The organism is Halococcus qingdaonensis (assembly GCF_024508235.1).
Lineage (GTDB): Archaea > Halobacteriota > Halobacteria > Halobacteriales > Halococcaceae > Halococcus > Halococcus qingdaonensis.
Genome location: NZ_CP101943.1, coordinates 831,123 through 1,281,842, shown reverse-complemented (window position 1 = coordinate 1,281,842; position 450,720 = coordinate 831,123). Strand labels below are relative to the sequence as shown.

Sequence of the window (450,720 nt, the reverse complement as noted above, 5' to 3'; positions counted from 1 at the left end):
GCTTTCCGTCCGATCAGCGCTCGTGTCGTCGATCGGGGCCGACGGGAACAGCCGCGCGCCGAGGGCGAAGACGCCGGCGACCACCAGCAGCGAGCCGGCCCCGAGCGCCATCCCGAGCAGCCAGACGGGCAGCGATACCACGTCGAGCACGCCCGTCGATAGCCGACGACGAGTAATAAATCGTCCGTCGAGGGCGAGTGGGATGGGCGGAATCACAACGGCTTTGTGCGGTCTCCGTCGATTCCCGCCGATGCTCGCGGTCTCGCTGCCGACGGCGTACACGCTCTCGGTCGCGCTCGGCTCGCTGCTCGCGATGGGCGTCGCCGCGATCGTCTTCCTCCCGCGGCTCGACCCCGTGGGTTTCGTCAAGGAGTTCCTCCGGACCGACTGGAAATATCTCGGCGTCGCCTGGATCGTCACCAACCTCGTGAACACGATCGCCCACCGTTTTCACGCCGACCGGACGTTCACGTGGCTCATCTATGAGTTCGAGGGGCCTGTCGTCGCGGCCTTCCAGTCGGTGACGAGCGAACCGCTCACGCTGCTGTTCACCGCCGCCTATCTCGTCGGCTTTCCGACGATCGTCCTGTTCACCTATTTCAAGCTCAAGGCCCACGACGAGCGCGAGGCGCGGCGCTACGCGCTCGCGTACGTCGTCCTCGTTCTGCTCGCGGTCCCCTTCTTCGTCTTCGTCCCGGTCGGGATCCCGGCGCTCTACCCGGCGGTGGCGGTCCGGCCGCTCATCTTCGACGTGAGCCCGATCATCAGGGCGGGCATGCTCGCCACCGACACGATGGTCAAGGCGTTCCCGAGCCTCCACACCGGACTGTCGGTGCTCGCCGCGCTCTACGCCAGAAAGGCCGGACCGCGATACGCCGCCGCCGCGTTCGCCCTCGCCGGCCTCATCGTGCTCTCGACCTTCTATTTGGGGATCCACTGGCTCACCGACGCCGCCTTCGCGGTCGTCCTGGTGGGTGTCGCCTACTGGGTCTCCCGGCGCGTCGATCCCGAGCGCGTGCTTCCGGTGCCCGCACTCGGCGGCCTGCGCCCGGCCTTTCTCAGTCCCGATCGCGACACGGAGTGAGGGCCCTCAGGTCCGCTTCTGGATCTCCTCGCGCAGCAGTTCGCTCACCTCGTCACCCTCCGCACGGCCGCCGAGCGCGCCCATGCACTCGCCCATCAGTCCGGAGAACGCGCCCATCCCCTGCTGTTCGACCTGTTCTTCGTTTCGCTCGACGACCTCGACGACGGCCTCGCGCACCTCGTCGTCGCCCGCGCTCCCGAGCCCCTCGCGCTCGGCGGCCTCGGCCGGGGAGAGTTCGGGGTTCTCGGCGATCGCCGCGAGCAGGTCGGGGATCCCCTCGCTCGTCACCTCGCCGTCCTGATAGAGCTCGAACACGGCGAGGAACCGCTCGTCGTCCACGTTCTCGATCGGAACGCCGTCGCGCCGGAGTTCGGTCGCGGTGCTTTCGACCGTGCCGGCCGCGAGCGTTGGATCGACACCGCGCTCGACGGCCGCCTCGAACAGGCTCATCCGCCGACCGTAAGCGACCTGCTCGGCGAGCCCGGCGTCGAGCCCGAGTTCCGACCGGTAGCGCTCGACCCGTTCGGTGAGGAGTTCGGGCGTCTCGATCCCCTCGAAGTCGAGTTCCACGGGAGGGACGTCCGTCTCGGGGTACATCCGCGCCGCGCCCGGGAGCGGTCTGAGATAGCGTGTCGTGCCGTCGTCGTTCGCTCCACGGGTCTCCTCGGGTACGCCGTCGATGGCCGCCTGCGCGCGGTCGGCGACCGCTTCGATGGCCGCTTGCGCGCTATCGGGCTCGGCCGCGACCATCGCCACCGCATCCTCTTCGTCCGTCTCGACCGCCTCGCGCAGCGCCGTGACTTCGTCCGCGGTGACGCCGTAGGCCGGCAGCTCGTCGGTGTGGAAGATCCCACCGACGCCGTGGCGCTTGGCGTGATCGGCGAACTCGGTGCCCAGGCGGCGGTCGGGCTGGAGTTCGCGACCGACGAGCCCGTCGAACCCCTCCAGACGGACGGCCATCGCCACCCCATCCCCGGAGAGCGCGCCGCCGATGAGCCCGCTGTCGGTTCCGTCGAACACCGACGAAACGTCCGCGGGCTGGCTGACATTTGCATCACGATCTTCGAGTTCCTCGCGGATGTCGAGGAGCGCGACCTGCCGGCCGGCCTCGTTGCGCACGATGTCGTCGATGTCGTCGAGGCTCTGGACGCCCTTGAGCTCGACGCGCGCGCCCTCGGCGATCGAGACGTTGACGTCCTGACGGATCGTGCCGAGTCCGCGCTTGACTTTTCCTGTGGAGCGCAGCAGCATGCCGATGCGCTCGGCGGCCTCCTTGGCCTGAGCCGGCGAGCCGATGTCGGGTTTCGTGCCGATCTCGACGAGCGGGATTCCGAGTCTATCGAGCGCGTAGCGCACCCCGGCGTCGGTCTCGGCGACGCGACCGGCGCTCTCCTCTTCGAGCTCCATGTCCTCGATGCCAACCGTGCCCTCGGAGGTGCTGATTTCACCGTCACCGGCGACGCGTGCCGAGCGCTGGAACCCCGACGTGTTCGAGCCGTCGACGACGATCTTGCGCATCACGTGGGCCTCGTCGACGGGCGTCATATCGAGCAGGCCGGCGATCTCCAGGACGGTCTCGATCGCTTCGTCGTCGATCCGATGGGGTGGTTCCTCGTCGGCCTCCACGAGACAGGTCGAGTCGAAGGCCAGATACTCGAATTCGCGCTCGACGCTCGCCTCTTCGAGCGCCGCGACATCGATCTCGCCGAGTTCACTCTTCGTCGGATGGAGATACCGCTGGAAGCGATGAGTCGACTCTTCGGGCTCACGCCGGTCCGTCGGACAGCCACAGAACAGTTTCGATGCCGTATCGAGCTGTTGGTGGATCTCCAGCCCGGCGACGAGACCCAGCTCCTCGTAATCGTACTCGTGGTCGGCGTGCTCCGCGCTCATTACCACGTCGTGTGGCGTCCAGCGACAAAAACCCGTCCAGTCGCCGGCGTCCCGTCGCTGTACCGGACCGGCTCTACCGTCGAACGGCCCTCGGAGGAGTTGGCGAACTGAGACGATGATCGATACTATTGAACGATTCGAATAGAGTAGGGACAAAACGATATAACTATTGTTTGAACACTATTCGATAGAAATCACAACGTTGTTCATCCCCACCGATGCATGTCGAACCCATGTCGACGGAGTCATCGCCGCTTGCAGGACCTTCGATGATCGCCGTTCTTCGCGGAGCGGTCGACGCCATCCGGCAATCGCCAGCCATCATCGGTCTGTTTATCGTTTCAGGTCTATTCGGGATCGTACTCCCGCCGTTCACCGGCGTTGCGGCACGGCTGTTGCTGATCCTCGTCGGGGTCGTTATCGCCTACCGAGCGCTCGGTGGACGGACGCGCACGGATTCGCCGTTTCTGCTCCGGCTGTTCATGGCGTTTCTCGCGACGGTCGCGTCGTATCTGTCGGTGCTCGTCGGTGGGATGGCGCTCGCCGTTCCGGGCAGTATCGGTTGGATCGGGTTCTTCGTGTTCGCCCTCCCCGGACTGTATCTCTATCTGCGACTGTTTCTCTCCACGCCGGCGGTGATGATCGACGGGTACGGGCCGGCCGAGGCGCTCACCACGAGCTGGCGACTGATGAACGGCTCCGTCCTCGCCACCGCGTTCGCGGTCACGCTCGTGTTCGTCTGTGGGCTCGTCGTTCTCGTTTCGTTGTTCGGGATCGTGCAGTCGGCGTTCGTCGCGGAGATCGGTGGCGTCCTCATCATGGACTCGTTTCTGGCCGGGATGCAGGCGTTTCTCTACCTGCAGCTCACCGAAAGATCCTGACTGCTCGTCGACGACGATCCGGTAATCTCGTCATCAGTTCCTATCGCCTGTGCTGAGAGCGTCGATAGCCACGTTTGCCGAGGGATCCACTCGGCTGCCGGTCTATACGTATAGTTGATTTCGAGCTACACGAAGCGGCGGACGAGATCGTAGAGCGAGTTGCGCACGCCGGCAGGGAGGAAGCGAGCGTACTCGGCGACCCCCGCGAGCGTTCCGACGGGATAGCGCGCCGGCGGATCGGGTGCGACCGCTGCATCGAGGATCGCATCGGCGACGTCAGCGGGGCTGACGGTGCCGACACCGCCCTCGACCACGGTCCGGTAATCCTCGAAGTAGTCGTAGAACACCTCGTAGGCACCCGATCGTTCGAGCCCGTCGAGTTCGTCACCGGCGCGCTCGTCGAATGCGGTGGCGACCGGGCCAGGTGCGACGACCGAGACGTCGATGCCGTAGTCGGCGACCTCCGTGCGCAACGACTCAGACATCGCTTCGAGCGCGGATTTCGAGCCGGCGTAGACGCCACGACCCGGGGTGGCGAAGCGGCCGGCAGTGCTCGAAACGTTGATGATGCGGCCGCGTCCGCGGTCACGCATATGTGGGAGGACGGCCCGAATCAGTCGGTGCGGGCCGAGGGTGTTGGTCTCGAATTGCTCACGGGCCCGTTCGGTGGGGACGTCCTCGATCGGTCCGAACTGGCCGTAGCCCGCGTTGTTCACCAGACAGTCGATCCTGTCGGTCTCCTCGACGATCCGCTCGACGACGCTCTCGACCTGATCGTCGTCGGTCACGTCGAGCGCGGCGGTCTCGCAGCCCGCCAGTTCGAGATTCGAGACGTCGGCGTCGTCACGGGCGGTCGCGTAGACGGTCCATTCGGCGTCGAGGAAGGCCTCGGCCGTCGCGCGGCCGATGCCCGACGAACAGCCCGTGATGAGTACGGTTTTCGCCATTCTATCCCATTCCTCTCGGGCCGGGTAGTTAACTTCCGTCGTTCCGCGCCCGCTCGCCGAACTCGCCTTTCGCTGTCGCGGCGTGGCTGTCGGCGAGTCGCGTCGGTTCAGGGAGCTTGTAGCCGTCGCAGAGCTGCTCGACGAGATCCGCGGCCGTCTCGGGACCGACGCGATGGCCCGGGCTCACGTAGACCGGGTTGATGTGGCGATTCCCGGAGTCGTACTGGCGCGTCTGAAGCGCGTAGCCGATGATCTCGTCTGTCCCCTCGACGTCCTCGTCGGCGTCGATGGCGACGCGCGCACCCTCTGAACGTCCGTCGAGCGAGCCCTGCGGGCTGCCACAGAGCAGGTTCTTGGCGACGCCGATGCTCGGGAGATCGAAGACGACGCCGAGGTGGGTGGCGAGACCCGCCTCACGGTAGTGGATGCGCCCGCTGCCGTCGAACACCGCGAGGTCGGGCTGGGTATCGAGATTCCCGACCGCAGCAACGATCGCCCCGGCCTCGCGAAAGGAGAGCAGGCCGGGGATATACGGAAACTCGCAGTCGACGGCGGCGCTCGCGCGTTCGATCACCTCGCCGTCGCGCAAGGCGACGACCGCACCGACCGCCCGCTCGTCGAGAAAGGCCTGGTCGATACCGACAACGATGGGCGAGTCACCGGTCGTGGGTGTGAGCGTGTTCGCCATCGAAACGGTTGCGGGATCGAACGGGAACTCATCAGCGAAGATCGCTTCGTCGGCGACCGTGCGCTGGAGGGCCTCCATCTCCTCGCGCGAGCTATCGGGATCGGGGACGAACTCCGGACGGACGGGTTCCATCAGAACGGTCCCCGTCCGCGTCCGGGACCGCCCATGCCGCCACCGCCGCGCCCGCCGCCGAACTGAAGCTGATTGGGCATGCGCTTTCGACCCTTGACGCGCTGGCCATAGGCGAGCCCGACGAGTAAACCGACGAGGTGGGCGGCGTTGGCGACGCCGCCGATGGCCGGCCCACCGATCACGCCCGAAACGGAGATGACGACGTAACCGATGGTGAGCAGCCAGATCGGGACGGGAATGAAGAAGTAGAGATATACCCGCAGGCTCGGATTGAGCACCGTCAGGACGCCCAAGATAGCGAGCGCGGCACCGCTCGCACCGAGCGCACCCGTCGAACCGCCTTGGAGCATCTGGATACCGATCTGTCCGAGTCCGGCGAGCGCACCGCTCCCGAGAAAGAGCAGCGTGAAATTGCGCGAGCCGATGTAGCTCTCGACGATGCGGCCGAAGAAGTAGATGACGATAGCATTGAACAGGATATGTGTGATGCTGGTGGGGCTGTGGGCGAATATCGACGTGAACCACGTCCAGACGTACAGTGGATGTTCGGGCGAGATGACGAAGAGAGCGTTGTGATACGAGGGCGCAGTCAGTAGGACGACCCACTGGAGAGCGTACGTGATGAACATCAGGCCGAGGAAGACGAACGTCATGTTGCCGCGGAAGTAGCCGAGCGGGCCGCCGGTGCCGGTATCGAGCAGCCCCGAGAGCCAGCCCGACGACCCGCCGCCCCGGTTGTTCACGCTGTCGTCGAACCCGCTGTCGAAGACGCCCTCGGGATCGTTCCAGTTGTCGAGGCCCGGACAGTCGTGGCTCTCGGGCAGACGGTGCTCGCCACAGAAGGTCCCGCCGCAGTGTCGGCAGTGGTACGGCATGTTTTCCGATCTGCCGCAGACGTCACACGTCGCCATTGTCCGCCACTAGTACCGACGAGTCAAGTCCGTTGGGGTACGGCACTCGCGGCAGCCATGCTGCGGCTGTGGCGTGGCCGCCATGGCGGTCGCAGCTCCTGGTGGATGAAGGGCGAGGGGCGCGAGCGAGGCGGAGCCGAGCGAGTAGCGAACGGAGTGAGCGCGCCCCGAGGGCTTCGGCGGTGCTGTCAGAGCGGTTGCGGTAGCATCCGCGCGAACGTAGTGAGCGCGGTTCACCGCGAGCGCCGCAGGCGCGAGCGGGAGTTTTTAGCGTAGCTTTTTGCAAGGAGCGGTACGCGAGCGAAGCGAGCGTACCCGACGCAGTAAAAAGGTACGTGTTAGAAGTCGCGGCGCATGGCGATCTCGAACCAGGGACAGAGATCGAGCTGGCGGTACCAGCGCGGATGCTCGTGGAGGCGTTCGTAGGGCACCCAGAGCACGCCGCCGACCTCGCTGTCGTCGGGATCGATCGTGGTGTCGGTGAGTGTCGCCTTCAGGACGGTGCAGACCTCCCATTCGAGCCCCTCGTCGTAGTAGTAGCGTTTGTACTCGAAGCGGTCGGTCGCCCGGAGATCGTCGTACTGGTCGGGCGTGACGCCGAGTTCCTCTTCGAGTCGTTTGCGCGTGGCGTCGAGCTGCTCCTCGCCCTCGCGGGGGTGGGAGGCCACGGTGCCATCCCAGCCGGCGTCCCAGAGCCGTTTCTCGGGGCTGCGCTGGGCGAGCAGGAGGTTGCCCATCTCGTCGAACAGCATTGCCGTAAAGGCGCGGTGACGAACGCCGTCGCCGGTGTGGGCGTCGAGGCGCTCGACGATTCCCTCTGGCTCGTCGTTTTCGTCGACCGCGACGAGCTGCTGCTCGGCATTCGGGGTTTCGCTGCTTTCATCGGTGGCGTCTCGTGTGCTCATGGTGGTTGCTCGCGGACTGCGTTCATATCGCCTTCGACTGCGGCCTACTGCTCGTCGATCGCCGGCGGGTCGGGCTCGTAGCCGTCGCCGACGCGGATCGAGAGTGCGCTCGCGTCGACGTCGATGTCGAGTTCGCGCGCCGAGAGCATCTCGCCGTCGAGGCTGAAGGTGCCCGGATCGTCCTCACGAACCGAGATCGACAGGGACGAACTTTCGAGCCGGGTGATGTTCGCGGTGTCGCTGCCGAGCAGTCGCCGGAGCGTCGCTTCGCCGACGAGTTGTCCCGTCGGCCGGTCCTCGATGACGGTGATTTCGAACCGACCGTCCTCCATGTCGGCCTGGGTGCGCCCCTCGACGGGGAAGCGTCGGCCGTTGCCCACGAGGACGAACGCCGCGTCGCCGCTCCAGGCGTCGTCGCCGGCGGCGGTCTCGATTTCGAGCGGGAGCCCGTCGAAATCGGTCGCCGTCTGGACGGTGTTGACGACGTAGGCGAGCACGCCGAGCGAGTCCTTCATCTCGGAGGTGGTCTCGGAGCTCGCGTCCGCGGTCAGGCCCGCGATGGCGGAGTTGACGAACGGCCGCCCGTTGGCGATGCCGAGGTCGATCTCCCGTGTCTCGCCGCCGTCGAGCACCTCGAAACCGTCCGCGATGCTCTCGACGCCGATGTTGCCCGCGAAGTTGTTGCCGGTGCCCGTCGGGACGACGCCGACGACGGTCGAATCGAAGGCGTCGGCCTCGTGGAGTCCGCGCACGACCTCGTGAACGGTGCCGTCGCCGCCGGCGGCCCCGAGATAGTCGGCGTCACTCTCGCGGGCGAGATCGATGGCGTCACCGCTCTCGCTCGTCTCCCGGACCGAAACGCCGTATTCGTCGGCATAGTCGTAGATCTCGTCCGTGTGATCGGCGCTCCCGCTGAGCGGATTGTAGATGAGTTCGCGCGCGTCCGTCCCGCCGTCGGAGCGGAGCGACGATCCCGCCGTGGTCATGTAACGACCTCACGTCGCAACAGCAAAGGCCTACCGACACCGCGTTCGGCCGTGTACCGCATCGATCTCCACGCGCACACGCGCTTTTTTCACGGTCATCGACGGCTTGGCGACGTCTACGACCCGCTCGGCGGCCGACTGCTCGCGGGGGTCGCGCGGGCGCGCGGTCTCGACGGGGTCGCCACCACCAACCACGACTACTACCGCGCGTTCGACGACGGGATCGCTGGCGTGGCCGTGCTCCCTGGCATCGAGGTCTCGACCACACGAGGGCACGTGCTCGTGGTCGGGCCCGATCCCCCGAACGAGACCGATCCCGGCGAGCTAACACCCGGTGAAGTCGTCGACATCGCCCACGAACGCGACTGTGCGGCCATCATCGCCCATCCGTACCGTAACTCCACAGTGAGGGAGGTCGATGCGGCTTTCGACGCCATCGAGGTCAACGGCAAACATCCCCGGACCCGCGAGTGGGTCGAGCGTCTGGCCGAGCAGTACGAGCTGCCGATGACCGGGGGGAGCGACGCTCATTACCCGGTCGAGGTCGGGCGCGCCTACACCGCGGTCGATGTCGACGAGCCGACGCCCGAAAACGTCGTCGCGGCCATTCGCGACGGGCGTGTCGAGCCCCGCGTCGCCGACTGGCTCCCCTACCGGCTCATCGGTCGACTCTATCGGTATGTCCATGCCGAGAAGGATCAGCTCGACACGCCCGACTGGGCGACGCCCGGCGTCGGAACGCCGCCGGAGGACGATTGACGGTACCCTGAGTATATCGGTCGGGCCATTCACGAAGACGTATGACGACATCGAAGACGAAACGCTCGGACCGGGACGCGTTCCCGATGGCGACAGGATCCGACGATGGCGACGTGGAGTGGCGGCGTGTGGGGCTGTTCGTACTGTTTGCTTTCGGGATCTCGTGGACGATCGGTGTGATCGTCTCCATGACCGGCGGTATCGGCTCCGAGAGCCCGATGGTGTTCGCCGGTGTTCGGCTCTGGCTCGTGCTCGTCGTCACCGGCTACATGTTTTCACCGGCGATAGCAAACGTTCTCACACGACTCGTTACCGGTGAGGGCTGGGATGGACTGGCTCTGCGCCCGCGACGACGTCACTGGCGGTGGTGGGCCGTCGCGTGGGTCGTGCCGCCGGTCCTGCTCTATCTCGGGGCGACGGTTTTCTTTGTGCTGTTTCCGGAATTTTTCGACCCAACGCTGAGTGCCGTGGGTGAGACACTTGGAGTGACACAGGGGACGGAACTCCCGATCGAACCACGGGAACTCGCACTCATCGCGGCAGTGGCTGCCCCCACGATCAACACGGCAGTCAACTGCGTGGCCACGTTCGGTGAGGAGTTCGGTTGGCGGGCGTATCTGCTACCGAAACTCCTCCCTCTCGGCGGTCGTCGGGCCATCTTGCTGTCGGGAGTGATCTGGGGCGTCTGGCACTGGCCGCTGATCGTGCTGGGATACAACTATCCCGAAACGCCGCTGCTCGGTAGCCTTGCGATGGTGTATTTTACTGTCGTCGCCGGCGTGTTCCTTGGATGGGTGACGCTGCGGGGCAACAGTGTCTGGCCCGCCGTCATCGGTCACGCTGCGATCAACGCGAACGCCGGCATCATGCTGCTGTTCACGCAGAACGATCCGAGTCGACTTCTCGGTCCCGCAGTGACCGGCGTGATCGGCTCGCTACCGCTGGCAGTGTTTGCGGTCTGGCTCCTCGTTTGCTCTAACGTGTTTTCTCCACCTAGTTCATCGAATTTCTGATACGACCCGACTCATTCGCGCCGTTCGTCCAGGATGAGTCTTGTCTTCGTCGAGATGACGTCGTCGAGTTCGCGCGCCTCCGTGATGAGATCGTTGACGGCGCTCGTGTCGGCCGCGTCGACGATCAGTACGACGTCCTCCTCGCCCGAGACCTGCCAGACGAAATCGACCTCGGGCCACTCGGCCATCCGCTCGGAGACCGCCGAGGTGTCGACGTCGACGGCGACGCTCACCTCGATCATCGCCTTGATATTTCCCGTGCGGGTGGTCACGGTGAACCGCTCGATCGTGTCGTCCTCGATGAGTCGCTCGACGCGATTCCTGACCGTTCCCTCGGAGGTGCCGACCTGTGCGGCGATCTCGGTATAGGGCGTTCGGGAGTCCCGTCGGAGCACGTCCAGAATCCGGCGGTCGAGGTCGTCCATCCCTCCCCTATCGCCGGCCGACACTTCATGATTACGAATATCGTAACTTTGTTTCGAACACAACGGTTATTAGGGGTGCGTCTGTACGCATATCGTAATGGAAGAGGCCTACGTCGCCATCGAGGGTGGCATCGTGCTGACCGGACGCTCGCGCGCGCCGGGCACCGCCCGCGGCGAACTGGTGTTCACGACGGCGTACACGGGCTACGAGGAGAGTCTCACCGATCCCTCGTACGCCCAGCAGATACTCACGTTCTCGTACCCGCTCATCGGGAACTACGGGGTGCGTGACGAGCGCTTCGAATCCGAGAACGTCCAGCCCACTGCAGTAGTCGCCCGCGAACTCACCGACGACGTGGCGGAGTGGCTCACCGAAACGGGCGTGCCCGCGCTCGACCGCCTCGACACACGGGACGTCGTGACCGAACTCCGCGAGGAGGGCGCGATGGAGTGTGGCATCGCCGCCGGGCCCGACGCCAGCCCCGAGGCCGCACGCGAACAGCTCGAACAGTGCAAGGGGATGAGCGAGCACGTCGACATCGGTGCGGACGTCAGCGTCAGCGAGCCGGTCCGTCACGAGGGTGGCGAGTACGAGATCGCGCTGATCGACTGCGGCGCGAAGGGCTCGATCGTCTCCTCGCTGCTCGATCGCGGCGCGAGCGTCACCGTCCTGCCCTACGACGCGACGCCCGAGGACGTGCGCGAGATCGATCCCGACCTGCTCTTCCTCTCGAACGGCCCGGGCGATCCCGCCAACTTCGATGCCGCACAGGAACTCGTCGACACGTTCGTCGGCGATCTCCCGATCGCCGGCATCTGTCTCGGCCAGCAGGTCGTCGCGCGGGCACTCGGTGGCAGCACCGCGAAGATGGCCTTCGGCCACCGCGGCGTGAACCAGCCCGTCCGCGATCTCGACAGCGACAGGGTCGTGATGACCACCCAGAACCACGGCTACGCCGTCACCGAGCCGGGCGAGCTCGACGTCACACAGATCAACGTCAACGACGACACGCCCGAGGGGCTCGAAAGCGGCGAGCTCGGCGTCCTCACCCGCCAGTACCACCCCGAGGCGAACCCCGGCCCGCACGACTCGCTCGATTTCTTCGACGAAGTCCTCGAACTCGCGGGGACCACGCGCGTCGCGGCGACCGCCGACTAACGTCTCACTCTGATCTCCGTTCCGGCGACGAGATCGCCGAGGCGCTGATCGCGATCGGTCACCAGCACGAGAACGAACCCGAGCAGGTAGAACACGATGAAATCGACCGGTCGCAGCAGGTTCCGGAGGAGACACGCCCGGAGCGAGGCCGGCGGTCCGTCGGCATCGGCGACGATCAGCCCTTCGAGCTGTTTGCCGAGCGTCCGCCCGTAGCGCGCTTCGAGCAGCACGTAGTACGCCAGCGGCGTGAGAACGATCCCAGCGATGACCCCCACGAGAAAGTCGTCGAACAGCGTCCGCGTCACAGCGCCGAGCGCGAACGCGGGAATCCACCCCAGCACGCCGAGCGCGACGAAATCGACGACGCTCGCAGCCGCCCGCGCGCCCGCGGAGCCGAGCTCCGTGGAGACGGTATCGGTCGTCGCCACACTCTCACCAGCTTCGGCCGGTGAGATCTCCTCGATCCGTCCCGGCGCGCGGAGCCACCGGGGCAGATACGCCCGCTCGACGGTCAGTTCTGCAGCGCTCGCGTGGTCGACCATCCCGGAGAGGTGGGCCATGCCGGTCACGAGAACGGCCGCGTCGTAACCCTCCTCGTCGGTGATCGTCGCGATCCGCTTGGCCATGTGTTCGTTGCGCGTATCGAGCGTCCGAGTGACGAACATCGAGAAGGCGAGGAACGCCGTCAGCACGAACCACCCGACGAGCGACTCGGCGGCGAGGGCCATCGCGACCACGACGACAAGCACCGGGATGCGGGTCGCCACGGTGACGGTCGTGTTCGTGCTCACGGCAAGTGCGGCCGCGGTGGCGACGGGCAGCGCAGTGAGTGCGAGTGCGAACCCACCGAGGAATGGATCCACGACGACACTTCCGCCGATCAGGACAACGAGCGCGACCGCACCGGCGAGCACGCCACCCGTCCTGTCCCATCGGGTGATAACCCGGATCGCGACGCCGGCGACGAGAAGAGCGGCGATCGTGATCCCTGTGGCGAGCGGTGCGATCGCGAGAAATGCGAGCAGCGCCACCCAGTTGAGGACGATCGCGAGCGGCCCCGCCGTGGCCATGAGCGTCCAGGGATGTCGGTCGACCGTGTGAACCGGACAGTCGAGCTGTGCGGCGACGATATGCTCGGTCGAATCGAGACGGCGGTTGAACAGCAGATAGTACGGCGCACGGACGAGATCGAGGGCGATCCCGCCGAGGACGAGCAGCGGGACGGCGAGCAGCGCGCGCAGCGCCGTCAGCCGCGAGAGCGGGTGTTCGGGCCACTCGACGAACACCGCCTCTGCATCCTCGCTCGCGACGAACGCCGACAGCTCGTCGGCGACCTTCGAGCGGCGATCGAAATGGATCGCACCGAACAGGGCGAGACGGCTCATTCGCCGGTTGTTTCTCGGCAGCCGACAAATAGTTGTGCCGCGAACGTTACGCACTCACGCGTCGATTACCTCAGTTGCCCCACTCGCGCGCGGTCGTCGGCCGCTCGCTCACCGCCGCGACCGCCGAGTCCTCCGCGCGGGCCGCGAGCGCGTCGAGCGCCGCCTCGGCGCTGGCTGTCGTCGAGAAGTAGGTGACGTCCTCCTCGACGCAGACTTCGAGCGCCGCGCGCTCGCGCGAGATCACGAGATCGACGTCGCCGTCGCGGATAGCCTGCGGGAGATCGTCGAACTCGCCGAGCTCGAAGCGCTCGGCGAACCCATCACGGAGTGCGTGCCCCGCGTCGCTGTCGGGATCGGGGAACTCCGCGTCGGCGAGATCGACGACCGCCGTTCCCGTGTCGGGGATCGGCTTGCTCGTTGCGGTCTGGGTCTTGTCGTAGGCCTTCCCGAAGCTTCCTGCCGTTCCCATCACCTCACCCGTACTCTTCATCTCCGGACCCAAGCGGGGATCGCTGCCCGGCAGACGATCGAACGGCAGGACGACTTCCTTGACGCTCGTCTGCTCGGGTACCTGCTCGGCCGTATCGAGATCGGCGAGCGGTGTCCCGGCCATCACCTGGGCGGCGAGCTTCGCGATGGGGACACCGGTCGCCTTCGAGACGAAGGGCACGGTTCTGGAAGAGCGCGGATTCGCCTCCAGGACGAACACCTCGTCGTCCTTGACCGCGAGCTGGACGTTGAGCAACCCGACGGTTTCGAGCGCCTGCGCGATGTCCTCGACGACCTCGCGCACACGTCCCAGCACCTCGCTGTCGAGCGATTCGGGCGGGATCATACAGGCCGAATCGCCCGAGTGGACGCCGGCCGATTCGACGTGTTCCATGATCCCGCCGATGAGCACATCAGTACCGTCGGCGACGGCATCGACGTCGAGCTCGACCGCGCCTTCCAGGAACTCGTCGATGAGGATGGGCTGGTCGGGGCTGACATGAATGGCCTCCTCGACGTACTGGCGGAGACCGTCGTCGTCGTGGACGACGTCCATCGCGCGCCCGCCGAGGACGTAGCTCGGGCGGACTAACACTGGGTACCCGATCTCGTGGGCGAGATCGAGCGCTTCGGCCTCGCTTTCGGCCGCGCCACCGGCCGGCTGGGCGATACCCAGCTCGTCCATGAGATGGTTGAATCTATCTCTGTTTTCGGCGAGGTCCATCGCCTCGACGGTCGTGCCGAGGACGTCGCAGTCGAGACCGCGCCGGTCGAGTTCGGCCTGGAGCCCGCGCCCGATGTCCACGGACGTTTGGCCGCCGAACTGGACCATCACGCCGTCGGCATCGGTCGATTCGATGACGTCGGCGACCTCTTCGGGGGTGATCGGCTCGAAGAAGAGCCCATCCGAGGTGTCGTAGTCGGTCGAGACGGTTTCGGGGTTGTTGTTGACGACGTGGGCGTCGATACCCTGCTCGCGGAGCGCGCGCACGGCGTGCACGGTACAGTAGTCGAACTCGACGCCCTGGCCGATGCGGATTGGGCCGCCGCCGACGATCACGACGCTCTCGACGTCGCGGTCGACGCGCACTTCGTCGGTCGCGAGTGCCGAGTCGCCGCCGAATTCCGGTTCGCGCGCGGAGTAGTAGTACGGCGTCGAGGCGGCGAACTCGCCCGCGCAGGTGTCGACCTGTTTGAAGTCACGATCCGGGGCGTTCGCACCCACTTCATCGACAGTGGCGTCGTCGACCTCGACCGCGCCGCTGCCGTCGGCACGCGTCATCGCATCGTCGCCGGCAGCCATCGCCGCGACCTCCTGATCGGTGAAGCCGACCGCGGCGGCCGCCTCGAACTCGCCGTCGGCCGCTTTCCCTGCTGCCTCGGCGATGTTCGCATACCGCTCGACGTACCACGATTTGATCCCGGTGAGTTCGGCGACCTTCTCGACCGAGTAGCCACGGTCGAACGCCTCGAACATCGCGTATGGGCGATCGGGCGTCGGCCGTTCCAAGAACTTCGTTTCGAGCGTCGCGTCGTCCATTCCTGCCCAGTCGACGTCGGGTTCGTACTCGGTCGAGCGCAGCGCCTTCAAGAGTGATTCCTCGAAGGTGCGCCCGATCGCCATCGCCTCGCCCGTGCTCTTCATCGCCGTGCCGAGCTCGAACTCGACGTCGCGGAACTTCTCGTTTGGCCATCTCGGGACTTTGGTCACGACGTAGTCGATCGCCGGCTCGAAGGCGGCGGTCGTCTCGCCGGTGATCTCGTTGTCGATCTCGTGGAGACGCTTGCCGAGCGCGACTTTCGCCGTGATGCGCGCGATGGGATAGCCCGTCGCCTTAGAGGCGAGCGCCGACGAGCGCGAGACGCGAGGGTTCACTTCGACGACACGGTACTCGCCGCCGGGTGTCCCGTCGTCGCGCCAGGCGAACTGGATGTTACAGCCGCCCTGAATGCCGAGATCACGGATCACGTCGAGCGCCGCGGTGCGCATCTCCTGATGGCCGTCGTCCGGGATGACCTGCGAGGGCGTGACGACCGTGGACTCGCCCGTGTGAATCCCCATCGGGTCGAGGTTCTCCATGTTGCAGATGACGATACAGGAGTCGTCGGCGTCGCGCATCACCTCGTATTCGAGCTCGACCCAACCCGCGATCGACTCGGTGATCAGGACTTCGCTGTTCCGAGAGAGCCGAAGTCCCTTCCGCACGCGCTCGTACAACTCCTCGCGCTCCTCGACGACGCCCGACCCGCTCCCGCCGAGCGTGTAGGTGGTCCGGGAGATGACCGGCAGCCCGCCCACCGATGCGACGGCCTCGTCGACGCGCTCAGTGAGGTCTACCTCCGTGAGTCCCTGTACCGACTCGCCCTCGTCGAGGGTGATGGTCGTCGAGGCGGGCACCGGCTGGCCGATCTCCTTCATCCGCTCCTTGAACAGGTCGCGGTCCTCGGTCGCGTAGATCGTGTCCAGCGGCGTCCCCATGATCTCGACGTCGTACTCCTCCAGAACGCCCTCTTCGGCGAGTTCGGCGGTCACGTTGAGTCCCGTCTGACCGCCCAGTCCCGCGATGACGCCGTCCGGGCGCTCTTTCTCGATGATCTCGCTGATGGCCTCGGTCGTGATGGGTTCGATATAGACCGCGTCGGCCATCTCCGGATCGGTCATGATCGTCGCCGGGTTCGAGTTGACGAGGACGACTCGGGCCCCCTCCTCGGCGAGCGCGCGACAGGCCTGCGCGCCCGAGTAATCGAACTCCGCCGCCTGTCCGATCTGGATTGGACCGCTACCGATCAACAGTATCGTTCTGTCCTCGTCGCTCATTACCCACGCCAGTTCGCACATCGTAATAAGCCCGACGATACACTGCGAGATGCGTAGCTGAGTTTCGATTTTCGAAGCAAATTCTGCCACGCCACGGTACACTGATTGCTAATCCCATCGGCGCGCACTCGCGCTCGTGTGCGAGCCGGGCGGGACCGAAGGTCCCGCTGGCCGTGCGAACGGGCGGCGAAGCCGCCCGTGAGCAGACAATAGCGAGCGCACGAGCGCGAACATTGCGCGAGGTCTGCACGAGCACGCGAGTGCAGGCTCGTCAGAGTGGTTCGGAAGACGCTTCGCGTCTTCCGTCATCACGGGAGAGCTTCGCTCTCCCGAACGACTTCGCTCTGACGGTGGATGAGCGAGGAGCGTAGCGACGAGCGAATCGGCTGGGGAGGTATGTGGGCTGTGGCGGTGCGGTAGCGGGACGCTACTGATCGAACTGTGAGTGAGCAGAAAAAACGGCCACCGGGATACTACGGCGAATCGACGAGTCGATAGCGGTAGGGCTGGCTCTCGATGACTTCGATATCGCCGGCGTCGGCCCGCCGTCCCAGCACGGTGGCTACGCGGTGAGGGCTGTCGAGCGCCACGTCGCGTGCAGCGAGGCGGTCGTGAATCTCGCGTGCCGTCAGCGGCTCGTCGTCGTCGTTCGCCTCCGCGAGCACCGTCCGAATCCGCTCGAACTCGCCACGGCGGAACTGCATACGCGATCTATGTCGGCGGGACGGATAACATATCGTCAGACGACTGTCAGACGCGAACGTCGGCGTTTTCGGACGAGTACAAGAATTTCAGGCCGGGGTGTCGGTCTCGTGCTCGAAGTCGCGCTCGCGGCGATAGCGATCGACGAACTCCTCGACGTCGAAGGCGTGCATCTGCTCTTCGAACTCGCTCTCGGTCGCCGCGTCGTCGGCGTGGCTCACCGCGTGTTCCATCAACTCGACGACGAGTTCGACGACGATCTCGTGGAGGCGGCGCGCGTCGAAGTCGGCGATCCACAGCAGCGCGTAGCCGACACTGCTGTCCTCGGAGACGTCCTCGGAGACGATCTTCTCGGGGAATTCCTCCAAGACGACGCCCATCAGATGCATCGTGTCGAACTCCTCGCCGTCGGTGGAGTCGATCGTCTCGCGGAGGATCGCGACGAGCGATTCGGGGACGAACCGGCTCGGCGGGTGGACGTCCATCACGACGGCGTGGCGCGCGCCGCAGTCACAGTCGAACTCGCGCACGCCCATATCGAGCTCCGCAACGGCGACCGACTCGCCACACGGCAGCGACACCTCGCCCCCGCGAGCGCCGGGGACGCGTGGCTCGGACATACGAACGGTTGGCGCGGCGTGCGGTTAAACTCCGTGGGTGGCCACCGTCGGGCTACGGCGTCGCGCGCTCGTCGGGAGCGTCGCGCTCGGCGCGCAGCTGATCGTACGCACGGGCCGCGACGGCGATGCCGAAGACGGTCGTGACCGAACCCAGCGCGACGCTCACGATCGTGACTGCGATCGTCGCCAGCCCCGGCGACCCAGCGCCGGCGAGGAAGCCGATCGCGGTGCCGGGGATCGAGACGACGAGACCGATGAGCCAGATGACCACGGCGAGCGCGAACAGGCCGATGCGGTGGCCGCTCGTCAGCCGCCAGCTATCGGTCAGCGCGTCGATAAAATTCTTGTTCTCGACGGCAATCTCCTGGCGGACGAAGAAAAACGAGGTGGCGAAAAACGCCGCGACGAGCGGGCCGCCGATGAGCAGCCCGATCAGTCCGACGATCCCGCCGATAATGATGATAAATCCGACGACGATCCCACCAAAGAAACCGTTCAGCGTCGCCCAGACGATGTTTTCGCGTGCGAACGCGCGCGGAATCGAGTCGGTGTGCTCGCTCACGAGCGTCCGGACGGCGATGATGCGCAATGCCTCGCCGATGAAGGGCGTGAGCGCCGCGAGTGGTGCGGCGACGATCAGCGGGATCGGCAGCGCGAGCGGCTGAGCCCCGGCGGGATCATCCGCTGTGTGCGGGGGCGTGCCCGCTCCGCCACCCGTGCCAGGGCCCGGTGTGGGTGTCTGTGCCGCGAGATCGTTGAGTCGCTCGACCAGTTGGAGGCTCGCCGTCTGGACGAGCACCGCACTCACGAGCCCGAAGACGAGAAAGGCCCCGATCAGCAGCAGCCCGTTGCGGGTGAACGTCCGCGAGAAGCCGCGTCTGATCGCGACGTCGATATCGAGCGTCATGTTCCGAACCCGTCCGATCGGATATTAAATGGTTCCCTTCGGCCGACTACGGCCAGTCGTCGCGCGATTCGGTGTCGATCGTGGGGTCCTCGTCGTCACCGTCGTCGAGCGTCCAGCCGGCCGCGTCGGCCGCGTCCTCGACGGGGAGATACTCCCAGTCGAGTTCGTCGGCGAGTTCCCGGTCATCGTCGTCCATGCCGACGAAGACGTGGCGCTCGGTGTCGAACTGCTGTTTGACGTTTTCGAGGCTTTCGCGCCGCCCGCGCGGGCCGGAGAAGAAGTCCTGTCGGATGCGGTTCTTCCGCGTGAAGTTCGTCACGACGTACGTGGGTTGCTCGGAGATCACGCCGACGTACTCCGTCCAGCGGCGCGCGCCCGAGAACACGTCGGTCGGCTCCGAGAGTGCCTCCAGCGCACTGAGTTCGAACGCTAATGTCATATCGCCGCTCCCGCCTTCCATACCGCTGCTGGGACAGCAGCGAGGAAAACGCCTTCGATGCGACTACTGTTCGGCGGCGGGTGCGAGCTCGTCGAGGTCGACCTCCTCCTGCATCAGCACGTCCTTCTGGTCGGCGACGACGCGCTCCTCGCGGATGAGCTTCTTGTACTTGCTCTGGGGTGCGAGATCGCCGATGAGCACGCCGCCGACGATCTTGCCGTCCTTGAACGCGACCCGTCGCCACTCCGTGTCCGAGAACTTCGCCTCGGCGTGATCGTCGCCGAGCGTCGGATGGCCAAAGGAGAGGAACGGGAAGTCGAAGTGTGTGATCGAGTAGGACGATACCCAGCGGAACGTGGCTTCTTCACTATCGGCGACCATGTTCTCGCCGGCGATCGATCCCTGCTCCTTGGCGCTGCCCCAGGAACCGTTCTGGGCGTACTCGTCCAGAATCGTGTCGTAGTAGCGCGTGAGGTCGCCGGCGGCGTAGACGTCATCGACGGAGGTCTGCATGTGTTCGTCGACGACGACGCCGTCGTCGAGTTCGATGTCTGTGTTCTGGAGCAGTTCGAGGTTGAAGTCGAGCCCGATGGCGACGCCGGCGAACTCGCAGCCGTAGCGGTCGCCGTCGGGCGTGACGGCGGCGCTGACGTGGCCTGCGTCGTCTGTCTCGAAGCGATCGACGCCGCTGTCGAAGACGGGTGTGACGTTGTTGTCCTCGAGCGCGCCGTGAATGATCTCGGCACCGTCGTCCGAGAGCGCGTACCGCCACCAGTTCTCGCCGCGCATCAGATAGTGGGCCTCGACGTCCTGTGCACCGCAGATGGCCGCGAAGTCGATGCCGAGCAGGCCCGCACCGACGACGACGCCGTTGTCGGCCGCCTCGGCGCGCTCGGCGATGGCGCGCGCATCCTCGAACGTCCAGAAGTGATGGATACCCTCGGCGTCGGAGTTCGGAACGGGCAGTTGGACGGGCGTGCCGCCGGTCGCGAGCAGCAGTTTGTCGTAGTCGAACTGTTCGCCTTCGTGGGTGTCGACGGTATGAGCGTCGGTGTCGATGTCGGTGACGAACGTGTTCAGCCGGAGGTCGATGTCGCGCTCGTCGTACCAGTCGGGCTGGTGGATCGACATCGGTGCCTCGGGCAGTTTCCCCTTGGCGAACTCCTTGATGAGAATGCGGTTGTAGAGCGCTTCGCCCTCGTCGGTTATTACTGTGACGTCGGCGTCGGGCGCGTCCTCGCGAACGGTTTCGGCCGCCGAACTGCCGGCGATACCGTCGCCGATGATGACGTACGAGGCGGTCATGGAACGAGTTCGGCACCCCGGGGTAATGTGAATTGCTATCCACGAAGCCGTCCGGCGGGAACGACGCTCAGCTGCACGCGACGGCGTTGCTGCCCGTCTACCCCTGCGTTTCGCCGCCGTCGACGGGGAGCGCGTGGGCGGTCACGAACGAGGCGTCGTCCGAGCAGAGCCAGACGATCGCGCTCGCGATCTCCTCGGGCTGTGCCGGCCGATCCATCGGCACGTCGGCGGTGACCTGGTCGCGCTCCTCGGGCGAGAGCGATTCGATCGCTGCCGTCTCAACGACGGCCGGACAGACGGCGTTGACCCGAACCCCCTCGGTCGCATACTCGACGCCGGCCGAGCGGGTCAGTCCGACGACGCCGTGTTTGCTCGCGGCGTAGGGCGTCCGCCCGGGGCTGGCCTCGATGCCGGCGATCGAGGCGACGTTGACGACCGCTCCGTCGTCATCGCCGTCCAGGATGGCGGGGATCTCGTGTTTCATCCCGAGCCACGTCCCCTTCTGGGCGATCGCCACGACGCGATCCCAGTCGTCCTCGTCGATGTCGGCGGTGCGCGCCGCCGGGGCACCGGCCGCGACGTTGTTCACCGCGTAGTCGAGCCCGCCGAACTCGTCGACGGTCGCCTCGACCATCGCCGCGACGGCGTCCGAATCGCTGACGTCCGCCTCGACGAACGCCGCGGTGCCGCCCTCGTCCTCGATCCGTTCGACCGTCTCCTCGCCCGCGTCGACGTCGATATCCGAGACGACGACCGACGCGCCCTCGCGGGCGAACCGCTCGGCCGTTTCCCTGCCGATTCCTGCTCCCGCACCGGTCACCAGCGCCACGCTGTTGTCGATTCCGTTCATCTTCACTGATATATACTGACCGTTCATTCAAATTAGTTTCGGTTCGTGCACGGCATCGTGGATACGATGCAACCGAAAAACGGGCCGTTCCGTCCGCAGGCGGTGCGTTGATGTGGCTCGCGCCCCGACTTGTATCCATGAAACTGCAGCAGTCGGTCCGTCACTTCGCGGCCAAACAGGCGCTCACGATGCCCGTCGTCGGCGAGTTCGCGACCGGGAAGCTCGTCGATCTCCACACGCGCGTGTTCACCGGCAAGGCCGATCCCGCCCGTGCCGACGAGCGCCGCGAGCATCTCGACGCCTTCTTCGAGGCGGCGATGGATAGCTATGTCGCCGCTCTCGAAGCCGACTACACCGAGGCCGCCGCGCGCGAGATCACGCACGTCCAGGCGAACTTCGACTTCTACAACCACGGCTGGACCGAGATGATGGAGATCCCGCCCGACGAGCTCGACGCCCACTACGACCGCTATCGGGAGTTCTTCGAGACGTTTGCCATCACTATCGACGACCCGCTCGGCACGTTCGCCCCCGCAGGCGGGGTCCCCGAGGCACCGTCGACGCCCGAGAAACTCGACGACGACTCCCATCGCTACACCAAGGGTGGGTTCGCCGACGACGTCTACGTCGAGGGGCCGGACGGCGAACTGCTCGTCGGCGGGCAGGACGAACCCGACGAGGTCGATGTGACCGACGCACCGGGCATCAGCGACGACGACGTTTAGACGGCCGCGATCCACGCCCGATAGTCAGCGGGTCGCTCGTAGACCCCGGTGAACAGTCGATCGGCGAACTCGGCGACGCGTTCGGGATCGGCCCGCGCCGCGATACGGACGTTCGTCCCGTCGACATCCTCGGGACTTTCGAGCTCGTCGATGCGGAAGGCGGGATAGTCGTTCAGCAGCTCTTTCACTCGATCGAGCTCGTCGTCCGTACAGTCGACGTTCAGGATCCCGTCCGCGAACTGGAGCCACGGCGATCGCTCCTCCTCGTCCTGTGTCTCCGTCTCGACGGTGAGGAACGCGCTCTCGCGTTCCTCGTGAGCACGGATCGCGTCGGCGAACAGCTCCCTTCGTGGTTCTTCGGTTGCGGCATCGAAGCGGGTCATGGATCGGGTTCGCCGCTCGCGGTGAAAAGCGGGCCGCTGTGTGCGCCGCGCAAACGGAGACGGTATCTACAAACCTTTTACCCTCCCTTCCGAACCGGGAGTATGAGCGATGACCAACCCAACGTCCTGCTGCTCGGGCCGCCGGGCGCAGGGAAGGGGACACAGAGCGCGAACGTCGCCGACGAGTACGACGTTCCACATGTGACGACGGGCGACGCGCTCCGGGCGAACAAGGACATGGAGACCGACTACGGCACACCTCGTGAGTTCATGGACGCCGGCGAGCTCGTCCCCGACCCGGTGGTCAACGAGATCGTCGCCGAGGCGCTCTCGGACGGTGCGGGCTACGTGCTCGACGGCTACCCACGCAACACCGAACAGGCCGACTATCTCGCTGATATCACCACTCTCGACGTGGTCTGTCTGCTCTCGGTGAGCGACTCCGAACTCGTCGAGCGCCTGACTGGAAGACGAGTCTGTGACGACTGCGGCGCGAACTACCACGTCGAGTTCAACCCGCCCGAAGAGGAGGGCGTCTGTGACGAGTGCGGTGGCGCGCTGATCCAGCGCGAAGACGACACCGAGGAGACGGTCAAAGAGCGGATCGACGTCTATCACGAGAGCACCGAGCCGGTCGTGGACTACTACCGCGAGGCGGGCGTGCTCGAGGAGATCGACGGCGAGGCCACACCTGAGGAAGTCTGGGAAGAGCTGCGCGAGACGATCGACGCGGCGGTCTGAGCGGTTATCGGAATCGGTTCGAAACGGCTAGCGAAGTAAAAGGTTGATTAGCGCGCACGCTATAGAGGACGGAAATGGGACGAACAGGCGAGAAAGCGCGCTCGCTGGTCGCCGAGGACCCCGCCTTCGCCGAGGCGCTCACGGTGGTGCTCGACCGATCCGGCCACGCCGCCGACGAACCGACACCCGACGGCGGCACCCACACCATCAGATGGGCCGACGTCAGCGACGACCTCACGAGCGGACAGTGGGGCCGACTCATCGAGACCGGCATCCTCCACGACGCCGACGGCGACGGCTTCGCGGTCTCGAACCCCGACGAGATCCGTGCGGCGCTCGGCGACGACTCCGTCGAGACCGACGCCGAGGACGAGGATTCCGGCTGGTCGACCTACGATAAACTCGCCGGGCTCGCGGCGCTCTCGCTGTTTCCTGCCTACGCGGTCATGCCGATCCGCAACGCGGTCGGACAGGCAGCGGACGTCATCTTCGGCCCGTTCGACGCCGTGTTGCCGTTCTATGCCGTCGTCATCATCCTCTCGGTGCTCACCGGGCTCTACTCGGTGCTGCTCCAGTCGAACCTGATGAACACCGAGAAGATGGGCGCGATCCAAGAACAGATGAACGACATCCAAGAGCGCCGCAAGGAGGCCAAAGAGCGCGGTGACGACGCCGCGCTCGACCGGATTCAGGAGGAGCAGATGGACGCGATGAGCGATCAGCTCGGCATGTTCAAGGAGCAGTTCCGGCCGATGGTCTGGATCCTGCTGCTCACCATCCCGGTGTTCGTCTGGATGTACTGGAAGACGGGCGTCCGCGGCGGCGGTGCCGAGCACATCGTCGCGGCCGAGCGGTCGATCGTCCTGCCGATGCTCGGGCGCATGGAGCTGACCGAGCAGATCGGTGGCTTCGTCTGGGTCTGGCTCGTCTGGTACTTCCTCATCTCCATCTCCTTCCGCCAGATCATCCAGAAATCGCTCAACCTCACGACGACGCCGTCGACCTGAGCGGGAGCCACAACCCCTTTGTACCGCCCCGGACCGAGACACGGCATGTTTGTCACCGTGTCCGGGCCGGCCGGCGTCGGCAAATCCACGACGGCGGCGGCGCTCGCCGACCGACTCTCCTACGAACACATCAGCGGCGGCGATATCTTTCGGACGGTCGCCGACGAACGCGGGCTGACGGCGCTCGAACTCAACCGCCGCGCCGAGGAGGACGACGCCATCGACCGGGCACTCGATCGTCGCCAGCTGACGATCGCGGAGGAGCGCGACGACGTCGTGCTCGAATCCCGGCTGGCGGGCTGGATGGCCGGCGAGTACGCCGATCTCAGGATCTGGCTCGACGCACCGCTGTCCGTTCGTGTCGCGCGCATCGCCGATCGCGAGGAGAAATCGATCGACGTCGCCCGTGAGGAAACCGAAGCCCGCGCCGCGAGCGAGGCCCAGCGCTATCAGGAGTATTACGACATCGACATCGACGACCGCTCGATCTACGATCTCTCGTTGAGTACCGCGCGCTGGGGACCGGACGCCATCGTCGACGTGCTCGCGAAGGCGTGTACGGCCTACGATCCGGCGGCCGACGAGGGGCAAGTGAACGTCGCCGTCGATTTCGAGCGCTGATGCGCGGCGCGCCGGCCGACCGAACCGCCGAGGAGCGTCTCTCCTTCGGCGTCGTCAACCTCGACAAACCGCCGGGGCCCTCAGCTCATCAGGTCACTGGCTGGGTGCGCGATCTCGTCGGGACCGATCGCGCGGCACACGCGGGCACGCTCGATCCGAAGGTCACGGGCTGTCTGCCGATCCTGCTCGGCGACGCGACGCGCCTCGCACAGGTCTTCCTGGAGGGCGAAAAGGAGTACGTGGCCGTGCTCGAACTGCACGGACGGGCACCCGAGAGTCTTGACGACGTACTCGCCGAGTTCGAGGGCGAGATCTACCAGAAACCGCCGAAAAAGAGCGCCGTCGCCCGACGGCTGCGCACTCGCCGGCTGTCGGAGCTGACGGCGATCGAAGTCGAGGAACGACGTGTGCTCCTCCGCATCCGCTGCGAGAGCGGCACCTACGTCAGAAAGCTCTGTCACGATCTCGGGCGCGCGCTCGGCACCGGCGCGCACATGGGCGATCTCCGGAGGGTCGGGACGACGCCGTTCGACGATACGGATCTCGTGAGCATGCACGACCTCACGGACGCGCTCGCGTTCGCCGACGACGGGGATCCAGGAACGCTTCTCGACACCGTCCAGCCGGCCGAACGCGCGCTCACTCATCTCCCGCGTGTAGAGATCGCCCCCAGCGCCGCCCACGAGGTCGCCGAGGGCGCACCGGTCTACGCGCCCGGCGTGCTCGGGATCGACGACCGTCCGGACGACGCCGACGAGCCGCTGGTCGCGTGTTACACGCCCGACGGCGCGGTGGTCTGTCTCGGGCGACTCGTCGGCGATCCCGGGATGGAATCGGGAACCGTGGTCGATCTCGAACGGGTGTTGGTGTAGCTCGCCTCTCGTCCCGACTGCCGTCGAGCCATGCAGGGACCATCCTTTTGTGAACGGTTTGCGTATCCCCGCTGATGACGGATATCGATCTTCCCGATCCGGAGCTCGGGCGCGCGACGATCGTCTACGAAGGGCTCGACGGCGAGCAAGTGAGTATCGACGTCGACAACGAACACATCGTCTACTTCGACGATCACTGGCAGGTGAAAACCGGCGAGGATGACGACGGCAACGACGTCATTCGGCGAATCCCGCGCGATCGCGTCCGCTACGTCGAACGATCCGTCGAGGAGTTCCAGGATCGCGTCGACGCGGCGATCGACGAGGCGAAAGACCGCCTCGATCTCGGGTCGTAGCGAATCAGTCGTCGGCGCGGGCCTGGTCGACCTCGGCGATGTTCTCGACGTCGATACCGCCCGTGAGTTCGGTGTAGGGGTACGGCATGTCGATCCCCTCGGCGTCGAAGCGTTCCTTGACCGCCTGTACCCACGCCGAGAGGGTGTGGACGTACTTCCCGCGCGAGGGCTCCGTGATGTACGCGCGTGCGGTCAGCCCCACGTAGTGAGTCGTCAACTATAAACTGAAAATGCTATCTTACTGCGCATCAATACGGTATGGCAATGAGCCAGTCAACGTACCCGATCGAGCTGACCGAAGAAGAACGCGACACTCTCAACGCGATCACATCCCACGGCGTTCACCGAGCACAGAAGATTACTCGTGCGCGCATCCTACTCCAAGCAGACGACGGCAAGAGTGACTCGGATATCGCCGAGTCACTCGGCTGTAGCCCAGCTACAGCGTGGCGAACCCGGAAAAAGTTCCACGAACGCGACCGGCTTGATGCCATCGAACGCAAAAATCCTGACCGCACCTACGAACGCAAACTCGACGGTGAGGACGAAGCTCATCTCATTGCCCTTGCTACCAGCGAGCCGCCCGACGGGCGCGCTCGCTGGACGCTCCGTCTTCTCTCCGACAAACTTGTTGTCCTCGACGAGATCGATCACGAATCAGTCTCTCACGAAACCGTGCGTCAAGTCCTCAAAAAAACGAGCTACAGCCTCACCGATCCAAGCAATGGGTGATCCCGCCAGAGCAAGACACCGAGTTCATCTACCACATGGAGGACGTCCTCTCACTCTACCGCGAACCATACGACCCAGACCGGCCTCTCGTTTGTTTCGACGAGCATCCCAAACAGCTACTCAAGCAGGTCGAGCAACCGCGCCCGGCTCAGCCGGGCACGGTTGCCCGCGAAGACTACCAGTACGAGCGTAACGGCACCAAGAACCTGTTTCTGGCCTCCGAACCGCTTGCCGGCTGGCGAGCGGTGAGGGTCAAAGATCGCCGAACCACTGAAGACTGGGTTCACTTCATGCAGCACCTCGTTGATCAGCACTACCCGGATGCGGACTGCATCCGGGTGGTGCTGGACAACCTCAACACGCACAAGCCGGCAGCCTTCTACGAGTATTTCGATCCAGCTGAAGCACGGCGGATACTCGACAAGCTCGAATTTCACTTCACGCCAGTACACGGTAGCTGGCTCAATATGGCGGAAATCGAGTTCAATACGCTCCAGCAGCAGTGTCTCGACAGACGCATCCCCGACGCGGCGACGCTCCGTCAGGAGGTCGCCGCGTGGAAGAAGGAACGAAACAGCGATGATACCGACATTGACTGGCGGTTCACGACCGACGATGCCCGAATCAAACTGAAGCGGCTATATCCTTCAATTGACGACTGACAGCACAGTAGAGCATGCTCGCGGTCGCGGCGCTCGGGTACTCCTGGAACACCAGTCCGACGACGTAGGCGAACACCGCGACGACGAGGATGATCGTGAGGAAGGCAAACCAGAGCAGGAGGTCCTTGCTCTCCTCGCCGACGTACTCGCCGATGATCGAGCCGATCGATCGGCCCTCGTGGCGGAGACTGCCTGAGAGCGAGACGAAATCGTGGACCGCGCCCATCAGCGGGTTGCCGATGGCGATCCAGAGAACGGCCGGCAGCCAGCCCCAGAGGAGGCCCGCGGTGATCGGGCCGACGATCGGTGCGCCGCCCGCGATACTCGAAAAGTGATGACCAAGAAGGACGGGTTTCTTCGCCGGAACGTACTCCTGTCCGTCCTCGTATTTGTGTGCCGGCGTCTCGGCGTCCTCGTCGAGCCCAATGAATTGGGCGAGATAGCGTGAATAGCCGATATAGCCCACACTGAACAGGACGAGTACGCCGACGACCAACCCGATAAGTGCAACCATATGTGCACGATACACTACTCAACTTTCATGATAAGGGTTTCCATACACTGTTCGATAGTATAGTGTGTGACAGTGTGAAACGCTCTATCCGGAGATCGGGCTCGCACGTCGTCTCGCGAACGTCGTTCGACCAGCCCGTCTGTCTGTACTGATGCCGTAAACGACCGACTGCTGCTCGATCGTGTCCTGCTGGTGGGTGACACACTCGGACAGCGCGACGTTTTTGTACCCGGCGGTCGCAATTCTTGCCGAGATGAGTCAACAGCTCAGCGAGCCGTCCCAACACTACGTCGACGGCGAATGGATCGATGGCGACGGCACAGAGAGCTTCGAGAGCACTAATCCCGCGACGGGCGAGAGCCTCGGCGAGTTCCAGCGCGGCACGGACGCGGACGTCGACCGTGCGCTCGCGGCCGCCGACGACGCCTTCGAGGAGTGGTCAGCGCTCTCGTACGTCGACCGCGCGGAGTATCTCTGGGAGATCTACCACGAGCTCAAGGAGCGCCACGAGGAGCTCGGCGAGATCGTCTCCAAGGAGTGTGGCAAGGAGATCTCGGAGGGGAAAGCCGACGTCAACGAGGCCTGGGATATGGTCGAGTGGGCCGCCGGCGACGCCCGCCACCCCCACGGCGACGTCGTCCCCTCGGAGATCGCCGGCAAAGACGCCTACATGCGCCGCAAACCCCGCGGCGTGATCGGCTGTATCACACCGTGGAACTTCCCGGTCGCCATTCCCTTCTGGCACATGGCCGTCTCGCTGGTCGAGGGCAACACCGTGGTGTGGAAACCCGCCGAACAGACGCCCTGGTGTGGCCAGGTCATCGCCGAGATGTTCGCCGACACCGGGATCCCCGACGGCGTGTTCAACATGGTGCAGGGCTACGGCGACGCCGGCGAGGCGATCGTCGACGACGACCGCGTCGAGACCGTGCTGTTCACCGGCTCGGCCGAGGTCGGCCACGAGATCATGGGTAAGACCGGCAGCGAGGCCGGCAAGCTCGCGGCCTGCGAGATGGGCGGCAAGAACGGCATCGTGATCACCGACGAGGCCGACATGGAGACGGCCGTTCACTCGGCGGTGATGAGCTCGTTCAAGACGACGGGCCAGCGCTGTGTCTCCTCGGAGCGCATCATCGTCCACGAGGATATCTACGACGAGTTCAAGGAGCAGTTCGTCGACATCGCCGAGGACGTCGCCGTCGGCGACCCCTTGGACGAAAACACGTTCATGGGGCCGCTGATCGAGGACGAACACAAGGAGAAAGTCACCGACTACAACGAACTCGCTCACGACGAGGACGTCGAGGTGCTCGTCGACCGCACGGAACTCGACGATGAGGAGATCCCCGAGGGCCACGAGGACGGCGTCTGGATCGGACCGTTCGTCTACGAGGCCGATCCCGAGGCCGATCTCCGCGTCACTCACGAAGAAGTGTTCGGCCCGCACGTCGCGCTCATGCCCTACTCGGGCGACATCGAGAAAGCCGTCGAGATCCACAACGACACCGAGTACGGGCTCGCGGGGGCGATCATCTCGGAGAACTACCACGAGATCAACTACTTCCGCGACAACGCCGAGATCGGGCTCGCCTATGGCAACCTGCCGTGCATCGGCGCGGAGATCCAACTCCCGTTCGGCGGCGTGAAGAAGTCGGGCAACGGCTACCCGAGCGCGCGCGAGATCATCGAAGCCGTCACCGAGCGCACCGCGTGGACGCTCAACAATGCCGAGGGCATCCAGATGGCGCAGGGTCTCTCGGCCGACATCACGACGAAGGACGACTGAGACGACGGTTCGATTTTTTCGTCAGTCGGTAGCGTCTGCGGCTGCATCGAGTGCGGCGATATCGTCTCCCTCCTCGACGAGTCGGTCGTAACACTCCGCCGGCGGACCGATCCATGCATCCAGCTCCAGCGCGCGCTCGATGAGCCGCCGGTAGAGCGTCCGGTAGCCCGGGAAATCGTCGCTCAAGTAGCGTGGATGCCAGAGCACCGTCATCACCGCGTCGTTCGCGGCGGCCTCCATGAGCAGTTGCTCGCAGGCCTTCCAGGCCCCGTCGGCGCTGTCGTGCCGTTCGAACAGCGCGACCTCCATCAGTGTCAGCGGAAAGACGGTAAAATCGTCGCCGAACGGGTGGATGGGGTCGTAGCCGTGGGTGAACCCGTATTCGGTGCTCGATCCGAGCGAACTGTCGTAGGAGAGTCCGATCGTCCGGTGGTGATCCCACGTGGCGGGCACACGGTTGAGGAAGTGCTGACGGCCCCCTTTCACCGGGTGGCCAAGCACACGCTCGACCATTTCCTTCTCCGTCGCGAGGCGCTCGCGGTCGTCGTAGGAGTCGTAGGAGCCGTGGAGACCGACTTCCCAGCCGTCCGCATCGAGCTCCCGAATGACCCTCGCCATCCGCGGGGCCGACACGTCGTAGCGCCCGAGATGTTCGATCCAGTAGCGCGGCCGCAGCCATTTCCCGAGGGAGCGGTTTCGCAGCCCGCGCTCCGAGAGGAAGTAGAACGCCGAGCGCACGCCGAGGTTGTCCTCGAGTTCCATCAGCGAGTCGAACTGCCAGTACGGGTTGACCTCGGTCGAGAGCCCCGCGAGTCGCGACGGATCGCGTTCGATCAACGCATCGGAAATCGCCTGATAGCTCTTGTACGGTCGGTCGACGTCGTGAGTGAGACAGAGCGCGAACTCAGCCATCGGCCTCTTCGAGCAGCGCGACCATCCGTTCGGCGGCGTTGCCGTCGCCGTAGAGTTCGGGCTTTTCGGGCAGCGTGATCTCCCGCTGGAGTTCGCGCTCGATCGCTTCCTCGTCGGCCCCCACCAGCGTGTTCCAGCCGGCGTCGACGGTCTCGACCCATTCGGTCTCCTCGCGGAGGGTCACACAGGGCGCATCGAGGAAGAACGCCTCCTTCTGCACGCCGCCGGAGTCGGTGGCGACGCGCTCGGCCCCATCGAGCAGGCGGACGAAATCGAGGTAGCCCTGTGGTTCGATCACCGTCAGCTGCTGCTCGACCGTCTCGCGGAGCCCGTAGGTGTCGAGGCGGTCGGCCGTCCGCGGGTGGATCGGGAAGACCACCTCGCGGTCGGCCGCGCCGAGCGCACGCATGATCGCCGCGAGGCGCTCGCGGTCGTCGGTGTTGCCGGCGCGGTGGACGGTCGCGAGAACGTATTCGCCGGCGGTGAGATCGTGTTCATCGAGCACCGTCGAGTGGTCGGCCGCGCGGGTACGTGCCCAGAGGATAGCGTCGTACATCACGTCGCCGGTCAGATGGACGTTCTCGATCCCCTCCGTTTCGAGGTTCGTGACGCCGCGCTCGGTCGGCGCAAACAGGAGGTCGGAGACGTGATCGGTGAGAATGCGGTTGGTCTCCTCGGGCATCGCGTCGTTGTGACTCCGCAGGCCGGCCTCGACGTGGGCGAGCGGAGCGTCGGTCTTGGCGGTCACGACCGCACCCGCGAGCGTGGAGTTGGTGTCGCCGTAGACGACGACCGCGTCGGGCTCTTCGCGTTCGATGAGCTCGCCGAAGCGCGTCACCATCTCGCCGGTCTGCTGGCCGTGCGTGCCGGAGCCGACGCCGAGGTTGTACTCGGGCGTCGGAATGGCGAGCTCCTCGAAGAACACCTCCGACATCGCCTCGCTGTAATGTTGACCAGTGTGGACGAGCACCTCCTCGTGGCGATCGGCGAGCGCGCGCGAGATGGGGAAGGCCTTGATGAACTGCGGGCGCGCGCCAACGAGCGAAACGACCTTCATCGGCCCTCCCGGTCGGCATGAGCCGTCTCCTCGTACTGTGGCACGCGCAGCCCCTCGTTCGTCTCCAAGTCGTAGGCCATTCCGATCGCGATCGCGATCACGCCGACGATGAGCAACAACAGGGACAGCGCGCCCTGAACGAACCCCACTCCACTGTCGATCAGCGTCCCGAGCGTGAACAGCCCGCCGAGCGCGCCGCCGATCGTACTGGCGATACCGGCCGAATAGAGTAGGATGAGTGGGTGGAAATCGTGGATCACGTAGCGAGCCACAAGCCGGCGGACGAAGTTGCGCGCGAGCAGCACCGAGAGCCGCGGCACGAACGTCGAGTACCGGATCCCGCTCTGCTCCTCGCCGTAGACCGCCGGATGGGAGACGTCGGCGACGCGAAATTGATGGATGTTGAGCGTCGTGAGCATGTCGTTCAGAAAGCCGTAATCGTCGTACAGTCCGTCGATGTCGATGCGCGCGAGCGCGTCGCCCGAGATCGCCGTAAAGCCGTTCTGTGGATCGCTCATCCCCCAGTAGCCGCTCGAAATCTTGGTGAGGTAGGTGAGCAGCGAGTTACCGAAAAACCGCCAGTTCGACATCTGCTTGCGGTCGCGGTGGAGCAGGCGCGTCCCCTTCGCGTAGTCGGCCCAGCCCTCCGCGACCGGTTCGACGATGCGCGCGAGCATGTCAGGGTTCATCTGCCCGTCGGCGTCCATCACCGCCACGACGTCGATATCGTCGTCGAGGGCGTGGCGATAGCCGGTCTTGGTCGCGCCGCCGCGACCGTGGTTGGTCTCGTGGCGGATCGGCTCGACGACACCCTCGAAGGTCGCGCCGCCGTCGGCAAGCGTCGTCTCTTCCCGACGGCTGCGGTTAGCGCGTTCGGCGTGGCGCTGGATCTCCGCCCAAGTGTCGTCGGTCGAGCAGTCGTCGACGGCGTAGACGCGATCGACGTACGCCGGCAGGGTCTCGATGACCCGCCCGACGAACGCCTCCTCGTTGTGGGCCGGAATGACGACGCCCACGCGCTTGTCGTTATACATCGCGACCGCTCCCTATCGTGTACACCCTGTGTGGGGTGTCTGATAAATCAAGCGCTCCGCGCCCGTCGACGACGACCAACGGCGAGGCGAAGGCCTGCCAGTCGATCCGCTCGAACGCCTCGTGTGGCGTCACCATGACGACGCCGTCGATCGCGCGATCAGTGATCGCGTCAGTCGCAACGGGCGTCGCGTCGAACTCGCCGAAATCGTCGATCAGCGGGTCCGCACAGAGCACGTCGGCCCCGGCAGCGTCGAGCCCGTCGATGATGGGACCGGCGGGCGTTGCGGCGGTCTCGGCGACGCCGGGTCGGTAGGCGACACCCAGCACGAGCACCGTCGTCTCGGCCAGAGAGCGCCCTTCGGCCTCGAACTCCTCGTGAAGCTTCCGCACCGTAAATTCCGGCATGCTGTCGTTGACCGCGCGTGCCGTCCGGAGCAGCGGCGCGTCCTCGGCGCGGTCGTTCGCGAGGAAGTAGGGGTAGTAGGGGATGCAGTGACCGCCGACGCCCGCGCCGGGGTCGTGGATCTCACAGAACGGCTGGGTGTTGGCGGTCGCGATCGCCTCGCGCACGTCGATCCCGAGCTCGTCGGTGAACCGCGCCAGCTCGTTGGCGAGGGCGATGTTCACGTCGCGATAGACTCCTTCGAACAGTTTGACTGCTTCGGCCGTCGTCGCGTCCGCGACGGTGATGACGCCCTTCGCGTTGAGCTGCTCGTAGATGGTGCGCGCCGCTTGCGTACTTTCGTCGTCGACCCCGCCGACGACCTTCGGGTAGGCACCCCTGATGTCCTCGAGCGCGCGCCCGCTCGACGTGCGCTCGGGACAGAAGGCGACGCCGAACTCGCCGGCCGAGAGATCGCTCTCGGCTTCGAGCAGAGGTGTGACGACCTCTCGACAGGTCTTCGGCGGCACCGTACACTCGACGACGACGAGATCGCCCGCCGATAGCCCCGAGGCGACGTCCCGGACGACGGATTCCAGAATCGAGACGTCGGGATTGTTCCCCTCGGTGAGTCGCGTCGGGACGATGACGACGTGGACTGACGCTTCCGCGGCCGCCGTACGGTTGTCGGTCGCTCGGAGCGCGTCGTCCGCGACGAGCCGTTCGACGAGCGCGTCGAGACCCGGTTCGCCCTCGACGTGGCACTCGCCGCGATCGATTCCGTCGACGACCGCCTCGTCGATGTCCGCACCGACGACGTTGCCACAGACCTCGGCGTACGCCGCCGCCAGCGGCAGCCCCATCTTCCCGAGCCCGTACACTCCGACAGGGATCTCCCCGTCACGAAACGCCTCGCGGGTGCGCTCACGTGCGCCGCCGTAGGGCGCGACGGACTCGGCACGACTCATCGGACCTCCGCCTCCATGCGATCGTCGGCCAGTCGGTCGATCCGGCGGGCGACCGACAGCGCGCGCAGGCCGTCCTCGGCGGTCACGAGCGGTGACGTCCGCTCGCGGACGCAGTCGACGAACGAGGCCAGCTCCTCCTTCAGCGGCTCGCCGCTGTCGACCATCGGTCGCTCGACGACGCCCTCGTGGCGGTAGTGCATGCCGCTCTTTCGCTCGACGTATTCGGGCAGCGAGTGGCGGTGGATGGCGACCGAGCGGTCGATGTAGTCGACGGCGATCCAACACTCGCGGGTCGTGATCGAGAGCTGTCTGATCTTCTTCTGGGTGACGCGGCTCGCGGTGAGGCTGGCGACGACGCCGCCGTCGAAGCGCAGCTGAGCGTCGATATAGCGGTTCTCCTCGGCACCGAGGGCATTGACGGTCGTGACGTCCTCGTCGATGAGCGAGAGCACCACGTCGATGTCGTGGATCATCAGGTCCATCACGGCGTTGTCCGCGATGGTGCGCTCGCGCGGCGAACCGAGTCGCTGGGCGTCGATCGCGATGATCTCCTGTTCGTCGAGGATCTCGGCGACGGCGCGCACGGCCGGGTTGAACCGCTCGATGTGGCCGACCTGGATGACGGCACCGCGATCGTGGGCGAGATCGGCGAGCTCTCGACCGGTCTCCGGATCGGCGACGAACGGCTTCTCGACGAGCACGTCGACGCCCGCCTCGATACACTCGCGGGCGAGATCGGCGTGGTGGGCCGTCGGCACCGCGATCGAGACCGCGTCGGCGCGATCGAGCAGCTCCGCCCGCGAACGCGCCTGCGTGCCGTGGCTTGCGGCGATCTCACGCGCCCGGTCGGCATCGGTATCGGCGACGCCCACGAGCTCGACGTCCGGGAGTTCGGCGTAGACGCGCGCATGGTTCTGGCCCATGCTGCCGACGCCGATGACGCCGACCCGCATCGGCGCTGTACTCACTCGACCACCTCCGTGGCGATAGCGTTCACGATGTCCGTCAGGTCCGATGGGGAGAGGTTTGGATGTACCGGTAGCGAGAGCACTTCTCGGCTCGCGCGCTCGGCGACCGGCAGCGAACGCTCGACGTCGCTGTAGGCCGGCTGTTCGTGGATCGGGATCGGATAGTAGATCCCGCTGCCGATGTCGGCCGCGTCGAGCGCCGCTTCGAGCGCGTCGCGGTGTTCGCTCCGGACGGTGTACTGGTGGTAGACGTGGCGTCGCCCGTCGGGTTCGACGGGCGTGTCGAGGGCGTCGGGCAGTTCGTCGGTGAGCCGTTCGGCGTTCGCGCGCCGTGTCTCGTTGTACTCCGGCAACCGATCGAGCTGGACACGGCCGATGGCCGCGAGCACGCTCGTCATGCGGTAGTTCTGGCCGACGGTGTTGTGTTCGTAGCTGTCGCCATCGGGATCGCGGCCGTGGTTGACGAAACTCGCCGCGCGTTCGGCGACGTCAGCGTCGTCGGTGAGCACCATCCCGCCCTCGCCGGTGGTCATGTTCTTCGTCGGATAGAACGAGAAACAGGCCGCGTCGCCGAACGAGCCGACGCGCTCGCCGTCGAATTCGGCACCGTGGGCCTGTGCGGCGTCCTCGATCACGAGGAGGTCGTGTTCGTCGGCAATCTCCTCTAAACGACCCATCGCGGCCGGCAACCCGTAGAGATGGACGGGCATGATCGCGTCGACGTCGCGCTCGCGGACGATTTCCTCGACGGCGTGGGGGTCGATCGTGTAGGTTTTCGGGTCGATATCGGCGAAAACCGGTTCGGCCCCTGCCAGCCGGATGGCGTTTGCGCTGGCGATCATCGAGAACGGCGTCGTCACCACGGTGTCGCCCGGTCCGAGACCGAGCGCCTCGACGGCCGTGTGGAGCGCGGTCGTCCCGTTGGTCGTCGCCACGCCGTAGGCAGCACCGCAGAAATCGGCGAACTCCTCCTCGAAGGCGCGCACTTCGGGGCCGTCGGCGAACTGGCCGCTGTCGAGAACGTCCACGACGCGCTCCTTCTCGCGCTCGCCGAGTTCTGGATCGGCTATTGGGATCATAGCTGGTTGGCTCCTGTGAGGTCTTCCGGTAGTGGTTCGTGGCGCGCGGGGACGCCGACTGCCAGCGTCTCCGCAGGGACGTCCTCGGTGACGACCGCGCCGGCAGCGACGAACGCACCCTTACCGACGGTCACGTCCGGCAGCAGCGTCGCGTTCGCGCCGATCGAGACGTCGTCTTCGAGCGTCGGGCCGACGAGGTCCGCCTCGCGGCGCAGAGGGTGTGGATCGTTCGTGAGCACTGCGCGCGGCCCGACAAACACCCGATCGCCGATCGTCGTCTCGGTCGGGACGTACACCCCGGTCTGGAGGCTGACGTGCGAGCCGATCGTCGACGAACCGTCGATGGTGGTGTCGGTGCCGACGAGCACGTCGTCGCCGACGGTCGTATTCTCGCGGACCACGGCGTTGTGGCCGGTCGTGAACTCGTCGCCGATCGAGGTGTCGGCGTAGACGATGGTGCCGTCCCGCACTGTCGCGTCGTCGCCGATCACGGCGGGCGAGGCGTCGGCGTCGTGGACGTAGCCGACGGTCGCGCCGTCGTCGATACGGCTGTTCGCACCGAGGCGTGCGCGCGTCTCGTCGCTCATCGGGGATCTCCGGGCGTCGGTCGGCCGGCCGTCGTGCCATCGGACGGACGGGTGGCGGGGTCCGTCCCGGCGGCGAGGCCGTCTTCAGTGGTCGTGTCGTCTGTGGTATGGTCTGTCATTCGATGGAGGTGGATGAAACGAAGCGATTGAATGACTGATCGTGTTCGATCTCATTGAGGTACACTTCGTTCTCACATATGTGTTTTCCCATCCGACGAACATCGCAGTTCGCCCGTCAGACGTCCGTCATCCGTGATCGGCCGCCGATCACTCGCGGCGCGAGGGGATGTAGCGCCGGATCACGGGCACGCGGATGCCGAGGCGATCCTCGATCTGTTCGATCGGGATCTCGTCTTCGGCCTGGAGGCAGCCGGTGACGGCGACCAGCGCCACCGCGACGAGGCCGGCACCGATGGCGAACAGCGGTAGCGTGACGATCGACAGCTCGACGACGTTCGATAGCGCGAACGCGAGCGGGAACAGCACGAGCGGCAGGAGGACGAAGGTCTTGACGGTCGATCGCGAGAACGGGGAGATGCCCGACAGCCGCCAAAGCACCAGCATGGCAATGGCGTTGAGCGAGAAAAACGACAATGCCGAGGCCAGCGCCGCGCCGACGACGCCGTACGTCGGCACGAGCACGATGTTGAGAACGATGTTGAGGACGGCCGCAGCGGTGTTCACCACGAGGATATACGTCGTGTAGCCGAACGCCGAGAGCGTGTCCTGACAGCGACCGTTGGCCGCACTGGAGAAGAAACCGATCGAGAGGATCGCCAGTGCCGTCGACGAGCGCGGATCGGTCACGTCGAAGACGATCTCGACGACGTCGCCGGAAAAGGCGACGAAGGTCAGAAAGAGCGGGAAGGCGACGATGTAGATCCACTTGGTCGTGATCTTGTAGATGCGGTCGACCTCCCCACGATTGCTATCGTCGTCGAGGCGCGAGGCCAGCGGAAGATAGAGGAAGCCGAACACCGAGAGGATCACCGGTAGCCCGGCCGCGAGCGGATAGCCGTAGTTGTAGATGCCGGCGGCGTTCGGGGCCGACGCGAGCGCGCCGAGCATGAGCGTGTCCACCTGCGAGAGGATCGACGAGACCGCCGAGGCGACCACGAGCGGAAGGGAGAACCGAACCATCGCGCCTGCGTGCGTCCGGAAGGGGCCCCGGAGCGAGAGCAATCGGTTGAGGAGGACGTGTGCGACGACGACGGCGACCACTGCCGCGACGACGTAGGCGTAGCCCGCCGCGAGAACGCCCATTCCCACCCCGAACAGCAGGACGAGCAGGATGCCGACGCGCAGGCCGTTGTAGAGCAGGTCGTAGGCGTAGGTCCGATAGATGGTGTTCTCGTGGCCACGGATCGCACCGACGGCGACGCGCAACCCGACGACGAGCGGGATCGCCAGTGCGAACAGCGTGACCAGCAGCGGCGGTGAATCGGCACCGAAGAACACGCGCCGCACCCAGTCGCCGCCGGCGATTAGCCCGCCGGCGATGACGATCCCGGCGAGTCCGGCGATGACGATACCCGTTACCCAGATGCCGCGAACGTCACGCTCGTCGTCGAACCGGGACATGAACCGCGGGATCCCCTCGTTGAAGCCGACGAGCGCGATCGTCGAGCTGAGCATCAGTATCGAGAACCCCTTGCTGAACGCGTCGAACGCGGGCTGGGAGAGCACGCGACCGAGCAGCACCTGTTCGAATAGTTTCGAGAATGCGCCCAGTAAACTACCGATCAGCATGAGACTCGCACTCGATACCAGCGACGAGAGGTTCGACTCGTCTGTTCCCGACGACTGCTCGCTCGCCATTCAGCGCCCGCCGGGAATCGACGATATCGGTCGCGCCGGACGGGAGCGACGCGTGAACTGTGCGGGTGAACTCATTACGTCAGTTCGACTCCAGCACCGGCAAACAGCTTTTCGTTCTCGTACTGTCTGATAGCGACACGGGACGGTTGGCGTTCGGAAATCCACTATTGTATGGCTGTTCGTGTCACGGAATCTTGTCCGACGGTATTCGGCAGTATCAGAAACGGTTACCCGGAGAGTTTTGCGAGGTTCTGAATTCGAATTACCTACAAAATTGTGGTTGCATTGTGCCCATCTCGGATCGATTCAATGGAGTAGTCAGGTATATCAGTTTCACCCACATAAGCCTCAAAGTGTCCAAATAGGACGATCTGTTCTCTCTCCGACAGAGAATGTATCCACGGTTTGCAGGTTGAGTAGAGTCGCGGATAAACGATAAAATCCCAATACAACACAACACAATATGACGTCGACAGAGCAATCGTGTACACAGTCAGCGGCGATCAACTGGCGTCCGGTCATCGCACAGGGCATAGCCGTGTGGGTGGCAATCGCTGTAGCGCTCGGTTTTCTGCCCTCCAGCCACCCCGCTACTATCGGTATCGCACTAAGCATGGTTCTCGGAGCACCGTTACTCCCCATCTCGCTGTGGGCGGATTTACGTCAGACACGGAATGCAAGCGAGTGTCCGCCGACTACCGGGGAGTATCTCGAGAACGTTTGCTGTGACATGATAGATAGCGTTTCGAATCGAACAGCACTCGGTGCGCAGCGGGCGATGCTGTACGACTGTTCTCCCCGAACGCGATCCTCCGTTCGATGAGAACGTCGATCGTCGCACGAACGTCAATCCGGGCGAGATCTTCGATCCGACCATCGAGCCGTTCTTCGAGTCCGATACTGTCGGACGGAAATACGCAAAGTCGATTCAGTTCGACGGTATCATCCCAAACCGCCGCGCCATGCATCGGTAGATTCACGGCCGCCGCACCGACTACCACCACCGAATGGACGACGAACGTCGCCCCGGATCGGGGCTGGAGACGCTGCTCGTCGGGCTGGATGCGGCCTGCGGGCCGGTGTTCGACCGCCTCGACAAGCGCGGGGCCGAGCTGCCGGCGCTGGAGGGAATCCTGGCGGACGGCGCGAGCGGGCCGCTCGAATCGCAGCTGCCGCCGTGGACCGCGAGCGCGTGGCCCTCGCTCTATACGGGGACGAACCCCGGAAAACATGGCGTCTTCGGCTTTCTCGACTATTCGGGCTACGATTGGGACGTGGTGAACGCGACCGACGTGCGCGAGCACGCGCTCTGGGAACTGCTCGACGACGAGAGGAAATCGTCCGTCGTCGTCAACGTGCCCGTCACCCATCCACCCAACGAATTCGATGGCGCGCTGCTCCCGGGCTACGTCGCGCCCGATTCGCCGACCTGTCATCCCGACGGACTGCTCGACGACGTCCGCGAGGAACTCGGCGCGTATCGGGTCTATCCGCGCCATACCGGCGGCGAGGAGGCGACTACTGAAGAAAAGACCGACGAGTATCGGACGGTGACGCGGATGCGCGGCGAGGCCTTCCGCTATCTCGCCGACCGTTTCTCACCGGAGTTCGGTTTTGTTCAGTTCCAGACGACGGACACCGTCTTCCACGAGTGTCCCGGCGATTTCGCCGCCCTCCAGGCGGTCTACGAGGCCGTCGACGAACAGATCGGCGCGATCCTCGATGCCTGCGATCCCGATACCGTTATCGTCACCAGCGACCACGGCATCGGCAAATACAGCGGCTACGACGTGCGCGTGAACTCGCTCCTGCGCGACGAGGGCTACGTCGAGACGGCCCGCGGCGGCGGGATGCCCTCGTGGGACGTGCTCCGCGACGAGCAGTTCTTCGACGACGAGGGGAGCGAGAGTGGCACCGACGCGCTGCTCGAAAAGGCGATGAGCGGGCTGACGCGCGTGGGTATCACGAGTCAGCGGCTCAAAGCCGTGCTCGATCGCCTCGGTCTCGCCGAGTTCGTCGTCGCTCACGCCCCCAAGGCGATGGTCCGTGCGGGCACCGAGAGAGTCGATTTCCCCGCTTCGACGGCGTACGCGCGCTCACATATCGAGTGTGGCGTTCGGCTCAACGTCGCCGAACGCGAACCCGACGGCGTCGTTCCGGCCGACGAGTACGAGGAGGTTCGAGAGACGCTTATCGATCTCTTTGCCGCTCTCGAAACGCCCGACGGAAAGCCGGCGTTCGACGACGTGGCCCCGCGCGAGGACTACTTCCATGGCTCGGAGGCGGATCGCGCGGTCGATATCGTGCTCGTCCCCCGTGATTTCGACCAGTTCCTATCGACGCAGCTGCGCGGGGAGACGTTCGGCCCGCCGACCGAGCCCTATAACCACAAACGCGACGGCATGGTCGCCGCGACGGGTGCGGGCATCGATAGCGACGGATCGCTCGCGGACGCACATCTGTTCGACGTCGCGCCGACCGTGCTCGCGTCGCTCGGGCTCCCGCGCGGCGACCACATGGACGGCGAAGTACTGGATATCGTCGAATCGACCGGCGAGCGGACCTATCCGGAGTACGACGGACAGGCACGCGAGACGACTAACGAGCAGGCAGTCGAGGACCGACTCTCGGATCTGGGGTATATGGAATGAGCATCGAGATACGCAGCGCGACCGACGACGACCTGGACAAGTGGAACAGCTACGTAGAGCGCTCGCCGCAGTCGAACCCGTTCCATCTTCGGGGGAGCCTCGCGACGCTCGCGGCACACGCCGACGCCGATCTGCACCCCCTGATCGGATTCAAGGGGCAGGAGCCGGTGGGGATCTTCCCGATCTTCGCCGTCGAGCGACTGGGAGTGCCGATGGCCTTTTCGCCACCGCCCGATCTCCTGGTTCCGTATCTCGGGCCGGCGCTCCTGAACATGGGAAAGCTGAAACAGCGAAAGCGCGAGCGCCGTCATCAGCGATTCGTCGACGGCTGCATCGAGTGGGTCGACGAGCATGTCGGACCGCGCTACACCCACGTCCGCAGCGATTATCGGTACACGGATCTCCGCCCGCTCGAATGGAACGAACTGGCGGCGTCGCTCGGCCATACCTATACTGTGGATCTCTCGATCGGTGCGGACGAACTGTTGAAACGGTTCAGCAGCGACGCACGGAGCAACGTTCGCGACGGGCTGCCCGCGAACTGCACCATCGAGGAGGGCGGCGAGCGGGCGATCCGGCGCATCGTCACCCAGATCTATCGCCGCTACGAGGCACAGGACAAGTCCTACGGCGTCACGCCGGGGTTCGTCCTGGATCTCCGCGAGCGCCTGCCGGAGGGCTGCCTGCGTGCGTACGTCTGTCGGATCGACGGCCGGTTCGCCGGCGGGATGATCACGCTCGAAGACGAGGGCACCATCCACCGCTGGCAGGGCGGCGCGAAACACGACGCCGCAATCTCCGTCAACGACCACGTCGACTGGTGGATCATGCGCGACGCGATGGAGCGCGACATCGACTCGTACGACCTCGTCGGTGCGGACTCACGCCGGCTCAACAAGTACAAGGCGAAGTTCGACCCGGACCTCAGAACGTATCACGAGGCCGAGCGCGCCGGTCCGGCCATGCGACTCGCGCGAGCGGCCTATACGAACCTTCGCTGATTGCGTCGTCGCTGAGAATGTTCTGCCGTTGCTTATCTCCGTCGCTGACTATTCTGTCGGACGGAAGTACGTGACGTCAGATTGCGAAGATCCACTGCAACGAGCGACAGGTCGCCTCACGATTTTCCGATCAGTTCTGTCCGACAGTAATCCTTAGTGCGAGCTCCGACCCGTCACCCGGCCGAGGGCACGCCCGATGATCCCGATGCCGGGACGCCCGTCGTAAAGCCAGAGGGCGACGACGCCGACCATGAACAGGACGTACGCCACGCCGATGGGACTGAACAGCATCGGCAGGAAGTCGCTCATGTAGTAGGCGGCGTTTTCGAGCAGTCCCGCACCGGCCCCGGGGCCGACGATCGGGTCCGAGACGTCGACGCCCGGGCGGGCCATCGCGGGCCAGAATAGCGGCCAGTAGGATGGGTCGCCGGTCGCGAGCGAGGGCAGCACGTCGGCCGGGAGATGCGAGAGATAGCCCACGACGAACGCACTCGCGAGTTGTGTGTACGAAAGGCGACGGGCGACGACGAGGACGAGCGCCGAGAACGGGAGTGCGAAAAAGAGCGAGTGCGCGAGCACGCCCGCCGGCAGGAGGTCGAACGACCAGGAGAGCGGCTTGTCGACGAGGTCGGCGAACTGCGTGCCGACGACCAGCGCGATCGTCGCCGCGCTGGTCGGTGTGCGTCCGCGGAGATGGCTGAGTAGCGAGTAGCAGAGATAGCCGACCGCGACGTGGCCCCACGGGAACACGTCAGGCGCTCCCGTTGCCGCCACCAGCACCGGTTCCGCCACTACCGGCTCCACCGCCACCCGAAACGTTCACCGAGAGATGAACCGACCGATAGGCGTTCTCTTCGGTGGGGTTCTGCGGGGGATCACCCTGGTAGAGCAGGTAGACGAGCTGCAGGTCGTTCTCGGCGATGGTCGGCGTGACGGTGTGCTGGCGCTGCCACGTCCGGTTCTCCGGGACGGTCTGGGTCGAGAACCGCTCGAGTGTGTTCCGCGTGAGCACTTCCTCACCGTCGTAGCGCTGGAGCTGGGCCACCACCGAGTAGTTCGCCGGTCCGCCCTCGTGGTTCTGGAGCTGGACGGTGAGCTGTTGGGGCTGATCGACGGTCATGTTCCGCGGGTACTCGCCGACCGTGAACTCCCCGGAGCCGTCCTGCGTGCCGACGGCGAAGTTCGTCGTCGACGAGCCGTCCTGTGGCACCGCGAGCGCGTAGGTCATGCTCGCAGCGCCGACGAGTACGCTGAGCACCAGCACGACGTTGAGAAGTGCGTCGACCGACGAGCCGGTGAGGCCGCCGACGAAGTCGTCGATCCAGTAGCCGACCGGCACGCCGAACCGCTCGTCGCGCGGCAGCCCGAGTCGGCGGACGAACCCGATGGCGGCACAGATCACTGCAAAGCCGACGAGCACCGCGACGATCGGTCCCGTATGGTAGGGCGAGTCAGTGCCGAACAGGAGCGTGGAGAAATCGAGCACGAGCGCGAGCAGCGGCACGAGGAACAGGCTGAGCCCGAACGAGAGCGCCACCCGTTCGCCCCAGCGGACGCCGCGCTGTTGGATCGACCGCAGACTGGAAAACGTCCGCGTCATACCCGATAGCGAGCTCACCTGGCCCGCGTTCCGCGAGGGACGACCCGGGAACAGCGCCGACAGTACCGTGTAGCCAGGGACGAACAGCAGGAGTGGGATCCCGACGATGAACTGCAGCGTCGAGGGGAGACCGACGACGAGGAGACCGCCACCGACGAGCGCGTAGGCGACGACGAGGAGGAGGTCGCCCGGCAGCCCGCCGAGGGCCGAGGCGCTCTCGGCGTAGCGGTCGGCCGTCGTGTTCTCCGAGAGTGAATCACGGGACACCGTATCCGCCCTCTCGGGTGGGTGGGTTCTTGAGTGTGTTCGTTCGCCATCGCCCGGCGGTCGCGCGACCTCCATCGGCGAGTCGTGTTTCGCTGATCAAAACGTATGTAAATGTAGGTAACTGATACACACTTGTTATAGTTCTCCAGTGTATAGGGGAACGAACAGGGGAGTCGTATGACAGAGGATTGGGATACAATCAGTTTCGTGATTCGCTCGCAGTACCGCGTGGACGTACTCTCGCGGCTGGTCGAGGGGCCGGCGACGCCGTCACGCATCGCCACCGACGAGGGTATCGCCATCGCGCACGTCTCGCGGGCACTGTCGGGACTGCGCGACGACGAGCGCGGGATGGTCGAGCTGCTCGTCTCCGAGGATCAGAAGAAAGGCCGCGTCTACGGCATCACCGAAAAGGGCGAAGCCGTCTGGGAGCGCCTCGAAGCCGAGAACATGCTCTGAGCCCGCCGATCGTCCGTCTCGTCGGCAGCGAAGCCGATCGAACGGTGTTCGCCCCCACCGACAGAGCCCCGTTCGGGACGGACAAGCGCCATTTATATAGATGGACGGAGCACCCTGTTCTATGAGCGAACGTTCGGGAGCGCGGGCGGGCGAGCACGGGCGATCGTGGCTCGTTGCCGTCGCGCTCGCGGTGATGGTCGTCGGATCGCTCGCCGTCGTGCCGGGATCGGCGGCGGCCCAGGAGAACACGACGTTCATCGTCCAGCAGGGCGATACGTGTACGGAGGTCACGCCGCTCGGCGACGGTAGTCGGACGGTCGAGCAGTTCTACGACTACACGGTGCTCGACGATCGGGCGAACTACAGCTCGCTCGGCACCACCGACATTCAGGAGAACCAGGTGAGTCAGCTGTTCGTCTATCGCGGCAGCGACGGGCTGAGCCTCGTCTTCCTCCACGACAAGATCAACGAGCCGTACGGGTTCGTCGCCACGGGTGACATCTCGGGACTGCCCGCCGACGGCGAGTGGGCCGTCGAGGACGACAACTACACCAACCGCGACGACACCTTCGAGTACACCGACACGGGCGCACGGATCCAGTGGAACTCGAACGGCGAGCGCACCGACGGTGCGGCCTTCCGCGGACTGGGGAGTTCGGACTACAGCACGATCACCGCGGACATCGCGTTCAACGACGAGGTCGATCGCTACCCCTTCGAGGAGTGGAGCGGCTCACCGAGCGACAACGAGATCGACAACTGGATCGTCCGCTCGGGCGACGGCTCGACGACCGAACTCGACATGAGCAGTCCCGTCGAGATCAGTCCCGGCAGCTGTAGTGGCGGCGTGAGCACGTTCACGGCGACGCCGAACGGATCGGGCGCGAACGCGACGACGGGGACCACCGACGGCTCGACCGCAGCCGATACACAAACCGCGACCGACAGCCCGACGGCGACCGATACGGCAACCGCAACCGACACGCAGACCCCGACCGACACGCCGACGGCGACGGCCGCCGAGGACGACGGTGACGCGACCGCCGGCAACGGGAGCGATGACGGAGCCACCGCAACCGACGGCGGCGGACTGGTCGGCACGAGTTCGCCAACTCAGACCGACAGCAGCGACGCGTTCGGGCCCGGATTCGGCATGGGAGCCGCGCTGCTCGCCGTCCTCGCGCTCGCGGGCGTCGCGCTCGCTCGCCGACGTTGATTTCGGCAAGCCTAAAAATTCAAGTAGGGGTGGGGCGAAGCCGCGTCGATGAGTGTATCCGAGAGCTATGATTTCGACGACGTGAGCGTCGTGATGGGCACGTACAACGAAGAAGCCGCCATCGAGAGCGTGCTCGATTCGATCGACGAGGCGACCGATGGCGCGGCCGAGACGGTCTGTGTCGACGGTTCGAGCGACCGCACTGCCGAGATCGCCCGCGAGCACGGCGCGCGCGTCATCGAACAGGAACCACAGGGCTACGGCGTCGCCGTTGCCCGCGCGCTCCGGGCGGCCGACCGTCCGGTGATCGTCACGACCGACTGCGACGGCACCTACCCGATGGACGCCCTCCCTGAGTTTCTCGACGCGATCAACGGCGGCGCGGACGTCGTCAGCGGCGACCGCCTCTACCATGGGGCCGCGACGATGCCGCCGTTCAACCGCCTCGGCAACCACGCCTTCGCCGTACTGGCGAGCCTCCTGCTCGGCGAGCGCGTCCACGACACGACGACCGGGATGCGTGCCTACCGCCAAGAGGTCATCGAGGATATCGAGTGGACCGAGAACACCGGTCTCTCCGCCGAACTACTCGTCCGCCCGCTCGCGCGCGGTTACGACGTCCACGAGACACCGATCGAATACGGCGAGCGCCTCGGCGAGACGACGCTCGACCCGCTCTCTGGTGGGAAGGACATCGCGCGCTCGATACTCACCGTCGGTCTCGAAGAGCGCCGTCGGTAATCAGGCAGTCGTGAGGTTCGCGTCGATCGACACGCCGTCGCTGGTGCCGTTGACCACCCCGCGCCCGCCGCCACAGCGATAGGCCGGACAGACCTCTTTCGTGGGCGTGAGCGCGCGGATCGTGTCGCCCGACCGGTCGAACGGAAGCTCGACGCGGTAGCCGAACCCGCCGGTCGGCCCCCGATCGACGAACACCGACAGCGTGAGCGTGTCTCCGGTGAGCGGTATCGAACTCCCGTTGACCGGTGTGACTTCCCCGCGAACCCGAGCGCGCTCGTCGGTGACGAGCCGGAGGTCGAGCGTTCCGTTGTCGCGCGTCGTCGTGTAGTAGCTCTGATTGTCGCCGTTCGCGAGGCGTACCGTGACGCTCTCGGGCGAGTTCGGGATCCCGAACTGCCCGTCGACCGCGAGTCGATCGCCCGAGCGGACCGTGATCGATCGGAGGGCACCCTCGGAGGCGTCGCCGGTCGTCGGGCTCCACGAACCGCCGTAGACGTAGCGGTAGTACGTCCGGTTCGGGTAGGCGTCGACGACCGCGAACTGGCGTTCGGCGAGCGCGTAGACCGCGTCGCCGCCGAAGCCGGGATCATTGCGCAGCGCCTGGAACGGATGGCTGAGCCAGCGACCGTACGTCGTCGGGAGGAAGACGAGCGCGTTCGCCAGACTTCGATTCTCGAAGGGCTGGTAGGCCTGTTCGTACTCGGCGGTGACGTTTCCATTGCGTTCGAGCGGCTCGCTCGCTGCGCTTGCCGTCACACCCGCCAGCGCCGCGCCCGCGACGAGCAGACAGACCGCGAGTGCGACGCGTGCCTGTCGGGCATCGAACCGGGGCTGTAGCAGCCGGTGGAGTCGAAGCGCGCCCCGGAGGCCGGCGTACGCCGCGAACGCCGCCGTCGGGACGAGCAGATCGAAGTGGTAGTACGGCCCCAGGAAGGCGATCAGACCCGCCCCCGACTCTTCGAGATCGCCGAGGATGTTGAAGTTGCCCCAGAAGAGAATGTTGCCGACGGGGATCGACACGAACAGCCCGGCGAGCACCGCGGTCCGGGCGCGCAGCCGGTTTCGCGGGACGACGATCGCGAGCACCGTCCCGCAGGCCGCGAGCGCCGTCCCGAGCACGCCGGCGATCCCCCACCGGCCGAAGAACGTCGCGAGCACCTTCGCGTTCGCCGTCAGCGCGAGCGTCGGCGTGTACTGTTTGGCGTGACCGAGGATCGCCCGCTTCCCGAAGCCGATGCCATCGAGCGGTGCGAACGCCGCGTACGGGAAGGTGAACGGGTCGCCGGTGAGAAAGGCGTTGTAGCCGAGTGCGACGGCCACGCCGAGCAGTCCGCCGGCGGCGGTCAGACCGTTGCGGATCAGGGCGGCACGGCCATCCCGCAGCGTCCAGAGCGCGTGGACGACGAACGGTGTGGCGAACAACACGGCGGTGTAGGGTCGCGAGAAGAAGGCGACGCCGATGGCGAGTCCGGCGACCGCCGCCAGCAACCGGCTCCCGGTGTGGTCGGCGCGGAGATACGCCGCGGCGAACAGCAGGTTCCACAGCGTCGTCGGCGCGTACGAGAGGAACGTCGACGAGTTGATGAGAAAGAGCGGCGAGAAGAGGAGCAGTCCGCCGGCGAGCAGTCCGGTCGCGCGCGCGAACCGGCGACCCTCGTGACGGAAGGTTTCGGCGACGACGATCGCCAGAAGAGCGACGTTCGCCGCCGCGATGGCGACGAGCGTGAGCGTGTAGTCGCCCGCGAGCCGGCCGAGCGCGAACATCGCGGCGGCGATGGGCGCGTATTTGGGATAGAACCCCCGTTCGCTTCCGACGAAGAACCACGGCCGGAACGATTCGGGGACCGGCGGCCGGAGGAACAGTTTTCCGTCGAGCAGCATGCCGGCCTGCTGGAGATACACTCCCTCGTCGTGATTCAGCGAGAGATACGGAAAGAGATTCGTCGAGACTATCCAGACGGCCAGTCCGCCGATCAGGGCGAGGGCGAGCACCGCGAGTCGGAACCGTCGTCCGTCGAGTCGCTCGCCGAGCCGTCCCATCACTCGGCGGGATACCACGCGAGCCGGTGATCGGCGACGAACGAGACGGCGACCCGCTGGTCGAGGTGGATGTCGGTCGTGTGGTTGTGCTCGCAGTGGATCACGTCGCCCGTATCGAGTTCGACGCGGTAGACGAACGACGAGCCGGTGTACTGGCGGTGGACGACCCGTCCGTTGCCCGCATCCTCGTCCGCCACGGGGTTCGCCCGGAGATCGTCCGGCCGCACGAGCACGTCGATGTCGGTGCCGGCGTAGTCGTCGGTCAGTCCCTGCATGCGCGCCGTCTCGAAGCTCCCGATGCCGGTGTGGACGCCCGCCTCGTCGACGCTGCCCGACAGGAAGCCCGCGCGGCCGAGAAAGGCGGCGACGAAGCGCGATTCAGGTTGCTCGAAGACGATCTCCGGTCGGCCGACCTGTTCGAGGCGACCGTCGTTGAGCACGGCGACGCGATCGGAGATCGACAGCGCCTCCTCCTGGTCGTGGGTGACGGAGACGGCGGTGACGCCCGCCGCCTCCAGAATGCGACGGACCTCCTCGCGCATCCGCACGCGCAGGCGCACGTCGAGATTGGAGAACGGCTCGTCGAGCAGCAGGAGGTCGGGTTCGGGCGCGAGCGCGCGGGCGAGCGCGACGCGCTGTTGCTGGCCGCCCGAGAGCTGATCGGGCGTGCGCTCGCCGAACGATTCGAGACCGACGAGTTCGAGCAGATCGGCCACGCGCTCGTCCGTTCGATCGCCGTCGGCGTCGGTGAGGCCGAACGCGATGTTCTCCTCGACGGTCATGTGCGGGAACAGCGCGAAGTCCTGGAAGACGATGCCGACGTCGCGGTCCTCGGGGTCCACAGAACGAGTGTCGTCGGCGACGCGCTCGTCGTCGAGAGTGATCGTTCCCGCCGTCGGGGTTTCGAGCCCCGCGATCAGCCGCAGCGTCGTCGTCTTCCCACAGCCCGAGGGGCCGAGCAGCGTCAGCAGCTCACCCTCGCGGACCGACAGCGAGAGTTCGTTCACTGCCGTTTCGGCCCCGAACTCCTTGCTCGCGTCGGTGAGTTCGAGCACCACGTCGGCGGTGTCGGCGCTTCCCGGCGCGCTGTCGGGCGCGTCAGCCCCACGCGAGCGGTCGGTGGCGGCCTCGGGATACGGTTCCTGGGTGGATTTACCGGACATCGTCGCCCTCCTGTGTGAGGATGACGAGCATCGAGAGTCCGGAGACGGCGACGAGCACGAGCGCCGGTACGGCGGCCGCCCCGTAATATCCTGCGTCTTGGACCTGCCAGATGTAGGTGACGAGCGTCTTGAACCCGGAGGGATGCAGGAGGAGCGTCGCCGGCAGTTCCTTCATCGTCGTCAGGAAGACCAGCGCCGCGCCCGCGACGACGCCCGGCGCGATCAGCGGGAGCGTCACGCGCCGGAAGCTCGCGAGCGGCGAGTGGCCGAGCGTGCGCGCGGCTTCGAGCAGCGACCGATCGACCTGGAGCACCGACGACTGGGTGGTGCCGACCGCCTGCGGGATGAAGCGGACGACGTAGCCGAAGATCAACAGGGGAAGCGTCTGATAGAGCCCCGGCAGATAGCGCACGCCGAAGTAGACGAGCGCGAAACCGACGACGACGCCGGGTGCGGCGTAGCCGAGATAGGTCATCCGGTCGAACAGATCCGTGAGCGGGCCGTCCGTCCGCGCCGAGAGATAGCCGACCGGTAGCGCCGCGACCGTCGCGACGAGCGCCGCGAGCGCTGCGACGACGACGGAGTTCAGACCGTAGGACCACTCGAAGGCGAACCCGCCGGCCGAGTAGCCCGGCCCGCCGCGGAACAGCCACATCGCCAGCACGCCGAGTGGGACGACCAGACAGAGCGCGACGACCAGCGTACAGAAGGCGAGCGCCGGCCACTTCCAGGCCCCGAGCGAGATGGTGTAGCCACGCCGTCCGCCGGCGTAGGCGTTGCCGTCGTCGGCCGAGAGGCGCGACTCGATGCCGAGGATGGCGACGGTGAGCCCCAGCAAGAGCACTGAGAGCAGCGCTGCGCGGCCGCGGCCGAAGGCGTTGTACTCGACGAAGATCATGCGCGTGAACACGTCGTAATGCATGATCGACGGCGTCCCGAAATCAGAGAGCGTGTAGAGCCCCACCAGCAGCGCGCCGGCGGCGATCCCCGGCGCGATCTGTGGCAGGACGACGCGGCGAAAGGCACCGAGATAGGAGTGGTTCAGGGTGCGCGCGGCCTCGATCTGACTGGCGTCGAAGGAAAGCAGCGCCGCGCGCGTGGTGAGGAAGACGTATGGGTAGACGAACAGCGTGAGGACCAGCACCGTTCCCTGCAGCCCGTAAATCGTTGGAATGGATTCGACACCCAACGGGGCGAGCAGGTCGGCGAGCGTTCCCCGCGGGCCGAACGCCGAGACGAACGCGAACGCGCCGATGTAGCTCGGCACCACGAGCGGGAGCGCCAGCACGACGGTCCAGAAGCGCCGAAACGGAAGGTCCGTGCGCGCGGTCAACACCGCGAGCGGCACGCCGAGCAGCACCGAGCCGGCAGTGACCGCAGTCACGAGCAGCGCGCTGTTGACCGTGATCTGGACCGTCGAGGGCGACGACAGCAGCGCGAGCGCGCTCTCGATGCCCATGTCGAACGCGCGGACGACGAGCCACGCGATCGGGGCGACGACCGCGAGCGCGATCGCGCCGGCGAGCGCGAGCAATCCCCCTCTGAGGACGGTCCCGCGGTCGATGTCGATACGACCGTCGCCGAGGGTACTCATCTCAGAGCACTCCGGTCTCGCGCATGAGTTTCAGGGTGGGTTCGAGGTTCGAGAGTTTCGCGAGATCCAGCTCCGGCGGGTTGAGCTCGTCGATCGTCGGCAGTCCGCCGACGGGCGGGACACCCGGGATCATCGGGTAGGCGAACGTCCGCGTGGCGAAGAACTCCTGGGCCTCGGCGGTCAGGAGGTGTTTGATGAAGTCCATGGCGAGCTGGCGGCGCTTGGTCCCTTTGATCACCTCGACACCGGCGGCGTTGATGAGTGCGCCCGCGTCGCCCTTCGTGAACGCGAGCTCGATCGGCGCGTTCGGGCGGGCGGCCCGCACGCGCAGCGAGTAGTAGTGGTTGGCGAAGCCGGCCGCGAGCTCGCCGTCGGCGACGGCGTTCGAGACGAGGAACTCGTCGGGATATTCGGAGACGTTCTGTCCCTGCATCCCCTTCAGCCACTGCTTGGTCTGCTCCTTGCCGCGGAGCAGCCGCATCGCCGTGATGAACGACTGGAAGGCCCCGTAGGTCGGTGCCCAGCCCATCGATCCCTGTAGCTGCTTCGTATCGGTGAACTTCTGGACCTTGTTCGGGATCTGGTTCGCCGAGAGCTCGTTCGTGTTGTAGGGAACGCTCCGCGCGCGTCCGGCGACGCCGACCCACTTGTTGTTCGGATGGAACGACTTGGGGACGGGCTTGACGACCTTCTTCGGGAGTTTCACCGTCGCGTCGTTGTTGGCGACGACGCCGAGTGCGCCGAGGTCGACCGCCCAGAACACGTCGGCCTTCGGCGAGCCGCTCTCCACCTCGGTGATGAGCGTGTTCGCGAGCTGTGAGGAGGAGGCCGTCCGGAGCTTCACGTCGAACTTCGGATACATCTTCTGCAGCAGATCGAGGAACTGGGTGTAGAGTCCGCCCTCGCCGCCGCCGAGATAGACACTGAGCGTGCCCGAGAGATCGGGGAGATCGTCGATGCGGGGTCCCTTCAGCGGTGGGCGGCTCTCGACGAGCGGGCCCGACCCTCGGAACGATTTGATGCCGACCGAGCCGTTCGCGCTCGCGTTGCCGGAGGTGTTGCTGACGGTACCGTTCGCCCCGCTGCTGGCGTTGCTCGACGCGTTGGAGCCGTTCGCACCGCTCGCGTTGGCACCACTGTCGCCCGACGAACAGCCGGCGACCAGCGCGCCGCCGGCCACGACGGCCGACGTGCGGAGGAATCGTCGCCGTCCCAACCCGGAATCACCGTGATCGTCGGAGCCGTTCGCCGTTGGATCGTCACCAGCGCGTCGCGTCATTGCCACATATGATTTAGGACAGCCTAAAAACCCTGTCGTTCCGCGGTCGATCCATCCCATCTAGTGACGCCGCTCGGCAGTATGTCGTTTGTGGTGTCGGTTACGAAACCGCGATGCCCATGCCGTGGCTCGTCGTCGTTAGTTCGTGACCTCGATCGTCTCGTGCATGCCGAGTTTGTAGTGATCCTCGGTCTCGCCGTTCTCTTCCTCGACGATGAGGCAGGCGAGCTCGTACGTGCCGGGCTCGAGCTTCATCTGCAGCTTCTTGCTCGTGCCCTTGCCGATGTCGTCGACCTCGTCGAGCTCCTCGTAGGCACCGTCGTCGCTGCGCTCTCTGACGACCAGTTCGTGGACCTCGTGGCCCTTGTTGACGGCGTTGAACGTCACCTGGCCCGATGGCACCGACTTCGCGTCGGGTTTCACCTGCCACTCGTTGAGCACGACGCGCACCTTCCGGTCGTCGGAGGCTCCCGGGGTCCCGCTGGCGTTGCTACCGTTACCACCGCTGCCGTTGCCGCTCCCATTCGCGCCGCCGCTGCCGTTGGCGCTGTCGTTCCCTGATTGTGCACCACCGGTACAGCCGGCGAGTCCGGCCGCTGCGGCGAGGCTTGCCATACCACCTTTCAGTATTGTCCGCCTGTCGAAATCGTGTCCTTTCATTGTCTGCCACTGGCCGATTTTGGCCAGCCTAAAAATTGGTGGTGGGTGGTAACCGTTATACCTGCCGGTTCAGTCGTCGGCGCTGGCGGCGGCCGGCACGGCGATCGAGCCCGGATCGAGCGCGTCGAGACAGGCCAACCAGTCGTGCATGTACTCGCCGACGTACGGGAGGAACTCGCCGTTCTCGCAGTCGCTCCAGTCGCGTTCGACGAGCGCGTCGGCCATCGCGGCGAAGGCGTCGGCGTACGAATCGGCGTCCGCGGCCGCGTCGTCGACGGCCCGCCAGAGGCGTTCGTTGGCGTCGAGCGCGGGCAGCTCCGAGCGGAGATCGTCGAACGTCGAGCGCTCGGCCTTGTTGTGCTTACAGAGCGGCCCGCCGGTGAGGATCTCCGTACCGAGCACGTCGCAGGCGCGCTTGAGGAAGACGCCGCTCCAGATGTCGTCGAACCGGCCGACGTCCCAGGGGTTGTCGTCCATCGGGAGCTGGTAGAACGCGGGGATCACCTCGCGCCGGAAGGCGAGATTCATCGAGCAGACCGTGAGATACTGGCCCTCCGCGGCGACGAACGGCTCGCCGAAGTCGTCGGCCGAGAGCCGCGTCTTGGCCTGTCCCTGCAGATCGCCATCGGCGAGGATGCGGGCGGCGTCGAGGTCGGGCACGTTCGTCCAGAGCCCCTGCGAGGCGACGACGTTCGTCACGCGCGTACGATCGGTCTCGATCTCCTCGTCCATCGCTGAGTAGGGGTAGCCACGCGGGTAGAGACCGTGCTCGTCGGCGTTCTCGTAGAGGACGTTCACCCACTGCTCGTCCGAGCGGACGCGCTCGACCTCGTGTTCGCCGTTCAAGTTCGCGAGATGCGTCCCGAAGAAGTCCTCGTCCATGTGCGGGCGGGTGTCGTCGTCGATGAAGACGCCGTAGTCAAACCCGTTCGCCCAGCAGTAGAGCAGCCCGAAGCTCGTCTGGGCGTGGCTCGCAGCGGGGACGAGATGGGCAAACTCCGTGACGGACTGTTCGTCGTACCACTCCTCGCGGGCAGCGCCGTCGAAGACCTCGCCGGCGAGATCGAGTTCGTCGAGCATCGTCGCCATCGCCTCGGTGTCACAGAAATCCTCGGTCACGAGCACGACGTGGAGGCGGTCGGTATCGAAGCCGTGCTTGCGGGCGTTTTCGGCGTAGGCTCGTACGCACTCGAACTCGCGTATCGTCGGAACGATCACACAGATGTCGGCCGTCATTGCGATGTCGCGTGTTTTTAGGACGGCCTAAAGAATCTGTCGTTGTCACTCCGATAACGCCAGTACCATTCAATGGTAACGAATGGTGAAGGTACGTTCACAGTCGCAACGGTGATCTATCGTGGCACAGATTTAGGTAGCTACACGTAGAGCAACGACACAGAGACATGACGCTCGACACGCAGACCTGCGTGGTCACCGGCGCGTTCCGCGGGAGCGGCCGCACCGTCGCCGGGCCCGTACCGGGCTCTTCGACCGATCACATTCTCGCCGGCAACGGCGGTATGGGGTGGTAGCGTGGCGGCCGAAGACGACGCCAACGCCGGCGAGAGCGACGCACTGGACGAATCGGCGATCGAGGAACTGCGGCGACGCCGCACCGAGGCGGCGCTGGGCGGGGGACAGGCCCGCATCGACGCCCAACACGACCGCGGGAAACTGACCGCCCGCGAACGCATCGACTACCTCCTCGACGAGGACAGTTTCGAGGAGTTCGACCGGTTCGTCGAACACCAGTCGACGAACTTCGGCATGGCCGAGAAGAAGTACGCCGGCGACGGCGTCGTCACGGGCTACGGCGAGGTCGACAGCCGGACGGTGTTCGTCTTCGCCCACGACTTCACCGTTCTCGGGGGATCGGTCGGCGAAGCGGTCGCCGACAAGATCTGTAAGGTGATGGACAAGGCGATCGAGAATGGCGTGCCCATCATCGGGCTGAACGATTCCGGTGGCGCACGCATCCAGGAGGGAATCGCCTCGCTCACGGGGTTCGCGAAGATCTTCCAACGAAACACGAAGGCAAGCGGGCTCGTCCCGCAGATCTCGGCGATCATGGGGCCGTGTGCCGGCGGGGCGACCTACTCGCCGGCGCTGACGGATTTCACGTTCATGGTCGAAGACACCGCTCAGATGATGATCACGGGGCCGGACGTGATCGAGACGGTCACCGGCGAGCAGATCACGATGGAGGAACTCGGAGGGGCGAGCGCCCACGCCAACGAGAGCGGCGTCGCCCACCGGACCGCTCCGAGCGAGGAGGAGGTGCTCGACGACATCAGGCGGCTACTCTCGTATCTCCCGCAGAACAACGTCGAGGATCCGCCGCGTGTCGACTCGTGGGACGATCCCGACCGGCGCTGCGAGGTCGGTGATATCGTGCCCGACGCGCCGCGCAAACCCTACGACGTGACGAACGTGATCGGGAACATCGTCGACGACGGCTCCTTCTTCGAGACGCACGGCGGGTTCGCACGCACGCTCGTGACCGGGCTCGCGCGCATGGACGGCCGACCAGTTGGAATCGTCGCCAACCAGCCCTCGGTCAACGCCGGCACGCTCAACATCGAATCGAGCCAGAAGGGCGCGCGGTTCGTCCGCTTCTGTGATTCGTTCAATATACCAGTGTTGACCTTCGTCGACGTGCCCGGGTTCATGCCCGGCACCGATCAGGAGCACAACGGGATCATCCGTCACGGCGCGAAACTCATCTACGCCTACGCCGAGGCGACGGTCCCGCTCTCGACGGTGATTCTCCGGAAAGCGTATGGAGGGGCCTACATCGTGATGGGCTCGAAACTCCTGGGCGCGGACACGAACTACGCGTGGCCCGGCGCTGAAACCGCCGTGATGGGCCCGCGCGGGGCGGTGGACGTCCTTTATCGGGACGAACTCGCCGACGCGGACGATCCCGAGGCGACCCGCCAGGCGCTGATGGACGAGTACCGCGAGGAGTTCGCCAACCCCTACTCGGCGGCCGAGCGCGGCTACGTCGACGACGTCATCGAGCCGAACGAGACCCGCCGACGGCTCATCCGCGATCTCGACGTTCTCGATCGCAAGCGAACTGACGGGCCGCCGAAGGACCACGGCAACGTCCAACTCTGATGACACCGACATCACTGCTGGCCGAAACCGACGACCCGGACGACGCGCGAGCGGCCGCGACCGAGGACGTTCTCGACGAACTCGATCTGTCGGTCCCCACGAGCGCCGACCGCGGCGAGGCGGCCGCCATCGCCGCCGCCATCGGTGCGCATCTCCGCGACCGCGCCGCGGCCGCCGCGAACGCCGACGAGGAAGAATCGGAGCACTGCGATCGCTGGTCGCTCTGTGGCCGTCTCGACGGGCGGACGCCACCCCAGAGAGTCGCTCGCGGCGAGGAGTGGAAGACGGCGGGGCGGCTCCGTCGGTAGCGTCGAAACATCCATAACGGGGGCGGGAGACGACCCGGACGAAATGAGCACGAACGTGGCCGTCATCGGCGCATCGATGACCCAGTTCGGACAGCGCGAAGCGTGGATTCAAGGGTTGCTCGCCGAAGCGGGCGCGGTCTGTCTCGACGACGCCGGCGTCGCGCCCGACGCCGTCGAGCATCTCTACGTCTCGAACATGGCCAGCGGCGAGTTCGAGGGCCAGACCGGTGTCCCGAACGCGCTCGCCCACGATCTCGACTGCCTGCCGGCCTACACACAGCGCGTCGATCAGACTTCTTCGAGCGGGGGCGCAGGTATGTACGCCGCTTGGCAGTCGGTCGCCTCGGGCGCGAGCGAGATGACCCTCTTGGTGGGTGGTGAGAAGATGACGCATCGCTCGACGGGCGAGGCCACCGACGTGATCGCCTCGCTGACCCATCCCGTCGAGTACAAACACGGCGTGACGCTGCCGAGTTTCGCGGGGCTGACGGCGCGGCGCTATCTCGATCGCTACGACGCGCCGCGCGAGAGTCTCGGGAAGGTCGCCGTCAAAAACCACAGGAACGGCGTCGACAACCCGCACGCCCAGTTTCAGAAGGAAGTCGATCTCGAAACAGTGTTAGAGAGCCCGATCGTTGCCGACCCGCTCAGACTGTACGATTTCTGTCCGATCACCGACGGGAGCGCGGCGCTGATGTTCTGTCCGGAGTCGGTCGCGAAAGAATACACCGACGAGTACGCCCTCGTGAGCGGCGTTGGCGGCGCGACCGACACTCACGTGGTCCACGAGCGCGCGGAACCGACGGTGATGGGCGGCGTGGTCGAGTCGGGGAAAGAGGCCTACGAGATGAGTGGCTACGGCCCCGAGGACATCGACGTGGCCGAACTCCACGACATGTTCACGATCCTCGAATTCCTCCAGATGGAGGGGCTGGAGTTCGCCGAGCAGGGCGCTGCTTGGGAGACGGTCGAGGACGGCAAAACCGAGCGTGACGGTGAACTACCGATCAACACCTCTGGTGGGCTGAAATCGAAGGGGCATCCCCTCGGCGCGAGCGGCGTCGCGCAGGGCTACGAGATCTACAAGCAGGTGCTCGGTGAGGCGGGTCCGCGACAGGTCGACGCCGACGTCGGGCTTGCGTGTAACGTGGGTGGCTTTGGCAACTGTGTCATCACCACCATCCTGGAGGCGGGCGCATGAGCCCTGAGAGCGATTTCGCCGCTGGCGAGCCATCGATGGAGGCGGCCCGCTACGCGGACGGCTCGATCACCTACCCGCCACACCCGCTCGGTCCCGGTGGCGCGGAACGAACCGGCACGGTGGATCTGAGCGATCACACTGCGACGGTCGTCACGTGGACGACGAGCACCGCCACGCCGCCCGGAGTGCGGGAGCCGAACCACCTCGCGATCGTCGAATTCGAGATCGAGGACGGGTCCGTCCGCGCGCTCGGCCAGCTCACGACGGACGATATCGAAATCGGTGACGACGTGAAACCAGTCTATATCGAGGAACTGCGAGATCCCGAGGCCGGTATCCGCGAACCCGCGAGTCAACAGTGGGATGGCTATCGGTTCGAACCCGCCGATTAGGGCGCGCCGACCGGTAGTTCCTCGCGCGTCGATTCTTCGGACTCTTCGGATTCTTCCGATTCCTCCGGTTCCGCCGTCGTTTCGTCACCTTCGAGCGCATCGAGCGCCTCACTGACGGTGTACGAGCGGTCCTCGTCGGCGTGCGGGAAGACGGCGCTGAGTCGGTCACCTTCGTAGACGGCGAGGCTCATCACCGGCAGGACGAGCGCGGTGTGTGACTCGCCGGTGATCGACGAGTGACACTCGCGCGTGTCGAAAAACGGGGCGAGGCTGACGCCGTGTCTGCGTGCCCAGTCGTCGAACGACGCGTGCGTGTGGTGTGTCTCGCGTTCGGAGCAGCCGGTGTCGATCGGCACCCGCTTCTCCCACGTTCGGACCGTCGCGCCAGCGACCTCCCCGTCGGCGTCGAGCCGTCGGAGCCGCTCGCGGACCCCCGACTGCGAATCGCGCGCGACCGCCGGCACCGACGATCGCACGAACAGTTCGAGCTGTACGTTCCCCTCCGGCAGCGATCGTGCCCCCTCCATCACATGCGGAGAGATGTAATCGAGACTATAAACTCTTGTGGCCGCAGTGACCGTTTACTCCGCGTCCCCCTCGTCGTTCTCGACCGCATCGCGGATCGAGTCGAGCTCGGCGTCGACGTCGATGGCGACGTCGTCATCCGATTCGTCGCGTTCGTCGCGGGCGGAGATCGACCGTCGGTCGCGGGTCGAGCGGTTCACACGACGATCACCCTCGGCGAGGCGATCGTCGATCTCGTCGCGGAGCGCGCGGGCCTCATCGGCGAGCGTGCGCGCGGTCGGGTTCTGTGGTCGCCCGTCGAGTGCGCCCTGGAGATCGTCGAGCACGTCGTCGAGACGGTCGAGCGCGTCGCGACCGAGACGCTCGCCCTGCCGTCGCGTCTCGCGCCCGCGCTCGCTGACCTCCTCGCCGGCGCGTGCCAGTCGGAGGGCGGCCTGGAACGCTTCGAGCGCCCGGACGTTCGCTTCGAGGAACGCGATGAGTGCGGGGATCGCGAACTCGTCGGCGAGATCGAGCAGTTCGCCCGGCGTCGGTGGGCGAGGCAGTCCCAGTGGTCCGCGGGGCGGTTCTCGTGGCGGCCCGCGCGTTTCGAGTTCGTCACGGAGCTCGGCGAGCGTCGACGAGAGGTCCTCGGCGAGGCGTTCGAGTTCAGGGTCGCGTGGCGCGTCGCTCATATTCGCAGTTCGGGGTCCAGCGTGAAAAGGTCGGGTTCCCGTATCGTTCCCGACCTCCGGCAGAATTTCGAATATGGTGACAACGTTTATCACGATGTGGCCCCTCGGTGCAACTAGCGGCACCGAAAACCGACACTACCCAAAACCAATGAGCACGTCCCCACAGGAGTCGCCCTCCGACACCTCGGCGAGCGTACCGGCACGCGAAGAACGCCTCGTCGCCTTCGAGCGCGAGGACGGCGCAGTCGTCATCTACGACGAGCGCGAGCACACGGCGTGGCTCCAGTCGAGCGGTGCGGTTCCGATCGCCGACGCACGGTAGCCATCACCGTTTTTAGCGCGCTCGTTCTCACGCACGACATGCACCGACGGGCAGCAGCCTTCGCCGAGCGAGCCGAGCAGGAGTACGGCGTCGCGGTCGACGTCCACGAGTTTCCCGACGGGACCAGGACGGCGAGCGCCGCGGCCGCGGCCATCGACTGTGATGTCGCCCAGATCGCGAGCTCGCTCGTGTTCGTGACTCCCGAGCCGGTCGTCGTGGTCACGAGCGGTGCCAACCGTGTGAGCGAGGACAAACTCGCCACCGTTCGCGACGTCGACGAACACACGGTCGCGATGGCCGACGCCGACACGGTGCGCGAGACCGTCGGCTGGTCGATCGGCGGCGTCCCGCCGTTCTGTCACGACACGTCCCTGCCGGTCTATCTCGACGAAACGCTCCAGGCGTTCGACACCGTCTGGGCCGCCGCGGGCACGCCCGAGGCCGTCTTCCCGATCGCGCCCGAGCGCCTCCGCGAACTCGCCGACGCACGCCCCATCGACGTGGCCGAGTAGCTCCGACGACTCAGTCGAGTGGATCCTCGATGTCGCCGGCGATGGCCTCGAAGGCGTCGGTCGCGGTCACGAGACCGACCACCCGTTCGTCGTCCGTGTCGGTGACGAGTGCGAGCTCCTGGTTCTCCTCTTGAAAGCGATCGATGAGATCGCTGACGGGGATGCCGGACGGAACGGTCAGCGGACTGGTGGCGAGCGATTCGAGATCTCGTTCGCCGTTTCGGAGGGCGTCGACGTTCGAGAGCACCGCTGGCGTGTAGACGACGCCGACGAACGCCTCCAGATCGGTGTCCACGAGCGGGAATCGGGTGTGCTGGCGCTTGGCCATGAGCTCCAGGTTCGTGTCGACCGGTTCGGCCGTCGAGAGCGCGACGATGCCGCTGCGCTCGACCATTACCTCCGCGACGGACGTCTCGCCGATCGCGAGCGCGTTGATCACCTCCCGTTCGCGCTCCGCGGTGAGCGATCCCTGATGCAACACCGACCCCATCCGATTCCGGAGTTCGCTCCGCGAGGCCGGCGGCGACTCGTCCTCTTCGATCTCTTCGTCGGCCCACGACCGGGTGATCGTCACGCCGACCAGCGAGAGGAGCCCCTTCGCAACCCAGTCGGCGAACCGGATGATCGGCCCGAGCGTCGTCGTCCACCAGTAGAGCACCGGCGCGCCGTAGCGCGCGGCGAGTTTCGTCCGCTCGATCCCGAAGTAAGTGGGTGCCTGCTCGCCGATGATGACGTGAAGGAGGTTGACGAGAACGAGTGCGAGCAGCACCGACAGGGCGGCGTGACCGTCCGAGCCGCCGCCGAGCAGCCCCGCGAGCCCGGTCGCCCGTATCGCCGGATCGAGCAGCGAGGCGAGCGCCGGCTCGGCGACGACGCCCAGCCCGACGCTCGAAATCGTGATCCCGAGCTGACAGCCCGACAGGTAGATCTCGAGCTGTTCGGTCATCTCCCAGGCGCGTTCGAGGCCGCGCTGCCCCCGAAACTCCGCCTCGGGGAACTGGCGGACGCGGGTCATGGCGAACTCGGTGACGACGAAGAAGGCGTTCGAGAACAACAGCGCGAGACCGACGGTGAGTTGGAGAACCGTCGCGAGATCGACCATCGTCACGCGTTTTCGTGTGCGTTTCAAAACTTTTCTCATCGATCGTGGTGGCCGTCGCTCGATCGCCGCGGGCCGACGGTTTTTACCCGCCGCCGACCTCCGCAGACGTATGCGATCGACACTCGCCGCCATCTGTCTCGTTCTGTTCTGTATCCTGGGAACGGCCGTCGCCCCGGCAGCGGCCCAATCCCAGCCGGTCCAGCCACAGCAGGGTGACGGCGTCCGGACACCGAACGCGACGATGGTCTTCACCGACCAGACCACGAACGGGACGACCGTTCAACTCAACTCCGTCAACCTCTCGCAGGGCGGATTCGTGGCGATCCACGACGCGAACCTCACGGACGCGAACGACACCGTCGGCAGCGTCATCGGTGTCTCCGAGAAACTCGGTGCCGGCCCCCACCAAGACGTACGGGTGCGGCTCTACGGGGTCGACGGGCGCGAGTTCAACCAGTCGCGACTGCGGACGAACGGTTCGCTGACCGCGATGGCACACTTCGACTCGAACGGGAACGACCGTTTCGACTTCGTCCGATCGAACGGGAGCGTCGACGGGCCGTACGTCGCGGGGACGGGGACGATCACCGAGAGCGCCGTCGTCTCGGTCGAACGCGAGGAGACGACCCCCGACAGCGCGCTCGATATCGGTCTCGTTCCGATCGTCGCCGCCGGGCTCGTGGTGGTCCTGCTGATCGTGCTCGCGGCGGTCGTGGTCCGGCGTCGGCGGTAACCCTCAGCCCTCCGACCCGCTCCGTCGCGAACGATACCAGCCGCGAAGTGCGCCGAGACCCGGCCGACCGTCACGCAGCCAGGCCAGTACCGCGAGCGCCACGAGGAGGAACTCGAACGCCACGAGCGGCGTGAGTTCGAAGTCGAGCAAGTGGATGGCGAACCCCATGCTGGTGTCGTAGGCGGGCTGGTCGAGCACCGGCCAGCCGAGATAGCGGACGTAGGCGTATTCGCCGGCGAGCAGCGGCGACAGCGCGTCGGCGAACGGGTGGGTGACGTAGCCGACGGCGAAGGCGAGCGCCGGCCGCGTCAGCCCATGACGGCGGGCGTACGCGTAGACCAGCGTACAGACGATGGCCGCCGTGAGCAGCGAGTGGGCGAACGAACGCCCGCTCGGCAGCACGTGAAACGTCCACGCGAGCGGTTTGTCGACGAGATCGGGAAACTGCGTGCCGACGGCGACCGCGACCGCCGCCCCAGCGCTCGGCGCTCTCCCGAAGCGCCAGCGCGAGAGCGCGGTGTAGACGAGATAGCCGACGGCGAGATGTCCCCACGGCCACATACATCCCGTTACCGCCGTCGCCGCCTTACCCGCTTCGAAGCCGTCCGACGCATCGTAGATGGTCGGCATTTAACTCCTTGCTCGCCCTCCCGGGAGACATGACCGTCGCACTGCTCGCTCACGAGAAGTTCCCCGAGGACGCGAAGACCGCCGTCAGCATGCTCCGATACGCCGACGAGGAGATCGTCGCGGTGCTCGATCGCGACCGCGCCGGCACGCGCGTCAGCGATCACCTCTCGGGTGTCCAGGACGCACCGATCGTCGCCGGCATGGACGATGTCGACGACTGCGACGAACTGCTCATCGGTATCGCGCCGATCGGCGGCGGCTTCGACGATTCGTGGCGACCCGATGTCCGGGCCGCGCTGGAACGTGGCTGTGACGTCACCGCCGGACTGCACTACTTCCTGAACGACGACGAGGAGTTCGCCGATCTCGCCGCGGCGAACGACTGCGAACTCCACGACGTTCGCGAGCCGTCGCCCGATCTGACGGTGAGCGAGGGGGTCGCCGACGAAGTCGACGCCGAGGTGATTCTCACTGTCGGAACGGACTGTTCGGTCGGGAAGATGACCGCGACGCTCGAACTCTACGAGGCCGCCCGCGAACGGGGCGCGGACGCCGCGTTCGTCCCGACGGGCCAGACGGGTATCATGATCGCGGGCTGGGGCAACCCGATCGATCGCGTCGTGAGCGACTTCACCGCGGGCGCGGTCGAGGAGATGATCCTGGAGAAGGGCAACGACCACGACTACCTCTTCGTCGAGGGGCAGGGCTCGATCATCCATCCGGCCTACTCGGCGGTGACCTGTGGCATCCTCCACGGCGCGATGCCCGACGAGCTCGTGCTCTGTCACGAGGCGGGCCGCGAGGCGATCCACGGCTACGAGGATACCCCACTCCCGGCGCTGCCTGAGTACGTCGATCTCTACGAGAACCTCGCCGGTCCGGTCCACGACGCCGACGTCGTCGCGGGTGCGCTCAACACCCGATCGCTCGACACCGACGAGGGCGCGCGCTCGGCCGTCGACGCCTACTCACAAACGCTTTCGGTGCCGGCGAGCGATCCGATCCGCTTCGGGAGCGACGAGCTGCTGGAGGCGCTGTTGTGAGTCTCGAGACGAGCTTCGAGCGGCTGACGCTCGACCTCGCCGACCCGTTCACGATCTCCCGTGGCACGCAGGAGACCGCCGAAAACGTGCTCGTGCGGATCTCGGACGGCGAGCACGAGGGTATCGGCGCGGCTGCCCCCTCCGAACACTATGGCGAGACCGCCACGACCGTCGAGGCCGTCCTTCCCGATCTGCTTGCCGTCGTTGAGGAGGTCGGCGATCCGCACGCGCTGGACCGCATCGAACGAGAGATGAAAGCGCGCGTCCGTGATAACCCTGCCGCGCGCGTGGCGGTCTCGATAGCGCTACACGACCTCGCGGCGAAACGCCTCGACGTCCCGCTCCATCGCTACTGGGGGCTCGATCCCGAAGCCACGCCGGCGACCTCCTTCACGATCGGGCTCGACAGCACCGAACGGATGCGCGAGAAGACCGAGAGCGCGGTCGAAGCGGGTCACTCGGTGCTGAAAGTGAAACTCGGCACCGACCGCGACCGCGAGATCGTCGACACGATCCGTGACGTCGCCCCCGACGTCCACCTGCGCGTCGACGCCAACGAGGCCTGGACGCCCCACGAAGCGCTCGACAACATCGATGCGCTCGCCGATTTCGATGTCGAGTTCGTCGAACAGCCCGTCCCGGCAGAGAACGGATCGGGGCTCGAATACGTCCACGAGCGCTCACCGCTTCCCATCGCCGCCGACGAGTCCTGCGTGACGCTCGCGGATATCCCTCACGTCGCTGAGCGTGCCGACATCGCCAACATCAAACTGATGAAATGTGGCGGGCTGCGCGAGGCCAAACGGATGATCCACGCGGCGCGCGCCCACGGGTTGGCGGTGATGTGTGGCTGCATGATCGAGTCGAACGCCGCCATCGCCGCCGCCTGCCAGCTCGCGCCGCTGCTCGACTACGCCGATCTCGACGGCTCGCTGCTGCTCGCCGACGATCCCTATGAGGGGGTGCCGATCAAGGGCGGCGAGATCGATCTCCGTGGTGTCGAACGATCCGGGACGGCTGCCCGGGCGCTCGACTGAGCGGTTAGACGGGTCGGGATCGCTGGCCAGTGGGGAGTCGCTCTGGCGTCGTACCTCGACGCGACGATCGGCGGGCCCGGCAGTCCGTACGGCTTCTTCGTCATCGCCGCTGCTGGCCTGTACGCCCTCGTCACGGTCGCTGCGGCGCTCAACTATCTGCGTCGATGCTGGCCGACGTTCGGTGGCGTTGCGAACCAGCGCTCCCAGGAGGAGTGAGGGCCAGCCGCCGCTCGCGCCCATAGAACTATGTAAGAGCTCGTGAATGTGTGGGTATGGCACTCGAAACCGTTCTCCTGGCACTCGGACCGGGTGACGCCGAGCGCGTCGATAGATTGGCCGAGGAGACGATCGACATCGCTGGTCCGTCCGGGGCGACGGTCGTTCTGGGTCACGTCTTCACCGAGTCCGAGTACGAGCGCGCCATCGACCGGTTGGGGTTTGATCCCACGGCCACCGAGGTGTCGCCACAGGAGGTGGCGGGTCGCCACGCGACGGTTCGCGACCTCGCCGAGCGGCTCGAAGCGGCGGGCGTCGCCGTCGCCGTCGGCGGCGCGATCGGCGAACACGGCGAGAGCATCGTCGGGTTAGCCGAGGAGTCGGGAGCCGACATGGTCATCGTCGGCGGGCGGCAGCGCTCGCCGGCCGGGAAGGCGGTGTTCGGCTCGACGGCACAGACGGTGATGCTCTCGGCACCCTGCCCGGTGACGTTCGTCCGGGCGGATACGTCGTGATGGGGCCGATCCGCCCGTCGGATGGCGATTGCTTGCCTGTGCCTCCAGTAGATATAAGTATATGTGCAATTTCATTTCAGGACGATGCGTGAGTCCATCACACATGGGGGTGGTGATCGCTCCCGTCGCACCTTCCTGCGGACCGCGGGCGCGTCGGGAGCTGCGGTCGCGCTCGCCGGCTGCATCGCCGGCGGCAGCCAAACCGATGCGAACACCGTCCGGTGGGTGACCGATTCGACCGGGGCGGACAACGCGGGCGCGATACGGAAAGCGCTCTGGAACGCGGGGCTGTCGAAGGACATCTATCTCGACGTCATCGCCGGGCCCCAGAACACGGGTACGCGCCAGTCGCAGTACACCCGGTGGCTCTCGGCCGGACTCGAGGATCCCGACCTCCTGATGATGGACAACGGCTGGGCGCTCAACTTCATCAACCGCGACCAGCTGCTCAACCTCAGCGACAACCTGCCCGAGCGCGTCCTGAAGAAGGTCAACAACGACTACTTCCAGGCCAGCGTCGAGACTGCCAGAGGCGACGATGGCGATCTCTATGCGGTACCGCTGTTCCCTGACTTCCCGACGATGCTCTACCGGAAGGATCTGGTGAAACAGGCGGGCTACAACCCCGAACAGGAGAACTGGGCGACGGAGTCGATGCGCTGGAAGAAGTTCTCGAAGGTCGTCGCCGACACGAAGCAGCAGGCGGGCCTCCAGTACGGCTTCTCCTTCCAGGGCAACCTCTACGAAGGGCTCGCCTGCTGTGACTTCAACGAGTTCATGACGAGCTGGGGCGGGGCGTACTTCGGCGGTCGGGATACCCTGTTCGGCCCGATCGGCAAACGCCCGGTGACGGTGGGCGAGAAGCCGGTCGTCGATGCGGTGAAGATGGTGCGGACGTTCATCTTCGGGTCGAACGCGCCCAACACGCTGGACGGCTACGAGCAGATCTCGCCCAACGCGGTGCTCGGCTGGATCGAGGACTCCTCGTTGGGCCCGTTCACCGGCGGGAACGCGGTCGCGCTGCGCAACTGGCCGTACGCGATCGCGACCGCCGGTGCCGACGACGCGCTCGGCACACAGAAACTCGGCGTGATGCCGATCCCCTACGCCGTTTCCGAGAACAAATCGAAGTACAAGAACATCGGCGGGCCGGTGGCCGCTCTCGGCGGCTGGCATATGACCGTCAACCCGAACTCGTCTCAGCGTGGGAAGGCGCTCCAGGTCATCGAGGCGATGACCCAGCCGTCCTTCCAGCTCAAACTGTTCGAACTCACCGGCTGGCTCCCGCCGAACCAGAAAGTGCTCGACTCGCGGCAGGCGAAGCAGGTGCCGATCGTCGGCAACTACATCGAACAGCTGCGCGTCGCCGGCGAGAACGCGATCCCGCGCCCGGTAAGCGTCGTCTGGCCACAACAGTCCGGCCAGATCGCCCAGCAGGTCCACGCGGGTCTCTCCGGCGACAAGCCACCGAAACGGGCGATGAACGAACTGAAAGACCAGCTCGCGGCGATCGAGAACTACAACCGATAATGGCAACTGAACCATCGACCGAGGCCGGACGACGCTCCGGCGTATATGCACGCGCGGTCCGCTGGCTCGAAAACCTGAGCGAGACGGCGTTCGCCTACTTGCTTCTGGCACCGGCCTTCCTCCTGCTCGTGGTGATCGCCTTCTGGCCGCTGTTGAGCACCTTCCGGATGTCGCTGTTCGCCGACAGCATCAGCGGCGCGGCCCAGCTCGGCGAGTTCGTCGGGCTGGAGAACTACATCAACCTGCTCACGGGACAGCTCGACACTGTGGCGCTGCCACAGCCGTTTTTCGACCCGAGCGCGCCGTTCCAGAGCGCGCTCATCGTGACGTTCATTTTCACCATCGTCAGCGTCTTCTTCGAAACGATCATCGGGCTCGGCCAGGCGCTGGTGCTCGATCAGAAGTTCCGGGGCCGGCGCTGGGTTCGCGTCGCCATCATCATCCCGTGGGCGGTGCCGATCGTCATTCAGGGGATGATGTTCTACCTGCTGTTCCGATCGGGGATCGGCCCCGGCGTCGCCGTCGTCGAGGCGCTCGGCGGATCGACGTCGCCGCTGGTCAACAGCGCCGAGGCGCTACCGATCATCATCCTCGCCGATATCTGGAAGACCACCGCGTTCATGGCGCTGTTGATCCTCGCGGGGCTCCAGAGCGTCGATCGCAGCCTCTACGACGTGGCGAAGGTCGCCGGCGCAACGAAGTGGCAGCAGTTCAAGACGATCACGTTCCCGCTGGTGTTGCCGACGGTGCTGGTCGCGATGTTGTTCCGGACCATCGCCGCGATGCGGATCTACGGGCTGATCGAGACGACGGCGAGCTGTACGACGGTCCCCTCGTTGTCCTGTCTCGTCGTCACGACCTTCAGCACCCGACGGTACGGGACCGCCTCGGCGGTGGCGTTCGTGACGGCGGCGATCATCGGCATCGTCGTCTCGGTCTACATCGTCAGATACTGGCAGGGTTCGGAGGGGGGCGTCTGAGATGGCGGGCGCACAGGCGAGCGAGACGAGCGACGAGGACGACGCCGGTCCGTTCACGCGTTGGGTCAAGAAGTCGATTCGCAACCCCGATCGGACCTACCGGGCGATGTTCTACGTCGTCACGATCTTCTTCCTGATCACGACGCTGTTCCCGTTCTACTGGCTGCTGGTGCTCGCGCTCACCCCGACGGATCTCGTCGATCAGGCAGGACTGCTTCCGGCGGGGTTCAACCCCGAGGCGTTCATCACCATCTTCGAGCAGCTGCCGTTCCACGTCTATCTGTTCAACAGTTTCGTCATTGCCCTCGGGACCACGGTCGTCGTCCTCGTGTTGGCGAGCCTCGTCGGCTACGTCTTCGGCCGGCTGGATTTCCCCGGCCGGGGTATCCTGATGATCCTCGTGCTCGCCATCTCCTATTTCCCGCCGGCGGCGTTCCTCCTGCCGCTGTTCAGGCTCTTCACGGGCAACATCGAGATCTTGGGGTTGAGCAGTCCGTTCGTGTTCAACTCGCCGATCGGCATCGGCCTGCCGCTCAGCGCGCTGTTCATGCCGTTGTCGATCTTCATCCTCACCACCTTCTACGGGCAGATCCCCGACGGGTTGGAGGACGCCGCGCGCGTGGAGGGCACGACCCGGCTGGGGGCGCTGTTCCGGGTGATCATTCCGCTGTCGGCACCCGGCGTGGCGACCGCGGGCGTGCTCACCTTCATCAACGTCTACAGCGAGTTCTTCTTCTCGTATCTGATGACCGACGGCCAGGCACAGAACTGGGGCCCGCTCGTCTGGGGCATTCTCGGCTATCAGACCCAGTACGCGGCATCGTACAACCTGATGGCGGCCGCGAGCATCATCGGCGTGTTGCCGGTGGCGATCCTCGTGGTGATCGCCCAGGAACGAATCGTCAGCGGCCTCACCAGCGGCGCACTCAAGGAGTGATCAACCATGGCAAACGTCACGCTCGAAGGAGTCACGAAACGGTACGACGACGTCGTCGCGGTCGACGACATGAACCTCGAGATCCCCGACGGCGAGTTCGTCACGCTCGTCGGCCCCTCCGGCTGTGGGAAATCGACGACGATGGAGACCGTCGCCGGTCTCACGAAACCCACCGAGGGGACGATATACATCGGTGATCGGGAGGTGACGGATCTGCCGCCGAAGGACCGCGGGATCGCGATGGTGTTCCAGAACATCGCGCTGTTCCCGCATATGGACGTCTACGACAACATCTCGTTCGGGCTGCGGCTCCGAAACTTCGACCAGGACGAGACCGATCGCCGCGTCGAGAACGCCGCCGAGACCGTCCAGATGCAGGGGATGCTCGATCGGATGCCAAGCGAAATGAGTGGGGGACAGCGCCAACGCGTCGCCATCGCCCGCGCGCTGGTGCGCGAGCCCGACGTCTTCCTCATGGACGAACCGCTGGCGAATCTGGATGCGAAGCTCAGAGTGCACATGCGCACGGAGCTCCAGCGCATCCACCGCGAACTCGATACGACCGTCATCTACGTCACCCACGACCAGGCCGAAGCGATGACGATGTCCGATCGGATCGCGGTCATCGATGGCGGCCGACTCCAGCAGATCGATCCGCCGCTGGTCTGTTACAACGAACCGGACAACCTCTTCGTCGCGGGGTTCATCGGCTCGCCGAGCATGAACTTCGTCGAGGGGACGGTGGATTCGGACGGCTTCGATTCCGAGTACGTCGACGTCGCGTTCGACGTCGGCCCGATGGCGCTCGGCGAAGGTGATGCGGTCACGCTCGGCATCAGGCCGGAGGACATCTATCCCGCCGGGGAGGCCGGCTCGGTCTCCGACTCCACCGCCGAGATCGAGACGACCGTCGACGTGCTCGAACCGATGGGCGACGAGATCTTCGTCTATCTCCTGCTCAGCGAGGACGCTGAAAGCGATCTCGAAGACCCGGAAGCCGGCGATCAGCTCCAGATGAGCGTCGATCCGGCTTCGGATATCGAAGCCGGCGACAGCGTCTCCGTCGTATTCGACCGCGGGAAAGTCCACCTGTTCGATACGGACACCGGCCAGGCGCTCGAACACGGGCTGGTCCAGCCGACGCAGGCCGAGGGAACGACCGGAACGGGGGCCGAGACGGACGATTGAGATGGTCACCGATATCGGACTGCTCTACGTCGGCGGGATGTCGCTCCTGTTCGTCTTCTGGGCCTACGGGCTGGTGTCGTTCGTCCTCGACGTGAAGAACAAGTTCATCCCGTTGACCCGGCAGTATCTCCGCGGGCGACGGCGGGAGAAAGAGGAGGCGGAACGTGAGGCCGAACGCGAGGAGCGTGAGGAGCAGTTGTACTGAGAGCATCCCCCGAACCGAGGCGAGAGCGGTATTCTTACAACGAGCGCCCCCATAGCTAGTGGATATGCCCTCCTCTTCTCCGACCATCGGAATCATCGGACTCGGGAACATCGGGCGATTCCACGCCGACCGACTCGTCGACAACGACGCCGATATCGTCGGTAGCGACATCGACCCCGACGCACGCAGCCGCTTCGCCGACTCGTACGCGACCACCGCCTACGCGGACGTGACCGACCTGTTCGACGACGCCGACGGCGTGATCGTCGCGACGCCGAATCGCTTCCACGAGGAGTACGCCATCGCGGCGCTCGACGCGGGGCTGGACGTCCTGCTCGAAAAGCCGGTCGCCCACTCGCTCGAAAGCGCCGAGGCGATCGCCGCCGCCGCCGAGGAGCACGAGGGCTTCGTCATGACGGGATTCAAAAACCGCTTCTCGAACCCCGTCGAGGTGCTCAAGAGCTTTCAGGAGGAGGGTCGTTTCGGCACCCCTCGCCACGTCGAGGCGAACTACATCCGCCGGCGCGGCATCCCGGGGCGTGGCTCGTGGTTCACCAGCCAGTCGGCCTCGGGCGGCGGGTCGCTGATCGACATCGGCGTCCACGCGATCGATCTCGCGCTCTTCTTCCTCGATTTCCCGGAGGTCGTCGAGGTGTCGGCGACGACGCGCTCGGCGTTCGGCTCGCGCGAGGACTATGCCTATCTCGAAATGCTCGGCGAGGATCTCGGCCCCTCGGAGTTCAACGTCGACGACTCGGTGAGTGCGTTCATCCGCTGTGCCGACGGAGCGACGGTGAGTCTCGAAGCTGCGTGGGCGACCAACCGCCCGACCAACCACGAGTTCCTCCTCCGGGGGACCGAGGCGGGCGCGCTGTTCGACCGCAATGAGAACAGTCTGACGATCTACGAGAGCAGCAACGCCGGTGTCGACCATCTCACCGATACGACGGTGACGACGCGTCCGAACGACGACATGCTGGCCGAACAGGCCGCGTTCATCGAGGGCATCGAGAGCGGCACGCCGCCCGAACGGAACACGATCGCCGAGGGGCTGACCGTCCAGCGCGTCATCGACGCCATCTACCGATCGGCCGACGCCGGGCGTGCCGTGCGCCTCGATCGGACGCAGGACGCAACGGTCGAACTCGACTGACCCGGTCGCGACGCGTCGGTCTCCGTTCTCCTCGCCAGCATCCGAATGGGTCGGCTCTCTGCCTCTCGCCGTGTGCCATGCGTGGGACACAAACTATAACCGCTCGACTGGTTAACTAGATAGTTAGTGAGCGAGACGAACGCGGACGACATCGATGCGGCGGACGACACTGCGGAGCAGGCGGATTCGGGGACGGCGAACGAGGCGATCATGGAGGCGACCTATCGGGCGCTCCGTACGCATGGGGCAGCCGATCTCTCTGTACAGGCGATCGCCGACGAGTTCGACAAGAGCAAATCGCTGATCTTCTATCACTACGACTCGCGCGAGGATCTCCTCTCGTCGTTTCTCGCCTATCTCCTGGAGAACTTCAAGAACCGGGTCGCGGCCAGCGAGATCACGGATCCGGTGACGCAGCTCGACGGGCTGATCGACAGCCTGCTGTACGGGCCCGACGACAACGAGTCCTTCCAGATCGCGATGCTCGAACTCCGCTCGCAGGCCCCGTTCAACGAGGCCTACCGCGATCAGTTCCGCCGGAATCGTGCGTACGTCCACCGGCTGACCGCGCGCGTGATCGACTGTGGGATCGACGACAGCGTCTTCGCTCCCGTCGATCCCGACTACATCGCGACGCTACTGCTGACGATGATCGACGGCGCACGCCTGCAGCTGGTGGTGCTCGGCGACGAGACGATCCTCGATACCACGCGTGCAGCGATCGATGACCGACTCGACGAGACGCTGTTCGCCGATCAAAGACCGTCCGATTGAGAAGTGTGCGCCCGTATGACGGTGTCAGTACCGTTCACGACACGATTTTCCACACAGCAGCGAGACGCGTGTGATTTAATCACCGCAGGCGAACTGCTCGCCGAGAACGTTCGATGTACGACACCATCTTGGTCCCGACCGACGGCAGTGAGGGAGCAGAAGCGGCTGCACGACACGCACTGACGCTCGCGAACGCGTTCGACAGCGACCTGCGCTTCCTGAGCGTCGTCGACGATCGCTCGCCGGGCAGCGGTTTCGCTGGGCTCGATTCGCTCGCCGACGAGCAACGCGACGCGCTCGACGAGGGTGCAGCCGAGAACCTCCGATCGCTCGAAGCGCTCGCGACCGACGCCGCCATCCCGTTCGAGTCGTCCGTCGAACACGGGATTCCCCACCGGACGATCCTCGATCATGCCGACGAGCACGACGCCGATCTCGTCGCGATGAGCACACACGGGCGCACGGGCCTCCAGCGCGTGTTCGTGGGCAGCGTGACCGCTCGCACGGTCAGGACGAGCGACGTTCCGGTGCTCACGACCCGATAGCTCCCGGCACCGATTCGACCACGACGAGATCGCCCGGAGACAGCAACTCCTTCGTACTGTTTTAGTACGCCTCCTCTTATCTACGAATACTCCATTCAACGATAGGAATTCATATACTAATTGAAATTAGCCACTTCCAATTATGATGAGAATACTGTTATCACTGAGGTCACAGTTGTGCAATGAGCGCTCAACGATTATTCTCTTTGCGCCGGTAGTAGCATCACGGACGCTTCGACTGATGGTCGTCGATCGTCCCGTCTCTATGCCATCGGACATACCACGATATACGCTTCTCTACAATCCAACAGTTTGGCAAATAATTTCGGAAAGGCTATCTATACGCCTCTTACTACATTCATATGCGATTGATCTAACCGTTATTCGGACGTATTCCAGAATAGAATGCTATCCACCATCGGATCGTACACCGTGACAACGACTTGTTCTCCGGGGATGGTTATCGGGAATTTTCCGCGCTCAAATCAACGAAACAACTCCTCATCACGTGCTGCTTAAAACTGTATATGTCACACGAAAAACATTCTGTATAACCGATCAAAAGCAGGAAAAGACATTTTGCTATCATAGTACTATTCTGAACAGATAGGAGGAAGTAAGCCAAAATCACCATCCGGATAATCCTGAAAAACGACTTCGTATAATCGGTAATCGATTCTCGCTGATACCGATACCAGCGCTGCCCCTCCCGTCGTTTCAGAGTGCGGGCGGTTCGCCACCGAAGGCTTCGATGAGGGCGGGAACGACGTCGAAGAGGTCGTCGACGACGCCGTAGTCGGCGAGATCGTAGATGGGGGCGCTCGCGTCGGTGTTGATGGCGACGATGGTGTCGGCACCCTTCATGCCGGCGACGTGCTGGACGGCCCCCGAGATGCCGATGGCGATATACACATCAGGAGTGACGACCTTCCCGGATTGGCCGACCTGCCGGTTTTTGGGCAGCCAGCCGTTGTCGACGATCGGCCTCGATGAAGAGAGCGTCGCACCGAGCGTGTCGGCCAGCGCTTCGACGAGCGCGATGTTCTCTTCTTCCTCGATACCGCGCCCGACGCTCACCAGAACGTCGGCGTCGGTGATGTCGACGTCGCCACCACCGACTTCTTGGAACCCAGTCACGGTCGAGCGGACGGCCGATTCGTCGATCGAGACGTCGAATTGGCTGATTTCGGCATCGCCAGTGGCCTCGGCGGGTGGCCACTCGCCGGGGCGGATCGTCAGTGCTACCCGATCGGCGTCGACCTCGACCACTGTCTCGACTTTCGAGCCGTACATCTCGCGAGTGACGGCCAGTTCGTCACCGTACTCGACGTCGATGGCGTCGGTGACGAGTGGCAGCGACAGACTGTTAGCAACAGCTGGTGCGTAGTCGAGCCCGTTGACCGTGTTGGGTAGCAGGAGCAGTTCCGGAGCCAGTTCGTCGAAGAGCGCTTCGACGATTTGAGTGTAGACGTCGTGATTGAACTCCTCGCCCTCACTAATCGTGTGAATCGTATCGACGCCCTCGCGGTTCAGTTCCTCGGCGAACCCGTCGACGTCGCCGCCGATGACGGCCACGTGGAGGTCGCCACCGGCGGCGTCGGCGAGGTCGCGCCCGGCAGTGACGAGTTCGAAGCTCACATCACGGAGGTCGCCGCGGCGGTGTTCGGCGACGGCCAGAATATCGCTCATGCTTCGACCCCCTCGTCGCGGAGGAGCTCGGCGAGTTGGTCGGCCTCCTCGTCGGGGCTGCCCTCGAAGAGGGTGGCGTCGCTTTCGGTCTCCGGTTCGTAGAGCTCGGTGAGTGACACCGCACTGTCGGTGACGTCAGATTCAAGACCCAGTTCGTCGAGGGTTTTGGGCGCGATCTCCTTGGACTGGGCCTGCCGAATCCCGCGCAGGCTGGCGTACCGTGGTTCGTTGATCCCCGTCTGGATGGTCAACACAGCGGGTAGTTCGACGTCAGTGAACTCCTCGACACCACCTTCGAGTTCGCGGTGGACCGATGCGATGTCGCTTCCTGGTTCGTACTCCAGATCGTTGACGACGGCGGCCCACTCGAAGCCGACTTCCTCGGCGAGGGAGACTCCGGTCGCGCCGAAGGCGGTGTCGTCGGATTGGACGCCAGCGAGAACGAGATCGGGCTGTTCGTCCTCGACGACGGCCGCCAGAACGTCGGCTTTGGTCTCGCTGTCGAGGTATTCCGTCGCCTCCAGATTCTCGTCCCAGACACGGACGGCACGATCGACACCCTTGGCGAGCGCCATGCGGATGGTTTCGTCGGCGCGTTCAGGTCCGATCGTCACCGAGACGACCTCGACATCGTCGCCCGCTTCTTGGAGCTGGACGCCCGCCTCGACGGCGTAGTCGTCCCACTCGTTGAGATCGTAGTTCAGGTACTGCTCGTCGATGGCCAGCCCGTCGATTTCGAACTCGTCCTCGACGTCGGCCACCTCCGCCACTGCCACCAGAACCTTCATACAGTCGTTCGTTTCCTCTTGCTATTAACGATACCGGTGTGTGCGACCTTTGCAGTCCGCGCGCTCGCGATCGATATCTCGGAAGCAATCATTCGCCGATCTAACCGTTGTGGTGGCTGTACCAGAACTGCCGATCCTCGGCCATCGCTGCCCTGCTGCGCTGCTTTCGATATACACGAAACCTTGATGTTGAATCGCCGGCCCATTTCTGTATGGATGCATCCGACACCGTGCCGATACAGTCGCTCAGGACCGCCAAGGACATCATCGATTTCCTGGTCGAGAACGACGGCGCAGGCGTTACCGAGACCGCCGAACGGATCGACAGACCGCTGAGCACGACTCACGAATATCTCAGTACGTTGACCGAAATCGGCTACGTCATCCGTGGCGACGACGGCTACTACGTCAGCTCGCTCCATCTCTCGATCGGCACGGAGGTACGGAGCCAGGACCCGTTGTACGCGGCGGCGAAGCCGGAGATCGACAAGTTCGCCGCCGAGACCGACAACAACATCGCCCTGTTGAAGGAGGAGAGTGGCTATGGCGTCACGCTCTACAGCGTCGAGAACGACGATTCGATACGGATTCAGCCACGGGCGGGCAATCGCAACTATCTCCACATCAACGCGGGCGGCAAGGCCATTCTGGCAAGTCTCCCGCACGAACGAGTCGTGGAGATCGTCGAGCGCGTCGGGCTCGACGCCGTCACCGAGAACACGATCACCGATCGGGAGACGCTGTTCGAGGAACTCGAAACGATCCGGGAGGTCGGCTACGCCGTCTCGCGCGAGGAGGACATCGTCGGCATCCACGAAATCGCGATCCCGATCCTCGTCGAGGACGCCCGCAACATCGGCTCGATCCTCGTCTACGGCCCCGCGAGCGAGTTCACCGACGAGCGCCTCACCGAGGAACTACCCGAGGCGCTCCGCAGACTCAAGAACGTCTTGGAGTTCAACCTCACGTACGCACAGTACAGTACGACTCAGTGAGAGCAGAGATTCCCTGATCAGCGGCGACGGCTGCGCATCGGAATCCGTCTGTCTCACTGCCACGATCGACCCCGTAACGTTATTCCATTGCACTCCGAACTCGTATCGTGACCAGCATCGATCGAATACGGCTGCCGACGCCCTTCAACGTCGGGGATGTCAACTGTTACCTGCTACCGACGGCTGAACTCACCGTGATCGATCCCGGGCCGGAGACAGCCGACGCTCGGACGGCACTCCGCTCGGGTCTGAACGAGCGTGATTACTCCGTCGAAGACATCGCGAACGTTCTCATCACGCACCCACACATGGACCACTTTGGCGGCGCACGGCGGCTCGCCAACGAGGCGGATGCGCGCGTCATCGCCCACGAGGACGCGGTCGAGCGCCTCGCGGCCCCGACCGGCCAGTTCGAGGACGAACAGGCGTTCTTCCACGCATTCTTGCGTTCGATGGGGATGCCCGACGACACCGTCCGGACTGTCCTCACGCTCCCCGAATCGTACACGGATTTCCAGCGTCCGGTCTCACCCGATCGGACGGTCGCCGACGGCGAGCGACTCGATGTCGGCGTCACTCTCGACTGCGTTCACACGCCGGGCCACGCCGTCGGCTCGGTCTGTTATCGGCTCCGAAGCGAGAACACCGTCTTCACCGGCGATCACGTGCTCCCGGACATCACCCCGAACCCGACGCTCACGACACTCCCCGGGAAAAGCGACGAGCGAACACGGAGCCTCCCGACGTATCTCGCGTCGCTCGAAAAACTTCGTGCGGTCGACGAGGCGGTCGGCTACGGTGGCCACGGCGAGCGAATGACGGCTCTCCAGGAACGCATCGACGAGACGATCGCCCACCATCACGAGCGAAAGGAACACATCGCGGGGATGGTTCCCGACTCCGAACCGGGAACCACGGCCTATCGACTGATGAACGAGCTGTTTCCGGAACTGCCCGCGACCGAGGGATTCGTGGGAATCTCCGAGGTCGTCGGCCATCTCGACCTGCTCGACGACGAGGGTCGAATCGACTGGCACGAAACCGACGGGGTCAGAAAATGCGTGCTCGCCGACTGAGGAGCTGTTTCAGGAGGGACGGAACAGCGGGACCGTCGTATCTTCGTTGACGTCCTCCCAAACCACTTCGACCGGCATGCCGATCTCGACCGCTTCGGGATCGACATCGACGACCTGCGTGATGAGGCGGATATCCTCGGTTCCGTCGAGCAGGACGGTCGAGACGTTGTAGGGGGTGTGGTCCTCGTGGGCGGGGCTGGCGGCGTAGTGGGTCGTCGTGTACGTGTAGACCTCGCCCGTACCGGGGACATCAGCCCAGTCGACCTCGAACGAGCGACATTCGGGACAGACCGGCGTGGGCGGGTGCCGGCGCTCGCCACAGTCCGCGCACTCCTGGACGACGAGCTCGTGTCGGTTGCACGCCTCCCAGAACGGGGCGGTGTCGATTCCCTTCTCCGGGAGCGGGAAGATCTCCTCTCTGGTAGTACCTCTCATTGTCCTCGTCCTCCCTTTCCGGTCGCCGTGGAATAAACGTTCCGTCCATTCGCCCGCCCGTGGTTCGACGGCATCGCCATCCGACTATCGCATCCCCTCATCGACTATTTCACCCCGTCCCTGACGAGCGCGACCGACGACGGACAGACGTCCCGGCCGTCGTTGTCCATCGTCACGGCGAGCTCGATCCGGCCCTCGGTTTCGTCGACGTCCGTGACCTCGGCTCCGACCGAGAGTTCGTCGCCGGCATAGGCCGTCCCCTGGATGGCGATCTCGCGCTCGGCGATCCGCCACTCCGGGCCGGCCCACTGCACCGCCACCCGGTCGGCCAATCCTTGAAGCGCCATCGTGTTGAGGAAGATCGTCTCGTTACCCCGTGAGCGGGTGTACTCCGGATCGTGGTGATGGCCCGAGAAGTCCCGCGTCGCGGCCGCGTTGTGGACGACCTTCGTGTACGTGACCGGAAATTCGTATCCCTCGACCGTGTCGCCTGGCGAGACCTCGCCGACGTCGATCGATGCGTACGGGTCGTCGGGTCCCTGCCCCTCCGGCACGTCGACCGCACGACGACCCTCGGCGAAGGGCGTATCGAACGATTCCGTGTTCTCCTCCTCGTCGGCGGCACTGTAACGGAGCATCACGTTCGACTCCTCGGCGACGAGTTCGCCGCCGCCGTCGCGGTAGGTCGTCTTCTCGGTGACGAAGTTGCCCGTCCCGACCCGTGTCTCCTTCTCCTCGCTCACGGACTCGATCGAGGTCTGCCAGTTCAGCTGCGTGCCGACCAGCAGCGGTCGATAGATCGTGGTCTTCGACTGCGTGTTGATGATGGTGTCCTTCCCGCCCGGCAACGGCACGTCCGTCACCGAGACGTCCTCACCCTCGTCCCCCTCGGTCTCCGGGCCGGGTGTCCACTCCGGATCCATCTTCCAGGTCCAGAACAGACCCGGCGGGCTCCGAACCCCGCCCCAGTGGTTCGCCGCGAAGCGCTCGTCCCAGAAGGAGGGGTTCGCGTCCTCGATCAGCGCGGCGTAGAACTGGATCATCGAGCGGTTGACCGGTTCTGCGGCAAAGAACGTGTCTCCGGACCGGCCGACCCACTCCTGTGCTTCCTCGAACGATCCCGTCGCTACGTCGATCGCCGTGACGTCGTCGTTTTCTGAACTCATTTTTCTGTGATGTGTAACTACGCGGGCGAGAGGATCAGCCCGCTGTGGGGGGTCACGCCCGGCCCGCTGGCGACGAGGCTGTACTCGACGTCGTCGACCTGCGTCGGTGAGGTACCTCTGACTTGCCGGGCGGCTTCGACGACGAGGTTGAACCCGTGGATGTACGCCTCCGAGAGATTCCCACCGGAAGTGTTGATCGGGAGATCGGCGTCGGGCCCGATGGCGTTGCCGTCGACGAACAGCTCGCCGGCCTCGCCGCGAGGTGCGAACCCGTAGTCCTCGGCGGTCATCAACACCATCCCGGTGAAGTTCTCGTAGAGCTGTGCGACGTCGATGTCGTCGGGCGTGAGCCCGGCGCTCTCGAACAGCCGGTCGGCGACCCGCGCGGCGTTCGAGGTCGGGTAGTCCTCAAGCGGCATGTTGTGCGAGGAGAGGATCCCGCTGCCCCAGCCCGGGCCACCGCCCTGTGCGGCCGACGTGATCTCGACGGCCGGCTGTGGCAGGTCGGCAGCGTTCTCGGCGGAGGTAACGAGCACGGCACAGGCCCCGTCGCTTTCGAGACAGCAGTCGTAGAGCTTGTACGGGTCGGTGATCGGCGGCGAATCCATGTACTCCTCCATCGTCATCTCGCGGTCGTGCATTACGGCCCGCGGGTTGCGGTTCGCGTGGGCGCGCGAGGTGAGCGCGACGTGGCCCAAATGTTCCTGTGGGATGTCGTATTCGTGCATGTAGCGCTGTGCGGGCAGCGCGTACATCTGCGGCGGCGTTTCGAGACCAAGGGAGTGGGCAAACGCGTCGGTACCCTCCGCGTAATCGATACCCTGTGTCTGGCCACGACGGCCGAACTGGCCCTGACAGAGCGCGCGGTAGGCGACGACGTACTCCGCCGCGCCCGACTCGATGGCCATCGCGGCGTTCATCACCGCGGCGGAGCCGCCACAGCCACCGCCGCCCCAGACCTTGTTCGAGAACTTCACTTCAGGGATGCCGAGCGCATCGGCGACGAGCGAGCCCTTGTTCCGATCGTTCGCGTACGACGAGAAGCCGTCGACGTCCTCGATGTCGACGCCGGCGTCCCCGGCGGCGTTCTCGATCGCCTCACAGGCGAGCTCGAACTCGCTGCGGTCGGTCATCTCGCCCTGTTTGACATATTCCGTCTCGCCGAGTCCGACGATACATGCGTCTGAATTCCACGGCATACGAACTCATCCATGGTCCGACTAATAAATCCCTCGGACGTGCCGGGAGCAGTAGGTTTAATACTCCGACCTCGGAATCGCTGTTCGCAATGGATCTCGGAATCAGCGACAAGACCGCCGTCGTCACCGGCGGCGGTGGCCGGATCGGCAGCGCCGACTGTGAGATACTCGCCGACGAAGGCGCGGACGTCTACTGTCTCGATGTCGATCTGGAGGGTGCCGAATCGGTCGCGGCCGACCTCGACGACGTCGCCGGCAGCGTCGAGGCGGTCGAGTGTGATCTCACCGATCGCGATGGCGTCGCCTCGACGATCGAGACGATCCGCGAGGAGAGCGGCGGCGTCGATATCCTCGTCAACAACGCGGCGGCGGTCGACGCGCGCTCGAAGCTCGAGAACTACGACGACGATCTCTGGGACCGCGACGTGGCGGTCAACCTCACCGGGACGTACAACATCACCCGCGAGGTGTTCCCCGCGATGTGCGAGCGCGGCTGGGGCCGGGTCATGAACATGACGTCGATCGCGGGCTGGCTCGGTGGATTCGGCCAAGCCTCCTACTCGGCGACGAAATCCGCGCTCATCGGCTTCGGCAAGACGCTCGCGCTAGAGGGCGCACAGTCGGGTGTCACGGCGAACATCGTCGCGCCGAGTCTCGCGGCGAGCGAGCTCGCCGACCTGGAGTTGGAGGAGATCGAGGCGATGGACGAGCACATGCACCGGATCGTGGAGATGATCCCGATGCGCCGAGCCGGCCGCGAGGAGGACATCGCGAACCTCATCGCCTACCTGTCGAGCGAGCAGGCGAACTACATCACCGGCCAGCTCGTCGGCGTCACCGGCGGTGCGGACCTGTTCGCGTTCTGAAAAACGACTACGTATCCCGGACGGGTCGATCGCGACGAACGGCGCGGTCCCGTTCTGCACGCTTCTTCATGATTTTCCGAACAGCATCGCACGAGACGATATCGCACGGAACCAGCGCGATGCTGACGAAACGCCATACATTGTTCCGGTATTATCGAAAATATAGTTCAGTGACTTGCCGACCCGTTTTGCGGACAAAGTAATCCGAATCTACACCGGGCCTCGATCGTTTCGTCCACGACTGCGATGACACGAACGGGATTGTTCCGGCTTGCAGTCCGCTTTCGATACGTCTGTTCTATATTCGACAATATCGAATTTCAATATTCAGCGCACTCACGAGGCGTTTGGGACCGCCACTAGCAATGAAGCATCGTTTTTGATCCACTCGATCGCGAGCTCGCTACCGACCCGGGTCGTCATCACAAATAGAATAACAGCGGTAACTTTGTTATTCTTGGGACGATTGATTGTTCCTAATTCCTCATCCCATCGTGTGGCCTCCGGCTATTCGACTCGGGAAAAGAACGAACGGGGAGTGACGGTGTGCGATCGAGCATGGTCGATAATTGCTGACGAATACGACGATATCGGAACACTACTCGTCGCCAGTGCCGAAAAATCGCCCTCAGTGACGTGCCCTCTGACAATTTTCGATACTGTCGGATCTCAGGTGTGGAAAACGAGAGTAATCCGTTGATCGGCAACGGCATCGATCGTGATCGTTTCACCCGCGTCGCCAAAACATTCAAGCGTTCTCGAAGCATTCGATGGAATAGAATTCCCAATGAACGATCCTGTTATCGTCGACTGCGTCAGAACGCCGTTCGGGGCGGACGGGGGCGTGTTCCGCGACACGCACCCCCAGGACCTCGCGGCCGCACCGCTACGCGCGCTCGAAGAACGGGTCGGGTTCGATCCCGCGACCACCGTCGACGACGCCGCGATCGGCTGTGTCACCGCCGTCGACAAGCAGGGGAGCAACATCGGTCGGCACGCGACGATGGTCGCCGGCTGGGGCGACGCCGTCCCGGGCTTCCAGCTCAATCGGATGTGTGGCTCGGGCCAGACGACCCTCAACCTCGCCGCTGCGAGCGTGAAGTCGGGCTATCGAGATGTAATGGTCGCCGGCGGCGTCGAGCATATGACCGACCACGCTATCGGAGACGATGCGGGCGAGCGCAGCGAGACCTACCACGAACTGTTCCCCGTCGGCAGCGAGACCAACCAGTTCCAGGGGGCCGAGCTCATCGCCGATCGCTGGGACATCACCCGCGAAGACGTCGACTCGATCGCCCTCGATTCCCAACGCCGCTGGAAGGAAGCCTGGGACGCCGGCCACTACGACAGCCAGGTGACGCCCGTCGAGACCGAACTCGACGGCGAGGACATTACTGTGGAGGTCGACGAACACCCCCGGCCGGAGACCGACATGGAGACGCTCTCGAATCTTCCTGTACTTGCCAGGGAGGAGGGCGACGGCGTCATCCACGCCGGGAACTCCTCGGGCGTCGTCGATGGCTCGGCAGCGCTGCTGGTCGCGGACCCTGACGTCGCCGACGATCGCGGCTGGGACCCGATGGTCCGTATCGTCGATACCCACATCGTCGGGGTCTCGCCAGAGACGATCCTCACTGGGCCGCTACCGGCGACCAACGAGATCCTCGCGGCGAACGACATGACCGGGGCGGACATCGACCTGTTCGAGTGCAACGAGGCGTTCGCGTCGGTCGTCGCGGCGTGGCTCCAGGACACCGACGCCGAGTGGGACCGGACCAACGTCTGGGGCGGGGCGATCGCCCACGGCCACCCGCTCGGTGCGACCGGGAGCATGCTCGTGACGAAACTCGCCCACCAGCTCCAAGAGACTGGCCAGCGCTACGGGCTCTCGACGATGTGTATCGGTCTCGGCATGGGCGTCGCCACCATCATCGAACGAGTGTAGCGCGATACCGCCTGAACTGTCGTTTTTCTGCGAATCGATGTCCGAGAGAGAGAACTGCAAAACCAGTTCTCGATTTCGATCGAAAAGAGATGGGTCGCGGTCGGTTCTACAGCCGGATGTCGGCGATCCGTCGGCGATGTTCCGTCGGCGAGCCGAGGAGGTTCGCCCACGTTTTGGCCTGTTTGAGGAAGATATGGCCGTCGTGGTCCCACGTGTAGCCCGTCGCCCCGTGGTTGAAGATGTCGTCCTCGAAGAGCTCGCCACAGTGCTCGGTGCAGTACGCCGTCGCCGCCGAGACGGCCCGGCGTGCGTCCTCCTCGTCGTTCGCGATCGCCCACGCCGCGTAGTAGGTGAGCGATCGCGCGGCCTCCGTGTCGAGCCACATATCGGCGATGCGGTGTTTGACGGCCTGGAACTGTCCGATCGGCTTGTCGAACTGCTCGCGCTGCTTGCCGTACTCGACCGACCGGTCGACCGCCTCGTCGGCCCCGCCGACGAGCATCGCACACATCGAGACGTTGAGACGATCGATGGCGCGTTCGAGCGCGTCCCCGCCGCCATCGACCGGGCCGAGCCGCGCGCCGGAAACCTCGACCCCGTCGAAGGTGAGTTCGTACAGCGGTCGGGTCTTGTCGAGCGTGTCGAGCTGCTCCGCCTCCGCCGCCGCAGGATCGACGAAGAACAGCGTGATGCCGCCGTAGCCGGTGTCCTGGCGGGTTCGAGCGGGCACGACCACTCGATCGACGCTTTCGGCGTAGGGCACGAGCGTCTTCGTCCCATCGAGACGATAGCCGTCGTCCGTGGGTTCGGCCTCCATCCGGATGGCTTCGGGGAGCGATTCGGTGGCGTCGTCGTAGAGTGCGACGCTCGCACGGAGATCGCCGTCGGCGATCGCCGGCAGGAACTGCCCTTTCTGCTCGTCGGTGCCGAGTTCCGCGAGTAACGGGACGGTGAACCCGAGCGTCTCGGGCAGCGGTCCCGGGAGTGCGACCCGGCCGGCCTCCTCGAACAGTAGCGAGAGGTAGAGCAGATCGTCACCCAAGCCACCGTATTCGAGCGGGACGCTCAATGCGGGGTAATCCATCTCCGCGAGACCGTCCCAGACCTCGCCGACGACGTCCTCGCCGTCCATCTGTCGGCGGGCGAGTTCGATGCCGCCCTCCGATTCGAGGTAGTCACGCACCGATTCCTGCATCTGTGTCTGTTCGTCCGAGAGCGTGAAATCCATGGGTTACTCCTGGTCTCCCTTCGGCAGTCCGAGCACGCGTTCGCCGATGATGTTGCGCTGGATGTCCGATGTCCCGCCGCCGATCCGGATCGAGATGTTCGCGAGCGAGTCCTTCGCCGCCCCGTTCGGCGAGTCGTCGCCCCAGAGCGCTGCCTTCGGCCCACCGAGTTTCACTCTAAACCGATGGAGGTCGGCAGCGATCTCGCTGTCGTACAGTTTGCCGAAGGAAGCTTCGGCACCGAGATCGCCGTTCATCTGCTTGCTCACGTTGCGGAAGTAGGTCAGCTTCGCCGCCTGAATCCGGGTGTCGAACTCGGCGAGTTTCTCGCGGACGTGTGGATCCTCCACCAGCGGCGTGCCGCCGCGCGTCTCGTTCTTACAGAACTCGACGAGTTCGTCGAAGCGCCGTTCGAGATCGAGCGACTGCGAGAGCGAGATCCGCTCGAAGGAGAGCTGTCGCATGGCGACCTCCCAGCCCTCATCGACTTCGTTGAGGACGTTCTCCTTCGGCGTCGTCGCGTCGTCGAAATAGACCTGATTGAACTCGCGCTCGTCGGTGATCTGGCGGATACGGTCGGTCGTCACACCCTCCTGGTCCATGTCGACGATGAGGGCCGTGATGCCGTGGTGTTTCGGTCCCGAATTATCGGTGCGAGTGAACATGTAACACCAGTCGGCTTTGTGGGCGTGCGTCGTCCAAATCTTCTGCCCGTTGATGCGGAAGTGGTCGCCCTCGTCGACGGCTTTGCACTGGAGGCTCGCGAGGTCGGAGCCGACGTCCGGTTCGGAGTAGCCGATACACCAGAGTTCCTCGCCGCTCAGGATCTTCGGCAGATAGCGCTCCTTCTGTTCCTCGGTGCCGAACCCTTCGATCGCCGGGCCGACGAGGTCGACCCCGATCTCGCTGCGCTCGGGCGGCGGGTTCACGCGGGCCTTCTCCTGTTGGTAGATCAACTGCTGCATCAGGCTCGCGTCGCGACCGCCGTACTCCTCGGGCCAGTGGATCGCCGCCCAGCCACCCTCGTGGAGTTTCCGCTGCCACTCCCGGAGGAACTGTTCGCGCTCGTCCTCGTCGTCCGGCAGGTCGCGCTCGCCATCGATCCAGCCGTCGGGGAGGTTCTCCTCGTACCACTCCCGGATCTCGCGACGGAACGCCTCCTGCTCGTCAGTGTAGTCGAAGTTCATGCGTGGTTTTGCAACCGTCGATACGTCCGCAGTTATCTTTGATAAATGTTTTCCCTCGATCACCATCGCGTTCCGATTTCGGGTGGAGCCACTCTCCCCAATGCCGCCGACCGCGGAAAACGATAACAATCTATGGGAAAGAACTAAGACATATGGTTTCAAACGTGACGGATCGAGGGATGAAGTTTCACCAACGGACACCGCTCCGACATCTCGGGGATCTCCCGTCGATGGGAGCCGAGCGATACGGGGAGAAGACGGCGATGCACCACCAGGAAGACGAACTGAGCTACGCGGAGCTCGAAGCCACCGCCAACAGGATCGCGAACGGGCTCGTCGACGCGGGCGTCGAACCGGGCGATCGGGTCGCCATTGCGATGGAGAACAACCTCACGTACATGCCGGTCGCGTTCGGTATCTGTAAGGTAGGGGCGGTGGCCGTACCGCTCAATGTCCAACTGGCACACGACCGGCTCGTCTACGTCCTGGAAGACGCGGGCGTCGACGTCCTGTTCGGCTCCGAACGGCTGGCAGAGCTGGTCGTCGGGCTCCACGAGACGCTCGATCTCGAACACGCGTTCGTTCCGGGCGGCGAAGCGGGGGGCGTCACGGATTACGACGAATTGATCGCGGACCGCGCCACGGAGTTCGAGACCGTCGATCGCGATTACGAGACCGACGCCTGTTTCCAGGGCTATACGAGCGGGACCACAGGCAACCCGAAGGGAGTCCCGATGACCCACCGCAACATCCTCACGACGTTGCAGGCGTTCGCCGAAACGCAGGCGATCGACCCGGAAGGGGACTCGATACTCCTGATCACGCCGATGTACCACATCATCGGACTGATCGGCAGTACGCTGTTGACGCTGTACAGCGGGCGGTCGGTCGTGCTCCAGAATCAGCTCAGGCCGGACGTGCTGCTCGAAACGATCGACCGACGCGGGATCACCGATCACACCGGCGTCCCGGCGCTGTACATCAGCATGCTCCAGGAGGTCGAAGCCAACCCCGAGCAGTACGATGTCTCCTCGATCAAGACACTAGGGATCGGTGCGGCACCGCTGGCTGCCGACACCCGCAACCGCATCGAGGATGCCTTCGGCGTCGCACTCGTCGAGGGCTGGGGGATGACCGAAACCACGGCGGGCACGGCCGCATCCGCGAGGGGCGTCCAGAAGGGCGCGGGCTGTATCGGCCAGCCGATGCCGGGTATCGAGATGAAGCTGGTCGACCCGACGACTCGCGAGACGCGCGTGCCGCCCGAACATCTCGATCCGACCGCGCCGGCCGGTCTCACTGGCTACGAACCCGACTTTGACGACGAGGCGAGCTACACGGGCGAGATCGCGATCCGCGGCCCACCAGTGTTCGAGGGCTACTACAACCTGCCCGAGAAGAACGAGGAGGTGTTCGACGACGAGGGCTGGTTCTACACCAAGGACATCGCGCGCGTCGACGAGGATCGATTCCTCTGGATGGTCGATCGGAGCGACGACATGCTGGTCGTCGGCGGCGAGAACGTCTATCCCGCCGAGATCGAGGACGAACTGTTCTTCCATCCCGACGTCGAGGAAGCAGCGGTCGTCGCCGCCGATCACGAGGTGAAGGGCGAGGCACCCGTCGCCTACGTCGTCAGCGAGGAGGGTGCAACCGTCACCGAGAACGAAATCCGCCGGTTCGCGCTGGAGAACGTCGCGGCGTACGCCCATCCACGGCGAGTGTTCTTCGTCGATGAACTCCCCAAAAGCGCGACTCAGAAGGTCCAACGGTACAAGCTCGAAGAGCGTGTCGAATCGGAGATCGGAACGCTCGAACCGAGCGAGAAGCTCTGAGCTGAACGCGTCGTCTCCGTTTCTCTTTCCCACGCTGACGTGCACTGCGAGGCGACCACCCACGCTGCTGAGGATCTCGTCAACTATCGAGAAGACGTCGATTGGTCGTATCCGCCCGGAACGTTCGACCGTTCCGCAGCATCGTATCGTCGCGGCCGAATCGATTTACTTCCCTTCGAACTCCGGTTCGCGTTGCTCGGAGAAGGCGGCCATCCCCTCGGCGAGATCGTCGGTGTCGAGGAGATGGCCAAGGCTGCTCGCCTCGACCTCCAGGCCGGCGTCGATGCTCTCGGCAGCGGCGTGGATCGCGCGTTTCGTGTACCGCTGGGCGATCGGCGGCCCTTCGGCGATCGACTGGGCGAAGTCGATCGCCCGCTCGTCGAACTCGTCGTCGGGATAGACTTCGTGGACGTACTGCCATTCTTGCATCTGCTCGGCGGAAAAGCGGTCGGCGGTGAAGATGATGTATTTCGCCGTGCTCTCGCCGACGAGCTGCTGGAGGCGGGCGGAGCCACCCCAACCGGGGAGGAGTCCGAGGTTGTGCTCGGGCAGGCCGAACTCCGCGCTCTCGGACGCGACGCGGAGATCGGCACACATGGTGAGCTCCATGCCGGCCCCGAGGGCGAAGCCGTCCACGGCGGCGATGACGGGCAGCGGTGACTCGCGGAACTGGCCGAACACCGACTGACCGTGGCGCGACGATTCGACGCCGGATCGCGTCGGATCGTCACTGTCGTCGTCCATCCCGTCGCCGACGTCCGCGCCGGCCGAGAACGCCCGCCCCTCGCCCGTGATGACGACAGCGCGTGTGCTGTCGTCGTCTTCGAGCTCCGAGAGCGCGTCGGTGAGCTCTTCGGCCATCGCGGGCGAGAAGGTGTTCATCTCCTCGGGCCGATCCAGCACGATGTGGCCGAGCGTGTCGGATTCCCGTTCGACTCGGATCGAAGTGTAGGTATGCTCGCTCATGGGATGTGCCAGCGTCGACTCCGGCGCTGGTTCGCCGGGGGTTCGCCCCCGTCCCTAATCCGTGTTTCCCTTCCACACGCCGACGGCGGCCGCGAGTCCCACCGCTTTTCCGCCCACTGCACAAGGTATATGTGGAATTGCCCCGTCCGGTAGCCCGTCGAGACAGACAATGGATTTCGAGTACACCGAGGATCAAGAACGGTTCCGGCAGGAGCTTCGCGAGTGGCTTCGCGAGAACCTGCCGGATGGGTGGCAAGCGGGCGAACGTCCGGGGACGGACGATCCCGAAGAAAGCGTCGAGTTCCTGCTCGACTGGCAGCGAACGCTCCACGAGGGTGGTTGGGCGGGGCTCCACTGGCCTGAAGAGTACGGGGGTGCGGACGCCTCGCTGCTCGAACAGGTCATCTACAGCCAGGAGACGGCGCGCGTCGACGCGCCGGCGCGCATCAACGCCGTCGGCATCGATTTCGTCGGGCCGACGCTGATGGAGCTCGGCACCGACGAGCAGAAAGAACGGTTCCTGCCGAAGATCCTGAGTGGCGAGGAGCTCTGGTGTCAGGGCTACTCCGAACCGGATGCCGGTTCTGACCTCGCGAGTCTCTCGCTATCGGCCGATCGAAACGGTGACGAGTTCCTGCTCAACGGGCAGAAGGTCTGGACGAGCTACGCGCACGTCGCCGACTGGTGTTTCCTGTTGACGAGAACGGACGAATCGGGGCCGAAACACCACGGCATCACCGTCTTCCTGGTTGATATGGATCAAGAAGAGATACAGACCGAACCGATCCATCAGATCACCGACGAGACGGATTTCAACGAGGTGTTCTTCGACGACGCCGTGGCGCGCGAAGAGCACATCGTCGGCGAGATCGACGAGGGATGGGAGGTCGCGATGACGCTCTCGGCGTTCGAGCACAGCATGTCGGACGTGTTCTCGATCGACCAGCGTTGGCGCTCGCTCGTCGAGTTCTGTGAGGAACACGAACGCGACGGCAAGCCGCTCGCCGAGCACACCCACGTGCGCCGCGAACTCGCCCGGCTCCACACCCGCATCCAGGCGGGTAAACTCACTCACTACCGGAACGTGAGCAAGCAGATGGAAACGGGAGTTCCCGGCCCGGAGGGGTCGATGGACAAGGTGTTCAACAACCAGACCGAGAAGAAGCTGGAGAACTTCGCGCGGCGATTACTCGGGGCGAACAACGCCCTCTGGACGGATGGCCCGGACGATGGCCAGTGGGTGACGGACCTGCTGATGCCCTACGGGAAGATGATCGCCGGCGGGACGAAGGACGTCCAGCGAAACATCATCGCCGAGCGCGTGCTCGGGCTGCCGAAGGACGACTGATATGGACTTCAGAATCAACGACGAACAACGACAGATGCGCGAGACGGCGCGGGAGTTCTTCGAGGATCGGGAGGTCCTCGAACGCGCCCGGGAACGGATCGACGGCGAAGCGGTGGTCGACGACCTCTGGGCCGATCTATCCGAGATGGACTACCCGGCGCTGACGATCCCGCTCGAATACAACGGGCTGGGCGACGACGTGCTCTACCTCTCGCTGTTGCTCGAAGAGGCCGGCCGGGTCGCGCTGCCGGCCCCGCTGCCCGAAACGCTCGCGTTCGGTGCGTTCGTGCTCGACGAACTCGGCACCGACGACCAGAAGGAGGAATTCCTGCCGGCGATCGCCGACGGCGAGCAGCGGCTGAGCTTCGCACTCTACGAATCGGGCCAGGAATCGCTGCCCAGGGATATCCAACTCGCCGCCGCACCGACCGACGAGGGGTACCGCCTCGACGGGACGAAGACCCTCGTGCCGTTCGGCAAGCAGGTCGATACGATCGTCGTCGCCGCACGAACGGGCTCCGGCACCGGGATGGACGGCATCAGTCTCTTCCTGGTGGATGCCGAGCGCGTCGATAGCGAACCGCAGGACACCCTCGATCGGACGCGCCCGACAACGAAACTCCATTTCGACGACTTCACCGTCGACGAGAGCGCGCTGCTCGGGACGGAGGGCGAGGCCGGATCGGTGCTCCAGGAAGCGATGGATCGGTACACCGTCGCCACCTGTGCGATGACCGTCGGGGCCGCGAGCCGCGCGGTGGAGATGTCGTCCGAGTACGGCAGCCAGCGTGAGCAGTTCGACAAACCGATCGGGCAGTTCCAGGCCGTCAAACACCGCATCGCCGATATGTGGATGGCCACACAGGCCGCGCGATCGCTCACCTACTACGCGGCCTGGGCGCTCGAAAACGACGAGGAGGACGCTGCGCGTGCGGTCTCGGAGGCCAAACTGTTCTGTTCGGAGCAGCTCACACAGGTCTTCGCCGACGACATCCACAACCACGGCGGGATGGGCTTCACTTCGGAGCACGACGGCCACATCTACTTCAAGCAGGCGAAGGCGTGGGAGACGTTCCTCGGCACGCCGACTGAGCATCTCGATCGCATCGCCGACAGCCACGATCTGTAGCCGTCCCACATCGGGGGACCAATCTCGTTTTCGGGAGGGAGAACTGTCGTTAGTTCACGCGAACCGAGACGTTTCCTACTCGGTCGCCGCGGGGAACGGGTCGCCACCCATTACCGTCCCCCAAACCGGGACATCCTTGAGCGCCGCCGGATCGACGACGGTCGGATCTTCTTCGAGCACGGCGAAGTCGGCCCGCTTGCCGGCCTCGATGGAACCGACCTCGTCGTCCATCCCGAGCAGGTAGGCGGCGTCGATGGTGATGGTTCTGAGCGCTTCGTCGACGGAGATGCGTTCGTCGTCACCGAGCACGCGATCGCTGGCGGTGACGCGGTTGACGGCGCTCCACGCCGTGTGTAGCGGCGCGAGCGGCGTGACTGGCGCGTCCGAGTGAACGCTGAAGGGGACGCCGGCGCGCTTGGCGGTCGCACAGGCGTTCATCCGTTCGGCACGCTCCGGGCCGACCGTCACCTCGTAGTGTTGATCGCCGTAGTAGTAGAGGTGGTTGCTGAAGAGGTTGACACAGAGGCCGAGCGCCGCCATCCGGCGGTACTGGTCGGCCGTGGCCAGCTGACAGTGCTGGACGGTGTGGCGGTGGTCGAACCGTGGCGACTCGCGCTGGAGTAACTCGACGGCATCGACGAACCGCTCGCTGGCCTCGTCGCCGTTGCAGTGACAGTCGATCGATAGCCCCGCCTCGTGATACGGGAGCATCGTCTCCATGATCTCCCGGGGGTCGGACGACAGCGACCAGAACCCGTTCGACTGTCCGCCGTAGTAGTGTGGCCAACGCAGCCGGGCGGAGAAGCCCTGGATCGAGCCGTCCATGAACAGTTTCACGCCGCCGAGACGGAGCTTCTCCGTGCTCTCTTCGGAGAGTTCGTCGAGATACTCCGCGAGATCGGCGTGATCCCTGTCGCTCTGGCGGACGCTGTAGGACATCGAGACCCGCACCGGAAATTCGTCGTCGTTGACGACGCGCTGCCAGCGATCCACGATGTCGGGATCGGTGAGCTGTGGGCCGCCGAGTTCGGCAATGGTGGTGCAGCCGGCGTTGCGCGCCACCTTCCCGTAGTTCCGTATCGCCGGTTCGGCGCTGAGATCGGCGAGCAGGCGCATGTGCTCCTCGCTGACGAGCATCAGTGCCGTCGGCTCCCGGAGTACACCGGTGGGATCGCCAGCGGCGTCCGTGGCGACACCGTCGACATCGGCGTGTTCGTCGATCCCGTCCTGCTCGACGAGCGCCGAGTTGACCGATGCCGTGTGCGCGTTGAGATGGAGGACGAAGATCGGGCGCTCCTCCGAGACTTCGTCGAGCTCGGCGGCGGTCAACGATTCACCGTCGTCGAAGTAGATCGGTTCGACACCCCACGCGAGCAGCGGTTCGTCGGGAGCGAGCTCGTCGTCGATCTCGTTCAGTCGGTCGAGCACGTCGGCGACGCTCCGACAGCCCGGCCAGTACGTCCCGTCCGGGCTGTCGCGGCCGTAGTAGCCGAGGTAGGGGTACGACCAGAGCGCGCCGGCCATCGAGTGTGCGTGTGCCTCGACGAAGCCGGGTAACAACACGTTGTCCGCGAAGCGCTCGTCGACCGTCTCGTTTCCCCAGTCCTCGAGCTCTGCGACACTGCCGACACCGAGCACGCGACCGTCCCGGACGGCGACGGCGCTCGCTTCCGGCCGACTTGGATTCATCGTGACGATTCGATCGGCGACGTAGATGGTTGTTTGTTCAGTCATGAATCAGTCTGTCAGTCGGAGCGATTTAGCTGTTCGCCTCCGTCGCTTTGCACGGTACGAAAGCCGACGCCGGAGCTCATGAGCCGGCTGCTGTCGCCGACCTGCCACCACCGGAGTCCGAAGACGAGAACGCTGACCGCCACGAGACCGAGATACGCGACGAATGCCTGTGGCTGCGTGACGACGAGGAAAACCGTCATGATGGCCAGGATCACGAACAGCCCCAGCGCCGACCAGCGGACGACGCGTGGGCGGAGCCAGCGCGTGCTCGCTACGCTCTCGGCGTCAAAGATGTCGGGGAACGTCGACGGGAGTCGAACGCCGACGATCGAGTGGATCATGAGCGGGACGACGAACAGGAAGGAAAAACTGGCCGCCAGCGTGCCGAAGGAGACGTCGACGAACGTGAGTGCTACCGACAGCACGTAGAGAACGAGGAGGAAGTAGACGGGTTCGCCGTGTTCGTTCTCGCGGCCGACCCACTCGGGGAAGACGTTGTCGTCGACGAGCACCGAGAAGATACGGGTGAAGACGGCGACCGAGGCGATGTTCGTCGTGAACCCCGCGACGAGCGCGCCGATGCCGGTCACAACGACGAGATTGCCCGAGAGATACTGGCCGACGACGAACCCGAGCGTCTGGCCTTCGAGCTGTGCGTACGAGACGACGCCGACGGCGACGAACAACACGACCACCGAGACGAGGATATCCACGATGGCGCTCGTGACGATGATGCCGCCGATCGTGTTCTCGACGTCCTCGATCTCCTCGCCGAAGTTGATGATCTTGATCGCACCACCACCCAGGGTGAGGAGGACCGCGTACGCCGGGAGCGCGCCGATGAACCCTTCCGGCATGACCGGCGTCAGATTCGCCATCTCGACGTTGAGCAGCCCGCCGCCGACGATCACGCCGATCGAGAGCAGCAAGACCGCATCGAGCACGATCTCGGCCACGCCGGTCGCGCGGATGCCGAACCAGACAACCGCGAACGAGATCGTCAACAGGAGCACGGTGAACAGTTCGGTCGAGATCGTGGGCACGATCGCGTTGAGGAAGGACGCACCGCCGAGCAACATGTATCGGAGATAGATCAGTCCGCCGAGCATGAGTCCGGAAAAGGAGATCGTGAAGCCGACGAGCTTGCTCAGATTCTTGCGCTCCGGAAGCAACATTCTCGTCGTGTAGTAGTAGCTGCCGGCCGTCTTCGGCCACGCTTTCGTCAGCGTGAGATACGTCGGAAGCGCGAGGAAGGTCGGCACGGCCACCAGCAGCATGATGAGCACGGTGATCGGGCCGCCCATCGCCCCCGCGATCACCGGCGTGGCCCACAGTCCGCCACCGACACTACTTCCGATGGCGATGGCGACCCCGCCGACGAAGCCGATCTTCGCGTTCTCCGAGACCATCGCTCGTCACCTGGGCCCCGGGATGGAGACATCTGTCGCGTCACCATCCCGCTCGACGCGGTGTTTCCGATTCTCGTTCAACCACACCGCCCGTTGATCGGTAACTACTGCCACAAAAGACCGTGGAATTGAATATACATAGTTGTTTCGCACATATTCCAACACGAATATGACGAAAGATAGAATTAACTCGGGTGTAGTTCGATATATTCGGATCTATCGAGACACTGGATCTGGTTCTCTCCTCGCGTGTCCGGAACTACCACGGTCGATACTGTAGCTTTAACGGCGGCGTTCCAACTCAACCGTCTACTGTTCCCGTCGTATCTGAGAGCGATCGTTGATAACGAGCCTGTCGGTCGAGGCTCCAAACTATCGATCTTCGAGAGTGGCGAATATGGCCGTCGGGAAACCACGATCGTCGGTTCTCGTTTCGCCCTCCGGACGACGAGCACACAAGAGCTATTGGAGCCGCCGGCGGAGGAACGGCATGGCCGACGCAGACGAGAGCACGGGGTCGACGGGGCGGCGGAACAAGGTCGCTCGGCTGATCGACGAGTACGACCTCGACGGGATCGGTGCGGAGATGGAACGCCGCTGGACCGCACCCGACGACGAACGGACGAGTCTGCGCGATCTCGCGACCCACTTCAACCAGCGACTGCTGGCGGCAGCGATGGCTACGGCGGGCATGCAGCCACTCGCTGGCGAGATCGAGAACACGTACCAACTGCTCACCGACGAAGAGACCAGCAGCGCCGATCGGACCCAGACCCGCCGACAGCTCGAACGTGACGGCGTCCCGGTCGAGGAACTCCAGTCGGATTTCGTCACCTACCAGGCGATCCGGAGCTACCTCACCGAACACCGGGGAGCCGAATACAGTGCCGACGATCGGGATCGAACCGTCGTTGAGGCCGAGAACGTCCAGCGACTCCGGGGGCGTGTCGAGACCGTCACCGAGGAGAAACTCGACCGGCTCCGCCGGAATACGGAGTTCGATCTCGGCGAGTTCATGCTGTTCGTCGACGTGAGCGTACTCTGCGAGGACTGCGGGCAGCGCTACGGCATCGACGAACTGCTCGAACGCGGTGGCTGTGATTGTACGACATCGTCGGACTGATCCGTCCCGACCCCCCTTTCCTTCGTTGGCGACCGACCGAACGACCGCCATAGTAAGATAACTTCTGAAAACTCAATCGATCAATCATCCCCATCGACGATCCACCATCGTCCCGTCTCTCGCTCGTGGGGACCATGCGACGTTTCTGTCTCGTCGGATACTTCCTCATCGTCTCCGTCACCCGCTGTCGCTCGCTGTCCCGGCCGATCTGCGGGCTTCGCTGACGACTCCGTAACGGAGAGTCCGAGATTTCGAAGGAACGTCGAGAGATAGTTCGGATGGTACTCGACGTCGAACTCGTTGGCGAGAAGACGCCGGATCTCCTGGATTCGCCAGGGCTGGCTCTTGCGAAGTAGATCGAGCAGCTCTTCTTTTTCTCCGTCGTCGAGTTTCGCGGGCCGTCCGCCCCCGAAATCCGGCATGAGCTCCTCGAATCCGCCCTCGTTCCAGGCGCTTGCCCACCGGGTTCCGGTCGCCGGCGACCGTCCCTCGCGATCGGCCGCCTCGGGGATGGTATCGCCTCGATAGAGATTTTTTACGAAGCCGATCCGCCGGAGACGATGATCGTCCTCGGTCGCCCGCAGCAGCTCGTCGATTTCCTCTTCGGGCAGATGCCGTTCGATCTCCGTTCGACGTGTTCCCATTGACCGTCTTTCATGGTTCACTTTCAAAAGTTTTCGTACTCTACGTTAGTCGGCCCGCGAGAGACCGTTCCCAGTTCGTCTCGTTGAACCAGGACCGCGCTGGACGATCGACTGTCGGACTCTCCATCCCCGTCGATGAGATTCCACAAATATCGGAAATTTGGTTATTCCGAGGAATCGTTGGCCAGCCGTTGCTGCCACTCCTCGACGCTACCCATGAGTTCGACCGGCGACGTCTCCGCGACGTTCGTCTCGCGGACCGCCTCCAGCACGGCCTCGGCTTCGGGGTCGATCGACGAGTCGGGATCGTCGTCCGGCGTGGTTTCGGAATCGCTGTCTCGGGGCTGCTGTCCACCGTCGGCGCTGGCGGAGCCACGGAACGACTCGCTGTCGAGATCGAAGACGGCCTGGACCGATTCGCCAGATGAGCCGCGCGCCTCGATGGCCTTCTCGGCGCGGAGCTTCGCGAGAACGTCCCGCGATCGGTCGACGACGGGCTCGGGAACGCCGGCGAGATCGGCAACGTGGACCCCGTAGGAGCGATCGGTTGCACCCTCTCGTACCGTGCGGAGGAAGGTCACGTCGTCCCCCTGTTCCTCGACCGCGACGTGGACGTTCGCCACCCGGTCGAGATGCTCGGCGAGACCCGTGAGTTCGTGGTAGTGGGTCGCGAACAGCGTCTTCGCGCGCACCTCGTTGTGGAGATATTCGGTTGCAGCCCACGCGATCGAGATCCCGTCGTACGTCGCCGTTCCGCGCCCCACCTCGTCGAGGATCACCAACGAGTCCTCGGTCGCCGAGTGGAGGATGTTGGCGAGCTCGCTCATCTCGACCATGAACGTCGAGCGCCCCTGCGCGAGTTCGTCGAGCGCGCCCACGCGCGTGTAGATCCCATCGACGGGATCGATCTGCGCGCTCCTGGCGGGCACGAAACTCCCGATCTGGGCGAGCAGTGTGATCAACGCGCTCTGGCGCATGTAGGTGGATTTCCCGCTCATGTTTGGCCCGGTGACGACGAGGAAGCCGCGCTCGTCGGAGAGGGCGAGATCGTTCGGGACGAACTCGACCTCGCGTTCGACGACCGGATGCCGACCCGCCTCGATGTCGATGCCCGACTCCACCAGTTCGGGGCGCACCCAGTCGTTTTCGACCGCGTGGACCGCGAGACTCGACAGACAGTCACAGTCGGCGAGCGCGCGACCCACGTCCTGGAGGAGCTCGGCGCGCTCGGCGACGCGCTCCCTGAGAGCGACGAACAGCTCGTGTTCGAGTTCGCCACGGCGCTCCTCGAACCGGAATATCTCGCGTTCGCGCTCGTTCAGTTCCTCGGTGGTGTAGCGCTTCGCGTTCTTCAGCGACTTGATCTCGTCGTACTCCTCGGGGACTTCGCCGGTCTCTGAGTTACCGACCTGGATGTAGTAGCCGTCGGTCTTGTTGCGACCGGTGCTCAGATGCGTGATACCGAGTCGGGATTGTTCACGCTCCGCGAGCCCGTCCATCCAGTCGAGCGCTTCCTCGTGACTCTCGATCAGCTCGTCCAGCTCCTCGTGGTAGCCCTGCCGGATGAGGCCGCCCTCGCGGGTGCTCGCCGGCGGCTCCTCGGCGAGCGCGTCGGCGAGTTCGTCCACGAGTTCCGACGCAGCCGCTCGATCCGGACGCGAGACGGCCTCGGCGAGTGGGGAGTCGGCGAGCGCGGAACCCTCGATCACGCCGGCGACCTCGTCGAGCACCGAAAGTGTGTCGCGCACCCGAAGCAGGTCGCGCGCGTCGGCACTGCCCGAGACCGCCTTGCTCGCCAGCCGTGCGACGTCGTAGCCGTCGCCGAGCGTCTCGCGGAGTCGTTCGCGCGCGAGCGCCTCGCGCGCGAGTGCGTCCACGCAGTCCGCCCGCCGCGTGAGTTCGCCTTCGTCCTGGATCGGCCGACAGAGCCGTTCGCGAAGGGTGCGTCCCCCGGCGCTCGTCACGGTGTGGTCGACGACGTCGACCAGCGAGCGCCCGCCATCGCCCATCGTCTCGACGAGTTCGAGGTTGCGCTGGGTGGTCGCGTCGAGCGCGACGCTCTCGCCCGTGTCGTACGGCTGCAGGCGTGTCATCGACGCCAGCACGCCCAGCCCCGTCTCGTCGACGTACGACAGCAGCCCGCCGGCCGCCCGGATCGCTCCAGGCGCATCGTCGAGCCCCACGCTCGACACCGTCGTCGCGCCGAACTGCTCGTCGACTGTGTGTCGCGCCCGTCCCGGTGCGAACGCGTCGGTCGCGTGCAGCGAGAGCGTCGCGTCGGTCGTGCGGAACTCCGCGAGCAGGTCGTCGTCCGCGCGCACGTCGGGCCCTGGCAGGATCTCGGCGGGACCGAATCGATACAGCTCGGTGAGTAGCTCGTCGCCGTCGAGCTCGGTCGCGTGAAAACGACCCGTGGTGACGTCGGCGACGGCGAACCCGTACCCCTCGCTCTCCGCGACGATCGCCGCGAGATAGCGCGCCTCGCTGTCGGTGCTTTCGAGGAGCGTGCCCGGCGTGACGACGCGCTCGATGGCCCGCTTGTGCCCGCCGTCGACCTCGTACTGATCGGCGACGGCAACGCGATAGCCGCGTTCGACGAGCACCTTCAGATAGGCCGTCAGTTCGCTGAGAGGCACGCCGGCCATCGGATAGGACGAGCCGTGTGAGGACTTCTGCGATACCTTGAGATCGAGCTCCTCGCCAACGAACTCGGCGTCGTCGGCGAAGAACTCGTAGAAATCGCCACACTGCATCGCCAGCAAGTCGGCGTCGGTCTCGTCTTTGAGGGCGAGGAACTCCCCGACGATTCCCTCGGTCATGGCTCCGTTCGGGGCACACCGCGCTAAAACCTGTGGGTTCCGAAAGGCAACGCCGAAGTCCCCACGGCGGAACGATCCGAACGATGTTCGCCGGTATCGAGGGGACGGCGACGGCGCTGCTCACACAGTACGACTTTCTCGCGCTGTTCGTCTTCGCCTTCCTCGAAACCTCGTTGCTCTTCCCGTTCGTCCCGAGCGAGCTCGTCGTCCCCGTGGCGGCCGCGCTGCTCGTCACCGGCCCGGCGAGCTTTCTCGCGTTCGTACTCGCCCTGACGGCCGGCGCGACGGTCGGCAGTCTGTTCCTCTATTTCGCCTTCGACGCGGCCCACCAACCTGTCATCGACCGCTATGGAGGCTCCGTCAGCGTCTCGACGGACGACGTCGAGCGTGCGAGCGGCTGGTTCCGCCGCTGGGGCGAGTCCTCCGTCTTCTGGGGCCGGCTGCTGCCGGTGCTCCGCTCGATCATCTCGATTCCCGCCGGCATCGCCGGTATGGGTGCCGGGAAGTTCGCCGTCTACTCCGCGGGCGGCAGCGGGCTGTTCGCGGCCGGTGTCGCGGGGCTCGTCCTCACCGGCCGCGAGCTGCTCCCCTCGCAGGTGCTGTTCGCGTGGCTCACGACCGGATTTCGGCGTGCGACGGCGATGACGCTCTCGAATCCCGTTCTCGCGATCGCAGCCCTCGGCCTCGTGCTGTTCGTCGCCCTGCTCGTCCGCAACGCCGTGGCCGAGCATATCGGCTTGCCGACCGGTGGCTAGAAGGCCTATAAGAACCCTCGATCGCTTTTCGAGTGATGGTCGAGACGCGATGTGGCTACGTCGAGGACGTGGCGCTCCTCGCGGGCCGCGGGACGGCGTGCTGCTGGCGACCGGTCGAGAACGACGAGCACTGCTTCTGGCACCGCTCCGGACCGAAATCCAGGAAAGAACTCGACGCACACCGACCCAACCCCGACGAGCGCCTCGACGGTGCCGACCTCCGTGGAGCGGATCTCGCGGGCGTCTCGTGGCTGTGCGATCGGAGCCTCGTCGGGGCGGACTTCACAGGCGCGACGCTCCGCGGTGCGGATCTCACCGGTGCGGACTGTCGGCGAGCGACGTTCGACCGGGTCGATGCCCGCGGCGCACGGTTCGACGATGCCGACGTCGAGGGTGCGCTGTTCGACAACGCCGATCTCCGTGGGGGAAGCCTCGACGGGACGAAGCTCTACCGTGTCGATTTCACCGACGTGCGCCTCGATCGCGGCACTGACTTCGGCGATCGAGTGGTCTACGAGAAGCGGACGAGGGGCGAAGGACGAAAGACGCGTATCGCGCGACTCGAAGCCGCGAGCTGGACCTACCGCGAACTGCGCCGACTGTTCGAGCGGGATGCCCTCCCGCGCCGCGCACGGCAGTGTTATCTCGGCGAGAAGAGCACGCGACGGCGGGCCGCGTGGTCGCGTGGCGAGTTCCTCCACGCGCTCAAGCTCGAAGGCTCGCGGTGGCTGATGCGCTACGGAACCAGCCCGACTCGCGTGGTGACGAGTTCGGCGATGGTGATGGTCGCGTGGGCGATCCTCTACCCGTTGACCGGCGGGCTGCAGACGATCTCCGGCACGTACGAGTTCGAGCACCCGATCCACGACGTCGCCACGGCCACGCCGCTCCAGTTGGCCCGCGTGTTCTACAACGGGCTCTACTTCAGCGTCGTCACGTTCGCCACGCTCGGCTACGGTGACATCCAGCCGATCGGGCCGCTCGCCCGCGCGCTCGCCGGGATCGAATCGCTGCTCGGCTCGCTCCTGATGGCCCTGCTGGTGTTCGTGCTCACCCGACGAGTTCGATGACTCAGCCCTCGACGAGCCGTTCGAGCTGTGCCGGTGGCACTGCACCGCGGGCGGCGTAGCCCTCGTAGGCGAACGTCGGGACGCCCGTGACGCCCGTCTGCTTGGCCTCGGCAAACCGCTCTTCGAGGGCTTCCTCGCGCTCGTCGTCGGCGATCGCTGCTCGGAGATCGTCGGCGTCGATCCCCAAATCCGTCGCGATATCCACGAGCACGTCGGGATCGCCGATGTCGCGTTCGTCCTGCCAGAGCGCGTCGAACACCGCTTCGTGGAACGTTTCGAATGTCTCGGGATAGGCCTCGCGGACGTAGAGCGCGGCCTGTTGGGCGTTTTTCGAGTCCACGTCGGTCGCGATCGACAGCGACATCTCGACGTCGTACTCCTCCTGGAGGCGCTCGACGTTCTCCTTGGCCTGCGCGTAGTAGTCCTCGTCCTTGCCGTCGTCCGCGGTCGAGTCGAGCTCGCCGTCGGGCCCGCGCTGGCCGCCGCGAAGGTCGAAGGGATGCCACTCGACGGCAAGCGGTTCGTCCCGGCCTTCCTGGTACTGCTCCAACGAGGCTTCGCCGAGATAACAGAACGGACAGACGTAGTCGGCGTACATCGTGAGCGTCTCCGATCCCGCTTCCGTTTGAGCATCGTGGCTCATTGGAGAACCGAAGCGCTCGTGACGCAAGAAAGGTCGGGCTTACTTCCCGCGGCCGCGATCGCTGTGGACGCTCGGGCGGGTGTGCTCGGCACCCTTGCCCTTCTCGTCGAGCCCGCGCCCGCTCGTGCCGGCGCTGGTGAGCCCGCGGAACGCCCGGCCGCGGTGGGTGTCGTCACAGATCCAGTTCAGATCGTCGTCGTTCTCGATGGCCGGATGCTCGGGATCGATGAGGATGACTTCGAACCACTTCTGCGAGCCGTCCTCGCCGACGGGGTAGGAGTTGAGCACGCGGAGGTTCTTGAACTTCCGGCTGGAGCGCTCCTCGGCGATGCGCTGGACGGATTTCCGCCGGGTGACGCGGTTGACGCCCTGGCGTTTCGTCCGTCGTCCGGCCTTGTGGCGCACCTTGCGCGCGGTACCTTTCCGGACCGCGACGCGGGCGAGGACGACGCCCTGTTTGGCCTTGTAGCCGAGCGAGCGCGCCCGGTCGAGGCGGGTCGGGCGCTCGATGCGCTCGATCGCGCCCTGTTCGCGCCACTCCTGGAGTCGTCGCCACTGGAGGTCGGCGTGTTTCTCGTTTTCCGCATCGTGCCACGCGTCACCGATGTGTGCGTAGAAGCTTCGTGCCATGGTTGTCTGCGGGCGTTGCGGGTTCAGCCTGTGAGGGCCACATACCGACCCGCTGCGTGGGTTCACGCGAGCAGGTGCCCGCCGGTGCCCGATACCAGCGAGTTACCGATCCTTCCGGGCAATCGCTGTTAAGGCCTTCGAAACCCGCCGCCAGGACCGCCTGCTTGCCAACGCTCTCCCCGCCCACGATTTATACTGTCGGACAGAAGTACGTGAAGATTCGATTCCGCGAACCCACTACAACGAACTGAGTTTCGCGTCACAGGTTCTCGATCAGATCTGTCCGACAGTATTAACGACCCGTCTTCTGCAAGCCACACCGTGAGGGACGGATCCGACTATCACTGGACGTGATGTTCGAAACAGCCTCCAATCGTCATCGCCACCGACTGACCGCGGCCGTCGGAGCGTTCCGATGAACCCGCTCGCCCTCACCGGAGCGGCGCTGCAGTTCTCCGGCGACTTCCTCTACCTGGCAGTCGTCTTCATCGTCCTCGCGATCGTCGCCTACCTCGCCGGTGCACAGGGCATCGCAGGGCTGTCGGCCGGAATCGCCCGCATTCTCATCATCATCTTCGTCATTCTCGCCATCATCTCGCTCATCCTCTGATCGGGGCGAGCGAACCTGTTTCCGGCGATCGTCAGCGTTGTAGTCTGACGGTCGTCTCGCCGTCGGTATCGACAGCGACCAGTCCGTCGTCTTCGAGATCGGCGAGTAGTTCCTGCAGCCATTCGCGGCCGTGCTCGCCGTCAGTCGTGTAGTCGACACGGACTCTCGGGCCGAGCTCCGAGAGCGCCAGCTCGTCGTACTCGCCGAGAATCCGGACGGTGCGCCCGCGGAACTGCCGACGACTCCCCTCGAACGGCGACTGCGTGGGTACGTCGGGTGCGCTGAAATCGCCGGTTGCGTAGGCGTCACACCACGCGCGCCAGGGGCAGGATGCGTCGTCGCAGGCGGGCGTTTTCGTACACGCCACACCACCCAGTTCCATGATCGCGTTGTTCCAGGTTCGCGACTCGCCAGCGGGCATCAGTTCCCCGGCAGCATCCGCGAAGGCGTCATCGTCGTCGGGGATGTCGAACGCCCGGTGGAGCACACGCTTGACGTTCGTGTCGACGACCGCGTTCCCGTTGTTGAAGGCGAAGCTCGCCACCGCGTTCGCGGTGTAGGGACCGACGCCCTGGAGCTCCTGGAGTTCGCCGGGCGTCTCGGGGAACTCGCCGTCGAACTCGGTCATCACCTGTCCGGCGGCCTCGTGGAGATAGCGCGCCCGATTGTTGTAGCCGAGGCTGTGATCGCTCCAGAAACCGACCACGGCCGAGCGATCGGCGGCCGCGAGGCGCTCGGCGTCGGGCCAGCGCTCGACGAACCCGTCGAACGCCTCGACGACCCGTTCGAGCTGAGTCTGCTGGCTCATCACCTCCGAGACGAGGATCTCGTACGGATCGGTCGTCTCGCGCCACGGGAACCCGCGATGGTCCGCCTCGTACCACTCGACGAGCGCACGGCGGACGGTATCGGGGTCGTCCGGCAACGAGAACGCGGACTCGCTCATTCGTCGTTCGTTCGGCCGTGGACGTCATACGCGTGGCGGTTCGACAGGGAATCGACCCGAAAGCGGTTTGCGGGCGGCAGACCCAGACCGGCCATGAGTCTCGACGATCTCTCCGCCGACGTCGAATCGCGCTACACCGATCTCGGCGACGAGGTAGCTATGGATCTCGACCGCGAGACGCGCAACGAACTCGCGCTGCTCACCTGCGCGCTCGGCCCCGAGGAGACCGACGAACTGCTCCGACGGGCGGTCCACATGCTCTTCCAGACCAGCGTCGAGACCGGCCGGCTCGACTTCCACCTCCGTGGCGGCTACGACGTGACCTACGACGAGTATCTCTCGGGGATGACGTTCGACGAGATGACTGGCGGGATGGAGATGCAGGGTCAATCCCAGAACCAGGACGACGTCCGCCGCTATCAGTACTGACTCCCACTATCGACCGGGAACGAACACCATTAAACACCGTCAGCCGCCAATACTATTGCTCTCGCGCCCGTAGCCGAAACCGATGAGAACAGCACGACAATCCACAACCAGCGGCGCACCGCGAAAGGGCACGCTCTTCTGTCCCACGTGCGGTCACGCAAGTCCGATCGACGGCGACTGGCGGGTCGAACCCGCCGAGGACGACCCAGATCGGGTCGTCTACCGCTGTCCCGACTGTGGCGCGACGATCGCGAACCGCCCCCGAGAAGTCGTCTACGCGTAGTCAGCGCATGCCTTCGTCGGTGATGACCGAATCGACGAGCGAGAGCGGCGTCGCGTCGTAGGCCGGGTTCTCGATCCAGAACCCCTCGGCGGGCTCGCGCATCACTTCGCTACTCGATCGGAACTCGTTCTCGAAGACGAACCCGTCGTCGATGATCTTCGCGCCGGAGCCGACGACCGTCACCGGCGTGTCGGTCTCGGCGGCGGTCGCGGCGATCGGGAGGCTGCCGATGCGGTTGTAGAGGGTCTCGCCGACGATACAGTCCATCCCCATGAGCACACGATCGCACTCGGGAAGGAAGTGGCCGCAGGCGCTGTCGACGACGAGGTGTGTCTCGACGCGGTCGATCGCCGCGAGCGTGCGCGCGCTCTTGCGCCCGAGATAGCGCGGTCGCGCCTCGGTCACGTAGACGGTGAGATCGGCCCCCTCGCGCCCGGCGAGTTCGATCGCTTCGAGCACCGTCGAGGAGTAGTCGTGCGTGAGCACCGTCATCCCGTCGTCGAGCGCCATCGCGCCGTACTCGGCCGCGCGGCGTTTGGCCATCTCGACGCGCTCGATCACGTTCCGGGCCGCCTCCCGCGTGCGGGCCTTGGCCGCCTCGATGTCCGGGAACTCATCGTCGAGCGCGGCGACGATCTCGCGCTGGGTGTTCTGGAGGGAGGCGTGGGAGGGGTTGGCCTGTCGGAGCGTCGTCGAGTTGCGCTCGACGTCACGGAGATAGTCGTCGAGGCTCCGGAACTCGCGCTCGGTGAGCGATTCGAGCGCGCGGGCGGCTTTGACGGCGACCACCGAGGAGCTGTGGGTCTGCATCTCGCGGATCTCCTCGACCGTCTCGTCTATCATACGGCCTCCCTCTCGCGCCCGCGGCAAAACCGTTCCGGCCCGCCGTCTCGACCACGTACGTTCGCGCCGGCATGCACGCCCGTCGGGCGATCGCCAGTTCCACTTTCGCTCCGCTTTGCTCAGATTTATGCGTCGTCGCGTGGCGAGTTCCTGTATCGTGTCGCTTCGCCCGCCCTTCACGTCGCATCGTTCGATCGATCGCACAGTCCCGCGTGCGTCGGGGTGGTGAGCGTGCGGCTCGCACACGTCGCCGACGTCCATCTCGGCCACAGACAGTACGGTCGCGAGCAGCGCGAGGCGGACGTCAAACTCGCCTTCGAGCATTTTCTCGGAAAGGTTCGCGAGCACGACGTGACCGCCATCCTGCTCCCGGGCGATCTCTTCGACTCCAGGGACGTGAGTCCGAAGACACTCAGCGAGGCCGAGTCCGTCCTCGCCGACGTCGACGTACCGGTGATTGTCTCGCCCGGCAACCACGATCAGAGCATGGGTGCTCGCCGGGAGCTGACGTGGCTGCAGTATCTCAACGACACCGGTCTCATCACGCTGCTGTCGGGCGATCCCGGGGACGACCCGGTGTTCGTCAGAACCGACCTCGACGATCCACGACGGGGCGGCGGTGGGTTCGTCGATATCGAGGACGAAGGGGAGACGGTGCGCTGTTTCGGCGTGCCGTACCGGGGCGCGTACATCGAGAGCGACCTCCCGAGGATCGCCGAGGGAATCCGGGCGGTCGAGGAGCGCGACGGGCCGGCCGATACGACCGTGCTGCTCGCTCACTTCGGCGTCGACGACGCGGTGCCGGATCTCGGCGCGACCGTCAAGCGCGCGTGGCTGACGCCGATCGAGGAGCACGTCGACTACCTCGCGCTCGGTCACATCCACAAACAGTACGAGACCGGCGACGTCGGCCGGAATCCGGGTAGTCTCGAAGCGCTCGATATCCAGGAAGGCCGGTGGGACGAGAGCCACGGCTACTACCTCCTCGATACGAGGGAGGGAACCGCCGAACATCACCTCTCGAAGCGCCGGCCGTACCACACCATGAACTTCGACGTATCGGGCTATCGCACCTTCGAGGATCTCCGTGGTGAGTTCGCGGACGCGCTCGACGACGAGCGCGCGGCAGTCGAGCGGACCTGCGAGCGCGATATCCACCGCGACGGCAACGGCGACCGTCGTGCGCCGGTCGTGAACATCAGATTCGTCGGCACGCTGCTCCTCGATCACGGGAGTTTCGACGTCGAGGCGCTGCGCGCGTTCGCCGTCGACCGGCTCGACGCGTTGCACGTCCAGCCGACGAACAACACCGAGCGCAAGGCGATCGCGGAACTGCTCGGCGACATCGAGCGCGACGAGGCCTTCGACGCCGACGGCACCGTCAACACCGATGTGCTCCAAGAACGGGTGTTCGACACTATCGCTGGCGAATCGCGTTACAGCGCCGAAACCGAGGCCGTGGCCCGGACGCTCGACGAGCTCGAAGGGCTCGTCACCGAGGACGAGCAGGGCGTGAGCGAGGTCGCCGATTATCTCGGCGAACGCCGACGCGAACTGTTCCCCGACGGCGCAGGGGAGGCGGACGACGAGGCCACTTCGATGAGCGACGAACAGACTAACCGACGAACGAGTCAGCAGACGCTCGACGCGCGGGGCGACGAATGAGCATCGTCATCGAGTCGGTGACGCTCGACGATATCAAGAGCTACGGCGAGAAGACGACCGTCGATCTCGGCGAGGGCGTAACGGCGATCCTCGGCGACAACGGGGCCGGCAAGAGCACGATCCAGGAGGCCGTCGGCTACGCGCTGTTCGACAGCCATCCGTTCAGCAAGCAGGATCGGCTCGTGCGCGAGGGCGAATCCTCGGGCGTGATCGGCGTGACGTTCACGAACCGGACGAGCGACGCGCAATACACGGTCCGTCGGTGGGCCGGCCGGTCGAAGTACGAGGTGCTCGACGGGAACGGCGACAACCTCTCGCTCGACGGAACGAGCGAGATCAAGGGCTGGCTCTGCGGGCAGCTCGGCGTCGACGATCCCGGCGATCTCTCGGAGGTGTGGGAGCGAAGCGTCGGCGTCGCCCAGACGGACTTCCTCGCGGATTTCACGAAGACCGAGACCGAGCGCATCGACACGTTCGACCCGCTGTTCGACATCGAGCGCTATCGCGAAGCCTACAAATCCCTCGGCGGGCTCGACGAGGAGTTCGACGCGGACATCCAGGACCACCGCGACGAGATCATCGCTCTCGACGCCAGACTGGAGGAGCTTCCAGACGTCGAAGAGCGCGTCGAGGAGCACGAGGCGACCATCGCGAAGCTCGACGACGAGATCGAGGCGCTGACCGGGACGATCGAGGAGCTCGATAGCGAGCGCGAGCGGCTCGAAGGGATCGAGGACGAGCTCGACGATGCCGAGCAGGATCTGACGACGCTCGAAAAGACGAAGATCCCGGCCCAGGAAGAGAGCCTCCAAACGGCCAAAGAGCACCGTGACGAGGCCCGAACGGCCGGCGAGACGCTCGCGGCGGTCCGCGAGGAGTACGAACGCCACGAGAGCGCTCAGGAACGCCTCGACGAACTGGAAGAACGACGGAACGAACGCGACGGGATCGACGACGAGCGCACCGATCTCGGCAGTGAGATCGACCTGCTCAAACATCGGGTCGCCAGCTCGAAGGACGACCTCCATGCGGCTGAGACAGCGCGCGAACGGGTGCGCGAGCTCGAACCCGAAAAGGAGCGCTACGAGGCGCTTCAGGAGGAGGTCTCGCAGCTGGAGGACGATGCCGAGCGCCGCGACGAACTCGTGGACGAACTCGCGGATGTCGACGACGAGATCGAGGAACTGCGCGCCGAAGCCACGGAGCTCGAAGCGGAGATCGAGGAGGCCGAAGCGCAGCGCGACGAGGCCGAAACGCTCGCCACACGCCAGGACGACCGACAGGACTTGCTCGCCGAGCGAAAAGCCCTGCAAGCCGAGCACGAGGAACTCCGCGAACAGAACGAGGAGCTGCAAGCCATCGAGATCGGTGGCGAGTCGGCGGTCTCGTGTCCGACCTGCGATCAGCCCGTGACCGCAGACCACCGCGAGAGCGTCTTGGAGCGCAACCGCGAGCGTATCGAAGAACTCACAGAAGAGCGACTACCCGCGATCGAAGAAGAGATTGAGGTCGTCGAGGAGCGCATCGAGACCGCTCGGGAGGCGAAGGAAGCGACCGACCGGATCCCGCAGCTCGAACGTGAGCATGACTCGATCGAAGGAGGGATCGCCGACCTGGAGGCCGAAAAGAGCGAGTACGAGACCGAACGCGACGAGTTCGAAGAACGGCTCGAGGAACTGTCGGACAAACGCGAGGCAGTGGCCGAGCTCGACGGTGTAGCCGAGCAATATCACACCGCGAAGGCGACGGTCGAGAGCGCCGACGGGGTAGAAGCGACCCTCCGCGAAGCGCGCAGTGAGCTCGGTGAGCGACTCGTCGCCTACCGGGAGCTCGACGACGAGCTGGACGAGTTCGACGGGCTCGACCGTGAGATCGAGACGACGAAGGAGACGATCGCCGCAACCGAGGAAGCTCACCGGACCTACATTCAGCACGAACCCGTCGCCGAGAGCCTCGACGAGCGCCAGGCCGTGGTCGACGAGGAGGGCGAGGCGCTGGCGCGGCTGCGCGCCGAGCGGAAGGCGGTCGAAGAACGGGTTGCGGAGCTCGACGAGGCGTTCGACGCGGCGCGACTCGACGAGATCGAGGAGGAGCTGAGCGAACGGAGGACGACCCGTGCCAAGCGCGAACAGCAGCGCGAGGACAGGGAAGCGGATATCGCGGACGCGCGCGAGCGCCTCGACGAGCTCGAAGCGAAACGCGAGCGGAAGGCGGCGCTGGAGGCGGAGATGACCGAACTCGAACGCGATCGGGAGTTCGCGCGATGGGCGCGCGACAGCCTCCAGCAGGGTGCCGAAGACCTCCGTGATCTCACGACGAGCGAGATCGGCGATCGGGCGAACGATATCTATCAGGCGCTGCGCGCCGCCCCGACCGAGACGCTGGTCTGGGATCGGACGTACAACCTCCGGGTCCGCGTGCGCGGGCAGAACAAGCCGTTCGACACGCTCTCGGGCGGTGAGAAGATGGCCGCCGCGCTTTCGGTACGTCTCGCGATCCTCGAACGGCTCGCTGCGGTCGGGATGGCGTTTCTCGACGAGCCGACCGCGAACCTCGACGAGCACAAGAAACGAAACCTCGTCGACCAGCTGGAGGAGTTTGACCGACTGAACCAGCTGCTCGTCGTCAGCCACGACCGGACCTTCGAATCGATGACCGAGCGCGCGATCGAGCTCGAAAAGGACGAGGATCGGGAGATGACACGGGTGGTGAGCGACTGATGCCGTTCTACCCCGGCGAAGTGGCGAACAAGCTCCAGAACTTCACCGAGGAAATCCGGGAGTACGCCAGTGACGACGAACACGTCGTGGCGAGCTATCGCGACGCGCTCCGTGACGCGCTCGCCGACTACGACGCCGACCGACTCGCCGCGGAGATCGGACCCCATCCCCAGCCCGGTGCGGCACCGACCGACGAGTGGGACGAGTCCGAAGAACCAGTAGTGGAGTTCGAGCAGTCGGCGTCGTGGGAGAGCCACGAGGCCGTCAACCGGTTCGCGAAGGAAGCGTTGGAGGGGACGACGACGATCGCCGCCGACGGCTCCGAGATCGGTCCGACGGAGGAGTTCACCGTTCCATTCGGTCTCGTTCAGGTCGCGTGGACCGCCAACCATCACGATCCCGACGGCGACTACGACGGCGACGTGTCGAGCCACGTGCTCGGCCCACGGACGGTCACCGAACAGGCCGAGGAAGGCGGCATGCGCTACGTCGACGGTCGCGTGCCGGGTCACGAGCGGTACCGTGCGGAAGGCCGTGCGGTCGTCGAGTGTATCCGGCGGTTCGCCGACCGCGATCCGACGCCGGTCGTCGTCTACGACGGACCGCTCGTCCCGTTGTTCGCCAACACGTACGCGCCGGCGGTGCGCGACGAGTACTACCGCGAGACGATGGCGCGGGTGTTGGCGGCGAGCGAGCATCACGAGGTACCGGTCGTCGGCTACACCGCCGGCACCAAACGGACGAACCTGGCGAAGATGCTTCAGCAGGCCTACAGCGAACGTCTCGGCGACGAGCCGCTGATCGCCGACGCGCGGGTTCTCGACGGGTTCACCGAGAATTGGGGCGATCGGTCACTGGCGTTCGTCAACCGCTGGGGCGAGACCGTCGACGAACTGGCGACGACCTACGAAGGAACGGAGTACGGTTTCGCCGAGGAAGTGTTGTTCACGTATCTCGACGTCCCGGGCGGCGACGCGATGGATTACCTCGAATTTCCGGAGTGGATCCAGCGTGCGGGTCTCGTCGACGACGTTCTCGACGTCGTTCGCGCCGAAACCGGCGTCGGACGCGGCTATCCCGAGATCCTCCAGCAGGCCGACGCCAACGCCGTCCTAGACACCGGTGCGAAGGAGCGATTTCTCGCGCTCGTCCAGGAGTTCGCCGACGAGGAGGACCTGCCGATCGACTGGGACGCGAAGACGCTCAGCAAGGAGCGACGCCGCCGATGAGCAGTGAGACCGATGGAGATCAGACAGCTATGACAGCCCACGAACCGGTCATCGGCGACGATGACCTCACGATCGCGAGCATCGTCGAATCGAACGGTCAGATGGACTACGTCGCCGAGGTGTACCGCGATCACGACAAGGCGACCGTACCCGAAAAGCAGGACTACGAGTTCGGCCAGCCGGTGTACGTCAAAACGACGGTGCGCGGCGAGAAGCGCGCGCTCGTCGGCGTCGTCTACGAGTCACGGCTCGTCAACCCCGATCAGGGGCGCGACGGGCCGCGGCTCTCGACGCCGGATCAGGAATTGTTCGTGCCGGGCTACGTCGACGAGAAGCAGACGCTGCTCGGCATCGCGCTGCTCGGGTTCGCCGAGCTCGCGCCGGCCGACAGCGGGCAGGGGTTCACGTCGGTGTCCCAGGAGCTGCCACGGTGGACGCTCGACATCGACGATCCGGTGTCGAAGCTCTCGGGCGCTGGCTTCCGGCGATTCCACCGACCGGACGGCCAGCTCGCGCTGCGCTACTACGATCGGCTCATCACTGCCGCCGAGCGGTTCGGGGCGGAGGTGACGCTCTCGTTGATCGAGCGACTGCGCGCGGAGACCGATCGGGAAGCGATGCTCGACGTGATCGAACGGAAGGTCCGCTGGGAGGCCAGCACGGATCGCGGGGTGGTGCGATGAACGACGTGCCCGAGCCGCCTACTGGCCGCGAGATGGACGCCGCCTCCGAGACGGTGGTCGGCACGGTGGCCGAACCCGGCGAGCGCGCCGACGAGTTCGTGTTCGTCGCGCCGGATGCCGTCGACGTCCGGACGGGGGAGTTCGTCGTCTACGAGACGACTGTCGAGGGCGACTCCTGTGACGTGCTCGCCCGAGTGACGAACGCCGAACAGGAGCGTGGACTTCCCGGCGAGTTCCTCGCCGATCCGGGTGTGGAGTCGGAGGCCGTCGCCGACGCGCTCGGCGTGCCGAGCGGCGACATCGAGATCGATCGTGTGAGCGCGCGCGTGGTCGGCTACTTCGACACGGAGATGGAGACCTTTGCCAACCCGCGCTCGTTGCCCGATCCCGGCTCCAGAGTCTCGCTTGCGAGCGACGAGTTCCTCGAAGCGGTGCTCCCGAGCGCGGACTGGGAGAGCGAGAGCGCCACCGCCCACGTCGGCTGGCTGCTCAACCGCGAGACGAAGGCCGCGAACGTCTTCATGCCGATCGACGCGTTCGCCGCGACTCACCTCGCGGTGCTCGCCTCGACGGGGAGTGGCAAATCCTATACCGCGAGTGTCGTCATCGAGGAGATGTTGCGCCCACAGTCGCGGGCCGCAATGTGCGTCTTCGATCCGCACGGCGAGTACGACACCCTCGACGGGATGCGAAAGGACGAGCACGCCTCGGTGTTTCAGGACGGGGCGTACACACCCGAAGTCAACGTCGTCACGCCCGACGAGATCACCGTCGCGATCCCCGACCTGAACTACGGCGATCTACTCGCGTTGCTCGACGAGCCGAGCGAGCGGATGAAGGAACTGCTCGACAGGGCGTGGCGCGACCTCCAGAAAGAATCGAACGAGATCGGCGTTCGCGACATCATCAGCAAGTGTGAGGCGCTCGACGAGGGCGATCACGGGACCGCCAGCGCGCTCGCCTGGCGGCTCAATCGTGCGCTCAACCGGGATCTGTTCGCCAGCGCGGCGCGCAACGATCTCACCGATCTCGTCGCGCCGGGCCAGGTGACGGTCCTCCAGCTGAACCGGCTCTCGGAGGACGACCAGCAGATGCTCGCCGCTGCGCTGCTGCGCAAGCTCTACGAGGCGCGCAAGGACGCGATGCGCGGCGACGGTGACGACCTCGATTTCCCGCTGTTCACGCTGCTGGAGGAGGGCCATCGCTTCGCGCCGGACGGCAGCGCGCGCTCGCTGCCGATCCTTCGGACGATCCTCTCGGAGGGTCGGAAGTTCGGCTTCGGCGTGGGTATCATCTCCCAGCGGCCCTCGAAGCTCGACGCCGACGTACTCTCGCAGTGTGGCACGCAGATCATCATGCAGATTCAGAACCCGAACGACCAGCAGGCGATCCGCCAATCGGTCGAGAGCGCCGGCGAGGACGTGCTTGACGAGCTCCCGGGGCTGACGCCCGGCCAGGCCGTCATCGCCGGCGACGCGATGAACACGCCCGTACTGACCCGGATTCGGGAGCGCCACACGAACCACGGGGCCGAGAGTCTCGATGCGACCAGCGAGTGGCGCGACAGCTGGGAGTCGTGGCACGAAGAGCAGAATCGTGGCGTGGTCGATCCGTACGAATCCGACAAGGAAGTGGACGAGACGCCGCTGTGAGAGATTTAAATCTATTTGCCGCTGGAAAAATGACGTTTATAAACCATAGTCGCGTAACAAATCGTAATGGGGCTTCAAGAAGAAATGGAGGAGTATCTCTGTGAGGTAGAGAAAACGCTTGCTGGAATTGAAGATGATGTCGAAGCATTCTTTTCGGATCTTGAGACACAGGAGAATCCGTTTTCAAAGGAAGCGGACAGTGATGCATTATCTACATACGAATGGGCACCACGAACAGAGATCAACCCTGCACAGAGGAGGGCACGTGAGAAATACGAACAATGGTACAACTCCGTAGAACCATTAGTGTACGAATATCTTCCTCGAAGATACGAGGAATTCGAGGATACACACTCAAAAATAATAAAATATCTCAACCTCAACTCAGGAATTACGAAATCTGCTCCAGCAGACCCAATGGAGAGAGCGGTTGAAATCATCAGCATACTGGATGGACAGAGAAGTATCGCAAAGGCAGCGCCAAACCGAGTCGCTGCTGAACAGTTCAACGCCCGAAAAGAGATATCTGCTGATGTAGAAGCAGACGAACTACTACGTGCAAAGCAATTATTTGAAAACGGTTTAGTTAGGGAAAGCGGTGTGATTGCTGGTGTGGCACTTGAACGACATCTTCTCACGATGTGTGAAACATCCGACAAAGAAATCGAGTATGACGCTACTCACAGTATTGATAGGCTAGCTCAATCCCTATATGAGGCTGATGAGATCCGAAACTCGCCGATGAAGCGTCTGAAACATCTGGGTGGTGTACGCGGTGACTGTGCCCATCCTGGCGATGAACCGAATTCGGAGAGTGTAGAACGGCTACTCAACGATACAGAAGAATTCGTTCGGAACGGATTTGAGAGTGAATAGCAAAGACGGGATCGGCTGCAAATGACCATCTTGGTTTTGCTAACTAGATCGCTTCGTGGCCGAGCACAGCAAAAAGTGTGTGGAGCAGGGTAGATTTGAACCACGAGGACTTCGCTACGCTCGTTCTCTGGACTCAAATCCTTCGTAACAACTTTTGCGACGCTGGCCGTTCACTTCGCTCACGGCGTTGCGGCGCAAAAGTGGGTCGGGGCGGATTTGAACCGCCGACTTCCTCCGTGTGAAGGAGGTATCATAACCGGCCTAGATCACCGACCCCGTGCCCACGATTTCCGACCGCGAAAGATAAACGTTGCCTTCAGTAGTCGGGCGCTTCCTCGCTCACCCCATCGCGCTGGTTCACCACGCGCGCGAGGGTGAACAGCGCATCGGAGAGCCGATTCAGGTAGGTCACGGTCTGCTCGTTGATTGCCTCCTCACTCGCGAGCGCGACCGCGCGACGTTCGGCCCGCCGACAGACAGCTCTGGCGTGATGGAGGCGCGCACCGCTGTCGCCACCCCCCGGAAGGATGAACGACTGGAGGGGGTCGAGCTCCTCGTCGTGGGCGTCCATCCACTCCTCCAGCTGCTCGACGCGCTCGTGGGTCATCCGCGGGTCGTCCGCGTCGGGCTCGGGGTTGGCGAGGTCGGCCTGCACGACGTGGAGGTGGTTCTGGATCGCGCGGAGCTGCTCGTCGACGTCCTCGTGACCCGTCGGGCGGACCCGCCCCACCGTGGCGTTCACTTCATCCACAGTACCGTAGGCTTCGATCCGGGAGTTCGCCTTCGAGACCCGATCCATCGTCCGGAGATCGGTCTGACCTTCGTCGCCACGACCCGTGTAGATCGTCATACCGACCGTGCGCCCGGCAGCGACTTATACCCCGTCGAACTGCTCGATCCCACCGCAAACGGACAGCCCACACACCGCGAGAATGGAGCGAAAAGAGAGGTCAGTCGTCGGCGGGTTCGCCCTCGCCGTGGACCGCCCCGTCGATCTCGGGGAGTTCGGGGATGGCGCTCGTGTCGTGGGTACCAACTGGAGGAAGATTGACCGCCGCTGCGGGCGAGGCATCGAGATCGACGCCCGTATCGAGCGCGTCCATCTCGCCGTCGGCGTCGCGGGCGTCCTGATCGATCCGCATCGAGCAGAATTCGACGCCGCACATCGAGCAGAAGCGCGCTTCCTTGTAGTTGTCACCCGGCAGGGTCTGGTCGTGCGAGTCCCGGGCGCGGTCGGGATCGAGCGCGAGGTCGAACTGCTCGCGCCAGTCGAAATCGTATCTGGCCTGCGAGAGCGCGTCGTCCCAGTCGCGCGCGCCGGGCAGCCCGTTCGCCACGTCGCCGGCGTGGGCCGCGATCCGGTAGGCCGCGAGCCCCTCACGGACGTCCTCTGCATCGGGCAGCCCGAGATGCTCCTTCGGTGTGACGTAGCAGAGCATCGCCGCGCCCGCGCGGGCGGCCTCGGTCGCGCCGATCGCACTCGTGATGTGGTCGTAGCCCGGCGCGATGTCGGTCACGAGCGGCCCGAGCACGTAGAACGGCGCGCCGTCACAGACCTCTTGCTGGCGCTCGACGTTGCCCTTGATCTGGTCCATCGGCACGTGGCCTGGTCCCTCGACCATCACCTGGACGCCGTGATCCCACGCGGTTCGGGTGAGCTCGCCGAGCGTGTCCAACTCGGCAAACTGGGCCTCGTCGCTCGCGTCCGCGAGGCTTCCGGGTCGGAGCCCGTCGCCCAGGCTGACGGTGACGTCGTGCTCGGCGAAAATCTCGCAGATCGCCTCGAATTCGGTGTAGAGGGGATTCTGCATCGCGTTCTCCTCCATCCACTGGGCGAGGATCGAGCCGCCACGCGAGACGATCCCCGTCACCCGGCCGTCGGTCAGCGGGAGGTGTTCCATCAGGACGCCAGCGTGGATTGTCATGTAGTCGACGCCCTGTTCGGCCTGCTTTTCGATCACGTCGAGCAGGAGCTCGTGAGTGATCTCCTCGGGGCTCTCGGCGCGCTTGACCGCCTCGTAGATCGGGACCGTCCCGATCGGCACGGGCGAGTGCTCGACGTTCGCCTCGCGGATCGTGTCGAGTTCGTCGCCGGTGCTCAGATCCATCACGGTGTCCGCGCCGTAGTGGACCGCCGCGTGGAGCTTGCGGAGCTCCTCGGTCCGGTCGCTCGTCGTCTCGCTGTTGCCGATGTTGGCGTTGACCTTCGTCGCGAACTCGCGACCGATGATCATCGGGTCGAGCCCTTCGTGGGCGTGGTTCGTGGGGATCACCGCCTCGCCCGCGGCGACCTGCTCGCGGACGAACTCGGGGTCGCGGTTCTCGCGCTCGGCGACGCGCTCGATCGCCGGCGTGACGATACCCTCGCGGGCGGACTGGAGCTGTGTCTGCGCCATCGATAATCTAGTTATACTACCAGATTATAAAGTTGGCGACCGACGGCAACGGTCGGTGATAGTCGGGCGGATCGCCCGAGCGAGGACGACGGACGTTTATACGTGAGCGGGAGAACCCCGAAGCGTGAGCCCCGTCGTCCAGTTGGCCGTCCCGCTCGACGGCCCCGTCATCAGGATCGCGCTCGCGGGCGCGCTCGGGCTGTTCTTGGGGCTCGAACGCGAGTGGTCTGACAAGCCCGCGGGCATCCGGACGTTCTCACTCATTAGCCTGCTTGGGGCCGTCTTCACCACGCTGGGGCGCGACGGACTGCTGGCGGTCGGCGGCGTGCTCGTCATCGTTCAAGGAACCGTTCTGGCGATCCAGGGGCTGCGCGACGAGGATCTCGGCCTCTCGCTCACCACTTCGGTGTCGATGCTGGTCGCCTACGGCGTCGGCGCGCTGACCGCCGCCGGCTTCGTCATCGAGAGCATCACCGTCGCCGTGCTCTCCTCGCTGTTGCTCGTGCTCAAACGCGAACTCCACACGTTCGCCGGCGCGCTCTCGCGCGAGGAGCTCCGCTCGACGACCGAGTTCGCCATCCTCGCGTTCGTCATCTACCCGCTGCTCCCGACCGGCGACGTCACGCTCGGCTCCGGCCCGCTGGCGGTCGAACTCGAACCACGCGTCGTCTGGCTGATGGTGGTCGCGGTCGCCGCCATCGGCATCGTCAACTACGCCATCGTGCGGACGTATGGCGGTCGGGGCATCGCCGTCACGGGCTTTTTCGGCGGGCTGGCCTCCTCGACGGCGGTGGTGGGGACGATGCTCGATTCGGTGCGCCAGCGACCCGCGGCGACCTCCTACGCGGTAGCGGCCGTCCTGCTCGCCGACGCCGCGATGGCGCTGCGCAACCTCGCCATCGTGCTCGCGTTCACGTTCCCGGACGTGCTCGTGGGCGCGCTCGTCCCGCTCGTCGTGGTCGTCGTCGGGAGCGTCGCCATCGCCGCCATCACTGCCGACTGGAATACACCGGTGGAGATGGAACTTGACAGCCCGTTCTCGCTACGCAACGTGCTCGCCTTCGGCGCGATGTTCGCCGTCATCATTCTGGCCGGCGGCATCGCCCAGTCGGAGTTCGGCGAGGTGGGCTTCTACGTGACCGCCGTGCTATCGGGGCTCGTCTCCAGTGCGGGCGCGACCGCATCGACCGTCTCGCTCTATCGCACCGGGAGCCTGGCCGGCGAGACGGCCGTCATCGCCGTCCTGCTCGCCACCGCGTCGAGCATCGTCGTCAAGGCCGCGCTGACCGCCGCCGGGCCGAGTCGGTCGTTCGCCTCCCGAGTCGCGTTCTGGAGCGCCGTTCTCTTGGCCGGTTCGCTCGCGGTGGCGGTTCTCGTGACGCTGTGAACAATGGCGACCCGAACGATCTGTCATCAACGACCGAAACCGCTATGCGCGCGTCGCTGCCATCCGGTGACATGCAGGCAGTCCAGTTCACCGAGCACGGCGACCGCGACGTCATCGAGTACGGCGACTTCCCCGATCCCGAACCCGGGAAGGACGAAGCGCTCGTCGACGTGAAAGCCGGCGCGTTGAACCACCTCGACGTCTTCACGCGCCGCGGACTGCCGGGCGTCGACCTGGAGATGCCACATATCCCTGGCAGCGACGCCGCCGGTGTCGTCACCGACGTCGGCGAGGACGTCACGCGCGTCGAGGTCGGCGATCGCGTCGCCGTCACCGCCGGCGTCTCCTGTGGCGAGTGCGAGTTCTGCCGCCACGGCGAACACTCGCTCTGTGAGAGCTACCACCTCATCGGCGAGCACGTTCGTGGGGTCCACGCCGAGCAGGCGGCCGTTCCCGCCGCGAACCTCGTCCACGTTCCCGACGACATCGATTGGGTGACGGCGGCGGCCGCGCCGCTGACCTTCCAGACCGCGTGGCGCATGCTGATGACCCGCGCCGACATCAAGGCCGGCGAATCAATCCTGGTGCTCGGCGCTTCCGGGGGAGTGGGCCAGGCGGCGGTTCAGATCGCCGACTACGCCGGTGCGGAGGTCTACGCGACCGCGAGCACCGACGAGAAACTGGAATACGCCGAGGAGTGCGGGGCCGATCACACGATCAACTACGCCGAGAACGACTTCGCGAGCGAGATGCGCGAGCTCACCGACGGGCGTGGTGTCGACGTCGTCGTCGACTACGTCGGCCCGGAGACGTGGGACGACTCGACGAAGTGTCTCGCCAAGGGTGGTCGGCTCGTCACCTGCGGGGCGACCACCGGCCCGAAGGCCGAGACGAACATCAACCGCGTCTTCTGGAAACAGATCGACATCCTGGGATCGACGATGGCCACCCTCGGCGAGGTCGACGACGTGCTCTCGCTGGTCTGGGACGGCACCTTTGAACCCCGAATCCGCGAGACGCTGCCGATGAGCGAGGCCACCCGTGCCCACGGAATGCTCGAAGATCGCGAGGGGTTCGGCAAGGTCGTCGTGATCCCCGACAGCGAACGCTGAGTCGAACGCGGCTCGCATAAATCGGTGCCATCCGAGCGGCCCCTATTGGAATGTCTACATGGTAATCCCCTACAACACCATGTTGAATTTTGACACATGTAACAAGTTTTATGATGCCGGTGGATGGGGATTTGTCCGATGTCGGAGAGACCATCGACGGAACGGGCGAGTAGCACCGACGACGATGCCGATGACGGCCCGAACACGACGCGCCGAACGTTCCTCAAGGGATCGAGTGCGGCGGCCGGCATGGCGGCGCTCGGATTCCAGGGGACCGAGCAAGCGAACGCGAACGATACTGATGGTACCGACGAGGACGACGATAGCGGGGGAGACGACGGGCCGACGAACGTCATTCTGTTCGTTGGCGACGGTCAGGGTCGCGCACAGCTCGATCTGGGTCGATATCTGAAGGCCTATCGGAAGAACTCCGAGAAGTTCCCACTCAACACTGCCGACGTGACCTACAACGTCGATCGCCACGACGCGCACGGCTCGGCGATGACGTATCCGGACGATCCCGAGGAATTCGTCGCCGATTCGGCGGCGACGGCGACCGCGATATCGACCGGCCACAAGACCTACAATGGTGCGATCGCTGGCGTCGAGAACGACGCGGGCGAATTCGTCCCCAAGCAGACGGTACTGGAGCAGGCCCGCGACATGGGCTACGCCGTCGGGCTGGTAACGACGGCGCGGATGACGCACGCGACACCAGCATCGTTCGCCAGCCACGTCCCGTCCCGCGACGAGGAGGAGAAGATCGCCAAACAGTACGTCCGCGATAGCGGCGTCGACGTGCTCTTCGGCGGCGCGCGCTCGTACTTCCTGCCCGATGGCCGCGAGAACGACAGCGCGAACCTGGTCGCCGAGGCCAAACGCAACGGCTACAACTACGTCACGACCGCGAGCGAACTCGATTCGCTCGACAGCGCGCCAGCACTCGGCCTGTTCAGCGAGTCCGACCACCTGAGCTACACGCTCGATCGGCAGGACAACGACGACTCGACCCAGCCGGGACTCGGCGCGATGGCCGAGACGGCGATCGAACTGCTCGAAGCCCGCGGCGGGCGAAAGGGGTTCTTCCTGCTGGTCGAATCCGGCCGCATCGACCACGCGGGCCACTCGAACTACCCGGTCGTCGCTCACGAACAGCTCGAAGCCGACGACGTGATCGGTCGGCTGCTCGATTACGCCGACGACTCCCACGGCGAGACGTCGGTCATCACGACCGCCGACCACGAGACGGGCGGTCTCTCGCTCGGTACTGGGGGGCCGTACGACGTGAACTTCGACGTGCTCGACGGGATGAACGCGAGCACGGCCACGGTCGTCCCACAGATCGAGGAGGCGGAATCGCGCGACGAGGTCGCCTCGATCATGACCGAGCAGATGGGTGTCGAACTGCTCGACACCGAACTCGACGAACTGCGCGCGTACAACACACCGGTCGCCGAGATCCTCAACCACCGGATACGGCTCGGCTGGACGTCGACCGGTCACACCGCCGAGAACGTCCCGACCTTCGCCACCGGCCCGAACGCCGAGTTCTTCGACGGCACCGTCGACAACACGGATATTGCCGATGCGATCCGCAAACGGCTGAACGGCGACTGAGCCACTCTCCCTTTCCGTGGCTCTGTTGAAACAATCGGAATTGGACGTGACCGGTGTGATGAGTGGGAACTATCCCAGCAAGGAAGTGACGACCGATTTTTGCGGATAGCAGATCTGCGATGTAAAACACTGCTTGCTTGGCTACTGAGGTATATCACATCTGAACAATCATCGCTGATCTAAATTGACGTGAGTAGTGAATCAGGAGCGCAATTGGATGGGACGAACGTACAAGTACGTCGAATGCCACTAACTGAGCGCAAAATGGATCGGGATGTGAGGATAAGTCTCGTTTGTGGTGGCATTGTCGCTCTCTCCGGGTTTCTCGGATATATCGTTCTCCCGTTAGCCACGGGTGAATTTACGGACCTCACTCGCATTGTTACGAGTGCGATGAGTAAGTCGCTCGGATACCACATGCTGATTCTGACAATGCCGTCGTGGTTGGTCACGTTCGGCGGAATCGTTTGGGCTCGACAGTGGGGACTGGATTCTACATGGGACGACGTTGTGATCGTCGGCGGGATCAATGGTGTCCCACTGTTGATGGCGTTTGCCACTTACGTGATTGCTGCCGTCGGGATGGCACTCGTAATCACATTCAGCGGCCCAATCGAGACTCCTCTGGTCGTGATAGCGGCAATGGGCCTTGTCTTGTTGGCCTTGCTTGTCGGATTCGCGTTTGCAGCGATAGTGTTCGTTATCGTGTTTCTGGCGGTGGGAGTCGGCAGTATTGCTGGCTACACATCCGCTCGGGCTGTCCTCTATCTATGGGGATCGGTTCGCCAGTAATCATGCTATCTCGATGGCCGGCGAGTCGTCACGATTTTGACCCGAGCACCACTCGCTTCGAGCGAACGCTCACGTGAACCCGATACAGCACACACAGGACGACGGAAGTCGGGCGGTCGCCAGCCGACGACGCTTTCTCTCGCTGACGGCGGCCGGCGCGCTCGCGGGCGTCGCCACCGCCGGACACGGGCGTGCACAGAGCACCCGAACGATCGAACTCGGCGGGAAGATCGCCGGCTGGCAGGGTCATGCACCCGACTCGATCGCCGACGAAGAAAATCCCACGCTCGCCCTCGAAGCCGGCGTCGACTACCGCATCACCTGGACGAACCTCGACGGAATGGGCCACAACATCGCGCTGGTCGACGAGAACGACGCAGTCCTCGAACGGACCGAGGTGATGAGCGAGCAGGGCGCGACCCAGACGATCGAGTTCACCGCCCGCGAGGAGATGGCCGAATACATCTGCGAGCCACACCGGTCGTCGATGCGCGGGAGCGTACGCTTCGGCTCCGGAGCGTCGGCCACGACGGACGCCGCGACCACCGAGCAGGCCATCCCGACCGGGCCGACGATCGGCCTCGAACGGCTCGTCGGCGGCTTCCAGGTACCGACCGACATGGCGCTACTGCCGGGCGACGACCAGCGAGTCGTCGTCGATCTCTACGGGGTCGCCCAGCTCAACGAGGGCGATCAGTTGCGCGACGAGCCGTTTCTCGATCTGCGCGATCGCCTCGCCGAGATCACCGGCGAGCGCGGCTTTCTCGGCCTCGCACCACATCCCGACTACGAGGAGAACCGGCGCTTCTACGTGCGCTACAGCGCCCCGCCGGCCGACGACGCACCCGACGAGTTCTCGCACACGGAGATCCTCTCGGAGTTCGAGGCGAACGAGGATGGAACGAGCGCGCGTCCCGACTCCGAACGAGTGTTGCTCGAAGTCGACGAACCACGCAAAGTCCACAACGGCGGCGCGGTCGCGTTCGGGCCCGACGGCTATCTCTATACTTCCTACGGCGACGGTGGCGGCCCACGGGACACGGGTCCCGGTCACGCGAGCGATTGGTACGATCGCAATCGCGGCGGCAACGGCCAGGACGTCACCGAGAACCTCCGCGGATCGATCCTGCGCATCGACGTCGACAACCAAGATGGGGAGAAACCCTACGCGATCCCCGACGACAACCCGCTCGTCGGCAAGGACGGATTGGACGAACACTTCGCGTGGGGCTTTCGCAACCCCTGGCGAATGAGTTTCAACGACGGCGAGCTCTACGTCGCCGACGTCGGCCAGAACCGCTACGAGGAGATCGATCGCGTCGTGAAGGGCGGCAACTACGGCTGGAACGTCCGCGAGGGCACCCACTGCTACGGCACCGAGAGCCTGAGCGACATGCCGAAGAACTGCCCGAGTCGAACCCCGCCGGACGTCCGGGGTGGCGAGCCGCTCCACGATCCCGTCATCGAGTATCCCCACGCCCGCAACGGCGAGACCATCGGCATCTCGGTCATCGGTGGCTATCTCTACGACGGCTCGATCGACGCTCTCGATGGGAAATACGTCTTCGGCGACTACAGCAAGGAGGGCGATCCGCGCGGATCGCTGTTCGCGGCCACCCCTACCGACGACGGGCTCTGGGATCTCGAACGGCTTCAGGTCGCGGGCGCAGAGGGCGGCGCGGTCGAGGGCTATCTCATCGCCATCGCCCGCGACGCCGACGGCGAGCTGTTCGCGCTGACCTCCGCCGGCGAGCTCGGCGGCGCGGTGAACCGGATCACGGCGACCGAGGCGACGGGCACCGTGACGACCCCGGACGGGACGAACGCGACCGCGAACGCAACGGGTTCCGCCACGAGCGCACTGGGAACCGATACGGCCGATACCGATGCGACCGATACCGACGCGAACGCGACGGCGGGCGTTCGATCGGCGGCTGGAAACGGCACGGCGAGCGGATCGGGTGGAACGAACGGATCGGACGGGACGAACGGATCGGGCAACGCAAGCGGAACCGAAACGAGCGGTGACGGGGCGGGCTTCGGTGTGCTCGCCGCGCTCGCCGGCATCGGTGGTCTCGCCGCGCGCCGCCTCCGGCACTGAGAGCGGTTATTCCGCTTCGTTGCGGAGATCGGCGAGGATCTCGTCTTCGAGCGCCTCGCGCACGTCGAGCGCGATCGCCTCGCGATCGAGGGTGATCTGGTGGACGCGCCCGCCGAGCATCGTCGCCATGATCAGCGCCGACAGCCGCTCGGCATCGACGTCGTGAAAGACGCCCTGTTCGATGCCGTCGTCGATGATGGTCGTGAGCATGTCGTGCAGGAGATCGTAGTTCGCCGCGAGCTGTTCGCGGAAGGCGGCGTTGTGCGGTGCCTGCGCGCGCAGTTCGAGCAATGCGGTATGGAACTCGTGATCCTCGCCGCGTTCGTCGCCGAGCCCGAGCAGCAGTTCGTCGACGAGGGCGTCGAGGCGTGCGTTCGGGTCGTCGCTGTCGACATCGAGACGACTCGTGAATCGGTCGAGGAGATGCTCCAGAAAGGCGGCGAGCAGTTCGTCTTTCGTGTCGTAGTGGTAGTGCAGAACGGCCTTGGTCTTCTCGAACTCGTCGGCGATCGCCTGCATCGTGAGGTTGGCGTAGCCGTGCTCGCAGAGCGCACGGTAGGTCGCCTCCATGATCTCCTCGCGGGTGTCGGTCGGCTCCGATCCACCCTCTGACGAACTCATTTGACTGACTATTCGGCGGCGGACGGTTATATCCTGTCGCTTGCGTGCGTCAGTCCTCGCGCCGTGCCTCCACCGCACCGACCAACAGCGCGTCCTCGATGAGCGCGCCCGTCGCGCGGCGGAGCCGCTCCGAGAGCGCCTGATGGGAGATATTCAACTGGTCGGCGAGTTCGCTCTGGTCGGTCTCGCGCGGGACCTGATAGTAACCCGCTTCGACCGCGGTTTCGAGCGCCTCGAACTGTGCCTCGGTGAGTCCGAAGCGGCCGGCGGGCTCGCCTTCGAGCTGCCGGATGGCCCTGACGTCGAAGGTGAGTCCGTTGTCGTCGGCGAACTGCACGGTCTTCGAGAGCGATTCGCGGTTGGGGTAGAGCACGCGGAGATACCATCGCCCATCGGTGCCGTAGGCGTCGGTGATGGTCGCCCGCGAGTTCGTCAGCATCTGGAGCACCACCTCGACCTCGGAGATCCACTGCATGCGGTAGAGCTGTTCCTCGTCGAACGCCGACAGCAGTTCGAGTTCATCGACGCTCGGGTCGTCCGCGAAGGCCTCTTCGACGGCCTCGACCGTGGCGTTGCGGATCCACATCAGCGGCATGGCCGCCTTGTCGCCGCTCTGGACGATGCGCTCGACCTCGAACTCGACGTCTGGCAGCGAGTCGAGCGCCTCGTACAGCGCGAACTCCTGGGCCGGGATCTCCCCCCGAACGATACAGGCGTTGGACATGGTCGACGTTCGCATCCGTCCGGCAAAAACTCCCTGACACTGTTTCGGAGCGCCGCGGATCGGGGGAAGGAATATGCCGCGTTCGTCCCACGATGGCCCATGGCCAGAACGGATCTCGCCCGCACGGACGCGGTCGAGCGACTGCTCGATCACCGCCACAGGGCGCTCGACAGCCTTCCCGGCGAACCCGTCTCCCTCGACGCGCTCGCCGGTCGCACGCTCGCCGAGGACGTGTACGCCCCGACCGCCGTGCCGCCGCACGACTACGCGACGATGGATGGGTTCGCGATCGCCACCGACGACGAGTCGCCGGCGATCGCCGCTGAAGTGTTCCCCGAGGACGAGCCACCGGCACTCGACGAGGGGGAAGCTGCCCGCATCGCCACCGGCGCGCCGCTGCCCGCCCGGACCGATGCCGTGCTGAAAGTCGAGGACACGACCGTCGAGAACGAACAGGTTTCGGGCCCACAGCTCGCCCCGGGCACGAACGTCTCGCCACGCGGTGGGACGGCGCAGGCGGGCGAGACGCTGTTCGACGCCGGGACGCGACTCGCCGCCCGGCACGCGGCGCTCCTGCGCGATGTCGGCATCGAGTCCGTAACCGTCCACGAGCGGTTCTCGGTTGGGATCGTGGCGACCGGCACCGAGATCCACGAGGGTCGCCAGCCCGACCGCGATTCGGCATTCCTCGCCGGGCTCGTCCGGGAGTGGGGCCACGAGCCAACGATCCGCGAGAGCGTTCCCGACGACTCCGCAGCCGTGCGCAGCGCCATCGAGAGCGCCGCCGCGACCCACGACGTGGTGCTCACGACGGGTGGGACGAGCGTCGGGAGCGCCGACCACGTCGCCACGGTGCTCGAAGCCCACGATCCGCTGTTCGAGAGCGTCCGCCTCCGGCCCGGACGGCCGGTGATGGCGGCGATCATCGACGGCGCGCTCGTCGTCGCGCTACCGGGCAAGCCGCTCGCTGCCCACACCGCCGCCGTGCTCGTCGCCCGGCCATTTTTCACCGGCCAGTGGCGACTGCCCTCGATCACCGCCGGGCTGACCAGTGCCGTCGAGATCCCCGACGACGACCGCGAGTACGCGGTACCGGTCGTCCTCGACGGCAACGAGGCCATCCCACTCGGCCACGCCGATTCGTCGCTGCCGATCTACGACGAGCAGTTCGCACCGGGGCTCGTTTCCGCCAACACGAGGACGACGACTGCGAACGGGATCGTCCTCGCCGAGCGCTCGCTCGATGCCGGCCAGCCGGTCGCGGTCGTTCCCTATCGGGTGCTCGCATGAGCGAGGAGCTCCGTCACGTCGACCCGAACACGATCCACGAATCGATTTCGGAACGAGCGGGCCACGAGCCGACGGTCGTCGGCGTGCTGCTCGCCGCGGGCGGAAGCAGCCGTTTCGGCGAGCGGAACAAGCTCCTCGCCGAGATCGACGGAGAACCGCTCGTCCGCCGCGCCGCCCGCACGCTGCTCGACTCGCGGGTATCGCGCGTCGTCGCCGTGCTCGGCCACCAGTCGAGCACCGTCAGCGACGCGCTCGCTGACTTCGACGTCGCGTTCGTCGCGAACGACGCCTATGAGCGCGGACTCTCGACCTCCGTCGAGCGTGGCGCGCGTGTGGCTGCCGACGGCGACGCGGACGCTGCGATCTTCCTCCCCGGGGACATGCCGTTCGTCGAGAGCGCGACCGTCGATCTGCTCGTCGACTGCTTCGCCGGCGGCGTCGCCGATGCCGTGGCCGCCACCTACGAGGGCCAGCGCGGCAATCCGGTGTTGTTCGGTGCCGATCACTTCGACGCGCTGTGCGTGGTCGAGGGTGACGTCGGTGGCAGAGACATCCTGCTCGATGACGGCGTGCTGCTCGACACCGACGACGCGGGCGTCGTCACGGATATCGACACGCAGGACGATCTCGAACGCGTCCGGTGAACCGAGCTGTTCGGGAAATTCAGCGCCCGCTATCGGACAACAGATGGATGTCGCTCGCAGCGACGGTCAGCGTCACGGTCCCTTCGGGCGGCTCCCGGCTATCGGTCTTGACGAGCAGCGACCGCCCGTTCCACGAGCAGTGGACACGGTAGGCGTCGCCGAGGAACTCGCGGTGCTCGACGGTCGCTGTCAGCGTCGTCGCGTTCGAGGCCGTTTCGTGCTCGCCGAGTGAGAGGACCTCGGGCCGCACACAGAGCGTCACAGAATTGCCGACATCGACCGCGGCGCTCTCGGGCAGTCCGATCGCGGTGCCGTCGACGATCGCGCGCGGCGGGGCCGATTCCGTCACCTCGCCATCGAGGAGGTTGTTCTCGCCGACGAACTCCGCGACGAACCGGGAGCGGGGCTCTCGATAGACGGTTTCGGGTGGGGCGACTTGTTCGATGCGCCCCCCGCTGACGACGGCGACGCGATCGCTGATGGCGAGCGCCTCGCTCTGGTCGTGCGTCACGTAGATCGTGGTGATCCCCAACTCCTGCTGGATCTCGCGGATCGTCACCCGGAGGCGCTCGCGGAGGCGGGCGTCGAGCGCCGACAGCGGTTCGTCGAGCAGGAGTACGTCGGGGCCGGGTGCGAGCGCCCGTGCGAGCGCGATGCGTTGCTGTTGCCCGCCCGAGAGCTGTTCGGGTTCACGCTCGCCCATCCCCGCCATATCGACCAGTGAGAGCAGTTCGTCGACACGCTCGTCGTCGGTGACGTCGCCAGGCGGATCGCGAAAGCGGAGCCCGTAGGCGACGTTCTCGCGGACCGTCATGTGGGGAAAGAGCGCGTAGTGCTGGAAGACGACGCCGACGTCGCGCCGTTCGGGAGCGAGGTCGGTGACGCGCCGGCCGTCGATATGGACCTCGCCCGCGCTCGGCTCCTCGAAGCCCGCGATGGCTCGAAGGGTGGTGGTCTTCCCACAGCCCGACGGGCCGACGAGCGTGAAGAACTCGCCCTCGTCGACCGACAGCGAGACGTCTTCGAGCGCGGTGACGCCACCGAAATCGACGGTGATGTCGTCGAGCGCCACGCCAGCGTCCGCTGTGGTGCGGTCGCGCTCGGGAATCGTGTCGCTCATGGCTCCCACCGCCCGCCGAGGCGCTCGATGACGAGGAAGCTCGCGGCCGTCACCAGCAGGAGGACGGTGCCCATCGCGGTCGCTGGTCCGAGGCTCGGCCCGAGCGAGCGATTGCCGATGTACCGTTCGAGCGCGACCGGCATCGTGTAGCTCTCGACGCCCTCGGCGAGTAAAACCGTCGTATCGAACTCGCCGATCGAGATGGCGAAGGCGAACGCCCCGCCGGCGAGCACCGCCGTCCACACGAGCGGGAGCTCGACGTCGAGCAGGGTGCGAAACCGACTCGCGCCGAGCGAGCGTGCCGAATCGACGAGCTGCGAGTCGATGCCGGCGAGCGCCGGGGTGACGTTGCGCGTCACGAACGGGTAGGCCGCGACTGCGTGCGCGACGACGATGGCGAGCGCGCCGCCGGCGGTGAACCGATAGCCGGCGATCGTCGTCCCGAAGACGAGCGTCTGGAGCAGTCCGAGGCCGACGACGACGCCGCTGACCGCCAGCGGCGCGCTCATCAGCGTCTCGGCCAGCCGCGAGCCGGTCCCGCCGCGGGTCGCCATCAGCGAGACGACGATCCCCATCGGCACCGCGAGCGCGAGCGTGCCGACGCCGAAGGCCAGCGAGTTCGCGATCGCCGGCAGCGGTTTCGTCGTGCCGGCCGCCGTCGTCGCCTGCTGGTCGAGCAGGAACTCGTAGTACGCACTCGTCAGCCCGTTCGGCCCGGTGACGCTCTCGACGATCATGCTCACGAGCGGGCCGACGAACAGGACGAGGATCGCGACGCCGTAGATCGCGAGCCCGATCCGAACCGGGTCACGCAGCGTTCGCCAGCCGACCGCGAGCGCGCGCCGCGGGAGCGTCGTTCCGCCGCTCGCGGTCGTCTGTCGGGCCTCGTATCGGAGATAGAGATAGGTGAGCGCGAGCGAGAGAACCGTCTCGATGGTCCCGAGCGTCGCGGCCTCGGCGAGTTCGAGGTCCTGGACGCGCGCGTAGAGCCAGACCTCGACGGTGGCGAGGCGCAACCCCCCGAGCGCGAGCACGATCGGGAAGGAGAGAAAGGTGAAGACGAACGTGAGCAACGCGGCGGTCAGCAGTGCGGGAAGGAGCTGTGGCACCACGATGTCGCGAAAGGCACGAAACGGGCCGGCACCGAGTGCGCGAGCCGTCTCGACGCGCCGAGCATCGACGCCCTCCCAGGCGGTCGTCACGAGCCGCGTCACGAGCGGCGCGTTGTAGAACGCGTGCGCGAGCACGATGATTTCGAGCGTGAACAGCAGATTCACCTGCCCGAGACCGAGCGCACCCAACACGTCGTTGAGCAGACCGTTCTGGCCGAACATGGCGAGGAAACCGACCGCGACCATGATCGACGGCAGCACGAAGGGGAGAATGGTGAGCGAGCGGAGCGTCCGCCGGCCACGGAACTCGAAGCGAGCGAGCAGATACGCTCCCGGCAGCCCGATGACGACGCTCGCCAGCGTCGAGAGGAACGCCTGATAGGCGGTGAAGCCGAACAGACCGAACTCGACCGGTGGGAACCCGGATTGCACCCATTCGAGCACGCCGGCTGGAATCGAGAGTGGTGCAGTGAACAGATGGTGGGCGACGCCGGTGTAGAAGGGGTCGCCGAGCACGTCGACCAGCGGGGCGGCCGTCAGCGAGCCGGCTCGGACGACCGCCTCGCGGAGCACACTCAGAACGGGGTAGTAGAAGACGACTGCCAGAATCGCGACGGTGAGGACGAACGCGGTCGGGACGGCGAGTCGCTCGCCCCAGTGCTGCGCGTTCACCCGCTCGCGACCAGCCGCGACCACTCCTCGACCCACGACTCGACCGAGCCGGCGAGCTCGTCGTAGGAGTGTGTGACCGTCTCGGGCGGCTCCTTGGCGTACTTGTCGAACTCCTTGCTCGGCGTGACGCCCTTTACCGCCGGGAACTGGACGTTCTTGACCGCGATCTTCGACTGTGCGTTCTTCGTGAGCACGAACTCCATGAACGTCCGGGCGAGCTGCGGGTCGTTCGCGCTCTCGAACAGCGCCATCGTCTCGGGGTTCGCGTAGCCCTGATCGTTGAGGAAACCGATCTGGTGTTTCGAGATATCGACGTCGGGACCGTGGTAGTAGACCTGGTCGGTCGAGTACGAGACCACCATCGGCGCTTCGCCGTCCGAGTAGGCCTGATAGGCCGGCTCCCAGTCCGAGAGCACCTTCACGCCGTTGCCGACGAGCTGCTTCCAGTAGTCGAGGTAGTTCTGCTCACCCTTGGCGATGATCGACCAGAGTAGGAACGCCCGCCCGGGATCGGACTGCTGGGCGTTCTCGGTGATGAGATCGCCCTCGTAACGCGATTCGAGCAGCGAGTCGAACGTCTTCGGCTCCTCGACCTCGTTCTCGTTGTAGACGAGCGAGATGTAGCCTGTATCGTACGGCACGGCGCGCTTCTTGGGATCGATCCGCAACGGCTTCTTCAGCCCGTCGGCACCGTCGAGATCCTCACCGACCGACTGGAACAGCGGCTTGTCGAGCTTCTTCCGCGCACGGACGAGTTCGGCCGTGTTCAGTCCGAGGTAGATATCGGCGTCGATCGGCGCACCCTGTTTGGCCCGCTGGACGTACTGATTGACGCCGTTCTCCGGCGTGAGGAACTCGACGGTCGTTCCCGAATTCTCTTTCTCGAAGGCGGATTTGAGCCAGTTGCCCGCCGTGTCCTCGCCGGTGAACGACGAGTAGGTCGCGACCCGCAGCGTCCCGCCGGACGACGCGCTGCCGGTCGTCGCCGTGCTGTCACTCCCTGCGCTGGTGGTCCTCGTTCCATTGCTCGACCCGTTTGCTTCGGAACCGCTTCCGCTATCGCCTGCCCCCGTACAGCCCGCCAGCATCGCCAGCCCGGCGACGCCTGCGCTCGACCGTCGAAGGAACTGCCGTCTATCCATTACCGGGTGGTTTCATGGAGTGGCAATTAAAACTGTCGTCACGGCTCGCCGGCGCGTGACGGAGTGATGACGGGAAACGCGGCTCCAGAAAACCGGTGATCAGTCGGCGGCAAGTTCGTCCGTCGAGCGCTCGTCGTCGGCCCGTACCCGCACCTCGGCGGCGATCTCGGCCGGCAGCGAGACGGTCTCGTCCTCGCCCTCCGGCGCGACGGTAAGCATGCCGAACGGTGCGACCTCGCGGACGGTGAGGCGGGTGTCGGGCGTGATGCCGGCGTCGGCGAGATAGGAGAGCACCTCGGGATCGCTGTCGGCGACCTGGGCGACGACGAGCGTCTCGCCCGCCGCGTACTCGGTGAGCGGTTCGTCGTCGGCCTCGGTGGGTTCGAGGTCCTCGGTCGGGATCGGCGCGCCGTGGGGGTCGGCGCTGGGGTCGCCGAGGCTCGCGGCGAGTTCGGTTTCGAGGCGCTCGCTGATGTGGTGTTCGAGCCGATCGGCCTCTTCGTGAACCTCCGCCCAGTCGTAGTTCAGGTGTTCGGCGAGGAACAGTTCGAGCAGGCGGTGGTGGCGGATCGTTTCGAGCGCGACCAGTTCGCCGTCTTCGGTGAGACGGACACCCTTGTACTCCTCGCGATCGACGAGTCCGTGGCCTTCGAGGCGCTTCATCGTCGCGGTCACTGTCGGGGCCGTCACGTCGAGCGCCTCGGCGATGGTCGAGGTGGCGACCGGCTCCTCGCCCTCGCGGAGCTGGTAGATCGCTTTGAGATAGTCCTCGGCCTTCGAACTCGGCATACGAAAACGTTGCTCCCGGGCTACTAAACGGTTGCTGTCGTCGCGTTCCGACTAGAGGGCCGCCGCGGACTGGCCGCTCCCGTCCTCGGCGACCTCCATCAGCTCGTGATAGCGGTTTCTGATGGTTACGTTGCTGACCTCGGCGACCTCGCTGACCTCGTCCTGGGTGAGCTTGCGGTTGGTGAGGATGCCGGCGGCGTAGAGCGCCGCGCCGGCCAGCCCGACGGGGCTCTTGCCGCTGTGGACGGCCTGTCGCTCGGCCGTTTCGAGCAGGTCGCGTGCACGGCGTTCGGTCTCCTCGCTCACGTCGAGATCGGAGGCGAACCGTGAGACGTACTGTTTCGGGTTCGGCGGGCCGATCTCCAGATCGAGCTCCTGATTGATGTAGCGGTAGGCGCGCTTGAACTCCATCTCGTCGACCCGCGAGACCGCTCCGACTTCCTCGACGCTGCGGGGCAGCCCCATCTGGCGGATGCCCGCGTACAGCGCGGCGGTCGAGACGCCCTCGATCGATCGTCCGGGCAGGAGATCCTCGGAGAGCGCGCGACGGTAGATGACCGATGCGGTCTCGCGGACGTCCTTCGGGACGCCGAGCGCGCTCGCCATGCGCTCGATCTCGCCGAGCGCCTGCTTCAGGTTCCGTTCCTTCGAGTCACGCGTGCGGAACCGTTCGTCCCAGGTTCGCAGGCGCTGCATCCGCTGGCGCTTGCGCGAACTCAGCGTGTTGCCGTAGGCGTCCTTGTTCTGCCAGCCGATCTGGCTCGACAGCCCCTTGTCGTGCATCATCTTGGTGGTGGGCGCGCCGGTGCGCTTCTTCCGGTCGCGTTCGGCGCTGTCGAACGCCCGCCACTCGGGGCCGTGGTCGATCTCGTCGGTCGAGACCACGAGCCCGCACTCCGTGCAGGTGGTCTCGCCGTGACTCTCGTCCTCGACCAGTCGGCCGCCGCACTCGGGACAGACTCGCTCGGATTCGTCCGTCTGGGCGTCCTCGGTGGCTCGTTCGTCCTGTTCGCTCGGTTCTCGCTGTCGGATGTGGGTAGTGCCTTCCAATATCGGGTGGGTGAGCGCGTGCTCGGATGGGTAGTTGACCGTCGGTACAACGGGTCGGTGTTCACCCATAGGTAAGGGATGGAGGCACTTAAACCCAGCGGATAAGCACGTCGGAGAACCACGGCGGAGCGTCGCTCAGCGACCCGATTCGCCCGGGTTCGCCGACGGGAAAGATTGATAGTCAGTAGGCGACTACTAACAGCTATGAGTTCCGCCGACCCGCAGGGACTGCAGGCGTTCCCCGAAGCGCTCTCCGAACCCGACGCGTGGCTCGAACCGTTCGACTGGTATCGCGAGATGCGCGACGACTCGCCCGTCCGGTACGACGCTTCGCGCGGCTCCTGGGACGTCTTCCGCCACGCCGACGTCAAACGGGTCATCAGCGACGACGAGGCGTTCTCGGTGAACCCGCGGACGGCGAGTGATTTCGAGGGACTGAGCGGCGAGGGCGAGGGGCTGATTCTCGATACGATGCTGTTCCAGGACCCGCCGCGTCACGACGAGCTCCGCGCGGTCGTCGACGACGCCTTCAGCCCGCGGACGGTCGCCGAAATGGAGCCACGCCTGCGCGACTTGATGAGTGAGCTTCTGGACGACGCGCTCGCGGCCAACGACGGCGAGATGGACCTCGTCGAGGAGATCTCCTACCCGTTCCCGGTCATCGTCATCGCCGAGTTGCTTGGGGTTCCCGCCGAGGACCGCGCGCAGTTCAAGGAGTGGTCGGATTCGCTCGTCGCAGCCGCGAGCGACGAGGAGATCGCCGAGCGCCAGCAGCAGAGCCAGCAGGAGATGGCGATGTACTTCCTCGATCAGCTCCAGCAGCGCCGCGAGGAGCCCCGCGACGATCTCCTCTCGACGATCGCGACCGCCGAGCTCGACGACGGGAGCAAGCTTCCTCAGGAGGAGGCGCTCGGGATGTGTATGCTGTTGCTCATCGCCGGCAACATCACCACGACGAATCTCATCACGAACGCCGTGCGCTGTTTCGGCAATCAGGGCGTCCTTTCCGAACTCGCCGGCGACGACAACGCCGTCGGGCCGGCGATCGAGGAGGCGCTGCGCTACCGCGCGCCCGTCCAGGCGATGACGCGTATCGCGCGCAGCGACGTGAATCTCGGCGACGCGACGATCGAGGAGGGCGATCGGGTCGTGGCGTGGCTCGGCTCGGCGAACCGTGACGAGCGTGCCTTCGACAACGCCGATGAGTTCGTCGTCGATCGTGCGCCGACGGGCCATCTCGGCTTCGGCCACGGCACCCACTACTGTCTCGGCGCGCCGCTGGCCCGTCTCGAAGCCCGTGTCGCCCTCTCGGAGCTGCTCTCGCTCGACGGGCTGGCGCTCGCCGACGCCGACCTCTCGCCGACGCGGAGCTCGTTCATCTACGGTGTCGAGTCGCTGCCGATCCGCTACGACGGGCGCTGAGTCGGGCTGTCACGGCCATCACGCCGGCAGTCGATCGTCCGTGACGACCCGAACGCTCTTATGAAAGTGTGCCCTACCGAGGCCAATGACCGATACGGTCGACGACGTGGACCAACCGTACGATACCGACGCCTCACAACAGGAGAAGATCGAATCGCTCGAAGAGCGCATCGACATCCTCGACGGCCAGAACGAGGAGATGCGCGACAAGCTGCTCGACGCGAACGCCGAGAACAACAAGTACAAACAGAAACTCGAGCGGCTCACCCACGAGAACAAGAAGCTGAAACAGTCGCCGCTGTTCGTCGCCACCGTCCAGGAGATCACCGACGACGGCGTCATCATCAAACAGCACGGCAACAACCAGGAGGCGGTCACCGAGGTCACGCCGGAGACCCGCGAGGAGATCGAGCCCGGCTCCCGTGTGGCGGTGAACAACTCGCTGTCGGTCGTCACCGATCTCTCGGACGAGACCGATGTCCGGGCTCGTGTGATGGAGGTCGAGGAGAGCCCCGGTGTGAACTACGAGGACATCGGCGGGCTCGAAGAGCAGATGAACGAGGTGCGCGAGACCGTCGAACTCCCGCTCGAATCACCGGAGATGTTCTCCGACGTCGGCATCGAGCCGCCCTCGGGCGTCCTGCTGCACGGCCCGCCCGGCACGGGCAAGACGATGCTCGCCAAAGCCGTCGCCAACCAGACCGATGCGACCTTCATCAAGATGGCCGGCTCCGAGCTCGTCCACAAGTTCATCGGCGAGGGCGCGAAGCTCGTCCGCGATCTCTTCGAGGTCGCCCGCGAGCACGAGCCCGCCGTCATCTTCATCGACGAGATCGACGCCATCGCCTCCAAACGAACGGACTCCAAGACCTCCGGCGACGCCGAGGTCCAGCGGACGATGATGCAGTTGCTCTCGGAGATGGACGGCTTCGAGGAACGCGGCGAGGTCAGAATCATCGCCGCCACGAATCGCTTCGACATGCTCGATCGGGCGATCCTCCGTCCCGGCCGGTTCGATCGCCTCATCGAGGTGCCGAAACCGAACGCCGAGGGCCGTGAGAAGATCTTCGAGATCCACACGCGCGGGATGAACCTCGCCGACGACGTCACGTTCGAGGAGCTCGCCACCGATATCGCCGAGGCCAGCGGGGCCGACATCAAGGCGATCTGTACCGAAGCCGGCATGTTCGCCATCCGCGACGACCGGACCGAGGTGCGGATGGAGGACTTCCACGAGGCGTGGACGAAGATCGACACCGACGAGGCCGACGCGGACGTCTCGAAGACGTTCGCTTGAGGCCCGCGTCGCTACGATCGATCCAACTGATCCGCCGTATCGGCTCCCTCTCGTGTTTTGACGGCGACACCCGTCTCGAAATCCGCCATCGCGTCGGCCGACAGCATCGCGCGTCCCACGCCGAAGAGACCGTCGTCCGGGCCGACGATACAGACCGCGTCGCCCGGCCTGACCGTCGGATCGACATCGTGAACGAACTTCGCGAAGGCGTTCTTTCCCTCCCTGACGAACGGGCCGCTCTCCGTGCCGACGACGACGCGCGCCAGTGGGGCGGCGAGCGCCGTTCGGAGCCGTTCGCCGCCGGCCAGTCCGAGTGTGAAGCGGCCGTCGGTGCCGTAGGAGACGAGGCGTTCGCCGTCGGCGAAGATCTGCTGTGGTCGGCCGGTGCGCGATCGTCGTACCGAAAACGAGCCGTCGGATGGAAAGAGTGCCACGCCAGCGCCCGCGCCGAACTGGTAGTCGGCGACCGTGCGCAGCCGTGTGAAATCGTCCATACGCCCGTTCGTGCGTCGGTCGGCAAAAACGCGCCCATCCCGTGCCGATCGGCGCGAGGCTTTCGAAGCCATTTATACCCCGTAGGTCACAGTGGGAGTTATGAACGAACGGACGCAGATCAGTGCGGGGGGCGTACTCCTGGTGGTCGGGGCGATAATCGTCATGCTGTTCGCGTTTCCCGCCTCGACGCTCGGCTTTGCGGTGCCGATCCCGCTGGCGGTCGTCGCGGCGCTCGCGATGGCCGTCGGCTCGCTGCTCATCGGCACCTCCGAAGGAACGGTTTAGAGCAGGAACCGCTCCGAGCGCGCCGAGAGGTCGGTGAAGGCGTCAGCGGCGTCGACGAGTTCTTCGGAGGTCGATTCGCCGAACGCCATCGCCTCGATGCGGACGCCCTCGTGGCGCAGATGTGAGCAGAGTCTGGAGAAATCACCGTCGCCCGTACAGATGACGACGCTGTCGAGGTTCGGCGCGAGCGTCACTGCGTCGAGGATCATGCCGACGTCCCAGTCGGCCGATTTGGAGCCGTCGGCGTGGGTCTTGATCTCTTTGATCTTGGTCTCGAAGCCGATCTCCTGAAGCGCCTCGAAGAAGTTCTCCTCGTTCGGCGAGTTCGCTCGGATGACGTAGGCGATAGCACGGGTCAGCTCGCGCCCGGCCACGGCTTCGTCGAGCAGTTCCTCGTAGTCGATGTTGCGCGAATAGACGCTCTGGGTGGTGTGATAGAGGTTCTGTGAATCGACGAGAACCGCGACACGCTGACCCGGTTGAACGACGTTCGACATGCGGGCATTCCTCGGAGTGTCCGCTAAAGCGTTTCGTCACCGAAAGAAGAGGAGGAATCGCCCGGCAGGTATCGCGTACGACGCAATTCCTAAGTGTGCCGGGTGCGGTTGATCGGATATGCGACGCGTCACACCCGAGCGGGCGAGCGGTTCGAGCAACGGGTGTGACGGTCCCGTTCGTGCGACCAAACGGGCGGCGGGTAGCTCGCGGCGGGCGTAGCGTCCCCGTCGCGCGCTGTTTTCGACCGGCACCGTTCACCGAGTAGCGACACCACCCACATGACACACGATATCGACCTCGACGGCGTGTTCCCCGCGATGGTCACGCCGCTGGAAGCGGACGACAGTATCGACTTCGACGGAGTACGAGCGGAAGCCCAGCGACTCGAACGGGCGGGCGTCGACGGGCTCGTTCCCGTCGGCACCACCGGCGAGAGCGCCACCCTCTCACACGACGAACACGTCTCGGTCGTCGAGACGGTGGTCGAGACGGCCTCGATCCCCGTGATCGCGGGGGCCGGCTCGAACGCCACTCACGAGGCGCTCGCCCTCGCCGAACGCACGCGCGACGCCGGCGCGGACGCCCTCCTTCTGATCTCACCGTACTACAACAAGCCCGAACCCGCCGGGATGGAGGAACACTACCGGACGATCGCCGACGCCGTCGATCTCCCGCAGATCGTCTACAACGTTCCTGGACGCACGGGGCGCACGATCGAGATCGACACGGCGGCGGCGCTCGCCGATCACGGGAACGTCGTCGGCTACAAGTCGGCGAGCGGCGATCTCGGCCGGTTGAGCGAGCTCGTCGAACGGACGCGCGAGGCGGAGTTCGCCGTTCTGTCGGGCGAGGACGGGCTCACGCTACCGGCGCTCGCGGCGGGCGCGCGCGGCACGATCAGCGTCGCGGCGAACGTCGAACCCGAACGCGTCGGTGAGATGGTTCACGCGGCTCTCGACGACGAGTTTGAGCGAGCACGCGAGCACCATCTCGCACTCGGGCCGCTCTTTCGGGCGCTGTTCTGGGAGACCAACCCGATCCCGCTGAAGGAGGCGCTCTCGATCCGCGGGCACGTCTCGCCACGGATGCGCTCGCCGCTGTCACGGCTCTCGTCGGACCATCGCGGGGAGCTCGAATCCGTGCTCGCCGATCTCGACGATGCCGACCGACTCTTGGAGGCTGAACGATGACGGCGATCGGTGTCACGGGTGCGACGGGAACGATGGGGACCGCGGTCCTGGAGACGGCCGCCGACCGTGAGAACGTCGACGTGAGCGTCGCGGTCGATCGCGGGGCCGACGGCGAGCGCGTCGCCGGCCGAGAGATCCACGACGCGGCCGACCTGCCGACGCTGCTGGCCGATCGACCCACCGACGTGGTGGTCGATTTCACCGGTCCCGAGTCGGCGATCGAGTACGCCGCGGCCTGTGCGGAGGCGGGCGTCGGCTTCGTCACGGGGACGACGGGTTTCGACGCGGACGGTCGCGAGGCACTGGAAACGAGCGCCGAGCGGGTGCCCCTGCTGTGGGCGACGAACTTCTCGCAGGGGATCCACGCGCTGGGCGAGGCACTCGGCGAGATCACGGAGACGCTTTCGGAGTACGACATCGAGATGACTGAGACACATCACAATCGCAAGCGGGACGCACCGAGCGGGACGGCCACGACGCTGCTCGACGGGATCGACGACGCGAGCGGCGGCGAGCACGACCGAACCTACGGTCGCGAGGGCGACCAGCCACGCGCGGACGGCGAGATCGGCGTTCACGTCCGCCGTGCGGGCGGTATCCGTGGCGAGCACGAGGTGCTGTTCGCGGGCAACGACGAGGTGCTCACGTTCACCCATCGCGCCGAAAGCCGGGCGGTGTTTGCCTCGGGCGCGCTCGATGCGGCGGTCTGGCTCGCCGGGCGCGATCCGGGATTCTACGAGTTCGGGGAGGTGCTCGCATGAGTCTCCAGTCGGACGTCGAAACCCTCTGGCAGCGCTCGGAGGGCGGTCTGACGGCGAGTGATGCGGGGTCGGACGAGCGGGCGACGCTCGACGCGTTCCTCGACGCGCTCGAAGCCGGCGAGGTGCGCGCCGCCGAGCGGAGTGGCGACGAATGGGTGGCCAACGAGTGGGTGAAGCAGGGGATCTTGCTCAATTTCAGCCTGCGCGAGACCGAGCGCCGGGAGTACGGCGACGTCGGCTACCACGATGTGCTTCCGCTCCGCTCCACGAGTGATCTCGGCGAGCGCGGCACCCGGAACACGCCCGACGGGACGGTTATCAGACGTGGGGCACATCTCGGCGACGATGCGATCATGATGAGCCCGAGTTTCGTCAACGCGGGCGCGTACGTCGGCGACGGCACGCTCGTCGACTCCTGTGATACGGTCGGGTCCTGTGCGCAGATCGGCGCGGACGTGAAGCTCGGAGCGAACACGCTCATCGGTGGCGTGCTCGAACCGGTCGAGGACACGCCCGTGATCGTCGAGGAGGGCGTCTCGTTGGGCGCTGGCTGTCGCGTCACCTCCGGGTTCGTCGTCGGCCACGATTCGGTGGTCGGCGAGAACACGCTGCTCACGCCGCGGATTCCGGTCTACGATCTCGTCGAGGAGGAAGTCGTCTACGGCGAGCTCCCGCCCGAACGCCGTGCGTTCACCCGCTTCGTCGAATCGTCGGTCGGCGAGCATGACCTCTTCGATGGCGGGGCGTACAAGCCGGCGGTGGTGGCGACGGCCGTCGAGGACCGAACTCTCGAAGCGACCGAGCGTGAGGACGTGCTTCGATGACGGGCGCTGCCGTAACGACGGCGAACCCGCCCGTCCGACGGCTCGCCGACTGGTCGGCGGACCGTCTGCGCGATCTCGCCAACGAGCACGGGACGCCGCTGTACGTCGTCGACGTCGAGCGGGTGCGCGAGAACGCCGCGCGTCTCCAGGAATCGTTCCCGGAGGCGGCCATCGACTACGCGGTGAAGGCAAACGCTCGAAGACCGGTGCTCGGTGCGATCGCCGCGGCGGGCTTCGGTGCCGAGTGCGCGTCGGCCGGCGAGGTCGTCCGCGCGTGCGAAGCGGGGTTTTCCGACGTGCGCTATACGGCCGTCAATCCGCCCGCCCGCGATCTCGACAGAGTCGTCGAGGTCGCCGACGAACACGAGATCACGATCACGGTCGGCGCGCTCGACGTCTTGGATGCGCTCGCGGAGCGCGACTGGTCCGGGGCGATCTACGTGCGCGTGAACCCCGGCGTCGGTGCTGGCCACCACGAGAAAGTCCGGACGGGCGCGGATCCGAAGTTCGGGATCCCGATCGATCGCGCCGCGGCGGCCGTAGCGGAGGCCCAACGGCGCGGGTTCGCGGTCGAGGGTCTCCACGCCCACGCCGGCAGCGGTATCCTGGAAACCGACGATCTCACGGCTCACCGAACACTTGTCGAACGAATGAGCACCCTCGCCGACGAAATCGCCGACGCGGGGATCGCCCTCGATACAGTGAGCGTCGGCGGCGGGTTCGGTGTTCCCTATCACGATACCGAGGCTCCGCTCGACGTGGACGCTCTCGCCAGCGCGACCCGCGAAGCGTTTTCGGCCGATGCCCGACTGGGGATCGAGCCGGGGCGCTATCTCGTCGCCGATGCGGGCGTACTCGTCTCGGAAGTGACCACCGTGAAGCCGACGCCCGAGACGACCGTGGTCGGCGTCGATGCCGGGATGACGACCCTTGCCCGCCCGGCGCTCTACGACGCCTTCCACGAGATTCGCTCGCTCGCGGCGGCTGCCGAGGGTCGCGAGACGGTCGCGGCGACGGTCGCCGGGCCGGTCTGTGAATCCGGCGACGTGCTCGGGCGCGATCGCGAGCTGCCAGCGCCCGAGCGGGACGATCTCCTCGCCGTCGGCAATGCCGGAGCCTACGGCTACGAGATGGCGAGCACCTACAACTCGCGACCGCGGCCGGCGGTCGTCGCGCTCGATGGCGACGGGAGCGAGCTGTGCATGCGCCGCGAGACGATCGCGGATCTCGGGGGGCTCGAACGATGAACGTCGAGAAGTACCACGGTACGGGCAACGATTTCTTCGTGATCGACGCGAGCGAACCCGTCGCCGACCGACGGGCGCTCACGATCGAGCTCTGTGACGGCGACGACGGGCTCGCGGTCGGCGAGCGGACGGGTGCCGACGGCGTGCTCTTCCTCGCGCTCGAAGACGGCTACGCGTCGCCGCGCGTTGTGATGACGCTCGTCCAGCCCGACGGCTCGACCGCGCCGATGTGTGGCAACGGCGCGCGCTGTGCGGCGGCGTGGGCGGCCGAGCGAACGGCCGCGGAGACGGTAATGGTCGACACGCAGGCCGGCACCCGGCGCGCGACCGTCGACGACGCAGGCGTGACCGTCGAGATGGGTGAAGCGAGCTTCGCACCCGACGCCGTCCCGCTCGCCGGCGACGAACCGTTGCTCGACGAATCAATGGAGGATCTGACCGTAACGGCGGTCGACACCGGCGTTCCCCACGCTGTAGCATTCGTCGACGACGTTGCGACCGTTGATCTCGACGTGCTCGCGCCGCCGGTGCGCCACGCCGACCGATTCCCGCGCGGGGCGAACGTCACGTTCGCCAGCCCGCGCGACGAGGGGTTCGATCAGCGCACCTACGAGCGCGGTGTCGAGGGTGAGACACGCTCGTGCGGGACCGGTGCCGTGGCGATCGCGGCGGTCGCCCGCGAACTCGGCCTGACCGAGCGTGATTCGATCCCCGTCCATCCGCCGGGCGGCCGGCTCGACGTCCGCTTCACCGAGCGCGGCGCGGCGCTCGCCGGTCCGACCGAACGTGAGTTCGCCGGGACCGTCTCGATGGCTGCCTCGCCGGCCGTCGAGGCGGCCGGCGACTGATGGAGTTCGACCCGCTCGAATTTCTCGAAACGGCCGTCGAAACCCCCTCGCACGAGACCGTCGAGCCGATGCGCGCGCTGCTGTGTGACCACCTCGCCGCCCACGGCGTCGAACCGACGGTCCACGACGGCGGGAGCGTGCTGGCGAGCAAGGGTAATTCGTCCGGGCCGCACATCGTCTTGAACACCCATCTCGATACGGTCGCACCGCACGTACCCGCCGAACGGGAGGGCGACGTACTTCATGGCCGGGGTTCCTGCGACGCGAAAGGACCGCTCGCGGCGATGCTGGCGGCGTTTCTCGACTGTAAACCTGGTCGAGGACGACTCACGCTCGCGGTGACACCCGACGAGGAGCTGCGATCGCACGGGGCGGCGGCGCTCGTTCCTACCCTCGATCTCGATGGTGAGCGCGGTGACGCGGTCATCGTCGGTGAACCGACCGGTCTGGACGTCTGTACCGCCGGCAAGGGGCGTTTCGAGGGAACGGTAAGGGTCGAGGGCGAGAGTGCCCACGCCGCCGAACCACACACCGGAACGAACGCGATCACGGGGGCTGCGGCCGCCATCGAGGCCATCGACGAGTTCGGCGAGCGCTCCGACGCGCTCTCGGTCCATCCCGATCTCGGTGCGCCGACGCTCACGCCGACGATCGTCGAGGGTGGGGCCGCGACGAATCAGGTGCCCGCCGGCTGCGAGATCGTCGTCGATCGCCGGAGCGTGCCGCCGGAGACGGCGACGGGTTTCGAGCGCGATCTCGACGACTACCTCCACGAGCGGCTCGGCTCGACCATGTCGTTCGCCCTCACCGAACGCGAAACGCCGTTCCTGGAAGCGTTCGAGATGCCGGCCGATTCGAGAGTGGTCGACGCGTTTCGAGAAACGGGCTGTGACGCTCGCCCGTTCACGGCCGCGACCGAGGCGTCGTATTTCGCCCGCGAGGCTCCGACCGTGGTGTTCGGACCGGGCGACCTCGCGGACGGGGACGGCCCGGTAGCCCACGCCGAACGCGAGTACGTCCGTCTTCCCGAAGTCGAACGTGCGGCGGCGCTGCTCGGTCAGGTTCTCATATCGCTCTTCCGGAAGACCCACACTTAAGCACGCGCCGTCCGAATTCGGGAGTATGAGCACGGAGGGTGACGAGCAGGTGCTCGACCTGCTGCACGAGGCACGCAACGACGAGTTCGAGACCGTGATCAACTACCAGACCGACGCCATCGCGCTCGCAGGCGTCGCCGCCGAGGAGGTCGCCGACAGCCTGAGCGCCGACGTCGAGGAGGAGCTCGGCCACGCCGAAGAGCTCGGCGAACGCATCGTCCAGCTGGGCGATCAGCCGAAGGGCTCCTACGAGCTCGAAATGGGTCAGGAGAGCCTCCAGCCACCCGAGGACCCGACCGACACACTCGCGGTGATCGACGGCGTCATCGAGGCCGAAAAGGGCGCGGTCGAGACCTACCGCGAACTCGTCACCGTCGCCGACGAAGCCGACGACCCCGTGACCGAGGACCTCGCGACGGAGCTGCTCGCCGACGAGGAGGAGCATCTCACCGAGTTCGAAGGCTATCGCAAAGAATACGACAACTGACGCAGCACGACGGCTGTTCTTCCACCGATGGCGCGCGCTCACGCTCGTGTGCGAGCGTCGCGAGGCGCGGAGCGCCTCGCCGGCGAGCACCGAGCGTGGATCAGCGTGCGAGGGATGAGCACCACAGCGAGTGAAACGAGCGAGGAGCGCAGTCGGTTGGGGAGGCTCGTGGGCTGTGCGGTTCGTGCGGTTCCCGAGTGGCCGGTCTGGCTGCTCCTCGATCGATTTATTCGGCCGAATCAGCCAACTCGCTTGCCAACCCGGTGTAGTCGGCAGGTGCGAGCGCGCGCAGTTCCGCACGGGTTGCCTCGCTCACGTCGAGCTCGGCGAACAGCTCGCGGAAATCGTCGAGACTGGTGCGTCGCCCACGGGTAAGTTCCTTCACCCGCTCGTAGGCGTCGGTGTGGCCCTCACGGCGGAGGATCGTCTGCACGGCCTCGCCGATGACCTCGGGGTTTTCCTCCAACTCCTCGCGCATCACCCGCTCGTTCGGGACGACCTTCGAGAGACCAGTTTGGGTCTTCCGATAGCCGATGAGGCTGTGGGCGAGCGCCGTGCCCACGTTCCGCTTGACCGTCGAGTCCGAGAGATCACGCTGGAGCCGTGAGGTCGTGAGGGTCTCGGCGAGGAAGGAGAGGTCGCTGTCGGCCTTCGAGAGGTTGCCTTCGCTGTTCTCGAAGTCGATCGGGTTGACCTTGTGCGGCATCGTCGACGAGCCCGTCTCGCCCGCGTCGCTCTCCTGGCCGAGATAGCCATCCGAGACGTAGCGCCACATGTCCCGGTCGGCGTCGAGCAGGATCGCGTTCGCACCGCGGAGCGCGTCGAACAGCGCCGCGAGATCGTCACACGGGTTGATCTGTGTGACGGGTTCGACGTGCGCGAGCCCGAGCGAGCGGACGAATTCCTCGGCAAATGATCGCCAGTCGACGTCGGGATAGGCGGCGTGGTGGGCGGCGTAGGTCCCGCTCGCGCCGGCGAGTTTGCCCGCGAGATCGCCGGCGGCACGTTCGACGCGCTCGATAGCTCTCTCCAGTCGACCGGCGTAGACGGCCATCTCCTTGCCGAGCGTCGTCGGCGTCGCAGGCTGGCCGTGCGTGCGCGCGAGCATCGGGTTGTCACTGTATTCGTTCGCCATCCCCGCGAACGACTCCCGGATCGCGTCGAGTTCGGGCACCAGCACTTCCTCGACGGCGGGCTTGAGCAGCAGTCGGCGCGCGAGGTTGTTGACGTCCTCGCTCGTCAGTCCGAAGTGGACCCACGGGGCGATATCCGGGTCGGGGAGCCCGTCACGAACGAAATACTCGACGGCCTTCACGTCGTGGTTGGTCGCCGAGTGCTCCGCCGTGCCCTCGGTTTCGATGCGCTTGATCAGGGCCGCGTCCTCCTCGGTGAACTCCTCGTACAGCTCTCGGAGGTGTCTTTGATCGTCGGCGTCAAGTTCGATCGGGGTGGCGTCGAGTTCCGCGAGCGCGACGAGATACTCGACCTCGACGCGGACGCGAGCGCGCAGCAGGGCCGCCTCGCTCGCGTACTCGACGAGCGGTTCGGTGTAGCGTGCGTACCGGCCATCGAGTGGCGACACAGCCGAAAGCGGACCGCGGTCTGTCATGGGTACGACTGAACCGAGTCCGGTGAAATGGGTGTCGAATCGCCCATCGCTCTCGCGAGTCCGATTCGATTTCGGATGTCATAGCGTTTACTCAGGTCATTAGATCAGTCTCGGTCAGCAGAGCAGTTACGACCGCAACACCTGACGACAATGAATCCCGCACAGCCCACATACCTCCCCAACCGATTCGCTCGCTCCCTTTGGTCGCTCACTCATCCCTCGCACGCCGATCCGCGTCCGGCGCTCGCTATCGTCTGCTCACGGGCGGCTTCGCCGCCCGTTCGCACGGTCAGCGGGACCTTCGTCCCGCTCGGCTCTCGCCGGACGCGAGCGCGCGCCATGTGGACAATCGAATTTCTCACGAATTTCATCGAAAGATGGCCCGTAGCCACCGTTCTCGAATCCGAACGCACTTTGCGCACGGCGCATCCTCTTCAGCCATGACACCGATCGCAGGACTGGCGGGTAATCGCGGCCGCAACCTCGTTCGGATCGCCGACCGCGCGCCCGGCGGCGCGGAACTGAGCGTCGTTCTGACGAACGACGCCGATGCGCCGGTGCTCGATGCAGCCACCGAGCGCGGGATTCCCACCGAGGTCGTCGAACCCGAGGATGGAGAATCCCGGGGGAATCACGAACGGCGACTGCTCGACAGACTCGACGAGTACGACGCCGAACTGGTCTGTCTCGACGGCTACATGCGCGTGCTCACCGAGGAGTTCGTCGATGCTGCGCCGCCAACGTTCAACATCCATCCGTCCCTCCTGCCCGCCTTCCCGGGGATCGATGCCCACGAACAGGTCCTGGACGCCGACGTCGACGTCACCGGCTGTACCGTCCATCTCGTCACCGAGGAGGTCGACGCCGGCCCGATCGTCACCCAGGAGCCGGTCGCCGTCTATACGGACGACGACTCGGCATCGCTGAAGGAGCGCGTGCTCCACGAGGCCGAGTTCGCGGCCTATCCACGCGCCGTCAGGCTGTTTGCCGAGGGAAAGCTGACCATCGAGGGCGAGGGCGACGAGCGCGAGGTACGGGTCGCGGGCGATCGAAACGGTGTGTTCCCGACCCGGCGCGTCCGAGGCACCGAGCGCACGGCGGAACTCCGGTACGGCGAGAACCCACACCAGTCGGCCGCGCTCTACGCCGACGCGGACACGAGGGCGAGCGTCGTCGATGCGCCACAGCTGAACCCCGGCGCGAAAAACCTCTCGTACAACAACTACAACGATGCCGACGGCGCGCTCGGATTGGTTCGCGAGTTCGACGAACCGGCGGCCGCGGTGATAAAGCACACCAATCCCGCTGGCTGTGCGACCGCCGACACGCTCGCGGCGGCCTACGAGGACGCGCTCGCCACCGATCCGATGAGCGCGTTCGGGGGGATCGTCGCGCTGAACCGCGAGTGCGACGAGGCGACCGCCGAGCGGATCGTCGAGTCGTTCAAGGAGGTCGTCCTCGCGCCGGGCTACACCGAGGACGCACTCGTGGTGCTACGCGGGGAGGACAACCTCCGCGTGCTCGACATCGAGGAGTTCGACAGCGATCCATCCCCGCTGGTGGAAAAACCGCTCGCCGGTGGGCGACTGATCCAGGAGCGTGACGAGCAGGCGATCGCCCCCGAAGACTTGGAGATCGTCACCGAACGCGAGCCGACCGACGCGCAGCTGGAGACGATCTGCTTCGCGTGGTGGGTCATCAAACACGTCAAATCGAACGCCATCGTCTTCGCCGACGGTACTGAAACTGTGGGCATCGGCATGGGACAGGTCTCGCGGGTCGATGCGGTACGACTCGCCGCGATGAAGGCCGACGAACACGCCGAGGGGAAATCCGCAGCGGGTGCGGTGATGGCGTCGGACGCCTTCTTCCCGTTCCCCGACGGCATCGAGGCCGCCGTCGACGCGGGCATCGAGGCGGTCGTCCAACCCGGCGGGTCGGTCAACGACGACGACGTGATCGCCGCCGCCGACGAGGCGGGCATCGCGATGGTCCACACCGGTCAGCGCGCGTTCCGCCACGATTGAACGGGCGAGGGTAGGCGGACGGAAGGACGTTCGACGATCGAGGCGTTCAGTTCTTAACGGGGTGATTTCCGTCGGCTGGTGGGCGTATCACAACCCCTAAGTGAGCACCGACCCCCCGTTCAGACAGTCACCGGCACCGCCGCATCGCGACGCGCGGTCCGGGAGAGAATATGACGAAGGGAACCAACGGAGAGACCTCCATTCCGTCCGGTCGGCCCTCCCGCCGGCGCTTTCTCGCTGCCACCGCTGCCGGCGTGACCGGTCTCGCCGGCGTCGGAAGTATTACGGGTGCACGTGCCCAGTCCCAGCCGACGCCGATCCGCCTCGGCGGCGAGACGACCGGCTGGGTCGGTCGGAAGCCATCGGGGATCCAGGGGACGACCAACCCAACGCTCGAACTCGACGTCGGGACGACCTACCGACTGACGTGGAAGAACGTCGACGGCGCACAGCACAACGTCGCCCTGCTCGATGCCGACGACGCCGTCATCGAGCGCACCCAGTACATGTCCGACGAGGGGCAGACCCAGACACTGGAGTTCACGGCGACCGAGGCGATGGACGAGTACGTCTGTCAGGCCCACCTCAACTCGATGCGCGGCGACATCACGCTGTCGAGCGAAAGCGGTGGGACCGAGACGACGACGGAGTCGAGCGAGCCGGAGGGGTTCTTCCCGACGGGCCCGACGGTCAGGACCGACACCGTCATCGACGGCGGCATCACGGCCCCGCTCGGGCTCGAAGCCCCACCAGGCGAGCGCGACGCGTTCTTCATCGTCGATCAGATCGGCGTCATCCGTCGATACGGAGCCGACGGCAGCGGTGGCGACGTCTTCCTCGACGTGCGCGATCAGCTCATCGATTTCGACAACCTCCCCGAGATCAAGACGATCGACGAACGCGGGCTGCTCGGGTTGGCCTTTCATCCGAACTTCGCCGACAACCGGAAGTTCTACGTCCACTTCAGTGCCAAATCGCGCCCCGGAACGCCCGGAAACTACACGCATACGCAGGTCATCGCGGAGTTCGAGGCCAACGAGGACGTGACCGGGGCGGTCGCGGACTCCCAGCGGACGGTGCTCGAAATCCCCTCGCCGTACTACACCCACAACGGCGGGGCGATCGTCTTCGGCCCCGACGACTACCTGTATATCGGCATCGGCAACGGCGGCGGCGCGCTCAAATCGTCGAAACAGCCCGACGACTGGTACGGTGCGAACCTCGGCGGCAACGGCCAGGACGTCACCGAGAACCTCATGGGATCGGTGCTGCGTATCGACGTTGACGGCCGCGACGGCGACAAGGCCTACGGCATCCCCGACGACAACCCGCTCGTCGGCAAGGAAGGCCTTGACGAACAGTACGCCTGGGGCTTTCGCAACCCGTGGCGCATCGGTTTCTCCGACGGGAAGCTGATGGCCGCCGACGTCGGTCAGCGCCGGTACGAGGAGGTCAACGTCGTCCGCAAGGGCGGTAACTACGGCTGGAACGTCCGCGAGGGCGGCCACTGTTTCGTCGCCACGCAGGGATCGGACCCGTATCGCTCCAACTGTCCCACGAAGACGCCGCCGGACGTCCGCGGCGGGGAGCCGCTCATCGATCCCGTGATCGAGTATCCGCACACCTACGAGACGAACGGCGTCGGCGTCGCCGTCATCGGCGGCTACATCTACCAGAACGCGACCATTCCCGGTCTTCGAAACAAGTACGTGTTCGGCGATTACAGTAAGGACGGCACACCACGTGGATCGCTGTTCGCCGCCACGCCCGTCGAGGGCGACTCGTGGTCGGTCGAGGAGGTCTCGATCGGCAACGGCGAGAACGGCGAGCTCGGTTCCTATCTCCTCTGTGTCGCCCGCGACAACGACGGCGAGCTCTACGCGCTGACGACCGACAATCTCGGCGTCGAAGGTGAGACGGGTGCCGTCCATCGTCTTCGGCCACCGGAGGCCGAGGAACGCTCGACCGCGACCACAGACACGCCGGCCCGACCGGCGACCGCGACGGCGACCCCCGAACCGACGCCAACACCGACCGCAACGGCGACGGCGACGCCGACCGAGACGACGAACGAGTCGGACACGGCACGGACGGGCGAGAGCGGCGGTATCGTGAGCGGCGACGGGCCGGGATTCGGCATTCTTGCCGGGCTCGCCGCGATCGCACTCGGCGTCGCACGCCTGCTGGGTGGTGACGATCGATGAGCCGCCGTGACCGTTCGCCCTCATCCCAGCACCGCGACGATCCGATCGACGACAACGAGACTCCAATGAGAACGAACGCCGCGACAGGCCGACACGCAACGACCCGCAGACGATTCCTCCGCACGAGCGTAGCGGCCGGTGCGCTCGTCGGTGCGGGGGGGATCGCGGGTGCACAGTCCCAGCCGACGGAGATCCGCCTCGGCGGCGAGATCGGCGGCTGGCAGGGTCGCAAACCCGAATCGATCGCCGACGAGAGCAACCCGACGCTCCAGCTCGACGCCGGCGTCGACTACCGCATCACCTGGAAGAACATCGATGGCCAGGGTCACAACATCGCGCTGCTCGACGGGAAGGGCGAGGTGCTGAAACGCACCGAGGTGATGAACGAGCAGGGTGCGACCCAGACGATCGAGTTCACCGCGCGCGAGGAGATGGCCGAGTACATCTGTGAGCCACACCGAAGCTCGATGCACGGCTCGATCGCCTTCGGCGAGGAGACGGCGACCCAAACCACGACCGAGAGCGGCGACGGCGGCTCGTCGTATTTCGGTGACGGTCCGACGGTGCGCACCGAGACGGTGACGGAGGGAACGCTCACCGCACCGCTCGATTTCGGCGTCCCGCCGGGCGAGAGCGGTCGCTACTTCATCGTCGATCGCATCGGACAGGTCTACGCCCACGAGTCGGGAAGCCTGAACGAGGAGCCGTTCATCGACGTGAGCGACAAACTGACCGAGATCACCGGCGAGATGGGGCTGCTCGGGATGGCGTTCCATCCGAACTACGGCGAGAACGGGAAGTTCTACCTGCGGTACAGCGCTCCCTCGCGCGAGGGAACGCCCGACGAGTTCTCGCACACCGAGGTGCTCTCCGAGTTCGAGGCGAGCGAGGACGGCTCGACGGGGAACGTCGACTCGGAACGGACGATCTTGGAGATCCCCTCGCCGTACGACACACACAATGCCGGCGCGATCGTCTTCGGGCCCGACGACGGCTATCTCTACGTGGCGATGGGCGACGGTGGCGGCGCACACGACACCGATCTGGGTCACGTAAGCGACTGGTACGATCGCAACGAGGGTGGCAACGGCCAGGACGTCACCGAGAACCTGCTCGGCTCGATCCTGCGCATCGACGTCGACAGCCAGGAGGGCGACAAGGCCTACGGGATTCCCGACGACAACCCGCTCGTGGGGGAGGACGGACTGAACGAGCAGTTCGCCTGGGGGTTCCGTAACCCGTGGCGGATGGGCTTTTCCGACGGCAAGCTGTTCACCTCGGACGTCGGCCAGAACGGTTTCGAGGAGATCGATATCGTCGAGAAAGACAAGAACTACGGGTGGAACGTTCGCGAGGGCACCCACTGTTTCAAACCCGGTCCCGAAGGCAGTCGCAACCCGCCCGAGAACTGCCCGAGCAAACTCCCGTCGGACGTACGCGGCGGCGAACGGCTCATCGATCCCGTGATCGAGTATCCACACAGCGCCGACGGGCAGGGTGTCGGCTCGGCAGCCATGGGAGGCTATCTCTACCAGCGCGATGATATCCCCGACCTCCAGGGCGACTACGTCTTCGGCGATTTCCGCAAATCGAAAGAGACTGAGACGCCGACGGGATCGCTGCTGGCGGCCACGCCCGCCGAGGACGACGGTCTCTGGGACGTCGCGGAGCTCTCGGTCGAGAACACCGACAGCGGGTTCGTCGGCGGCTATATCCTCGCGATGGGCCGCGACAACGACGACCGACTCTACGTGTTGACGACCGCGAACCCGGGCAGCGAGGCGACCGGCGCGGTCCACCGGATCGTGCCACCTCAATCCCAGGATGCGACCGCGACCGGCAACGTGACCGCCCCGAACGGCTCGGCGACAACCTCGAACGCGACGGCCGCCACGAACACGACGGCCGCCGGGACGACCGGGATCGGCGGTCGGACAGACGCCACACCATCGTCGACAGACGGGACGAACGCACGGACGGCGACCGAGGGGACGCAGGCGGGCGGCGAGGGCGGCGTCTCGGCGGGGACGAGCAGCGACTCGGGCCCCGGGTTCGGCGTCTTGGCGGCGCTGTCGGGGCTGACGATCGGTGCGGCCCGGTTGCTGTCCGGGCGCAAAGAATAGGTCGTTTTTACAGCGCGTCGAGTTCGAACGCCGTTTCGACGTCGACATCGAGCAGATCGGTGAGCGTCGGCGCGACCGCCCGTGCGTCCACGTCGTCGGGTACCGAGTCGGGAGCCGCCGGGCCGCCCAGCCCGTAGAACCCGTCGACGTCGGCGCGGCCGTGCGAGCCGCCGACCTTCGAGGCATCGAGCGAGACGAGCCCCTCCTCGCCGAAGAACAGCTCGACGGGGTCGAAGCCGGGTTTCGCGTGGATGTCCATGTCGCGGGCGTAGTACGGTGCGTTCGCGTCGTCGAACCACCAGTAATACTGGAACCAACCCGATCGCTCGGCGACGCAGACGAGCTCGCCGGCGTTCGGGTGGGCGACGCCGTACTCCTCTTTCCCTTCCTCGTCGAGCACGCGCTCGACGCCATCGAGTCCGGTGAGTGCGTCGCGCGCCTCGTCGACGACGTCCTCGTCGGCGTAAACGTGGGCCACTTGGTGATCGACCAGCGCGAATGCCCGCGAGTTCGGGAGGTCGATCTCCTCGCCGCCCTCGCCGTCGTCTTGGACCGAGAGCAGTCCCGCCTCGCGCAGCGCGCGATTCGGGAACACGGGTGTGTCGACGTCGTGGAAGCCGTACTCGCTGACGACGTTCACTGCCGTTTCGCCCCAGCGCTCGCCGTCGCGCAGGAAGTCGAGGAAATCGCCGACGAGGTCGTCGGCAACGCCGATCGCCTCGCGGAGTTCGTCGCTGCTCGCGCCGTGGGCCAGCCCCGCGTAGTCGAGATACGGGATGTAGATCCAGAGCAGGTCGGGATCGTAGCGGTCGATGGCCTCGCGGGCGGCGTCGAGGATCCACGCGGTCGATTCCTCGTTCGCGCCGGGACCCCAGTAGGTGTGGAGCGGGAAGTGGCCGTACTCGGCTTCGAGCTCGTCGTAGAACCCGTCGGGGTTCGTCCAGCAGTTCATCTCTAAAATATTGTTCTCCTCGTCCTCGATCGGCGAGGGCGTGAGCGCGACGTCCGCCGTCGTCCCGATGAGATGCTGAAAGCAGAGCACGCCGGTGGTGAGCCCCGCCTCGCTCGCGCTCTCCCAGAGGCGATCCCGGCTCTCGCTGTCGCGCTCCCAGAGCGCCGCCGTATCGTTCTCCCGGTCGTACTCGCCGTTGGCCACGTCGCCGTGGTTTTCGGGCGACTGGCCCGTCGCGAGCGTGCTCTGGACGGGGAGTGTGACGGCTGGGAACGGCGACTGGAGGTCCGCACGCGCGCTGTCGGCCACGAGATCGGCGATGTTCGGCGCGAGCCCCGCCGCGACGTGCTCGCGTTCGAGACCGATGACGTCGAGGACGATCGCCCGCCCCGCGTCGCCGTCAGTCATCGTCACCCTCCGCGCCGACGGCGGTCGGCTGCGCGGCGTGCGCTTCGACGTACTCTTGGAGCATCCCGAACTGTTTCGAGAGACCGTGCTCGTCGACGCCGAGCGGCGCTTTGAAAAAGGAGGCGAGCTGGGGCTGCAATCCCGACTCACCCTGCTCGTCGGCGAACGCGAGCAAGCGCGCGAGATCGAGCACGAGCGGCGCGGCGAGCGCCGAATCGGAGCCCTCCCAGGTGAACTGGAGTTTCATGTCGGTATCGAGGAATCCCCGAAAACGGATGTCGTCCCACGCGGTCTTCCAGTCGCCGAGCGCGGGCGTGTAGTCGATCCTGACTCGGTTGTGGGTCTCGTGATCGAGGATGCCGTCGAGCACGCCGCCCTTACTCGCCAACTTTCCAGCTTTGTTCGCATCGTCTTCGAGCACCTCGCCGTCCTTGTTTCCGAGGATGTTGTGACCCTCCCACGAGCGCACCCGGAGATTGCGCTGGGCGAACATCGGCGCGAGCGCGGACTTCATCAGCGTCTCGCCCGTCTTGCCGTCCTTGCCCATGTGCGGAACGCCCTCGCGCTCGGCCAGCTCGCGCAGTCCACCGAGCGCGTTCGCGGCGTTCGGCGTGAAGTTCACGAACGGATGGCCGCCGGCAAGTGCGGCGTAGGCGTACAGCGAACTCGCCGGCAACGGTTCGTCCTCGTCGAGCGCACGTTCGACGGCCTCGATCGAGTCGTATCTCTCGGGGTCTGCCGGCAGCGGCTCCGAAGAGGCGACGTTGATCACAACTACTCGCTCCAGCTCGTTGTCCTCGCGGAATCGCTCGTAGTCGTCCTGAATATTCCCGACGATCGCCCGCAACGAGAGCGACTCGTCGATTCCCCCGTCGGCAATTTCCGTGACCGCCTGCCCGCAGTTGCGTGCCGTGCCGGTCTCGATGCGTTCGTCGATCGTGTCGAGATCGTCACGAACGGCGTCGAGCGTCGCGCGATCGGGAATGCCGTTGCGCTCCGCGAGGCGCTCGGCCGTCTCGACGACGCTGCCGTCCTGGACGTCGTGACCGCCGAAGACGAGCGAGTCGATTTTCGGGAGGTCGAGTCCCGTACACGGTGCGCGCTCGGAGACCATCCCCGTCGTGTCGGTCGCGCCGTGGGCGATGGCACGCGCACCGATCATCGCCGTCGTGGCGACGTTCCCGCGCGCGCCGACGAGCCAGACGCCGATGCTCGCGCTCATCGCGACCACCCGACCGTCGTGACGTTCGCTCGTCCATCCCGACTCGATTGCGATTCGCTCCCCTGTTTTCCGATCGGCTCGGAAGTCCGTCGCTGCATCCCCTGAAACCAGGGTTCCGAGACACACCTACTTTGTGATGTCGGCACCGAACTGTCCGATTATCGACCTGATCTTTTGAAGGATGATCGACTGAATCCTTGTAGCAGCCAACTCCGACGCGACGGATCTGACTCAAGTGAGAACCGCAACAGCCCACATACCTCCCCAACCGATTCGCTCGTCGCTACGCTCCTCGCTCATCCCTCGCACGCCGATCCGCCGCAATGGATGCCGGATCGAGACCCGAGAATGTACGATCAGTACATAGTAGTGCGTCCGGCACCCACTCGCGGCTATGGAGATCATCGATCCGCACATGCACATGGTCTCGCGCTCGGCCGACGACTATGCACGGGCGCGTCGGGCTGGCATCGAGTGCTGCATCGAACCCGCGTTTTGGAGCGGCACGGACAAACAGCACGCGGGCTCGTTTTTCGACTACTTCGAGCAGATCATCGACTTCGAGACCGCGCGTGCCGAGCGCGCCGGCGGGATGGATCACTACGTCACCATCGGGCTGGAACCCAAGGAGGCGAACTACCGCGAGATGGCCGAAGAAGTTCTGGACCGCCTGCCGGAGTATCTCGACCGCGAGAACGTCGTCGGCCTCGGCGAGATCGGGTTCGATCAAGGCACCGACGACGAGGAGTGGGCGTTTCGCACCCAGCTGCGGATGGCCGAGGAACGCGAACTCCCCGTCATCATCCACACGCCGCACACGGACAAGCTCGCGGGCACCGAGCGGATCGTCGACATCATCGAGGACGAAGGTGTCGCTCAGGAGCGCATCGTCATCGATCACAACACCGCAGAGACGATCGAGACCTCCCTCACCACGGACTGCTGGGTCGGTTTCACGCTCTACCCCGGCAAGATCGAGGACGAGGCGGCCATCGACCTCCTGGAGGAGTACGGCACCGACAAGATGCTCTTCAACAGCGCCGCCGACTGGGACCCCTCTGACCCGCTCGCGGTGCCGAAGGCGCGCGACAAGATGCTCGATCGGGGCTGGGAGCGCGAGGACGTGAAGAAGGTCGTCTTCGACAACCCCTACGAGTTCTTCGATCAGTCGCCGAACTTCACCTACGAGCGATGAAGTTCGGGTTCTCCGCGAACGCCTTTCGGGAGTACGACGCGCGCGAGGCGATCGAGATCGTCGCCGACGCGGGCTACGATGGCATCGAACTGCTGTTCGACGAGCCACATCTCTACCCGCCCGAGGCGAGCGAGGACGATATCGAGGAGATCGGTCAAGCGCTCGCCGCGAACGATCTCGCCATCGGCAACTGCAACGCGTTCATGCTGACCGCCATCGAGGGGTTCCACCATCCCTCCTACATCGAGCCGGACACGGACTACCGCCAGCAGCGCATCGACTACACGAAAGCCGCCCTCCGGACGGCAGCCGCGCTCGGACATGGATATATCTCGATCGAACCCGGTGGCCCTATCCCGGACGAAAAATCTCGCGAGTGGGCCGTCGAGACGTTCGTCGAGAGCCTCGAAGAGGTCCTCCCGGTCGCCGAGGAGGTGGGTGTGGACCTGCACGTCGAACCCGAACCGGACCTCCTCATCGAGACCTCGGAGGAGTTCTTGGAGTTCGCCGAGCGCATCGACCACCCACGAATTCGCTGTAACTTCGACGCGGGCCATCTGTTCAGCGTCGGCGAAGATCCCATCGAAGCGTTCGACCGGCTCGCGGAGTACACCGATCACATCCATCTGGAGGACATCCCCGCAGACCGCCGCCACGAACACACCCAGCTCGGTGACGGCGCACTACCGATCGACGAGTTTCTCGATGCACTCGATTCGCGGGAGTACGACGGGTTCGTGACGATCGAGCTCTACCCCTACGAGGAGACGGCGGCCGAGACCGCCCGCGAGGCGATGGCCTATCTTGAAGACGGTGGGTGGATCTGAGGGGCCCGCGTGCGAGGCCGAATCGCGCGGGAAACTCGCGGCCTACGCGGCGCTGGTGCGCGTTCCGAACCTCGCGAGCGCACCGCCGGACGTCCTGCTCGGTGGTGCGCTCGTCGCCGCCATCGGTGGAAGGATTTCGATACCTGCGCTCGTCGGACTCGCGGTCGCGTCGACGCTGCTGTACGCCGGCGGCACGACGCTGAACGACTACTTCGACGCGCCGATCGACGCACGCGAGCGCCCGGAACGCCCGATCCCGTCGGGCAGGGTTCCACGGCGGACGGCGGGCGCGCTCGGCGCGGCGCTGCTGGTCGGCGGCATGCTCGTCGCGCTCGGGACGGCCGGCCCACGAGCCGGCCTGTTCGCGGCGGCGCTCGCGGCAGTCATCGCACTCTACGACGGCGTTCTCAAGGGTGGTCCCGCCGGCTTTCTCGCGATGGGCAGCGCGCGCGGACTCGACGTGTTGCTCGGGACGGCGGCGGGAGCGACGGCATCGACAGCCGCGCTCCCCGCGTGGGCGCTCGTGATCCCGATCGTCATCGCGCTGTATATCGCTGCCGTGACGTATATGGCTGACAACGAGGCGACGACGACCGAGCGCGGCGCGGTCGCGGCGGCAGCCGCCGGCGTGTTGCTGGCCGTTCTCGGGGTTCTCGCGGCGGTCGTAACCCTGGGGCCGTCGCTCGTCCGGTTCGCGTTCGCCGTCGGACTCGCCGGCGGCTTCTTGGTGTGGACCGGGCGCGCGCTCGGCCCGGCGTACGCGACCCCTCGACCGGATACCGTCGGCCCGGCGGTCGGGACCTGTGTCCTCGCGCTCGTCGTGCTCGACGCGGCGTTCGCGGCGCTCGCGGGCGTCGGCTGGGCGCTCGCCGTCCTCGCCTTTCTCATCCCCGCGGTCGGCCTCTCCCGCCTGTTCGACGTCTCGTAGCGCCGTCGGAAGGTGTTTCGGGAGGCCGGCCCTGCCTTCGTCATGGTCGAACTGGCATTTTCGACGAACGCCTACACGCGCCACGCGCTGCCGGACGCGATCGAACGCATCGCCGACCACGGCTACGCCGGCGTCGAGATCCTGGGCGACGAGCCGCACGCCTTCTTCCCCGATTTCGGCGAGGACGACCGAAATGAGCTGTCAACAGTGCTTGACGATACGGGCATCGAGGTCTCGAACATCAACGCGAACACCGCGACGGGCTACTACGACGACGTGCCGCCATCGTCCTTCTTCGATCCAAGCGTCGTCACTGCCGACGACGAGGGACGCGAGTGGCGCATCGACTACACGAAGCGAGCCATCGACCTCGCCGACGAGGTCGGCGCGCCGGCGGTCTGTCTCGCCACCGGTCGCCCGCTGCCCGGCAATCCGCCGAATCGGGCCTACGAGTACCTGCTCGACTCGCTCGACACGATCTGTGAATACGCAGACGAGCGCGACGTCGAGGTGGGCATCGAGTACGAGCCCGAGCTGCTCGTCGAGTGCACCGAGGAAGTCCTGGAACTGATCCAGGACGTCGGTCACGACGCGCTCGGGGTCAACCTTGACGTCGGCCACGCGGCCGTCTACGGAGAAGATCCTGCGGAGACGATCCGGCGGTGTGCAGGTCACATCACCGGCGTCCATCTGGAGGACATCGTCGGCGGCGTCCGCGGCAAACACTACCACCGCATCCCCGGCGAGGGCGATCTTGACTTCCGGGCGATCTTCGACGCGCTCGACGATATCGAGTATGGCGGATTCGCCACGCTCGAACTCTACACGTATCCCGACGAACCGGATCGAGCCGCCAGCGAAGCCTACGAGGCGCTGTCGTCGTACTGCTGACTCTCGCGCGTCAGGACGGAAAACGGCCTGTCGTGGTGAACACCGGTTTCCATGTCGATTCCGGTCGTCGTGCGAGCGGTGAACGGGAACGTCCGATACGCTCAAACCACGGCCCCACCGGTGTCAGATATGGAGTTCCACGAGGCGGCAAACTTCCTCTTCGACCTGCGTCGGTATCCGCCCCGCCCGGGCCTGGACGCCACCGACGACCTACTCTCCGTTCTCGACGATCCACACGAGGGGATCGCGTTCGTCCAGATCGCCGGCTCCAACGGTAAGGGGAGCACGGCGAGGATGGTCGCATCGGTGCTCCGGGAAGCGGGTCTCGACGTCGGTCTCTACACCTCGCCGCATCTCGATTCCGTTCGCGAGCGCGTCCGCGTCGGCGGCCGCATGATCTCCGAGAGCGCGCTCGCCGACTACGTCGCAACGATCCGTCCCTACGTCCTGGAGCGGGCCGCCGACGGCGATGCCCCCACCTTCTTCGAGGTCGTCACGGGGATGGCGCTGTGGGAGTTCCGCCGCCAGTCGGTCGACGTCGCCGTGCTCGAAGTCGGTCTCGGTGGGCGCTACGACGCGACCAGCGTCGTCGATCCGGTGGCCAGCGCCATCACCAGCGTCACGCTCGAACACACCGACATGCTCGGCGACACAGTTGCGGAGATCGGCCGTGACATGGCCACCGTCGCACCCCAGGAAAACAGCATTGTGACCGCCGCGACCGGCGACGCGCGCGCGGCGATCGAGGAGAGCGCTGGCGACGCCGTGACGGTCGGCTCGGACGGCGACGTCTCGGTGACACACGAGGGCCGAACGGGCGTCGAGAACGCCATCCGGCTCTCCGGCCGGGACTGGACCGTCGAAACCCGACTCTCACTTCTTGGGGCCCATCAGGCCGAGAACGCCGGCATCGCGGCGGCGCTCGCCCAACAGGTCGCCGGCGAATTCGACATCGAGTGTGGCGAGGAAACGCTTGCGCGCGGCCTGCGCGCGGCCTACTGGCCCGGTCGGTTCGAGGTGCTCGAACGCGATCCGCTGGTCGTGCTCGACGGTGCGCACAACCCCGGCGCGTGCGAGCGCCTCGCCGACACGCTCGACGAGTTCGATTTCGAGGACCTCCACCTCGTGTTCGGCGCGCTCGCGGACAAGGATCACCAGGGGATGGTCGATGCACTGCCGACGCCCGAACACGTCGTCGCCTGCCGGCCGGACGTCCCGCGCGCCGAAGACAACGCGGTTCTCGCGGAGGTGTTCGACGACAGTCGCGTCGATACCCGCAGCGACGTCACCGACGCGCTCCAGACCGCTCTCGATGACGCCGAGCCGGACGACTGCGTGCTCGTCTGTGGCTCGCTCTACGTCGTTCGCGAGGCACGGACGCGCTGGAGTCGCCTCGACGTGCCCAAGGAAATCGACGGACTCGACGACGCCCGGCGCGCGATCAAGGGGACGCACGTCACCGACGCGGGGGCCTATCGGATGCGCGGCAAGGCCGTCCATCGAGCGCTGAAGACCCGCGTGCGCCCGCGACAGGCACAGTATCTCAAAGAAGAGCTGCTCTCACTCGGCGGCGAGTGTTCGATCTCGGGGCTCAACGACCAGGACGAGGAGTCGCTCGACGTGCTCATGCTCGCCACGCTCGCGCAGTTCAAACGCCTCACCGAGAAGCTCGCCGGCCAGCCCTACGGGTTGGCACCGCTCGCCAACGACATCCGTGAGGCGCTCTCGATCGGTGTCGCACCCGAAAAGCACGGCTATCCCTGGGAGGAGGGGACGGCGGTGATGGGCATTCTCAACGTGACACCCGACAGTTTCCACGATGGTGGTGAGTTCGATACTACGGAAGAGGCGGTCCAGCAGGCCGAGACGATGATCGACGAAGGCGTCGACATCATCGACGTGGGTGGCGAGAGCACCCGCCCGGGCGCGGAACCCGTCTCGGACGATGAGGAGTGCGATCGGGTAGTGCCCGTCATCGAGCGCATCGCCGAACTCGACGCTCTCGTCTCGATCGACACCCGGAAGGCGGCGGTCGCGCGCGCAGCGCTCGATGCCGGCGCGGATATCATCAACGACGTCACGGGGCTCGACGATCCGGAGATGCGGTTCGTCGCCGCCGACTACGACTGCCCGCTCGTCGTGATGCACAGCATCGACGCGCCCGTCGATCCCGATGCCGACATCGAATACGACGACGTGGTCGAGGACACGATCCGCGAACTGCGCGAGCGCGTGCTGCTCGCCGAGAAGGCAGGCCTCGATCGCGAGCAGATCATCGTCGACCCCGGCATCGGCTTCGGCAAGAGCAAGCGGGAGAACTTCGCGATCCTCGACCGACTGGGCGAGTTCCGCGCGCTCGACTGCCCGATCCTGTTCGGCCACTCGCACAAGTCGATGTTCGATCTCGTCGGCAGCGAGGCGAGCGAGCGCCTGTCGGCGACGGTGGCCGCGAGCGCACTGGCCGCCGAGCGCGGTGCGGACATCGTCCGTGTCCACGACGTCGCCGAGAGCGTCGCCGCCGTCGGCGTCAGCGAGGCAGCGAACGCACCGAACGAATTCGACGGATCACACGATTAGGCCGTCGTTGCGGAACGACGCGTCGCGGTCGTGGTCGTGGTTGCCGTCTGCGTTGCTGTCGTCGTGCGTTCTGTCGTTGGCTCCGCCGTCTGCGTCGTCGGTTCTGCCGTCTGACTCGTTGTCTCGGCGGTCGCGGCCGTCGCTGCCGAGTCAGTTGGAGTTGGTGTCGACGTCTCGGTCACGGTAGCTGTCGGCGTCTGCGTTGCGGTTGGCGTCGAAGTCGGCGTCGCGGTCGACGATTCCGTCGAAGAAGGGGTTTCGGCCGCCTCTGCTGTCGGCGTGTCCGTGGCCGTCGCTGTCGATGTCGTGGTCGTCGCAGAATCCGTCGTGAGTTGGGTTTCGGCTTCGGTTGTCGGTTCGTCGGTCGTCGTTTGGGTGGTCGTCTCCGTCTCACTCTGGGCGGCCGCTTCAGGTGGTGGTGTATCAGTTGGCGTCGGCGTTTCGGTTGCCGTCGGCGTTTCCGTGGGGGTTGCCGTCTCGGTCGGCGTCGGGGTCGGCGTGGGCGTCTCCGTCGGTGTCTCGGTCGCCTCGGACGTCGGCGTCGCCGTGGCCGTCGGTTCCGGCGTTGGCGTCGTGGTCGGCGTTGCTGTGTCGGTTTCGGTCGGCGTCGGGGTGTCCGTATCGGTCGGTGTCGGCGTGTCCGTTGGCGTGTCGGTTGCCGTCGGTGTCGGAGTCGGCGTCGCCGTCGTGGTCGTCTCTACGATCGTTGCCGTCGGCTGGGCGGTCGTCGCCGTGGCGTTCGTGGTGGTCGCGGGGATCGTCGTGTTGTTCCCTGGAGCGGCCACGCCGGCGCGGTCGGCGTCGTTCGGGCCGCTCGGACTGCCGCCGAGATAGTCGGTGACGAGAAAGCCCACGCCCGCCAGCAGGACGAGCACGACGACGACGCCGACGGCGGGCGCTAACCACTTCTCGACGTTCGAGAGCCCCTCGCGGTCGAGCAGCCCCGACTCCGATTCCGGCCCCGGTTCGATCACGGTCGCCGTCAATAGGGACCGTTGCCTTATCTGTCTTCTCCGTTCGTTTACCGATATTCTGCTGACGAGTTTTTCGTGAGAACAGGTGTGCGCCGCCGCGACCCGAAGGGATTTGCGCTCGAGTGCGGAACCGAACGGCATGCGATCGATCGAACGCTATCTCAACATCCGTAGCGCCTACGGCGCGAGCTTCTCACCCGCCGGTGATCTCGCCTTCCTGTTCGACGCGACGGGCACGCCACAGGTCTGGTCGCTCTCGGAACCCGGCCGGTGGCCCGATCAGCGCACCTTCTCCGACGAGCGCGTCACCGCCGCCGCGTTCTCGCCCGAGCGCGAGGAGCTGATCTTCGGCATGGACGAGGGTGGCAACGAGCGCGCACAGCTCTTCCGGCTCGCCCCGGACGGCGAGATCCAGCCGCTCACCGACGATCCCGACACGAAGCATCGCTGGGGCGGCTGGAGCCACGATGGTGAGCGCTTCGCCTTCGCCGCCAACCGACGCGACAAATCCGTCTTCGACGTCTACACGCAGGGACGCACAGAGACCGGTGACGACGCCACGCGCGTCCACGAGGGTGACGGCTGGCTCACGGTCGCGGGGTTCTCGCCGAGCGACGACCGGCTGCTCGTGAGCGAATCGCAGTCGAGCTTCGATCAGAACCTCTACGTGCTCGATCTCGACACTCAGGAAATCGACCACGTCACGCCACACGACGGCGACGTGCGATTTCTCGATCCGGCATGGAGCCCGGACGGCGACGCGCTCTATCTCGTGACCGACCGCGAGTACGACACGCTCTCGCTCGCCAGACTCGATCTCGGATCGGGCGACCTCGAAATCGTCGCCGACGGTGACGGCTGGAACGTGGAGGGGATCACGCTCGACGAGGACACCGGCCGGCTGGTGTACGCACGCAACGTCGACGGCTACACCGACCTCACCGTCGGCAGGCTCGCCGACGACGGGATCGAGGAGTTCCCCACACCCGATCTACCGGAGGGCGTCGCGGGCGGCGTCGCCTTCGACGCCGATGCCGAGCGCTTCGCCGTCACCGTCACCGGTCGCCGCGAGAATACGAACGTCCACGTCGTCGACGTCGAGACGGGCGAGAGCGAGCGCTGGACGAACGCCTCGGCTGCAGGTCTCGATCGCGAATCGTTCCGCATGCCGGAGCTCGTCCGGTACGAGAGTTTCGACGGTCGAGAGATCCCGGCCTTCTTCTCGTTGCCGGCCGATGTCGAAAAGGGCGAAACACCGGTCGTGGTCGACATCCACGGCGGACCCGAGAGCCAGCGCCGGCCCTCGTTCAGCCCCGTCACGCAGTATCTCCTCGACGTGGGCTACGCGGTCTTCGAGCCGAACGTGCGCGGCTCGACGGGGTATGGGAAGGCCTACACGCATCTCGACGACCGGGACAAGCGGATGGACTCGGTCGCGGACATCGAGCGCGGCGTCGCCTGGCTCCACGAGCAGCCGGCCGTCGACCCCGAACGTATCGCGGTGATGGGCGGTTCGTACGGCGGGTTCATGACGCTCGCGTCGCTCACCGAGTATCCCGACCTGTGGGCGGCCGGCGTGGACATCGTCGGCATCGCCGATTTCACGACCTTCCTCGAGAACACCGGCTCCTGGCGGCGCGCGCTGCGCGAGGCTGAGTACGGCTCGCTGGCGGACGACCGCGAACTCCTCGAGTCGATCAGTCCGCTCACCAGCATCGAGCGTATCGACGCGCCGCTGTTCGTCCTGCACGGCGAGAACGATCCACGAGTGCCCGTCGGCGAGGCCGAGCAGGTCGCCGCGCGCGTCGGCGAGCGCGTCCCCGTCGAAACATTGATCTTCGACGACGAGGGTCACGGCATCGTCAAGCGCGACAACCGCATCGAAGCCTACACCGCGATCGCCGACTTCCTCGCCGAGCACGTCTGACGAGTCATACGGGATGAATAAAATCGCTGAAAACGGCGTGAAAGGTGTTCACAAAGTGATGAACGAACCTCCGTTTTTATTGTGAGTCGACGTCGTGTCGTGATATGAACGAGGCCGAACGGTCCGAACAGTGGGTGACGGACCAGCTCGACCGGTTGGAGGAGAGTTACGGCTCCGCACCGGTCCACCAGCTCGGCTGGACCGTCTCCCCGACGCGCTACGAGCGGGCGGCCGACGCCGACGGGATCGAGCGGGCGATCGCGGGCGTCCACGTAACTAACGACGCCGACGAAGTCCTCCTGATCCGCGACGACCAAGACGAGTGGGCTTGCCCGCGCGGGCCCGTCGAACCCGGCGAATCGCTCGAATCGGGCGCGAAGCGGAACGTCCGCGAAGCGACCGGCATCACCTGTTCGATCGAGTCCGTCGAGCGAATCACGATCATCGGTGTCGGCGACGAAACCGACCGCGAACGCTCACAGGTGTACTGTCTGGTCGTGCGGTTCGTCGGCTCGTCGGGCCCCGACGAGCGCGTCGAGTGTGGCGGGAGCCCCGTCCGATGGCGGAGCAGCCGACCGACCGACCGCCTCGACGCCGGCGTGTTGGCCATCTGATACTGTCGGACAGAACTGGCCGAGAACCCATGAACGAACATCCGCTCGTTGCAGTGGGTTCTCGGAATCGATTCTGCACGTACTTCTGTCCGACAGTTGAGCAGGGGGACAGATACATACTCGCCGAGGGCCAACCCGTGAGTGATGTTCCGGTGGTTGTTCCGGACGCTCGGGTGGCTGCTGTCGCTCCTCGTCCGCGTCGCGTTCGTGGTCGCCGTCGTCGTCTTCGCCGCCAGCATCGCGTTCGGTGGTTTCCCGGCCGGTGGGGACGTGAACGGCCTGCTCGGCGATCTCGGCGTGCCGGCCGACGTGGGCGACATCGGCGCGCTCGGTGCCGTCGATAACGACAGCGCCGGCGGGGTCGGCGGTATCGGCAGCATCGTCGACGATGGAGCCGATGGATCGGGCGGAACGGCCGGTGCGGGCACGAACGCGTCAACCGTTTCGGCATCAAACACGAGCGAGCTCAACGGCACCGAACTCGAATATCTCGTCCATCGAAACGTCAACGAGGAGCGCGCCGAGCGCGGCAAGTCGAACCTGTCGTTCGACACCGATCTCCGGCCGGTCGCGCGCTATCACAGCACCGACATGGCCGATCGGAGCTACTTCTCGCACGTGGGCCCCGACGGCGAGACGCTCGCGGATCGCTACCGGCGCTTCGACTACCAGTGTCGCGTCAAGACGGGCACCCTCCGGTACGCGACCGGCGGCGAGAACATCCTCTACACCTACTACGACGCACCGGTCTCGATGGACAATCGCACGGTGCAGTACGACACTCAAGAAGAACTCGCCCGCGGCATCGTCAATGGCTGGATGAATTCGACGAGCCACCGGAAGAACCTGCTCAAACCGTACTGGGAGAACGAAGCCATCGGCGTCCACATCGAGCAGATCGACGGCCGGACGCGCGTCTACGCCACCCAGAACTTCTGTTGAGCGACCACAAACGGTATGTGGGCCGCGCGTGGACTCCGGGTATGGTCGCTCGTTCGACGTGGTTGATCCTCGCCGGAGTCATCCTGCTTTTCCTGCCCATGCCACCCATTCTGAGCGCCGTCGCCGGTGTCGGCGTCATCATCGCGGGCGTGGCGCTCCGGTTCGTCGGCGACGACGACAACTGACGGAATTTACTGGTTCGGTCGCTCGTGATCGTCCCAGAACCGTTCGAGCTGTGAGTCGAGAAACATCGGGGTCATCGTGCGCCACTCGTCACGCTCGGCGGGCGGCAGATACTCGTACACCGACCGGGGTGCGTCCGGTGTGTAGCGTTCGTCGACGAGCGCGCGCACCCCGACCTCCTCGGGCCCCCTGATCACCCGGCCGATAGCCTGTCGCGCGCGGCGCACGGCGGGCACCGTGAGCGCGTACTCGAAGGCGTGCTCGTCGCCGAAGGCCGAACCATAGGCCCGCCGCACGGCCCGGATCCGCGGTGAGGCCACGTTGACGAGCGGGACGCCGACGACCGCACACGCGCTCAGTTTTTCGCCATCGTAATCGACGCCCTCGGTGAGCGTGCCGCGCGTCGAGGTGACGAGGACTTTGCCGTCGCCGGCGAAAAAGTCCTGTTTGAGTTCCTCGGTGGCTTCGTCGCTCGACGGCTCGTCGAGGAGCACCGGTTTCGCCACCGCGTCGGCGAGGCGGTCGTGCGCCCACGCAGCCTCTCGGTAGCTCGGCATACAGACCAGGACGTTGCCGGGGCTGCGGGCGAGCTCCCGGAGCGCGTAGGCGTAGGTCTCCCGGACCTCGCTTTCCTCGCTGGGCGGCCCGCGATTGCGCGCAGTGAAGGCCGGTGCGTCGACGATCCAGCTCGCCCGATTGGCCTCGGGATAGGCGAGATCGTAGGTCCGCGTGGCGATCGGGCGCTCGCGGTCGTCGCTCTCGTCGTCCGTGGTCTCGACGAGGCGATCGAGACCGATGCACTCGCGCAGGACGTCCATCGGTTCGAGCGTCGCGCTCATCAGGACGCCGCCGCCGAGATCCGAGAACCGCTCGCGGAGATCCTCGGCGGGTAGGCAGTCGTAGCAGACCAGTCCGGCGGTGTAGTGGCGCTCCCAGCCCTCGACGCGCTCGCGATCGGTCCGCGAGAGCGTGATCTCCCGGAAGTAGCTCGCGTGATCGCGCGTCCACCAGCGAGTCACGATGCGGCCGACGTCGCCACAGACCGTCGAGCGCTGGGGATCGAGCGAATCGAGCGCGTCCGCGACGGCCGCGCCGATGGTGTGGAGCGATTTGCAGAAACCGGATGAATACTGCTCGTTTGCCCACTCGGAGAACGCGTCGGTCTCGTCCGTCTCGGGATCGCGCAGCGGGATCTCGACGTTCTCGGGCAGTCGTCCCTCCTCGGCCGCGCGGTCGAGATCGCCGTACTCGTCCGCGAGATAGCGTTCGACGCGGCGATCGAGCCAGTCGATGGCGTCGTCGAAGAACTCGCTGGCCCGCTGGAGTTCGTCGGTACCGACCTCGTAGCTGGCGAGCTGCGTGGCGACCTCCTCGCGATGCTCGCGCGACTGGCCCGCGAGCGTGCTGAGATGCGAGACGTCGTTTCGCGCGCGCCGGAGCGACTGGATCCCGATTCGATCGCTCAGGAGATCGCGGACGCGCCCCTCCAGTCGATGGGCCTCGTCGACGATGACGAACGTGCGATCGTCGACCACGCCGTCGGTGAGCGCGCGTGTTCGCGGGTCGAACAGGTGGTTGTAGTTGCCGACCACCACGTCGGCGTCGTCGAGCAGCGTGCCCATTGCACGATGTGGGCAGGTTCCCCTGGGGACCGCACCGGCGAGCAGTTCGTCGGTGGTGACGACGTGATTTTCGTCGTCGTCGAAGGCCACGGGGACGGATTTCTCGCGGGCGTACCAGTCGGCCTCGAACGGGCAGTAGGACTGATCGCTTTCACTGAGCGATTCGGGTGCGGTCGGCCGTGCGGTCGGGTAGGGAGCCGTGTGGCCGGCGGTCGAGAGGTTGTCGTCGAGCGTGCGCCACGAGTCGGCGTCGGTGCGGGCTTCGGAAACGAGTTCGCCCGCCCGGGCGCTGTCCCACCAGACGTCGCCACCGCCGTCGTGGGCGACCAAGCTAGCCGTGTTCTCCCGGAGGTCCTCGCAGGCGTCCTGTGTGCCCCGATCGAGCGCACCCGCGCGTTCGTAGGGACAGAGGGTGGGCTTGCCAACGAGTGCGAGCCCGGAGAGAGGGTCATCGAGTCCGGCGTTGATCGTCCGCAGGTCGTCGATAAACTGCCGGCGCTGCTGTTTGACCGGCGTCACGACCAGCACGTTGTCGTACCGGTCGGTCTCGCGGAGCAGCGTTCCGGCGGCGGTGAGCGCGGCCATCGTCTTTCCTGTGCCACAGGCCCCCTCCATGACGAGATAGCCGCCCTCGGCACCCGTCTCGATGGCCGTCTCGATGGCGTCGGCCTGGCCGTCGTAGGGCTGTTCGTAGCCGAAACGAGTGCGCCACGACGGCTCGTCGTTCCCGTGGGTGGCGACGGACTCCTCACCGCTCATCGGTCATGTGCGAGGGTCGTGCGCCATTCGTTATAGGGCTTCGCTCGCGGCCGGCCGCGATGCGATCCGACGACGAGTCCCCGACGCGTCGATGAGTCTGCCGACGATCGAAAACGCCGTCTCTGCTGGCCGACGAACAGAAATCGTCGCCCAAAACCGTTGTATTTTTATCGTTTTCGGCAGGGTTTTTGTAGTTCCGGCACGACACGCGTTCATGCGACCGACTGTCACACGACGAGATTTCATCGCGATCGCCGGCACCGTCGCCATCGGGACCGGAACCGTCAGTGCGGACGACGGGGACGACGAACCGGTCACGTTCGCGACCTACAACGTCGTCGACCTCCGCACTGAGCAAGTCCAGTCGTCGAGCGACGAACAGGCCGCCGCCGCAGCACGCGTCATTCAGGAGATCCGTCCGGACGTACTGGTGCTCAACGAGCTGACCAACAACCGTCAGGCGAGTCGCGTCAAGGACGTCCCGTCGTCGCCCTCGAACGCCCGCGCATTCGTCGAGAACTACCTCAGCGTCCCCCAGCGCTCCGATCTCCGTGGGATCGAGTATCCACAGACGGTCATGCCGACGACGAACACGGGCGTCGCCAGCGGGCTCGATCTCGACAACAACGATACGGTCGACGAGACGCCCGGCGATCGAACCTACGGCAACGACGCCTACGGGTTCGGGGAGTTCCCCGGCAAATACGGTCTGGCGATCCTCAGTCGATTTCCCATCCGTCGGGACGCGATCCGAACGTTCCGGAAGTTCCTCTGGAAAGACATGCCGGACAACCTGCTCCCGCGTGATCCGAGCACGGAGAACTACCTCTCGGCCGCCGAGGCCGAGGAGTTCCGTCTCTCCTCGAAGACACACATCGACGTCCCGATCGAGATCGGCGATGAGGTCGTCCACGCCCTCGCCGCCCACCCGACACCGCCCGTCTTCGACGGTGAGGGGAACTTCAACGGCAAGCGCAATCACGACGAGATCCGCCTGCTGGCCGACTACGTCGCCGGTGCCGACTACATCTACGACGACAGCGGGAAGCAGGGTGGTCTCGACGACGACTCGTACGTACTGATGGGCGATATGAACGCCGCGCCCGGCGATGCGGAGACCCTCAACGCCGCCACGGAGTATTTCGTCGAGAACGACGCGTTCGTCGCCACACCGTTCCCGACGAGCCCCGGCGGCGCGGCGAAAAACGGATCGCGTTCGCGCTTCTGGACCGCCGAATTCGAGTCTCAGGTCGACTACGTGCTCCCGTCGCCCGATCTCGGCCGTGACCAGTCGTCGGTCGTCTGGCCGAGCGCGGCGACGACCGAACGAGGGTTGCTCGACGCCGTTCGTACCGCCTCGGACCACCGATTCGTCTGGGCGAACGTCCCGATCGAGCGCGAGGACGCGGACGACGACCCCGAGCGAGACGATGGCGACGACGAAAACGAAGACGGCGATGATACCGACGATGGCGATGAGGACGACGAAGAACGCGAAGAAGATGAAGAGGAGGCTGAAGATGAGAGGGACAACGAGAAAGACGATGGAGATGAAGAGGACGGAACGGACAGCGACGATTGAGGTGCGGCAGTACGACAGAAGGTAAGAATCGATCGCAGTTTTCGCCCGACGCTCGCACGCTTATCAGAGCGAAAATTCAGCCGAAGTTCTCGACTTTCGCGCGGTCGGGGTCGCCGCCGGCGGCCTGGAGCGCGTCGGTGGCGGCGTCGAGGAAGTCGGCGAAGCCGTAGACGAGCACCTGCTCATCGGGCGTGCCCGCGAGCACGTCGGCGACGGCGTCGGTCATCGGTTCGTCGCCGTCGAGAACGGTGATGACAGCACCCGCCTCGTCGAGGGCTGTGAGGCGCTCGTCGTGGATGGGATCGTCGTCACGATAGACGACGGCGCTGTCCCCGCCGTCGGCGAGCGTGCGCTCGGCGATGCCGATGGCGGGGCCGACGCCCGGCCCGCCGGCGAGGACGGTCGTGCGGGATTCGTCCTCGTAGTAGGCGTTGCCGAAGGGCCCGGCGACGACGATCGTATCGTCGGGTTCCAGGGAAGCGAGTTTCGGACCGACGTCGCCATCAGGATCGACGGCGACGGTGATCTCGAACTCCCCCTCGACACCCGGCGAGGAGAGCGTGTAGAACCGCGAGAGACGTTCGCCATCGACGTCGAGCGAGAGTTTGACGAATTGGCCCGGTCGGGCGTCGAACTCCTCCGGTGTTTCGAGATCGAGCGCGATTGCGTCCGGCCCGACGTCCCGGACGGCGCGGATGCGAGTGCGTGTCGGCTCCATGTCGGCGCTCGGCGTGGCCCGGGCAAATGGACTTCGATTCGGCGAGCAACGCGGCGCAAACACGTCGCATCCATGGGTTTGGCCGGTGCTGCGGGCTGTAGCGGAACTGTATCCGTCGAAAATGTTGATGGTCGTTCCGAAGCCTTTTCGTCCGCAGATGGCGTAGCCGGGGCCAGCACATGCCAGATGATTTGAACTGGGCCATCGGTGGGGAGGCCGGCGACGGCATCAATTCGACGGGGAAGATCTTCGCCCAAGCGCTCTCGCGCGCGGGCCGACAGGTTTTCACCTCGAAGGACTTCGCCTCGCGCATCCGCGGCGGCTACACCGCCTACAAGGTCCGCAGTTCGACCGAACGCGTCGAGTCGGTCGTCGATAGACTCGACGTCCTCATCGCGCTCACACAGCGAACAGTGGAAGAAAACATGGACGAACTCCACGAGGGCTCGGTCATCATCTACGACGGCGAGCGGACGATGATGGAGGACTTCGAGGCCCCCGAGGGAATGATCGATCTCCCCGTACCGCTCAAATCGCTCGCCGAGGACGCCGGCGGAGCGATCATGCAGAACATCGTCGCGCTCGGGGCGGCCTGTGAGATCGCGAACTTCCCGATCGACAACCTCGACGAGGCGCTCGAAAAACGGTTCGGCGACAAGGGCCAGTCGATCATCGACAACAACCAGGAGGCTGCCCGTCTCGGCGAGGAGTACGTCCAGGAGGAGTACGACCGCGACGAGTTCGGCTACAACATCGAAACCACCGACAACGACTACGTCCTCCTGAACGGCGACGAAGCCATCGGCATGGGCGCGATCGCCGCCGGCTGTCGGTTCTACTCGGGCTATCCCATCACCCCCGCGACGGACGTGATGGAGTATCTGAAAGGCAGGCTCGAACGCTACGGCGGCCACGTGATGCAGACCGAGGACGAACTCTCGGCGATCAACATGGCGCTCGGCGCGGCGCGGGCCGGCGCGCGGGCGATGACCGCCACCTCGGGTCCAGGAATCGACCTGATGGCCGAGACGTTCGGCCTCGTCGCCCAGAGCGAAACGCCTCTCGTGATCTGTGACGTGATGCGCTCGGGCCCCTCGACGGGGATGCCGACCAAGCAGGAACAGGGCGATCTCAATATGACGCTGTTCGGCGGTCACGGCGAGATCCCGCGGTTCGTGGTCGCGCCGACGACGGTATCGGAGTGTTTCCACAAGACGATCGAGGCGTTCAATTACGCCGAGAAATACCAGACGCCCGTCTATCTGGTCTCGGACCTCGCGCTGGCGGTCACCGAACAGACGTTCGCCCCCGAGGAGTTCGACATGGACGCCGTCGAGATCGACCGCGGCAAGCTCGTCGGCGAGGACGAGATCGACACGTGGCTGAACGACAGCGATCAGTTCCAGCCACACTTCCCCGCCGCCGACGGCATCAGCCCGCGGACGCTACCCGGAACGTCGGGCGGCGCACACATGACGACGGGTCTCGAACACGACGAGCTCGGTCGACGCACCGAGGAGCAGGAGGTGCGCATCGAGCAGGTCGACAAGCGAAACCAGAAGGTCGAGACCGCGAAGGAAGAGGAAGAGTGGGACTACCGCGAGTTCGGGGATAGCGACGCCGACACGCTCGTGCTCTCGTGGGGCTCGAACGAGGGCGCGATGCGCGAGGCGATCGGTTTCCTCGACGAGGCGGACGTCTCGGTCCGGTTCATCTCGGTGCCGTATCTGTTCCCGCGGCCGGATCTCTCCGACGAGATCGAGGCCGCCGACGACGTCATTGTCGTCGAGTGTAATGCGACGGGCCAGTTCGCCGACGTCATCGAACACGACACGCTTACACGACTGAAACGGGTAAACAAATATAATGGCGTGCGGTTCAAGGCCGACGAACTGGCCGAGCGGATCACCGAGGAACTCGACACGCCACAGGAGGTCCCCACATGAGCTCAGACGTCAGATTCACCGACTTCAAGTCCGACAAACAGCCGACGTGGTGTCCGGGCTGCGGCGACTTCGGCACCATGAACGGGATGATGAAGGCGCTCGCCAACACGGGCAACGACCCCGACAACACCTTCGTCGTCGCCGGCATCGGCTGCTCGGGCAAGATCGGAACGTACATGCACAGCTACGCGCTCCACGGCGTTCACGGGCGCGCACTCCCCGTTGGCATCGGCGTCAAAAGCGCCAATCCCGACCTCGAAGTGATGGTCTCGGGCGGCGACGGCGACGGCTACTCGATCGGCGCGGGTCACTTCGTCCACGCGGCGCGGCGCAACATGGACATGACCTACGTCGTGATGGACAACCGCATCTACGGCCTCACCAAGGGCCAGTTCTCGCCCACCAGCCGCGAGGACTTCGAGACCTCGACCTCGCCGGACGGTCCGAAACAGTCACCCGTCAACCCGCTCGCGCTCGCGCTCGCGGCCGACGGCACCTTCATCGCCCAATCGTTCTCCTCGGACGCCCAGCGCCACGAGGAGATCGTCCAGCAGGCTGTCGAGCACGACGGCTTCGGCTTCGTCAACGTCTATAGCCCCTGCGTAACGTTCAACGACGTCGACACCTACGACTACTTCCGCGACACCATCGTCGACGTCGAGGACGAGGACCACGACCCGACCGACCGCGACGCCGCCCGCGAGAAGATCACCAACGACACCGAATACCAGGGCGTCATCTACCAGGACGAGGACTCGGTCCCTTACAACGAACGCCACGGCCTCGACTCGAACATGGCCGACATCCCCGACGGCGCTCCCGAGGACGCGACCGACCTCGTCCGCGAGTTCTACTAGCGACTTTTTTACTTCGGGGTGTCGCGCGCTCGTTTCACTCGCGCGCTCAACCCCTCGCAAAAACTTCGACTAAAAACTCCCGTTCACTCGCGCTTCGTGCTCGTTCACGGTGTTCTCGTGAACGACCGCAGGGAGTGAACGAGAGTCAGAGAGACGCGAAGCGTCTCTCGTGAACCGCGCTCACTGCTCACGGTTCACTCCGTTCACCGTTCGCTTTCGAGGTTCTCCCTCCGGTCGAACCTCGCTTCGTTCGCGCGGACACTGACCCATCACGGCACCACAACCGCACAACACCGCAGAAGCCCTCGGTCACTCACTCCGTTCGTGACCTCGCCCTTCATCCACCAGGACAACTATCCGCCGCAGCCGCGACCGCCACAGCGACCGCGCCGCTGCCAATCGGCGGTCGCCACGGATCACTCGCCGAGTTCGTCGCGGAGATAAGCCGCGATCTCGTCGATGCCATCGTACGCGCGGTCGACGATCCCCTCCATGTTGAGGAAGCCGTGGATCATCGACTCGTAGTTCGTGTGCTCGACAGCGACGCCGGCTTCACGGAGCCGGTCGGCGTAGGCGATCCCCTCGTCGCGCAGCGGATCGAACCCGTTGGTCATGACGAACGCCGGCGGGAGGTCGGTGAGATCGCGCGCCGCGAGCGGGAAAGCCAGCGGGTTGTGCGCGTCGAGTTCGTTCTCGATGTACTGGTCGAGAAACCACAGCAGGTCCTCGGCGGTGAGGAAGTAGCCCGATGCGTTCTCCGCGCGCGAGTCCATCGGTTCGAGATACGCCGTCGCGGGATACAGCAAGATCTGCCCGTCGATAGTGGGCATCCCGCGCTCGCGAGCCAGTAACGAGACCGTCGCCGCGAGGTTCCCGCCGGCGCTGTCACCCGCGACCGCCAGCCGATCGCCGTCGCCCGAAAGCCGCTCGGCGTTGCTCGCGAGCCAGTTCGTCGCCGCATAGGCGTCCTCCAGCGCCGCCGGCCACGGATGCTCCGGCGCGAGCCGGTAGTCGACCGACACCACCAGACAGTCGCTGCGCTTGGCCAGCAATCGACAGAGGTTGTCGTAGCCGTCCACGCTCCCGAGTACGAACCCACCGCCGTGGAAGAAGGCCACCGTCGGGAACGGTCCTTCGGCATCAGGCACGTACGCACGCGCCGGCAGCTCGCGCCCGTCGACCGGGATCGTGATATCGGATACACGACCCACGTCCACGGGATCGTCACCCGCGAGTTCGAGCATTCGATCGAGCTGCTGGCGCGATTCGGCGACGTCGCCCGACAACGAGATGTCGTATTCGCTCAGGAGATCGAGCAGCTGTGCGACCTGTGGATCGAGTTCACCCTTCATGCTGTTTCCCATATTCGACGCCTTCGACTAACCGTTTCGTCGCATCGGCGGCATCGACCGACTGCGGATTGACGCCGACGGCGACCACCGCATCACCGTCGTTCTGGACGACTGCGACGTGGACGTACACCGGTGTCGTCCCGTTGGCGGAGCGGTTGGTCGTCGCGTACGTCACCAGCTCCGTCGGCTGGCCGACCAGCGTGACGTTCTGGCGGTTTTCGACCGTCAGCGCGCTCGTGTTGTTCACCTCGCCGAGCATCCGACCCACGTCGCGGCGCTCGGACGGCTTCGCGAACGGGTTTATCGGTGTTCCGTTCGCCTCGGGGCTCGGCGTACTGAAGACGGCGAATCGCCCCGCGTGATCGCCGTGTGCGTACGTCTCGATGTGGTTTTTCACACCGACTGTACGGTCCTCGCCATCGATCCCGACCGTCTCGTTGAGCGCGATCGTGGCGCTGTCGTCGAGCGCGTAGCCCGTCCGATCGAGGGTGTCGTTCCCGACCGCAACGGGGTTCGCCTCGGCGGTGAGCTGACCACCGGGGAGCGTACAGCCGCTCACCACGACGAGAACGACCAGCGCAAGCGCGAGACGGAGACGGCGCATGGGCCCGAGAGAGTCTTGAGGAATAAGACGGTTACCCACGGTATTCCCGGTCTACTATACTGCCGGTTGGAGAACTCGTCCGAACGAGAGAGGAGAAGGGGGCGAGAGGTGGGAGGTGGGAAAAGGGGAGATCACCCAACGGTGCTATCGAGCGAACGATCGTCCGTTCGCTATCGATGCGAAAGTACCGTTTTCCCGTCAGTTCCGCCCGTTCAAGTGGTTTTGGCCCCTGTTTTCGGTATGAGTACGACCCCTCCCGGACCGAAGGGATTGCCGGTGGTCGGCAACTCGTATCACTACGCTCAGGACCCGCTGCGGTTCATGACGGCGGTCCGGGATGCCTACGGCGACATCGCACAGTTCACGCTCGGGCCCGAGCAGGCGTACATGCTGACGAACCCGGACGACATCGAGCGCGTGCTCGTCAGCGACGAGGATTCCTACCGCAAACCCCAGTTCCAGGCGGACACGCTCGGGAACCTGCTCGGTGACGGCCTGTTGCTCAGCGAGGGTGGGACGTGGAAACGCGAGCGCCAGCGGATGCAGCCGGCGTTTCTCAGGAGCCGACTCGACGACTGTGCGGGGCTGATGGCCGAGTACGCCGCGGAGATGGCCACCGGGTGGGACACGGGCGAAACCATCCAGGTCGACATCGCGATGGCGAAAGTCACCCTCAAGATCATCACCAGCGCGATGATGGGCGTCGAGCTCGACGACGCGGCGATCGAGCGCGTCCAGGAGAGCCTTCAGCCGGTCGGCGATCAGTTCAGTCCGACGATCCGTGGCTTCTTGATGCCCGAATGGGTGCCGACGCGCGAACAGCGCGAGTACCGCCAGTCGATCGACGTTCTCGAAGACGTCCTTCGTGACGTTCTGCGCGACCGGCAGGGCCCACACGCCGACGGCCCGGACATGCTCTCGCTGCTGTTCGACGCACAGTCAGAGAGCGCCGAGGTCGATCGCGAGCTGATCCGCGACGAGATGATGACGATGCTGCTCGCGGGCCACGACACGACGGCGCTCGCGCTCACCTACACCTGGCATCTCCTCGCGCGCCATCCCGAGGTCGAGGCGCGACTCCACGACGAACTCGACACCGTGCTGGGCGGTGAGCCGCCGACGAGCGAGACGGTGCGACAGCTCGACTACACCGATCGCGTGCTCTCCGAGGCGATGCGGCTCTACCCGCCGGTGTACACCCTCTTTCGAACTGCGAAGCGCCCGGTCGATCTCGGTGGCTATCGCCTGCCGCGTGGCTCGCTGCTGATGCTCCCTCAGTGGGCCATCCACCGCGATCCGCGCTGGTACGACGATCCCGACACGTTCGACCCCGACCGCTGGAAACCCGCGCGCCGGAACGAGCGCCCGAGCTATTCGTACTTCCCGTTCGGTGCCGGCCCGCGGTCGTGTATCGGCAAACAGCTCTCGCTGCTCGAAGCGAAGTTCATCATCGGCACCGTCGCACAGGACTACCACCTCGACCTCGAATCGACCGCCTCGTTCGACTTCCTGCCGACGCTGACGCTCCATCCCGCCGATCCGGTCGAAATGTCGATCCGCGAGCGTCAGTAGAGATCAGTCGTCGGCGACCGCCGCACCGACTTCGATCTCGCCGGCGTCGAGCTCGCGCTCGACCTCGCGAGCGGCCGTGACCATGTTCTCCATCTTGCCATAGGCCACGTCCCGCGGGAGGAGCTTCACCCCGCAGTCGGGGCTCACCGTCAGTCGCTCGGGCGGGACGATCTCCAGGCCCTTCTGGATGTTCGCCTTGATCGTGGCGACCGATTCGACCTCGGCGACGTGGACGTCGGTGACGCCGAGCGCGAGATCGAGGTCGAACTCCGGCTCCGTGAACACGTCGAGCTGCTCGTAGTCGCCGTTGGCGAGTTCGACGTCGAACTCGTCGATCGGGAACTCCAGGATCTCGGGGTAGATCCGCGAGTAGTCGCCGTAGCAGACGTGCAGGCCGATCCGTACCTCCTCGGGGAGGTCGGCGACGATGCGGTCGAGCGCCTCGCCGACGATCGCGTGATCGTCGGGCGTCGTGGCGAGGGCGGGCTCGTCGATCTGAATGTAGCGCGCGCCGGCGTCGACCAGCTTCTGGATCTCCTCGTTGACGAGATCCGCGAGCGCGAGCGCGAGCTCGCGATCGTCCTCGTAGGCTTCGTTGAAACTCCAGCTGGCGAGCGTGTAGGGCCCGGTGATCGGCACCTTCACCGGGCGATCGGCCACGCCGTCGGTGAACTCGAACTCCGAAACGAGCCAGGAGTCGTCGTACTCGACGTCGTTCACGACCGAGGGTTTGTCGAAGTAGTTGTGGCCCCAGACCTTGACTGGTCCATTGAACTCGTAGCCCTCGATGCGATCGGCGAAGAACTCGACCATCTCATTCCGTCTCATCTCGCCGTCGACGACGGCGTCGAGCCCCGCGCGCTCGTGCTCGTGGGTGATGAGGCGGGCGGCGTCGTCGGTCGCCTCCTCCCATTGGCTCTCGTCGAACTCGCCCTCGGGATCGTCGTGGAGTTCGCGCACGCGATCGAGCCACTTCGGTTTCGGGTAGCTCCCCACGACGGTGGTGAGGATGAAGTGTTCGTTCGGGTGGTCGGCTGGCCGGAACTGCCCGCGGCTCATTGGGCCACCTCCGCGGCGCGGGCAGCGCCCGCAGCCAGCGCTTCAAGCTTCTCGACACAGCGACTCACCGGCAGGTAGAACAGTTCGGTGTTGGTGGTGACGTACATGGTTTCGAACTCCGCACCGGGCGTCTGCTCGTCGACCCACGCGACACGCTCGGCGATCTTCTCGGGCTCTTCGACCAGCGTGTTCTGGCCGTCGGCCAGCCCGAGCGCGATCCCCTCCTTCGTTCCGTATTCGTTGATGTTGTAGAGGTTGTCCTCGTGATTCGAGACGAAGTCGTAGCCCACGGCGTCGACGTCCGCGTCGAGCAGGTGGGCGTGGACCTTCTCGGTGAGCGCGCCCCAGTAGGTCTGGACCACGACGTCGGCGTCGGTCGCGTCGGCCACGCGGTCGATGGCCTCGCTCGCGTGCTCGTCCTCACCATCGCTCGGCGGGTTCGTCACGAGTGACGGTTCCAGGACGAAGACGGTCTCGACATCGGAAAACGCTCGCACCTCGCCCGCGAGGAAGTTCGCGATGCCATCGAGGAACGCCGCCTCGTCGCCGTAGAACTCGTCGGTCGCGAGTTCCGAGAGCGTGTACGGACCGGGAACGACCGCCTGCGTCGGCGCGTCGGGAGCGAGCTCGGCAAGCGCGTCGAGATCGTCGGCGAGATCGCCGTCGAAGGTGAGTTCGCCGGAGACGACCGGCTCCCGATAGAAGTTGTTGTTGTCGTAGTAGCGGACGATACCCCTTGTCTCGACGGCATCGTGGACGCAGAGCGGGTGGGCGAGCATGTCGTCCCAGCGGAGCTGCCCTTCCACGACCCTGTCGAGTCCGGCGGTCGCCTGCCAGTCGGCGACGGTCGCCCGGGTCTCCCCGTAGACGTCCGTGATCTCGGTCCCCTCGCTGCCGTCGACGAGGTCCTCCTTCTGGTGGCCCTTCAGGCTCCCCAACTGGTCCTTCGCCCAGTCGGGCAGCGGAAACACGCCGGGCGTCGTCGCGACGAATTCCGTCATAGGTGGGATGGGGAATGACGGCGCTTAATATTTGCTACTCGCGATTATGCACCTAGGTAATTAATCGCGATCGAGTCGGAGGATCGAGAGCGTCTCGAACGGGAACGAGTCCTGGTCGACGGTCGTCGCCGTGAAGCCGGCCTCGTTCGCCAGGTCGACGACGGTGTCGAACCCGCTCAGACTGCTCACGAGCATGAGCACCCGCCCCTCTGGCGCGAGCACGCGCCCGACGCCGGCGAGAAACGGTTCGATCACCGCGCGCCCGCTCTCGCCGCCGGCGAGCGCCACCTCCATCCAGTCGCCGACCGCTTCGTCGGGCGTGGTCGGCAGATAGGGCGGATTGAACGTCACGAGGTCGAACACGCCATCCTCGAATGGTTCGGTGAGATCGCCCTGCACCACTCGAATCCCGCTCTCGCGGGCCTGCTGGCAGGCGTGTGGGTTCGGATCGACACCGTAGACCGTCGCACCGGTCTCGGCCATCGCGGTCGCGACGTAGCCCGATCCAGTCCCGACATCGAGCGCGCGGTCGGCGGGGGTGACCTCGCCGCGAGCGACCGTCGCCAGCAGGTGGGAGTCCTCGGCCGGCTGATAGACCTTCTCGCGCTCGCGGCGCTCGTCGAGCCCCACGCTACTCACCCCAGTCGGTCGCGGTGCTGAGGCTACCGTGCTCGGCGTGCGGGCCGACCTCGCCGACCTCGTCGCGGGCGGCGAGCACGCGCTGCGGGTAGGCGATCGAGATCCCCTCATGGTCGAACGCCCTTTTGATCGCTTGGATGAACGCGCTCTTGGCCCCCCAGACGCGTCGCGAGCTCGGATCGTCGATCCAGAAGCGCGCTTCCAGGACGATGCTCGACTCGTCGAACTCCTTCAGGACGGCCTGTGGCGAGGGCACCGACCGTGGTTCGTCCATCTCCGCCATCGTCTCCTCGGTGAGCGCGACCACGTCGTCGAGATCGGTCGCGTAGTCGATCCCGATTTCGGTATCGACCCGCAGGCGATTGTTTTCAGAGAGATTGACGAGTGGTTCGCTCGTGATCTGGTCGTTCGGGATCAGCACGTGCTCGTCGTTGAACGTCCGGATCTCCGTGTTGACGATCGTGACCTCCCTGACGATCCCCTCGTACTCTCCGACGGCGATCCAGTCGCCGACGTGGAACGGGCGCGAGAAGAGGAGGACGAAGCCGGCCGTGATCGAGCCGATCGTCTCGCGGGCGGCCAGCCCGATGACCGCACCGAGCGCCCCCGCACTGAGGAAGAGCCGGCTGAGTTCGATCCCCCAGATCGCGAGTACGACGAACAGCGCGGCCACGGCCACGCCGACGTCGGCGATGTGGTAGGCGACCTCGCTCTGGTGGTCGGTGATCGCGCCGTATTCCTCGGCCAGCCGGTCGATCGAGCGGTTGAGCAGCCGTATCAGCAGATAGGCCAGGACGATCACGCCGGCGATGAGCAGCAGTCGAGCGCCGGTCCAGCGGTTCACCGAGAGCGCGTCGAGCACCAGCCCGATGGCTGGCACCACCCGCCAGACGACCATCAGCCAGTAGACGGTGCCGACGACGCAGACGGCCACGACGCCGGCCTGGAGCGCCTCGGTGAGTCGCGAGCTATACCGTCGCTTGAGCGGCTTTCCGGCTCGTCTGACGAGCATCACGATACCGGCCAGGACGACCAGCGCACCGAGACTGCCGAGCAGCTGTCCGCCGGTCGACGAGAGATACGCCTTCTGGATGGAGCGGAGGAACTCGGGCACTAACATCGGTTATCGCACCCGACAGCCGTCTCAGACGCGCTCGAACTCCTCGCCACCACACTTCGGACAGAGTCGCTTTCGCTCGTCGAACTCGGCATAACAGTCGATACACTGGTATTCTTCGTCGTCGGCCTCCGCGCTGGCAGTGTCCGCGCCGAGCGTCTCGCGGAGCCCCTCGATGAACGCCATGTACTCAGACACGTTCGTTTCACGTTTCGGTTTCGTGCATGCACGTGCCGTGTTCGTTCGACCGACACGAATCGTGAACCGTTCTCCCAGTTCGCCGCGTTCCACCGGCCCCATCCCGCCCATTCGTCGGATACGTCGTCGAGCATGATTTCGCTGAACGCAGTCATTTCGGAGGAGCGACGTCGGTGTGTTCGATCGCCAGCTCCGTCAGCGCGGCGAACTGCTCTGGGGCGAGTTCGCCCGCACGCTTGCCCAGCAGCTCCTCGTCGGCGGCCTCAACGACCGCTTCGGGTTGTTCGATACCCGTGATATGGCCCGTGTTCCGGATCGCGTTGCGCAGCGTCTTGCGCCGCTGGGTGAACACGCCTCTGACGAACGCGAGGAAGGGTTCCTCGGGAACGCTGTAATCGGGATCGCGGGGCGTGGTCCGCACGACGGCGCTCTCGACGGCCGGCGGCGGCGAGAACGCTGCCGGAGGCACGGTTTCGACGATCTCGCAGTCGGCGTAGTGGCCCGCCGTCACCGACAGCCGGCCGTAGTTCTCGGTGTTGGGAGCCGCGACCATCCGCTCGGCGAACTCCCGCTGGACGGTGACGACCAGCGGTCGCTTGCGGGGCAGCAGTCGGAACAGGACCTCGCTCGAGATCCCGTAGGGGAGGTTCGACAGCGAGGCCGTGAATTCGGGGAGATCGACCACGAGCGCGTCACCCTCGACGACGGTGAGCGCTCCCGCCGCGATCGCGTCAGCGAACTCCTCGCGAAGGAAGGTGGCGAGACGGCTGTCGCGCTCGACGGCCGTCACACGCTCGGCGCGATCGAGCAGGCGAGCGGTCAGCGCACCCGTGCCGGCACCGATCTCCAGGACGTGGCTCGTGTCGAGTTCGGTAGTGTGGGACGCCAGGCGGTCGAGCACGCGATCGTCGACCAAGAAGTGCTGGTCCTGATCCGTGTCGGCGCGCACGCCCGCCCGTGCGAGCAGTGCGTCGGGATCGCGCTGCTGGTCGTGATCTCGTTCGTCGGCGTCGCGTCCGTGACTCATCGCCATCTGCCCGCCACGGCCGTGCTCGACGCTCGCTGATTCATGGCGACGATAGCGACGCGGCCGACAAAACCCTATTCACTCCTCGTCGCGGCCGACGAAGATGCGGTACTTCAGATCGTCGTCGCGCAGCTCCTCGCGGATGCGCTCGATGAGGATCTCCTTCGGGCGGTGGAGCCCGGCGACGCGCTCTTCGAGTTCGTCGAAGCTCTCGAACGGTTTTCGCTTGCGCTCGTCGAGGATCGAGTTCCTGAGTTTCTTCCCGATCCCCGGCAGGAGGTTGAGCTGGTGGAGCCGGAGGGTAATCGGCTGGGCGTCGTTGTAGAAATCGACGAACCGCTGCTCGTCGCGGTCGATGGTGTCCTCGATCGCGTATTCGAGCTCCGAGCGGGCGGCGCTCGGTAGCGCGTCGAATTCGATGGCGTGTGTCGATTCGATGGCCGCGTTGTCGGGTCGGATACGGTCGCTGAAACCGATGTCGGCGTTCTCGTCGAGCGTGAGCTCAGAGAGGAGGAAGTCGTCCTCGCCGAGGGCGTAGGCGAGCGGCGATTTCTGCTGTGGCGGCCGGTCGTCGTCGGGACGGCCGGTCGGCAACATATCGAGGACGACGCGGTGCTCGCCCGCCTCGTCGCTTTCGACGTCGCTCATAGCTTCCGCCTACGCCGAGGATACACTTAAACTCGTCCCGCTCAGTCGTAGCGGGCGACCACGTCGAGAACGGCGTCGAGCTCCTCGCCCGACAGCGAATAGCGCTCCTGGGCGAAGACGGCGCGGAGCTCGTCGCGGTTGGCGGGCTTCAGGTTGGCGATCTTGTACGCGGTCGACTCGTCGATCTTCTCCTGTGATTCGAGTTCGTCGACGAATTCGCGAGCCTCCTCGACGGTCAGATCCGCAAAGCGGTTGACGTGATCGATGGCGCGGGCGAGCTCGTAGCGCATCTCGCGCTCCTCGTCGGCGGCGCGCTCGGCCTCGATGTCGGCGAGCAGCTCCTTCGTCTCGGCGAGCGTGAGATACTCCTCGTCGAGTTTCTCCTTGAAGATGGTCATTCCTGCCGGCGGAGATGGGCGGCGGTGACGATGATCGTCTTCTCCTTTCCGCCGTCGGTGATGCGCACGCGGTAGGCGCGTCCCTGCTCGTCGAGCACTTCGCCGGTGTGGCCGTCGAACCGGGGATGGAAGCGCCCGTCGGGCACGCTCGGATCGAGACTGAGATGGACGCGATCGCCGGCGTCGAACTCCTCGATAGCGCGCTGGGGCGGCGAGGTACCACGCTCTCGCGGGTCGTTGGAGAGTTTGTTCCGGGTTTTCTTGAGTGGGCCCTTGGAGTTCGGCATATGGCCTGCGTTGCAGAGCGGCCCGTATAAAACGTGTGTTCCGGGACGGCGAACTATATCCGGCCGACGTTCTGCACGTCGACGCTCTCGACGCGACCGACGCTGGTGAAGGCCTCCTCGACCGATTCCGTCCCACCTGCGTCGTCGGGGACGATCACCGTCGGCAGCAGCGCGACCAGTCCGAAGGCGACGTCGTCGCGCTCGAAGCCGTTGATCTTCGCGCCCTCGGGCAGCGAGTCCTCCAACTCCTCCTGGAGGTCGTCGAGATCGACTTCGGGACTCTCGGGCATCACCTTGAGCTTCGCGGCGACCTTCCCCATCGTTACGGCCCCGTGAACCCGCAGTCGGGACACTCGTAGAGGTTGCTCTGCTTGCGGCAGGTCGCACACCGGTGGATACGGGTCCCGCAGTCGGGACAGTCGAAGGCGGCGGCGTTGGTTCCGGAGACGTCGATACCACAGGAGACGCAGGTCCGCGACTGCGTCGATGCGGAGTCGCTCTCGCTCATACCGCAACCTGTGTACCCGCGGGTTAAGTCTTGTCGAAAGCCGATCGCCGTACGAAACCGTGCCGATCGCGGTTCCCACCTCTCCTCCCCTTCCCCCCTCCCGACGTTGCCCGGCGGAGCGAACTCCCGCGAGACGCAGTTCGTATAGGATTTCATTAGCTAATTTTTTATATTATCGATGTAAGCGTATATGATGGTATGGTAGACCATAGCCGTCGGAAGTTCCTCCAGTTGACCGGCATGGCAGGTGCCGGGCTCGCATTCGGGACCACGGCCGTCTCGGCCGCCAGCGGGAAGAAACGCTTCCTGATCGATCTCCGCGAAGTCGATCGCTCGGCGGTGTCCGCGGAGACGGAGATCATCCACGATCTCGCCGACATCGACGTCCTCGTCGCCGCCGGCGACCCCGACGAGGTCGGCGGTCCGGCAGCCACCGCACCCGACGTGGAGATCGCTCCACACGACGAGGAGTGGGACGGCGACGACGGGCCGGCCGTCGAACGCGACGATGACGACGAGGAGACGCCGGGGGTTCCCGACCGCCGGACGCTTCAGTGGGACAAACACGCCCAGGAACTCGCCGAGGAGGTTCACGAGACGACCCGTGGCGCGGGGAGTCGGGTCGCCGTCATCGACACCGGCGTCTACCCCGATCATCCCGATCTCGACGGAGTGGTGAACGAGGAACTCTCGCGGAACTTCACCGGCGACGGCGGTGGGTTCTTCGCCAGCGGCGCGAGCGACCACGGCACCCACGTCGCCGGCATCACCGCCGGGACGAACGACTACGACGGCGAGCGTGGCGGGATCCTCGGCACCGCGCCGAAAACCGATCTGCTCGCGCTCCGCGTGTTCGCTGCGGGCGAGGAGGGTGCGGCGACCGGCGACATCCTCGCGGCGATCGTCTACGCCGCCGAGACGAACTGCGACGCCGCGAACCTGAGCCTCGGCATTCCGGCGACGGATGGGAACAGGAGTCCGGAACTCGTCGCGATCCAGAAACTGTACGGCCGCGCCGCCAGCTACGCGAACGAGCAGGGGACGGTCGTCGTCAACTCGGCCGGCAACTCCGCCGTCGATCTCGATCCCGAGGAGACGATCGGCGTGCCGACGGAGGCCGACGGTGTGTTCTCGGTGTCGGCGACGGGCCCCATCGGCTACATCTGGGACGACGAGTTCGACGACGAGATCGAGGCCGAGGAAGCGCTCGAACCCGAAAACCTCCGCAAACCGACGACACAGCCGGCGAAATACACTACGTATGGCGGGAGCGTCGTCGACGTGAGCGCCGCCGGCGGGAACTTCGATCCCGACGCCCAGGACGAGGCCAACGACGGCGACGCGGACTCCCCGAAGTGGTTCTACGATCTCGTGCTCTCGACGGTCTATAGCGAGGAGAACGGCGACGTCTCGCCCGATTATGGGTTCAAGGCCGGCACTTCGATGGCCGCCCCACAGGTGACGGGCGCGGTCGCACTCGTGCGATCGTTGCGTCCTGAAATGAGCGTCGCGGCGGTCGAGGACCTGCTTCGTGATACCGCGCGCGACATCGGCGAACCCGATTACCACGGCGACGGGCATCTCGATCTCACCGCGCTCGTCGGTGCCGCCAGCGGGGAGGGCGGGGACGACGAAGATGACGAGGATCGCGACGAGGACGATGAGGAAGACGGCGAGGACGAAGACGACTGACGATACCTACCTCACCGTTCCTCTTTGCATCACCCCGTAATGGGGGATTTTCGAGCCGTTCGAAACGATCCGATCAGTCGGATGCGTAGCGGATCAGATCGAGCTCCGAGAGCTGCGCGAGGAAATACGAGAGCGTCTCGTCAACGGGTTCGATCCGCTCGTTGGGTACCCTTGTGGCGAGTTCGTCGGCGATCGCGGCCGTCGTCGTCTCGCCGTCGCAGTGACGCCAGACGATGCTGCCGACCGCGTCGAGTTCGAGTTCGCGCTCGGTCGGCGTATCGAACAGATCGAACAGGAGTTCGTCGACGCGGTTCCGTGGCTGACGCGGGCGCTGGATCGTCACGCTCGGGTCGCCATCGACACGTTCGCACTCCCAATCTTCGGTCGTCCGGATCGGGCGTCGTACCTGCGACTCGGCTTCGGACATGATTAGTACAGCTCCTCGACGTTCTCGGTCTCCCTCGCGCCCCGGATCGTGCTCGCGGCGATGAACGCGAGCAGCCCGCCGACGGCGGCGACGCCGAGCCACAGCGAGAGCTGATCGCCGATGCCGACGGGGAACGGGATCTCGCCGCCGGAGCCGACGCCGAGGATTCGGATCGCGCCGACGACGATGCCCATGATCGCCTCGCCGGCGATCAGGCCCGCGGCCACGATGCGGCCGTTGAGCGTCGCGCGCTCGGTCGCCTCCTCGTCACCCGTTCGTTCGACGTAGCGGGTGACGATGGCTTTCAGCACGCCGCCGAGGAAGATCGGCGTCGCCAGGCTGATCGGGAGATACATCCCGACCGCGAACGGCAACACCGGCACGTCCATCATGATGAGGACGGCCGCGAACGTCGCGCCGATCAGCACCATCCCCCAGTTCGCCGTCCCGTTGAGGACACTTTCCGCGATCAGCGCCATGAGCCCGGCCTGGGGCGCGGGGAGCGTCTGGCTCCCGAGCCCGTAGGCCTGGTTGAAGAAGACGATGATCCCGCCGGCGAACAGCGCCGACAGCCCGATCCCGACGAGCTGGGCGATCTGCTGTTTTCGCGGCGTCGCACCGAGCAGATAGCCCGTTTTGAGGTCCTGTGAGGTGTCGCCGGCGACCGCGGCCGCGATGGCGACGACCGATCCCGTGACGAGCACGATGACCGGATCCGAGACGCCGGTCGAGCGGAGCACGACCGCGGCGATCAGGATCGTCGCAACGGTCATCCCCGAGACGGGGTTCGAGGAACTCCCGACGACGCCGACGAGATAGGAGGAGACCGCGACGAACAGGAACGCCGCGAGCACCGCGATGAGCGCGCCCAGCAGCCCGACGCGGACCTGGGGTATGACGACGAGCAAGATCGCGACGATGGCCGCACCGACGACGACGATCGCCATCGGGAGGTCGCGAGCGGTGCGTTTGCGATCCGTGTTCCCGTTGAGTCCCTCGCTGAACTCCGCGCCCGCGAGCCGGATCGCGTCGAGGATCGTCGAGCGCATCGACGCGATCGCGTACAGTCCGCCGACGATCATCGCTCCCGCACCGACGTAGCGGACGTAGCTGCTCCAGACCGCGTTCGCCTGCTCGAACAGCGTCCCACCGGCGGCGTCGGGTGGCACCATCCCGCCGGTGACGAGCAGCGGGATCAGCATCATCCACGAGACCAGCCCGCCGCCGAGGATGTACGCCGCGATGCGCGGCCCGATGATGTAGCCGACGCCGACGAGCGCGGGCGTGAAGTCCCCGCCGAGCGCGAACCCGCGGGTGTTCGTCACCGAGAACGCCCCCTGGATCGTCGTCTGGATCACGCCCCAGATGTTCGCGAGCGCCGTGTAGAGCGCGCCCACGATGAACCCGATCGAGACGAACCGGACGCCGCGCCCGCCGTGTTCGCCCGCCTGGAGCACGTCCGCGCAGGCGGTCCCCTCGGGATAGGGAAGCTCCTGGTGCTGTTCGACGATGAGATAGCGCCGCATCGGGATCATGAACAGCACGCCGAGGATCCCGCCGAGCAGCGAGACCGCCGCGGTGGTGACGATATCGATCGACTCGCCGAGGAAGGCGACGCCGGCGAGCGAGAAGATCACGCCAGCGGTCAGCGACGAGCCGGCCGACGTCATCGTCTGGACGATGTTGTTCTCCAGGATCGTCCCCTGGATGCCGATGCGCGAGAGGCCGTAGAACAGTCCCATACTGATGACCGCTGCCGGGATAGAAGCGCTGATCGTCAGCCCGGCACGCAGCCCGAGATAAGCGTTTGCCGCCATCAGAACGACGTTGAGCACGAGCCCCAGCAGGACCGCCTTCACCGAGAGTTCGGTCATGCTGGTGTCGGCTGCAACGTACGGGTCGACACCGCCGGTCGATGGCGGTTCGTTCTCCGATTCCATGTGAAACTACCCCGCAGTATTTGCCCAAGTACGGAAAGAATTGCGCACTGATCTCGCTAACCGGCTGTCTATCGTGTCTCAAGACAACAAACGTCAACTCAGTCGTGATATTCGTCACGAATCGCGAACTATGTAAGTGAAACAATTGCATGCGACTCCGGGTCGTCTCGAAAATCCGTATATCGTCGTCCAGTGACCGAAGAAGAACTGCGAGAACCGATCTACCCCATCGATTCGGCGGTCGTGTCGGTGCCGTCGAACCGCTCGCGAACGAACAGCGCGAGCAACAGCACCGTCGCGACCGCGAGCACGACGGCGAACGCGAGCACGAACAGCGTGACCGGTGTCAGCCCGCTCGCGACCTGTCCCTGGAGGAACGAGCCGGCCGTGACGGCGGTGACGCCGACGAGTGCGAGCCCGCCGACGTTGGCGAGCGTCGAGTTCGTCTCCGGCACCGCCTGCCGATCGTTGAGCAGGTAGAGCACGACTGCGAGCGCGAACGGCGTGCCGACGAGACCGAACGCGAGCGTCAGCACGAGCAGCGGGAACGCCTCGCCGCCGATGAAGACGCCGCCGATACCCGCCAGCGCGACGACGACGATAGCCGCCCGGTAGCGGTCGTCGGAGACGTCGCGCTCCCAGCCGAACTTGTCGGCGAGGAGATAGGGCGGAACGACCGTGTTCGCGCCGAGCGTCGAGACGGCCGCGCCCCAGAGACCGACCAGGAACAGCCAGCTCGCGGCGTCGCCGACGAGCGGGCCGAGCGCCTGTGCGGCCGCGGTCGCGGTCAGCTCGGCTCCCGAGACACCCGGCCCGTGGAGCACCGACGCGGCCACGAGGAAGATGGCGAGGCTGTAGATCCCGAACGCGCCGAGCATCGAGAGACCGACGTCGAACCGGGCGAGATCGATGTCGTCACGGCTCCAGCCGTGCGCGTCCATCGTGTACGACTGCATCGTCACGAGCGTGACGTGGACCGCGCCGCCGAGGATGCCGGCGGCGACGAGCGCGCCGTCCACGCCGGCGGGGATCCGCGGGACGAGCCCGCCGGCCGCCGCCGAGAGGTCGATCGGGACGACGAACAGCGAGGCGAGGAAGGCGAGGACGACCAGCGAGACGAGCAGTTTCGCGCCCGTCTCGGCGAGGCGATAGCCACCGCCAGCGAGCCCGGCCGCGAGCACGAGTGCCCAGACGACCGCCCAGGCGCGTGCGTCGATGCCGGTGATCGTCGCCGAGACGCCGGCGACCGTCTTCATGATGACGAGCTGTGCCAGTCCTGCGGCGAGTACGGCATCGACGACGAGCAGCCACGCCCACGTGTTTCCGAGATGCTCCTCGACGACGGCGACGATGCCCGCCTCGGTGAGGAGGCCAAGTCGCATGGCGAGATACTGTGACACCGCACCCAGGATCGCCGAGAGCAGGGCGACCCAGAGCAGCGTGTAACCGAAGCTCGCACCGCCGGTGATGAGGCTGGCCATCGTCGCCGGACCCGCCGCGATGGCCCCCGCGAGCCACGTCGGTCCGATACTGCCGGTGAACGACCGAAACCGCTCCGCGACGCTCACTCAGACACACCCCGAGAACTCGTCTTCGGCCCGCTCGCCGCGAACGTACTGGCGGAGGCGTTGCGTGACCGACTCGACCTCGTCGGGGGCGAGAACGTCCTCGACGACGAGATAGCCGTTCCGTTGATACCGCTCGAACTCCTCGTCGGTGATCGGCATATCGATCGGTGGTACTCTTCAGTAGTTAGCGCTTGCGCATCGAGATCGCGACGCCGTTTTCCGACTATCCGTCGGGAGTGTTCGGAACGACGAGTTTCGAATCAGTTCACAGCAGCCCGGCGACGACGAGCAGCGCTATCGAGACGACACTCGCCCCGAGAAACCACGGTCGTGCGTTCGTTGCCGCGGCTACTGCCGACTGGTTCGATCGACTGCCGGACAAGCGACGGAACCCGAAGAACAGCACGACTGCGAGGACGAGCCAGAGGCCGACCATCGTCAGGACGAGGTTTCCCCGGCCCGTCGTCTGGAGCGTTTCGGCGGTGTAGAGCGTCCCCGCGAGATGGCCACCGCTGAACAACAGCAGCAGCACCGACGCGGCCGTGAGATAGCGAAATCGGCGTGTCACGAGCGCCAGTCCGTCCGTATTCAGCAGCTCGCTGCGCGCAGCCGGGATGACGGCACCCGCAACGACGAGCGTGCCACCCGTCCACAATGCAGCGAAGATCGTGTGGATGGTCATCGCCACGTCGAGCACGCTCGTCATCCGCGCCCCCTCGTGTCTGACCGTTCGCTCGTCGACGTGGCTTTCGTTCCTTGGCCTGCCTGTCGATTTTCAGTCGTTCGTTCGGCATCCCTCGGGTGGGTTCGTCCGGTTACTCCGTTCGTCATCATCGGACCGTTCGGGGGTGGGATATAAACCCCATCGGAGGAGTCCCAGATCGTGGGAGTGCCACGGGCTGGGGCCAGCGACTCGCCCGACGACCGGGATCGTGCCATTCCGGCGATCTGGGAACGACCGAGACCACTATACCCCAGCCACCGAAAGAACGAGCGATAGCAGCGATGATCGACGCCGACGCCCGGAGCGAAATCGTGGGGGGAGTCCTCGAATGAGTGACCACGTCGGGTCGAACCGGTTATCACTGATCCCGTCGAACACGGACACCACGGACGGCTCCACAGCAATGGCTCGCTTGACGGCCGACGACCCCGATGACCCCTCGCTCCAGACGGTGTTGCAATCGCTCGACGACGATCACTGCCGGGCGATCCTGTCGCTGTTGGACAGCCCGAAATCCGCGAGCGAGCTCCGCGACGAGTGCGAACTGTCGAGTTCGACGGTGTATCGCAAGCTCGAACTGCTCCGGGAATCGGGCCTCGTCAGGGAGTACACGGAGGTGCGCCGCGACGGGCCGAACGTCACGCTCTACGAGCGGGATTTCTCGGAGATCACCATCGGTGTCGACGACGACGGCGGGTTCACCATGTCGGTGACGCGTCCGGAGACGAATGCCGAGGATCGACTGGCCACGTTCTGGTCGGCGATGAAGGAGGAGTCGTGATGGACCCCCTCGTCGCGTCGTTGCTCGTCGTCAAACTCACCGCGCTCGTTCTCGGCGGCGTCGTCTCCCTGATGGCCTACAGAGCCTACGATCGAACGCGGATCGCCGGACTCCAGTATTTCGCGCTGGGGCTGGCGGTCATCACCCTCGGCACCGTTCTCGTGGGTGCGTTCCACCACCTCGGCGGCGCGTCGATCACGCTCGGCATGCTGCTCGAAAGCGTGATCATCTGTGCCGGGTTCGCCGTCATGATCGTCGGGCTCTATCGGACGTAGACCTCTCCCCCTCTCACCATCTTCTCGTCACAGTTCGTAAGTGTCGTCTCTGCCCGATCGGAACGGCTCTCCCACGTTCTGGGAGCCTTCCATCGCTCCTTATCAGTTCCTCTCGGAGGACGGGTATGAACGGAGACGCAACGGCGGATCGAGAACGGGATCGTGCGGTCGTTTCCGAGATGGATAGGAACGGGAGCCGATGAAACGCGACATTCCGTCCCGCTACGCGGAATTCCTCGTCTCGCGGAGTCGGCTGATAATCGCCCTGCTGCTCGTCGTCTCCGCGATCGTCGGCGCTGGGGCAGTCGTCGGCACCACGGAGGACGGTCAGATCGGCCAGGCTGGTATCGACTCGCCGGAGCAGGCGGCGCTCGATCGCATCGATGCGACCTACGGGACCGACGACGCGGTGGTCTCGCAGGTCGTCGTCAGGGACAACGGCGGTAACGTCCTCACGCGCGAATCTCTCCTGAAGAGTCTCCGATTGCAGAAACAGTTCCACGACAACGAATCGATCAACGCGACGCTGCGCGCGGAGACGGGAGCGATCGGTATCGAGAACATCGTGGCGAACGTCGCCTACGCCCACCAGCAGAGCGAGCGCGCCGACGCCGCGGGTGGTGACGACTCCAACGGGACCGCGTCCAACGGAACAACCGCGAACGCTACGGCGGGCCCGGGAGCGGAACGGTCGACGGAACCGACGCTCGATCAGCAGATCGCCGCCCTCGAATCCAGATCCGACGCACAGGTCGAGACGTATCTCAGCCGCATCCTCGATCCGGATGCGTCCGTTCCGGGCGACGACCCGGCCGAGTTCCTGCCGACGGCGTACGAACCGGGCACGACACAGGCCGACGCGCGGACTACCCTCGTCTTCCAGACGCCCCCGGGCGATTCGGTGGCGACTGAAGAGGAGGTCAACGACGCACAGGTGGCGATCGACGCGCTGGTCGAGAACCGCTTCGCCGACGCGTTCGTCTTCGGGCAGGGCATCATCGACGAGGAATCCTCCCAGGCCATCGGTGATACGTTCACGATCATCACGCCGATCGCGATCGTCCTCCTGCTCGTGGTTCTCGCGATCGCCTACCGTGACCTGATGGACGTGCTTGTGAGCGTCTTCGGCGTCGCCGTCGTGTTGGTCTGGTATGCCGGTATCCAAGGCTGGCTCGGGATTCCGTCGAACTCGACGCTGATCGCCGTCCCCTTCCTGCTCATCGGTCTGAGCATCGACTACTCGCTTCACGTCGTCATGCGCTATCGCGAGGCCAGGGAAGGCATCCTCGACACCGACGACGGATCCGTCGAGCGACGCGATCCTACGGCCGCGATGCGCGCCGGGGTTGCCGGCGTCGTGCTCGCGCTGGCGACCGCCGCGTTCTCGACGGCCGTTGGCTTCCTCTCGAACTACATCAGTCCACTGGGCTCGATCCAGGACTTCGCGATCCTGAGCGGTGTCGGGATCGTCGCCATCTTCGTCGTCTTCGCGGCGCTCGTCCCGGCGCTCAAACTCGAACTCGAACGGTTCTTCGATCGTCGCGGCCGGGATCGACGGAACGCCGCCGTCGGCGTCGGCTCGGGGTGGTTGCGCCGGCTGCTCTCGGGAACGGCCACGCTCGCCCGGCGCGCACCGATCTTCGTCGTCGTTCTCGCGGTGGTACTCGCCGCCGGCGGTGCCTACGGCGCGACCGGTATCGACACGGAGTTCAACCAGGCCGACTTCCTGCCCCAGGACGCACCAGCGTGGATGGATTCGCTGCCGGGCCCGTTCGCGCCCGGTGACTACGACGTAAGCGAGGATCTCGACTATCTGAGCGAGAACTTCCGCCAGCGCGGTCAGGATTCGGACGGACAGATACTGCTGGAAGGGAACGTGACCGCACCGGCGCTGTTGACCGCCGCCGACGAGGCGGCCGAAGACACCAGCCAAAGCGGGGCGATCGTCGTCGGTGCCGACGGACGGGCCGCGATAGAGAGCCCGTCGTCCGTTCTCCGGAGCGTCGCCGCGCAAAACGAGACGGTCGCCGACGCGATCGCAACGCGCGATACGGACGGTGACGGTCTCCCGGACCGGGATACGGCGGCGGTGTACGACCTCCTGTTCGATGCCGCGCCGGAGCAGGCGTCGTCGGTGCTCTCCCGGGCCGACAACGGCTCGTACCGGTCCGCCAGGCTGACCGTCGGCGTCCAGGGCAACGCCTCCTCCCAGACGGTCGCGGGCGACGTGCGGGACGTCGCGTCGACGATCGAAGGGGACGCGCCGGTGACGGCCACCGCAACGGGCGGGCCGGTCATCACCGCGGTCGTCCAGAGCGCGCTGTTCGAGACGCTCGTCGAAGGGTTCGCCATCACGCTGGTGGTCATTCTCGGGCTGCTAGCCGGGCTGTACTGGTGGCGAAGCCGAACGCCGGGGCTGGGGGTGATCGCGCTCGTACCCGTCCTGATCGCGCTCGCGTGGCTGCTCGGGACGATGGCCGCCCTCGACATCCCGTTCAACAGCGAGACGGTCGTCATCACGAGTCTCGCGATCGGCCTCGGCGTGGACTACAGTATCCACGTCAGCGAACGGTTCGTCGACGAGCGCGTGCGCCACGATTCCCTGGCGGACACGCTGTCGGCCACGCTCACTGGCACCGGCGGCGCGTTGCTCGGGAGCGCGGTGACGACCGCGGCCGGCTTCGGGGTGCTCGCGCTGGCGCTGTCGCCGCCGCTCCAGCGCTTCGGCATCGTGACGGGGTTGAGCATCGTCTATGCGTTCGTCGCGTGCATGACGGTGTTGCCGTGTCTGCTCGTGCTCCGGGAGCGACTGCTCGCACGAGTGGCGTAGAGCAGTGGCAACTGACCGAACCCGCTTCGCAGCGGAACGAAATTGGCTGTTCGTGATGTTTTATTGGTTTTCAGATCGCTAACATTGAACAATCGTTCGCCGTCGTTCGCCAACAACGCACTTTTCGCCGTCGGCGCTGTACGGAGGACATGGCGTCGTTCATCGTGACGGGTGCGACGACTCGCACCGACGAGGAGGTGGACATCGAGATCCGGGACGGGACGATCGACCGGATCGTGCCGGCCGGCGAGGGCGATCCGTCGGCGTTCGATAGCGACCAGCGCTACGACGCCGCCGGAAAGTTCGTCACACCGCCGCTGATCGAGCCACATATCCATCTCGATGCGGCGCTCACGGCCGGCGAGCCCTGCTGGAACGACGTCGGTACGCTCGCGGCGGGGATCGAGCTCTGGGGCGAGCGAAAGCAGGAGCTCACCACCGTCGGCGTCAAAGAGCGAGCCGAGCAGGTCATCGAGTGGCTCGCGGCCAACGGCGTGACGCGGGTCAGAACCCACGCCGACGTCACCGAGGAGACGCTCACCGGGTTCGAGGCGTTGCTCGAACTGCGCGAGGAGGTCAGTGACATCGTCGATCTCCAGGTCGTCGCGTTCCCGCAGGAGGGCGTCTTTACGGCGGAAGAAAACGAGGACCTCCTCCGCGAGGCCGTCAGCATGGGTCCAGACCTCGTCGGCGGCATTCCCCACAACGAGCACACGCGCGAGGAAGGGGTGAAGGAGGTCGAAACCGCCGTCGAGATCGCCCAGAAGCACGACATCCAGCTTGATCTCCACATCGACGAGACGGACGATCCGAGCTCCCGGATGACGGAGGTGCTCGCGAGCGAGGCCCACCGGCACGACATCGGCGAGCGAACCACGGCGAGTCACACGACGGCGATGCACTCGTATCCGGACGCCTACGCGGACAAACTGATCTCATTGCTGGCCAAAAGCGACGTGAGCGTCATCACGAACCCGCCGGACAACAGCGTCCTCCAGGGGCGCTACGACGACTACCCGCGCCGGCGCGGGCACACGCGGATCGACGAGCTCCACGAGTCGGGCGTGACGGTCGGCATCGGCCACGATTCGGTGATGGATCCCTGGTATCACTACGGGAAGGCCGACCCGCTCGATTCCGCCCACCTCCTGGTTCACTACGCACACATGAACGGCCACGAGGACGTGCAGACGATCTGGGAGATGCTAACCGACGCGAACGCGACCGTGTTCGATGTGGAGGGGTACGGGCTCGAAGAGGGCAACAGGGGCTCGCTCGTACTCTACCACAGTCCGGACGCGTTCAACACGCTCCGGACGCGGGCCCCGCGCGCACTCGTTCTCAGAGATGGCCGGCCGATCGCGCGCACTGAACCACGGGAGACGGTCGTCGAACGGCGGAGCGGCTCTCTGTCCATCGATTTTCATCGGAGCGACTGACCCATCGGGCAGGTGCTGTTCCGGTCAGGTCGAACCGTTGCATCGATCGTCACAGCGTCGAGCAAAGTTAGCGCACGCCAAACAACCCCTTTTATCGGCCCTACTGGTGATACGAATCGATGGAACGCACGAGTCGACGACGGTTCATCGCGGGCATCGGAGCAGTAGCCATCACCGCAGCTGGTGCGGGCTGTAGTAGCAGCGGCACAAGTTCCGGTAGTGGCAGTAACGACAGTACCGAAACGGGCGGTGGGAGCGATAGCAGTGGTGACGGAACGACCGGTAGGAGCAGTGCTGACAACGGAACCGCTTCGGACGGCACGTCGACGGACGGAGCGGCGACAGCCGGTGGAGGCGGTAGCGGTGGGAAGACGGTCGCGGCCGGTCCCGACGGCAGTCTCGTCTTCGAACCGGAACAGATCGAGGTTTCGGTCGGCGACACGGTGACGTGGGAGTTCGAGAGCGCCGGCCACAACGTCAGCGCGAGACCACAGGACAGCGACAAGGTCAGCATCCCGGACGATGCGGAGTCGTTCGCGTCCTACGACAACGGTGACAGTTTCGCCGTCGTTTCGGAGGGCGAAACCTACGAGCACACCTTCGAAACAGCCGGTGACTATACGTATGTGTGCATCCCACACACTAGTTCGGGAATGGTCGGGACAGTCACGGTCTCCGAGTAACGGATGACGGCTCTGTGACGACGGCGAACGAACATATCATGACAGAAAACGAAACCGACGACGAACCAGCGACGGACCGATCGCAGAGTGAACGCTATCTGAGCAGACGACGCTATCTCGCGGCGGCGGGCGTGACCGCCGGTGCAGGGGTGTTGGCCGGCTGCGGTGGTGGAGACCAGTCCGGTGGCAACGAAACGACCGGCGCAGCCGGGACGACCGTTGCCGAGACGGCGACCGCCGGCGAAACCACGGACCAAACGGCCGAGGCGACCACCGAGGGCGGAGCGACGGGCGACAGCTACAGCTACACGAAACAACAGCTGAAGCAGAAATATCCCGGTCTCGAGATCCTCTCACCCGAGCCGCCGAACGGACAGGCCGACGATCTCGCAACGTACACGAGCTTCCTCACTGGTGTCGACTCGGAATATATCCGGAGTCACTACAACTCCCCGAAGATCGACGAGGCCGAGCACACGATCTCGTTCACGGGACTGTCCGACGGCGAGGCCGAGATCTCGATGGAGGAGCTGAAACGCGACTACCCGACGGAGTCGGTCGTCCACACGATGCAGTGTTCGGGCAACGGACGGTCGTACTTCGAGCCGCAGGTCGCTGGTAACCCGTGGTCGTTCGGGGCGACCGACACCGCCCGCTACACCGGGACGCCGCTCAGTGCGGTGCTCGAAGCGTACGGGGCCGACACGAGCGACGAGATGTGGCTCTCGGTGATGGGCGATGACGCCCCCGAGGGCGAGGACGTCTTCGCGCGGTCGATTCCGATGCAGAAGGCGACGGACGACTGTATGCTGGCCTACGAGCGAAACGGCTCCGCGCTGACCGCCGAACACGGCTTTCCGGTCCGCCTGATCGTTCCCGGCTGGTACGGCTGTAACAACGTCAAGTGGCTCGGCCGGATGCACGTCATGGAGAAGATGCTCTACGGACCCCAGTGGAACGGCGAGCAGGACCGCACCTACACCCACTGGCAGCAGAGCTCCTACCGGATCATCCCGGTTCAGGACGAGGAGCCGAAACGCTACGAGTCGATCGACACCTTCGACGTCCACGAGCAGATGCAGAACACCGATGAGATCCGTAACGCGTACATGTACGACCAGCTGGTGAAATCGCTCATCGGCTATCCCGGACAGGACGCGACGGTGAGTCCCGGTATCGACGGTACCGTCGAGGTGGTCGGGGTCGCGTGGGCCGGCGACGACGAGGTCGATGGCGTCGAGATCTCGACCGACGGCGGCGAGACGTGGAACGACGCGGAGTTCTTCGGCCCGAGCCCCGGCCCGGCGGCGTGGCGACAGTACCGCTATCGCTGGGACGCCGACCCCGGCGACTACACGCTCGTCTCGCGGGCGACCGACGGCGAGGGACGCACCCAGCCGGCGACGATCTCCAAGCCGGACGAAAACCTCCGGGGCATCACCGACGACAAGTACCCCTGGAACAAGGACGGCTACGGCAGCAACGCCTACATGCCCGAATCGGTCGACGTGACCGTCACGAGCGGCGGTGACGGGAACGCAACCGGCGGCAACGCCAGCAGCGGAAACGCGACTGGTGGCAACACAACGAATGGGAACGCGACGAGCGGAAACGAAACCGACGGGGCAACCACGATCGGAAACGCTTCCGGCGAGACCACAGTCGGTGGAAACACGTCCACCACGTCAGGTAACAGCACCACCGACGGCGGGAGCTGATCGACAGGGCACGATCGGCCGTTATTCCGGATCGCAGACGTCGATCACGCGGAGTTCGAACTCGACCGATTGGCCCGCGAGTTCGTGGTTGAAGTCGATGACGACTCCCTCGTCGGTCACGTCGGTTATCCAGCCGGTCTCGTCGGTATCGCTTTTCACCAGTTCGCCCTCCTCGGCAGTGACGTCGTTTCGGGTTTCGAGTTCGTCCCGCGGGACCTCGACGACGCGCTCAGTATCATACGTTCCGTAGGCTCGTTCGGGATCGACACGGACGGTCTTCGTCTCACCGGTCTCCATCGTTTCTACTGCCTCGTCGATACCGGCGACGACCTCGCCCGCACCAACCCGGAATTCGAGGGGTTTGTAGTCGCGATGGCCGTGGTAGATCTCCTCCGAGAGCGCCACGTCGACGTCGGAGGTGTCGAAGACCGTGCCCGCCTCCGCCCCGTCCGCGATCCGTCCGACGAAATGGACGACCGCGATCCGCCCGTCGTTCACCATGCATGCCGGTGTCGGCGGTTCGTCTTGATCGTTCTGCTCGTCGGATCGCCATCGACGCCACCGACGAATGCGTCCTCCTCGCCATCCACTGGCGAGTGTAGCTCAGGATCAGCCATCCGTTCGCTCACAGCTCAGTGATGCGTGCGCCCTCGTTCGTGATGCGAGTCGTTCGTTCGAGGACGTTTCGCGTCCCGGTGGCGATGACGGTCTCGCCGAGCATCGCCATGCTCGCGACACCCCCATCCCGTTCGACGCGTCGTACTTCGTCGATGACGCGATCGGTTGCGAGACCGGTCCGTTGGACGAACGTCCACGACAGTTCGAGTAGCTCTCGCAGCGACTGTCCGGGAGTAACGCGTGAGAGCCCCTCCTGTCCGTGCTCGCGAACTCGCTCGACGGTCCGTTCGTCGTCGAGGACGGCACTGGTGGCGATCCCATCGAGCGCAGTGTATCCGAGTTCGGCCGACGACTCCGAGCGCTGGATGCCGTCGCCGGTGTTCCAGACGAGGCCGCCACGATCCTGGATGAAGACGTCGCCGAGACCCGTCCCGGCGTCGATCTCCGCGTGGTGGGCCGCGTCGAGGAGCTGCTCGTGATCTCGCCCGAGATCGAACGCCTCGTTGGCGGCCAGCGCAGTGGCGAGGGTCGCGGCACCGCTGGCTCCGAACCCGTAGCCGACCGGTATCGACGCCGACAACGACACTGCCGCCGCGACCGACAGCCGGTCGAGGACGTTCTCGACGGGTTCGACGGCGGTCGGCTCCCCGTCGAGGCTGATCGATATCTCGTCGCTGGGTTCGACCGTCGCTTCGACGCCGTCCTCGATGGCGAAACTCACGCCGAACGATCCGTCCTGTGAGGTGCGCGGTGGGACGAAGATCGGCGTCACGCTTCCGGGGGCGACTGCGGTTACGGCTGACGATTCTGTCGGCACCATTGCCGTCTGCAGGTGACGAGCGCATACAAGATTGGTGGGATTTCGGGCCGTGGAGCGCTTCGTGGTAGTTGGTCAGCCCCTCCTCTCCGATCGTCAGCGATGGATCCATCCGGGTCGACGATCCGCATCATCCACGGGTGTTCGAGAGTCGCACGATCCCACGTCGGACCAGTCCACCGGCGACCAGTAGCCAGGCGAGAACGGCGATGACGACGAAATATCGCGGGATGACACCGATCGTGTCAAGTCCGGTCGCCGCCGCCAGCCGGTAGGTGCTGACCGTGTACATCCCGAGCGGGAACACCATCCCCCAGTAGCTCGGATCGTACCCTGCCGGCGTGTGTGGAAGGGCAAGCCCGCCGATCGTGTGTCGCCAGACACCCAGCGCGACGAGCAGCGGGATCCACCACGTCGCCGTCATCCAGTAGAAAAAGGTGAATCCGACCAGAAACGGTCGGAGAGCGGCGAGAAACGCCCAGTCGCCGCTGGTGGCCACGAGTATCGCACCGGCCAGCGTCGTGATCGCCACCGCTCCGGTGTTGATCCAGTACGGTGGCGTCGCCGAGCGGGGATCGAATGCGAAGAACGTCATCCGGTAGAACACGAGCGTGATCAGTATCAGATAGAGCATCCCACCGACCGCGTAGAGCCCGAACGCGACGAGCAATAGCTCCTGAAGCGCTGATGGATAAGCCGGCGCGAGCAGTCCGGACAGCACGGCGACCGACTGTGTGGCGACGACCGCGAGCAGCCAGCTCCCGTCGATCGCCTCGTCGATGGGCTGATCGACATCACGGACGGTCAGACCGAAGAAGACCGCGTACACGAGCACGAACCACAGTCCGCCGCCGACCGCGAGCAGCCCCGTCGCGATTGGTATCGAGACGTCGAAGACGACGAACTGGCTCCCGAGCACGCAGGTTCCCGCGATCGCGGTGAACGAACCGACTGCACGATCGTAGTTCGTCAGATCGCGAACGGCCGAGTACGGCTGACGCCCGATCTGCGCGAGCGTGAACGCACTGATGACGACGTACGCGAGCACGCTGCAGCCAAAGAGCGCGATGTCGAGCGGACGGAGACCGAGCAAGCGCGTCGCGATCGAGACGATGCCCGTCGCCATGACCAGGGCGAAGTAGATCGGGTCCCAGTCACGCAGTACGTCAGCAATAGCGCTCCGGATGGGGTTTTTTGATCGTGGCGATCCGCTCTCGGTTGGTACGGTTCCGCTATCCCAGTCCGTCCCGCTCACGGCTGCCGAACCCGAACCACCGATGGTGAACGGAATCGGTGAACCCACGCTCTCCCGGGATCGCGATCAGATGTCGGCACTGTTGGGGAAGTAGTTGAGCACGTCGTCGCGCCAGCCGCCCTGGCCCTTGCCGATGTCGTCGAAGTCCTCGACGAACTCGACGCGCGTGACCCATTTGGCCATCTTGTAGCCCAGTTGCGTCCGAATGCGCAGGCGCAACGGCGCGCCGTGAGCGATCGGCAGGGGCTCGTGGTTCATCTCGTCGGCGAGCAGCGTCCCCTGCTCGGTGGCCTTGTCCATCCGGATCGCCTCGTAGTAGTAGCCGTCGACGTCCGGCTCTTCCCACTTCTCGTCGAGGGTGTGGAAGACGGCCCACTCGGCTTCCTCGGCCGGGTTACAGCGATCGATGAGTTCGTTGACCGGGACGCCACCCCACTGGGCGACGTACGTCCATCCCTGGATGCAGTCGTGACGCGTCGTCTGTGACTGTCGGGGGAGCTCCTGGAGCTCGTCGAGCGAAAATTCAAGTTCGTTCTCGACAAGCCCGTCGACCGTCAGCTGCCAGTTCTCGAAGTCCTCGGCGACGTGCGCCCGATACGTGTCGTTCCGTGGTGCCTTCCCGTTGACGCGAGCGAACTCCGAGGGTGTCTGCAGTTCGCTCTCCTCGTCGACGATATCCGTGTGGTGGTGGAAGACGCGCTTCAACAGCGAATCAAGGCCGATTTCGAGCAGTTTCTTGGTCCGCATTGGCCATTTGAGCGATGCCCGGTCGGCGATCACGAGGAACGCGACCACGCCACCGATCCAGACTGCCGTGAGCGCGAGCGCGAGCGAGTGCGACGCGTCGGCGCTCCCGAGCATGATCTTCGCCATCTGCTCGCTGAAACCGTGGGCGACGACAAGGCCCACGTGGCCGACGATGAAGACGACGAACGCGAGCATTCCGAGAAGATGGATCGACCGCACTTTCTGGCGGATGTGCGAAAACCAGTTCGGGAAGTGAGCTCGCATCGCCGGCGCTTGCAGTACACCAGTGACGATCATCAGCGGCGAGAGGACGAAGATGACGGCGAAATACGTGAGCTGCTGGAGCGCGTTGTAGCCAGCCGCTTCCGGAATCTGTAGCTGTGCATATGTCACTAGCGCGTCGAACGCTTGCGGGAAGATCGACCACGATGTCGGGACCAAGCGATCCCATTGGCCGGTGCCGAACAGCAACACGACGTAGAGACCGCCCGTGATGAGCCAGCCGGCCACGCCCCAGTAGTGCCAGTGGCGCGAGAGGCCGAGATTGTCCTTTCCGGGGAGTGCCAGCCACGAGGAATACGGATCGGCCTCGTCTTCGGCCGTCCACACTCCCTCTTTCTCCTTCGACACTCGCTTGGACGTCCGTCCCGACGAGCGCTCTGACGACGGAAGCTCGGTCGTCTCCATGCTGACCCCACCGTCGGTGGCCTCCCCGGAAATGGATTCGGTCGCGGTCGGCCGTCGTTGTTCGTCCTCACCGCCGATCCGCTCTTTGTCGATGTTGGTCGGTCGCTCTTGATCACCGGTGCGAAGCCACTCCGTCCCAGGGATCGCGTCGTCGCTCCAGTAGAATCGTGGATGTGCGCCGATGATGCCGATCCCACTCCGAATCAAGAGCAGCATGAAGAGGAGATTGAAGACGTGGGCGAGTCGGAGCCACCACGGGAATTCGAGGGCCATGTCGGGAACGTCGCTCTGCCGTGATAATATATGTACTCCCGAACATGTTCTCTAGTTCAAGCCATGCCATCACGAAGTTGCAGGTAGATTGCTCATGCGCGATGGGTTAACCCCACGAGGGTTCGTCTGAAACACTATGTCCGATAGAGAGCCGATATCTGTCGCCCATCGGATATCGTTTTCTTGACCAGCAGTAGCCGCCGAATCCCAGTGGGTCGGTAGAGCATCGCGAAAACCAGTCATCTTCGGTTAGTCTTCGCGCTCGCTTGAGAGGCCATGATCGCACGTAGCTGGCGGTTCACAGCTCGAGATCATCGACCGCTCGCCGCCGAGATCTGTATAGCAACATGTGATGTATGAATTCGAAATGCGACAATCTCAAGAATTATAGAATATCGTATATCTTGTCGAGATAGAGCTCACGGACGCGATCACCCCAGTTATGGGTGTATGTATCGATGATATCGTCGGCGACATCGCCGCGAAGATATTTCACGATGCCGCGATCGCCGGTCCGATCACGGAGATGCGTCGTGAAGAAGTGACGGAAGTAGTGTGGAGTGACGTTTTCGGTCGCGTCGCCCCCCGACTGATACCAGCCCATCGAACGGGCGTGCTTGGTGACGATCGAGCGCACCATCGGGGGCGTGAGACGCTCACCCCAGTCGTCTCTGGTGCTGAGAAACAACGGTTCGGCGGCCGAGATCGTGTTCGGCCGGACGGCAAGCCAGTGCCGAAGCGTGCGGCGGAGCTCCGCATCGACCGGCACGATCGTCGCACGCCGTCGTTTGTTCGACGCGTGTCGTTGCTCTCCGTTGATAACGTCACCACGACCCACGTCGTTCGCCACGTACAGCGATTCGGCCCGATCGTTCAACTGGCCACGAGTACCCAACGAGTACGTCTCGTCGAGATCCGCGTCGTCGAGCACGAGATCGCGGAGATCGAGGTTACAGAGCTCGCCGACGCGCATCCCGGTCTTCAGCAGTACGACGATCACGGCTCGATCGAGCGGGTGGCTGATTCCCGCGACGAACTCACGCATGGCCGAGAGCGAGATTTCCCGACGCTGAGGGTCTTTCTCGATGGTTTCGTCCATCTCTTCGACGACGAGCGCCATCGGGTTCGAATCGAACGCCTCGACCTGCATCATATAGGCGTAGAACCGATGGAGATACGATGCGTAGGTCGCCACCGTACTCTGACTGTGTGACTCCCGCAGTGAATGTACCCATGCCATGCACTCGCGCTGACCCGCCTCGGCGGGTGCGAGCGAGCGCTCGTTCGGGCATCGAGGGCCAGCGAGGAACCCCTCGAACCGACGGAGAACCCGTTCGTAGGCCTCACGCGTGCGCTCCGAACGACCGTGGTATTCGAGATCCTCGATGAAATAGCCGACCGCGTCGTCGATCGCCTCAGCGGCCATCGTCCCCTGCGGTGTAGCCCCCGTGGCGGCCGCTGTAGCGGATGCGGTTCTCGCGCTGGAGCCGTTGGAGTGTGGTTTCGAGTCGCTCCTCGATATCGTCGGTGAGCGACCGGACGAGTTCATCCCACGAGCAGTAGCCGTCGTCGAGAACGTCGAGCACCCGGTCTTCGAGGCCATCGACCCCAGGGGTTTCGTCGCCAGAACCGCCTTCCTCCGATTCGCCATCGAGGTCGAAATCGCGCCGGCCAGCCTGTATCATCAGCCGTACGAACTCACTCTGGCTCATCTCCAGCTCGGCGGCGTGCTCGCGCCACCGCTCTTTTTGATGGGCCGGAACGTAGGTCTTGACGACCTTTCGTTCGGTGTCACTCTCGCTCACAGCAGCCGAACGACCGCCCACGGTATCAACGTTCTCCTCTTCTCGATAAGCGTTCTTATGCCCTAATTCGGCCCCTTTAGTTCCGCATTTTTCTGGCATATCTATATTTGCAGTCCCCTAAAATCCCCATCTGGTACTACATGGATAACAATCTATGAAATCTCAATAGATGGTATCTGTTTCCTCTTCGTAGTGAGCTATGGATTACCTACCCGAACAACAGCGAGCACTCTCTTCGAGAACGCATCTGTATTCGGTTGGTTCTGGGAAGCGTTCGATAACGAAGTATCGAGGTGCGTATCGTGTGGCTCCACGATCTGGAAACATCGTCCGCAAATAGACTGGTGCTTGTGATTCGACCAGCGTCCCGACAGCCAGCGGCGACAGTCGTCCACCCGATGAGTACGTTACTGGCAAATAGCTGCTAGACCGGGCTGTGAATCGAAACGGATAGTCAATGATTGTCCGACGCGGCGCATCGGCTTATTGAGAGGACGGTCGTCATTGTGACTCGTATCTCCATGCTGTGTACGCTCGTTCCCTCACACGAACCCGAATCCCGGGAGACCCTCTGCTACCCACGACGCTCTTCGATATCGTCTCCAGTGACGATATCCCGCCGTCAACGCCCGCGATACGACGGTCGCGGCGCTCGCTGATGCCGACCTTGGGCTGTGCAACTAACCCATAGCACCGTCTACCTCAGAGGATGGTGGGTCGGTCGAATGGCTTGTGAAGCTATGATCATTTGTCACCAGCGTCTCGTTCAATCGTATCGCTCGAGTCGTCATCGTTCTCTTCGTGTAATTCAGCATGCAGGCCTGACAGACTGTGACCGGGCTCGTCCCGCCACGGTGGGTGAACGACGTGGTACACTTCCAACTTCGCCTGTACGCCACAGTTGACGTACTGATAACCGTTGCTGCCAGGTTTTCCGCGCTCAGGTGACTCTACGCTGCAAAGCGCAAACGCTGGCCTGGAACTCATCGGTCATGTGATTATTGCTGGACCCTTCTGGAGCTGGTTGTCTATACAACTCATCTCATCCAGAGAGGTCTATCTGTCGGCTTCTGGATGAATTGGTACTGGATAGCTCCTGATCGGTAGTAACTCGTATGTGAATGAATTATCTCGTCTGTTCTCGTCCATACGAATAAACTACATGTCGCTATACGATATCCACGATCACTCGGTCGGTTCGACGGCACGACGGTCGTGGATCGGTCCGGCACGCTCGGCGAGGTGGTATGGTGTCCGATCATTGGCGACCGCAAGCAGTTCGGCGACGATGCTGTAGGCAATGATGGAGGGAGCATCGCCGCCGAGATCGAGACCGATGGGCGTGTAGATGCGATCGGCGTCCGCGTCGGTGATGGACACGCCCCCGGCGGCGAGCTCGTCGCGCATCTCTTCGAATCGATCGCGGGGGCCCATCAAACCGATGTAGGGCACGGGCGTGTCGAGTAGTTCGCCGAGCGCAAGCCGGTCGTCGATGAAGTTGTGTGTCATCACGACGACGTGCGTATCGGCGTCGAGATCGACGGTCTCGCGGAGCTTCGGCGGCGATGTCGTGTGAACCGTGTCGGCCGCGGGGAAGTCGGCCTCCGACAGCGCACCCCGGAAGGCGACGACCGCGACGCGGAACCCGACCCGCGACGCGAGCTCGACCACGGGGGTGACGTCCGGCCCCGAGCCGAGCACGACGAGCTCCGGAGGTGCCTCGATCGTATCAACGAACAGATCGACGCTGCCATCGTCGGTGTCGACACTGATCGTCTCGCTCCGCCCGGCGTCGAACAGCGCGGCCGTTCGATCGGCGAGGTCCGCGACGAGCCACTCGGGTAGAGCACCCGCAAACCCGTCGTCGGGGTCGTAGATGCCACGCTCGCCGAGTGGGCGGTCGCCGCCGACGACCGTGAGCGTCGCACAGTCCGTGCCGTGTGCCACGCGCTCGACGGCCGGCCGATGGCTCGCGTCAAGCGGTTCGAGCAGGACGGTGATGATCCCGTTACAGCCCATGCCGAGCCCCCAGACGTCCTCGTCACCCATCAGATCGTAGGTCTCGATGCGAGGCCGTCCGGTGTCAAGCACGTCGTTCGCGAGTCCGCGCACCTCGTCTTCGAGACAGCCGGCGGTGAGGCTGCCGGCACCGCCATCACCCTCGATGAGCATCTTCGCGCCGGGGCGGCGGTACGCGCTGCCCTCAACGTCGATGATCGTCGCGAGCACTGCGTCGTTGCCCCGATCGAGCGCGTCGCCGATCGCTGCCAGTACGTCCGCTTCGGCCATCTCCCAGTTCGTGTCGGTCATGTCGTTGTCCGTTGTCGTGTTCGTCTCTCGGTTCGTCGCCTGTCGTGTTCGTAGCCGATAGCACCGTGTGACCCTTGTCGTCGGAGCTGCCCCGCAAGATCGTCGAGATCGGCCGGCCCGGCGAACGCGAACAGCCCGTCGAGATACGGCAGCGCGGCCGCCATCCCGCGAGCGCTCGGCTCGTACGCCGGCGAGGCCGCGAGCGGGTTGAGCCAGAGCACCGCGGCCGCCGTCCGCGACAGCTCCGCCATCGCCCGCTCCAGTGCTGATACGTCGCCCATCTCCAGGCCGTCGCTCACGACGACGAGCACCGATCGGCGATCGACCGCGTATGGAAACTCGGTGGAGAGGCGATCGAGCGATTCGCCGATATGCGTGCCGCCGCCCCACTCGGCTTCAGCGCGTTCGAGCGCAGCCAGCGCCGCGTCCGCACTCGCTGCGTCGAACGAGTCGGTGACTTCCCGCAGGTCTTCGTCGAAGAAGAACACCCGGGTGTCGCGCCAGACCGCGTGGGCCCGCCGGAGAAATCGTAGTAGGAACGGCCGCTCGATCACGTCGAGCACCGATCGACTCACGTCGACCACCACGCGTACCCGGAGCGCCGTCCGTGCCCGCTCGCGTCCCGGCAGATCGACGATCGCACCGCCCGTCCCGACGCTCGCTCGGAGCGCACGCCGGACGTCGGGACGCCCCTCGCCGGTGGTCCAGCGCCGACCCGCGAGCTCCGCGAGCGCACGCGTCAACTCGTCGAAAGCATCGTCGAACCTTTCCTCGTCGGGCACGGCGAACGTCGCGATCTCTTCCGATCGACCCGTCGGACTGTACCTGGCGGTCGCAACGTTCTCGCCCGTCGCTTCCGTTCCGGGGCCGACGACAGCACCTAGGCCGGCCCGGTTCTCGTCCGTATCGCCATCCTCACCGTTCGTGTCGTCCGATTCGGCGCGTTCGCCGGGAGCCGCTTCGGCCCCGAGCGGTGCGAGTCCTCCGTCCGGCGGATTATCGGGTTGCTCCACGGGACCAGTCGGATCGAGACCGGCGGTGAGCCGCCGCCAGAACTCGGCGAAGAGTTCGTCGAACGTCGCCACATCCGCCTGTTCGGGCACGAGCGATGCCCGAAGCGCGACTCGTGCACGCTCGCGATCGTCGAACCCGACGGCGACGAGCGCGCGAGCGGCGGTCGTCCCAGCATTCGCGGGGACGGACACACCCGCTCGACGGAGTGCACGCACGAATCGCACGAGTTCCTCGCGAACGTGCTCTGTGGGATCCATCAGTCTGCCTCCGCGCGGACACGTTTGGCCGCCTCGTGCAGCGATGCCAGCAGTTCGTCGTCGACGCGCTCGATGTCCTCGACTTCCTTGAGCAGGCAGCCGAGCGTGTTCCGAATCTCGGCATCGTCGAGCGACTCGTCGTTCCCGTCGCGGAGTGCGTCGATCGCCCGTGCCCAGTCGATCGTCTCGGCCGCGCCGGGCGGTTTGAGCAGGGGTTCCTCGCGGAGTCGACCGGCCATCGCACAGAGTTCGGCGGCGACCGCCGCGTCGAGTGCGGGCACCTTCCGCTCCAAGATGGCGCGCTCCTTCTCGAAGGAGGGCGGCGCGACGTGGAGGAACAGACACCGGCGCTTGAGCGCGTCCGACAGCCCGCGCGTCCGGTTCGAGGTGACGATCACCGCGGGCGGGGTCGTCGCGCTGACGGTGCCGAGTTCGGGCACGCTCACCTGGAAATCCGAGAGCAGTTCGAGCAACAGCGCCTCGAACTCCTCGTCGGCCCGGTCGATCTCGTCGATGAGCAACACTCGCCGGCCCTCGCCGCGGAGCGCGCTCAGCAGCGGGCGTTCGAGCAGATACTCCTCGTCGAACACCGACTCCTCGCCCTCCGCGGCCTGGACACTCAGCAGCTGCTTCGTGTAGTTCCACTCGTAGAGCGCGTTCTCGGCGGTCAGCCCCTCGTAACACTGGAGTCGGAGGAGTTCGGTGTCGAGCCCCCCGGCCAGCACCTTGGCGAGTTCGGTCTTGCCCGCACCCGGCTCGCCCTCGACGAGTAGTGGCTTGCCGAGGCGGAGCGCCAGCGTCACCGTCGTGGTGATTTCGTCGCCGGCGACGTAGTCCTCGCTCTCGAAGGCCTCCCGGACGTCGTCCTCGGTCGTCCCGTCGAACCCGGTCGCGTCGCTCATCCGCCCTCCACGGCCCGATCGGCCGGTGTTGCCGGCCACGGGGTGTCGTCGGGCGGGATCGACCCCGAGTCGCACGAACCGATATCTACCATCGAATGTGACACGACCGCACGTAACGTACCCGTGGTTTAAAACCAGTTCGTCGGATCGCCGTCGCGAATCGATCGAAGACGGTCGAAGAAAAGAGAACGGAGAGAAGGAAGAAGCGTCAGTCGGCCGCGACCGACGACGAACCGCTCTCGATCGCCGCGGTCAGCGCCCGCTCGGTGTACACTTCGAGCAGTTGGGCACGGAACTCGTTCGAGGCCTGGAGATCCGACATCATCATGTCGACGTCGAGATCGTCGCTGGCGTGGTTCGCGGCCGACGCCATCGTCTCGTCGTCGAGTGCACCATCGGCGAGCGCGTCCTCGACGGGCGAAAGACGAACGCCGTGGTCCATCACGCCGTTCGCGCCGACGCGCGCCGACGTGACGCCGTCGCCGTCGGTTTCGAGCAGTGCGGCGACGCCGACCATCGCGTACCCGGAGGACGGACTCGGCTTCTTCGCGTATGCTCCGAGCGCGCCGGCGGCCGAGGGGATCTCGATCCGCGTGAGCAGCTCGTCGGAACCGACGTCGGTCGTATACATCCCGAAGAAGAAGTCGTCGGCTGGGATCTCGCGCTCGCCATCCGGACCGTGGACGACGAGCGTCGCGTCCGAGGCGAGCGCAGCGCCCGGCAGGTCGGCCGCGGGATCGGCGTGGGCCAGATTCCCGCCGATGGTCCCACGATTTCTGACCTGGACGTCGCCGACCTGCTCGACGGCCGCCGCGAGCGCCGGCGCGTGCTCGGCCACGTCCTCGGAGTCGACGAGATCGCTGTACCGCGTCATCGCGCCGATCGAGAGCGTATCGCCGTCGACCGAGATCCCCTGCATCTCCTCGATGCCGCTGATGTCGATCAGGATGTCGGGGCTCGATAGCCCGGTCTTCATCGCCGGTAGCAGACTGTGGCCGCCCGCGAGCAGTTCAGTCGTCCCCGCTCCCGAGTGTTCGTCGAGCAAGGAGAGCGCGTCGTCGACGCCCTCGGCCCGGTAGTAGTCGAACTCGTCGGGATACATCAGTTCTCACCTCCGTTCTCGGCCCCGCTTCCGTCCGCGATCGCCTCGTCGCCGCCCTCCGCCCCTGCATCGGGGGCGTCGTTCACCGCCCGCCAGACCGCCTCGTTCGTGAGCGGCATGTCGATGTGATCGACATCGAACGGCTGGAGCGCGTCGGTGACGGCGTTGACGACGGCCTGCGGGGCCGCGATCGTGCCCGCTTCGCCGACGCCCTTGACGCCGAGCGGGTTGTGCGGGCTCGGCGTCACTGTCGAGTCGGTCTCCATCGTCGGGATGTGTTCGGCCTTCGGTACCGTGTAGTCCTGCATCGAGCCCGTCACGAGCTGTGCGTTGTCGTCGTACTCGGCACCCTCGTAGAGCGCCTGGCCGATGCCCTGGGCGACGCCGCCGTGGACCTGCCCCTCGACGATCTTCGGGTTGATCTGCGGGCCGACATCGTCCACAGCGACGTAGTTCTTGAACTCGATCTCGCCCGTCTCGGGATCTACCTCCACGACCGCGATGTGCGTGCCGAACGGGAAGACGAAGTTGTCCGGGTCGTAGAAGGAGGTCTCCTCCAGGCCCGGCTCGATCCCGTCGGGCATGTCGTGGGCGAGATAGGACTGAGCGGCCACGTCCTGGATATGCATCGAGCGTTCGGGTGCGCCCGCCACGTTGAACTCGCCGTTCTCGAACTCGATATCGTCCTCGCTCGCCTCCAGTTGGTGGGCAGCGATCTTCTTCGCCTTCTCGACGACCTTCTGTGAGCTCGTCGCCAGCGCGCTTCCCCCCACAGCCGCCGAGCGCGAGCCGTAGGTGCCCATCCCCTGGGGGATCTCGTCGGTGTCGCCCTCGACGATCTCGATATCGTCGTAGGGGATTCCCAGTTCGTCAGAGACGATCTGTGCGTAGGTCGTCTCGTGGCCCTGGCCGTGGCCCGAGGTGCCACAGAACGCCGTGACCTTCCCCGTCGGATGAACGCGAACGAGCCCCGATTCCCACAGTCCTGCTTGTGCGCCGAGCTGACCGGCGAGTTCCGAGGGTGCGAGCCCACAGGCCTCGATGTAGCTCGATAGTCCGATACCGAGATACCGGCCCTCCTCGCGCAGTTCCTCCTGGCGCTCCCGGAGATCGTCGTAGCCCACGGCTTCGAGGGCTTTGTCGAGCGCCGGTTCGTAGTCACCACTGTCGTACTCGACGGCGACGGGCGTCTGGTGGGGGAAGTCGTCCGCGGGCACGAAGTTCTGCCGACGGAACTCGGCGGGATCCATCCCCATCTCGCGCGCGCCGAGGGTGATGATGCGCTCGACGAGATACAGCGCCTCCGGCCGTCCCGCGCCCCGGTAGGCGTCCACGGGTGCGCCGTTGGTGAACGCGCCGACCACGTTACAGTGAATAGCTGGAATATCGTACTGGCCCGATAGGAGGGTACCGTAGAGGTAGGTCGGCACGGCGGGTGCGAACGTCGAGAGATACGCGCCCATCCCCGCGTAGGTCTTCACGCGCATTCCAGTAATGATTCCCTCCTCGTCCATCGCCAGTTCGGCGTGTGATTCGTGATCGCGTCCGTGGGCGTCGGTGAGGTAGGTCTCGGTGCGCGTGGCGGTCCACTTGACGGGTCGCCCGGTCTCCATCGCACACCAGCACGCGAGCGCCTCGTCCGGGTAGTGGTGGATCTTCGAGCCGAACCCGCCGCCGACGTCCGGCGCGACGATGTGGAGTTTGTGCTCGGGCACGTCCAGCACCCCGGACATCAGCTGGCGATGGAGATGCGGGTTCTGTGAGGTCATGTGGACCTCCAACTCCTCGGTACCGGGCTTGTACTCGGCGACGGTCGCGCGCGGTTCCATCGCGTTCGGGATCAGCCGCTGGTTCGTCAGATCGACTTCCGCGGTGTGGGCCGCCTCGTCGAACGCCGTGTCCGTCTCGTCGGCGTCGCCGATCTCCCAGTCGAAGGCCGTGTTGTCGTCGAGATCGTCGTGGACCACCGGCGCGCCGTCCTCGACGGCCTCTTTCGGATCGATGACCGCGTCGCGGCGGTCGTAGTCGACGTCGATGGCGTCGACCGCGTCGCTCGCGATGTAGCGCTCCTCGGCGACAACGACCGCGATGCCGTCGCCCTGGTAGCGCGCCGTCTCGCCCGCGAGGAGCGGATGGACCGGCGTCTCCAGACTGTCGAGCAGCCAGCCCACGGGGATCTCGCCGGGTACGTCGAGATCGTCGGCGGTGTAGACGCCGATCACGCCGTCCATTGCCTCGGCGTCGCTCGTGTCGACCCCGTTGATCGTCGCGTGGCCGTACTGGCTCCTGAGCACGCTCATGTGGGCCATGTTCGGGCGCTGGATGTCGTCGGTGTACTCGGCCTCGCCCGTGATCAGCGAGGGGTCCTCACGGCGCTCGACCGCCGAGCCGAGCACCGATTCTACGTCGAGCTCGTCGGCTTCGATCGTCTCGATCCCCATCAGTCGTCACCTCCGCCGTCCGCGGCCGTCATCTCCGGACTACTCGCCTCTCCCATCTCGTCGGCGGCGAACTCGACGGCGTTGACGATGTTCTGATAGCCCGTACACCGACAGAGGTTGCCCTCGATCGCCTCCCTGATCTCGCCCTCGTCGGGATCGGGCTTGCGCTCCAGGAGGTCGTCCGCCGCGAGCATCATCCCCGGCGTGCAGTAGCCACACTGGAGCCCGTGCTCTTTTTGGAAGCCTTCCTGGATCGGAGCATAGGTGCCGTCCTCGGCGAGCCCTTCGACGGTGCCGATCTCTGCGCCGTCGGCCTGGACCGCGAGCAGCGTGCAGGATTTCACCGCGTCGCCGTCGAGGTGTACCGTACAGGCCCCGCAGGTCGAGCTCTCGCAGCCGACGTTCGTTCCTGTATAGCCCAGCTCGTCGCGCAGCGCGTGGACGAGTAGGGTTCGCGATTCGACCGTGAGTTCGTGTGTCGTCCCGTTGACCGATAGTTCGATGTCGTGTTCTGTCATTGCTTACTCCCGTCCGATCGACCGAGAATCCGGTCGACGATACCGCGGTCGTCCTCGTCCGACTGCGCTTGTTCGACGGTGCCACCTTCGGCGATCTCGCGCTCGCGGAGCTCGTCCTGGACCGAGGAGAAGAATCGCTTGACGACCTGGTTGGCCGCCGGGTTGATGACGCGCTGGCCCATCTGCGCGATGCGCCCGAACACGTCGGCCTCGGTCGCCCACTCGACTTCGACGCCGTCGTCCGCCTGGTCGAGATCCATCCAGGAGGACATCTCGAAGGAGCTGTCGCCGGCCGATCCCTCGCCCGAGGCCTCCATGTACGGCTGGTCACGCTCGTCGATGGTGACGACCGTCTCGAAGGTCGGGTTGACGGGCCCGATGCTGATGCCGATGATGGCGGCGTAGTGATTCCCCTCCTCGAACGCGCGCTCGGCGATGACTTCCGGGTCGGACGTCGGCTCGACGTCACGATCGGCGTGTTCCTCGCGGAGGGCGTCGAAATCCGGATCCGTGTCGTCGACCGCGACGAGGAACTCACAGCCCGGCAGCGCGTGCTCGATCATCACCGGGTCCGAGAGCGCGAGCCACACCTCCTCGGTCGTCGCGTCTTCGAGTTCGAACGTCCCACTGAATTCCATGTGTGAGTGTCTCCTGTGGGAGTAACTCACTCCCACACGGTACTGTCGCCATACCACCAAAAAGATTGCCATAGAACGGGTCGGAACGTCCGATTCGTGAAGAAAAAATAACCAATGGTATAAGTGATGGGTTTGTGTATGTGAGAGCATGACGAACGACCGAGTGATCGAGCTGCTCCGCAGCGCCTACAACGACGAGATGGAGACGGTGATGAACTACCTGACGAACGCGTCGGTGCTCGACGGCGTCAGCGCCGCCGAGGTCAAGGACAGCCTTCGTACCGATGCCAAACAGGAGGAGCTGCTCCACGCCGAGCGCCTCGGCAAGCGTCTGAAGGAACTCGACGCCCAGCCGCCGGCCTCCTTCGAATTCGAACCGGAACAGGAGGCGCTTCAGCCGCCCGACGATACCGCCGACGTTCTGAGCGTGATCGACGGCGTGATCGAATACGAACAGGACGCCATCGACACCTACCGGTCGCTGCTGGAGGCCGCGCGCGAGGCCGACGATCCGGTGACCGAGGACCTCGCGATCGACATCCTCAGCGACGAGGAGTCACATCGGAGCGAGTTCCGGAGCTTCCGCAAAGGCTATCGGGAGTGAGTCACAGGCACACGGCGGGTGCGGCCAGCAAGACTAAATAGCACACCGATCCGAACGGCGTTCATGTCCGAGCGATACGACGTCGTCATCGCCGGCGCGGGTCCCGCTGGTGCACAGTGTGCCAGGGATCTCGCCGAGCGCGGCTACGAAGTGCTCGTCCTGGAGACCGAACCCGAGGGGACGTTCCCCGCCCAGAGCAACAAGTCCACCGGCGGGACCTTCCCCTCGATGATGGGTTCGTTCGGCATCCCCGACGACGTGGTGATGCACTACACCGACAGCGTCGTCCTCGAATCGCCCGACGAGAACTTCCAGATGACCCAACCTGGCGCAGTGCTGGAGTTCGCCGACTTCAAGCGCTATCTCGTCCGTGACGGCCGTGATCACGGCGCAACCTACCGCTTCGACTCCCGGGTCTCACAGCCCATCGTGGAGAACGACGAGATCGCTGGCGTGCGCTACGACGGCGGCGAGGAGGTGTACGCCGACATCGTGATCGATGCCACCGGGCCGGCCGCGCCGCTGGCGAAGGCTCTCGGAGTGAGCGATCTCGAACGGAAACGCCAGGCGATCGGCATCGAGTGGGAGTACGAGGGCGTGGCGCTCGACCATCCCGGCTACGCCGATCTCAACGATTCGATGATGCTCCGCCTCGATCACGATCTCGCGCCGGGCGGCTACGCGTGGATCTTCCACACCGGCGCGGACACGGCGAAGGTCGGGCTCTGTTTCATCCAGAACGACAAGTACGGCCCCGACGACGACCGCGTCCGTATCGACGACGCGCTCACGGGCTGGCTCGACGACGATCCCCGGTTCGCCGAAGCCACCCGCATCGACGACAGTCAGCATCGCGGGTCGGCGCACATCCAGCCGCCGAAACAGCTCAGCACCGATCGGTTCATGGCGATCGGCGACACCGTCCCCTCGATCGATCCGCTCTGGGGACAGGGCATCGACAAGTGCATGCGCTCGGGCCGTGCGGCGGCCGTTACGGCTGATCGCTGTTTCACCGGCCGGATGGATACCTCCGCCGACGAGATGACGATCTACGACATGCTCTGGCACCGCAACGTGGCCCCGAAGGCGGCGATGCGGCTGCTCATGACACATCTGATCTACTACGCCCCGACCGAGCGGTACAACCGCTTCATCCGCGACCTCCGCCGGCTCAGCAGCGACACGCTCTCGTCGGCCAACGCGGGCAACCCGCTCGCGCTGGCGAAGCTCTTCCACGTCGGCGACATCCCCCTGTTCCGTGATTTCGTCGCCGAACACCGCGAACTCATCGGCCAGCTGCTCCCCGGTCCCCGCTCGCTGCTGTCCGACTAAGTAGTCTTTCCCTCTCCTGACGAACTGCCGTTTTCGGTCACCGACCGAAATCACCACTCAGTCGTCAGTCCGTTCGTCGGACGTTCCCTGCTGCGCCGGAATCGCCCGCGTCGCCGTCGCCTTGAACGAGGCGACCGCCTCGCTGCCAAGCGAGAGTGCGAGCGTCGCGATGCTCTCGCGCGTCACGAGCGCGGTCAGCCGTGCGTCGGTTCCGATATCGAGCGCGACGCGGGCGAGCGCGTCGCCGCTCTCGATGGCAGTGACCTCCCCCTGAAACCGATTGCGGGCGCTGGTCTCGCGGTCTGGCAGCGCCCCGGGCGTGTGGAGCGTGACGGCATCGGCGCGGATGGCGAGACGGACCCGACGGCTTCCTGTGGGAACGATCGCGCGGACGGTTCCAGCGGGTGTCTCGACGGTGGCGAGTTCGCCGTCGCGTTCGACGACCGTTCCGTCGAGCACCGTCTCCTCGACCTCGGCGACGCCCGTGAACTCGGCGGTGAGGCGCTCGAACGCCACGAGGAGGTCGCGAGCACCGTCGGTCAGCGTGCTGCCGCCGCCACCGGTGCCGCCCCGTTCGCGCGCGACCAGCGGGCCGAACGCCTCCTCCAGTTCGACGACGCGGCGCTGCGAGCGCGAGTACGACCGCCCGAGCGCGCCGGCAGCGGCGTTGAGCGAGCCGTGGTCGTCGATCGCCCGGAGGAGGCCCGCGTCGCGCTCGTCGAACTCCACCCCCGATTTGTCGAGCTGTGCGTCGAAGCCCGCGTCGAGGTCCATGCGGTCGGTTCGTGCGAACCGGCAAAACGCTTATCACGGGGCCGGAAGGAGAGGGTTATGTCTATGAGAGAACAACGGTCCGGCGGGCGCTCGCGCCGTGACCTCCTGCGGGCGGCCGGAGCGGCCGGTGCAGTCGGACTCGCGGGCGTGGCGGGCTGTGTCGGCAGCGGCGACCCCACCGGCACCGCCAACGGTTCGGGCACCGCAAGCGATGGTTCCAGTACCAGCACGAACGGCGGTGGCGGTAGCGGAACATCGACGACGATCGCGATTCTCGCGGCCGGCAGCCTCCAGAACGCGCTGTCGAACGGTCTCGAACCCGCCGTCGACGTCCCGGTGAACGTCGAGGCCCACGGATCGGCGACGGTCGCGCGCATGATCGACGAGGGCAAGCGCGATCCCGACATCGTGAGCGTCGCCGACGTGGCACTGTTCGAGGAACCTCTCTCACCGCCCTGGCACTCGGTGTTCACGAGCAACGCCGTCGTCATCGCCTACAACCCCGACACCGAGGGTGGCAAGCGCCTCGCCGAGGCGGGTTCCGAAAACTGGTACGATGCGTTGGCCAGCGACGACGTGCGCATCGGCCGTACCGATCCGGATCAGGACCCGCTCGGCTATCGCGCGCTGTTCACCCTCGAACTCGCCTCGCGGTACTACGACAACGCGTCGAACCTCCGAGAGAAGATACTGCAGAAGAATCAGATCTTCCCCGAGACGGCGCTCATCAGTCAGTTCGAGAGCGGGTCGATCGACGCCGCCATCGCCTACCGCAACATGGCCGTCGAGCGCGACTACGAGTATATCGATCTCCCCGATCGGATCGATCTCAGCAATCCACAGTACGACGAGGAGTGGTATTCGACGGTCTCGTACACGCTTCCGACCGATCAGATGGTTCAGGGAGGGCTCATCAGCTACGGGTCGACGATCCGGAAGATGAGTGACGCCGCTCTCGACGTGTTCGCCGCCCACACGACCGGTGACTACCTCGATGAACACGGGTTCCTCCTGCGTGACCAGTTCCCGATGTACGAGGGGGACGTGCCACAGCGTGTGCAACGGGCGACCGGTGGCTCAGGTGGTAGCGAATCCGGTGGAACGCAGTCCGCCGGAAATCGCTCCGGCAGCACCGAAACCGCGGGACCCCAATCCGCGCTCGGCGGGAGCTCGGTGGAACTATCCTCGACGGTATCGGACATCACCCTCCTGATCTGAATGGCGACACGCTCCGACACGGCACGATCACGGACGACGCTGCTCGGCTTCGACTGGCTCACCGTCGCGCTCGTCCTCGGCGGCGTGCTCTGTCTCTACTATCTCGCGCCGCTGATCTCGCTGTTCCTGTCGGTACCGCCGGGTGAGGTCATCGCCCGGATGACCGACTCGACGGTCGTGGACGCGGCGACGACGTCGGTGCTGGCGGCGTCGATCAGCACGACCGTCGCCACCGTCTTCGGCCTGCCGCTCGCGTACTGGCTCGCGCGGAGCGAGTCGCGCTGGACGAACGCCGTGCTGGGGGTCGTCGTCCTCCCCCTGGTGCTCCCGCCGACCGTCGGCGGTATCGTCCTGCTCACGGTGTTCGGCCCCGGTGCACCCATCGGCAAGGCCGCGGCCAGCGCCGGCGTTCCGCTCACGCGCTCGCTCGCCGGCGTGGTGCTCGCTCAGACGTTCGTCGCCTCGCCGTTCGTCGTCGTCACGGCGAAGGCGGCCTTCGAGGGCGTCGATCGAACCCTCGAACACGCCTCGCGCTCGCTCGGCAAGGGGCGGTGGACGACCGCCCGGAACGTGACGCTGCCGCTCGCCATGCCGGGGATCGCCGCCGGCGTGACGCTCACCTTCGCGCGCGCGATGGGCGAGTTCGGCGCGACGATGATGCTCTCGTACTACCCACGGACGATGCCGGTCCAGATCTGGGTCTCGTTCATCGAGCTCGGGCTCGACAACGCCTATCCGATCGCGATCCTCCTCCTGCTCATCTCGGTCGCGGCGCTCGCCGTGCTCAACACCGTCGCGGCCAACCCGTGGCAATGACGCTCGTCGTCGACGGCGTACGGAAATCCCACGGCGCGTTCGAGCTCGGCCCGATCGACCTCACGGTCGGCGAGGAAGTGCTCTCGGTACTCGGGCCATCGGGCTGTGGCAAGACCACCCTCCTTTCGGCGATCGCGGGCATGCTCACCCCCGACGCCGGGACGATCTCGCTCGACGGGCTTGATCTCACCGGGCAACCACCTGAAAAACGTGGCACAGTTCTGGTCTTCCAGGACGGTGCACTGTTCCCCCATATGACCGCTCGCGAGAACGTCGCCTACGCCGCTCGCTCCGAGAGGCGGGTGGAAGAGCTCGCCGACGCGCTCGAAATCGGTGACGTTCTCGACCAGCGCGCGGACACGCTGTCGGGCGGCGAGCGCCAGCGGGTCGCGCTCGCGCGTTCGCTGGCAGCCGATCCCGATGCGCTTCTGCTCGACGAACCGCTCGCCAACCTCGACGCACCGATCAAGCGCCGGCTCCGGGACGAGCTCCGCCCGCTGCTCGCCTCGCTCGACGTGCCCGTCGTCTACGTCACCCACGACCAGCGCGAAGCGACCGCTATCGGCGACCGACTCGCGGTGATCGCCGACGGGGAACTCCTTCAACTCGACACGCCCGACGAAGTGTTCGCCCATCCCGCGACGCCGTTCGTCGCCTCGTTCACCGGGAGCACCAACCTGTTTCGGGGAGATGTCGTCGAAACCGGAACGGGCCCCGCACTCGACTGGAACGGCCGCCGGCTCGACGCCGCCATCGGTGGGCCAACCGACGGCGATACGGTCTGGTTCTGCGTCCGTCCCGAGTACGTCACGCTCGCCGACGACGAAACGAGAAATTCCTTCGAGGGAGCGATCACCCGACGTGTCTTCGAGGGTGATGGCCACCTGCTCGACATCGTGCCCGATGGGGGCGACGAGGCCGTGCGCCTCGCGCTCTCGCCGCCCGCCTACGAGCGTACGGGACTCGACGAGCGCGAGCGGACTCGGCTGGCGCTCCCGGCCGACGCCATCCACGTCATCGGTGGCGTCGAGAGATATTCAGGAGCGAAGTCCGTTCCCCAGTGAATCGACGTTCGGGCGGGCGGTATCGACACGTCTATGTCCCGAAACGGCGACGGAGGACGTATGTCACTCGTTCGACCTGCCGACGCGGCCGTCGAGTCGATTGCTGCAGGCGATACGGTCGCCGTCGGCGGGTTCGTCGCCGTCGGGATTCCCGAACACCTGCTCTCGGCACTCGGCGAGCGCTACACGCGAACGGGGTCGCCCGGCGACCTCACGCTGTACCATCCCGCGGCCGAGGGCGACCGGCAGGGCAACGGCGTCTCCCATCTCGCACGCGACGGGATGCTCGGAAGAGTCATCGGCAGCCACTGGGGGTTCGTCCCACAGCTCATGGAGCGCATCGTCGCCGGCGACGTCGAGGCCTACAACTTCCCCTTCGGCGCGATGGACCACTTGCTGCGCGACACCGCGGCCGGCAAACCGGGGACGGTGACGACCGCCGGACTGCGAACGTTCGTCGATCCGCGGCGAACGGGCGGGAAGGTCAACGACGCGACGACCGAGGATCTCGTCGAGGTCGTCACGCTCGACGGCGAGGAGTATCTCTTCTATCACGCGATAGCGCCCGACGTCGCGCTGATTCGCGGGACGACCGCCGACGAGCGCGGCAACGTCTCGATGGAGCGCGAAGCACTCACGGCGAACATGCTGGCGACCGCACAGGCCGCCCACAACGCCGACGGGACCGTCATCGTACAGGTCGAGCGCGTCACCGAGGCCGGCTCGCTCGACGCGCGCGAGGTCGATATCCCGGGCATCGTCGTCGATACGGTCGTCGAAGCCCCCACCGAGGACCACGCACAGACGTACGGAACCGACTACAGCGGTGCGCTGAGTGGCGAAGTCCGGCCACCGCGCGACTCGACGACCGAGGAAACGCCGCTGACCGCGCGGACGGTCATCGCGCGCCGGGCGGCGATGGAGTTGGTGCCCGACGCCGTGGTGAACCTCGGGGTCGGCGTGCCCGAGGCGATTCCAGCCGTCGCGGCCGCCGGCGGCGTCAGCGACGAGATCATTCAAACTGTGGAAGCGGGCCCCATCGGCGGCTCGCCGTCGGGCGGCATCGACTTCGGGACGGCCAGCAACCACGACGCGCTCGTGAGCTCGCCCGAGCAGTTCGACTTCTACGACGGCGGCGGGCTGGACATCGGCTATCTCGGCATCGCACAGGCCGACCGCGACGGCAACGTCAACGTCAGCCGGTTCGGCTCGCGACTGCCGGGCTGTGGCGGGTTCATCAACATCACCCAGAACGCCGCGAAGGTGGTCTTCTGTGGCACGCTCACGACCGGCGACTCGTCGATATCCGTCGGCGACGGACGGCTCGCCGTCGAGGGCGAGGACGGGGCACCGAAGTTCGTCGAGCGCGTCGAACAGGTCACCTTCAGCGGCGACTACGCGCTCGAAACCGACCAGCCGGTCGTCTTCGTCACCGAGCGGGCCGTCTTCGAACTCGGTGACGAAGGAGTCACGCTCACCGAGATCGCACCGGGCGTCGATGTCGAGAGCGACGTCGTCGACCAGATGGCGTTCGCGCCGACCGTCGCCGACGATCTCTCGGAGATGGACACGCGGCTGTTCCGTGCGGAGCCGATGGCGCTGACCGAGTTCGTCCGGTCGGAATAAAACGACTATTCGATGTGGCCTTCGCGGCGGAGCTGGTCGGCGTCCTGGTCTGAGTAGCGCCACTCGATGGTGCCCTTCTCGTCCTGCCAGTCCCAGGGCTCGACGAGCACGACGTCGCCCTCGTTGATCCAGACGCGATACTTCATACGGCCGGGGATCCGACCCATGCGTTCCTTCCCGTCCATACACCGTAGCTGGACGTGATTGCCGCCGTTGTGCTGGGTCACGACGGCGAACACCTCGTTGTCGTCGGGCATGCGGAGGTTCTTCCGCCCGGATTCTTCGCTCATGTGCTCGATAGGAACGGCAGACGGTTAAGCCGTTGGGAATCGCCGGTCGCGCTCGCCACCCCGTCGTCGGGTCGATCGGCTGCGCCACTCAGACATCGAGGTAGACGTTCTCCCGGTAGGTCTCCCCACCGATGCGGGTCTCGTTTCGCTCGCGCAGTTCGAACCCGAGTCGACGGTAGAACTCGTTTCCCGGCTCGTTGTCGGCGAGCACCATCGCCCGCAGCCGCCCGGCACCGCGGTCGACGAGCCGCTGGCGGGCATGGTCGAGCAGACCGCTGCCGATGCCGTCGCCCCGGTGGTCGGGCGCGACGTAGACTCTGAGAACCGTGCCGCCGGTCCCGTCCCCGACGGCATGGGCGAACCCCACCACCTCGCCGTCGCGCTCGGCCACCGGCACGACCGCGTCGTCGCTGTCGATCTCAGTCCTGATTGTTTCGGGCGCGTACCACTCCTCGACACCCTGTTCGGCCGTGTCGCGGCTCAGGATGTCGGGATAGTCGTGGCTCCACGACTCCCGTGCGATCGCCGTGATCGCCTCGGCATCGTCGGTCGCGGCCTCACGTATTGTCATATGATGACGTACTACATGAAACTGTATAGCCATTGCGACGCTGCCAGCACTGAGCATGTCACTCGCCGAGATGGAACTGTCGAAAGCATAGCCATTTAGCATTCGGTGGCGACAGGGTACGTGTGACTATCGACCAATGACCGAGTGGGAGTACGAGACGTTGCGCCCGCCGCGCGGGCCGACACAGAAGGAGACGAGCGATCCGAAGGCGGAGTTGAACGAACTCGGCGCTGCGGGCTGGGAGCTCGTCACGAGCGTCGAGTACGCCGGCGGCGGGACGAAGTTCCTGCTGTTCAAGCGACCCGTCGACGGGGAGCCGGAATGAGCGCCGACCCCGATGCGCGCACGGACGTCGGGGTCGATCCGGAAACCGAGGCCGAGATGGGTGCGGCAATCGACCCCGACGTCGACATCAGCACCGCGAACACGATGCGCGAGCGCGCGAACGAGAGCCGCATCAAGCTCTGGGTGATGCTCGGTGCGAACCGCCTGCTCATCACCGCGCTGCTCGCGCTGTTCGTCTTCGTCGCGTTCGTCGCCCTCGGGGTGTTCGTCTACCCGCCGTTCGAGGCGAGCCTCCGGAGCGCCGACACGATCGAGACGATGTTCTCGACGATGATCGGGGCCATCGTCACCGCGACGACGCTCGTGCTCACCATCTCACAGCTCGTCATCTCTCAAGAGAACGGCCCGCTCGGCGAACAACACGCCCGCATGAGCGACACGATGGACTTCCGGTCGTACACCCGCGATCTCATCGGCCAGCCGATGCCGGCCGACCCCTCGATGTTCCTGCGCGTCGTCATCGACGCGGCGCGCCGGCGTGCCGAGGCCCTGCGCAGCGCCGTCGCCGACAACGACGACGATCAGCTCCGCGCGGAGGTCGACGAGTTCACCGAATCCATCGTCGGCAACGCCGAAGAGGTCGACGAGGAGCTCGACGGGGCGACCTTCGGCGAGTTCGACGTGCTCTTCGCCGCGCTGAACTTCAACTACGGCTGGAAACTGTTCCAGGTCGAGCGCATCGCCGACGATCACGCCGACAGCCTGACCGACGAGGATCACGCGATCCTCGACGAGCTCCGCACGTCGTTGTCGATGTTCGGTCCGGCGCGCGAGCACATCAAGACGCTCTACTTCGAGTGGGCGCTGATCGATCTCTCACAGCTCATCCTCTACGTCGCGGTGCCGGCGCTGGTCGTCGCCGCCGCGATGCTCGCGTTCGTCGACGGGAGCACGCTGACGGGTGCGACGATCGGCGTTCCGGACATCCTCTGGCTCGTCGCCGGCGGATTCACCGTCACGACGCTCCCCTTCCTCCTGCTCATCGCCTATATCGCCCGCGTCGCGACGATCGCGAAACGCACGCTCGCCATCGGGCCGCTCATTCTGCGCGGCTCCCAGCGCTAGTCAGAACAGTTCGTCGCCGCCGGTTTCGACGCTCTGACTCTCGATCGTCGTGCCGTTGATCGAATCGGTGGCGGTGATGGTCGCGTTCTCGCCCGCCGGGAGGTAGAGGATGATCCCGCGGCTCTGGCCGCTGCTGACGCTCGTCGAGTCGAAGCTCTTGCCGCTCTCGGTCGTCACCGTCAGATCGGTGACGTCCTGGTCGCTCGTCGCGTTCGCCGCGAGCGTGATCGAGGCTCGGACGCGACCGCTCGCCCACGATTCGTCGGTCGCAATCTCCTCGAAAACGGCCGACTCCGCGGTGTCGGCGTTCACCGTCGGATCGAGCGTGAGACAGCCGCCGAGACCGAGGCCGGCAACGATCGGGAAGGCAGCGAGGAACCGGCGACGTGAGCGGGTCATTGCTTCCGGTTCGGGATACGACTCCTTGAACCTGTAGTCCGAGCGATGCAGGCAGCGCGCTTTTCCGTCGGCCGCCGACACGGACACCATGCTCGGCAGCACGGCAGCGATGAAAGCGGCGAAGAAGGGCTACAAACGATACGGCATCCCCGGGGCGCTGGCCGCCGGCGGTGGCGCGATCCTCGGGATTCGGTTCGTCAAGCGACGGTTTCTGAGTGGTACCGGCGAGAACGATACCGGCGACGGCGCAGAAACGACCGACGAGCAGTAACCGGCGAACGTCCCTTCGGCCGTGGGTCGCGTTCGAAATGGGTTCCGATCCGGGGATGCGAGTGGCTGTGGGCCGGCGGTCCGACAGCTCCGCCACGTGACGCCCGATCCCGCTGATTTATCCGTTTGCTCCCGGTAGTCCGTGTATCGATGGCGACAGTCGTCAAGGGACGCGTACCGGCCGGCGAGTTCGCCCTCTACGAGACACTCACGGCAGACCCTGATATCGAGTGCGAGATCGAGCGCATCGTCGAGACCGGCGACGACGTCGTCATGCCGCTGGTCTGGCTCCGCGGGAGCGACGCCGAGCGCTACGAGGCGGCGCTCGCCGACGATCCGAGCGTCGGCGATCCGACGCTGCTGAGCGATCTCGACACCGAATCACTCTATCGGATGGAGTGGATCGCCGACATCCAGCTCGTCCTTCAGATGCTCACCGGCGTGGAGGCGACGATCCTCGACGCCTACGGGGCCGACGGCTGGTGGTATCTCCGCGTTCTCTACCCGACCCGCGAATCGCTCTCCGAGACCTACGATTTCTGTGACGAGAACGGCCTCACCTTCGAGGTCGAGACGATCCGCGAAATGGACGGCAACCCGGTCGGCCGGCACGGCCTCACCGAAAAGCAGTACGAGGCGCTCCGGCTGGCGACCGAGCAGGGCTACTTCTCAGTGCCGCGCGAGACCGACGTCTCGACGCTCGCCGACGAGCTCGGTATCTCCCATCAGGCGCTCTCGGAGCGACTGCGACGCGCTCAGCGGGTGCTGGCCGAGGACACGATCCTGATGGGCACGCGCTCGGACGAGTGAACTAGCCCGCCCGATAGAGGCGCTCGTACTCGTCGGGGAGCTGACTCCGAACGTCGTTCCAGGTCGTGCCGTCGACCGACTGCGCGAGGCTCTCAAGAACGGCCTGAGTGTGGAGTCGGGCCTGATCGACGTCGACGTCGGTCGTTTTCTCGCGTTCGGCCTCGCGCACCCAGTCGACGAACTCCTCGGGTGTGAATCCGGCAGCCTCCTGGCCAGCACCGTCGAGTGCTGCTGCGAGGTTCTCCGTGAGCTCGTCGGCGAGCGCGTCAGTCGTGTCGAGCCGTTCGCCGAGCACGCCAAACACCGATTCGGCTACCGCGACCACCTGCTCGCGCGAGTCGAGGTCGGCACGCGATTCGACATCGCTGAAGAACTGCTCGTCGTCCATATCGGCTCGTCGCCCACAGCGCAGTTCGGCGTGCTGCCTGCAAGCGACGGTTTCGTTTCCCGTCGTCAGAGTCCGAGAAAGTCCTCGGCGTTCTCCCAGAGGAGCTTGCGCTGGGTTTCCGCGGAGAAATCGGTGTGCTCGGCGAACGATTCGAGCCACGCCTCGGGGCGGATCATCGGGTAGTCGGTGCCGAACATCACCTTGTCGCGGAGCAGCGAGCCGGCGTACTGGAGCACCTGGTCGTCGATGTACTTGGGGAGCCAGCCCGAGAGATCCATGTAGACGTTGCCCTTCTGCTGGCAGATGGCGAGCTGTTCTTTCTCCCAGGGGAAGGCCGGATGGGCGAGCAGGATCTGCATCTCCGGAAAGCGCGCCGCCACGTCGTCGACGAGCAGCGGGTTGCCGTGGCGGACCCGGAGCCCGCGCCCGCCCGGCGCACCGGCCCCGAGCGTCGAGTTGCCGCCGTGGAAGACGACCGGAACGCCGAGCTCCTCGATCGTCTTCCAGAGTTCGTCGTGCTTCGGCGCGCTCGGATCGAACCCCTGAGCGATCTGCTGAAACTTGAACCCCGAGAGGTCGAGCTCCTCGATCGCGCGTTCGGCTTCCGCGACACAGTCGTCCTTGAGCGGATCGACGCTCGCGAACCCGGTGAAGAAGTCGGGGTAGTCGTCGCGCACTTCGGCGACGTAGTCGTTTTCCACCGGCGGGTTACCAGTGTTCGTTTCGGCATCCCATCCCAGGAGAACGGCGTGGCGGATGCCGGCCGCGTGATACTCCTCCCGCATCTCCTCGTAACCCCACGTTTCGAGTTCGGTGCCGAACTTGCCGGCCGCGTCGCGCATCATCTCGCCGCCGGCGTCGTGGAGGAACTCGCTGGTCGGCTGGTGGGCGTGGGTGTCGATGGCGCGTGGCTCGTCGAGCAGGTCGATGTCGGCCATGTTCACACGTCTCGTAGCCACCGGATAAATAGCTGTGTGGCGGCGGACGATCGGCGCAACGGCGGCGGAACCGTCACCGATGTCGGTATCTGCCGGTGTCGTCGCGATCTCGATCCGGAAATCGAGTCATACGATGTCAAACAGGCATGTCACACCGAGATCGACGCGTCCTCACTGACCGTCAGCGACAGCAGCATCTCTTCCGTCTGCTGATCGACCGGCGAGGAGTACGCCGGTTCCGGGAGGGTGGTCGCGGCGGTATAGAGGGTATCGCCGACGAGCGTGAGAACCGCGTTCTGTCGAATGCGCACGGCGACATCGGGCGAACTGAGTCGCAGATCGAGATAGACGGCATCGTACTCGTTCGGGAGCGTGACCTCCCGCCGATCGAGCGTTTCGTGCTCCAGATCGCTTTCCCCGGCGGACTGCTGATAGCCGCTCAGGAACTGGTCCGTCGCCTGTTCGAGCGTCACCGACGACGGCGCATCCTCGCTGATGTAGATGGTGATCTCGCCGGGTGTGGACGGACTCGTGAAGGAAACCTCCGTGGGATCGGTTTCGTCGATCCGCCACTCGGTCGGATACTCGATCGTGTATGGGTAGGTGTCGCTGCTGTAGGTCTCGCGATCCGAGAGGTCAATCTCCATCGACCGCATGGTCGTGGCCATCGCTGCCGTCTCGGAAGCCGTGGTTGCTGACGTGGGCCGAGATGTCGCCGTCTCGGTCGGGGTGGGAGTTGCAGTGGCAGTCCGGGTTTGCGTTCGTGTCCGGGTAGCGGTCTCTCGTGCAGTTTCGGTCATCGTGGTCGCGACCGTCGTCGTGGTCGACTCGTTGCCCGTCGTGTCGGAGCCGTTCGTGGATTGGGTAGCGTTGTCGCCGCTCCCGCCGTCGGTACTACTGCAGCCGGCGAGGAGCGAGGCACCCGCTATGAGACCAGTCAGGACTCGGCGTCGTTGCATAGCACTGATCCGTTCATACAGTACATGAAGGTTCCTCTTTCTGCATCGAGAATGCAGAAAAAACAGAATTAGTTACATAAGAATGTTGTCACTCTCGTGGACGTTTCGTTCGCGAATGCCTGCTCCGATGTCAATGGATGCTGACGCTCACTCCTTGTTCTTGAACAGGAATTTCATGTCTCCCTCTAGTTTCACCTCTCCCTCGTGGTTAGAGGTCACGACGTCGACGACGACGAGGCCGGCATCGTCGCGGCTCTCCAGATCGCGTTTCTCGGCCACCTCGAACTCACAGCTGATCGTCTCCCCGATTCGCACCGCGCTGGGGAGGTCCATGTAGTTCATCCCGAGAAACGCCACTACGGTCCGCTCGACGATCCCCGTGCGCTGGAACAGACCCGTCGAGAGGATGAACGTCATCGGTCCTTGGGCGATGCGCTCGCCGAACGGACCGTCTTCGGAATACTCCTTGTTCGTGTGGAGTTCGGTCCAGTCGCCGGTGAACATCGAGTGCAGGGCGAAATCCGTCTCCGTAACCGTTCGTCCGGCGCTCTCGAAGCGCTGACCCACGTCGAGATCCTCGAAGTAGTGTGGTTCGTAACTGTATGGCATACCCAATCATCGACGGTGTGGTATATGAAACCCACTGCTGATTCCCCTCCCCCTCCGTCTCCACCAACCTCCTCCCCTCATCCTCACTCCGTTCCAACCGCACTGGCCGACATCGTCGCAACTATGCGGTCGGGACGAACTTCACGCCGTAGCGCGCGATCCCCTCCTGCTCGTAGATCCGACGGACGACGGCCCGGAGCTCGTCGCCGATCGCCACCGACTCGGGATCGCAGTCGGTGAGCTGTGCCGGCAGCGTCGCGTCGGTCCCTTCGAAACCGACCACGACGACCCCGTAGGCACCGTCGCGGCGCTGCTGGGCGGCGAACTCGGGTGGTGCGCCGCCCTGCCCGACGACCGTTCGCGCCCTAACGACGCCGACGCGTGGCAGGTCGTACGGCTCGTAATCGGCTCGCGAACCGCAGTGCGGACAGGCACCTTCCGGCGGGAACGCCACCGTTTCGCAGTCGGGACAGCGCCCGGCCCGGAGTCGGTAGCGCTGGTCGAGGCTCTCGCGCCACGTCGGGAGGCTGACGCGTGCGCCGCCGCCCGCGACTTCCTCCTCGTCGAGCACGCCACGCTTGCGGAGGGCGGTCGTGTACGAGATCCGCTCGCCACTGGGGATTTCCCCATCAGCGAGCCCCGCGATATCGAGGCCGCCATCGAGGACGAACGCCGCTCCTGCGCCACCGCTACCGAACGCGCCCGCGAGTGTCCGGTCGTCCGCGTCGGCACCCCTGAGCGCGCGAGCCAGTCCCAGGAAGACGGTGGCCGCGCCGGCATCACCCACCCGACCGACGACGGTGCCGCGTTCGATCACATCGTCGTTGATCGAGAGATCGCCCGCGATACGGCTCGGCATCCGCGCGTCGGGCTGGTGGAGCGCGGCGTGCGCGACGCTCTCGATATCGTCGATCCTTGTGGCGGCCCCGGCCACGCATTCCCGGATCGCGTCCCGCTCGTACGTCGTGACGCCGATCGACGCCACGTCCTCCGAACCGCGCTCGCGATAGCGGAGTCCGGGATACTCGTCGGCGTACCACGCCCGTTCTGGAATCCCGACGGTGGCCTCGTCGGCGACGAGGAGTGCGACCGCGCCGGCACCCCACCCATCGGCCGGATCGCCGTTGGGGCAGTCCGACACGACCACGAGCGCCGGTCCGTTGGCGTCGAGCGCCCGCGAGAGCGCCTCGGCACCAGCGAGCGTACTCCCGGTGTGCTCGCTCGTTTCCACGTCCCGTTCCAGCCCGAGCGCGCGTCCGAGTCGCGGTGCGAACAGCCCTTCGTCCAGCGGTGGCGTCGTGCTCGCGAGGGCGACGTGTTCGATCGCCTCACGCTCGACACCCGTCTCGATCAGCCGCTCGGTCGCCGCGACGGCCATCGTAAAGGCGTCCTCGTCGGCCCCAGGCACCACCATTTCTCGGTGCGGACTCCGACCCCACGCCTCCTCGACCGCCTCACCGGCGAGTCGGTAGCACGGGAGATAGGTCGCGACGGCGTCGAGACCCCTCATTACGCCCCTCCCACGTCCGTGCGTTCGAGAACCGTCACCGTGGCCCCGCCGCCGCTCCCGCCGACGTTGTGGGCGAGGCCGATCTCGGGCGAATCGACTTGGACGTGTGCGCGTTCTTGGAACTGCTCGAACAGCTCGACGAGCTGTCCGGTGCCGGTCGCGCCGATCGGATGGCCCTTCGATTTCAGCCCGCCGGAGGTGTTGACCGGCAGTTCACCGTCGGGATCGGTCCGCCCGTCGTCGAGGAGCGCCCCCGCCTCGCCGCGCTCGCAGAAGCCGAGATCCTCGTAGGCCAGCAGTTCCGCGATGGCGAAACAATCGTGGACCTCGGCGAAATCGACGTCTTCTGGGTCGATGTCGGCTCGCTCGTAGGCGCGCTCGGCGGCAGCCGCGCTCGCCGGGATCGAGGTGAGGGTGTCGCGCTCGAACAGACCGACACGACCGCTCGCCGCGCCGACGCCCGCGACGCGAACGGGGGCGAACTCTTCTGCGACGTCCTCCGAAACCACGAGGACGGCGCTCGCCCCGTCGGAGATCGGACAGCAATGATAGCGATTGAGCGGATCGGCCACCGGTGGTGCATCGGTCGCGTCGGCCATCGAGCAGGCGAATCCGAGATGTGCGTTCGGGTTCTCGGCACCGTTGGCGTGGTTTTTGACGGCGACCCGTGCGAGCGCCTCCGGGTCCGCGTCGTACTCGTGAAAGTAGGCGTTCGCCATCTGGGCGTACACCCCCGCAAAGGTCGTCCCGCTGAGACGCTCGTACTCGGTGTCGCCGCTCACGCCGAGCCACCATCTGGTCTGGTCGGCGCTCGTGTCGGTCATCACTTCGTAGCCGCCGGCGAGGACGACGTCGGCCCGGCCCGACTGCACCGCCGTGACCGCCGACCGGAACGCGTAGCCGCCGGCCGCACAGGCGTTCTCGACGCGCGTCGTCGGAGTCGTGTGGAGGCCGACGTGTTCGGTGACGGCCGGCGCGCTCAGACCGATCTGACGGCCGCCGACGCCGAGCGTTCCGAGGAAGGCCTCGTCGATGCGATCGGGATCGAACGCCCCGCTGGTACTGTCGAGCGCGCGGTCGAAGGCCGTCTCGAACAGCGAACGGTAGGTCGCGTCCGGGAACGAGCCGAACGGCGACTGGCCCGCGCCGACGACGTATGCATCGCGCATGCGAACGGTATCGTGGCGGATCGGTAAAACCGCTCGGTGGGGTCAGCCCTGGATGCGACCCGTCGTCGACAGTTCTTCCTCTGTCACCTCGGTGTTCGTCGTCCAACCACGGTAGCGGCGACTCGCCGTGCCGATCGTCGCGCCGGCGAGCAGCCAGAACGCCGCGTTGCCGACCGTCCAGTGGTAGGCTGCCATCCACGAGGAGTAGGCGTGGAAGGTGGCCATCGAACAGAGCATGGCGATCCACAGCAGACGCTCGACGCCCTCAGTGCTCACGATCAGCCGGAAAGCAACGAACGCCACAGTGAGAATGGCGAGGAGATAGAGGCCACCGCCGACGAACCCCGTCGCGGCGAGGTTCGACAGGATGGTGTTGTGGACGCCGAGATCCGCCGGCAGCCCGTAGCGCTCCGAGAACACGTAGAAGTTCTTCCCGCCGATGCCGAACAGCGGATATTTGACCGCGAGCTGGATCGCCGTGACGTACTCCTCGATCCGTATCGCCAGCGTATCGGTGCGGAAGATCGACGTGTCGCCGTCACCTGACTGGAGGACGAACAACAGCACGCGGGCGATGACCCCCCAGACGGCGATCGCGACGACGCTGGCGGACGCCGTCACGGCGATCGAATGGCGTCGCTTCGCGGTGACGAGCAGCCAGAGAGTGAGACATGCGCCGAAACCGAGTCCGAGCAGGATGAGCGTCGCCCAGCCGGCGTCCGTGTCGGCGACGCGGATCGAGAGCACAGAAACGGCAGCCGCAGCCACGACGAACGGCGAGAGCCACGCGCGCCGGATCGTGACGGCGACTGCGAGCGGGAGCGCGAGCAACAGCACCATCACCAGTTCGCGGCCGTGGCCGACGAACCCGCCCGCGTAGAAGCCGGTCGCGATCTCGAACGAGCTTAGCATAAACGAGCGTAGATAGCGGTCGGGCGGCTCGCCGAGAAACGGGAAGCCGAGCATCCCCTCGTTGACGATCTGCGCGAGCGAGAGCAGCAGGTTGCCCGCGACGGCGACGAGAAACGGGTAGACGACACAGCGGACATCCGATCGGTGGACGATCAGCGCGGCGACGGCGAACACGACGAGATTGCGCAACTGCTCGATGGCGTACATGACACCGGCCCCCGACGAGCCACCGTTGGCGACGAGGCCGGCGACGAACGCCCAGGCGACGAACCCGACCAGTCCGAACGTCGCGATCGACCGCCCGTTGAACCCCACGGACGGTCGGTCGTCGAGAAACTCGTAGAGGAGGACGAACAGCAACGGGACGGTGACGACGTCGGCGGCCATCACGTCGATCGTCGCGATGCCGGGCCCCTCGACGAGCGTCGTAGAGATGTCAAACAGTGTGAGGACGATGGCGGCGCTCGCGAGCCCCGCGAGAGCATGTCCGCTCGCGAACACGACCGCGAGATAGCAGAGGCCGGCGACGACGACGAGCACCGGGGTCGGGAGACCGCTCACCGCAGCGACTACGGGCACGCAGACGGCGATCAGTGTGGTCAGCAGCAGTGCCGTCCACACGTAGGTTCGCACCTCGCTCTCGCCGACCGCCAGGGCGTTGCCGGCCGTCCCGAACCGCTCGGCGAGATGTCCACTCACGTCTATACTCTGACAATATAGGTCGCATCCCCACATACATCTATCGGTTTTCGGAGTGATGTCGCGGTGACGATCGAACCGCCTTTATCCGGGGCCCGTGGCCGGTCGAACATGGACCCCTCGGTCGCGCTGTCGCTCATCGTCGGAATCCTGCAGGGCATCTTCGAGTGGCTGCCGATATCGAGCGAGGGGAACATCACGCTGTATCTGACGGTCGTCGAAAACGTCTCGCCGGCGGTCGCTGTCCAACTGTCGCTTTTCCTTCATGCTGGCACCGCGCTCTCGGCGCTCGCCTACTACCGCGACGAGGTCGCGGCTCTGCTCGGCGAGATTCCAAACTGGCGACCCGATCGGGCGTTCGACCGCGATCGCTCCGAACTCACTTTCCTCGTCGTCGCCACGCTCGCGACCGGTGTGGTCGGACTACCCGCGTACGTCGCCCTCGAAGAGCTCGTCAGCCAGCTCGCCGGCGGGGCGTTCGTCGCACTCATCGGTGTCCTGCTGATCGTCACGGGCTTCGTCCAGCGCGGAGTCGAGGGCCGTGGCGGACGGCGCGGAACGCCGGATCTCGTCGATGCGGTGCTCGTGGGCGGGCTCCAGGGACTGGCGATCCTGCCGGGCGTCTCCCGATCGGGAACGACCGCGAGTGCGCTCCTCCTGCGGGGCCACGACGGCCCCTCGTCGTTCCGGCTCTCCTTCCTGCTCTCGATCCCGGCAGCGCTCGGCGCGGGGGCGATCACGACGCTCAGCGACGGGATCCCGGCGATCTCGCCTGCGATGGCCGCCGTTGCGCTCGCGACGAGCGCGATCGTCGGCTATCTCACGATCGACGCGCTGATGCGACTGGTTGAACGCGTCTCGTTCTGGCTGGTCTGTGTCGGTCTCGGCGCACTCGCGGTGATCGGCGGTGGCGTCTTCCTCGTCTGACCGAGTGGCTATTTCACCGTTCGGATCGCAGGCATCCCATGCCCACCTACCGCCCGGTGCCCGACGACCGGATCGACGAGTTTCGGGCGATCCAGCAGTACGCTTTCAGTCCCGCCGAGCCGACGGAACCCGTCGAGAGCGTCGACGACCTGCCGCGACGGGCGAAACACGGTGCGCGCCGCGGTCTCTTCGACGGCGAGGAACTGCTCTGTACCGGTGCCCACCACTGGTTCACGACCACGGTGCGCGGTGGCGAGCATCCGCTGGCGGGGCTCGCGGGTGTCGCCACGCCACCGGAGAACCGTCGGCAGGGGTTGATCGCCCGCCTGCTCAGCGAATCGCTCGCCGAGTACCGCGAGCGTGACCAGTATCTCTCGGCGCTCTGGCCGTTCGAGTACGCCTTCTACCGGCAGTATGGGTGGGCACAGGCCGGCACCACCGCGATCTACGAGTGCGAGCCCGAAGCGCTCGCCTTCGCGGCCGAAACCGACCACGACGGGGAGTTTCGCCGACTCGATGCCGACGATTTCGCGGCGATGGACCCGGTGCTCGCGGCCGCCGGCGAGGGCGTCTCGCTCTGGATGCGCCGCAGCGAAGCGTGGTGGCGCGATCGAGTTTTCACCGGTCGCGAGAACGATCCCTACGTCTACGGCGTCGAGCGCGATGGCGACCTCCGGGGATACGTCGTCTACCACATCGACGCCGACGACGGGCGCACGATGCGAGTGAAGGAGTGCAACGCGATCGACAACGCAGCGTTCCTCGATCTCCTGCGATTCCTGTTCTACCACGACTCGCAGGTCGAGCGCGTCCGCATCCGTGGCCGAGCCGACTGGCCGCTGGCCGATCTCGTCGACGATCCCCGCGCCGTCGATTGCGAACTGGTTCCCGGTGGGATGGTCCGTATCGTCGACGTCGAACAGGCGCTCGCCGCCCTCGACTACCCCGCCGCTGTCGAGGGCCGCGTCGTACTCTCGGTCGACGATCCGAGTGCCGCGTGGAACGACAATACGTTCGCGCTCGCGGTGCGGGACGGCGCAGCGACCTGCACTCCAGTCGATGAATCACCGGACGCACGTGTCGCGATCACGACGCTCTCACAGCTGTTCGTCGGCCACTTCTCGATCGAGCATGCGAGGATGGCTGGCGACCTCACCGTCGAATCGGAGGAGACGGCGGCACGTCTCGCGGCGATGTTCCCGCCACGAGACGTGATTCTCAGTGAAGACTTCTGAGCGGCGAGTGGCCACCTACTGGCGCTGGCTGTAGATCAGGTTGCGCTGGACGGCGTTCGCGCCCTCGTAGATGACGGGCACCCGGCAGTCGCGGTAGACGCGTGCGATACGGTTCTCGGTCAAGACGGAGCGCCCGCCGTGGAGCTGCATGCCGGTCTCGGCGCAGTCGACGGCCGTCTCCGTCGAGTTCGCCTTGGCGAGAGCGGCCCAGTAGCCCGCGTTGTCCTGATTGGCGACCTTCTCGGCGGCGCGCCAGTTGAGCGCCCGAGCGCTCTCGAACTCGATGAGCATGTCCGAGAGATCGTGCTGGACGGCCTGAAACTCGCTGATCTCGCGGTTGAAGGCGTCACGGTCGTGGACGAAGTCCCAGGCCTCCTCGATGGCCGCCGCGGCGAGTCCCAATCCATGTCCGCCGACGACGACGCGACCGTGGTTGAAGAACTCGGCGAGCATGTAGAAGCCGGTGCCCTCGTTGCCGATGAGGTTCTCCTCGGGGATCCGGCAGTCCTCGAAGAAGATGTGACCCTGTTTGGAGGCGCGAAAGCCCATCTTCTCGGGGATGTGCTCGGCCTCGTAGCCCGGTGCGTCCGTGGGCACGATGAACATCGAGTAGTTCGAGTAGCGGTCGTCGGAGTCGCCGCTCTTGGCGTAGACGGTGAGCCAGTCGCCCTCGACGGCGTTGCCGACCCAGTATTTCTCGCCGTTCAGCACCCACTCGTCGCCGTCCTTCTTAGCGGTGGTCTGCATCCCGGCGAGATCGCTGCCGGTCTGAGGTTCCGAAACCGCCAACCCCGTTATCTGCTCGCACTCGGCGACCGGCCGGAGGAACTCCTCGTGCTGGTCCTCGTTGCCGTATTTCTCGACGATCTCCGCGCCGAAACTCGCCAGTTGGAGCGTGAGTGCGATGCCCGCGTCGGCCCTGTAGAACTCCTCGCCGATGGCGAGCATCTGCTCCAGATCGAGGTCGCGCCCACCGAGATCCTCGTTGATGTCTTGGGCGACCAGCTCTGCCTCCTGTCCGGCTTCGAGGATTTCCCAGGGATACTCGCCCGTCCGGAAGTACTCCTCGGCGTTCGGGGCGATGTGTTCGTCGGCGAACTCGCGAGCGTCCTGCTTGACCTCGTGAGCGTGTTCGGGAACGATCGACTCGTCCAGTAGCTCCATGTCCACACGACGGGAGCGCGACGCAAATAACTCGTGTAAACCGGCAACGAGTCACGGAGAGTTGTCGATCAGTCGCTCTCGGGCGCGGCCTCCTCCGGAGCCTTGCCCGCGATCAGCGATTCGTCCGAATACTCCTCGCGGAGGTCCTTCTTCGAGAACTTCCCGGTAGCGGTCTTCGGCACCTCGTCGATGAACAGCACGTCGTCGGGCACCCACCATTTGGGGTAATCCTCGTCGACGAGTTCGAGCAGTTCGTCCTTGAGCGAATCGCGCTCCTCGCCGGTGACGACGAAGGCGACGGGACGCTCCTGCCACTTCTCGTGGGGCACTCCTACTACTGTGGCCTCGCTCACGTCGTCGTGGGCCATCAGTGCGTTCTCGAGTTCGACGCTCGAAATCCACTCGCCACCGGATTTGATGACGTCCTTCGCGCGATCGACGATCTCGATGTAGCCGTCTGGATCGACGCTCACCACGTCGCCGGTCTTGAGCCATCCGTCCTCGAAATCCTCCTCGTTCGCCTCGGGCCGCTCGAAGTATTCGGTCGTGACCCACGGCCCGCGCACCCAGAGCTCGCCGAACTCCTCGCCGTCCCACTCGATCTCGTCGCCGCCCTCGTCGATGACTTTGAACTCCAGTCCGGGAACCATCAGTCCCTGTTTGGCGCGCTTGGCGTAGCGGTCGGTGTCGTCCCACTCGTCCATCCCGTCCTTGAGCCGTGCGACCGAGCCGATGGGGCTCATCTCGGTCATCCCCCACGCGTGGAGTACGTCCACACCCAGTTCGTCGAATCGTCGAACCACGGACTCGGGGGCGGCGCTCCCGCCGATGATGACCTGTTCGAGCGAGGAGAGATCGACCTCGTTGTCGTTCATGTATTCGAGCAGTCCCAACCAGACGGTGGGAACCCCCGCCGTGATCGTGACGCCTTCTTCCTCGATGAGCGCGGCGAGATCGGCGGGATCGGGCGACGGGCCGGGATAGACGTGTTTCGCGCCCGCCGCGGTCGCCGTGAACGGCATCCCCCAGGCGTTGACGTGGAACATCGGGACGACCGGCATCACGACGTCGGTGTCGTCGAGACCCAGCCCCTGGGGCGTGAGCGTCGCCATCGTGTGCGACCAGAGCATCTGCTGGGTATATTCGACACCCTTCGGCTTGCCGGTGGTGCCCGAGGTGTAACACATCCCGGCCGGCCGATCCTCGGAGAGCGCCGGCCAATCGTACTCGTCGTCATGCCCGTCGATGAACGACTCGTAATCGGTCGCGTCGAGGTCCGTTTCCGGCACTTGCTCGCCCATGACGACGAACTGCTCGATCGAGGCGAACGCGTCCGGGTCGGCCGCGCCGCCGAGCTTCTCCAAGAGGGACGGATCGACGAACAGGAGTTCGTCGCTCGCGTTCTCGACGATGAACTGGATGTGCTCGTCGGGCAGCAGCGGGTTGATCGTGTGGAGCTGGCGGCCGGAATCCGGCACGCCGAAATACGTCTCGAAGTGGCGGTGGTGGTTCCAACAAAAGGTTCCAACGCGTGCGTCATCACTGATCCCGGCCTCGTCGAGAGCGTTCGCCAATCGGGCGACGCGCCCGCCGAATGCGGCATAATCGTAGCGTTCGATCCCGTCGTGGGTGCGCGAGACGATCTCGACGTCGGGATACATGCGCTCGGCGCGCCACAGGAACGGTCGCAGGATCTGGTCGGTGCCTCCTGGCATACGTTCACAGAACGACCGCTCGGTAATGATTCTTCCTCTATGATACCACGTCACGCGGTTTCAGTGCGAGAACGCGAAGCGAAGCCCGACTCAGCGCCACTTTATCGAACAGCCGCGCGAGGGGCGGAACTGCTGATCGACGGGAACGCCCCCGAGCACCGATTCGATCGCTCCGGCCATCTCGAACCCTGCCTCGCCCGACGGTCGCTGGTCGGGGCCGTGAGCGTCGTCGAGACGACCGTGATAGGCAAGTTCGAACCCCGCATCGCCGTTGCGAAAGAGGAACGGATCGGGTGTGCAGACCGCGCCGTAGGCCCGTGCTACGTCCTGGGATTCGTCGCGCAGGTAGGCGTCGTAGTCGACGGTGCCGTCGGCGACGAGCTCCTGCATTCGCTCGAAGGAGTCGTCGGGATACTCCTCGGCGTCGTTCGGATTGATGCCGACGACGGCGACGTCGTTACCGTAGAGAGCAGCGAGTTCGTTGAGGGTCTCCATTTTCGCCTGTGCGTACGGACAGTGGTTGCAGGTGAAGACGACGAGCAGCGCCCGGTACTCGTCGAAGTCGTCGAGCGTGTGCGTCTCGCCGTCCGCACCGGGCAGTTCGAAATCGGGGGCCGCGTCGCCGCGTTCGAGTTCGCGCGTGGATTCTTCGAGAACCATGCGGGCCGCACGACCGCGAGGGCTAAAGGTTCGACGAACCACACGACGCCGCGCATCACGGCGCGAGCCGAGACAGGTTTTTCTCGCTCCGGGCGGCATTCGAGCACAACAAGGATGTCGGAGGCGATGTCGGTGCTGATGGTCGACGACGAACCGGCAGTCGCCGACTTCGCCAGCACCTCTCTCGAACGGATCGACGACAGGCTGACGGTCGCGACCGAGGCGGATGCCGAGGCGGTGCTCGACCGCATCGAAGGGACGGAGATCGACTGTATCGTCAGCGACTACCGCATGCCGGGGATGGACGGGCTCGCGCTGCTCGAACGGGTGCGCGAGCGCCATCCGAACATCCCCTTCATCCTCTTCACCGGCGAGGGCGGTGAGGGGGTCGCGAGCGAAGCCATCTCCGCCGGCGTCACCGACTATCTCCGAAAGGGGACGGGCAGCGAACGGTACGAACTGCTCGCCAACAGTATCGTCAACGCCGTCGAGAGTTATCGCGCCGAGTGTGCGCTCGCCGAATCCGAACGACTCTACCGCTCGCTCATCGACGCCACGCCGGACGCGGTGGTGATCGCCGACGCCGAGACGGGGCGGATCGTCGAGACGAACGACGTCGCCGCGACGCTGTTCGGCCGCCCGCGCGAGGAGCTCGTCGGGATGGACCAGACGGCACTCCATCCCGCCGAGCAGCGGGAGCGCTATCGCGAGCTGTTCGAACGGCACGCCGCGTCGTCCGGTACCGATGCCGCCCGGTTCGGCGACGGCTCGGCGGTGCTGATCGAGACCGCCGACGGCGAGACGATACCTGTCGATCTCAGAGCACGCACCGTCCAGATGGACGACCGTACGCTCCTGCACGGCGTGTTCAGAGAGCGATCGACGCGGACCGAACGCGACCGCGACCGGGAACGCGCGATCACCGACGGCTTCTTCGAGGCGCTGCCGGACCCGGCCTATGTTCTCGATCCCGAGGGCACGATGGTTCGGTGGAACGAGGAGTACGCGTCCGTCGTCGGCTACGACGACACGACGATCGCCGGAACGAACTATTCCGAGTTCGTCCCCGATGCGGATTACGACCGTATCGACGAGCGCATACAGGAAATCCTGCGAACGGGCGAGAGCGCCGTGGTCGAGTCGGCGCTCGTGACGAACGCCGGCGAGACGATCCCTCACCAGTTCAGCGGCGCGCGCGTTCCCCTCGGCAACGGCTACGGCATCGTCGGCGTCGGGCGCAACGTCGTCGAGCAGCGCCGCCGCGAGCAAGCCATCGGGGCGCTTCACGAGGCGACGCGGCGGTTCGTGGCCGCCAGGGACGAAGACGGGATCGCCGACGCCGTCACGACGACGATCGAAGAGATCCTCGGCTTTCCGATTGCCGTGGTACGTCTGCACGACGACGAGCGCGACAGCCTCGATCCCGTGTCCGTGACCGCTGCGACACACGACCGACTCGGCGAGCGGCCGCGCTACGCGCGCGGCGAGGGGTTCCCGTGGCGAGCGTTCCGTGCCGGCGAGGCGATCGTCGTCGGCGAGGCGAACGCACCCGACGACGGCATTCCGCTGCGCCATCGACTCTACCTCCCGCTCGGCGACCACGGCACGATCACCGTCGCCTCGCCCGACGAGTCGTTCGACGACAGTACCGTCAGACTCGCGCGCGTGCTCGCGGCGAACGCCGAAGCGGCGCTCGATCGCCTCGAACGCGAGGAGCGACTGCGCCGGTACGGCCGGATGCTCGACGCCGCCGGCGACATGATCTACACGCTCGATGCCGACGGGCGATTTAGGACGGTCAACGACACGCTCGTCGCGGAGACGGGCTACGGTCGCGAAGAACTCCTCGGTGAACACGTCTCGATGCTGCTCGACGAGGACGACATTGCACTCGGCCGCTCGGTGATCCAGCGGCTGCTCGCCGACGGTGCGAACGCCGTCAGCGACTCCTACGATGCGACCGTCCACACCGCCGACGGCGACTCCATCCCGTGCGAGATCCAGCTCACGGCGTTGGAGGGCGACGCCGGCTTCGCGGGCACCGTCGGCGTCGTCCGCGACATCACGGTCCACAAGCGCCACGAGCGACTGCTCCAAGCGCTTCACGACGCCAGCCGGGAGATGATGGCGGCCACCACACGGCGCGAGGTCGCCGACGTCGCGATCGAGACCGCTGCCGACGTGCTCGATATGGAGCTGAACGGGATCTGGCTTCACGAGGCGGGCGAACTCCGACCGGTGGCGATCTCCGAGGCCGGCACGGAGCTGTTCGACGCGCCACCGACCTTCGCCGGCGGCGAGAGTCTTGCCTGGACGGTCTTCGAGTCCGGCACAATGCAACGGTACGACCGCGTCGACCGCCAATCCGAGGTTCACAACCCGAACACACCGATCAGAAGCGAGCTGCTGTTGCCGCTCGGCGACCACGGTGTCCTGACCATCGGCGCGACCGAACCGGGCGTGTTCGACGACCGCGACGTCTCGCTGGCGAAACTGCTCGCGGCGAACACCGAGGCGGCGCTCGAACGCGCCGAACGCGAGCGCGAACTCGTCGTCGAGCGCGATCGCCTCACGGCGCTGTTCGAGAACGTTCCGGACGCGGCGCTGCGCTACGAACTGGTCGACGGCGAACCGATCACCCGGCGGGTGAACGAGCGCTTCGAGACGGTGTTCGGCCACAGCGCGGGAGAGATCACGGGCGAGAACGCCGGTGACTACATCGTTCCGTCGGATCGCGAGATGGCGATCGAATCGGTCGACGCGGCGCTCGCCGACGGAACGAGCCGTCAGACGACCGTTCGCCGGCTGACGGCCGACGGCGTGCGCGATTTCTTGGTGCATATCGCCCCGCTCGAACCGGGTGAGCGCAAGGGTGGTTACGCGATCTACACCGACATCACCGACCAGAAGCGCCGCGAGCGCGATCTCGAACGCCAGAACGAACTGTTGGACGGGTTCGCGAGCGTCATCTCGCACGACCTCCGCAACCCGATGGGTGTCGCGCGCGGCCGGCTCGAGCTCGCCGAGGCCGATCACCACTCGGAGCATCACGACGCGGCGCTGTGGGCTCTCGACCGAATGGACACGCTCATCGAGGACGTGCTCACGCTGGCCCGTCAGGGACGGGTCATCGACGACCCCGAACCCGTCGAACTCGCGGGCATGGCCGAACGGGCGTGGCGGACGGTCGACGGCGAGGACGCGACGATCGACGTCGAGCTCTCGGGGACGGTCGCGGGCGATCCCGACAGACTGACGCGGTTGTTCGCGAACCTCTTTCGCAACGCGATCGATCATGCCGGCAGCGACGTCCACGTTACCGTCGGGACGACCGAGACGGGCTTTTTCGTTGCCGACGACGGACCCGGCATCCCCGACGGCGAGTGCGAGCGGATCTTCGAACACGGCTACTCGACGAGCGAGTCCGGGACCGGGCTGGGGCTGATGATCGTCCGACGGATCGCCGACGCACACGGCTGGTCAGTCTCGGTCGCCGATACGGCCGACGGTGCCCGCTTCGAGGTCGACATCGGCGGCGACGGGGAGCAAGCAGTCCTGCCGGCGGAGCCCGGGCGCAACTGAGCGGTCGCTGTCATACTGTTTTTTGTTGGTGGGGGAGCTATCGTATGACCAGCCGTGGCCGAACGGATGGACGCTGAGAACGAAATTCGCGTGCTCTTCGTCGACGACGAGCGCCACGTCGTCGAGATGGCAGCGACGGCGCTCGAACGCGTGGGTGAGGGATTCGTCGTCCACACCGAGACGGGCGGCGAGGCTGCGCTGTCACAGCTCGACGAGACACGCGTCGACTGCGTCGTCAGCGACTACCGCATGCCGGGGATGGATGGGCTCACGCTGCTCGAACGAGTGCGCGAGGAGTATCCAAACCTTCCCTTCGTCCTCTCGACGGGCAAGGGTAGCGAAGACGTGGCGAGCGAGGCCATCTCGGCCGGCGTCACCGATTACCTCCAGAAGGGTGGCGGGCTCGACCAGTACACGGTGCTCGCCAACCGGATCGAGAACGCGGTCGCCCAGCGCCGTGCCGAGCGCCGGCTCGAAAGCCAGCGCGACGAGCTGGCGACGCTCGATCGCATCAACGTCGTCATCCAGGACATCGTCCGTGGGCTGGTGGCCGCGGCGACGCGCGAGGAGATCGCGGCCACGGTCTGTGAGCGCATCGCGGCCGCCGAGCTGTACGAGTTCGCGTGGATCGCCGAGCGCGATGCCGGCAGCGAGTTCACCGTTCGGACCGGTGCCGGCATCGACACCGACGGCGTGGAGATGGCGGCTGCGGACGGCGGCACGGCACGACTGCCGACCGAACTGCCCGAAACGGACGTGGTGGAGGTCTTCGAGGACGGGGCAGGCCCGTGGCAGATGGGCGGCGAGCCGACAGGACCGGTGGCGGCCGTCCCGCTGTCGTACAACGCGGTGGTCTACGGCGTGCTCGTGGTCGCGGCGACGCGATCCGACGCCTTCTCCGAGCGCGAGCGTGCCGGTTTCGCCGTGCTCGGTGAGGTGGCTGGCTTCGCCATCGACGCCGCACAGAACACGAAACTGCTGCTGTCGGACACGGCGCTCGTGCTCGAACTCCGTGTCGTCGACGAGGCGGCGTTCCCGATGACGCTGACGTGCCGCCTCGACTGCCGATATCTCGTCGATGGCGTGGTGCCAGCCGCCGACGGGACCGTCCTCCAGTATGTCACTGTCGAGGGTGCCGACCCGGAGCGCGTGCGTGAGCTCGCGCGGGAATCGTCGGTCGTCGAGGACTGTCGACTCGTCAGCAGTCACGACGAGAGCGGTGCCTTCGAGATCGTGACACGGGAGTCACCGGTCAACAGCATCGTCGACGCCGGCGGCACGATCGACGAGTGGTACGTCGAGGACGGCGACGGGACGATGGTCGTCACGGTCGCCCCCGAGACCGACGTACGGACGATGGTCGCCGCGTTCGAGCGTGCCCACCCGGGCTCGGAGCTGCTCTCGAAACACACCGTCGATCGGTCTGACGACGCGACCGCCCGGCAGGCGATCGACGAGCGCCTCACCGACAAACAGCGGGCGGCGCTGCGGGCGGCGTACTTCGCGGGCTACTACGAGTGGCCGCGGCGGTCGACGGCCGAGGAGATCGCCGACTCGATGGGCGTCTCCTCGCCGACGCTGCACAACCACCTCCGGAAGGCCCAGCAGCAGCTGCTCGTCGCCTTCCTCGGCGAGGAGTAGCGACGGAACGCTTTTGTCCCGCGGCGCTGGCGTCGCTGTATGGACATCCGTGCGGAACTGCTCTCCTTGCTCCGTGAGAACGCGCGCTACACGACCGTCGATCTCGCGCGCATGCTCGGAACCGACGAGAGCGAGGTCACAGAGCAGATCGAGGCCCTCGAAGCCGAGGGCGTGCTCAAGGGCTATCAGGCGGTCGTCGACTGGCGACGAACGGACGAGGAACCGGTGCGCGCGCTAGTCGAGTGCAACGTCACGCTCGATCGCGAGACGGGCTACGACGACATCGCTGCGCGACTCGTCGGCTTTCCCGAAATCCAATCACTCAGGCTCGTGAGCGGCGAATACGACTTTTCCCTGACTGTGGAAGCGGATTCGATGGGTGAGGTCTCCCGGTTCGTCTCCGAGAAGGTCGCACCCGTGCCCGAAATCACTCAGACGGTGACTCACTACCTGATGGAGTCGTACAAGGAGCGTGGCTTCGAATTCGGTGACGGACACGATGACGATCGGCTCTCGGTCTCGCCATGAACACGGTCGCACGCTCCGCGCCCCCTACTCACAGTCGCTACCGGAACCGGCGGTGGATCGCATGAAGATATCCGAGCGTGTCGAGCGCGTCCCACCCTCCGGAATCCGGCGGTTTTTCGAACTCACCGAGGAGCTGGACGACGTGATCTCGCTCGGCGTCGGCGAGCCGGACTTCACCGCGCCGTGGAGCGCGCGCGAGGCGGCCATCGACTCGCTCGAGCGGGGGCGGACCTCCTACACCGCCAATCGCGGGATGGCGGCGCTCAGGGAGGCCATCGCCGAGCGCTCGCGCGAGCGCTACGATCTCGACTACGACCCCGACGAGGAGGTGCTCGTGACCGCCGGCGCGAGCGAGGCCATCGACGTGGCTTTCCGCGCGTTCGTCGATCCCGGCGACCGGGTGGCGATCGCCCAGCCGTCGTACGTCTCGTACGTGCCAGGTGTGACCTTCGCCGGCGGCGAGCCCGTGCCAATCCCCACCGGAGAGGCAGACGATTTCGAACTCACCGCCGAAGCACTCCGCGAGCACGGGGCCGCGGACGCCGAAGCGCTCGTCTTCTGTTATCCGAACAACCCGACGGGTGCGACGATGAGCAAGCAGGATCTCGAACCGATCGCCGCCTTCGCTCGCGAACACGACCTGACTGTTCTCGCCGACGAGATCTACGCCGACCTCACGTACGAGGGCGACCACACCTCGATCGCGACCTTGCCAGGTATGCGCGAGCGCACGGTCGTGTTCAACGGTTTCTCGAAGGCCTACGCGATGACCGGCCTTCGGCTCGGCTACGCGCTTGCCCCGCCAGAGGCCATCACGGCGATGAATCGCGTCCACCAGTATTCGATGCTGTCGGCCCCCACGACGGCACAGCACGCCGCCATCGACGCTCTCGACAACTGCGACGACGCGGTCGTGGAGATGCGCAGCCAGTACGACCGCCGCCGCCGGTTCGTGCTCTCGCGGTTCGACGAGATGGGCATCGACTGCTTCACGGCCAAGGGCGCGTTCTACGTCTTCCCCGAGAGCCCCTGGGAGGACGCCGAGGCGTTCGCCGAGGCGCTGCTCGATGCCGAGGGAGTGGCGGTCGTTCCCGGCGACGTCTTCGGTGCTGGCGGCGAGGGCCATCTCCGCGTCTCGTACGCCACAGGGATGAACGAGCTGCGCGAGGCGATGGACCGGATCGAACGGTTTCTCGACTGAGCGTCGCGACGACCCATGCGTGACGGCAACGATCCGTGCTCGAACGTGTTAGCGGAACAAATTAGCCAACTGTCTCCCCTTCCCCCTTCTCGATGGTCGTCGGTCGTCTCCGGTTCCTACGGACCGTTCATCGGATCGACCCCGCCCGGTCCGACCGTGGTTTTCAGTTCTCCGTCGATATACACCTGTAGCGTGGCGTTACCCTCGTTGGAGAACTCTTCGAGATACGGCCACCTGACGCTGTACGTGTCCTTGGCGTGATCACCGGTGATCCCGGTTGCCGTCGGGAACAACCCGTCGTTTTCCGTGCTCACTATCGTATCCGTCTGCTCGGTGTCCTGGGCAGGATACGCGCTTTCGCCGACCCCGTTCGCGACGTACCGTGACGTCCCATCATCGATGGCTCGTATCGTGAGATTGTGAGTCGGGCCACCGTCGTCGGTCGTCGTGGCCGATTGGCTCGGGTTCTCGTTCGGCTCGTACGTTCCCCGCAGTTCCCCGTCGATGTACAGTTCGAGCGTTGCCGTCCCGTTGTTCACGACCCGCCCGACGCTCTCGGTTCGAATATCGTAGGTGTCTGCAGCCCGCTCTCCGGTGATACCCGTGGCGTAGGTCGCCGTGTCGTTCGCGACGACCGAGTCCGTTTTCTCGGTTCCCGCCGCGGTCGTCGCGCCATCCCCCACACCGTAGATCGTGTAGTTCGACGTCCCGTTACCTACGGCTTCGATCTTCATCGTCTGAACGTCCGATCGTCCATCCGTCGCTGTCGGTGTCGCAGTCCGTGTTGCTGTCGGCGTGGACGTCGGTTCGGTCGTGGTATCGGGCGTCTCGGTCGCTGTCATCGCCGTGGTCGACGGTTCACCCGAACCGACAGTCGTCGCGTTCACGACTGTTTCTGTCGGTGTCTCCGATTCCCGGATGACCGTCGGTGTCGCGGTCGATTCGTCGTCGTTTCTGGCGAGAGTCGAACAGCCGGCTGAGACCACCAACATCACGAGGAGGACGGTGCCAACTGACAGTTTCATGTCTCACCAACACGTGACCGGCATATAACCGTCCGGTCTCGAACCGTCGACTGTCGGAGGTACGACAGCCGGGAGCGATGAAACTCTTGCGAACGATGGAGTCATCCACGACGGATCGGCGACAACCCGGAACGCGGGTCGTGTGTCGGCGTCGGCTACGCCCCGCCGTAGACGGGAAAGAGCTGAAAGAGCAGGAAAGAGGCGATCGCCGACAGCGATGGCGTGAGGATCCAGAGCATGACGACCCGCCCCGTGGCCGAGGGGTCGAACAGTTCCTCCGAGGTGAGTTCGGTCGGTTCCTCGTCGCCGATCGGGCGGACGCGCTCGCCTGCTCTTGGGCCGTCGGCGGTGTCGACATCGCTCGTCCTCTCGGGCGTTTCAGCCGCGAGCGCCCCCGTCGAGAGCGTCGCACTCTCCTCACCCTGGATGGCTGCCGACGCGGCGTCGGCGATCGTCGTCGTCCGCGTCGCGCGCCCCCAGCCGAGCCCGACGATACACATCGTCGCGCTGACAGCGAGACTCGCCGGGATGCCGAGCTGTGAGAGCACCGAGATGATCGATGCGCTCACGCTGGCGACGATGAGCGACGCCAGAAGCGGCAGGTCGGTGAGATCGTTGCCGATCGTGTCGAGCGTACGCCGAGCGATCGTGAACGCGCCGACGCCGATGGCCCCGACGGCGAGCAGAACGCCCTGACTGGTCGTGATCGAACCGTTGCCGACCAGCGGCGCGACCGCGTTGGCGACGTTCGACGCACCCGCCGAGAAGGCCATGTAGCAGCTGATGACGAGGACGACGGCGCTCCAGAATACCTCCTTCGGTCGGGTGTTTCCGGCGAGGTGTGGGATCGGGACGGTGCCCGATCGGTCGATCTCGAACAGGGCGTTGTCTGACCGGTCGAGGGCGAACCACGCGTCGAGATAGGGGTAGAGATAGCGACCGATGACTGCACAGACCCAGAACGCGAGTACAGGAGCGACGAGCCACCACGAGACGATCCGGCCCATCACCTCCCAGTCGAGCGTCCCGCTCGCGAGTCCCAGCCCCGCGATCGCGCCGACGGCGGTCATCGAAGTCGAGGCAGGGACGCCGAAGAGGTTGGAGATGAGTAGCGCGAGGCCGACGAAGAAGAGTACGCCGACGCTCGCGGCGAGCGTGAACTGACCCGACGGGACGATATCACCGCCCATCGTCTCGACGACGTTGCGCCCGACCGTCCAGCCGCCGATGAGCGCGAACAGCGTGAACAGCCCGGCTGCACCCGTCTTCGAGACGAGACGGCTGCCGACCGCCGGGCCAAACGCCACGCCCGTCGAGGAACCACCGATGTTGAAGCCGACGAAGACCGCGACCGCGAGACCGACCAGCAAGAGGAGCGAAACCACCATACATTGAACCATTCGACCACGCTATGTAGTTCTTTCTGATTCACTCATGGCCTTTTGATAACTTATCAGTAGGATCGAAAGGCGGTCATCGTTCGATGAGCGTGTGCGAGGGTTTTTGTGCGATACCGCGACCACCGATTCTCAATGTCGGATAGTGGTGCGGATGGTAGTACGGACGACGGCGGCACGGACGACGTGCGCGGCCGTCTGGCGGACGCGATCGACACCGCGACCACCCTCGCGGATGTCGTCGACGATCGGACCGTCGCGACGGGTCCCGACGACGAGGACGAATTCTTCACCGGAGCCGACGGACGGACGACGATCGCGAACCGCTACGATCTCGAAAAGACCGTCTCGACCGGGCGCAAACGACACTTCCGCGAGGTGACGCGCTACTGGGTCAACGAGCCCTACGCGTTCGTCGTCATCTTCCACTCGACGCGCGAAAACGAGGGGAAATACTATCTCGTCGAACCACATCTCACCCCCATCGAAGCGGAGCTCAAGGAGTTCCTCACCGGGAAGCTGAAGACCGCAATCACGTATTCGGGTGAGGACAGCGCCATCCAAGACGACGACGCCGAACGTGCGGACGTCATCGAAGCCGTAACCGGGCGCTTGCTCGACAGATACGACCTCTACGACGGCTCCATCGCGGGTGCGGGGCGTTCGGGATTGATGTCGAAACTGAAGGGACTGTTCGGTGACGACCCGGACGACTCGTCGACGGAACGAGGGGTTTCGGGGATCGCCGCCCGGCCGGAGCCGGCGGTGGTCGACGAGGACGCGAAATCGCTCACCGAGTATCAGGTCGAGAAGCTGCTCTACTATCTCAAACGCGATTTCATCGGCTACGAGCGCATCGACGGCATCAAACACGATGTCAACGTCGAGGACATCTCGTGTGATGGCTACGACTCACCCGTTTTCGTCTATCACGCCGATCGCGAGCAGCTCATCACCAACGTCCGCCATGGCCACCAGGACCTCGACGATTTCGTCGTGAAGCTTGCCCAGCGCTCGGGTAAGGGGATCTCCAAACGCCAGCCACAGGTCGATGCCACGCTGCCGGACGGCTCGCGCGCCCAGCTCACGCTCGGCTACGAGGTCTCGGATCACGGCACGAACTACACCATTCGCCAGTTCAAGGATGTCCCGTTCACTCCCGTCGACCTCATCAACTGGCATACGTTCTCGCTCGAAGAGATGGCGTACATCTGGCTCTGTATCGAGAACAACAAGTCGATGCTCTTCGCCGGCGGCACGGCGTCGGGCAAGACGACGAGTCTGAACGCCGTCTCGCTGTTCATCCCGAGCAAGGCGAAGATCGTCTCGATCGAGGACACCAGAGAGCTCGAAATTCCCCAACGCAACTGGGTTGCCTCGGTGACGCGACCCTCGTTCACCGGCGACGAGGCCGGCGATATCGACGAATTCGCTCTCCTGGAGGCGGCGCTGCGCCAGCGACCCGAGTACATCGTGATGGGTGAGATCCGTGGCGAGGAGGGACGGACGCTGTTCCAAGTCATGAGCACGGGTCACACGTCGCTCACGACCTTTCACGCCGACAACGTCGGCGAGGTCATCAAGCGGTTCACGACCGACCCGATCAACGTCTCAAAGACGATGTTCACGGCGCTCGATCTCGTGAGCATCCAGACCGCGACGCGCGTGCAGGGGCAGAAGGTTCGCCGGAACAAGGCGCTCACCGAGATCAACTACTACGACGCCGAGAACGACGAGATCAACGTCCAGGACGTCTATCAGTGGCAGGCCGAGACCGACGACTACCTGAAACTCGGCACGTCGAACACGCTCGAATCGATCAAGTTCGATCGCGGCTGGAGCCAGGAGCGCCTCTCCGATGAGCTGTTCCAACGGAAGGTGGTGCTCGCCTATCTCGTCGATCGCGGCCTCAACACGTACACGTAGGCCGCGGCCACGCTGCAGGCGTTCATCAACGATCCGGATGCGATCCTGACGCTCATCGCCAACGATCGTCTGGAGGCGAGTCTCGACGATCTCCGTGGCATGGAGAGCGTCCACATCGACACCGATCCGGCAATGGAGGCGATGGTGCCGCGACCGGACCCTAGTGAGGAGCTGCGCGAGCACACTGCGACGATCCTCGACGAGGCCGACGAGCGCCTGTTCGACGAGTACGCCGGCCACGAGACGCCGGATCTCGCTTCCGCCATCGCCGACGGTGGGCGGGCCGACGGATCGGCGGCGACCGATACCGAGGACGAGAAATGAGCTACGGCACCGATGGGTACAGCGGGCGCACGCGGACGCTCGGCGATCGGTTCTACCCGCTGTATCGGTATCTGTTCGACGAGGACGGCGATTTCGTCGACGACGTGCAGCGGAAGCTGGCCGCGGCGCGCATGGCCGATACGGTCGAGATGTATCTCTCGCGGGCGCTCGCGATCGGCGTCATCGCCGGTGGGCTGCTGTGGCTGCTCGCCTCGCTCTCGGGCTACGCGGTCGTCGAGCTGTTCGTGACGGAGGTGCCGAAAATCACCGATCTCCGGGTACTCCATGGGACGGCGCTCGCGGTCTTCGAGGCGGTGAAGCTCCCGCTGCTCGTACTGCTCTCGGGACTAGTCTGTGGGATGGTCGGGTTCGTCGCCGGGTTCGGCACGCTCGTCGCCGTGCCGTACGTCCGGGCGAACTCGCGCAAGCGCGAGATCAACATGCTGCTCGCCGATTCGGTCTCGTTCATGTACGCACTGTCGATCGGCGGGCTGAACCAGCTCGAGATCTTCGAGGCGATGGCCGACGCCGACGACACCTACGGCGCGGTCGCCGCGGAGTTCGAAAGCATCCATCTGGACGCTCATCTCGATAGATCGTAACGCCAATTCCTCTGGCAGATCAAACATCGGCCAACGATGGACGAGGAGTCAGCTCAGGTCTTCCTTCCACCGCGTGAGCGATGCTTCGAGCGTCTCCGTCTCGCCCGCTTCGGCGAGACGGTGACGTGTGTCCATTGCGGAGATGACGACGTCGTCAAACGCGGAACGACCGATAAGGACGCCCAACAGTACCGCTGCAAGCACTGCGAGACCTACTTCAGCGACCTCACGAAGACGATTTTCTGGCAGCATCGCTTCGAACTCGAAGAGATGTTCTACATCGTCAAGGAGATGCGATCTGAGCCGACCGCTCAGATCGCTCGGGACCTCGATCGCAACTACGAAGCCGTCCTCAACTTCGTCCACAAAGTCCAGGACGTCAGCGGTGAGATTGACGAATTCAATCTCTACGGCGTGTGTGAAGCCGACGAGGTCTACGTCACGGCTGGTGAGAAAGGACTTGAAGACGAGAACGGGAGTCCGCGCGAGCGCGGACTCTCAAAAAAGGACGCGGAACCTTCAAGTCAGACAAACCGCCGGTCTTGACACTCGTCCGTCGGGATGACGGACGAGTTCGGTTTCTCGTTTGTGAAGATCTGCAGGATGCTGACGAAGATATTGCCGAGTACGGCGACGGAAGCGTGATCCTCTGCACCGATGGCTACACGATCTACAACGACATCGAGGATAAGGAGGGGGTGGACGGCCATTTGGCCGTCACCCACTCCGACACCTACGTGATCGGTGACGCCCACACAAACACCTGCGAGAACCGCCACAGCTTCCTTCGCCAGTGGCTGGCGAAGTTCAGGGGTGTCTCGAAGCATCACCTTCAGAAATACCTCGGCTTCCTCGGATTGAAACTCAATTCACCGGACGATTGGTTCGAGAAACTGCTGTGTTACGATGTATCGGGATGAGCGCATCTGGAAACGGAGTATTTCGACACCGACTACCGAACCGCCATCAGAAAGCAGGCGCTCCGGACGCCGAGCGAGGAGCTGAGTCAGTTTCTGACCGACATGCTCTCGATTATCGACTCCGGCGGCGACATGACCGACTTCCTAAACGACAAGAAGGACAAACATCTCCGCACGACCAAACAGGAGCAGTCGCTCGTCCTCGAAACGCTCGAACTGTTCGGCGAGATGTACATTACCCTCTCGGTGTTTCCGCTCCTCCTCATCATCCTCGTCGCTGTCCCGTTTCGACTATTTAAATCCGGCGTGAGCCCGTCATAGCCGAGGTGATGGCAAGCACAGTTGAACCCCAGACGAGGCGGTCATCGAGACAGGCGGTTCCTGATGGACCTCAGCGATCACCGACCACTGCGAGTGCGTTCTACTCGCTGCTCGACGCAGTCGACAGCGAGTCGACTGCTGAACAATTTGATATCGGCACCTACAACGAGAAACACGATTTCGATAATCATCTCAGGATCGGTGCTTTCGAGGGAATCAATCCGTCTGATTCGTTGGCTGAACTCGCCGAGAAAACTGATACTCACGATCAGATGGCGTACATGGCCGCTTCAACCTTCTCGCGGCGCACGAACGACCGCGACTATCGCGCGGTCGTTCGCGTGCTGTTCGAGCTACTCCACACTCCGCAACTATACCATCAGCGTGGCGTTCAGCGAAAGCGTTTGGAGTGGCTCAATCGATCCGTCGTTGCGATTGACGCAACAAACCTCATGCTCACCAGATCGGTTGCGATTCCGAGCGAGCTCCAGGACGAGAAGATTCTGCACGAGATCCAGCCGACAGACGGTGGACTCAAGCTCAATCTGGCTGCACGCGTCGACGGCAAATACAAGCAGCCGCTCGGTATGACCGTCACCGGAGGTGACACTCGCGAACCGACGCAGTTCGAGCACCTCCAAAGCGACGTCGAGGTCTTCGCAGACCTCGACTCGCCGATTCAGGTCTTCGACCGTGGCTACCTCGATTACGAGCGTTTCTGCGCGATGAAGCGACGTGACGAGGATTTCGTCACGTTGCTTCGATCAGACGCTCGGATAGACGTCTTGGGGCGCGTCCAAGACGTCGAGATTACTGACGAAGCAGGGACACGAAGCGTGTGTGACCAGCGCATTGAACTGGGTGAGACTGGTGAACAATTCCGTCAAATCGTGTTTGAGGACGTTGACGGTGGCAAAATCGAGTACCTCACAACGTTGTCTTCAGCAGAGTATGATCCAGTGGACGTAGTGCGTATCTATACGCTACGGACCCTTATCGAGATTCTATTCCGTGAATTGAAACAGTACACAAACACCGAGAACTTCCACTCAAAATCGCTCAACGGCGTGTTGTTCGAGTTGTTCTGTACGCTGATTGGGTACGTGCTCATGGAGTGGTTCCGGCACTGCCACCCACTGCGGGGTGGCGTGCCGGAAGCGATCCGGAAGCTTCGGACACGCTGGAATCAATCGCTCCCCTCGTACGGCTGAGGCCGATTTCGGGGTGGGATTGCCGCCGCCATGAGCGGCGGCTCTCCCGAAGCTACCGTTTCTGACTCAATTAGCAGGGGAAACTCCGGAATCAAGCTGACTGGAGCACGTTCTTTCGTCGGTCAGTTCGCGCTGGCGGATTCACACCACCTGTTCTTGTCGCCTTCCACACCTTGCTCGCTCGGTGCCTTTATCAACTCGAAACGGGACAGCCTCGTCGTAACATCCAGCCAGCAATAGATTCTATATACGATTTCACCCGGACTCGAAACATCCTAATCGTCCGTATTCCTTTGTCGTTTCGCCTCTACCTATGGTTTACGATTCTATGGGCAAAACCCGGGAGTGAAATCATCCCTGAATTGCCGTCACTGATAACCTCTATTTCGAGTGGAACCCCTCCCTAAGAAAGACACAACGCTTTACATGTTCCCTCGCGTTGGTCAAAATCCCCGGTACTGCTACCATGGATTCGTCCGGGGAGCGTGGGAAGGTGTCTGGTCACCTGTATCCCCGCGTTTTCTGAGGAGAAAATCGCCGAGGCTCATCTGTGTTAACCGGCCACAAGTTATTTGTTGCATCAATTTGTAAGTGGAATTGGGACTGTCGTCCCATCAGACATCGGAGCGTGGGAAACATCCTTCAGCCCAATTCACCCCACGCTTTGAGAAAATTGCTTAGTAGTATGACCACAATCTATTCGACAGTACCAACTATCATCCGAAACGGGGAGTCACCGTATCCCCAATTGATCGAATCCATAGTAACGTGGGGAGAGGTCATGTCATGGTCGTCATACATTCCCTGCTTCCCACGTTTTCAGAGAGATATGCGACTTAATCATATGACAATTGGCCACAATCTATTTACTATCACTGCCCGTCAGTAGAAACGCGGTTATCCCGGAGCCAGAGGACAAAAGCGTGGGAAACGTCTGTCAGTTCGTTCACCCCACGTTTTGATTCGACTGGCGATGACCGCACCCATGATATGCGTGGGAAGGTATCTTGGTCGGTGCCTCCCACGTTTCTGAGAACTAATCAGCATATGGCCAGAATCTATTTGGTAGTTCCAACTATCTATTGAACCGGGGAGTCACCGTATCCCCCCGATCGACTCCCGTAGCAACGTGGGATGAATGCCATGTCAGTTCGCAGTTCCCACGTTTTCTGATACGCTCAAACCCGGCTACTCGGCAGACCCTCGTTTGATCGTAATTCTCTGTTGGCATGTCTGAATCTTCAATGTACGGCCAGAATTCTTTTTGAAACGGTATCTGTGGATCGAATCCCGGTACCCGCTTCATCCTACCGGGGAAACGTGGTGATAGCGTTCACTACCTCCACGTTTTCTGACGGTATTACCCGAAGCTTTAGTTATCTGTTAATTGGCCACAATGCTTTGGTATTTCGATTTTTTACACTGAATCCCGGTTGTGACATTGCATCCATCGACCGGGGAACGTGGGATAGCGCCCACTTCACTCACGTCTCCCACGTTTCTGAAAGCACCATAGAGCCAATCTGAGAGTCGTAGCTTCGACACCATGCCAGTCTTATACCCATCAAAAAATTCGGAGGGGTAGAGTACCTATTCGTCTCAAAGGTGGCTCTCTATCACTATATCCATTAAATCAACCGACCACCATCTCACCCGTCTTTGCACCTTGAAGTACTCAGAACGAGCTACACGCTATTTCACCGATTTGCGAGGATGTACAAAGTCTCTAACGGGCGCTATCAATAGGTTAGAAATCGTGAAGGGGATACTCGGCTACCTTAGCTATACTCTTCTTTTCGTTACCTCGAATTCGGTGGGAACTGGTTCATCCTGCTCTATTGAAAATGCGGTACGGGAGTACGATCATAGCGTCTTGGCGAGTTTCTTGATATTGTTGAGCGCGAACAGAAGAACGATCTCACGAAACTGGCGATACCAGAATCGCGAACGCAGGGCGGAGTCCTGCGTTCGCTTGACCGTCGAATAAGACGTCTCGGACATCCATCGCTGGGTGTAGCCCTTCGCTCGGATGAGCGCGTTATTCGCAACGGCCATCGGTCTCGATCCTTGATGGTGAACAAGGTACTCAACGTCTAACGCAGCGATTTCGTATTCGGTGTGCCAGTCTTGGAACCCGTTGTCAGCAGCGACTGACCGCAGGTCGTCCGCGTTCCTGCGGACGACCCGCGGGCCAGCCTTCGTGTCGTGTTCACGCTCAATACAGCAATGGACGTCCAGCACTGCAAGCGACTCTGTATCGGTCAGCGTCGTCGCCTTGATCGTCTTGACGGTGCGGCCGCTTCGCTGGAGATAGTACTGAGAGGCCTGCTTGCGTTCGAAGAACGTACTGTCCAGTGCCACATGACCAGATTGGCGGAGTTGCTGCGCCGAAGTGCGCAGCAACGCCCGCCAGACGTACATCGCGTACCGATCAATCGAATGGTAGAACGTGGTCGGATCAGGCAGCGCGTCTGTATGGAGTCCGAGGAGATCGCACACCTCAGGCATGAGACCGATCCGATCAACAAGTTCGGTGAAGGTGTGGCCTTCTTCCTTCCGAATACAGTGAGCGACGATGTGCGCCTCGCGGGGAAGCCCGCCTGATTCGGGCTTCCCCGCGTGCTTCCCCAACGCTTGTTTCGCTACGCGTAGTGCCTTCTCAACGAAGTCGAGGAGAACGATTGCCATATCCGACTCTTCGGCTTCATCTCCTCAAACCAATACCGAACAATCCCGACGCCGTGTGTCGTTTTCAATAGAGCAGTGTCAACCAGATCTCTATCGAACTGAAAAACGGCACCTCAATTATGGCGAACAAGGTCGCTGCTGGTGAGTACAACTCGGATGAGGAAGACGATCTCGGACTGGAACCCCGCATTACGAACGTCACGCCGCTGCATCCCGAAGTGGAGCCTCTCAACAGTAAGACACAGCTTACTGTCCGCACAACGGATATCTTTGGAGGGAATTATCCCGGTGTGGATGTCGACATCAGCAAGGTGAATGGCTCTGGAAATCTATCGACGAACACCGCAACTTCAGACGGCGATGGCAACGTGACGTTCGCCTACGATCCGGCCGCTGCTGACAGCGGGAGTACGGTGGGTATCACTGCCGAGCTCGCCAACGCGAGCGGCGACAACAGCTCCGTGACGTTCGGACTGAACTATCCACCTGCGTCAGGCCCTTCTCGCTGTAACCTGGGAGCGGAACTCGAATCCCCTGGTTTCATTCGTCTTTAGCTAAGCGATAAACCGCATGACTGCGGCTGGAAGCGAAGTCGGTTCCTGAATGGAATGAGGAGGAGTTCGGTGTGAGCGACGAACCCTCCTCGGACCGAATTGAACGGCGGCTCACTACGCTCTTTCCATCGACAGCTCTCGAAGACCACGCCGAGGCAGTCGGCGTGGTCGAACGCGATGGCAAGTTCCAGGTTCCAGCGATGGTCCGGGCGCTCGTGTTCGGCTTCGCCGCAGGCGAAAGCCGAACACTCGCTGCGTTTCGTCGCGCCTACAACGATACTGCCGACAAGACGCTCTCACCCGGCGGTTTCTATCAACGATTGACGCCACTGTTCGCCACGTATCTCCGCGACCTCGTCGAGTTCGCGCTCGACGAGGTCGCTATCCCTCATACCGTCAGCGACGAGTTCGACCAATTCAGGGACGTGATAGTCGCCGATGCAACCGTTCTGCGGTTACATCGGTTCCTGAAGGAGCAGTACCAAGGCCGCCGGGAGGAGCAGGCTGGAGCGAAGCTCCACCTGCTCCACAACGTCACCGATCGAACCATCGAGAAGCTCTCGATCACCGGCGAACGTCCTCACGACAGCACCGAGTTCAACACAGGATCGTGGCTAGAAGGACGGTTGCTACTGCTCGATTTAGCGTATTTCAAGTTCCGCCGCTTCGCTCTGATCGACGAGAACGGCGGCTTCTTCGTGAGCCGTCTCAAGCGCAATACCAAGCCGGAGATCGTCGCAGAACTGCGGGAATGGCGCGGACGCGCCATTCCGCTGGAAGGAGAGCAGGTCTTCGAGGTTGCGGAGGATCTCCACCGCAAATACGTTGATGTCGAGGTTGAGGTGGAGTTCAGACGCGGACTGTACGCGGGCACGCGATCATGGGATACGAAGCGGTTCCGCATCGTCGGCGTCCGCAACGAGGACGCCGACGACTACCACTTCTACATCACGAATCTCCCGAGAAAGTGGTTCCTACCGGCGGATATAGCGACGATGTACCGCTGCAGGTGGGCGGTGGAGTTGCTGTTCCGCGAGCTGAAGACGCTGTACGAACTCGATGAGTTCGACACGAGCAACCCTGCAGTAGTGGAGATTCTGCTGTATGCGGCGGTGCTGACGCTGTTGGTGAGCCGCGAGTTGCTGGAGTTGGTGATCGAGCACGCAGACGATGACGCGGTGTTTCCACCGGAACGCTGGGCGGCGACCTTCCGGTCGCACGCCCAGCGAATTCTCAAGCGACTCAGCGACTATCTCGGCTACTCGCCACCGCCGCTGTTAGAGCGGATGATCGCTGACGCACAGAAAATTCATCAAGAGCGCCCAATCCTACAGGAACGGTTCGCTACCGCCGCTCAACCAACTGCTGGAGTTAGCTAAAGACGGATGCCCCTGGTTTGTATAGTTCAGAACCTGAACAACTCAACTTCGAAATCACGCCCAGTTCATCCGTCAGCATAGAAAAATTCTCGGTGATAACTGCGAACGATCTCAACGATGTGAAAAAATCTCGATCACCTCACGAGTTTGTAATTAAAGATGGCGGTAGTGAAATTCTGAGCTATTCGACTAACTCTCAAACTACCCCAATAATCTTCAGTGAATCAAATGAATATCGATTCAACAGTGGCCCCACGACGGTTAATACCTCTACCGTCTATATTGATATGTTTGATGACGTGGATGACGAGGATGACCAAGATATTAAATTTGAGAGCCTCGCTTCTTCATGCAAAAATGCTGATGTAATTGTGAACTTCATACTTGAAGACGGCACCGAGCGTCCAGTTTTCATTGATGCTACTGTCGGAGATGACGATGATGGTTGATCTTCAGATAGGGTAAAGTCAATAGGCGGCACACGATCAATAAAAAACCGTTCCACATCTTCGTGTTCAGCGCGATACACCAGCCCTAGCCGTGCCCGCTATTGCGTACTGTCTTCCGCTCCCGAGTGATCCCGCATGTACCGATACTCCTGTCCTTGAGCAAAATTCGTCTTCGTCGGTGAGTGGGGTTCGACGCTGATCGGTGCTCATACCCAGAAGTAGTGGTGGAGAAAAGCGTCTGGTCGTTTCCACTACGTATCATAGCGATCGCCTCGTCGCCGCTACTCATTCAGGCACGTACCGCCACGTCGCCGTGCCCGGTCCGGGCGGCGACACACCGGGGAGTTCGCGGAGCAACGGCGAGACCAGCAGTTCGTACCACTCCCGTGAGTCGAGTCCGGCGTCCCGGCGCGGATGGACGTTCGCCACGAGGCCGAGCCGCGAGAGCGATCGGTGGGTGATGAGATACTTGTAGGCGGCGAGGACGGCGTCGTCGCGCGCCGGCGTCCGATCGAGCGGAGCGTCCCGATAGGAGAGCGACTCGACGACCGCACGCGCGTTCGCCGCATGGGTGGTTGACATACTCTCAGTAGCTGTCTGCGACAATAAAAGCCTCAGTCAGACGGGTGTCGGACGGTCAGCAGCGCTGTTCGCAGATGCGCTCGATGATCCGTCCGGTCGAGAGCAGCTCGTCGTCGAATTCGGGCTCGCGGCCGGAGGCACGCGCGACCGTGCAGTCGATGTCGCGTTCGGTCAGCGCGTGTTCGATGCCCGCTTCGTCGTGGTGTTGGTCGTGGCCGAGTACGATGACGTCGGGATCGATGCGTTCGATCGGGACGAAGATGTCTTCCCTGTCGCCGAGCAGTGCGCTGTCGACGGGATCGAGTGCAGCGATCATGTTCCGGCGCTGGCGATCGGCGAGCACGGGTTGTTGCTTGTGGGTGACGTTTTCACGGCGGGCAATGATCACGTGCAGGACGTCGCCCATCGCTGCCGCCTCGCGGAGATAGTGGAGGTGGCCCGGATGGAGAATGTCGAAGGTACCCTGTGCGATGACCGTCGTGGCGTCGTCGCTCATCGGAGCTCCTCGTCGATGTCGGCCTGTGTGAAATCGAAGAACTCCTCGGGATCGGGCAGCGAAACGTCGAGCACGGCGAGATCGCGTTCGTCGCCCTCGCGGTCGAACGCGCGCCAGTCGTCGGACCCGTAGGGTGCGCCGAGAATGATGTGTGCGTCACCCTTGCCGAACGTGGCGCGGTCCTCGGCGCTCGGTCGGAGCACGCCGTTGGGATGGGAGTGGATCGATCCGGCGGCGCGCATGTCGTTGGGGACGAGGCTCGTCTTCACCGTAGCGCTGACCGGGTTCGACTCCGTCGCGGGGATGACGAGCACGTCGGTGATCACGCTGCCGGCGTCGTCGAGTTCGGGTTCGGGGTCAAGTTCGTCAGCCGGTTGGCTTCGCAGAAGACCCATATACTCGTCCGGATGGGTCTCGGCGGCCGCCGAGCGAGCGAACTCGAGGGTGTCGGCAGCGATGCCGAGTAGCTCACGTGACCGGAACAGCCCCATATGGGGACACGTCGCTCGGCGTCCATCTAAGCGTTCCGGAGCGCCGACCACTGTGTTTGCCAAGCGTTAAAGTCGGTCGCGGCGAACGACTGTCAAGAATGTCTACGCCATCGCGCTCTGAGGCGACCGGGGACGACCCCGTGTACGATCTCGCTGCCGACTGTACGATCGAGGACGTCGAGGAGGGTGCGTGCTACCGGGCGACGGTCAACGGCGTCGTCGAATACGGTGTCTTCGTCGATCTCTCTGCATCGGTCTCCGGTCTCGTCCACGAATCGAACCTCGACGGGAGCTACGACGTCGGCGACGAGCTCACCGTGCGCCTCGTCGACGTCAGGGAAAACGGCGATCTCGGATTCGAATCGATCGATGCCGCGGATCGCGAGACGGTCCAGGTCGGCCACGAGCCCGACATTACGGCGACCGACGACCTCGCCGAACGGGTCGGCGAGTCGATCACCGTCGAGGGCGAACTCGTCCAGATCAAACAGACCGGCGGACCGACCGTGTTCACGCTGCGCGACGGCGTCGGGATCGTGCCGTGTGCGGCCTTCGAGGCGGCCGGCGTCCGTGCCTACCCCGGATTCGAACTCGGCGATATCGTCAGAGTCACCGGTCGGGTCGAGCGCCGCGAGGGCGCACTCCAGCTAGAGGTCGAATCGCTCGACGCCGTCGACGAGAGCGACGAGATCCGCGAGCGTCTCGACAGCGCGCTCGAAGAGCAGGCGACGCCCCACGACGTCGAACCGCTCGTCGACTGGTCGGCGCTCGAACCGATGCAGGACGATCTCGAAGCCGTGGCGACGCGACTGCGCCGTGCCGTGCTGGAGAACCGGCCGATCCGCATCCGCCATCACGCCGACGGCGACGGGATGTGTGCCTCGATCCCCGTAGCGCTCGCGCTCGAACGGTTCATCGAGGAGGTCCACGGCGACCCTTCGGCAGCGCGCCATCTGCTCAAACGATTGCCGAGCAAGGCTCCCTACTACGAGATGGAGGACGTCACCCGCGATTTGAACTTCGCGCTCGGTGATCGCGAGCGCCACGGCCAGCAGCTCCCGCTGCTCGTGATGCTCGACAACGGGTCGACCGAGGAGGACGTCCCGGCCTACGAGGCGCTCGCCCAGTACGACATCCCCATCGTCGCCGTCGACCACCACCACCCCGATCCCGACGCGGTCGACGGGCTGCTCGCCGAACACGTCAACCCCTACCTCCACGGTGAGGACTATCGAGTGACGACCGGGATGCTCTGTGTCGAGCTCGCGCGCATGATCCACCCCGAGATCACCGACGAACTCACGCACGTGCCGGCGGTCGCCGGTCTCACCGATCGCTCGGAGGCCGACGCGATGGCCGACTATCTCGCTCTCGCGCGCGAGGCTGGCTACGACGAGGACGATCTCCAAGCGATCGGCGACGCGCTCGATTACGCGGCCCACTGGCTGCGCTACAGCGCGGGCGAATCACTTCTCACGGACGTACTCGGCGTCGATGCCGCCGACGACTCCCGACACGACGACCTCGTCGAGTTCTTCGCCGAGCGGGCCGCACGCGACACCGACGAACAGCTCGACGCCGCCATGCCACACGTCGAGAGCGCGACCCTGGACAACGGTGCCGACCTCTACCGGATCGACGTCGAACGCCACGCCCACCGGTTCACGTATCCGGCCCCCGGCAAGACCACGGGCGCGATCCACGACCGCAAGGTGGCCGACAGCGATGGCCCCGTCGTCACGGTCGGCTACGGCCCCGATTTCGCCGTGCTCCGTTCGGACGGCGTGCGCCTCGACATCCCGCATATGGTCGAGGAGCTCGAAGACGAAACCGACGGCGGCGTCAGCGGTGGCGGCCACCTCGTCGTCGGCTCGATAAAGTTCGTCAAGGGAATGCGCGAGGCCGTCCTGGACGCGCTCGAAACGAAGATGGGCGCGGCGGAGATCGACGAAGAGCTCGGCAGCGCCTCCGTCGCCGGCTTCGAGGATTGAGAGACTCGACGAAACCCGAGCAGACCCCCACCGGCCGACGGACCTAAACACGTGTGACGCCTATTTCGAATTCCATCATGAGTACCGAACGACCCACTATCGAGACGAATCGAGCGATCGAACGCGTTCTGAACGGGTGGTCCTGATGCCCTGGGGCGTTCATACCGAGTTCACCGAAGAGGAGGGCCCGGAAGTCGAGATCGACGAGGATCAGGAGGGGGTCGATCGGGGTGAGGAAGGCTCCGAACACACCGAGGCGTTCGACATCGACGACGCGATAGCGGAGCTGGACTGAACGGCAGGCCGACCTGACGAAGTACTGGTCTACTCGAACTCGATGCGGCGAGCGACGACGACAGCGAGCATCGCGACGCCGACCACCGCCGCGATCACACCCACGGGAAGCGGCGTCTCGGTCCCGGTATCGAGGCTGCGTTCCTCGCCGCCGTTCCAGTCGGCTTCGAACACTTTCCCGTAGTAATCACCGGCCGCCTCGCCGTCGAGTACGAGGGCGATCTCACGGTTCTCCCGGGCCGAGTTGTTGTTCCAGTTCATGCTGCCGACCACGACCTCCTCGCCGTCGACGATCACGCCCTTGGCGTGGATCTTCTCGAAGCGCGATCCCGATTTGGCGACCTTCGCTTCGAGCGAGAGATTCTCCGTGGCGGCTTTCTCGTTCAACCACTCGGCGAGGGCGCTGTTGTCCTCCTCGGAGTACCACGCGCCGCCGAGCAGGATCCGCACCCTGACGCCACGTTCGGCCGCGCGGATCGCCGCCCGAAGGAACGGCTGTTGTCGACTGCCGATCGAAGCCTGCACGACGTCGATCGACTCGTCGGCGTGGTCGAGTCGCTCGACGAGCGCGCGTTCGGCGTTGTCGGGCGCGGCGAGCAGTTGGGCGCTCTCGATGCTCACGTTCGCCGGCTCGAAGGTCGTCGGGTAGCTCTCGTTGGCTACCTCGTCGTCCTCGAACGTGCGGTTCGCACGGAACGTGCTCCACGGGGCGGTGTCGCGCCAGTCCGCGTCCGCGTGGAACACCGCGGCGAGTCGCTCGGCGACGTCACCCTCGACGACTGCGCCCCAGCCACGGCTCGACTTCCCGCCGATCCCCGACGGTTTCCAGTTCTCAGTCATGACGAGCGCGCGATCGTCGACGACGGCGTATTTCGGGTGGTGATAGTCGTATCGTGCCCAGTCGCCACCGATGACGTCGACCGGGATGCCCGCCCGCGTGAGCTCGTCGAGTATTCTGCCCTGTCGCTCGCTGATACCGCCCACGGGTGCGTCGTCGACAAGTAGCCGGACTTCGACGCCGCGCTCTGCGGCCCGTTCGAGCGCACGCGCGGCGCGCTCGGAGCCGAAGGTGTAGCCCGCGAGCAGGATGCGTTCTTCCGCCGAATCGAGAACGTCGATCGGGACCGCGGGTGCGTCGGGCAGGACGAACGCCCGTGCCGTCGAGGCATCGGATCGCACCGCCTTGAACTCCGTCGCGCCGCGATGTTCCCACGTCCAGCCGTCACCGGTCCGGTTCCACACCTCGGCGTCGGGTGCGTCTTCGTAGGTCGTTTCGTCGACGACGTGCCCACCGTCGGCGAGAACGAGTTCCTCGCCGCCGTTGGCGAGACTCAACGAATCGTTCGCTACCACCGTCGTCGCAGAGAGGTTCGTCGCGTTCGGATCGTTCGTCACCGCAACGCGCCCCTCGACGGTCTCGTTCGGCAGCGCGATCGTCGTCTCGTCATCGCCGATCGTCCAGCCCGAGAGGTTCGACCGATCGGGAACGTCGACAATGACGTACTCGCCCGCATCGCCATCGGCGAGCGGGTTCGGATAGACCGTCTCGATATGTGGGCCGTCGGGTTCCGCGACGGGTTCGTCGTCGGCCGCCAGCACCGATCCGCTCAACGAGGCGACGACGAGAACCAGTGCGAGCACGACGGCACGAACGGACACACGACACGATGGTTACGTTCGAGTATATAAACGTTCGTCTCGATGGAACGCGTTTCAGGCGGTCGTCTCGGCGGCGTCACCGTTCTCGTCGGCCAATGCGTGATCGGCCTTCTCGGCCTCGCTCTGGACGAGGAACGAGCGATCGTCGGCGTGCTCGCGGGCGGCGTCAAGCGCGTTCTCGGTGCCGATCTGGTTGAGCGCCCATGCCGCGCTCGCGCGCACTGAGTTCGAGTCATCGTCGGAGAGCACGTCCGCGAGCGGCGCGATGGCGCGCGTGTCGCCGATGAGGCCGAGCGCGCGCGCCGCGTTCGAGCGGACGGTCTCGTTGTCGGCCACGAGACGGTCGGCGACTGCCTGTGTCGATTCCGTCGAACCGATCTCACCGATGGCCTTGATCGTGACCTTTTGGAGTGCTGGATCGCTCTCGCCTTCGATGTACTCGTGGAGGGTGTCGAGCGCGCGATCGTCGCCGATCTTCCCGAGCACCTCGATCGGCGGCTTGTTGCGCTTCTGAGCGCGCTCTTCCATCACATCGTAGGCCTCGGGCGCGCCCATGCGCTTCAGCGACTCGATACAGTGCTCTTCCATGAACTCCGAACCGAACATGTCGAGCCCGCGCAGGATGGGATCGGGATCGTCCTGCTCCTCGTAGATCTTGATGGCGTTCCACTCCGGCGGGAAGTCCTTCCTGGTTTCCGGTGTGAGCACGTCGTAGAACCCCTCGACGGTGAGCTTCTCCCGCACCGAGAGGTCGTCCCACTCCTCGGCGTCGTCGAGCCCTGTCGTGAGCTCGTCGGCAGCCTCGATCAGTTCGGCGACGGTTTCGGCATCGTCGTCGGGGTCGAGCTCCCGGCTCTCGATCGTCCCGATCACGTCGTCGAGCGCCGCCGCAAGCTGTTCGGGTTCGTCGTTCGCGGCCGTGAACTCCTCGTCGAGCGTCTCGCCGACGGCATCGAGGAAGGAGTGCACCGCGTCGGCGATCTCGTCCGCGCCCTGTTCGGTCCAGCGCGTCTCGGTGAGCGTCGATTTCGCGCTCTCGATCTCCTCGACCGCGTCCTCGGCGTAGGGCCCGCGCTGCTCTTTGAGCGCGTCGCGTAGCTCAGTCACGCGGGATTCGAGCTCCTCGCGTGGGTCGTCGGCGTCCTCCTCGTCCTCGTCGGGTTCGGGGAGATCCGCCGCTTCGATCTCTTCTTCGACCTCGTCGAGATCGTTTTCGACGCTATCGAGGTCGGCTTCGGTCTCGGCCTCGTCGAGTTCAGCTTCGATCTCGTCGAGGCGCTCGTCGAGCGCCTCGGGCGTCCGCGCCTCGAGTTCGCCGTCTTCGCCGGCCGGCTGCTCGCCGTCGTCCGCAGGCTCGTCCCCGTCGCTCATGCTGCGGCGTTCGCCCGAATCGCCTAAGTGCGTTTCCCTTCGCCGCCAATCGGGTAGAATCGCGGCCCGAGCACGAGATACGCGAGCGCGCAGACGAGGAGGAGGCGCGGAAAGACCCGAGAGAGAACGGTCGGCGCAACGATCGCGCCCGCCTGCACGACGCCCATAACGAGCGCGTCGCGCACGTGGAGATCGGGATAGCCGATCGGTGCGACCATCAGCCCGGCGAAGATCGCCGTCGTGCCGACGAGGACCACCGGCGTCGCGATCCTGGCGAGCAAGCCCGCCGCCAACACCGTCGCCGCGAGCGTCGTCTGGACGCCCTCGGTCCGCCCGCGCTCGACGTCGTAGGCCGTGTAGAGCCCGAGCCTGACGACACCGCTGACGACGAACAGCGCCGCGACGGCAAGTGCCAGCCATCCCGACCCCTCCGGCAGCATCGCTCCCCGTTCGAGGCGTATCGTCGAGAAGACCAGCAGCGCGGGTGCGACACAGAACGAGGCCACGTCGGCCAGCGAATCTAGAAACTCGCCGACGGGTGTGCTGCCGACGTGCGTCGCGAGTACGCCGTCGAGCCCGTCGGCGACCGCCGCCAGGAGGACGAGTCGAGCGGCCAGCGGGGGCGAGAACGGTGCCAGCGCGGCCGCGAGAAAACCGAGGGCAGCGTTCGCCGCCGTGACGCCGTCGGCGAGGCTGAGGGCGGCGACGAACCGCGGCCGAGTAGCCATGTCAGCGCCATCGCCGACGGGCGGTTTAGGCGTTTCTGCTCGCGGCTTCGGACGGGCCGGTATCGCGGAGCCTATACCCCCGGCGCTCGAAGTCGAACCCATGAACCGCCGCGCGTTTCTCACCGCGTCCGTGGGCGTTGCCGTCGGTCTCACCGGCTGTATCGGCTCCTCACGCGAGCAGCCCGACTACGACATCGGGATGAGTTCGAGCGACTTCCTCCCCGAAGACGACTTCGAGCCACGCGTCGGCGAGCCGGTCGTCTGGTACAACACGGGCTCGCGGACTCACACCGTGACTGCCTACCAGTCACGCATCCCCGACGCGGCGACGTTCTTCGCTTCCGGCGGGTTCGATGGCGAGGGGGCTGCCCGCGAAGCGTGGAACACGGGCGGTGGCGGCGGTATCGCGAGCGGTGAAACGTACAAACACACCTTCGAGGTGGCCGGGACGTACAACTACTTCTGCATCCCACACGAACCGACGGGAATGGTCGGAAAATTTACCGTCGTCGAGTAGCTCAGACCTCGACGTCGCTCTCGTCGACGTCGACGGCGGTCGCTTCCTCTTCGGCGACCTCGTCGGGGTGGGCATCGAGCGCGAGCTTGCCGATCTCGACGCGGCGCAGCGGGTAGATCGTCCGCGCCTCGCCGTAGATGGCGCTCGACAGTCGCCCCTGCGTGACGCTGTCGGTGAGCTCCTCGAAGGTACGCTCGCTCGCGGCCTCCTCGACGAGCTCGGTCATCTCCTTGCGGATCGCCTTCTCCTGGCTGTCGTCGGCCTTCTTGGTGGTGAAGGCCACAGGTTGGATGCGCACGCGATAGTCGTCGCTCGTGCGCACGGTGAGGTAGGCCTCGACCTTCGAGGCACCGCGGCGCACCAGACTGCCGAGGTAATCGCGCGTGAGCTCGTGTTTCTCGAACTCGGTGTAGGCGGCATCGCTGCCGACGTCGGTGATGCGGAAGGTGAGCTTGACGTTGTTCGCACCGGCGTCGTCGGTCAGCTCGCCGAGGGTCGTTTCGATGGTGCGGTCGAGCACCGCGTTCGGTTCGTCGGCGGGAGTCTCACCGAGTTCGGCCCGGTCGAAGGACTCGGGCGCGAAGACGGTGTACCACCGCTTGGTCTGCTGCTGTCGTGATACTGAACGTTCGCTCATGCTGTGTCGTTGTCCGTTCTGTCGTCGTCCGCTTCGTCGTGTTCGTTCGCGATCCGTACGATTCGTTCGGCCACCGTGAGGTTGACGACGTAGTCGTCCACCGTCGAGCGCAACCCACCGACCCGCTCGCGTTCGAGCGCCGTCTCGATGGTGTCGCCCGCGACCGTGGTCTCCATCTCCGCCGTGTTGTCCGGTTCGAGCGCCGCCGCGACGATCCCCGCGGCCGCGGAGTCCGTCCGGAGTCGTGCACGCTTCACGCGGACGCCTCCCGGAACGCCGTGACGAACGTGTCGGCGTCCTCGAAGCGTGCGCGACCGCGCCGGGCGCTCCCGTCGCCGTCACCGCCCGCGGCCGCTGCCGCCGCGTCCATCCGTTCGCCGATGTTCACCTCGTCGCTCGCTGCGGCCGCCGCGCGCGTCTCCGAGACGGCGAGCGCGACCGGCTCCGGCGAGCGGAAGTCACACAGAAGGCGGGCGACCGTTGCGAGCGGCGCGTCGTCGACGCGAGCGACGAACAGGCCCCGATGGCGTTCGGTCGTCGCACCATCGAGCGCCGCGTGTGCCCGCTCTCCGTGTGTGCGCCAGGCCGCGAGCGCTGCGTCCCACACGTCGTGGCCGAGCGCCAGCGCGAGGCCGACGCCCGGTCGCTCGCGGGCACACGCGCGGAGCACGTCGGCGTAGCCGCCGACGGTCGCCGGCCGCTCGTCGATCATGCGCTCGTCGTTCCCAGTGATGGTGTACGGTCTGAGCGCACGCGCCACCGACTCGGCGGCCCGCGGCGTCGCATTGTCCGCGGATGCCACCAAGAGCGCGAGCAGCGAGGCGATCTCCCGGGGGTCGTCCCGCCCGTCGAGCGCCGCCGCGGCCGCCTCTTCGTCCCCCGAGAATGGAGCACGGACGAGCGTCGTGTGCGCCAGCCCGTCGACGAGATCGTCGACCGGCATCGTGACGCCCGGCCGCTGCTCGACGAGATCGTGCTCGCGGGCGTCCGCGAGGGTACTCCCCTCCTCGAACCCGGTCGGAAAGGAGCCGGCAAGTGCAAGAGCCGGATCGGGATCGCCACCGAGGTCGCGGGCGATCCCGACGGCCGTCTCGCTGGCCGACGGCTTCCTGGAGAGAGTGAGGTCGCCGCCCTCGATACCGATGTGGACGGTCGTCGCGTCGTCGGTCGCCGCTGTGTCTCGCCCGGTGACGCGCGCCTGGAACGGGACGTCCCGCTCGGCGAGCGCGCGCCCGAGCAGTCCGGCCGCCGCGAGCGAGTCGGCGTCGTCGCTCGCGAGCAGTCGGACGAACGCGGCCTCGCGAAGCGCGTCGGCGGCGCTGTCGGCCGCGGGCGAATCTTCGGGGCGACCGGCGATCGCCATCTACAGGAGTTCCTGTGCGTTCTGGTAGGTGTACTCGAAGTCCGCGTCGAGCTCGTCGCCGCGGTAGTAGTCGGCGAGCCGGCGGACCTTCGCCTCCGTGTTCTGGAGCGCGCGCTTGTTCTGGGCGTCGTTCGGGTTCGTGGTCATGTGCTCGCGCAGTCTGACGGCCCGTTCGAGCAGGTTTCGGAAGTCCTCGGGCAGCTCCGACGCCGCGTCGTGCTCGTCGAGGATCTCGGTGACCTTCTTGTCGGTCGCCAGCTGGACGTTCGGCACCGGGGTGCCCTGAACGCCCTCGTCGCGGAGCTTGAGACCGATCTCGCTCGGGCTGTGGCCCTGTTCGGCCAACTCGACGACGCGGTTCTCGACCGCGTCGGCGTCGACGTCGCTCCACTCCGGTGGATCGTCCGCCACGGGCTTGTCCGAATCGGACGAGCCGCGGCGTCGTGTATGCATTCGTGCCATTGTTGAGGATAGGAGTCGCACGAAACGCTACGGACACTACCGCAATCCCTGAGTCCGCGTGGACGAGTCGGATTTGCGGCCGTGCTGTTCCCACTCCCAACACTTCCCGCGCCGAAGTAAACCGTTTCGACTCGATGACGATGGGTTTATGCGATCGAGGGCGATAGCAGGGGGTACGGGCTCGTAGATCAGTGGTAGATCATCCCCCTGGCACGGGGAAGGCCTCGGGTTCAAATCCCGACGAGTCCACTCTACTTTTTGCCACGTTCACGCGCCTGCGGCTCGTTCGCGGGCAAAAACGTAGTGAAAAAGCGCGTCGGACTCCCTCCGGTCGTCCTCGCGCCCGCTCACTCACTTCGCGCTCACGGCCGCGCCGTTCGCTCGCGGTACGACGACCCGTTCAAACCGCCGCAGAGTGGACGGCGACTGTTGTTTTGCTCACGAATGTTCTTTTCTCCGTTGTTTCGGTGTTGATGGATGAACCGAGTCCGTTCGATAGCGAGATATGAACGCTTGCATAGGACGGCCAAACGGTGAGGTGGATGCCGCCACGACGGCGGGTATGGGTGCAATCACCGATCTCGCGGAGAGCATCAACGACGCACGGCGCTCGATCTGGGGCGAGGCGAGCACCGTCGGCAAGATCCTGATCCTCGTGGTTCTCATCGCATCGGGCATCGGCATCCCGGTCATCATCATCATCGCGCTCGTCGCGCAGGCGATCGCCGGGTAAGCAGTCGGGCTCGTCCGGCGCAATCCACATTGTGAATTCCTGATACTGATTCGACAAGGCTGCTTATACTTCTGTGTGTCATAGTAACATTGATCATGGCACAACGCGAGATTCAGGAAGAACTCACCGTCGACCAGTACACGCTCGGGTTGGTCGGACCCGATCAGGAGTGGGCCGGCACCGTCGCCGACGGTGGCACTGTTCGCACTCACACGCCGCCAGCGTGCTGGGGACCAATGATCACGCCCGACTTCAGGGGTGGCCACGAGGTGACACGACCGATCGCCGTCGAGAACGCCGAGGTGGGCGACGCGATCGCGCTCACGATCGAGGACATCGAAGTGACGAGCGTCGCGACGAGCACCGGTAGCATGCGAGAGCGCGACGAGGCCTTCGGCGACGATCCGTTCGTCGATCACCGGTGTCCCGAATGCGGCACCGAGTGGCCCGAGAGCATCGTCGAGGGCACGGGTGAGGAGGCCATCAAGTGCGCCGAGTGCGGTGCGAACGCCTCGTCCTTTGGCTTCGAGTTCGGCTACACCGTGGCCTTCGACGAGGACAGATCTGTGGGACTGACGATGGACGACGCGGCGGCCGAAGAGCTCGCCGAGAACGCCCGCGAGGCGATGGCTCTCCCGGACAACTCTCGCCAGCATCCCATCCTTCTCTACAAGCCCTCCGGAATGGCCGGCACACTCGGTCATCTTCGACCCTTCATCGGCAACGTCGGCACCACACCCCCGGTCGAACTGCCGGACTCGCACAACGCCGGCGACTTCGGGCAGTTCCTCATCGGAGCTGACCACGACTGGGGACTCCCCGATGAGGAGGCCCTCGCCGAGCGCACCGACGGCCACATGGACGTCAACGCTGTCCGTGAGGGCGCGGTGCTCATTTGTCCGGTAAAGGTCGACGGGGGCGGGATCTACGTCGGCGACCTCCACGCCAACCAGGGCGACGGCGAACTGTCGCTGCACACCACCGACGTGAGCGGGCACACCGAACTCGGCGTCGAGGTCATCAAAGGGCTCGACATCGATGGCCCGCTCTTGCTCCCGAACGAGGAGGATCTGCCACACATCGCAGCGCCCTACACCGAAATCGAGCGCGAGACCGGGCGCGCGCTCGCCGACGAGCACGGCGTCGAGATGACCGAGGAGATGGGTCCGATCCAGGTCATCGGCAGCGGCGAGACGATCAACGCCGCGACCGAGAACGCCTTCGACCGCGCGGGCGACCTGCTCGACATGTCCGAGGGCGAAATTCGGGGTCGATGCACCTTCACCGGTGGCGTCGAGATCGGTCGCCTGCCTGGCGTCGTCCAGTTGACGATGCTCGCGCCGATGGACCGTCTCGACGAGCGCGGCATCGGGGAACTCGTGAGGAAGCAGTACAGCCTCTGAGGGCGGTTGTCTATTGCGTTCGGCTGCCGTGGTGGCCTCCTTGCCGTCCGACCGAATCGCTATTCGTCGTCGACGACCTCGATACCCCGGTTGTTCACCGCATCCGCATCCAGGCCGACTTCCTCCAGGAACTGCTTGTATTCGCGCTCGCATTTCTCGGCGGCCTGTTGTTGGTCCGAAGCGTGATCACAGAGTCCGAGAAGGTCCTCGGGCACGTCGTTCTCGTGGACGATCCAGTGGTTCACCAGGTCGGAGAGCCGACGGATCGGACTCGTGAAGTGGCCGTAGATGTCGAAGTTGAGCGCGTGATGGCCGCCGAACGGGTCGTTCATGTAGCGCGCACGGGGCATCACCTTCATCACGGCGAACTGGATCTTGCCGAGCTGGCGCTCGGGCGCGTCCTCTAGGGTGGCGTTGACCGCGATCCGGGGATCGTCGCCCCACGCCTCGCCGGGGATCGACACCCCGTCGAGCTCCTGGATCTCCTGGAGCGCCTCGTCCCACTGTTCGGGCGAGGGCTGAGGATGAACTCGATACATCGCCTCGACACCTCTGTTCCACATCAGTTCGTGCGTCACAGCTTTGTTCGCCTTCAGCATGCACTCCTCGATGATGGTGTGCGCGCGGTCGCGGCGCGGATTCAGCACTAAGGAGCCGTCGGCCTTGCGCTGTTCGTGCATGCGATCGGCGAGCTCGAACACCAGACTGCTCTCCTCGTGGAGATCGCTGTCGGGGTCGTCGAGGCGCTCCTCGGCCTGCGTGTAGGTCAGGCGCTCGTCGCTGCGGATCACCGATTTGTAGATGTCGATTTCGTCGTACGTGAGCGTCTCGCGGTCCAGATGCATCTCGACGGTGTGGGCGAGTCGGTCCTCGTCGGGAACGAGCGAGCAGACCGTCTCGGCGAGCGCCGCGGGCAGCATGTGGATGGTGTAGTCGGGCAGGTACACTGTGTTCGCGCGCCGGACCGCTTCGGCCCACATCTCGCTGTCGGGATCGACGTAATGGGTGACGTCGGCGATGTGGACCCAGAGCACGTACTCGTCGTCGCGTTTCTCGATGCTCAGCGCGTCGTCGAAATCGCGCGCGTCGACCGGATCGGTCGTCCACGTCGTCAGCTCCCGGAGGTCCTCGCGCACGTCGAGTTCGGTCTCGATATCTCCGGCGATGTCGTCGGTGCGCTCGGCGGCCTCGTCGAGCACCGCGTCGGGGAACTCGTCGTGGATGCCGAACTTCTCCAGTAGCTCCTCGCGCTTGTTTTCGAGATGGCGGGCGAGTTCGTCGTCGATCTCGACGGGCCCCTGTGCCTCGACGGTCCCAGCGGCTGCGTTGTCGCTCATGGGGCGGCTACGCGCGGGCGTCAATTAGTCGTTCTGGCACTCGCCCGCGGTCAGTTATCGTCGCGAATCGAGCAACCGATGCTCTCAGAGATCGGGACCGTCGTTCTCGCCGGTGTCGACGTCCGGGCCGGCCTGCTCGCGCCGGCGCTCCAGATCGCGGATCTGGCGGAGGTAGTAGAGCGCGCCGGCGAGCGCGACCACGACGAGCACGGCCGCCCCCGCGGCGAAGATGTAGAGATCACGCGCGAGGTAGTAGCGGACGATCACCGCGTTGCTCTGGACGTCCGGCCAGCTGATCTGCACCCGCCCGGTGTCGGTGCGCGTCGTCCGGTAATCGCCGGGCGAGACCCGCGCGAGCGGTTCGTAGGTAACGCGCATCCCCTGGGGGATCGTCACCTCGTAGGTGCCCGAGACGAACGTCTGCGTCGAGACCCGCTTGCCCTGTGCCGACGCAGTGAAGGCGAGCTTGCCGTTGCGCGCGGGCAGCGAAATCAGCGTCCGCTCCTGCTGATTGGTCGCGTTCAGCGCCGGCGACGACGGACCGACGACCGTCCCGTTCGGATACTGGAACCTGAGCGACGAGATCGAGAGCGGCCCCTCGCGGCCGAGTCCGTCGCGACTGTGAACGGGGAACTGCGTGCGGTTGTCGATCTTGTAGACGGCCTCGTACTCGCCGCCGGTGACATTGATCGAGGCGTTCGCGTTACTGCTCCAGTCGTAGCTTTCGTTTGCCGCGAGCGCCTGCTCGTCGACGGAGTCCGGACCGAGAACCGACGAGCAACCCGCGAGAACGAGGAGGGCGACCAGCAGGACGCCGGCGAGCGCTCGCTTGCGGTTCATGGCACGACACAGAGCAGTTCGGCCGGCAGATAGCCACCGATGCTCGACAGCAGTCCGGGTGGGTCGGTCCCCTCGCCGCAGATGATGCTCTGTTCCAGGAGACCGAGGCGCTCGACGGTGACGATGTCGTTCGCGTGACCCGCGCGGTTGACGGTCGCTCGCACCTCACCGCGCGTCGCGCTGTTGGCGTTCACTCGCCCCGCACCGCGCGTCCATTCGTAGAGCCGATCGCGCTCGGCGTCGGCCAATCGGTGTGGTTCGCCGTAGACGAACTGCATGGGAACGTGCTGAATGAGCCCGAACCGCGTGCGGATCTGTTCGGGCGTGCCCGGTCCGAGCCCGAGCTCGGCGCTCGGAACGTGGATGTCTTCGCCGGCGTCGAGGACGAATCCCGACTCGTCCCACGATTCGAGCGTTCCGGTGTAGGTTTCACCCGGCTCGAAATCCGGCGTGATCGTGCCCCATCGCTCGTCGAGGACGTTCCTGGCGACGGTCTCGTCCTCGCCCTCGACGGTGACGCTCGGGAAGTCGTCGTGGCGGACGCCGACATCGTACTCGACGCCGAGCTCGCCGATGGCGTTGTCGACCAGCGAGCGGAGCCCGTCGAGCGCGCGCTCGCGGGCGTCGCCCTCGACGTAACACTTGGTTGCGAGAACGACCATCAGGCCACGTTGAGTTCGGCACGGAGTTCGCCGATGCGGTCGTCCATCGCCGTGACGAGGTGATCGTTGTCGAGCGCGTCGAGCTCGGAGCCACACTGGGGACACTCGAAGCCGAACTCCATCGCCTCCTCGAACTCGAACCGGATGGAATCGACCTCACAGAGGAAGAACTCGTGGTTGCGCTCGTACTCGCGGCGCTCTTCGAGCGCGTCGAGCAGTCGGTGCATCTCGTCGCGGAGGTTCTCGGGGATCGAGCCGTATTCGAGCGTCCAGAGATAGGTGAGCCAGCCCGAGTCCTCGTCGCGCAGCCGGCGGTAGTCGGCGAGATCGTTCTCGTAGAGGATGAACAGCGCCCGCCGGACGTCGTTGAGCTCCAGATCGAGCTCCTCGGCGAGCTCTTCGTCCGTCACTTCGCCATCGGGCGGCGCTGCGGCGACGGGCATCCCACGCGGACCGACGAGCTCGTGGAGATAGGTTTGGACGACGGGGTCTTCGAGAAGCTCCTCAAACGCCATTTACCGTACGGGGGTTCGCCAGCGCCGTAAACCCATCGTTCACCGCTCGTCGGTCCCCTCGACGCGCTTGCCGTGCTCCTCGGGAACCACGTGCCGGTCGGCATCGGTCCACTCGCGATCGAGCTCGCGTCCCTCGTGGAGCCGATCCAGAAAGACCGCGAGCGAGGCGACCTCCGAGTGGGGCTGGTTGGTGACAGCGACGTTGTGGTCGGCGGCCTCGTAGACGTCGAAGGGAACCTTCTCGGCACCGACGACGACCAACAGCGGCCCGCTCTGATGTGCACTGCGGATCTCCGCCTCGACCTCCTGAACCGGGAGCCCATACATCGTGAGATGAACGACGCGCCCGTCGAACTCCTCCATGAGTGGTCGGTAGGATTCGCTCACTTCGACATCGAACGGGCCGCCGAAGCGGTCGGTGATGTCCGTGACGGTCTCCTTCGGTCCCTCCGCCTTGCCCGCGAACACTACCCGGTCGGCACCGAGCGCACGGGCGGTCAGGCCGACGTGTGTGCTCATGCGCTCGTCGCGGCCAGGCCGGTGGCCGAGTCTGAGAACGGTGAGTTCGGGATCGCCCCGCATCAGGCCGACTCGATGGCCGAGCTGATCGCCTCGACCGTCGGATCCACGGTTTCCTCGCCGACGAACACCGTCGGCGTGCCCTGGACGCCGCGATCCTTCCCGGTCTGCTTGTTCGCCGAGACGGTCGACTCGTGGGCCTGGTTCTCGGCGGCTTTCCGGATGGCGCTCCCGTCGAGATCCATCTCCTTGGCCAGCGAGGCGTAGGTCTCCGGTCCGAGCGACGACTGGTTCTCGTAGAGCGCCGTCGCGTATTTGAAGAACTGCTTCGCACCGGTGCGTTTCTGCACCGCGCGGGCAGCGCTCGCCGCGCGCCAGGAAGTATCGTTGACGACCGGGAAGTCGTAGTGTTCGTACCGGATCTTGCCCGGGTCGATATACTGTGAGGCGATCGTCGGCAACACGTCCAGGACGTACGTCTGACAGTGCGGACAGGCGAAATCCTCGAAGACGGTCACGGTCGTGCTCGCCTCGGGATCGCCCTGCACCGGCGTCGGCAGCGTGTCGCCGCTCCCGCCGGAGCCGTTGGAGCCGCTCGACGCCCCGCCGAGACAGCCGGCCAGTGTGCTCGCGGTCAGCCCACCGATACCGAGCAACGCTCGTCGCCTGTCGATGTGCGAAAGGCCCGGCGAAGCGGGCGAATCGCGGTCCGGGTTCATTGGTCCGTTATCGCGGCGGACCGGGGATAAATCCCGCGACCGCCGACGCCGAGATGGGGCTGGATAGCCGGATAGCAACCGGAAGACACATAGTTCGAGCCTCGGCATCCGAGACATGCAACTCTCCGGCAAGCGCGTGCTCGTTACCGGCGGGGCGGGACTCGTCGGCTCGCATCTCGCCGCGCAGCTCTGTGCCGACAACGACGTCGTGGTCGCCGACGACCTCTCGAAAGGCTCGCGCGAGCGTGTCCCCGACGGCACGAGGTTCGTCGAGGCCGACATGACCGATCCTGACGACGTGGCATCGGTTCTCACCGAGGATCTCGACTGCGTGTTCCACTTCGCGGCCTACACCGACACCAACTACGCCGATCCCCGAAAATTGTTCGAGGAGAACGGTGCGATGACCTACAACGTGCTCGAACGCGCCCGCGAGGTCGGCGTCTCGAACGTTGCGTTCACTTCTTCTTCGACTGTGTACGGCGAGGCCCCGATGCCGACCCCCGAAGACTACGCGCCGCTCGAACCCATCTCCATCTACGGTGCAAGCAAGCTCGCCGACGAGGGGATCCTCTCGACGTACGCCCACTCCCACGAGTTCACCGTCTGGCTCTTCCGCTTCGCGAACATCGTCGGCCCACATCAGCGCGGCAACGTCGTCCCGGACTTCATCGAGAAGCTCGCCGACGATCCCACTGAACTCGAAATCCTCGGCGATGGTCGCCAAGAGAAGTCCTATCTCCACGTCGACGACTGCATCGAGGCGATCACACATATCGTCGAACACGCCGACCAGTCGATGAACACCTACAACCTCGGGACGCGAACGACCACCTCCGTCACGCGCATCGCGGACATCGTCGCCGACGAGATGGGACTCGATCCGGAATACAGCTACACGGGCGGCGATCGCGGCTGGACCGGCGACGTGCCACGGATGCGCCTCTCGATCGAGAAGCTCTCGGCGCTCGGCTGGTCGCCCGAACTGTCGAGCGACGCCGCGATCCGTCGTGCGACACGCGAACTCATCACGGAACTAACCTGAGCTACACCGAGATCTCGATTTCCGCTTCACAGTCCTGATTGTCGGCTTCGAGCGTCGCCACCGCGGTGTGCGTACCCGCTTCCGGCTGCTCCCACTCGCCCTCGTAGCTCACCGACTCGCCGGGGTCGATCGATTCGGACTGGAGCGCCTGGGTGAACATCCGGCCGTGCGACCAGCGCCAGCGCTCCTCGTCGCCGTCGAGAACGGCGAAATCGGCGCTACACGAGTCCCGAAAGGAGAGGGTCACGGGGTCGTCGCCGTCGTTCGCGACGGTGAAGGTGAACGAGACGCGATCGGACTCGACGGTCGCGTCGAGAGTGCCGGTGAGTGCCATACCGAGCATCGAGCAGCGACGGAAAAAAGCGTGCGGGCCGAGGGCGGTGAGGTTTTGTCCCGTGCCTGCCGACGATCGGTGTGCAGATCGTGGGGTATCGCAGCGACGAGCCCGCCCTCCTGATCGCCGAGGGGGGAGCCGTGCGCCGGCAGTCGCTCGCACCGGGAACCGAACTCGCCTACACCCTCGCCGAGCGCCACTGTGCCGGGACGATCGACGGCGAGCGCCACGTGGCCTGCGAGCACGAACGCGCGCCGTACTGCGAACTCCACACCACGCCGTGGTCGGTGGCGAACAACCGCGACTCCGAGGCCGAACACGCGATCTACCTCGCCGCCTTTGCGCCCGCCGTTTTCAAGGTAGGCGTCACCAGACTGGAGCGACTCGAAACACGCCTGCGCGAACAGGGTGCCGACCACGCTGCCCACATCCGAACCGTTCCCGACGGACGGATCGCCCGCGAACGTGAGACGGCGATCGGGGTCGAACACGACCTCACCGAGCGTGTGCGCGTGGCGACGAAGATCAGGGGATTCGGCGGAATCGTCGACGAACGTTCCTGGAATAACCTACTGGCCGAGTTCGACGTTCGCGAGACGTTCACCTTCGACTACGGACTCGATCTGGATGGGCGACCGCTCGCCGAGACGATGCTGAGCGGCGTCGTCCGCGGGAGCAAGGGACGAGTGCTGGTGCTCGATCACCGGGATACGATCTATGCGGTCGATCTGCGAGATCTCGTTGGCTACGAACTCCGAGAGGGAACGACCGACCGGGAACTCCAGGCCAGTCTCGACGGGTTCGCCTGAGATCGGTACCGAACGCTTTTCCGGCGGGCCGGCGAACCGGGGCGCATGGCAGACGACGAACCCGAACACACCGACGACGAGGCGACCGAGCAATCGGGCGAGGACGAGGAACAGTCCTTCCGCGAGCGCGTCGAGGAGATCCGCGAACAGCGCGACGAGGAGGGAGAGGGCGACGAGATGAGCCGCGAAGAGCGCATGGAGGAGATGATGGGCGGCGGTGGCGGTCCGGGCGGCATGGGTGGCGGTGGCGGCAACCCGTTCGCCCAGATGATGGGCGGCATGATGGGTGGCGGCCCCGGCGGCGGCATGGGCGGTCCGGGCGGCATGGGCGGCGGTCCGGGTGCGGGCCCCGGCGGCCCAGCCGAAGAGGGGAGCAACGAGGAGATGGTCCGCGAGGTCCGCCAGCTCCGCGACGAGGTCCACGACATCCGCCGAACGCTCGAACGCATCGCCGACGCGCTCGAAGACTGAGGCGACCATCGTTCTGTCACGACCGACTCGATGACTCACGGATGAACCGACCCGACGGATGAGCGACCCGCGAGCCGTCGTCGCCGGGAGCGGGGTCGCCCTGGCGGCGGCCGTCGTGGGGGCCACGGTGCCCGTTCCGGAACCCCTGTGGCCGCTCGCGATCGGTCTCGTTCTCTCCGTCGGCCTCGGCTGTGGTTTCGTCGCCGGCCGCCGATCGACGGGTCGGTGGCGATCACGAGCACGCACAGGTGCGCTGGCAGGATTTCTCGGCGGCACGATATTGGCGATCGCTCTCTGGGCGAGCATGAGCAACGTGCTCCCGCGGGCGGAATACAGTCCATTCTGGTTACTGAACGCGCTCGTCGCGGCCAATCCGATCGGCATCGAGCGTGCGCCCTGGCTCTACACCGGTACCACGCTGTTCTGGCCGCTGCTCGCGGTATTCGCCTGTCTGTTCGCCATCGAGGGCTACGTCGCCGGTGGTGCGACGAGTGGGAGAGAAGCGGGATCGAAACGTGTCGAGTGATCGGGCAGCTACTCCGCGAACTCGCCGCCGAGTTCGACGCCCTCGTCGTCGAGACAGTCCCCGACGAGCTTCGCGGGGTTGCCGACGACGGTGCAGTTAGGTGGCACCGATTCGAGTACGACGGAGCCGGCACCGACGCTCGCACCCTCGCCGACGGTGATCGGGCCGAGCAAGGTGGCGTTCGCCCCGATCGTCGATCCGTCGTCCAGTGTCGGGTGGCGCTTCTCGTCGTCGAGCGTGTCGCCGCCGAGCGTCACGCCCTGGTAGAGCATCACGTCGTCACCGATGTCGGTCGTCTCGCCGACGACGACGCCCGCCCCGTGATCGATGAAACATCGCCGACCGATCTCGGCTCCCGGATGGATCTCGACGCCGGTGAGTAGTCGGGTGATATGTGAGAGCACTCTGGCGAACAGCCCGAACCCGCGCTTCCAGCAGGCGTGCGTGAATCGGTGCGCCCAGAGTGCGTGCATACCCGGATAGGCGAGCACGACTTCGAGCGCGCTCTTGGCCGCCGGATCCTTCGCCAGCGCCGTCTCGATGTCCTCGCGAACCCGCTCGATGATCGGTGCCATAGATACGCATACTCGGGATTCGACGTGCATAAACGGCGCGACTGGGGTCGGTCGCTGGGCGGAACAGTAAAGCGACGCGGGCCGGATGAACGATTATGGACTTCAGTCTCTCGGCCGAGCAGCGCCAGATCGAGGAGATGGTTGCAGAGTTCGTCGACGAGGAGATCGAACCCCGTGCCGCCGAGATCGACGAGACGGACGAGTTCCCCCACGATCTCGTGAGCGAGATGGGCGAGCTCGGACTGATGGGCATGCCCTTCGCCGAGGAGTACGGCGGTGCGGGACTCGACTATCACTCCTACGCCATCGGCCTGTCGGAGATTGCACGGGGATCGGGCGGGCTCGGTACCGTCGTCGCCGCCCACATCAGCCTCGCGGGCAACATGCTCGCCGAGTTCGGGACCGAAGCACAGAAAGAGGAGTATCTGACCCCACTCGCCGAGGGCGACGATATCGGCGCGTTCGCACTCTCGGAGGCCGGCGCGGGCAGCGACGTGCCGGCGATGGAGACCACGGCCGAGAAGGACGGCGACGAGTACGTCGTCGACGGCGGGAAACTCTGGATCTCCAACGGCTCGGTCGCCGACACGATCACCCTGTTCGCGAAGACCGATCCCGACGCCGGCAACAAGGGGATCTCCTCGTTCGTCGTTCGGCCCGACGAGGACGACGGGTTCCACGTCGAGGGCACCGAGGACAAACTCGGCGACAAGGGCTGTCCCACGGCGGAACTGCGCTTTTCGGACATGCGCATTCCCGAGGAGCGACGCCTCGGCGAGGAGGGGCGCGGGTTCGTCCACGCACTCAAGACGCTCAACGGCGGCCGCATCACAATCGCCGCTCGCGGTGTCGGCATCGCACAGGCCGCACTCGACGAGGCGCTGACGTACGCCCAGGACCGTGAACAGTTCGAGCAGCCGATCAGCGAGTTCCAGACGATCCAGCACAAGCTTGCCGATATGGACACCAAGCTCCAGGCCGCTCGCATGCTGATGCATCGCGCGGCGGACCTGAAGATCCGTGGCGAGGAGTTCCGAAAGGAGTCGGCGCAAGCGAAACTGTACGCCAGCGAAATCAGTCGCGAAGTGGCCAACGAAGGCATTCAGATCCACGGCGGCTACGGTTACACGAAGGACTTCCCCGCCGAGCGGTTCTATCGAGACGCGAAGCTCAACGAGATCTACGAGGGGACGAGCGAGATCCTGCGCAACACGATTGCCGACAACCTGCTCGACTGAGTCGCGCGACGTCAGACGATGCTTCTGGCAGCCAGTACGGTGCCAACGCCGACGCCGAGCGACAGCAACAGACTGCCCGTTTTGTGGGCAACAGCGACGGTCGCACCAGCGGCGACCCACTCGGGAACGCCGCCATCGGCGAGCGCGGGCGCGATGAACGCGACGACGACTGCGCCCGGCAGTACGTCGAGGCCGGCCTCGGCGCGCTCGGAGAGATCGATGCGACCGACCAGCCAGAGCCCGCCGGCCTTCGTGGCGTAGGTGACGGCCGCCATCCCGACGATGAGGGCGACGACCGTGGGATCGAGCGCCAGCGCGCTACTCATGGCTCGCCATCCTGACGACTGCACCCGCGAGCGCGCCGACGATGACGTACCACTCGCCGGGGAGAGTGGCGTTCGCGACGAGCGCGACGGCGGCGGCCGCGAGCCACGGCCGGATCGACTCGCGGCCCTCCCAGAGCCCGACCGCGAGCGTGAGGAACAGGGCCGTGAGGACGTAGTCCAGACCGTACTGCTCGGGCGTGGCCAGGAAGTCGCCGGCGGTCACGCCGAGGACGGTCGCGACGATCCACAGCAGCCAGAGCACGAGGCCGCTACCGAGCAGGAACGCGCCGCGCTTGCTGCCCGAGCGGAGCTCGCCGATCGTGAGCGCCCAGTTCTCGTCGGCGGTGAAGAAAATACTTCCATAGGCTGCCCGCGGCGAGAGCTGGCGGAACCAGGGGCGCAGCGCCGCGCCCATCAGGAGATAGCGGAGGTTGACGATGCCGACGGTGGCGACGACGGTCGCCATCGGTACCGAGTCGGCCCAGAGCTCGACCCCGATCAGCTGTGCGGCCCCCGCCAGCACGGTCGCGCTCATCAGCGCCGCCTCGGCGACGCTCAGTCCCGCTTGATCGGCGATGACGCCGAAAACGACGCCGTAGCCCGCGACGCCGACCGCGACTGGAAAACCGGTGATGAACCCCTCGCGGACGCCCGCGAGCGTGAACGTCACGCGCCCCTCGTCAGGTTCGGTGTCCGTCGATTCCACCGGACGCTCGGTCGCCGACTCCGCTTCAGCCACTGCTCTCACTCCGGCTTGCGCACATCATCGACACCGACGGCACTGGCGTTCATAATGGTTCTGTCGTCGGAACGGACCCGCGAATAACGGGTAATTTCGAAAAGACAGTGGTTCTCGGATCAGTTCTCTTCGGGGTCAACACGGACATCGAGACCGATCCGCGAACGATACGATCAGCAGCAGCCGCCGCTTTACATCGTGAAGAGGTAGATGACCCACGTGAGGACACCGACGCCGCCGACGCCGGCGATCAGACCGCCCTGGAGGCGATCCTTGTGCTGGTAGACGACCCAGCCGCAGTAGACGGCCACGAGGCCGACGACTGGAACGATCAGCCACGAGATGAGCGCGGCGATGATGCCGCCCCACATGTAACGACGCATGTTTCTGTCCTCCCCGGAACCGCTGTCCGACAGCGGGCTGCCGTCGGCCATCGCCGCCCCGGAATCGGAACTGCCCATGCTATAACTGAACAGTCAGTCAATTATAGGCTTTTTGGATGAGAGCGTACTGATCCGCATGGCGGCGCGCCGAGCGGCTCGCTCCGGCGTGGAAGGGTGGCACACGACCCGGCGCGTTTTTGCGGCGGCCCGCATAATGCGGATCGATGACCGACGAGACCGCCGCGGCGAACGACGTCACCGCCTGCTACACCGAGACCGATTCCGAGCGCGTGCTCGCCTTCGAGTCGGATGGGCAAACGGCGGCCATCGCACAGAATCGGGAGGGCTACGCGATGCTCAAGGTGCGACCGACGGCCGACGGCGACGAGCTCGAACGGTACTACGGCTTCGACATGGCGCTCGACCACGCCGCCGAGTTGTTGGGGATCTCGTCACACGACCTCCCCGTGCCCGAGTCGGCCGGCGATATGGGGATGTGATACTGTCGGTCGGCAGTACGTGAGGGCGGATCGTGGAACTCCACCAGAGCGGGCGACATTTGCGCCTCGTGAATTTCCGATCGGTGCCGTCCGACAGTATGACTACAGCAGCGTGAAGAGCAGGTACGGAACCAGAAAGAGGACGACGGTCATCGCGATCAGGATCACGCCGTAGCCGACGACCGTGCTCGCGATCGTCAGCCACGCCGGATGGTCGTAGTTCGAGAGCGCGCTCATGGTCGAGTCAGTTCGCGCGGGGACTTAAACCCTGCTCAGGCGGTGATGTCGCCGATGCGTTTCGGTTCGCCCGAGAGGTTCGGGTTCGGGGCGACGATCTTGAGCACTTCGTGGTCGGTGACGTCGGGGTAGGTCTTGCCGGTGGCCTCCTCGACGAGCGCGCGTTCGAGGCGGAACTCCGTGCCCTCGTAGACGACGTCGACGCCCTGTTCGTCGAAGGATAGCGCAGTCATACCGCGATTAGATCCGTCACGGATAAAAGCCGCTCGCGTTCGTGGCGGGAGGCGGGATTTATTAACGATGGCCCCGGATCGACGGTGTGTCGTTTCGCTCGGACCCGCTCTCCGAACTCGTCGTTCCCGACGGGACGACGGTCGAAGAACACGCCATCGTGACCGACGTCGACGTGATCGTCGGCACCCAGAGCACGGTCTCGTTGGGCGTGCGCGGCCGGAACGTCGTCGCCGGCGAGCAGGTCACCTTCGAGGGCGACATCGAGGCCAGCTCCGACTGTCGGCTCGACATGTGGTGTACGGTCTCGGGCAACGTCCTCGTCGGCGAAAACGCCTACATCGGCGAGCGAGCCGAGATCGACGGCCAGCTCGTCGTCGCCGGCGACCTCGACATCGGCGACGACGTCGAGATTTCGGAGGGGTTCGACGCCAACGGCTGGATCGTCATCCGCAACCCGGTGCCGACGCTCGTCTTCCTCTTTACGTATCTCACCCATCTCCTCAGACTCGGTGAGGAGGAGATGGCCGACGACGTGCTCTCGGAGGTGTTCGAGGGCCACGACGAGCAGCCGGTCGTGGTTCCCAAAAACGCTACCCTCGGCGACGACGCGTGGCGCGTCTCGACGCCCGCCCGGGTCGGCGACGACTGTCGACTCCACGGCAACCTCCGTGCCGAATCGATCGCCGTGGGCGAGGACAGCGAACTGTTCGGCAGCCTCCGTGCGCGCGAGTCGATCACCGTCGAGCGCGGTACCATTGTACACGGCGACGTGACGACCCGCGGCGGATCGGTCGAGATCGCTGCGGGAGCCCACGTCCGCGGCGATATCGCCTGCGAACAACTGCGCCTCCACGAGGGAGCGGTCGTCGAGGGAGCGATGCGCGCACGCGGCGAGATGACCATCGTTCAGGGACGCGACGACCTCGCTGCCCCCGCTCCGGCCGACGGCGACGAAAGTGACGAGTCGGACGACGAACGGGCGGAATCGACCGACGAGCGGGCGGAACTCGACGAATCGAAAGGCAGTTTCACATCGGCCGAGTAATCGGGCCATGCTCTCGCTCGCGCTTGCCGGCAAGCCAAACGCCGGCAAGTCGACGTTTTTCGCCGCGGCGACGATGGCCGACGTCGACGTCGCGGGCTACCCGTTCACGACGATCGACCCGAATCGCGGGGTCTCACACGTCCGTACCGATTGTCCCTGTCTGGCGCGCGACGAGCGCTGTGGCGACGACGACTGCCACGACGGCACACGCTACGTCCCGATCGAACTGCTCGACGTCGCCGGGCTGGTGCCGGGCGCACACGAGGGGCGGGGCCTAGGCAATCAGTTCCTGGACGAACTCACGAGCGCCGATGTCATCCTCAACGTCGTCGACGCTTCCGGCGGGACGAACGCCGAGGGTGAACCCGTCGAGATCGGTGCCCACGATCCCGCCGAGGACGTCGACTTCGTCACCGAGGAGATCGAGCGCTGGCTCGCGGGCATCATCGCACGCAACTGGGAATCCGTCGAGCGCCAGTCCCGATCCCCGGGGTTCGACATCGACGAATCGCTCGCCGAGATGCTCACCGGCGTCGGCGCGAGCGAGGCGGCGATCGCTGCGACACTACGCGAGCTCGACTACCCCGCCGACCCGCGCGAGTGGACCGACGACCATCGGCGCGAACTGGCCCGCGATATCCGCGCGCGCACGAAACCGCTCGTCGTCGTGGCGAACAAGGCCGATATCGCACCTGCAGGCAACGTCGAACGGCTGCAAGAGCTTGCCGAGACGATCCCGGCGAGCGCCGAGGGCGAACTCGCGCTCCGCCGCGGCGTCGAGGGCGGTGCCATCGACTACGATCCCGGCGATCCCGATTTCTCGGTCGCTGGCGAGCTCACGGATTCCCAGCGCACGCAGCTCGACGAGTTGCGCGGCCTCATGGCGACCCATGGCGGCACCGGCGTCCAGCGCGCGCTCGACACCGCGGTGTACGACCTGCTCGATCATATCACCGTGTATCCCGTCCAGAACGAGACGAAGTGGACCGACGGCCAGGGCAACGTCCTGCCTGACGCCTTCCTGTTGCCGAGCGGCTCGACGCCGCTCGATCTCGCCTACGCCGTCCACTCGGACATCGGCGACGGCTATCTCCATGCCGTGGATGCGCGCTCGGACAGGCGGATCGGCGACGATCACGAACTCGAAGAGGGTGACGTGGTGAAGATCGTGAGCACCGCGAACTGATGGAATTTCGGGGTTCCATCGAGGAGATCCATCCGAACCAACTGTTTCTCAGCGGGCACAATCTCCGCGGTGCGGGAGATGCCGCGACCGACTCACGACAGCGGACGGAACAACACGGCGAGGAAGAGTAGCGCCAAGAACAGATACGATCCCCGCATGAGCAGTTCGGTCGCGCGCCGGGGTTCGAACCGACGCGTAGCGAGCGCGACGACGGCGAATGCGACGGCGGCGAGGGCGGTGCTCGGGGGGAACAGTCCGAGGCTCGCGCCTGCGAACACGCCGACGAGCGCGAGCGCGATGAGCAGATGGGCGCTCCGGCGGGCGCGCTCGTGGCCGAGCACCACCGCGACGGTGCGCTTGTCGATCGAGCGATCGTAGTCGTAGTCCTTCGCGTCGTCGATGACTTTGATCCCCGAGAGGAGCACGAGGAAGACCGCCGCGAAGGCGAGCAGCGGGGTCGAGATCGCCGTGGTCTGTGCGTAGAACCCGCCGACGATCGCGAGGGCGATGCCGAGCGGGTAGCCGAGGGTCGCACCCAGCGGGTTGGTGTCGAGTTGGGGTGCGTGCAGATAGGCGATGAACCACGTCGGCAGGGTCACGATCGCCGCACCCGTCCCGACCGTGAGCCAGAGCCAGCCGGTACAGAGCGCGAACCCCGTCGTCGAGAGCGCGAGCCCGAGGCGACAGCCCGCCAACGTCAGCGGGTGGTCGTCGTCCTCGCTACGGAGGTAGAAATCGACGTAGCCGTCCTTGACGTGGGCGGTGTAGACCGCGAAGAACATCGCCAGCATGTGGACGAACGCCACCTGCGGCAGGAGCGACGGCGCGAGCACCGCGCCGAACCAGGACGCGGCGAGCGGTGGCAGCATGAACACCGGGTGGACCTGCGAGGCGAGTGCGGCGAACTCGCCACCGATCCCGTCGCCGTGGCGCGCAATAGCCATGCCCACACTAGAACTGTCAGTCACATAGTTGTATGGGCAGTCGTCGACCCGTCACGTCGGGCGATGTGGCCCGCTTCCTTCCCCTCCCCCTCCCTCACCGAATGAGAGGAGGGCAGGGAAGTGGGAGAAACGGTGCGACCGCAGGCGATATCAGTCGTTCGTCACGGATTCCGGGCGTTCTTCGCTATCGGAGCCAACGATGGCGCTCTCGCGGAGGTCGGCCTCGATCTCTTCGAGCGAGCGCCCCATCGTCTCGGGGACGCGCGCGTAGATGAACACGAACGCGATGAGGCAGAACCCGCCGAGCAGCCAGAACGAGAGCCCCTCGCCGAGCCGGTCAATCAGCGGGAGGAAGGTCAGCGCGACGAGGAAGTTCGCGCCCCAGTTGAACACGCTGGCGACACCCTCGGCGGTCCCGCGGATGCGAAGCGGGTAGATCTCCGAGATGAGCAGCCAGAACACCGGCCCGAGGCTGATCGCGTAGAAGGCGACGTAGCCGATCATGCTCGCGAGCGTCACGTAGCCGACGACGCCCGACAGCCCCGGCAGGACGAAGCCGAGACCCAAGATCCCGAGCATCACGGTCATCCCGGCGGTGCCGACGAGCAACAGCGGTCGCCGGCCCACACGATCGACGAGAAGGATGGCGACGACCGTCAGCAGGACGTTGACCACGCCGACGCCGACCGTCCCGACGATCGAGGCGATATCGTTGAACCCGATGTTGTTGAGGATCGTCGGTGCGTAGTAGATGACGGTGTTGATACCGCTGACCTGCTGGATGATCGCGAGACCGACGCCGATGACGAGCGCCGGGCGAACCCACGGTTCGAGCAGATCCGAGAGGCCACCCTTCTCCTCGATCTCGCTGACCTCGCGGACGTTCTCGATCTCGTCGTCGATGTCGTCCGTATCGCGGATGCGCGAGAGCACGCGTTTCGCCTCCTCGATCCGGTCGTGCTCGATGAGCCAGCGCGGACTCTCGGGCAGGAAGTACGTCCCGATCGCCAGCACCGTCGCGGGCACCGCACCGAACCAGAGCATCCAGCGCCAGCCGGTGATGCCGAGGAACTCGGGGGCGAAGGCGTAGTTGACGACGTACGCCAACAGGATGCCGATCGTGATCATCAGCTGCTGGAGGAAGCCGAGCGCGCCGCGGATGTCGGAGGGTGCGGTCTCCGAGATCAACAGCGGGCCGACGATCGACGCGACGCCGACGGCGGTACCCTCGACGACCCGCCAGAAGACGAGCCACTCGATCGTCGGCGACAGCGCCATCCCGAACGATCCGACGAAGAAGACGGCCGCGCCCGCGAGCGTCAGCCGGCGACGGCCGAACCGATCGGCCAGTTTCCCGCCGGTCGCCGCGCCGATCATCGCTCCCACGAGCACGCTGCTGGTGACGACCCCTTCCAGAAACGGCGACAGGGTGAACGTCTGGTCGATATAGAGCAGTGCACCGGAGATGACGCCGATATCGAAGCCGAACAGTAGCCCGTTCAGCGCGGCGATGGCGGCGATGACGTAGACGAAGGTGCTGTGTTCGCGCTCGGCGTTGAGCAATCTGTCGGCGACGTTCATCGACAACCACCGGACATTGGTCGGACTCGATCGGGACGGTTCCGCTGTGGCTGTTCTCGATGACACACGGAGACTCTCGTTCGGTCTGTTCGACGAACCATTACACAGACATTAACACGGACGCGAGTAATATATTATGATATAGCGTTTGGTACCGATCACGATATGCTACGAAAAATCACCGGTACGGCGGAGCGTCGATAGTGTCAGCGGACCGCGCTCGCGGCGTCGTCCATGACTTCGATGGCGTCCTTGAGCTCCTCGATGCCCGTCGCGTAGGAGATGCGGGCGTAGCCCTCGCCGCCGTCGCCGAAGGCCTCGCCAGGGACGACGACCACGCCGCGGTCGAGACACTCGTCGACCCAGCCCTCCGGCGCGTCGGGCATCGCGTAGAACGCGCCCTCGGGCGTGGGCGTGTCGAGACCCGCGTCGGCGAGCCCGTCGAGCAGGACATCGCGGCGCTGTTCGAAGGCGTCGACCATCTCGTGGACGGGATCCTGTGGGCCCGAGAGGGCGGCTGCGGCGGCGTACTGGGCGGGCGCGCTCGCGCAGGCCTGGACGTACTGGTGGACGCGGAGCATGCGATCGGTGCGGCGCTCGCTCGCCGTGACCCAGCCGAGCCGCCAGCCGGTCATCGAGTAGGCCTTCGAGCAGGCGTTCACCACGACGACGTTGTCCGTCTCGGCGAACTTCATGGGACTGTGGTGTTCGCCCTCGAAGACGATGTGCTCGTAGACTTCGTCCGAGATACAGAGCACGTCGTGTTCGTCGGCGATCCGGGCGAACTCGCGCATGTCCTCTTCGCTCTGGACGGCCCCGGTGGGGTTCGCGGGGCTGTTGACGACGAACGCGGCGGTGTCGTCGGTGATCGCCGCTTCGACTGCGCTGGGACTCATCGTGAGATCCTCGCGGAGTTCGATCGGAACGGGTTCGCCGCCCGCGAGGTTCGTCAGCGCGGCGTAGGAGACGAAGCCGGGATCGGGAACGATCACCTCCTCGCCTGAACTCACGTGGGCCTCCATCGCGAGGTGGAGCGCCTCGCTGCCGCCGGCGGTGGCGATAACCTCGTCCGGATCGACATCGAGGTCGTTGTCCCGGGCGTGTTTGTCGCTCACCGCCTCGCGGAGCTTGGGAATTCCGGCGTTCGAGGTGTAGCCGTCGGCCGCGCCGCTCTCGATGGCGTCGATGGCGGCCTGACGGGCGTGGTCGGGCGTCGGGAAGTCGGGCTGTCCAAGGCCGAGGTTGATGGCGTCGCCGCCGGCCGCCTCGAACACTTCGCGGATGCCACTGATGGCGACCGATTCGACCCGGTTCGAGAAGTCCATCATATCACTACTCGCGGCCCGAGATGCGATAACTGTACAGGTTTTCGCTACGATTCGAGATCCTCGCGCAGCGTGTCGACGTGCGATTCGAGCGTCGACAGCGCCGCATCGGGGTCCACGTAACCGTTCTCGTAATCCTCGAAGACCGCATCTGCACGGTCCAGAAACGTCTCGACGGCGGATTCTGTCTCTGCCATGTCGACATCAGCGCTCGCCGACGGTTATACTCGGTGGCTCGCGCTGGCCTGCCGGCCGCGCGGCCGCGGTGGCGGTGCGGTCCTGGTGGATGAAGGGCGAAGGGCGCGAACGACCGGAGGGAGTGAGTAGCGAACGAAGTGAGCGCGCCCCGAGGGCTTCGGCGGTGCTGTGCTGTGCAGTAGCGGAGTGGTTGTGTCCGCGTGAGCGTAGCGAGCGCGGTTCGCCGCGAACGAGGCCGAAGGCCGAGTGAGCGGTTCTTTTTAGTCCAGGTTTTTGCGAGGAGTGGTTCGCGCTTCGCGCGAACCCCGACGAGTAAAAAAGTGGGGCTCTAGAGCGAGTGTTTGAGCTTCTCGAAGAAGCCTTCCTCGACCTCGATCTCCTCACCGCCGGCTTCGGCGAACGCTTCGAGCGCGTCGCGTTGATCCTCGTTCAGTTCGTCGGGCGTGACGACCTGCGTTCGGACGAAGAGGTCGCCGGTGCCACGACGGCGCAGGCGGGGCATGCCCTTGCCTTCGAGGCGGAAGGTCTCGCCGCTCTGAGTGCCCGCAGGGACGTCCATCTCGACGGTGCCGTCCAGGGTGGGGACTTCGATCGTCGCGCCGAAGGTCGCCTGCGGGAAGGAGATGGCCGCGCGGTGGGCGAGGTCGTCGCCCTCGCGATCGAACTCGGGGTGTTTGCGCACGCTGATCTCGATGAGGAGGTCGCCGTTCGGCCCGCCGTTCTCGCCGGGTGCGCCTTCACGCTCCATGCGGAGGGTCTGGCCGTCGCGGATGCCCGGTGGGACCTCGACCGAGAGGCTGGCCTCGTTGCGTACGTGGCCATCGCCGCCACAGGTCGAGCAGTCCTCGGAGTAGAGCGTGCCGTCGCCGCCACAGCGACGGCAGGTCTGTGTCTGTTGGACGCGACCGAGCGAGGTCTGCTGGACCTGGGTCGTCTGGCCGCGACCGTCACACTGCGGGCAGGTCTCGGCGTCGGCGCTTTCGGGATGGCCCGACCCCTCACAGTCCGGGCAGGTCTCGGGCCGGGTGATGGTGAACTGTTTTTCCGCACCCGCGGCGGCCTCCTCCAGTTCGATCGTGAGGTCGGTTCTGAGATCGGAGCCCTGTCGCGGGCCGCTCTGGCCACCGCCGCCGCGACCGCCACCGCCGTTGAAGAACTGCTCGAAGATGTCGCCGAGACCGCCACCGCCCATCCCGCCGCCACCCATTCCTCCAAAGGGGTCGCCACCGGCACCGCCCATGCCGCCGCCCCGCCCCGCACCGCCGCCGTCGAACCCGCCGCGTTTTTCGGCCTGCTCGAAGCGCTCGTGACCCATTTGGTCGTAGGCCTGCCGTTTCTGGTCGTCGGTGAGCACCTCCTTTGCCTTCTTCGCCTGTTTGAACTTCTCGTCGGCGTTCGGGTCGTCGGAGACATCGGGGTGGTACTCGGCGGCCTTCTTGCGATAGGCCTGTTTGATTTCGTCCTCGCCGGCGTCGCGCGAGACGCCGAGCACCGAGTAGAAGTCCTCACTCATTGCCCCGTATATTGGCTTCGGACACTTCAACAAAACGGGTTCGGCCCTCGCACTCGGCATGCCAGGGAGGGAAATAGTTATTCGGCCGCGGAGCCCACCACTGGGCAAATGAGCACCATCGGCGAACTATCGGTCGCCGCAGAGACGTTCGCGCTCGGCGAGACCATCGAACGAGTGCCCGGGGTCACCTTCGACGTCGAGCGGGTCGTCGCCCACGACGCCGACCGCGTCATGCCGTTCGTCTGGGCAAGCGCGCCCGACCGTGAGGCGCTCGAAGACGCCTTCGAGTCGGACCCGAGCGTCGACAACGTCGAACTGCTCTCCGATCTCGACGGCGAGTGGCTCTACCGGATGGAGTGGGTCGCTCGCGTCCAGTTCGTCGTCCACGCGCTGCTCGAAGAGCAGGCGACCGTGTTGAACGCCGAAAGCGAGAACCGGCGCTGGCAGCTCAGACTGCTCTTTCCCGACCGCGATTCGCTGTCACGAACGTACGATTTCTGTCGGGAACACGACATCGAGATCGACGTCGAGGCGATCTACGCGATGGAAAACGAACGCCACGCCCGTTTCGGCCTCACCGAGGAGCAGGCCGAAGCCCTGGACGCGGCGTTCGAGCACGGCTACTACGAGGTGCCACGCGATCTCTCGGTCGCCGATCTCGCCGACGAGCTCGATATCTCCCATCAGGCGCTCTCGGAGCGGTTCCGGCGCGCACACGGCAACCTCGTCGAAAACACGCTGATTATCGACGAAGGAGATACCGAACAACAGCTGACACCGAACCTGTAGTCGGCGGTGGTCGGCTACGGCTCTTCGTCTCGCGCGCGATCGATCTGCATCTCCGCCCGACGGAACAGTCCCCGTAGCGTCGTGACTTCGCGCCCTGTCGGGTGGGCGCGTCCGAGCACACGCCGGAGCATGCGCTCGGCTTTCGCACGTTTCTCGTCCGGACGGTCGATGGCACCCAGAAACGACTGGAACTGGTCGTAGAGTCCTTCGAGCGCGCGCTCGTCGGCACGATCACGGCGATCCGGGTGATGTACCTCGTCGAGCGTGAGATTCCGAAGCTCGTAGAGCGCGACCGTGGCCGCCTGGCCGAGATTGAGAACCGGGTAATCGGGGCTGGCCGGGATCGAACAGACCTCGTCGATGCGGGCGAACTCCTCGTTCGAGAGTCCCGTGCCCTCGCGCCCGAAGACGAGCGCGACGTCGCTCTCGACGTCGGCGAGATGGTCCGCGAGTTCGGCCGGCGTTTTGAACGGATAGCGGACGTGTCGTCCCTCGTCACGGCCGGTCATGGCGGTGAACCCCACCGTGTAGAACTCCGAAACCAGTTCGTCGAACGTGAGCACGTCGTGGTTCGGCAGGACGTCCTCGCGGGCGTGACCGGCGAAGCCGTAGGCCTCGCCGTCGGGATCGAGGTCGGGTGGATCGACGAGTTGCAAACTATCGAACCCGAAGTTCTTCATCGCCCGCGCGATCGTCCCGACGTTGCCCGGCGTCTCGGCATCGACGACGGCGACGGCGACCCCCATCAGATGTCGAGGCTGTCGAGATCCACGCTCTGAGCCTCCTGTTCGGCATCGGCCGCCGAACCCGTGCCCGACACCGACGGGACCGCCGTCGGATCGGTATCGACGTGCTCGACCGGTTCGTAGTCCTCGGGTGCGCGCCCGCCGTCGGCGAACCACTCGTGGAAGGCGTCCTGGAGTTCCGGCTCGCCGCGGTAGTCCGCCCCGCCCTGCTCACGGTACCAGTAGCGGAAGTCGGGTTCGTGCTCCTCGCAGAGGACGACCTCGCTCAGGGGTTCGCCGTAGACGGCTGCCGCGTCGTTGCAGGCGTCGAGCTCGCTGTCACCGTGGACGAGCCAGCAGGCGTGACACGGCGAATCGATGAGCTGGCGGAGCCTGACGATCCGTTCCCTGGTCGTCGGCTCCATCTCGTCGATCGGTTTGATATCACCGTCGTCGGTGAACACCGCCGACTCGTCGAATCGCCAGCCGCGCAGCGCGATATTGACCTTTCCCATACCCCGGCTACGACGGTTGCGCCTAAAAGTCGCGCGTCCCTCGAACGGGTCGCTTTTGCCCACGCTCGCCAACGTTCGACCATGCAGACCGTCGAGGCCGCCGGTCTCCCGATCGGCGACGGACACCCAGCGCGGATCATGGGTGTGCTCAACGTCAGCGACCAGTCGCCCTACGAGCCGAGCGTGTTCGCCGATCCCGCCAACGCCGCCGCCTACGTCGACGACCTCATCGACGAGGGCGCGGAGATCGTCGACGTGGGGGTCGAATCGGCGAACAAGCGCTTCGAGGTGCTCTCGGCCGCCGAGGAGCGCGAGCGACTCGACACGGCGATCGAGACGATCGATCGCGTCACGGGGGAGGCAGTATTCTCGATCGAGACCAGATATCACGAGGTCGCTGCGGCGGCGCTCGACGCGAATTTCGACATGGTGAACGACGTCTGTGGCTTCGCCGATCCCGAACTGCCCCGCGTCTGCGAGGCGCGCGACGCGGCGGTCGTGAAGATGGCCAGCCCCCCGGATCTCGAACGACCCGGGGCGCTCGCGGACGTCGACGACATCTACGACGCACTCGCCGAGGGCCTCACCGACAAGACGATCATCGATCCCGCGTTCGGCGGCTGGAGCGAGGACAAAACCCTCGACGACGACCGCGAGACGTTCCGCCGCCTCGCGGAGTTCGGTGCCATCGACCGCCCGATGCTGGTCTCGATCAACCGGAAGAACTTCCTCGGCGAGATCGTCGGCCGCGAGACCGACGACCGACTGCCCGCGAGCCTCGCTGCGACGGCCCTGGCCGTCGAGCGCGGTGCGGACGTGATCCGCACCCACGATGTCGCCGAGACCCGCGATGCGGCTCGCATCGGCGACGCGCTCGGCGACAGAGCCGCGCTGCGATGAACTTCGCCGCGTGGGAACCGGTCTACGAGGCGATTCTCGCCGATTTCGGCTTCGATCGCGCGAGCGACGAACATGTCCGGGACCGTCTCGCCGATCTCGTCGATCCGTTCGATCTCGATCGACTCGACGTGACTGGCGAGACGGTCGTGATCGCCGGGGCCGGCCCGTCACTCGAAACCGACCTCGACGGGGTGGACACGACGGACGGTAGCGTGTTCGCCGCCTCGACCGCCGTCGACCGTCTTCAAGAGGCCGGTATCGCCGTCGACTGCATGGTGACCGACCTCGACAAGAACCCGGAGACGGTGCGGGCGCTCACGGAAGCGGGTACGCCGGTCGCGATCCACGCCCACGGCGACAACGAGCCGCTGGTCGAGGAGGTGGTGCCGACCCTCGACGTCGAGCACGTGCTCGGCACGACTCAAGCCGCGCCCGCCGACCCGGTGGTGAACCTCGGTGGGTTCACCGACGGGGATCGCGCGGCCTTTCTGGCCGATCACTGCGGGGCGAGTCGTCTGACGTTCGTCGGCTGGAATTTCGACGACGGATCGGTGGACGCGATGAAGAAACGGAAACTCGTCTGGGCCGAACGCCTGCTCTACTGGCTCGAACGCCGACGTGGCGAGCGGTTTTCGGTTCTCGACGGGCGGCGCGACGGGATCGATACGAGTGTGCTGCCGGTCGATTAGGGTTCGAGAACGACCTTCCCGCTCGACTCGCGGTTTTCGATATACTCGTGAGCATCGGCGGCCTCGGCCAGCGGGAACGTCTCACCGACGATTACTTCAAGTTCACCGCTGGTGAGCAGTTCGGTCAGATGCGGGACGGCATCGAGCACGCGCTCGGGGGCGCGCTGCATCGACTGGCCGAGGTGGTAGCCCTGAATGGTGAAGTTGTTGAACAGCAGCGTGCTCGTGTCGGGATAGCCGGGCTCGCCGCTCGCCGCACCGTACGACACCATCCGACCGAAGTGGGTGAGACAGTCGAGGCTCTCGGTCGTGGTATCGCCGCCGATTCCGTCGAGAACGAGATCGACGCCCTCGCCGTCGGTAGCGTCGTTCACCGTCTCGGCGAACTCGGTCTCGGTGTAGTTGATCGGGTGATCGAGCCCGAGGCGCTCGGCGAGATCGAGCTTGTCCTGTGTGCTCGCGGTGCCGAAGACCTCCGCGCCGGCCTCGCTCGCGAGCTGTGTCGCGGCAGTGCCGACGCCGCCAGCGGCCGCGTGGACCAATACGCGCTCGCCCTCTTCCAGCCCACCCCACTCGAACAGGGTGTTGTGGGCGGTCAGGAACTGGACGGGAAAGCCAGCCGCTTCGGGAAAACTCATCGACTCCGGAATGTCGAACAGTCCGGCGGCGTCGGCGGTGGTGTACTCGGCGTAGCCCTCGTCGGTCATGGCGACCACGCGCTCGCCGACCTCGCGATCGACGCCGTCACCGACCGCATCGATGGTGCCAGCAGCTTCCATGCCCGGCACGTAGGGCGGCTCCGGCCCGCCGACGTAGTGGCCGCGGCGCTGCATGATGTCCGCGAAGTTGATCCCCGCTGCCTCGACGGCGACGCGCACCTCGCCGTCACCGGGCTCCGGTCTGTCGCGCTCGGTCGTTTCGATGACGTCGCTGTCGCCGAATTCGGTGATTTCTACGGCTTGCATCACCGATGGTTAGAGGTCTGTCCGGATAAACCATCCGGGCGTGGTTTATTCGCTATGCTCGGTTCCGCCATCGGGCGATCGTGACGACTCGTCGTCTGCAGGCCCTGCGCCATCGGTCTCGGCGTTCGACTCATCGGTTGTGTCGACCGGTTCCGGTTCGGGAACGGAGAGCTCGTTGGAGGGATGGAGCGGGTTGCCCGCCGTCGCCCGCGCGGTGAGCGGTTCGCCACGGACGAGCTCGGGCAGGAGGATGCGGGCGAAGTGGACGAACAGTACGAGCAGCAGCGGGCCGAGGAAGAGTCCGTACCAGCCGAACAGCAGCGGGCCGATGATGTAGGCGATCATCACCGAGCCGGTGTGGAGATCCCGGCCGGAGACGTAGGGTCGGAGCACGAGGTCGGGGATCGTATCGACGATGACCAGCGAGACGACCGCGAAGACGAGCGGGAACCAGAGCAGCGCGGGACTGACGAGAACGGCCTCGATGCCGAGCAACAGCGCGACCGGGACGTAGACGATCTTCATGCCGATGACGGGCACGAGACTGCCGACGCCGGTGAGCAGTCCCAGCAGCGTGGGCGAGGGCACGGCGACGCCGGCCGGGCTGACGGCGTTGAGCAGGTTGTAGGATATCGCCGCGAGGATCGCCGTCGAGAAGGCGTTCAGGATGTTGCCGAAGTAGATGGTCTTTAGATTGCGATCGACCGCGTCCAGGTAGGCGTACATTGGCGTCCCGTCGCCGGCGAGCTGGCTGCGAAACCACGCTGCGAGCTTGTGGTCGTCGCGCAGGAGGTAAAAAGCGAGCGCGAGCACGACGAACAGGTGGATGAGCGCGTTGCCGAACGCGCCGAGATACGCGAACAGCGGCGTCGCGGCCTCGGTGATCGTGTCGATCACGCCGCCGCTCAGGAACTGCTGGGGGTTCTCGATCGCCGAGCTGATGACGGCCTGTGGCTCGGTGCCGACGCCAGCGTTCTCGACGTACGGTTCGAGCGCGTCGAGCACGGGCTGGAGGTTCGCACTCTCGGCGATATCGGCGAGCTGGAACGTGCCGACGTAGAGCGTGTAGCCGATGAGCAGGATCACCGGCAGCGCGACTGTCGTCAGCGAGACCGCCGCCGCGAGGCTCGACGTCGGCACGTGATCGCCGAGCCGGCGGTGGATCGGGCGCGTGATGTAGTAGACGAACAGTCCGAGGACGAACGTACCGATATACCGCCAGACGACGAACGAGAGCGCGAGGCCGAAGACGACCGCCATGAGCCAGACCGGGATCCGCGAGCGGTCGTAGTCGCCGAGCAGGCTAGCCATGCCGCGAACAGAGCCGGAACGGGTAAAAAGTCGTTGTGCGAACGGGCTCAGACGTCGGGATCGCCCGTGCCGCTCGGCCCGGAGCCACCCCGCGTGTCGTCGTCGAACATGTCCTCGTCGTCGGTGCTCTGGGTGTGTCCGGTAGTTCCACCTCCTTCAGTGAGATCGTCGGCGCTGCTGCGTGCGCTCGACATCCAGCTGTCGATGTTCTCGGCGACGTAGTCCTTGCTGCCCCAGCCGAGACCGATGGCGATGGCGAGGGCAAGCCCGACACCGAGCGCACCGAAGAACGACACGACAACCGTGTTGAAGAGGGTTTCGAGGATATCGACGCCGAGACCGAGCCTGCTCAACACCGTCGTGATGACGTAGTAGTAGGCGAACACCTTCACACCGAGACCGGCGTAGTCGGTCACCTGGCTCGTGTTGATATCCGCCACGACGTCACCGAGCAGGTCGGCCACGTAGATGCCGATGAGGAGGAAGATGAGCGCGCCGATGAGCACCGGGAGGTACGCCGTCAGGCCGGTGAACATCTGGGTGAGCACGCCGAACTGGAGCGCATCCACCGCCTGAACCAGCGCGAAGTAGTAGATGACGTATTCGACGACCGTTCCGAGGGCGTTACCGACCCCGCCGACCGCGTCCGTGATGCGCACGAGCGGCGTCCCTTCCAGATAGCGGTTAAGATTGAATCCACCGAGGACGCTGCCGATGATGTCACCGACGAACCGACCGATGGCGAACCCGACGCCGAGGATGATGGCCGCCACGACGATTTTCAGCACGGCCGAGACGATACTCGACAGTATATCGCCAGGGATCGGGAGCTGGAGCTGTTGGAGCGCGAGGAGGAGTGCGAAGATGATGATAATGTACTTGACGAGCTTACCGAGTCCGCCCGCAAGGGACTCGTCGGCGTCGCCCTCGGGTTCGAGCGGCGTCCCCGAAACGTACTGTGAGGGACTGATACTTCTGATGACGCGTTTGACCGCATTGCCGAGAACGATGCCGACGATCCAGCCGATGATGAGGATGACGATCGCAGCAATTATTGACGGGATGGCCGAGAGGAATCCCTCTATCAGTGGCTGCACGGAGTCGGGGACTGTCTGGAGGACGATACTGTCGCCGATTGTGTACGTTTCTGTCATGATTTTCCTGACCTCACGCACATCGTCATCCGTGACGTGTGGGGTGTCAGGGGATGCCACTTCACACATTAGATGCATAAATGTATCCATTGTTTCATCTTTTATTCGCGACGTTTAAGAGATAAATAATAGCATGAGATCTACTATTAACCGAATAACTGTCGGGCAGCGGTGCGACGTTCCCGTTCGTCGTTCTCGTGTCCGCTGGGCGTGGCGTCGAGCTGTTGTCGAGTGGCCGTACGAACCATCGGCCAAACGCCTCGCACCGACGCCGGAGTTTTATCGCCGGCACACGTGCAGTCAACATATGGCATACGACTGTTCGTTTCTCGCCGATCACCTCGCCGACGAGCAGTTCTCGTTCGGCGACGACGACCGCGACGGCCACGCAGGCGACTGGGGAACACCGGACGGCGAGCGCGTGCGACCCGATGCGGTCTGTTGGCCCGAATCCACGGCGGAGGTGAGCGCGGTGCTCGCCGCGGCCAACGAGCGCGAGGTGCCGGTGACGCCGTACGCGGCGGGCACGGGGTTGGAAGGGAACGTACTGCCGGCCTTTCAGGGCATCAGCATGGACTGCACGCGGATGGATCGTGTCCTCGACGCTCGACCGGCGGACTTCCAGATCGACGTCGAACCCGGCGTCCTCGGATCGGGGGTGAACGACGCGGTCGCCGACGAAGAACTGTTCTTGCCCCCGCTGCCACAGTCGGGCGACATCTCGACCGTTGGCGGGATGGTCGCGAACGACGCCAGCGGCGCGAAAACAGTCAAGTATGGCGAAGTAAGTGACTGGGTGCTCGGTCTCGAAGCCGTCCTGGCCGACGGCACGGTGATCGAGACCGGGAGCCGGGCGGTCAAAACGTCGAGTGGTTACAACCTGACCGATCTCCTGATCGGCAGTGAGGGGACGCTCGCGGTCGTCACGCGCGTAACGTTCGAACTCGCCCGCCGACCGAAACAGATCCGCGGCGGGCGGGCGACCTTCGACGATCTCGACACGGCCGCCGCGGCGATCGCCGCGACGATGCAGGCCGGCGTCGACGTGGCCACCATCGAACTCATCGACCCGCTGAGCACGAAGATCGCCAACGCCTACTCCGGGACCGACCTGCCGAACGTTCCGACCGTCTTCCTGGAATTCCACGCGAACCACCACGTCGAGGCCGAGATCGAAGCCTGCCGCGAGATCTTCGAAAATTACGATGCCGACCGCTTCGAGATGGCCGCCGGCGACGAGATGGACGAACTCTGGGACGCCAGACGAAACCTCGCGAACGCCATGATCGCCTACGATCCGCCGCGTCGCCCGGCCAAACCCGGCGACATCACCGTGCCGATCAGCCACTTCCCCGAGATCGTCCGCTACGCGAAGGCGCGCGGCGACGAGTACGGCCTCGACGTGACGACGTTCGGCCACGCCGGCGACGGCAACGTCCACTACAACGTGCTGGTCGATCCGAACGACGAAGACGAACTCGCGGCCGGCCGGGAGATCTCCGATGCCGTCGTCCAGCGAACCATCGAACTCGGTGGCACCGCGACCGGCGAACACGGCGTCGGGCAGGGAAAACGAGAGTACATGGTCGCAGAACACGGCGAGGGCAGCGTCGAGACGATGCGTGCCATCAAACGCGCACTCGATCCGAAGGACACGCTCAACCCCGGCAAGATCTTTCCCGAAACCGCCGACGGCGAGCGTCTGCGAGTCGACTGAACCTCAGTCCGCGGTCGTGGCGGTCGAGACGTTTGCGATGGCCGCGTCGTACCAGGAGGGGCGCTCGATGGTAGTGTTTCCGAGATTCGTGTAGCGCACGTGCCGACGAACGTCGACGGGAGTGCCGTCGAGTGATGCCGTGTAATCAAGTCGATACTCGTGGACGAGCCCGCGTGAATCGACGAACACGACGAGCGAGAGGTTCCGTGGGTCAGTCCACTGGATCTCGAAGGCGGCCGGGTTCGTCACGCTCGTCGACTCGGCGCGGTGGAGCGTCGTTCCGTTTCGCGTCTCGGTCCCGGTCACGCGGGTCTCGACCGAGCCGAGATAGGCGTACAGCTGTTGGCGCTTCGTCGGATCGATCGTGAGTGCCTCGCGGGGCGGCATCGACTCACCCTCGACGTTCCGCGGGGAGTCGTACGACGTGCTCTCGTTCGTCGTGTCGGTCACGAGAACGCGCTCGCCGTTCGACCAGATCGCTCTGGCGAACGCGCCGCCGCCGAAGAGGAGTCCCGAGGCGTTTCGCCGGACGTAGTATCGGCTGTCGTTGGCCGCGAGTCGCGCGTCGGCCGAACCCCGGTTGTAGGCGGTCCCGTTCGCGTACTCGATGGCGTAGCTCTCGTGCAGGGTGTAGGAAGTGTTGTCGAGAGCGGACGCGTGGGCTTCACCGAGCGCGAACGCATCGGTCACACCCCCTTCGGTGAGGCCCGGTGCGAGCCGCGGCACGGCCGTCGGCGTCGGCTCGTCGGTGGGGACGGCCGCTGGCGTCACCGTCCGGGACGGGGTTTCGTCACCGCCGAGTGCGACCCCGTTGCAGCCGGCGAGGACGACCGCCGCCGCGAACAGTCCGCCGAGAATCGCCTTCCGCATTGTTAGCAATGGGTCGACGCCCGGCAAATGCTTTCCGTCGGGTCAGTCGTGCACCAGCACGTCGAGCACGTCCGGGCCATCCCTGTCGAGCGCGTCCTGGACGGCGGGTGCGATCTCTGCGGGCGGTTCGATCAACTCCCCCCGCGCACCGTGGCTCTCGACATTCGTCGGGATGTCGACGGGCGGATCGAACTCCATGTCCTGCCAGTCGTATTCGTCTTCCTCGCCACCCATCACGTCGAGCGTGTTGTCCTTCAGAATCCGATAATTTCTGTTGTCGGGGATCACGACGGTGAGGTCGAGGTCGTATCGCGCGGCGGTGTAGAGCGAATGGGGGTAGTAGAGATACGAGCCGTCGCCGACGAACCCCACGACGTCCCGTGGGCTCTCGCGCTGGCCCTCGGCGAGCGCCGCGCCCACCGACGCGGGAAGTCCATAGCCTAGCCCGCCACCTTTGTTCGAGATGTACTGCTCAGGCTGAAGCGGCCAGCGCGTCAGCATCGCGTACTTCGCGGTGATCCCTTCGTCGACGATGTAGGCGTCCGGTGCGGCCGCTTCGAGCGCATCGACGAGTTCGGCCTTCGAAGCGCGTGGATCGTCCTCGTCGCCCTCACCCATCGTGGCCAGCTGTCCCTCGACCATCTCCTTCACCGAGCGCACCGTGTCGAGTCGTTCGTCCCGCTGCTCGTCGTCGAGGCGCTCGCGCAGTCGGGCGGCGAGGTCGTCCATCACGTCGCCAGGATCGCCGACGACGGCCGCGTCGGCGGGCTGGTTCTTCCCGATCTCGTGAACCGCGTCGCTCAGATGGATGCAGGTCGTGTCGTCGGCGACGAGGTCGCCCTCGTGGCGCGTCAGCGTGGTGTTTGTCGAACAGCCGGCGAAAACGACAGTGTCGGCGCTCAACAGCGTTCGTGCAAGCTCCTCGTCGGGCGGGATCGGCGAGACCCACTGCTCGTGATCCATCGGGAAGTCGACCTCCGAGAGGAGGATCTCGCCGTGGACGCGCGCGCCGCTCGCCTCGGCTAGTTCGACAGCCGCCGCGACCGCGTCCGCGCCCGCCCGCGCCACGTGATCGCCGACGACCAGCACCGGCGCATCGGCCTCGGCCAGGAGATCGGCCGCGCGCTTGATACTCGCCGCGTCGCCGCGTCCGCCGGTGGGGATCGGCCCGAGTCGCTCGGGGCTGGCGTCGGTTTCGGCGAGCATCGTGTCCAACGGGAGTCCCAGAAAGACGGGGCCCGTCGGCGGCGTGAGCGCCGTCCGCACTGCCCGGCGGACCATCGTCGGAATCGCCTCGACGTCGAGGATCTCCTGGCTGTCCTTACAGAACTGGCGGGTCATCCGGAGGAGATCGCCCGAGAGGATCGGCTCCTCGTGACGGAAATCAGAACTGTGGTTGCCGGCCGTCACCAGCAGCGGCGCGCCGGCGACCTTCGCGGCGTAGAGATTGCCGAGACCGTGGGCGAGCCCCGGTGCGAGGTGGAGGTTCGCCACGCCGAGGGGCATGACGGAATCGTCGTGGTCGGCGTGATACCGGCGCGTCTGGGCGTAGCCGCCCGCCATTCCGACCGCGATGTCCTCGTGGAGCCCCAGCACGTACTCGATCTCGCTATCGGCGAGGGCGTGCACGACTGGGAGTTCGGTGGTTCCGGGATTGCCGAAGACGTGCGTGACGCCGTAGTCGGCGAGCGCGTCGACGAACAGCTCCGCGCCGGTGTAGTCGCTCATCATCGGTCCATCGTGGCCCGTGGTGAAATACCTCACTCCGACCGGGCCGATGGGTTTTCCCCCGAGCACGCCCAATCGCGCGTATGGCAACCGAAACCGAACGCGCGACGCTCGCCGGCGGCTGTTTCTGGTGTATCGAGGCCCCCGTGGAGGAGCTCGACGGCGTGCTCGACGTGACCTCGGGCTACGCGGGCGGCCACACCGAGAATCCGACCTACCGAGAAGTCTGTTCGGGCACCACCGGCCATGCGGAGGTCGTCCAGATCGAATACGATCCCGAGCACATCGCCTACGAGGACCTCCTGGACGTGTTCTTCACCGTCCACGATCCGACCCAGCTGAACCGACAGGGCCCCGACATCGGCAGCCAGTACCGCTCGGCGATCTTCACCCATAGCGACGACCAGCAGGAGAAGGCCGCGGCCTACGTCGACGCGCTCGACGCGGAGGGTGGCTACGATGACGACGTCGTCACCGAGGTCGAGCCGCTCGACACGTTCTACGAGGCGAGTGAGGAGCACCAGAACTACTACGAGAAAAACCCCGACGACGCCTACTGCTCCATCCACGCCCAGCCGAAGATCGAGAAGGTGCGGGAGAAGTTCGCCGAGAAGCTCGCGGCCTGAGTCGTTAAATTCGATCTCCGCGGACGTTTTCACCGACGGCGTGGTGGCTATCGCCAATGGAGACCAGCCATCGCGTCGTCGTCGGCGATTCCCGACGGCTCGACGGGGTCGCCGACGACAGCGTCGAACTCGTCGTCACCTCGCCGCCGTATCCGATGATCGAGATGTGGGACGAGCTCTTCACCGAACTCGATCCCGCGATCGGCGAGCGACTCGACGCGGGCGACGGACGAGGGGCATTCGAGCTGATGCACGACCAGCTCGGCGCAGTCTGGGACGAACTCGCACGCGTGCTCGTCGACGGCGGCATCGCCTGCGTCAACGTCGGCGACGCGACGCGGAAGGTCGACGGAAGCTTTCGCGTCTGGGGGAATCACTCCCGAATCGTCGATGCGTTCGAGGCGCGCGGGTTCGAGCCCCTCCCCGAGATCCTCTGGCGGAAGCCGACCAACTCCGGCGCGAAGTTCATGGGCAGCGGCATGGTTCCGCCGAACGCCTACGTCACGCTCGAACACGAGTATATACTGATCTTTCGCAACGGCGGGACGCGACAGTTCGAACCGAACGCCGATCGTCGCTACGAGTCGGCCTACTTCTGGGAGGAGCGCAATCGCTGGTTTTCGGACCTCTGGACGGACGTCACCGGCGAACACCAGGCGCTCGACGGCGACGACCGCCGGGATCGCTCGGCGGCCTACCCGTTCGCGATCCCGTATCGCCTCGTCAACATGTACAGCGTCGTCGGGGACACGGTTCTCGATCCGTTCTGGGGGACGGGCACGACGAGCCTCGCCGCGATGGCCGCCGCGCGCGACTCGATCGGTTCCGAGCGCGAGGCGGGGTTCGCGGAGGCGTTCGGCGATCGCGTCGAGGACGCACTCGCGCTCTCCCGGGCCGTCGCGAGAACGCGCCTCGACGATCACCGCGCGTTCGTCGACGAGCACGGCGTCGACGAGTTCGCCTACGAGGCCGAGCACTACGAGTTCCCGGTCACGACGAAACAGGAGCGCTCGTTGCGGCTCTACGCGATCGAGACCCTGACCGCGACCGACGACGGCTACCGCGCCGTCCACGAACCGATCGACACCGACTGAGGCGACGTCGTTCGATGGGTCAGTATCGACGGGGCGGCAGGTGGCATGACTCAGTCGTCCGAGCCGGCTCCCGCGTGTTCGTCGGCGGCGGTCGTTCCGTCGGTCACGGACTCGTCGCGCTCGCTGAAGGTAAAGAAGGACTCCTCGTCCTCGTCGGCGATGTGTTCCCAGTAGTAGTCGCGGGCGACGACGTAGCTTGCGTAGATCAGGACGACGAAATACAGCGTGAACGGCAGCGCCATCACCGGCGAGAACGACTGTAGCGCGTCGAACGCCGGCAGGTTGAGCGTCATGACGCCGAGGAACGCCAGCAGCACGCCCCACCACGCCCGGTTGCGCGCGTTCGGGTTCTCGTCGCCGAGGGTGATCGCCGACAGCATGAACACCGCCGAGTCGAGCGTCGTGAGGATATAGCCGACCATCACGAGCACGAGCAGGACGCCGAGGACCTCGCCGAACGGCGTGAGCTCGATCGCTTTGGCGACGGCCGCCGGGATGTCCCTGGCGGCGAGCGCGTCGCTGATCGGGCCGAAGTTCCCCGGCGAGAGCACCCAGCCGCCGATGATGGCGTGCTGGGCCCAGACCAGCCCCGACGGGATGACCACCAGCGCGACGAACGTCTCGCGGATGGTGCGCCCCTTCGAGACGCGAGCGACGAAACTGCCGACGAACAGCCCCCACGCGACCCACCACGCCCACCAAAAGCTCGTCCAGCCCTGTGGCCAGCTGCCGCCACTGGTCGGCGCGGCGTAGAACATCAGCCGTGGGAGGTTGTTGAGCCAGATGCCCGTCGCGTCGAGCGTGAGGTTGAGCGTGTAGAGCGTCGGCCCGACGACCAGCAGCATGCCGGCGGCGAGCGCCATGACGACCATCGTCAGCCGGGCGGCGTTCTGGATGCCGCTGCGTAGCCCGAGCCAGACGTCACCGAGGAAGACCAGCCCGATGAGCGCGAACAATCCGTAGGTGAGTACGGTCGCGTCCAGCCCGTAGACGGCGTCGAGGATCGTCGCGAGCTGTTGGGCGGTGAAGCCGAGCGAGGTCGCGATCCCACCGACCATCGCGATCAGCGCCGAGAGATCGACAAGCCAGTAGAGCCAGCCGTGTCGTTCCCGGTCGAGCACGACGTCGAGCATCGAGCTGAGCTTGTACTCCGAGACCGACTGCGTGTAGATCATCAGCGCAAAGGAGAGCGTCACCGGGATGTACCACATCGCCATCCCCGGGAACGACTCGTGGACGAACATGAACGCGAGCGCGAGCGGTTTGAGTGCGGCTCCGCCGACTGGCAGTGGATCGGGCGGCGGACTGTTGACGATCTGTACCGGCTCGCCAACGCCCCAGACGATGATCGAACTGCCGAAGCCGACGGTGAAGACCATCGCGATCCAGGAGTAGAGGCCGAACTCCGGTTCGGCGTCCTCGCCGCCGATACGGATCTTCCCGTAGCGCGAGAGCGTCATGAACAGTCCGAAGACGATCATGACGCCGCCGAGCAGCATGAACCACCAGCCGAAGGTGTGTAACACCCAGTCGTAGGCCCCGTTGAGCGTGCTCGTCAGCAACGGCGGGTTCACGATGCCGACGACGACCAGCCCCACCAGCGCGGCGATGGTAATGACGAACAGTCCGATCTCGCCCCAGTCGGCGTCGTCGAGACCGAATGTGTGCTTGATCCTCATCGAGCCGTGGGTCCTCTCAGCACAGCCGTCCCACCGGCTCGATGGCGATCGTTGGAGATATCGATGACGACACGACGTACTGGCTGCGGCTCGCGGGCGGCAAACGTACGGATCACGGACAGTGGCCCTCTAAGCGTAGTCCGACGGGTAAACCCACCGATGACCGGAGGCTTAGGGAGCGAGTGCCGCGGTCGTCGCCCCGATCTCGTCGAGCGTCGCGTCGCGCGGGAACGACACCGAGACGTGATCGACGCCGTCGATGGCGGCGAAGCGCGCGAACCGCTCGCGCGCCTCTTCGGGCGTGCCGGCGACCGCGATCGAATCGAGGAGTTCGTCGTCGACGGCCGCCATCGCTGCCTCGCGATCGCCGGCCTGCCAGTGTTCGTAGATCGCCTCGGCGGTGTCCTCGTGGCCGATCCGCGCGAGGCTGTCCCGGTAGAACGTCCCCATCCCGCCAACGTAGAAGGCGAGATGTTGGCGGACGGATTCGCGGGCGCGTTCGCCGTCGTCGAGCGCCGCACAGGTCAGCGAGAGCGTCACGCGCACGTCGTCGAGGTTGCGGTCCGCGAGCGCCGCCCCACGACGGAGGTCGTCGAGACGCTCGCGGAGCCCCTCGCGGGTGAGCATGAGCGCGTGCCAGCCGTCGGCGAAGCGCCCGGCGAGTTCGACACTCTTGGGTCCCATCCCGGCCGCGTCGACCGCCGGCGCGGGCTCCGGTGGCTCGCAGCGCAGCCGAAAGCCCGAGAGGTCGAAGTCGTCGCCGTCGTAGTCGACTTCCTCGCCCGTGAGCACCGCCTTGACGATCTCGACGGTCTCGCGCGTCCGGCGAAGCGGGTTTCCGTAGTCGACGCCGTGCCAGTTCTCGACGACGATCGGTCCGGAGGGGCCGAGGCCCAGCCGAAAGCGCCCGTCAGAGACTTCCTGGAGCGTGGCGGCGGTCTGGCCGAGCAGTGCGGGCGAGCGCGAGTAGATGGGGACGATCGACGTGCCGATGCCGATTTCGTTGGTTCGATGAGCGATCGAAGTGAGCACCGTCACTGCGTCACGACCCCACGTCTCGGGTAGCCAGACCCGATCGTAGCCGAGTTCCTCGGCGCGTTCGGCCTGCTCGCAGAGCGCGTCGATGCTCGGCTGTGCGCCCACCGGGAGGAATACGTCGCGATCGGCGGCGGAGTCGCTCATTCTGGCGATTCCATGATGTCCGGCACGCCCCGTGCGGTGATCGTCTCGCCGGTGAGATACGACGCGGCGGAGCTCGCGAGGAATTGGGCGACGTCGGCGATCTCCTCACTCGTGCCGATCTTGCGATCCACCTCCTCTCGGTCGATCTCGTCGGCGGTGACGCCCATCTGGCTCGCCACGCCGGGTGTGGCGACGAACCCCGGCGCGATGCAGTTCACCCGCACCCCGTCGTCGGCCCACTCGTAGGCGAGCGTCGAGGTGAGGTTCGCCACGCCCGCCTTGGCGGCGGCGTAGTGGCTCATGAACGGCGCGCCCTCCTGTCCGGCGACGCTCGCGAAGTTGATGATCGTCCCCCCATCGCCCTCGCGCATCACCTCGCCGGCGGCCTGCGTGCAGTGGTAGGTCCCGTGGAGGTTGATGTCGACGATCGTCTTCCAGCCGTTCTCGGAGATGCCCTCGAAGTTCGCCATGAAGCTCGCGCCCGCGTTGTTGACGAGCGTGTCGAGCCCGCCGAACTCCGCGACGGTGGCCTCGACGAGCGCCTCAACGGAGTCGCGCTCGCGCACGTCACACTCGACGGCGAGCGCCGATCCGCCGGCCTCCTGGATCCCCTCGGCCACGGGATCGACGTTCCCCTGCTCGCGCGAACAGATCACGACCTCCGCCCCATCGGCCGCGAACCGCTCGGCGATCGCGCGCCCGATACCGCTCGACGCGCCCGTCACGAGCGCCGTGTCGCCGTCGACGCTGAACTGTTCCGTGGTCATCGCCGCCTCCGCGTGGTGGTTTCCATCACATCGACCGTTACCGATGGCATACTAATAAATACTGGTGCCACCATCGATTGTCAGTGCGTATCGATCGGTTACCACCGGTAATCCGATCCGTCGTCGGAAGACACTCGTCGCGCCGCCGAGTGACATTGGCATGAACTACGAGGCAGTCTTCTGGGACATCGGCGGCGTGATCCTGGATCTCGGCTCGGTCCGGGCGGGCCATCGGGCGTTCGTCGGGGCGCTCGCCGACGAGCACGATCTCGACAGGGAGGAAGCGCTCGCCACGTGGCGCGACGAACTGGGATCGCATTTCAGTACGCGCGAGGGCACCGAGTTCCGCAGCGCGCGGGTCGGTTACGGGCGCGCGGTCGCGGCGATGGTCGGGCACGAACTGCCCGAGGAGGAGTGGCTGCCGACCTTTGAGCGCGCGACCCGTGAGAACCTCGAACCAATCGCGGAAACCGTCACTGCGATCCGCCGGCTCGAAAGCCACGTTCATCAGGGTGTCGTCAGCGACATCGACACGTGGGAGGGCGAGGCGCTGCTCTCGCAGTTCGGCGTCGCTGACCGACTCGACGCGGTGACGACCTCCGAGGAGGTCGGCCGGACGAAACCCGACCCGGCGATGTTCGAGACCGCGCTCGCGAAGGCGGGCGTCGAACCCGCCGCGGCGCTGATGGTCGGCGATCGCTACGAGAACGACATGCAGGGCGCGGCGCGAGCGGGTATCGACACCGTCGCGTTCGGGGGCAGCGCGAGCGAGGCGGCCCCCGACGATCCGGCCGTCACGTATCGCGTCGATGACCCGCTCGATATCGTCGATCTGGTCGGTATCGACGACGGGTGAAACTACTTGTGTCGGCCGTGCCAGGAATTCACATGAGCGACGACTCCTCGGAGCCCTACGGCGAACGCCGCCAGCGCGACGTCTACGCGTCGGGGATGCTCGCCGACGACCCGCCCGAGCATCCGGTTCGGTACGAAGAGCTCGAGCGGCGGGCGATGGCCGCGATGAGCGAGGAGGCTGCGGCCTACGTGGCTGGCGGGGCCGGCACCGAGGACACGATCACCGAGAACCGCCGCGCGTTCGCCGACTGGCGGATCGTCCCGCGCGTGCTCCGTGACGTCGCCGAGCGCGACCTCCGCGTCGATCTCTTCGGGACCGAACTCGATCTCCCGGTCCTGCTCGCCCCGCTTGGCGTGCTCTCGATCGTCCACGAGGCGGGGGAGCTCGCGGTCGCGCGAGCCGCAGCCGATCACGACGTCCCGATGGTGCTCAGTTCGGCGTCGTCGTACACGATGGAGGAGGTCGCCGAGGAACTGGGAGAGACCCCGAAGTGGTTCCAGCTCTACTGGTCGGCCGACCCCGACATCGCGAACAGCTTCGTCGAGCGCGCCGAGAACGCCGGTTACGACGCGATCGTCGTCACGCTCGACACACCCCTGCTCGGCTGGCGCGAGCGCGACATCGAGCAGGGCTACCTCCCCTTCCTCGACGGCGAGGGCGTGGCGAACTACGTCTCCGATCCGGCCTTCCGCGATCGCCTCGACGTCCCGCCCGAGGAGAACGAGGGCACGGCGCTCATGGAGTTCGTCGACATCTTCGGCGATCCCTCGCTCACCTGGGACGATCTGGCGAACCTCCGCGCGGAGACCGACCTCCCGCTGATAGTCAAAGGTGTGCTCCACCCGGACGACGCCGCACGGGCCGTCGAGTGCGGTGCCGACGGCGTAATCGTCTCGAACCACGGCGGTCGACAGGTCGACGGTGCGGTCGGTGCACTCACCGCCCTCCCGGGCGTGGTCGATGCCGTCGGTGACGTCCCCGTCCTGTTCGATAGCGGCATCCGCGGCGGTGCGGACGCGGTGAAGGCGATCGCGCTCGGGGCCGACGCCGTCTTGCTCGGACGACCCTACGCCTACGGGCTGGCGCTCGATGGCGAGGCCGGCGTTGGAAGCGTCCTCGAGAACTTCCGCGCCGATCTCGATCTGACGCTCGCGCTCGCGGGCCACACGAGCTTCGACGAACTCGACAGGACGGTACTGCTCGATCGGCGGCCATCGGGCGTGGACGGTCCCTGATCACTCGCCGAAAACCGCGGCTCCCGACTCGCGTAGCTCCGCGATATCGTCGTCGGTGTAGTCCGCCTCGCGGAGGACCGCTTCGGTCTGTGCACCGTGTCCTGGAACGCCTGTCGCGGGGTCGGCGTGATCGGACGACCGCGCCGGAAAGCCGATCCGCTGTGGCCACTGTGTCCGTTCGACGATCCCTCGCGAGTCGGTCTGTGGATGATCGAGCGCCTCGGGGAGAGTGCGAACGGGTTCGACGGTCGCGTCGCTGTCCGCGAACGTCTCGGCCCACTCGTCGCGGGTCTTCGCGGCGAATAGCTCGGTCAACTCCTCGCGCAGCGCCGCACGTGTCGCCTCGTCGTCCGTCATGTGTGTCTCGATGAGATCCTCACGGCCGACGGTCTCACAAAATGCGTTCCAGAACGGCGGTTCGAGCGCCGCGATCGAGACGAACTTTCCATCACTGGTCTCGTAGATCCCGTACCAGGGCAACTCCCCCGTGAGAGCCGTTTCCCCGGGGCGCGGCGTCTCGCCCGCGAGCGCGTCGGGCGCGAGCGCTTGTGAAAAGGAGAGCAACACGTCGGTCATGGCGACGTCGAGATACTCGCCGCCGGTGTTGCCGAGCGCGCGCGAACAGAGCGCGCCGACGATCGAGAACGCGGCGAAGAGCCCGCCGGCCATGTCACCCACCGGAACGCCCGGCATCTGTGGTTTCGCGCTCTCGTCGGCACGGGTCATGTCGAGCAGACCCGAAAAGGCGGCGTAGTTCAGGTCGTGGCCCGCACGGGTGCGGTACGGCCCGGTCTGGCCGTAGCCCGACAGCGAGCAGTAGACGATCTCGGGGTTGTGCTCACGAACTGAATCGTCGTCGATCCCGAGGCGTTCGGTGACGCCCGGGCGGAATCCCTCGATCAGCACGTCGGCGTCGCTCGCGAGCTCGAAGAACGCCTCGCGCCCCGCGTCGGTTTTGAGGTCGAGTGCGACGCTTCGCTTGCCCCGATTGACCGCCCCGAACAGCGTTCCGTCGCTCCCTTCGCTCTCGAAGCTCATCCAGCGGGTCGGATCACCGGTGGCGGTATCCTCGATCTTGACGACCTCCGCCCCGGCGTCGGCGAGCAGTTGGGTGGCGTACGGACCTGGCAGGTGACGCGTCAGATCGAGCACGCGGACGCCATCGAGTCGCATACCCAATGCTCCGGCGGCCGGGTGATAATCCTTCGCGTCAATCGTTTTCCAGCCCCTCGCGGAGATCAACGAACAGTTCCTCTTCGTGGTCGGCGATGGTTGCAGCCTGCTCGCCCGCGCGCTCGAAGGTCTCCGTGGTCGGCGTCTCGCTCGCCGCGCGAAGCGTCTCGCCGAGTGCCCTCCAGTCGTCGGCGATCGCGCGGGTCCGATCGGCGAACGAGTCGTCGAGGAAATCGAGCTGGGCGAGGAAATCGGCGTACAGTCGGCGGAACGCGCCGCCGCCGGTGCCACGACGCTCGATGTTCTGGTAGGCAAACCGTGCACTCCAGGACGCGTCATCCAGTCCCGTCCATTCCGGAAGCTCGCGTGCGAACCGGCGAATCCCTTCCAGACCCTGCGTGCCCCACGCGCCGGATTCGCCGTCGGTGAGCATGCCCTTCGTTGCCCGCGCGATCGCCACCCGTGCCGCGCTCTCGATCGACGTGTCAGGAGACGGTCGCTCGCCATCGATAGCGAGCCAACGGTTCGATAGCGGCCCGACGAAGCCGTGTTCCGAACCCCATGCTTGTTGCCGGAGGCGGTCGATCGGTAGCCGCTGGACACTCTCGAACTCGCTGTCCGAGAGCAGCACGTCGTCTCCCTCGGTGCCGAGACAGACGAGCGTGTGCGGGCCGAAGTGGGTGTCCGTCCCGTAGTAGTCGAGGTAGTAGAGATCGGCGAACAGCACGACGGGTGTTCCGTCGGCGAGCCGCGCGCTGACGGCTTCCCAGGCTATCTCCCAGTTCTCACCGTCGCCCTCTTCGAACGGGATCGCGAGGGTCTCGAAGAAGCCCGATTCGAGCCACGAGCTTCGGCCCATGATGGTGCGGCTGGCGGGTCCCGCCTCGTAGTAGCCGAAGCCGATACCGGCCCCGAGACCGAAACAGAGCGGCTCGTCGAGCCCCCAGCCGTAGTGCGCCGCCAGGTTGCGCAGCGAGGCCGACCCGCAGTGTGCGCCCGACCGGTGTGGGTAGTCGGCGATCGACATACCGTTGCCTCGCGCGTCCGCGCCATAGCCGTGTCGGCGCTGCCTATCCGACGAGTTCGGCGACGGCCGCCTCGATCTCCGTGCGTGGGACGGGTGAGATCCAGTCCTCGCCGAGCCAGCGGTGGACGACGCGCTGCTCGTCGTCGAGGACGAAGACGGCGCGGCGCGCGGTTCGTGTCTCGCCCATGCCCGAACGCCGAGTGAGCAGATCGTACGTCTCGGCGGCTGCCCCCTCACCGTCGCTGAACAGTCGAAACGGACTGTCCAGATAGCGGATGAAGGCGTTCTGTGCGTAAGGGCCTTCACGACTCAGGCCCACGACGGGAACCTCGAATTCGTCCCAGCCGGCGCGCTCGTAGCGTTTCCACCAGTTCTCGGCGATGGCACTGAACGAGAAGCCGTAGAAGACGACCACGCAGCCGCCGTCAAGGACGGTCGAGAGGTTGGCCGTCTGGAAGGTCTCGCCGTCACAGAGCAGCGCCGTGAAATCGGGTGCACGTTCGCCCTCGGATGGTGGCATGTCTCATGCTGGACGGACGGGCACAAAACGCCGTCGGCGGGAGGTTTTTGTCCGTGGCCGCCGGACGGTGGACATGGCCATCACGCTCTACCGTCTCGAAGGCTGCCCGCACTGCGAAGCCGTCGTCGACCGTCTCGACGATCTGAATATCGACTTCGACAGCATCTGGGTCGAGGCGCTGCACTCCAAACGCGACGAGGTGAAGCGCGTCTCCGGCCAGCGCGACGTCCCGGTGCTCGTCGACGACGAGCGCGGCATCACGATGAGCGAGTCCGACCGCATCGTCGAACATCTCGATCGTTCGTACGCCGCGGCCTGATCGGACACCTTCTTTTTATCCTCACGCCGTCCGGAACGACTGTATGGCCGACGAAACACTGTTCGAAAGCGAGCGTCAGCGGAGTCGCGCCGATATCGCCGACGTACTCAGATCGCTGGCGACGGCGCTCGAAAACGATGGGCCGGTGACGCTCGAAGACGGCGAGCGGTCAGTGCGGATCGAACCACCGGAGCAGCCGCTGTTCGAGATCGAGGTCGAACGCGACTCCGAGAGACGGAGTTTGGAACTGGAACTCGAATGGGACGAGCGCGACGAGGAGGGCGAGGACGTTTCGGCAGCCGCCGAGAGCGAGCCTGTAGAGAGTGATGGCAAATCCACGGCCGAACCCGCCCACAGCCTCGGTCGTTTCGAGGTCTTTCAGGACAGAGCGAGCGAGTGGCGCTGGCGGCTCGTCCACCGGAACGGGAACATCATCGCCACGAGCGGTGAGGGCTATACGAGCAAGCAGAACGCGCTCAAAGGGATGCGAAGCGTGATGAAGAACGCCCCCGACGCCACCGTTGTCTCCGAGTAGGACGACCGAAAGTGGGTGTCGGGGCGATGGCGCTCAGTCGAGGTCGTGCGGGTCGAGCCCCGGATCCTCGACGGCCGGCGCGCCGATGGCGAGAACGATCCCCTGGTCGTCGCCCATGTAGCGGTGGCCGTGACCGATCTCGGGGCCGGCGGCGTAGAACGTGCCCGGGCCGACCTCGTGGATTTCCTCCTCGCCAGAGCGGCCGAGTTTGACCGAGAACTCGCCCTCGACGACGTAGTAGAGCTCCTCCTGTTCGGAGTGAGCGTGGTACTGGATCTCCTCACCGGGGTCGAAATACCAGAGCTTGACGTTCGTCTCGTCGGTGCCGAGCGCGTCGTCGATCGAGCGGATGTCGAGATCCGGCGGGAGCTCCTCGACGTCGGAGAGGTCGGTGACGCGCACGTCGTCCGTGTGAACGATTCCGTGGTCCATGGACCGTCGAGGGCAGGCCGGTGCAAAAGGTTGTGCCCGGCCCTGCCCGGACCGGGCGATCAGCCGTCGAAGCGGGGGACCGCCTCGATCTCCGTCGGATCAGTGTCGTCGAAGGCCGCACGCGCGATCGTTCGCTTGTGGACCTCGTCGGCTCCGTCGACGATACGGAAGGCACGTACCGCGTCGTAGAAGTCGGCGAGCGGCAGATCGCGACTGATGCCGGCCCCGCCACAGCACTGGATGGCGAGATCGATCGTCTCCTGGGCGACGTTGGCGGCGAAGACCTTGCTCATCGAGACCTCGACTCTGGCCTCCTCGCCGGCGTCGAGTTTCGCCGCGGCGTCCCTGACCATCGTCCGCGCGGCGTGCAGCCGGGTTTCTGCCTCGGCGATCGCGAACCGCTGGGCCTGTTTGTCGGCGAGCGACGAGCCGAACGCTTCGCGCTCGCTCATGTAGGCCTTTGCCACGTCGAGCGCGCGATCGGCCATTCCGGAAAAGCGCATGCAGTGGGTCAGTCGTGCGGGCCCGAGGCGCTGCTGGGCGACGGTGAACCCCTCGTTTTCCTCGCCGAGGAGGTTCTCCTCGGGCACGCGCACCCCGTCGAAGCGGATCTCGGCGTGGCTCTCGGGCACGAGATCCTGGCCGAGATGGGGAATGTCGCGGACGATCTCGACGCCCGCCGCGTCGGTCGGCACGAGAATGATCGAGCAGCCGGCGTAGGGGTGAGCCTCCTCGTCGGTCCGGGCCATCACCAGGAGCACGTCGGCCGCGCTGCCCTGGGTGGTCCACCATTTGTGGCCGTCGATGACCCATTCGTCCCCTTTCTTTTCCGCGGTGGTACGGAGCATCTTCGGGTCTGATCCGCCTCCAGGAGCGGGTTCGGTCATCGCGAAGCCCGAACGAACCTCGCCGGCCACCAGCGGGTCGAGCCACTCCTCTTTCTGTGCCTCGGTGCCGACGAGTTCGAGCGTGTGCATGTTCCCCTCGTCGGGCGCGTCGACGCGCATCGCGGGCGCGCCGAGCAGGCTTCGACCCGCTTCCTCGAACAGCGGCAGTACGTCCCGGAGCGCGATTCCCATGCCGCCGTGTTCTTCGGGAATCTGGGGTGCGTAGACGTCGTACTCGCGGGCCTGCTCGCGTAGTTCGTCGATCGTCCCCTGGGAGACGCTGCCGGCGGCGTTGGCGCGCTCCTTCGGCAGCACGACTTCGTCCATGAATTCGCGGGCTCGATCGCGCAGTTCCTGGGCGGTCGCCGAGTCGTCGTAGTCCATACGACCCCTTCTCGGCACTACATTGTAAAACGATAGGCCGGATACTGACGAATTCGCATACTGTATATGGATGTGACTGGTTCTCGGCGAACGAAGCTATCGACTACGTGAAGCCACAAGCACCGTGAATCCTCCGCAAAGGTATCAATATAGAATGATGTGTCCAGTAGATATTCGTACCCGGACGCACAACCGATCTACCAATGGTAATGAGATCACCACCGTGGCCGAACCGGGGGAGCCGATGAGCGACGAGTATTTCGCGCGCATCGTCGATCGGGAGTCGCTCGCCGACTACTTCGAGCGCGAACTCGGGGCAGTTGAGGCGTTCGACGTTCGCCACCATCAGGAGGGCCACTCGAACGAGACGCTGTTCGTCGAGTGGGGTGATCGCGACCTCGTGGTCCGTCGACCGCCACCTGGCGAGGTCGCCGACACCGCCCACGACGTACTACGGGAGTACCGTGTGATGGACGCGCTTCAGGAGACGGACGTCAGAGTGCCGCCCACCGTGTTGGCCTGTGAGGATCATTCAGTCTTGGGCTGTGATTTCTACGTGATGGAGCGCGTCGCGGGCGACGTGCTGCGCGAGGGCGAGCCCGAGCGTTTCGCCACGCCCGATCACCGACAGCGGATCGGCGAGGAACTCGTCGACGGGCTCGCCGAGATCCACGCGGTCGACTACGAGGACGCGGGCCTCGGCGAGTTCGGCCATCCAGAGGGGTTCACCGAGCGGCAGGTGAGCCGCTGGTCGGAACAGTTGACCTGGGCATTCGACGTGACAAGCGAGGAGCGCGAGGTGCCCGCGCTCTACGACGTGATGGAGTGGCTGACCGAGAACGTGCCCGACGCGCCGACGCACACGCTCGTCCAGGGCGACTACAAACTCGACAACGTGATGTTCGGGCCGGGAACGCCACCCGAGATCGTCGCGGTGTTCGACTGGGAGCTGAGCACACTTGGAAATCCGCTCGTCGATCTCGGCTGGCTGCTGTCGTACTGGTGGGACGAGGGCGATCCCGAACCCCCGGCGGCGACCGACTCGCTCACCGCGACGTTCATGACCAGTGAGGGCTATCCCAGTCGGCAGGAACTGGTCGAGCGCTACGAGCAACGGACGGGGATCGAGTACGAGAACGACCGGTTCTATCGCGCGCTCGCGGTCTACAAGCTCGCCGGCCTCGGCGAGATGTTCTTCCGGCGCTATCTGGAGGGCAACGCCGACGACCCGCTCTACCCGAAGATGGAGACTGGCGTGCCCGAACTCGCCGATCGCGCGGTGCGCATCATCGAGGGGGAGGAGCCGCTATGAGCGGTTCGCTGGCGACGGGGGAGTTAAGCCGCTGCCGATCGCTCGAACGACCATGACGGACATCGAACGGGTGGCGGTGCTCGGCGCGGGCAACATGGGTCACGGCATCACCGAGGTCGTCGCGCTCGGCGGCTACGACATGACGATGCGCGACATCGAGGCTGACTTGATCGAGTCGGGTTACGAGAACATCGAGTGGAGCGTCGGCAAACTCGCCGAGAACGGGGCGATCGACGATCCAGATGACGTGCTCGCGCGCATCGACACGACGACCGATCTCGCCGAAGCGGTTAGCGACGCCGATCTGGTGGTCGAGGCCGCCCCCGAACGGATGGCGCTCAAAAAGGAGATCTACGCCGAACTTGACGAGCTCGCGCCCGACGGGGCGATCCTCGCCTCGAACACCTCCTCGCTGTCGATCACCGAGATCGCGAGCGCCACCGACAGGGCGGCACAGGTGGTCGGCACCCACTACTTCAACCCGCCGGTCAAGATGGATCTCGTCGAGGTGATCTACGGCGAGCAAACGTCCGACGCGACCGCCGAGACAGCCCACGATTTCGTCGAATCGCTCGGCAAGACGCCGATCTACGTCCGCAAGGACGTCCAGGGGTTCGTCGTGAACAGCGTTCTCGGACCGTTCATGGTCGAACCCGCCTGGATGGTCTCCAACGACGAGGCCAGCATCCGGGAGGCCGACGCCGCGATGGTCCACCAGCGTGGCTACCCGATGGGGCCGTTCGAGCTCGCCGATCTGACGGGGATCGACATCGGCTACTCGGTCCGTGAGGAGGCCGGCATCACCAACCCGCCGATGATCGAGGAGCGGGTCGCAGCCGAGGAGCTGGGCCGCAAGACGGGAAAGGGCTACTACGACTACGAGAATGGTGACGGTGCGGACTACGAAGCGGGCGACGGCGAGGGGTTCGACACTCTCCGGGTGGAGGCCCGAATGGTCAACGAGGCCGCGAAGCTCGTCGGGATGGACGTGGCGACCCCCGACGCCATCGACACCGGCATGCGACTCGGTGCTGGCTTCTCCGAGGGGCCGTGCCGGCGCGCCGACCGGGCGGGTCTCGACACGATCCTGGACAAACTCGAATCGCTCCACGAGGCGACCGGCGAGGAGCGCTTCGAGCCGGCCGACTATCTCGTCGAGCTGGTCGAGAACGGGAACACGGGACAGGAGAACGGGCGCGGGTTCTACGAGTACGAGGACGGCGAGCCGGTCTCCGGGGGTCGATGAGCGACCTCTCGCCGGCCGAGCGGAGCCAGCTCGAAGCCATCGTCGGCGAGCACGGCTTCTTCTCCTGGCTCGGCATCGAGATCGAGACGATCGAGCACGGCCGCGTCGTGCTCCGCGTGCCCTACGACGAGAAGTTCACCAATCTCGTGCCCGGCGGCGAGGCGAACGTCCACGGTGGCGTGGCGGCCACGCTCGTCGACACCGCGAGCGGGTTCGCGCTTCGGTCGACGTTCGAGGACCCCCAGGGCGCGGCGCTCACGACCACGGATCTGAACGTCTCCTATCTCCGCCCTGCGACCGACGATCTGACCGTCGAGGCCGAGGTCGTCCGCGCGGGTGGATCGATGGGCGTGACGGATGCAACCGTATCGAGCATCGCGCCGAACGGCGAGGAGAAGGACGTCGCGGTCGGGCGCACGAGCTACCGGCTCTTCCGGGAGGGACGATGACTACCTTCGAATCGATCGCCGAGGGCGAGACGGCCACGACCGCCCGGCGGACGGTGACCGAAGCCGACGTGACGAATTTCGCAGGCGTGAGCGGCGATTTCAACCATCACCATACCGATGCGGAGCGGATGGCGAGTACGGAGTATGGCGAGCGGATCGTCCACGGCGCGTTCGTCTTCTCGGCGATGACGGGCCTGCTCTGGCAGTCCCGGACGCCCGAGCAGCGCGACGACGTCATCGCGTTCTACGGGGTCGATACGCTTCGGTTCGCCGCACCGACCTATATCGGCGACACGATCCACGTCGAGACCGAGGTGCTCGAAAAGGCGGAGCGCGACCATCCACGGGCGAACGGGACCATCAGATACGGCGTGGCGGTACTCGATCAGAACGGCGAGACCGTGCTCTCCTGTGAGCTACTCTCGCTGGTGCGCTGACGATCGACGGTAGCTTCTTTTGTCGCCTCGTGGTAGGGTCAGTATGGGCAAGCGGGTTCTGGTTCCGTTCGACGACTCGGAACAGGCACACGAGGCGCTCGAATACGCCCTCGACGAGCACGCCAGGGACGAGCTCACAGCCATCCACGCCGTCGACCCCGCCGAGTGGGGCTACGGCGCACCGGGCAACACCCTCGGCGAGCACTGGAAGCAGGAAGCGCGCGAGGAGAGCGACGAGATCCAGTCCAAGGCCCGAATGGTGGCCGACGAGTACGGTGTCGAGCTCACGACGGCTGCCGAAAGTGGCGTGCCGAGCGACGTCATCGTCCAGTACGCCGACGACAACGAGATCGACCAGATCGTCATCGGGAGCCACGGCCGCTCGGGCACCAGACGCCTCCTGCTCGGCAGCGTCGCCGAGGAGGTCGCGCGCAAGGTCTCGATCCCGGTGACGATCATCGGCTGATTTCGGCTATTCCCGCGTACGCGGCCCGTTGTTCAGGCTTTCGAGCAGTTCGGGATCGGTGCCGAACTTGAGCACGTTCGTCACGACGGAGTTGCGGATGTTCGAGACCACGCTGCCGTGTTCCTTGTAGAACTCGTGGATCCAGCGCGATTCGGCCTCGCGCGTCGGGAACATCATCACCGTCTTCCACTGGTATTCGCCATCGGAGAGGAAATAGAACAGCGTGTTCGGCGAATCGCGGATGTACTCCATCGCCGCGCGCCACTCGTCGGCGAAGTGTTCGGCGTTGAACTTGAACTCGAACAGGCCGAAGATGAAAAAGTCCTCGTTCGGGATGATCGCCTCGCGGAAGACGCCCTCCTCGCGCATCCGTCGGATCGACTCGCTGACCGTGACGTGCGAGACGTCGATGTCGTACTTCTCGTCGAGGATCTCGGTGAGCTGGCGCGAGGAGACCTGCGGATCGCCCGCGAGCTCGCGCAGGATTACCACATCGCGCTCGGTGAACTCCCATTCCGGTGTGTCACTCATGGCTCACCCCTCTGCGAGGAGGCTCCTAAGCTCCTCGATATACCGATCGGTGCGGTCGGCCATCACCCAGTGGTAGGCCTCGTCGAGCGCGATCAGCTCGCCGCCGGTCTCCTCGGCGAGGCGCTCGCCGTACTCGATCGGCTGGAAGGAATCCTCGGAGCCCCACAGACAGTACACGTCGGCCTCGATCGCCCCGTAATCGATCTCGGTCGTGTGGTTCGTGTTGGTTGCCACCGCACAGCGTGCGAGCGAGGTCCGACCCTCCTCCGTGAGCCACGGTGCGGTCAACCCCTCGACGAACTCATCATCTGGGTCGCCGTAGGCACCGTCCCGAAACGCCGAACTCACCTGCTCCTCCAACTCGCCGATGGGTGTCTCGGTCGTCTCGGGCAGTCCGAAATCGGTGATGAATTCGACGGGCCACGAGTCGTAACAGACCGCGTTCGAGCAGACGAGTTCCGCCACCCTATCGGGGTTATGGGCGGCGTAGCGCAGCGCGACCCCGCCGCCGATGTCGTGGCTCACGAGCGTGACGCGCTCGATGCCCAACTGCGCGAAGAGGTCGTCGAGCATCGCCTCCTGTGCCCGAATGGATCGATCGAAGTCGTCCGTCATCGCCGAGTTGCCGTAGCCGAGCAGGTCGGGCGCGATGGTTCGGCGATCCTCGGCGATCGGCGGGACGATATCGCGCCAGAGGAACGACCACGTCGGGATCCCGTGCAGGAAGACCACCGGCGGGTCGCCCCCATCAGCCCCGCCACCATCGTCGCGGTAGGCCACCGAGAGTTCGTGCCCGTCGACGGTGACGGTCGTACTCTCCTGTTCGGCGGCCCACTCCTCGTGGTTCATAGCAACCGGTCGGCGATGATGTTCTTCTGGATCTCGCTCGTGCCCTCGTAGATCTTCGTGATGCGCGCGTCGCGGTAGTAGCGCTCGGCGGGATGGTCGGTGACGTAACCCGCACCACCGAACACCTGGATCGCCTCGTCGGCCACGTCGACGGCGTGCTCGCTGGCGAACAGTTTCGCCATGCTCGCCAGCCGTACCGCGTCGTCGGCGTCGCTCTCGACCGCGCTCGCGGCCCGGTAGGCGAGCGACCGCGCGGCATCCACGTCGGTCGCCATCTCGGCGAGCTTGTGCCGGATGGCCTGGAACTCGGCAATGGGCTGGTCGAACTGCTCGCGCTCGGTCGCGTACTCACGAGCGGCGTCGAGCGCGCCCTGTGCGGCCCCCACGGCCTGGGCGGCGACGCTCGTTCGCCCCGACGCGAAGAACTCCATCAGCTGGTAGAACCCCTCGTTCACCTCGCCGACGACGTTCTCTTCCGGGACTCTGACGTCGTCGAAGCGCAGTTCCGCGAGGTCGGATGCCCGGATCCCGAGCTTGTTGTCGATCTTCTCCGCCGAGAACCCATCCGTGTCGGTCGGCACGAGAAAGGCCGTGATCCCCTGATGGCCAGCGCCGGGGTCGGTCTTGGTCATCACGATGGCGACGTCCGCGACCGAGCCGTTGGTGATCCAGGTCTTGTTCCCGTTGATGACGTAGTCGTCGCCGTCCTGCTCCGCGCGGGTCTCGATGCCCGCGACGTTCGAGCCGTGGGCGGGTTCGGAGATGGCGCTCGCCGAGACCGCTTCGCCAGCGGCGATCTCCGGCAGCCATTCTTCCTTCATCCACTCGTCGCCATACTCGATGAGCATGTCGCTGCCGAAGCCCGCCGAACCGACCGCGCTGCCGATGCCCGGGTCGGCGCGCCAGAGCTCCTCGGTCACGATCGATCCCGCGAGCGCGTCCATCCCCGCACCCCCGTAGGCCTCGGGGATGTTTGGCGCGACGAAGTCGTACTTCGCGGCCTCTCGTCTGAGTTCTTCCGGATAGTCACCCGACTCGTCGTGCTCGCGCGCGACGGGCACGATCTCCTCCTCGGCGAACTCGCGGACGGCCGATCGGATGGCCTCGTGTTCTCCCGATAGCTGGAACGCCATGCGTAGTCGTGGGTTTCCAGCGAAAAATATCTTCCTGCCATCCGTGAACGACGGAAAGTGGTGGGCGGGCGGTTCAAAAGCAAGCAGTGTGTTCACACGGTACACCTATTACGATGGGCATCGATAGCATACGAGCTATGCGAGCAGCAGTCCTCGAAGAACACGGCGAACCGCTCGACATCCAGGACGTGGACGCGCCCGATCCGGAGCCGACGGGTGCGGTGATCGAAATGGAGGCCTGTGGCATCTGCCGGAGCGACTGGCACGGTTGGCAGGGTGACTGGGACTGGCTCGGTATCCAGCCCCAGGAGGGCCAGATCCTCGGCCACGAGCCGGCAGGCACGGTCGTCGCGGTCGGCGACGACGTCGAGAACCTGGAAGAGGGCCAGCAGGTCACGGTGCCGTTCAACCTCGGCGACGGGACCTGCAAACAGTGTCGCACCGGCCACGGCAACACCTGCGAGAACATCCGCCCGCTCGGCTTCGTCGAATCGGTGCCCGGTGCGTTCGCCGAACAGCTCCACGTCCCGGCGGCCGATCACAACGCCGTTCCGCTACCGGACGGCGTCTCGTCGGTCGACATGGCCGGGCTCGGCTGCCGGTTCATGACCTCGTTTCACGCGCTCGCCCACCGCGCCGACGTCGGTGGTGGCGACTGGGTGGCGGTCCACGGCTGTGGCGGCGTCGGACTTTCCGCTGTACACATCGCCAGCGCGCTCGGCGGCAACGTCATTGCGGTCGACTTACAGGACGAAAAACTCGAAAAGGCGAAAGAACTCGGCGCGAGCGCGACGGTCAACGCGAGCGACGTCGAGAATCCGGCCAGCGAGGTGAAGGCCATCGCGGACGGCGGCGCGGCGGTCTCGATGGACGCACTCGGTATCGAAACCACCTGTCGGAACTCCGTGCTGAGCCTCGGCACTCGCGGCCAGCACGTCCAGGTGGGCCTCTCGACGCAGGACGAACGCGGGATGGTCTCGCTGCCGACGGACGCGATGGTGATGGGCGAGATCGAGTTCATCGGCTCGCTCGGGATGGCCCCAACCAACTACGACGAGATCTTCCGGATGGTCGCCGACGGCACACTCGACCCGAGCGCGGTGGTCTCCGAGACCGTCCCGCTCGACGACGTCTCGGAAAAATTAGCGGCGATGGACGATTTCGAGACGATGGGGATCCCGGTCATCGACAGTTTCTGAACCGACCGCAGAAACGTTTCGTTGGCGTTCTGTGGCCGCTACTCTTCGAGAACGGCGTTGACCTGGCCGTCCTGGCCGGGTCGGGAGGTCACTCTCGCGGTGCCCTCGCTGGTCTCGATGAGCGCGCCCTTGGTGATGATGTTCCGGCGGACGTAGTTCGGGTTCGCGGGATTTTCGGCGACGCCCTCGATGTCCGCACTTCGCGTCTCGTCGTCGACCGCGACGCTTGCGTGGTCGATCGAGATCGCACGGACGGTCCGCGTGTTGCCGCGCGTGTCGACGGTCTTCAGCACCGTGTCGCCGACGCGGGTCTCGGTCGGCTCGCGGCCGAGCTGGTGTTTGCGCTTCTTCGTCGTTCGTCGCCGTCGTCCGCCGGTCCGCTTTTTGAGTGCGCGTCCCTGGTCTTTCATATCCGAAAGCGGGTGAGCGCACACTTGAATCGCTCGATAGCCCATCGACGGATTTAGCACGCCGCCGCCCGCTCATCCGTCGTGAGCCTTCGCAGCGCCGTCGCCGCACCGTTCAAGGGTCGTGGTGAGGACGAACTGGCCGAAAGCGAGTTCGTCGTCGCGCTCTCGCTCGATCGTGACTGGTTCTCGCCCGAGCAGGCGACCCGGCTGGCCGACATCGCCGTCGGCGAGGGGCTGCTCGAACGCACCGACGAGGCGCTCGTTCCCACGTTCGATCCCGCGGACACGACGATCCCAGAGGGGTTCGTCCCCGACGAAGAGCTGCTGCGCCGGCGCTCGGCGTTCGAGCAGGTCCTCGACGCGCTCGTCGCCGACGGCATCGACAAGCGCGAAGCGGTCGCCGAGATCAACGAACTCCAGCAAACCCTCGCGGTCACCATCGAGGCCGCCGCGGTGCTCTACGCCAGACGGCGGGACATCGACGTGAGCGAGGCCGCCGACCGCGCGCTCGCGGAACTCGGCGATTGACGGGCTGGCGATTAGAGGGAGTCGACGGTCCCCGGGAGCTGTGCCGCGAGCGCATCCCGTTCGAGCGCCGCATCGGCCTCCGCGACCGGCTCGTCGTCGGTGATCTGCACGGTCCGGAGCCCGGCGTCGTGTGCACCCACGATGTCGATGTCCGCGTGATCGCCGACGTAGACCGTCTCGTCAGCGCGCGTCGATAGCTCGTCGGTGACGGTCCGGAACGCACGCTCGTCGGGTTTGCCAGCGTCGAGCGAACCGGTCACGACGACCACGTCGAACAGCTCCGTCCAGCCGAGCGCGTCGAGTTTCGATCGCTGGGCGCGTACCGGGCCGTCGGTGAGCAACCCCACTCGATAGCTCTCCTGGAGATCGGCGACGAGCGTCTCGACACCGTCGACCGGCACGAGCGCGTCGCCGATGGCCTCGCGGTAGGCGTCGGCGAGCGCCGCGGGCGATGGGCCGTCGTCGTCGAGTAGCTCCGCGAAGATGGCTTCGCGCGTCTCGCTCGTGAGGTTTCGACGATGGGCGTCGAGATAGGTCTCGCGCGAGAGGTGAGGTGCGCCGACTGCTGCAGTCGCCTCGTCGAGCAGTGTCTGGCGGTCGCGTTCGGGCACCGCGAGAGTGTAGTCGAGATCGAAGGCGATCGCCGAGACGGGCATGGTAGCGATAACCATTCCTCCGATATGAGTGTGGCGAGACGAACCCGAACGCCCTTTTGCGACCGTCGACAGGCTGGGGCATGTTCTTCGAGCGCCTCGCCGACCGTATCGCCACCGCCGACAGCGTGCTCTCAGTTGGTCTCGATCCCGACCCCGATCGACTGCCCGATCACCTCCACGGGCACGACCTGCCGCGCTGGGCGTTCAACCGGCGCATCATCGACGCCACTCACGACCACGCCGCCTGCTACAAGCCGAACGCCGCCTTCTACGAGGATGCGGACGGCTGGCGCGCGCTCGAAGAGACCATCGCCTACGCCCACGGCAAGGACGTCCCTGTGCTGCTCGACGCCAAACGTGCCGACATCGGCAACACCGCGCGCCAGTACGCGAGCCTCCTCGACACGGCAGATGCCATCACCATCAACCCCTATCTCGGCCGCGACGCGCTCGAACCGTTCCTCTCGCGGGAGGAGAAGGGCGTGTTCGTCCTCTGTCGTACCTCGAACCCCGGAGGAGCGGATCTCCAGGACGCCGAACTCGAATCGGGTGAGACGGTCTACGAGCGCGTCGCCGATCGCGCCGGCGAGTGGAACAAGCGCGGCAACGTCGGACTCGTCGTCGGGGCCACGGTTCCCGAGGAGTTGGAGCGGGTGCGCGAGCGCGCTCCTGATCTCCCGTTTCTCGTACCCGGAGTGGGTGCACAGGGCGGCGACGCGGAGGCCGCCATCGAACATGGGCTCGCGAGCGGCGTCGGGCTCGTCAACTCCTCACGGGGCATTATCTTCGCCGGCGAGGGCGAGTCGTTCGCCGGGGCGGCCGGTGAAGCGGCGAAGCGACTGAAACGACGGCTGAACGAGTATCGATGAGTTAAAACCGGACGTTCTCGCCCGTATCCTCCCGACCGGGATCCGTCGGTTCGTCGGAATCGGAACCGGAGCCGTCCGAACAGTCCAGACAGAGGCTGTGCGAGTCGTCGTAGTGCTGTGAACAAACCGTTCGGCCGCAGCGCTCGCAGGTGTGATCGGCCGGACGGCTCTCGCAGATCTGACACAGTTCGGAGACGCTCATGGCGGCCGTTCGCCGTGCAGGAACTTCAAGCTGTGGCGAGGGGTTTAGGCCGCTCGACACCCAATGACCGCCGTGCCCCGGTCGCAGCTCGTGCTCGCGCTCATGTCGGTGTTCGCCGGGCTGACAGTCGTGCTCGCCGTGCTCGGCTTCGCCTACAGTCCGGTGGCACTCGTCGTCGCGCTCCCCTTCGGTGCGACGACCTACGCGCTCTGGTATCACGCGAGCGGACGACTCCGTGAGCGCGCCCGACGCAACGCCCGCGCCGGACGGCGAACGACGACCGAGCGCGGCGGGTTCGGTGCGGGCCCGCGCGAGGACTGGACCGGTCCGCGAGGCGGTGGCGGTGGTCGGTTCGGGGATACACGACAGCGCCGTGCCACACGACGATCGACCGGCCAGTCGATGCGCGACGCCTACCGGACACTGGGACTCGACCCCGATGCCGACGAGTCGGCGATCAAGCGGGCCTATCGCGAGAAGGTGAAGGAGACCCATCCGGACACCGAGGACGGCTCCGAACGTCGGTTCAAGCGCGTCAACGAGGCCTACGAGCGACTCTCCGAGTGAACGATCGTGGACTGGTCGTCTCGCACACGACGGAGATGTCCGTTGTAACGAGGCTGTATGCCGCGGCAGGAAGGTTTTTGCGCTCGACACGCTACTGTTCGACATGGTCGCTGACCGGGCCGTCCTCGACCGGGCGCTCGCGGCGGGCGAGCGCGAGGGCGGTAGCGTCGAGTTCAAAGAACGGCTCACCGAAGACCTCCATCTCGCCGACGGCAAGCTGGAGAGCCTCGCGGCACAACTGCGCCACCGGGTGCTCTCGGGCGACGGCGAGGCCACCTACGTCGTCGGCGTCACCGACGACGGCGGACTCGCAGGCATCTCGCCCGACGTGTTCTCCGAGTCGATGGACGTGCTCTCACTGCTCGCCGAGGAGGCCAACGCACACATCGAGGCGGTCGACACGTGGGGGATCGACGACGGGCTCGTCGGCGTCGCCACCATCGCCGAGGGCGCAATGTTGGAAGACGACGGCCACATCGTCGTCGGCACCGCCGGCCACGTCGATCACGGCAAGAGCACCCTGGTTGGCTCGCTCGTCACGGGCCAACCGGACGACGGCAACGGCGACACGCGGAGCTTCCTCGACGTCCAGCCCCACGAGATCGAGCGCGGGCTCTCGGCGGATCTCTCGTACGCCGTCTACGGCTTCGACGGCGGCGAACCGGTCCACACGCGGAACCCGAACCGAAAGGCCGACCGCGCCGAGGTCGTCGAGGAGGCGGACAAGCTGGTCTCGTTCGTCGACACCGTCGGCCACGAGCCGTGGTTGCGGACGACGATTCGAGGGTTGGTCGGCCAGAAGCTCGACTACGGACTCCTCACCGTGGCCGCCGACGACGGCCCGACGAAGACGACGCGCGAACATCTCGGCGTGTTGCTCGCGACGGAGCTGCCGACGGTGGTCGCCATCACGAAAACCGACATGGTCGACGAAGAGCGTGCCATCGAGGTCGAGCGCGAGGTCGAGCGCCTCCTCAGGGACGTGGGCAAGACTCCACTGCGCGTCGATCGCCACGGCGTCGACGCGGCCATCGAGGAGATCGGCGACACCGTCGTCCCCATTCTGCGCACGAGCGCGGTCACGATGGACGGGCTCGACGCGCTTGACGAACTGTTCGAGCGACTGCCGAAGACCGGCACCGAGAAGGGCGAGTTCTCGATGTACATCGATCGCAGCTACAAAGTGACCGGCGTCGGCGCGGTCGCCTCCGGCACGATTCGGTCAGGAACCGTCGAAGCGGGCGACGAACTCCTCCTCGGTCCGTTCCGCGACGGCACCTTCCACGAGGTCGAAGCGCGCTCGATCGAGATGCACTACCACCGCGTCGACCGCGCGAAGGCCGGCCGGATCGTGGGGATCGCGTTAAAGGGTGTCCGGGAGGCGGATCTCGAACGCGGGATGGTCCTCCTGCCGCGCGATGCGGACCCCACAGCAGTCCGGGAGTTCGAGGCCGACGTGATGGTGCTCAACCACCCCACCAGGATCGACGACGGCTACGAGCCGGTCGTCCACCTCGAAACGGTGAGCGAGGCCGCCGCCTTCCACCCGGAGGGTGGTCAGCTCCTGCCGGGCGACACCGGACACACGCGAGTGCGATTCAAGTTCCGGCCCTATCTCGTCGAGGAGGGCCAGCGGTTCGTCTTCCGTGAGGGCCGCTCGAAAGGTGTGGGTACCGTCACGAACGTCTCCTCAAAGTAGCTACAGAAATTGGCGGGGCCGTTATCGTTCCAGCGTCACAAACCTTCGAGCTATTAAAAATGGCATGCTGCATACAGAGGATGTATTCAGCAACCACATCCTTTTCAATGAACATCGTCGGTGTACACCTGTTGCGTTCTGAGTTGATAAAGCCACGGCGAGCGAGACCTTTGTGAGAGGCACCAGACCGGGGTGTGTGGGCTGCGCAAGTTCAGCCTGATGCGAGAAAATGGAAGCAGAATCGAGAAATGCGTCGTCTCAAGCCTAAAAGGCGAAGAAAACCGCGATTTTGGCGACAGCCGTCGCTGGCCGCCGACGGCTGTCGCTGGCCTCGTGTGATGAGATTAGCCGAACGAAGTCAGCGTCTCGTTCCAGTGCGTCCGGACTTTCTGGATCGCACGCGCCACGCCACCCTTGACCGGGTGGCGTTGGCGCAGCCACTCCACAAGCACGTATCCAATCAACGCACAGAACAACTCAAACAACACGCCGTTCAGTGATTTCGAGTGGAAATTCTCAACGTTCAGATATTGTTTGAATTCACGAAACAGAATCTCGATCATTGTCCGGAGGGTGTAGATACTGATCACGTCGATGGGATCGTACGCTGACGACGCCAGCGTCGTCAGGTACTGAAGCTCTTCTCCATCCGGCGTTTCCAAAACGACACGACGAAACTGTTCACCGGTCTCGGCCAGTTCAATTTGCTCGTCACGAATCTGTCTCGTTCCGTCCTCATTAGTGACCTCGACGTTCTGGAGCGTGTCCAGAACGTCGAGACGGGCGTTTGACTGGAGTAGGGTGACGAAGTCATCGTCGCTGTACTTGATCTCACAAAAGCGACGATAGCGCGTGTATCCGCGGTCAAAGACCCAAATAACCGAGTCGAGGTCTGCGAAGACCTCGACGTCATCGCTGAGATGGTTGAACTGGGGACTTTCGTGGGTTTCACCCTCTGTCACGGTTGTTCCAAGCGGATGCTTGTGTTCACCGTCTACGCGTGCGGCGCAATGAAGTTCGAGTCCACCGCCGTCTGTGTCGATTTCATAGACGTGCTCGTCGTCTCCGACAAATTCGTCGGAGACGACAACTGAGCGGGTGAGTTCGAGATTCGTCGCGTCGACAGCAATTACCCCTCGTGTAAGCCACTTCAGGCGTTTTCGCTGGACAGCACGCTGATGATACAGCTGTGGCGTGTGGAGCAACGCGAACAGCATGCGAACGACCGCGCGGTAGTCGCGGTCGTTCGTGAGTTCGGAGAACCGTGACTCGGGCATTTTGTCAAGAGAGTCATCAACAGCGGTCTTATCGGCGAGTTCGGCGAGCGAACTAGATGGATCAAGTCCTTCACGAATGGCTACTTTGAGGTGGTTGTCGAAGTCGTGTTTGTCGGTGTGGATGCCGATATCGAACTCCTGAGCAATGGACTCGCTGTCGCCTGCGGCGAGCAGCGAGTACAACTCATCGGCGACAGTTTCGGCAGAGTTGAAGTTGTTGGCGTCCGTTGCATCCGGTGACGGCCTATCTGCCGACTTAGAGGTCACAGACATCAGGCCGTCACTACCGGCTCACGCCGGTTTTAAATAGTCGAAACGCAACAGGTGTACACAGTGGTTTTCAAGATATTCTTGTTGAGACTACCGATATATTGCGATTGGTTTCACAGAAATAGATGGATAAGAGACTTTGAGTCCCATCTCTGTCGCAAGTTCGTCCGTCAGATGATGCATCATCCCAATATTATTCAAACCATCTTTTAGTTCTATTGACTTGTTTCGAGTGATTGTCTTCACCCGCCCGACGAGTGTGCAGTTCGGAATTCGGTTACTTTCGTAGTTCGTCATCAATTCAATCGGCGTGTCTTCCAATTTGCTCTCGTCTATCGTTAGCCGTATCGATTGCTCTCTATTATTTTGGATCGGAAACAATTCAGCGAATATCATCTCTTCATATTCCGCTGGTATAAAAGCTGAAAAAGTATCGAAAAAGTCGAGCATCCTTTCTTTCCGTTCATCATCGTCCATGTCTGCCAACGGGGAGTCTTCATCGAACGTCTCATCCATATCTACCGAGTTGAGACCCAGTGCCTCCAATTTTTCAGAATCAGACATTACTGACAAAATCCCCAAGAGAAGGTCAAGGCTCGTAGACATATCTGAAACCTCTAAATTACCGTCCACCCGGATGATGTGGCCCTCCGAAATATCATCCCACGGTCCATCTGACCGGGTTCCTTCGCGAAATCCATCTCCGGACATACTGGTGCTCGGTCGGATATCGCCCAAGTCGTGAAACCATTTTCCTTCAGCATCTTCAAGTCGGTTTTGCAATAGGGTAAAATGGTAGTGATGAAGGCCCTTAACCGACTCTTCGTACGAGGCATCACCACTTGTTTCTAAGACGTTACCTTCGATTCCTGCCTTTCCGATTCCGAACACAGACGCCATGAGTCGTGCAGTCACGCTTTTCGAGACCTCGTTCACCTCCTCGTCCCCTTCCACCATCTCTTTGATAAATCCGCCTCCCATTCGCGCCGAGATGGATTTTACTTCATCCATATCCAAATAGACGAAATCGGAGACATACGGGGGAGCACTACTGTCAGCATTACCTGCCTCGACCATATTTGCGATGTGTCATAGACACACATGAAACTTACTGCCAGTTCGCACAAAGGTATCTAAATACCCCTGATGCTGAATACGTGCTCTGTATCTTGCAAGTCGTTTCTGGCAGCCGCTGAGGAGAACACAGACAAATATAATGCTTCTCTGCTACCCTTAGCTTCGCCACGGCGGGTTCGCGAGCTCTTCCATCGAGGCGAGCGTGTGGTCGGGCACCGGATCGGGCGTCGAGCCGTCGTCGAGCCAGACGCTTTGGAGACCGGCCGCCTGCGCGCCGGCGACGTCAGAAGACAGCGAGTTACCGATGTGGACGGCCGATTCCGGTTCGCCGTCGAGCGCGGAGAGCGCCCGATGGAACGGTTCGGGATCGGGTTTGGCGGGCGCGTCGTAGCCCGCGTGGACCACCGTCTCGAAGGCGTCGTCGAGGCCGAGCGCGGCGAGTTTGTCCGACTGCATCTCCGGTGGGCCGTTCGTGACGACGCCGACTCGGTGATCGTTCGAGAGGGTCGCGACCGCCTCGCGCGCGCCGGGGAGCGCGCGGACGTTGTGGTGGTCGCGCTCGTCGGTGTAGGCGTCGGCGAGGTCGTATCCGAGCGCCGGGTCGTAGTCGTTGTCGGCGGCGATGGCGGCGAAGCACTCCTCGCGGAGCTCGGTGATCGTGTCCGTGCGGTCGGCGAACGTCGCATAGCGGGCATAGTAGTCCTCGACGGTGAAGAACGGCTCCACCTCGCACGCCTCGAACGCGAGCGCGAGCAGTTCGTCGCCCGAACGGCGGTACTCACAGAGCGTGTCGTCGATGTCGAACAACACAGTGTCGACCGATGCTGTCATTACCGAACCCAGGGGCTACGGAAGCAAAAATCAGACGGCACGATGTTCGTCGCCGACCCGCTCGGCGAGATCGAACACGACTGCCCAGCCGAGCAACCGCCGGACCCGCCCACGCCAGTGCTCTTCCCAGTCGGGCCGTCGATGGCGTTCCCAGTTCGGCACGTGCGATCGAAATCGGTCGAACAGTTCGTCCTCGTCGAGCGGTTCGTCGTCGAGTGCGTCGAGCAGTGCTTCGACACCGAAGACCCCCTCGCGAAACGCCGTTGCGAGCTCTTCGCGACCGGGATCGCGCCGCAGTCGCCGATAGCCCGAACTCGTCTCCTCGGCGAGACCGAGCGCCCGGAGGAACGTGATCCACTCGCGGGCGTCGTCGCGCGCGGTGAGCTCCGTCCGGTCGAGCAGGCGCGCACAGCAGTCGCTCTCGCTGCCGGGAACCAGCGGAAGCGCCTCCTGTGCATCGCTCAGGAACGCCATCCCACTGGGTTCGGGCGCGACTTTGAGCTTCACAGGTCGAACGAGTCGGCGAGCAGTTCGTCGTTCGTCTCGCCGAGGACGTGCGTCGACCCGCCCACGACGTCGACGGTGAGCTGAGCCGGCGCGAAGAGTTCGGCGGGCAGGTCGGCGACCGACCAGTCGACGCTTGCGAAGATCGACTCGAAGGGTGTTCCGTACTCGTCGGCCGCGGTCGACGGCAGCTCGTCGAATCGGTCGAACTCCTCGGCGACCGTCAGATGAACCTGGCCGCCGTAGGCGAGCGCGTCGTTCGTCTGTCCCATCGCGCTCGCCTCGCTCTCGCTCACCGGGGCGAGCGGCGCGCTCGCGCTCACTGATCGAACGTCGAGCGGATCGTAGCCCAGATCGGTCAGCCGCACGGTCGCGAGTTCGGCCGCCCGCGCGGCGACGGTGAGACTACCCGCGAGGCTCGCGGTCGGCACCGTCGCCAGGAAAAGCGAGCTCGGTTCGATGCCTGCCCGCTCGGCGATGTCGGCGGCGATCGCCGGGGTGGGCGGCTCTCCGGACTCGACGGCGAGCACGCCGAAGTCGAACTCGTCGGCGTAGCCCACTCGGGTAAAGATCTCCGCTTCGGCGGCCAGCGCCCGCGCCGGACCGCTGCCGAGCCCCTCGAATTCGTGGCCACTGAGCTCCCAGTCGGCCGTCTGCGAGCAAAGCAGCGCGAGCGATGGGCGGTCGGTCGTGAGCTCTACGTGGGGGAGCGGCGCACCGGCGACCGTGTCCATTCGCGTCTGAACGGTCGCGAGCCCGGCGGTCTGGATCTCGGCGAGCAGCAGGCCCGCCTCGATGCCGCCCGGCACGTGATGGCCGAAATCGAGCAATGTGGCCTCGTTGTCGAGCTCCCGCACCTCGATGCCGAGCTCGTCCGTGAAGTCGATCGCCTCCTCGACGAGTTCGAGCGCCATCCGATTGAGACTGTCCATGCCCGTGGTTCGTCCCGGCGGTGAACCGTTCGTCGGTTCGTTATTCACGGTCGCCGTGTGCCTCCCGGCCGAGTTCGCGTTCGACGGCATCGACCTTGTCGTCGGCCGAATCGTCGCTCGTGCGTTTGTCGTCGATCTTCAGGACGGTGCTCACGCGGTCGCCGTCGACGGCCTCGTGTGCGGCCTGCGCGGCTGCGAACAGTTCACCCGGTTCGTCGGCCTCGATCACCGTGCCCATCGGGTTCGTCTCGTAATCCACGTCGAATTCGTCGAGCGCAGCGACCGCTTTGGCGACCTCGCCGGCCATGCTGTCCTCGATGACGGGAGCGACGCTGAGCAGTGCAACGACGGTCATGGGAGCACGACGCGGGCCATCCACCTAACGCTGTGGGCCGCCGGCGAACACAAGCTACATTCGCGTCGGCCGGAAACTCGCGCCATGATCGGCATCGTCGGCGGTGGCATCGCGGGGCTCGCGGCGGCCTACCGCCTCCAGCAGGAGGGCCACGAGGTCAGGATCTTCGAGGCGAGCGAGGACGTCGGCGGGCTCGCGGCGACCTACGAGACCCGCGGCGATCGCATCGAGAAGTTCTATCACCATCTCTCGAAATCCGAGGAGACGATCGTGGAGCTCGCCGAGGAACTCGGTCTCGGCGACGCGCTCGAATGGCGCGTCGGGGAGAACGGCTACTACGTCGATGGAACCCTCCACCCGATGGACACGCCGTGGCAGATCCTCGCCTACCCGCATCTGAGCCTCTACGATACGTTCCGTCTCGGGATGCTCACGCTCGACGTCGACGTGCGCGGCGGCGTACCGAAGTTCGATAGCTACGAGAATCTCCAAGACTACGAGGACGTCCCGATCAAGGAGTTCGTTCTGGAGCACACCACGCGCGGCGTCTACGAGAACTTCTTCGAACCGCTGCTCGAAGCGAAGTTCGGCTCGCGCAAGGACGACGTGAGCGCCGCGTGGCTGCTCGGGCGCGTCAAGTTCCGCGGCGAACGCGACCTCCTTCGGGGGGAGATCCTGGGCTACTTCGACGGCGGCTTTCACCGACTGCTCGACGCGCTCGTGGCCGCGGTCGGCCGTGAGAACATCGAAACCGGCACGCGCGTCACGGATCTCGACACGGCCGGTGGCGGGGTCGAATCGCTCACGGTCGCGAGCGATGGCGAGACCGAGACCCACGCGGTCGACGAGGTCGTCGTCGCGGCGATGCCCAACGTTTTGGAGGATCTTACGGGCTACACCTGCGAGATCGACTTCCAGGGAACGGTCTGTTCGGTGATTTCACTCTCCGAATCACTGATGGACACCTACTGGCTCAACATCGCCGACGAGGCCCCCTTCGGCGCGCTCATCGAACACACGAACTTCGTGCCCGCAGCGCGCTACGGCGGCGAACACCTGCTCTACGCGGTGAGCTACGTCCAGAATTCCGAAGAAGAACTCTGGCGGATGAGCGACGACGCCGTCGAGGCGACGTGGCTTTCTGGCATCGAAGAGCTCTTCCCCGACTTCGATCGCAGCAGCGTCAACTGGATTGAGACGGCCAGAAATCCCCGCACCGCGCCGGTCTATGAGCGCGGCTATCTCGACATGGTGATCCCCTACGATCTCGCTAGCGAGGTCGCCGATGGCGTTTACTACGCCGGGATGGCGAGTCGCGCCCAGTATCCCGAACGAAGTCTGAACGGCGGGATCCGGGCGGGCTTCGCCTGTGCTGACCGCATCGCCGAAAAAGACGATCTCGAACAGCGACGGACGGCCACGGCCGTCGGCGACGGCGGCCGGCACGACTGAACCCGGCTGCGGTCGCGGTGCAGTTGCGGATTCCTGGTGGATGAAGGGCGAACGAGCGAACGCCAGTGAGCGAGTGAGGGCTTCTGTGGTGCTGTGCGGTCAGCGTCGGCGGCGCTGATGGGCTGGATTATTCCTCGCGAGCGATCTCTGTCCTCACGGGTCGTGGTGCTCCCCGTTCGGCTACTGTCGCTCTCGCTCGATCATTCGTTCCGAGCGACATCGTGACGGCCGAAGCCGTACCGCAGGCGATTGGCGAGCTGGCGGGCGAACCGGCCGTCCGAGCGCGAGCCGAACCGTTCGGCGAGCGCGGTGTAGATGAGTGGGACGGGGATCTCCTGGGAGAGCGCTTCCTGGACGGTCCAGGTGCCCGTTGAGCCGCCGGCGACGTGATCAGCGACGGTATCGAGATCGGTGCCTTCCTCGGCGAACGCCTCCTCGCAGAGTTCGAGCAGCCACGAGCGGATCACCGAACCGTTGTTCCACGTGCGCGCGACCGATTCGAGGTCGAGGTCGTATCGGCCGTCGTGGAGCAGTTCGAACCCCTCGCCGTAGGCCTCCATCAACGCGTACTCGACGCCGTTGTGGATCATCTTCACGTAGTGGCCCGAACCCGCCGGCCCCATTCTGTCGTGGCCCTCCGTACCGGTGGCCACGGCGTCGAACACGGACGAGAGCTCCTCGTAGGCCCACACGGGCCCGCCGATCATCAGCGAGAAGCCGACCTCCGCGCCCGCCGGTCCGCCCGAGGTTCCGCAGTCGAGATACGCCGCCGGGGTCGATTCGGCCCGGCGGACCGACGCCTCGAAGTGAGAGTTGCCGCCGTCGACCACGATATCGTTGCCGTCGAGATGGGGTTCGAGGTCGGCGAGCACGGCGTCGATGGCGTCGCCGGCGGGCACCATCAGCCAGATTCGTTTCTCGTCACCGAGCGTCTCGGCGAGGTCTGGGACGGAGTCGGCCGGTTCGGCACCGACCTCGGCGGCGGCCGCGACCGCCTGTTCGTCCGTGTCGAAGGCGACCACGCTATGGCCGCCATCGAGTGCACGCCCGGCGACGATCCGTCCCATCCGCCCGAGTCCGACGACGCCCAGTTGCATACCCCTCCCTCCGCGGGCGCGCAGGTAGGGGTTGTGGTTCCGCTATCCGGGTGGCTCCTCGTCCGTTGTGATCGAGTCGTCGAACCCAGACGTTCCGTCGCCCTCGACGGCCATGCGTCGCAACCGGCGGCGTTCGGTCGAGTCGAGATCGTGCTCGCTGGAGGTGGTCGGCAACAGGTCCTCGACAGTCGTTCCGTGGTTGCCGGCGACCTGCTCGACGAACTCGCCGTCCTGCATGCGCTGGAGGCCGTGCCAGAGTCCGAGGAACAACAGCGACGGCGCGACACAGACGAACGCGCCGACGAGCACGCGAAGGAGCAAATTCATGTCTATTGATAGCGTTTCACGAACAAGTCGCTGACGGCTCCGGCGAGATGGTCGTGGGTATGCTCGTGACCTGCAGAACGCGAACGTTTATCCGACCGACTCGCGTGGGTGGGCTATGGACGCGATGGCAGCGGTAGTACGTCGCTGACCGAACCGCCGTTTCGACACCGTTACTTGACCGGCCGCAGGCATTCTCACCATGACAGAGCTATCGGAGAGCTACGACCCATCCACCCTCGAAGCCAAGTGGCGCGAGGAGTGGGCCGATTCCGAGCTGTATCGCTACGATGACGACGAAACCACCGATACTGACACACAGTACGTCATCGACACGCCGCCGCCGTATCCCACAGGGGACTTCCACATCGGAAACGCACTCGGCTGGTGTTACATGGACTTCGCTGCCCGGTATCACCGCCTGCAGGGCGAGAACGTCTCCTTCCCCCAGGGCTGGGACTGTCACGGTCTGCCCACCGAGGTGAAGGTCGAGGAGAACCAAGGAATTCGACGGACGGATGTCTCGCGCGAGGAGTTCCGGGAGCTCTGCATCGAGCACACCGAGGGCCAGATCGACGCGATGAAGGAGACGATGCAGCGATTGGGCTTCTCCCAGGACTGGGAACAGGAGTTCCGCACGATGGATCCCGACTACTGGGCGAAGACCCAGCGCTCGTTCGTCGAGATGGCCGACAATGGCTACGTCCATCGTGACGAACATCCCGTCAACTGGTGTCCACGTTGTGAGACGGCCATCGCCGACGCCGAAGTCGAGAACGTCGACAGCCAGGGGACGCTCGCGACCGTCCGGTTTTCGGGCATCGACAACGACAACATAGACATCGCCACCACGCGGCCCGAGTTGCTCGCGGCCTGTGTCGGCATGGCGGTCGATCCCGACGACGAGCGCTACGCCGACCGTATCGGCGACAGTTTCGAGGTGCCACTCTTTGGACAAGAAGTCGAACTGATCGCCGACGAGGCCGTCGACGGCGAGTTCGGCACGGGCGCGGTGATGATCTGCACCTTCGGCGACAAGCAGGACGTCGACTGGTGGGCCGAGTACGATCTCGATCTCCGACCTGTCGTCACCGAGGACGGCCGTCTCGACGAGAGCGTCCCGGAGTTCGGCGGGCTCGATCTCGACGAGGCGAAGGCGGAGATCACCACCGCACTCCAGAAGGAGGGCTATCTCGAAGACGAGGAGCCGATCGAGCAGTCCGTGGGTGCGTGCTGGCGGTGCGATACGCCGATCGAGATCCTCTCGAAGGAGCAGTGGTTCGTCCGCGTCGACCAGGACGAGATCCTCTCGAAGGCCCGCGAGATCGACTGGATCCCCGAGCACATGTACGGTCGCCTGGAGGAGTGGACCGAAGGGATGGACTGGGACTGGGTGATCTCGCGCCAGCGCGTGTTCGCCACCCCGATCCCGGCGTGGTCGTGCGATGACTGCGGCCACTGGCACGTCGCCAGCACCGACGATCTGCCCGCGAAGCCGACCGAGGACGACCCCGCCGCCGAGTGTCCCGAGTGTGGCGCGAGCGAGTGGACCGGCGAGACCGACGTGATGGACACCTGGATGGACTCGTCGATCTCGGCGCTTCATGCAGCTGGCTGGCCCGACGAACCCTTCGAACCGGTCCAGCTCCGCGAGCAGGGCCACGACATCATCCGCACGTGGGCGTTCTACACGATCCTCCGGACGGCGGCGCTCGAAGACGAGAAGCCGTGGGAGGAGGCGGTGATCAACGGGATGGTCCTGGGGACCGATGGCAACAAGATGAGCAAGTCGAAGGACAACTCGGTCGCACCGATCGACGTCGTCGAGGAGCAGTCGGCCGACGCCTTCCGACAAGCGATCGCACTCGGCGGCCAGCCCGGCTCGGACATCCAGTTCCAGCACAAGGAGGTGACGAGCGCCTCGCGATTCCTGACGAAGCTCTGGAACATCACGCGCTTCGCGAGCGATCACCTCGACGATGCCGACGAAGCGAAGCCAGCATACACCGACGCCGACCGATGGATTCACTCGAAGTGCGCGCGCATCGCCGACGACGTGGCCGCCGACATGGACGAGCATCGGTTCGATCGCGCGCTCCGGACGGTCCGGGAGTTCCTCTGGCACGACCTCGCCGACGACTACCTCGAACTGATCAAGGGGCGGCTCTACGAGGGGAGTCCCGAGGAGCAAGCTGCCGCTCGGCGAACGCTCTCCATAGTTTTGTCGGCGTCGATCCGCATGCTCGCACCGTTCTCGCCGTTCCTCGCCGAGGAGACCTACCGTCATCTCCCCGGAACGTCGGGCAGCGTTCACGCGGCCGGGTGGCCCGAACTCGACGCCGAAGACGAGAGCGTGGAGGCCCGTGGCGAGCGCATCGCGGCGGTGGCGAGCACGGTCCGGGCGTGGAAATCGGAGGCCGGGATGGCGCTCAACGCCGATCTCGATCGCGTCGAGATCTATCCTGACGACGGTGTCGACGAGTTCGACATCGGCGACCTGCGCGCGACGGTCAACGCCCCGATCGAGGTCGAGGCGGGCGAGCCGGACATCGAGATGGTGCCCGTCGAAGTCGACCCGGATCACAGCACGATCGGGCCGAAGTTCCGCGATCGAGCTGGTGCGGTCGTCGGCGCGCTCGAAGCAGCCGATCCGGAGGCCATCGCGGCACAGAAGCGCGAACAGGGTGAGATCGAACTCGACGCCAACGGTGAGGTCGTGGTGCTCGACGGCGACGCGGTCGAAATCCGTCACGAGCAGCGCGCGGCGGGCGAAACCGTCGAAGTGCTCGATGCCGACGGTGCGACAGTGCTCGTCTTCCCCTGACTTGGTGGGTGCCGCCGATGCGGCCCCGCCTGCCGGCGGTTGCGGTGCCTGGCATCTCGGCGAGCGACGCGAGCCGAGGCTCAGGAGAGCAAACTCTCCTGGTGGATGAAGGGCGGGCGACCGAACGAAGTGAGGGAGCGAGGGCTTCTGCGCTGCTGTGCTGATGGACGTCCGCGCGAGCGGAGCGAGCGCGGTTCACTGCGAGCGACCATAGGGAGCGAGCAGGTATTTTTAGTCCAGGTTTTTGCGACCAGCGAGGGACCTTCGGTCCCTCGCGCCGTGCGAACGGGCGCTTCGCGCCCGTGAGCAGAGAGTGATGGCCGACCATAGGGAGGCCACCCGAGGAGTAAAAAAGTGGGTGCCGAAAGGCATTAGTCGCCGCCCGCGAAGGTGTTGGATAGTTCATGAAGGTAGAAATGCTAACGACCGACTTCCTGGATCGGGCGGTCGATCTCTATTCGGACGTCGTCGGTGTGATCGCCCACGACGGGACCGAATACACGTACGACGAGTTCGCCGAGCGGGTGAATCAGGTTTCACACGCTCTCCTGGAGATGGGTGTCGAGCAGGGTGATCGGGTGGCGTTGCTCTCGCCGAACACGCACTACTTCCTCGAAACGCTCTACGGCGTGAACCAGCTCGGAGCCGTGTTCGTCCCGATGAACTACCTGCTGGTGCCCGACGACTTCGACTACATCCTGAACGACTGCGATGCCGACGTCGTCATCGCCGACTACGACTACGCCGAGAACGTCGAGGCGGTGCGCGAGTCGGTGCCCGCCGAGTCGTTCGTCGGCTACGAGGCCGACGCCATCGACGGCGACTGGGTGGACTACGAGGAGTGGCTCGCGGCTCAGCCGACTGACCGACCCGACCGACCAGAGATCGCGGAGGACGATGACGCCTCGATCAACTACACGTCGGGGACGACCGGCGATCCGAAGGGCGTCGTCCGGACCCATCGGACCGAGCACTGGCACGCGCTCGTTCTCAACCACCACAAGGAGATCCGCGACGACGATACCTATCTCTGGACGCTGCCGATGTTCCACTGCAACGGCTGGGGCCACACCTACGCCATCACCGGGACGGGCGCGACCCACGTCTGCCAGCGCACGTTCGAGCCGGAGGGGACTCTCGAACGGGTGCGCGAGCACGACGTTTCCTACCTGTGTGGCGCGCCGACGGTGCTGAACCGGCTCATCGCCCACTACGACGAGAACCCCGACATCGTGACGACCGGCGAGCGCGACGTGCGCATCGCCACCGCCGGCAGCGCGCCCGCGACCGCCACCCTCTCCAGTATCGAGGACGACATCGGCTGGCGGGTCATCCACCTCTACGGGCTGACCGAGACCGCGCCGCTGATCACCTCCTCGAACTCGCCGCGGCGACTCGCCGAACGTGGGCGCGACCTCAAGGTGAAGCAGGGCAGCGAGGTGCTCGCGACCGATGTCCGGGTTGTGGACGACGACGGCAACGACGTGCCGCGCGACGGCGCGACGCTCGGCGAGATCGTCGTCAAGGGCAACCAGGTAATGGACCGATATCTCAACAAGCCCGATATCACCGAGGAGGCGTTCAACGCCAAGCTCCCCGGTTACTTCCACACCGAGGACCTCGCCACGATGGACGAGGACGGGATGGTTGCCATCCAGGACAGGGAAAAGGACATCATCATCTCCGGCGGCGAGAACGTCTCCTCTATCGCCGTCGAGGACACCCTCTACGACCACCCCGACATCGCCAAGGCGGCCGTGATCCCGACTCCGAGCGACGAGTGGGGCGAGGCGGTGACGGCGCTGGTCGTAGCGAAGCCCGATACCGACCTCACGGGCGAGGCCGTCCGCGAGTTCGCCGGCGAGCATCTTGCACGGTACAAGATCCCGAAGACCGTCGAGTTCGTCGACGACCTGCCCGAGACCGCGACCGGCAAGGTTCAGAAATACGAACTCCGCGAGGACTACTGGGAGGACGAGGAGCGCCTGGTCGGGCAGGGCTGAATCGGGCGAGGCCGAGCCGGTTCCCGGGTTTCAGACGAGCGACGTGAGGATTCGCGATTCGGCCTTCCGGAGGTGTTCGTCAACCGTGCTCGGCGCGCAGTCGAGCGTGCCGGCGATGTCCTCGTGGGTCGCCTGCCGCGGCACCTCGTAGTAGCCGTTCTCGACGGCGGTCTCGAACACTTCGAGCTGACGGTCGGTCAGCAGCGAGAGCACGTTTCGCTCGTCGGGCGAATACTCGCCGACCTGTTCGACGGTGATCCGTGTCTCTTCGGGTAGTTCCTCCAGCGCCTGCTGGAGCATCTCGTGGGTACCGACGACGGTGATCCGGAGCCCACCCTCGACGAACGCCAGCGGCGGGACGATCATCAGTGCGTACTTCTGGGCGACGGACATCAGCCGGCCAGCGGGCTGGCCCGGTTTGACGTGAACGTAGAAATGGAACGTCTCGCCCTCGACGGCGATCGACGAACACGAGAGCAGCTCCGGATGGCCGTCGAGGCGCGCTTGGAGCTTCTCGGGATCGCCACGGAGCCGATAGAGCATCACGCCCGTCCCGTTGGCGAGCGCGTTGACGTGGACGAGCGCCTCGCGCGTGACGCCGGGTGTCTCGATGATGACGCTATCGACGGGATGGATCGCCCCGTCGTCGGGTTTGATCGTGAACTCGAAATACCTCATGGCGCTCGCCCCATCGTGCGTACTGATACCGGTCCGAACGATAGCCCTTTCGGATGTGACAGTATCGTCGTCGGTCGGGGGTTCACGCGAGCCACTCGTCGGGTTTCGTGTCGTAATCGACGTCCGTCGCGGCGATCCCCTCGACCTCGCTCCACGAGAGATCCTCGACGGTGAACGATTCGCCGTCGTAGCGGATGAGCTTGCCGCGCTCGTCGGGATCGGGCTCGCGCTCGCGGCGTTTCGCGACTTCGAGGTCGTGCTCGTCGAGCTCCTTGACGATCGTCTTGAGGTTCACCGGCCGTCCCCAGAGGTCGAACACGCGTTCGAGAGTCTGTCGTGCCTGTTCGACGTCGAGCATCACGCCGTTGTAGTGGTGGGCGAGCAGCAGCTCGTTGCGGTTGTTGTAGTTGCCGTCCTGCACGGTGATGGTGGGCTTGCCGAAGTTGGTGAACTGGAGCAGGAGTTTCTTCTTCACGTCCTCGTAGTCCGTCGAGGTCGCCCGATAATCACCTGTGGCCTGCGTGTACTCGTAGGTGAAGTAGTCGTTGTCGTCGACGAACTCCTGGGAGAGGAACTCGTCGAGGAAGGTCACGTCGTTGTGGCTCTCGCGGATCTCGAAGAGGCGGTTCCAGCCCGCCGTGTATTCCACGTCGGCGAGCGCCTCGTCGACGTCGCTGTACCGCGAATCGTCGAACAGGTATCGCGAGATCCGTTCGAGCTCCTCGCGGCTCGTCCGCTGGAGGAAGCCGCTGTTCTGGGGTTTGGCAAGCGAGTAGTGGCGCTCGGCCATTCCCTCGTAGGTGAGGAGTTTCCAGGGATAACGATCGACGTCGATCTCGCCGTTCTTCGCGGTCGCGAGCGCCTCGCCATCTACCCGCGGGTCGTCGGGATCGAACGCCGCGAGCCCATCGCCCGCGATCCGATCGATGACGGGATCGGGCGCGAGCGCCGCCGCGACAGTCTCGAAATCGACCACGTCGTGGAAGTTGCGCCACGTGATTCCCTCGACGCGGAGCAGGCGCTCGCAGACCTCGCGGCGGTTGACCGAGTTCTCGATGTACTCCCAGAGCTCCTTGCCGAGTTTGTACGGATTGAGCCCCGGTGAGGCGAGCACGCGCGCCTGATGGTCGGCGTAGCTCAGGAATTCATCGGTGCCGGCGAAGTTCTCCTCGCCCATCATCATCGACTCCCAGTAGGCCGCCCAGCCCTCGTTCATCACCTTCGTCATCCGCTGGGCGGCGAAGTAGTATGCCTCCCGGCGGAGCAGTTCCAAAACTGTGCGCTGCCACTCCTCCATCTCGACGGCCTTCTCGCGCTCCTCGTCGTAGGCCATCCCGTGACGGAAGAGGAAGGCGAGCAGATCGGGCTCGGGTTCGGGCGGGATCGCCCCCGACGGCTCCTCCTCGCGCTGGGCTTCGAGCCAGTCGTCGTCGAACACCTCGCTGACGACGTCGGCCCCGAGATCGAGCTCGTCGAGTCGATCGGCGATGTCGTCGTCCTCGATCCCGGGAGCCTCCTCCGCGCTCGCGCTCTCGAACGCCCGATGCCGGTCGATGTTCGTCTCCAGACACTGGATCGTGTCGATCCAGCTCTCGACGGCCTCGCGCTCGATATCGGGATCGCGCATGAACGCGGCGATCGCGTCGGCGTGTCGCGCGAGCATCGCCGCCGCGTCCGGCGTCCCGCCGCCGGTGAACAGGCCGAACCACTGGTTGTGCGCGAAGAAATCCGCGTGCGCCTCGACGTGGGTGATGACCGCCTTCTGGTCGGCGAGACTGTTCGATTCCTGGAGGAACGCGTGCGCGGGGTCGTCGTTGTTGACGATCTCGAAGGCCTTCCCGCCGAGGAACTGGTTCTGTTTCTGCTGGCGGTCGTATTTCATCCCCCAGCGCCAGTGCGGATATCTGGTCTGGAACCCGTCGTAGGCGATGAGTTCGTTCATCTCGTCGTAGTCGACGATCCAGTAGTTCACGCGGTAGGGGTCGAGCCCCAGTTTGTGAGCGAGGTTCGCGGCCTCGCTCACCGGCTCTTCGAGGCTGTCGGCCGCTCGCTGTGCGCTGATGCGGTCAGTCATTGTCGTCCTCGGTGTTCAGGATGGTTTCGATCGCGTCGACGACGTCCCCCGGGCCGTTGACGTACGCGACGGCGACGTTGTCGCTGTCGTGGAAGTGGCGTTCGACCTCCTCGGCGTGGGTCGCGTTGATCGCGTTGCCCGACGGCTGCGTCTCGACGTAGGCATGGAGGTTCGCGGGGATCGCCTCCATCTGCGGGATGACGTACTCCTCGGTGTCGTTCGAGGAGTTCTCGGAGTCGCCCGCTGCGAATACGTATCTGTTCCAGTCGTTCCACGGATACTCCTCGTCGAGGATCGCTGCCGCGAGCTCGTACGCGCTCGAAATTTTGGTTCCTCCTCCAGAGCGGATGCCGAAGAACTCCTCGCGCTCGACGCGCCACGCCTCGGCGTCGTGGGCGATGTAGACGAACTCGGCGCGGTCGTACTTGCCCGTGAGATACCAGTCGAGCGGCGTGAACGTCCGCTCGACGAGCTCGCGCTTCTGCTCGCGCATCGATCCGGAGACGTCGCGGATGTTCACGACGACGACGTTCTTCTCGTACTCCTCGACGATCTCGGGGTAGCGGTAGCGCTCGTCCTCGCGACGGAAGGGCACGTGATCGACCCCCTCCTTGCGGATGCGGGTAGCGGTGTCCTCGGCCTCGACGTTGCGCTCCATCGTCTCGATCGACGGCCAGCGCGTGCGCTCGCTGGCCGCGAGTTTCGCGTACTCGTCGTCGAGCCACGCCCGCGAGACGGGCAGGTGCTTGCCGCGCGCCCACTCGAAGACGCTCTCGGGGCCCATCCCGTCGACCCTGAGCGCCTCGCGGACGTACTCGTGATCGAAATCCGTCGCGAGCTTGCGCTTCAGCCCCTGTTTGAACATCCGCTCGAAATCGAGCGTGCTGTTCGGTCCCGTCCGACTGACGTCGGTGTAATCGCCCTCGGTCTCCTCGACGACGCGCTTGCCCTTCGGTTCGAGATCGAGCCCCAGTCGCTCGTCGAGCTCCTGGGCGAACTCCTCGGGGTCCATCTCGTAGTACTCGTGCTCGCCGCCCTCCTCGCCGGGATCGCCCTCCTCGTCGCCCGGCTGTGGCTGGCCGACCGGCTGGCCCGGCTGGGGCGTGTCGCCGTCGCCCTGTCCGACGCCGCCCTGGTCGCGCTTGTCGTACTCGAAGCCCGGCAGGTCGATGATCTTCACCGGGACTCGCACCGAATCCGGGCCGCTGCCGCCGAGATCGCCGTACTGAATGAACTCCGCGAGATCCTCGCGGCGCTCCTCGCCGACCTCACGGTAGCGTTCGAGGTCCTCCCTCAGTCCCATCTGTAGCTCACCTGTCCCATGACGTGCCGGCTGGTCAGCTCGGCGCTCGCTGCGCTGTAGTCGAACAGCTCGACCATCTTCTCGATCGTCTGTTCCTTCAGCCGCGCCGTCTCGGTTCCACTGGGCGGGTCCTCCCACTGACGCGGGTCGAAGTCCTCGTAGGCCCGCCGGACGTCGTCCCAGTCGTGGCTCCCGAGCACGGTGTCGATCACCGGGATCTCGGTGAGTGCGACGTCGCTCGCCCGGAACTCGTCGTCGCGGCTGTGCCACGCGTGGCGGTTGAGCGCGGTGATGATCTTCTCCATGCGGAACTCCCTGACCGCCGGCGAGGGTTGACTTCCGTCGTAGCTCTCGGAGCCGAACCGCCCGAGATGCTCGGTCTCGAAGACCTTCATCACGAGCGGGTCGGGCTCCTCGCGCTCGCCACGGTCGTTCTCGACCTGTTCGTCCGCCGCCCACGCGTAGACGTGTTCGACGTACTCGGCGACGGTTGCCTCGTCGACGCGCTTGTCGTGCAGCAGCGCTTCGAGCACGTCCTCGCGCTGGCGCTCGAACACCTGGTTTTTCACTTGGACGACGCGGCTCTCGAACTCGCCGCGCTCGGTCGTCGAGAACACCGGTGCCTCGGCCAGTTCGGCCGCCATCGCGTCCAGGACGTCCTGTGGCATGACGACGTCCTCGACGGGGAGATCGACATGGTGGCGCTCGCGCTCGGCGTACAGCAGATCGGCGATGACGTCGCGCGTGTAGGTGACGGGGATCCCGCTCTCGCCGTCGGCGCTGTCCTCGTCGAAATCGAACGCTTCACGCTCGGTGCGCTCGTCTCCATGCTGGAGATAGCCGCGATCGAACAGCAGCGCCTTGTCGACGAGCTCCATCCCCGCCGGGAGGTCATCGTCGTCGAGCCGCGTGACGACGCTGTAGAGCGCAGCCGCCCCGACCGCGTGTGGGGCGAGCTCGATCTCGGAGATATCGTCGTCACCGCCGACCGACACCGTGACCGGCTCGGCGATCGTCCGTTCGAGCGCCTCGTAGCTCTCGGCACGCCAGATCCCGGTCTCGTTCGCGAGTTCGCGCCGGATGAGCTCGGCTTCGAGCGAGACGTTCGTGAGATAGTCGAACTCGCGCCTGTCGAGGCGGCGCTTGAGCGCCTTCAACGGGTCGTCGGCGTTGCGCTCGGCGTGCTGGTTCAACTGCGCCTCTAAGTCGGGGTTCGAGATGATGATCATCTGCGTGTCGACGTCCATCCCGATTCCCTTGTCGAGCTTCACGGATCCCTCGTCGGGCACGTTGAGCAGCTTGCGGAGGAGATCCGCGTGCTGGGCGGCGTCCTCGACGATCGTCAACAGTCCGTTGCCCTGCGAGAGCACGCCGTCGTAGGAGAACGCCTGCGGGTTCTTTCGGCCTCGCGAATCGAGTTCGCGCACCATTCCTGCCATCCACGAGCCGACGAGCCGTTCCTTCGGCGAGCCGTCGTCCTCCGAATGGAGCACGCCGATACCCTGCCCGACATCGACGACATAGTTCTTTACCCGGAGGTGACGCCTGTCCGTCACGGCTGAGAACAGGTCCCGCACCCCGTCGCGGCGGTACCGCTCCTCGAGGTAGTCGTAGGCTTCACGGCAGAACGGATCGAGACGTCCCTCGACGGTGATCGGGACGTGATCGTCGCTGCGCTCGTTGAGTGCCTCGACGATCTCCGTACGCACCTCCGGCGGGAAGACGGTCAGCGGATGTGATTGGACGGGGCTCTCGTACCAGTCGTCCTCGTCGTCGCGGTACTCGCCGCCGTAGGTCAGCCCGGCCGACTCGCCGAGGCCCGCGACGTTCCACTCGACGGTGTAGCGCCGACCGGCGTCGGTCTTCGAGAACTCGCGCAGCCCGTTGATGAGACAACGCTTCAGTTCGGACTTGCCCGTCGCCGTGGGGCCGGCGAGCCAGATGATCTTCTCGTCTTTCCCCCGGCCGGCGGCGATCGAGCGCAGATCGTCGACGAACGCGTTGAGCACCGCGGTGTTGCCGAGGATCGCGTGCTCACCGTCGTTGTGTGGGTCGTCGAAGAACCGGTAGCGCTCGGTCTCCTCGCCCTCCTCGATCACGGTTCTGGTCCCGGCGGCCTCGATGGCGGCGACGAGATACTTCGCGGCGTGGGCGGCGATCCGGGGCTGGGAGAGCGCCGCATCGACGTATTCGGCGAGGCTCATCGGCTCCTCGTAGGTCTCCTGGAGCGCGCGGTCGGCCGCGGTGACGTAGCTCTCGCCGCTCTCTCGGTCAGTCATCACTCGTCTTCCAGTTCGGTTTTGGCGACTTCGGCACCGGCGAATTCGAGCACCTCCTTGGCCCCACCACGGGTGTAGCCCTGTTCGATCAGCGCGTCGATCCACGCGCTGCGCTCCTCGTCGTCCATCTCCCCCGACGACACCAGCGCCGAGAAGTTGATGTTGTGTTTCTTATCCTCCCAGAGCTTGCGCTCCAGGGCCCGCCGCAGACGGTCGTTGTCCTGTGGGTTGAACGTATCGCCCTCGCGAGCGCGACGCGACACCCAGTTCGACACCTCCTGACGGAAGTCGTCCTTCCGGTCTTCGGGCACGTCGAGTTTCTCCTCCACAGAACGGAGGAACGTCTCGTCGGGCCCCTGTTCGCGCCCGGTGAGCTCGTCCTCGACGGTGTCGTCGTCGATGTAGGCCATCACGTGGTCCATATACTTCTCGCCCTGGCGCTGGATCTCGTCGAGATCGTACGCCAGCGCGTGTCGGACGTCCTCGATGGCGCGCTCGCGATATTCCTCGCGGACGAGTTCGAGGTAGCGGTAGTAGGTGTCGAAGAGGTCCTCGGCGATCGAGCCGTGGTTTTCGAGGTTGCCCTCCAGGTGGTTGAACGTCGTCAACGGCGAGAGGAACCCCCTCTCACGGTGCATCGAGTCCATGATCGCCTCGGATATCTCGTCGCCGATGAACCGCGGGCTCACCCCCTCCATCCCCTCGCCGATCTCGGCGGTGTCGGTCGCCTCCTCGCGCAATTTCTTGACGTCGATGTCCTCGGCCTCGTCGATCTCACCGTTGTAGGCTTTGGCCTTCTGGAGGAGATCAACAGTCCCGGAGTCGGGTTCTTCGATCCGGGTGAGCACGCCGAACAGACCGGCCATCTCCAGGGTGTGGGGCTCGACGTGGATATCGGGCACGTCGGCGTTCGCGAGCATCTTCCGGTAGATGTTCGCCTCCTCGTCGTACTGGAGCACGTAAGGGAAGTCGATCCGCTTCGTTCGGTCGTTGAACGCCTCCATCTTCTCGTCGCCCTTCTTCTCCTTGTACTCGGGCATGTTCGTCCGCCCGACGATCACCTGATCGATGTCCATCCGCGGGTTGCTCTTCGGTTTGATGGTCATCTCCTGGGTGGCGTGGAGGAAGTCGTAGAGGAACTCCCGCTGGAGTTTGAGGAGCTCCTCGCCGGAGAAGATACCCCGATTGGCGTTACAGAACGCACCCGAGTAGTCGAAGGCTCGCGGGTCGCTCTCTCCGTAGACCGCGATCTTCGAGTAGTTGACGTCGCCCGTCAGCTCGGTCTCGTCCTGATTTTTCTTGTCCTTCGGCTCAAAGGTCTCGATCGCCTGACGCTTGTTCTCGTCGGCGGTGAGCCGCATCACCTCGACGTGGTTTTCGAGCACCTGCTGGAGGTCGTCGTCGTAGTAGCCAAGCAGGGAGTCCATGTAGAACTCGCTCGCGGGGTCGAGCGACTGCTCGTTCTGGATCGTGTAGGGCGCATCGAGGCGCTCGTTCAGTTCTTCGACGACGCGTTTGCGCTGATCGAGCGGGAGGAGCACCAGCGGATCCTGATTCATCGGCGATCGAACGACGTCGTCGGCGGGATCCTGGTCGGCGATCACGTCGGCCAGGTTCGTCCAGCGGAAGGTGTACATCCGGCCGTCCTCGCGCATCGTGTAGTCCTCGAAGTAGCGCCTGACCTGCCGGTCGAAATCCGACTTCCCCGAGCCGACCGGCCCCAGGAGCAGTTTGATGCGGCGTTCCGGCCCGAGCCCGCGTGCGCCGGATTTGGCCTTGTTGACGAACTCGTGAATGGCCTCGTGGATCTCGCGGCCGTAGAAGGTGTTCTCGCCCTCGCCGAGCGGGTCCTCGGAGGCGAGATGGTACTCGACGACGCCCGTCTCCTCGTCGTAGTCGCTGCCGTAGAAGTCGAACATGTCCGCGACGCGTTGGTGGGCGTTGCGGGCGATCGCTGGCTCCTCGCGGAGTTCGTCCAGATACCACTGGAACGTGCGCGCCGTGCGGAGGTCGGTCGGGATCGATGCACGGTACTCCTCGCTGAGCGCTTCGAGCGTGTTGGTGTCGCCTGACATTGTTGTATCTCTCTCGCGGGAGCCACGCGCGGACTCACCGCGGTAGTCGTCCGTGTCGGTCGTGGGCGGCGCGTCGAGATCGGCGAGCCGTACCGGAGGTTCGCGGCAGCGTACCGCGGTAGCATGACCCACCAATACTAGTAGGAGAAAAAGGATTAACACATATAACTGTTGCCCCTACTTATGCCATATTCCTCCCGAAGCCTCCGTGTGCGACGCCCGCACCGACCGCCGAGGATTTGGGCGCTCGCCACCGAGAGCGCCCATGAGCGAGTTCGACGCGCTGCCCTACTCGTGGACGATCTGGAACGAGAGCGCCGACCAGTGCATCCTCGTCTTCCGCCCCGACATCTTCGACAGCCACGAGTTCCCCGCACCCTGCCTGCCGACGCTCTATCTGACCCACGGCCAGCGCTCGCGCCGCCCCGGCAGCGAACTCGATCCCGACCCGACCGATCCGTGGATCGTCACGCTGTTTCTGGAACCGGAGGTCAACCGCGATGCCGACCACTACGATGCCAGGACGGACGCCGTCGACGGGACTATCGGGCTCGCCGAACGGTTCGCCGACGGCGAGATCGACTATCGGGAACTCTATCAGGTGCCTCGCGAGGAGTACTTCGAAAAACTCGACGAACTCACGGGGGAGTGATGCTGCCGAGACGTGTTTCTTATTCACGTTCGCAGCGTAGCGCGGACCATGTCACAGGTCACGCTCGTCGGCACGCGCCTCGCCGATGTCGGCACCGAGTTTGTCTATCAGGGTGAGGCCAGCGCCTGTGAGGGCTGTCCCTACCGCGAGCAGTGTCTCAACCTTTCTGAGGGAACGAAATACCGCGTCACGAGCGTTCGCGAGAACACCCAGACGCTCGAATGTGGCGTCCACGATACAGGGGTGCGCGCCGTCGAAGTCAAACCTGCGCCCGTGATGGCGAACGTCTCGCCGAAAAGCGCCTACGCGGGCAGCAAGGCGAAACTCGACGGCCCCTGTCCCCACACCGGCTGTCCGAGCCACGAGTACTGCGAGCCGGCTGGCGCGGCGTTCGACACCGAGTACCGCATTCAGGAGGTCATCGGCGACCCGCCACACGACTACTGCCATCTCGATCGCGAGCTCTCGCTCGTCGAGTTCGCACCCGCCGAGGAGTAGCTACCGCGGCGTTTCCGGCCGGTCGCGCTCGTCGCCGGCGGCCGACCCACCCAGCCGTCCGTCGAGCTCCGCGGCGTAGCCGAATTCGTTTTCGTAGCCATAGGGCGACATCAACACGGGATAGAACGGTTCGTTGGCGACGAGTTCCTCGCCGTCGATCGTCGCGTAGGTCTCGCCGGCGGCGACGCGCTCGAAGTTCGTCGCCGGGACGTCGTAGGCGTCGGCCGCGCCCTTCGGGATGAGATGGGTGAGTCGGTACAGCGGCACGCCCTCGTCGTGTGGCTCGCCACCGGGGAGCGCGCCGAGCGCCGCGAGGAACTCCTCGGCGATCGTGCTGGCGTGCTCGGTGGCCTCCGCAGAGCCCTGATAGCCACATTCGACCTCGACGACGGGCGCGTACTCGATCAGTCGCCCCTCCGTGAACGCGCTCGTGTCGACGGCCGCGTCGAGAGTGAGATAGGGACAGATCGACTGGGCGAGCGCCAGAGTCTCGTCGGCGAGAACGGCGAAAGTACCAGTATAGGACTGGGTCGAGTGCATCGAGAGGGTCGTACAGCCCTTGAGCTCCGCCAGCAGGGCCGCCGCAAGCCGCTCCTCGTGGGTGTCGGCGTCGGGATCGCCCGGGAACACCCGATTGAGATCGGCGTCGGTGTAGCGCACGTCACGGTCGAGCGCCTCCTCGTTGGCGACGATACATTTGACGGGTCGCTCGACGTCGGGATCCCGCTCGATGAGCTGTTCGACCGCGCGCACGCCACACGGCTCGTCGCCGTGAATGCCACCGACGACGGCGATCTCCGGTTCGCCGTCGCCCAACTGCTCGATTCGCATCTATCCACACTACTCACCCACCCTTTTTGAGTGCCGCGGTACTCAGATGGGCGGTCAGTCGAGCGCCGTCACGTACGCGAAATCGACCGGGCGTGCCGTGGGCGACTCGCCGTCGAGACGGATCATCCAGCCCGCCAGCACGCTCGGTTCCTCCAAGGCGTTCATCAGGGTCATGCGAACGTCGAGTAGATCGACCCCGTAGAAGTCGTTCGGCACGCCGACGAAGTAGTCGAGCGCCGTCTCGAAGAGCGAACGCATCCCCGCGTTATCCTCGAAGTCGAAATGCTTGTGCGCGCCCGCCGCGACCTGGACCATCCCGTGGAGGAACTTCGATTCCGTGTTGCCGCGGCCGTAGTTATACCACTCCGCCTCGAAACAATCGTGCGAGTCGTGGAACTCGCCCGCATTGTAGAGGCGCACGCCGTGATCGAGCGCTCGCCGGAGGGTGGCATGTTCCCACTGGCCGCTCGCGGATCCTCCAGTCCGCTCGCCGTCGGCGGCAGTAGTCGCCCTGTCCGCTCGCCAGCCCGTCGGATTTCCGTCGGGTGGCTCCACGGATGGGTCACGAGTGTGTTCGTCCATACCGGAACGCAGGGGTCACGATGGGTAACTTCGTCGGCGCTCACCCGGTGTCTCCGATACCTCGAATCAGCCACGCTGGTGGACGATTATCACCCCGGCGATGACAGCGAGGACCACGATGACGGGGACGTGCCACTCGTTTGTGACGACTGAGGGAGCAATGAATGAGACGAGAAGCGCGACGACGATGCCAACGATGGCCGCACCCGAGACGGGTTCGAGGTCGAGGTCACCGTCGTACAAGGTCGCCGCTGCGAGCGCGAGAAGGCCGATTCCGAGGGCGGCCCACTCGTCCGGCGAGGAGAGCAACCCGTGTGGGATCCCGAAGATACCCCGTGGCGGTTCCATTCGGCGCGACTGGGCACCGAGTGGACTTAATCGTAGCGGCGATCGGTTGGAGGGGCCGTGTTTAATCGCTAGACAACGTCGGATCAGGTCGCCAGAGTGACGGAGTTGAAGCGGAAGACGGCGAAGTATGTCAACGCAAATCTTCCGCTTCACCGAACGTGTTGTCTTCGCCGTCAAAAGGGTTGCCGATGATTGGGACGAACCCGCCGCCCCGGAAGGTGGCGGCGGGTTCACCGATGCAGCGATGATATCCATCCACTGTCTCCGGATTTATCTCGATACAACCTACCGGATGACGATCGATGTGTTGACGGAAATGCCACGAATATCGCGGGAGATCGGCCTTGAGCCGGCCGATCTCCCGCATCCATCGACGTTATGTCTCGCTTTCGATAGAATTGAGATGGCGGTCTGTCGAACACTTCTCCAGCAGTCTGCGCAGTTTCATAACACTGGGCCGATCGGAGCGATCGACGCTACGTTCTTCGAGCGCTCGCCTGCGAGCCGCTCGTACTGCAACAAGACGAAATACGAGGTACAGGGCCTCAAAGCCACGAAACTTGTCGATGCAGAAACAAACGTCATCCTCGATTTGCACTGTACGACCACCAGAGAAGGAAGTGACGCCGACATCTGCATGCAACTCGCCCGCCGGCAGGCGGACGAGTTGCAGATCCTCACTGCTGACAAAGGCTACGACTGCACGTGGCTGCGTGAGTACCTCCGTGAGGATCTTGACCTCCGACCGTTGATCAAGCACTGCATCAACAAGCCCTACGATCACGCCCACAACGCCCGAATTGACGACGATCTCTACCACCAGCGCTCCATGTCAGAAACCGTCTTCTCCTCGGTCAAGCGCTCGCTGGGCGTCGCCCTGCGAGCGCGGACATGGTATCGAGAATTTCGTGAGATCGCGTTGATGTGTGCGGTGTACAACATCAAGCAGGCCGCAAAACAGGAAATTCCACTTCCGTCATGCGATTAAACACGGCCGTTGGAGGCCATTCGTACTCGTGTCGATTCTTATCAATATCCGGTGCTATCGTCGTGGTCACCGCCGTCCGCAACGCTTTACCGCTCGCCACAGCCAAGGAAGACTGCGTGCGAGGGTAGCCAAGTCTGGAAACGGCGGCGGATTCAAGCTCCGCTCCTGTAGAGGTCCACGGGTTCAAATCCTGTCCCTCGCACTGCGTGCCGTATCGTGCGGCACGAAAAGTGCGGGCAAGATGGAGCGTCTTGCCCTCGCAACTACTGTCTAAGAATCACTCGGCAGGTTCGACTGCGACGATTGCACCGACTTCCTCGAAGCCGCCGTCGTCGCGCTCACGACCGACGACGACCTGGTCGGTGTTTGCGCCGCCGGCGACGATGCGGTGTTCGCGATCCCCGTCGATCGGCGTGGCGACCCCCTGGAACTCTTCTTGGAAGAACTCGGCGCTCTGCATCTCGAAAGTCGCCGTCGAGTCGTCGGCGAAAGTCACGTGGACGGGATCGGGTGCGATGTTGTGGATCCGCTTCGCGAGTGTGTTCATCGTCGGAGGGAGGCGGGGCGTGGCCGTAAAGCCATCCATTGCCGGGAGCGACGCGTCCAATCGGAACCGTCAAACGGCGGGCGTGTACCCACCAGAACATGGCTTCGATAGCGGACCGGGTCGACCCCGTGCGGGCGTGGCTCGCGGCGGCCGTCGCGGGCGTCCTCGCCATCGCCGCCGGGGCGCTCGCCTTCCCGCGGGCAATCTATACGAACTTTCTCTGGAAATACTTCTGGGGGCCGATCGACGCCGACGCCCACAACGCCCTCTGTGCGGTCCGGGCCGATGGAGTGGTCCGCCGCTTCGGCGAAAGCGAGACCTGCCGTGCGGCCGCGGCGCAGGGGCTCACCGTCGCCGAGCCGGGCTACACGCTCGTCTCCGAGGCCGGGTACGCCGTCGTCCTGCTGTTCATGCTCGCCGGCGTGCTCCTCCTGGTGCGCCGACTCGGCATCGGCACCGACAGGCGGCTCTTCTTCGCACTGATCCCGTTCACCCTCTTCGGCGGCGCGCTCCGGGTGGTCGAGGACGCCAACGACGCCGTCCCTGCCGACGCGACTGCCGCCATCTCCTATCCCGCGAACGCGCTCATCATCAGCCCCGTCATCTATCTCACCGTCTTCGTCGTCACGCTCGCGGCTATCCTCCTCAGCCTCCGGCTCGCCCGTCGCGACGTCATATCCGAGTTCGAGCCGGCGCTCGCCGGGATGGGCACGGTCGCGCTCGTCGTGACGCTCGCCTACCTCGCCTTCCTCTCCTACTCGACCGAGTTCGTCGCCTTCTACCCGCAGATGCTCGTGCTCACGCTCGGCATCGCCTCGGCGCTCGCCGTCGGCATCTACTACGCCATCGACCGGCTCGCACCCGCCCTGAACGCCGGCACGGGCCTCATCGGGCTGGCGATCCTCTGGGCGCAGGCGGTCGACGGCGTGGCGAACGTGCTGGCTTCGGACTGGGCGCAGGCCATCGGGCTCCCCTTCCAGTACAGCGCGAAACATCCGATCAACGCCATCATCGTCGGCGCTACCACCACGGTCTTTCCGCCGTCGATCATCGACGTCATCGGCGACTCCTGGCCGTTCCTGCTCGTGAAACTCGTCCTCGCGACCGGCGTCATCTGGCTGTTCGACGAGACGATCTTCGAGGAGAGCCCGCGCTACTCCTACCTGCTGATGCTCGCGGTGCTCGTTGTCGGGCTCGGGCCCGGCACACGCGACATGCTCCGGGCGACGTTTGGTATCTAGAGACCACCTTTTTACTTCACCCCCGTTGCTCGCTCACTCCGCTCGCTCGCAAGGGGGTTCGCAAAAATCTGGACCAAAAACACCCACTCGTTCGTTTCACTCACTCGCGGTGAACCGCGCTCACTCCGCTCGCGCGGATGCTACCGCTCTCCACACCCGCTCCGCACCGCAGAAGCCCTCGGCTCCTCGTGGTTCGAGAGAGCTTCGCTTTCTCGTCATCACGAAAGGCGCGATAGTCATTTAGATAACTTCTGAAGATACGGAGCGAGGAATTTCTCGATCCATGAAACGGCGAAACTCAGCCGATCAGTGAGGCGGTCGAACAGATCGGTGACGAGAGCGCGGAATTCCTCCGCGCTCTCGACGATCAGTGGCGAGGCTTCCCAGCGCAGACTCTTCCAAACCGGCTCGATCGGGTTCAAATCCGGCGAGCCAACCGGAAGGAACACCAAATCGATTCCTAGCTGATGCGCGCGCCTACGCGTGTACGGACAGATGTGCGAGGAGAAGTTGTCCAAGACGAGCAGAATCCGCTTGCCCGGATTCTGCTCGCGGATCCGTTCGAGACACGCACAGATCTGTTCTTTCTCCTGATTTTCGGGGAAGCTCACCACGCTCTCGCCGTTGAGTGCGTAGAAGCCGACCGTTGGTTCGTCGTGACGAACCAGCGGTCGAGTGATGTGGGGATCATCGACGTAGTACATCCGCTGTGAATTGTCCCACGGCTGTGGATGGGATGTATCGAAGAATCCGAGGATAGTACCGCCGTCCGTACAGATATCGTCGTCAACGACCCAGCCTTCCTCATCATCACTGTCCTGTTTGTTGTGTGGCTCATCGGCGTCCTCGTCGAACGCGTCTCCGACGCGTTCTTCGAGGATCCCCTCGGCGTTCTCAGGTTGAGAGGGACGCTGTGTTCGTGGAATCGCACGTGAGAGACCAAGCTTTTTGAGAAATCTTCCAAGGTGAGCTGGATGGTACTCAACGTCGAACTCTTCGTTGAGGAGGTACTGGATCTCCTGTGATTTCCAGGGTTGACCCTCTCGCAAGAGTTCGAGCAACTGTTCCTGCTCGTCCTCGCCGAGCTTCGGGGGCCTGCCGCCCCCGAAGTTCGGCGTGAGGAGACCGAGTCCACCCTCATTCCATCGTCGTACCCAGCGAGTCGCAGTCGCAGAGGACCTGCCGACGTCGTCGGCAGCGTCCTCAAGAGTTGCGCCTTTGTAGAGTCGCTTGACGAACGTCAGTCGCTTGCTAACTTTTCCGTCGTCGGTTTCGGCGAGTAGTCGATCGAGATCGTCTTCACTGAGATGTCGGACGATTTCCTTGCGACGATCTCCACTCATGAGATCGCTGTCTCACGCGATCTTCATAACTTTCGCTAGGGACTAAGCGCCTTTCGAACGACTTCGCTCGGAGCCTCGCCCTTCACCCGCCAGGACCGCACGGCAACCGCACCGCTGCCGCCACCACGCGGCAACCACCAGCCGACTCAGGGATACGGATGGAACGCGCGGTCGAGTCGCGGTGCGAATCCGAGCGCCTGCGGCACCTCGCTGGCGCGCTCACCAAAGAAAGCCTCGTCGGTGAACAGCGGCTGCGCGCCGGGCACGAGCACGCTCACGGCCTCGAAACCGATCGATTCGACGTCTCTCGGGGTGAGTCGCGCACCGTAGACATCGAGTCCCGCTTCGGTTACGCGATCGACCAGCACATCGAATGCGTCCTGGCCCGTCGGCACCGTCTCCGGCCCGACGCTCGCCGCCGGAACGCGGCTCTCGACGGCGAAAAAGTCCGCCGCCGGGCCGGGCGTATCGGCGTACTGTCCGATCTCCCCCTCGGCCTCGGTGGCCTCCTCCGGGCCCATCGCGCGCAGCTCCATCCAGCTCTGGAGCGCCTCCGCGAGCGCCGACCGCGCCACCTCGTCGGGATCGAATCCCGCCGCCGACCCGACCGCGAACCGTGGCCACTCGTCGCGCTCGACGGCGACGGCGACCACCGGAACGTCGACGTCCTGCGTGAGCAATACGGGTGTCACGGTCAACCCCTCCGATCGCGCGCGCCGAGCGAGCGTCTCGAACCCTTCGTCGTCGACCGCCAGTCCGAGCGGCTCGTACGTCGAATACCACGAGAGCATCGCCGCATCGCGCTCGACGACTTCCGTGAGCCCCGAGAGGAGTGCCTCGGTACCCGAATTCCCGAGTCCCAACCCCGTGGTGATCGACGGCCCGTGGCGATGGTCCGGCGGCGGGAATTGGACGAACTCCGCCGGCAGATGGACCGACTCGCCGGTCGCGAGGTCCTCGCCGGGAACCCACGGAATCGACGCCGTCGCATCCGTCTCCGCACCTTCCGGCAGTGCGAACGACGACGGCGGGATGGCCCTCTCGATCTCCGCGGACGTGCCGTGTTCGAACGCCTCGGTGCGATAGACGCCGGCGCTGTACCGTTCGAGCGCCTCGCCGAGCGCCTTCATGAACGCACGATCCCAGTCGGCGGCGACACCGGCGGCCTCGCTCGCCGCGCTCGCATCGCTGAATCCCGCCGTCTCGCCCACTCGCGCGAGATAGTACGGTGCGGGGAAGGAGGCGATCTCGCCGACCTCGGTGACGATGCCGACGCGCTCGTCGAGGGCGGCCTCGGCCCGTCCGAGTGCATCGTCGAGCCCGCGATCCTCGTACCCGCGTCGAAGCTCTCGATCCCGTTCGCCGGCACAGTCGCAGTTCGGCACTGCCAGGAGTCGTCGCTCGGCGTGTGGAAGTTCGACGACCCCACCCATGACAGGCGATCGCTCGCCCGCAAGCAGTCGGCTGGCCTCGTAGCCCGCGCGTGCGCCGGCCAGCCGGGCGGTCGCGGGGTCGGTGCTCGGCTCATCTGCTTCGTCCTCGTCCGCGCCGTTCGTGCTATCCGTGCTGTCACCACTCGCCGCGACGCGCGCTTGCAGACAGTTATAGCAGGCCGTCTCGGGACCGAAGCCGGTGATGGAAGCTTCACAGACCGCTTGGCCACCGATGCCACCGAGCTCGACTGCGAGCCACGGCGTCGCGCTCTCGCGGGCGAGCTCGTTCGCTTCCTCGAAGATCACCGCGCCCGCGGTATCGGCGACGATCGCGAGGTCCGGTTCGGGGATAGCGTCCGGGTCGATTCGGTTCGTTTCGGTGTCGTCGAGTGCTGTCTCGATACCTTCGACGGCGGGACCGGAGCCGACGATGCCGACGTTCATGGCCGAGCCACGCACCCCGTCGGAAAAGACCCGGCGTTTGCGGTGGCGGCGGTTTTGCGGCGGCCGGCGGTCGTGCTGAGCGTTGCCGTACCGATACTGTATTGATGATGGGGCCGAGAACCGGGGTATGGAGTACGAGCACGTGCGCGAGACGGATCCGGCAGTCGCCGACGCGCTCGCCGGCGAGGTCGACCGCCAGCGCGAGACGCTGACGATGATCGCGAGCGAGAACCACGTCAGCGAGGCGGTCATGGAGGCCCAGAGCAGTGCGCTCACCAACAAGTACGCCGAGGGCTACCCTGGTTCGCGCTACTACGGCGGCTGCGAGTACGCCGACGAGGTCGAACAGCTGGCCATCGACCGCGCGAAGGAGCTCTGGGAGGCCGAGTACGTCAACGTCCAGCCCCACGCCGGCTCGCAGGCGAACATGGCCGTCTACCACGCCGCGCTCGAACCCGGCGACAAGATCCTCTCGCTCGACCTTTCACATGGCGGCCACCTCTCACACGGCCACCCGATGAACTTCGCCGGGAAGGTCTACGACGTCGAACATTACGAAGTCGACCCCGATACGGGGCGCTTCGACTTCGACGAGATCGAGGACCACGCCCACGAGTTCGAGCCCGACATGCTCGTCACGGGCTTTTCGGCCTACCCCCGCGAGATCGACTGGGAGCGCTTCCAGGCGATCGCCGATGCGGTCGACGCCTACCATCTCGCCGACATCGCCCACATCACCGGTCTCGTCGCGACGGGAGCCCATCCCTCGCCCGTCGGCACCGTGGACTTCGTCACCGGTAGCACGCACAAGACGATCCGTGCGGGCCGCGGCGGCATCGTGATGGCCCGCGAGGAGTACGGCGACGACATCGATTCGGCGATCATCCCCGGCATGCAGGGCGGGCCGCTGATGCACAACGTCGCGGGCAAGGCCGTCGGCTTCGGCGAGGCGCTCGATCCTGGATTCGACGACTACATCGATCAGGTCGTCGAGAACGCCCAGGCGCTCGGCGACCGCATGCAGGAGCACGGGCTCTCGCTCGTTTCCGGCGGGACCGACACCCACCTCGTACTCTGTGATCTGCGCGATTCCCACCCCGATACGACTGGCAAGGAAGTGGAGGAGGCACTGGAGGAGACCGGTATCGTCCTCAACGCGAACACGGTGCCCGGCGAGACCCGCAGCCCGTTCGTCGCCAGCGGGATTCGTGCGGGCACGCCCGCGCTCACCACCCGTGGCTTCGACGCCGAGGCCTGCCGGGAGGTCGCCGACTGCATTGCGCGCGTCATCGATGCCCCCGACGACGAGGGCGTCCGCGAGGAGGTCTCGGCCGACGTGGACGCACTCGTCGATCGTCACCCCCTGTACTGACGCACGTTCAGCGACTGTTTTCCGTCGGCAGCGGATCGTTCCGGATATCGAAACGAGAGAGAACCCCTATTCCGACCAGCATCATCTGCCGGCGATACAGTCCTCGTCGGAACGACACTCGTGAGTAACCGGTAGCTCGGGTGACGCAAATAATAGCGAATTCGTGTTCGCCCGCTCGGTGCTGTACGGCCCGATCCGTGAGGGTTACTGGGCGACCAGTCCGCCGTCGACCGCGAGGGGGTGGCCCGTCACGAACGAGGCTTCGTCGGAGCAGAGCCACGCGGCGGCGTTGGCGATCTCTGCGGGATCGGCCATCCAATTGAGTGCCTGCGCCTCGGTGACTGCGTCGACGGCCTCGGTGGAGTCCTCGCTCGCCTGCTGCTGCATCGGCGTCTCGACGACGCCCGGACAGATGGCGTTGACGCGAACGCCCTGGCCACCGTACTCGACTGCGGCGGTCTTCGTGAGCCCGACGACACCGTGTTTGCTGCCGGTGTAGGGTGCGCTACCGCTGGCGACGAGCCCGCCGATCGAGGCGGTGTTGACGATCGCACCGCCGCCGCTCTCGACCATCGCGGGGAGTTCGGCCTTGAGACACTGCCAGACGCCCGTGAGGTTGATGTCGATCACCTGCTCCCAGTCCTCGACCGAGACGTCGGCCGTCGGCGCGTACGACGGGCTGATGCCGGCGTTGTTGTGCGCGATGTCGAGCCCACCGTAGGTGTCGACGGTCTCCTCGACCATCGCCTCGACCGACGACTCATCGGAGACGTCGACGTCGACGAACGTCGCCTCGCCGCCGTCGTTCTCGATCCGTTCGACGGTCTCCTCGCCGCCCTCACGGTCGACGTCGGCGATGACTACGCTCGCGCCCTCGGCGGCGAAACGCTCGGCCGATGCACGGCCAATGCCCGAGCTCGCGCCGGTCACGATCGCGACTGCGTCCTCGAATCCGCTCAAACTGGTACTGTCTGCCATCGATACTGAATAAGCGTTCAGTATATATCATGCTTTCGATCCATCGTATCGGATGCATCGGGAGCCGGTTAGGCGTGTGGATCACTCGACCCGAGTGTTGATTAGTGCGGCAATCCGCTGCCCTCTATGACGAACGTCATCGACGGCAACGCCGTCGCCGACGGGATTCGCGCCGATCTCGAGAACTGCGTCGACACGCTCGACGATGCGGGCGTCACGCCCGGACTCGCGACGGTGCTGGTCGGCGACGACCCCGCGAGCGAGACCTACGTCTCGATGAAACAGCGCGACTGCGAGGAGATCGGGATGAACGGCATCCACGTCGAACTCGATGGCGACGCCGCACCCGACGAGCTGTACGACACGATCGACGACCTCAACGACGATTCGAGTGTTCACGGCTATCTCGTCCAAGATCCGGTGCCCAACCAGATCGACTACCGCGAGGTCATTCGGCGCATCGACCCAGGAAAGGACGTCGACGGGTTCCACCCCGAGAACGTCGGCCGGCTCGTCGCCGGCGACGCCCGATTCAAACCCTGTACGCCACACGGCGTGCAGAAACTGCTCGACGCGGCCGACGTCGATCCCGAAGGGAAGGACGTCACCATCGTCGGGCGCTCGCGCATCGTCGGCAAGCCGCTCGCGAACCTCCTCGTCCAGAAGACCGATGGCGGCAACGCCACCGTCACCGTCTGTCACTCCCGAACACAGGACCTCGCCGAAAAGACCCGGCGAGCGGACATCGTCGTCGCGGCGGTCGGCGCACCCGAACTCGTCGACGGTTCGATGCTCTCGGAAGGCACGACGGTGATCGATGTCGGCGTCAACCGCGTCGATGCCGACACTGAGAAGGGGTACGAACTCGTCGGCGATGTCGAGTTCGACTCGGCGAAGGAGAAAGCGAGTGTCATTACGCCCGTTCCGGGTGGCGTCGGCCCGATGACGCGCGCAATGCTGCTCTACAACACCGTGAAAGCTGCGAGCCAACAGGAAGACGTCGACGTCTCCCTGCCGTAAGAAACCCGTTCAGACGGTCGCTTCGAGCACGACGGTACCGTCCGCGTTCTTCACCGTGACCTTATCGGGGCCCTGATAGTCCAGGGCGACCTCGTCGCGACCGACGTAGACGTCGGTATCGCTGTCATCGCCACTACCGGTGTGGACGGTGACGGGCTGATCGACGTCGAGTTGGAAACCATCATCGAAGGTATACTTCGCGCCGTCGCCGTAGGTGAGAGTGTAGCCCGAGAGATCGATCGTCGATCCGCTCGCGTTGATGAGCTCGACGTACTCCTGGTTGAGATTGTCCAGCGTGCTCGGCGGCTGCTGCCGAATCTCGCCGTACGTCAGACGCTCGGAATCGCGACCCCCGTAGTTTTCGTCGTCATCGTCCGTTTCCGACTCCTCGGTTTCAGTTCCGGTGTCAGTATCGGCGTCCGTTTCTGTGTCGGCGTCCGTTTCCGTTTCGGAATCAGTGTCGGTTTCGGTATCGCTGTCCGTCAGTTCGGTCCCACTCTCGGCGTTTGCTGCGGTGTCGGTTGCGGCCTCCGTGGCGGCCCCACCCTCCGTTCCCGTTCCGTTTCCGGAGCCGTTGTCGCCGCTCGAACCGCCACTACAGCCAGCGAGCACGCTCGTGAGCGTGATACTTCCCGCACCGTACAGAAACGTACGTCTCCCGAACCTATCCGTGCTATCAGACACACCTACTCTTAAGCAATACAATACTAAAAGGCTGTCTACTTATCCAGATCACTGCCTGTGCACGGATAGCAGGCGTGATGAGGGTTCTGCGCTGACATGGATACTGTCACCACTCAGCGGACGGTAATGAAACGATAACGCGGCTCGGTACCGACTCACCCGAGTCGTGAAAGGCGGTCGCGGGCGGTCACGAGCGAACTCTCGTCGCCCTCTCGAAGGTAGGCCCCCAGTTCGCGTGCGACGCGAACGAGGCGGTCGGCGGTTGCGGGCGGCACGTCGCCGTTGAGCGCCTCGATCCGTTTCCGGTGCTCGCCGAGCGTGCCGAACGCCGATCGCGCTGCCTCGTCGGGGTGGTCGTCGAGATACGAACTTACGTCGCTGCGGTACTCCTGGACGGCTTTCGCCGCGGCCAATCCGCGGGCCGTCCGCAGCGATTCCGGGACTTCGGCAGGTGTGGGGCGTTCGCCGCCGTCGACGCCGCCCAGTAGTGCAAGAAAGTACCCCTCCTCGGCGTCATTGGTTCGCATCGCGCGCGCGAGTTCGTCGGCGACCGCGCGGAGTTCGAGTGCGCCGACGTAGGTCTCGTCGAGCGGCGCGAGCTCGCCCGCGTCGATGAAGCCGTGCTGGCGGGCAAACGTCCGGCAATCCTCGGCGGCGCGTTCGGCCGCGGCGCGCACGTCTCCATCCCCATTGCCGAGCAGATTGCGCGCCGGCGAGAGATCGAGCGTGGCCGTGCTCGCGGTGTGCTGAGCACGATCGCCGACGCCGACGCTGTGCAGGCTGCCGCAGTTCGGGCAGTCCGGTGTCCCAGTCTCGTAGTACGACCACCGCGTCCCGCAGTCCTTGCACTCGCGCTCGCCACGGATGCGCATGAGCGTGGTAGAGCGGCCGGCCTCAAAAGCACGGGTATCCGCCGGACCACCGCTGATGGTCCGCGATCGACGTGCCGGGATAGCCGCTGGCGAACCACCGCTGAAACCGTCGGTAGGATTTAAGTCACTGTAGAGTCCAGAGTGCGTATGGCACGGAGTCAGCACGCTCCTGGTCGAGAAATTCTCCGGCGATGAGGTAACGGTTCGAACGACGGACGAAACGGTCGTCGTCTCGTTCGGTGGGCGCTCGCACGAACTCGATAGGGACACCGCCGCCTCGCTGCGCCGTGCACTCGACGGGGCGCTGACCGAGCGCCGGGCGTTCGTCCACACCGTCGGCACCCACCGCCCCGGTGGCTCGTACGTCGTCGCACGGCGCGATGCCGATTCGTCCGGCCACCGCAAAGTCTTCGACCACTTCAATGAACTGCGACAACTGTACGAGTCGCTACCCGAACGGTTCACCGCCGACGACGTCGAACGGTCAGGTCTCACCGGCAGTCGCCGCCACCTCGTGGTGCGCCATCTCGCCGAGCAGCCCGCGTTCGACTGCGCACTCGTCGCCCGGCAACCCCTGACCGGCGCGAAGGATCACCAGAGGTAGTTGCCGATCAGCTGCATCACGAGCGACTGGCCGAACACCGCCGCCGCGAGCAGCCCCTTCGCGCGCCACGTCGCGTCGATGCGATCGATGGCGGCCGCGACCGGGAGCAAGAGGAAGGGGTAGAGATACATCGCGCCGCGGGCGGTCTCGCCGGTGTGATAGACGCCCGCCGCGAGCAGTGCCGCGAACCCGACGAGGGCGACCCCGGCCATCACGAACGGCTCGCGCTCGCGGGTGTTCGTCGCGAGTCGTTGACCACCCACGTCCCTCCAGAGCGCGCCCAGCCCGTGTGCGACGAGCAGACACAGAAACGGCGTGAGGAACAGCGCGAGCTCGGCGACGTCCTCGAACCGGGTGAGGACGTAGCGCGCCGGCTCGGCCAGCAGCATGAACCCGCCGGGGTTCTGCTGGTTCGAGGCGATGAGAAAACTCTCAAGGTAGTTATAGCCGAGCGTTGCGTCGACGAGCAGGTAGAACCCACCGATCCCGATGACGATCCCCACTAGCGGGGCCATCTTCTCCCGCCGGAAGAACGCGATCCCCGCGAGCACGGGGAGCACGAAGACGAACAAGAATAGTTGAAAGGAAACGACGAGCAGCGGGACGAACGCACAGAGGGTCGTCCATCGCGACTCGCGGGTGAACAGATAGATCGTGGCGAGCACCAGCGTCGTGATGAGCGCGTCGAGCGAGGCCAGATAATAGATCTGTACCGCCGGGAGGAGCACGAACAACAGCGTGGTGTACCGGGCGACGCTCCGTCGGTAGTACGTCCCGATCAGTCGATAGAACAGATACGCCGAGGTCGGTAGCGAGACGAGCGCGACAACGACCGCGACGGCCGCACGCGAGCCGAACAGCCCGGCGAGAAACGTGAACGTGAGCACCGCACCCGGCGGATGGGTCTTCGCGTGGACGACGTAGGACAGCTGGTTCGCCTCGTAGCTCCCGACGAACGCGAGTGGATCGACGACCTGCGGCGCGAGCTGATAGTAGCCCTCGCGCGTGGCCAGCGGTGCGACGAACCCGTGGTTGATCCCGTGCAGCAGATTCGTGAGCACTACCAGCACGAGCCCGGCGACGACGATCGGCACGATGCTGGTGCCACCGCGACGGAGATACGCCACGGTCAGCGCGAGCACGACGACCGCGGCGATCAGTGTCGGTATCGCCCAGTCGGGACGCAACCGACCGATCCGAAACGCGAAGATGCTGACCGGCCAGAACTCCGGCACACCGCGGGCGTTGCCGAGCAACTGACCGTTGACGTACTTGAGAAAGACGTTGAAGAACACTACCGTCGCGGTCGTCACCCACCCGATGGCGAGGATCTCACGCAGCGAAAACAACGACGCACGACGCTGACCACCGGCCATCGCACCCAGATGTACGCGGGGGCCGTTAATGGCTTTCGTCCCACTTTTCTGCTCGGCGGGTGCGCGCGGAGCGCGCGACGAGTAAAAACCTGTTCTGCCGAACGAAGTGAGGCAGAGCTTGGAAGACGAGCGAAGCGAGTCTTCCAGTGGACTAAAAAGATCCGTTCACTCGGCCTTCGGCCTCGCTCACGGTGAACCGCGCTCACGTTCGTTCGCGCGGATGCGACCACTCCCACTACCGCACCACGACGACCACATTCCTCCCCAACCGACTCGCTCACTCGCTACGCTCGTTCGCTCATCCCTCGCGCAGTGTTCGCGCTCGATGCTCACTTCGTTCGCACACGAGCACGAGCGCGCGCCGACCACAATGGTGAAAATTTGAGCGCCAACGACAGTACGATTCAAGATGAACGCCGACCGAACGCGGACATGGAAATCGAGGGCACGATACTCAGGGGCCACGAGTTCGAGCCGATCGAGGGGCGCATCGTCGTCGAGGACGGCCGCATCGAAGCCATCGAGGAGACCGCGACCGACGCCGACCGGATCGTCTCGCCGGCATTCGTCAACGCCCACACCCACATCGGCGACTCGATCGCCAAGGAGGCCGGCGGCGGACTGAGCCTCGACGAACTCGTCGCACCCCCCGACGGGCTGAAACACCGCCTGCTCAGGGCGGCGAGCCACGAGGAGCTCGTCGCCGCGATGGAGCGCACGATCCAGTTCATGCACGACGGTGGGACGGCCGCCTTCTGCGAGTTCCGCGAGGGTGGCGTCGACGGTGTGCGCGCGATCGAGGACGCGCTTGCCGACGTGCCCGTCGACGCGACGGTGCTCGGCCGCGAGTCGATCGCGGCGATGGATGCCAGCGACGGGTTCGGCGCGAGCGGCGCACGCGACGCCGACTTCGCCGACGAGCGCGAGGCGACACGCGAGGCAGAAAAACTGTTTGGCATCCACGCCGGCGAGCGCGATGCCGACGACATCGACGCGGCGTTCGAACTCGATCCCGACTTCCTCGTCCACATGGTCTACGCCCAATCGGACCATCTCGACCGGCTCGACGAGGAGGGCTGGCCGGTCGTCGTCTGCCCCCGCTCGAACCTCGTGACCGGTGTCGGCCTCCCGCCAATCGCCGAGCTCGCCGAGCACACGACCGTGGCGCTCGGGACCGACAACGCGATGCTCAACAGCGCCTCGATGTTCCGCGAGATGGAGTTCACCGCGAAACTCACCGACCTCTCGGCCCACGAGATCCTGCGGATGGCGACGATCAACGGCGCGGCACTCCTCGACATGGACGTGGCCATCGAGACGGGCAACACAGCGCGGTTGTGCGTACTTGACAGTGACTCTCATAATCTCGCCGGCGCACGCGATCCGGTACGGGCAGTGGTCCGTCGGGCGGGCGTGAGCGATGTCGAACGGATGGTGCTCCCTGCCGATCCCGGTGCCAACAGTTAACACGAACTGGTGCGAACGCTGACGTATGTACGAGCGCATTCTCGTGCCGACCGACGGCTCGCCGGAGGTCGACACCGTCCTGGAGCATGCCACCGCCCTCGCCGCGGCGCACGATGCCGAACTCCACGCGCTGTACGTCATCAACACGGCAGGTTACACCGGGCTACCGGGCGATACCGCCATCGGCGGGCTGGACGCGATGATGAACGAGCAGGGCGAGGCGGCGCTCGATCGGGCCGCAGAGCACGCGGGCGATCGCCTCACCGAACGCGTCCTACTCGATGGCCGCCCGAGCGCCGAGATCGTCGACTACGCCGACGAGAGCGACTGTGATCTCATCGTGATGGGCACGCACGGCCGCGGTGGCATCGATCGTCTCCTCCTGGGAAGCGTCGCCGAGCGCGTCGTCCGTACCTCGGAAGCCCCCGTTCTCACCGTCCGCGTGCCGAAGCGTTCGAACGTCGACGATGCCGATGCTGATACCGATACCGATGCTGATGCCGGTGCTGACGCCGATACCGATTCTTAGGCGGGACGCAGGTGATCACAGTCGCCGGCGTGCACGCGCACCGGTCCGTCGTCGGTCGCGACGACGAGCGTCCCCGGAAACTCCACGTCGCGTGCCATCCCGACGATCGTCTCGTCACCGATCGTGACGCGCACCCGTCGATCGAGCGTGAGTGCGTGCTCACGCCATGCCGCAAGCGCTCCCTCCGGATCCGCACGGAGCGCAGCGAACCGTTCCAGGAGGTCCTGAACGAACGCGCGCCGGTCGATGTCGTCGACGTGGGCACACAATCCGGTCGCATCTTCAGGGAGTCCCGCTGGATCGACGTTGATGCCGATACCGACGACGACCCACGAGACACGATCGGCCTCGCCCTCCATCTCGGTGAGGATGCCCGCGAGTTTCGTTTCTTCGTCCCCGACGAGCACGTCGTTCGGCCACTTGATACCCGCATTGACGCCGTGCTCTCGGGCGATTTCTGTGACCGCGACCGCCGCCGCGAGCGTCAGCACGGGAGCGTGGGCCGGCGGCAGATCGGGTCGACAGAGCACGCTCAACCAGATGCCGCCGGGCGGCGAGCGCCACGCCCGGTCGAGTCGACCGCGGCCGCCGGTCTGTTCGTTCGCGATCACCGCGACGTCCGTTTCGCCCTCGGAGGCGAGTTCGCGCGCGCGAGCGTTCGTGCTCGGTAGACTGTCGTGATACTCGACCGTGAACGGGGCATCGAGATCGAATTCGATCGCTGGACCTCCGTAGTCGGGAATCTCGATCAACCGATAGCCGCCGTCGCTCTCGATCGTGAAGCCCGCCTCGCGCAGCGCCTCGATATGTTTCCAGACTGCCGCGCGCGAGACGTCGAGGCGGGCCGCGAGATCGGGTCCGGACACCGCCTCGTCGGTGATGGCGTCGAGCACCGCGCGGCGCGTTTCGTTCATGGACCGGCTACGATCGCCGACGGATAAATGATGGCCGATGGCGATTGCTGAAGCACGCGGCCGCCGGCCGCGGCGCGGTCGCGGTGCGGTCCTGCCGTCTCGGCGAGCGACGCGAGCCGAGGCTCAGGAGAGATTCTCTCCTGGTGGATGAAGGGCGAGGGGCACGAGCGAGGCGGAGCCGAGCGAGCAGCGAACGAAGTGAGCGTGTCCCGAGGGCTTCGGCGGTGCTGTGCGGTTGGCGGGTGCGGAGGCAGTGGTGATACGTCCGCGCGAACGCAGTGAGCGCGGTTCGCCGCGAGCGCCGCAGGCGCGAGCGGTTCTTTTTAGTCCAGGTTTTTGGTCGGGGGTTGAGCGCGCGAGTGAAACGAGCGCGCGATGCCCCCGTCTAAAAAAGTGGGTTTTAGTCACTCGCGGGGCGATCGGCGCGCGAGGGTGGCGGGATCAGCTCGTCGGTATCGACGGCGGTTGGAAGCACGCAGCGGTCCGCTTCGTCGTTGACGTGGCTGTACTGCTGTGGGGCGTTTGCGAGCGGATGGGCGGGGTTTTCGCCGCTCCGGATGCGTGCGACTCGGCAGTCGGCGAACCCGTGCAGGCGTGCCTGGATGCCGCGCCAGTGGTTGCTGGAGCGTTCGGGCACCGGGAGGGGGTCGTCGGGACGCCAGCCGTCGTCGGTGGCGAGCAGCGTTCGGTTGGCGTTGGCGGCGAGTACGTCGTGGTCGACGAGCACGCCGATGCGGGCATCGCGCGGCGCTCTGGCGGCGAGTACGTCGAGTCCGAGGTGGAGCGCGCGGTATTCGGCGACGTTGTTGTCCGGCGCGTGATCCGGCAGGGCGATCCGGGCGACGCGCTCGCCGTCGCGGGTTTCGATGACGACACCGAGACCGCCGCCCGTAGCTCGAAAGGAGCCGTCGGTGGCGACGTAGAACCCACGGTGGTGGGTTCGCGGCGGATGGGCGATGTGCGGGGTGGGCGAGTCATCGAAGAGATCACGTAATGTCGGCCGACCGTAAGCGGCCATGAAACGGATTGGCACCCTCGTGACTTAAGCGATACGGCGGCACGTGCCGAGAGCGAAACGTTCAGACGACGGCCAATCGGAGATCGGCCATGCGCTACCGCAATTTCGTCGCGTTCGTCGTTCTCGCAGGGCTGTGGGGCACCGCGTTCATGGCTATCAAGGCCGGACTGTCCTATTTCCCGCCGGTTCTGTTCGCGGCGTTTCGCTTCGATCTCGCCGCCGTCATCATGCTCGGCTACGCGGCCGTCGCGACCGATCGCCTGCGGCCACAGGGTACGAAAGAATGGCTGCTCGTCGCCGTCGGCGGCGTGTTCATCATCGCGGGCTATCACGCGCTGTTGTTCATCGGTGAGCAGAACACCACGAGCGCCGTCGCGGCGGTCATCGTCAGCCTCTCGCCGGTGTTGACGCCGGCGTTCGCCCGTGCGTTCCTCCCGAGCGAGCGCCTCTCGGCGGTCGGTGTCGTCGGTATCCTCCTCGGACTGATCGGCGTCGCCGTTTTGACGCGGCCGACGCCCGAGAGCCTCCTCGGTGGCGATCTCGTCCCGAAGGCGTTCGTCTTCGCGGCGGCCGTCTCCTTCGCGCTCGGCAGCGTCTTCACGGAGCGGGTTGCCGCGTCGCTGCCCGCACCGACGATGGAGGCCTGGTCGATGGTGATCGGTGCCGTCGTGTTACACGCCGCGAGCGCGTTCTCGGCCGAATCGCTCGCGGGCGTCGAGATCGCGGTGCCCGGCGTCGCGGCGCTCGTCTATCTCTCGGTCGGCGCGAGCGCGATCGGCTTTCTCATCTACTTCGATCTACTCTCCCGTCTCGGCCCGGTCGAGATCAACCTCGTCTCCTACGTCGCACCGGTGTTCGCAGCGATTACGGGTGCGCTCTTCCTCGGCGAGGTCATCGACGCCGTCACCGTCGTCGGCTTCGTGATCATCTTCGCCGGGTTCGTCCTCCTGAAACGCCGCGCCATCGCCGCCGAACTCCCACGGCTCCGCGCTGCTCTCTCCAACGAGTGAAAATCGACGACAAGTGCAGTCAGGTATCGTCGAGCGCGGCACGGAGTTCGATACGGCGGTCGGCATCGAGATCGGCCGCGAGATCGCTCGTGAAGGGGCTTTCGGCGAGCGTGGCGAACGCGCGCTCGGTCTTCTCGCGGATGCGATCGATGGCGGCCTCGATCTCCGTGACGGAGCTGTCGCGCTCGTCGGCGATCGTCACCGGGTCGGTGCCCGCCGCGAGCGCGGCCGCGACCGCGCGCTCCTCGTGGCTGAGTATCGACGGTTCGTCGGTCATGCTCCGTCCTCCGCGGGCCGACGGATAAAACGTGGCGACTAACCGAGCGCCGCAACGGCAACCCGATGGGTGCCGAACGCGCCGTCGAGCGCCACCGAATCGGCGATAGCGTCAGCGACGCTCTCGCGCCAGTCCGCCACCGCTGCCGCGTGGCGCTCGTGGTGGCGCTCGACGGTGTACTCGGCGTCAGCATCGTTCCGCAGTCGTTCCTCGGTCGCATCCGGCGTCGGATAGGAGAGCGGATCGGCGACGAGTTGCGATGGTAGGATGTGGATCGGTGCCGGCGTCGCGTCGTACTCGTCCGCGTTCTCGATGTGGAGACGAGCACGCATCCGCCCGCTGAACGGCGGCGTCACCCGCAGCACCGCCCCCGAATCGCCCCGCCGATTTGCTTCGAGGGCCGTCACGACGTCCTCCCGATGGACGGCGATCGAACGGATGTCGCGATAATCGTCGGACGCCATCGACGGCGGTAGGCGACGTGCGCACTAAACGCCACGGCCGGATCGTCACGACGCAGAACGCTTTTGTTCGCTCTCCTGATCCGGATGAACGATATGGATCGACGATCGTACCTCGCGGGGCTTGCCACGGCGAGCACCGCCGGATTCGCCGTGCTCGCGGGTTGTTCGGGTACTGATGGCGGTAACGGAAGCGGCGATGGCGAGGGTATCGATAGCGGTAGCGGCGACTCCGGAACGGACGCGGCAGCCGGATCCGGCGGTGGGGCGACCGAAGGCGAGGCGCTCGAAACGGGCCAGGCACCGCCCGAAGAAACGGGGACACCCTTCGACGAGACGGAGACCGTGCCCGAAGAGGACGGTCTCGAAACCGGACAAGCGCCGAACGCGACCGACGGCTGAGTTACTGTTCGCCTTCGCGTGCGGCGTCGATGCGCCCGCGCTGATCGTCCGAGAGGGAGATGTCGACCGCACCGACGTTCTCGTCGAGCTGGTCGGTCGTGCGCGCGCCGACGATCGGCACGCAGGTGAACTCGTTCCGTTCGATCAGCCAGCGCAGCGCGACCTGTGGCGGGCTGGCGTCGAGCTCGTTGGCGATCTCGCGGACCGTATCGAGTACGTCCCAGCCGCGCTCGGAGACGTAGTAGTCGTCGAAGAACTCGTCGAAGGTGCCCCGCGAGCCGTCGGGCGACTCGACGTCGTGGACGCCCTCGCCGGCGCGCTCGTACTTGCCCGTGAGGAAGCCACCGGCGAGCGGCGAGTACGGGCAGACGGCGAGGTCCTGGTCGGCACAGACCTCCAGATACTCCTCGACGTCCTCGTAGTAGGCGGCGTGAAAGAGCGGCTGGGTGACGTCGAACCGTTCGAGGTTCTCGACGTCGGACTGCCAGAGCGCCTTCGTGAGCTGCCAGCCGGCCATCGTGCTCGCGCCGAGGTAGTTGACCTTCCCCTTGCGCACGAGGTCGTTCAGGGTTCTGAGGGTCTCACGGATCGGGGTGTTCTCGTCGAAGCGGTGGATGTAGTAGAGGTCGAGATAGTCGGTGCCGAGCCTGTCGAGGGTGCCCTCGATCTGCGTACGGATGTGTTTGCGACCGAGCCCGCTCTCGTTCGGGCCGTCGCCGTAGTCGAAGTAGACCTTCGAGGCGAGCACGTAGTCGTTGCGATCGCGGTCGTCGAGCCAGTTGCCGATGTACTCCTCGGCGGTGCCCGAGGGATCGCCGTAGACGTTCGCGGTGTCGATGAAGTTGATACCGTGATCGGCCGCGCGATCGAGCAGTTCGTGGGCCTGCTCCTCGTCGGTTTCGAGCACGTCGCCGGTGCGCTTGCCGAAGCGCCACGTGCCGAAGCAGAGTTCCGAGACCGTCAGGCCGGTCGCGCCGAGTGTCGTGTAGTCCACGGAGTTTGATGGACGGTCGGCGACAAAACCGTTCGGATGGGTCGGCTACGACTCGTCCAGGAGCTCGTCGATCTCGTCCTCGTCGAGCAGATCGATCAGGTGTTCGCCCTCCTCGTACCGCCGGAACTCCTCGTCGGTCATGCGTGCGCGGAGCTCGTCCTCGCCGGCGCTCGCTTCGAGCTGGGCGTCGAGGTCCTCCGGGTCGTAGCCTGGGACGGGCATAGTTAGCGTTCGTCGTGGAGGAGTATATACCGTCCGGCGGTCGAGAATGGGAATGGTACGTTTCAGGCGCTATAATGGATTGAACCGCGAAATTGGTTATCGTCAGCTATGTCTTGTTTGTATTGTAGCCTTTTTGCACGCTCGTACACTTCATCGACGTTATCAACTATAGAACGAGGAATGCCTTCTCCTCTGTATTCTCGTCCACACCCGACATCAGTACACTCGAAAAATACCTTCCACACATCTGGTTCTTCTTTCACCCCGTACAGAAGTTCAGAGTCGCAAAACGGACAGCGTTTCTCCTCCGTTTTGCGCATATACATGTGATGGCATGGCCCTGCTTTCCGACTTGAACTCTTGCTTCAGACATTCAGCTTTATGTCGTCGTATATGGAAGCAGTAACAATCGGTAGTTCCCAATCGAGTTGAGAGGCGGAGCTAAAGCGTCGGTCTGATTGCAGAAGATGTCTGGTTGGGTGAATGTGTTAGAATTACCGCAACCAGACGGCTTCCTTTCGGCGTGGGATGTCAAAGGTGTAGCGGCGGATGTGATCGGAGAGCTTCCCTTGCCAGGGATCGAGGGCTCGCCCCTCGATCCTGGCGACATCTGGTCCGTCGTTATCCTTGCCAGCACCAATCAGAGCTCCATTCGAGAGGTCTGTGCCGAGAATCACGAGGCTCCCTGTGACGATACTGTCTTCGAGTGGCTCCACACGCTCGATCGAGGCTGGCTCGAATTCGCCGCTAACCTCCTGTTCATGCAGTTGGCTATGACGATCCTCGACCCTGACCGGTCGAGGATCGTCTCCATCGATTTCGTCGATAACCCCTATCACGGCACCTACAGCGACGAGGTAGGCGAACTCTGTCGAATGAGCCCCAAAGACGGTACCACGACCTGCCACCGATACTGCACTGCTTACCTCGTCTCGAACGGGAAACCGATCACGCTCGCGATGACGTACGTCCGCAGCGACGAGAAGCAGGCCGACGCGGTCGAGCGCGTCCTCGACCGCGTCGAGGCCTATCCCTTCGAGATCGAGCTGCTACTGGCTGATTCGGGCTTCTACAACGAGCGCGTCATCCGCCGCTCACGAGAGATCGCCGCGACTGTCGTGCCGGTCGCCGAGAAAGGCGACCGGCTCGAAGAGAAGCTTGAGACGCACAAATCGTACATGACGACCTACCGGATGTACAAGGACAGCGAGCGGGAACTGCGCTTCCCGCTCGCAGTCTCTGTCTCGTATCAGAACGGCGATCGCGGCAAGCATGGTGAAGTGGTCCGAGGGTACGCGGCGTGCGATCTGGGCGATCGCACGCCTACACAGGTCGAACACTGCTACCGAAAGCGGTCAGCGATCGAATCGAGCTACCGTCTGTTTCGGAGTGCACGAGCGGTAACGTCGACGCAAGATCCGATCGTGCGGTTTGCGTTCGTGGTGGTGAGCTTTCTGCTGGAGAACCTGTGGTTGGTGCTACGATGGGCGGTCGTCGCCCGCCCTCGCCGAGGCGGGCGCGACCTGCCCGAGGAGTTCACGTTCTCGGTGTTCTGTGACTGGATTCGACACGCGTTGGAAGAAGAGTTGGAGCGGCGGTGGAAGATCGAGATGAATGGTGTCGGCGTGCCGGACGCATACACCGCGGCCGCGGGCTGAGGCCAGCCCGCGGCCTCGGGGGTGCCCTTCGTGAGCTCCAGCTGTTGGCTGGGTTCGTGAGGAGTCGATGCTGGGAAGCGTTGAGTACGCAGCGGCGCTTCTGACCTCCAGCCAACCGGTCCACTACGATGTTTACCTCGATAGCACACCGGTTCAGAGGAGATGTTGAGATTTCAGTTGGGAACTACCGACAATGGTCTATAGCGGTCCCGATGTGTTCTTGGCACCATATGGCAGTGATGCGGCGCTCGAAAACTTTCAGCGAACAGTTCTGAATGGTGTCAGCACAGAAGGAATCTCTACTCACACAGATCGGTCATTTGAGGACGGGAATACCAGGGTATGGGGTACAAAAGAAACTGTAGAGGGATCGTGGAAGAAGGTCACCAGCGGGGATTATCTCTTATTCTATCGCGATGGACTGTACACACACGCAGTAAGGGTTCTGGGTACCGAAAAGAACGCAGACCTCGGCCGCGAGATATGGCCAAACTACGAATCTGGTTCACCCTGGGTCTGTGTCATATATCTCGACGAACCGAACGAAATCAATGTTGACTCGTCAGTAGTTCACGGACTCGCTGGAGACGACATTGACTATACTATGGGGTTCCGTCCGTTGAGCGATATTGGGACTGGCGGAATTCGCGGAAAGTACGGGTCAGTCGAGGCCTTTGCCAATAGTGATACCAGTGAGAAATCTGCGCAGGTCAATGTCGACAAATCACTTTCTATCGATATTCCTGCAAAAATCCTCTCAGATCTTCAGTTCCCAGAAGATCAAGATAGTACGATCACCAATCAGATTAGTTCTGCACTCAACACCGGTAAGCACGTTATTCTTACTGGTCCACCAGGCACCGGGAAAACCGAAATCGCGCGATCCGTTTGTGCGTATCTGGCTGATGAGTATGACTCTCAGTACACGGGTTATCAGATGACGACCGCAACCGCCGACTGGTCCACGTTCGAAACGGTTGGCGGTTACATGCCGAAAGAAGGCGACAGTGATCTCAGATTTGAGCCGGGACAGGTATTGAGGCGATTCAAACAGGACGGTATGCAACGAAACGAGCTGTTGATCGTCGACGAAATAAATCGCTCTGACATTGACAAATCATTCGGGCAGCTTTTTACGCTTCTTTCCGGTCAGGGGGTTCAGTTGCCATTCAAGTCCGAGGGTGAAGAAATCGAGATCCACCCCGGAAAAAAGTTTGAGGGGGAGCTAAAACCGCACCAGTATGTGAAGCCTGCGTCATGGCGACTGTTCGCTACGATGAATAGCTATGATAAGACATCTCTCTACGAACTCTCGTACGCCTTCATGCGGCGCTTTTCGTTCATTCACGTTCCAGCACCAACGATTCCGGAAACAAGCGACAAAAGAACCACGCTAATGAAGAAGTACGCAAGCGTTTGGGGACTCTCACCGACGGAGGAGACTATTCAGGACGTTAGCGATGTGTGGTATGCAGCCAACACCGCAATACAGGACAGGAAGATTGGACCCGCTATTGTCAAAGATATCCTGTCACATGTCGGTCAATCACCTGATGATCATAAAGCCCGCAAACGGGCGCTTACACAGGCAATATCGAATTATCTCTATCCGCAGCTAGAAGGTGTTCCACGCCGGAAACAGATGGTTGAGCGGATCGTGTCTACTGGGGTGGTGAACGGTTCGGTTTTGCGACGACTCGCTGGTGATATACTCGGTGTTGAAATCGATACGAATGAATAGAAGCGAACTTCTCAGTGAACTCACGCAGGATGCTCTTGCCTATGTGATGCATGGGACGTTTCCCGAAAGTAGATTTATTGGTGAGATTCGGCCAGCTGGTCTCGACGAACGATTTGACGACTTCGAGTCGCTCGTGCGCTTGCATTTCGTGCTTAGGCCGGATGTAGTACGGTTCGTGGAGAACCTGCCCGGTTGGCTCAGAAGTGTTAAAACGCAAACCAAGAACATCTCATCGAGACAACACGGACAGGTGAGTGGCCGAATCGACTGGCAAACGACTATTCGTGAGCGATACTCGCATGCACCTAGTGACACATCCTTGTTTGTTTGTAAGGATAGAACGGAAAATTACGATATAGACGAAAATATCGTACTGAAAAAAATCCTCTCAATTATATACCAAAATATTTGTGATTGTGAAGAATCTTTGCACAAAGAGTACGAATGGGTGACCGAGCGGTGGCAAGATAACCTCGAGTTGGTTGATGTTCTAAGGGATATCTTCGAGAGGAACGTCCATATAGCCCGCATTCGTGAACCAGACGCATACGAACCAACAGAACGCATGCTACGTACAGCAGAAGAATCACGGAACGAAGTTTATCGTGAGGCAGCCCGACTTTTTCGCGAATACAACGAAGCATCTGCCGGTAACGAAGAAGCAATCAGGCGTCTTCTTGACGAAACAATGATAACTCCAGACGATGACGAAACTCTCCTCGAGCTATTTGTTCTCTTCAAGTATATCGGAGCGATTGAAAAATACTGGAGTGAAGAATTCGATATCCAGACAATCAAGTCAGGCTCACAGGAAATCGCTCGAATGCAGGGCAACGATGCCGAGCTCGTGCTCTACCATGATCAGTCTGGAAAAGATCGTGGTCTGAGTTTCGTAACAGCCGAAACGGATACGCCACGGTCTGAGTTGAGCCGTGCAGAAATGGTCAAACGGGAAGCAAAGGAAGCCACTACTCATTATTTTCAGGATGAGGAGGTCAAACGACGGACTAACCGACCAGACGTGATTGTCCTCGAAATTCGGAAGGGAGATCATCGAGAATACTTGATAACTGAAATAAAAAATTCAATTCGCGAGGAAACGATCCAGCGAGGCATTGAAGAGACGTTAGAATATGTCGCGTTTCTCAGAGAAGATGGAGAGTTCGTATTCGATCGGGACACTGATTTCTTTGGATCGGGCTGGAATGGTTTGCTTGTAATCCAAGACCTCAAGTCAAAGGACACTCGTGATTTGGCCGATCAACGATCGATACGAATTCTTCAAGCATCGGAAGTTGAAGAACGATTGCGTGAGGTTCTCGAATCCGTCGTTGATTAGTACACATAATAATATTTATATTTTGGATGAACAATGAGTGCGATGGCGACCGCCTGCGGGTGCTAGCGGTGCCCTACGTGAAGCCGACCGATCCCGACGAGTACGAGACGAACAGTCACGGCTACGCCACGCTCGATCCCGTGCCGGCGATGGAGTTCGTCGGGCTGAGCGATGCCGAGACCGATCTCGTCGCGGCGTTCGTGCCCCACGCGGTCGACGAGGCCGACGGCTTCGCGGGCTATCGGGACAACGCCACCGTGACGATTTCGCCGCTCGACCGACTGGAGAGCCTGACCCTGCCGAAACTCGACGACGTGGCGGGTGGCATCGAGCGCTACACGGATGCCCGCGAGCGTGCCGCGGAGCTCGACGAGAAGATCGAACGGACGGATGCGTTGATCGACGAGATCGTGTATGAGTTGTACGGGCTGACCGACGACGAAATCGAGATCGTCGAGGAAGCGGTCGGGGAGTAGCGTCCGTAGGGAGCGAGCGGTTCACCGAGCCGAACGCCAGTGAGGCTCGGCTCTTTTTCATCGACGTTTTTGCGCCGAGTGGTTCGCCGAAGGCGAACCCGAGGCGGAAAAAGGTCGGAGTGCGGAAAAAAGTCGGGCGGAAGGTCGAAGGGTCGGCGGTTCGAACGGGTGGTATGGCCACGGACCAGCACTCGTCGGAGGATGGCGATTCCGAGGCACTTGCGACGGCGATCGGGATGTACGCTCTCGGAGAGTGGACGCTGGGGCAGGCCGCAGAGCAGGCGGACGTTTCCCGGCTTCGAATGCGTGACGTTCTCGAAAACCTCGGCTTCGAAGTCCATCTCGGCGGCCCACACGACGTCGAAGGGGCACGCGAGGAACTCCGGGCGCTGCGGAACCACGAATGAGCGCCGAGGGGTTGCCGATCGTCTTCGATACGGTCGTCCTCTCGAACTTCGCTGCCAGCGAGTCGATCGACTGGTTGTGTTCTCGATTCTGCACACCTCGGACGGTTGCGGCGGTCGAACGGGAGTTGCGGCGTGGACAGGCGGAAGGATACACGTTCGTCGAGCGTGCAATCGATCGACTCGGAGAGGAGATCGTCGTTGTCGAAGCCGACGAGGCGACGATCGAGCGGTTTGCCGAGCGCGTCGATAGCGGTGAAGCCGAAGCCCTCGCTGCCGCGATCCGCTTCGATGGGGTCGTCGCTACGGACGACATGGCAGCCCGCGAGTTGGCACGCGAACGAGATGTTTCGTTCACCGGCTCTGTCGGTATCCTTGCCGATGGTGTCCACCGGGACGAGCTCGACGTGGAAACCGCCGATCGATGGCTTTCAGAGTGGGTACGGATTGCCGGATATCATTCGCCGATCGAGACGGTCGAGGAACTCCTCTGAGCGGTCATCCCGGAACGAGAAGACGTTTGAAACCGCCATAATACTATGGTTGACAGCAGTTGATACTCGAAACAGAGCGACGGTGTCCCGACGATCGACGACACCGGATTCCGGGTTAGCAACGTCGCCAACGTCAACGAATACAGTGCTGTTCACCCGACGAAACCGGGATCGTCGAGGACGCGGTCGGAGAGTAGCGTCCGCGAGCGACCGTAGGGAGCGAGCGGTTCACCGAGCCGAGCGGAGCGAGGCCCGGGGCTTTTTGATCGACATTTTTGCGCCGAGTGGTTCGCCGAAGGCGAACCCGAGGTGGAAAAAGGTCGGAGTGCAGCAAAAGGTGGGGGACGAACTTTTTTGCCGGTCGCCGCGGTGGTTCCGCTATGGAGAAGGTCAGCATCGAGGATGTAGATATCGTCAACAACCCGCTCGGCGTGCATTCGGTCCGCAAACCCGTCTCACGCGATCTCGGCACCGACTCGTTCGCGATGAACTACTTCGAACTCGAACCCGGCGAGTCCTTCTCGGGCGGGCTCCACGCCCACCACGATCAGGAGGAGGTGTTCCACGTCCAGGAGGGAACGGCGACCTTCGAGGTGGGTCGCGACCGCGAGGAACACGAGGTGGCCGCGGGCGAGCTCATCCGCTTCGCACCCGGCGAGTTCCAGATGGGCAAGAACGACTCCGACGAGCGCGTGGTGGGGTTCGCCCTCGGCGCGCCGAAGGCCCGCCACGATTTCGACGAGATGGAGTCGGTCGTCCACTGCCGCGAATGTGACGAGGAAACCGCCCACGACACCGTCCTTACCGATCAGGGTGCCTTCGCGTTCACCTGCGCCGAGTGTGGCAACGAGTTCACCATCGGCTAAAGGTATGCTTTTTCGACTGGATGGGTAAGAGCCGATGGCCGATGACGAGCCATCGTCCGGAGCCGGACTCGGCACCCGGCGATGACGATCCCTATGAGTTCCGAGGCCATGCTTTCACGACGGTACTGTCACCGGTGAGCGTTGCTGGTCGACCCGAACGTTGATACTCGCGTATACCGAAGTATACGGTTACGGATGAGCAAATCAGTCCGTATCTCCGAGGAATTTCACGAGTTCATCACGGCCCACAAGGGGGACGACGAGACGATGGAGGAGACGCTTCGCCGGCTCGTCGGCGGCCCACATCCCGATGACGTCGCCGGTATCCTGTCCACGGAAACGGCCGAGCGAATGCGCGATCGGATCGACGAAACACGCCCGGCAGACGTCGAGACGAAACGCGATCTCCGGGAACGGTTCGAGTGATCCTCGACACGTCGTATCTCATTGATCTGTTCGCCGGCGTCGAAGCGGCATTCGAGAAGGGTGTCGGATTCACTGAACGACGGGCCGTTCAGCGGGTTCCATCGCCAGTCGTCATGGAGCTCACCTACGGTGCGGCGTTCAGCGATGAAGACGAGCGCAGAAACGTCCGGAACGCGCTTCGGATGTACCCGATCGTCGACCAGACTGCACCCATTGCTCGACGTGCGGGCGAACTCCTTGCACGTGCGGACGCCGACGGTGACAGCGGTATCGGCAAAGTCGATCCGATGATTGCGGCCGTCGCGGATACACACGACGAACCAGTCGTTACCGACAACGTGCGCAACTTTCGAGCGCTCGGCGTCGACGTCGAAACGTACTGATTCCACGCCGCGGATCCGTTGTTCCCACGTATGGCCGATCCGTTCCGCAGCTGCTGACGAGCCACCTGTTTCACTAGTTCGAGGAATCCGGGTCGGCATCGGCATCCGCGTTCGGCCCGATGACGCGTGCCGTCGAGTACACCTGTTCGCCCGTTTCGGCCCGATGGCTAAGCTTGTCCGTCCAGCTCTCGCCGAGCGCGTCGATGGCGGCGAGCTCGCTGGCCAGCTCGCGATCGTCCGGCATTCGATAGCGTACCTTCGTTGCCCGGGCGACCGACCAGTCGGGATTCGGCCGATCGATCAGCGTCATCGACTGGTCGGGAGCGACCGTCCCCGTCTCCAACACGCGGAGATACCAGCCCGTATAGCCGGTTTCCTCGAACTGAGTGGCGAGGTCTTTCGTCCGCCAGCGACGAGCGAGCTTCCAGCACGGCGACCGTGGCTGCGTGATCTGCACCGTTGCCTTCCCGAAGTCGTAGATGTCGCCGATACAAGCTTCGTTCTCGGTGAGTCCGGTGATCGTGAAGTTCTCGCCGAACGCCGCCGGGCCGAGATCGAGGCCGAGTTCGTCGTCCCAGTAAGAGTAGTGTTCGGTCGGGTAGACACAGACGGCCTTCTCCGGCCCGCCGTGATGTTTCAGATCCGCCTGTTCGTCGCCGTCGAGGTTCGTTTCGTCGAGGAACAGCTCTTCATCGACGGGGTCCTTGTAGAACCCTGTCCGCCACGGCTGTTCCATCGGATCGGTCGCACCCGCCGTGCCGTGCGGTTCGGGCGTCCCAACCTGAATCGAACGAACGTGTGCGTTGCTCATTCGTCTCGTGGTTCGGGTGGTCGACATAAAGAACGTCTGCACAACGAGAAAACGATCGGTCTCACACACTCGATCGGCGAACATCGGAGGTGCGTCACAACGGAATCACTCGTTATTGCTCTCGGCGACTGTTCGCGGACCGAGCGCTCGATTCGGTATCCGTACCGTCACTCGGATCGACGCGTCTGTGAACCGGAAACTCCTCGCGCGGGTTCGGTGCAGGAGTGAGCAGCCGTTGGAGCAACGTCTCTTCGCCCGGATCCGGCTTGTCGACGACGTCGCAGTCCACGACGACACTCCCGTCGTCCGCCCCCGTCAGTCGAACGTAGTTGAGCCGATAGGACGCGTAAAACACCGACGGGAGGATGCCGAGAACCGGCTCGACCCGTCGGAGGCGTTTCAGCCACGTCCCCGTGTTGATCACGAGCCGATCCTCGATCTCCGTGACCGAGGCTCGATGGGTATGGCCGTAGAGAAACACGGCGGTATCGGGGGTTTCGGCGAAGACGTCCCGTGCCCGATCGTTGTATTTCGCCGTGGGATCACGGTCGTCACCCTCGCTCTGAGCGAGTCCAAATCGTCGAAGCGTTTTGCGCACGTCCCTCGCGAGGACGTACAACGGGATCGAGATGAGGAGCAGCAGCACGATGAACACGACGTTGGCCGCGAGAACGACGTCGATCACCGTCCCGACCGGCCCGAACACGTCCAGAACTCCCTCCACGATGGTCATCGGGCGCGACCAGATGCCGACGGCGTCCAACGCGTAGACACCGAGATACAGCACGCTCAGATTGAACAGGAGGAAGAAGGGAACCGAGGCGTATCTGAGCCAGCCGCTCATCTCGCGGTAGAAGTAGTTCGAGAGCAGCCAGTCGGGAATGCGCGTCATCGGCGTCACGGCCTGGATGTCCTTGAGCCAGTTGTACTTCCCCCGGCCCGAGAGCCGGCCGGCCCGACTCGTGATATGTCGGTTCACGAAGTAGCCGGGCGGGTTCGCGTACGGGTTCCCGAAGTCCGGAATCCGGTTGCTCGGGTCCTCCTGCATGCCGTGTTCGATGTGGATCGTGTGATCACCGATCTCGCGGCTGATGGCGATCTCCTGTTCGAGGGTGACGTTGTACGCCGCCAGTCGATCGACGTATTCGTCGTGTGCCGCGAGCTCGTAATCGTGGTTGCCCGGGATGAGCGTGATCGGCACCTCCTCCCCCGTCGCCCGGAGCTGTTCGAACAGTTCGGGGTAGCGATCGAGTAGCGCGTCGAACTTCGCCGGCCCCTCGATCTCCGTGAACTCCCAGAGGCCGAACGCGTCGCCGTTGATGACGAGTTCGGCGTCCTCGTCGCTCGCTTCGAGTTCACGGAGAAAGCCGAGCAGTTCGTCGAGGAAGTCGACCTGTGTGAGCTGTTCGTCGCCCCCGATGTGGAGATCGCTGATCAGATAGCAGGTATCGGCCATTCAGCGTTCCATTCCCGTCTGCGCGTTACAACACGTGTCCATGCGACGTATCGACCGATACGGTGCCATCCAGTTATGGATTGCTGCCGGCGCGTGACCGAGCTGATCCTCATTCACCGGTCGCGACGGTGTTCCGGAGCGTTCCGACGCCCTCGTAGGTGATGACGATCTCGTCGCCGGGTTCAAGCAGCCCGGGGTTCGCCGGACTGCCGAAGGAGATCACATCGCCCGCGCTGAAACTGAACCGTTCGGAGAGGAAGGCGACCACCTCGTGTGGCTCGAACAGCATCCGTTCGGTGTTGGCTTCCTGACGGACCTCGTCGTTGATGCGTGTCTCCATGTCGATGCTGCCGGGATCGACGTCGGTCTCGATCCACGGACCGAGCGGCGCGGAACCGTCGAACGCCTTCCGTGCCGTGCGACCGTCCTGATCGAGCGCGTCGAGATCGTTCAGGATCGTGTAGCCGCGCACCACATCGGGCACCTCTTCGGGCGCGAGATCGCTACAGGGCTCGTCGATGACGGCCGCGAGCTCGCCGGCGTACGTGAACTCCTCGGTGAAGCTTGGATACGCGATCTCGTGCTCGGGCGCGAGCACGGAGACGGGCGGCTTGATGAAGAAATCCGGGCGCTCCGGGCGCTCGTAGTCCATCTGGTCGAGCGTCGTCGCGAAGTTTCGCCCCACACAGTAGAGCGCCGACGGCGCACAGGGCGCGAGCAGTTCGACGTCGCCGTCGTCGAGGCGGTGTGTCTCGTGATCGGTATGGACGACCCCGTCGCGGTGCTCGCCGGTGACGATCCCGTCGGGCGTGCGGATGCGCGCCAGTTGCATATCCATCCGCGACACGGCGCGGCCATATCGCTTCCGTTCGCCTACCCCATTCGTCCCATAGAGATTTGTCGATGGGTTGCGTTCGTCATGTATGGCGAGCAACCAGTACGCCTTCGAGGGAGTCGAACCCGAGATCGACGCCGAGGCCGCGGTGAGCCGCGATGCGACGCTCGTCGGCGACGTCAGCATCGGAGCGAACGCCAGCGTCTGGCCGGGTGCCGTGCTCCGCGGCGACGTCGCGCCGGTCACGATCGGCGCACAGTCACACGTCGGCGACAACGCCGTTCTCCACGCTTCACAGGCTGGCGACCGCGTGATGGTCGGCCACGGTGCGGTACTCAACGACGCTACCGTCGGCGACGGCGCGCTCGTGGGGTTCAACGCGACGATCAACTCCGATGTCACGGTCGGGGCCGGCAGCGTCGTCGCGAGCGGCACCACGGTGCCGGAGGGGTACGACATCCCACCGGAGTCGTTCGTTCGTGGCGTCCCCGCGACCGTCACGCCGCTGGCCGAGACGACGCTCGACCCGGCGGCCGTCTTCGAAGCTCACTCCTCGGGTGCCTACACCGACCTCGCCGCGCGCCACGACGACCTGTTCGAGTAGGACCTTTTTACTGCGTCGGGTGGCCTCCCCGCGGTCGGCCACCACTCTCTGCTCGCGGGCGTGCGAGGCGGCTTCGCCGCCTCGAACTCGCGGCGCGCAGCGCCGCGCATGGCCCGCTCGCACGGTACGAGGGACCTCCGGTCCCTCGCCACTCGCAAAAAGCTACGCTAAAAACTCCCGCTCACTCGCGCCTACGGCGCTCGTTCACGGCGTTCTCGTAAACGACCGCAGGGAGTGAACGAGAGCCAGAGAGACGTGGTTCGAGACGCCTTCGGCGTCTCGTCATCTCGGAAGACCGCGGGTCTTCCGACGACTCTTCGAAGTGCCGAAAGCACTTCGAGATCACGAGAGGGCTTCGCCCTCTCGAACGACTTCGCGTCTCTCGCGAACCGCGCTCGCTGCTCACGGTTCATTCCGTTCACCGTTCGCTTCCGAGGTTCTCCCTCCAGTCGAACCTCGCTTCGTTCGCGCGGATGCTACCACCCTCCACAAACCGCACCCCACAGCACTGCCGAAGCCCTCGGGCGCTCGTTCCACTCGCGCCCTCGCCCTTCATCCGCCGAGGGTCGCACCGCGACCGGTCATCCCTAAGCCATCTCACGGAATTCTCTGCGAATCAGCCTCAGGCGGCCGCATCGACCTCCTCGACGAGTTCCGGGTGATCATTCGAGGGATCGTTGACGGCCGTCGAGACCGGGTAGGCCGTCATCTCGTCGGGGTATGGCCGCAGTAGCTCGGCATCACCGTCGTCGAGCCAGCGCCGTTCGTCGCCCTCCTGCAGAACGACCGCCATCCGATGGTGCAGCTCGCCGACGACCTCGTTCGGCTCGGTCGTGACGATCGTGAACGTCTCGACGGGGTCGGCCTCGCCGTCGGGCCGGCCATCGCCGAACTCGCCCAGTCCGGTCTGTTTCTGTGGCGGCTGCCAGCGCTCCCAGAGCCCGGCCATCGCGAACGGCTCCCCGCTGTCGAGCGTCACCCGGTAGGGCTGTTTGCCCCCGTTCATCCCTTGCCACTCGTAGAACCCGTCGGCGAGTACGAGACAGCGCCGGTTCTGATACGCGTCCCGAAAGCTCCGCTTCTCGGCGACGGTCTCGGCACGGGCGTTGATCGGTCGGTTCGCGTCCGATCGATCGTCGACCCAATGTGGGATCAGCCCCCATTCGAGCGTGTCGATGGTCTCGGGCGCGTCGTTCGTGATCACCGGCAGCGACTGGCTCGGTGCGGCGTTGTATCGCGGCCGTGGCGATCCCTCGAAGCTCGCGCCGAAGCGCTCCTCGATGTCTGCCGGCGGCGTGAAGAGGGTGTAGCGTCCGCACATGGCTCGACCAAGGGCGCGGTCGGGAATAACGCCGTCGGCCGCTGGCCCGGGCACCACACGGCCGAAACGGGTGACCAGGATGTTGGCGTTTGTGCGCGCACCGTGCCCGTCCGGGCGAGGTCTATGCTCGCGGCGATCCTTCGTCGTGCATGGCACTCCGACGGCGGGCGTTTCTCGCGAGCGCCGTGGCGGCGGGTGCGCTCGCCGGCTGTCTCGGCAGCGGGGGCACCGGTTCGGCCGACACAGCGGACGGAACGGGTGGGTCGAACGAGAACGATTCGGGCTCCGGCTCGATGAGTCCCAACGGATCGACGGCCATCGCGGGGACCGCCGCCCCGGTGCTCGACCATCCGGCGGCCACGACGCTCGCCGCCCAGCCGTTTCTCGGCCCCGCACCCGGAACGGCCCCTGCGACGATCGTTGCCTTCGAGGACCCGTCGTGTCACAACTGCCGACGGTTCAACGAGGACACCCTCCCGGCGATCGAATCGAAGCTCGTCGAGCCCGGCGAGGCGACCTTCGTCTATCGGAACTTCCCGCACGCCTTCGCGTGGGGCGAGCCCGCGATGCAGGCGCTCGAAGCCGCGTTCGCCCGCGGCGAGGAGCCGTTCTGGGCGCTCGAAGGCCACTACTTCGCCACGCAGGAGGAGTTCAGTGAGGAGAACGTCCTGGATCGCACGGAGGAGTTCCTCGCGGCCGAAACGGCGGTCGATGCCAGCGCGGTCGTCGCGGACGCCGAAGCGAAGGCATTCGATAGAGCCATCCAGCGCGACGCCGACGCCGGCGATGCTGCGGGCGTTGTGAGCACGCCGACGTTCTACCTCTTTCGCGACGGAAAATTCTTGACCGAAGTACGGGGCGCACAGAGCTATCGGGTGTTCGCACAGGCGTTGGGGGCCGAATGAGCACCCGCTCGCGCTCGGTTCGGTTGCCGACCCGCGCCCGCGACTGGCGACTGATGGCCCGCACGGCTCGACTGGTCGTGACGATCCCTGTCTATGCCGTGCTCGCGCTCGTCGCCGCCCTCGTCGGCCTCACGCTGTTCGTGCTCTCACAGAACCTCCCGCTCGCCGGCTTTCTCCTCTCGGGATCGCTCCCGCTCGGCAGCCGGCTCGTGATCCTCGCCGAGCAGTACCCCTTCGTCGGAACGAACTACGGCACGTTCCAGGGCATACTGCTCGTCGTGACCGCACTGCTCGTCGGCCTCGACGTGGCGATGGTCGTCTACCACCTCCGTGAGCACGCGCTGTCGGCCGCACAGGGCACCACGAGCGTCGCCGGCGTTCTCCTGGGAACGCTGGGAGCGGGCTGTGCGGCCTGTGGCTCGGCCGTGCTCGCGGGCGTGCTCTCGCTCTTTGGCGTGACGGCCTCGCTCACGGTGCTCCCGTTCGAGGGGCTGGAGTTCGCAGCGCTCGCGCTCGTCGCGCTCGTGCTCTCGCTGTTCTGGCTCGCGCGCGGGATGCGCGGCGGCGAGATCAACGGCTGTCCGGTCGCGGTGGACTGATTCCCGCCCGTACATATAAACGATATCGCGCCGTAGCCCGTGATAGCCATGACCGAGGAGCCCTCGTTCGCGATCCCCCACCGTCCGGAACGGCGCTACTCGCGCCACGCGGGGCTCGAATACGAGGGCTCGACCGTCTTCTCGCTGTCACCGGCCGCCGAACCCGGCGATCACGAGAACGAAGCGCTCGACGAACTCCTCCGGGACGTGCTCGACGGCGACCCGTACACCTACGGCGACTGGTTCGATCTGCCGATGGCGCTCTATCTCGTCCACGACACCGAAACCGGCGACGTCTTCCGAGTGTCGGTCCGCGACGGCCGCATCGAGTTCCACGTGCTTCCGGAAACCGATCCAGATGGCCTGCGCGCGCTCTACGGCCGGCTCGCCGCACGGAGCGAACGGGAGTGGATCGTCGAATCGTCCACCGACGCCTGAGAGCCACAACGGACTTATCTACCGACGAAAACGCAACCATATGACCGTCTCGCGCGAAGTCGAGCTCTCGGGACATATCATCGACTCGGGGATGATGCAGTCGTGTTTCGGCGTCATCATGGATCTCGGCGGCTCCTTCGAGGTCGACGAGTTCGACATCGGCCGGAGCGAAGTCGAGGAATCGTACGCCCGCCTCACCGTCCTGGCCGACACCGAGGACGAGCTCCAGTCGATCGTCCACGAACTCCATCAGAACGGTGCCACGCCTTCCCATCCCGTCGACGCGACGCTCGAACCCGCCCCCGACGATCAGGTCGTACCGTCGGGCTTCTACTCGACGACGAACCACCACACCGAGATCCGCCACGACGGCGAGTGGATCCCCGTCGAGCGCATCGAGATGGACTGTGCGGTGGTCGTCGAGAAAGAAGAAAGCGGCGAACCACGCGCCTTCACGAAGGTTCTCAACGCCATCGAGGAGGGCGAACTCGTCGTCACCGGCGAGACCGGGATTCGCGTTCGTCCGCCCGAACGCCCTCGGAACCGCGAGGGCGCGTTCGGCTTCATGCAGGGTGGTGTCTCCTCCGAGCGCCCATCGGAATCGACGATCGCGAAGGTCGCCGAGGCGATCGCCGAAACGAAGCGCGAGGGTGGCTCGGTGCTCGCCGTCTGTGGGCCGGCGCTCATCCACTCCGGCGCGCGCGAATCGCTCGCCCGCCTGGTCCGCGAGGGCTACGTCGACATGCTCTCGGCGGGCAACGGCTTCGCGGTTCACGACCTCGAACGCGATCTCTACGGCACCTCGCTCGGGATGAACACCGAAACGCTCGACCACCCTCGAAAGGGCCACAAACACCACATCTACACGATCAGCGAGATCATCCGTGCGGGCTCCATCGAGCAGGCGGTCGACGAGGGGCTGGTCGAATCCGGCGTGATGTACGAGTGTGTCGCCAACGATCGCCCGTTCGTGCTGGCGGGATCGATCCGCGACGACGGCCCGCTGCCCGACACGATCACGGACTCGGTCGACGCGCAGAACGCCATCCGCGAGCAGGCCCACGAGGCCGACATGGTGCTCATGCTCTCGACGCTGCTTCACTCGGTCGCGGTCGGCAACTGCCTGCCCTCCTCGACGCGGGTCGTCTGTGTCGATATCAATCCCGCGACCGTCACGCAACTGCTCGATCGCGGGAGCGCACAGGCGGTCGGCATGGTCACGGATATCGGTACCTTCGTGCCGATGCTCGTCGAGCAGCTACTCGACGAATAGTCCCCACTCGTCGGCGACCGATCCGCCACCAGATAAAAAGGCGCGAAAGCCGTTCTCGTCGATATGACATCCGTACGGTCGCGGTTCGGTCGACCGTCGGGAACGACCTTCGGCCTGGCCGTGCTGGCGGTGATCGTCGGCGCGCTCGCCGCCGGCGGGCTGTTCGTGTGGCTCGGGACTCGGGGGCCAGTGCTGTCACCCGAACCGGCGGTCGGGTCGGTTGCACTGGAGGTCGCCGGCGCGAACCGACTCCCCGTCGTCGGCTACTTCGGAGTCGGGATCGAACGGCTGTATCTCACGGTCGGATCGCTGTTAGTCGCGCTCGTCGGCGTCACCGTCGGTCTGATCGACCGCTGGTGGAACGTTCCGGCCGCCGTGCTGGTCGGCGCGGCGGCCGCCGGAACGGTGACGGTTCTCAGCGGCTGTGCCTGTGGGAACGGGTCGACGATGCTACTCGCCGAACGGACCATCCGGCGCGTTCTCGACGGGACCGCTCTGCTCGTGTAATGAAAAACCGTGCTCTGGTTCAGGCCATGGCCCGACAGCTCTCGGCACATCGGGGCAGGATTTCGGCACAGGCCTGACAGTGATCGTGATCGTGCTGTTCACATTCCTCGGCACACGCCTCGCAGGCGTCGGCGCACGCCTGGGCGACCTGTGAGTTGAACGCCGAATCGCGGACGCACAGTCGCGCACAGAGCGACGCGAGATCCGCGACGTCACGGCACAGTCGGATACACTCGGCCATCTCCTCGCCGTGGCCCGCACACTCGTCTGCACACCACTCGCAGACCTCGGCGGCCTCGATGCAGCTGTCGACGCACGCTTCCATCTCGTCGCTCAGACCGATCTGTTGGACTGCCATTGCACTCTCACCGAGGAACCGCTCGTTTTTTGCCGTTCTGGGCAACGTTCTTCGGCTCGGTACCCATCGTCGTTTGCCGATCCAAAGCGAAACCGCTGGCAGATCTCTGAAACGAAAGCGACCGCTCGATCGGATGGGTCGCCAATCGAGCCATCGAACCCGGTACGTGGTCTCTTCGTCGTCTATCGAACCCGTCGATGTCGGCGATCGGTCCGTCTCCCATCCTCGTCGAGCGCACTCGGTGATATCCCGAAGGATTTCCGTCGGATGCGGGGACTTCGTTTCGGCAGGTAATACATCCGACATGCGCTCCGCTCCATCCTGGAAAATCGGAAAAAGTTCCCAGTAGAGGATGCGTGACGCTGCGACGAAATATGGGCGTATCAGAGCGATTATGCACTGGTGCGGGTTACGGAGTGGCATGAGTCAAACACCGACGACGAGCGACGTGACCTGTCCCGAATGTGGTTCCAACAACGTTCAGATAGCGGACTCCACCGCCGATGCCGACGAGTCACATTACGAGTGTCTCGACTGCGAGCACGAGTTCGAGACGTCCAAATCCGAGTAGCGCTTCACATCGGGGAGCCACAGGCCGGTGCCCGAAGGTACATGCAATACCATGCTCTCAGCCCCGGTTGGTTCGCCTGACTTCGTGGATCTCGGCGTGGTCGAGTGCGTCGAAGAGCAACTCACCCGTCCAATCGCACTCGGTACACTCGTAGCGCGACATGGCGAGCTAGTAGGAAGGGGCCATCGTCTTAGTCCGGTCGGCCCCTCGTCGATATCGATGCTCTCGGGCTCACGGGGAGAGCGTGATCTCGTCCACCCCGCGACAACCGAACCGCCTAACCTGGTGGTCGCCCTTCTCCCGATATGGCCGACGAAACCGATACCGTCCGCGTCTGGCTCGTCGAGCGTGGGTACAACAACCGCGATCTCATCATCCTCAAGTACGCGACGCCCGACGGCGAGCGACTCTTCCGCCGAGAACTCGCCGCCCAAGCCATCGGCGTCGACACCGTGACCGCCGCGAAAGACGTCTCGACGGACGATCTCGAACGCATCGACGACTCCGATCTGCGGGAACGCTACGCGAGCGAAGTCGAGCGCATGGCCGACGAACACGACCCCGACGACACGATCTGATCGAGCCGCTCAGGCCGCGCAGTTGTTCGCTCCCGTCTCGAGCGTCGTCGCCTCGGTGGCGTTTCTCGTGTTCTCGACGCCGCGATTGATCGCGATGATCGTCTCGTAGTTGTCCGGTTTTGCGGGGACGTCGTCGACCATCCGCTCGACGAAGGCGTCTTCGTCGAGATCCACGAGATCGAGCCGATCGCGCACATCGCCGAGCGTGGCACCGACGAGCTCGCCCGGTTCGGCGTTCGCGTAGGTGCCGTCGTCGTGCACCGTGACGTGGTCCGGCAGAACGATGAGTTCGTCGGGCAGTTCGAGCAGCGTGTCGTGGAGAGTGTCGTACTGCATTCGCGCGCCCGTCTCGGCTTCCTCCTCGCCGAATTCGAGTTCCGTGCGGCCGACGGAATCCAGGAAGAGACTGTCGCCGGTCAGGAGGACGCTATCGACGCGGTAGGCGACCATCTCGGTCGTGTGGCCGGGTGCGGCGAGCGTCTCGATCTCGCCGTCGCCGATCGAGAGGGTCTCGCCGTCGGCGAGTGGTTCGAAATCGACGGCGAGATCGCGCTCGGCTGCCTTCTCGCCGAGGTAGTACGGAACGCCGAGCCGATTTGTAAGTTCACGACCGCCGGAGATGTGATCGGCGTGGACGTGCGTGTCGAGCACGCCCGTGATCTCCAGGCCGTGCTCGGCGGCCGTCGTGATGTACTGGTCGGTGTGGCGGGTCGGATCGACGACAATGGCTTCGCCGGCGCGCTCCGAGCCGACGAGATAGGAGAGACAGCCCTTCGCACGGCGCTGGAACTGCCTGACGATGAGGTCGTCAGACGCGGTCTCGACCGTGGCGGTCTCGTAGAGTTCGTTCCAGGCGCGCATCCCACCGGTGACGACCGAGACGTCCGCGAGCCCGTCGGCGTCGAGTTCCGAGGCGAGCCGCGTCGATGTCGCACCCTTTCCGCAGATGGTGAGTATCTCGTCGCCGTCTGCCAGTTCCGTGATCCGGTCGCGCTGGTCGTCGCTCAGCTCTTCGGCCGGTCCGAACGGGACGTTCTCCGCACCCGTCACGCGCCACGAGTCGTAGCTCTCGGCCGGGCGTGTGTCGACGAGGACGTAGTCCTCGGCATCCCTATCGAGGCGCGTCGCGAGATCGCGCGCGGTGATCGTTCCGAACATGCCCGCACGTACGGTATTGTGGAGAATAAGCATTTCCGATCCCCGATCGTCGCGCGGGATGCTCACACGCGTGGGTTCGACGCGAGCGAACGGAGTGTTCACTCCTCGATCGTCGAGCGCGCCTCCCGGACGAGTCCGTCGATCAGTTCGGGCGTCGTCGGATGGTAGGCACGATCGGGCACGTCCCGGACGTCCATCCCGGTCTCGACGACGACCTGCATCGTCTTCGCCATCACGTCCGCGTCGTGGTGGAACCCCTGGTAGCCGAGCACGGTGCCGTCGTCGGCGTCGACGACGAGCGTCGCGAGCCCCTCGGGGACGGCCTTCGTCTTGAACACGCCGTCGTCGCGTGCTTCCCGTGTGACCGTGACGTACTCGTGATCGGTCTCCTGAACCGAGGCCTCCGAGTGGCCGACCCGGACGAACGGGTAGACGCCGAGGGCCGCGAAGATAACGTGGTGATGGATCGGGTCGTAGACCGAGAGCTCCTCGCTGTCCCGGTGTGCGAGGACGTTCTCGGCGGCCGTGATCCCCTGTTCCTTGGCGATGTGGAGGATCGGCTCGCGGCCGTTCGCGTCGCCGACGACGAACACGCGCTCGTCGTCGCGGGCCTGCATCGTCGCCTCGACCCACTCGGAATCGGGGTCGGGATCGAGCGCCGATCGATCGAGCTCCAACCCATCGAGAGCGGGCCGGCGACCGGTGAAGAGAAACAGCTGGTCGGCCTCGACGACATCCCCCTCGCCGTCGCGTTCGGTGTGGAGACGGACGCCGCCCTCGGTCTTCTCGATGCTCGTGGCCTGTGTCTCGGTGCGGAGGTCGATGGGGAACTCGTCGCGATAGAGCTCGGTCAGCGCGTCGTCGAGCGCGGGATCGCCCTCGTCGAGCACCCGCTCGCTGCGTTCGAGCACGGTGAGCTCCATCCCGCCGACCTCGGTGAGATACGGGACCAGCTCCATCCCGATGTAGCCGAATCCGAGGACGATCCCGGATTCGGGGAACTCGGCCGCGTCGAGCACGTCGTCGCTGGTGAGATAATCAACGTCCTCGATGCCGTCGATCGGCGGGACGTTCTGCGTCGAGCCGGTGGCGACGACGACGTAGTCCGCGTCGAGCGTCCGCTCGCCGACGGCGATCGTGTGGTCGTCGACGAACGTCGCCGTTCGGTGGACGAACTCGACGTTCTCGCGCTCGGTCAGCTCGTGGAGCGACTCGCGCCGGTGTTCGGCGAACCCCTGGACGTGGCGGTCCTTCATCGCGACGACGTCGTCGAGATCGACGGTCGGTGCGCCCGAGAGGCGGTCGTCGTGGCGCGCCTGGAAGCGGTGTGCGCCGGCCGAGAGCAGTTCTTTCGAGGGCATACAGCCGCGGAGGAGGCAGAGCCCGCCGCCAGGCTGGCCGTCGTCGACGAGCGTCAGTTCGACGTCCGGTTCGTCGACGAGGCGCTCGGCGGCGGCGATGCCCGCGCTCCCGTACGCACCGATGATGACGATGTGGTCTGTCATGGATGGATGGACGAGCGCGTTGCCGGGACGCCCGTGCCTGTTCGCGTCACGACAGCGACGACCAAAAGCGATGGCGATGCGGCGGTCGTCGCGCGATCGGGATGGCGACGACCTCGACGAACTCGCTCATCGGTTCGCTCTCATTACTGATCGATCGCCAGGAATCCGACCGATCCGATCGGGAGCAACGAACCGGGAACCGGTCGAAATCGGCGAGTTCGTTCCCTGGACAGGAATAGTTGGTTCTATTATAATTCGTTCTTAGACTTCACAGCGTACAAACACATAAGTCGCTCTCGCCCCAACGGAACACACTGACATGGTCGACGATACGCAGCTCGCCGAGAGCAAGGCTATCCATCGGCGAACGGGGACCACCTTCTATGTCGCGACACGACTGCTCCCCGAGCGCGTTCGCCACGCGACGTACGTTCTCTACGCGTTCTTCCGCGTCGCCGACGAGATCGTCGACGACCCGAACGGTCCACCGCCGGCCGAGCAGCGCGCACAGCTCGCCGACCTCCGCGAGGGTGCGCTCGGCGGCCCGACCGACGACTCGGTCGTGGCGGCGTTCAGCGATCTCCGCGAACAGTACGGAATTCCCGACACCGCCGTCGAGGAGTTCGTCGACGCGATGGTCACCGACATCGACACGGACAGCTACGAAACTCACGACGAGCTCGACGAGTACATGGGCGGGTCGGCGGCCGCCGTCGGCGAGATGATGACCGTCGTCATGCGGCCCGAAAACCCCGAAATCGCCCGGCCACACGCTCGTGCGCTCGGCGAGGCGTTCCAGCTCACCAACTTCCTGCGCGACGTGCGCGAGGACGTCGTCGAGCGCGATCGCATCTACCTTCCCCAGGAAGTCCTGAACGAGCACGACGTCACCGAGCGACAGATAGAGCGCTTCGAGATGGACGACGATTTCGCCGTGCTGATGCGATCCGAACTCGAACGGACGGAGAAACGGTATCGTGAGGGCGTCGCCGGCATCAAATACCTTCCCGAGGACTGTCAGCTCCCCGTCCTGCTCGCGGCCGTACTCTACGCCGACCACCACCGACTCATCAGGGATCGCGGCCACGACACCCTCTCGACGACGCCCGAACTCTCCTCGACGCGAAAACTTTCGCTACTCGTCCGCACCCGCTGGCACTGGCTCTGGAACAAGGATCCCGAAGCGGTCTTCGCGGCGGTGAGCACGATCTCCGACAGCCCGCAGTACGTCCACGAGCCGGAGGGCGTGACGCCGACGCGCTAGCCCTCGGTCGAACCGGGCTCGCCGCTCCCGAGACCCGCCACGTCGAACCGATCGATCTTGACGAGTCCGCCGGCCAGCACCAGCGCGACGCCGACCGGCACCCAGTTGCCGAAGACGGCGTTGATCGAGCCCCAGAGCACGACGAAGCTCACCAGATCGTCGAGCATGAAATCGCAGTTTTCGAGCCGGTCCAGCAATCGTGCGCGATCGAAGCCGTAGTCCAGTAGAAAGACCGTCACGGTGGCCGAGAGCACCCAGCCGACGTAGTTCGATACCGGAACGCCGTAGAATACCCCGCCCGAATAGCTCCAGAAGCCGATCGCGACCGCGCCGGGATCGAGCACGACGTCGACGAGCAACACCGTACAGATCACCGCGACGAGGCGCACCGCGCGCCGCCGGGCGAGGTCGCCGAGTACGAGCTGGCAGAGCAGGTAGCTGTTGAACACCAGCGGAAGGAAGAAGACGGGCAGGCCGAGCGGGACGGCCCCGAACAGCATCGGGCCGAGTTCGATCGTGTAGGAGAAATCGCCGTAGGGCCATCCGGTCAGCACGCCAATGAGCTCGATCCCGAACGAGTAGGCGACGAGCAGGCCGGTCGCGATCGCCGCCCGGCGGTCGAACAGCGGCGCGATCCCCGCCACGAGCGGGAGGCGCATCACCGCCGTCCCGAAGAGGATGAGATACGGGTTGTATCTGAGCGGCGGGCCGACGAGGCCGGCAGCGCTCGCGAGCAGCAAGGCTGCGCCGACAAGCGGGAAGACCACGGCGATCGTGAAGCGGTTCTCGGCGACGAGCTCGTCGAGGCGCGCCTCGATGCGCTGGCGGGTCGCGCGCTCAGCCGCCATAGATCAGCCTCCAGAGCCCGCCGAGGGTGAAGGCTATCCCGACGAGCGTGTTCACCGCGGGATACCACCAGTAGGCGCGGTCGACGTCGATCGACGAGCGGGCGATGGCGAAGACGAGAACGGGGTAGGCGAGCAGGAGCACGGCGAGGAGGACGTGGACGAACGCGAACGAGACGGCCGCGGCGAGCCAGCAGAGTGCACAGTAGCCGTAGGTCCGTCGCTCGCCGAGCGCCGTCGCCGTCGTCCGGATACCCGCCGCTCGATCGGGATCGATGTCCGGGATGGCCGAGAAGGTGTGCATCCCCATCGTCCAGAGCCAGCCGCCCGAGACGGCTGCGATCGGCGGTAACTCGCCCGCGACGGCGGTGTAGGCGATCACGCCGGGCAGCACGTAGAGCCCGTTCGAGATCGAGTCGAGCAGCGGCGTGGTCTTGAATCGGAGTGGTGGCGCGCTGTACTCGACCGCGAGAAAGACGAAGAGCGCGAGAACCGCGAGCGACGCCGGCGTGAGCACCGGGACGAAGCCGAGCACGAGCAGCCCGCTCACGATAACGGCGGCGAGCACAGTTTTATTGCCCGTGTATCGCACCTCGCGGTCGTCCTTTTTGGGGTTGCGTTCGTCGATGTCGGCATCGAAGACATCGTTCACGCCGTAGAGGAAGACGTTCGCTGGGACGAGGAAGTAGGCGAACAGTGCGAGCGCGATCGGTGCGAACAGGCCGGTGGGCGATTCGGCACCGTAGGCCACGCCGACGACGACCGGCCCGGCGAGGTAGAACCAGAACCGGGGCCGTGAGAGTCGCAGGAGATAGCCCGTCGTGGTCGTCTCGGGTGGGAGAGTCCCCTGCAGTCGGTTTACGCCGCGACGAACGCGCTCGCGACTCATCCGTGGTCTTCGACGACGGCGCTCGCGGCGTGTTCGCCGCTGATGAGACACATCGGTACGCCGATGCCCGGTGTGGTGTACGAGCCCGTGAAGTAGAGGTCGGGAACGGCGTCGGAGCGGTGGGGCGGCCGGAAGAGGGCGGTCTGGCGGAGCGTGTGGGCGAGTCCGAGCGCCGTCCCCTGCAGACTGTTGTAGCGCTCGGCGAAGTCGTCGATCGAGAACGTCCTCTCCAGAACGATCCGGTCGGCGAGTTCGACGCCGGTGTTCGTGGCGATATCGTCGAGGATCGAGTCGCGGTAGCGCTCGCGGATCTCGGGCGTGTCGTCGAGCCCCGGCGCGATCGGCACGAGCGCGAAGAGGTTCGAGTGGCCCTCCGGCGCGACGGTGCCGTCGGTCTGCGAGGGCACACAGAGGTAGTAGGCCGGGTCGTCGGGCCACGCCGGCTCGTCGAAGATCTGTTCGAAGTGGCCGTCCCAGTCGGTCGGTAGGACGAGCGTGTGGTGGGCGAGCGGATCGACGTCACCCTCGACGCCGAGGTAGAGCAGGAAGGCGGAGGGCGCGAGCGTGCGCTCGTCCCAGTACTCTTCCGTGTACTGGCGCTCGTGTTCGGGGAGGAGTTCCTGCTCAGTGTGGGCGTAATCGGCGTCCGACACGACGATGTCGGGCGTGTGCTCGCCCGCAGCGGTGTCGAGCGAGAAGCCGCCGCGCCGACGCGTGATCTCGCCGACTTCCGCATCGGTCTCGATCGTGACGCCGCGTTCGTGCGCGAGCTCGGCGATGCCGGCAACGACGCCGCCGAAACCACCCTCCGGGTAGTAGACGCCGAGGTTGAAATCGACGTGGCTCATCATCGTGTAGAGCGCGGGCGTGTTCTTCGGCGAGCCACCCAAAAAGACGAGCGTGTACTGCATGATCTGCTGGAGCTTCGGGTGCTCGAAGTAGTTCGAGACGTGGCTCTCCATCGAGCGCAGCAGGTTCAGCCCGACCGGCGCGGACCGGAACACGTCGGTGTCGACCCAGTCCCGGAATCGTGGACGATCGGTGTAGACGAACCGCTCCATCGCCGCCTCGTAGGTCGACTCGCTCTGTACGAGATAGTCGTCGAACGCCGCGGCCGCACCCTCCTCGTAGGATTCGAAGACGGCACGCACCTGGTCGCGGTCGGGGGTCAGATCGACGCGATCGCCGTCCTTGAAGAACACACGGTAGTGGGGATCGAGCCGTTCGAGTTCATAATAATCCTCGCGATCGGCGTCGAAGTGGTCGAAAAAGCGCTCGAAGACATCGGGCATCAGATACCAAGACGGCCCCATGTCGAAGCGAAAGCCGTCCTGTTCGAACTGCGAGGCACGGCCGCCGACCTGGCCGTTCTTTTCGAGCACCGTGACGTCGGCCCCCGCAGCCGCGAGGTAGCACGCCGCCGAGAGCCCGCCGAACCCTCCGCCGACGACGGCGACCGTCCGACCGGACAGCGATGCCGCGTCCGACCCTGCCGCGAGCGCATCCATGTGGGATGATACGGCGGCGCGTATAAAAGGCGACTGACCCCGGACGCTATGGCCGCTGCGCTTCTCGACCGTGTATGGATCACCGCCTCGGCTTCGAGCCGATCTCGGAGGAACTCGATCGCGTGCGCTTGCCCGTCGAGGGAGATCTCCCTGACTGGCTCGCGGGAACCCTGCTCCGCAACGGCCCCGGCCGCTTTCGCGTCGGCAACCGGACGCTCAACCACTGGTTCGACGGCTTCTCGCTGCTCCGTCGGTTCGCGATCCAAGATGACGAAATCCGCTACTCGAATCGCTTTCTCCGGAGCGAGGCGTACGAACACGCCCGTGAGCACGGCGAACTCGGCTTCCGCGAGTTCGCCACCGTCCCTGACACCGATCTCCGCGACCGACTGAAACGGCTGCTCTCACCGAGGATCACCGACAACGCCTGCGTCGATATCGAGACACGCGGCGATGCCGTCGTCGCCACTACCGAAAGCCCGCGACCGCTGGCGTTCGATCCCGAGACGCTCGAAACGCACGGCCAGCACGCTCGCGAACCATTGGGAACCACGACGACGGTACATCCACACTACGATGCTCACCGCGGGGAAACGATCGGCTACGCGACGCGTTTCGGTCGGAATCCGGGCTATACGCTCTATCGAATTCCCGACGGGCGGACGGAGCCCGAGATCGTCGGCGGCGTGACGGTCGACGAGGCCGCCTATCTCCACAGTTTCGCGCTCACCCCGAACTACGTGGTGCTCGCCGAGAACCCGTTCGTCGTCTCGCCGCTCGCACTACTCCGGGGATCGACCGTGGCCGGGAGCTTTACCTGGAAACCCGAGCGCGGCACGCGCTTCATCGTCTTCGATCGCGCGTCGGGCGACGTCGCCGCGACCCACTGGACGGAGCCGTTCTTCGTCTTCCATCACGTCAACGCGTTCGAACGGGGCGGAAGGATCGTGCTCGATCTCGTGGCCTATCCCGACGCGTCGGTGGTCGACGCGCTCGGCCTCGACAACCTCCGCTCGCCGTCGCCGACGCTCCCGACGGGCGAACTCCGCCGATATCGCCTTCCAGAAGATTCGGCACGCGATATCGAACACGAGACGCTTCATCCGGGCCATATCGAATTCCCGACGATCGACTACGCGCGCCGGAACACCCGCCCGTATCGCTACGTCTACGGCGTGAGCAATCGAGAACGGTCGCCAGCGGCGTTCCAGAACCAACTTATGAAGATCGACGTCGAGACACGGACCGCCGAGACGTGGGACGAGCTGAACTGCTATCCCGGCGAGCCGGTGTTCGTGCCTGCTCCCGAGACACCCGGAACTGCAACCTCGCGACGGGAGGACGAGGGTGTGCTCCTCTCGGTCGTGCTCGACGCCGACGCCGGGCGGTCGTTCCTCCTCGTGCTCGACGCGGCGACGGTCGAGGAGCGCGCCCGCGCCCCGGTCCCACACGCGATCCCGTTCGGCTTCCACGGCCAGTTCTATCGTGACGGCGAACGACCGACGCGCTCGATGGCCTGACGGGGAGGGCAACGCGCATTAGCGTGGCGAGCTATCCGGATACATGGACGATACCATCGCGCTCGTCACGGGCGTGAGCCGGGGCGTCGGCCGGGCGGTCGCACACCGTTTCGCCGAGGAGGGCGCGCACGTCGTCGGCTGTGCACGCAGCACGGACGCGCTTGACGAGCTCGCCGCGGACGCGGACGAGCTGGACGGCGAGATCACCACGCAGCGCGCCGACGTGCGCGACGAGTACGACGTGGAACGGTTCTGCGAGACCGCGGCGGGCGTCGGCGGGATCGATCTCGTGGTGGCGAACGCGGGCGTCTATCACGGCCCGGCCGGCGAGACGCCGCTGGCCGACGAGAGCTACGCGGCGTTCGACGATCACCTCCGGACGAACGCCCGCGGGGTCTTCGCGACGGTGCGCGAGGCCGTCCCCCACCTCGCCGACGACGCGCGCGTGCTCGTTCCGACGGGGGCGATCGCCCGCGAGGCGCAGGCCGGCTTCGGTTCGTACGCCGTCTCCAAGGCGGCCGCGGAGGCGCTCGTGCGTGGATTCGCGACCGAGTTAGACAGTTCAGTAGGGCTGCTCGATCTCGGACAGGTCGCGACCGATCTCGCGGGCGAAGCCGGTCGCGATCCCGCGGACATCGCCGGGATGTTCGTCTGGGCGGCGACCGAGGCCGACGACGACGAGCTCGACGGCTCGGTTCTCGACCTGCGCGCGTGGCGGCAGGCGACGCGTTGAGACAGGCCGTACGACGGATTTATTAACTTCGGCATTGATGTTGCTAACAGAATGGAGAACATCGGAGCGGTCGGTCTCGAACGGCGCGAGCGAGTGCCGTGGATCGGCGTCGTCGGGCTGGTGGCGTTCGTCGCTCTCTCGGTGCTCGGGGCACTCGCAGGACTCTGGAAACTCCTGGTCGTCGGCTGGGTCGCCTTCGCCGCGATGGGCGGCGGGGCGGTCCTCGGCGCGCGCTCACGGGAGCGGAACGCGGCGCGATCGGTCCGAGCCGACGGGCTCGCGAGCGGCGCGATGATCACGAGCGCGGCCATTTTCCTCGTCCCCCAGGCGATCGGCTATCAGCCCCAGTTAGGGGGGCTCGGGATCGCGGCCGGGATCGTCGCGGGCTACGCCGGCCACACCGTCGGCCACCGCCTCACGCATCTCGATCTCCCGCTCGAAACGACGACCGCACAGCTCACCGCACACGCGCTGGCCGCCGGACTCGTCATCGGGACGGTCTACACTCTCCTGCCGGAGCTCGGACTGTTGCTCGGCCTGAGCATCGTCTCGCACAAAGCGCCCGCGGGCTACGCCGCCGCCGATCGCCTCCGAGCGGAGAGACTACCGGTCGGCGCGATCGCGCTGCCGGCGGCCGGTGTCGGGATCACGGCGCTGCTCGTGGGGCTGGTCGAGCCGCCGAGCACGATGGCGCTCAATGCGGTCGTCTTCGGCTTCGCCGCGGGCATCTTCCTCCACATCGCGATGGATTTCCTGCCCGAGTGTGAGACCGGCGGCGAGCACGCTCACGACCACACGCATGGCGCGGCCCACGCACACCTCGATCGACTGCGCACCCACGCGGTGGCGAGCACGATCGCCGGTGCGGGCGCGGTGGCGCTTGCGTGGCTACTGATCGCCTGAAAAACCGCGATCCGCACCGATTCGTTCGACTCCATCCGTCGGAAGGCATTTTGCTATTTGGTAGCATAGATCAATTGCTATGAGCGTCATCGCCGAATGCAGCCTCGATCCGGATCGGCTCTCGTTCGCGACGGCGCTGTCGGCCACCCCAGCGATCGAACTCGACGTCGAACGGGTGTACAGAACGCGCTCGGCGATGCCGGTCGTGTTCTGCTGGGCGCGCGGCGACGGCCTCAACGCCTTCGAGAGCGCGCTCGCGGACGACGAGACCGTCACCGATGTCCAACGGTTGAGCAACGCGAGCGACCGGCGGCTCTATCGTGCCCGACTGACCGGTCGGGCGTCGGTCGTGACCTACGACGCGTGGGTCGATCTCGGGGCTGCACGGCTCGAAATGCGGTACGTCGACGGCCGCTGGCACGCCCGCATTCGCTTTCCCGGCCGCGATGCGCTGGCCACCTTCCGGGAGTTCTGTCTCGACCACGATCTCGATTTCCAACTCGATCGGCTCTACGACAGCGATGGCGACGACACCGAGACGGCTCGAAACCGCCTCACGACCAGTCAGCGCGAGGCGCTGCAGCTGGCCCACGAGGGCGGTTACTTCGGGGTGCCACGCGAGACGACGCTCGCCGAGATCGCCGCGGAGCTCGGTATCTCGAACCAGGCCGCCTCCGAACGGCTGCGGCGCGGCTGCGGGCGACTCGTCAGCGATCGGTTCGGGTGACATTCACTTTCGCTATCATGCAGGACGGTTTCGGTCGTCCCCGATAATCATGTGGTGGGGTGGCTCCCCGAACGGTCCGTTGCGTGGCATCACCGTACCGTTCCCGCCCCCGTTTTCCAGACGTCGCACGACCAGTGACGGCTCGATCTCGATCGTCGGGTCCGGCAGGTCCCAAAGGAACCTCGGAGAGAAAGGTGTCCAGACCGTCGATGACGCGGCGCTCGCTCGCGTCAAGGTGGACAAAACCGTTCGATCACGGTGAGATCAGCTATAGCCGCGCCAGCGATGGCCGCACTCGGTGCATTTGAAAAATCGCGTCGGTGGCTCGTCGGCCGAACCGGTCTGTTTGATCGTGTACCACGCGCGCTCGGCACCGCACTCCTCGCACTCGACTTCGGCCGTCGGTTTCCCCTCGTCGGCCGCGTCCTCGCTCGTCTCGATGACGTCGCTATCGCTCTGTGATTCGGTGCTCACGAACGACGCCGCCACCTCCTCGTCCTTCGGCACGCGCGCCCCGCAGTCCGAACAGACCATCTCGTCGCCGTCCGCGTGCATCATCGAGCCGCAGTCGTCGCAGAACTGCATGGATCGGGATAGACGCTCGACGCGCAAAACAGCACCTATTCCACCGTTTCGATGCGCGCGCTCTCGTTATCCGGCTCACAGATCAGGACGTCGCCATCGACGCCCGCGGCCGACAGCGCGTCCTGGGCCGCCTCTCGTGCTGTTTGGGCGCGCTCGTCGTCCGTGAGCCCATAGACGGCGGGCCCCCAGGAAGATTGGCCCGCACCGGCCACGGCCGGCGAGCGTTCGAGCACGTCGATGAGATCGCCGAGCGGCGGGCGATAGACGCCACCCTGTTCGTCGGCGTACCACGCACCGTTGAGGCGGCTCACGGCGGCGATCGCGCCACCGAAGGCGTGCCAGTCGTCCTCGGCGACCGCCGGGAGCAGCTGCTGGGCGACGATACGGGCGATATCGTCGGCGATGCTTGGATCGGCGTGTTCGACCACGCGCTCGATGCTCCGATCTTCGTGGTCGTCGCTCCGGCCGGGGGTGATCGCCGGGACGACGAGCACGAACCGCCACGAATCGGCGAGCGCGTGGCGAGCGGTCGGTTCCGGCACTTCCCACTCGCCCGCCGCGGGGGGTTGGGTGGTGAACCGCTCGGCCCGATGGCCGGCGTCGGCGACGAACCCACCCGACTCGAACGTCGCACAGCCGACGCCCGAACGCCCGCCACGGCCGAGCTGCGGCGCGCGTTCCCGGACCCGTGGGTCGTGGTCGTACGCCCGCGCGACTGCGGCGAGCGTCGCGAGCGCGAGGCGCGTCCCGCTCCCGAGGCCCACGTGTGCTGGCAGTCGTTCGTGAACCGTAAGGGAGACGCCGGGGAGATCGAGCAGATCGAGCGCGCGTGCCGCGTACTCACTCGCGTCCGGGTCGTCACAGCGGAGTTCGTCGGCCGGCGCGGCCTCGATGCGGAGTCGTGGCTCGCGGAGAGAGATTCCGAGACCGCCGTAGAGCCGCTCGCGAGCGAGCGAGAGGTTCTGAAAGCCGAAATGGATGCGCCCGCCGGCAGTGACCTGAACCCGCGTCATACCACACCAAACGAGCCCGCGTGAAAGTCGCTTTCTACTCGATGGCCGCGAGCACGGTCGTCGCCGCCCGCCCGGCACCGTTCTCGTACACCGGGCGTTCGAGCGGCTGGTCGACCGCGCGCACCACGTGTGCCATCGAGTGTTCGACCTGGAACCCCCGCAGTCCCGTGCGCTCGATCACGCGCGAGACGCCGTGCTGTTCGTCGGTGAACGGATAGACGATACAGGGCGTGCCCGCGACCGCGGCCTCCATGACGGTCGAGTAACCCGAGCAGACGACGCGCTCGGCGGCCCGGAGATACGGCAGCAGCGCCGGCACGCAGTCCCAGTCCTCGCCGCCGACGAGCGTCACTTCGTGGCCCGCCGTCCGGAGTCGTTCGGTGAGCGCTTCGAACCCCATCGAGTACGCACTCGGCACGACCAACACCTCGGTCTCCTCGGGTGCGGGCGGCTCGTCGGCGGGCACGTCGGTCTCGTGTGGGCTCCCGTCGGCCAGGACGCGCCGCTGCTCGTCGGTCGTCGCCGTCGGCGCGACGTCGAGAGCGATCGGCGGGATCGGCGTCACGCCCGCCGGGTCGCCGCGGTCGGGCGGCCAGATCGAGGGGTAGAGAAACGCCTCGGCCGAGTAGAGCTGGTGGCGGTTGAGCAGCCAGGTGAACCCCTGCTCGATGACCGCGTCGTAGTAGGAGGCGGCGTTGTGCGTACAGACGAACAGCGGGAGATCGACGAACTCGACGGCCATCGCGGCGAACATGTCGTCGGTCACCAGCGCGTCCGGCCGTTCGCGACGCAGCCAGCGCACGTAGTCGTACACCCGAAGCGCGCTGTTGGGGAGGCTGTGGCCGAGCACGTGCAGCAGCGAGCCGCCTTGGTAGTCGCCGATGAAGTCGACGGAGGCTGGTTCGAACTGCTCGTAGCCGTTGCGTTCGATGAAGCGTGCGCCCGGGCCGCCGCCGGCGAGCGTGACCGTGGCCCCGCGGGCTTCGAGCGCTCTCGCCACCGCCAACATCCGGGTCGCGTGACCCGCCCCCTCGGGGTAGTGTGCGACGGCCACGGTCGAACTCATCGTCCCCTTCTGTCAGCGCAGCCCTCAAAACTGGTTCGACTCGCCCCTCGGGCGCTTCAGTGGCACTTATGTCCGTGGCAACCGAGACCGAACCATGAGTCAGCAGTCCGAACGGCGCGACGAGGCCGAGACGCCCGAGCGCCTCCGCAGCCGGGAAGTCACCGACGGTCCCGAACGTGCGCCCCATCGGGCGATGTTCCGCGCGATGGGCTTCGACGACGCCGATCTCGACTCGCCGATGGTCGGCGTGGCCAACCCCGCCGCCGACATCACGCCCTGTAACGTCCACCTCGACGACGTGGCCGACGCCGCCACCGACGGCATCGACGACGCCGGCGGCATGCCGATCGAGTTCGGCACCATCACGATCAGCGACGCGATCTCGATGGGCACCGAGGGAATGAAGGCCTCGCTGATCTCCCGGGAACTGATCGCCGATTCGGTCGAGCTCGTCTCCTTCGGTGAGCGCATGGACGCGCTCGTCACCGTCGCGGGCTGCGACAAGAACCTGCCCGGGATGATGATGGCCGCCATCCGCACCGACCTTCCAACCGTCTTCTGCTACGGTGGTTCTATCCTCCCCGGCGAGCACGAGGGCCGGGACGTCACAGTGCAGGACGTCTTCGAGGGTGTCGGCACGTACGCACAGGGTGATATGAGCCGCGACGAGCTCGACGATCTCGAACGCAACGCCTGCCCGGGTGCCGGCTCCTGTGGTGGAATGTTCACTGCGAACACGATGGCCTCGATTTCGGAGGCGATCGGTCTCGCACCGCTCGGCAGTGCCAGCCCGCTCGCCGAGAGCGACGAGCGCGAGGCGGTCGCCCACGAGGCCGGCGAAGTCGTTCTGGATGCGATAGCGGCCGACCGCAAACCGTCGGACATCCTCACGCGCGCGAGCTTCGAGAACGCCATCGCCCTCCAGGTCGCGCTCGGCGGCTCCACCAACGGCGTGCTCCACCTGCTGGCGATGGCCGCCGAAGCCGACATCGGACTCGACATCGACACGTTCGACGAAATCTCCCAGCGCACGCCGAAGATCGCCAACCTCCAGCCTGGCGGCACGCGTGTGATGGAGGATCTCCACGATATCGGTGGCGTTCCGGTCGTCATCCGCCGACTCGTCGAGGGCGGCTACATGGACGGCGACGCGATGACCGTCACCGGGCGCACGATCGACGAGGAGTTGGACGAGCTCGATCTCCCGGCCGACGACGAGATCGACGCCGACTTCCTGCGCCCCGTCGCCGATCCGTTCGACGAGGAGGGCGCGATCCGTATCCTGAAGGGGAACCTCGCGCCCGAGGGCGCAGTTTTGAAAGTCACCAGCGACGACGAGCTTCGACAGGAGGGCACGGTCAGGGTCTTCGAGGGCGAGGAGAGTGCAATGAAATACGTCCAGGAGGGCCACGTCGAGTCGGGCGACGTGGTATGTATCCGCAACGAGGGGCCGCGCGGCGGGCCGGGAATGCGCGAGATGCTCGGTGTGACCTCGGCGGTCGCCGGCCAAGGCCACGCCGATGACGTGGCGCTGCTGACCGACGGGCGCTTCTCGGGTGCGACGCGCGGGTTCTCTATCGGTCATATCGCCCCCGAAGCCGCCGCCGACGGTCCGATCGCTGCCCTTCGGGACGGCGACACCGTCAGCATCGACGTTGACGAGCGCCGCCTCGACGTCGATCTGAGCGACGAGGAGATCGAGTCGCGGTTGGCCGAGCGCGACCGTCCCGAACCGAACTACACCACCGGCGTGCTCGCGAAATATGGAGCGACCTTCGGCTCGGCGGCCAACGGTGCGGTGACGAACCCCGGTGTGAAACGAGAGTAAGGCGCTGCTGGCGATCGGTGGCGTAGCCGGCGATGAACTGTGTCGGCCGGGAAAATCGAGGGGATCGGTGTTCGTGTCTCGACACCGCTCGTCGTTCACGAACTGATGGCGGTGACGACGCGCCGTGTGCCAGCCCCGACGGCGGCGACGGCGACGCCAATCGCGAAGGCAGCCGCGAGAAGTACGGGTACGAAACCGAATCCAGCTGGATCGTAGCTGGGAACGAGATCGAAAGCGAGCCAGAGAGCCACCGAGAGCTCCAATCCGAGGACGGCCATCACTGGCACTAATGCACTCACGAGTAAGCCATCGTTGCGGTAGGCACTGATCAGCGCCACAGCCCCTGCGAGCACCGGGATCGAGGGAATGATCAGGAGATACGTCAACGGGAGCCCATCGTAGATCGGGAAACTCGTGTAGAGCACGAAACTCGCGAGGAAGACAGCAGCGGCGAGAACGAGAGTCCGTCGTGTGCGATGCCGGTCGCGACCGAAGAGGACAGCGGTACTGACGGAGCTCATGGTAGCACCCTTTAGTTTCCAATTACAAATAACTGAGTACCACAATTTAATACCCATCGTGACACGGCAGATCGATTAGGATCGCTCAAAATCCGGCAGCGAGTGTCAGTGTGTTGTTGTGATGGTTGCAGGTAGCGGATATTGGCGTCTGCCGTCGCAGAGCGACCGTAGGCTCAGGAGAGTTCACTCACCTGGCGGATGAAGGGCGAGACCGCGAAGCGGTCGAGGGCTTCGGCGGTGCTGTGCAGTCGCGTAGGAAGTTTGTACCGCGAGCGAACGCAGTGAGCGAGCGGGCGCGAGGACGACCGGAGGGAGTCCGACGCGCTTTTTGGTGGAGATTTTTGCTCGAGCGAGCGCGCTCCGCGCGAGCGAGGTGCAAAAAGGTCCATGGGACCGTCGTGATTCGAACACGAGTCCGACGCACCCCATGCGCCGAGGATACCAAGCTACCCCACGGTCCCGCATATCGATGGATGCTGGCTCGTGGATTAAGCCCTTCGCTTCCGGGATGATCGGTCGCGCCGGCAGGCGATGGTTTGATGATCCGTTCGTGTGTGAACTCTGACGATGCCTTTGATACCGCTACAGCAGGGCGTGCCGACGAGTGTCGGGGAGTTCGTGAGCCAGTACGGTGAGGCGCTCATCAGCGTCGCCACCACAGCCGTACTGTTCCTCGTCGCGTTCGTGCTCATCTATTTCGTCGGACGATCGGTGCTCGTCCGTCTCGTGAGGGGCGCACTCAACGCGCGTGGCTACGATCCGAAAGTCGTGAATCTGGGTGGGACCGTTGCTCGCGCGCTCGCGCTGTTCGCGGCGCTCTCGCTCGCGGCGACGATCGCCGGCTTCGGCACCGTGCTCGCGGCGTTTGCGACCCTGTTGGGTGCGCTCTCGCTCGCGGTCGGCTTCGCCGCTCAGGACCTGTTGGCGAACTTCGCCGCGGGTATCTTCATTCTCAAGGACGATCCCTTCGGCATCGGCGACTGGATCGAGTGGCCCTCCAGCAACGAAACCAAATCCGGCGTCGTCCAGGATATCGGCCTGCGCGTGACGAAGCTCAAGACGTTCGACAACGAACTGATCACCGTCCCGAACTCCGAACTCGCCGACAACGCCGTCACGAACCCCGTCGCCGACGACGAACTCCGCATCCCGTTCACTTTCGGGATCGGCTACGAGGACGACATCGAACAGGCGAAGGAGATCATCGTCGAGGAAGCCGCAACCGTCGACGAACTCAAGGGCGATCCCGATCCCGACGTGATCCTCACCGAACTCGCCGACTCCTACTGTGCTGTCAGTCGTCAATTGAAGGATATAGCCGCTTCAGTTTGATTCGGGCATCGTCGGTCGTGAACCGCCAGTCAATGTCGGTATCATCGCTGTTTCGTTCCTTCTTCCACGCGGCGACCTCCTGACGGAGCGTCGCCGCGTCGGGGATGCGTCTGTCGAGACACTGCTGCTGGAGCGTATTGAACTCGATTTCCGCCATATTGAGCCAGCTACCGTGTACTGGCGTGAAGTGAAATTCGAGCTTGTCGAGTATCCGCCGTGCTTCAGCTGGATCGAAATACTCGTAGAAGGCTGCCGGCTTGTGCGTGTTGAGGTTGTCCAGCACCACCCGGATGCAGTCCGCATCCGGGTAGTGCTGATCAACGAGGTGCTGCATGAAGTGAACCCAGTCTTCAGTGGTTCGGCGATCTTTGACCCTCACCGCTCGCCAGCCGGCAAGCGGTTCGGAGGCCAGAAACAGGTTCTTGGTGCCGTTACGCTCGTACTGGTAGTCTTCGCGGGCAACCGTGCCCGGCTGAGCCGGGCGCGGTTGCTCGACCTGCTTGAGTAGCTGTTTGGGATGCTCGTCGAAACAAACGAGAGGCCGGTCTGGGTCGTATGGTTCGCGGTAGAGTGAGAGGACGTCCTCCATGTGGTAGATGAACTCGGTGTCTTGCTCTGGCGGGATCACCCATTGCTTGGATCGGTGAGGCTGTAGCTCGTTTTTTTGAGGACTTGACGCACGGTTTCGTGAGAGACTGATTCGTGATCGATCTCGTCGAGGACAACAAGTTTGTCGGAGAGAAGACGGAGCGTCCAGCGAGCGCGCCCGTCGGGCGGCTCGCTGGTAGCAAGGGCAATGAGATGAGCTTCGTCCTCACCGTCGAGTTTGCGTTCGTAGGTGCGGTCAGGATTTTTGCGTTCGATGGCATCAAGCCGGTCGCGTTCGTGGAACTTTTTCCGGGTTCGCCACGCTGTAGCTGGGCTACAGCCGAGTGACTCGGCGATATCCGAGTCACTCTTGCCGTCGTCTGCTTGGAGTAGGATGCGCGCACGAGTAATCTTCTGTGCTCGGTGAACGCCGTGGGATGTGATCGCGTTGAGAGTGTCGCGTTCTTCTTCGGTCAGCTCGATCGGGTACGTTGACTGGCTCATTGCCATACCGTATTGATGCGCAGTAAGATAGCATTTTCAGTTTATAGTTGACGACTCACTACATCGCGCTCGCGCTCGTCTTCGGCGTCTATCTCTACCAGTTCGATCTCCCCTTCATCCCCGGCACCGTACTGTTCGTGACGCTGACGTTCGCCAGCGTCTTCGTCGGGCTCCGTTTTCCGATTCAGCTTACACAGACCCAGTGGATCCCGATCGTGCTGGTCTACTCGTTCATCGCGAGCGTGCTGCCCGTCTGGACGCTACTGCAACCGCGTGACTACCTCTCGTCGTTCCTGCTGTACGCTGGCGTCGGCGGCGCGCTGGTCGCGATCATCGTCGGCACGGTGCTCGGCACCGCGAACGAAGCGCTCGTGACGAACATCCCCGCGTTCACCGGGTTCGGCGGTAACAGCACGCTCGGGGCGTCCAGTCCGCTGTTCCCGATGCTGTTCGTCACGATCGCCTGTGGGACGATCAGCGGTTTTCACGCGCTCGTCTCGTCGGGGACGACCGCGAAACAGTTGAACAAGGAGACCGACGCCCGCCTGATCGGCTACGGCGGGATGCTCGGCGAGGGGCTGCTCGCCACCGTCGCGCTGTCGGCGGTCGCGGTCGTGGGCGTCACCGCGGCCGACGCGACCGGCGGTGTCGGGCTCGCGCTCCCGAAGTTCGCGGGTGGCGGCGGCGTGATCCTGAGTAGCCTCGGGATCCCGGCGAGCTTCGGCGCACCGTTCATGGCGCTCGTGATGGTGAGTTTCCTGCTCACCTCGACCGATACCGCGCTCCGACTCGGCCGCTATCTCTTCGAGGAGATCGTCGGCACGCCCGAAACGACGACCCAGGAAGTGGCCTCGAACCGCTACGCCAACAGCGCCGTCCAGTGTCTGGTCGCCTACGTCCTGATCGCCTCGGGCACGTGGACGCCGCTCTGGCAGCTGTTCGGCAGTGCGAACCAGCTGCTCGCCGCGCTCGCGCTGCTCACCGCGACGGTCTGGCTGGCGAACTGGGACGACGGCAAACAGCTCGTCTCGACCGGGGTGCCGATGGTGTTGATGTCGGTCGTGACGGTCTGTGCGCTCGTCTATCTCGAGTTCTATCAGAACCTCTATCAGGGGCTGATCCTCGGCAACGCGGAGACGGCAGCGTGGTCGCTCGCTCTCCAAATCGTCATTGGCACGATCCTGCTGGTGCTCGCGCTCGCGCTGTTCCGGCAGGGTCTCGGCAACATCCGGGACGTCCGTGGGCAGAACGTCACCGCCGCCGACGGTGGCACCGACCGGTAATCGACTCGTTTTCGTCATCGATCGGCTCGGCCGAAGATCGTGTCCGCGAGCCGGCCGAAGAGACTACGATCACGTGTGACGGGCGGCGTCCACGTCCGAAACGCCGCGGCGACGTCGGCCTTTTCGCTCGCGGCGAGCTCCTCGGAGCGAGGAGCAACGACGACGAGATTTACCTCGTAGTGGCCGTAGTAGCCGTACTTGAGCAGCGTTCGGTCGCGGAACCCCTCGACGCGGTCGGCGACCGCTTCCGGGATCGTCGGGGCGACGAAGACGAACGTGAAATCGGTGCTGTAGTGGCGCTCGTCAGCCTCGATCCAGTCGTCGGCGAGGGTGTGGCCGAGATCGATCGCCGTGTCGAGGGTGTCGGTGTCGATCGCGTCGACCCGGCGGACGAAGAGGTGTTCGTCCGAGTCGTGTCGGGCGTAGGAGACCGTCGGATGGAGGAAATACTTCTCGCGTTCGAGCGTGAACCGGCCGTACAGCGTCCACGTCGTGTCCCCGACCGGTCGATCGCGTTCGAGGTCGTAGGAGTTTTCGAGCCGCTCGGCGACCCGTTCGAGATAGTCCTTCTGGATGGGTCGGGACGGTTCGGTGTCGGCGTCAGCCATCGAGGGCGTGTAGCCGTGCTCCGGGGTTGCCCGTTTCGTTTCTCGCCGGATCGGGCAACGAGTTGTGGATCGGATGAATCCGACTATCGAAGCCCAGGAATCCGCTTCAGCACGCGCATTGCGGCCGTCATCCCTGCAGTGTAGAGCTCCTCGGGAACGCCGGATGGGGCGGCGATCGGTGCGAGGCGCTGTTCGGCCACCGTCTGCGCATCGGTGTATTTGCGAATGCCCTCGCGGCCGTGTCGCCGGCCGAGCCCCGACTCCTTCATCCCACCCATCGGCGCGTCGGTCGAGGCCCACGTCGCCACGTAGCCCTCGTTGATGTTGACGGTGCCACACTCGATCCGGCGAGCGACCGCATGGCCAAAGTCGGAATCTTCGGTCCAAACGCTCGCGTTCAGCCCGCGATCGGAGTCGTTCGCCAGTTCGATGGCCTCGCCCACCTCGTCGAATTCGTGGATGGCGACGACGGGGCCGAAGGTCTCCTCGTTCGCGACCGTCATCTCGTCGGTGACGTCGGTGAGCACCGTCGGCTCGTAGAAATACGGGCCGACGTCGGGCCGCGCCTCGCCACCCGTGAGCACCGTCGCCCCCTTCTCACGCGCGTCCTCGACGTGGGATTCGACCTTCTCCAGCTGGTCGGCCGAGGCCAGCGAGCCGACGTCGGACTCGTAGTCGAGACTCGTCCCGAGTTCGAGCTCGTCGACCGCATCGACGAACCGTCGCTCGAACGCCTCGCGAACGCCCGACTGGACGTAAAACCGTTCGAGCGAGATACAGAGCTGGCCAGCGTTGGTGAACGCGCCACGGATCGCACCCTCGACGGTTTTCCCGAGATCGGCGTCGTCGAACACGAGGAGCGGGTTCTTCCCACCGAGCTCCATCGAGCAGTCGATCAGGTTCGCGCCGGCCTGTTCGGCGACTGTCCGACCCGTTTCCGTACTCCCCGTGAACATCAGATAGTCCGAGTTCTCGATGAGCGGCGTCCCGATCTCCGAGCCACGACCGGTGACGACCTGAAAGACATCGTCGGGGAGGCCGGCCTCACGGAGCAGCGAGACGGCGCGCAGTGCGGTGAACGGCGTCTCCTTCGCGGGTTTGAGTACGACGGCGTTGCCGGCGAGCAGCGCCGGGATCGCGTCCGAGACCGCGAGCGTGAGTGGGTAGTTCCACGGTGAGATGATGCCGACGACGCCCTTCGGATGGTGGTGTTCGACGGTCTTCGTCAGCAGGGGAATCGCACCCGCGCGCCGGCGTGACTGGATGTGTTCGTCGCCGTGATAGGCGTAGTACCGGCTCGTGATGGCGATATCGAGCAGTTCCTCGTAGGCTGCGCGCCGGCTCTTGCCGCTCTCGCGCTGGACGAGATCGAGCAGTTCCGCCTGCTCGTCGAGCACGAGGTCGTGATAGCGCTCGACGACAGCTGCGCGCTCGTCGAACGAGCGGTCGGCCCAGGACGCCTGTGCGTCGGCGGCGCGTTCGGTGGCCGCGCGCACGTCCGCCGCGGTGTGGGCGGGCACCGTCCCGAGCTCGTCGCCGGTGTCAGGCGCTTCGACGACGATCGACTCGCGATCCGCTGCATCCGTCGGGAGCTGGCCGAGCAGGTCGGCGAACTCACTCGGCGATCGGCGTGTCGTGGTCTCTGCCATACCCCGTTCAGGGGCGACGCTCGGGTATAGCTGTTCCCGGTCATGACCGGCCGGGACTACGCCGCGCGCTTTTCGATCTCGGCACGGAGAACGGCGGCGTCGAAATCGTGGTCGGGGCGCACGCCGACGAAATCGACGAACTCGCGGGCGGCGAGCAGCTCCTCGATACTGTACTGCTCGCTGGCGACGTCGACTGCCGCCCGCCCGCCGAGAGTCGGTTCGAGCACCGCGAGCGCACACGCGAGATCGTACGACCGCGCGTCGACGGAGGCGTCCTCGCGCACGCTCGTCGCGTCGATGACGTAGAGTTCGCCGTCGGCGACGAGGACGTTTTCGGCCTGGAGATCGCCGTGACCGAAGCCCGCTGCGTGCATTCGTGCGAGCGACGCGACGAGGTCTGGCGCGATCGCCGCCGTCTCCGCCGGCGAGAGCTCCGCAAGCGTCCGGAACGCGGGCAGATATTCGAGGACGACCACGCCGAGATCGCCGTGACTGAACGCCTCGATCGGCTCGGGCGCGTTGACGCCGATATCGCGGATGCGGCGGGTGGCGGCGAGTTCGTGTTCGGCCATCTCCAGGGGGCTGTCGAGGCGCTCGAAGAAGCCCTCGGTGCCGCTCGAAAACATCCCGAGGTTTCGTCCGGCGGTGAACAGCGCGTGGACCAGCGCGTTCTGTGGGCTGATGATCTTGACGAACCAGCGATCGTCGACGACGCAGGGCGTCGAGAGCCAGTTGTCGCCGTCGAGGAAGTTCACGTGGACGGTCGACTGCCCGTACCGGGCTGCGACCTCCCGACAGACGGCTTCGAGGCGCGGCCACTCGACGTGACCGCGGACGAATCGGCGGACTGCCACGGCCGAACTGGGACACGGGCGCGTAAAACCCTCGCGTCCGGTGATCGACAATGATCGTTGCCGAGGGTTTTATCCTCCCGCCATCGTAGTGGCGGTATGAATTTCGACCTGCCCGACGAGCACCGGATGATGCGCGATACGGTCCGGGAGTTCTGCGAGGAGGAGATCACCCCGCTCGCCCAGGAGATCGAGGACGAACACCGCTTTCCCGCCGAGGTGTTCGACGAACTGGGGATACTCGACGTGATGGGCGTCCCGATCAGCGAGGAGTACGGGGGACTCGGCGGCGATCAGCTCATGTATTCGCTCGTCACCGAGGAGCTCGGGCGCGTCTCGGGATCGATCGGGCTCTCGTACGCCGCGCACGTCTCGCTGGCCTCCAAGCCGCTCGAACTGTTCGGCACGCACGAACAGAAGGAGGAATGGCTTCGCCCACTGGCCGAGGGCGAGCACATGGGCGGCTGGGCGCTCACCGAACCCAGCAGCGGCAGCGACGCCAGCGACATGGACACTCGCGCGGAGAGAGACGGCGACGAGTACGTTCTCAATGGCACCAAACAGTTCATCACGAACGCGAGCGAGGCGGGCTCCGTGCTCGTCAAAGCCGTCACCGATCCTGAGGCGGGCTACGGCGGGATCTCGACGTTCATCGTCGATCCGGACGACGACGGCTTCGAGGTCACGACGATCTGGGACAAGATGGGGCTCAACGCCTCCCCGACCTGCGAGATCCAGCTCGACGATGTCCGACTGTCCGAAGACCGCCTCCTGGGAGCGGAGGGTGAGGGCTGGGAGCAGACGAAGAAGACGCTCGACGGCGGACGCATCTCGATCGCGGCACTCTCGGTCGGACTGGCACAGGGGGCCTACGAGGCGGCGAAGTCGTACGCCACCGAGCGCGAGCAGTTCGACCAGCCGATCGCCGAGTTCGACGCCGTGCGGAACACGATCGTCGACATGGATCGGAAGATCGAGCGCGCACGCCTCCTCACGCGAAAGGCCGCGACGACCTACGACGCCGGCGGTGACGTCGGCCGCCTGAGCGCGCTGGCGAAACTCGACGCGAGCGAGATCAGCCGAGAGGTCGCCGAGGACGCCGTCCAGGTGCTCGGCGGCTACGGCTACACGACCGACTTCGCGCCACAGCGGTTCTACCGCGACGCCAAACTGATGGAGATCGGCGAGGGCACATCGGAGATCCAACACCTCGTCATCGGGCGCGAGCTCGGGCTCTGACTCACTCGTACTCGTCGGCCAACAGGCCGTAGCGATGGACGTCGACGAACTCGCCGTCGACGAACGCCTCCTTTCTGAAGACGCCCTCCTCGACGAAACCGACCTTCTCGAGCACGCGCCGCGAGCCCGCGTTGAAGTCGAAGGCGTGGGCGACGATCTTGTTGCGGCGGCGCTGGTCGAAGCCGTATTCGACGAGCAGGGCGGTCGCCTCGGTCGCGTAGCCCTCACCCCATGCGTCGGGCGTCAGCCAGTAGCCGATCTCCGCACAGCCCCAGGTATCCATCACGTCCGAGAGGCCGATCGTGCCGACCGGCTCGCCATCGACGCAGACGAGCAGCGAGACACCGTCCTCGTTGGCGTTCTCGATCCATTCCTCCTCGTCGCTCTCGCTCATCGGCCCGACCGATCCGATCGGGCGACGCACCCGCGGGTCGTTCATGTTGCGCTGGAGGAACTCGACGTCCTCCTCCGCGGGCGTTCTGAGCGCGATCGGCTCGCCGTCGAGAAACACCGGGCCGGGCATACCCGACACATTTCGTCCGACAATATCAGTGTTCCGTGCGTTCATCGACCTGACGAACGAGCACCATCGCCGATTCCCGACGACTTTTGTCCCGGCCACGAGTGGCTCCGGCATGAACGCACTCGTCATCGGCGGCACGCGGTTCATCGGCCGCCACACCGTCACCGAGCTGCTCGACAGCGGGTACGGAGTCACGGTGTTCAATCGCGGCACCCACGACGATCCGTTCGACGAGCGCGTCGAACACGTCGAGGGCGACCGCACCGAGAGGGCCGACCTCGAACGCGCCGCCGAGCGCGATCCCGACGTCGTCATCGACTGCGTGGCCTACCACCCCGACGAGGCCCGAACGGCGATCGAGCTGTTCGACGACAGCCGGTATGTCGTGATCTCGAGCGGCGCGGCCTACGGGAGCGAGGAGATCCCCAAACGCGAGGGCGAGACCGCCCTCCACGACTGCACCGCCGAGCAGGCGACCGACGACTCACAGGAGACCTATGGGCCGCGAAAGGCCGAAATCGACCGCGTCGTGAGCGACGCCGCTGCCGACGGTGCGGCGGCGATGAGCGTACGCCCGCCAGTGGTCTACGGCCCGCACGACTACACCGAACGGTTCGACTACTGGCTCGATCGGGTCGACAACCACGATCGCGTGCTGGTGCCCGGCGACGGCGACTGTCTGCGCCACCTCGTCTTCGTCGAGGACGTGGCCCGCGCGCTCCGGATCGTCGCCGAGGAGGGCACCCCCGGCGCGGCGTACAACGTCGGCGATCGCCGACTGCCGATCCTCTCGGAATGGATCGAGCTCGCGGCCGACGCGCTCGACACCGAGGTGGATATCGTGACCGCCAACGAGCGCGAACTCGCTGCCGCCGATCTGGCGCTCGACGACTTCCCGCTGTATCGCTCGTACCCACACGTACTCGACACCCACCGGCTCTCGACGCTCGGCTGGACGGCGACACCGATCCAGGAAGCGCTCGCACGAACGGTCGACGAGCACCGCGCGAGCGATCGCACCGGCCGCGAGAACGGTCCCGATCGCGAGGCCGAAGAGCGGGTGCTCTCGGTGCTCGATACGCTCTGAGGTGACGGGAGGACAAACGGTTTGGCGACCCGGCGGCGAGAGGGGCCATGTTCGACAAGACCACGTGGATCCGCCTGCCGCGCAACGTCGTGGTCGGCCACGGCGTGCTCCCGCAGACGACCGAGGCCATCGCCGAGCTCCACCTGACCGGCCAGCCACTCGTCGTGACCAGTCCGACGGCGCGCGAAGTCGCCGGCGAGCGCGTCGTCGCCGACTTCGCCACGGACGGCATGGAGCCGGCGACGGTCGTCGTCGAACAGGCGAGTTTCGAGGCCGTCGAGCGCGTCATCGAGACCGCCCGCGCCGAGGAGGCGGGCTTTCTCGTCGGCGTCGGCGGCGGCAAACCGATCGACATCGCGAAGATGGCGAGCGACTCGGTCGACATGGGGTTCGTCTCCGTGCCGACAGCCGCGAGCCACGACGGCATCGTCTCCGGGCGTGGGTCAGTCCCCGAGGGTGACTCGCGCCACAGCGTGGCTGCCGAGCCGCCCCTCGCCGTCGTCGCCGACACCGAAATCATCGCCGACGCGCCCTGGGAGCTCACCACCGCCGGCTGCGCCGACATCATCTCGAACTATACTGCTGTCCGCGACTGGCAGCTCGCCCACCGCCTCCAGAACGTCGAATATTCGGAGTACGCGGGCGCACTGAGTCAGATGACCGCCGAGATGCTCGTCGACAACGCCGATTCGATCAAGCAGGGTCTGGAGGAGTCAGCCTGGGTCGTCGTCAAGGCGCTCGTCTCCTCCGGGGTAGCGATGTCGATCGCCGGCTCCTCGCGACCGGCCAGCGGTGCCGAACACCTCTTCAGCCACCAGCTCGACCGCATCGCCCCCGGCGCGGCGCTGCACGGCCACCAGGTCGGTGTGGGCTCGATTCTGACGGAGTACCTCCACAGCGGCGAGGCGGGCAGATGGACGAACATCCGCGACGCGCTCGCCGGTCTCGGCGCGCCGACGACCGCCGCCGAACTCGGCATCGACGACGCGGCGATCGTCGAGGCGCTCACGAGCGCCCACGAGATCCGCGACCGCTACACGATCCTCGGCAACGGGATGAACGAGAGCGCCGCCCGCGAGGTCGCCACGACGACGGGCGTCATCGGTCGGTCGTAGACCGCTTCCTGCTTTTCCACCGATCCGGTCGGGAGCCCGCTAATCGTCGGCCGCCGGCTGCTCGGTCGCGTAGATGCGGTCGATCCGATCGGCGAAGCGGGTTCTGATATTGCGGCGCTTTTTCTTCAACGACGGCGTGAGAAGGTCGTTTTCGGGCGTCCACGCGGTCGGGACGAGTTCGAAACGCTTGATCTGCTCGTGGGGTTCGAGCTCCTCGTTGACGTTCTCGACGTGTGCGTCGACCCATTCGCGGGCGTTCTCGTCGCGACAGAGCGCCGCGCGCTCGCTCGGCAGTTCGAGATTTTTCCGGGCGGCCCACGCGCGCAGCCCCTCGAAGTTCGGAACCACCAGAGCGCTCACGAACTTCTCGTCGTCGCCGAGCACCATCGCCTGTTCGACCCGCTCGGAGGTGGCGAAGGCGTCCTCGATCGGTCCGGGGGCGACGTTCTTGCCCGTCGAGAGCACCAGCAGCTGTTTCAGCCGCTCGTGATAGACGAAATAGCCATCCACATCGCGTTCGACGATGTCGCCGGTTCGCAGCCAGTCGTCGTCCTCGAAGGCGGCGTCGGTCTCCTCGGGGTTCTCCCAGTATCCATCGGTAACGTTCGGCCCGCGGACGAGCAGTTCGCCGACCGTGCCGTCGCGGTCGTACTGATCGGCTGGCAGGACCGACGCGTCGAGTCTCGTCTCGACGCCGGTGAGTGCTGGACCAAGTGTGCCGGGTTTCGGTGCCTCGGGCGGGTTGACCGAGACGACGGGTGCGGCTTCGGTGAGCCCGTAGCCCTCGTAGATCGGCAGATTCATCCCGTCGAACAGTCTGGCGAGCTCCGGCGAGAGGCTGCCGCCGCCGCTGATGAAGAACTCGATGTTACCACCCATCGCCTCCTTCACGGTGCTGTAGACGAGGCGATCGGCGAGCGCGCGCTCGAAGCGAAGCGTCCGGCCCGGGTCGTCCTGACGGCTGGTGCGCTTCGCCGCCGCGACCGCGCGCTCGAAGATACGACGTTTGATGGCCGAGTCGGCGTCCTCGCGCATCGAGTCGAAGATGCGTTCGTAGATGCGCGGGACGCTGGTTGCCGTCGTCGGCTGGACGGTTTGAATGTCCTCGGCCACCGTATCGGCGCTCTCGGCGTAGGCGACGGTCGCACCGCTCGCGAACAGGAAGAAGTGGCCCGCGAGGCGCTCGAAGACGTGTGCGAGCGGGAGAAAGGAGAGCGCGACCGTCTCGCGACCCACCGAAGGGAGATCTGCAGACTTGTCGGGACGATCGCCGAAGCGCTTTCTGAGCTGATTGATGTTCGCACGGAAGTTCCGGTGAGTCATCCTGACGCCCTTGGGCTTGCCCGTCGTTCCCGACGTGTAGATGAGGCTCGCCAGGTCGTCGGGTGTGCGTTCACTCAGCCAGCGCTCGTAGGCCGCGCGGTCGAAGGTCTGCTCGCCGCGCTCGTAGACCTCCGAGATCGTGAACACGTCGTCACGGTCGGTCGAAATATCGTCCAGCACGACGACGAACTCGAGCTCGAGTGTGTCCTCGACGTCGAGCACGCGTTCGAGCCGGTCGCGGCTGTCGACGATCACCCCGGTGGCACCGGGATCGTCGAGGAGATACTCGACCTGTCGCGGCGAGGATTCCTTGTATACCGTCGTGACGACAGCGCCAGCGGCCAGCAAGGCGAAATCGGCCTGTGCCCACTCCATGCGCGATGCGGAGAAGATCCCAATTCTGTCGTCGCTCTCGACACCGAGATCGCGGAATCCGGCCGCGAGCGAGCGGACGATCGACTGGAGTTCCTCGTAGCTGAGCGTCACGTACTCGCCGGGGTCGGCGCGTCTGATGACGGTACCGGCGAGCGAGCGCTCGTGGACGTCGCCCTTGTATCGCTGGGCCGGTCGGTCGGCGTTGCGGGTCGCGCTCCGCTCGAACAGTCGCGGGATGGTGTCGGTGCCGATGACTTCGTCGGTGTGGTCGCGCTCGGCCGCGCGCCAATCCCCGTCGCTCATGGTCGTCGATGTCACGCGGCGACCATAGCTGTTGGCCCGGACACAGGCGGTGGGATTTGATGCCGAGGTGACAGCCGCACCCGCGCGGCGGTGGTGCGGCCGCCGGATGGCTGTGGTGCTGTGGCGGCGGTGCGGTACCTGGCGGATAAAGGGCGAGGCGTGTGGCACGAGCGAAGCGAGTGCCGCGACCGAAGGGAGCGCGCTGAGGGCTTCAGTTACCGTGCGGGACGGTTGCGGAGAGCAGCCGTGTCCGCGCAAACGCAGTGAGCGCGGTTCGCCGCGAGTGAGCACGAAGTGCGAGCGAGCGGAAGTTTTCGGTCCATATTTTACAAGTAAAGAGGGAGCGGAGGTCCATCGTACCATGCGAACGGGCGCGAAGCGCCCGTGAGAAGAGGGTTGAGCGCCGCGAGGTGGCTCCGCCGCCTCGGTCCGTGCAAGCGGGCCTCCGGCCCGCGAGCAGATGCCACCGGCGCGCACCCCCGCAGCAAAAAGGTAGGTGCGGGGAATCAATAGGTAGTTAAACCGCCCTTCCATACGCCGGACATGGTCGAGGCATTCGGGCTGTCGATAGGCGTTCTGCTGGTGCTGATGACGGTGGTGTTGCATCTCTCCTCGGGCACCGAGCGCCCCATCCCTGACGACGTCTCGCAGTCGGTTCTCGAACGGCGTGCCGAGAGCATTCCGGACACGAACTTCCCGGAGCCGATGAACCGGTCGATCGGTGGCGGTGGGGCACCGGCCGGAGCGATCGGCGGCGAGGGTGGTGCCGAGGGTGAAATCGCCGAAAGCGAGGAGGGCGAGGAGTCCGAGAGTCCGGCCGCCATCCCGGACGACGAGGCCGAGGTGTACGAGGTTGAGTACGAGAAGGAAGGCGAGACGCTCGACGTGCCCGAAAACCAGACGCTGCTCGAAGCCGGCGAGGAGCAGGGCTGGGACCTTCCCTACGCCTGCCGTGCGGGCCAGTGTCTCTCCTGTGGCGGCCACGTCGCCGACGGCCCCTCCGAGGACTATCTCACCCACGATGGCCAGGAGATGCTCAGCGAGGACGAAGTCGGCGACGGCTACACGCTGACCTGTGTCGCCTACCCGACGTCCGACATGACGCTCGAAACGAACGAAACGCCCTGAGCTATCACAACGCCTAAAGCACCGACCTCCCTCTCCTGTTCTGTGGGCGCGTAGCTCAGTGGATAGAGTTCTTGGTTCCGGACCAAGACGTCGCGGGTTCAAATCCCGTCGCGCCCGTGAGCGAGACGAAGTGGCGAGCGAATCAACACGCGGAGCGATGCATTTTTCCATCTTGACTGAATAGTTAGTTACCATGAGTGCGGACACCGCCCGCAACGAGACACAGATCGATATCATGGAGGCGACGTATCGAGCCCTCTGTGAGCACGGGTACGCCGACCTCACGATCCAAGCGATCGCCGACGAGTTCGACAAGAGCAAATCGCTGCTCTACTACCACTACGACACGAAAGACGAGATCCTCATCGCGTTTCTCTCGTATCTGCTCGACCAGTTCTCCATCGAGGACGCGATCGACAGGGACGAGAGCCCGGACGAACAGCTGTGGACGCTCGTCGACGAGTTACTCCCGGAGTCGCCGCCGGACGAACATCGGGAGTTCCAGCTCGCGCTGTTCGAGCTGCGCTCGCGGGCGCTCTCGAAGGCGGCATACCGCGAGCAGTTCACCCGCGTCGACCGACTCATCCACGACGCGTTCGTCGACGTGCTCACCGCCGGCATCGACGACGGGAGCTTCCGCGAGATCGGTGTCGAGGAGACGGCCACGCTGCTGGTGTCGACGGTCACCGGCGCGATGTTGCGCCGCGTGACGACCGACGACGACGTCACCGCCGCCCGCGAGGCCGTCGTCGATCTCGTCGAGTCACGGCTCATCGCCAACGAGGACGATTGATCGATCGAGGGCGGGCGACGCGCTCTCTTTTTCATCGTTCGGGCGCGGGTGCTGTTCGTTTCTATATTCGAGTTGCGCGTCGTGAGTCAGTACTGATTCGTCCGAACGGATAGCCGCTCCGTCGTCAACAGCGGACGAACTGCTCGGATATCGACAGTATCGTCCGCGAATTATGCGGGCGCGGTCGCGGGTTCGGGCTGGGGTTCGTCGGGCCGGTCGGTAGCGCGGACGAGCAACCCCGTCAGGACGGCGACGCTGGCGACGAAAAACAGCGAGCCGATCGACGACGAGGGATCGCCAAAGAGGAGATAGATCGGCGCGCCGGCCGACGGGCCAAGGACGACGACGGCGATCTGCGAGAGCGCCGGCCCGCAGCAACAGCACGCCTGCGGGGCGGCGATGCCGGCGATGCCCGCGCCCGTCTGGGAGGTCCCGCTACCGGACTGAAAGGCGAAGAGCGCCGCGTTCAACCCAATTAGCGTGCCGAACAGGGTAACGAGGAGCACCGTTCCGACCGAGATCACCCCGCCGATCGGCACGTTGGGATACCAGAACTCGACGGCCGGCCACATCACCAGCGGGTCGGCCACCGGCAGCACGGAGACGATCTGTTCCGAGAGCGACACGCCGGTGCCGTCATCGGGGATCAGATAGAGCATGCCCGACGAGAACGCGAAGAAGAGCACCGAAAGTCCGCCGACGGCGAACCCGAACCGACGGGCCGTCCGGTCGGCGAGAAGCTGGCGGATCAGACCGCCGGCGTCCCGATAGAGGACGTAGCCGAGCCCGATGACGAGGCCGAGAACGATGAGATAACCCAGTGAGTTCGTCTCGGTGTAGAGCCCGAACACCGACAGGCCGGGATAGGCGACCCACAGCCCCAGCAGGACGCCGAGACCGGCGAATCGGGGTTGCCGGGACCAGCGGAACTGGCCGACGAGCACGCTCGCGAGCATGATTCCCCCGCCGACGAGCAGCATCAGCGGGGCGTGGATCGCCCGCGGGACGATCGGCTGGGCGGTCAGCCACTCGTAGGGCGAAAGCTGGACGATCCAGATCGCGCCGACGATCCCCACCACGAGACCGACGATGGTGCCGTGAAGGCGATAGCGGGCCGCAGCCGGCCGCAGGCGATGCAGATACTGACTGGCGACGACGATCCCGAGACCGACGACGAGCGGGACGAGTCCGAACCACTGTTCGAGTCTGAACCCGTTGACCGTGACGGTCCCGCCGTGAGCGGAGGCGATCGGCATGGAGCCGAGCCCGGCGACGAGGAGGACGGCCGTGAGCATGGCGCGCCCGAGACGCCGGCTTCCGAGACGGCCGTCCGACCGATCCGTGGCTGTGCGGTCCGTGCTGGAAGTCATTGTTCGGGGGTTGTATCGGCCGCCATATACGGCCACCGGTTCGACTGACGGACCAGCGAACGCGGCGCAGACACGTGATCATCGAGATCGGCAGATCGACGTGATCGTGGAGTGCCGACAGCGAAAAGCGGGATGACACAAATGGGTTTTTCTATCACGGTTGTGTAGCGGGCCGTCATGCCGCCGGAAATCACGCGCATCGAAACGACGGAATTCAGCTACACGCTCTCCGATGTCGGCTCCGATCCGGGGTTCAACCTCGTCTACGAGCCCGGAGAGACCACCGAACGTCGGCTGTTCAGCATTCGTGTTCACACCGACGGAGATCTCACCGGCGAGTTCGTCGGCGGCAACTCCCCGGCGTTCGCCCAGTTCCACGAGGTCGCCGACTACCTCATCGGGAAGAACCCACTCCGGCGCGAGCGCCACTGGTCGGAGATGAAACGCGCCCTCCGGAAATACGACCGCATGGGGATCGGTCCGGTGGACATCGCGCTCTGGGATCTCGCCGGCAAACACTACGGCGCGTCCATCGCCGAACTGCTCGGTCAGTATCGCGAGCGCCTGCCCGCCTACGCCTCGACTTATCACGCCGACGACAACGGAGGACTCGACTCGCCGGAAGCCTACGCAGACTTCGCCGAGCAGTGCCAGGAGCTGGGCTACGGCGGGTTCAAGATCCACGGCTGGGGCGGTAGCGACGAGCGCCGGGACATCGCTCGTGAAGTCGAGACCGTCCGCGCGGTCGGCCAGCGCGTGCCCAGGATGGATCTGATGATCGATCCCGCCTGCGAGTACGAAACCTTCGGCGACGCGCTGAAGGTGGGCCGGGCGTGCGACGAACAGGAGTTCCTCTGGTACGAGGACCCCTTCCGCGACGGCGGCATCTCCCAGCACGCCCACCGGAAGCTCCGCCAGCAGCTCGACACGCCGATCCTCCAGACCGAACACGTCCGCGGGCTCGAATCGCACACCGACTTCGTCGACCGCGAGGCGACCGACTTCGTCCGCGCCGATCCCGAATACGACGCGGGCATCACCGGCGCGATGAAGATCGCCCACATGGCCGAGGGCCACGGTCTCGACGTAGAGATCCACTCGCCGGGGCCGGCCCAGCGCCACTGCATGGCCGGGATGCGCAACGCGAACTACTACGAGATGGCGCTCGTCCATCCCGACTGTCAGAACACCGCTCCACCGATCTACGAGGAGTACGAGGATCAACTCGACTCGATCGATAGCGACGGCACCGTTGCCGTTCCCGACAGTCCTGGACTCGGCATCGAGTACGACTGGGAGTTCATCGACGAGCACAAAACTGGCGGACGAACCTACGAATAGGTCGAATTCAGGCGAGCAATCGTATTTTCGGATGTGCCGATGGAAGCGGATCTCCTAACGACGAATCCTGACTCAAATGAGGGACCGCAACCGCCCCGCACCGCCCACATCCCTCCCCAGCCGATTCGCTCGTCGCTACGCTCCTCGCTCATCCCTCGCACAGTGTTCGCGTTCGGTGCTCATCTTCGTTCGCACACGAGCGCGAGCGCGCGCCGATCGCGACGGGCCACGGGTGGCGCGGACGATCGACGAGAGCCGGCCGGCAGTATATTAGCATCGAGGGCGAAGCCTGCGCGGTATGGTACACTCGACGTGGGGCGACTGGTTCGTACAGAACGAGATCGAGGCCGCCGACCCGGACGGACTCGCGGTCTGGTATCTCGGCTGTAATGGCTACGTCCTCCGCACCGCCGAAACGACGATCTACCTCGATCCGTATCTCGGCGACGGATCGCCACCGCGCACGATCCGGATGATCCCTGTGCCGATGGACCCCGCCGACGCCTCGCTCTGCGACGCCGTTCTCGTCACCCACGAGCACATCGACCACATGCATCCGCCCTCCCACCGTGCGCTCGTCGAGGACTGCGGCGGCGACCTCTACGCGCCCGCGGCCTCCCAGGACGCGCCGAACTACGATGGTGATGTCGAGGCTCCCCCAGCCGAGACCGTCGCGCCCGGTGACGACTTCACCGTCGGCGATCTCTCGATCCACGTCCGCGGCGCGAACGACCCCGATGCCGAGGAGCCGGTGACCTACGTCGTCGAACACGAATCTGGCACCTTCTTCGCGGCGGGTGACTCCCGTCCGGCCGACGAGTTTTCCGACATCGCTGACGAGTTCGACATCGATCTCGGCGTGCTCGCGTACGGTACCGTCGGGAACATCTTCCACACCGAGGACAATCCTCCAGAAACCTACCCCACCGACTGGTACAACGACGGCGAGCAGGTCGTCGAGGCGGCGAACCAGCTCGATCTCGATCGACTGATGCCCGTCCACTGGGACATGTGGAAGGGTGTCGGCTCCGATCCGAAGATCGTCCACGAGCACGCGGCCTCCTACGAGTACCCACGAGTCGTCGAGATCGTCTCCATCGGCGATCGTGTGGACGTCGGCGAACCGGGCGTCGTGCAGTTGCAGGACCGCCGCGAGTAGCGCCGGCAGCGGATTTAAGGCTGTGACGTGCGAGCAGGGGCTATGGGAACGGCGAACTTCGATTATAGCGACGAGACCGTGATCGTCACCGGCGGCAGCGCGGGTATCGGCCGCGCCATCGCGCTCGGGTTCGGGCGTGCGGGCGCGACGGTGATCGTCGCCGACGTGCGCGAGGAGCCGAAGATGGAGGGCGAGGACGTGCCGACCCACCAGCTCATCGCCGAATCGGGCAGCACCGGCGAGTACGTCGAGACGGACGTCTCGGATCCTGACGAACTCGAATCGGTCGTCGAAGCCGCGCGCGAGTTCGGCGGTGTGGACGTGATGGTGAACAACGCCGGCGTCCAACACTCGGAGGCCTTCCTGGACGTCGAACAGGAGGACTTCGACCGCCTGCATCACACGAACGTTCGCGGGGTCTTCTTCGGGACGCAGGCCGCCGCACGGGACATGATCGACCGCGACGAACCGGGGAGCATCGTCAACACCGCCTCGATCTCCTCGTGGGTCGCCCAGCACGGCCAGGTACAGTACGACTCGACCAAGGGGGCGATCAAGATGGTCACCAAGGGCACGGCGCTCGAACTCGCCGAGCACGACATCCGGGTGAACGCGATCGCGCCCGGTCAGATCGCCACCGAGTTCACCGAGGGCTGGTCCGACGAGGCTCAGGAAGCTGCCGGCGAGGAAGGTGGGTTCATCAAACCCGTTCCGCTCGGGCGGGCCGGCCATCCCGACGACAACGCCGGCGCAGCGCTCTTCCTTGCCAGCGAGAACGCTTCCTACGTCACCGGCCAGCTCCTATTCGTCGACGGCGGCTGGACGGCGATCTGAGCCCTTCGGTTTCCTACTGGGTTCCACGTTGTGGATAGCCGTCGCTCGGTTGCAAGCTGCGCATAAAAATCGATGGTTCGTTGTTCGTCCGCGTCGCTGAGCGGCGTTACTGTCGGGTAACGTTGGTCGCTCGCGGTCCTTTGTCAGCCTGTTCGATGTCGAATTCGACTTCGGTGTCCTCTTCGAGGTCCGGGCCGCCGATGTCCTCCATGTGGAAGAAAACGTCCTCCTCGGAGTCCTCAGTGTCGATAAAGCCGTAACCGCCCGTGTCGTTGAAGAAGTCGACCGTACCAGTTGCCATTGCAAGCAAACCCAACGCCCATCCGGGGATAAGGGTTGTGCGAGGAGCGGTATCACGGACCCGGAGCGTGCGTACCGTGGATCGTCCGGCCGTGGACCGTCCCGGAGTCATCGATGGATCGGGTGACGAGTGCGAATGCGAAGCGATCGGAACTCGGAGCGACTCCAAGGAGTCATGACGACGGTCCCTACAGGACGCCGAACGTTCATACCGTACGAAATCGTAACCGAACCATGGCGACAGTGACCTGCGAGGAATGCGGGAACGAGACTGAGTACGACGAGATGGATAGCTCGGATCAGGTGCCGTGTACGCACTGCAACAACGTCATCGACGTCTGATTCTCGCCGGCCGTTTTTCCGCTGTATTCGGACTCATGTGCTTCGCTCCAGCCAACGGCGAACGTACCGATTTCCGCGAGAGACAGCGCCCGGGTCAGCCATGATCGACGTAGGAAATGAAATCTAAATTATAAAACTAGAGCGGTAGTTGCACGGACGTCCGCGACATCCTTGATCAATCATCGGGAGACGTCCAACCAAATATGTGAGTTGGTACCACCAAGCACTTATTAGCATATCGATGGTACTGCTCGTCATGAGTAGCGACGAATCGAGCGATCCGGGAGCCACACACGGCCACGAGCATCACGACGTCGAGGGACCGGGCTATCCGACGCCCGCAGCGATGCGGACCGAATCGGCGCGCGAGGAGACCGCGTTCGTCATGGCACCGCGGGTCGGCATGGACACCGACGAACCGGATTTCGTCGCCGTCATCGACGTCGATCCGACCTCCGAGCGGTACAGCGAGATCATCGACAGGGTCGAGATGCCGAACGAGGGCGACGAGCTCCACCACTTCGGCTGGAACAGCTGTTCGTCGTCGTGTCACACCGAGGGGCTGCAGCGCGACCACCTGATCGTTCCCGGCCAGCGCTCCTCGCGCATCCACGTTCTCGATGCGTCCGACCCGCGAGAGCCGGAGATCGAGCACGTCATCGAACCCGAGGAAGTGTTCGCACACGACCTCTCGGCACCGCACACCGTCCACTGCGTGCCGGAGGGGAAGATCGTCATCAGCATGCTCGGCAACGCCGACGGCGAGCTTCCCGGCGGATTCCTCCAGCTCGATCAAGATGATTTCTCGATCGACGGCCACTGGGAGGCCGACCGCGGCGACGTCGAGATGCAGTACGACTACTGGTATCAGCCCCGGCATGGGGTGATGCTCTCGACGGAGTGGGCCGCCCCGAAGACCTACTATCCGGGCTTCGATCTCGACGACGTCGAAGCGGGTCGGTATGGCGACAGCATCCACATCTGGGACTGGGAGACGAGGGAACATCGGGAGACGCTGGCGTTCGGCGAGGAGGGGGCAATCCCGCTGGAGATTCGAATGCTCCACAACCCCGAGGCGACCGAGGGCTACGTCGGTGCAGCGCTCTCGTCGAACATCATCCGCTTTTGGGAGCGCAACGACGGTACGTGGGACTGGGAAACGGTCATCGAGATCGACGATCGCGAGCACCCCGACTGGGAGATGCCCGTCCCCGGATTGGTGACGGACACCCTGATCTCGCTCGACGACCAGTATCTGTTCTTCTCGAACTGGCTGCACGGCGACTGCCGGATGTACGACATCAGCGATACGGGCAACCCGCGACTCGTGGATCGGATCTGGGCCGGCGGCAACTTCGGCGATCGACAGTCGATCCAGGGCACGGAGATCCGCGGTGCACCACAGATGCTCCAGCTCAGCCGCGACGGCCGCCGGCTCTACTGGACCACGTCGCTGTTCTCGTCGTGGGACAACCAGTTCTATCCCGACATCGCCGACGAGGGTTCGCTGATGATGAAAGCCGACATCTATCCCGAGGAGGGGCGCATGGAACTCGACGAGGAGTTCCTCGTCGACTTCGGCGACGCACCCGGTGGCCCGGCGCGTGCCCACGAGATCCGCTGGCCCGGCGGCGACTGCACGAGCGACGTCTGGCAGTAGATGGCCACCCACGAGGTGACGCTCGACTGGCGCGACGGCCCAACCCGGACGATCACGGTCGCTGCCGACGAAACCGTCATCGAAGCCGCCCGACGGACGGAGCAGACGCTTCCCTATGGCTGTCTGTACGGAGCCTGCGGCACCTGTACGGGTCGACTGATCACGGGCGAACTCGTCCATACCGAACGAGCGCGTGCGCTGAAACCACGCCACAGTACCGAGGGCTACGTCCTGCTCTGTATCGCGAAGCCGCGGTCGGACTGTCACGTCGAGGTCGGGGCGACGGTGCAGGCGGAGCTCGTCTCGAATCCGTGGAAATGAGGTACGTGTGGAGAGTGGAACTGGAGGGTCTGGCAGAGAGAATTGTGCAGTACGTATGAGACGACCCGCGATCGTCGCTGTTTTTCAGTCAACCGTCAGTCGGTGGTCGTATCGTCGTTTTCGGGCGACGTATCGGTCGTCTCTTCGGTAGGAGCCTCATGTGCGGACTGTGGGTCGGTTCCGACGCCCTCACCGAGCGAAACGTCCGGAGTGAGTTCCTCGCCGTGGACCAGTTCGGGGAGCACGATCCGAATCGCTTCGAGCATGAGGATGAAGACGATCGGCAGGAGGAAAAAGCCGTACCAGCCGAACAGGATCGGTCCCAGGATGTAGCCGAACATCAACACCAGCATATCGAGCTGTCGACCAGTGATATACGGCTGCAGGAACGTCTGCGGAAGGATGTCCAGAATCGAAAAGTACGCCACCAACGCCCCGCCGACGAACAGGAAACTCCCGCCCGAACGCACGGCCTGAAAGCCGAGATAGGCGACGATCGGCAGGTAGATCACCTTGCCGACGACGATCGGAATGAGACTGGCGATGCCGGTTAGAACCCCCAACACGAGTACCATCGGAACGTGGAGTGCTTCGGGAGCGAGCAGGTTCGTTGCTTCGTAGGTGCCCACCGAGATGACCGACATCGCGACGACGAACAGGAGATTGCCGAAGAACACCGATTCCAGATCCTCGTCGACCGCGATGGCATACGCATACGCGGTGGTATCACGACCGCCGAACAGCTCGCGGAATCCGCGCGAGAGAGCCACATCGTTCTGTAACAGGAAAAACGAAAGCGCAACGACGAGCCCCAAGAAAACGATGCTGCCTCCAACTGCTCCGAGGACCTGTCCTCCGAGTTGAACCACCGTTTGAAGGGTCTGCTGTGGTTGGCTGATGAACTGGGTTGGATCGCGGAGCAGCGTAGTGACGGTTTCGCGCTGAGCAGCCGGGAGCGCACTGAGGTCGACGAGCCCAAACGTCGCTGGGCCACCGGTACCGATCGCTTGCTGGAGCTGCTGGAAGAGATTGAAACCGACGTAGCCGATGAGCAGCAGGATCGGAACCACGACCACCAGAACGGTGATGCCTGCTGCAACACTGTCCGATTCAACCGTCCGCCGCAGATGTCGGTTGACCGGACGGGTCGCGTAGTAGCCGAAAACGCTGAGTACGATCATGCCGACGAACGAGTACGCGAGAAACGCTGCGACGATAGTGAGCAGTCCGATGAACAGCCACCAGCCGAGCCGTCTGCGATCGGACAGTAGCTCAGGGGTGCGATCTGACATCCTCCCGAAACGTATCGCCAGCCAGCGGGAAACGGTTGTGCCTGCACGCGCTGATAATGGTTTCCGGAGTCCATTTTGTCGGATCCGACCCATCGGGAGCGCCCTATCGTTCGCCGACAGGGAATGGACGGAACGGTTCGGGTATGGAGAGCATTCCACGGATCCATCAGTAATGCTCGCTATCGCTGCGCGCGACTGGCCTGCTCGAATCTACTCCCTGCACGCTCTTCGTCACGTCGTTCGCAGAAGAATGCTCGGTCGGGGATTCGAACCCCGGTCATCGGCTCGAAAGGCCGAAATGATTGGCCGGACTACACCAACCGAGCGAACGCATCCGTTCGTTCCCGATACCGCCTGTTAAGCGTTCCGTTCCGTGGTTACTTCCCCTCGAATTCGGGGTCTGAGTCACCCATGAACGCCGTGACGCCCTCCATCAGGTCGTCGGTGTTGAGCAGGTGGCCGAACGCCTGGGATTCGATCTCGAGGCCGGCCTCGGTATCCTCCCAGCCGCGCAGCATGGCGCGCTTGGTGAACTCCTGGGCGATCGGTGGCCCGCCCGCGAGATCGGCGGTGAGGTCGTGGGCATGCTCCTCGAGTTCCCCGTTGTCGACGACCTCGGTGAGGAAGCCGTAGTCGGCGATCTCGGCGGCGTCGTAGGTGTCGGCCGTGAGGATGATCTCCTTCGCACGACCCTCGCCGACGATGTGTTGGAGACGCTGGGTGCCGCCCCAGCCGGGGAGGAGGCCCAGATCGAGTTCGGGCTGGCCGAACGACGAGCGCTCGGAGGCTACCCGGAGGTCGGCACACATCGCGAGCTCCATCCCGCCGCCGAGACAGTGACCGTCGATGCCCGCGACGACCGGCATCGGACACTCCTCCAGCTTGCCGAAGGCCTCCTTGCCCTTGCGCGAGAGCTCGATCCCGTCGAGCGGATCGGCGTTCGCCGCCATCGACTGGACGTCCGCACCGGCGGAGAAGGCGTCGTCGCCGGCACCGACGAGCAACACCGCGCGCACGTCATCGTCGTCCTCGAGCACGTCGATCGCGGTGTCGAGCTCGTCGAGGATCTGCGGGTTGATCGTGTTCATCCGATGGGGGCGGTCGATGACGATCCTCCCCACCATGTCGCCGGGATGCTCGATGCGGATGCTCTCGAACTCGACGCCCTCTTCCTCGTCGTCGCTCCCGTAGAAACCCTCGTCGGCGTGCGCTTCGAGCGCGTCGGCGGGTTCGTAGCGCGCCGCGCCGGTTTCCTCGTGGAGCTCGTCGAGCGTCTCGTAGAGCGAATCGAGACCCGCGCCGTCGGCGAGTTTGGCGGGGCCCTCGGGGAACCCAGCGCCGAGCATGACGGCCTCGTCGATGTCGACGGCGGGCGCGACGTCGTTGCCGACGAGTTTGGCGACCTCGTTGGCCATCACGGCCAGGAGTCTGGCTTCGATCTCTTCGCTGCCGGCGTCCGTGGGAATGTCCGCACCGTCGCCGTTCTCGTAGTCGTAGAACCCCTTGCCCGTCTTCTTCCCGAGTTCCTCGGCCTCGACCTTCTCCTCAAGCAGCGGGCACGGCTCGTAGGCGTCCCCGAGAGTCTCGTGCATGTATTCGAGCACGTGGAAACCGACGTCGATGCCCACCTGATCGGCGAGTTCGAAGCTCCCCATCGGCAGCCCCAGTTCGAACGTCGTGGTGCTGTCGACTTCGGCCATCGTCGCCACGTCGTCCTCGACGAGCCACGCCGCCTCGTTCATCAGCGGGACCAATACTCTGTTGACGATGAAGCCCGGACTGTCCTTGCGAACGCGGACAGGGGTCTTGCCGAACTCCTCGGCGAGCGCCTCGACGGTGTCGAGCGTCTCGTCGCTGGTGTGCTCGCCCGAGATGACCTCGACGAGCTGCATCCGAACGGGCGGGTTGAAGAAATGCATCCCACAGAACTGCTCGGGTCGTTCGGTGACCTCCGCGAGATCGGTGATCGACAGCGACGAGGTGTTCGTCGCGAACAGGGCGTCCTCGGGCGCGTACTGCTCGACTTCCCCATACACGTCCTGTTTGATCTCCATCTTCTCGGGGACCACCTCGATGATGACGTCCGTTCCCGACACCGTCTCCTCGAGATCGACCAGCGGCGTCACGCGGTCGAGGGCGGCGTCGGCCTCCTCCTCGGTCAGCTGGTCTTTCTCCTCGAGTTTGCCGACGCTCCACTCGAGCTGGTCGTAGCCGTTTTCAACTAACCCCTCGTTGATGTCACGCAGACGGACTTCGTAGCCCGCGAGCGCGGCGACCTCGGCGATGCCGTGGCCCATGTTCCCGGCACCGAGCACCGCGATCGTGTCGATCTCGTCGACGTTCATGATTCATCGTTAGAACTCACCGACGGGGCTTCAACGTTTCTGTCCCCCACAGCATTCTCCTCGAACGACCCCCGATACCGGCCGAACGACCGCCCTCCTGCAGAAACGTCTGATGAGTTTATTCCAGGTTACGAACTTATTTGATGTGGGGATGTATAACGAACGTCTATGGACTACGAGCTGTCCGACGAACAGAAACAGATCCGCGACGAGGTGCGCCGCTTCGCCGAAAACGAGATCGCACCGATCGCGAGCGAGTACGACAAAGCGGAGAAGTACCCCCACGATCTCATCGAGACCGCCGGCGAGATGGGCATGCTCGGTGCGACCATCCCCGCCGAGTACGGCGGCGCGGGCTATTCGACGCTCGAAACGGCGATCATCTCCGAGGAACTGTTCGCCGTCGATCCAGGAATCGGTCTCTGTGTGGCGAGTACCGGCTTCGGGGCCGAGGCGATCATCGCGGCCGGCACCGACGAACAGAAGGAGGAGTATCTCCCGCCGATCGCGAGCGGCGACGCGATCATGGGCGCGGCTATCTCCGAACCCGACACGGGCTCGGACGTCTCTTCGGTCTCGACTCGCGCGGAGAAGGACGGCGACGAGTGGGTGATCAACGGCAACAAGATGTGGATCACCAACGGCTCCGTGGGCGACTACTTCGTCGTACTCTGTAAGACCGATCCGGAAGCCGAGGGCCGCTACAACGGCTTCTCGCAGATCATCGTCGAGTCGGATAGAGAGGGGTTCACCGCCGAGAAGATCACGGGCAAGCTCGGCATCCGCGCCTCCGACACCGCCGAACTCCTCCTCGACGACGTGCGCGTCCCCGAGGAGAACCTCGTCGGCACGCAGGGCGCGGGCTTCCTCCAACAGATGCAGTTCTTCGACGCTACTCGTACTGGCGTGGCCGCCCAGGGCGTCGGCATCGCCAAGGGCGCACTTGAACGCGCGCTCGACTACGCTCAAGAGCGCGAGCAATTCGGGAGATCCATCGGCCAGTTCCAGGCCATCCAGCACAAGCTCGCCGAGATGCACACCCAGATCGAGGCGGCCCGTCAGCTCACCTACAAATCCGCCTGGAGCGTCGACAACAAAAACGAGCAGCTGACCACGCTCGCCTCGATGGCCAAGGAATACGCCTCGCGCGTCGCCGTCGAGGTCGCCGACGAGGCCGTCCAAATCCACGGCGGTGCCGGCTACGTCGACGACTTCGACGTCGAACGGTTCTACCGCGACGCCAAGATCACCCAGATCTACGAGGGCACCAGCGAAATCCAGAAGAACGTCATCGCGCGCGAACTGCTCGGCGAAGGGTTCTAAACGGACCTTTTTACTGCGTCCCCATTCGCTCGCTGCGTCTGCTCACGGGCACTCCGCGCCCGTTCGCACGGCCAGCGGGACCTTCGGTCCCGCTCGGCTCGCTCGGGGTCCTTGCAAAAAGCTACGCTGAAAACTCCCGCTCGCTCCCTCGCTACGCTCGGTCACTCCCGGCGAACCGTGCTCGTTCCACTCGCGCAGACACAACGACTTACCGCAAACGCACAACACCGCAGAAGCCCTCGGCGCGCTCACTTCGTTCGCTACTCGCTCCTTCCAGTCGCTCGCGCGTGGTTCGAAACGGCGAAGCCGTTTCGTCATCACGAAAGGCACAGAGTGCCTTTCGAACGACCTCGCCCTTCATCCACCAGGTTCCGCACCGCCACCGCAGACCGCAACCGCCGGCCGCAGCCGGCGGCCGCACCAGCTATCGCCCCTCGAAATCGGGTTCCTCGCCGGCCATGAACGACTCAGCCCCCTCACGGTGATCGTCGCTCTCGAAGACGGCGGCCTGTGCGGCGGCCTCGTTCTCCATCGCCTGATCGAGCGAGCTCTCGAACCCCTGCCGGACGAGCCGTTTCGAGGTACGCAGCGCCACGGTCGGTCCGGTGGCGATCTGTTCCACGAACTCGTCGGCGCGCTCGTCGAACTCATCGTCGGGATAGACGTGGTTGAACAGTCCCAGTTCTTCGGCGCGCTCGGCCTCGACGAGTTCGCCGGTCATGACGAGCTCCTGAGCCGTGTTCGCGCCGACGATCCGCGGCAGGAGATAGGACGTGCCCGAATCGACCGCCAGCCCCACCTGCCGGAAGCCGAAGCTGATCCTGGATTCGGCACTCGCCAGCAGTACGTCGCACGCGATGGCGAGGTTCGCGCCCGCGCCGAAGGCGATCCCGTCGATCTTCGCCACCACGGGGAGGTCGAACTCCGCGACGCGCTTGACCGCCCGACTGGTCTCCTGGCTGATGTGTCGAACGGCCTCGTCGAGCGCCACGTCGCCCGCGAGCCGCTCGGCCATCGCGTTCACGTCGCCACCCGCAGAGAAGGCCCCGCCAGCGCCCTCGATCACCAGACAGCGCGCGTCGCTGCCCTCCAATTCGGTGAGCGCGTCGATGATGCCGGACGAGATCTCCTCGGTGAGCGCGTTGCGCACCGACGGCCGATTCAGCGTCAGCGTCGCCACACCGTCCTCGACGGCGACCAGCACCGCATCGTCGTCGCTCATTCGGCCACCTCCTCGCCCTCTTCGCCCTCCGCACCCGCCGCATCCCCTTCGTGCTCACGGAGTTCGAACTTCTGGACCTTCCCGGTGGTCGTCCGCGGCAGTTCGTCGACGAACGCGACCTCGCGCGGGTGTTTGTACTCCGCGAGCCGTTCGAGACAGAACTCCCTGATCTCGTCTTCTGTCACAGCGGCGTCCGGCGTCGGAACCACGAACGCTTTGACGGTCTCACCACGGCGCTCGTCGGGGATGCCGACGACTGCGGCGTCGGCCACGTCGGGATGCTCGAACAGCAACTCCTCGACCTCGCGCGGATAGACGTTGTAGCCACCAGTCACGATCATGTGTTTCTCTCGATCGACGATGTAGAAGAAGTCGTCCTCGTCCCAGTAGCCGATATCGCCCGTCTGGAACCATCGCTTTCCGTCTTGTTCGGTGAACACTTCCTCGTTGGCTGCCGGCCGGTCGTGATACCCCTTCATCACATTGGGCCCGGCGACGACGAGCTCGCCCGTGATCGCGTCGAGATCGGTCTCGCTCTCGTCGACCGGCCCCTCAGGAACCCGTTCGACCGGCTCGAAATCGCTATCGACGATCATCGCATCGACGCCGTCGAGGGTGCGCCCGATCGAGCCGACGCGGCGGGCGTCGGGCATGTTGAAGTGCGTGACCGGCGAGGTCTCGGTCAGCCCGTAGCCCTCGTAGAGCGGGAGCCCGAACCGCTCCTCGAACCGACGCAGCACCTCGATCGGTAGGCTGCTCCCGCCGGAGTTGACGAACCGCAGCGTGGAGAGGTCGAACTCGTCGGCCTCGGGCTGGTTGACGAGATCGTTGTACATCGCCGGCACGCCCTGCATGATCGTCAGTTCCTCGTTCTCGATGAGCGAGAGCGCCGTCTGCGCGTCCCACTCGGGCAACGGGTAGTAGGCCGCCCCCGAGAACAGTGCGGCGTTCATCGTGACGGTCATCCCGTAGATGTGAAAGAGCGGGAGCACGCCGAGCGAGCGGTCCCCGACACCTGTCCCGTCGGGGGCGAGATCGGCGGCCATCCGTGCGTTCGAGGCGAGGTTGTGGTGGGTGAGCAACACGCCCTTCGGCTGACCCGTGGTGCCCGAGGTGTACGGCTGGCACGCCACGTCGTCGCCCGCCCGCTCGACGACGGAAGGCTCATCCTCGCCGAGGAACGCCTCGAACGTGATCGAACCATCGGCATCGTCACCGACGCTCACCACGGTCTCGATGGCCGTCTCCTCGCGTACCGACCCGACGACGGGAACCAGGTCGGCGAGCGTGACGACCAGTTCGGCACCGCTGTCCGAGAGGAGGTGGCCGATCTCGCGGGATTTGTACTGGGGGTTCATCGGGACGACGACAGCCCCGGCCCTGAGCGCGCCGTGGAAGGCGACGACGTACTGCGGGAGGTTCGGGAGATAGATGCCGACTCGATCGCCGGGGTCGACGCCCGCCGCGTCGAGACCGGCGGCGAACTGCCCCGTTCGGGACCAGAACGCCTCGTAGCTCAGTTCCTGCCCGTCGTACGCTATCGCCGTCGCTTCGGGATGGTTCTCGACCGTCGACGCGACGTCCGTCACGAGATTCGTCATGGATTCCCATGTGTGGACGCACGCCACGGCTTAAAGGGTTGCCCCTCGAACAACCAGTCGTTCGTTGAAAAGCGTTTTTCGTTACCAACGGTAAGAAACTCGCTCACCCGCCGAGGTAGACATCGCGGACGTAATCGTCGTCACGGAGGCTCTCGGGCGTGTCCTCGCGGACGAGTTCGCCGTTTTCGAGCAGCGCGATACGATCGGCGTGATCCATCGCGAAGGTGACGTTCTGTTCACAGAGGAGGACGGTGACGCCGGCCTCGCGGATGCGTTCGAGCCCGTCGCTGATGTCCTCGAGAACGACCGGCGCGAGCCCCAGCGTTGGTTCGTCGAGGATCAGGAACTCGGGCGCGCTCATCAGCGCCCGTCCGATGGCGAGCATCTGCTGTTCGCCGCCGCTCATCGTCCGCGCGTGCTGGTCGGTGCGCTCTTCGAGCGCCGGGAAGAGCTCGTAGACGAACGAGCGGCGTTCGTCGGCGTCGCCGCGACGGAACGTCCCGAGCGAGAGGTTGTCCGCGACGCTCATGTGGCCGAAGAGGTCGCGCCCCTCGGTGCAGTGGATGAGCCCTTCGCTCACGAGGTCGCTCGTCGAGCGCCCGCTCACCTCCGCCCCCTGATACCGAACGCTGCCCTGGTAGTCGTGAAAGCCGGTGATGGTCTCGGCGAGCGTCGTCTTGCCCGCGCCGTTCGGACCGATCACCGAGACGATCTCGCCGTGTTCGACCCGAAGGTCGATGCCGCGGAGCGCGGCCACCTTGCCGTACGACACGCGGAGGTCGTCGACGACGAGCGCCGCGCCCTCCTGGTCGGTGGCGGTCGCAGTTCCGTCACCGGCCGCCTCGGTGCTCATCTGCCACCCCCCAGGTAGGCCTCCTGGACCGCCTCGTTCGCCCGGATTTCCTCAGGAGTTCCCGCGGCGAGTTTCGAGCCGAAGCGGATGACGATCGCCCGATCGATGAGCGAGAGCAGCCCGCGCATGTTGTGATCGACCACCACCAGCGTCAGCCCCTCGTCACGGAGCTCGGCGAGGAGGTCGGAGACGGTCTCGACCTCGCCGCTCGACAGCCCGGCGAACGGCTCGTCGATCAGGAGGAGGTCGGGATCGGTCGCGAGCGCCCGCGCGAGTTCGAGGCGGAGCAACCCGGCGTGAGGCAGTTCGCTCGGCGACAGCTCCACCCTGTCGCCGAGACCGACCCGCTCGCAGATGGCACGCGCCCGCTCGCGCGTCTTCCCACGCAGACCCGACAGGGTGAGGAGTCTGTCGGGCGTGAGCGCCAGCGCGACGTTTTCGAGGACCGTTCGATCGGAGAGCGGGCGAAACGACTGGAACGTGCGCGCCAGTCCGTGTTTGACCATCACGTGGGCCGCGTTCCCGGTCGTGTCCTCGCCGTCGTACCAGACCGTCCCTTCCGTCGGGGGGTAGGTCCCGGTCACGCAGTTGAACGTGGTCGACTTGCCCGCACCGTTCGGCCCGATGAACCCGAGGATCTCGCCCTCCCTGACGGCGAACGAGAGGTCGTCGACCGCCGTCAGTCCCCCGAAGCGCTTCGTGACGTTCCGAAGGACCAGTAGCCCGTCGTCGGGCCCGTACGCGTCGTTTTCCGTCCCAGTCAGCGGTTCGCTCCCGCCGGTCGTGTCGCTGTCAGTGCTCATTTCTCATCATCTCCGATCCGTTCTTCGAACTCTTCGAGTGCGCGCCGATAGCGATCCGCAGCCTGCTCGATCGGGGACGTGGCTCCACCCGACTCGTGGCCGCCATCGGTCGCTACGGGGTTGCCGCGCGCACGCCCGAGCAGCCGCCGACCGGCGCGTATCGCCGACGGGAACACCCCCTGCGGGAGAACGTAGATGAGGACCATCGTCAGCAGTGCGAAGAGCAGCAGGCTCGCCTCGTTGAGCCCGACGTTCACGAATGGGATGGTGAACTCCTGCTGGTTGAGCAGATCGTTGACGAAGTAGAAGAACACGCCGCCGAGACCCGCGCCGACGATGGTGCCCATGCCGCCGAGGGTGGCCGCAATGAGCACCTCGATGCTCACGATCAGCGCGAGCAGTTGGCTCGGGCGCGGGCTTCCTACTGGGGTATGGACGAACATCGCACCCGCGAGCCCGCCGATGGCCGCGCTCAGCACGAACGCGAACACCTTGAATTTCGCCACGTTCAGGCCGGCGGCCGCAACGGCATCCTCGTCCTCGCGGATCGCCGTCAGCACCGAGCCGATGTTCGAGCGCGTGACGGCGAACAGGAGGAGGAGAATGGCGAGGAACAGTCCGAGCGCGATGTAGTAGTTCGCCGTGACGACGAGGTCGAACTCGTCGGCGGTGACCAGCGCCGCCGGCGAGCTCAGTCCGAGTTCGCCGCCGAAGACGTCGCCGTAGATGATGAACACTTGGAGCAGGATGAGCGGCGCGACGAGCGTTATCAGGGAGAGATACGGACCCCGGATCCGCAGCGCCGGCACGCCGATGAGGACGCCCGCGAGTGCCGCGAGCGCGACACCGACCGGGATCGAGAGCGACGGCGACAGCCCGAGTTCGAGGTTGAGTAGCGTCGACGTGTAGCCACCGACGGCGAAGAAGAGGGCGTGACCGAAACTGATCTCGCCCGTGTAGCCCGACACGACGTCCCAGCTCATCGCGAACATCCCGAAGTAGAGCGCCCCGATGAGCACCAACAGCTGTGTCGTCGAGATGCCGACGAACGGGACGGCGGCGAACGCCACGACACCGAGCACGCCGAGCAGGTAGCGCGGGGCGAGCATCGAACCGACGAGCGAGCGGTCGGTGTCGGTCTCGGCAGGTTCGGCGGAGAGGGGTTCGTCCGCCATCTACGCCTCCGCGAGCTCCCGGCCGAACAGGCCCTCGGGACGGACGAGCAACACGACCACGAGGACGACGAGTCCGGCCAGGCCACTCAGCCGCGGATCGATCGCCGACGTCGTGATGACCTCCAGGAAGCCGATCACGTACGCCGCGACGAGGCTTCCCCGGATCGAGCCGAGCCCGCCGAGCACGACGATCGAAAAGGAGAGGATGAGCGGTTCGCGGCCCATCGCCCAGTTCGCGGTCTGGTAGGAGCCCAGGAAGAGCCCGGCGATACCCGCGAGCAGGCCGGCGATGGCCCACGTGTAGAGGTTGATGCGGTCGCTTTCGATGCCGACGAGCGCCGCGCCGCGCGGGCTCATGCTGGTCGCGAGGATCGCCTTCCCGGTCTTGGAGTAGTTGACGAACGCGAACAGCCCGCCGATGAGCAGCCACGAGACGACGAACACCACGAGCAGGTTGTTCTGTACCGAACTCCCGAGCAGTTCGGTGGTGCCCGAGACGAGCGCCGGGATCGCCTTGGGCTGGCTCCCCTCGACGATACGGACGACCTCCTCGACGACGATGGAGGCCAGAAGGGTGAGGATCATCACGATGATGATGTCGTCGCGTCGTTCGGCGAACCCCTTGTAGAGGAGCACGCTGAACAGCGCCGGTACCGCCATCGCCGCGAGCACGCCCGCCCAGATGCCGAGGCCCGCGTTCGTGACGTAGTAGGCCGAGAACGCGCCGACCGTGATGATGCCGCCGTGGGCGAGGTTGATCGTGCCGCCGACGCCGAAGATCATCGTGAAGCCGATGGCGACGAGCGCGTAGAGCGAGCTGATGACCGTCCCGTTGATGAGGATGGTGACGATGTCGGCCATCGATCAGATCCACGCCGGCTGTTGGTATTTCGCCGTCTCGTACTGCTTCGGCCAGATGACCTCCTGGATGCCACCGCCGTTCTGGCCCTCCTGCCACTGGAGGAAGACCGGATACATGGCGTTCTCGCCGTAGATCGGGTCGTGGGGGTATTTCTTGTCCTTGCCGTAGAACTTCAGCGTCCCGGTCGTTCCGGTGAAGGAAGACTGCTCCATCGCCGACACCAGTTCGTCCGCGTCTTTCGTCCCGGTCTGCTCGACCATCGCCGCGTAGAGCTTGACGGCGTCGTAGGCGTGGTAGCCGGTGTAGACCGGATAGCCGTCGAATTCGTTGTTGTAAGCCTTGACGAACGGTTGGGTTTTCTCCGTGACCTTGCTCTGTGGCGTCGCGGAGGTCTGGGTCACGCCGTAGAGACAGGCCCCGTTGACCGACTCGTAGTACGAGGGGAGCTGCATCGGGACGTGGATGCCGGCAAAGCCGAACGGGCGCTGTTGTTTGGCCCACTGAACGATGGCCTCCGTTCCTGTATGCGCCATCGCGGTGAACACCCCGTCGGCGTCCGAACTCGCCACGTCGTCGTACAGCGGCCCGAAGTTCGTCGTCCCGCTGGCGTAGCGCTCGGAGCCGGCCACGTCGACGCCGATGCCGCCGAGGCGCTTCTCGAACAGCTCCGAGATCGGCTCGGTCCACGCGTAGTCCTCGATCATCGAAAACGCCGAGCCCCAGCCCATCGTCTCGAAGTTGGCCTCGCCGAAGTCGAGCAGGTTCCGCCCGAGATCGAAGTCGTTGAGCGGCCCGGCGCGGAAGTGATACTTGTACTTGTCGTACTCCTCCGCGATCATCCGCGAGATCTCGGTCGTGGCCGCGCCGGCAGTGATGTGGAGTTTCTGCTGCTGGGCCATGTCCTCGACGATGTTCAGCAGCACCTCGCTCGTGAAGATCCCCGTCGTCACGTCGGCGTTCTTGTTCAAGACGAGCTCGCGGTAGCGCTGCTGTCCGGTCGAGGGATCGCTCTCGGTGTTGCCGACCTCCAGCTTGACCTCCGCACCGCCGATACCACCGTCGTCGTTGAGCTGCTGTACCGCGAGCCGCGCGCCGTTGACGATCGAGCCACCGATCGGGTCGTTCTCGGGGTTCGGGGCGAGCGCCCCGATTGTGACCGGCCCCTCGATGTCGGCGCTTCCACCGCCACTCGAACCGTTGCCTCCGCCGCCAGAGCCGTTGCCACCGCTGCCGTCCGAACCGGTACCGCCGCCCGAACCGTTGCTCCCACCCGAGCCGTTACCGCCGCCCCCGCCGCCTCCACCGAGACTGAGACAGCCGGCGACCGTCGTCGCAAACGCAGCACCACCAGTCGCTCGCAGAAACGTCCGGCGGTTCCTGCCGCTGTTTCTTCCATCGTTTGAGTCGGAAGATATATCGCTTTCATCGGTCGGCTTTGTCCGCTTTTCATTACCATCGGTAGCCATTGTCGTTCATGATCGTTGGGGACACACTACATAAGAGTGGCGGTGGTCCTCGCCGTCGCCGGCGTCGAGTTCGATCGTTTTCCGAAGGGGACGGGCGGGGGTCGAACTCGATCGTGGAATCGGCCGCTCGTCCGCCCCGAGGTCGTGGAACCGATGATTTAGGATGACCGAACCCCTGATTCGGCCATGCGCATCCACTGGCATCGCCGCGACCTCCGGGCGGCGGACAACCGCGCGCTCGCGGCGGCCGCCGAGGACGGCTCCATCCTCCCCGTCTTCGTCTTCGATCGCGACGTGCTCCAGTACGCGAGCCCGCCACGGGTCGCGTTCCTGCTCGCGGCACTCGACTCCCTTCAGGAGTTCTACCGCGAGCGCGGCAGCGGTCTCTACACCGTTGAGGGCGACCCCGCCGAGGCGCTCCCCGAGATTGCCGACGAACACGATGTCGACGAGCTGTTCTGGAACCACGACTACACGGGCCTCGCCCAGGAACGCGACGATCGCGTTCGGGAAGCGCTCGACGACGCGAGTATCGCCCACGAGGCGTTCCACGACGCGCTCCACCACGAGCCGGGCACCATCACGACCAACGACGGCGATCCCTACTCGGTGTTCTCGTATTTCGGCGACAAATGGCTCGACCGCGAGAAGGCAGAACCGTACCCAGAATCCGATGAGGATGCGCTCGCCGACATCGAGGGCGAAGCGCTGCCGACGATCAAGGATCTCGGCTTCGACGAACCGGCTGCGGAGATCCCGGATGCGGGCACCGAGGCGGCCCGCGATCGCCTCGACGCGTTCTGTAACGGCCCCATTGCCGAATACGACGAGGGACGTGAATATCCCGCCGATGAGGGCACTTCGCGGCTCTCGCAGGACCTCAACTACGGCACGATCGGCGTCCGTGAGGTCACGGAACGGATCTATGAGGCGAGAGAGGCCGCCGACGAGGACGAGCGCGAAGGGATCGACGCCTACCGCCGGGAGTTGGCCTTCGGCGAGTTCTTCGCACACGTCCTGTTCTACAACCCGGAGCTCGTCGTCGAGAACTACAAGAGCTACGAGAACCCGATCGACTGGCGCGATGACGACGAGGAACTCCGGGCCTGGAAGGAGGGGACGACCGGCTATCCGATCGTCGACGCCGGCATGCGCCAGCTCCGCGAGGAGGCGTACATGCACAACCGCGTGCGGATGATCGTCGCTTCCTTTCTGACGAAGGACCTCATGCTCGACTGGCGAGAGGGGTATGCCCACTTCCGCGAGCGCCTCGTCGACCACGACACCGCAAACGACAACGGCAACTGGCAGTGGGCGGCCTCGACGGGGACGGACGCCCAGCCCTACTTCCGGGTGTTCAACCCGATGACACAGGGCGAGAAATACGATCCCGACGCCGACTACATCAAAACCTACGTTCCGGAGCTCGACGATGCCGATCCGGAGACGATCCACTCTTGGAACGAACTGAGCGACGAAGAGCGTGAATCGGCTGCACCCGACTACCCGGCACCGATCTGTGAGCACGGCGAGCGCCGCGAGGAAGCCATCGAAATGTTCGAGCGCGCCCGCGGTGAGGGGTAGTCAGAGCACCTGCGCGAAGAGGATGGCGACGAGCACCAGCGCGTAGCCGGGGACGAGATACTGGAGTGCGCGGTTCGGGAGCGTTCGGACGGTGTAGGGCGCGAGGATCGCCGCGAGGAACCCGCCGGCGAACACCGAGGGCAGCAGCATGAGATTGATCTCGACACCGGCGGCCGTGATGCCGAAGAAGGTGGCGATGCCGGCCAGCGAGACGATCCCTTCGGCGGCGGAGGTGATCGCGGTCGCGCTCTTCTCGTAGACTCCGGAGATGATCTCACCGAGCGTGATCACGGGGCCGTAGCCGCTGCCGGCGATCCCCTTGTTCAGCCCGGCGAACACGGCGAAACCGATCAGTAGTCGGGGGCGGTAGTCGGTCGCCGAGCCGACGTACTTCTGGACGATCGTGACCGAGGCGATCAACAGCACGACGACGCCGACGTAGCTCTTGATGTACACGTCGGGGATCGAGAACTGGAAGTAGGTCAGAACGACCGAGACGACGACCGCGAGCACGCCGACGCCGACGATGATGCCGAGCACGCGCGTCGCCTCGACCGCCGAGTCGTTGTCGAGGCCGAACTCGACGTTCTGGAACTCGTTGTGGAAGAGCCCGGAGACGATGCCGGTCGCCGCCTCCGAGAGGAGGAGCACGGGCGTCACCGCGAGCGGGTCGTAGCCGAGAACGAACAGGAGCGCCCCGATCGTCGCGCCGAACCCCATCCCCGAGGCCGAATCCAGCGTCTCGAAGACGAACGCCGAAACGACGATGAGCGGGACGAACAGACCGCCCGAGTCGGCCGAGTCGGGCGTGAACTGTGGAACGACGAACGCAGTGAGGAGCCAGAGCGATATCGCGTACACGACCAGTGCAATCCCGATACGTCGCCAGTTGGCTCGGTCGAGTCGGAGGCGGTCTCCGAGCGGGAGCGCATCGAGTTCCCGTGCGAGCGCGCCGATCCGCCCATCCGAACCAGGTTGTTCGTCAGACATTAGTTATCGATCGGTTTTCGATCGATGAAGGAAATACGATCGCCTCCAACAGTATTTGCAGCCATCTATGACGCTGCCGGCAGCCGATTCGTGCCTATTGGTACCAGCCGCCCCTCAACATTTAACAGAGGTCCACCCGTGTCATAGCGTGGAGGAGAGACCAATGTCCGAACGATCCAATCCGGAGCTTCCACCGCTCCCGTACGACTACGACGCCCTCGAACCGCACATCTCCGAGCAGGTGCTCAACTGGCACCACGACACCCACCATCAGGGGTACGTCAACGGTCTCGACAGCGCCGAAGAGACCCTCGCGGAGAACCGCGAGTCCGGCGACTACTCCTCAACGGGTGGCGCGCTCGGCGACGTGACCCACAACGGTAGTGGACACTATCTCCACACCATGTTCTGGGAGAACATGAGTCCGAACGGCGGCGGCGAACCCTCCGGGGATCTCGCCGACCGCATCGAGGAGGACTTCGGCTCCTACGAGGGCTGGAAGGGCGAGTTCGAGGCCGCCGCGTCGGCTGCCTCGGGCTGGGCGCTCCTGATCTACGACCCGGTTGCCGACCAGCTGCGCAACGTAGCCGTCGACAACCACGACGAGGGTGCGCTCTGGGGCGCTCATCCCGTGCTCGCGCTCGACGTCTGGGAACACTCGTACTACTACGACTACGGTCCCGACCGCGGTAGCTTCATCGACGCCTTCTTCGAGGTCGTCGACTGGGACGCTGCCGAGGACAACTACCAGAAGACCGTATCGAACCACGAGTAAACCCCCTCAGTTCACGATTTTTTTGACGTCCGCCCGATAGTCACAACGCTCGCTCGACGACGGCGTGAGTCGGCGAAACGTTATCCGAGCCCTCGATGAACAGCGGGCATGCCCGAATTCATCACCCCACCACCTGTCGAGCGAGGTGATCGCGTTGCGGTCGTCGCACCGGCGTCGAACGTGCCCGCATCCGCCCGGTTCGTCTACGAACTCGGGCTCGAACGGATGCGTGAGGTCTTCGACCTCGAACCGATCGAATATCCGACCGCGACCGCCGATCCGGAGTGGCTCGCGGACAACCCCGAAGCGCGCGCCGAGGACGTGATGGACGCCTTCCGCGACCCGGACGTCTCGGCCGTGATCGCCAACATCGGTGGTCACGACCAGATCACGGTGCTGCCACATCTCGACGGCGACGTGCTCCGCGAACACCCGACGCGGTTCTACGGCTACTCGGACAACACGAACCTAGCACTCTTTCTCTGGAACCAGGGGATCGTCTCGTACTACGGCGGCTCGACGCTGCTCGAATACGCGATGGACGGCGAGTTGTTCGACTACACCGAGGAATACCTCGGGCGTGCGCTCTTCGAGGAGTCGATCGGCGAGTGGACCGAAGCCGACGTGTTCACCGACGAGGCCGGCGATTGGGAGGATCCCGCGTCGATCGAGACGACACGCGAAATCGAACAGTCCGACGGCCGAACCTGGCGTGGCGGCGACGGGACCGTCTCCGGCCGGATCTGGGGCGGTTGCTACGAGGTCCTCGTCGAGCAGTTCCTCGCCGACCGCTACGTGCCCGACGCCGACGCGCTGGATGGTACTGTTCTCGTGCTGGAGACGAGCGAGCTGATCCCCGATCCGGCCGTCGTCGGAGCGAACCTCCGCGCACTCGGCGAGCACGGGTTGCTCGAACGGTTCGACGGCGTTCTCGTCGGTCGCGCCGCCGCACGCTCACACGCCGAGGAGAACCCACAGGAATGGCGAGCGGAATATCGAGAGCGGCAGCGCGACGCGATCGTCGGTGTCCTCGAAACCTACAACCCGGACGCACCCGTCGTCTTCGATTGCGAGTTCGGGCACACGTATCCGACCTGTCCCGTTCCGATCGGTGGCCGAGTCGAGATCGATCCATCGACCGAATCGGTCCGACTGCTCTGACTGCCGAACACGCCTGTCGCAACCTCAGAAGAACGCGCTGGCGACCAGCAGCGGGAAGACGAGCGTCGCCTCGGCCTGGATCTGGGTGTAGTTGCGCTCGTCGGCCTTGATCTTCCCCCACGAGACGGCCTCGGTCGGCGGCGCGCCCGACAGCGAGCCGTCGCCCTCCATCCCCGTCGAGATGTAGATCGCATAATCCGCTCCGCCACGGAAGAGGTTCGTCATGATCGCGTGGTGTTTCGGTACGCCGTCGCCGACGGCGATCAGGCCCGTCGTGTCGGCGTCCATCCCGCCCTCGATGAGCGTCTCGTAGTCGTCGAGCAGCGCGATATCCACCTCGGGGTCGTAGCTCTGGCGGTAGTAGTAGAGGAAGTTGCCGACCTCGGCGTCGGTGAGCGCCGGGCAGTAGACGGGCACGTCGTTGTCGCTGGCCTGTTTGAGCACCGAGTTCTCGTCGTCGAGGGTGGCCCCGAGTTCGCTGGCGAACGCCGTCGGCGTCCGGGTTTTCTCTTCGGCGAAGAAGTCGTCGAAGAAGTCGTAGAGATACTCCTCCAGCCAGACGTACCGGTTCGAGGGGACGAAGATGTTGCCGAGCCGGTTGATCCCCTGCTCGCGCAACGCCGCCTCGTCGGCGTTCCACGAGCCCATCTTGAACGGTTTCTGGGTCTTGATGACGTCCTCGGTCAGTGCGCCCGACGTGGTGATGAGCACGTCGACGTAGCCCTCGCGGACGAGCGCCGCGACGACCTCGCGCAGTCCCGAGGAGATGATGTTCGAGGTACAGGTGAGGTAGGTCGTCGCGTCGGCCTCCTGCATCCGTTCGGCGATGTCGATGGCTTCGGCGAGCGCCGTCGCCTGAAAGCCTGTCGTCGCGTAGCTCGCGAGCAGCTCCTGGAAATCCACTCCATCACGGAACTCGTAGCCGTGCACGTCGGGCGTATCGAGCGATTCGTCGCTGCCCGGCACGACGTTCTCGTGTGAATCGTCGTCCATACGTCGAGAGGGGCGCGAGCGCGTTTGAATCGCTCGGGATCGACTCGTCGTGCCGGCCGATTACTCACCCAACACGTCGGTGAGAACCGCCCGATAGGTGTCGGCAACCTGCCCGTAATCGAAGCGGCTGGCGTACTCGCGGAACGCCTCGTCGTCCTCCCGCTCGCCGGCGCGCTCGATCGCGGCAGCGATTTCCGGAGGATGAGACTCACAGAACGCCGCGTACTCCCCGAATCGTGCTTCGGCGCGGCCGTGTGCCTGCACCACCGACAGCCCCGCCGCGGCGTATTCGAGGACCTTGAGCGTGTGCGGGTCGTCGACCAGCGAGACGCCGACGTCGGCGGCGTGGAGATAGCCCGGGATCGACTCGTGGGACACCGTTCCGAGGAAGACGACGTTCTCACGTTCGCCAGCGGCGCGCTCGACGGCCGACGCGAGCGACCCCGTCCCGAGTACGACGAGCGTCCAGTCGTCGAGACGATCCATCGCTGCAAGGAGTTCCTCGACGTGATAGATCGGTTCGAGACCACCGACGTAGATCGCCAGCCGCTCGTCGGCATCGACGCCCGCCTCGCGGAGCCGATCGCGTGCAGCCTCGACGATATCAGGATCGGGGTTCGCGAAGCGCTCGTAGCTCACCCCGAGGTCGGTTTTGGTCGTTTCGCGGGCGTAGCGCGAGACCCGTTCTCGCTCCTCGTCGTAGACGTAGAGGGTGTGATCAGCTGATCGAAAGGCAATGTTCTCCGCGGCTCGCACCGCGAGCGAGAGCGGTCTTCCGTGTGTGTCGGCGAACTGCCGAATGGGATCGATGTGGTCGACGACGAACGGCGTCCCCAGGGAGTTCAGCATCGAACCCGCGAACGCACCGGAGCGGGTCGTGCCGAGAACCGCGTCGTACTCGCCGTGCTCGCGCAACGACTGGAGCACGGTTCGTGGCGTCGTGCCCCGAAGCGTCACGTCGATTCCGTCGGCTTCGAGTCGGTCGGCGATGCGGCGGCGGCCGACGCTGATGTCGGCCGGCTTGTCGGGCGTGAGCCAGAGCACTCGCGGATCGTCGCGCTCGCTGGTCGTTTCGTCCCCACTCATCGCTCGAACTCGTCGGGCGAGCTGAGGACACCGTAACAGTAGCCGAGTCCGACCAAGAGTGTGAATACGACGAGCGAGAGCAGTTGGAGTACCTTTCCGCCGGTCGGTTCGCGAGACAGCTCTCGGAGCCGGCCAGGGAGGAAGTCGGTGAGCAATCGGCCGAGAAAGGCGCTCTCCTCGCCGGTCGAATCGGGAACCAACCCCTCCATCGCCCGCTTGGAGTAGCCCTGCCAGAACGCGCGGTCGGCGAGCCAGCGCGGTTTCGTCCGGTAGTCGAAGACCTTGTGGGCGACCTTGGCGGCCGGCACGTAGTGGACACCCTCGTCGTACTCTTCTTCGAGGCGGGCACAGAGTTCTGTCTCGCCACCCTGGAGGTTCTTGTCACCTTTCCGGCCGCCGATCGCCGGGTCGAACCCACCGAGGCTCGTAAAGGTCTCGCGGCGAAAGGAGATGTTCGACCCGAACGTGTTCCTGACTTCCCCCTCGCGCTCCTCGTCGCCGCCCGGCCCGAATCCGCGGTGGGTGACGCCGACGAGCCAGTAGAACTCCGCGGGGAGGAAGGACGGCTTGCCGGCGACCCACTCGGGCACCATCCGCCCGCCGACCGCGAGCGCGTCTTCATCCTCGTAGGCCGCGACGAGCCGCTCGATCCATCTGGGGTGGGCGCGCGCGTCGTCGTCGAGAAAGGCGACGACGTCGCCGGTGGCGAGCTCCGCACCCGTGTTCCGGCTTTCGAGCAGGCCGCAGTTCTCGTCGTTGAGATGGATCAGAACGTCGTCGTGACTCCCGTAGGTCTCGCGGACGCGCTCTGCGAGCGCCGGCGTGCCGTCGACGACGACCACGAGCTCGGTGGGATGGCTCTGAGCGAGCACGCTGTCGGCCGCGTCGCGAAAGCGTCCGAACGACGCCTCGTCGTATGTACAGAGCACGACTGAGACCCGCATGTCGCTCTCTGTGGGAGGTCGGCGGATAGCTGTTTCCGTTCGTCGTCGCGTCCGTCAACGGCTCGTGCGACGTTTCACAAGCCTTATGCGCACTTTGTGACTGGATACGGCCAATGAGTCAACGCAGGGAGCAGCTCGCCGAACGGCTCCCGGATTTCGGGCCGCTGCTCGACCGGGTCGAAGGGCTGTACCATATCCCTCTGCTGCTCGCGCTCGCGGGGTTCATGCTCTGGATCCGCGTTCGCAACTGGCGGAACTTCCTCGTCGGCGGGCAGGTCTACTTCAGCGGCAACGACGCGTGGTATCACCTTCGACAGGTCCGCTACGTCGTCAGACACTGGCCGCAGACGATGCCGTTCGACCCGTGGACGAGCTTTCCTACCGGGACGAGCGTCGGCCAGTTCGGTACGCTCTACGACCAGCTCGTCGCCACCGTCGCGCTGATCGTCGGCGGTGGCAGTCCGTCCGAACAGACGACGGCGCTCGTCCTCCTGTTCGCACCGGCCGTCATCGGGACGCTCGTCGCGATCCCCACCTACTATCTCGGCAAGCGCTTCGGCGGCCGGTTCGGCGGGGTCATCGGCGTCGCGATCCTCGCGCTCTCGCCGAGCACGTTTCTCAGTCGCTCCGTCGCGGGCTTTTCGGACCACCACGCCGCCGAGGTGCTCTTCCAGGTGCTTGCGGTCGCGGCGATCGTCGTCGCGCTCGCGGTCGCCGAGCGCGAGAAACCCGTCTACGAGCAGTTCGTCGAGCGCGATCTCGCGAACCTGCGCCGGCCGCTCGGCTGGGGCGTTCTCGCCGGCATCGCCATCGTGCTCTACGTCTGGGCGTGGCCGCCCGGCCTCCTGCTCGTGGGGATCTTCGGGCTCTTCCTGCTCATCGTGCTCCCGATCGAGTATCTCCGCGGCGAGAGCCCCGAACACGTCGCCATCGTGAGTGCGGTCGCGCTCGCGGTCGCGGGCATCGGCTTCCTGATCTCGTTCAACACCGTCGAGGTGAGCGTGACGAACTTCTCGCTGCTCCATCCGGCGATGGCCTTCGCGGGTGCGATCGGCTGTGTGTTCATGTCGTGGCTCGCACGCAAACTCGAAGCGCGCGACCTGCCGCGGCTCTACTACCCCGGCGTGATCCTCGGTCTCTTCGTACTCGGCGCGCTCGTGATGGCGATCGCCCTGCCCGATCTGTTCTCGTTTTTCGTCAGCCAGCTCGAACGCGTCGTTGGCTTCGGATCGAGCGCGACCTCGCTGACGGTCGCCGAGGCGATCCCGCCGCGCAACCCCGGACAGTTCCTCCTCGGCTCCTATCGGCTGGCGCTGGTGACGGCGATCGCCGGCGCAGCGGTGATGGTCCTTCGGCTCGCCCTCGGACGCAGCCGCGAGCGTGCCGGCATCCTGTTCGTCCTCATCTGGGCCGCCCTCATGACCGCCGCGACGCTAACCCAGCAGCGGTTCAACTACTACCTCCTCGTTCCCGTCGCCGTTCTCAATGCGTACTTCGTCGGACAGGTACTGCGGTACGTCGGTTCGACCAAGGCACGCTCCAGTCTCCGCAATCTACAGGCGTATCAGGTGCTCTCGGTGCTCGCGGTCGTTCTCCTCATCACCGCGCCGCTCGCCATCGGCGGTAGCGCGAGCGCGACGGCCGCCGGGGACTACGCCGACCAGCAATCCGGCGTCGGTTCGTCGCTCACCGGCTGGGATAGCAGCCTCGACTGGATGGCGAACAACACGCCCGCCGAGGGAACCTACGGCGGCGGCAACGAGTCGATGGATTACTACGGGCAGTACGACAGAACGGACGACTTCGACTATCCCGACGGAGCCTACGGCGTGCTCTCGTGGTGGGACTACGGCCACTGGATCACGACGCTCGGCGAGCGGATCCCGACGGCCAACCCGTTCCAGCAGAACGCCGGACAGGCGGCGAACTTCCTGCTCGCGCCCAACGCGTCGCGCGCGAACGAGATCGCACGCACCACGGACGGTCAGGGCGTGCGCTACGTGATGGTCAACTGGAAGATGGCCGATCCGGCCGGCGGGGCGCTGTACAGCGTGCCGTTCACGTGGTACAACGACGGCCCGCTGTCGATCTACGACGATCTGACGCCGATCGCCAGCCAGTCGAGCGGTCAGCAACAGCCCACGACGGCGTTCCTGGCCTACGAACAGCGCCACTACGAGACGATGCGCACGCGGCTGTACACCTACCACGGCAGCGCGGTCGAGCAGAAACCCGTCGTGCTCGACTACGAGAGCCCACAGCGGCTGTCGAACGGGAGTCTCCGGAGCGCGTTCACCCCATCTGGCAACGAGAGCGCGGTCAAGCGTTTCGACAACATGTCCGCCGCACGCCAGTTCGTCGAGGAGGACGGCACCGCCCGGATCGGCGGCGTCGGCAGCTATCCCCAGGAGCGCGTGCCGGCGCTCGAACAGTACCGATTGGTCCACGCGAGCCAGGAGAACGCCATCGGTAGCGCGAGCGGTCCCGGACCGCTCTACCGGAGCGCGCTCCAGCGCCTCCAGACGACGGGACTGAACGCCACCGAACTGTTCGAGACCCCGACGAACTGGGTCAAGACGTTCGAGCGCGTCGACGGGGCGACCGTCGAAGGACAGGGACCGCCGAACAGCACGGTCGAAGCGACCGTCGAGATGCGAATGCCGACCACGAATGACACGACGTTCAACTACACACAGCAGGCCGAGACGAACGCACAGGGCGAGTTCACCATGACGCTGCCGTACTCGACGACCGGCTACGAGCAGTGGGGCACCGAGAAGGGCGCGACGAACGTCTCGGTGCAGGCGACCGGCCCGTACAGCTTCCGGACGCCCGTGACGGGCACGGACGGGAACGCCAGCCGGTGGACGGCGACCGCCGACGTGCCCGAGGGTGCGGTCATCGGCCGCACGAACGAGACCGTCTCGGTCGACCTCAGCGAGACGTCGGTCTCGCCACCGGCGAGCACGAACGATTCCGGCAACGCGACGGCCGGCAACGCCTCGGACGGCAACGCAGCAGCCGGCAACGCTTCGGCATCGACGAACGTCTCGTCGGGAACGACGAACGCATCGACGACCACGAACAGCTCGGCGAGCGCGCTGGCGGCTCCCGAGGCAAGTGTGCCAAGTCGGGCACGAATGGGGGTGCACGGATGAGCGCCGGACGCGAGCTGCTCACGGTCTATCTGAAGGGGATCTTCATGGGTGCCGCCGACGCGGTGCCGGGGGTCTCCGGCGGGACGATCGCGCTCATCACTGGCATCTACGAGCGACTCATTCAGGCCATCACGAGCCTCGATCCGCGCGCGTTGCGCTATCTCCCGCGACTCCACCGTCGACGCGGCCGCGCCGAGTTCCGGGCGGCGCTCGTCGCGATGGACATTCCTTTCCTGCTCGCGCTCGGGCTCGGGATCGCCACGGCCATCGTGAGCGTCGCGCGCCTCGTTCACATCGCAGAACAAGCCTATCCCGGCCCGCTGTTCGCGTTCTTCTTCGGGCTGATCGCCGCGAGCGCGATCGTCCTCGCCGACCACGTGTCGCTCGATACTACTCGACGGATCGTGGTCGCGGTCGTCGGGTTCGTGTTCGCCTTCCTCGTCTCCGGCGAAGTGAGCAACGCCGCGCCCAACTCGCCGCTGTTCGTCTTCGTCGCGGGCGCGATCGCCATCGCGGGGATGATCCTCCCCGGTGTCTCCGGCGCGTTCTTCCTGCTGTTGCTCGGCCAGTACACCTACCTGACCGAGACGCTCACCGAATTCACGAACGCACTCGCCGCGCTGGCCACGGGCGGGAGCCTCGCGGCACTCGTCGAACCCGGGATCGTCGTCGTCGCGTTCGGCATCGGAGCCCTGATCGGACTGTTCTCGATCGCCTACGCGATCCGGTGGGCGCTCGCGAACTACCGTGAGGCCACACTGACCTTCTTGGTGAGTCTGATGGTCGGCGCGCTCAGGCTGCCCGCGATCAAGGTGCTGAACAACACCCCGGATACGACGCCGTCGGCGATCGGCGGCGTCCTCGCGGTCGCGATCGCCGGCGGCGCGCTCGTCGTGCTGGTCGACCGGTTCACCGAGGACATCGAGTTCGCCTAGGTATTAGCCCGCCGGCAGGTGCAGGCAGAACCCCGACGATGCTGTCGTGTGTCTGAAGCAAGTGGAGAGGATAGAAATGAGTCCACTGCCAGAGGACGTGCAGCTGCCGTCCGGCTGGGTCTGCAAGCGCATCGATGCGGACGAACTCGTCTTCGCACACGGTACGGGCGGGCTGGAGGTCGAGGCAACGTGTGTCGACGGCACACAGCCACTCCCGTTCGAACTGACGCAGTGTTGGGAGGTCACCTGTCGCCTGCGCGCCGGGGAATCGTCGAGCGAGTGCTCGATCGGGCGAGTGACGACGCGCGCGGCGGCCGTCGAGGCACTGCGGTCGTGCATGGAGCATGTGAACCGCCTCGTTCGACGGGACGGGTCGACCGACACGCTCACCCCGGGTGCCATCGCCGGCGAGATCGACCTCCGCGGCGAGATCCCGTCACCGACATCGGGCCGTGACACGACCCACCGAACGACGCTGCGACACTGACGAAACCGACGGACAACACCTATTACCGGCCGGGGGCAACCCCCGGCGATGAAGAACGTCGACGACCTCATCGAGAGCGCGAACGAGCTGGCGGGCCAGGGTCTCTCGAACGGCGAAATCGCCGACGAGCTGAACGTCTCCCGCGAGACGGCGAGCTGGCTGGTCGATCGCGGCGAGGGGAGCGACACGACTACCCGGGAGTCGTCGGACGCGCTCGAAGACATCCACGTCGACTGGAGCGCGCTCGGGCGCGATAGCACCCGTCTCGCTGACGTCGGCCACGCGATGGCCGATCTCCTCGGGGGCGAGGACGTCGATCTCGTCGTCGGGATCGAGAAAGCCGGGACGCCGCTGGCGACGACCGTGGCGCTCGAACTCGATGCGGATCTCGCGGCGTACGCACCCAGGAAACACCAGTGGGAGGAGGGCGACATCGACGATCTGAGCGGGAGCTTCTCGCGAAATTTCGCCGAGATCCGTGGCCGGGACTGCTACGTGATCGACGACACCATCACCAGCGGCACGACGATGACCGAGACGATCGACGCTATCACCGAAGAGGGCGGCAGCCCGGTCGGCTGTGGCGTGCTGGTCGACAAGCGCGGCGTCGAGGAACTGGAGGGCGTCCCCGTGAAGTCGCTGCTCCAGGTCATCCGCGTGAGCCGCGAGGAATAGTCGTCGAC

436 protein-coding genes, 6 tRNA genes and 7 pseudogenes (1 of these 449 cut by a window edge) are annotated in these 450,720 nt (G+C 65.2%); 213 read left to right on the top strand and 236 right to left on the bottom strand.

Annotated elements, in window-relative coordinates; genetic code table 11:
* On the bottom strand, window positions 1–150 hold the 5' portion of the coding sequence (locus NO363_RS06680) for a J domain-containing protein (RefSeq protein WP_256687811.1). It extends 453 nt beyond the left edge of the window; 150 of the gene's 603 nt are visible here — the first part of the coding sequence; its start codon is at window positions 148–150; its stop codon lies off the left edge, out of view.
* Between the two features lie 100 nt (window positions 151–250).
* On the opposite strand from NO363_RS06680, the gene NO363_RS06675 reads away from it, so the two are divergent.
* Window positions 251–1,084 (top strand): phosphatase PAP2 family protein, encoded by an 834-nt coding sequence (locus NO363_RS06675; RefSeq protein WP_256687810.1) that lies wholly within the window; start codon window positions 251–253, stop codon window positions 1,082–1,084.
* A gap of 6 nt (window positions 1,085–1,090) precedes the next feature.
* Here NO363_RS06675 and gatE read toward each other — a convergent pair whose 3' ends face one another.
* Window positions 1,091–2,977, bottom strand: a complete 1,887-nt coding sequence (gatE, locus tag NO363_RS06670; RefSeq protein WP_256687809.1) for a Glu-tRNA(Gln) amidotransferase subunit GatE — start codon at window positions 2,975–2,977, stop codon at window positions 1,091–1,093.
* A 233-nt stretch (window positions 2,978–3,210) separates the two neighbouring features.
* Here gatE and NO363_RS06665 point away from each other — a divergent pair, with 233 nt between their 5' ends.
* Entirely contained in the window at window positions 3,211–3,858 is a 648-nt protein-coding gene (locus NO363_RS06665; RefSeq protein WP_256687807.1) for a glycerophosphoryl diester phosphodiesterase membrane domain-containing protein, read from the top strand.
* Window positions 3,859–3,983: 125 nt separating this feature from the next.
* Here the strand turns inward: NO363_RS06665 and NO363_RS06660 are convergent, their stop codons facing one another.
* The 5 genes from NO363_RS06660 to NO363_RS06640 form a co-directional block, all read right to left on the bottom strand.
* A complete protein-coding gene (locus NO363_RS06660; protein ID WP_256687805.1) occupies window positions 3,984–4,805 on the bottom strand; it encodes an SDR family oxidoreductase in 822 nt (273 codons plus the stop codon).
* Window positions 4,806–4,833: 28 nt separating this feature from the next.
* Complete coding sequence (locus NO363_RS06655) at window positions 4,834–5,625, bottom strand: endonuclease V (RefSeq protein ID WP_256687804.1); 792 nt, start codon at window positions 5,623–5,625, stop codon at window positions 4,834–4,836.
* The gene (locus NO363_RS06650) at window positions 5,625–6,536 is read right to left on the bottom strand and encodes a rhomboid family intramembrane serine protease (protein ID WP_256687803.1); all 912 of its coding nucleotides are present in this window, start codon (window positions 6,534–6,536) and stop codon (window positions 5,625–5,627) included. The genes NO363_RS06655 and NO363_RS06650 overlap by 1 nt, the downstream gene beginning before the upstream one ends.
* 338 nt (window positions 6,537–6,874) lie before the next feature.
* Window positions 6,875–7,441 (bottom strand): NUDIX hydrolase, encoded by a 567-nt coding sequence (locus NO363_RS06645; RefSeq protein ID WP_256687802.1) that lies wholly within the window; start codon window positions 7,439–7,441, stop codon window positions 6,875–6,877.
* Between the two features lie 44 nt (window positions 7,442–7,485).
* A complete protein-coding gene (locus tag NO363_RS06640; protein WP_256687801.1) occupies window positions 7,486–8,427 on the bottom strand; it encodes a diacylglycerol/lipid kinase family protein in 942 nt (313 codons plus the stop codon).
* Between the two features lie 51 nt (window positions 8,428–8,478).
* Between NO363_RS06640 and NO363_RS06635 the strand changes: the two genes are divergently transcribed.
* Window positions 8,479–9,186 (top strand): CehA/McbA family metallohydrolase, encoded by a 708-nt coding sequence (locus tag NO363_RS06635; protein ID WP_256687799.1) that lies wholly within the window; start codon window positions 8,479–8,481, stop codon window positions 9,184–9,186.
* Between the two features lie 86 nt (window positions 9,187–9,272).
* Window positions 9,273–10,199 carry a CPBP family intramembrane glutamic endopeptidase gene (locus NO363_RS06630; RefSeq protein WP_256687797.1) on the top strand — a complete coding sequence of 309 codons (927 nt, stop codon included), beginning with the start codon at window positions 9,273–9,275 and terminating at the stop codon, window positions 10,197–10,199.
* A gap of 11 nt (window positions 10,200–10,210) precedes the next feature.
* Here the strand turns inward: NO363_RS06630 and NO363_RS06625 are convergent, their stop codons facing one another.
* The gene (locus NO363_RS06625) at window positions 10,211–10,624 is read right to left on the bottom strand and encodes an Lrp/AsnC family transcriptional regulator (protein ID WP_256687796.1); all 414 of its coding nucleotides are present in this window, start codon (window positions 10,622–10,624) and stop codon (window positions 10,211–10,213) included.
* Between the two features lie 97 nt (window positions 10,625–10,721).
* Between NO363_RS06625 and carA the strand changes: the two genes are divergently transcribed.
* Window positions 10,722–11,783, top strand: coding sequence for a glutamine-hydrolyzing carbamoyl-phosphate synthase small subunit (carA, locus tag NO363_RS06620; RefSeq protein WP_256687795.1), 1,062 nt, complete (start codon window positions 10,722–10,724; stop codon window positions 11,781–11,783).
* On the opposite strand, the gene NO363_RS06615 is transcribed toward carA, so the two are convergent.
* The 8 genes from NO363_RS06615 to NO363_RS06580 all read right to left on the bottom strand — a co-directional run bounded on the left by NO363_RS06615 (window position 11,780) and on the right by NO363_RS06580 (window position 21,298).
* Complete coding sequence (locus NO363_RS06615) at window positions 11,780–13,168, bottom strand: RDD family protein (RefSeq protein WP_256687794.1); 1,389 nt, start codon at window positions 13,166–13,168, stop codon at window positions 11,780–11,782. The two genes, carA and NO363_RS06615, sit on opposite strands and share 4 nt — an antisense overlap.
* Window positions 13,169–13,238: 70 nt before the next feature.
* The gene (gene carB / locus NO363_RS06610; protein WP_256687793.1) at window positions 13,239–16,475 is read right to left on the bottom strand and encodes a carbamoyl-phosphate synthase large subunit; all 3,237 of its coding nucleotides are present in this window, start codon (window positions 16,473–16,475) and stop codon (window positions 13,239–13,241) included.
* 473 nt (window positions 16,476–16,948) lie between these two features.
* Entirely contained in the window at window positions 16,949–17,179 is a 231-nt protein-coding gene (locus tag NO363_RS06605) for a helix-turn-helix domain-containing protein (protein ID WP_256687792.1), read from the bottom strand.
* 87 nt (window positions 17,180–17,266) lie between these two features.
* Window positions 17,267–17,797, bottom strand: a complete 531-nt coding sequence (locus tag NO363_RS06600) for a DUF5815 family protein (RefSeq protein WP_256687791.1) — start codon at window positions 17,795–17,797, stop codon at window positions 17,267–17,269.
* A gap of 52 nt (window positions 17,798–17,849) precedes the next feature.
* Complete coding sequence (locus NO363_RS06595) at window positions 17,850–18,704, bottom strand: DUF7847 domain-containing protein (protein ID WP_256687790.1); 855 nt, start codon at window positions 18,702–18,704, stop codon at window positions 17,850–17,852.
* 46 nt (window positions 18,705–18,750) lie between these two features.
* A complete protein-coding gene (locus tag NO363_RS06590; RefSeq protein ID WP_256687788.1) occupies window positions 18,751–19,164 on the bottom strand; it encodes a DUF7124 domain-containing protein in 414 nt (137 codons plus the stop codon).
* 42 nt (window positions 19,165–19,206) lie between these two features.
* Complete coding sequence (locus NO363_RS06585; protein ID WP_256687787.1) at window positions 19,207–20,448, bottom strand: NAD(P)/FAD-dependent oxidoreductase; 1,242 nt, start codon at window positions 20,446–20,448, stop codon at window positions 19,207–19,209.
* A 97-nt stretch (window positions 20,449–20,545) separates the two neighbouring features.
* Window positions 20,546–21,298: an SDR family NAD(P)-dependent oxidoreductase gene (locus NO363_RS06580; protein WP_256687786.1), complete on the bottom strand. Its 753-nt coding sequence runs from the start codon at window positions 21,296–21,298 to the stop codon at window positions 20,546–20,548.
* Between the two features lie 137 nt (window positions 21,299–21,435).
* On the opposite strand from NO363_RS06580, the gene NO363_RS06575 reads away from it, so the two are divergent.
* On the top strand, window positions 21,436–22,023 hold the full coding sequence (locus NO363_RS06575) for a DUF6149 family protein (RefSeq protein WP_256687785.1): 588 nt from the start codon (window positions 21,436–21,438) through the stop codon (window positions 22,021–22,023).
* Here the strand turns inward: NO363_RS06575 and NO363_RS06570 are convergent.
* On the bottom strand, window positions 22,020–22,406 hold the full coding sequence (locus NO363_RS06570) for a DUF7975 family protein (protein WP_256687784.1): 387 nt from the start codon (window positions 22,404–22,406) through the stop codon (window positions 22,020–22,022). The two genes, NO363_RS06575 and NO363_RS06570, sit on opposite strands and share 4 nt — an antisense overlap.
* A gap of 102 nt (window positions 22,407–22,508) precedes the next feature.
* On the opposite strand from NO363_RS06570, the gene NO363_RS06565 reads away from it, so the two are divergent.
* The 5 genes from NO363_RS06565 (at window position 22,509) to NO363_RS06545 (ending at window position 26,003) form a co-directional block, all read left to right on the top strand.
* A complete protein-coding gene (locus NO363_RS06565; protein ID WP_256687782.1) occupies window positions 22,509–23,147 on the top strand; it encodes an adenylate kinase in 639 nt (212 codons plus the stop codon).
* Between the two features lie 74 nt (window positions 23,148–23,221).
* On the top strand, window positions 23,222–24,154 hold the full coding sequence (locus NO363_RS06560; protein ID WP_256687781.1) for a DUF106 domain-containing protein: 933 nt from the start codon (window positions 23,222–23,224) through the stop codon (window positions 24,152–24,154).
* Between the two features lie 45 nt (window positions 24,155–24,199).
* The gene (gene cmk, locus NO363_RS06555) at window positions 24,200–24,775 is read left to right on the top strand and encodes a (d)CMP kinase (RefSeq protein WP_256687779.1); all 576 of its coding nucleotides are present in this window, start codon (window positions 24,200–24,202) and stop codon (window positions 24,773–24,775) included.
* On the top strand, window positions 24,775–25,647 hold the full coding sequence (locus tag NO363_RS06550; protein WP_256687778.1) for an RNA-guided pseudouridylation complex pseudouridine synthase subunit Cbf5: 873 nt from the start codon (window positions 24,775–24,777) through the stop codon (window positions 25,645–25,647). The genes cmk and NO363_RS06550 overlap by 1 nt, the downstream gene beginning before the upstream one ends.
* Window positions 25,648–25,721: 74 nt before the next feature.
* Window positions 25,722–26,003 (top strand): hypothetical protein, encoded by a 282-nt coding sequence (locus tag NO363_RS06545; protein ID WP_256687776.1) that lies wholly within the window; start codon window positions 25,722–25,724, stop codon window positions 26,001–26,003.
* 4 nt (window positions 26,004–26,007) lie between these two features.
* Here the strand turns inward: NO363_RS06545 and NO363_RS06540 are convergent, their stop codons facing one another.
* Window positions 26,008–26,205 (bottom strand): hypothetical protein, encoded by a 198-nt coding sequence (locus NO363_RS06540; RefSeq protein ID WP_256687775.1) that lies wholly within the window; start codon window positions 26,203–26,205, stop codon window positions 26,008–26,010.
* A gap of 62 nt (window positions 26,206–26,267) precedes the next feature.
* Between NO363_RS06540 and NO363_RS06535 the strand changes: the two genes are divergently transcribed.
* A protein-coding gene (locus NO363_RS06535) for an IS630 family transposase (RefSeq protein WP_256686327.1) occupies window positions 26,268–27,397 on the top strand; the annotation gives its coding sequence in 2 pieces (ribosomal slippage) (window positions 26,268–26,694 and window positions 26,694–27,397; 1,131 coding nt in all).
* Here NO363_RS06535 and NO363_RS06530 read toward each other — a convergent pair.
* Window positions 27,393–27,911, bottom strand: a pseudogene (locus NO363_RS06530) (carbon starvation CstA family protein); the annotation flags it as partial. The gene NO363_RS06535 and the pseudogene NO363_RS06530 sit on opposite strands and share 5 nt — an antisense overlap.
* A gap of 253 nt (window positions 27,912–28,164) precedes the next feature.
* Here NO363_RS06530 and NO363_RS06525 point away from each other — a divergent pair.
* Window positions 28,165–29,697: an aldehyde dehydrogenase family protein gene (locus NO363_RS06525; RefSeq protein ID WP_256687774.1), complete on the top strand. Its 1,533-nt coding sequence runs from the start codon at window positions 28,165–28,167 to the stop codon at window positions 29,695–29,697.
* 21 nt (window positions 29,698–29,718) lie between these two features.
* Here NO363_RS06525 and NO363_RS06520 read toward each other — a convergent pair whose 3' ends face one another.
* The 8 genes from NO363_RS06520 to NO363_RS06485 form a co-directional block, all read right to left on the bottom strand.
* Entirely contained in the window at window positions 29,719–30,609 is an 891-nt protein-coding gene (locus NO363_RS06520; RefSeq protein WP_256687772.1) for a polysaccharide deacetylase family protein, read from the bottom strand.
* Window positions 30,602–31,666 carry a non-hydrolyzing UDP-N-acetylglucosamine 2-epimerase gene (gene wecB, locus NO363_RS06515; protein WP_256687770.1) on the bottom strand — a complete coding sequence of 355 codons (1,065 nt, stop codon included), beginning with the start codon at window positions 31,664–31,666 and terminating at the stop codon, window positions 30,602–30,604. The genes NO363_RS06520 and wecB overlap by 8 nt, the downstream gene beginning before the upstream one ends.
* Window positions 31,663–32,700 carry a glycosyltransferase gene (locus tag NO363_RS06510; RefSeq protein WP_256687768.1) on the bottom strand — a complete coding sequence of 346 codons (1,038 nt, stop codon included), beginning with the start codon at window positions 32,698–32,700 and terminating at the stop codon, window positions 31,663–31,665. Before NO363_RS06510 ends, wecB begins: the two co-directional genes overlap by 4 nt.
* Window positions 32,693–34,051, bottom strand: a complete 1,359-nt coding sequence (locus tag NO363_RS06505) for a nucleotide sugar dehydrogenase (protein WP_256687766.1) — start codon at window positions 34,049–34,051, stop codon at window positions 32,693–32,695. Before NO363_RS06505 ends, NO363_RS06510 begins: the two co-directional genes overlap by 8 nt.
* Window positions 34,048–35,019 carry a Gfo/Idh/MocA family protein gene (locus tag NO363_RS06500; RefSeq protein WP_256687765.1) on the bottom strand — a complete coding sequence of 324 codons (972 nt, stop codon included), beginning with the start codon at window positions 35,017–35,019 and terminating at the stop codon, window positions 34,048–34,050. The genes NO363_RS06505 and NO363_RS06500 overlap by 4 nt, the downstream gene beginning before the upstream one ends.
* Window positions 35,016–36,098, bottom strand: a complete 1,083-nt coding sequence (locus NO363_RS06495; protein WP_256687764.1) for a DegT/DnrJ/EryC1/StrS family aminotransferase — start codon at window positions 36,096–36,098, stop codon at window positions 35,016–35,018. The genes NO363_RS06500 and NO363_RS06495 overlap by 4 nt, the downstream gene beginning before the upstream one ends.
* Window positions 36,095–36,685: an acyltransferase gene (locus NO363_RS06490; protein WP_256687763.1), complete on the bottom strand. Its 591-nt coding sequence runs from the start codon at window positions 36,683–36,685 to the stop codon at window positions 36,095–36,097. Before NO363_RS06490 ends, NO363_RS06495 begins: the two co-directional genes overlap by 4 nt.
* A 267-nt stretch (window positions 36,686–36,952) precedes the next feature.
* Complete coding sequence (locus tag NO363_RS06485; protein WP_256687762.1) at window positions 36,953–38,503, bottom strand: flippase; 1,551 nt, start codon at window positions 38,501–38,503, stop codon at window positions 36,953–36,955.
* Window positions 38,504–39,510: 1,007 nt separating this feature from the next.
* Here NO363_RS06485 and NO363_RS06480 point away from each other — a divergent pair.
* Both NO363_RS06480 and NO363_RS06475 read left to right on the top strand, forming a co-directional pair.
* On the top strand, window positions 39,511–41,154 hold the full coding sequence (locus tag NO363_RS06480) for an alkaline phosphatase family protein (protein ID WP_256687761.1): 1,644 nt from the start codon (window positions 39,511–39,513) through the stop codon (window positions 41,152–41,154).
* Window positions 41,151–42,155, top strand: coding sequence for a GNAT family N-acetyltransferase (locus NO363_RS06475; protein ID WP_256687760.1), 1,005 nt, complete (start codon window positions 41,151–41,153; stop codon window positions 42,153–42,155). The genes NO363_RS06480 and NO363_RS06475 overlap by 4 nt, the downstream gene beginning before the upstream one ends.
* Before the next feature lie 153 nt (window positions 42,156–42,308).
* Here the strand turns inward: NO363_RS06475 and NO363_RS06470 are convergent, their stop codons facing one another.
* Together NO363_RS06470 and NO363_RS06465 are read right to left on the bottom strand one after the other, a co-directional pair.
* On the bottom strand, window positions 42,309–42,905 hold the full coding sequence (locus NO363_RS06470) for a metal-dependent hydrolase (protein ID WP_256687758.1): 597 nt from the start codon (window positions 42,903–42,905) through the stop codon (window positions 42,309–42,311).
* 1 nt (window position 42,906) lies between these two features.
* Entirely contained in the window at window positions 42,907–44,022 is a 1,116-nt protein-coding gene (locus NO363_RS06465; RefSeq protein ID WP_256687756.1) for a DUF1616 domain-containing protein, read from the bottom strand.
* A 177-nt stretch (window positions 44,023–44,199) separates the two neighbouring features.
* Between NO363_RS06465 and NO363_RS06460 the strand changes: the two genes are divergently transcribed.
* The 3 genes from NO363_RS06460 (at window position 44,200) to NO363_RS06450 (ending at window position 46,438) form a co-directional block, all read left to right on the top strand.
* Window positions 44,200–44,481: a helix-turn-helix domain-containing protein gene (locus NO363_RS06460; RefSeq protein WP_256687755.1), complete on the top strand. Its 282-nt coding sequence runs from the start codon at window positions 44,200–44,202 to the stop codon at window positions 44,479–44,481.
* Window positions 44,482–44,602: 121 nt separating this feature from the next.
* Window positions 44,603–45,697: a cell surface glycoprotein related protein gene (locus tag NO363_RS06455; RefSeq protein WP_256687754.1), complete on the top strand. Its 1,095-nt coding sequence runs from the start codon at window positions 44,603–44,605 to the stop codon at window positions 45,695–45,697.
* Between the two features lie 48 nt (window positions 45,698–45,745).
* Entirely contained in the window at window positions 45,746–46,438 is a 693-nt protein-coding gene (locus NO363_RS06450; protein WP_256687752.1) for a dolichyl-phosphate hexose transferase, read from the top strand.
* On the opposite strand, the gene NO363_RS06445 is transcribed toward NO363_RS06450, so the two are convergent.
* From NO363_RS06445 to NO363_RS06420, 6 genes are all read right to left on the bottom strand, one after another.
* Window positions 46,439–48,478, bottom strand: a complete 2,040-nt coding sequence (locus NO363_RS06445) for an ArnT family glycosyltransferase (RefSeq protein ID WP_256687750.1) — start codon at window positions 48,476–48,478, stop codon at window positions 46,439–46,441. It abuts the gene before it with no gap.
* Window positions 48,478–49,641, bottom strand: a complete 1,164-nt coding sequence (locus tag NO363_RS06440) for an ABC transporter ATP-binding protein (RefSeq protein ID WP_256687748.1) — start codon at window positions 49,639–49,641, stop codon at window positions 48,478–48,480. The genes NO363_RS06445 and NO363_RS06440 overlap by 1 nt, the downstream gene beginning before the upstream one ends.
* The gene (locus NO363_RS06435) at window positions 49,631–51,235 is read right to left on the bottom strand and encodes an ABC transporter permease (RefSeq protein ID WP_256687746.1); all 1,605 of its coding nucleotides are present in this window, start codon (window positions 51,233–51,235) and stop codon (window positions 49,631–49,633) included. The genes NO363_RS06440 and NO363_RS06435 overlap by 11 nt, the downstream gene beginning before the upstream one ends.
* A gap of 1 nt (window position 51,236) precedes the next feature.
* Window positions 51,237–52,514, bottom strand: coding sequence for an extracellular solute-binding protein (locus NO363_RS06430; protein ID WP_256687745.1), 1,278 nt, complete (start codon window positions 52,512–52,514; stop codon window positions 51,237–51,239).
* Between the two features lie 138 nt (window positions 52,515–52,652).
* Window positions 52,653–53,129 (bottom strand): cupredoxin domain-containing protein, encoded by a 477-nt coding sequence (locus NO363_RS06425; protein ID WP_256687744.1) that lies wholly within the window; start codon window positions 53,127–53,129, stop codon window positions 52,653–52,655.
* Between the two features lie 114 nt (window positions 53,130–53,243).
* Window positions 53,244–54,410, bottom strand: coding sequence for an alpha-1 4-glucan-protein synthase (locus NO363_RS06420; RefSeq protein WP_256687743.1), 1,167 nt, complete (start codon window positions 54,408–54,410; stop codon window positions 53,244–53,246).
* Between the two features lie 167 nt (window positions 54,411–54,577).
* Here NO363_RS06420 and NO363_RS06415 point away from each other — a divergent pair, with 167 nt between their 5' ends.
* From NO363_RS06415 to NO363_RS06395, 5 genes are read left to right on the top strand one after another with little or no spacing between them, the layout of a single operon-like run.
* Window positions 54,578–54,706 (top strand): hypothetical protein, encoded by a 129-nt coding sequence (locus NO363_RS06415; RefSeq protein WP_256687741.1) that lies wholly within the window; start codon window positions 54,578–54,580, stop codon window positions 54,704–54,706.
* Between the two features lies 1 nt (window position 54,707).
* Window positions 54,708–56,294, top strand: a complete 1,587-nt coding sequence (locus NO363_RS06410; protein WP_256687740.1) for an acyl-CoA carboxylase subunit beta — start codon at window positions 54,708–54,710, stop codon at window positions 56,292–56,294.
* The gene (locus NO363_RS06405) at window positions 56,294–56,602 is read left to right on the top strand and encodes a DUF8022 family protein (RefSeq protein ID WP_256687739.1); all 309 of its coding nucleotides are present in this window, start codon (window positions 56,294–56,296) and stop codon (window positions 56,600–56,602) included. The genes NO363_RS06410 and NO363_RS06405 overlap by 1 nt, the downstream gene beginning before the upstream one ends.
* A 43-nt stretch (window positions 56,603–56,645) precedes the next feature.
* The gene (locus tag NO363_RS06400; protein WP_256687738.1) at window positions 56,646–57,803 is read left to right on the top strand and encodes a thiolase family protein; all 1,158 of its coding nucleotides are present in this window, start codon (window positions 56,646–56,648) and stop codon (window positions 57,801–57,803) included.
* A complete protein-coding gene (locus NO363_RS06395) occupies window positions 57,800–58,195 on the top strand; it encodes an OB-fold domain-containing protein (protein WP_256687736.1) in 396 nt (131 codons plus the stop codon). The genes NO363_RS06400 and NO363_RS06395 overlap by 4 nt, the downstream gene beginning before the upstream one ends.
* Here the strand turns inward: NO363_RS06395 and NO363_RS06390 are convergent.
* Complete coding sequence (locus tag NO363_RS06390; protein WP_256687734.1) at window positions 58,192–58,722, bottom strand: HTH domain-containing protein; 531 nt, start codon at window positions 58,720–58,722, stop codon at window positions 58,192–58,194. The two genes, NO363_RS06395 and NO363_RS06390, sit on opposite strands and share 4 nt — an antisense overlap.
* Window positions 58,723–58,776: 54 nt before the next feature.
* Entirely contained in the window at window positions 58,777–59,394 is a 618-nt protein-coding gene (locus NO363_RS06385; protein WP_256687733.1) for a DUF7547 family protein, read from the bottom strand.
* Between the two features lie 148 nt (window positions 59,395–59,542).
* Between NO363_RS06385 and NO363_RS06380 the strand changes: the two genes are divergently transcribed.
* Window positions 59,543–59,716 (top strand): DUF7331 family protein, encoded by a 174-nt coding sequence (locus NO363_RS06380; protein WP_162832758.1) that lies wholly within the window; start codon window positions 59,543–59,545, stop codon window positions 59,714–59,716.
* A 38-nt stretch (window positions 59,717–59,754) separates the two neighbouring features.
* Window positions 59,755–60,228 (top strand): YbaK/EbsC family protein, encoded by a 474-nt coding sequence (locus tag NO363_RS06375; protein WP_256687732.1) that lies wholly within the window; start codon window positions 59,755–59,757, stop codon window positions 60,226–60,228.
* A 10-nt stretch (window positions 60,229–60,238) separates the two neighbouring features.
* Here NO363_RS06375 and NO363_RS06370 read toward each other — a convergent pair whose 3' ends face one another.
* On the bottom strand, window positions 60,239–61,330 hold the full coding sequence (locus tag NO363_RS06370; RefSeq protein ID WP_256687731.1) for a CNNM domain-containing protein: 1,092 nt from the start codon (window positions 61,328–61,330) through the stop codon (window positions 60,239–60,241).
* Window positions 61,331–61,439: 109 nt separating this feature from the next.
* On the opposite strand from NO363_RS06370, the gene NO363_RS06365 reads away from it, so the two are divergent.
* Window positions 61,440–62,063 carry a DUF7282 domain-containing protein gene (locus NO363_RS06365; RefSeq protein ID WP_256687730.1) on the top strand — a complete coding sequence of 208 codons (624 nt, stop codon included), beginning with the start codon at window positions 61,440–61,442 and terminating at the stop codon, window positions 62,061–62,063.
* Window positions 62,064–62,066: 3 nt separating this feature from the next.
* On the opposite strand, the gene NO363_RS06360 is transcribed toward NO363_RS06365, so the two are convergent.
* Window positions 62,067–62,624, bottom strand: coding sequence for a metal-dependent hydrolase (locus tag NO363_RS06360; protein ID WP_256687934.1), 558 nt, complete (start codon window positions 62,622–62,624; stop codon window positions 62,067–62,069).
* Between the two features lie 98 nt (window positions 62,625–62,722).
* On the opposite strand from NO363_RS06360, the gene NO363_RS06355 reads away from it, so the two are divergent.
* The 11 genes and pseudogenes from NO363_RS06355 to NO363_RS06305 form a co-directional block, all read left to right on the top strand.
* Window positions 62,723–63,736: an N-acetyltransferase DgcN family protein gene (locus tag NO363_RS06355; protein ID WP_256687728.1), complete on the top strand. Its 1,014-nt coding sequence runs from the start codon at window positions 62,723–62,725 to the stop codon at window positions 63,734–63,736.
* Window positions 63,733–64,773: a dipeptide epimerase gene (locus NO363_RS06350; protein ID WP_256687727.1), complete on the top strand. Its 1,041-nt coding sequence runs from the start codon at window positions 63,733–63,735 to the stop codon at window positions 64,771–64,773. The genes NO363_RS06355 and NO363_RS06350 overlap by 4 nt, the downstream gene beginning before the upstream one ends.
* Before the next feature lie 272 nt (window positions 64,774–65,045).
* A complete protein-coding gene (locus NO363_RS06345; RefSeq protein ID WP_256687725.1) occupies window positions 65,046–65,504 on the top strand; it encodes a universal stress protein in 459 nt (152 codons plus the stop codon).
* Window positions 65,505–65,588: 84 nt separating this feature from the next.
* Window positions 65,589–67,034, top strand: coding sequence for a substrate-binding domain-containing protein (locus tag NO363_RS06340; protein ID WP_256687724.1), 1,446 nt, complete (start codon window positions 65,589–65,591; stop codon window positions 67,032–67,034).
* Window positions 67,034–68,014, top strand: coding sequence for a carbohydrate ABC transporter permease (locus NO363_RS06335; RefSeq protein ID WP_256687723.1), 981 nt, complete (start codon window positions 67,034–67,036; stop codon window positions 68,012–68,014). The genes NO363_RS06340 and NO363_RS06335 overlap by 1 nt, the downstream gene beginning before the upstream one ends.
* A gap of 1 nt (window position 68,015) precedes the next feature.
* Window positions 68,016–68,951 carry a carbohydrate ABC transporter permease gene (locus NO363_RS06330; RefSeq protein WP_256687722.1) on the top strand — a complete coding sequence of 312 codons (936 nt, stop codon included), beginning with the start codon at window positions 68,016–68,018 and terminating at the stop codon, window positions 68,949–68,951.
* A gap of 6 nt (window positions 68,952–68,957) precedes the next feature.
* On the top strand, window positions 68,958–70,139 hold the full coding sequence (locus NO363_RS06325; protein WP_256687719.1) for an ABC transporter ATP-binding protein: 1,182 nt from the start codon (window positions 68,958–68,960) through the stop codon (window positions 70,137–70,139).
* A gap of 1 nt (window position 70,140) precedes the next feature.
* Window positions 70,141–70,344, top strand: coding sequence for a DUF8005 family protein (locus NO363_RS06320; RefSeq protein ID WP_256687718.1), 204 nt, complete (start codon window positions 70,141–70,143; stop codon window positions 70,342–70,344).
* Between the two features lie 64 nt (window positions 70,345–70,408).
* Window positions 70,409–71,497, top strand: coding sequence for a Gfo/Idh/MocA family protein (locus tag NO363_RS06315; RefSeq protein WP_256687716.1), 1,089 nt, complete (start codon window positions 70,409–70,411; stop codon window positions 71,495–71,497).
* 126 nt (window positions 71,498–71,623) lie between these two features.
* Complete coding sequence (locus NO363_RS06310) at window positions 71,624–72,271, top strand: TetR/AcrR family transcriptional regulator (RefSeq protein WP_256687715.1); 648 nt, start codon at window positions 71,624–71,626, stop codon at window positions 72,269–72,271.
* Window positions 72,272–72,384: 113 nt separating this feature from the next.
* Window positions 72,385–72,813: pseudogene (locus NO363_RS06305) on the top strand (universal stress protein); the annotation flags it as partial.
* Window positions 72,814–73,533: 720 nt separating this feature from the next.
* Here the strand turns inward: NO363_RS06305 and NO363_RS06300 are convergent.
* Together NO363_RS06300 and NO363_RS06295 are read right to left on the bottom strand one after the other, a co-directional pair.
* Complete coding sequence (locus NO363_RS06300) at window positions 73,534–74,505, bottom strand: electron transfer flavoprotein subunit alpha/FixB family protein (protein ID WP_256687713.1); 972 nt, start codon at window positions 74,503–74,505, stop codon at window positions 73,534–73,536.
* Entirely contained in the window at window positions 74,502–75,293 is a 792-nt protein-coding gene (locus tag NO363_RS06295; RefSeq protein ID WP_256687711.1) for an electron transfer flavoprotein subunit beta/FixA family protein, read from the bottom strand. The genes NO363_RS06300 and NO363_RS06295 overlap by 4 nt, the downstream gene beginning before the upstream one ends.
* A gap of 212 nt (window positions 75,294–75,505) precedes the next feature.
* On the opposite strand from NO363_RS06295, the gene NO363_RS06290 reads away from it, so the two are divergent.
* Together NO363_RS06290 and NO363_RS06285 are read left to right on the top strand one after the other, a co-directional pair.
* Entirely contained in the window at window positions 75,506–76,288 is a 783-nt protein-coding gene (locus NO363_RS06290; RefSeq protein ID WP_256687709.1) for an IclR family transcriptional regulator, read from the top strand.
* A 107-nt stretch (window positions 76,289–76,395) separates the two neighbouring features.
* Window positions 76,396–77,364 (top strand): MBL fold metallo-hydrolase, encoded by a 969-nt coding sequence (locus NO363_RS06285; protein WP_256687708.1) that lies wholly within the window; start codon window positions 76,396–76,398, stop codon window positions 77,362–77,364.
* Between the two features lie 9 nt (window positions 77,365–77,373).
* Here NO363_RS06285 and NO363_RS06280 read toward each other — a convergent pair whose 3' ends face one another.
* The 3 genes from NO363_RS06280 to NO363_RS06270 all read right to left on the bottom strand — a co-directional run bounded on the left by NO363_RS06280 (window position 77,374) and on the right by NO363_RS06270 (window position 80,164).
* The gene (locus NO363_RS06280) at window positions 77,374–77,799 is read right to left on the bottom strand and encodes a Zn-ribbon domain-containing OB-fold protein (protein ID WP_256687706.1); all 426 of its coding nucleotides are present in this window, start codon (window positions 77,797–77,799) and stop codon (window positions 77,374–77,376) included.
* A gap of 104 nt (window positions 77,800–77,903) precedes the next feature.
* On the bottom strand, window positions 77,904–78,965 hold the full coding sequence (locus NO363_RS06275) for an FAS1-like dehydratase domain-containing protein (RefSeq protein ID WP_256687704.1): 1,062 nt from the start codon (window positions 78,963–78,965) through the stop codon (window positions 77,904–77,906).
* A 17-nt stretch (window positions 78,966–78,982) separates the two neighbouring features.
* The gene (locus tag NO363_RS06270) at window positions 78,983–80,164 is read right to left on the bottom strand and encodes a thiolase C-terminal domain-containing protein (RefSeq protein ID WP_256687703.1); all 1,182 of its coding nucleotides are present in this window, start codon (window positions 80,162–80,164) and stop codon (window positions 78,983–78,985) included.
* An 89-nt stretch (window positions 80,165–80,253) separates the two neighbouring features.
* Between NO363_RS06270 and NO363_RS06265 the strand changes: the two genes are divergently transcribed.
* Together NO363_RS06265 and NO363_RS06260 are read left to right on the top strand one after the other, a co-directional pair.
* The gene (locus NO363_RS06265) at window positions 80,254–81,030 is read left to right on the top strand and encodes an SDR family NAD(P)-dependent oxidoreductase (protein ID WP_256687701.1); all 777 of its coding nucleotides are present in this window, start codon (window positions 80,254–80,256) and stop codon (window positions 81,028–81,030) included.
* 787 nt (window positions 81,031–81,817) lie between these two features.
* Entirely contained in the window at window positions 81,818–82,975 is a 1,158-nt protein-coding gene (locus NO363_RS06260) for a thiolase family protein (RefSeq protein WP_256687699.1), read from the top strand.
* 106 nt (window positions 82,976–83,081) lie between these two features.
* Here the strand turns inward: NO363_RS06260 and NO363_RS06255 are convergent, their stop codons facing one another.
* Window positions 83,082–84,203, bottom strand: a complete 1,122-nt coding sequence (locus NO363_RS06255; RefSeq protein ID WP_256687697.1) for an acyl-CoA dehydrogenase family protein — start codon at window positions 84,201–84,203, stop codon at window positions 83,082–83,084.
* Window positions 84,204–84,206: 3 nt separating this feature from the next.
* Complete coding sequence (locus NO363_RS06250; protein WP_256687695.1) at window positions 84,207–85,388, bottom strand: acyl-CoA dehydrogenase family protein; 1,182 nt, start codon at window positions 85,386–85,388, stop codon at window positions 84,207–84,209.
* A gap of 179 nt (window positions 85,389–85,567) precedes the next feature.
* On the opposite strand from NO363_RS06250, the gene NO363_RS06245 reads away from it, so the two are divergent.
* Window positions 85,568–87,223 (top strand): class I adenylate-forming enzyme family protein, encoded by a 1,656-nt coding sequence (locus NO363_RS06245; protein WP_256687693.1) that lies wholly within the window; start codon window positions 85,568–85,570, stop codon window positions 87,221–87,223.
* Window positions 87,224–87,388: 165 nt separating this feature from the next.
* Here the strand turns inward: NO363_RS06245 and NO363_RS06240 are convergent, their stop codons facing one another.
* Window positions 87,389–88,189 carry an enoyl-CoA hydratase/isomerase family protein gene (locus NO363_RS06240; protein WP_256687691.1) on the bottom strand — a complete coding sequence of 267 codons (801 nt, stop codon included), beginning with the start codon at window positions 88,187–88,189 and terminating at the stop codon, window positions 87,389–87,391.
* Window positions 88,190–88,358: 169 nt separating this feature from the next.
* On the opposite strand from NO363_RS06240, the gene NO363_RS06235 reads away from it, so the two are divergent.
* Window positions 88,359–89,537, top strand: a complete 1,179-nt coding sequence (locus NO363_RS06235) for an acyl-CoA dehydrogenase family protein (protein ID WP_256687690.1) — start codon at window positions 88,359–88,361, stop codon at window positions 89,535–89,537.
* 1 nt (window position 89,538) lies between these two features.
* Complete coding sequence (locus tag NO363_RS06230) at window positions 89,539–90,666, top strand: acyl-CoA dehydrogenase family protein (protein ID WP_256687689.1); 1,128 nt, start codon at window positions 89,539–89,541, stop codon at window positions 90,664–90,666.
* Between the two features lie 75 nt (window positions 90,667–90,741).
* Here the strand turns inward: NO363_RS06230 and NO363_RS06225 are convergent, their stop codons facing one another.
* The gene (locus NO363_RS06225) at window positions 90,742–92,400 is read right to left on the bottom strand and encodes an amidohydrolase (RefSeq protein WP_256687688.1); all 1,659 of its coding nucleotides are present in this window, start codon (window positions 92,398–92,400) and stop codon (window positions 90,742–90,744) included.
* 11 nt (window positions 92,401–92,411) lie between these two features.
* The gene (locus NO363_RS06220) at window positions 92,412–93,809 is read right to left on the bottom strand and encodes an APC family permease (protein WP_256687687.1); all 1,398 of its coding nucleotides are present in this window, start codon (window positions 93,807–93,809) and stop codon (window positions 92,412–92,414) included.
* A 490-nt stretch (window positions 93,810–94,299) separates the two neighbouring features.
* Between NO363_RS06220 and rdfA the strand changes: the two genes are divergently transcribed.
* A complete protein-coding gene (gene rdfA, locus NO363_RS06215) occupies window positions 94,300–94,932 on the top strand; it encodes a rod-determining factor RdfA (RefSeq protein WP_256687686.1) in 633 nt (210 codons plus the stop codon).
* 80 nt (window positions 94,933–95,012) lie between these two features.
* Here rdfA and NO363_RS06210 read toward each other — a convergent pair whose 3' ends face one another.
* Together NO363_RS06210 and mutS are read right to left on the bottom strand one after the other, a co-directional pair.
* Window positions 95,013–95,576, bottom strand: a complete 564-nt coding sequence (locus tag NO363_RS06210) for an IS630 family transposase (RefSeq protein ID WP_256687684.1) — start codon at window positions 95,574–95,576, stop codon at window positions 95,013–95,015.
* Between the two features lie 164 nt (window positions 95,577–95,740).
* Entirely contained in the window at window positions 95,741–98,395 is a 2,655-nt protein-coding gene (gene mutS, locus NO363_RS06205) for a DNA mismatch repair protein MutS (protein WP_256687682.1), read from the bottom strand.
* Window positions 98,396–98,478: 83 nt separating this feature from the next.
* Here mutS and NO363_RS06200 point away from each other — a divergent pair, with 83 nt between their 5' ends.
* A complete protein-coding gene (locus NO363_RS06200) occupies window positions 98,479–99,150 on the top strand; it encodes a DedA family protein (protein ID WP_256687681.1) in 672 nt (223 codons plus the stop codon).
* Between the two features lie 35 nt (window positions 99,151–99,185).
* Window positions 99,186–100,220 (top strand): pentapeptide repeat-containing protein, encoded by a 1,035-nt coding sequence (locus NO363_RS06195; protein WP_256687680.1) that lies wholly within the window; start codon window positions 99,186–99,188, stop codon window positions 100,218–100,220.
* Window position 100,221: 1 nt separating this feature from the next.
* On the opposite strand, the gene NO363_RS06190 is transcribed toward NO363_RS06195, so the two are convergent.
* The gene (locus tag NO363_RS06190) at window positions 100,222–100,863 is read right to left on the bottom strand and encodes a DsbA family oxidoreductase (RefSeq protein ID WP_256687679.1); all 642 of its coding nucleotides are present in this window, start codon (window positions 100,861–100,863) and stop codon (window positions 100,222–100,224) included.
* Window positions 100,864–100,902: 39 nt separating this feature from the next.
* Entirely contained in the window at window positions 100,903–101,493 is a 591-nt protein-coding gene (locus tag NO363_RS06185; protein ID WP_256687678.1) for a 50S ribosomal protein L15e, read from the bottom strand.
* 415 nt (window positions 101,494–101,908) lie between these two features.
* Between NO363_RS06185 and NO363_RS06180 the strand changes: the two genes are divergently transcribed.
* Window positions 101,909–102,103 carry a DUF1328 family protein gene (locus NO363_RS06180; protein ID WP_007743003.1) on the top strand — a complete coding sequence of 65 codons (195 nt, stop codon included), beginning with the start codon at window positions 101,909–101,911 and terminating at the stop codon, window positions 102,101–102,103.
* Between the two features lie 31 nt (window positions 102,104–102,134).
* Here the strand turns inward: NO363_RS06180 and NO363_RS06175 are convergent, their stop codons facing one another.
* Window positions 102,135–103,049, bottom strand: a complete 915-nt coding sequence (locus tag NO363_RS06175) for an HhH-GPD family protein (RefSeq protein ID WP_256687677.1) — start codon at window positions 103,047–103,049, stop codon at window positions 102,135–102,137.
* Window positions 103,050–103,142: 93 nt separating this feature from the next.
* On the opposite strand from NO363_RS06175, the gene NO363_RS06170 reads away from it, so the two are divergent.
* Both NO363_RS06170 and NO363_RS06165 read left to right on the top strand, forming a co-directional pair.
* Window positions 103,143–103,478: a ribbon-helix-helix protein gene (locus NO363_RS06170; RefSeq protein ID WP_256687674.1), complete on the top strand. Its 336-nt coding sequence runs from the start codon at window positions 103,143–103,145 to the stop codon at window positions 103,476–103,478.
* A gap of 82 nt (window positions 103,479–103,560) precedes the next feature.
* The gene (locus tag NO363_RS06165) at window positions 103,561–103,761 is read left to right on the top strand and encodes a DUF8106 domain-containing protein (RefSeq protein ID WP_256687673.1); all 201 of its coding nucleotides are present in this window, start codon (window positions 103,561–103,563) and stop codon (window positions 103,759–103,761) included.
* On the opposite strand, the gene NO363_RS06160 is transcribed toward NO363_RS06165, so the two are convergent.
* Entirely contained in the window at window positions 103,762–104,604 is an 843-nt protein-coding gene (locus NO363_RS06160) for an eIF2B alpha/beta/delta subunit family protein (protein ID WP_256687671.1), read from the bottom strand.
* A gap of 225 nt (window positions 104,605–104,829) precedes the next feature.
* Here NO363_RS06160 and NO363_RS06155 point away from each other — a divergent pair, with 225 nt between their 5' ends.
* The 6 genes from NO363_RS06155 to NO363_RS06130 all read left to right on the top strand — a co-directional run bounded on the left by NO363_RS06155 (window position 104,830) and on the right by NO363_RS06130 (window position 113,429).
* On the top strand, window positions 104,830–106,269 hold the full coding sequence (locus NO363_RS06155) for a metallophosphoesterase family protein (RefSeq protein WP_256687669.1): 1,440 nt from the start codon (window positions 104,830–104,832) through the stop codon (window positions 106,267–106,269).
* Window positions 106,266–108,989, top strand: coding sequence for an AAA family ATPase (locus NO363_RS06150; protein ID WP_256687666.1), 2,724 nt, complete (start codon window positions 106,266–106,268; stop codon window positions 108,987–108,989). The genes NO363_RS06155 and NO363_RS06150 overlap by 4 nt, the downstream gene beginning before the upstream one ends.
* Window positions 108,989–110,218, top strand: coding sequence for a DNA double-strand break repair nuclease NurA (locus tag NO363_RS06145; RefSeq protein WP_256687665.1), 1,230 nt, complete (start codon window positions 108,989–108,991; stop codon window positions 110,216–110,218). Before NO363_RS06150 ends, NO363_RS06145 begins: the two co-directional genes overlap by 1 nt.
* A 29-nt stretch (window positions 110,219–110,247) precedes the next feature.
* Window positions 110,248–110,901, top strand: coding sequence for a DUF8166 family protein (locus NO363_RS06140; protein WP_256687663.1), 654 nt, complete (start codon window positions 110,248–110,250; stop codon window positions 110,899–110,901).
* The gene (locus NO363_RS06135; RefSeq protein ID WP_256687661.1) at window positions 110,898–112,553 is read left to right on the top strand and encodes an ATP-binding protein; all 1,656 of its coding nucleotides are present in this window, start codon (window positions 110,898–110,900) and stop codon (window positions 112,551–112,553) included. The genes NO363_RS06140 and NO363_RS06135 overlap by 4 nt, the downstream gene beginning before the upstream one ends.
* A 66-nt stretch (window positions 112,554–112,619) precedes the next feature.
* On the top strand, window positions 112,620–113,429 hold the full coding sequence (locus NO363_RS06130; RefSeq protein ID WP_256687659.1) for a hypothetical protein: 810 nt from the start codon (window positions 112,620–112,622) through the stop codon (window positions 113,427–113,429).
* Window positions 113,430–113,630: 201 nt separating this feature from the next.
* On the opposite strand, the gene NO363_RS06125 is transcribed toward NO363_RS06130, so the two are convergent.
* The 3 genes from NO363_RS06125 to thiC form a co-directional block, all read right to left on the bottom strand.
* Window positions 113,631–113,705, bottom strand: a tRNA-Val gene (locus NO363_RS06125).
* A gap of 40 nt (window positions 113,706–113,745) precedes the next feature.
* A complete protein-coding gene (locus NO363_RS06120) occupies window positions 113,746–114,279 on the bottom strand; it encodes a cob(I)yrinic acid a,c-diamide adenosyltransferase (protein ID WP_256687657.1) in 534 nt (177 codons plus the stop codon).
* Window positions 114,280–114,379: 100 nt separating this feature from the next.
* Window positions 114,380–115,825, bottom strand: a complete 1,446-nt coding sequence (gene thiC, locus NO363_RS06115) for a phosphomethylpyrimidine synthase ThiC (protein ID WP_256687655.1) — start codon at window positions 115,823–115,825, stop codon at window positions 114,380–114,382.
* A gap of 124 nt (window positions 115,826–115,949) precedes the next feature.
* On the opposite strand from thiC, the gene NO363_RS06110 reads away from it, so the two are divergent.
* The 5 genes from NO363_RS06110 (at window position 115,950) to NO363_RS06090 (ending at window position 122,834) form a co-directional block, all read left to right on the top strand.
* Entirely contained in the window at window positions 115,950–117,212 is a 1,263-nt protein-coding gene (locus NO363_RS06110; protein WP_256687653.1) for an MgtC/SapB family protein, read from the top strand.
* A gap of 71 nt (window positions 117,213–117,283) precedes the next feature.
* Entirely contained in the window at window positions 117,284–118,324 is a 1,041-nt protein-coding gene (locus NO363_RS06105) for a zinc-binding dehydrogenase (protein WP_256687652.1), read from the top strand.
* A gap of 138 nt (window positions 118,325–118,462) precedes the next feature.
* Window positions 118,463–119,941: an alkaline phosphatase gene (locus NO363_RS06100; protein WP_256687651.1), complete on the top strand. Its 1,479-nt coding sequence runs from the start codon at window positions 118,463–118,465 to the stop codon at window positions 119,939–119,941.
* Between the two features lie 264 nt (window positions 119,942–120,205).
* A complete protein-coding gene (locus NO363_RS06095; RefSeq protein WP_256687650.1) occupies window positions 120,206–120,733 on the top strand; it encodes a hypothetical protein in 528 nt (175 codons plus the stop codon).
* 73 nt (window positions 120,734–120,806) lie between these two features.
* Window positions 120,807–122,834: a PQQ-dependent sugar dehydrogenase gene (locus NO363_RS06090; RefSeq protein WP_256687649.1), complete on the top strand. Its 2,028-nt coding sequence runs from the start codon at window positions 120,807–120,809 to the stop codon at window positions 122,832–122,834.
* A gap of 6 nt (window positions 122,835–122,840) precedes the next feature.
* On the opposite strand, the gene NO363_RS06085 is transcribed toward NO363_RS06090, so the two are convergent.
* Window positions 122,841–123,455, bottom strand: coding sequence for a TetR/AcrR family transcriptional regulator (locus NO363_RS06085; protein WP_256687648.1), 615 nt, complete (start codon window positions 123,453–123,455; stop codon window positions 122,841–122,843).
* 49 nt (window positions 123,456–123,504) lie between these two features.
* Window positions 123,505–124,179, bottom strand: a complete 675-nt coding sequence (locus NO363_RS06080) for a helix-turn-helix domain-containing protein (RefSeq protein ID WP_256687647.1) — start codon at window positions 124,177–124,179, stop codon at window positions 123,505–123,507.
* Between the two features lie 99 nt (window positions 124,180–124,278).
* Here NO363_RS06080 and NO363_RS06075 point away from each other — a divergent pair, with 99 nt between their 5' ends.
* Window positions 124,279–125,469, top strand: coding sequence for a molybdopterin molybdotransferase MoeA (locus NO363_RS06075; RefSeq protein WP_256687645.1), 1,191 nt, complete (start codon window positions 124,279–124,281; stop codon window positions 125,467–125,469).
* Entirely contained in the window at window positions 125,466–126,113 is a 648-nt protein-coding gene (locus tag NO363_RS06070; protein WP_256687643.1) for a nucleotidyltransferase family protein, read from the top strand. Before NO363_RS06075 ends, NO363_RS06070 begins: the two co-directional genes overlap by 4 nt.
* A gap of 19 nt (window positions 126,114–126,132) precedes the next feature.
* Here NO363_RS06070 and NO363_RS06065 read toward each other — a convergent pair whose 3' ends face one another.
* The 5 genes from NO363_RS06065 to NO363_RS06045 all read right to left on the bottom strand — a co-directional run bounded on the left by NO363_RS06065 (window position 126,133) and on the right by NO363_RS06045 (window position 131,998).
* Window positions 126,133–127,233: an ABC transporter ATP-binding protein gene (locus tag NO363_RS06065; RefSeq protein ID WP_256687641.1), complete on the bottom strand. Its 1,101-nt coding sequence runs from the start codon at window positions 127,231–127,233 to the stop codon at window positions 126,133–126,135.
* Window positions 127,230–129,041 carry an ABC transporter permease gene (locus NO363_RS06060; protein ID WP_256687640.1) on the bottom strand — a complete coding sequence of 604 codons (1,812 nt, stop codon included), beginning with the start codon at window positions 129,039–129,041 and terminating at the stop codon, window positions 127,230–127,232. Before NO363_RS06060 ends, NO363_RS06065 begins: the two co-directional genes overlap by 4 nt.
* On the bottom strand, window positions 129,014–130,159 hold the full coding sequence (locus NO363_RS06055; RefSeq protein WP_256687638.1) for a thiamine ABC transporter substrate-binding protein: 1,146 nt from the start codon (window positions 130,157–130,159) through the stop codon (window positions 129,014–129,016). Before NO363_RS06055 ends, NO363_RS06060 begins: the two co-directional genes overlap by 28 nt.
* 99 nt (window positions 130,160–130,258) lie before the next feature.
* Window positions 130,259–130,948, bottom strand: a complete 690-nt coding sequence (locus NO363_RS06050) for a metal-dependent transcriptional regulator (RefSeq protein WP_256687636.1) — start codon at window positions 130,946–130,948, stop codon at window positions 130,259–130,261.
* 51 nt (window positions 130,949–130,999) lie between these two features.
* Window positions 131,000–131,998 (bottom strand): transcription initiation factor IIB, encoded by a 999-nt coding sequence (locus tag NO363_RS06045; protein WP_256687933.1) that lies wholly within the window; start codon window positions 131,996–131,998, stop codon window positions 131,000–131,002.
* A 204-nt stretch (window positions 131,999–132,202) separates the two neighbouring features.
* Here NO363_RS06045 and NO363_RS06040 point away from each other — a divergent pair, with 204 nt between their 5' ends.
* The gene (locus NO363_RS06040) at window positions 132,203–133,420 is read left to right on the top strand and encodes a cytochrome P450 (protein WP_256687634.1); all 1,218 of its coding nucleotides are present in this window, start codon (window positions 132,203–132,205) and stop codon (window positions 133,418–133,420) included.
* Window positions 133,421–133,505: 85 nt separating this feature from the next.
* A complete protein-coding gene (gene pan1, locus NO363_RS06035; protein WP_256687626.1) occupies window positions 133,506–134,717 on the top strand; it encodes a proteasome-activating nucleotidase Pan1 in 1,212 nt (403 codons plus the stop codon).
* 11 nt (window positions 134,718–134,728) lie between these two features.
* On the opposite strand, the gene NO363_RS06030 is transcribed toward pan1, so the two are convergent.
* Complete coding sequence (locus tag NO363_RS06030; RefSeq protein WP_256687624.1) at window positions 134,729–135,211, bottom strand: PUA domain-containing protein; 483 nt, start codon at window positions 135,209–135,211, stop codon at window positions 134,729–134,731.
* 100 nt (window positions 135,212–135,311) lie between these two features.
* Here NO363_RS06030 and NO363_RS06025 point away from each other — a divergent pair, with 100 nt between their 5' ends.
* Window positions 135,312–135,497 carry a hypothetical protein gene (locus tag NO363_RS06025; protein WP_256687622.1) on the top strand — a complete coding sequence of 62 codons (186 nt, stop codon included), beginning with the start codon at window positions 135,312–135,314 and terminating at the stop codon, window positions 135,495–135,497.
* Here NO363_RS06025 and NO363_RS06020 read toward each other — a convergent pair.
* Window positions 135,494–135,994: a LabA-like NYN domain-containing protein gene (locus NO363_RS06020; RefSeq protein WP_256687620.1), complete on the bottom strand. Its 501-nt coding sequence runs from the start codon at window positions 135,992–135,994 to the stop codon at window positions 135,494–135,496. The two genes, NO363_RS06025 and NO363_RS06020, sit on opposite strands and share 4 nt — an antisense overlap.
* A gap of 279 nt (window positions 135,995–136,273) precedes the next feature.
* Here NO363_RS06020 and dapA point away from each other — a divergent pair, with 279 nt between their 5' ends.
* The 7 genes from dapA to NO363_RS05985 are packed head-to-tail and all read left to right on the top strand — an operon-like array spanning window position 136,274 to window position 142,449.
* Window positions 136,274–137,185, top strand: coding sequence for a 4-hydroxy-tetrahydrodipicolinate synthase (gene dapA, locus NO363_RS06015; protein WP_256687618.1), 912 nt, complete (start codon window positions 136,274–136,276; stop codon window positions 137,183–137,185).
* On the top strand, window positions 137,182–137,946 hold the full coding sequence (gene dapB / locus NO363_RS06010) for a 4-hydroxy-tetrahydrodipicolinate reductase (protein WP_256687616.1): 765 nt from the start codon (window positions 137,182–137,184) through the stop codon (window positions 137,944–137,946). Before dapA ends, dapB begins: the two co-directional genes overlap by 4 nt.
* On the top strand, window positions 137,943–138,770 hold the full coding sequence (locus NO363_RS06005; protein ID WP_256687614.1) for a 2,3,4,5-tetrahydropyridine-2,6-dicarboxylate N-succinyltransferase: 828 nt from the start codon (window positions 137,943–137,945) through the stop codon (window positions 138,768–138,770). Before dapB ends, NO363_RS06005 begins: the two co-directional genes overlap by 4 nt.
* On the top strand, window positions 138,767–140,017 hold the full coding sequence (lysA, locus tag NO363_RS06000; RefSeq protein ID WP_256687613.1) for a diaminopimelate decarboxylase: 1,251 nt from the start codon (window positions 138,767–138,769) through the stop codon (window positions 140,015–140,017). Before NO363_RS06005 ends, lysA begins: the two co-directional genes overlap by 4 nt.
* On the top strand, window positions 140,014–140,865 hold the full coding sequence (gene dapF, locus NO363_RS05995; RefSeq protein WP_256687612.1) for a diaminopimelate epimerase: 852 nt from the start codon (window positions 140,014–140,016) through the stop codon (window positions 140,863–140,865). The genes lysA and dapF overlap by 4 nt, the downstream gene beginning before the upstream one ends.
* The gene (locus NO363_RS05990) at window positions 140,865–141,962 is read left to right on the top strand and encodes a M20 family metallopeptidase (RefSeq protein ID WP_256687610.1); all 1,098 of its coding nucleotides are present in this window, start codon (window positions 140,865–140,867) and stop codon (window positions 141,960–141,962) included. The genes dapF and NO363_RS05990 overlap by 1 nt, the downstream gene beginning before the upstream one ends.
* Before the next feature lie 25 nt (window positions 141,963–141,987).
* Window positions 141,988–142,449 (top strand): ferritin-like domain-containing protein, encoded by a 462-nt coding sequence (locus tag NO363_RS05985; RefSeq protein WP_256687608.1) that lies wholly within the window; start codon window positions 141,988–141,990, stop codon window positions 142,447–142,449.
* Window positions 142,450–142,675: 226 nt separating this feature from the next.
* Here NO363_RS05985 and purB read toward each other — a convergent pair whose 3' ends face one another.
* On the bottom strand, window positions 142,676–144,058 hold the full coding sequence (gene purB, locus NO363_RS05980) for an adenylosuccinate lyase (RefSeq protein WP_256687606.1): 1,383 nt from the start codon (window positions 144,056–144,058) through the stop codon (window positions 142,676–142,678).
* A 440-nt stretch (window positions 144,059–144,498) separates the two neighbouring features.
* Between purB and purH the strand changes: the two genes are divergently transcribed.
* The 3 genes from purH (at window position 144,499) to NO363_RS05965 (ending at window position 150,412) form a co-directional block, all read left to right on the top strand.
* Entirely contained in the window at window positions 144,499–146,085 is a 1,587-nt protein-coding gene (gene purH / locus NO363_RS05975; protein ID WP_256687604.1) for a bifunctional phosphoribosylaminoimidazolecarboxamide formyltransferase/IMP cyclohydrolase, read from the top strand.
* A 170-nt stretch (window positions 146,086–146,255) separates the two neighbouring features.
* A complete protein-coding gene (locus NO363_RS05970; protein ID WP_256687603.1) occupies window positions 146,256–148,289 on the top strand; it encodes a PQQ-dependent sugar dehydrogenase in 2,034 nt (677 codons plus the stop codon).
* Between the two features lie 65 nt (window positions 148,290–148,354).
* The gene (locus tag NO363_RS05965) at window positions 148,355–150,412 is read left to right on the top strand and encodes a PQQ-dependent sugar dehydrogenase (RefSeq protein WP_370525587.1); all 2,058 of its coding nucleotides are present in this window, start codon (window positions 148,355–148,357) and stop codon (window positions 150,410–150,412) included.
* A 7-nt stretch (window positions 150,413–150,419) separates the two neighbouring features.
* Here the strand turns inward: NO363_RS05965 and NO363_RS05960 are convergent, their stop codons facing one another.
* Together NO363_RS05960 and NO363_RS05955 are read right to left on the bottom strand one after the other, a co-directional pair.
* Window positions 150,420–151,772: an alkaline phosphatase family protein gene (locus tag NO363_RS05960; protein WP_256687600.1), complete on the bottom strand. Its 1,353-nt coding sequence runs from the start codon at window positions 151,770–151,772 to the stop codon at window positions 150,420–150,422.
* Complete coding sequence (locus tag NO363_RS05955; RefSeq protein WP_256687598.1) at window positions 151,765–152,994, bottom strand: inositol-3-phosphate synthase; 1,230 nt, start codon at window positions 152,992–152,994, stop codon at window positions 151,765–151,767. The genes NO363_RS05960 and NO363_RS05955 overlap by 8 nt, the downstream gene beginning before the upstream one ends.
* Before the next feature lie 394 nt (window positions 152,995–153,388).
* Between NO363_RS05955 and NO363_RS05950 the strand changes: the two genes are divergently transcribed.
* From NO363_RS05950 to folP (NO363_RS05930), 5 genes are all read left to right on the top strand, one after another.
* Window positions 153,389–154,189: a TatD family hydrolase gene (locus tag NO363_RS05950; RefSeq protein WP_256687596.1), complete on the top strand. Its 801-nt coding sequence runs from the start codon at window positions 153,389–153,391 to the stop codon at window positions 154,187–154,189.
* A complete protein-coding gene (locus tag NO363_RS05945; protein ID WP_256687595.1) occupies window positions 154,186–155,016 on the top strand; it encodes a sugar phosphate isomerase/epimerase family protein in 831 nt (276 codons plus the stop codon). Before NO363_RS05950 ends, NO363_RS05945 begins: the two co-directional genes overlap by 4 nt.
* Window positions 155,003–155,944: a UbiA family prenyltransferase gene (locus tag NO363_RS05940; protein WP_256687932.1), complete on the top strand. Its 942-nt coding sequence runs from the start codon at window positions 155,003–155,005 to the stop codon at window positions 155,942–155,944. Before NO363_RS05945 ends, NO363_RS05940 begins: the two co-directional genes overlap by 14 nt.
* Before the next feature lie 42 nt (window positions 155,945–155,986).
* The gene (locus tag NO363_RS05935; protein ID WP_256687593.1) at window positions 155,987–156,835 is read left to right on the top strand and encodes a sugar phosphate isomerase/epimerase family protein; all 849 of its coding nucleotides are present in this window, start codon (window positions 155,987–155,989) and stop codon (window positions 156,833–156,835) included.
* Between the two features lie 129 nt (window positions 156,836–156,964).
* The gene (gene folP, locus NO363_RS05930; protein ID WP_256687591.1) at window positions 156,965–159,412 is read left to right on the top strand and encodes a dihydropteroate synthase; all 2,448 of its coding nucleotides are present in this window, start codon (window positions 156,965–156,967) and stop codon (window positions 159,410–159,412) included.
* Here the strand turns inward: folP (NO363_RS05930) and NO363_RS05925 are convergent.
* Window positions 159,409–160,386, bottom strand: a complete 978-nt coding sequence (locus NO363_RS05925; protein ID WP_256687589.1) for an AAA family ATPase — start codon at window positions 160,384–160,386, stop codon at window positions 159,409–159,411. The two genes, folP (NO363_RS05930) and NO363_RS05925, sit on opposite strands and share 4 nt — an antisense overlap.
* 139 nt (window positions 160,387–160,525) lie before the next feature.
* Between NO363_RS05925 and NO363_RS05920 the strand changes: the two genes are divergently transcribed.
* From NO363_RS05920 to NO363_RS05905, 4 genes are all read left to right on the top strand, one after another.
* Window positions 160,526–162,313, top strand: coding sequence for a S9 family peptidase (locus NO363_RS05920; protein WP_256687587.1), 1,788 nt, complete (start codon window positions 160,526–160,528; stop codon window positions 162,311–162,313).
* A gap of 104 nt (window positions 162,314–162,417) precedes the next feature.
* Window positions 162,418–162,927 (top strand): NUDIX hydrolase, encoded by a 510-nt coding sequence (locus NO363_RS05915; protein ID WP_256687585.1) that lies wholly within the window; start codon window positions 162,418–162,420, stop codon window positions 162,925–162,927.
* Window positions 162,928–163,071: 144 nt separating this feature from the next.
* Window positions 163,072–163,869 carry a CAP domain-containing protein gene (locus NO363_RS05910; protein ID WP_256687583.1) on the top strand — a complete coding sequence of 266 codons (798 nt, stop codon included), beginning with the start codon at window positions 163,072–163,074 and terminating at the stop codon, window positions 163,867–163,869.
* A 41-nt stretch (window positions 163,870–163,910) separates the two neighbouring features.
* A complete protein-coding gene (locus NO363_RS05905; RefSeq protein WP_256687581.1) occupies window positions 163,911–164,054 on the top strand; it encodes a transporter in 144 nt (47 codons plus the stop codon).
* A gap of 6 nt (window positions 164,055–164,060) precedes the next feature.
* Here the strand turns inward: NO363_RS05905 and NO363_RS05900 are convergent, their stop codons facing one another.
* Complete coding sequence (locus NO363_RS05900; RefSeq protein ID WP_256687579.1) at window positions 164,061–166,433, bottom strand: ATP-dependent DNA helicase; 2,373 nt, start codon at window positions 166,431–166,433, stop codon at window positions 164,061–164,063.
* Window positions 166,434–166,647: 214 nt separating this feature from the next.
* Between NO363_RS05900 and NO363_RS05895 the strand changes: the two genes are divergently transcribed.
* Window positions 166,648–168,015 (top strand): endonuclease/exonuclease/phosphatase family protein, encoded by a 1,368-nt coding sequence (locus tag NO363_RS05895; protein WP_256687578.1) that lies wholly within the window; start codon window positions 166,648–166,650, stop codon window positions 168,013–168,015.
* 76 nt (window positions 168,016–168,091) lie between these two features.
* Here NO363_RS05895 and NO363_RS05890 read toward each other — a convergent pair whose 3' ends face one another.
* Complete coding sequence (locus tag NO363_RS05890) at window positions 168,092–168,733, bottom strand: FAD-dependent oxidoreductase (RefSeq protein WP_256687577.1); 642 nt, start codon at window positions 168,731–168,733, stop codon at window positions 168,092–168,094.
* A 179-nt stretch (window positions 168,734–168,912) separates the two neighbouring features.
* Here NO363_RS05890 and NO363_RS05885 point away from each other — a divergent pair, with 179 nt between their 5' ends.
* Together NO363_RS05885 and NO363_RS05880 are read left to right on the top strand one after the other, a co-directional pair.
* Window positions 168,913–170,679, top strand: coding sequence for a 2-oxoacid:acceptor oxidoreductase subunit alpha (locus NO363_RS05885; RefSeq protein WP_256687576.1), 1,767 nt, complete (start codon window positions 168,913–168,915; stop codon window positions 170,677–170,679).
* Window positions 170,676–171,536, top strand: coding sequence for a 2-oxoacid:ferredoxin oxidoreductase subunit beta (locus NO363_RS05880; protein WP_256687562.1), 861 nt, complete (start codon window positions 170,676–170,678; stop codon window positions 171,534–171,536). The genes NO363_RS05885 and NO363_RS05880 overlap by 4 nt, the downstream gene beginning before the upstream one ends.
* A 416-nt stretch (window positions 171,537–171,952) precedes the next feature.
* On the opposite strand, the gene lipP1 is transcribed toward NO363_RS05880, so the two are convergent.
* Complete coding sequence (gene lipP1, locus NO363_RS05875; protein ID WP_256687561.1) at window positions 171,953–172,888, bottom strand: LipP1 family hormone-sensitive lipase; 936 nt, start codon at window positions 172,886–172,888, stop codon at window positions 171,953–171,955.
* The gene (locus NO363_RS05870; RefSeq protein ID WP_256687560.1) at window positions 172,878–173,492 is read right to left on the bottom strand and encodes a DUF6517 family protein; all 615 of its coding nucleotides are present in this window, start codon (window positions 173,490–173,492) and stop codon (window positions 172,878–172,880) included. Before NO363_RS05870 ends, lipP1 begins: the two co-directional genes overlap by 11 nt.
* A gap of 240 nt (window positions 173,493–173,732) precedes the next feature.
* Here NO363_RS05870 and NO363_RS05865 point away from each other — a divergent pair, with 240 nt between their 5' ends.
* Window positions 173,733–175,064 (top strand): cytochrome P450, encoded by a 1,332-nt coding sequence (locus NO363_RS05865; protein WP_256687559.1) that lies wholly within the window; start codon window positions 173,733–173,735, stop codon window positions 175,062–175,064.
* Window positions 175,065–175,067: 3 nt separating this feature from the next.
* On the opposite strand, the gene NO363_RS05860 is transcribed toward NO363_RS05865, so the two are convergent.
* From NO363_RS05860 to NO363_RS05810, 11 genes are all read right to left on the bottom strand, one after another.
* Window positions 175,068–176,123, bottom strand: coding sequence for a methionine synthase (locus NO363_RS05860; RefSeq protein ID WP_256687557.1), 1,056 nt, complete (start codon window positions 176,121–176,123; stop codon window positions 175,068–175,070).
* Window positions 176,120–177,124: a 5-methyltetrahydropteroyltriglutamate--homocysteine methyltransferase gene (locus NO363_RS05855; RefSeq protein WP_256687555.1), complete on the bottom strand. Its 1,005-nt coding sequence runs from the start codon at window positions 177,122–177,124 to the stop codon at window positions 176,120–176,122. Before NO363_RS05855 ends, NO363_RS05860 begins: the two co-directional genes overlap by 4 nt.
* Before the next feature lie 60 nt (window positions 177,125–177,184).
* Complete coding sequence (locus NO363_RS05850) at window positions 177,185–177,754, bottom strand: HemK2/MTQ2 family protein methyltransferase (protein ID WP_256687930.1); 570 nt, start codon at window positions 177,752–177,754, stop codon at window positions 177,185–177,187.
* A 1-nt stretch (window position 177,755) separates the two neighbouring features.
* A complete protein-coding gene (locus tag NO363_RS05845; RefSeq protein WP_256687553.1) occupies window positions 177,756–178,883 on the bottom strand; it encodes a mechanosensitive ion channel family protein in 1,128 nt (375 codons plus the stop codon).
* 24 nt (window positions 178,884–178,907) lie between these two features.
* Entirely contained in the window at window positions 178,908–179,078 is a 171-nt protein-coding gene (locus tag NO363_RS05840) for an FmdB family zinc ribbon protein (protein WP_256687551.1), read from the bottom strand.
* Between the two features lie 151 nt (window positions 179,079–179,229).
* Window positions 179,230–180,111, bottom strand: coding sequence for a 16S ribosomal RNA methyltransferase A (locus tag NO363_RS05835; protein ID WP_256687549.1), 882 nt, complete (start codon window positions 180,109–180,111; stop codon window positions 179,230–179,232).
* 72 nt (window positions 180,112–180,183) lie between these two features.
* Window positions 180,184–180,753 carry a DUF655 domain-containing protein gene (locus NO363_RS05830; protein WP_256687547.1) on the bottom strand — a complete coding sequence of 190 codons (570 nt, stop codon included), beginning with the start codon at window positions 180,751–180,753 and terminating at the stop codon, window positions 180,184–180,186.
* Between the two features lie 41 nt (window positions 180,754–180,794).
* On the bottom strand, window positions 180,795–181,151 hold the full coding sequence (locus NO363_RS05825; protein WP_256687545.1) for an RNA polymerase Rpb4 family protein: 357 nt from the start codon (window positions 181,149–181,151) through the stop codon (window positions 180,795–180,797).
* Window positions 181,148–181,438 carry a 50S ribosomal protein L21e gene (locus tag NO363_RS05820; protein WP_007743139.1) on the bottom strand — a complete coding sequence of 97 codons (291 nt, stop codon included), beginning with the start codon at window positions 181,436–181,438 and terminating at the stop codon, window positions 181,148–181,150. The genes NO363_RS05825 and NO363_RS05820 overlap by 4 nt, the downstream gene beginning before the upstream one ends.
* 53 nt (window positions 181,439–181,491) lie before the next feature.
* Entirely contained in the window at window positions 181,492–181,758 is a 267-nt protein-coding gene (locus NO363_RS05815) for an elongation factor 1-beta (protein ID WP_007743145.1), read from the bottom strand.
* 2 nt (window positions 181,759–181,760) lie between these two features.
* A complete protein-coding gene (locus NO363_RS05810; RefSeq protein WP_244699464.1) occupies window positions 181,761–181,946 on the bottom strand; it encodes an HVO_2753 family zinc finger protein in 186 nt (61 codons plus the stop codon).
* Window positions 181,947–182,144: 198 nt separating this feature from the next.
* Here NO363_RS05810 and NO363_RS05805 point away from each other — a divergent pair, with 198 nt between their 5' ends.
* Complete coding sequence (locus NO363_RS05805) at window positions 182,145–183,638, top strand: S8 family peptidase (protein ID WP_256687541.1); 1,494 nt, start codon at window positions 182,145–182,147, stop codon at window positions 183,636–183,638.
* 73 nt (window positions 183,639–183,711) lie between these two features.
* On the opposite strand, the gene NO363_RS05800 is transcribed toward NO363_RS05805, so the two are convergent.
* From NO363_RS05800 to NO363_RS05780, 5 genes are all read right to left on the bottom strand, one after another.
* Window positions 183,712–184,065 carry a PqqD family protein gene (locus tag NO363_RS05800; protein ID WP_256687539.1) on the bottom strand — a complete coding sequence of 118 codons (354 nt, stop codon included), beginning with the start codon at window positions 184,063–184,065 and terminating at the stop codon, window positions 183,712–183,714.
* A gap of 2 nt (window positions 184,066–184,067) precedes the next feature.
* The gene (locus NO363_RS05795) at window positions 184,068–186,005 is read right to left on the bottom strand and encodes an OPT family oligopeptide transporter (RefSeq protein WP_256687537.1); all 1,938 of its coding nucleotides are present in this window, start codon (window positions 186,003–186,005) and stop codon (window positions 184,068–184,070) included.
* A gap of 221 nt (window positions 186,006–186,226) precedes the next feature.
* Window positions 186,227–187,573, bottom strand: a complete 1,347-nt coding sequence (locus NO363_RS05790; protein WP_256687536.1) for an NRAMP family divalent metal transporter — start codon at window positions 187,571–187,573, stop codon at window positions 186,227–186,229.
* The gene (locus NO363_RS05785; RefSeq protein WP_256687534.1) at window positions 187,574–187,732 is read right to left on the bottom strand and encodes a phytanoyl-CoA dioxygenase family protein; all 159 of its coding nucleotides are present in this window, start codon (window positions 187,730–187,732) and stop codon (window positions 187,574–187,576) included.
* A 106-nt stretch (window positions 187,733–187,838) separates the two neighbouring features.
* Window positions 187,839–188,279, bottom strand: a complete 441-nt coding sequence (locus tag NO363_RS05780) for a hypothetical protein (RefSeq protein WP_256687532.1) — start codon at window positions 188,277–188,279, stop codon at window positions 187,839–187,841.
* Window positions 188,280–188,625: 346 nt separating this feature from the next.
* On the opposite strand from NO363_RS05780, the gene NO363_RS05775 reads away from it, so the two are divergent.
* From NO363_RS05775 to NO363_RS05750, 6 genes are all read left to right on the top strand, one after another.
* Window positions 188,626–189,078: an ArsR/SmtB family transcription factor gene (locus NO363_RS05775; RefSeq protein ID WP_256687531.1), complete on the top strand. Its 453-nt coding sequence runs from the start codon at window positions 188,626–188,628 to the stop codon at window positions 189,076–189,078.
* Window positions 189,078–189,353, top strand: coding sequence for a DUF7521 family protein (locus NO363_RS05770; protein WP_256687530.1), 276 nt, complete (start codon window positions 189,078–189,080; stop codon window positions 189,351–189,353). The genes NO363_RS05775 and NO363_RS05770 overlap by 1 nt, the downstream gene beginning before the upstream one ends.
* A gap of 199 nt (window positions 189,354–189,552) precedes the next feature.
* Complete coding sequence (locus NO363_RS05765; RefSeq protein ID WP_256687529.1) at window positions 189,553–192,183, top strand: efflux RND transporter permease subunit; 2,631 nt, start codon at window positions 189,553–189,555, stop codon at window positions 192,181–192,183.
* A 149-nt stretch (window positions 192,184–192,332) separates the two neighbouring features.
* A complete protein-coding gene (locus tag NO363_RS05760; RefSeq protein WP_256687527.1) occupies window positions 192,333–193,622 on the top strand; it encodes a cytosine deaminase in 1,290 nt (429 codons plus the stop codon).
* Window positions 193,623–193,741: 119 nt separating this feature from the next.
* Window positions 193,742–194,305: a plastocyanin/azurin family copper-binding protein gene (locus NO363_RS05755; protein WP_256687526.1), complete on the top strand. Its 564-nt coding sequence runs from the start codon at window positions 193,742–193,744 to the stop codon at window positions 194,303–194,305.
* Window positions 194,306–194,343: 38 nt separating this feature from the next.
* Window positions 194,344–196,023, top strand: a complete 1,680-nt coding sequence (locus tag NO363_RS05750; protein ID WP_256687524.1) for a sulfite oxidase — start codon at window positions 194,344–194,346, stop codon at window positions 196,021–196,023.
* Window positions 196,024–196,044: 21 nt separating this feature from the next.
* Here NO363_RS05750 and NO363_RS05745 read toward each other — a convergent pair whose 3' ends face one another.
* The 13 genes from NO363_RS05745 to NO363_RS05685 all read right to left on the bottom strand — a co-directional run bounded on the left by NO363_RS05745 (window position 196,045) and on the right by NO363_RS05685 (window position 211,407).
* On the bottom strand, window positions 196,045–196,524 hold the full coding sequence (locus NO363_RS05745) for an FKBP-type peptidyl-prolyl cis-trans isomerase (protein WP_256687523.1): 480 nt from the start codon (window positions 196,522–196,524) through the stop codon (window positions 196,045–196,047).
* A 124-nt stretch (window positions 196,525–196,648) separates the two neighbouring features.
* On the bottom strand, window positions 196,649–197,461 hold the full coding sequence (locus NO363_RS05740; protein ID WP_256687522.1) for a GHMP family kinase ATP-binding protein: 813 nt from the start codon (window positions 197,459–197,461) through the stop codon (window positions 196,649–196,651).
* A 127-nt stretch (window positions 197,462–197,588) separates the two neighbouring features.
* The gene (locus NO363_RS05735; protein ID WP_256687521.1) at window positions 197,589–198,584 is read right to left on the bottom strand and encodes a tellurite resistance/C4-dicarboxylate transporter family protein; all 996 of its coding nucleotides are present in this window, start codon (window positions 198,582–198,584) and stop codon (window positions 197,589–197,591) included.
* Window positions 198,585–198,779: 195 nt separating this feature from the next.
* The gene (locus NO363_RS05730; RefSeq protein ID WP_256687519.1) at window positions 198,780–200,420 is read right to left on the bottom strand and encodes a molybdopterin-dependent oxidoreductase; all 1,641 of its coding nucleotides are present in this window, start codon (window positions 200,418–200,420) and stop codon (window positions 198,780–198,782) included.
* 385 nt (window positions 200,421–200,805) lie between these two features.
* Window positions 200,806–201,846, bottom strand: a complete 1,041-nt coding sequence (locus NO363_RS05725; protein WP_256687517.1) for a tyrosine-type recombinase/integrase — start codon at window positions 201,844–201,846, stop codon at window positions 200,806–200,808.
* Window positions 201,836–202,246 carry a DUF5805 domain-containing protein gene (locus NO363_RS05720; RefSeq protein WP_256687516.1) on the bottom strand — a complete coding sequence of 137 codons (411 nt, stop codon included), beginning with the start codon at window positions 202,244–202,246 and terminating at the stop codon, window positions 201,836–201,838. Before NO363_RS05720 ends, NO363_RS05725 begins: the two co-directional genes overlap by 11 nt.
* A gap of 1,164 nt (window positions 202,247–203,410) precedes the next feature.
* Window positions 203,411–204,535: an XdhC family protein gene (locus tag NO363_RS05715; protein WP_256687514.1), complete on the bottom strand. Its 1,125-nt coding sequence runs from the start codon at window positions 204,533–204,535 to the stop codon at window positions 203,411–203,413.
* A complete protein-coding gene (locus tag NO363_RS05710; protein ID WP_256687513.1) occupies window positions 204,532–205,806 on the bottom strand; it encodes a VWA domain-containing protein in 1,275 nt (424 codons plus the stop codon). The genes NO363_RS05715 and NO363_RS05710 overlap by 4 nt, the downstream gene beginning before the upstream one ends.
* On the bottom strand, window positions 205,806–206,708 hold the full coding sequence (locus NO363_RS05705) for an AAA family ATPase (RefSeq protein ID WP_256687512.1): 903 nt from the start codon (window positions 206,706–206,708) through the stop codon (window positions 205,806–205,808). The genes NO363_RS05710 and NO363_RS05705 overlap by 1 nt, the downstream gene beginning before the upstream one ends.
* Window positions 206,709–206,916: 208 nt before the next feature.
* Entirely contained in the window at window positions 206,917–207,810 is an 894-nt protein-coding gene (locus NO363_RS05700; RefSeq protein WP_256687511.1) for an FAD binding domain-containing protein, read from the bottom strand.
* Window positions 207,810–210,251, bottom strand: a complete 2,442-nt coding sequence (locus NO363_RS05695; protein WP_256687509.1) for a xanthine dehydrogenase family protein molybdopterin-binding subunit — start codon at window positions 210,249–210,251, stop codon at window positions 207,810–207,812. The genes NO363_RS05700 and NO363_RS05695 overlap by 1 nt, the downstream gene beginning before the upstream one ends.
* Entirely contained in the window at window positions 210,251–210,769 is a 519-nt protein-coding gene (locus tag NO363_RS05690; RefSeq protein ID WP_256687507.1) for a (2Fe-2S)-binding protein, read from the bottom strand. Before NO363_RS05690 ends, NO363_RS05695 begins: the two co-directional genes overlap by 1 nt.
* The gene (locus NO363_RS05685; protein WP_256687506.1) at window positions 210,766–211,407 is read right to left on the bottom strand and encodes an SRPBCC family protein; all 642 of its coding nucleotides are present in this window, start codon (window positions 211,405–211,407) and stop codon (window positions 210,766–210,768) included. Before NO363_RS05685 ends, NO363_RS05690 begins: the two co-directional genes overlap by 4 nt.
* A gap of 148 nt (window positions 211,408–211,555) precedes the next feature.
* Here NO363_RS05685 and NO363_RS05680 point away from each other — a divergent pair, with 148 nt between their 5' ends.
* Both NO363_RS05680 and NO363_RS05675 read left to right on the top strand, forming a co-directional pair.
* Window positions 211,556–212,011, top strand: coding sequence for a ferritin-like domain-containing protein (locus NO363_RS05680; protein ID WP_256687505.1), 456 nt, complete (start codon window positions 211,556–211,558; stop codon window positions 212,009–212,011).
* Window positions 212,012–212,074: 63 nt separating this feature from the next.
* Window positions 212,075–213,343 (top strand): digeranylgeranylglycerophospholipid reductase, encoded by a 1,269-nt coding sequence (locus NO363_RS05675; protein ID WP_256687504.1) that lies wholly within the window; start codon window positions 212,075–212,077, stop codon window positions 213,341–213,343.
* Between the two features lie 57 nt (window positions 213,344–213,400).
* Here the strand turns inward: NO363_RS05675 and NO363_RS05670 are convergent, their stop codons facing one another.
* Window positions 213,401–214,117: a TOBE domain-containing protein gene (locus tag NO363_RS05670; RefSeq protein ID WP_256687502.1), complete on the bottom strand. Its 717-nt coding sequence runs from the start codon at window positions 214,115–214,117 to the stop codon at window positions 213,401–213,403.
* A 63-nt stretch (window positions 214,118–214,180) separates the two neighbouring features.
* Here NO363_RS05670 and NO363_RS05665 point away from each other — a divergent pair, with 63 nt between their 5' ends.
* Genes NO363_RS05665 through NO363_RS05650 form a run of 4 tightly spaced genes read left to right on the top strand, consistent with a single transcriptional unit; the run spans window position 214,181 to window position 218,841 of the window.
* Entirely contained in the window at window positions 214,181–215,335 is a 1,155-nt protein-coding gene (locus NO363_RS05665) for an extracellular solute-binding protein (protein ID WP_256687500.1), read from the top strand.
* A complete protein-coding gene (locus NO363_RS05660) occupies window positions 215,336–216,151 on the top strand; it encodes an ABC transporter permease (protein WP_256687499.1) in 816 nt (271 codons plus the stop codon). It abuts the gene before it with no gap.
* Window positions 216,148–217,215 (top strand): ABC transporter ATP-binding protein, encoded by a 1,068-nt coding sequence (locus NO363_RS05655; protein ID WP_256687497.1) that lies wholly within the window; start codon window positions 216,148–216,150, stop codon window positions 217,213–217,215. The genes NO363_RS05660 and NO363_RS05655 overlap by 4 nt, the downstream gene beginning before the upstream one ends.
* A 60-nt stretch (window positions 217,216–217,275) precedes the next feature.
* Window positions 217,276–218,841, top strand: coding sequence for an acyl CoA:acetate/3-ketoacid CoA transferase (locus tag NO363_RS05650; RefSeq protein ID WP_256687496.1), 1,566 nt, complete (start codon window positions 217,276–217,278; stop codon window positions 218,839–218,841).
* Window positions 218,842–218,846: 5 nt separating this feature from the next.
* Here the strand turns inward: NO363_RS05650 and eif1A are convergent, their stop codons facing one another.
* Together eif1A and NO363_RS05640 are read right to left on the bottom strand one after the other, a co-directional pair.
* A complete protein-coding gene (gene eif1A, locus NO363_RS05645) occupies window positions 218,847–219,131 on the bottom strand; it encodes a translation initiation factor eIF-1A (protein WP_244699394.1) in 285 nt (94 codons plus the stop codon).
* Between the two features lie 88 nt (window positions 219,132–219,219).
* Entirely contained in the window at window positions 219,220–219,702 is a 483-nt protein-coding gene (locus tag NO363_RS05640; protein WP_256687493.1) for a GNAT family N-acetyltransferase, read from the bottom strand.
* Window positions 219,703–219,838: 136 nt separating this feature from the next.
* On the opposite strand from NO363_RS05640, the gene sp36 reads away from it, so the two are divergent.
* Entirely contained in the window at window positions 219,839–220,027 is a 189-nt protein-coding gene (sp36, locus tag NO363_RS05635) for a Sp36 family protein (protein ID WP_256687491.1), read from the top strand.
* Complete coding sequence (locus tag NO363_RS05630; protein ID WP_256687489.1) at window positions 220,024–221,112, top strand: DUF7972 family membrane protein; 1,089 nt, start codon at window positions 220,024–220,026, stop codon at window positions 221,110–221,112. The genes sp36 and NO363_RS05630 overlap by 4 nt, the downstream gene beginning before the upstream one ends.
* Here NO363_RS05630 and NO363_RS05625 read toward each other — a convergent pair whose 3' ends face one another.
* Complete coding sequence (locus tag NO363_RS05625) at window positions 221,113–221,511, bottom strand: hypothetical protein (RefSeq protein WP_256687488.1); 399 nt, start codon at window positions 221,509–221,511, stop codon at window positions 221,113–221,115.
* Window positions 221,512–221,599: 88 nt separating this feature from the next.
* Here NO363_RS05625 and NO363_RS05620 point away from each other — a divergent pair, with 88 nt between their 5' ends.
* On the top strand, window positions 221,600–221,782 hold the full coding sequence (locus NO363_RS05620) for a hypothetical protein (RefSeq protein WP_256687486.1): 183 nt from the start codon (window positions 221,600–221,602) through the stop codon (window positions 221,780–221,782).
* A 149-nt stretch (window positions 221,783–221,931) separates the two neighbouring features.
* The gene (locus NO363_RS05615; RefSeq protein ID WP_007740910.1) at window positions 221,932–222,591 is read left to right on the top strand and encodes a helix-turn-helix domain-containing protein; all 660 of its coding nucleotides are present in this window, start codon (window positions 221,932–221,934) and stop codon (window positions 222,589–222,591) included.
* Window position 222,592: 1 nt separating this feature from the next.
* On the opposite strand, the gene NO363_RS05610 is transcribed toward NO363_RS05615, so the two are convergent.
* The 7 genes from NO363_RS05610 to NO363_RS05580 form a co-directional block, all read right to left on the bottom strand.
* Window positions 222,593–222,979 carry a DUF2267 domain-containing protein gene (locus NO363_RS05610; protein WP_256687485.1) on the bottom strand — a complete coding sequence of 129 codons (387 nt, stop codon included), beginning with the start codon at window positions 222,977–222,979 and terminating at the stop codon, window positions 222,593–222,595.
* Between the two features lie 65 nt (window positions 222,980–223,044).
* Entirely contained in the window at window positions 223,045–223,917 is an 873-nt protein-coding gene (locus NO363_RS05605) for an amidohydrolase family protein (protein ID WP_256687484.1), read from the bottom strand.
* Window positions 223,918–224,066: 149 nt separating this feature from the next.
* On the bottom strand, window positions 224,067–224,876 hold the full coding sequence (locus NO363_RS05600) for a hypothetical protein (RefSeq protein WP_256687483.1): 810 nt from the start codon (window positions 224,874–224,876) through the stop codon (window positions 224,067–224,069).
* A 147-nt stretch (window positions 224,877–225,023) separates the two neighbouring features.
* Entirely contained in the window at window positions 225,024–225,485 is a 462-nt protein-coding gene (locus NO363_RS05595; protein WP_256687481.1) for a MaoC/PaaZ C-terminal domain-containing protein, read from the bottom strand.
* Window positions 225,486–225,606: 121 nt separating this feature from the next.
* Complete coding sequence (locus NO363_RS05590; RefSeq protein WP_256687480.1) at window positions 225,607–226,995, bottom strand: zinc ribbon domain-containing protein; 1,389 nt, start codon at window positions 226,993–226,995, stop codon at window positions 225,607–225,609.
* On the bottom strand, window positions 226,995–228,164 hold the full coding sequence (locus NO363_RS05585; protein WP_256687478.1) for a thiolase C-terminal domain-containing protein: 1,170 nt from the start codon (window positions 228,162–228,164) through the stop codon (window positions 226,995–226,997). The genes NO363_RS05590 and NO363_RS05585 overlap by 1 nt, the downstream gene beginning before the upstream one ends.
* Before the next feature lie 42 nt (window positions 228,165–228,206).
* Window positions 228,207–229,775: an O-antigen ligase family protein gene (locus tag NO363_RS05580; protein ID WP_256687477.1), complete on the bottom strand. Its 1,569-nt coding sequence runs from the start codon at window positions 229,773–229,775 to the stop codon at window positions 228,207–228,209.
* A 111-nt stretch (window positions 229,776–229,886) separates the two neighbouring features.
* Between NO363_RS05580 and NO363_RS05575 the strand changes: the two genes are divergently transcribed.
* Both NO363_RS05575 and NO363_RS05570 read left to right on the top strand, forming a co-directional pair.
* A complete protein-coding gene (locus NO363_RS05575; protein WP_256687475.1) occupies window positions 229,887–230,702 on the top strand; it encodes an undecaprenyl-diphosphate phosphatase in 816 nt (271 codons plus the stop codon).
* Window positions 230,703–230,740: 38 nt separating this feature from the next.
* Window positions 230,741–231,937 (top strand): GNAT family N-acetyltransferase, encoded by a 1,197-nt coding sequence (locus NO363_RS05570; RefSeq protein WP_256687473.1) that lies wholly within the window; start codon window positions 230,741–230,743, stop codon window positions 231,935–231,937.
* A 15-nt stretch (window positions 231,938–231,952) separates the two neighbouring features.
* Here NO363_RS05570 and NO363_RS05565 read toward each other — a convergent pair whose 3' ends face one another.
* From NO363_RS05565 to NO363_RS05555, 3 genes are all read right to left on the bottom strand, one after another.
* The gene (locus NO363_RS05565) at window positions 231,953–233,101 is read right to left on the bottom strand and encodes an acyl-CoA dehydrogenase family protein (RefSeq protein WP_256687471.1); all 1,149 of its coding nucleotides are present in this window, start codon (window positions 233,099–233,101) and stop codon (window positions 231,953–231,955) included.
* 68 nt (window positions 233,102–233,169) lie between these two features.
* Window positions 233,170–234,816 carry a long-chain fatty acid--CoA ligase gene (locus NO363_RS05560; RefSeq protein ID WP_256687469.1) on the bottom strand — a complete coding sequence of 549 codons (1,647 nt, stop codon included), beginning with the start codon at window positions 234,814–234,816 and terminating at the stop codon, window positions 233,170–233,172.
* A 90-nt stretch (window positions 234,817–234,906) separates the two neighbouring features.
* Entirely contained in the window at window positions 234,907–235,476 is a 570-nt protein-coding gene (locus tag NO363_RS05555) for a thioredoxin family protein (RefSeq protein WP_256687467.1), read from the bottom strand.
* A 138-nt stretch (window positions 235,477–235,614) separates the two neighbouring features.
* Here NO363_RS05555 and NO363_RS05550 point away from each other — a divergent pair, with 138 nt between their 5' ends.
* The 4 genes from NO363_RS05550 (at window position 235,615) to NO363_RS05535 (ending at window position 242,428) form a co-directional block, all read left to right on the top strand.
* Window positions 235,615–239,058, top strand: coding sequence for a PAS domain S-box protein (locus NO363_RS05550; protein WP_256687466.1), 3,444 nt, complete (start codon window positions 235,615–235,617; stop codon window positions 239,056–239,058).
* 66 nt (window positions 239,059–239,124) lie between these two features.
* Window positions 239,125–240,699 (top strand): bacterio-opsin activator domain-containing protein, encoded by a 1,575-nt coding sequence (locus tag NO363_RS05545; protein ID WP_256687465.1) that lies wholly within the window; start codon window positions 239,125–239,127, stop codon window positions 240,697–240,699.
* A gap of 39 nt (window positions 240,700–240,738) precedes the next feature.
* Complete coding sequence (locus tag NO363_RS05540) at window positions 240,739–241,227, top strand: Lrp/AsnC family transcriptional regulator (protein ID WP_256687463.1); 489 nt, start codon at window positions 240,739–240,741, stop codon at window positions 241,225–241,227.
* 61 nt (window positions 241,228–241,288) lie between these two features.
* Window positions 241,289–242,428 carry a pyridoxal phosphate-dependent aminotransferase gene (locus NO363_RS05535; RefSeq protein ID WP_256687462.1) on the top strand — a complete coding sequence of 380 codons (1,140 nt, stop codon included), beginning with the start codon at window positions 241,289–241,291 and terminating at the stop codon, window positions 242,426–242,428.
* Between the two features lie 116 nt (window positions 242,429–242,544).
* Here NO363_RS05535 and NO363_RS05530 read toward each other — a convergent pair whose 3' ends face one another.
* Both NO363_RS05530 and NO363_RS05525 read right to left on the bottom strand, forming a co-directional pair.
* Window positions 242,545–243,453, bottom strand: a complete 909-nt coding sequence (locus NO363_RS05530; RefSeq protein ID WP_256687461.1) for a hypothetical protein — start codon at window positions 243,451–243,453, stop codon at window positions 242,545–242,547.
* 155 nt (window positions 243,454–243,608) lie between these two features.
* Window positions 243,609–244,838 (bottom strand): inorganic phosphate transporter, encoded by a 1,230-nt coding sequence (locus tag NO363_RS05525; protein ID WP_256687929.1) that lies wholly within the window; start codon window positions 244,836–244,838, stop codon window positions 243,609–243,611.
* A 147-nt stretch (window positions 244,839–244,985) separates the two neighbouring features.
* On the opposite strand from NO363_RS05525, the pseudogene NO363_RS05520 reads away from it, so the two are divergent.
* The 5 genes and pseudogenes from NO363_RS05520 to NO363_RS05500 all read left to right on the top strand — a co-directional run bounded on the left by NO363_RS05520 (window position 244,986) and on the right by NO363_RS05500 (window position 250,154).
* Window positions 244,986–247,100 (top strand): annotated as a pseudogene (locus NO363_RS05520) (type II/IV secretion system ATPase subunit).
* A pseudogene (locus tag NO363_RS05515) lies at window positions 247,097–247,681 on the top strand (type II secretion system F family protein); the annotation flags it as partial. The pseudogenes NO363_RS05520 and NO363_RS05515, both read left to right, overlap by 4 nt.
* A gap of 57 nt (window positions 247,682–247,738) precedes the next feature.
* A protein-coding gene (locus tag NO363_RS05510) for an IS1595 family transposase (RefSeq protein ID WP_256687457.1) occupies window positions 247,739–248,622 on the top strand; the annotation gives its coding sequence in 2 pieces (ribosomal slippage) (window positions 247,739–248,201 and window positions 248,201–248,622; 885 coding nt in all).
* Between the two features lie 6 nt (window positions 248,623–248,628).
* Window positions 248,629–248,904 (top strand): annotated as a pseudogene (locus NO363_RS05505) (type II secretion system F family protein); the annotation flags it as partial.
* Between the two features lie 47 nt (window positions 248,905–248,951).
* Window positions 248,952–250,154, top strand: a complete 1,203-nt coding sequence (locus NO363_RS05500; protein WP_256687456.1) for an IS4 family transposase — start codon at window positions 248,952–248,954, stop codon at window positions 250,152–250,154.
* Between the two features lie 1,863 nt (window positions 250,155–252,017).
* On the opposite strand, the gene NO363_RS05495 is transcribed toward NO363_RS05500, so the two are convergent.
* Window positions 252,018–252,842, bottom strand: coding sequence for a transposase (locus tag NO363_RS05495; protein WP_256684396.1), 825 nt, complete (start codon window positions 252,840–252,842; stop codon window positions 252,018–252,020).
* Window positions 252,843–252,961: 119 nt separating this feature from the next.
* Between NO363_RS05495 and NO363_RS05490 the strand changes: the two genes are divergently transcribed.
* The 3 genes from NO363_RS05490 (at window position 252,962) to NO363_RS05480 (ending at window position 255,224) form a co-directional block, all read left to right on the top strand.
* Window positions 252,962–253,396, top strand: coding sequence for a hypothetical protein (locus NO363_RS05490; RefSeq protein ID WP_256687455.1), 435 nt, complete (start codon window positions 252,962–252,964; stop codon window positions 253,394–253,396).
* Between the two features lie 71 nt (window positions 253,397–253,467).
* Window positions 253,468–254,775, top strand: coding sequence for an IS4 family transposase (locus NO363_RS05485; RefSeq protein ID WP_256687454.1), 1,308 nt, complete (start codon window positions 253,468–253,470; stop codon window positions 254,773–254,775).
* 17 nt (window positions 254,776–254,792) lie between these two features.
* Entirely contained in the window at window positions 254,793–255,224 is a 432-nt protein-coding gene (locus NO363_RS05480; RefSeq protein WP_256687453.1) for a hypothetical protein, read from the top strand.
* A gap of 285 nt (window positions 255,225–255,509) precedes the next feature.
* On the opposite strand, the gene NO363_RS05475 is transcribed toward NO363_RS05480, so the two are convergent.
* Genes NO363_RS05475 through NO363_RS05465 form a run of 3 tightly spaced genes read right to left on the bottom strand, consistent with a single transcriptional unit; the run spans window position 255,510 to window position 256,793 of the window.
* Window positions 255,510–255,806 (bottom strand): hypothetical protein, encoded by a 297-nt coding sequence (locus NO363_RS05475; RefSeq protein ID WP_256687452.1) that lies wholly within the window; start codon window positions 255,804–255,806, stop codon window positions 255,510–255,512.
* Window positions 255,807–255,861: 55 nt separating this feature from the next.
* The gene (locus tag NO363_RS05470) at window positions 255,862–256,302 is read right to left on the bottom strand and encodes an FAD synthase family protein (protein WP_256687451.1); all 441 of its coding nucleotides are present in this window, start codon (window positions 256,300–256,302) and stop codon (window positions 255,862–255,864) included.
* Window positions 256,299–256,793 carry a JAB/MPN domain protein-containing protein gene (locus tag NO363_RS05465; RefSeq protein ID WP_256687450.1) on the bottom strand — a complete coding sequence of 165 codons (495 nt, stop codon included), beginning with the start codon at window positions 256,791–256,793 and terminating at the stop codon, window positions 256,299–256,301. Before NO363_RS05465 ends, NO363_RS05470 begins: the two co-directional genes overlap by 4 nt.
* Window positions 256,794–256,882: 89 nt before the next feature.
* Between NO363_RS05465 and han the strand changes: the two genes are divergently transcribed.
* Window positions 256,883–258,784 carry a Hef-associated nuclease gene (han, locus tag NO363_RS05460; protein WP_370525591.1) on the top strand — a complete coding sequence of 634 codons (1,902 nt, stop codon included), beginning with the start codon at window positions 256,883–256,885 and terminating at the stop codon, window positions 258,782–258,784.
* A gap of 145 nt (window positions 258,785–258,929) precedes the next feature.
* Window positions 258,930–259,079, top strand: a complete 150-nt coding sequence (locus NO363_RS05455; RefSeq protein WP_161605862.1) for a hypothetical protein — start codon at window positions 258,930–258,932, stop codon at window positions 259,077–259,079.
* Window positions 259,080–259,108: 29 nt separating this feature from the next.
* On the opposite strand, the gene NO363_RS05450 is transcribed toward NO363_RS05455, so the two are convergent.
* Genes NO363_RS05450 through NO363_RS05440 form a run of 3 tightly spaced genes read right to left on the bottom strand, consistent with a single transcriptional unit; the run spans window position 259,109 to window position 262,836 of the window.
* Entirely contained in the window at window positions 259,109–260,737 is a 1,629-nt protein-coding gene (locus tag NO363_RS05450; RefSeq protein ID WP_256687444.1) for a phospholipase D-like domain-containing protein, read from the bottom strand.
* Between the two features lie 54 nt (window positions 260,738–260,791).
* Entirely contained in the window at window positions 260,792–262,108 is a 1,317-nt protein-coding gene (locus NO363_RS05445; RefSeq protein WP_256687442.1) for a HEAT repeat domain-containing protein, read from the bottom strand.
* 23 nt (window positions 262,109–262,131) lie between these two features.
* Window positions 262,132–262,836, bottom strand: a complete 705-nt coding sequence (locus tag NO363_RS05440) for a protein sorting system archaetidylserine synthase (RefSeq protein ID WP_256687441.1) — start codon at window positions 262,834–262,836, stop codon at window positions 262,132–262,134.
* Between the two features lie 100 nt (window positions 262,837–262,936).
* Here NO363_RS05440 and NO363_RS05435 point away from each other — a divergent pair, with 100 nt between their 5' ends.
* A complete protein-coding gene (locus tag NO363_RS05435) occupies window positions 262,937–263,353 on the top strand; it encodes a cupredoxin domain-containing protein (RefSeq protein WP_256687440.1) in 417 nt (138 codons plus the stop codon).
* Between the two features lies 1 nt (window position 263,354).
* On the opposite strand, the gene NO363_RS05430 is transcribed toward NO363_RS05435, so the two are convergent.
* From NO363_RS05430 to NO363_RS05415, 4 genes are read right to left on the bottom strand one after another with little or no spacing between them, the layout of a single operon-like run.
* The gene (locus NO363_RS05430; protein WP_007740965.1) at window positions 263,355–263,990 is read right to left on the bottom strand and encodes a 30S ribosomal protein S3ae; all 636 of its coding nucleotides are present in this window, start codon (window positions 263,988–263,990) and stop codon (window positions 263,355–263,357) included.
* The gene (locus NO363_RS05425; RefSeq protein ID WP_007740966.1) at window positions 263,987–264,247 is read right to left on the bottom strand and encodes a KEOPS complex subunit Pcc1; all 261 of its coding nucleotides are present in this window, start codon (window positions 264,245–264,247) and stop codon (window positions 263,987–263,989) included. The genes NO363_RS05430 and NO363_RS05425 overlap by 4 nt, the downstream gene beginning before the upstream one ends.
* Complete coding sequence (locus NO363_RS05420; RefSeq protein ID WP_256687435.1) at window positions 264,244–265,353, bottom strand: exonuclease RecJ; 1,110 nt, start codon at window positions 265,351–265,353, stop codon at window positions 264,244–264,246. The genes NO363_RS05425 and NO363_RS05420 overlap by 4 nt, the downstream gene beginning before the upstream one ends.
* Window positions 265,354–265,815: a 30S ribosomal protein S15 gene (locus tag NO363_RS05415; RefSeq protein WP_256687433.1), complete on the bottom strand. Its 462-nt coding sequence runs from the start codon at window positions 265,813–265,815 to the stop codon at window positions 265,354–265,356. It lies immediately after the preceding gene.
* A 177-nt stretch (window positions 265,816–265,992) separates the two neighbouring features.
* Between NO363_RS05415 and NO363_RS05410 the strand changes: the two genes are divergently transcribed.
* The 3 genes from NO363_RS05410 to NO363_RS05400 all read left to right on the top strand — a co-directional run bounded on the left by NO363_RS05410 (window position 265,993) and on the right by NO363_RS05400 (window position 267,951).
* Window positions 265,993–266,064 (top strand) — tRNA-Ala (locus NO363_RS05410).
* A gap of 313 nt (window positions 266,065–266,377) precedes the next feature.
* Entirely contained in the window at window positions 266,378–266,548 is a 171-nt protein-coding gene (locus NO363_RS05405) for a hypothetical protein (RefSeq protein WP_256687432.1), read from the top strand.
* Window positions 266,549–266,643: 95 nt separating this feature from the next.
* Window positions 266,644–267,951, top strand: coding sequence for an acetamidase/formamidase family protein (locus NO363_RS05400; protein ID WP_256687430.1), 1,308 nt, complete (start codon window positions 266,644–266,646; stop codon window positions 267,949–267,951).
* A 59-nt stretch (window positions 267,952–268,010) separates the two neighbouring features.
* On the opposite strand, the gene NO363_RS05395 is transcribed toward NO363_RS05400, so the two are convergent.
* From NO363_RS05395 to NO363_RS05370, 6 genes are all read right to left on the bottom strand, one after another.
* Entirely contained in the window at window positions 268,011–269,288 is a 1,278-nt protein-coding gene (locus tag NO363_RS05395) for an RNB domain-containing ribonuclease (RefSeq protein WP_256687429.1), read from the bottom strand.
* An 84-nt stretch (window positions 269,289–269,372) separates the two neighbouring features.
* Window positions 269,373–270,128, bottom strand: coding sequence for a DUF5803 family protein (locus NO363_RS05390; RefSeq protein WP_256687427.1), 756 nt, complete (start codon window positions 270,126–270,128; stop codon window positions 269,373–269,375).
* Window positions 270,125–270,790, bottom strand: a complete 666-nt coding sequence (locus tag NO363_RS05385) for a DUF2110 family protein (protein WP_256687425.1) — start codon at window positions 270,788–270,790, stop codon at window positions 270,125–270,127. Before NO363_RS05385 ends, NO363_RS05390 begins: the two co-directional genes overlap by 4 nt.
* Window positions 270,790–271,305 (bottom strand): transcription factor, encoded by a 516-nt coding sequence (locus tag NO363_RS05380; protein ID WP_256687424.1) that lies wholly within the window; start codon window positions 271,303–271,305, stop codon window positions 270,790–270,792. The genes NO363_RS05385 and NO363_RS05380 overlap by 1 nt, the downstream gene beginning before the upstream one ends.
* 39 nt (window positions 271,306–271,344) lie before the next feature.
* Window positions 271,345–271,887: a tRNA (cytidine(56)-2'-O)-methyltransferase gene (locus NO363_RS05375; RefSeq protein ID WP_256687423.1), complete on the bottom strand. Its 543-nt coding sequence runs from the start codon at window positions 271,885–271,887 to the stop codon at window positions 271,345–271,347.
* The gene (locus NO363_RS05370; protein WP_256687421.1) at window positions 271,887–272,543 is read right to left on the bottom strand and encodes a DsbA family protein; all 657 of its coding nucleotides are present in this window, start codon (window positions 272,541–272,543) and stop codon (window positions 271,887–271,889) included. The genes NO363_RS05375 and NO363_RS05370 overlap by 1 nt, the downstream gene beginning before the upstream one ends.
* A 115-nt stretch (window positions 272,544–272,658) precedes the next feature.
* On the opposite strand from NO363_RS05370, the gene NO363_RS05365 reads away from it, so the two are divergent.
* The gene (locus tag NO363_RS05365; RefSeq protein ID WP_256687419.1) at window positions 272,659–273,588 is read left to right on the top strand and encodes an NAD-dependent epimerase/dehydratase family protein; all 930 of its coding nucleotides are present in this window, start codon (window positions 272,659–272,661) and stop codon (window positions 273,586–273,588) included.
* Between the two features lies 1 nt (window position 273,589).
* Here the strand turns inward: NO363_RS05365 and NO363_RS05360 are convergent, their stop codons facing one another.
* Window positions 273,590–273,922 carry a BsuPI-related putative proteinase inhibitor gene (locus tag NO363_RS05360; RefSeq protein ID WP_256687417.1) on the bottom strand — a complete coding sequence of 111 codons (333 nt, stop codon included), beginning with the start codon at window positions 273,920–273,922 and terminating at the stop codon, window positions 273,590–273,592.
* A gap of 80 nt (window positions 273,923–274,002) precedes the next feature.
* On the opposite strand from NO363_RS05360, the gene NO363_RS05355 reads away from it, so the two are divergent.
* Genes NO363_RS05355 through NO363_RS05345 form a run of 3 tightly spaced genes read left to right on the top strand, consistent with a single transcriptional unit; the run spans window position 274,003 to window position 275,728 of the window.
* Window positions 274,003–274,731, top strand: a complete 729-nt coding sequence (locus tag NO363_RS05355) for a DUF2797 domain-containing protein (protein WP_256687415.1) — start codon at window positions 274,003–274,005, stop codon at window positions 274,729–274,731.
* Between the two features lie 45 nt (window positions 274,732–274,776).
* Window positions 274,777–275,202: a hypothetical protein gene (locus tag NO363_RS05350; protein ID WP_256687414.1), complete on the top strand. Its 426-nt coding sequence runs from the start codon at window positions 274,777–274,779 to the stop codon at window positions 275,200–275,202.
* Window positions 275,203–275,260: 58 nt separating this feature from the next.
* On the top strand, window positions 275,261–275,728 hold the full coding sequence (locus tag NO363_RS05345; protein WP_256687412.1) for a hypothetical protein: 468 nt from the start codon (window positions 275,261–275,263) through the stop codon (window positions 275,726–275,728).
* Window positions 275,729–275,736: 8 nt separating this feature from the next.
* Here the strand turns inward: NO363_RS05345 and cysE are convergent, their stop codons facing one another.
* On the bottom strand, window positions 275,737–276,303 hold the full coding sequence (gene cysE, locus NO363_RS05340) for a serine O-acetyltransferase (RefSeq protein WP_256687411.1): 567 nt from the start codon (window positions 276,301–276,303) through the stop codon (window positions 275,737–275,739).
* 95 nt (window positions 276,304–276,398) lie between these two features.
* Here cysE and NO363_RS05335 point away from each other — a divergent pair, with 95 nt between their 5' ends.
* The gene (locus tag NO363_RS05335; protein ID WP_256687410.1) at window positions 276,399–277,541 is read left to right on the top strand and encodes an acyl-CoA dehydrogenase; all 1,143 of its coding nucleotides are present in this window, start codon (window positions 276,399–276,401) and stop codon (window positions 277,539–277,541) included.
* 11 nt (window positions 277,542–277,552) lie between these two features.
* On the opposite strand, the gene NO363_RS05330 is transcribed toward NO363_RS05335, so the two are convergent.
* The 3 genes from NO363_RS05330 to NO363_RS05320 all read right to left on the bottom strand — a co-directional run bounded on the left by NO363_RS05330 (window position 277,553) and on the right by NO363_RS05320 (window position 279,067).
* Window positions 277,553–277,867 (bottom strand): AzlD family protein, encoded by a 315-nt coding sequence (locus NO363_RS05330; RefSeq protein ID WP_256687409.1) that lies wholly within the window; start codon window positions 277,865–277,867, stop codon window positions 277,553–277,555.
* On the bottom strand, window positions 277,860–278,606 hold the full coding sequence (locus tag NO363_RS05325; RefSeq protein ID WP_256687407.1) for an AzlC family ABC transporter permease: 747 nt from the start codon (window positions 278,604–278,606) through the stop codon (window positions 277,860–277,862). Before NO363_RS05325 ends, NO363_RS05330 begins: the two co-directional genes overlap by 8 nt.
* A 191-nt stretch (window positions 278,607–278,797) precedes the next feature.
* Complete coding sequence (locus NO363_RS05320) at window positions 278,798–279,067, bottom strand: hypothetical protein (protein WP_256687406.1); 270 nt, start codon at window positions 279,065–279,067, stop codon at window positions 278,798–278,800.
* Between the two features lie 146 nt (window positions 279,068–279,213).
* Here NO363_RS05320 and NO363_RS05315 point away from each other — a divergent pair, with 146 nt between their 5' ends.
* On the top strand, window positions 279,214–279,489 hold the full coding sequence (locus NO363_RS05315; protein WP_256687405.1) for a DUF7111 family protein: 276 nt from the start codon (window positions 279,214–279,216) through the stop codon (window positions 279,487–279,489).
* Between the two features lie 102 nt (window positions 279,490–279,591).
* Here NO363_RS05315 and NO363_RS05310 read toward each other — a convergent pair whose 3' ends face one another.
* Window positions 279,592–279,726, bottom strand: coding sequence for a hypothetical protein (locus NO363_RS05310; RefSeq protein WP_256687403.1), 135 nt, complete (start codon window positions 279,724–279,726; stop codon window positions 279,592–279,594).
* Between the two features lie 35 nt (window positions 279,727–279,761).
* Window positions 279,762–279,959 (bottom strand): DUF5800 family protein, encoded by a 198-nt coding sequence (locus NO363_RS05305; RefSeq protein ID WP_256687402.1) that lies wholly within the window; start codon window positions 279,957–279,959, stop codon window positions 279,762–279,764.
* Between the two features lie 86 nt (window positions 279,960–280,045).
* On the opposite strand from NO363_RS05305, the gene NO363_RS05300 reads away from it, so the two are divergent.
* Together NO363_RS05300 and NO363_RS05295 are read left to right on the top strand one after the other, a co-directional pair.
* The gene (locus tag NO363_RS05300) at window positions 280,046–281,005 is read left to right on the top strand and encodes a polymer-forming cytoskeletal protein (protein WP_256687401.1); all 960 of its coding nucleotides are present in this window, start codon (window positions 280,046–280,048) and stop codon (window positions 281,003–281,005) included.
* A gap of 7 nt (window positions 281,006–281,012) precedes the next feature.
* Window positions 281,013–282,191, top strand: coding sequence for a redox-regulated ATPase YchF (locus NO363_RS05295; RefSeq protein ID WP_256687399.1), 1,179 nt, complete (start codon window positions 281,013–281,015; stop codon window positions 282,189–282,191).
* Between the two features lie 92 nt (window positions 282,192–282,283).
* On the opposite strand, the gene NO363_RS05290 is transcribed toward NO363_RS05295, so the two are convergent.
* From NO363_RS05290 to dnaJ, 5 genes are all read right to left on the bottom strand, one after another.
* Entirely contained in the window at window positions 282,284–283,135 is an 852-nt protein-coding gene (locus NO363_RS05290) for a UbiA family prenyltransferase (RefSeq protein ID WP_256687397.1), read from the bottom strand.
* A 150-nt stretch (window positions 283,136–283,285) separates the two neighbouring features.
* Window positions 283,286–284,716 carry a sugar porter family MFS transporter gene (locus tag NO363_RS05285; protein ID WP_256687395.1) on the bottom strand — a complete coding sequence of 477 codons (1,431 nt, stop codon included), beginning with the start codon at window positions 284,714–284,716 and terminating at the stop codon, window positions 283,286–283,288.
* A 206-nt stretch (window positions 284,717–284,922) separates the two neighbouring features.
* Window positions 284,923–286,044: a pyridoxal phosphate-dependent aminotransferase gene (locus NO363_RS05280; protein WP_256687393.1), complete on the bottom strand. Its 1,122-nt coding sequence runs from the start codon at window positions 286,042–286,044 to the stop codon at window positions 284,923–284,925.
* A gap of 44 nt (window positions 286,045–286,088) precedes the next feature.
* Window positions 286,089–286,238, bottom strand: coding sequence for a hypothetical protein (locus NO363_RS05275; RefSeq protein ID WP_007741028.1), 150 nt, complete (start codon window positions 286,236–286,238; stop codon window positions 286,089–286,091).
* Window positions 286,239–286,567: 329 nt separating this feature from the next.
* A complete protein-coding gene (gene dnaJ / locus NO363_RS05270) occupies window positions 286,568–287,752 on the bottom strand; it encodes a molecular chaperone DnaJ (RefSeq protein WP_256687392.1) in 1,185 nt (394 codons plus the stop codon).
* A 108-nt stretch (window positions 287,753–287,860) separates the two neighbouring features.
* Here dnaJ and NO363_RS05265 point away from each other — a divergent pair, with 108 nt between their 5' ends.
* Entirely contained in the window at window positions 287,861–288,541 is a 681-nt protein-coding gene (locus NO363_RS05265) for a helix-turn-helix domain-containing protein (protein ID WP_256687391.1), read from the top strand.
* A 14-nt stretch (window positions 288,542–288,555) separates the two neighbouring features.
* Here the strand turns inward: NO363_RS05265 and NO363_RS05260 are convergent, their stop codons facing one another.
* Window positions 288,556–289,287: an RNA methyltransferase gene (locus NO363_RS05260; protein ID WP_256687390.1), complete on the bottom strand. Its 732-nt coding sequence runs from the start codon at window positions 289,285–289,287 to the stop codon at window positions 288,556–288,558.
* Window positions 289,287–289,781 carry a DUF8114 family protein gene (locus tag NO363_RS05255; RefSeq protein WP_256687389.1) on the bottom strand — a complete coding sequence of 165 codons (495 nt, stop codon included), beginning with the start codon at window positions 289,779–289,781 and terminating at the stop codon, window positions 289,287–289,289. The genes NO363_RS05260 and NO363_RS05255 overlap by 1 nt, the downstream gene beginning before the upstream one ends.
* Before the next feature lie 81 nt (window positions 289,782–289,862).
* On the opposite strand from NO363_RS05255, the gene folP (NO363_RS05250) reads away from it, so the two are divergent.
* Window positions 289,863–290,681, top strand: a complete 819-nt coding sequence (folP, locus tag NO363_RS05250) for a dihydropteroate synthase (RefSeq protein WP_256687388.1) — start codon at window positions 289,863–289,865, stop codon at window positions 290,679–290,681.
* Entirely contained in the window at window positions 290,678–291,370 is a 693-nt protein-coding gene (locus NO363_RS05245; protein WP_256687387.1) for a 6-hydroxymethylpterin diphosphokinase MptE-like protein, read from the top strand. The genes folP (NO363_RS05250) and NO363_RS05245 overlap by 4 nt, the downstream gene beginning before the upstream one ends.
* Here the strand turns inward: NO363_RS05245 and NO363_RS05240 are convergent.
* Genes NO363_RS05240 through NO363_RS05230 form a run of 3 tightly spaced genes read right to left on the bottom strand, consistent with a single transcriptional unit; the run spans window position 291,367 to window position 294,800 of the window.
* Complete coding sequence (locus tag NO363_RS05240) at window positions 291,367–292,335, bottom strand: quinone oxidoreductase family protein (protein ID WP_256687386.1); 969 nt, start codon at window positions 292,333–292,335, stop codon at window positions 291,367–291,369. The two genes, NO363_RS05245 and NO363_RS05240, sit on opposite strands and share 4 nt — an antisense overlap.
* A 45-nt stretch (window positions 292,336–292,380) precedes the next feature.
* Window positions 292,381–293,646, bottom strand: a complete 1,266-nt coding sequence (locus NO363_RS05235; protein ID WP_256687384.1) for an AI-2E family transporter — start codon at window positions 293,644–293,646, stop codon at window positions 292,381–292,383.
* Window positions 293,647–293,693: 47 nt separating this feature from the next.
* Window positions 293,694–294,800: a mechanosensitive ion channel family protein gene (locus NO363_RS05230; RefSeq protein ID WP_256687383.1), complete on the bottom strand. Its 1,107-nt coding sequence runs from the start codon at window positions 294,798–294,800 to the stop codon at window positions 293,694–293,696.
* A gap of 307 nt (window positions 294,801–295,107) precedes the next feature.
* On the opposite strand from NO363_RS05230, the gene NO363_RS05225 reads away from it, so the two are divergent.
* A complete protein-coding gene (locus NO363_RS05225; RefSeq protein WP_256687382.1) occupies window positions 295,108–296,517 on the top strand; it encodes an FAD-binding oxidoreductase in 1,410 nt (469 codons plus the stop codon).
* A 3-nt stretch (window positions 296,518–296,520) separates the two neighbouring features.
* Here the strand turns inward: NO363_RS05225 and NO363_RS05220 are convergent, their stop codons facing one another.
* Complete coding sequence (locus NO363_RS05220) at window positions 296,521–297,387, bottom strand: DUF7537 family lipoprotein (protein ID WP_256687381.1); 867 nt, start codon at window positions 297,385–297,387, stop codon at window positions 296,521–296,523.
* Between the two features lie 42 nt (window positions 297,388–297,429).
* Window positions 297,430–299,118, bottom strand: coding sequence for a thiamine pyrophosphate-binding protein (locus NO363_RS05215; RefSeq protein WP_370525586.1), 1,689 nt, complete (start codon window positions 299,116–299,118; stop codon window positions 297,430–297,432).
* Window positions 299,119–299,198: 80 nt separating this feature from the next.
* On the opposite strand from NO363_RS05215, the gene msrA reads away from it, so the two are divergent.
* Together msrA and NO363_RS05205 are read left to right on the top strand one after the other, a co-directional pair.
* Window positions 299,199–299,741 carry a peptide-methionine (S)-S-oxide reductase MsrA gene (gene msrA / locus NO363_RS05210; RefSeq protein ID WP_256687379.1) on the top strand — a complete coding sequence of 181 codons (543 nt, stop codon included), beginning with the start codon at window positions 299,199–299,201 and terminating at the stop codon, window positions 299,739–299,741.
* Between the two features lie 56 nt (window positions 299,742–299,797).
* Window positions 299,798–300,835, top strand: a complete 1,038-nt coding sequence (locus NO363_RS05205) for a DNA-methyltransferase (RefSeq protein ID WP_256687377.1) — start codon at window positions 299,798–299,800, stop codon at window positions 300,833–300,835.
* Between the two features lie 50 nt (window positions 300,836–300,885).
* Here the strand turns inward: NO363_RS05205 and NO363_RS05200 are convergent, their stop codons facing one another.
* The 3 genes from NO363_RS05200 to NO363_RS05190 all read right to left on the bottom strand — a co-directional run bounded on the left by NO363_RS05200 (window position 300,886) and on the right by NO363_RS05190 (window position 304,463).
* On the bottom strand, window positions 300,886–302,514 hold the full coding sequence (locus NO363_RS05200) for a BCCT family transporter (protein ID WP_256687376.1): 1,629 nt from the start codon (window positions 302,512–302,514) through the stop codon (window positions 300,886–300,888).
* A gap of 171 nt (window positions 302,515–302,685) precedes the next feature.
* Window positions 302,686–303,696 carry a TIGR04024 family LLM class F420-dependent oxidoreductase gene (locus NO363_RS05195; protein ID WP_256687374.1) on the bottom strand — a complete coding sequence of 337 codons (1,011 nt, stop codon included), beginning with the start codon at window positions 303,694–303,696 and terminating at the stop codon, window positions 302,686–302,688.
* Entirely contained in the window at window positions 303,693–304,463 is a 771-nt protein-coding gene (locus tag NO363_RS05190) for an SDR family NAD(P)-dependent oxidoreductase (protein ID WP_256687373.1), read from the bottom strand. Before NO363_RS05190 ends, NO363_RS05195 begins: the two co-directional genes overlap by 4 nt.
* A gap of 160 nt (window positions 304,464–304,623) precedes the next feature.
* Between NO363_RS05190 and NO363_RS05185 the strand changes: the two genes are divergently transcribed.
* Both NO363_RS05185 and NO363_RS05180 read left to right on the top strand, forming a co-directional pair.
* Entirely contained in the window at window positions 304,624–305,319 is a 696-nt protein-coding gene (locus NO363_RS05185; RefSeq protein WP_256687372.1) for an HAD family hydrolase, read from the top strand.
* A gap of 32 nt (window positions 305,320–305,351) precedes the next feature.
* Window positions 305,352–306,554, top strand: coding sequence for an alpha-hydroxy-acid oxidizing protein (locus tag NO363_RS05180; protein WP_256687371.1), 1,203 nt, complete (start codon window positions 305,352–305,354; stop codon window positions 306,552–306,554).
* Here the strand turns inward: NO363_RS05180 and NO363_RS05175 are convergent, their stop codons facing one another.
* From NO363_RS05175 to NO363_RS05165, 3 genes are read right to left on the bottom strand one after another with little or no spacing between them, the layout of a single operon-like run.
* Window positions 306,555–307,727 (bottom strand): CaiB/BaiF CoA transferase family protein, encoded by a 1,173-nt coding sequence (locus tag NO363_RS05175; RefSeq protein WP_256687369.1) that lies wholly within the window; start codon window positions 307,725–307,727, stop codon window positions 306,555–306,557. It abuts the gene before it with no gap.
* A gap of 37 nt (window positions 307,728–307,764) precedes the next feature.
* Window positions 307,765–308,754 carry a BtrH N-terminal domain-containing protein gene (locus NO363_RS05170; protein ID WP_256687368.1) on the bottom strand — a complete coding sequence of 330 codons (990 nt, stop codon included), beginning with the start codon at window positions 308,752–308,754 and terminating at the stop codon, window positions 307,765–307,767.
* Window positions 308,755–308,797: 43 nt separating this feature from the next.
* The gene (locus tag NO363_RS05165; RefSeq protein WP_256687367.1) at window positions 308,798–309,274 is read right to left on the bottom strand and encodes a redoxin domain-containing protein; all 477 of its coding nucleotides are present in this window, start codon (window positions 309,272–309,274) and stop codon (window positions 308,798–308,800) included.
* Between the two features lie 73 nt (window positions 309,275–309,347).
* Between NO363_RS05165 and NO363_RS05160 the strand changes: the two genes are divergently transcribed.
* Both NO363_RS05160 and NO363_RS05155 read left to right on the top strand, forming a co-directional pair.
* Entirely contained in the window at window positions 309,348–309,593 is a 246-nt protein-coding gene (locus NO363_RS05160; RefSeq protein ID WP_256687365.1) for a glutaredoxin family protein, read from the top strand.
* A 43-nt stretch (window positions 309,594–309,636) separates the two neighbouring features.
* Window positions 309,637–310,128 (top strand): HVO_2922 family protein, encoded by a 492-nt coding sequence (locus tag NO363_RS05155; protein ID WP_256687364.1) that lies wholly within the window; start codon window positions 309,637–309,639, stop codon window positions 310,126–310,128.
* 33 nt (window positions 310,129–310,161) lie between these two features.
* Here the strand turns inward: NO363_RS05155 and NO363_RS05150 are convergent, their stop codons facing one another.
* Together NO363_RS05150 and NO363_RS05145 are read right to left on the bottom strand one after the other, a co-directional pair.
* On the bottom strand, window positions 310,162–310,560 hold the full coding sequence (locus tag NO363_RS05150) for a cupin domain-containing protein (protein WP_256687363.1): 399 nt from the start codon (window positions 310,558–310,560) through the stop codon (window positions 310,162–310,164).
* 59 nt (window positions 310,561–310,619) lie between these two features.
* On the bottom strand, window positions 310,620–311,831 hold the full coding sequence (locus NO363_RS05145; RefSeq protein ID WP_256687362.1) for an acyl-CoA dehydrogenase family protein: 1,212 nt from the start codon (window positions 311,829–311,831) through the stop codon (window positions 310,620–310,622).
* Window positions 311,832–312,075: 244 nt separating this feature from the next.
* Between NO363_RS05145 and NO363_RS05140 the strand changes: the two genes are divergently transcribed.
* Genes NO363_RS05140 through NO363_RS05120 form a run of 5 tightly spaced genes read left to right on the top strand, consistent with a single transcriptional unit; the run spans window position 312,076 to window position 315,741 of the window.
* A complete protein-coding gene (locus tag NO363_RS05140; protein WP_256687360.1) occupies window positions 312,076–313,143 on the top strand; it encodes a phosphotransferase family protein in 1,068 nt (355 codons plus the stop codon).
* A gap of 52 nt (window positions 313,144–313,195) precedes the next feature.
* Entirely contained in the window at window positions 313,196–314,389 is a 1,194-nt protein-coding gene (locus NO363_RS05135) for a 3-hydroxyacyl-CoA dehydrogenase (protein WP_256687359.1), read from the top strand.
* Window positions 314,386–314,838 carry a PaaI family thioesterase gene (locus NO363_RS05130; RefSeq protein ID WP_256687357.1) on the top strand — a complete coding sequence of 151 codons (453 nt, stop codon included), beginning with the start codon at window positions 314,386–314,388 and terminating at the stop codon, window positions 314,836–314,838. The genes NO363_RS05135 and NO363_RS05130 overlap by 4 nt, the downstream gene beginning before the upstream one ends.
* The gene (locus NO363_RS05125; protein ID WP_256687355.1) at window positions 314,835–315,275 is read left to right on the top strand and encodes a MaoC/PaaZ C-terminal domain-containing protein; all 441 of its coding nucleotides are present in this window, start codon (window positions 314,835–314,837) and stop codon (window positions 315,273–315,275) included. The genes NO363_RS05130 and NO363_RS05125 overlap by 4 nt, the downstream gene beginning before the upstream one ends.
* Before the next feature lie 43 nt (window positions 315,276–315,318).
* A complete protein-coding gene (locus NO363_RS05120) occupies window positions 315,319–315,741 on the top strand; it encodes a universal stress protein (protein WP_256687354.1) in 423 nt (140 codons plus the stop codon).
* 6 nt (window positions 315,742–315,747) lie between these two features.
* On the opposite strand, the gene NO363_RS05115 is transcribed toward NO363_RS05120, so the two are convergent.
* From NO363_RS05115 to NO363_RS05105, 3 genes are read right to left on the bottom strand one after another with little or no spacing between them, the layout of a single operon-like run.
* The gene (locus NO363_RS05115) at window positions 315,748–316,272 is read right to left on the bottom strand and encodes a winged helix-turn-helix domain-containing protein (protein ID WP_256687353.1); all 525 of its coding nucleotides are present in this window, start codon (window positions 316,270–316,272) and stop codon (window positions 315,748–315,750) included.
* 3 nt (window positions 316,273–316,275) lie between these two features.
* The gene (locus NO363_RS05110; protein WP_256687351.1) at window positions 316,276–317,121 is read right to left on the bottom strand and encodes an alpha/beta fold hydrolase; all 846 of its coding nucleotides are present in this window, start codon (window positions 317,119–317,121) and stop codon (window positions 316,276–316,278) included.
* Window positions 317,118–318,254, bottom strand: coding sequence for an acyl-CoA dehydrogenase family protein (locus NO363_RS05105; RefSeq protein WP_256687349.1), 1,137 nt, complete (start codon window positions 318,252–318,254; stop codon window positions 317,118–317,120). The genes NO363_RS05110 and NO363_RS05105 overlap by 4 nt, the downstream gene beginning before the upstream one ends.
* Window positions 318,255–318,391: 137 nt before the next feature.
* Between NO363_RS05105 and NO363_RS05100 the strand changes: the two genes are divergently transcribed.
* On the top strand, window positions 318,392–319,453 hold the full coding sequence (locus NO363_RS05100; RefSeq protein WP_256687348.1) for a zinc-dependent alcohol dehydrogenase family protein: 1,062 nt from the start codon (window positions 318,392–318,394) through the stop codon (window positions 319,451–319,453).
* A gap of 38 nt (window positions 319,454–319,491) precedes the next feature.
* Here the strand turns inward: NO363_RS05100 and NO363_RS05095 are convergent, their stop codons facing one another.
* Window positions 319,492–319,863, bottom strand: a complete 372-nt coding sequence (locus NO363_RS05095) for a 30S ribosomal protein S8e (RefSeq protein ID WP_256687346.1) — start codon at window positions 319,861–319,863, stop codon at window positions 319,492–319,494.
* Between the two features lie 81 nt (window positions 319,864–319,944).
* On the opposite strand from NO363_RS05095, the gene NO363_RS05090 reads away from it, so the two are divergent.
* Window positions 319,945–320,391 (top strand): DUF2240 family protein, encoded by a 447-nt coding sequence (locus NO363_RS05090; protein WP_256687345.1) that lies wholly within the window; start codon window positions 319,945–319,947, stop codon window positions 320,389–320,391.
* A gap of 11 nt (window positions 320,392–320,402) precedes the next feature.
* Here NO363_RS05090 and NO363_RS05085 read toward each other — a convergent pair whose 3' ends face one another.
* Window positions 320,403–321,047 carry an HAD family hydrolase gene (locus tag NO363_RS05085; RefSeq protein ID WP_256687343.1) on the bottom strand — a complete coding sequence of 215 codons (645 nt, stop codon included), beginning with the start codon at window positions 321,045–321,047 and terminating at the stop codon, window positions 320,403–320,405.
* A gap of 80 nt (window positions 321,048–321,127) precedes the next feature.
* On the opposite strand from NO363_RS05085, the gene pyrF reads away from it, so the two are divergent.
* On the top strand, window positions 321,128–321,916 hold the full coding sequence (gene pyrF / locus NO363_RS05080; protein ID WP_256687341.1) for an orotidine-5'-phosphate decarboxylase: 789 nt from the start codon (window positions 321,128–321,130) through the stop codon (window positions 321,914–321,916).
* 1 nt (window position 321,917) lies between these two features.
* Here the strand turns inward: pyrF and NO363_RS05075 are convergent, their stop codons facing one another.
* Window positions 321,918–322,118 carry a hypothetical protein gene (locus tag NO363_RS05075; RefSeq protein WP_256687340.1) on the bottom strand — a complete coding sequence of 67 codons (201 nt, stop codon included), beginning with the start codon at window positions 322,116–322,118 and terminating at the stop codon, window positions 321,918–321,920.
* A 63-nt stretch (window positions 322,119–322,181) separates the two neighbouring features.
* Between NO363_RS05075 and NO363_RS05070 the strand changes: the two genes are divergently transcribed.
* Complete coding sequence (locus tag NO363_RS05070) at window positions 322,182–322,685, top strand: J domain-containing protein (protein WP_256687339.1); 504 nt, start codon at window positions 322,182–322,184, stop codon at window positions 322,683–322,685.
* A 103-nt stretch (window positions 322,686–322,788) separates the two neighbouring features.
* The gene (locus NO363_RS05065) at window positions 322,789–324,384 is read left to right on the top strand and encodes a GTPBP1 family GTP-binding protein (RefSeq protein ID WP_256687337.1); all 1,596 of its coding nucleotides are present in this window, start codon (window positions 322,789–322,791) and stop codon (window positions 324,382–324,384) included.
* Between the two features lie 344 nt (window positions 324,385–324,728).
* Here the strand turns inward: NO363_RS05065 and NO363_RS05060 are convergent, their stop codons facing one another.
* The 6 genes from NO363_RS05060 to NO363_RS05035 form a co-directional block, all read right to left on the bottom strand.
* The gene (locus NO363_RS05060) at window positions 324,729–325,934 is read right to left on the bottom strand and encodes an IS4-like element ISHth3 family transposase (RefSeq protein ID WP_256687336.1); all 1,206 of its coding nucleotides are present in this window, start codon (window positions 325,932–325,934) and stop codon (window positions 324,729–324,731) included.
* Window positions 325,935–326,021: 87 nt separating this feature from the next.
* The gene (locus tag NO363_RS05055; protein ID WP_256687335.1) at window positions 326,022–327,008 is read right to left on the bottom strand and encodes a DUF6414 family protein; all 987 of its coding nucleotides are present in this window, start codon (window positions 327,006–327,008) and stop codon (window positions 326,022–326,024) included.
* Window positions 327,009–327,164: 156 nt separating this feature from the next.
* Window positions 327,165–327,839, bottom strand: a complete 675-nt coding sequence (locus NO363_RS05050; RefSeq protein ID WP_256687333.1) for an HAD family hydrolase — start codon at window positions 327,837–327,839, stop codon at window positions 327,165–327,167.
* 30 nt (window positions 327,840–327,869) lie between these two features.
* The gene (locus tag NO363_RS05045; protein ID WP_256687331.1) at window positions 327,870–328,346 is read right to left on the bottom strand and encodes a double winged helix-containing putative transcriptional regulator; all 477 of its coding nucleotides are present in this window, start codon (window positions 328,344–328,346) and stop codon (window positions 327,870–327,872) included.
* Window positions 328,343–329,275: a methenyltetrahydromethanopterin cyclohydrolase gene (mch, locus tag NO363_RS05040; RefSeq protein ID WP_256687329.1), complete on the bottom strand. Its 933-nt coding sequence runs from the start codon at window positions 329,273–329,275 to the stop codon at window positions 328,343–328,345. Before mch ends, NO363_RS05045 begins: the two co-directional genes overlap by 4 nt.
* A gap of 40 nt (window positions 329,276–329,315) precedes the next feature.
* The gene (locus tag NO363_RS05035) at window positions 329,316–329,630 is read right to left on the bottom strand and encodes an MTH1187 family thiamine-binding protein (protein ID WP_007741122.1); all 315 of its coding nucleotides are present in this window, start codon (window positions 329,628–329,630) and stop codon (window positions 329,316–329,318) included.
* 84 nt (window positions 329,631–329,714) lie between these two features.
* Here NO363_RS05035 and NO363_RS05030 point away from each other — a divergent pair, with 84 nt between their 5' ends.
* The gene (locus tag NO363_RS05030) at window positions 329,715–331,082 is read left to right on the top strand and encodes an NAD(P)/FAD-dependent oxidoreductase (protein ID WP_256687327.1); all 1,368 of its coding nucleotides are present in this window, start codon (window positions 329,715–329,717) and stop codon (window positions 331,080–331,082) included.
* Window positions 331,083–331,282: 200 nt separating this feature from the next.
* On the opposite strand, the gene gnd is transcribed toward NO363_RS05030, so the two are convergent.
* Both gnd and NO363_RS05020 read right to left on the bottom strand, forming a co-directional pair.
* Window positions 331,283–332,179: a phosphogluconate dehydrogenase (NAD(+)-dependent, decarboxylating) gene (gene gnd, locus NO363_RS05025; protein ID WP_256687326.1), complete on the bottom strand. Its 897-nt coding sequence runs from the start codon at window positions 332,177–332,179 to the stop codon at window positions 331,283–331,285.
* A gap of 42 nt (window positions 332,180–332,221) precedes the next feature.
* Complete coding sequence (locus NO363_RS05020) at window positions 332,222–332,506, bottom strand: hypothetical protein (protein ID WP_007741127.1); 285 nt, start codon at window positions 332,504–332,506, stop codon at window positions 332,222–332,224.
* A gap of 199 nt (window positions 332,507–332,705) precedes the next feature.
* Here NO363_RS05020 and NO363_RS05015 point away from each other — a divergent pair, with 199 nt between their 5' ends.
* Window positions 332,706–335,327, top strand: a complete 2,622-nt coding sequence (locus NO363_RS05015; RefSeq protein WP_256687323.1) for a valine--tRNA ligase — start codon at window positions 332,706–332,708, stop codon at window positions 335,325–335,327.
* Between the two features lie 404 nt (window positions 335,328–335,731).
* Entirely contained in the window at window positions 335,732–337,330 is a 1,599-nt protein-coding gene (locus NO363_RS05010) for a long-chain-fatty-acid--CoA ligase (RefSeq protein ID WP_256687320.1), read from the top strand.
* 30 nt (window positions 337,331–337,360) lie between these two features.
* Here the strand turns inward: NO363_RS05010 and NO363_RS05005 are convergent, their stop codons facing one another.
* The 5 genes from NO363_RS05005 to NO363_RS04985 all read right to left on the bottom strand — a co-directional run bounded on the left by NO363_RS05005 (window position 337,361) and on the right by NO363_RS04985 (window position 345,739).
* Window positions 337,361–338,008, bottom strand: coding sequence for a helix-turn-helix domain-containing protein (locus NO363_RS05005; protein WP_256687318.1), 648 nt, complete (start codon window positions 338,006–338,008; stop codon window positions 337,361–337,363).
* 82 nt (window positions 338,009–338,090) lie between these two features.
* On the bottom strand, window positions 338,091–340,082 hold the full coding sequence (locus NO363_RS05000) for a SpoVR family protein (protein WP_256687316.1): 1,992 nt from the start codon (window positions 340,080–340,082) through the stop codon (window positions 338,091–338,093).
* The gene (locus tag NO363_RS04995) at window positions 340,075–341,385 is read right to left on the bottom strand and encodes a YeaH/YhbH family protein (RefSeq protein WP_256687314.1); all 1,311 of its coding nucleotides are present in this window, start codon (window positions 341,383–341,385) and stop codon (window positions 340,075–340,077) included. The genes NO363_RS05000 and NO363_RS04995 overlap by 8 nt, the downstream gene beginning before the upstream one ends.
* Window positions 341,376–343,664, bottom strand: coding sequence for a PrkA family serine protein kinase (locus NO363_RS04990; protein WP_256687312.1), 2,289 nt, complete (start codon window positions 343,662–343,664; stop codon window positions 341,376–341,378). The genes NO363_RS04995 and NO363_RS04990 overlap by 10 nt, the downstream gene beginning before the upstream one ends.
* Window positions 343,664–345,739: a PrkA family serine protein kinase gene (locus tag NO363_RS04985; protein ID WP_256687310.1), complete on the bottom strand. Its 2,076-nt coding sequence runs from the start codon at window positions 345,737–345,739 to the stop codon at window positions 343,664–343,666. The genes NO363_RS04990 and NO363_RS04985 overlap by 1 nt, the downstream gene beginning before the upstream one ends.
* Before the next feature lie 265 nt (window positions 345,740–346,004).
* On the opposite strand from NO363_RS04985, the gene NO363_RS04980 reads away from it, so the two are divergent.
* Window positions 346,005–346,391, top strand: a complete 387-nt coding sequence (locus tag NO363_RS04980) for a DUF5820 family protein (RefSeq protein WP_256687308.1) — start codon at window positions 346,005–346,007, stop codon at window positions 346,389–346,391.
* A 48-nt stretch (window positions 346,392–346,439) separates the two neighbouring features.
* Window positions 346,440–346,889, top strand: a complete 450-nt coding sequence (locus tag NO363_RS04975; protein WP_256687307.1) for a UPF0179 family protein — start codon at window positions 346,440–346,442, stop codon at window positions 346,887–346,889.
* Here the strand turns inward: NO363_RS04975 and NO363_RS04970 are convergent, their stop codons facing one another.
* From NO363_RS04970 to NO363_RS04960, 3 genes are all read right to left on the bottom strand, one after another.
* On the bottom strand, window positions 346,890–347,720 hold the full coding sequence (locus tag NO363_RS04970) for a M14 family metallopeptidase (protein ID WP_256687305.1): 831 nt from the start codon (window positions 347,718–347,720) through the stop codon (window positions 346,890–346,892).
* A 54-nt stretch (window positions 347,721–347,774) separates the two neighbouring features.
* Window positions 347,775–348,302: a DUF309 domain-containing protein gene (locus NO363_RS04965; RefSeq protein WP_256687303.1), complete on the bottom strand. Its 528-nt coding sequence runs from the start codon at window positions 348,300–348,302 to the stop codon at window positions 347,775–347,777.
* 66 nt (window positions 348,303–348,368) lie between these two features.
* A complete protein-coding gene (locus NO363_RS04960) occupies window positions 348,369–348,650 on the bottom strand; it encodes a hypothetical protein (RefSeq protein ID WP_256687302.1) in 282 nt (93 codons plus the stop codon).
* A 127-nt stretch (window positions 348,651–348,777) separates the two neighbouring features.
* On the opposite strand from NO363_RS04960, the gene NO363_RS04955 reads away from it, so the two are divergent.
* Together NO363_RS04955 and NO363_RS04950 are read left to right on the top strand one after the other, a co-directional pair.
* Window positions 348,778–349,638: an IS5 family transposase gene (locus NO363_RS04955; protein WP_256684385.1), complete on the top strand. Its 861-nt coding sequence runs from the start codon at window positions 348,778–348,780 to the stop codon at window positions 349,636–349,638.
* A gap of 118 nt (window positions 349,639–349,756) precedes the next feature.
* Window positions 349,757–349,840: transfer RNA gene (locus NO363_RS04950), tRNA-Leu, on the top strand.
* A 75-nt stretch (window positions 349,841–349,915) separates the two neighbouring features.
* On the opposite strand, the gene NO363_RS04945 is transcribed toward NO363_RS04950, so the two are convergent.
* Window positions 349,916–350,185 carry a DUF8072 family protein gene (locus NO363_RS04945; protein ID WP_256687301.1) on the bottom strand — a complete coding sequence of 90 codons (270 nt, stop codon included), beginning with the start codon at window positions 350,183–350,185 and terminating at the stop codon, window positions 349,916–349,918.
* 98 nt (window positions 350,186–350,283) lie between these two features.
* Here NO363_RS04945 and NO363_RS04940 point away from each other — a divergent pair, with 98 nt between their 5' ends.
* Window positions 350,284–351,426 carry a DUF63 family protein gene (locus NO363_RS04940; RefSeq protein WP_256687299.1) on the top strand — a complete coding sequence of 381 codons (1,143 nt, stop codon included), beginning with the start codon at window positions 350,284–350,286 and terminating at the stop codon, window positions 351,424–351,426.
* Window positions 351,427–351,662: 236 nt separating this feature from the next.
* Here the strand turns inward: NO363_RS04940 and NO363_RS04935 are convergent, their stop codons facing one another.
* Window positions 351,663–352,769 (bottom strand): IS630 family transposase, encoded by a 1,107-nt coding sequence (locus NO363_RS04935; RefSeq protein WP_007738580.1) that lies wholly within the window; start codon window positions 352,767–352,769, stop codon window positions 351,663–351,665.
* Window positions 352,770–352,915: 146 nt separating this feature from the next.
* Entirely contained in the window at window positions 352,916–354,646 is a 1,731-nt protein-coding gene (locus NO363_RS04930) for a YcaO-like family protein (protein WP_256687294.1), read from the bottom strand.
* Window positions 354,647–354,773: 127 nt separating this feature from the next.
* On the opposite strand from NO363_RS04930, the gene glyA reads away from it, so the two are divergent.
* Entirely contained in the window at window positions 354,774–356,018 is a 1,245-nt protein-coding gene (gene glyA, locus NO363_RS04925) for a serine hydroxymethyltransferase (protein WP_256687293.1), read from the top strand.
* Between the two features lie 204 nt (window positions 356,019–356,222).
* Here the strand turns inward: glyA and NO363_RS04920 are convergent, their stop codons facing one another.
* Window positions 356,223–356,996: an SDR family NAD(P)-dependent oxidoreductase gene (locus tag NO363_RS04920; protein WP_370525584.1), complete on the bottom strand. Its 774-nt coding sequence runs from the start codon at window positions 356,994–356,996 to the stop codon at window positions 356,223–356,225.
* A 126-nt stretch (window positions 356,997–357,122) separates the two neighbouring features.
* Here NO363_RS04920 and NO363_RS04915 point away from each other — a divergent pair, with 126 nt between their 5' ends.
* The gene (locus tag NO363_RS04915; protein WP_256687292.1) at window positions 357,123–358,016 is read left to right on the top strand and encodes a bifunctional methylenetetrahydrofolate dehydrogenase/methenyltetrahydrofolate cyclohydrolase; all 894 of its coding nucleotides are present in this window, start codon (window positions 357,123–357,125) and stop codon (window positions 358,014–358,016) included.
* Between the two features lie 9 nt (window positions 358,017–358,025).
* Here NO363_RS04915 and NO363_RS04910 read toward each other — a convergent pair whose 3' ends face one another.
* Window positions 358,026–358,700, bottom strand: a complete 675-nt coding sequence (locus tag NO363_RS04910) for a lamin tail domain-containing protein (protein WP_256687290.1) — start codon at window positions 358,698–358,700, stop codon at window positions 358,026–358,028.
* Window positions 358,701–358,855: 155 nt separating this feature from the next.
* Window positions 358,856–359,572, bottom strand: coding sequence for a DUF7117 family protein (locus NO363_RS04905; protein ID WP_256687288.1), 717 nt, complete (start codon window positions 359,570–359,572; stop codon window positions 358,856–358,858).
* 169 nt (window positions 359,573–359,741) lie between these two features.
* On the opposite strand from NO363_RS04905, the gene NO363_RS14150 reads away from it, so the two are divergent.
* Window positions 359,742–360,176, top strand: a complete 435-nt coding sequence (locus NO363_RS14150; RefSeq protein ID WP_370525590.1) for a DUF7528 family protein — start codon at window positions 359,742–359,744, stop codon at window positions 360,174–360,176.
* Here NO363_RS14150 and NO363_RS04900 read toward each other — a convergent pair.
* The gene (locus NO363_RS04900; RefSeq protein WP_256687287.1) at window positions 360,164–361,552 is read right to left on the bottom strand and encodes a glycosyltransferase family protein; all 1,389 of its coding nucleotides are present in this window, start codon (window positions 361,550–361,552) and stop codon (window positions 360,164–360,166) included. The two genes, NO363_RS14150 and NO363_RS04900, sit on opposite strands and share 13 nt — an antisense overlap.
* A gap of 432 nt (window positions 361,553–361,984) precedes the next feature.
* On the opposite strand from NO363_RS04900, the gene NO363_RS04895 reads away from it, so the two are divergent.
* On the top strand, window positions 361,985–363,019 hold the full coding sequence (locus tag NO363_RS04895; protein WP_256687285.1) for an amidohydrolase family protein: 1,035 nt from the start codon (window positions 361,985–361,987) through the stop codon (window positions 363,017–363,019).
* Window positions 363,020–363,044: 25 nt separating this feature from the next.
* Window positions 363,045–363,548 (top strand): universal stress protein, encoded by a 504-nt coding sequence (locus NO363_RS04890; RefSeq protein WP_256687283.1) that lies wholly within the window; start codon window positions 363,045–363,047, stop codon window positions 363,546–363,548.
* On the opposite strand, the gene NO363_RS04885 is transcribed toward NO363_RS04890, so the two are convergent.
* Window positions 363,545–364,462 carry a biotin--[acetyl-CoA-carboxylase] ligase gene (locus NO363_RS04885; protein ID WP_256687281.1) on the bottom strand — a complete coding sequence of 306 codons (918 nt, stop codon included), beginning with the start codon at window positions 364,460–364,462 and terminating at the stop codon, window positions 363,545–363,547. The two genes, NO363_RS04890 and NO363_RS04885, sit on opposite strands and share 4 nt — an antisense overlap.
* Before the next feature lie 400 nt (window positions 364,463–364,862).
* Complete coding sequence (locus tag NO363_RS04880) at window positions 364,863–365,480, bottom strand: ribonuclease H family protein (protein WP_256687279.1); 618 nt, start codon at window positions 365,478–365,480, stop codon at window positions 364,863–364,865.
* Between the two features lie 89 nt (window positions 365,481–365,569).
* Here NO363_RS04880 and NO363_RS04875 point away from each other — a divergent pair, with 89 nt between their 5' ends.
* Window positions 365,570–366,490 (top strand): DMT family transporter, encoded by a 921-nt coding sequence (locus NO363_RS04875; protein WP_256687277.1) that lies wholly within the window; start codon window positions 365,570–365,572, stop codon window positions 366,488–366,490.
* Between the two features lie 19 nt (window positions 366,491–366,509).
* Here NO363_RS04875 and NO363_RS04870 read toward each other — a convergent pair whose 3' ends face one another.
* Window positions 366,510–366,767, bottom strand: a complete 258-nt coding sequence (locus NO363_RS04870; RefSeq protein WP_256687275.1) for a hypothetical protein — start codon at window positions 366,765–366,767, stop codon at window positions 366,510–366,512.
* A 38-nt stretch (window positions 366,768–366,805) separates the two neighbouring features.
* Entirely contained in the window at window positions 366,806–367,231 is a 426-nt protein-coding gene (locus NO363_RS04865) for a DUF8009 family protein (RefSeq protein WP_256687274.1), read from the bottom strand.
* A 93-nt stretch (window positions 367,232–367,324) separates the two neighbouring features.
* Here NO363_RS04865 and NO363_RS04860 point away from each other — a divergent pair, with 93 nt between their 5' ends.
* Window positions 367,325–367,630 carry a hypothetical protein gene (locus tag NO363_RS04860; RefSeq protein ID WP_256687272.1) on the top strand — a complete coding sequence of 102 codons (306 nt, stop codon included), beginning with the start codon at window positions 367,325–367,327 and terminating at the stop codon, window positions 367,628–367,630.
* A 1-nt stretch (window position 367,631) separates the two neighbouring features.
* Here the strand turns inward: NO363_RS04860 and NO363_RS04855 are convergent, their stop codons facing one another.
* Together NO363_RS04855 and NO363_RS04850 are read right to left on the bottom strand one after the other, a co-directional pair.
* The gene (locus tag NO363_RS04855) at window positions 367,632–368,624 is read right to left on the bottom strand and encodes an aldo/keto reductase (protein ID WP_256687271.1); all 993 of its coding nucleotides are present in this window, start codon (window positions 368,622–368,624) and stop codon (window positions 367,632–367,634) included.
* A 45-nt stretch (window positions 368,625–368,669) separates the two neighbouring features.
* On the bottom strand, window positions 368,670–368,846 hold the full coding sequence (locus tag NO363_RS04850) for a DUF8027 family protein (protein WP_256687270.1): 177 nt from the start codon (window positions 368,844–368,846) through the stop codon (window positions 368,670–368,672).
* A gap of 485 nt (window positions 368,847–369,331) precedes the next feature.
* Here NO363_RS04850 and NO363_RS04845 point away from each other — a divergent pair, with 485 nt between their 5' ends.
* From NO363_RS04845 to NO363_RS04805, 9 genes and pseudogenes are all read left to right on the top strand, one after another.
* Window positions 369,332–370,504, top strand: coding sequence for an ISH3 family transposase (locus tag NO363_RS04845; protein ID WP_256685615.1), 1,173 nt, complete (start codon window positions 369,332–369,334; stop codon window positions 370,502–370,504).
* Window positions 370,505–370,697: 193 nt separating this feature from the next.
* A complete protein-coding gene (locus tag NO363_RS04840) occupies window positions 370,698–372,245 on the top strand; it encodes an AAA family ATPase (RefSeq protein ID WP_256687268.1) in 1,548 nt (515 codons plus the stop codon).
* Complete coding sequence (locus NO363_RS04835; protein ID WP_256687266.1) at window positions 372,238–373,584, top strand: hypothetical protein; 1,347 nt, start codon at window positions 372,238–372,240, stop codon at window positions 373,582–373,584. The genes NO363_RS04840 and NO363_RS04835 overlap by 8 nt, the downstream gene beginning before the upstream one ends.
* 50 nt (window positions 373,585–373,634) lie before the next feature.
* A pseudogene (locus NO363_RS04830) lies at window positions 373,635–374,060 on the top strand (restriction endonuclease); the annotation flags it as partial.
* A gap of 173 nt (window positions 374,061–374,233) precedes the next feature.
* Complete coding sequence (locus NO363_RS04825; protein ID WP_256687263.1) at window positions 374,234–374,467, top strand: DUF7317 family protein; 234 nt, start codon at window positions 374,234–374,236, stop codon at window positions 374,465–374,467.
* Entirely contained in the window at window positions 374,464–374,958 is a 495-nt protein-coding gene (locus tag NO363_RS04820) for a PIN domain-containing protein (protein WP_256687262.1), read from the top strand. Before NO363_RS04825 ends, NO363_RS04820 begins: the two co-directional genes overlap by 4 nt.
* Window positions 374,959–375,338: 380 nt before the next feature.
* Window positions 375,339–375,824, top strand: a complete 486-nt coding sequence (locus NO363_RS04815; RefSeq protein WP_256687261.1) for a cupin domain-containing protein — start codon at window positions 375,339–375,341, stop codon at window positions 375,822–375,824.
* A 195-nt stretch (window positions 375,825–376,019) separates the two neighbouring features.
* Window positions 376,020–376,250 carry a hypothetical protein gene (locus NO363_RS04810; RefSeq protein WP_256687259.1) on the top strand — a complete coding sequence of 77 codons (231 nt, stop codon included), beginning with the start codon at window positions 376,020–376,022 and terminating at the stop codon, window positions 376,248–376,250.
* On the top strand, window positions 376,247–376,633 hold the full coding sequence (locus NO363_RS04805; RefSeq protein WP_256687257.1) for a PIN domain-containing protein: 387 nt from the start codon (window positions 376,247–376,249) through the stop codon (window positions 376,631–376,633). Before NO363_RS04810 ends, NO363_RS04805 begins: the two co-directional genes overlap by 4 nt.
* A gap of 73 nt (window positions 376,634–376,706) precedes the next feature.
* Here the strand turns inward: NO363_RS04805 and NO363_RS04800 are convergent, their stop codons facing one another.
* The 3 genes from NO363_RS04800 to NO363_RS04790 all read right to left on the bottom strand — a co-directional run bounded on the left by NO363_RS04800 (window position 376,707) and on the right by NO363_RS04790 (window position 379,732).
* The gene (locus NO363_RS04800) at window positions 376,707–377,444 is read right to left on the bottom strand and encodes an MOSC domain-containing protein (protein WP_256687256.1); all 738 of its coding nucleotides are present in this window, start codon (window positions 377,442–377,444) and stop codon (window positions 376,707–376,709) included.
* 112 nt (window positions 377,445–377,556) lie between these two features.
* Window positions 377,557–378,900, bottom strand: a complete 1,344-nt coding sequence (locus tag NO363_RS04795; protein ID WP_256687254.1) for a metallophosphoesterase — start codon at window positions 378,898–378,900, stop codon at window positions 377,557–377,559.
* A 109-nt stretch (window positions 378,901–379,009) separates the two neighbouring features.
* Window positions 379,010–379,732 (bottom strand): fumarylacetoacetate hydrolase family protein, encoded by a 723-nt coding sequence (locus tag NO363_RS04790; RefSeq protein ID WP_256687253.1) that lies wholly within the window; start codon window positions 379,730–379,732, stop codon window positions 379,010–379,012.
* 91 nt (window positions 379,733–379,823) lie between these two features.
* Here NO363_RS04790 and NO363_RS04785 point away from each other — a divergent pair, with 91 nt between their 5' ends.
* On the top strand, window positions 379,824–380,339 hold the full coding sequence (locus tag NO363_RS04785; protein WP_256687252.1) for a gamma carbonic anhydrase family protein: 516 nt from the start codon (window positions 379,824–379,826) through the stop codon (window positions 380,337–380,339).
* A gap of 622 nt (window positions 380,340–380,961) precedes the next feature.
* Here NO363_RS04785 and NO363_RS04780 read toward each other — a convergent pair.
* Window positions 380,962–381,660 carry an SOS response-associated peptidase gene (locus tag NO363_RS04780; protein WP_256687250.1) on the bottom strand — a complete coding sequence of 233 codons (699 nt, stop codon included), beginning with the start codon at window positions 381,658–381,660 and terminating at the stop codon, window positions 380,962–380,964.
* A 149-nt stretch (window positions 381,661–381,809) separates the two neighbouring features.
* On the opposite strand from NO363_RS04780, the gene NO363_RS04775 reads away from it, so the two are divergent.
* From NO363_RS04775 to NO363_RS04755, 5 genes are all read left to right on the top strand, one after another.
* On the top strand, window positions 381,810–382,565 hold the full coding sequence (locus NO363_RS04775) for a DsbA family protein (protein WP_256687248.1): 756 nt from the start codon (window positions 381,810–381,812) through the stop codon (window positions 382,563–382,565).
* On the top strand, window positions 382,562–383,164 hold the full coding sequence (locus NO363_RS04770; RefSeq protein WP_256687246.1) for a hypothetical protein: 603 nt from the start codon (window positions 382,562–382,564) through the stop codon (window positions 383,162–383,164). Before NO363_RS04775 ends, NO363_RS04770 begins: the two co-directional genes overlap by 4 nt.
* Before the next feature lie 48 nt (window positions 383,165–383,212).
* On the top strand, window positions 383,213–383,602 hold the full coding sequence (locus NO363_RS04765) for a hypothetical protein (protein WP_256687244.1): 390 nt from the start codon (window positions 383,213–383,215) through the stop codon (window positions 383,600–383,602).
* Between the two features lie 40 nt (window positions 383,603–383,642).
* Window positions 383,643–384,875, top strand: coding sequence for an ornithine cyclodeaminase, nickel-pincer nucleotide-dependent (locus NO363_RS04760; RefSeq protein WP_256687242.1), 1,233 nt, complete (start codon window positions 383,643–383,645; stop codon window positions 384,873–384,875).
* 63 nt (window positions 384,876–384,938) lie between these two features.
* Window positions 384,939–385,382 (top strand): hypothetical protein, encoded by a 444-nt coding sequence (locus tag NO363_RS04755; protein WP_256687240.1) that lies wholly within the window; start codon window positions 384,939–384,941, stop codon window positions 385,380–385,382.
* Between the two features lie 19 nt (window positions 385,383–385,401).
* Here the strand turns inward: NO363_RS04755 and NO363_RS04750 are convergent, their stop codons facing one another.
* Entirely contained in the window at window positions 385,402–385,740 is a 339-nt protein-coding gene (locus NO363_RS04750; protein WP_256687238.1) for a four-helix bundle copper-binding protein, read from the bottom strand.
* Window positions 385,741–386,161: 421 nt separating this feature from the next.
* Between NO363_RS04750 and NO363_RS04745 the strand changes: the two genes are divergently transcribed.
* The gene (locus NO363_RS04745) at window positions 386,162–386,311 is read left to right on the top strand and encodes a hypothetical protein (RefSeq protein WP_007741190.1); all 150 of its coding nucleotides are present in this window, start codon (window positions 386,162–386,164) and stop codon (window positions 386,309–386,311) included.
* Between the two features lie 305 nt (window positions 386,312–386,616).
* Window positions 386,617–386,889 (top strand): DUF7967 family protein, encoded by a 273-nt coding sequence (locus tag NO363_RS04740; RefSeq protein ID WP_256687237.1) that lies wholly within the window; start codon window positions 386,617–386,619, stop codon window positions 386,887–386,889.
* Window positions 386,890–386,898: 9 nt separating this feature from the next.
* On the opposite strand, the gene NO363_RS04735 is transcribed toward NO363_RS04740, so the two are convergent.
* Together NO363_RS04735 and NO363_RS04730 are read right to left on the bottom strand one after the other, a co-directional pair.
* Window positions 386,899–388,047, bottom strand: a complete 1,149-nt coding sequence (locus tag NO363_RS04735) for an MBL fold metallo-hydrolase (protein ID WP_256687236.1) — start codon at window positions 388,045–388,047, stop codon at window positions 386,899–386,901.
* A gap of 98 nt (window positions 388,048–388,145) precedes the next feature.
* Window positions 388,146–389,552 carry a dihydrolipoyl dehydrogenase family protein gene (locus NO363_RS04730; RefSeq protein ID WP_256687235.1) on the bottom strand — a complete coding sequence of 469 codons (1,407 nt, stop codon included), beginning with the start codon at window positions 389,550–389,552 and terminating at the stop codon, window positions 388,146–388,148.
* A gap of 319 nt (window positions 389,553–389,871) precedes the next feature.
* On the opposite strand from NO363_RS04730, the gene NO363_RS04725 reads away from it, so the two are divergent.
* Window positions 389,872–390,816: a phytoene/squalene synthase family protein gene (locus NO363_RS04725; protein ID WP_256687234.1), complete on the top strand. Its 945-nt coding sequence runs from the start codon at window positions 389,872–389,874 to the stop codon at window positions 390,814–390,816.
* Here NO363_RS04725 and cruF read toward each other — a convergent pair.
* Genes cruF through crtID form a run of 3 tightly spaced genes read right to left on the bottom strand, consistent with a single transcriptional unit; the run spans window position 390,813 to window position 394,058 of the window.
* Window positions 390,813–391,664, bottom strand: coding sequence for a bisanhydrobacterioruberin hydratase (gene cruF, locus NO363_RS04720; protein ID WP_256687233.1), 852 nt, complete (start codon window positions 391,662–391,664; stop codon window positions 390,813–390,815). The two genes, NO363_RS04725 and cruF, sit on opposite strands and share 4 nt — an antisense overlap.
* Complete coding sequence (locus tag NO363_RS04715; protein WP_256687232.1) at window positions 391,654–392,550, bottom strand: prenyltransferase; 897 nt, start codon at window positions 392,548–392,550, stop codon at window positions 391,654–391,656. The genes cruF and NO363_RS04715 overlap by 11 nt, the downstream gene beginning before the upstream one ends.
* On the bottom strand, window positions 392,547–394,058 hold the full coding sequence (gene crtID / locus NO363_RS04710) for a bifunctional phytoene desaturase/3,4-desaturase (protein ID WP_256687231.1): 1,512 nt from the start codon (window positions 394,056–394,058) through the stop codon (window positions 392,547–392,549). The genes NO363_RS04715 and crtID overlap by 4 nt, the downstream gene beginning before the upstream one ends.
* A gap of 74 nt (window positions 394,059–394,132) precedes the next feature.
* Here crtID and NO363_RS04705 point away from each other — a divergent pair, with 74 nt between their 5' ends.
* The 4 genes from NO363_RS04705 to NO363_RS04690 all read left to right on the top strand — a co-directional run bounded on the left by NO363_RS04705 (window position 394,133) and on the right by NO363_RS04690 (window position 397,941).
* Entirely contained in the window at window positions 394,133–395,578 is a 1,446-nt protein-coding gene (locus tag NO363_RS04705; RefSeq protein WP_256687230.1) for a carotenoid oxygenase family protein, read from the top strand.
* A 43-nt stretch (window positions 395,579–395,621) separates the two neighbouring features.
* Complete coding sequence (locus tag NO363_RS04700; protein ID WP_256687229.1) at window positions 395,622–396,311, top strand: SDR family oxidoreductase; 690 nt, start codon at window positions 395,622–395,624, stop codon at window positions 396,309–396,311.
* 51 nt (window positions 396,312–396,362) lie between these two features.
* The gene (locus NO363_RS04695; protein WP_256687228.1) at window positions 396,363–397,214 is read left to right on the top strand and encodes a ZIP family metal transporter; all 852 of its coding nucleotides are present in this window, start codon (window positions 396,363–396,365) and stop codon (window positions 397,212–397,214) included.
* Window positions 397,215–397,293: 79 nt separating this feature from the next.
* Window positions 397,294–397,941 carry a helix-turn-helix domain-containing protein gene (locus tag NO363_RS04690; protein ID WP_256687227.1) on the top strand — a complete coding sequence of 216 codons (648 nt, stop codon included), beginning with the start codon at window positions 397,294–397,296 and terminating at the stop codon, window positions 397,939–397,941.
* A 264-nt stretch (window positions 397,942–398,205) separates the two neighbouring features.
* Here the strand turns inward: NO363_RS04690 and NO363_RS04685 are convergent, their stop codons facing one another.
* Genes NO363_RS04685 through NO363_RS04675 form a run of 3 tightly spaced genes read right to left on the bottom strand, consistent with a single transcriptional unit; the run spans window position 398,206 to window position 400,605 of the window.
* Complete coding sequence (locus NO363_RS04685; protein ID WP_244698803.1) at window positions 398,206–398,526, bottom strand: transcription factor S; 321 nt, start codon at window positions 398,524–398,526, stop codon at window positions 398,206–398,208.
* Window positions 398,527–398,561: 35 nt separating this feature from the next.
* The gene (locus tag NO363_RS04680; protein ID WP_256687226.1) at window positions 398,562–399,539 is read right to left on the bottom strand and encodes a beta-ribofuranosylaminobenzene 5'-phosphate synthase family protein; all 978 of its coding nucleotides are present in this window, start codon (window positions 399,537–399,539) and stop codon (window positions 398,562–398,564) included.
* A 34-nt stretch (window positions 399,540–399,573) separates the two neighbouring features.
* On the bottom strand, window positions 399,574–400,605 hold the full coding sequence (locus NO363_RS04675; RefSeq protein ID WP_256687225.1) for a glycosyltransferase: 1,032 nt from the start codon (window positions 400,603–400,605) through the stop codon (window positions 399,574–399,576).
* Between the two features lie 94 nt (window positions 400,606–400,699).
* Between NO363_RS04675 and ilvD the strand changes: the two genes are divergently transcribed.
* Entirely contained in the window at window positions 400,700–402,433 is a 1,734-nt protein-coding gene (gene ilvD / locus NO363_RS04670; protein WP_256687224.1) for a dihydroxy-acid dehydratase, read from the top strand.
* A 95-nt stretch (window positions 402,434–402,528) separates the two neighbouring features.
* On the opposite strand, the gene NO363_RS04665 is transcribed toward ilvD, so the two are convergent.
* Together NO363_RS04665 and NO363_RS04660 are read right to left on the bottom strand one after the other, a co-directional pair.
* Window positions 402,529–402,954 (bottom strand): hypothetical protein, encoded by a 426-nt coding sequence (locus NO363_RS04665; RefSeq protein ID WP_256687223.1) that lies wholly within the window; start codon window positions 402,952–402,954, stop codon window positions 402,529–402,531.
* Window positions 402,955–403,342: 388 nt separating this feature from the next.
* Window positions 403,343–403,415 (bottom strand) — tRNA-Pro (locus tag NO363_RS04660).
* Between the two features lie 106 nt (window positions 403,416–403,521).
* On the opposite strand from NO363_RS04660, the gene NO363_RS04655 reads away from it, so the two are divergent.
* Window positions 403,522–404,286: a mechanosensitive ion channel family protein gene (locus NO363_RS04655; RefSeq protein ID WP_256687222.1), complete on the top strand. Its 765-nt coding sequence runs from the start codon at window positions 403,522–403,524 to the stop codon at window positions 404,284–404,286.
* Here NO363_RS04655 and NO363_RS04650 read toward each other — a convergent pair.
* Window positions 404,249–405,378 (bottom strand): IS630 family transposase gene (locus tag NO363_RS04650; RefSeq protein ID WP_256686327.1). Its coding sequence is split into 2 segments (ribosomal slippage): window positions 404,249–404,952 and window positions 404,952–405,378, totalling 1,131 coding nucleotides; the frame shifts between segments, so codons are not numbered across the junction. The two genes, NO363_RS04655 and NO363_RS04650, sit on opposite strands and share 38 nt — an antisense overlap.
* Window positions 405,379–405,437: 59 nt before the next feature.
* Here NO363_RS04650 and NO363_RS04645 point away from each other — a divergent pair.
* Window positions 405,438–406,661 (top strand): annotated as a pseudogene (locus NO363_RS04645) (carbon starvation CstA family protein); the annotation flags it as partial.
* Between the two features lie 14 nt (window positions 406,662–406,675).
* Here the strand turns inward: NO363_RS04645 and NO363_RS04640 are convergent.
* From NO363_RS04640 to NO363_RS04630, 3 genes are all read right to left on the bottom strand, one after another.
* Complete coding sequence (locus tag NO363_RS04640; RefSeq protein WP_256687221.1) at window positions 406,676–407,269, bottom strand: DUF8052 family protein; 594 nt, start codon at window positions 407,267–407,269, stop codon at window positions 406,676–406,678.
* 83 nt (window positions 407,270–407,352) lie between these two features.
* Window positions 407,353–408,918 carry a succinic semialdehyde dehydrogenase gene (locus NO363_RS04635; RefSeq protein WP_256687220.1) on the bottom strand — a complete coding sequence of 522 codons (1,566 nt, stop codon included), beginning with the start codon at window positions 408,916–408,918 and terminating at the stop codon, window positions 407,353–407,355.
* 56 nt (window positions 408,919–408,974) lie between these two features.
* Window positions 408,975–409,772 carry an RIO1 family regulatory kinase/ATPase domain-containing protein gene (locus NO363_RS04630; protein WP_256687219.1) on the bottom strand — a complete coding sequence of 266 codons (798 nt, stop codon included), beginning with the start codon at window positions 409,770–409,772 and terminating at the stop codon, window positions 408,975–408,977.
* A gap of 96 nt (window positions 409,773–409,868) precedes the next feature.
* On the opposite strand from NO363_RS04630, the gene NO363_RS04625 reads away from it, so the two are divergent.
* Complete coding sequence (locus tag NO363_RS04625) at window positions 409,869–411,008, top strand: acyl-CoA dehydrogenase family protein (protein ID WP_256687218.1); 1,140 nt, start codon at window positions 409,869–409,871, stop codon at window positions 411,006–411,008.
* Between the two features lies 1 nt (window position 411,009).
* Here the strand turns inward: NO363_RS04625 and NO363_RS04620 are convergent, their stop codons facing one another.
* Window positions 411,010–411,531, bottom strand: coding sequence for a GNAT family N-acetyltransferase (locus NO363_RS04620; RefSeq protein WP_256687217.1), 522 nt, complete (start codon window positions 411,529–411,531; stop codon window positions 411,010–411,012).
* A 112-nt stretch (window positions 411,532–411,643) separates the two neighbouring features.
* Here NO363_RS04620 and NO363_RS04615 point away from each other — a divergent pair, with 112 nt between their 5' ends.
* Together NO363_RS04615 and NO363_RS04610 are read left to right on the top strand one after the other, a co-directional pair.
* The gene (locus tag NO363_RS04615; protein ID WP_256687216.1) at window positions 411,644–412,618 is read left to right on the top strand and encodes an NAD-dependent epimerase/dehydratase family protein; all 975 of its coding nucleotides are present in this window, start codon (window positions 411,644–411,646) and stop codon (window positions 412,616–412,618) included.
* A 47-nt stretch (window positions 412,619–412,665) separates the two neighbouring features.
* Window positions 412,666–413,733 (top strand): NAD(P)-dependent glycerol-1-phosphate dehydrogenase, encoded by a 1,068-nt coding sequence (locus tag NO363_RS04610; RefSeq protein WP_256687215.1) that lies wholly within the window; start codon window positions 412,666–412,668, stop codon window positions 413,731–413,733.
* Between the two features lie 39 nt (window positions 413,734–413,772).
* Here the strand turns inward: NO363_RS04610 and NO363_RS04605 are convergent, their stop codons facing one another.
* Window positions 413,773–415,734, bottom strand: coding sequence for an AMP-dependent synthetase/ligase (locus NO363_RS04605; RefSeq protein WP_256687214.1), 1,962 nt, complete (start codon window positions 415,732–415,734; stop codon window positions 413,773–413,775).
* A gap of 543 nt (window positions 415,735–416,277) precedes the next feature.
* On the opposite strand from NO363_RS04605, the gene NO363_RS04600 reads away from it, so the two are divergent.
* The 3 genes from NO363_RS04600 to NO363_RS04590 all read left to right on the top strand — a co-directional run bounded on the left by NO363_RS04600 (window position 416,278) and on the right by NO363_RS04590 (window position 417,655).
* The gene (locus NO363_RS04600; protein ID WP_256687213.1) at window positions 416,278–416,862 is read left to right on the top strand and encodes a 2Fe-2S iron-sulfur cluster-binding protein; all 585 of its coding nucleotides are present in this window, start codon (window positions 416,278–416,280) and stop codon (window positions 416,860–416,862) included.
* A gap of 44 nt (window positions 416,863–416,906) precedes the next feature.
* A tRNA-Arg gene (locus NO363_RS04595) sits at window positions 416,907–416,979 on the top strand.
* A 76-nt stretch (window positions 416,980–417,055) separates the two neighbouring features.
* Window positions 417,056–417,655, top strand: a complete 600-nt coding sequence (locus NO363_RS04590) for a TetR/AcrR family transcriptional regulator (protein ID WP_256687212.1) — start codon at window positions 417,056–417,058, stop codon at window positions 417,653–417,655.
* 170 nt (window positions 417,656–417,825) lie between these two features.
* Here NO363_RS04590 and NO363_RS04585 read toward each other — a convergent pair whose 3' ends face one another.
* The gene (locus NO363_RS04585) at window positions 417,826–419,025 is read right to left on the bottom strand and encodes a hypothetical protein (RefSeq protein WP_256687211.1); all 1,200 of its coding nucleotides are present in this window, start codon (window positions 419,023–419,025) and stop codon (window positions 417,826–417,828) included.
* Window positions 419,026–419,202: 177 nt separating this feature from the next.
* Here NO363_RS04585 and NO363_RS04580 point away from each other — a divergent pair, with 177 nt between their 5' ends.
* The 3 genes from NO363_RS04580 (at window position 419,203) to NO363_RS04570 (ending at window position 422,359) form a co-directional block, all read left to right on the top strand.
* Window positions 419,203–420,366 carry an enolase C-terminal domain-like protein gene (locus NO363_RS04580; protein WP_256687210.1) on the top strand — a complete coding sequence of 388 codons (1,164 nt, stop codon included), beginning with the start codon at window positions 419,203–419,205 and terminating at the stop codon, window positions 420,364–420,366.
* 298 nt (window positions 420,367–420,664) lie between these two features.
* Entirely contained in the window at window positions 420,665–421,525 is an 861-nt protein-coding gene (locus tag NO363_RS04575) for an MBL fold metallo-hydrolase (protein WP_256687208.1), read from the top strand.
* 42 nt (window positions 421,526–421,567) lie between these two features.
* Complete coding sequence (locus NO363_RS04570) at window positions 421,568–422,359, top strand: SDR family NAD(P)-dependent oxidoreductase (protein WP_256687206.1); 792 nt, start codon at window positions 421,568–421,570, stop codon at window positions 422,357–422,359.
* A 106-nt stretch (window positions 422,360–422,465) separates the two neighbouring features.
* On the opposite strand, the gene NO363_RS04565 is transcribed toward NO363_RS04570, so the two are convergent.
* On the bottom strand, window positions 422,466–422,660 hold the full coding sequence (locus NO363_RS04565) for a cold-shock protein (RefSeq protein ID WP_004052044.1): 195 nt from the start codon (window positions 422,658–422,660) through the stop codon (window positions 422,466–422,468).
* A gap of 597 nt (window positions 422,661–423,257) precedes the next feature.
* Between NO363_RS04565 and NO363_RS04560 the strand changes: the two genes are divergently transcribed.
* Window positions 423,258–424,661 carry a selenium-binding protein SBP56-related protein gene (locus NO363_RS04560; protein WP_256687204.1) on the top strand — a complete coding sequence of 468 codons (1,404 nt, stop codon included), beginning with the start codon at window positions 423,258–423,260 and terminating at the stop codon, window positions 424,659–424,661.
* Window positions 424,662–424,982: a 2Fe-2S iron-sulfur cluster-binding protein gene (locus NO363_RS04555; RefSeq protein ID WP_256687203.1), complete on the top strand. Its 321-nt coding sequence runs from the start codon at window positions 424,662–424,664 to the stop codon at window positions 424,980–424,982.
* Window positions 424,983–425,077: 95 nt separating this feature from the next.
* On the opposite strand, the gene NO363_RS04550 is transcribed toward NO363_RS04555, so the two are convergent.
* From NO363_RS04550 to NO363_RS04540, 3 genes are all read right to left on the bottom strand, one after another.
* Window positions 425,078–426,274, bottom strand: coding sequence for an AI-2E family transporter (locus NO363_RS04550; protein ID WP_256687201.1), 1,197 nt, complete (start codon window positions 426,272–426,274; stop codon window positions 425,078–425,080).
* A 251-nt stretch (window positions 426,275–426,525) separates the two neighbouring features.
* Window positions 426,526–426,600 (bottom strand) — tRNA-Glu (locus NO363_RS04545).
* Window positions 426,601–426,651: 51 nt separating this feature from the next.
* Entirely contained in the window at window positions 426,652–428,619 is a 1,968-nt protein-coding gene (locus NO363_RS04540; protein ID WP_256687199.1) for a 3-hydroxyacyl-CoA dehydrogenase/enoyl-CoA hydratase family protein, read from the bottom strand.
* Window positions 428,620–428,787: 168 nt separating this feature from the next.
* On the opposite strand from NO363_RS04540, the gene NO363_RS04535 reads away from it, so the two are divergent.
* On the top strand, window positions 428,788–429,942 hold the full coding sequence (locus NO363_RS04535) for an acyl-CoA dehydrogenase family protein (protein WP_256687198.1): 1,155 nt from the start codon (window positions 428,788–428,790) through the stop codon (window positions 429,940–429,942).
* Between the two features lie 424 nt (window positions 429,943–430,366).
* On the opposite strand, the gene NO363_RS04530 is transcribed toward NO363_RS04535, so the two are convergent.
* From NO363_RS04530 to NO363_RS04500, 7 genes are all read right to left on the bottom strand, one after another.
* Complete coding sequence (locus tag NO363_RS04530; RefSeq protein ID WP_256687196.1) at window positions 430,367–431,164, bottom strand: enoyl-CoA hydratase/isomerase family protein; 798 nt, start codon at window positions 431,162–431,164, stop codon at window positions 430,367–430,369.
* Window positions 431,161–432,765 (bottom strand): long-chain-fatty-acid--CoA ligase, encoded by a 1,605-nt coding sequence (locus NO363_RS04525; RefSeq protein WP_256687194.1) that lies wholly within the window; start codon window positions 432,763–432,765, stop codon window positions 431,161–431,163. The genes NO363_RS04530 and NO363_RS04525 overlap by 4 nt, the downstream gene beginning before the upstream one ends.
* 103 nt (window positions 432,766–432,868) lie before the next feature.
* Window positions 432,869–433,618 (bottom strand): ABC transporter ATP-binding protein, encoded by a 750-nt coding sequence (locus tag NO363_RS04520; protein WP_256687193.1) that lies wholly within the window; start codon window positions 433,616–433,618, stop codon window positions 432,869–432,871.
* Window positions 433,615–434,421 carry an ABC transporter ATP-binding protein gene (locus NO363_RS04515; protein ID WP_256687191.1) on the bottom strand — a complete coding sequence of 269 codons (807 nt, stop codon included), beginning with the start codon at window positions 434,419–434,421 and terminating at the stop codon, window positions 433,615–433,617. The genes NO363_RS04520 and NO363_RS04515 overlap by 4 nt, the downstream gene beginning before the upstream one ends.
* Window positions 434,418–435,596: a branched-chain amino acid ABC transporter permease gene (locus NO363_RS04510; RefSeq protein WP_256687189.1), complete on the bottom strand. Its 1,179-nt coding sequence runs from the start codon at window positions 435,594–435,596 to the stop codon at window positions 434,418–434,420. Before NO363_RS04510 ends, NO363_RS04515 begins: the two co-directional genes overlap by 4 nt.
* Window positions 435,597–436,457, bottom strand: coding sequence for a branched-chain amino acid ABC transporter permease (locus NO363_RS04505; RefSeq protein ID WP_256687187.1), 861 nt, complete (start codon window positions 436,455–436,457; stop codon window positions 435,597–435,599).
* A 3-nt stretch (window positions 436,458–436,460) separates the two neighbouring features.
* A complete protein-coding gene (locus NO363_RS04500; RefSeq protein WP_256687186.1) occupies window positions 436,461–437,924 on the bottom strand; it encodes an ABC transporter substrate-binding protein in 1,464 nt (487 codons plus the stop codon).
* Between the two features lie 186 nt (window positions 437,925–438,110).
* Between NO363_RS04500 and NO363_RS04495 the strand changes: the two genes are divergently transcribed.
* Window positions 438,111–439,508, top strand: coding sequence for a cryptochrome/photolyase family protein (locus NO363_RS04495; protein ID WP_256687184.1), 1,398 nt, complete (start codon window positions 438,111–438,113; stop codon window positions 439,506–439,508).
* Here NO363_RS04495 and NO363_RS04490 read toward each other — a convergent pair whose 3' ends face one another.
* Window positions 439,509–440,498 carry a TSUP family transporter gene (locus tag NO363_RS04490; protein ID WP_256687182.1) on the bottom strand — a complete coding sequence of 330 codons (990 nt, stop codon included), beginning with the start codon at window positions 440,496–440,498 and terminating at the stop codon, window positions 439,509–439,511.
* Window positions 440,499–440,661: 163 nt separating this feature from the next.
* On the opposite strand from NO363_RS04490, the gene sod reads away from it, so the two are divergent.
* Both sod and NO363_RS04480 read left to right on the top strand, forming a co-directional pair.
* The gene (gene sod / locus NO363_RS04485; protein WP_004054132.1) at window positions 440,662–441,273 is read left to right on the top strand and encodes a superoxide dismutase [Mn]; all 612 of its coding nucleotides are present in this window, start codon (window positions 440,662–440,664) and stop codon (window positions 441,271–441,273) included.
* Between the two features lie 108 nt (window positions 441,274–441,381).
* Window positions 441,382–442,434 (top strand): S66 family peptidase, encoded by a 1,053-nt coding sequence (locus NO363_RS04480; protein WP_256687181.1) that lies wholly within the window; start codon window positions 441,382–441,384, stop codon window positions 442,432–442,434.
* 24 nt (window positions 442,435–442,458) lie between these two features.
* Here the strand turns inward: NO363_RS04480 and NO363_RS04475 are convergent, their stop codons facing one another.
* The 3 genes from NO363_RS04475 to aglG are packed head-to-tail and all read right to left on the bottom strand — an operon-like array spanning window position 442,459 to window position 445,457.
* Window positions 442,459–443,427, bottom strand: a complete 969-nt coding sequence (locus tag NO363_RS04475) for a deoxyhypusine synthase (RefSeq protein ID WP_256687180.1) — start codon at window positions 443,425–443,427, stop codon at window positions 442,459–442,461.
* 60 nt (window positions 443,428–443,487) lie between these two features.
* On the bottom strand, window positions 443,488–444,513 hold the full coding sequence (locus NO363_RS04470; protein WP_256687179.1) for a glycosyltransferase family 4 protein: 1,026 nt from the start codon (window positions 444,511–444,513) through the stop codon (window positions 443,488–443,490).
* Window positions 444,510–445,457, bottom strand: coding sequence for a glucosyl-dolichyl phosphate glucuronosyltransferase (aglG, locus tag NO363_RS04465; RefSeq protein WP_256687177.1), 948 nt, complete (start codon window positions 445,455–445,457; stop codon window positions 444,510–444,512). Before aglG ends, NO363_RS04470 begins: the two co-directional genes overlap by 4 nt.
* Before the next feature lie 113 nt (window positions 445,458–445,570).
* On the opposite strand from aglG, the gene NO363_RS04460 reads away from it, so the two are divergent.
* The 4 genes from NO363_RS04460 to gfcR all read left to right on the top strand — a co-directional run bounded on the left by NO363_RS04460 (window position 445,571) and on the right by gfcR (window position 450,712).
* Window positions 445,571–448,615 (top strand): oligosaccharyl transferase, archaeosortase A system-associated, encoded by a 3,045-nt coding sequence (locus tag NO363_RS04460; protein WP_256687176.1) that lies wholly within the window; start codon window positions 445,571–445,573, stop codon window positions 448,613–448,615.
* A complete protein-coding gene (locus tag NO363_RS04455; RefSeq protein ID WP_256687175.1) occupies window positions 448,612–449,550 on the top strand; it encodes a DUF368 domain-containing protein in 939 nt (312 codons plus the stop codon). The genes NO363_RS04460 and NO363_RS04455 overlap by 4 nt, the downstream gene beginning before the upstream one ends.
* 76 nt (window positions 449,551–449,626) lie before the next feature.
* Window positions 449,627–450,037 (top strand): hypothetical protein, encoded by a 411-nt coding sequence (locus NO363_RS04450; RefSeq protein ID WP_256687174.1) that lies wholly within the window; start codon window positions 449,627–449,629, stop codon window positions 450,035–450,037.
* 48 nt (window positions 450,038–450,085) lie between these two features.
* Complete coding sequence (gene gfcR / locus NO363_RS04445; RefSeq protein ID WP_004054124.1) at window positions 450,086–450,712, top strand: transcriptional regulator GfcR; 627 nt, start codon at window positions 450,086–450,088, stop codon at window positions 450,710–450,712.
* The last annotated feature ends 8 nt before the right edge of the window (window positions 450,713–450,720 follow it).

Bases quoted from the DNA above. Each gene is read 5' to 3' on its own strand.
- NO363_RS06675 (WP_256687810.1), top strand. From the start codon at position 251: ATGCTCGCGGTCTCGCTGCCGACGGCGTACACGCTCTCGGTCGCGCTC.
- gatE (WP_256687809.1), bottom strand. From the start codon at position 2,977: ATGAGCGCGGAGCACGCCGACCACGAGTACGATTACGAGGAGCTGGGT.
- NO363_RS06665 (WP_256687807.1), top strand. From the start codon at position 3,211: ATGTCGACGGAGTCATCGCCGCTTGCAGGACCTTCGATGATCGCCGTT.
- NO363_RS06660 (WP_256687805.1), bottom strand. From the start codon at position 4,805: ATGGCGAAAACCGTACTCATCACGGGCTGTTCGTCGGGCATCGGCCGC.
- NO363_RS06655 (WP_256687804.1), bottom strand. From the start codon at position 5,625: ATGGAACCCGTCCGTCCGGAGTTCGTCCCCGATCCCGATAGCTCGCGC.
- NO363_RS06650 (WP_256687803.1), bottom strand. From the start codon at position 6,536: ATGGCGACGTGTGACGTCTGCGGCAGATCGGAAAACATGCCGTACCAC.
- NO363_RS06645 (WP_256687802.1), bottom strand. From the start codon at position 7,441: ATGAGCACACGAGACGCCACCGATGAAAGCAGCGAAACCCCGAATGCC.
- NO363_RS06640 (WP_256687801.1), bottom strand. From the start codon at position 8,427: ATGACCACGGCGGGATCGTCGCTCCGCTCCGACGGCGGGACGGACGCG.
- NO363_RS06630 (WP_256687797.1), top strand. From the start codon at position 9,273: ATGGCGACAGGATCCGACGATGGCGACGTGGAGTGGCGGCGTGTGGGG.
- NO363_RS06625 (WP_256687796.1), bottom strand. From the start codon at position 10,624: ATGGACGACCTCGACCGCCGGATTCTGGACGTGCTCCGACGGGACTCC.
- carA (WP_256687795.1), top strand. From the start codon at position 10,722: ATGGAAGAGGCCTACGTCGCCATCGAGGGTGGCATCGTGCTGACCGGA.
- NO363_RS06615 (WP_256687794.1), bottom strand. From the start codon at position 13,168: ATGAGCCGTCTCGCCCTGTTCGGTGCGATCCATTTCGATCGCCGCTCG.
- carB (WP_256687793.1), bottom strand. From the start codon at position 16,475: ATGAGCGACGAGGACAGAACGATACTGTTGATCGGTAGCGGTCCAATC.
- NO363_RS06605 (WP_256687792.1), bottom strand. From the start codon at position 17,179: ATGCAGTTCCGCCGTGGCGAGTTCGAGCGGATTCGGACGGTGCTCGCG.
- NO363_RS06600 (WP_256687791.1), bottom strand. From the start codon at position 17,797: ATGTCCGAGCCACGCGTCCCCGGCGCTCGCGGGGGCGAGGTGTCGCTG.
- NO363_RS06595 (WP_256687790.1), bottom strand. From the start codon at position 18,704: ATGACGCTCGATATCGACGTCGCGATCAGACGCGGCTTCTCGCGGACG.
- NO363_RS06590 (WP_256687788.1), bottom strand. From the start codon at position 19,164: ATGGAAGGCGGGAGCGGCGATATGACATTAGCGTTCGAACTCAGTGCG.
- NO363_RS06585 (WP_256687787.1), bottom strand. From the start codon at position 20,448: ATGACCGCCTCGTACGTCATCATCGGCGACGGTATCGCCGGCAGTTCG.
- NO363_RS06580 (WP_256687786.1), bottom strand. From the start codon at position 21,298: ATGAACGGAATCGACAACAGCGTGGCGCTGGTGACCGGTGCGGGAGCA.
- NO363_RS06575 (WP_256687785.1), top strand. From the start codon at position 21,436: ATGAAACTGCAGCAGTCGGTCCGTCACTTCGCGGCCAAACAGGCGCTC.
- NO363_RS06570 (WP_256687784.1), bottom strand. From the start codon at position 22,406: ATGACCCGCTTCGATGCCGCAACCGAAGAACCACGAAGGGAGCTGTTC.
- NO363_RS06565 (WP_256687782.1), top strand. From the start codon at position 22,509: ATGAGCGATGACCAACCCAACGTCCTGCTGCTCGGGCCGCCGGGCGCA.
- NO363_RS06560 (WP_256687781.1), top strand. From the start codon at position 23,222: ATGGGACGAACAGGCGAGAAAGCGCGCTCGCTGGTCGCCGAGGACCCC.
- cmk (WP_256687779.1), top strand. From the start codon at position 24,200: ATGTTTGTCACCGTGTCCGGGCCGGCCGGCGTCGGCAAATCCACGACG.
- NO363_RS06550 (WP_256687778.1), top strand. From the start codon at position 24,775: ATGCGCGGCGCGCCGGCCGACCGAACCGCCGAGGAGCGTCTCTCCTTC.
- NO363_RS06545 (WP_256687776.1), top strand. From the start codon at position 25,722: ATGACGGATATCGATCTTCCCGATCCGGAGCTCGGGCGCGCGACGATC.
- NO363_RS06525 (WP_256687774.1), top strand. From the start codon at position 28,165: ATGAGTCAACAGCTCAGCGAGCCGTCCCAACACTACGTCGACGGCGAA.
- NO363_RS06520 (WP_256687772.1), bottom strand. From the start codon at position 30,609: ATGGCTGAGTTCGCGCTCTGTCTCACTCACGACGTCGACCGACCGTAC.
- wecB (WP_256687770.1), bottom strand. From the start codon at position 31,666: ATGAAGGTCGTTTCGCTCGTTGGCGCGCGCCCGCAGTTCATCAAGGCC.
- NO363_RS06510 (WP_256687768.1), bottom strand. From the start codon at position 32,700: ATGTATAACGACAAGCGCGTGGGCGTCGTCATTCCGGCCCACAACGAG.
- NO363_RS06505 (WP_256687766.1), bottom strand. From the start codon at position 34,051: ATGAGTCGTGCCGAGTCCGTCGCGCCCTACGGCGGCGCACGTGAGCGC.
- NO363_RS06495 (WP_256687764.1), bottom strand. From the start codon at position 36,098: ATGATCCCAATAGCCGATCCAGAACTCGGCGAGCGCGAGAAGGAGCGC.
- NO363_RS06490 (WP_256687763.1), bottom strand. From the start codon at position 36,685: ATGAGCGACGAGACGCGCGCACGCCTCGGTGCGAACAGCCGTATCGAC.
- NO363_RS06485 (WP_256687762.1), bottom strand. From the start codon at position 38,503: ATGGCGAGCGAGCAGTCGTCGGGAACAGACGAGTCGAACCTCTCGTCG.
- NO363_RS06480 (WP_256687761.1), top strand. From the start codon at position 39,511: ATGGACGACGAACGTCGCCCCGGATCGGGGCTGGAGACGCTGCTCGTC.
- NO363_RS06475 (WP_256687760.1), top strand. From the start codon at position 41,151: ATGAGCATCGAGATACGCAGCGCGACCGACGACGACCTGGACAAGTGG.
- NO363_RS06460 (WP_256687755.1), top strand. From the start codon at position 44,200: ATGACAGAGGATTGGGATACAATCAGTTTCGTGATTCGCTCGCAGTAC.
- NO363_RS06455 (WP_256687754.1), top strand. From the start codon at position 44,603: ATGAGCGAACGTTCGGGAGCGCGGGCGGGCGAGCACGGGCGATCGTGG.
- NO363_RS06450 (WP_256687752.1), top strand. From the start codon at position 45,746: ATGAGTGTATCCGAGAGCTATGATTTCGACGACGTGAGCGTCGTGATG.
- NO363_RS06445 (WP_256687750.1), bottom strand. From the start codon at position 48,478: ATGGGACGGCTCGGCGAGCGACTCGACGGACGACGGTTCCGACTCGCG.
- NO363_RS06440 (WP_256687748.1), bottom strand. From the start codon at position 49,641: ATGTCCGGTAAATCCACCCAGGAACCGTATCCCGAGGCCGCCACCGAC.
- NO363_RS06435 (WP_256687746.1), bottom strand. From the start codon at position 51,235: ATGAGTACCCTCGGCGACGGTCGTATCGACATCGACCGCGGGACCGTC.
- NO363_RS06430 (WP_256687745.1), bottom strand. From the start codon at position 52,514: ATGACGCGACGCGCTGGTGACGATCCAACGGCGAACGGCTCCGACGAT.
- NO363_RS06425 (WP_256687744.1), bottom strand. From the start codon at position 53,129: ATGGCAAGCCTCGCCGCAGCGGCCGGACTCGCCGGCTGTACCGGTGGT.
- NO363_RS06420 (WP_256687743.1), bottom strand. From the start codon at position 54,410: ATGACGGCCGACATCTGTGTGATCGTTCCGACGATACGCGAGTTCGAG.
- NO363_RS06415 (WP_256687741.1), top strand. From the start codon at position 54,578: ATGACGCTCGACACGCAGACCTGCGTGGTCACCGGCGCGTTCCGCGGG.
- NO363_RS06405 (WP_256687739.1), top strand. From the start codon at position 56,294: ATGACACCGACATCACTGCTGGCCGAAACCGACGACCCGGACGACGCG.
- NO363_RS06400 (WP_256687738.1), top strand. From the start codon at position 56,646: ATGAGCACGAACGTGGCCGTCATCGGCGCATCGATGACCCAGTTCGGA.
- NO363_RS06395 (WP_256687736.1), top strand. From the start codon at position 57,800: ATGAGCCCTGAGAGCGATTTCGCCGCTGGCGAGCCATCGATGGAGGCG.
- NO363_RS06390 (WP_256687734.1), bottom strand. From the start codon at position 58,722: ATGGAGGGGGCACGATCGCTGCCGGAGGGGAACGTACAGCTCGAACTG.
- NO363_RS06385 (WP_256687733.1), bottom strand. From the start codon at position 59,394: ATGAGCGACGCGCCACGCGACCCTGAACTCGAACGCCTCGCCGAGGAC.
- NO363_RS06380 (WP_162832758.1), top strand. From the start codon at position 59,543: ATGAGCACGTCCCCACAGGAGTCGCCCTCCGACACCTCGGCGAGCGTA.
- NO363_RS06375 (WP_256687732.1), top strand. From the start codon at position 59,755: ATGCACCGACGGGCAGCAGCCTTCGCCGAGCGAGCCGAGCAGGAGTAC.
- NO363_RS06370 (WP_256687731.1), bottom strand. From the start codon at position 61,330: ATGGTCGATCTCGCGACGGTTCTCCAACTCACCGTCGGTCTCGCGCTG.
- NO363_RS06365 (WP_256687730.1), top strand. From the start codon at position 61,440: ATGCGATCGACACTCGCCGCCATCTGTCTCGTTCTGTTCTGTATCCTG.
- NO363_RS06360 (WP_256687934.1), bottom strand. From the start codon at position 62,624: ATGTGGCCGTGGGGACATCTCGCCGTCGGCTATCTCGTCTACACCGCG.
- NO363_RS06355 (WP_256687728.1), top strand. From the start codon at position 62,723: ATGACCGTCGCACTGCTCGCTCACGAGAAGTTCCCCGAGGACGCGAAG.
- NO363_RS06345 (WP_256687725.1), top strand. From the start codon at position 65,046: ATGGCACTCGAAACCGTTCTCCTGGCACTCGGACCGGGTGACGCCGAG.
- NO363_RS06340 (WP_256687724.1), top strand. From the start codon at position 65,589: ATGCGTGAGTCCATCACACATGGGGGTGGTGATCGCTCCCGTCGCACC.
- NO363_RS06335 (WP_256687723.1), top strand. From the start codon at position 67,034: ATGGCAACTGAACCATCGACCGAGGCCGGACGACGCTCCGGCGTATAT.
- NO363_RS06330 (WP_256687722.1), top strand. From the start codon at position 68,016: ATGGCGGGCGCACAGGCGAGCGAGACGAGCGACGAGGACGACGCCGGT.
- NO363_RS06325 (WP_256687719.1), top strand. From the start codon at position 68,958: ATGGCAAACGTCACGCTCGAAGGAGTCACGAAACGGTACGACGACGTC.
- NO363_RS06320 (WP_256687718.1), top strand. From the start codon at position 70,141: ATGGTCACCGATATCGGACTGCTCTACGTCGGCGGGATGTCGCTCCTG.
- NO363_RS06315 (WP_256687716.1), top strand. From the start codon at position 70,409: ATGCCCTCCTCTTCTCCGACCATCGGAATCATCGGACTCGGGAACATC.
- NO363_RS06300 (WP_256687713.1), bottom strand. From the start codon at position 74,505: ATGAGCGATATTCTGGCCGTCGCCGAACACCGCCGCGGCGACCTCCGT.
- NO363_RS06295 (WP_256687711.1), bottom strand. From the start codon at position 75,293: ATGAAGGTTCTGGTGGCAGTGGCGGAGGTGGCCGACGTCGAGGACGAG.
- NO363_RS06290 (WP_256687709.1), top strand. From the start codon at position 75,506: ATGGATGCATCCGACACCGTGCCGATACAGTCGCTCAGGACCGCCAAG.
- NO363_RS06280 (WP_256687706.1), bottom strand. From the start codon at position 77,799: ATGAGAGGTACTACCAGAGAGGAGATCTTCCCGCTCCCGGAGAAGGGA.
- NO363_RS06275 (WP_256687704.1), bottom strand. From the start codon at position 78,965: ATGAGTTCAGAAAACGACGACGTCACGGCGATCGACGTAGCGACGGGA.
- NO363_RS06270 (WP_256687703.1), bottom strand. From the start codon at position 80,164: ATGCCGTGGAATTCAGACGCATGTATCGTCGGACTCGGCGAGACGGAA.
- NO363_RS06265 (WP_256687701.1), top strand. From the start codon at position 80,254: ATGGATCTCGGAATCAGCGACAAGACCGCCGTCGTCACCGGCGGCGGT.
- NO363_RS06260 (WP_256687699.1), top strand. From the start codon at position 81,818: ATGAACGATCCTGTTATCGTCGACTGCGTCAGAACGCCGTTCGGGGCG.
- NO363_RS06255 (WP_256687697.1), bottom strand. From the start codon at position 84,203: ATGGATTTCACGCTCTCGGACGAACAGACACAGATGCAGGAATCGGTG.
- NO363_RS06250 (WP_256687695.1), bottom strand. From the start codon at position 85,388: ATGAACTTCGACTACACTGACGAGCAGGAGGCGTTCCGTCGCGAGATC.
- NO363_RS06245 (WP_256687693.1), top strand. From the start codon at position 85,568: ATGAAGTTTCACCAACGGACACCGCTCCGACATCTCGGGGATCTCCCG.
- NO363_RS06240 (WP_256687691.1), bottom strand. From the start codon at position 88,189: ATGAGCGAGCATACCTACACTTCGATCCGAGTCGAACGGGAATCCGAC.
- NO363_RS06235 (WP_256687690.1), top strand. From the start codon at position 88,359: ATGGATTTCGAGTACACCGAGGATCAAGAACGGTTCCGGCAGGAGCTT.
- NO363_RS06230 (WP_256687689.1), top strand. From the start codon at position 89,539: ATGGACTTCAGAATCAACGACGAACAACGACAGATGCGCGAGACGGCG.
- NO363_RS06225 (WP_256687688.1), bottom strand. From the start codon at position 92,400: ATGACTGAACAAACAACCATCTACGTCGCCGATCGAATCGTCACGATG.
- NO363_RS06220 (WP_256687687.1), bottom strand. From the start codon at position 93,809: ATGGTCTCGGAGAACGCGAAGATCGGCTTCGTCGGCGGGGTCGCCATC.
- rdfA (WP_256687686.1), top strand. From the start codon at position 94,300: ATGGCCGACGCAGACGAGAGCACGGGGTCGACGGGGCGGCGGAACAAG.
- NO363_RS06210 (WP_256687684.1), bottom strand. From the start codon at position 95,576: ATGGGAACACGTCGAACGGAGATCGAACGGCATCTGCCCGAAGAGGAA.
- mutS (WP_256687682.1), bottom strand. From the start codon at position 98,395: ATGACCGAGGGAATCGTCGGGGAGTTCCTCGCCCTCAAAGACGAGACC.
- NO363_RS06200 (WP_256687681.1), top strand. From the start codon at position 98,479: ATGTTCGCCGGTATCGAGGGGACGGCGACGGCGCTGCTCACACAGTAC.
- NO363_RS06195 (WP_256687680.1), top strand. From the start codon at position 99,186: ATGGTCGAGACGCGATGTGGCTACGTCGAGGACGTGGCGCTCCTCGCG.
- NO363_RS06190 (WP_256687679.1), bottom strand. From the start codon at position 100,863: ATGAGCCACGATGCTCAAACGGAAGCGGGATCGGAGACGCTCACGATG.
- NO363_RS06185 (WP_256687678.1), bottom strand. From the start codon at position 101,493: ATGGCACGAAGCTTCTACGCACACATCGGTGACGCGTGGCACGATGCG.
- NO363_RS06180 (WP_007743003.1), top strand. From the start codon at position 101,909: ATGAACCCGCTCGCCCTCACCGGAGCGGCGCTGCAGTTCTCCGGCGAC.
- NO363_RS06175 (WP_256687677.1), bottom strand. From the start codon at position 103,049: ATGAGCGAGTCCGCGTTCTCGTTGCCGGACGACCCCGATACCGTCCGC.
- NO363_RS06170 (WP_256687674.1), top strand. From the start codon at position 103,143: ATGAGTCTCGACGATCTCTCCGCCGACGTCGAATCGCGCTACACCGAT.
- NO363_RS06165 (WP_256687673.1), top strand. From the start codon at position 103,561: ATGAGAACAGCACGACAATCCACAACCAGCGGCGCACCGCGAAAGGGC.
- NO363_RS06160 (WP_256687671.1), bottom strand. From the start codon at position 104,604: ATGATAGACGAGACGGTCGAGGAGATCCGCGAGATGCAGACCCACAGC.
- NO363_RS06150 (WP_256687666.1), top strand. From the start codon at position 106,266: ATGAGCATCGTCATCGAGTCGGTGACGCTCGACGATATCAAGAGCTAC.
- NO363_RS06145 (WP_256687665.1), top strand. From the start codon at position 108,989: ATGCCGTTCTACCCCGGCGAAGTGGCGAACAAGCTCCAGAACTTCACC.
- NO363_RS06140 (WP_256687663.1), top strand. From the start codon at position 110,248: ATGACAGCCCACGAACCGGTCATCGGCGACGATGACCTCACGATCGCG.
- NO363_RS06135 (WP_256687661.1), top strand. From the start codon at position 110,898: ATGAACGACGTGCCCGAGCCGCCTACTGGCCGCGAGATGGACGCCGCC.
- NO363_RS06130 (WP_256687659.1), top strand. From the start codon at position 112,620: ATGGGGCTTCAAGAAGAAATGGAGGAGTATCTCTGTGAGGTAGAGAAA.
- NO363_RS06120 (WP_256687657.1), bottom strand. From the start codon at position 114,279: ATGACGATCTACACGGGTCGTGGCGACGAAGGTCAGACCGATCTCCGG.
- thiC (WP_256687655.1), bottom strand. From the start codon at position 115,825: ATGGCGCAGACACAGCTCCAGTCCGCCCGCGAGGGTATCGTCACGCCG.
- NO363_RS06105 (WP_256687652.1), top strand. From the start codon at position 117,284: ATGCAGGCAGTCCAGTTCACCGAGCACGGCGACCGCGACGTCATCGAG.
- NO363_RS06100 (WP_256687651.1), top strand. From the start codon at position 118,463: ATGTCGGAGAGACCATCGACGGAACGGGCGAGTAGCACCGACGACGAT.
- NO363_RS06095 (WP_256687650.1), top strand. From the start codon at position 120,206: ATGGATCGGGATGTGAGGATAAGTCTCGTTTGTGGTGGCATTGTCGCT.
- NO363_RS06085 (WP_256687648.1), bottom strand. From the start codon at position 123,455: ATGAGTTCGTCAGAGGGTGGATCGGAGCCGACCGACACCCGCGAGGAG.
- NO363_RS06080 (WP_256687647.1), bottom strand. From the start codon at position 124,179: ATGTCCAACGCCTGTATCGTTCGGGGGGAGATCCCGGCCCAGGAGTTC.
- NO363_RS06075 (WP_256687645.1), top strand. From the start codon at position 124,279: ATGGCCAGAACGGATCTCGCCCGCACGGACGCGGTCGAGCGACTGCTC.
- NO363_RS06070 (WP_256687643.1), top strand. From the start codon at position 125,466: ATGAGCGAGGAGCTCCGTCACGTCGACCCGAACACGATCCACGAATCG.
- NO363_RS06065 (WP_256687641.1), bottom strand. From the start codon at position 127,233: ATGAGCGACACGATTCCCGAGCGCGACCGCACCACAGCGGACGCTGGC.
- NO363_RS06055 (WP_256687638.1), bottom strand. From the start codon at position 130,159: ATGGATAGACGGCAGTTCCTTCGACGGTCGAGCGCAGGCGTCGCCGGG.
- NO363_RS06050 (WP_256687636.1), bottom strand. From the start codon at position 130,948: ATGCCGAGTTCGAAGGCCGAGGACTATCTCAAAGCGATCTACCAGCTC.
- NO363_RS06040 (WP_256687634.1), top strand. From the start codon at position 132,203: ATGAGTTCCGCCGACCCGCAGGGACTGCAGGCGTTCCCCGAAGCGCTC.
- pan1 (WP_256687626.1), top strand. From the start codon at position 133,506: ATGACCGATACGGTCGACGACGTGGACCAACCGTACGATACCGACGCC.
- NO363_RS06030 (WP_256687624.1), bottom strand. From the start codon at position 135,211: ATGGACGATTTCACACGGCTGCGCACGGTCGCCGACTACCAGTTCGGC.
- NO363_RS06025 (WP_256687622.1), top strand. From the start codon at position 135,312: ATGAACGAACGGACGCAGATCAGTGCGGGGGGCGTACTCCTGGTGGTC.
- NO363_RS06020 (WP_256687620.1), bottom strand. From the start codon at position 135,994: ATGTCGAACGTCGTTCAACCGGGTCAGCGTGTCGCGGTTCTCGTCGAT.
- dapA (WP_256687618.1), top strand. From the start codon at position 136,274: ATGACACACGATATCGACCTCGACGGCGTGTTCCCCGCGATGGTCACG.
- dapB (WP_256687616.1), top strand. From the start codon at position 137,182: ATGACGGCGATCGGTGTCACGGGTGCGACGGGAACGATGGGGACCGCG.
- NO363_RS06005 (WP_256687614.1), top strand. From the start codon at position 137,943: ATGAGTCTCCAGTCGGACGTCGAAACCCTCTGGCAGCGCTCGGAGGGC.
- lysA (WP_256687613.1), top strand. From the start codon at position 138,767: ATGACGGGCGCTGCCGTAACGACGGCGAACCCGCCCGTCCGACGGCTC.
- dapF (WP_256687612.1), top strand. From the start codon at position 140,014: ATGAACGTCGAGAAGTACCACGGTACGGGCAACGATTTCTTCGTGATC.
- NO363_RS05990 (WP_256687610.1), top strand. From the start codon at position 140,865: ATGGAGTTCGACCCGCTCGAATTTCTCGAAACGGCCGTCGAAACCCCC.
- NO363_RS05985 (WP_256687608.1), top strand. From the start codon at position 141,988: ATGAGCACGGAGGGTGACGAGCAGGTGCTCGACCTGCTGCACGAGGCA.
- purB (WP_256687606.1), bottom strand. From the start codon at position 144,058: ATGACAGACCGCGGTCCGCTTTCGGCTGTGTCGCCACTCGATGGCCGG.
- purH (WP_256687604.1), top strand. From the start codon at position 144,499: ATGACACCGATCGCAGGACTGGCGGGTAATCGCGGCCGCAACCTCGTT.
- NO363_RS05970 (WP_256687603.1), top strand. From the start codon at position 146,256: ATGACGAAGGGAACCAACGGAGAGACCTCCATTCCGTCCGGTCGGCCC.
- NO363_RS05965 (WP_370525587.1), top strand. From the start codon at position 148,355: ATGAGAACGAACGCCGCGACAGGCCGACACGCAACGACCCGCAGACGA.
- NO363_RS05960 (WP_256687600.1), bottom strand. From the start codon at position 151,772: ATGACTGACGGCGACGCGGGGCGGGCGATCGTCCTCGACGTCATCGGT.
- NO363_RS05955 (WP_256687598.1), bottom strand. From the start codon at position 152,994: ATGAGCGCGAGCATCGGCGTCTGGCTCGTCGGCGCGCGCGGGAACGTC.
- NO363_RS05950 (WP_256687596.1), top strand. From the start codon at position 153,389: ATGGAGATCATCGATCCGCACATGCACATGGTCTCGCGCTCGGCCGAC.
- NO363_RS05945 (WP_256687595.1), top strand. From the start codon at position 154,186: ATGAAGTTCGGGTTCTCCGCGAACGCCTTTCGGGAGTACGACGCGCGC.
- NO363_RS05935 (WP_256687593.1), top strand. From the start codon at position 155,987: ATGGTCGAACTGGCATTTTCGACGAACGCCTACACGCGCCACGCGCTG.
- folP (WP_256687591.1), top strand. From the start codon at position 156,965: ATGGAGTTCCACGAGGCGGCAAACTTCCTCTTCGACCTGCGTCGGTAT.
- NO363_RS05920 (WP_256687587.1), top strand. From the start codon at position 160,526: ATGCGATCGATCGAACGCTATCTCAACATCCGTAGCGCCTACGGCGCG.
- NO363_RS05915 (WP_256687585.1), top strand. From the start codon at position 162,418: ATGAACGAGGCCGAACGGTCCGAACAGTGGGTGACGGACCAGCTCGAC.
- NO363_RS05910 (WP_256687583.1), top strand. From the start codon at position 163,072: ATGTTCCGGTGGTTGTTCCGGACGCTCGGGTGGCTGCTGTCGCTCCTC.
- NO363_RS05905 (WP_256687581.1), top strand. From the start codon at position 163,911: ATGGTCGCTCGTTCGACGTGGTTGATCCTCGCCGGAGTCATCCTGCTT.
- NO363_RS05900 (WP_256687579.1), bottom strand. From the start codon at position 166,433: ATGAGCGGTGAGGAGTCCGTCGCCACCCACGGGAACGACGAGCCGTCG.
- NO363_RS05895 (WP_256687578.1), top strand. From the start codon at position 166,648: ATGCGACCGACTGTCACACGACGAGATTTCATCGCGATCGCCGGCACC.
- NO363_RS05890 (WP_256687577.1), bottom strand. From the start codon at position 168,733: ATGGAGCCGACACGCACTCGCATCCGCGCCGTCCGGGACGTCGGGCCG.
- NO363_RS05885 (WP_256687576.1), top strand. From the start codon at position 168,913: ATGCCAGATGATTTGAACTGGGCCATCGGTGGGGAGGCCGGCGACGGC.
- NO363_RS05880 (WP_256687562.1), top strand. From the start codon at position 170,676: ATGAGCTCAGACGTCAGATTCACCGACTTCAAGTCCGACAAACAGCCG.
- lipP1 (WP_256687561.1), bottom strand. From the start codon at position 172,888: ATGAAGGGTGAACTCGATCCACAGGTCGCACAGCTGCTCGATCTCCTG.
- NO363_RS05870 (WP_256687560.1), bottom strand. From the start codon at position 173,492: ATGCGCCGTCTCCGTCTCGCGCTTGCGCTGGTCGTTCTCGTCGTGGTG.
- NO363_RS05865 (WP_256687559.1), top strand. From the start codon at position 173,733: ATGAGTACGACCCCTCCCGGACCGAAGGGATTGCCGGTGGTCGGCAAC.
- NO363_RS05860 (WP_256687557.1), bottom strand. From the start codon at position 176,123: ATGAGCCGCGGGCAGTTCCGGCCAGCCGACCACCCGAACGAACACTTC.
- NO363_RS05855 (WP_256687555.1), bottom strand. From the start codon at position 177,124: ATGACGGAATTCGTCGCGACGACGCCCGGCGTGTTTCCGCTGCCCGAC.
- NO363_RS05845 (WP_256687553.1), bottom strand. From the start codon at position 178,883: ATGTTAGTGCCCGAGTTCCTCCGCTCCATCCAGAAGGCGTATCTCTCG.
- NO363_RS05835 (WP_256687549.1), bottom strand. From the start codon at position 180,111: ATGGCGATGAGTCACGGACGCGACGCCGACGAACGAGATCACGACCAG.
- NO363_RS05830 (WP_256687547.1), bottom strand. From the start codon at position 180,753: ATGAGCGACGTCGAAAGCGACGAGGCGGGCGAGCACCGCGTCGTCCTC.
- NO363_RS05825 (WP_256687545.1), bottom strand. From the start codon at position 181,151: ATGACCATCTTCAAGGAGAAACTCGACGAGGAGTATCTCACGCTCGCC.
- NO363_RS05820 (WP_007743139.1), bottom strand. From the start codon at position 181,438: ATGCCGAACTCCAAGGGCCCACTCAAGAAAACCCGGAACAAACTCTCC.
- NO363_RS05815 (WP_007743145.1), bottom strand. From the start codon at position 181,758: ATGGGGAAGGTCGCCGCGAAGCTCAAGGTGATGCCCGAGAGTCCCGAA.
- NO363_RS05810 (WP_244699464.1), bottom strand. From the start codon at position 181,946: ATGAGCGAGAGCGACTCCGCATCGACGCAGTCGCGGACCTGCGTCTCC.
- NO363_RS05805 (WP_256687541.1), top strand. From the start codon at position 182,145: ATGGTAGACCATAGCCGTCGGAAGTTCCTCCAGTTGACCGGCATGGCA.
- NO363_RS05800 (WP_256687539.1), bottom strand. From the start codon at position 184,065: ATGTCCGAAGCCGAGTCGCAGGTACGACGCCCGATCCGGACGACCGAA.
- NO363_RS05795 (WP_256687537.1), bottom strand. From the start codon at position 186,005: ATGGAATCGGAGAACGAACCGCCATCGACCGGCGGTGTCGACCCGTAC.
- NO363_RS05785 (WP_256687534.1), bottom strand. From the start codon at position 187,732: ATGCCGATCACCGACGAGGAGTTCGAGCGGTATCAACGGAACGGCTAT.
- NO363_RS05780 (WP_256687532.1), bottom strand. From the start codon at position 188,279: ATGACGAGCGTGCTCGACGTGGCGATGACCATCCACACGATCTTCGCT.
- NO363_RS05775 (WP_256687531.1), top strand. From the start codon at position 188,626: ATGAGTGACCACGTCGGGTCGAACCGGTTATCACTGATCCCGTCGAAC.
- NO363_RS05770 (WP_256687530.1), top strand. From the start codon at position 189,078: ATGGACCCCCTCGTCGCGTCGTTGCTCGTCGTCAAACTCACCGCGCTC.
- NO363_RS05765 (WP_256687529.1), top strand. From the start codon at position 189,553: ATGAAACGCGACATTCCGTCCCGCTACGCGGAATTCCTCGTCTCGCGG.
- NO363_RS05760 (WP_256687527.1), top strand. From the start codon at position 192,333: ATGGCGTCGTTCATCGTGACGGGTGCGACGACTCGCACCGACGAGGAG.
- NO363_RS05755 (WP_256687526.1), top strand. From the start codon at position 193,742: ATGGAACGCACGAGTCGACGACGGTTCATCGCGGGCATCGGAGCAGTA.
- NO363_RS05750 (WP_256687524.1), top strand. From the start codon at position 194,344: ATGACAGAAAACGAAACCGACGACGAACCAGCGACGGACCGATCGCAG.
- NO363_RS05745 (WP_256687523.1), bottom strand. From the start codon at position 196,524: ATGGTGAACGACGGGCGGATCGCGGTCGTCCATTTCGTCGGACGGATC.
- NO363_RS05740 (WP_256687522.1), bottom strand. From the start codon at position 197,461: ATGGTGCCGACAGAATCGTCAGCCGTAACCGCAGTCGCCCCCGGAAGC.
- NO363_RS05735 (WP_256687521.1), bottom strand. From the start codon at position 198,584: ATGGCGACGGGCATCGTCTCGATCGCGACGCGCTTGCTCGGTCTCCGT.
- NO363_RS05730 (WP_256687519.1), bottom strand. From the start codon at position 200,420: ATGGCCCTCGAATTCCCGTGGTGGCTCCGACTCGCCCACGTCTTCAAT.
- NO363_RS05725 (WP_256687517.1), bottom strand. From the start codon at position 201,846: ATGGCCGCTGAGGCGATCGACGACGCGGTCGGCTATTTCATCGAGGAT.
- NO363_RS05715 (WP_256687514.1), bottom strand. From the start codon at position 204,535: ATGACCGACACGAACTGGGAGATGGCCGAAGCGGACGTACTGGCAGCG.
- NO363_RS05710 (WP_256687513.1), bottom strand. From the start codon at position 205,806: ATGGATCCCACAGAGCACGTTCGCGAGGAACTCGTGCGATTCGTGCGT.
- NO363_RS05705 (WP_256687512.1), bottom strand. From the start codon at position 206,708: ATGAGCGACGCGACCGGGTTCGACGGGACGACCGAGGACGACGTCCGG.
- NO363_RS05700 (WP_256687511.1), bottom strand. From the start codon at position 207,810: ATGTATCCCGACGAGTTCGACTACTACCGGGCCGAGGGCGTCGACGAC.
- NO363_RS05695 (WP_256687509.1), bottom strand. From the start codon at position 210,251: ATGGGGATCGAGACGATCGAAGCCGACGAGCTCGACGTAGAATCGGTG.
- NO363_RS05690 (WP_256687507.1), bottom strand. From the start codon at position 210,769: ATGACAGAACACGACATCGAACTATCGGTCAACGGGACGACACACGAA.
- NO363_RS05685 (WP_256687506.1), bottom strand. From the start codon at position 211,407: ATGGAATTCAGTGGGACGTTCGAACTCGAAGACGCGACGACCGAGGAG.
- NO363_RS05680 (WP_256687505.1), top strand. From the start codon at position 211,556: ATGACGAACGACCGAGTGATCGAGCTGCTCCGCAGCGCCTACAACGAC.
- NO363_RS05675 (WP_256687504.1), top strand. From the start codon at position 212,075: ATGTCCGAGCGATACGACGTCGTCATCGCCGGCGCGGGTCCCGCTGGT.
- NO363_RS05670 (WP_256687502.1), bottom strand. From the start codon at position 214,117: ATGGACCTCGACGCGGGCTTCGACGCACAGCTCGACAAATCGGGGGTG.
- NO363_RS05665 (WP_256687500.1), top strand. From the start codon at position 214,181: ATGAGAGAACAACGGTCCGGCGGGCGCTCGCGCCGTGACCTCCTGCGG.
- NO363_RS05660 (WP_256687499.1), top strand. From the start codon at position 215,336: ATGGCGACACGCTCCGACACGGCACGATCACGGACGACGCTGCTCGGC.
- NO363_RS05655 (WP_256687497.1), top strand. From the start codon at position 216,148: ATGACGCTCGTCGTCGACGGCGTACGGAAATCCCACGGCGCGTTCGAG.
- NO363_RS05650 (WP_256687496.1), top strand. From the start codon at position 217,276: ATGTCACTCGTTCGACCTGCCGACGCGGCCGTCGAGTCGATTGCTGCA.
- eif1A (WP_244699394.1), bottom strand. From the start codon at position 219,131: ATGAGCGAAGAATCCGGGCGGAAGAACCTCCGCATGCCCGACGACAAC.
- NO363_RS05640 (WP_256687493.1), bottom strand. From the start codon at position 219,702: ATGACAATACGTGAGGCCGCGACCGACGATGCCGAGGCGATCACGGCG.
- sp36 (WP_256687491.1), top strand. From the start codon at position 219,839: ATGACCGAGTGGGAGTACGAGACGTTGCGCCCGCCGCGCGGGCCGACA.
- NO363_RS05630 (WP_256687489.1), top strand. From the start codon at position 220,024: ATGAGCGCCGACCCCGATGCGCGCACGGACGTCGGGGTCGATCCGGAA.
- NO363_RS05625 (WP_256687488.1), bottom strand. From the start codon at position 221,511: ATGACCCGCTCACGTCGCCGGTTCCTCGCTGCCTTCCCGATCGTTGCC.
- NO363_RS05620 (WP_256687486.1), top strand. From the start codon at position 221,600: ATGCTCGGCAGCACGGCAGCGATGAAAGCGGCGAAGAAGGGCTACAAA.
- NO363_RS05615 (WP_007740910.1), top strand. From the start codon at position 221,932: ATGGCGACAGTCGTCAAGGGACGCGTACCGGCCGGCGAGTTCGCCCTC.
- NO363_RS05610 (WP_256687485.1), bottom strand. From the start codon at position 222,979: ATGGACGACGAGCAGTTCTTCAGCGATGTCGAATCGCGTGCCGACCTC.
- NO363_RS05605 (WP_256687484.1), bottom strand. From the start codon at position 223,917: ATGGCCGACATCGACCTGCTCGACGAGCCACGCGCCATCGACACCCAC.
- NO363_RS05600 (WP_256687483.1), bottom strand. From the start codon at position 224,876: ATGCAACGACGCCGAGTCCTGACTGGTCTCATAGCGGGTGCCTCGCTC.
- NO363_RS05595 (WP_256687481.1), bottom strand. From the start codon at position 225,485: ATGCCATACAGTTACGAACCACACTACTTCGAGGATCTCGACGTGGGT.
- NO363_RS05590 (WP_256687480.1), bottom strand. From the start codon at position 226,995: ATGAGGGGTCTCGACGCCGTCGCGACCTATCTCCCGTGCTACCGACTC.
- NO363_RS05585 (WP_256687478.1), bottom strand. From the start codon at position 228,164: ATGCGCGATGCATACGTCGTCGGCGCGGGCCAGTCGCCGTTCGGCTCG.
- NO363_RS05575 (WP_256687475.1), top strand. From the start codon at position 229,887: ATGGACCCCTCGGTCGCGCTGTCGCTCATCGTCGGAATCCTGCAGGGC.
- NO363_RS05570 (WP_256687473.1), top strand. From the start codon at position 230,741: ATGCCCACCTACCGCCCGGTGCCCGACGACCGGATCGACGAGTTTCGG.
- NO363_RS05565 (WP_256687471.1), bottom strand. From the start codon at position 233,101: ATGGAGCTACTGGACGAGTCGATCGTTCCCGAACACGCTCACGAGGTC.
- NO363_RS05560 (WP_256687469.1), bottom strand. From the start codon at position 234,816: ATGCCAGGAGGCACCGACCAGATCCTGCGACCGTTCCTGTGGCGCGCC.
- NO363_RS05555 (WP_256687467.1), bottom strand. From the start codon at position 235,476: ATGGTTCTCGAAGAATCCACGCGCGAACTCGAACGCGGCGACGCGGCC.
- NO363_RS05550 (WP_256687466.1), top strand. From the start codon at position 235,615: ATGGTCGACGACGAACCGGCAGTCGCCGACTTCGCCAGCACCTCTCTC.
- NO363_RS05545 (WP_256687465.1), top strand. From the start codon at position 239,125: ATGGACGCTGAGAACGAAATTCGCGTGCTCTTCGTCGACGACGAGCGC.
- NO363_RS05540 (WP_256687463.1), top strand. From the start codon at position 240,739: ATGGACATCCGTGCGGAACTGCTCTCCTTGCTCCGTGAGAACGCGCGC.
- NO363_RS05535 (WP_256687462.1), top strand. From the start codon at position 241,289: ATGAAGATATCCGAGCGTGTCGAGCGCGTCCCACCCTCCGGAATCCGG.
- NO363_RS05530 (WP_256687461.1), bottom strand. From the start codon at position 243,453: ATGAAACTGTCAGTTGGCACCGTCCTCCTCGTGATGTTGGTGGTCTCA.
- NO363_RS05500 (WP_256687456.1), top strand. From the start codon at position 248,952: ATGGCAAGCACAGTTGAACCCCAGACGAGGCGGTCATCGAGACAGGCG.
- NO363_RS05495 (WP_256684396.1), bottom strand. From the start codon at position 252,842: ATGGCAATCGTTCTCCTCGACTTCGTTGAGAAGGCACTACGCGTAGCG.
- NO363_RS05490 (WP_256687455.1), top strand. From the start codon at position 252,962: ATGGCGAACAAGGTCGCTGCTGGTGAGTACAACTCGGATGAGGAAGAC.
- NO363_RS05475 (WP_256687452.1), bottom strand. From the start codon at position 255,806: ATGTCAACCACCCATGCGGCGAACGCGCGTGCGGTCGTCGAGTCGCTC.
- NO363_RS05470 (WP_256687451.1), bottom strand. From the start codon at position 256,302: ATGAGCGACGACGCCACGACGGTCATCGCACAGGGTACCTTCGACATT.
- NO363_RS05465 (WP_256687450.1), bottom strand. From the start codon at position 256,793: ATGGGGCTGTTCCGGTCACGTGAGCTACTCGGCATCGCTGCCGACACC.
- NO363_RS05455 (WP_161605862.1), top strand. From the start codon at position 258,930: ATGCCCTGGGGCGTTCATACCGAGTTCACCGAAGAGGAGGGCCCGGAA.
- NO363_RS05445 (WP_256687442.1), bottom strand. From the start codon at position 262,108: ATGAGCGACGGGGACGAGCCTGCGGACGACGGCGAGCAGCCGGCCGGC.
- NO363_RS05440 (WP_256687441.1), bottom strand. From the start codon at position 262,836: ATGGCTACTCGGCCGCGGTTCGTCGCCGCCCTCAGCCTCGCCGACGGC.
- NO363_RS05435 (WP_256687440.1), top strand. From the start codon at position 262,937: ATGAACCGCCGCGCGTTTCTCACCGCGTCCGTGGGCGTTGCCGTCGGT.
- NO363_RS05430 (WP_007740965.1), bottom strand. From the start codon at position 263,990: ATGAGCGAACGTTCAGTATCACGACAGCAGCAGACCAAGCGGTGGTAC.
- NO363_RS05420 (WP_256687435.1), bottom strand. From the start codon at position 265,353: ATGGCGATCGCCGGTCGCCCCGAAGATTCGCCCGCGGCCGACAGCGCC.
- NO363_RS05415 (WP_256687433.1), bottom strand. From the start codon at position 265,815: ATGGCACGAATGCATACACGACGCCGCGGCTCGTCCGATTCGGACAAG.
- NO363_RS05405 (WP_256687432.1), top strand. From the start codon at position 266,378: ATGGGTGCAATCACCGATCTCGCGGAGAGCATCAACGACGCACGGCGC.
- NO363_RS05400 (WP_256687430.1), top strand. From the start codon at position 266,644: ATGGCACAACGCGAGATTCAGGAAGAACTCACCGTCGACCAGTACACG.
- NO363_RS05395 (WP_256687429.1), bottom strand. From the start codon at position 269,288: ATGAGCGACAACGCAGCCGCTGGGACCGTCGAGGCACAGGGGCCCGTC.
- NO363_RS05390 (WP_256687427.1), bottom strand. From the start codon at position 270,128: ATGAACCGCAAGCGAGCGCTCGCCGGCGTCCTGCTGGTCGCCCTCCTC.
- NO363_RS05385 (WP_256687425.1), bottom strand. From the start codon at position 270,790: ATGGTCGTTCTCGCAACCAAGTGTTACGTCGAGGGCGACGCCCGCGAG.
- NO363_RS05380 (WP_256687424.1), bottom strand. From the start codon at position 271,305: ATGGCGTTTGAGGAGCTTCTCGAAGACCCCGTCGTCCAAACCTATCTC.
- NO363_RS05375 (WP_256687423.1), bottom strand. From the start codon at position 271,887: ATGCGGGGCGATCCCGAACTCACCGTTCTCAGACTCGGCCACCGGCCT.
- NO363_RS05370 (WP_256687421.1), bottom strand. From the start codon at position 272,543: ATGAACCCGGACCGCGATTCGCCCGCTTCGCCGGGCCTTTCGCACATC.
- NO363_RS05365 (WP_256687419.1), top strand. From the start codon at position 272,659: ATGCAACTCTCCGGCAAGCGCGTGCTCGTTACCGGCGGGGCGGGACTC.
- NO363_RS05360 (WP_256687417.1), bottom strand. From the start codon at position 273,922: ATGGCACTCACCGGCACTCTCGACGCGACCGTCGAGTCCGATCGCGTC.
- NO363_RS05350 (WP_256687414.1), top strand. From the start codon at position 274,777: ATGGCAGACGACGAACCCGAACACACCGACGACGAGGCGACCGAGCAA.
- NO363_RS05345 (WP_256687412.1), top strand. From the start codon at position 275,261: ATGAGCGACCCGCGAGCCGTCGTCGCCGGGAGCGGGGTCGCCCTGGCG.
- cysE (WP_256687411.1), bottom strand. From the start codon at position 276,303: ATGGCACCGATCATCGAGCGGGTTCGCGAGGACATCGAGACGGCGCTG.
- NO363_RS05335 (WP_256687410.1), top strand. From the start codon at position 276,399: ATGGACTTCAGTCTCTCGGCCGAGCAGCGCCAGATCGAGGAGATGGTT.
- NO363_RS05330 (WP_256687409.1), bottom strand. From the start codon at position 277,867: ATGAGTAGCGCGCTGGCGCTCGATCCCACGGTCGTCGCCCTCATCGTC.
- NO363_RS05320 (WP_256687406.1), bottom strand. From the start codon at position 279,067: ATGGGCAGTTCCGATTCCGGGGCGGCGATGGCCGACGGCAGCCCGCTG.
- NO363_RS05315 (WP_256687405.1), top strand. From the start codon at position 279,214: ATGACCGACGAGACCGCCGCGGCGAACGACGTCACCGCCTGCTACACC.
- NO363_RS05310 (WP_256687403.1), bottom strand. From the start codon at position 279,726: ATGAGCGCGCTCTCGAACTACGACCATCCGGCGTGGCTGACGATCGCG.
- NO363_RS05305 (WP_256687402.1), bottom strand. From the start codon at position 279,959: ATGACTGCGCTATCCTTCGACGAACAGGGCGTCGACGTCGTCTACGAG.
- NO363_RS05295 (WP_256687399.1), top strand. From the start codon at position 281,013: ATGCTCTCGCTCGCGCTTGCCGGCAAGCCAAACGCCGGCAAGTCGACG.
- NO363_RS05290 (WP_256687397.1), bottom strand. From the start codon at position 283,135: ATGGCTATTGCGCGCCACGGCGACGGGATCGGTGGCGAGTTCGCCGCA.
- NO363_RS05285 (WP_256687395.1), bottom strand. From the start codon at position 284,716: ATGAACGTCGCCGACAGATTGCTCAACGCCGAGCGCGAACACAGCACC.
- NO363_RS05280 (WP_256687393.1), bottom strand. From the start codon at position 286,044: ATGATGGACTTCTCGAACCGGGTCGAATCGGTCGCCATCAGTGGCATC.
- NO363_RS05275 (WP_007741028.1), bottom strand. From the start codon at position 286,238: ATGGCAGAGACAGAATCCGCCGTCGAGACGTTTCTGGACCGTGCAGAT.
- dnaJ (WP_256687392.1), bottom strand. From the start codon at position 287,752: ATGAGTGAGGACTTCTACTCGGTGCTCGGCGTCTCGCGCGACGCCGGC.
- NO363_RS05265 (WP_256687391.1), top strand. From the start codon at position 287,861: ATGAGCACCATCGGCGAACTATCGGTCGCCGCAGAGACGTTCGCGCTC.
- NO363_RS05260 (WP_256687390.1), bottom strand. From the start codon at position 289,287: ATGGGGGTCGCCGTCGCCGTCGTCGATGCCGAGACGCCGGGCAACGTC.
- NO363_RS05255 (WP_256687389.1), bottom strand. From the start codon at position 289,781: ATGGGAAAGGTCAATATCGCGCTGCGCGGCTGGCGATTCGACGAGTCG.
- folP (WP_256687388.1), top strand. From the start codon at position 289,863: ATGCAGACCGTCGAGGCCGCCGGTCTCCCGATCGGCGACGGACACCCA.
- NO363_RS05245 (WP_256687387.1), top strand. From the start codon at position 290,678: ATGAACTTCGCCGCGTGGGAACCGGTCTACGAGGCGATTCTCGCCGAT.
- NO363_RS05240 (WP_256687386.1), bottom strand. From the start codon at position 292,335: ATGCAAGCCGTAGAAATCACCGAATTCGGCGACAGCGACGTCATCGAA.
- NO363_RS05235 (WP_256687384.1), bottom strand. From the start codon at position 293,646: ATGGCTAGCCTGCTCGGCGACTACGACCGCTCGCGGATCCCGGTCTGG.
- NO363_RS05230 (WP_256687383.1), bottom strand. From the start codon at position 294,800: ATGACAGAAACGTACACAATCGGCGACAGTATCGTCCTCCAGACAGTC.
- NO363_RS05225 (WP_256687382.1), top strand. From the start codon at position 295,108: ATGGCATACGACTGTTCGTTTCTCGCCGATCACCTCGCCGACGAGCAG.
- NO363_RS05220 (WP_256687381.1), bottom strand. From the start codon at position 297,387: ATGCGGAAGGCGATTCTCGGCGGACTGTTCGCGGCGGCGGTCGTCCTC.
- NO363_RS05215 (WP_370525586.1), bottom strand. From the start codon at position 299,118: ATGATGAGCGACTACACCGGCGCGGAGCTGTTCGTCGACGCGCTCGCC.
- msrA (WP_256687379.1), top strand. From the start codon at position 299,199: ATGGCAACCGAAACCGAACGCGCGACGCTCGCCGGCGGCTGTTTCTGG.
- NO363_RS05205 (WP_256687377.1), top strand. From the start codon at position 299,798: ATGGAGACCAGCCATCGCGTCGTCGTCGGCGATTCCCGACGGCTCGAC.
- NO363_RS05200 (WP_256687376.1), bottom strand. From the start codon at position 302,514: ATGAGGATCAAGCACACATTCGGTCTCGACGACGCCGACTGGGGCGAG.
- NO363_RS05195 (WP_256687374.1), bottom strand. From the start codon at position 303,696: ATGAGCGACTCCGCCGCCGATCGCGACGTATTCCTCCCGGTGGGCGCA.
- NO363_RS05190 (WP_256687373.1), bottom strand. From the start codon at position 304,463: ATGACCACGGAACAGTTCAGCGTCGACGGCGACACGGCGCTCGTGACG.
- NO363_RS05185 (WP_256687372.1), top strand. From the start codon at position 304,624: ATGAACTACGAGGCAGTCTTCTGGGACATCGGCGGCGTGATCCTGGAT.
- NO363_RS05180 (WP_256687371.1), top strand. From the start codon at position 305,352: ATGAGCGACGACTCCTCGGAGCCCTACGGCGAACGCCGCCAGCGCGAC.
- NO363_RS05175 (WP_256687369.1), bottom strand. From the start codon at position 307,727: ATGCGACTCGATGGCGTCCGCGTGCTCGATCTGACGCGTCACCTGCCA.
- NO363_RS05170 (WP_256687368.1), bottom strand. From the start codon at position 308,754: ATGTCGATCGCCGACTACCCACACCGGTCGGGCGCACACTGCGGGTCG.
- NO363_RS05165 (WP_256687367.1), bottom strand. From the start codon at position 309,274: ATGCCACCATCCGAGGGCGAACGTGCACCCGATTTCACGGCGCTGCTC.
- NO363_RS05160 (WP_256687365.1), top strand. From the start codon at position 309,348: ATGGCCATCACGCTCTACCGTCTCGAAGGCTGCCCGCACTGCGAAGCC.
- NO363_RS05155 (WP_256687364.1), top strand. From the start codon at position 309,637: ATGGCCGACGAAACACTGTTCGAAAGCGAGCGTCAGCGGAGTCGCGCC.
- NO363_RS05150 (WP_256687363.1), bottom strand. From the start codon at position 310,560: ATGGACCACGGAATCGTTCACACGGACGACGTGCGCGTCACCGACCTC.
- NO363_RS05145 (WP_256687362.1), bottom strand. From the start codon at position 311,831: ATGGACTACGACGACTCGGCGACCGCCCAGGAACTGCGCGATCGAGCC.
- NO363_RS05140 (WP_256687360.1), top strand. From the start codon at position 312,076: ATGAGCGACGAGTATTTCGCGCGCATCGTCGATCGGGAGTCGCTCGCC.
- NO363_RS05135 (WP_256687359.1), top strand. From the start codon at position 313,196: ATGACGGACATCGAACGGGTGGCGGTGCTCGGCGCGGGCAACATGGGT.
- NO363_RS05130 (WP_256687357.1), top strand. From the start codon at position 314,386: ATGAGCGACCTCTCGCCGGCCGAGCGGAGCCAGCTCGAAGCCATCGTC.
- NO363_RS05125 (WP_256687355.1), top strand. From the start codon at position 314,835: ATGACTACCTTCGAATCGATCGCCGAGGGCGAGACGGCCACGACCGCC.
- NO363_RS05120 (WP_256687354.1), top strand. From the start codon at position 315,319: ATGGGCAAGCGGGTTCTGGTTCCGTTCGACGACTCGGAACAGGCACAC.
- NO363_RS05115 (WP_256687353.1), bottom strand. From the start codon at position 316,272: ATGAGTGACACACCGGAATGGGAGTTCACCGAGCGCGATGTGGTAATC.
- NO363_RS05110 (WP_256687351.1), bottom strand. From the start codon at position 317,121: ATGAACCACGAGGAGTGGGCCGCCGAACAGGAGAGTACGACCGTCACC.
- NO363_RS05105 (WP_256687349.1), bottom strand. From the start codon at position 318,254: ATGGCGTTCCAGCTATCGGGAGAACACGAGGCCATCCGATCGGCCGTC.
- NO363_RS05100 (WP_256687348.1), top strand. From the start codon at position 318,392: ATGCGAGCAGCAGTCCTCGAAGAACACGGCGAACCGCTCGACATCCAG.
- NO363_RS05095 (WP_256687346.1), bottom strand. From the start codon at position 319,863: ATGAAAGACCAGGGACGCGCACTCAAAAAGCGGACCGGCGGACGACGG.
- NO363_RS05085 (WP_256687343.1), bottom strand. From the start codon at position 321,047: ATGCCCGTCTCGGCGATCGCCTTCGATCTCGACTACACTCTCGCGGTG.
- pyrF (WP_256687341.1), top strand. From the start codon at position 321,128: ATGTTCTTCGAGCGCCTCGCCGACCGTATCGCCACCGCCGACAGCGTG.
- NO363_RS05075 (WP_256687340.1), bottom strand. From the start codon at position 322,118: ATGAGCGTCTCCGAACTGTGTCAGATCTGCGAGAGCCGTCCGGCCGAT.
- NO363_RS05070 (WP_256687339.1), top strand. From the start codon at position 322,182: ATGACCGCCGTGCCCCGGTCGCAGCTCGTGCTCGCGCTCATGTCGGTG.
- NO363_RS05065 (WP_256687337.1), top strand. From the start codon at position 322,789: ATGGTCGCTGACCGGGCCGTCCTCGACCGGGCGCTCGCGGCGGGCGAG.
- NO363_RS05060 (WP_256687336.1), bottom strand. From the start codon at position 325,934: ATGTCTGTGACCTCTAAGTCGGCAGATAGGCCGTCACCGGATGCAACG.
- NO363_RS05055 (WP_256687335.1), bottom strand. From the start codon at position 327,008: ATGGTCGAGGCAGGTAATGCTGACAGTAGTGCTCCCCCGTATGTCTCC.
- NO363_RS05050 (WP_256687333.1), bottom strand. From the start codon at position 327,839: ATGACAGCATCGGTCGACACTGTGTTGTTCGACATCGACGACACGCTC.
- mch (WP_256687329.1), bottom strand. From the start codon at position 329,275: ATGGACAGTCTCAATCGGATGGCGCTCGAACTCGTCGAGGAGGCGATC.
- NO363_RS05035 (WP_007741122.1), bottom strand. From the start codon at position 329,630: ATGACCGTCGTTGCACTGCTCAGCGTCGCTCCCGTCATCGAGGACAGC.
- NO363_RS05030 (WP_256687327.1), top strand. From the start codon at position 329,715: ATGATCGGCATCGTCGGCGGTGGCATCGCGGGGCTCGCGGCGGCCTAC.
- gnd (WP_256687326.1), bottom strand. From the start codon at position 332,179: ATGCAACTGGGCGTCGTCGGACTCGGGCGGATGGGACGGATCGTCGCC.
- NO363_RS05020 (WP_007741127.1), bottom strand. From the start codon at position 332,506: ATGAATTTGCTCCTTCGCGTGCTCGTCGGCGCGTTCGTCTGTGTCGCG.
- NO363_RS05015 (WP_256687323.1), top strand. From the start codon at position 332,706: ATGACAGAGCTATCGGAGAGCTACGACCCATCCACCCTCGAAGCCAAG.
- NO363_RS05010 (WP_256687320.1), top strand. From the start codon at position 335,732: ATGAAGGTAGAAATGCTAACGACCGACTTCCTGGATCGGGCGGTCGAT.
- NO363_RS05005 (WP_256687318.1), bottom strand. From the start codon at position 338,008: ATGAGGTATTTCGAGTTCACGATCAAACCCGACGACGGGGCGATCCAT.
- NO363_RS05000 (WP_256687316.1), bottom strand. From the start codon at position 340,082: ATGACTGACCGCATCAGCGCACAGCGAGCGGCCGACAGCCTCGAAGAG.
- NO363_RS04995 (WP_256687314.1), bottom strand. From the start codon at position 341,385: ATGGGACTGAGGGAGGACCTCGAACGCTACCGTGAGGTCGGCGAGGAG.
- NO363_RS04990 (WP_256687312.1), bottom strand. From the start codon at position 343,664: ATGACTGACCGAGAGAGCGGCGAGAGCTACGTCACCGCGGCCGACCGC.
- NO363_RS04985 (WP_256687310.1), bottom strand. From the start codon at position 345,739: ATGTCAGGCGACACCAACACGCTCGAAGCGCTCAGCGAGGAGTACCGT.
- NO363_RS04980 (WP_256687308.1), top strand. From the start codon at position 346,005: ATGAGCGAGTTCGACGCGCTGCCCTACTCGTGGACGATCTGGAACGAG.
- NO363_RS04975 (WP_256687307.1), top strand. From the start codon at position 346,440: ATGTCACAGGTCACGCTCGTCGGCACGCGCCTCGCCGATGTCGGCACC.
- NO363_RS04970 (WP_256687305.1), bottom strand. From the start codon at position 347,720: ATGCGAATCGAGCAGTTGGGCGACGGCGAACCGGAGATCGCCGTCGTC.
- NO363_RS04965 (WP_256687303.1), bottom strand. From the start codon at position 348,302: ATGGACGAACACACTCGTGACCCATCCGTGGAGCCACCCGACGGAAAT.
- NO363_RS04960 (WP_256687302.1), bottom strand. From the start codon at position 348,650: ATGGAACCGCCACGGGGTATCTTCGGGATCCCACACGGGTTGCTCTCC.
- NO363_RS04955 (WP_256684385.1), top strand. From the start codon at position 348,778: ATGTCAACGCAAATCTTCCGCTTCACCGAACGTGTTGTCTTCGCCGTC.
- NO363_RS04945 (WP_256687301.1), bottom strand. From the start codon at position 350,185: ATGAACACACTCGCGAAGCGGATCCACAACATCGCACCCGATCCCGTC.
- NO363_RS04940 (WP_256687299.1), top strand. From the start codon at position 350,284: ATGGCTTCGATAGCGGACCGGGTCGACCCCGTGCGGGCGTGGCTCGCG.
- NO363_RS04935 (WP_007738580.1), bottom strand. From the start codon at position 352,769: ATGAGTGGAGATCGTCGCAAGGAAATCGTCCGACATCTCAGTGAAGAC.
- NO363_RS04930 (WP_256687294.1), bottom strand. From the start codon at position 354,646: ATGAACGTCGGCATCGTCGGCTCCGGTCCCGCCGTCGAAGGTATCGAG.
- glyA (WP_256687293.1), top strand. From the start codon at position 354,774: ATGGAGTACGAGCACGTGCGCGAGACGGATCCGGCAGTCGCCGACGCG.
- NO363_RS04920 (WP_370525584.1), bottom strand. From the start codon at position 356,996: ATGGCAGACAGTACCAGTTTGAGCGGATTCGAGGACGCAGTCGCGATC.
- NO363_RS04915 (WP_256687292.1), top strand. From the start codon at position 357,123: ATGACGAACGTCATCGACGGCAACGCCGTCGCCGACGGGATTCGCGCC.
- NO363_RS04905 (WP_256687288.1), bottom strand. From the start codon at position 359,572: ATGCGCATCCGTGGCGAGCGCGAGTGCAAGGACTGCGGGACGCGGTGG.
- NO363_RS04900 (WP_256687287.1), bottom strand. From the start codon at position 361,552: ATGGCCGGTGGTCAGCGTCGTGCGTCGTTGTTTTCGCTGCGTGAGATC.
- NO363_RS04895 (WP_256687285.1), top strand. From the start codon at position 361,985: ATGGAAATCGAGGGCACGATACTCAGGGGCCACGAGTTCGAGCCGATC.
- NO363_RS04890 (WP_256687283.1), top strand. From the start codon at position 363,045: ATGTACGAGCGCATTCTCGTGCCGACCGACGGCTCGCCGGAGGTCGAC.
- NO363_RS04885 (WP_256687281.1), bottom strand. From the start codon at position 364,462: ATGAACGAAACGCGCCGCGCGGTGCTCGACGCCATCACCGACGAGGCG.
- NO363_RS04880 (WP_256687279.1), bottom strand. From the start codon at position 365,480: ATGGCCGCTTACGGTCGGCCGACATTACGTGATCTCTTCGATGACTCG.
- NO363_RS04875 (WP_256687277.1), top strand. From the start codon at position 365,570: ATGCGCTACCGCAATTTCGTCGCGTTCGTCGTTCTCGCAGGGCTGTGG.
- NO363_RS04870 (WP_256687275.1), bottom strand. From the start codon at position 366,767: ATGACCGACGAACCGTCGATACTCAGCCACGAGGAGCGCGCGGTCGCG.
- NO363_RS04865 (WP_256687274.1), bottom strand. From the start codon at position 367,231: ATGGCGTCCGACGATTATCGCGACATCCGTTCGATCGCCGTCCATCGG.
- NO363_RS04860 (WP_256687272.1), top strand. From the start codon at position 367,325: ATGGATCGACGATCGTACCTCGCGGGGCTTGCCACGGCGAGCACCGCC.
- NO363_RS04850 (WP_256687270.1), bottom strand. From the start codon at position 368,846: ATGCCCGTCCCAGGCTACGACCCGGAGGACCTCGACGCCCAGCTCGAA.
- NO363_RS04840 (WP_256687268.1), top strand. From the start codon at position 370,698: ATGGTCTATAGCGGTCCCGATGTGTTCTTGGCACCATATGGCAGTGAT.
- NO363_RS04835 (WP_256687266.1), top strand. From the start codon at position 372,238: ATGAATAGAAGCGAACTTCTCAGTGAACTCACGCAGGATGCTCTTGCC.
- NO363_RS04825 (WP_256687263.1), top strand. From the start codon at position 374,234: ATGGCCACGGACCAGCACTCGTCGGAGGATGGCGATTCCGAGGCACTT.
- NO363_RS04820 (WP_256687262.1), top strand. From the start codon at position 374,464: ATGAGCGCCGAGGGGTTGCCGATCGTCTTCGATACGGTCGTCCTCTCG.
- NO363_RS04815 (WP_256687261.1), top strand. From the start codon at position 375,339: ATGGAGAAGGTCAGCATCGAGGATGTAGATATCGTCAACAACCCGCTC.
- NO363_RS04810 (WP_256687259.1), top strand. From the start codon at position 376,020: ATGAGCAAATCAGTCCGTATCTCCGAGGAATTTCACGAGTTCATCACG.
- NO363_RS04800 (WP_256687256.1), bottom strand. From the start codon at position 377,444: ATGAGCAACGCACACGTTCGTTCGATTCAGGTTGGGACGCCCGAACCG.
- NO363_RS04795 (WP_256687254.1), bottom strand. From the start codon at position 378,900: ATGGCCGATACCTGCTATCTGATCAGCGATCTCCACATCGGGGGCGAC.
- NO363_RS04790 (WP_256687253.1), bottom strand. From the start codon at position 379,732: ATGCAACTGGCGCGCATCCGCACGCCCGACGGGATCGTCACCGGCGAG.
- NO363_RS04785 (WP_256687252.1), top strand. From the start codon at position 379,824: ATGGCGAGCAACCAGTACGCCTTCGAGGGAGTCGAACCCGAGATCGAC.
- NO363_RS04780 (WP_256687250.1), bottom strand. From the start codon at position 381,660: ATGTGCGGACGCTACACCCTCTTCACGCCGCCGGCAGACATCGAGGAG.
- NO363_RS04775 (WP_256687248.1), top strand. From the start codon at position 381,810: ATGGCACTCCGACGGCGGGCGTTTCTCGCGAGCGCCGTGGCGGCGGGT.
- NO363_RS04770 (WP_256687246.1), top strand. From the start codon at position 382,562: ATGAGCACCCGCTCGCGCTCGGTTCGGTTGCCGACCCGCGCCCGCGAC.
- NO363_RS04765 (WP_256687244.1), top strand. From the start codon at position 383,213: ATGACCGAGGAGCCCTCGTTCGCGATCCCCCACCGTCCGGAACGGCGC.
- NO363_RS04760 (WP_256687242.1), top strand. From the start codon at position 383,643: ATGACCGTCTCGCGCGAAGTCGAGCTCTCGGGACATATCATCGACTCG.
- NO363_RS04755 (WP_256687240.1), top strand. From the start codon at position 384,939: ATGACATCCGTACGGTCGCGGTTCGGTCGACCGTCGGGAACGACCTTC.
- NO363_RS04750 (WP_256687238.1), bottom strand. From the start codon at position 385,740: ATGGCAGTCCAACAGATCGGTCTGAGCGACGAGATGGAAGCGTGCGTC.
- NO363_RS04745 (WP_007741190.1), top strand. From the start codon at position 386,162: ATGAGTCAAACACCGACGACGAGCGACGTGACCTGTCCCGAATGTGGT.
- NO363_RS04740 (WP_256687237.1), top strand. From the start codon at position 386,617: ATGGCCGACGAAACCGATACCGTCCGCGTCTGGCTCGTCGAGCGTGGG.
- NO363_RS04735 (WP_256687236.1), bottom strand. From the start codon at position 388,047: ATGTTCGGAACGATCACCGCGCGCGATCTCGCGACGCGCCTCGATAGG.
- NO363_RS04730 (WP_256687235.1), bottom strand. From the start codon at position 389,552: ATGACAGACCACATCGTCATCATCGGTGCGTACGGGAGCGCGGGCATC.
- NO363_RS04725 (WP_256687234.1), top strand. From the start codon at position 389,872: ATGGTCGACGATACGCAGCTCGCCGAGAGCAAGGCTATCCATCGGCGA.
- cruF (WP_256687233.1), bottom strand. From the start codon at position 391,664: ATGGCGGCTGAGCGCGCGACCCGCCAGCGCATCGAGGCGCGCCTCGAC.
- NO363_RS04715 (WP_256687232.1), bottom strand. From the start codon at position 392,550: ATGAGTCGCGAGCGCGTTCGTCGCGGCGTAAACCGACTGCAGGGGACT.
- crtID (WP_256687231.1), bottom strand. From the start codon at position 394,058: ATGGATGCGCTCGCGGCAGGGTCGGACGCGGCATCGCTGTCCGGTCGG.
- NO363_RS04705 (WP_256687230.1), top strand. From the start codon at position 394,133: ATGGATCACCGCCTCGGCTTCGAGCCGATCTCGGAGGAACTCGATCGC.
- NO363_RS04700 (WP_256687229.1), top strand. From the start codon at position 395,622: ATGGACGATACCATCGCGCTCGTCACGGGCGTGAGCCGGGGCGTCGGC.
- NO363_RS04695 (WP_256687228.1), top strand. From the start codon at position 396,363: ATGGAGAACATCGGAGCGGTCGGTCTCGAACGGCGCGAGCGAGTGCCG.
- NO363_RS04690 (WP_256687227.1), top strand. From the start codon at position 397,294: ATGAGCGTCATCGCCGAATGCAGCCTCGATCCGGATCGGCTCTCGTTC.
- NO363_RS04685 (WP_244698803.1), bottom strand. From the start codon at position 398,526: ATGCAGTTCTGCGACGACTGCGGCTCGATGATGCACGCGGACGGCGAC.
- NO363_RS04680 (WP_256687226.1), bottom strand. From the start codon at position 399,539: ATGACGCGGGTTCAGGTCACTGCCGGCGGGCGCATCCATTTCGGCTTT.
- NO363_RS04675 (WP_256687225.1), bottom strand. From the start codon at position 400,605: ATGAGTTCGACCGTGGCCGTCGCACACTACCCCGAGGGGGCGGGTCAC.
- ilvD (WP_256687224.1), top strand. From the start codon at position 400,700: ATGAGTCAGCAGTCCGAACGGCGCGACGAGGCCGAGACGCCCGAGCGC.
- NO363_RS04665 (WP_256687223.1), bottom strand. From the start codon at position 402,954: ATGAGCTCCGTCAGTACCGCTGTCCTCTTCGGTCGCGACCGGCATCGC.
- NO363_RS04655 (WP_256687222.1), top strand. From the start codon at position 403,522: ATGCCTTTGATACCGCTACAGCAGGGCGTGCCGACGAGTGTCGGGGAG.
- NO363_RS04640 (WP_256687221.1), bottom strand. From the start codon at position 407,269: ATGGCTGACGCCGACACCGAACCGTCCCGACCCATCCAGAAGGACTAT.
- NO363_RS04635 (WP_256687220.1), bottom strand. From the start codon at position 408,918: ATGGCAGAGACCACGACACGCCGATCGCCGAGTGAGTTCGCCGACCTG.
- NO363_RS04625 (WP_256687218.1), top strand. From the start codon at position 409,869: ATGAATTTCGACCTGCCCGACGAGCACCGGATGATGCGCGATACGGTC.
- NO363_RS04620 (WP_256687217.1), bottom strand. From the start codon at position 411,531: ATGCCCGGCCCGGTGTTTCTCGACGGCGAGCCGATCGCGCTCAGAACG.
- NO363_RS04615 (WP_256687216.1), top strand. From the start codon at position 411,644: ATGAACGCACTCGTCATCGGCGGCACGCGGTTCATCGGCCGCCACACC.
- NO363_RS04610 (WP_256687215.1), top strand. From the start codon at position 412,666: ATGTTCGACAAGACCACGTGGATCCGCCTGCCGCGCAACGTCGTGGTC.
- NO363_RS04605 (WP_256687214.1), bottom strand. From the start codon at position 415,734: ATGAGCGACGGGGATTGGCGCGCGGCCGAGCGCGACCACACCGACGAA.
- NO363_RS04600 (WP_256687213.1), top strand. From the start codon at position 416,278: ATGGTCGAGGCATTCGGGCTGTCGATAGGCGTTCTGCTGGTGCTGATG.
- NO363_RS04590 (WP_256687212.1), top strand. From the start codon at position 417,056: ATGAGTGCGGACACCGCCCGCAACGAGACACAGATCGATATCATGGAG.
- NO363_RS04585 (WP_256687211.1), bottom strand. From the start codon at position 419,025: ATGACTTCCAGCACGGACCGCACAGCCACGGATCGGTCGGACGGCCGT.
- NO363_RS04580 (WP_256687210.1), top strand. From the start codon at position 419,203: ATGCCGCCGGAAATCACGCGCATCGAAACGACGGAATTCAGCTACACG.
- NO363_RS04575 (WP_256687208.1), top strand. From the start codon at position 420,665: ATGGTACACTCGACGTGGGGCGACTGGTTCGTACAGAACGAGATCGAG.
- NO363_RS04570 (WP_256687206.1), top strand. From the start codon at position 421,568: ATGGGAACGGCGAACTTCGATTATAGCGACGAGACCGTGATCGTCACC.
- NO363_RS04565 (WP_004052044.1), bottom strand. From the start codon at position 422,660: ATGGCAACTGGTACGGTCGACTTCTTCAACGACACGGGCGGTTACGGC.
- NO363_RS04560 (WP_256687204.1), top strand. From the start codon at position 423,258: ATGAGTAGCGACGAATCGAGCGATCCGGGAGCCACACACGGCCACGAG.
- NO363_RS04555 (WP_256687203.1), top strand. From the start codon at position 424,662: ATGGCCACCCACGAGGTGACGCTCGACTGGCGCGACGGCCCAACCCGG.
- NO363_RS04550 (WP_256687201.1), bottom strand. From the start codon at position 426,274: ATGTCAGATCGCACCCCTGAGCTACTGTCCGATCGCAGACGGCTCGGC.
- NO363_RS04540 (WP_256687199.1), bottom strand. From the start codon at position 428,619: ATGAACGTCGACGAGATCGACACGATCGCGGTGCTCGGTGCCGGGAAC.
- NO363_RS04535 (WP_256687198.1), top strand. From the start codon at position 428,788: ATGGACTACGAGCTGTCCGACGAACAGAAACAGATCCGCGACGAGGTG.
- NO363_RS04530 (WP_256687196.1), bottom strand. From the start codon at position 431,164: ATGAGCGACGACGATGCGGTGCTGGTCGCCGTCGAGGACGGTGTGGCG.
- NO363_RS04525 (WP_256687194.1), bottom strand. From the start codon at position 432,765: ATGACGAATCTCGTGACGGACGTCGCGTCGACGGTCGAGAACCATCCC.
- NO363_RS04520 (WP_256687193.1), bottom strand. From the start codon at position 433,618: ATGAGCACCGAGGCGGCCGGTGACGGAACTGCGACCGCCACCGACCAG.
- NO363_RS04515 (WP_256687191.1), bottom strand. From the start codon at position 434,421: ATGAGCACTGACAGCGACACGACCGGCGGGAGCGAACCGCTGACTGGG.
- NO363_RS04510 (WP_256687189.1), bottom strand. From the start codon at position 435,596: ATGGCGGACGAACCCCTCTCCGCCGAACCTGCCGAGACCGACACCGAC.
- NO363_RS04505 (WP_256687187.1), bottom strand. From the start codon at position 436,457: ATGGCCGACATCGTCACCATCCTCATCAACGGGACGGTCATCAGCTCG.
- NO363_RS04500 (WP_256687186.1), bottom strand. From the start codon at position 437,924: ATGGCTACCGATGGTAATGAAAAGCGGACAAAGCCGACCGATGAAAGC.
- NO363_RS04495 (WP_256687184.1), top strand. From the start codon at position 438,111: ATGCGCATCCACTGGCATCGCCGCGACCTCCGGGCGGCGGACAACCGC.
- NO363_RS04490 (WP_256687182.1), bottom strand. From the start codon at position 440,498: ATGTCTGACGAACAACCTGGTTCGGATGGGCGGATCGGCGCGCTCGCA.
- sod (WP_004054132.1), top strand. From the start codon at position 440,662: ATGTCCGAACGATCCAATCCGGAGCTTCCACCGCTCCCGTACGACTAC.
- NO363_RS04480 (WP_256687181.1), top strand. From the start codon at position 441,382: ATGCCCGAATTCATCACCCCACCACCTGTCGAGCGAGGTGATCGCGTT.
- NO363_RS04475 (WP_256687180.1), bottom strand. From the start codon at position 443,427: ATGGACGACGATTCACACGAGAACGTCGTGCCGGGCAGCGACGAATCG.
- NO363_RS04470 (WP_256687179.1), bottom strand. From the start codon at position 444,513: ATGAGTGGGGACGAAACGACCAGCGAGCGCGACGATCCGCGAGTGCTC.
- aglG (WP_256687177.1), bottom strand. From the start codon at position 445,457: ATGCGGGTCTCAGTCGTGCTCTGTACATACGACGAGGCGTCGTTCGGA.
- NO363_RS04460 (WP_256687176.1), top strand. From the start codon at position 445,571: ATGAGTCAACGCAGGGAGCAGCTCGCCGAACGGCTCCCGGATTTCGGG.
- NO363_RS04455 (WP_256687175.1), top strand. From the start codon at position 448,612: ATGAGCGCCGGACGCGAGCTGCTCACGGTCTATCTGAAGGGGATCTTC.
- NO363_RS04450 (WP_256687174.1), top strand. From the start codon at position 449,627: ATGAGTCCACTGCCAGAGGACGTGCAGCTGCCGTCCGGCTGGGTCTGC.
- gfcR (WP_004054124.1), top strand. From the start codon at position 450,086: ATGAAGAACGTCGACGACCTCATCGAGAGCGCGAACGAGCTGGCGGGC.